We start from the raw sequence: 461373 nt of genomic DNA, 5'->3' as shown, positions 1-461373 counted from the left end.
GCACCGGCTTTCTGCTGAGCTGGATCTTCTACCTGCCGATGGCGCTTGTCGGTGTGCCGCCGCTGGTGTTCCTCACGGTGGCGGCGCTGAACCTGCTCTACCAGTTCTGGGTGCATACCCGGCATATCCCCAAGCTCGGCTGGTTCGAGTGGGTTTTCGTTTCACCCTCCAATCACCGTGTCCACCACGCGCAGAACCCGGTCTACATGGACCGCAACTACGGCGGCGTATTCATTATCTGGGACCGGCTGTTCGGCACCTTTCAGGAAGAGCTGGACGAAGAGCCGGTGATCTTCGGCGTGACCACGCCGCTGGCCAGCTGGAACCCGCTGTGGGCCAATGTGCAGTTCTATGTGCAGCTGTGGCGTGATGCCGTGCGGGCCGGTTCCTGGTGGGACAAGCTGCGTATCTGGTTCATGCCCACCGGCTGGCGCCCGGCCGATGTGGCCGCGCAATACCCGCTGGCCAAGCCTGACCTGGCCAGCTTCCGCAAGTTCGAGGTGCCGCTGGGGCGCGGGCGTCAGTGCTATGCCGCGTTGCAGTTCTCCGTCTATGTGCTGGGCGCTACCGGCCTGCTGATGCAGGCGCCGCAGGTGTCCTATGTGGCCCTGATGATCGGCTGCGCCTGGGTGGCCTTCGGACTGTATGTCATCGGTGTGTGGCTGGAGAACCGGTCCAGCGCCACGGTGCTGGAGTGGCTGCGCCTGCTGCTCAATGCTCCGTTGCTGGCGGCTGCGCTGGCGCTTGGCCTGCTGCCGGCGGGCGTGGCCGTCTGGCCGTGGCTGGCCGGTTACAGCCTGCTCAGCGCCGCCGGCCTGCTGTGGCTTAGCCGCGAGCAGGCGACCCAGGCCGTCGCCTGAGTTGTCAGTTGTTCTGCCAGTCGCAGAAGCAGCCCACCGCCAGGTTGTTCGACGCCTTAACCGGGCGATCGGCGAGCAGGGCTTCGAGAATCGGCTCGATGAAGCTGTTGCTGGAGGTGCATACCGCCCCCGAGCTGTAGGGGCCGAAGTAGGCCAGGCGGCCCTGTCTGTCCCAGATGGCCACCGCCGGGCTGGCCGGCAACTGCTCACTGCCGGGCAACTGCGCCAGCGCTCGCAGGCCATTGAGCGGTGCCGGCAGCTCGCCCTGGCTGCTGGGTTTTTGCACGCTGTAGAAGTCCACGCCGTGTTCGCCAAAACGCGCCAGCAGCTCGCCCAGATGCTGCTGGTTGCCGACATTGCACGGGCAGGCTGGGTCCCAGAAGTGCACCAGACGCACCGGGCCAGGGCCGCGCAGTTCGGCGGGCAATTGCAGCAGGCTGCCGTCGAACAGGGCCGTCTGTTCGGTGAATGGGCGGATGTAGCGTGCCTGGTACCACCAGAAGGCAGTCGCCATCAGGCCGACCCAGAGCAGGGCAAACAGGCTGGCGAGCAGGGTTTTGCGGCGGGACATGCGCGATACATCGTCAGTGGCAGGCTTTGAGGGGCGCTAGCTTGCCACGGGCGGCGGCGCAGCAGAATATCGGCAGCCGTGTTTGTTGTTGGCGAAGCGTTCATGCCCAGTTTCTCGAAGCCCGGTTTTTCGATGTCCACCGCCGAGTCGTTCCAGCCCGAGCGGTTGCAGGCGGCTCTGCGTCCGGCCCTTGCCAGCGCCGAGGCCGGCCAGGGGCTGCAGGTCTACCGGGCTTTCTATGGCTTGCCTGAGGATTGTGAGCACCGTCTCGGTCGGCTGTCGCTGGGCGGCTACGAGCTGGCTGTGCAGCTGTGGTTGCCGGAGAAACCCCGCGCCACGCTGATTCTGCTGCACGGCTATTACGACCATCTCGGGCTGTATGGCCATCTGCTGCGCTGGGCGCTGGAGATGGGCTTTGCCGTGCTGGGCTGCGATCTGCCCGGGCATGGCCTGTCCAGTGGCGCGCGGGCGAGCATCGGCGAGTTTGCCGAATACCAAGCGGTGCTCGACGGGCTGTTTATCCAGGCGGCCGAGCTGCAGCTGCCAACGCCCTGGCATCTGGCCGGGCAAAGCACCGGCGGGGCGATTCTGCTGGATTACCTGCTGACCGGTGCGCCGCGCCCGGAAGAGGGGCAAACCCTGCTGTTTGCCCCGCTAGTGCGGCCTCGGGCCTGGCACTGGTCGCTGCTCAGCTACCGTCTGCTGCGGCCGTTTGCCGAGGCCATCCCGCGGCGCTTTTATGCCAATTCCCACGATGCCGAGTTCATCGATTTCGTGCAGAACCATGACCCCCTGCAGCCGCAACATCTGCCGACCGCCTGGGTGGGCGCGCTATCACGCTGGATTCCGCATATCGAGGCGGCACCGCGCAGCACACGTCGGCCGCTGGTGATCCAGGGGCAGGGCGACATGACGGTGGACTGGCGGCATAACCTGGGTGTGCTGCAGGCCAAGTTCGACCAGCCCGAGCTGATCATCCTGCCCGAGGCGCGCCATCACCTGGTCAACGAGCGTGCCGACCTGCGTCGTTACTACTTCGATCGGCTGAGTCAGCGCTTCTCTTAAAGGCCGCTGGTTTGTGCCGGTCCCTGCAGAGCGGCTTTTACCGCCGCCAGCGCGGCGCGGTAGTAGTCGCGGCCGGCAGGTGACTGGGCGAAGCTGACGAACTCTTCCAGTTCGGCGTCGGACAGCTCGCGATAGACATGCAGCAGGGTGTTGTCCAGATCACCATCGATCTGTGCCTGCAGGCGCTGACGCTGGGCATCGAGCATGCCCTGGGCCTGGTCGGCCCCCAGCAGGCCGGGGAGCATCTGGCTGAGGCTGTCGGCGGCGACACCGGCCAGGGCCAGGCTGACCTCGGCGCCGGCTTGGCTGGCTGGCAGCGCTTGCGCCAGGTGGCGGATCAGCAGGCGGCGGGTGGCATCTGCCTCGCTGCGCGGCAGCCCCTGGCTGTGCTGGGCCAACTGATCACGACGGGTGGCCAGCAGCTCGGCAGCGGTGACCTTACGCCCGGTGGCGGACTGGAAGAAGGCCAGTGCCGGCGCGGGGTCGCCGAGGTTGCTGCGCAGGGCCGCCTGTGCGCGCTGCTCCATGCCCTCGGCCGCGAAACGGCGGTTGCTGTTGCTCAGCAGGGTTTCATACAGCGCTGGCGGCAGGCTGTCCTGATAGCGTTGCTGGGCGGCCTGCAGGGCATCGCTGAAGTGGCTGCGCTGCTCGGGCCAGCCGGCCGTCTGATACAGCGCTTGCAGCGTATCGGCGAGGGCGGGCAGGGAAAGCAGGCTCAGCACAAGCAGCAAACAGGGTCGCATGGTCACTCCGTCGGTAGATGCCGTCCGTGCCGGCGTGGATATTGTCTGGCGCCGGCGCCCGGCTTGTCGAGGCCGAGAGGCAAACGGGTAGAATTGTGCCATGGACACTTTCAGTACATCCCAGTTGCAACAGATCTGTGACGACCTGGCCGGCCCCGGCTGGTCGCTGCAGCCCATGGCCCTGAGCGTCGACTTCTCCCGGGAACTGGCGGCCGAGTGCCGCCGTCGGGCGGAGCAGGGCGCGTTGAAGACGGCGGGTGTCGGCCGCGCGGCTGGCGCCCAGGTGCAGGAAGGTATCCGTGGCGATGCCATCCAGTGGCTGGAACCCGGCCAGGCACCGGTCAGCGACCGTTATCTGGCTCTGATGGATACCCTGCGCGGCGAATTGAACCGGCAGCTGTACCTGGGGCTGGAAGACTTCGAGTGTCATTTCGCCCTGTATGAGCCCGGTGCCTTCTACCAGAAGCATGTGGACCGCTTTCGCGATGATGATCGCCGCGCGGTTTCAGCCGTGCTCTACCTCAACGAGGCGTGGCTGGCGGAGCAGGGTGGCGCGCTGCGTTTGTATCCCGAGGGTGTTGAGCCGAAGGATGTGCTGCCGCAGCTGGGCACGCTGGCGGTATTCCTGTCCGCCAACCTGCCCCACGAGGTGCTGCCGTCCACCCGCGAGCGACTGTCGCTGACCGGTTGGTTCCGCCGCCGCGGGCAGGCGCCGTTCTGAATCAGTGACCCCAAACGCGCAGGGTGCTGCGGATATCGCTGATGTCGCGAATCTCGAAGGCGCCCAGAGTGCTGGAGCCCGGTGCGCCCTGATTGCCCAGGCCAAGTTCGCCGGCAATACGCAGACGGATGGTCAGTGGCTGGGTGATGATGCCGTCGGCGATCAGTTGGTCGCTGGTGGTCTTCAGATCGGGCAGTTGCAGTTGCAGCTTCTTGGTGCCCCCCTGGTCAACTACATCGACCTTGAGGGTCGGGGCGTTGACCAGGCCGCTGATGAAGTAGAGTTTGGCCGCGCCATAGGCGACACCGACCGGACAGGCGCCGGGCGCCACGCAGCCGTTGTCGATCACCAGATTGCGGATCTGCAAGCTGTTGCCGTCGTCCTCCCAGGCGACCTTGCCGATCTGGGTCTTGAGGTCGAGGGTCAGGGTGATCCCGGCCTGGCCGGTGACGTCGCGCAGGTCCTGATTATTCAGCGCCTGCAGGGCGGCCTGGGCGTTCAGGCTGAGCAGCGCCGAACAGCAGGCCAGCGCGAGGGTGACTTTTTTGAGCATGGCGGCAATCCGTGGCGAGGTGATGTTGTTGTGCGCGGCAGTGTGCGCGCGGGGGCGCCGCCTCACTAGGGCGGCTTGCCGGTTCCCGCCGAAGGATGGGGCGGCAGTCCGCGTTCCAGAGCGGCCGAAGGTTGGGTTCTGGCTGTTTTCTGCAACTAAGGTTGCGCTTTGCCGGCGGGCATTCGCGGCGAGGCTGTGATCCTCGGTAAGGCGCCTGTTACGTCAGGCCACAAGGGACTTATGGAAAAGATACTGGTCAGTCGTTGCCTGCTCGGGCAGCCGGTGCGTTATGACGGTGGCGCTCATGGTCCGCGGGACCTGTTGCAGCGCTGGCAGGCCGAGGGGCGAGTGGTGCCTTTGTGCCCTGAGGTGTTCGGTGGCTTGCCGACGCCGCGGGCGCCGGCCGAGATCACCGGTGGGCAAGGGGCGCGGGTGCTGGATGGCGAGCTGCCGGTACTGACGGTCGATGGCGCCGATGTCAGCCCGGCATTTCTGGCCGGGGCGCGGGAAGCCTTGCGCCTGTGCGCGGAGCACGGCATTCGCTTGGCAGTGCTCAAGGCGCGCAGCCCGTCCTGCGGCAATCATGAGAATTACGATGGCAGTTTCAGTGGCGTGCGCGTGCCGGGCGAAGGCGTGACAGCAGTGGCCCTGCGCCGTGCCGGGGTTCTTGTGCTCAACGAGGATGAGTTGGCTCAGGCCGAGTCCTGGCTTTTAGAACAGGAGTCGCAGGCATGAAAAAGGGAGGCCTAAGCCTCCCTTTTTCGTCGCGTCGCCTACTTAGAACAGTACGCGGCTGCGGATGGTGCCGTTGACGTGCTGCAGCTTTTCCAGAGCCAGGTCCGAGTACTCGGCGTCTACGTCGATGACCACGTAGCCGACCTTGTCGTTGGTCTGCAGGAACTGACCACAGATGTTGATGCCGTTGTCGGCGAACACCTTGTTGATCTCGCTCATCACGCCCGGGATGTTGGCGTGGATATGCAGCAGACGGTGCTTGCCCGGGTGCGCCGGCAGGGCGACTTCCGGGAAGTTGACCGAGGACACCGAGGTGCCGTTGTCGCTGTACTTGACCAGCTTCTCGGCCACTTCCAGGCCGATGTTGGCCTGCGCTTCGGCAGTGGAACCACCGATGTGCGGGGTCAGGATCACGCGATCCAGGCCACGCAGCGGGCTCTCGAACTCTTCATCGTTGGATTTGGGCTCGACCGGGAATACGTCGATGGCCGCGCCGATCAGGTGCTCGTCCTTGATGGCAGCGGCCAGGTGATCCAGCTCGACCACGGTGCCGCGGGCGGCGTTGATCAGAATGCCGCCCTTCTTCATGGCGCGGATTTCCTTCTCGCCGATCATCCACTGGGTGGACGGCAGTTCCGGCACGTGCAGGGAGACGATGTCGCACATGCCCAGCAGGTCGTGCAGCTTGCCGACCTGAGTGGCGTTGCCCAGCGGCAGCTTGGTGACCACATCGTAGAAGAACACCTGCATGCCCATGGCTTCGGCCATTACCGACAGCTGGGTGCCGATGGAGCCGTAGCCGACGATGCCGAGCTTCTTGCCGCGAATCTCGAAGGAGTTGGCCGCCGACTTGATCCAGCCACCGCGGTGGCAGGAGGCGTTCTTCTCCGGGATACCGCGCAGCAGCAGGATGGCTTCGGCCAGCACCAGCTCGGCTACCGAGCGGGTGTTGGAATAGGGTGCATTGAACACGGCGATGCCGCGCTCGCGGGCAGCAGCCAGGTCGACCTGGTTGGTGCCGATGCAGAAGCAGCCAACGGCGACCAGCTTCTTGGCACAGTCGAAGACCTCGGCGGTCAGCTGGGTGCGCGAGCGGATACCGATGAAGTGAGCGTCGGCGATCTTCTCTTTCAGCTCGTCATCGGACAGTGCGCCTTTGAGGTACTCGATGTTGCTGTAGCCGGCAGCCTTCAGCGTGTCGACAGCGTTCTGGTGCACGCCTTCGAGAAGAAGGAACTTGATCTTGCTCTTGTCGAGAGAGGTCTTGCTCATCGGAGTACCTGTTGTCCCGTGATGTATGACTGGGAAAGCGGCCAGCAAGTGGCTGGCGCGGGCCGCGAGTCGGGCTCTGGCACGATTCGCGGGGGGCGTATGCTAGCATATGAGCCCCCCGAAATACCCACCCCTGGCCGATGAAGCGTGCTCAGGGTGACCATGAATACTTTGAGAGTTCCGCGAATGACCAATCCTGCGCTGATCGAAGAGCTGAAGACCCTGGTGGATGCCGGCAAGGTACTCACCGACGCCGATTCGCTGAACGCCTACGGCAAGGATTGGACCAAGCATTTCGCTCCCGCGCCGACCGCCATCGTCTTCCCCAAGACCATCGAGCAGGTACAGGCCGTTGTGCGCTGGGCCAACCAGCACAAGGTCGCCCTGGTGCCGTCCGGTGGTCGTACCGGCCTGTCTGCCGGTGCCGTCGCGGCCAATGGTGAAGTGGTGGTGGCGTTCGACTACATGAACCAGATTCTCGAATTCAACGAATACGACCGCACCGCAGTGTGCCAGCCGGGCGTGGTGACCAAGCAGCTGCAGCAGTTCGCCGAGGACAAGGGGCTGTACTATCCGGTGGATTTCGCTTCCAGCGGTTCCAGCCAGATTGGCGGCAATATCGGCACCAATGCCGGCGGGATCAAGGTCATTCGCTACGGCATGACCCGCAACTGGGTGGCCGGCCTCAAGGTCGTCACCGGCACCGGCGAACTGCTGGAGCTGAACCGCGACCTGATCAAGAACGCCACCGGCTACGACATGCGCCAGCTGTTTATCGGCGCCGAAGGCACCCTTGGCTTCGTGGTTGAGGCCACCATGCGTCTGGATCGCGCGCCGAAGAACCTCACCGCCATGGTGCTCGGCACCCCGGACTTCGATTCGATCATGCCGGTGCTGCATGCCTTCCAGGGCAAGCTCGACCTGACCGCGTTCGAGTTCTTCTCCGACAAGGCCCTGGCCAAGATCATGGCCCGTGGCGATGTGCCGCCGGCTTTCGAGACCGACTGCCCGTTCTATGCCCTGCTGGAGTTTGAGGCGACCACCGAGGAAGTGGCCAACCAGGCCCTGGAAACCTTCGAATACTGCGTCGAGCAGGGCTGGGTGCTGGACGGCGTGATGAGCCAGAGCGAGCAGCAGCTGCAGAACCTGTGGAAACTGCGCGAGTACATCTCCGAGACCATCAGCCACTGGACTCCGTACAAGAACGACATCTCGGTCACCGTGAGCAAGGTGCCGGCGTTCCTCCACGACATCGACCGCATCGTCGGCGAGAACTACCCGGACTTCGAGGTGGTGTGGTTCGGCCACATCGGCGACGGCAACCTGCACCTGAACATTCTCAAGCCGGATAACCTGTCCAAGGACGAGTTCTTCGCCAAGTGCGCGACGGTGAACAAGTGGGTGTTCGAGACCGTGCAGAAGTACAACGGTTCGATCAGTGCCGAGCACGGCGTGGGCATGACCAAGCGCGATTACCTGCACTACAGCCGCTCCGAGGCGGAAATCGCCTATATGAAGGCGGTCAAGGCGGTGTTCGATCCGAACGGGATCATGAACCCCGGAAAGATTTTCCCGGTTTAAGTCTTACCTCCCCTCTCCCTCCGGGAGAGGGGCCGGGGGTGAGGGATTTTCAGGCTACTCCGAGCCGCCTGCGAGACCCTCACCCTAGCCCTCTCCCTGAGGGAGAGGGGATCAACGCCTCATCCCAGGAGTGGCCCCATGAGCTACCAGCACCACTACACCGACGGCACGCCGATCCACTTCCCGCTGGGCAAGGTGGTCTGTGTCGGGCGCAACTACGCCGAGCATGCCGCCGAACTGAACAATCCGATCCCCACCGAGCCGCTGCTGTTCATCAAGCCGGGCAGCTGCACCGTGGCGCTGGATGATAGTTTTGCCATCCCGCAGGACCGCGGCGCTGTGCATTTCGAGGCGGAGATCGCCGTGCTGATCGGCAAGCCGTTGTCCAAGCAGCCTTCCGAGGAGGAGGTGCGCGACGCCATCTCCGGCTATGCCCCGGCACTGGATCTGACCCTGCGTGACGTGCAGGCCAAGCTGAAGGAAAAGGGCCTGCCCTGGGAGCTGGCCAAGAGCTTCGATGGCGCCTACGTGTTGGCACCGTTCGTGGCTGCGGATGCGGTGGAGGATGTGCGCGACATCGGTATCCGCCTGTCCATCGACGGCCAGCTGCGTCAGGACGGCAACAGCCGCGACATGCTCAACCCGATCATCGGCCTGATCCAGCACATTGCTGGCCACTTCAGCCTACAGCCGGGCGACGTGGTGTCCACCGGCACTCCGGCCGGTGTCGGCCCGCTCGCCAGTGGCGAGCAACTGGACATCGAACTGGTGGGTCTCAGCCGTTTCAGCACACGTGTGCTGTAAAGACGGCTCCGCTTCAGTGAAAAGGCCCGGCAATTGCCGGGCCTTTTTGTTGCGGCGCGTTCAGCGCTGGGTACTGTCGAAGCCCTGCAGCACGTTGATGGCATTGATGCCGATCTCTTCCACCGCGTAGCCGCCTTCCATGACGAACAGGGTCTGCAGGCCCAGCCGGCCGATGATTTCGCCCATGCGCGTGTAGTCCGGGCTGTCCAGCTTGAACTGTGAGATCGGGTCTTCCTTGAAGGTGTCCACGCCCAGCGACACCACCAGCGCGTCGGCGCCGTAGGCGGCGATCTGCCGACAGGCGGCGGCCAGCGCCAGGCTCCACACCGACCAGTCGCTGCCAGCGGCCAGCGGGTAGTTGAAGTTGAAACCGTCGCCCACGCCCACGCCCTTCTCGTCGGCAAAGCCGAGGAAGTACGGGTACTCGAAACGCGGGTCGCCGTGGATCGAGGTGAACAGCACGTCGCCGCGGTCGTAGAAGATGTCCTGGGTGCCGTTGCCGTGGTGGTAGTCGACGTCGAGGATGGCGACCCGGCTGGCGCCCTGGTCGAGCATGGCCTGGGCGGCAATCGCGGCGTTGTTCAGGTAGCAGTAGCCGCCGATGTAGTCGGCCGCGGCATGGTGGCCCGGCGGGCGGCACAGGGAGAACACGCCGCGGGCGCCTTTGGCCAGTTCGGCCTGGCCGGTCAGCGCCACGTTGGCCGAGGCAGTGATGGCTTTCCAGGTGCCGGCGGTGATGGGCGCGCCGGCATCGAAGCTGTAGTAACCCAGCTTGCCGTCGATGGTGTCGGGTTCGACGTCGCGCAGACGGCGTACCGGCCAGGTCATCGGCAGCATGTCGTGGCTGCGGCCCAGAGCAGTCCAGTCGCTCCAGGCGTTTTGCAGGAAACGCACAAAACCTTCGCTGTGCACGCGGCGCACCGGGTCGAGGCCGAACTCGCGCGGCGCGGCGATCGGGCCGAGATCCACCGCCTTGGCGCGGGCCAGCACCATGTCGGCGCGACTGGGCATCTCGAAGCAGGGTTTGAAAGTGCCATCGATCAGTTCGGCGGCACCGTGGTGCAGATGATGATCGTCGCTGTAAATCGTCAGCATGAAAGGCTCCCCGGACGCATTTGGCGCCCGTCAGGCAGGACATCGAGAGGAGAGAGCGTGCGAGCGCAGCTCAGGCTAGGCGAAAGCAGGCGAGGGTGCGGAGTTTACGAGCTGTAAATGAGCAGCCCGAGCCTGCTTTCAACGACGCATGAGCAAAGCGCAGCCGCTCGACGTTATTTCTTCAGCTTGGTCCACACCGTACTACGCAGCTTCAGCGCCTTCGGCGAGCAGAGCTGGAAGGGGCGCAGGCGGTCGAGCTTGTCTTTTGGCGTGTTGATGGCCGGGTCCTCGAACAGTGCCTTGTCCATGAACTGCTCGGCGCCGGCGATGGCGTTGTTGTACTTGGCGAAGTTGGAGGCGGCGGCGATGTTTTCCGGCTGCATCATCCAGTTGATGAAGACGTGGGCTTCCTTGACGTTGCTGGCGCCCTTGGGAATGGCGAAGTTGTCGATAAAGGCGCTGATGCCTTCCTTCGGATAGACGTAAACCAGGCTGTCACGCTGCTCCTTGGCGCGGTGGAAGGCGCCATTCCACTGCTGGTGCATGGCCACTTCGCCGGCGGCCATGCGCTCGATGGTGCCGTCGCTGTTGTACATGGCCAGCATGTCTTTCTGCTTGAGCAGCAGCTCCTGGATCTTCTTGGCGTCCTGCGGGTTTTCGGTGCACACGTCGATGCCCAGGTAGCGCGCCGCCGGTGGATAGAGGTCATCGGCCGAGTTGAGTGCCACCACCTTGCCCTTGAGTTCGGCCGGCGGTTCGAAGAAGGCCTTCCAGCTCTCTTCAACCACGCCGCCCGGTACGGCCTTGGCATCGTAGCTGTAGCCGGTGGTGCCCCACAGGTAGGGCACGGTGTAGTCGTGGCCCGGATCGAAGTCGAGGCTCTGGAAGGTCGGCGCCAGGTTCTTCAGGTTGGGCAGCTGGCTCTTGTCGAACTTCTGCAGCAGGTCTTCCTGCACCATGATCTGGATGAAGCTGTCCGACGGTACGATCACGTCGTAGTTACCACCACCGGCCTTGAGCTTGGCCAGCAGGGTTTCGTTGGAGTCGTAGGCATCCAGGGTGGCCTTGATGCCGGTGTCGGCCTCGAACTTCTTCAGCAGCTCCGGCGGGTAGTAGTCCGACCAGTTGGCGAAGTTGAGGGTACCGGCGGCCTGAGCGGTGCCGGTGAGGCCTAGTGCGAGCAGAACGGACAGCGCGAGCGGGGTGCGACGGATCATGGTCTGGCTCCTTGCGTGGGGTGAGGCTCAGCGCTTGCGCTGGCCGATGTAGTACGACAGTGCGACGAAAGCGATGGAAATCAGAAGCATGATCGTCGAGATGGCGTTTATCTTCGGCGAAATGCCCATGCGGATAGAGCTGAAGATGTAGATCGGCAGGGTGGTCGAGCCGGCCCCGGCGACGAAGTAGGTGATGACGAAGTCGTCCATAGAAATGATGAAGGCCAGCATCGCTCCGGAGAGGATGCCCGGCAGCAGCAGCGGGAAGCTGATCCGCCAGAAGGCCCGCCACGGCGAGGCATACAGATCGGCGGCGGCCTCCAGCAGGCGCGGGTCCATGCCCTGCAGGCGGGCGCGGATCGGCAGGTAGGCGAAGGGCGTGCAGAACACGATGTGGGCAATCAGGATGGTCAGCAGCGACAGCTTCAGGCCGATGAAGGCGAAGAACATCAGGATGGCTACGGCGCAGACGATATCCGGCACCAGCAACGGCAGGCCGAGTACGCCTTGAATGGCGCCCTGACCGCGAAAGCGCGGGCCGTGCATGCCCAGCGCGGCGAGTGTGGCCAGGCAGGTGGAGATCAGGGTGGCGAGGGTGGCGACGATCAGCGAATTCTTCGCCGCGCGCAGAATCTCCGCGTCATTAGCCACCACGCTGTACCACTTGAGGCTGAAGCCCTGCCACAGGGTGGCCGACTGGCCGCTGTTGAAGCTCAGCGCCACCAGCACCAGGATCGGAACGTAGAGGAAGGCGAAGAACACCCAGGCCGCCGGGCGTACCCCGGTGAAGCGCCACAATGGGCCTTGCAGGTTCATATGCGCACCTCCGTGCTGCGGCGCTGGCGCAGGCCGTTGAACAGCAACGCCAGCAGCACCAGGCTGAACAGGGCAAAGGCCAGCGCCGAACCCAGCGGCCAGTTGTGCGCCGAGCCGAACTGCAGCTGCACCAGGTTGCCGATCATCAGCGCCTTACCGCCGCCCAGCAGCTCGGGAATGATGTAGTTGCCCAGCGCCGGAATGAACACCAGCGTGGTGCCGGCCAGCATGCCCGGCAGGGCCAGCGGCAGGATGATCCGCTTGAGGGCCTGGAAACGGTTGGCGCCGAGGTCGAAGGCGGCCTCCACCAGGCGCCAGTCGAGCTTCTCCAGGCTGGTATAGATCGGCAGCACCATGAACGGCAGGAAGGTATAGAGCAGGCCGATCATCACCGCGGCATCGCTATACAGGATGCCCAGCGCCCCGTCGCCCAGACCGATCAGGCCCAGGCCGCTGTCGATCAGACCGCCGTTGCGCAGCAGCAGAATCCAGGCATACACGCGCACCAGCAGGTTGGTCCAGAACGGCACCGTGACCAGAAACAGCAGCAGGTTGCGCTTCTTCTCGCTCTGCAGCGCCAGGTACAGGGCGGTGGGGAAGCCGATCAGCAGGCAGCCCAAGGTGGTCATCACGGCTAGACCGAGGGACCGCTGGAAGATGCCCAGGTAGTCGGTGTTGAACACCAGGCTGTCGTCCAGGTCGCGTTCATAGAGGAAGTTGATGTAGGCCTCGGCGGAATACTGGCCCCATTTCACCCCGCCGTAGTCGCCGGGCTGGAGGAAGGACACCAGCAGCATGATGGCCAGTGGCGCGACCAGAAAGACCGCCAGAACCAGCATGCTCGGCGTGATCAGGCCGAGCCGGCGCAGCAGCTGGCGGCGCGCCGCGAGTTGGCGTGGCGTGCTCATTCGGCCAGCACCCGGATGGCGGCGGAGGGCACGTCGATGCGCACCGCGTCACCGCGTTTGAGGGGCTGGGCGGCACCCAACCGGTTCTGCTGGCGCACGCGGAAGCCCGACTGCCCGGCGACCTTGAGCAGATAGAGGGTGTCGGTGCCGATGTACACCACTTCCTCTACCTCGCCCTGCAGATCGCCGCTGTCCTGCAGGCTGATGCGTTCCGGGCGGATGGCCAGTGTCACCGGGCCCGGCGTTGGGCTGACAACGCTGAGCAACTGGCCGTCGGCCAGGCGCACGCCGCTGGCGAAGGCATCGGCCGCAAGGAAGTTGGTTTCGCCAATGAAGTCGGCCACGGTGCGGTTGACCGGTGCCTCGTAGATCTCGGTAGGTGAGCCGACCTGCAGGATGCGCCCCTGGCTCATCACCGCAATGCGGTCGCTCATGGTCAGGGCTTCTTCCTGATCGTGGGTGACGAAGATGAAGGTGATGCCGGTCTCGGCCTGCAGACGCTTGAGCTCGATCTGCATGTCCTTGCGCAGTTTCATGTCCAGCGCCGACAGCGACTCGTCCAGCAGCAACACCTTGGGCCGGCTGGCCAGCGCGCGGGCCAGGGCAATGCGCTGTTGCTGGCCGCCGGAAAGCTGATCGGCGCGGCGCTCGGCTACATGGGGCAGCTTGACCAGCGCCAGCATGCGCTCGACGGTGGCGGCGATCTCGGCCTTGGGTTTGCCCTGCATCTCCAGGCCGAAGCCGATGTTCTGCGCCACCGTCATGTGCGGGAACAGGGCGTAGCTCTGGAACACGGTGTTGACCGGGCGGCGGAACGGCGGCAGGTCCTGCATGGGCTCGCCATACAGGCGGATGATGCCGGCGCTGGGCTGCTCGAAACCGGCGATCAGCCGTAGCAGCGTGGTCTTGCCGCAACCCGAGGGGCCCAGCAGGGTAAAGAATTCGTTGTCGCGGATTTCCAGCGAGACGTCATCCAGCGCCTTGTGGCCGCTGCCGGGAGTGCCGTACTCCATGCTCAGGGATTCGATCGAAATCGCGCTGCTCATCCGCTATTGCTCCCTAACCAATTGTATTTATTGGTTTTTATTCTTGCGCCAAGAAAGTCGGCGAGGCTTTCCCGATTCTGTCAGCGCGCTGGAGCGGGAAAAACGATAGATGCGGACAAAAGGAGATAGATGTGGCCAAGTTGGCGGGTAGGTCGGGTTGAGGCGCTAGGCGAGGAAGCCCAGCAATGCAGGCGGACGTCGCCGTGCTCAACGTCCACCGAGCGCCGAACCTCTCGTGAGTCGTTCGACTCAGGCGCCTGCGGTCAGATGCCGGGCAATGCCCTTCTTCAGCGGCAGCAAGCCCTGAGCCACGCGCAGGCCGGCGCCGCGCAGCAGGCGCACGGGCAGGCGGTCGTCGGTATACAGGCCGACCAGCAGGTTGGTGGCCTGGTACAGCGGCCAGGTCGCCAGGCGGTGCTGGCGCTGGTAACGCTCCAGCACGCCGGCCGCACCAATATCACGGCCCTTGCCGTGGGCTGCCAGCACGGCGTCGGCCAGGCGCTGCACGCTGCCCAGGCCGAAGTTGAAGCCGTGGGCGGTGACCGGGTGCATGCCCACGGCGGCATCGCCGATCAGCGCGCAGCGCGGTCCGATCAGGCGCTGGGCATAGGCGCCGACCAGCGGATAGGCATGCCGGCTGCTGACCAGCTGCATGGCGCCGAGGCGCCGGTCGAAGCGCTGCTCCATCTCGCGGGCAAAGGCGTCGTCGTCCAGTGCCTTGAGGCGTTCGATGTCGCGTGGCGGCAGGGTCAGTACCACCGACGAGCAGCGACCATTGAGCGGCAGCAGGGCCAGGGTCTGGCCGTAGCCGAACCATTCCCAGGCCACCTGCTGGTGGTCCTGTTCATGCTGCATGCGGCAGACCAGCATGGTCTTGCCGAAATCCTTGAGCTGCGCGCCGATGCCCAGCAGGCGGCGGGTTTCCGAAAAGCGGCTGTCGGCGGCCACCAGCAGGCGGCTGTGCAGCAGGCGGCCATCGCCCAGCTCGATTTCCACCTGAGCTGGGCTGTGGCGAATGGCGCGGACCTGGGTTTCGCCCAGCAGCTGCACGTCGGCGCACTGGCTGACGGCGGCATAGGCGGCGCGGCGGATGGCCTGGTTGGCCACCAGATGGCCGAGGCGTTCGGCGCCGGCCTGTTCGGCGTTGATCTTCAGGGCGAACAGCGAGGGGCCATTGAGCACTTGGGCATCGCGCAGAACGGCAACCTCCTCGGCGGGTAGGCGCTGCCACAGGCCGAGTTGTTCCAGCAGGTGCTGGGAGGCGTGGGTGAGGGCGATTTCGCGGCCGTCGAATTCCGCTTCGCGCAGGCTGCTTTCGCTCTGGCGCTCGATCAGAGCGATGGACAGACCGTGGCCGGACAGCGCGCGGGCCAGGCACAGGCCGGCCGGACCGGCGCCGATGATGGCGACATCGAAATTCATGGGGCAGCACTCCGCACAGACAAGTGTCGCGAGTCTAGGCAGGGTGCTGGCGGCAAACCTTGCGCCGGATCATGGAAGTGCGCGCGGCGCTGCGGCGGGTCGTCGCAGCGGTTCAGGGGCGCAGCGCCTCAACGTCTGAATGTCTCAACGCCTGAAGTTGCTTGGCGTCAGCCCGCTCCAGCGCAGGAAGGCATGGCGGAAGCTGGCCGTCTCGCTATAGCCGAGCTGTTCGGCGATCAGGTAGATCGGCAGGTCGGTGTGCAACAGCAACTGGCGGGCCTTGTCGTAACGCACCTCATCGAGCAGGTGCTGGAAGCTGGTGTTGAGCTGCTGCAGATGGCGGCGCAGGGTGCGGGCCGAACGGTGCAGGCGCGCGGCCACGCGCTCCAGGCTGGTGCACTGGCTGATGTCGCTGGCCAGCTGCTGGCGGATCAGCTCGCGCAGGTCCTGGCGGTTATGAAACTGGGCTTCCTGCTGCAGGCATTGCTGCAGGCCATGCTGAAAACTCACCGGGTCGGCCAGGGGCAGGGCGCGCTTGAGCAGTGAAGGGTTGAAGCACAGGGCATTGCAACCCGCGCCGAACTCCACCGGGCAGCCGAGCTTTTCGCTGTAGCTGGCGGCATACAGTGGCGGCCGGTAGTTCAGCAGCAGGCGCCGTGGCCGCGCGGCCTCGCCGAGCAGGTCCTGAATCACGGTGAGCAGCGAGGCCAGGCACAGCTCGGTGTTGAACACCGTCAGCTCCGGGGCGTAGCGGTAGCCGCTGGCAACCAGTCGTACTTCGTCGTCTTCGTGCTGCAGGGCGAGCTGGAAGTAGCTGCCGAGCAGTGCCGGATGGTCGATGGCCAGCTGCAGGGCATCGCCCAGGGTCGGGCTGGCCAGCAGGGTGTAGCCGAGCATGCCGTAGGCCGAGACATGCATGCGCTGGCCGAGCAGCAGGCCGAGGGCCGGGTCGCGTGTGCAGTTCAGGGCATTGGCCAGTACCTGCAGCTCCTGAGCGTGGCAGATCAGCCGCGCAGGGTTGTCCAGTTCATCCGGGCGGATGCCGCTGCCCTCCAGCAGGCGTTCGCTGGCAATGCCGGTACGTCCGAGCATCTGGGTCGCCAGGGTGACGGTGTGCAGGGTAGTGAAGGCGCGCTGTTCCGGTAACAGTGACATGCTCATCAGGCTCCTGGCCTTTGGTACCTTTGGTCACACACCATTCAGCTGCCGTTCAGCTGGCTGTGGTAATCATGCCGGGCTGATTCAGGGAGTGTGGAACCATGCCGTTGCTGTCCAAGTCTCGTGCCGTGCTGATTGCCGGCCTGTTGCTGGTGTTGCTGCCATTGTTGTGGGCGGGCCAGCAGTGGCGCGTATTCGAGCGCGGTTGGTTTGCAGTGCAAGAATGGCGCCACGCCGCCGAGTGGCGTGAGCGCTCGCTGTGGCTGCCGGACTATCAGGTGGTGATCGAGGCGCAACCGATTGCCGGCCTGGAAGACGATGTCTCGGCGCTGACCTACGACCCGGATCGGCGCAGCCTGTTCAGCGTGACCAACCAGAAGGCCGAGCTGATCGAGCTGTCGCTGGATGGGAAGGTGCTGCGGCGCATTCCGCTGGTTGGCTTTGGCGATGCCGAGGCGGTGGAATACATCGGCCCGGGGACCTATGTGATCAGCGACGAACGTGCTCAGCGCCTGTTCAAGGTGCACGTCGATGAGCGCACGCGCTGGCTGGATGCGGCCGACAGCGAGCAGCTCTCACTCGGCCTGGGGCTCAACGGCAACAAGGGTTTCGAGGGGCTGGCCTACGACAGCCAGGGCCGGCGCCTGTTTGTCGCCAAGGAGCGCGACCCGCTGCGCATCCTCGAAATCACCGGTTTCCCCAGTGCCGAGCAGCGCCTGAACCTGCAGGTGGCTGACGACCTCAAGCGCGATCGCCGGCTGTTCGTGCGCGACCTGTCCAGCCTGCAGTTCGATGAGCGCAGCGGCCACCTGCTGGCGCTGTCCGATGAGTCGCGGCTGGTGGTCGAGCTGGATGTCGATGGCCGGCCGATCAGCACCCTGTCGCTGCTGCGCGGTATGCACGGCCTCGCCCGCAGCGTGCCCCAGGCCGAGGGGCTGGCGATGGACGATGCCGGCGAGCTGTATTTGGTCAGCGAGCCGAACCTGTTCTACCGCTTCACGAAAAAGGCCGGCGAATAGCCGGCCTTTTCAATTCCAACTGGGTAGCCCGGTTCGGGCCGCCTCAGCGCTCAGTCGCGCTTGAGGGTCTTCACGCCGTCCTTGGTGCCGAGCAGCAGCAGGTCGGCCGGGCGGGCGGCGAACAGGCCGTTGGTGACCACGCCGACGATGGCGTTGATGTCACGCTCCAGTGCCACCGGGTCGAGGATTTCCAGGTTGAACACGTCGAGGATGATGTTGCCGTTGTCGGTCATCACGCCCTCGCGGTAGACCGGGTCGCCGCCCAGTTTCACCAGCTGGCGGGCGACATGGCTGCGGGCCATGGGGATGACTTCCACCGGCAGTGGGAAGGCGCCCAGTACCGGCACCAGCTTGCTCTCGTCGGCGATGCAGATGAAGGTCTGCGCCACGGCAGCCACGATCTTCTCGCGAGTCAGGGCGGCGCCGCCGCCCTTGATCAGGTGCAGGTGCTCGTCGCTCTCGTCGGCGCCGTCGACGTAGAACTCCAGGTCGCTGACGCTGTTGAGGTCATACACCGGAATGCCATGGGCTTTCAGGCGCGCGGCGGTGGCTTCGGAGCTGGCCACGGCGCCGTCGAAGTCCATCTTGTGCTGGGCCAGGGCGTCGATGAAAAAATTGGCGGTGGAGCCGGTGCCGACGCCGACCACGCTCTTTTCGCTGAGCTTGGGGCGGATGAAATCCATGGCTGCCTGGGCCACGGCCTGCTTGAGTTGATCCTGGGTCATGCTGCACCGCGCAAGAAAATGGAAAACCGGGCGGCGATTATAGCCGCTTTGCCTGGCTAAAACCCCGCATTGTCTGTGGTCGGGCGCGGTTCTGCTGGGTAGACTGGCGCATTCCGCCGCCAGCCAGTGAACTGCCGCAATGCTCGAACAGTACGTGAAGAAGATCCTCACCTCGCGCGTCTACGACGTCGCCGTGGAAACGCCCCTGCAGCCTGCCCGTCAGCTCTCCGAGCGCACTGGCAACCAGATTCTGCTGAAACGCGAAGATCTGCAGCCGGTGTACTCGTTCAAGATTCGCGGCGCCTACAACAAGCTGGCCCAGTTGAACCCGGAAGAGCTGGAGCGTGGTGTGGTCACGGCCTCGGCCGGCAACCATGCCCAGGGTCTGGCGCTGGCCGCCAAGCACCTGGGGGTGAAGGCGACCATCGTGATGCCGCGTACGACACCTGAATTGAAGGTACAGGGCGTGCGTTCGCGCGGTGGCAAGGTGGTGCTGCATGGCGATGCCTTCCCCGAGGCGCTGGCACACTCGCTCAAGCTGGTGGAGGAGAAGGGCTACAGCTATATCCACCCCTACGACGATCCGCTGGTGATCGCCGGCCAAGGCACCGTTGCCATGGAAATCCTCAGCCAGCAGCCGGGTCAGCTGGATGCCATCTTCGTGCCGGTGGGTGGCGGCGGTCTGATTGCCGGCATCGCCGCGTACGTCAAATACCTGCGCCCGGAGATCCGCGTGATCGGTGTCGAGCCGGATGACTCCAATTGCCTGCAGGCCGCCATGGCTGCCGGCGAGCGTGTGGTGCTGCCGAGCGTCGGGCTGTTCGCCGACGGCGTGGCGGTGGCGCAGATCGGCGTGCACACCTTCGACGTCTGCCGGCACTATGTCGACGAGGTGATCACCGTCAGCACCGACGAGATCTGCGCGGCGATCAAGGACATCTACGACGACACCCGCTCGATCACCGAGCCGGCCGGCGCGCTGTCGGTGGCCGGGATCAAGAAGTACGTCGAGCGCGAGGGCGTGCAGGGCAAGGTGCTGGTGGGCATCGACTCGGGTGCCAACATCAACTTCGACCGCCTGCGCCATGTGGCTGAGCGCGCCGAGCTGGGCGAGAAGCGTGAGGCGATCATTGCCGTGACCATTCCCGAGCAGCCGGGTAGCTTCAAGACCTTCTGCGAGGCCATCGGCAAGCGCCAGATCACCGAGTTCAACTACCGCTACCACACCGACGGTGAGGCGCACATCTTCGTCGGCGTACAGACCCACCCGGAAAACGACCCGCGTGCGGCGCTGGTGCAGGGCCTGCGCGACAAGGGCTTCCCGGTGCTCGACCTGACCGACAACGAGCTGGCCAAGCTGCATATCCGCCACATGGTCGGTGGCCATGCGGCGGCGGTGCCGGACGAGTGCGTGTTCCGCTTCGAGTTCCCCGAGCGGCCGGGCGCGCTGTTCAACTTCCTGACCAAGCTGGGCGGGCGCTGGAATATCTCGATGTTCCACTACCGCAACCACGGCGCCGCCGACGGTCGCGTGCTGGCCGCGTTGCAGGTCCCGCACGACGAGCGTCACCTGATTCCATCCGCGCTGGATGCCATCGGCTACCCGTACTGGGACGAAACCGATAACCCGGCCTACAAACTGTTCCTCGGCTAAGGAGATAAATGTGGAGTACTACACCCTGATCAAGGCGGCGCACAGCCTGCCTGCCCTGTTGCTGCTGCTGGGCATGCTGGCGCATGTGTTCATGCTGTTTAAGGCCTACCGCAGTGGCGATGCCGCCATGCTGGCGCGCAAGCTGCGCGTGACCCGTTGCTACAGCCTGCCGGCGCTGGGCCTGCTGGCGCTGAGCCTGCCGGTCAGCGGCTGGTGGCTGGCGCACCTGGCTGGCATTCCGCTGGGCCAGACTTGGCTGCTGGCCAGCAGCGTGCTGTTTGTCATGCTGATGGTGATGGCCGTGCTGCTGCGCGGTCGCCTGGCCGCCTGGGAAGCGCTCGGTGAAACTCCGGCGCCGCCGCGCCTGCTGATGATGACGGCGGCCTACGCCCTGCAATACATCGTGCTGCTGCTGGCCATCATGGGCCTGATGGGCGCCAAGCCGGTCTGATATGCGGGTCTTTCTGGTCGGCGCCAGCGGTTTTCTTGGCCGCCACCTGCTGACTGCGCTGACGGCTGCCGGCCACCAAGTGCTGGCCAGCAGCCGGCGTCCGCCAGAGCTGGCTTTGCCTGGCGTAGAGTGGCTGCCGCTCGATCTGCTGACGCTGACCGATGAGCCTCGGACCTTCGACTGGCCGGCGGGCGTCGATGTGCTGATCAATGCGGCCGGCGAGTTGTCTGCTGATCAGGCTGCCATGCAGTCTCTGCAAGGGCGCGCCACCTGTGCGCTGTTCGATGAGGCTGTGCAGCACGGCGTACGGGTGCTGCAGGTCTCCGCTCTGGGAGCGGGCGATCATCCCGATGTGGCATTTCTTGCCAGCAAGGCCGAGGCGGATGGGCATCTGCTAGGTCTGGGCGTTCCTGCCGTGGTGCTGCGTCCGTCGCTGGTGCTGGGGCCGGGAGGTACCAGCAGCGGCTGGTTGCAGCGGCTGTCGCCGTGGCCGCTGATTCCCTTGCTGAATAACCGGGCACGCCTGCAGCCATTGCATGTCGATGACCTGTGCGCGGCCGTATTGGCGCTACTGAGGCAATGGCCGGCGCAGCCCTGCGTGCTCCCGCTGGTCGGGCCGCAGGTGCTGACCCAGGGCGAGCTGCTTGATCGCTTGCGGGCTGCTCAGGGTTGGGCGCCGGCACGATACTGGGCATTGCCGGGTTGGCTAAGTTGGCCGCTGGCCAAGCTTGGTGAGTGGTGCGGGTGGCAGGCGCTGAACCGGCAGACCTGGCGCCTGGCCGGACGCGACAACCTGGGCAGCGGTGCGCCACTGGAGCAGGCCTGTGGCTATCGTGTCGCGCCGCTGGAGGCTCGTGTGCAGGACTGGCCGGTGGCGGTGCAGAGCATCAGTCAGGCGCTGCAGCCGGTGCTGCTGATAGTGCTGCTACTGATCTGGCTGGGTACGGCGCTGGTCTGCCTGGGCCCTGGCTATGACTGGGGGCTGCGCATCATGGCCGAGGCTGGCGTGACTGGCTGGCCGGCGGCGCTGGCGGTGATCGGCGGCGCGCTGTGCGACGGTCTGCTCGGCCTGGCTCTGCTGCGTTCGCGCTGGCGGCGCCGTGCGCTGCAGGCGCAGATCGCCCTGATGCTGGGCTACAGCCTGCTGATCAGCGTGCTGTTGCCGCACTACTGGTTCGACCCGTACATGGCGGTTGGCAAGAATGCCGCCGTGCTGCTGCTCAGTCTGTGGCTGCTGTGGCTGACCCCGCTGCCTGACAAGGAGCGTCGATGACGCTGTATCTGCTGCTGAAAACCCTGCATATCCTCTCGTCGACCCTGCTGTTCGGCACCGGCCTGGGCTCGGCCTACTACGCGCTGCGTGCCTGGCGCAGTGGTGAGGTGCAGGTGATTGCCACGACGTTCCGTCATCTGGTGGCCGCCGACTGGCTGTTCATCGCCACCACGGCGGTGTTCCAGCCGCTCAGCGGCCTGGCCCTGGCGCACCTGGCCGGTTGGCCGCTGAACCAGTACTGGCTGCTGTTGAGCCTGGGATTGTTCGTGCTGGCCGGACTGTGCTGGCTGCCGGTGGTGTGGCTGCAGATCCGCGTGCGTGATCTGGCGGCCGAGGCACTGGCCAGCGGGCAGCCGATCTCGCCGAAGGCCGGGCGCTATATGGCGATCTGGTTCGCCCTGGGATGGCCGGCCTTTATTGCCTTCGTCGCGATTTTCTTCCTGATGGTGATCAAGCCGATCTGAGGGTGGGCCGTATAAAGAAACGGGGCGCCTTGAGCGTCCCGTTTGCGTTTCAGCGCAGGCTGATCACTGGCCAGCCGCGTTCGTTGGCGATGCCGCGCAGGACGTCATCTGGGTCCACCGCCACCGGGTTGGCGGCCACCTGCAGCAGCGGCAGGTCGTTGCGCGAGTCGCTGTAGAAGTAGCTGCCTTCCAGGCTGAGGCCCGTCTCGGCCAGCCACTGGTTCAGGCGCGTGACCTTGCCATCCTGATAGCAGGGAGTGCCGGTGATCTGTCCGGTGTAGCGGCCATCCTGCATGCCGCACTCGGTGGCCAGCAGGGTGTCCACGCCCAGGCGCTCGGCGATGGGGCCGGTGACGAAGCGGTTGGTGGCGGTGATGATCACCAGCTTGTCACCCGCGTCGCGGTGCTCGGCGAGCAGGGCTTCGCCCTTGGCCAGGATGATGGGCTCGATCACCTCGGCCATGAACTCGTGGTGCCATTGCGCCAGCCGGGCCATGTCCGTGCGGCCGAGAATGGCCTGGCTGAAGTTCTGGTAGGCCACCACATCCAGCTTGCCGGCGCAGTAGTCGGCATAGAAGGCATCGTTGCGCGCCTGGTACTCGGCGGCATCGACCAGGCCGCGCTGGCAGAGGAATTCGCCCCAGCTGTGGTCGCTGTCACCGGCGAGCAGGGTGTTGTCGAGATCGAAGAGGGCCAGGCGCACGTTGGTTAACCTTTGTGGAAAAAACGAGGCGCACAGGATAAGGCAAAAGCACTGGCGATGCCCGTTCCGGCGGGGCCTTGCGGGCTTGCCACGCCGCCGCTGGAGCCTGCATTGCTGCGGCAGCGGGCTTTGTGGAACAATGCCTTGCATATGTGTTTTGAGGTGCCTGCCGTGATTGATTCCGATGGTTTTCGCCCCAATGTCGGCATCATCCTTTCCAATGATGCCGGGCAGGTCATGTGGGCACGCCGCATCAATCAGGATGCCTGGCAGTTTCCCCAGGGGGGCATCAACCCGCGAGAGACGCCGGAAGAGGCGCTGTTCCGCGAGTTGAACGAAGAAGTGGGTCTGGAGCCTGAGGATGTGAAGATCCTCGCCTGCACCCGTGGCTGGTTGCGGTATCGTCTGCCGCAGCGTCTGGTGCGCACCCACTCGCAGCCGCTGTGTATTGGCCAGAAGCAGAAATGGTTTCTGTTGCGCCTGACCGGCGCCGAGGACCGTGTGCGGATGGATGTGACCGGCAAGCCGGAGTTCGACGGCTGGCGCTGGGTCAGCTACTGGTATCCGCTGAATCAGGTGGTGACGTTCAAGCGCGAGGTTTATCGCCGCGCCCTCAAGGAATTGGCTCCGCGCCTGCTGGTACGTGAATAACTAGTGCGCGAATAACACGGGAGATACGGCCCTGACCATGCTCAACACGCTGCGCAAGATCGTGCAGGAAGTCAACGCCGCCAAGGACCTCAAGGCGGCGCTGGGCATCATCGTGCAGCGCGTGAAAGAGTCCATGGGCAGCCAGGTCTGCTCGGTGTATCTGCTCGACCCGGAAAGCAATCGCTTCGTGCTGATGGCCACCGAGGGTCTGAACAAACGCTCCATCGGCAAGGTCAGCATGGCGCCCAACGAGGGCCTGGTGGGCCTGGTGGGCAGCCGCGAGGAGCCGCTCAACCTCGAAGATGCGGCCAGTCACCCGCGTTATCGCTACTTCGCCGAGACCGGTGAGGAACGCTATGCCTCCTTCCTCGGCGCGCCGATCATCCACCATCGTCGGGTGATGGGCGTGCTGGTGGTGCAGCAGAAGGAGCGCCGCCAGTTCGACGAGGGCGAGGAAGCCTTCCTGGTCACCATGAGTGCCCAGCTCGCCGGGGTTATCGCCCATGCCGAGGCCACCGGTTCGATCCGTGGCCTGGGCAAGCAGGGCAAGGGCATTCAGGAAGCCAAGTTCGTCGGGGTGGCCGGTTCGCCGGGCGCCGCGGTCGGTTCCGCGGTGGTCATGCTGCCGCCGGCCGATCTGGATGTGGTGCCGGACAAGAGCGTCGACGATATCGACGCCGAGATGGAGCTGTTCGGCAAGGCCCTGGAATGGGTACGCGAGGACATGCAGGAGCTGTCGGCCAAGCTGGCCAAGCAGCTGCGCAAGGAAGAGCGCGCCCTGTTTGATGTTTACCTGATGATGCTGGAAGACGCCGCCCTCGGTGGCGAAGTGCGCGCCATCATCAAGACCGGGCAGTGGGCCCAGGGCGCCCTGCGCCAGGTGGTCAACGCCCATGTCGCCCGCTTCGAGCTGATGGACGACGCCTACCTGCGCGAGCGCGCCTCGGATGTGCGCGACCTCGGTCGGCGCCTGCTCGCCTACCTGCAGGAAGAGCGCAAACAGCAGCTGACCTATCCGGACAACACCATTCTGGTGGCCGAGGAACTGTCGCCTGCGATGCTGGGCGAGGTGCCGGCCGGCAAGCTGGTCGGCCTGGTTTCGGTGCAGGGTTCGGGCAACTCGCACGTGGCCATCCTGGCCCGCGCCATGGGCATTCCCACGGTGATGGGCGCGGTCGACCTGCCGTATTCCAAGGTCGACGGCATTGCCATGATCGTCGACGGCTACCACGGCGAGGTCTTCACCAACCCTTCGGCCGAGCTGTGCAAACAGTACCGTGCCGTGGTCGAGGAAGAGCGCCAGCTGGTCAAGGGCCTCGACGCCCTGCGCGGCCTGCCCTGCGAGACTCTGGACGGTCACCGCGTGCCGCTGTGGGTCAACACCGGCCTGCTGGCCGACGTGACCCGTGCCCAGGAGCGCGGCGCCGAGGGCGTCGGCCTGTACCGCACGGAAGTGCCGTTCATGATCAACGAGCGCTTCCCCAGCGAAAAGGAACAGATGCAGAACTACCGGGGTCAACTGGCGGCCTTCCACCCGCTGCCGGTGACCATGCGGACTCTCGACATTGGCGGCGACAAGGCGCTGCCGTACTTCCCGATCAAGGAAGAGAACCCCTTCCTCGGCTGGCGCGGCATCCGTATCACCCTCGATCACCCGGAAATCTTCCTGGTGCAGGTGCGCGCCATGCTCAAGGCCAGTGAGGGCCTGAACAACCTGCGCATCCTGCTGCCGATGATCTCCGGTCTGCAGGAGCTGGAAGAGTCGCTGCACCTGATTCACCGTGCCTGGGGCGAGGTGCGCGACGAGGGCGTGGACATCCCCATGCCGCCGGTCGGGGTGATGATCGAGATTCCCGCCGCCGTGTATCAGGTGCGCGAACTGGCCCGCCAGGTCGATTTCCTCTCGGTCGGCTCCAACGACCTGACCCAGTACCTGCTGGCGGTGGACCGCAACAACCCGCGGGTCGCCGACCTCTACGACTTCCTCCATCCGGCCGTGCTGCACGCGCTGAAACTGGTGGTCGACGGCGCCCATGCCGAAGGCAAGCCGGTGAGCATCTGCGGCGAGATGGCCGGTGATCCCGCGGCGGCGGTGATTCTGATGGCCATGGGCTTCGACTCGCTGTCGATGAACGCCACCAACCTGCCCAAGGTGAAGTGGCTGCTGCGTCAGCTCAGCCTGAGCAAGGCGCAGGAGCTGCTGGCGCAACTGCTGCGTATGGACAGTCCGCAGGTGATCCATAGCTCGCTGCACCTGGCCCTGCGTAACCTTGGCCTGGGCCGGGTGATCAACCCGGCCGCGACCATCCAGGCGTGACATCCCCCCTGCCACTGCAGGAACTGGCGACCCTGCGTCTGGCGGCTGCCAGCGCACTGGTGGCGCTGGATGAGCGGCTGTATGTGCTGGGCGACGACGAATTGCTGCTGCAGCGCTACAGCCTGACGGGTGGCTTTATCGATCAGCGGCCCCTGCTAGCGGGCGAGTTGCCGCAGGAGCCGGCGGAGCGCAAACGCCTGAAACCCGACTTCGAAATGCTCTGCGTGCTGCCGGGCGGGCGCCTGCTGGCGCTTGGTTCCGGTTCCACCGCGCAGCGCTGCCGGGCGGTGCTGGTCGACGGCGAGCAGACCCGCGTGATTGATCTCAGTGAGCTATATGGCGCGCTGGCGGCGCAGCTGCCTGAGCTCAATCTGGAAGGTGCGGTGGTGCAGGGGCAGGGCGCAACGCGGCAATGGTCGGGGCGGGGTCAATGCCCTGATCAGTCTGGACCTGTCACGGGTATTGGACGGACTGCACCAGGGCGGGCTATCGGCCGCTGCGCTGTTTGCTGTGCAGCCGGTCGAGCTGGGCGACTGGCAGGGCGTGTCGCTGAGCCTCACCGATCTGTGTCTGGACCGGCAGGGTCGTCTGCTGTTTTCCGCCGCCGCCGAGGACACCACATCGAGCTACCACGACGGTGCCTGCGCCGGTTCGGTGATCGGTTGCCTGGATGCCGGCAAGGTGAGCCAGCAGTGGCCTCTGGCCGGACAGGCCAAGATCGAAGGGCTGGTGATGCTTGCCGATGGCAGCCTGCGCCTGGTCAATGACCCGGATGACCGCCAGCAGCGCTCGCGCCTGTTTCGCCTCGACCTACCGCAGTTCTAACCGCGTCTCCCCCAGCGGCTCGCCATGCGGGCCAAAGCGGCGTTCGTGAATGCTCCGGCTGCCATCCTCCCATATCCGTACCAGGGTGCTGGCGCGGGTGCCGTAGGTGGCGCTGCGGATGAATACGCTGGACAGCAGGCGCTCGGTCTCGCGGCCGACACCGGTATCCGGCAGGTGCTCGTCGGCCGCCGGTTGCGGGTCGGCCAGCACGGCAAACAGGCGCTCGTCATCGGCGTCGTGCAGTGCCTGCTGCAGGCCCTGGCGGGCACGCAGCAGCTTTGGCCAGGGCGTATCGAGGGTGGCGTTGGACAGACCGTAGATGCCTTCGCCGAGCTGACGCGGCTGGGTTTCGCGCGGATTGAGGTGCCACAGTTGCCGGCCGTCGCCGAGCAGCAGGTTGAAACCGCTGAACTGGTGCAGCTGCGGCTGCAACTCGGCCATGAACTCAGCAGGGCTTTGCGTGCTGGCGAGAAAACGCGCCGGCAGCTCGCCGCGCGAGGCACTGCCCAGCGGTTGACGTGGATCGCGGATATTGGTCAGGGCGGCGAAGCGCCCGTTGGCGCCGAGGCCCAGCCAGGTGCCGCCGGCCTGCAGGTCACGGCCGGCCACCAGGCCGGGCACATCGTCCCAGGGCGCCAGTGCGGCGGCCGGGCGGGCATAGAACTCGTCGCGGTTGGCGGCCACCAGCAGGGGCAGGGCGTGGCCGGGGCGCCAGGCAAAGACGATCAGGCACATGGCAGGGCTCGTTCGGAATGAGCACTCAGACTACTGCATCCATCGGCGCGGGTGGAGGGCCGGCGGGGCATCCGTTACCATGCGCCTTTGTCTGGGGGACCTCATGGAATTTGCGCTCTACATGCTGCTCGGTGCGGCCGCTGGCGTTCTGGCCGGGCTGTTCGGCGTGGGCGGCGGCCTGATCATCGTGCCGGTGCTGGTGTTCAGCTTCGCGGCCCAGGGCTTTGCTCCGGAGGTGCTCACCCACATGGCGGTCGGTACTTCCCTGGCGACCATCATCTTCACCTCGATCAACTCGGTGCTGGAGCACCAGCGCAAGGGCGCGGTGCTGTGGCCGATCTTCACCTGGATGGCCGTGGGCATTCTGCTCGGCGCCGGCTTTGGTGCGCTGACGGCGGCCAGTATTCAGGGGCCGTTGCTGCAGAAGATCATCGGCGTGTTCGCCATCATCATCGCCGTGCAGATGGCCCTGGACCTGAAACCCAAGGCCGCGCGCGGCGTGCCGGGTAAACCGGGGCTGGTGGCCGCCGGCGGCGTGATCGGCTGGGCGTCGGCCATCTTCGGCATCGGTGGCGGTTCGCTGACTGTGCCCTTCCTGACCTGGCGTAGCGTGCCGATGCAGCAGGCCGTGGCGACCTCATCGGCCTGCGGCCTGCCCATTGCCATCGCCAGTGCCCTGAGTTTCCTGGTGATCGGCTGGGGTCAGCCGGGGCTTCCGGCCTGGAGCCTGGGCTATGTGTATGTGCCGGCGATGGTCGGGATTGCCCTGACCTCGATGTTTTTTGCCCGCTTTGGTGCGCGCCTGGCTCACCGCCTGCCGCCGCGCCTGCTCAAGCGTCTGTTTGCCCTGCTGCTGCTCAGCGTGGGCCTGAGCTTTCTCGTCTAAGGAGTTGTGATGCTGGCTTATCCGCAGATTGACCCGGTGGCCATTGCCCTCGGACCGCTGAAAATCCACTGGTACGGCCTGATGTATCTGGTCGGCATTGGTGGCGCCTGGCTGCTGGCCAGCAGCCGGCTGAAGGCGTTCGATCCGGCCTGGAGCAAGGACAAACTGTCCGATCTGGTGTTCTGGGTCGCGATGGGGATCATTCTCGGTGGCCGCTTCGGCTATGTGCTGTTCTACAACTTCGGGCATTTCCTCGCCGATCCACTGTCGCTGTTCAAGGTGTGGGAGGGCGGCATGTCCTTCCATGGCGGCTTTATCGGCGTGATGCTGGCCACCTGGTGGTTCGGCAAGCGCAACGACAAGACCTTCTTCGAGCTGATGGACTTTATCGCCCCGCTGGTGCCGATCGGTCTGGGCGCCGGCCGCTTGGGCAACTTCATCAACGCCGAGCTGTGGGGCAAGGCCACCGATGTGCCCTGGGCGATGGTCTTCCCCACCGATCCGGCTCAGCTGCCGCGCCATCCGTCGCAGCTGTACCAGTTCGCCATGGAGGGCGTGGCGCTGTTCCTCATCCTCTGGCTGTATACCCGCAAGCCGCGGCCGACCATGGCGGTGTCCGGCGTGTTCGCCCTCAGCTACGGCTGTTTCCGCATCATTGCCGAATTTGTCCGCGTGCCGGATGCCCAGCTGGGTTACCTGGCCTTCGGCTGGCTGACCATGGGCCAGTTGCTGAGCCTGCCGATGGTGATTGTCGGCATTGCTCTGATCGTTTTCGCTTACCGTCGCCAAGCGGCGCAGGGAGCCGTCTGATGAAACAGTACCTCGATCTGATGCGCCATGTGCGCGAGCACGGCACCTTCAAGAGTGACCGCACCGGCACCGGCACCTACAGCGTGTTCGGCTACCAGATGCGCTTCAACCTGGCCGATGGCTTCCCCATCGTCACCACCAAGAAGTGCCACCTGAAATCCATCATCCACGAGCTGCTGTGGTTCCTGCAGGGCGACACCAATATCCAGTACCTGAAGGACAACGGCGTCAGCATCTGGGACGAGTGGGCCGATGAGAACGGCAACCTTGGCCCGGTGTACGGCTACCAGTGGCGCAGCTGGCCGGCGCCGAACGGCGAGTCGATCGACCAGATCAGCAAACTGATCGAGATGATCAAGAAGAACCCGGACTCGCGCCGCCTGATCGTTTCGGCCTGGAACCCGGCGCTGGTGGACCAGATGGCCCTGCCGCCGTGCCATGCGCTGTTCCAGTTCTATGTCGCCGACGGCAAGCTCAGCTGCCAGCTGTACCAGCGCTCGGCCGACATCTTCCTCGGCGTGCCGTTCAACATCGCCAGCTATGCCCTGCTGACCCTGATGGTGGCGCAGGTCTGCGATCTTGAACCCGGCGAGTTCATCTGGACCGGCGGCGACTGCCACCTGTATGCCAATCACATCGAGCAGACCGACCTGCAGCTGTCGCGCGAGCCGTTGCCGTTGCCGGTGATGAAGCTCAATCCGGCGGTCAAGGACCTGCTGGCCTTCCGCTTCGAGGACTTCGAGCTGGTCGGCTACCAGTCGCATCCGCATATCAAGGCGCCGGTGGCGGTATGAGTCTGCCGCTGTGCCTGATCGCCGCCATGGGCGATAACCGCGTGATCGGCGTGGACAATCAGTTGCCCTGGCGTCTGCCGGGTGATCTCAAGTACTTCAAGGCCAGAACCCTGGGCAAGCCGGTGGTGATGGGCCGCAAGACCTGGGACTCGCTGGGCCGGCCGCTGCCGGGCCGGCTCAACCTTGTGGTCAGCCGCCAGGCCGGCCTGCAGCTGGAGGGGGCCGAGGTCTTTGCCTCACTGCCGGCTGCGTTGCAGCGCGCCCAGGCCTGGGCACAGGAGCAGGGTGTCGACGAGGTGATGCTGATCGGCGGGGCGCAGCTGTATGAGCAGGCACTGCCGCTGGCCGAGCGCCTGTACCTGACCCGGGTAGCGCTCAGCCCGGCCGGCGATGCCTGGTTCCCGCCTTTCGAGGGGCCGCAGTGGCAGCGTACGGCTTGCACCGAGCATGCCGCTGAAGGCGAAACGCCGGGGCATAGCTATGAGGTCTGGCAGCGCCAGGTCTGATTGCCGCTAGCAGGTAGTTTTTCAACAGCCTGCTAGGTTTGCGCCTGGCAACAGGCCAGCGCCGCCTGGCTGTGCTGCTCGACGCCGGCACGCAACTGCTGGGCCGCCTCGCGCAGCGGCTCTAGGGGCAGTTGCGCGGGGGCGTGTTTCAGCTGTTGTTCCAGTGCCGCCGCCTGCTGGCTCAGCGCATCCATGCCGAGGGTGCCGGAGCTGCCCTTGAGGCTGTGGGCCATGCGGTGTGCGGTGGGCCAGTCGGCGCCGTCGATCGCCGTGCACATTTCGTCGGCCATGCTGCCGGCTTGTCTGGCGAACTCCTGCAACAGGTTGCTCATCACGGCCGTGCCCAGCTGCTCGCACATCTGCACGATGCGAGGGTAGTCGACAGGTCCTGGCTGGCTGGGCATTGGCTGCGGCTCCTCGGTGGCCTCGGGCGTGGGCGCGTCATGGGTGGCGGGCAGGTAGCGTTGTAGCACTTTCAGCAGCTCGTCGCGCATCACCGGTTTGCTGAGGAAATCATCCATGCCGGCCTCCAGGCAGCGCTGGCGACTTTCCTTGTAGGCGTTGGCGGTGAGGGCAATGATCGGCAGGTGCCGGGTGCCGCCAAGGCTGGCCTCATGGGCACGGATCGCCCGGGTGGCATCCAGGCCGTCGAGCACCGGCATCAGGCAGTCCATCAGCACCAGATCGAAGGTTTCGCGGGTGCAGGCTTCCACGCCCAGCTGGCCGTTGTCGGCGAACGCCAGGGTCAGGCCGTAGGGTTCGAGCATGGCGCGGATCACCTGCTGGTTGAGCTGGGTGTCCTCGACCACCAGCAGTCTGCCGTGCAGGCGCTGCGGCAAGCTGGTCGGGTTGGATAGGCTTGCTGCAGCGGTCGTCTGGTTCGGGTCGAGCAGTTGCTGCACGGCCTGCAGCAGTTCGCTGCGTTTGCCCGGCTGCGGCAGGCGCCGTACGCCGACCGGGCAGCGGCAGTGCTCGTGCGGCAGGCTGCACAGCCACAGCTGTGGCTCGCTGCGCAGCTGGGGCGGCAGGCTACCGCCGATGCGGTCGCTGATCAGCAGCAGGTCGTGCGGCGGCAGAGTGTCGTTGGCCTGTTCGGCGTACAGCAGGATGCAGCCCTCGCGAGCCAGGCTGCTCTGCACGATCTCCAGGCTCAGCGGCTGCGGGTCGAGCAGCAGAATGCGCTTGTCACTCAGACTGGGGGGCGATGCCGTGTGCTGCTGGGTCTGGCAGGGCAGGGTGAGGTCGAGGGTGAAACAGCTGCCCTGTTCCGGCGCGCTGCTGACGCTGATGCTGCCCTGCATCAGTTCCAGCAGCCTGCGGCTGATCGACAGGCCCAGGCCGGTACCGCCGAATTCGCGGGTGGTCGATGAGTCGGCCTGGGTGAAGGGCTGGAACAGGCGCGCCTGTTGTGCCTGGGTCATGCCGATGCCGGTGTCGCGGATGCGCAGGCGGAAACCGGCGCTGCCAGTCAGCTGCCGGGTGACGCTCAGCTCGATGTGGATATGGCCCTGGCGGGTGAACTTGACGGCATTGCTCAACAGGTTGAGGACAATCTGGCGCAGGCGGATCGGGTCGCCGAGGATCGCCACTGGCGCATCGGGATCGATCAGCAGGTATAGCTGCAGCTCTTTCTTCTGGGCGTGTGGCTGCATCAGTTTGCAGGCGTCGAGGAGGATGTCTTCCCAGTTACAGGCGGTGTGCTCCAGGCGCAGCATGCCGGCTTCGATCTTGGACAGGTCGAGGATGTCGTTGAGCAGGGTCAGGAGCAGCTCGGCGGAGTGTTGCAGGGTGCCGACCAGCTCCCGCTGCTGGTTGTTCAGGGGCGTATCGGCCAGCACCTGAGCCATGCCGATCACCCCGTTCATCGGTGTGCGGATCTCATGGCTCATGGTGGCGAGGAATTCGCTTTTGGCCCGGCTGGCGCTTTCCGCCGATTCGCGCGCCTGCTGCAACAGGCGCTCGGCTTCCTTGCGTTCGCCAATGTCATGCAGCATGACGGTGAAGATTTCTTCATCGTGCAGGTGGATGTGGCTGCAGGTCATGGCCAGTTGTAGCGGGGCGCCGCTCTGGCTGCAGCCGAGCAGCTCGCCAGTGAACTGGCTGGGCGGCGCCTCGCTGCGGAACTCGTGGCGTAGCTGGCGCAGGCGCTCGCGGTCACTGTTGGTGTAGACCAGTTGCATCACCGACTGGCCGAGCAGGGCCTGTTCGGTATAGCCGAACAGGCGGCACAGGGTGGGGTTGGCGTAACTGATCAGTCCGCGGCCGTCGACCAGCAGAATGCCTTCGGCCGCGGAGGCGAGGATGCTCTGCAGGCGCGCCTTGTCGCGCTGTTCGCGTTGGTACTGCTGGTACAGCGTTTGCGCCAGTACCTGAAATTCGCCCTGTGCCTCCTGGCTGGCCTGCTGCAGGCGCAGCTCGGGATTGCCACTGGCGATGGCCTGCAGCAACTGGTTGAGCGGCGCCAGCACCTTGCGCCGCAGCAGGCCGACCAGCAGGGCGAGGAGTATGGCGGTGCCGAGCATCAGCAGTGCGCTCTGTTGCAGGATGCGCTGCTGCTGGACGTTCTGCAGCGCGCCGGTATCCAGGCCGAGGTAGATGGCGCCGGGACTCTGCAGCTGATCGAGCAGTTGCGAGTTGCTCAGCAGGATGGGCATGGCGAAGTCGCGGTGTTGCTGGTCGTGCTCCTCGACATTGGCACTCAAGGGACGATGTTCGCGCAGGCTGCGCTCGATCAACCGGGTATCGCTGCCGCCGAGGGCGCTGAGGGGCTTGCCGATGTCGCTGGCGTCGAGGCTAGCGACTACCTGCAAGGGCTCGCCGGCGACGATGAGCAATTCATGCACGCCGCTTTCTGCGCCCATGGCGAGAATAATGCGCTGCAGCTCATGGCGGCGGTCGACGGTTTCCGCGGTCATCTGCAGGTTGCTCATCAGCGAGTCGGCGCGCTGCTGGATCAGTTGCTCGCCGGTATGCCGGTTGGTACTCGCAGAGAACACCAGCAGCAGCACACCGAGTACCAGCCAGGCGCCGGCCAGCGGCAGCATGATCAGCCAGTTGAGGGGCAGGGTACGGCTGCGCGGCATGGGCATGACTCAGGGCTGCGGTGCAATCAGCGTAGCCAGCGCCTGCGGCTGGCGCAGCTCGCCGCTGTCCAGCAGCACCTGCTGGGTGGCTTGCAGGGCCTTGAACAGGCGCTGGTCGGGGCCATGGAAGGCGGCCTGGTCGGCGCTGTCGAGCATTTTCAGATCATGCTCGGCGGCGTTGCGGAAGTCTTCCGCACTGATGCCCTCGCGCGCGGCCATGATGGCGTAGGCCTCTTGCGGGTGGGCACGGCTGTAGAGCAGGGCACGGTTGAAGGCGCGCAGCAGGCCGTCGACCTGTTCGCGGCGCTGTTGCACCACGCTGGCGTCGATGGCCAGTACGTCGAGTACTTCGCCGGGAATCTCGCGGGTGCTGAAGAGCGGCTGCAGCTGCGGGTTCTTGAGCATGTCCACGGAGAAGGGCGCGTAGGTTACGGCGGCATCGATCTCGCCATTGGCGAGAGCGCGGTGCATTTCCGCCTGCGGCATGCCGACCTGCCGGACGGCATGCAGATCGACGCCCCGGTGCGCCAGGGCGCGGGCGAGGATGTAGCCGTTCAGGGTGCCGGGTTCGATGGCCACGCGCTTGCCGGTCAGCGCTTTGAGGCTGTCGATGCCGCGCCGGGCGACGATCAGGTCGCCACCATTGGAATAGTCCGGCAGGTAGACCACCTGGGGGCGGCGTTGGCTGTTCTGCGCTGCGATCAGGGTTTCGATCAGGGTGCCGCCGAAACCATCGGCCTTGCCCAGCTCGAAGGCGCGGCGCGAGTCATTCAGCGAGCTGAACTGGAGAATGCGTACCTCGACGCCCTCGGCCTCGAACAGCTTGAGACGTTCGGCCAGGTAGAGAAATTCGTAGCCAGGCCAGGGGTTGATGGCGATGCGCAGTGGGGGATGCGGCGTTTCGCGGCAGGCGCTGAGCAGCAGGATCACGGCAATAAACAAGCTGCGGAGCATAGAAGGGCTCTCCCGGACATTGCCTTCACTATAGACAGGCAAATGCCAGCCATGAAAAAGCCCGGCGCTGTGCCGGGCTTTTTCACCGCGGGGCGACTCAGTCGTCCAGCAGGGCCTTGTTGCGCACCGCGCCCTTGTCGGCGCTGGTGGCGAGCAGGGCGTAGGCTTTCAGCGCGGTGGTCACCTTGCGTGGGCGCGGCTGTGCCGGTTTCCAGCCCCGCTTGTCCTGCTCGGCGCGGCGCTTGGCCAGTTCGTCATCGGACACCAGCAGGTTGATCGAGCGCTGGTGGATGTCGATGAGGATCTTGTCGCCTTCGCGCACCAGGCCGATGGCGCCACCAGCCGCCGCTTCCGGCGAGGCGTGACCGATCGACAGGCCGGAGGTGCCGCCGGAGAAACGGCCGTCGGTGAGCAGGGCACAGGCCTTGCCCAGGCCCTTGGACTTCAGGTACGAGGTCGGGTAGAGCATTTCCTGCATGCCCGGGCCGCCTTTCGGGCCTTCGTAACGGATGATGACGATATCCCCGGCCTTCACTTCATCGGCGAGGATGCCCTTCACGGCGCTGTCCTGGCTCTCGAATATTTTCGCCGTGCCTTCGAACACATGGATGGATTCATCCACGCCGGCGGTCTTCACCACGCAGCCGTCGAGGGCGATATTGCCGTACAGCACGGCCAGGCCGCCTTCCTGCGAGTAGGCGTGCTCGACCGAGCGGATGCAGCCTTCGGCGCGGTCGTCATCCAGGGTTTCCCAGCGGGTCGACTGGCTGAAGGCGGTCTGGGTCGGGATGCCCGCCGGGCCTGCCTTGAAGAAGGTGTGCACGGCCTCATCGCGGGTCTGGGTGATGTCCCATTGGGCGATGGCGTCGGCCATGGTCTTGCTGTGGATGGTCGACACGTCGGTGTGCAGCAGGCCGCCACGGGCCAGCTCGCCGAGGATGGAGAAGATGCCGCCGGCGCGGTGCACGTCTTCCATATGGTACTTCTGGATGTTCGGCGCCACCTTGCACAGCTGCGGCACCTTGCGCGACAGACGATCGATGTCGCGCAGGTCGAACGGCACTTCGCCTTCCTGGGCCGCGGCCAGCAGGTGCAGGATGGTGTTGGTCGAGCCGCCCATGGCGATGTCCAGGCTCATGGCGTTCTCGAATGCCTTGAAGTTGGCCACGTTGCGCGGCAGTACCGACTCGTCGTTCTCGCCGTAGTAACGCTGGCACAGCTCGACGGCCAGGCGCCCGGCGCGCAGGAACAGCTGCTCGCGGTCGGCGTGGGTGGCCAGGGTCGAACCGTTGCCCGGCAGGGCCAGGCCCAAGGCCTCCATCAGGCAGTTCATCGAGTTGGCGGTGAACATGCCGGAGCAGCTGCCGCAGGTCGGGCAGGCGCTGCGCTCGTATTCGGCGACTTTTTCATCGGAGCAGGAGTCGTCGGCGGCCACCACCATGGCGTCGACCAGGTCCAGGCCGTGGCTTGCCAGCTTGGTCTTGCCGGCTTCCATCGGCCCGCCGGAGACGAACACCACCGGAATGTTCAGGCGCAGGGCGGCCATCAGCATGCCGGGGGTGATCTTGTCGCAGTTGCTGATGCAGACGATGGCGTCGGCGCAGTGGGCGTTGACCATGTATTCCACGGAGTCGGCGATGATCTCGCGGCTCGGCAGGGAATAGAGCATGCCGTCGTGGCCCATGGCGATGCCGTCGTCGACGGCGATGGTGTTGAATTCCTTGGCCACGCCGCCGTGCTTCTCGATCTCGCGGGCGACCAGCTGGCCGAGGTCCTTCAGGTGCACGTGGCCGGGCACGAACTGGGTGAAGGAGTTGGCGATGGCGATGATCGGCTTCTTGAAGTCTTCGTCCTTCATCCCGGTGGCGCGCCACAGGGCGCGGGCGCCGGCCATGTTGCGACCGAAGGTGGAGGTTTTCGAGCGGTAATCGGGCATGACGGATTCCTGCGGCTATCAGGTTCGGTATCAGGGTTGCGTGAGCCGGGTCGGGCAACAGGGGCGGCACGATGGCCGGAGTTGCCCGTCTGACTGGCTACGAAACGGGGTCGCCGTTCGCTCAGTCGTGGCTCACAAGCCCGCCGGGGATGGTTGGCAAGGGATGCCAGGATTCTACGCGGGGTGCGTCGGACGCGAAAGGCTGGCGGTCGGGCTGGCCGCCAGCCTGGCGTGATCAGCTGTTGGGCAGCAGGCGGCAGGTCAGGCTCTTGATGTAGCGCGTTTCGTGGATCGCCGGGTGTACCGGATGGTCCGGGCCCTGGCTGCCGCGCTCGAGCAACTGGATATTGCGGTCGAGGTGGCGGGCGCTGGTCAGCAGGATGTTCTGCAGGTCGTCTTCGGGCAGGTGCATGGAGCAGCTGGCGCTGACCAGGATGCCGTCCTTGTTGAGCAGGCGCATGGCCTGTTCGTTGAGGCGGCGGTAGGCGGCCTCGCCGTTTTTCAGGTCCTTCTTGCGTTTGATGAAGGCAGGAGGGTCGGTGATGATCACGTCGAAGCGCTCTTCCGAGGCCTTGAGCTCCTTGAGTGCCTCGAACACGTCGCCTTCGACACACGCCATCTTCTCGGCCACGCCATTGAGCGCGGCGTTGCGCTCGACGCCGTCCAGGGCAAAGCCCGAGGCATCCACGCACATCACTTCGCTGGCACCGAAGGCCGCGGCCTGCACGCCCCAGCCGCCGATGTAGCTGAACAGATCGAGCACGCGCTTGCCCTTGACGTAGGGCGCCAGGCGCGCACGGTTCATGCGGTGGTCGTAGAACCAGCCGGTCTTCTGGCCTTCACGCACCGGTGCCTCGAACTTTACCCCGTTCTCTTCCAGGGCAACCCAGTCCGGCACCTGGCCGTAGGCCGTGTCCACATAGCGCGGCAGGCCTTCGGCGTCGCGCGAGCTGGCGTCGTTGCGCAGCAGGATGCCGGTGGGTTTGAGCACCTGAACCAGTGCTTCGACCACATCGTGCTTGTGGTGCTCCATGGTCGCCGAGGCCAACTGGACCACCACGTGGTCGCCGAAGCGATCGACCACCAGGCCCGGGAGCAGGTCGGAGTCGCCGTATACCAAACGGTAGAACGGCTTGTCGAACAGGCGCTCACGCAGCGACAGGCAGACATTCAGGCGGTGAACCAGCAGCGACTTGTCGAGGATGTGTTTGACTTCGCGCGACACCAGGCGGGCACAGATCAGGTTGTTCGGGCTCATCGCCACCACGCCCAGTGGCTTGCCACCTGCCGCTTCGAGGATGGCCTGGTCGCCGGGGGCGAAGCCGGCCAGTGGGGTGGCGGCGACATCGATCTCGTTGCTGTAGACCCACAGGTGACCGGCGCGCAGACGGCGATCGGCATTGGCTTTGAGGCGCAGGCTGGGCAGGCTCATGGGGCAGGCTCTCCGGAAAAAGGCCGGCATTATAGCCGAGCGACAGCCTGTCCGGCCCTTGCCATAAATCATGATTAGGCTGGTGCCTTTGCGGCTACACTTGAGATCACTTTTCGGTCTTCTGGCGCGTGACAGTCATGGCAGTAGAGCTCAGCGAAGGGCAAATCCAGGAATTTCTGCATGGCATCAGCGTGCCGCCCCAGCCGCAGATCATGGTCGATCTGCAGATGGAGCAGTTGATGCCTGAGCCCGACCTGAAGGCCATCGCCAGGCTCATCGGTCAGGATCCTGGGCTGTCCGGGGCGTTGCTGAAGATCGTCAATTCGCCGCATTTTGGCCTGGCCAACCGCATCGCCTCGATCCAGCAGGCGGTCAACCTGCTCGGTTGCAACACGGTGATCAACCTGATCAATGCCCAGTCGATCAAGGGCGAAATGAGCGACGAGACCATCGTCACCCTCAACCGCTTCTGGGATACCGCCCAGGATGTGGCGATGACCTGCCTGACCCTGGCCAAGCGCATCGGCTACCAGCCTGCCGACGAGTGCTATGCCCTGGGCCTGTTCCACAACTGCGGCATTCCGCTGATGGTCAAACGCTTCCCCGACTACATGCAGGTGCTGGAAGAGGCCTATGCCAGCAACAACGACGAACGCCGCGTTGTGGACGTGGAGAACGACAGGCTCAATACCAACCACGCCGTGGTCGGCTATTTCACCGCGCGCTCCTGGCGCCTGCCGGAGCACCTGTGCGAGGCCATCGCCAACCATCACAATCTGCTGGCGATCTTCACCGAGGATTCCTCGCGCAATGCCCGTCTGAAAACCCTGCTGGCCATTCTCAAGATGGCCGAGCACATCTGCGCCTGCCACCGGGTGCTGGGCAAGCAGGCCGAGGACCACGAGTGGGCTGTGCTGCAGCCCACCGTGCTGGAATACGTCGGACTTTCCGAGTACGACTTCGAGAACTGCATGGACAGCCTCAACGAACTGGGTGTCGGCTCCGCGTGATGCCGTCGTGCCAGCCCAGTGGTGGGCTGGTGAGGCGTCGGTGGCGCTGCTAAGGTGACGGCCTGCTGTTTATCTGTCTGGTTGTCATGCCTGAATTACCCGAAGTCGAAACCACCCGTCGCGGTATCGAACCCCACCTGCTGGGGCAGCGTGTCAGTCGTGTCCTGGTGCGCGAGCGCCGACTGCGCTGGCCGATTCCCGAAGATCTGGATGTCTGTCTGTCCGGCCAGCGCATCGAGGCGGTCGAGCGTCGCGCCAAGTACCTGCTGATCAAGGCCGAAAGCGGCACGCTGATTGCCCATCTGGGTATGTCCGGCAGCCTGCGTCTGGTGCCGGTTGGCACGCCGGCGGCCAAGCACGAGCATGTCGATATCGAGCTGGAGTCGGGCCTGGCCCTGCGCTACACCGATCCGCGCCGTTTCGGCGCCCTGCTCTGGAGTCGTGAGCCGCTGGCCCATGAGCTGCTGATCAGGTTGGGGCCCGAGCCGCTGGGCGGCGCCTTCGACGGTGAGCGCCTGTATGAGCTGTCGCGCGGGCGCAGCATGGCGGTCAAACCCTTCATCATGGATAACGCGGTGGTGGTCGGCGTTGGCAATATCTACGCCACCGAGGCGCTGTTTGCGGCGGGCATCGACCCGCGCCGCGAGGCCGGGAGCATTTCGCGGGCTCGCTACCTGCGCCTGGGCGAAGAGATCAAACGTATCCTTGCTCATGCCATCGAGCGCGGCGGCACCACGCTGCGCGATTTCGTCGGCGGCGACGGCCAGCCTGGTTACTTCCAGCAGGAGCTGTTCGTCTACGGACGAGGTGGCGAATTCTGCAAGTGCTGCGGCAGCACCCTGCGCGAGGTCAAGCTGGGCCAGCGCGCCAGTGTCTACTGTGGCAAGTGCCAGCGCTGAACCCCGTCCGAAACTGCCGAGAACAAGAATAAGAGGTGAATGATGTCCGGCAATTATCTTCCGCCCAACCCCTTTGCCGAGTGGGTCGGGCGTACGGTCCTGCGCCTGATGGGCTGGCGTATCGAGGGGCAGATGCCCGCGCTCGACAAGTTCGTGGTGATCGGTGCCCATCACACCTCGAACTGGGACTTCGTGCTGTTTCTCGCCGCCAAGTTCGTCCTGCGCCTGAATGCCCGCTGGTTCGGCAAGCACACCATCTTCCGTTGGCCGTTCAACAATCTGTTGCAGCGCTGGGGCGGTATTCCGGTGCGTCGCCATCTCAAGCTGAACATGGTCGATCAGGCGATTCAGGGCTTTCGCGACAACCCTGAGTTCATGCTGATTCTTTCGCCGGAGGGCACGCGCAAGAAGGTCGAGCGCTGGAAAATGGGCTTCTATCACATCGCCCGCGGCGCTGGTGTACCCATAGTGCTGGCGGCGCTGGACTATGCCGAGAGGCGCATCGTGATTGGACCGGCGTTTCAGCCCACCGGTGACCAGGCGGCCGACCTCAAGGCCATGTTGGCATTCTTCCGACCTTATCCGCCGAAAAAGCCGGAATATGCGTTCTACGGGGATTGACCTGCATCACGCTGACTTTTTCCGAAGCGCTGTTATAGTTAACCGACAACGAGAACTCCTGAAGGATCGCAACCATGAACCTGTTCCGTACCACCGCTGCTGTCCTGGCGCTGACCACTGGCCTTCTGACGCTGCCGGCACATGCCGAGGTGGTGCAGCAGAACACTAGTGGTGATCCTACCTATACCACGGGCGCGCCAAGAGCGTTTTCCATGGTTGGTGACCTGTTGATTGCCCGTCCGCTGCTGATTGGCGCCACCGTGATCGGTGCTGCCGTCTTCGTCGTCAGCCTGCCGTTCACCGCTCTGGGCGGTAACGTGGGTGAGGCAGCGGATGCGCTGGTCGGCGAGCCGGGTCGTGAAGCCTTCGTGCGTTGCCTGGGTTGCACCACCAGCGCGCCGGCGTACAGCGGCAAGTAAGCGCAAGCGCATCAGAAAAGGCCGGTCACTGACCGGCCTTTTTCATTGTGGTGGCAGGGCGAGAGTATCTGCCCGGCCTAGCCCGCGGGGGTCGCTGGCGCCTTCGACTGCGCCACTCTGCTTGTTCCAGCGCAGCACCTGCAGGTTGCCATAGCGGCGATTGGTGCTTTGCAGCTGATGGCCTAGGCGCAGCAGTCCGGCCTTCTCCTGGCTGCTGAAGGTGGCCGGCTCGTACTCCAGCACATCCGGCAGGTATTGGTGGTGAAAGCGCGGGCGGGTGGCCCAGCGTTCGATCGGCTGGCCGTCCAGGTATTCGAGGATGCCCAGCAGCACCATGCTGGGAATGCGGCTGCCGCCCGGTGTGCCGAAGCTGCTCAGCTCACCGGCGCTCTCGACGAAGCTCGGCGTCATGCTCGACAGCGGGCGTTTGCCCGGAGCGATCAGGTTGGCCTGGCTGCCGGTCAGGCCATAGGCGTTCTGCTCATCCACGGCCTTGGCGAAGTCATCCATCTCGTTGTTCAGCAGCACCCCGCTGCCTTTGGCAGTAAAGGCGGCGCCGAATGGCAGGTTGATCGACAGGGTGGCGCTGACGGCATTGCCGGCCTGGTCGATCACGGTGAAGTGAGTGGTGTGCTGGCCTTCGTGCCAGGCGGTGGCGGGGGGCAGGCTACTGCTGGGCGTGGCCTTCTGGCGGTCGATGGAACGCGCCAGTTGTTGCAGGTAGGCCGGTGCCAGCAGGCTGGCCAGCGGATTGCGCACCTGATCCGGGTCGCCCAGCAGGCCTCGGTCGCGGTAGGCGCGGCGCAGGCTTTCGATGACCAGATGATCGCGGGTGAGGGTATCGGCCTTGCGCCAGTTCAGTTGTTGCAGCATGGCCAGGCTCTGGATCAGCGCCACGCCGCCGGCCGAGGGCGGTGGTGCGGTGATCAGTTCACGCCCATCCTGCAGCTTGGCGCGTAGCGGCTGACGCTCGATCACCCGATAGTCCGTAAGGTCCTTGTGGGTCCAGATGCCGCCAGCGGCCTGGACCGCGCGCACCAGCAGATCGGCGGTACGTCCGCTGTAGAAGCCGGCGTGGCCGTGATCGGCAAGGCGTTGCAGGGTGCTGGCCAGCTCCGGCTGGCGCAGCAGGCTGTGCTCGGCGGGCGCCTGGTTATCGCTCAGGAAAATGCGCGCCGTCTCGGGGTCCGCCTGCATGGCCTTGAGCCGCCAGCTGACTCGTTCGCGGTACAGCGCATCGATGCCGATGCCATCACGTGCCAGGCGCTGAGCAGGATACAGGCTGTCGCGCAGCGCCAGCTTGCCATAGCGCTGGCTGAGGTGGGCGAGTGCGGCGGGCAGGCCGGGGATGGCGGCAGCCAGAGCACCGTCCAGTGACGGCGCCTGGCCTGCCTTGCCGGGAGTGGCATACATGCTGGCGTGGGCCTTGAGCGGCGCCCGTTCGCGCGCATCGACGAAGCGATAGCGTGGCGTTGTCCCTGCCTCTCTCAGCAGAAAGAACCCGCCGCCGCCCAGGCCCGAGCCATAGGGTTCTGCCACCGCCAGGGCGGCAGCTACTGCCACGGCCGCGTCGAAGGCATTGCCGCCGGCGGCCAGGGTTTCCAGTCCGGCGACGGTGGCGGCCGGATGGGCGCTGGCCACCAGTGCATGCTGGGGGCGTTGGACGGGCGTTTCGGCGTGGAGGCTGCTGCACAGCAACAGGCCGACGAACAGGCTGAGCAATGGGCGCATGCGGGGTATCTGCCAGATCAATGGCGGCGCGCGGACAAACAAAAGCCGGCGCGCCGGACTCGTCTACCCAGTGTAATCGAGTCGGTCGCGCCGGCTGGCGAAAGTCTGCGGATCAGGCCTTGCCGGTGATGATCCGGTACTTGGCCATCAGTTCGTCATGGCTCTCGACATGGTTGGGGTCGAGGGGGATGCAGTCGACCGGGCAGACCTGCTGGCACTGCGGTTCGTCATAGTGGCCGACGCACTGAGTGCACAGGTTGGGATCGATCACATAGATCTCTTCGCCCTGGGAGATGGCGGCGTTGGGGCATTCGGGCTCGCAAACGTCGCAGTTGATGCAGTCTTCGGTGATGATCAGGGACATGGGATGACTCCAGTGCCGGTCAGGCACGGTATTGCCGGGACAGTGCTGCAATTTTGCCGCATGGCGCGGCACGCTGCATCAGTGAAGATGCGGCGAGTTGCCTCAGAACCTGTTCAAAGTCTGCTGCGCGTCGGCCATGCTGCGTTGAAATTGGGCTCAGAATGCTCATTTACAGCTCGTAAACTGCGCTTCTTCGCCCACTTTCGCCTTGCCTGGCTCTAGCTCGCCAGGCTTTGATCAGGTTCTCAGATCACTGGGCGAAGCGGTTTTTCAGCGCTTCTTCCACCGCAGGGTGGACGAATTTGCTGATATCGCCACCGAGGGCGGCGATTTCGCGCACCAGGGTCGAGGAGATGTAGGAGTACTTCTCCGAGGGAGTGAGGAACATGCTCTCCACCTCGGGCACCAGTTGACGGTTCATGTTGGCCAGCTGGAACTCGTACTCGAAGTCGGACACCGCGCGCAGACCGCGCAGGAAGACATTGGCCTTCTGTTCCTTGACGAAGTGGGCGAGCAGGGTGGAGAACCCCACCACCTCGACATTCGGCAGGTGGGCGGTGACTTCACGGGCCAGGGCCACGCGTTGCTCCAGGGGGAACAGCGGGTTTTTCTTCGGGCTGGCCGCCACGGCGACGATGATGTGGTCGAACAGGCGCGAAGCGCGCTCGATCAGGTCACCATGACCCTTGGTAATGGGATCGAAGGTACCTGGGTACAGCACTCGGTTCATCGCAACGTCCAGACAGGTCCGTAGGGGACTCGGATGGTAGCGCAGCAGTTCCCCAAGGCCAAGCCAAAGGGAACTCTGCGGCAAATCAGCGGTCAGGCCGCTTTCAGGCGCTCGGCGAGCAGGCTGGCGAGCTGGGCGGTGAGGCCGTAGATCGACAGCTGTGGGTTGGCGCCGATGCTGGTGGGGAACAGCGAGCCGTCGTGGATCGACAGGTTCTCCAGCTGGTGGTGGCGTCCCAGGCTGTCGGTGACGCCCAGCTTGGGATCTTCGCTCATGCCGCAGCCGCCCATGACGTGGGCGCTGCCCAGGCGGGTGCGGTAGATCTCCAGGCGCAGCGAATCGATCAGCTCGCGGGCCTGGGCCGGGGTCTTCACATAGTCGGCATCGGCGTGCAGTGGCAGCACGGCCTTGGCGCCAGCGGCGAACTGGACTTCCGCCATGACCTGGAAGGCGCGACGGATGCCGTCCCAGGTGTAGTCCGTCATCTGGTAGTCGAGCACCGGGCTGCCGTCGCTGCGCAGCTCGACCTTGCCCACCGCGCTGTCCGGGTGGAAGCCGTCGCGCATCAGCGCCAGCATCACGTTGGTATGCGGCAGCTGCTCCATGCGCAGGGCATTGTCGATGCCGAAGCGGCCGAGCAGGGTGGCGGTCAGTGCCGGTTGCAGCGGAGGCACTTCGAGCTTGTAGGACATGCGCCCGGTGATGCCGTCATCCCACTGGAAATGATCGGAGTAAAGCGACTGCGGCGCGCCGTAGAAGGGGTTGATCACTTCATCGAACTGCGCTGCGGAAAAGTTCACCGTGTGCAGGAAGGTACGCTGGCCGGTGCGGCCGTGCGGGTCGGGGGCGTTGGAGCGCATCAGCAGTGCCGGGCTGTTGATACCACCGGCGGCCAGCACATAGTGTTTGGCCTTGACCAGAATCTTGCGGCCGTTGGGTGCCACACAGCGCTCGTCCAGCCCCAGGCATTCGATGCCGGTGACCTTGCCGCCGCTGATCTGCAGCTTGTCGGCGCGCGCCAGATAGAGCAGCTCGCCGCCCTTGTCGAGGGTGGCCGGAATGGTGGTGACCAGCATCGACTGCTTGGCGTTGGTCGGGCAGCCCATGCCGCAGTAACCCAGGTTCCAGCAGCCGCGCACATTGCGCGGGATGACTTTCCAGTGATAGCCGAGCTTGTCGCAGCCACGGCGGATCACATCGTTGTTGGCATTCGGCGGGATGGCCCAGGGCGCGACGCCCAGGCGCTGTTCCATCTTCTCGAACCAGGGCGCCATGTCGGCGACGCTGTGGCCCTTCACGCCATAGGTCTCGGCCCAGTGCTGCAGGGTGCCGTCCGGGGTGCGGAAGCTGGAGGTCCAGTTGACCAGGGTGGTGCCGCCCACGGCACGGCCCTGCATGATGGTGATGGCGCCGTCCTTGCTCATCCGCCCCATGCCTTCCTGATACAGCGAGCCATAGGCCTCGGGTTCCTGCATCTTGAAGTCGGAACTGGTCTTGAGCGGGCCTTCTTCGATCAGCAGGACCTTGAAGCCGGCTGCGCTGAGGATTTCCGCGGTGGTGCCGCCGCCTGCGCCGGAGCCGACGATGGCCACATCGGCTTCCAGGGTCAGGTCCTGGCTCAGGCGCGAGCCGTCGTAGGTCTTCCAGCCGCGAGACAGGCCCTCTTTGAACAGATCCGGTACAGGCATTTCAGGCTCTCTTTTTATGATTCAGGCAGTACAAGGCTGAGCGGGTTGCAGGCAGGCATCAGACAGTGGGTGGGCCGGGGTAACCGCAGTGACCCCAGGAGTCCGGGTTGCCGTACCAGGCCAGCATCACCAGTTGCAGTAGCGAGGCATGGCCCATCTTCAGCAGGCCCAGCGAACTGTTCTGCCAGCGGTCGAGGAATTGGCGGATATCGTCGCCGCTGGCTTTTTCCCAGCTGCCCCAGATGCCGGTCAGCGGGCCACGGGTCACGCCCATGGCCAGCACGTCGAACAGCTGGTTGGTGAGCTTGGCCATTTCCGGCGAGAAACGGTTGAGGCTGTAGTCGATGCCGGCGATGGTCTTGCCCACGGCGGCTTCCATCTTTTCGGCGGGCACGGCGCCTTCGAGGATCACCGGGATCAGCGCGCGCAGAAACGGCAGGTCGCCGTCACGCAGGATCGCCAGGCCCTGGGCCGGCACACTGGCCGAGCAGCCGCTGAGGCTGGCGGTGACACCGGCGGTGGCGAGAAAGGCCGAACCGAGCAGGCCGACCTTGAGCAGGCTGCGCCGGGAAAGTTCGGGCGCGTCCATCGAATGTGCAGTCATGGAAAATCTCGCGGCAGTTCAGCGACGGGCCGGTCAGGCGACCGGCCCAGGAGACTCAGCGGACGAACAGCTTGTACACCAGCTTCTGGATGGCCTTGCCGTAGGGTGGGTAGATCATCCGGGCGGCGTTGTAGCGCTGCTTGATGAAGGTGCTCTTGGCATGGCTGAAGGTCTTGAAGCCTTCGTGGCCATGGTAGTGGCCCATGCCGGACGGGCCGACGCCGCCGAAGGGCATGTCGTCCTGGGCCACGTGCAGCATGGTGTCGTTCAGGCACACGCCGCCCGAGTGGGTGCGCTCCAGTACGCGCTGCTGTTCGGCCTTGTCGTAGCCGAAGTAGTACAGCGCCAGCGGGCGGTCGCGCTCGTTGATGAAGGCCAGTGCGTCTTCCAGCTTGTCGTAGGGGATCACCGGCAGCAGCGGGCCGAAGATCTCGTCCTGCATCACCTTCATCTCGTCGTTCACATTCAGCAGCAGGGTGTGCGGCAGACGGCGGCCCTGGCCTTCGGCATACAGCGGGATTACCTGGGCGCCCTTGCTCTCGGCGTCGGCGACATAGCTCTTCAGGCGCGCCAGCTGACGCTCGTTGATGACGGCGGTGTAGTCCGGGTTGTCCTTGAGGGTCGGCAGGAAGCGCTGCACCACTTCTTTATAGGCGGCAACGAAGCCGTCGACGCGGTCCTTCGGCACCAGCACATAGTCAGGCGCCACGCAGGTCTGCCCGGCGTTGAGGGTCTTGCCGAAGGCGATGCGCTCGGCGGCATCGCTCAGCGGTACGTTGGCCGAGACGATGGCCGGCGACTTGCCGCCCAGTTCCAGGGTCACCGGGGTCAGGTTCTCGGCGGCGGCGCGCATCACATGCTTGCCCACGCTGGTGGCGCCGGTGAACAGCAGGTGGTCGAACGGCAGCTTGGAGAAGGCCACGCCCAGCTCCACTTCGCCGAGCACCACGCACACCAGATCCTCGGGGAAGATGCGCGCCAGCAGATTCTTCACCAGCGCGGCGGTAGCCGGGGTGGATTCACTCATCTTGATCATTACCCGGTTGCCGGCTGCCAGCGCGCCGATCAGCGGGCCCATGGCCAGGTACAGCGGGTAGTTCCAGGGCACGATCACGCCGACCACGCCGACGGGCTGGTACACCACCTTGGCGGCCGCGGGCATGAACGCCAGGCCGACACTGCGGCGCGAGGGCTTCATCCACTTCTTCACGCGCTTGGCCGAATAGTGGATGGCATGCAGGCTCGGCATGATCTCGGCGAGGATGGTTTCATCCGCCGAGCGGTTGCTGAAGTCCGCGCTGATGGCCTTGATCAGGCTCTCCCGCTCGCTGGAAATCAGTTCCGCCAGGCTGTTCAGCCACTGTACGCGCTGCTCAGCCGAGGGCATCGGATGGGCGCGATAGGCACTACGCTGGCGGGCAAACAATTGCTCGAGCTGGGCAATTTCCTGCTGGGTCTGCTGCAGGTAGGCGATATCGGCAACCATGGTGGGGCTCCTGGTAGGGTGGCTTTCGAGCATTTTTAGAGCAAATGCTCTAGAGTGTCAAATAGCATGACTGCCGGGCCGCCGTGCGGCAGCCCAACGAAAAGTTAGCGTGCCCGCCGAGGGCTGCTGCGCGGTAACATGCGCCTGTTTCCGCTGCGGCCCGGTGCCCCAGTTGTCAGTCAGAGAGGACCCGTTGGCATGGCCCCGCGTGTGAAAACCCGAGACCGCATCGTTGCCGAGAGCCTGGAGCTGTTCAATGCTCAGGGCGAGCGCAACGTCACCACCAATCACATCGCCGCGCATCTGGGCATGTCGCCGGGCAACCTGTATTACCACTTCCGCAACAAGCAGGCGATCATCGCCGAGCTGTTCGCCCAGTATGAGGCGCAGGTCGACCAGTTCCTTCGGCGCCCCGAGGGGCGGGCACTGACGGTTGCGGACAAGACTTTCTATCTCGAAGCCCTGCTGGCGGCGATGTGGCACTACCGCTTCCTCCATCGTGACCTCGAGCACCTGCTCGAAGCCGATCCGGAGCTGGCCGCCCGCTACCGCACCTTCGCCCAGCGCTGCATGGTGCAGGCCCAGGGGATCTACCAGGGCTTCGTCGAGGCCGGCATCCTGCTGATGGAAGCGGCGCAGGTCGAAGCACTGACCCTCAACAGCTGGATCATCATGACCTCCTGGGTGCGCTTCCTCTGCACCACCTTCGGCAGCCACGGCGACCTCAGCCAGGACATGCTGCGCCGCGGCATCTACCAGGTGCTGGCACTGGAAGGTGGCTACGCCAGCGCCGAGGCGCGCCCGGCGGTCGAGGCCCTGCAGCAGAAGCTGTTTGTGCCGCTGGACGGTCGTTTCGACGGTGCTGCCAGCTGATTGGCGTCATGCATTCGGTGATTGCTTAGTGTGATACTGAGCACATCTTGAGGATTTATCCTCGACCTGTTGCGAGCGCCGCATGCCTGACATCTTGCCCCGTATTGCCATTCTCAGCTGGGAACCGGACGCACAGCCACGCAGTGGTGCCACCCTGTTCAACAGCGTTGACGCCCTGCTGGCCGAGCCGGCTTTCGATGTGCTGCTGCTGGATCTGCCCAGCGCCGATGCCGGTCAGGCGCTGCGCCGCTTGCGCCGTGCCGAGGCCTATTACTTCAGCCTGATCTACTGCACCCAGGAGCCGGATGCCTGGGGTCAGGCGTTGGCCGATGGCAAGGCGCCGTCCAGCCTGGCGGCACTTGCGCCGCTATGGCGCGCCTGGCATGAACGCCTGGCTCTGTTCAACCGCGGGCGTGTGCCCGAGCGCCTGGAAAGCCGGGTGCTGGCCTGGCTGTGGCTGCGGCCCACGGCGCAGTTGCGTGCCGTGTGCGATTCCAGCTGCGCTCAGCATTATCGCTACCCGCTGATCGAGGCGCTGGCTGGCGATGACGGCTTCAATGCCTTCGGCTGGCTGCAGCTGATGCTACAGAAGGACTGGCTGGAAACCACCGATCTGCTCGACCGGGTACGCCTGTGTGGCGGCTGCGGCTCCGGGCGCCTGAACTACGTGGATGTCTGTCCGGAGTGCCATGCTCTGGATATTGTCCGCCAGCCGTCGCTGCACTGCTTCACCTGTGGCCATGTCGGCGCGCAGGAGGAGTTCCTCAAGGATGGCGTGCTGATCTGTCCCAACTGCTACAGCCGCCTGCGGCATATCGGCAGTGACTATGACCGGCCGCTGGAGAACTACCGTTGCCGCGCCTGCCAGGCCTTCTTCGTCGACTCGTCGGTGGATGCGCGCTGCCTCGACTGCGGCCAGGTGCATAGCCCGGAGCGCCTGCGGGTACGTGAGGTGCGGTTCTTTCAGCTGTCGGAAAGCGGCCACCTGCGCTGTCGTCAGGGCCTGGACGACAGCACGGCGGCGGATGCCTATTTCCAACGTCTCAATCTCACCGGCGAGGCCGGCTTCCATGAACTGCTCAATTGGCAGCTGGCCCAGGTTCGGCGTTATGGCGAGCCAGGGTTCTCCCTGCTGGGATTGCGCGTGGACAACCTTGATCAGGTGTTCGCCGAGCTGGGCGAGATGCGCGGGCATACCCTGGTTGACGCGTTGGTCGAGCGGGTTCAGGAAATCATCCGCGATACCGATCGTTGTACGCGCAGCAGCGAGGATGTGCTGTGGATGCTCCTGCCGCGCACGCCAGCAGTCGGTCTGCAGCGCCTGCAGGAGCGCCTGCTGGAGGGCGCGCAGCGTGTCCAGAGCGATGCGCAGCAGCAGATCAACCTGCGCATGGTCGGCTTCACGGCCCCCGAGGATATTCAGGCCGAGGAAGATGCGCCGCTGCTGCTGGCACGCCTGGCCGCCGGGCTGAACTGAGCCATGGATTTCGTCGAGCAACTGGTCGAGCTGATTACCGCGCTGAGTGCGCCGGATGGTTTGTCACGGCTGTTTCTCATGCTGTTTCCGTTTTTCCTGCTGTTCGAGCTGCCGCTCAATGTGCTGGTGATGCTCGGCGTGCTGCGCTGGTTTGCCCGCCAGCGCAGCAAGGTGCCGTATAACTCGCTGTACCGGCCACGGGTGTCCTGCATCATTACCTGCTACAGCGAGGGCATGGATGTGCAGAAGACCCTGCTGAGTCTGTGCGAGCAGACGTACCCAGGGTCCATCGAGATCGTCCCGGTGGTCGATGGCGCGGCGGTCAACCACGAAACCCTGGAAGCGGTACGTCGCTTCAAGGTCGACCCACAGCTCTACCCGCGTCGCTATCTGCGGCCGATCGCCAAGTGGCAACGCGGCGGCCGGGTGTCTTCGCTGAATGCCGGGCTGGCGTTGTGCTCGGGCGAGATCATCATGGTGCATGACGGCGACACCTCCTTCGACAACAACATGGTCAGCGCCATGGTGCGGCATTTCGAAGACCCCAATGTGCCGGCGGTGGCCGGCAGCCTGAGGGTGCGCAATGTCTGGGCTTCGCTGAGCACGGCGATCCAGGCCCTGGAGTACCTGCTGTCTATCCACATGGCGAAGATCGGCCTCAGTGAATGGAATCTGGTCAACAACGTCTCCGGTGCGTTCGGCGCGTTCCGCCGCAGCTTCATTGAGCGTGCCGGCGGCTGGGATACCCATACCGCCGAAGACCTGGATATCACTCTGCGCATCAAAAGCTACTTCGGCCGCTACCGGAAACTGCGCATTCCCTTCGAGCCTGAAGCCATCGGCCATACCGATGCCCCGGTGACCTTTCGCCAGTTCCTCATGCAGCGCCTGCGCTGGGATGGCGACCTGTTGTTCCTCTATGTGCGCAAGCACCCGGCCAGCATCACGCCGCGCCTGATGGGCTGGGGCAATTTCATCATGACCCTGATCAGTGGCTTTTTCTTCCAGCTGGTGCTGCCGTTCATCATCCTCGGCTACAGCCTGTTCGCCCTGCTGGTGCTGCCCTGGCAGACCCTGGCCCTGCTGGGCGCCCTGGTCTACCTGCTGTACCTGCTGATCACCCTGCTGCTCTATCTGTGCATGCTGGGACTGATCTCCGAGCGGCCAAGGCAGGATCTGCGCCTGGCGGTGCTGGTGCCGATCTTTCCGCTGTTCATGTTCATCATGCGTTGCTGGAGTGCGGTGGCGATGCTCAACGAGCTGTTCCGTCGTGGTCACGAGGAAACCAGCATGGCGCCCTGGTGGGTCATCAAGAAGGCAACGAGGTTCTGAGATGCGGGTTGTCTGGCTGACGAGTCTGGTTTTTCTGAGCCTGCCCCTGGCAGCGCAGGAGATAACGCTGGCGCAGTTGCTGCAACGCCTCGACGAGGGGCCGGCGCTGCAGCAGGCCGCGCAGCAACTGCAGGCGGCGCAGGCCGAGCAGGCCCTGCGCGAGGCCGAGCAGGGCTGGAGCCTGTTCGGCAGCGCCAGTACTGGCGATTACCGTGACCTCGATACCAATGGCGCGGCGGAAACCTATGACGATTACGTCGGCCAGGACTATCAGCTCGGCCTGCGCTACCCGTTGCTGGGCAGTCTCAAACGTCAGGTCGAGGCGGTCAACCGCAGCCGTTCGGCGGTACAGCAGCAACAGCTGCAGCTGGCCCTGCAAAGGGCTGAACAGCGCCTGCTGCTACGCGGCGCCTATGCCGACTGGTGGGCGGCGCAGGCCATGCAGCAGTGGTGTGGCCAACTGCAGACACGGGCCGCTGAGGCTCAGGCCAGCCTGGATGCCCGCTGGCGTGCCGGCTGGCTGCGCACCTCGGTGGCGCAGCAGCAGCAAAATGCCTGGCGGTCCTTGCAGCGTCAGTGCCGCGACAGCGCGGGGCAACAGGCCGAGGCGCAGAGTATGCTGGCGCTGCTGGTGCCGCTGCCCGCCGCAGGCACGGCACGCGCCGAAGCGCTGCCCAGTCAGCCGCAGGGGCTGCAGGCCTGGCAAGGCGCGCTGACCCGCCATCCGCGTCTGAGCCAGCGCGAGCAGGCGCTGCAACTGGCCGACGAGCAGCGCGGCAGTCGCTGGTACGACAGCGTCGACTCCAGCTTCAGCCTGGCCCAGTCACTGCAGGACCGTAACGACTACCGGCGTAATGGTGATGGTCTGGTGGCCAGTCTGGCCTTTGCCATGCCCTTCGACCTACTCGGTGCCGATCAGGCCCGCCAGCGCTTGGGTGAGGCCAACTACCAGGCGGCGCAGCAGGCTCTGGCCGCCGAGCGCCAGCAGTTGCAGTTCAGTGTGCTCAAGGGGCTACGAGCCTACCGGCAGAGCCTCGACGCGCTGCAGGACAGTCTGGAGCGTGTGCAGCAGGCCGAGCAGCTGTGGCGCGAGCGCCAGGCACGGCGCGCGGTCGAAGGCGAGGAAGGGTTGTTGGCGGTACTGGAGGCCGAGCAGGGCTATCAGGCCGCGCTGCTCGGGCGCATCCAGGGCTGGCATGCGGCCTGGCTGCGCGAGGCGGAGCTGCGTCTGCTGCTGGACGATCAGGCCGAGCTGGAACCCTTGCTGGGTGATGGCCGGCTGCACTGGCCATCCGCAGCGGACGCCGACGTGAGCGCCTGGAGCCAGGGCGTATATATCTGGGACAGCCGCGCTTTGCTCGATCCACAGCGACGTGCCGCCGAACTGCAGCGCCTGCAACATAATGGCCTGCGTCAGCTGTATGTTGGCCTCAGCGCGGCCCAGGTGCGGGCCGAGGACGGCAGCATCGCGGCGCTCAAGGCCCTGCTGCAGGCGGCAGAGCCACTGGGGCTACAGGTCAGTCTGCTGCTCGGCGAGCCGAGCTGGATTACGCCGCAGGGCCGTCCCGAGCTGTTGCGTCTGCTTGAACGCTACCGCCAGCTGCCGTTTGCCGGCCTGCATCTGGATCTGGAGGTCGAACAGTTGGGTTGGCCGGTGCCACCGGAGCGCCTGCAGCAGTGGCTGGATACCCTGACGGCGGTAGCTCGGCACAGTCCCTGGCCGCTGGCGATCTCCAGCCACCCACGCTGGTTCGAGGAGCCTGCGACCGACACGCCTTGCGTCCCCTGCGCGCTGGAGTTGGTCGAACAGATCAGCCTGATGATCTACCAGCGTGATCCACGGCGCAGTGCAGACGCGGCCACGGCCATCGCCGCGCGCTGGCCGCAGCTGCGCTTTCGCCTGGCGCAGAGCGTCGAACGCCAGCTGCAGGGTAACCTGAGCTGGAAAGACGCCAGCGCCGCGCAACTGCAAACACAGGTCTCGGCCTGGCAGCCCGAGCTGTCGGCCGCCGGGATCAGCGGTATCGACTGGCAGGACTGGCAGGACTATCCGCGCTAGGAAACGGCAACAGACTCCGAGACTTTCGATGAAGATTCGCTTTAACAGTGACAAGGAACGCAACCCCACCCAGGACGGTGGTCTCAAGGTGCTCTATGCGCCCGGCAAGCGCGTGGCCTTCCGTCTGCGCTGGTACCTGATCCTGCTGCTGATCAGCAGCCCGCTGCTGTGGTTCTTTGGTCGCCTGGGGGTTGGCTACCTGCGGGTCGAGGCGCCCGCGCAGATCCAGATGCCGGTGGTCGAGCTGCGTGCCCGCGAGGCCGGTACGGTGGCCGAGCTGTTGGTCAAGGCGGGCGATCATGTGCAGCCGGGCCAACGTTTGCTGAGTCTGGATAACCCCGAGTGGCGCCTGCGTATCCAGCAGTTGCAGCCCGGTGAAGCGCCGGTTGCCGGCTCGCCGTCGAGTCAGGCGATTCAGCTGCAGCAGCGCGCCATCGAGCTGGCCCGCCAGCGGGTCAGCCAGGTTCAGGCGCTGCTGGCCCAGGGCGCGGCCACCCGTGGCGAACTGCTCAGCGCTCAGGCCGAATTGAATACCCAGCAGCAGGTTCTGCTTGATCTGCAGGCGCGCCTGCGTGCCCAGCGCAGTCAGGCCGAGGGTGATCCGCTGCAGTTGTTGCGTGAGGATCGCGAGCGGCAGTGGCTGCAGTCACGCCTGGACGGGTTGCAGTTCACCGCCAGTGAAGAGGGACGCGTCGCCGAGGTGCTGGTCAGTGCCGGCGAAAATGTTGGTCCAGGCACCCTGTTGCTGCGTCTGGAGCGTTCTGCCGAGCCGCTGCTGCTGATCTATCTGGAGCCGCGTTTCGCCGCGTATGCCGAACCCGGCCACCCTCTGGAGGTGCGTATGCCGGATGGCAGCTGGCGTTCTGCTCGTGTCCTGCAGGCGGCCGACAGCGCGCGGCGCCTGCCGGCAGGCATGCAGAAGCCCTTTACCGTCAGCCAGATGGGGTTGCTGGTGCCGGCCGAGTTCGAGCAGCCGTTGCCGCCGCTGTGGCGCGTCGATCAGCTGCCGCTGAAGGTGCGCTTCCCGCACGACTGGTCGCGCTTCATCGGGCTGGATGACTGACTGGCCAGCCACTGCGGGATGCGCCGCTCCAGGTAGAAGCCAGGCTGGCGCAGGCTGCCGTCGATAAATCCGACATGCCCGCCTTGTTTATGCAGCTCCAGCGTCGTGCAGGGGGCCAACTCGCCGGGCGCGGGCACGCTGTGGCGGAATACGAAGGGATCGTCTGCGGCCTGGATCAGCAGTGTCGGCGTGCGGATGGCGCCCAGGTAATAGCGGCTGGAGGCGCGCCGGTAGTAGTCGTCGGCATCATGGAAACCGTGCAGCGGTGCGGTGACGCGGCCGTCGAAGTCCCAGAAGGTGCGCATATCGTCCAGCGGGCCCAGGCCCTCCAGGGTCGCCAGGTGCTGGGCCAGGCCTCGCTCGGCGAAACGGGCGCGCTTGTCGGCCACGTAGGCCTTGAGCTCCTGCATGAAGTGCGCCTGGTATACCCGCGAAAAACCGATGCCGATGCGGTCGGCGCAGTGATCCAGGCGGAACGGCACCGACACCGCCACGGCGGCCTCCAGGCCGGAGTGCTCGCCCGTCTCGCCCAGGTACTTGAGCAGCACGTTGCCGCCCAGCGAATAGCCCACCGCGTACAAAGGCGCCTGTGGCCGGCAGGCCTGCAGGTGGGCGATCACTGCCGCCAGGTCTTCGCTGACGCCCGAGTGGTAGCCACGCGGTAGCAGGTTGGACTCGCCCGAGCAGCCGCGCCAGTTCAGCGCCACACTGGCCCAGCCCTGGGCGGCCAGTTGTTGCTGCAGGCCGAGCACATAGTGCGAGTCGGAGGAGCCGGTCAGGCCGTGCGCCACCAGCACCAGCGGCGCTTCGGCCTCGTGCGGGCCGTACCAGTCGAGGTCGATGAAATCGCCATCGGCCAGCCACAGTCGCTCGCGCCGGCGCTCTAGTTGCGGCGTCTTGCGAAAGAAGGAGGCCCAGAGGGTCTGCAGGTGCGGGCCGGGTAGCCACCAGGCGGGATAGAAGGTTGTGAGCATTTCAGTCACGGTCGAATAAATCACGTGTTAAAGCTTGTGCTGGATGTCCTGCTGGGCTGTCCAGCGATGTTTGTTACACATATAGCCTGCGTACTGGTGCCTACTGTTCTCGTCTGCAGTCAAACGATGGCCGAGCCGGTTGGCGAGCGTTCATGGAAAATCAGTCCAGTCTCTTGGTTTCCATGCACCGCATGATGCCTTGATGTTCTGACGCGGAAATTATTTGCACCGATATTCATGATCAGTTGGTAGGTGTCCTCGATACAGGTTCTGCTGGCCGAGGTTCCTGTCGGCAATAAAGTCTGGCGGGTATTGCTTGCTTCGGTGATGGCGCGGATCGCGTGTTGTGTGCGTCGTCATCGTTGGTCAGCAGTTGCTGGTTATCCTAGGGCGGCCAATGGCCTCCACAGCCGCCGGTGAGTAATGATCGGCGAAGTGGGATCAGGGCTGACGGCCTTGATCGTCATTTCTACACGCCAAAAGGTCGCAGCAGCCTGTCCATTAGCGAAGTTGCTCTGGTGCGAATCCTTGTCTTCCGTGCCCCGAATAGGCCAAACGACCGGAGTCTGCTGATCTCCAGTACAAAGCCCAGCGGTTCGCCATTTGTTCTGGTGAGCTCATCGGGTCGGAGGTGGATTGAGAAGGTTTTGGGTGGTTTACGGTTTTGTGAAAGCGCGTTCCCGATGCGAGTGAGAAGGTGCTGGCGGCTGTGAAGTGACAGCTCAGGTATGCCCCGACGACGCAGGTACTGCTTGGTCTTGATGTAACACCTGTTGATTTGGCTTTGGATGCGGACGTCTTTGATTGTATGAAAGGCCGTGCGCTGAGCATCATCGTGAGTAATGGGCTTGACGTACCCATGCGGATAGCTGGCGCAGTTCAGGTAGGCTAATTCGGCGAGCCGCGTATAGATATCCGTGTCTTCTCCGCCCCAGCCGCGAAAGGCTTCGTCATAGCCTCCTATCGCTTCGAAAGCTTGGCGAGTACAGAGGAATGTGCCGGCGACTTCTGGTCGTCGCTGGCAATCATCCTGACTGGCCAGGTAGAAATGATCAGTGTCCAGGTTGGCCGTCATCCAAGTCAGCCAACCAGGTGTGGCTTCAATGTCTGCGTCAATGAAGCACAGCCAGGTCGCATCTGCGATGGCAGCCCCCATGTTGCGCGCTCGCGGCAGGCAGAAGCCGGAGTCATCTTTGACCCGTACTACGTCTACCTGGGGGAAGTGCAACTCGACCCAGTCGGCCGTGTTGTCCGGGCAGCCGTAATCCACCAGAATGATTTGCGCCGGAGCCTCGGCGACCAAGGTTGGTAGGGTCTGCTCGATATGGTGCAGGCGTCCCTTGCATGTGGTGATGAAGGCAATTGAAAACATCTGTTTAGGGGCTGCCATGCGTGTTTTGGTAACTGGGGGGGCGGGCTTCATCGGCTCGCATTTGTGCCGACGTCTGCTCGAGCAGGGCCACGAAGTACTGGCGGTGGACAACTATTACACCGGCAGTCGAGCGAACATTCAGGATGTATTGGGGCATCCGCGTTTTGAGGTCATGCGTCACGACGTGACCTTTCCGCTCTACGTAGAGGTCGACCGTATCTTCAACTTCGCTTGCCCGGCCTCGCCGATACACTATCAACGTGACCCGGTGCAAACAACCAAGACCAGCGTGCATGGGGCGATCAACATGCTGGGCCTGGCCAAGCGGACTGGCGCGCGTATCCTGCAGGCCTCCACCTCGGAGGTTTATGGCGACCCCGAGTGTCATCCGCAGCCGGAGAGCTACTGGGGGCGGGTCAATCCGATCGGCATCCGCAGCTGCTACGACGAGGGCAAACGCTGTGCCGAGACGCTGTTCTTCGACTATTACCGGCAGCATGCGTTGGACATTAAGGTCGTGCGTATCTTCAATACCTACGGTCCGGGAATGCAGCTTTATGATGGTAGGGTGATCAGTAATTTCGTGGTCCAGGCACTGCAAGGCGAAAATATCACCCTGTATGGTGATGGCAGTCAGACGCGTTCATTCTGCTTCGTATCCGATCTGGTCGAGGGCGTGGTGGCGATGATGGATAGTCCTGCTGACTTCGTTGGACCGGTTAACTTGGGCAATCCTGCGGAGTACAGCATCGCTGAGATCGCCGAGATCATCCTGCGTCTGTGCGGCTCCCGTTCGAAGCTGGTGTTCAGGCCCCTGCCCGAGGATGACCCACGCCAACGCCAGCCCGATATCGCACTGGCACGTGAGCGCCTGGGCTGGCAGCCTCGCGTTGAGCTGGAGCAAGGGCTGGGAGAAACCATCGACTATTTCCGTCAGGTGCTGATGCGGCGCTGAGCCCTGCCGGGCTATGTCTTTGGAGATAGATGCAGGCGGCTGGAAAAATTCTAGAGTACCCAGCTGTGTCCCCAGTGTGCGGTTTCCAGGAGCCCTGCAACATGAATATCACCCAGTTCGCCGATCTGCTTGTCGCGGCTCGCGCCCAGGAAGAGCCACAGCGCCTGCTGTTGGTGTTTGCCGCCGCCGAATTGCCCAAGGACGCCACGCCCGAGGAGGCCCAGCGTTTTGCCAATGGCGAGGGCGGGGCACTGAAACCGGTTCTGTGCGTCGACAAGCTGCCGCAGGAGCTGGCGGATTTCCCCGCCCTGCTGGCCGAGGCGGAGCGCACCGGGATTGCCTGGGACCTGCTGTTCGCCGCCGGACTGTCCGGACGCGGTGGTCAGGTGCCGAGCAGCGACGAGGCCGAGCAGCCGCTGAAAATGATGGTCGGGGCCATCGAGAGCGGCAGCATCGGTCAGTTCCTCGCCTTCGACCGCGAAGGCGAGGTGGTGGCCTTCTACTGAGCCTCGCGCTGCCAAAGGGCGTAGTGCACCTGGCCGGCGTGTTTCTCCCGGTGCAGACGCCAGTTGCCCGGCAGGCCGAGGCTGGAAGGGGCGTGCTCGCTTTCGGTATAGATCCAGGCCCCCGCAGCCAGCCAGCCGCGCTGTTCGAGTAGCTCGCAGGTCGGCTGTAGCAGATTCTGTTGAAACGGCGGGTCGAGGAATACCAAGTCGAAGGGCGTGGCGCTCTGCTCGCTCAGGTAGCGCAGGCTGTCCTGCTGCTGCACCTGGCCGCGCTCGCACTGCAGGGTCTGCAGGTGCCCGCGCAGCGCCGCCACGGCCGCGCCATTGAGGTCCATGGCCAGGCCGGCGCTGGCGCCGCGGGACAGGGCTTCGAGGAACACCGCGCCGCTCCCAGCAAAACACTCCAGAATCCGCGCCCCGGCGACATAGGGGGCGAGCCAGTTGAACAGGGTTTCCCGCACCCGGTCCGGGGTCGGGCGCAGGCCCGGCCCTTCGGGGAAGGCGAAACGACGCGAGCGCCATTCACCGCCGATGATGCGCAGCTGGCCCTGGCCGCCATGGGGCTTGTTGGCCGGGTTGCTGGCCGGTTTGCGTGTGGACTGGCGCATCAGTGCTCCGGAATGCCGGTCGGCTGGGCTGCCGGCTTGTCGGTGGGCGGTGGCAGCGGCTGCTGTGGCACCTGCGGGCCGGCGGTGACGATCAGCATGCCCTCGGGCTTGAGGTGCCTGGCCATGGCAGCACGTACCTCTTCGGCGCTGAGCGCCTGCACCTGGCTCATGAAGTCTTCCAGGTAGGTCAGCGGCAGATCATAGAAACCGATGGCGCCGAGCTGGCCGACGATATCGGCATTGCTCGCGGTGGACAGCGGGAAGCTGCCGGCGCTTTCGCGCTTGGCGTTGTCCAGCTCTGCCTGGGTCGGGCCCTTGGCCAGGTAGTCGCGCAGAATGTCCTGCACGAGCTTGAGTGTGCCTTCGCTCAGTTCGGCGCGGGTCTGCACGTTGATCAGGAAGGGCCCGCGCGCCTGCATGGCGGAGAAGCCGGAGTAGATGCCGTAGGTGAGGCCGCGCTTCTCGCGCACTTCTTCCATCAGACGGGTACCGAAACCGCCGCCGCCGAGGATCTGGTTGCCCAGGTACAGCGCCGGCCAGTCGGCTTCGCGGCGGTCGATGCCAAGTTGCGCCAGCAGGATGTGGGTCTGCTTGGACGGAAAATCGATGTGGCTGGGGCCGGCCTTGGGCTCGCTCGGCTGCGCCATCTTGGCCAGCGCCTGGCCCTGGGGCAGGGCGGCGGAAACCTCGGCGGCAATGGTTTCGGCTTCGGTGCGGGAGAGGTCGCCGACCAGGGCAATCACCACGTTGCCGGCGGCGTAGGCGCGCTGGTGGAAGGCGATCAGCTGTTCGCGGTTGATGCCCGGGATCGTCTGCGCGGTGCCTTCGCTCGGATGGGCGTAGGGGTGGCTGCCATACAGGCGCTGCATCAGTTCGAGATTGGCCAGCTTGCCGGGGTTCTGCTTGTTCATCTCGAAGCTGGCCAGCAGCTGATTCTTGATCCGCGCCAGCGAGTCGGCGGGGAAGGTCGGCTGGCCGATCACCTGATTGAACAGCTGCAGCGCCGGCTGGCGCAGCTCGGGCTTGCTCAGGCTGCGCAGGCTGGCGATGGCCATGTCGCGGTAGGCGCCGTTGCCGAACTGGGCGCCGAGATCCTCGAAGCCTTCGGCGATGGCGCCGACATCCTTGCCGGGCACGCCTTCATTGAGCATGGCGTTGGTCAGCAGAGCCAGGCCGGCGGCCTCGCCATCCTGGCTGCTGCCGGCGGCGAAGGTCAGGCGCAGGTCGAACATCGGCAACTCGGGGGCGGCGACGAACAGCACCTTGGCGCCGCCCGGGGTCTGCCAGGTCTGGATTTGCAGATCGCGGCGGGCCGGCGCCTGCTGGTCGAGGCTGCTGAGTGACTCCAGAGCTGCGCGGCCCTGGGATTCGGTGGCGGGTTGGCGCACCACGGCGCCCAACAGGGCGGCTATGCCTATCAGCAGGACGACGCCAAGCAGGCTGTCGCGCAGGGAATGACGGTCACTCATGGGCGGTGGCCTCCGGCAGGATGTGCGCGACGGTCAGGCGCGTGCGGGTGAAGTAGGTGCGGGCGGCGGCCTGGATGTCGGCCGGGGTGATGCTTTCCAGGGCAGCCAGGTCCTGATCAAGCAGGCGCCAGGACAGGCCGACGGTTTCCAGCTCGCCGATGCTGGTGGCCTGGCTGGTGATCGAGTCGCGCTCGTAGACCAGGCCGGCAATGACCTGAGCGCGGACGCGGGCCAGTTCTTCGGCCGACGGCGGGTTGTCCTGCAGGTCCTTGAGCTGGCGCCACAGGCCATCTTCCACCTGCTGCAGGGTCTTGCCGGTCTGCACGTTGGGTGTGGCAGAAATGACGAACAGGCTGTCGCCACGGGCATGGGCGTCGTACCAGGTCGAGGCGCCGGACACCAGTTCCTCGCCGCGCTCCAGTCGAGCCGGCAGGCGGGCGCTGTCGCCGCCGTCGAGCAGGGCCGAGATCAGGCGCAGGGCGTGTACCGGCTTGGCGTCCTTGGCGCTGCCGAGGCTGGGAGCGTTGAAGCCGTAGAGCAGGCTGGGCAGCTGGGTCTTGAGGTACAGCGTGGTGCGCCGCTCACCCGGCTCGGCCAGCTCCAGCGGTGCCTTGGCCGTCGGCACGGGACGGGCCGGAATGCTGCCGAAATAGCGCTCGGCCAGAGCCTTGACCTGCTCGGGCTGGACATCGCCGACCACCACCAGGGTGGCATTGTTCGGCACGTACCAGGTGCGGTACCAGGCGCGCAGGTCATCGACGTTCATGCGCTTGAGGTCGGCCATCCAGCCAATGGTCGGGTTGCGGTAGCCGCTGGCAGGGTAGGCCATGGCCTTGAAGCGTTCATAGGCCAGAGAGGATGGCTTGTCGTCGGTGCGCAGGCGGCGCTCTTCCTTGATGACCTCGATCTCGCGGGCGAATTCGTCGGCCGGCAGCTTGAGGCTGGCCAGGCGGTCGGCTTCCAGCTCCAGGGCTACGGCCAGGCGGTCGCTGGCCAGCACCTGGTAGTAGGCGGTGTAGTCGTCGCTGGTGAAGGCATTTTCCTCGGCGCCCAGCTCGCGCAGGATGCGCGAGGATTCGCCCGGGCCGAGTTTGCGGCTGCCCTTGAACATCATGTGTTCGAGGGCGTGGGACAGGCCGGTCTGGCCAGCGGTTTCATAGCTGGAGCCGACCTTGTACCAGAGCTGGGAGACCACCACCGGCGCGCGGTGGTCTTCGCGGACGATGATCTTCAGGCCGTTGGCCAGACGAAATTCGTGAGTCGGCTGGGCATCCTTGGCCGGGGCTGCCAGCGGCAGGCACAGGCAGGCCAGGAACAGGCCGAGGGAGCGGCGGGCGCGTATTGTCATGGTGAATGCTGACCTTCTGGACGGCCCGCGCGGCGTACCGCCGGCAGGCGAAGAGGTGCTAGGATACCCCATCCTTTTCCGGGGCGGCGCGCCGGTCCGTGGTTGACCTGAAAACCAGTCTGCGCCGCTCCCCTGAGATACCTGTACCCATGTTTGGTTCCAACGACGATAAAAAGACCCCGGCCCAACCCGGCCAGCCCCCCGTAGCGGGCAATGCCCCCGCTGAGCCGGCCGCCGAGAAGAAATCGATGTTCGGCTGGCTGCGCAAGAAACCCCAGGAAACGCCGGCGCCGGCAGTCGTGCCGCAGGAGCCTATGGCTGCTCCTGCTGTAGTCCCGGCGCAAGAGAGTGCCCCGGCCGTGGTCGCCGAGGCGGCGCCTGTCGCGCCGGCCCCGAGTGAGCCGGTGGCCAGCGTTGTGACTGAGGCGTCTGTTGCGCCAGTGCCCAGCAGCGAGGTGGCTCCTGTACTGCCAGTCGAGCCTGTACCGGTCATGCCGGTGGCCGAGGCAGCGCCTGCGCTAAGCAGCACGCCAGTTGTCGAGTCTGCTGCGCCAGTAGTGGCTGACGAGACGCCGCGTCCGGCCTTCAGTCGCTTCCGCATCAATGCCGGAGCCGAGCCGATTGCTCCGGTGATGTTGCCGGTCGAGGTGGAAGTGCCTCCTGAGCCGGTTGAGGCTGCCGTGGTCGAGCAGGCCAAGCCCGGCGACAATCAGGGCGGCTGGTTCGCCCGGCTCAAGCAGGGCCTGTCGAAGACCAGCGCCAGTCTCGGCGAAGGCATGGCCAGCCTGTTCCTCGGCAAGAAGGCTATCGACGACGACCTGCTCGACGAGCTGGAAACCCGCCTGCTCACCGCCGACGTGGGTGTTGAGGCTACAACTGCCATTGTGCAGAGCCTGACCAAGCGCGTGGCGCGCAAGGAGCTGGCTGACAGCGATGCGCTGTACAAGGCGCTGCAGCAGGAGCTCAACGACCTGCTCAAGCCGGTCGAGCAGCCGCTGCTGATCGATACCGCGCACAAGCCCTACGTGATTCTGGTGGTCGGCGTGAACGGCGCCGGCAAGACCACCACCATCGGCAAGCTGGCGAAGAAGCTGCAGAACGAAGGCAAGAAGGTCATGCTCGCGGCGGGCGATACCTTCCGCGCGGCGGCCGTCGAGCAGTTGCAGGTCTGGGGCGAGCGCAACCAGATTCCGGTGATCGCCCAACACACCGGTGCCGACTCGGCCTCGGTGATCTTCGATGCTCTGCAGGCGGCCAAGGCCCGCGGTATCGATGTGCTGATCGCCGACACCGCCGGGCGGCTGCACACCAAGGACAACCTCATGGAGGAGCTGAAGAAGGTGCGCCGCGTGCTCGGCAAACTGGATGAAACAGCGCCCCACGAGACCCTGCTGGTGCTGGATGCCGGCACCGGGCAGAACGCCATCAACCAGGCCAAGCAGTTCAACCAGACCGTGAATCTGACCGGTCTGGCCCTGACCAAACTGGATGGCACCGCCAAGGGCGGGGTGATCTTCGCCCTGGCCAAGCAGATGGCGCTGCCGATCCGTTACATAGGCGTGGGTGAGGGCATCGACGATCTGCGGACCTTCGTCGCCGACGATTTCGTCAAAGCCCTGTTTGCAGAATCCAAGTAAGCGCGGAGAAGCCATGATTCGATTCGAGCAGGTCGCCAAGCGCTATCCCAATGGTCATGTCGGGTTGCATGAGCTGACGTTCCGCGTGCGCCGCGGCGAGTTCCTGTTCATCACCGGCCATTCCGGCGCGGGTAAGAGCACCCTGTTGCGCCTGCTGCTGGCCATGGAACGCCCCACCGGTGGCAAGCTGCTGCTGGCCGGGCAGGACCTGGCGCGCATCAGCAATGCGCAGATACCGTTCCTGCGCAGGCAGATCGGCGTAGTGTTCCAGAACCATCAGCTGCTGTTCGATCGCAGCGTGTTCGACAACGTCGCCCTGCCGCTGCAGATCCTCGGTCTGTCCAAGCCGGAGATCGACAAGCGCGTGCGTACCGCGCTGGAGCGCGTCAGCCTGCTGGACAAAGTCGACGCCTACCCGGCCGACATTTCCACCGGTCAGCAGCAGCGCGTCGGCATCGCCCGCGCGGTGGTGCACCAGCCGGCTCTGCTGCTGGCGGATGAGCCTACAGGCAACCTCGACCCGCGTCTGGCCGCCGAAATCATGGGCGTGTTCGAAGATATCAATCGTCTGGGCACCACCGTGCTGATCGCCAGTCACGACCTGGCCCTGATCGCGCGCATGCGCCATCGCATGCTGACCCTGCAGCGCGGCCGCCTGATCGGCGACGGAGAAGCAGCATGAGCGACGCAGCCAGCAAACCGAACCCGGTCAAACACGAGCCAACGCCGACCGCACCGATGCGCAAGCGCAGCGAGCAGACCGGCCCGGATCTGAAAACCCTGACCCGCGCCTGGCTGGAAAGCCACCGCGCCAGCCTGCTCGACAGCCTTCGCCGGCTGGCCAAACAGCCGATCGGCAGCTTCTTCACCTGCCTAGTCATGGCCGTGGCACTCTCGCTGCCCATGGGGCTGTCCCTGCTGCTGGATAACTTGGAGCGCCTCGGTGGCTCCTGGCAGCGCGCGGCGCAGATTTCCCTGTTCCTCGATCTTCAGGCCGGCGAGGCTGACAGCCAGCAGCTGCGCGACGAAATCGCCGCCATGCCGGATGTGGCCGAGGTCGAACTGATCAGCCGCGAACAGGCGCTGGACGAGTTCCAGCAGCAGTCGGGGCTGGGCGATGCCCTGCGCGAACTGCCGGATAATCCGCTGCCGGCGGTGATTCTGGTGACGCCCAAGGAGGTCGATAAGGCCGCTCTGGAGTCGCTGCGCTTGCGCCTGGATGAGCTGAACGCGGTCGAGCTGGCCCAGCTGGATCTGGTCTGGGTCGAGCGCCTGACGGCGATTCTCAAGTTGGGTGACCACTTTGTCTTCGGGCTGTCGCTGCTGCTGGTCATGGCCCTGCTGCTGGTGATCGGCAATACCATTCGTCTGGCTATCGAGAACCGCCGCACCGAGATCGAGGTGATCAAGCTAGTCGGTGGCACCGACGGCTATGTACGCCGGCCGTTCCTCTATATGGGCGCTATGTATGGCCTCGGGGCCGGGCTGATGGCCTGGGGCATTCTGGCCTTTGGTCTGGACTGGCTGAACAGCGCGGTGGTGCGTCTGGCTGGTCTGTATGGCAGCGACTTTGCCCTGCTCGGCGTGCCGGGTGCGGACGCCGCTTCGCTGGTGCTGGCGGCGGTACTGCTCGGTTACGTCGGCGCCTGGCTGGCGGTGGCGCGCCACCTGAGTGAGCTGGCGCCTCGCTGAATCGTCGAATTTTTGTTGTGCGGGCAATCTGTTACGGAACTTATCCACAGGCTTGCCCTCCAACTCCGCAATGCTACACTGCGCGAGTTTCGTGAATCGGAGGATTCGCATGTCCACTGCTTTGCAACCTGTCTATGCCCTGGCTCCCGGTGCGAACCTGGAGGCCTACGTGCACGCGGTCAACGGTATCGCCCTGTTGTCCCAGGAGCAGGAGCGCGAACTGGCTGAGCGTCTCTACTACCAGCAAGATCTGGAAGCCGCTCGGCAGATGGTGATGGCGCACCTGCGTTTTGTCGTCCACATTGCCAAGAGCTACTCCGGCTACGGTCTGGCTCAGGCGGACCTGATTCAGGAAGGCAACGTCGGCCTGATGAAGGCGGTCAAGCGCTTCAACCCGGAAATGGGTGTGCGCCTGGTGTCCTTTGCCGTGCACTGGATCAAGGCGGAGATCCACGAGTTCATTCTGCGCAACTGGCGCATCGTCAAGGTCGCCACGACCAAGGCGCAGCGCAAACTGTTCTTCAATCTGCGCAGCCAGAAGAAGCGTCTGGCCTGGCTGACCAACGATGAAGTACATGCGGTCGCCGACTCCCTCGGGGTGGAAGCCCGCGAAGTGCGCGAGATGGAGAGCCGCCTGACCGGCAGCGACATGGCCTTCGATCCGGCAGCCGATGCCGACGACGATGTCGCCTACCAGTCGCCGGCGCACTACCTGGAAGATCATCGTTACGACCCGGCGCGCCAGCTGGAGGAAGCGGACTGGAGCGACAGCTCGACCGCCAATCTGCATGAGGCGCTGGAGAGCCTGGACGAGCGTAGTCGCGACATCCTCCACCAGCGCTGGCTGGCCGAGGAGAAGGCGACCCTGCATGACCTGGCTGCCAAGTACAACGTCTCCGCCGAGCGGATTCGCCAGCTGGAGAAGAACGCCATGAACAAGCTCAAGGGCTCGATTCAGGCCTGATCTCCCTCGCATCTGAAAGCCGCACCTAGTGCGGCTTTTGTTTTTCTGGAGTGTCGATGAACTCGTTTGCCAGTCTGCGCCCGGCGCATTACCTGTGGTTTGCCCTGTTGGCTGCCGGCAGTTTTCTGCTGGCCTACCTGGCGCTACGACCGCAGCCACCGACTGAGCCGTTGGCGGAATTCAAGAGCTGGCAGGCGCCGTTGCTGCAGCCGCTGGCCGAGGGTCGCCTGAGCCTGGCGCAGCTGGTCGATGCCGCTCCCGGCGAACTCTGGCTGCAGCCCCGTCTGGAGGGGCCGCGCCTGCTCTATCGCGCAGAGCTCGCGGAAAACGGTCGAACCTGGGCGGTCGAGGCTGAGCTGAGTCTAACTAGCGAGCAGCGCCAGAGCCTGCAACAGGCCACCGCCGCTCAGGTGGCGGACGGCGAGGTACCGCTCGGCGCCGGTCTGCGCGATGAGCTGGGACCGCAGAAGATTGCGCAGTTGTTGATCAAGCCTGGAAGCGCTCTGGTGGCGGAAGCTAGTCTGCTACCGACCTTCGGCCCGCCACGCTTGCGTTTGCAGCTGGCCGCGGGTGAGGCGTGGGTTTATCCGGAGCAGGGGCTGACCATCCACCTAGCGGAGCGGCAGCTTGTGTTGCTGCATTGGCTGCCCGTGGCTCGGATGAAGGCGCAGTTAAAGGATTAATTCATCCGTCCGTCAAGAAACCAGCTGCGCGCTTGAAAAGGACAGATTACTGGCGCATCATCGCGTCGTCAGATGTGCCAAATGGCCAGTATCAGCAGCGTTTGTCCTCGACGACACAGGGTGTGCAGTGGTGTGACTCAGGGATCAGAGTGAAAAGCCGTAGCGGCTGTGCAATAGACTGCATTCGCTTCTCAGCCATGCCCGTTGGGCAGAGCATTCCCCAGTTACTTCTCATCACGCTTTCGTGTTCGTGGGGCCTGCTAGCTTTAGCGGCCTCGGCGGGGCTTCGTCGTGGATGAAGCTGTGGCAGGCGCCTGGTGTCGGGCGTGCAGAATCTTGGAGGTTGGCGTGTGCCGGCTTCCTGGATAGGGAACGGGAGCAGGCAGTACCTGTTCGACGGATGAGATGATCTCGGCTCTAGGAGATGGATGCGATGAAACGACTGCTTGCTGCTGCGTTGCTCAGCACTGCTGCTGTAAACGCCAATGCGCTGGACTTTACCTTCACCGGCTCGCTGGAAAATCGGAACGAAGTGGCATTTTTCGATTTTTCCCTGTCTAGCCTTACCAATAACGTGCGTGCCTGGACCGATTCGTTCGAGTCTGGCGTGAACTTCGACCCGATCATCGCTATCTGGCAACAGAGTGGCAGTGACTGGCTGCAGGTTGGCCAAAACGATGACAACGCGAGTGTCGGCCCGGGTCAGACCTACTACGATTCCGGCCTGAGCTTTGCCAGTCTGGCGGCGGGTAACTACCGCCTGAGCGTGACGCCCTTCAGCAACTTCTCCAATGGCTCGTTGCTGAGTCAGGGCTTCCGCTTCGACTCGCAGCCGCTGACCGATCACGGTCGTGGTGACTTTTTTCGCGTCAATCTGAGCAACGTCGACAGCGCCGGTCCGGTGTCGCCGGTGCCTGAGCCGGAAACCTACGCCATGCTGCTGGCGGGGCTCGGTCTGATGGTGGGCTTTGCCCGTCGTCGCAAACAGCAGGCCTGATTCGCTGCTGTGTGGAGGCCCCGTCCTGTGGCGGGGTCTTTCTCTGTTCAGGATGAATACCGTGTCTGCCGACCCTGCTGTACTGTCTGTCTCCCGAGCCGAACGGCGCATTGAACCCTTCCTGCTGGTTACTCTGGCCGGTTTGGCCCTGCTTTATTTGCCGACCCTGTGGCGCCTGTTCAATGGTCTGTGGCGCGATGAAGGGCAGGCCCATGGGCCGATGATCCTGGCTATTGCCCTGTGGCTGATCTACCGCGACTGGGCGCAGCTGCGCCAGGCCGGAGAAGAATTCATCTGCAGGCCGGTAGCGGCGCAGCGCCCCGCCCTGTGGGTGGGCGGCACGCTGCTGCTGATTGGTCTGGCGCTGTATGTGATTGGGCGTTCCCAATCGATCGAATTTATTGAACTGGGCTCGCTGATCTGGGTTCTGGGCGGGGCTCTGCTGGTGCTCTTCGGGCCGCGGGCGCTGCGTCTGGCCTGGTTTCCGCTGTTCTTCATGCTGTTCATGATCCCGCTGCCGGGGCTGCTGGTTGCCGCGGTCACAATGCCGATGAAGATCGCTGTGTCGTATTGCGCCGAATGGGTCCTTTATGGCCTGGGCTACCCGATTGCGCGTACTGGGGTGATTCTGCAAATCGGCCAGTATCAGTTGCTGGTCGCCGATGCGTGCGCCGGCTTGCATACGCTGCTGACCCTGGAAGCGCTGGGGTTGCTCTATCTGAATCTGTTCCGCCATGAGTCGCTGCTGCGCAATGCGCTGCTGGCAACACTGATCATCCCGATTTCGTTCACCGCCAACGTGATTCGGGTCATGCTGCTCTCGCTGATTACCTATTACTTCGGTGATGAGGTCGGACAGGGCTACCTGCATGGCTTTTCCGGCATGGTGTTGTTCGCTACCGCCTTTATTCTGGTGATCGGAACCGACTCACTGATTCGCCTGTGCGTACGCGAAAAGTCGAGTGAGGTGATGCCATGAGTACCCTGCAGCGTCGGGCGCTCAGTCTGCTGTTGATCATGGCGCTGGCAGCTTTGCTGGCCTGGAGTGTTCGCCCCACGGTGCGCCTGGCCGACCAGGGCGCCACGCTTGATCTGGAAACGCTGGTCCCGCATCAGTTTGACGGTTGGGAGCTGGATGAGCGGCAGAGTGCCGCCGTGGTGAATCCGCAGGCGGGCGAGCTGCAGAGTCGTATTTATCAGCAGGTGTTGGCGCGTACCTATATTCAGCGATCGACGGGCCGCAGCGTCATGCTGTCGATTGCCTATGGCGAAAACCAGAGCCGCTCCAATGACCTGCACGTCCCGGATGTCTGCTATCCGGCCAGTGGATTTCGCATCGAACAAAGCAAGCAGGGCACAGTCCGCTTTGCCCAAAACGAAATTCCTGTACGTCGCTTGATCGCGCAGCGTCTGCAGCGTCGAGAGCCGCTGACTTACTGGACAATCATTGGCGATCAGATTGCCACCAGTGCCACCGGGGCCAAGTTGCTGGCGCTCTCCTACGGACTGCGTGGCACGGTGCCCGATGGCATGATTGTGCGGGTCTCCTCGATCGGTCTCGCCGACGATGAGGCCTTCATTCTGCAGCAAGAGTTTGTCGAGACTCTGCTAGGCAGCCTGTCGGCCGAGGGTCGCAAGAAATTGGCAGGCGCCTGATTCAAGCTCCCACTCCATTGATGGAATCTACGATGCGAAACAATCTGATTAAAACGGCCGGTTTTGGGCGAGTGACTGCGACGCTTCTGGCGGCGAGCATCCTGGTGGGCTGTGGCGAGAGTGGCCAGAGCGCCTCGAGCGGGCAGGTGGCCGTCAAGGTCAACGGTACGGAAATCTCCATCCACCAGCTCAATCATGTGCTGGGCTCCTCGGGCAATATCCCGCCAGCCGAGCTGGAGAGTGTCCGCAAGCAGGCTCTCGAACGACTGGTGGATCAGGAGCTGTTGGCTGCCAAGGCCGTGGAAGAGAAGCTCGATCGCTCGCCGAAGACCTTGCTGGCCATCGAACAGGCACGTCGTGAGATTCTCGCGCGGGCCTACATGGAGCAGGTGCTGGCCGCCGCCGGCCCGCTGCAGCGCACGGATATCTCGCGCTACTACTACCAGAATCCCGAACTCTTTGCCGAGCGCAAGCTGTACAACCTGGAGGAGCTGAGCTTCCCGGTTAGCGAGCTGGCGTTTGCCGATGTTCAGGCTCAGGTCGGCCAAGGCGCAACCCTTGAGAGCTTGCAGGCCCAGATCGAGCAGAAGGGTGGCAAGGTGCGTCGCCACACCGGTGCGACTCCGGCGGAGAAGTTGCCGCTGGCCTTCATCAAGGAGGTGCATCAGGCCAAGGTCGGCGACATTGTGGTTCTGCATGACACTCGCGACATTAGTGTGCTGCGAGTGCTGGCTACCCAGACTCAGCCTGTCAGCGAAGCCGACGCGGCTCCTGCCATTCAGCAGTACCTGATGAACAAGCGCGTAGCCGAGTTGCAGGCAAAGCAGCTCAAACCGTTGCGCGACCAGGCCAAGATCGAGTACCTCGGCAGTTTTGCCGCGCAGGCTGGTACTGCTGCAGTGCAGCCGGAAAAGGCCGCCAACGGCGGCTGATCAGAGTTGCCAGCGCCAGGCGGCACGTTGCTCCAGCTGTTTGAGGTAGTGGCTGCCGCCGAGCTGCCACATTTGCTGGCGAATCCACTTGGCTCTACGTTGCACGTAGGGGCTGGGGCGGCGGGCGCTCCAGGCGCGGGGGTTGGGTAGTACGGCGGCGAGCTGGCTGGCCTGCTGACGTGACAGGTAGGCCGCGCCTATGCCGAAGTGATGGCGGGCAGCCGCTTCAGCGCCGAACACGCCGTCGCCCCATTCGGCGGTATTCAGGTAAATCTCGAGAATCCGCTGCTTGGGCCAGAGCAGCTCGATCAGCCCGGTGAACCAGGCTTCCAGGCCCTTGCGCAGCCAGCTGCGGCCGGACCAGAGAAACAGGTTCTTGGCCACCTGCTGGCTGAGGGTGCTGGCGCCGCGTACGCTGCCGCCTTGCTGGTTGTGCTTGAGCGCTGCGCGGATGGCGGCGACATCGAAGCCCCAGTGCTCGGCGAACTTCTGGTCTTCGGCGGCGATCACGGCGATCTTCAGATCATCGGAGATCAGCGGCCAGGGCCTCCACTCCCGTTGCAGGTCGATGGGCTTGCCGTCGAGCCAGGACTCGATCTTGCGCTCGACCATCAGGGCGCTGCCCACCGGTGGAATCCAGCGCAGGCTGAGTACCAGCAGCGCAGAGAGCAAGGCGGCCGCGAGTAGCAACTTGAGCAGGCGATGCAGCAGTCTTGGCAACAGTCGGGAAGGCATGGGCAGGCTTGGCCGAAAGGGAAGGGCGGGCCATTATAGCGGCCCTTTTCCACGCGACTGGAGCCTGATATGGCGCGACTGTTTCTGCTTCTGGCAGCCTTTTCCGGCTTTACCAGTGTGGCGCTCGGCGCCTTTGCCGCTCATGGCCTGCGCCAGCAGCTGTCACCCGAGTATCTGGCGGTGTTCCAGACAGGCGTGCAGTACCAGCAGCTGCATACCCTGACCCTGCTGGTCGTGGCGTTGCTCCTGCAGCGTCAGCCTGATCGGCTGCTGACCTTGAGTGGCGGGTTCTTTGTGGCGGGCATGCTGCTGTTCTCTGGCAGTTTGTACGCGCTGACGCTGACGGGTATCGGCAAGCTGGGCATCATTACTCCGCTCGGTGGCGTGGCCTTCATGCTCGGCTGGCTGCTGTTAGGTGTGGCTGCCTGGCGCCAACGCTAAGGCGCCGTTTGGCTGACGCCTTGGTCAATGCGTGATGAAACCGCTAGAATGCCGACCCCTTCGCATGGTGACTGTTACGTCATGCAGATTCAGTTGAACGGTGAGCCTCGCGAACTGGCCTCTGACACCAGCATCTTGCAGCTGCTTGAGCAGCTCGATCTGGTCGGACGGCGCGTCGCGGTGGAGTTGAACCTGGACATCGTGCCGCGCAGTGCGCACGCGACGACCATCCTGCAGCCCGGTGACCGGGTGGAAGTGGTACACGCCATCGGTGGCGGTTGATCCCTGGAGGAACACATGAGTCAAGTTCGCGCAGACAAGCCTTTCGTCCTGGCAGGGCGCACCTATAGCTCGCGCCTGTTGGTGGGGACCGGCAAGTACAAGGATCTGGAGGAAACCCGTCTGGCGATCGAGGCCAGCGGCGCTGAAATCGTCACCGTGGCGGTACGCCGGACCAACATCGGACAGAACCCCGGTGAGCCCAACCTGCTCGATGTGATCAGCCCTGACCGCTACACCATCCTGCCCAACACCGCCGGCTGCTTCAACGCCGAGGAAGCGGTGCGCACCTGCCGCCTGGCTCGCGAGCTGCTGGATGGTCACAAGCTGGTCAAGCTGGAAGTGCTGGCCGACCAGAAGACCCTGTTCCCCAATGTCATCGAAACCATCAAGGCCGCCGAAGTGCTGGTCAAGGAAGGTTTCGACGTGATGGTGTACACCAGTGATGACCCCATCATTGCCCGTCAGCTGGCCGACATGGGCTGTATCGCGGTGATGCCGCTGGCCGGCCTGATCGGTACCGGGCTGGGCATCTGCAACCCCTACAACCTGCGCATCATCCTTGAGGAAGCGCAGGTGCCAGTGCTGGTGGATGCCGGTGTGGGCACGGCCTCCGATGCCACCATCGCCATGGAACTGGGCTGCGACGCAGTGCTGATGAACAGCGCCATCGCCCATGCCGGTGATCCGGTGATGATGGGCGCGGCCATGCAGCACGCCATCATTGCCGGCCGCCTGGCGTACCTCGCCGGGCGTATGCCGAAGAAGCTGTATGCCAGCGCCTCCTCGCCTCTGGAAGGCATCATTCGCTGAGTGGATCATGGTTGACCAAGAATTGACCGGGCAGGAAACTGCCAACCGCCCGCTGCGCACCATCAAGAGTTTCGTGATGCGTGCCGGCCGGGTGACCGAAGGCCAGCAACGCGGCCTCGATCAGGGCTGGCCGAAGTTCGGTCTGGAGCTGGCCGACGGCCTGCGCGATTTTGATCAGGTTTTCGGCCGCAGTGCGTCGCGTACCTTCGAGATCGGCTTCGGCATGGGCCAGGCCACGCTGGAGATGGCTGCCGCGGCGCCGGAGCAGGACTTCATCGGCGTAGAGGTACACAAGCCAGGGGTCGGGGCATTGCTGTCCGGCATGCTGGCCCAGGATCTGAGCAACATCCGCGTGTACAGCTGCGATGCCATCGAGGTGCTGCGCAACTGCGTGGCCGATGCCAGTCTGGACCGCTTGCTGCTGTTCTTTCCGGACCCGTGGCACAAGTCGCGCCATCACAAACGGCGCATCGTGCAGCCGGAGTGGGCGCAACTGGTGCGGCAGAAACTCAAGGTGGGGGGCGTGCTGCACATGGCTACCGACTGGGAGCCTTACGCCGAGCACATGTTGGAAGTACTGAATGCCGCGCCGGGTTATCGCAACCTGGCCGAAGATGGTCGTTTCGTCCCGCGCCCGAGCGAGCGGCCGGTGACCAAGTTCGAACGCCGCGGCGAGCGCCTCGGCCATGGTGTCTGGGACCTCAAGTTTCAGCGCACGGATTGACCCACGGACGACTCATTAGACCGGGCCCACCCGGCGCCAGGACGGCAACCTCACTGACCGGCAATCCCGGCTGGCTGGCCTAAACTGGTTGGCAGCAAGAACAAACTGACGGCGCTATTCAAGTGCCGCAAGGAGAACGCTGTGTTGAGACATGTTGCAGTATTGGCCCTGGCTGCGCTCTGCCTGCCGGCCCAGGCCAAAGTTGACGCTGCCCAGGCTACCCGCCTGGGTCAGGATCTCACGCCTCTGGGCGGCGAGCGCGCCGCCAATGCGGCGGGCACCATTCCGGTCTGGGATGGCGGCCTGACCACTCCGCCGGCGTCCTACCAGCCGGGCATGCACCATCCGGATCCTTATGCCGGTGATGCCGTGTTGTACACGGTCAATGCGCAGAACCTCGGCCAGTATCAGAAGGTGTTGCCAGCTGGCCTGCAGACCCTGCTGCAGACCCATCCTGACTTCAATATGCGGGTTTTCCCGAGCCGTCGTAGTGCCGCCGCGCCGCAGTATGTGTACGACGCGACCAAGGCCAACGCGACCAAGGCTGAACTGATTGCCGGTGGTAATGGTGTTAGTGGTGCCGCTGCGGGCACGCCCTTCCCGCTCCCGCAGAATGGCCAGGAGGTGATCTGGAACCACATCATGCGTTTCCGTGGCGAGCAGATTCACATGGTTGCCAACCATGTGGCGGTACTGGCCAACGGCAGCTACAGCCTGGTGCTGCGCGACCGGGAAATCTACTTCGTCTATGGTCGCCAGGGCGCTCAAGAGGGCGATCTGGACAATACCCTGTTTCACTACAAGTACAGCGTGACCGCACCCTCCAAACTGGCCGGCTCGGCCTTGCTGGTCGAGGAAACCATCGACCAAGTGATGGCCATCCGTAAGGCCTGGCGCTTCAACCGCGGCGAGCGCCGTGTGCGTCGCCTGCCGATGCTGGCCTATGACGCCCTGCAGCCGGACACCAACGGTATGGCCCTGGCTGATCAGGTCGACTCGTACAACGGCGCACCGGATCGCTACGAGTGGAAGTTGCTTGGCAAGCAGGAAATGCTGGTGCCGTACAACAGCTACGCCGTGCACCAGAAGGGCATTCCCTACGAGCAGATCCTCAAGGCCAAGACAGTCAACCCGGACCTGCTGCGCTACGAGCTGCATCGCGTATGGATAGTTGAAGGCGAATTGCGTACCGGTTTCAGTCATCCCTATGCCAAGCGTCGCTTCTATATCGACGAGGACAGCTGGCAGATTCTCGCGGTTGACCTGTATGACAAGGGTGGCAAGCTGGTTGGCCTGCAGGAAAGTCATCCGATCAGTTACTACGATGTCCCGGTGTTCTCCAGCACCCTGGAAACCATCTACGACTTCAAGGGCGGCCGCTACTTCGTCGATGGCCTGGACAACAACGAGCCGATGTACGACTTCAATGCCGACATCAGCCCACGCAGCTTCAGCCCGGCAAGCCTGCGGCAGCAGGGCAACTGAGGCCGACAGCAGCAACAAAAAGCCGCTCCTCGGGGCGGCTTTTTTGTGCCTGGCAGAAAAGCTCGGGGCTTATTCCAGCAGCGAGGCACCGCGAATGGTCAGCTCGGGCAGTCCGCTGGGGGCCGGGCAGACCTGGATGTACTTGATGCTTTCGCGCGGAATCATCAGCAGGTCGCCATCCACTTCGAAGCTGATGAAGGGGGTGTTCATCTGTTCGCGCAGGCCGCGGATGGCCTGCAGCGGGTCTTCTTTCTGGGTGGGGAAGGCGAGGGACATGCGCTGGCCGTCGTTGAAGAAGATATACAGGTGTTTTACGGACATCGGTGCGGCTCCATGAGGACGGTGGCTGTGCCGTTAGCTGCGGTCGGACAGCACGCCGACCAGAAAGAACACTAGCAGCAACACGGGGGCCAGGGTGTAGTTGTTGAAGTAGGCCAGGCCTTTGGCCAGCCAGGGTGTCAGGTAAATGATGCCCAGGCCGTAGACCAGTGCGCAGAACAGCACGAACAGCAGGGTGCGGAAAACGAAGTTGAGGCTGCCCAGGCGACGTTGCAGCCAGGCATTCAGATCCGGGCCGAACAGCACGAACAGAGTGGCCAGAATGGCCAGGGAAATATTGTGCAGGTGAGCGCGGCACCAGTGCGACAGAGTGGCGATCAGATCGAGCACGAGATCCATCAGGCGTCCTTAGCCCCTAGGGCAGAAAGCTTTGCAGCAGGTCGTTGAGAAACAGTTGGCCTCTGGGCGTGGCGCATAGCCGCGCTGGGTCATTCTCCAGCAGCCCCTGTTGCTCGGCCAGGCGGCGCCCTTCGGCGAGGCTCTGCTCCGACAGTCCGGTGCGCTGGCAGAACAGCTGAGTGGGAACGCCCTCCGTCAGGCGCAGGGCGTTCATGAGGAACTCGAAGGGCAGTTCGTCTGCGCTCAGCAGGCGTTCGCCGGCCTGGAAAGCCTTGCCGCTGTCCAGGTAGTCCTTGGGCAGACGGGTCTTCCAGCTGCGCCGGATCTGCCCGTTCGCGTCGCTCAGCTTGGCGTGGGCGCCGGCACCAATGCCGAGAAAGTCGCCGAAGGTCCAGTAGTTGAGGTTATGCCGGGCGCGATGGTTGTCCCGGGCATAGGCCGAGGTTTCGTACTGCTGGTAACCGTGTTCGGCGAGCAGGACCTGGCCGGCCTCCTGAATATCCCACAGTGTGTCGTCTTCCGGCAGCTCCGGTGGCTGGTTCCAGAACACCGTGTTGGGTTCCATGGTCAGCTGATACCAGGACAGATGGGTGGGTGCCTGGGCAATCGCGGTGCGCAGGTCGTCCAGTGCCGCGGTGACATCCTGCCCCGGCAGGCCGTGCATGAGGTCGAGGTTGAAGTTGTCGAAGCCGGCGGCACGTGCCATGTCCGCGGCTCGAATCGCTTCATCGCCGTCGTGGATGCGGCCGAGGGCCTTGAGCTGAGCACTCTGGAAGCTCTGCACACCGATCGACAGGCGATTGATACCCAGGCGGCGGTAGGCGCTGAACTTGGCTTGCTCGAAGGTGCCAGGGTTGGCTTCCAGGGTGATTTCGATATCCCCGGCAAAGCCGATGCGTCGTTCCACACCTTCGAGAATCTGTCCCAGCGCCTTGGCCGAAAACAGGCTGGGTGTGCCGCCGCCAAAGAAGATCGAGGTCAGCTGGCGACCCTGTGCCTGCGCCAGGTCCTGATCAAGGTCGGCCAGCAGCGCGGCGACGTACTCGTCTTCAGGCAGGTTCGGCCCGGCGGCATGGGAGTTGAAGTCGCAGTACGGGCATTTGCGCACGCACCACGGGATATGGATATACAGGGCCAGCGGCGGCAGCGCGAACGGGCTGCCTGCCGGACTGTTCATGCCAATCCCAGGCGCTGCTTGAGCAGGGCCATGGCGCGCGCGCGGTGGCTGAGCTGGTTCTTCTCGGCAGCCGGTAGCTCGGCGCTGGAGCACTGGCGTTCGGCCACCCAGAACAGCGGGTCGTAGCCGAAGCCCTGCTCGCCACGTGGGGTGTGCAGGATGCGGCCCGGCCACAGGCCTTCGCAGAGAATCGGCAGCGGGTCATCGGCGTGTCGCACCAGCGCCAGGGCGCAGACGAACTGCGCACCGCGCTCGGCATCCGGCACATCCTTGAGGGCATCCAGCAGCTTGGCGTTGTTCGCCGCATCATCCTTGCCGCCTGCGTAGCGCGCCGAGTAGATGCCCGGCGCGCCGCCCAGGGCATCCACGGCCAGTCCGGAGTCGTCGGCCAGTGCCGGCAGACCCGACACGCGAGCGGCGTGGCGGGCCTTCAGGATGGCGTTCTCGACGAACGACAGACCGGTTTCATCCGGCTCCACGCTGCTGAACTCAGCAATCGAGCGCACCTTGATGTGGGCGCCGAGCATGGCCTGCAGTTCTTTCAGTTTGCCGGCGTTGTGGCTGGCCAGTACCAGTTCTTCGATCATCATTCGTCGGGGAACACTTCTTGGTTGAAGCTGACGCGGTTGTTGCTGCCGTCACCGCCCTGTACGTCGAGGGTGAAGGTCAGCACCTCGCGGGTGCTCAGCGGAAATTGCGCCAGGTAGTAGGCGGCACCGGGTTCGGTCACCTGCTTGAAACTGAGCGGGGTGACCTGGCCCAGCAGGTTCTTCACTTCGCCCTTGACCTGGGCCGGCAGCGGCTTGCCGGCCTTGAGCACGGACACGGTGACCACGCCCTGGGTCTTGCTGCGGACCAGGCCGACCGCGCTGGCGGTGTCCGGCTGCAGGAAGCTGGAATTGAACACGCTGTAGTGCACATCGACTTCGGCAAAGCTTTGCTTGCGTTCGGCAAGTGCCGGCAGGCTGACGAGCAGACTGAGTAGTAGAGCGGTTAGACGGCGCATGATCGATCCTCCAAAGCGTGGTGGACTACACCGCGACGCGGTGTTCGGCCAGACCGGCACCACTGATGCGGTAGATGCCGATCTCGCCCATCAGATTAGGCCACAGCCGGCTACCCAGGCTATGGCGGTGTTCGCGGTCCACCGCCAAGCCTTCCTCGATTCGCGCGCCCTGGGCATGGCACAGGCGCTCGAAGTCGGCAAAGGTGCAGAAGTGGATGTTCGGCGTGTTGTACCAGGTGTAGGGCAGGAAGTCCGACACCGGCATGCGGCCCTTGGTGGTCAGGTACCAGCGGCAGCGCCAGTGGCCGAAGTTGGGGAAGGTGATGATGCAGGTCTTGCCCACCCGCAGCATCTCCGCCAGCACCTTGTCCGGGTATTGCAGGGCCTGCAGCGACTGGGTCATGACCACCACGTCGAAGCTGTTGCTGGCGAAGTTGCCCAGCCCCTGGTCGATGTTCTGCTCGACCACGTTGATCCCGCGGGCGATGCACGCGGTGATCTTGTCCGGATCGATTTCCAGGCCATAGCCGCTGACCTGCTTGTGTTCGGCCAGGCTGGCCAGCAGGTCGCCGTCGCCGCAACCGAGGTCGAGCACGCGGCTGCCGGAGGGAATCCACTCGTGGATGATTTCCAGGTCGGCACGCATGGCTTACACCTTGATCCGGTTCATGTAGGCAGAGAATCCCTGCAGGTAGCGGGGGATGGGAATGAGGAAGGCGTCGTGGCCCTGGGCGGCTTCGATTTCCAGATAGCTGACGTTCTTCTTCGCCGCCATCAGCGCATCGACGATTTCCCGCGAGCGTGCCGGCGAGAAGCGCCAGTCGGTGGTGAAGGACATCACGCAGAAATCGGCCTTGGCCACGCTGAGGGTCTTGGCCAGATCACCGCCCTGGCTGGCGGCCGGGTCGAAGTAGTCCAGCGCCTTGGTCATCAGCAGGTAGGTGTTGGCATCGAAGCGCCCGGAGAATTCCTCGCCCTGGTAGCGCAGGTAGCTCTCGACCTGGAACTCGACGTTGTGCAGGTCGAAGTTGGGCGTCTCGCTCTTGCGCTCGCGGCCGAACTTCTCGCCCATGGCATCGTCGGACAGGTAGGTGATGTGGCCGACCATGCGCGCCAGCATCAGCCCGCGCTTGGGAATTACGCCCTGCTCCTGGAAGTCGCCGCCGCGGTAGTCCGGGTCGGTGAGGATGGCCTGGCGCGCGACCTCGTTGAAGGCAATGTTCTGTGCCGAAAGCTTGGGCGCCGAGGCGATGCACAGGCAGTGGCGCACGCGCTCGGGGTAGCTGATGGTCCACTGCAGCGCCTGCATGCCGCCGAGGCTGCCGCCAATGACCGCGGCCCACTGACTGATGCCCAGGCGGTCGGCCAGCAGGGCCTGGCTGTTGACCCAGTCTTCTACCGTGACCACCGGGAAGTCCGAGCCGTAGACGCGGCCAGTCTGCGGATTGCGGCTGGCGGGGCCGGTGGAGCCGTTGCAGCCGCCGAGGTTGTTGAGGCTGACAACGAAGAACTTGCGCGTATCGATCGGCTTGCCCGGGCCGATACAGCTGTCCCACCAGCCAGGCTTGCGCTCGTCCATGCTGTGGTAGCCGGCGGCATGATGATGGCCGGACAGGGCATGACAGATCAGCACGGCGTTGCTGCGCTCGGCATTCAGTTCGCCGTAGGTCTCGTAGACCAGTTCGTAGTGGCTCAGGCTGCGGCCACAGGCCAGCGCCAGCGGTTCGGCGAACTGCGCTACCTGTGGGCTGACCAGACCAACGCTATCTTCGGGGATGACAGTGGGCATCGACCCTGCTCGTGTTCGGGGGAGAGCTGCAGTCTAAAGAACAGCGCCCCGGGCGGCAATCGCACGGGGCGCTGGGTGGACTCGCTAAAACAACAACTTAGCTGCGTTCGGCAGACGAGGAGGCGCGTGCGGCGAGTGGCAGGCTGACGACCTTGCCCTGGCGCTGGACCGGCGCCGGGCGGCGCAGTACGCGCAGCATCTCGTTGGCCTCGGCCAGCTGGCGCTCCAGGTCTTCGGCGTACTGCTTGAACTGCAGGCCGCGCTGGTGGGTCTGCTGGGTTTCCTGAGCCAGCGCCTTGAGCCGAACCATATGGCTTTCCAGCATCTGCTTGTGCTCCAGGGTGTGCTGCATCAGTGGCATCAGCGCATCGCTGCTCCACTGGTAGGTTTCCTGGCGCAGGCGCTGGTGCAGGCCCATCACTTCCTGGGCGAGCGTGGTGAGGAAGCGCCGGGTCAGCAGGCGCTGCTCGGTGAGCAGGGTTTTCAGGTTGCGCCGGAAACGATCGGCCTTGGCCCGTAGCTGGCCCAGCTCGCGTTGGTAGCGCTTGATGTTGAGCTGCGGCGCGTCCAGGCCGTGCAGCGGATTCTCGGCGTTATGCCGCTGGTAGATGGCGCCGACCATCTTGTTGGCCAGCGCGGCTTCGTGCTCCAGGGAGGTCAGGTCGAACTCCACGGCGCGGAAGAAGTGCAGGATGGCGTGGTTGATGCCGAGGGTGGTCCAGCTGCTACGCAGGTTGTCCTTGACCTTGCCCAGGTGTTCCTCCAGCCGCTCAGGGCGGGCGGCGAAGCGCAGCAGATCGCCCTGGCGCTTGACCAGGCGCTGGTTGGTCTTCAATCCCAGCAGGCGCTTGTGGTGGCGGGTGTGGTCTTCCTTGGTCTTGGCGGTCAGCTCGAACAGCAGCTGGCCGTTGTCCTGGCGATGGTTGGCGAGCAGGTTCTGCTGCTCGCGCACCTTGTTCAGGCGCAGGTTGAGCACGTGCTGGCTGTTGTTGAGCAGGCCAAGGACCTGGTTGACCACCGACTCTTCAAGCAGGCGTTCCTTCTGCGCAACGATGCGCTCGCACAGCAGATGTTCCAGATTATCGATCTGGCTGCGCGCGAGCAGTTCCTGGTCGCCGCGTACCTTGGCCAGCAGGGCCTGCTTGGCAGACAGCGGCAGTACATCCTGCGCCTTGATGCCGAGCTGCTTGGCAGTGCTCTGGCGGATCTGGTTGATGGCGTTCTGCACGAAGGCTTCGCCGGCCAGGTCATCCCACAGCACGTCGATCTTGTTCAGTACGGCAAAGCGTCCGGTCTGGGCGTCGTCGTCCAGTTGGCAGATGTGCTGTTGCCAGATGCTCATGTCCGAGGCGGTGACACCGGCATCGGCCGACAGCAGGAAGATGATGGCCTGGGCGCTGGGCAGCATCGACAGGGTCAGCTCCGGCTCGCTGCCGAGCGCATTCAGGCCGGGCGTGTCGAGAATGCGCAGGCCCTGGCGCAGAAGGGGATGGTCGAAATTGACCAAGGCGTGGCGCCAGGCCGGGACCAGGACGATACCTGGCTTGTCGCCGGTTTCCAGCATGTCCGGGTGGAAGCCGAGCTGGATGGCCTGCTCCACCGGCATGGGTTTGGTCCGGGCAACCTGGGCAAAGGCCTGGGCCATGCTGTTCGGGTCGCTGGCATCCAGCGGGATGTTCACCCAGTGCCGCGGCACGCGCTTGAACTGGGCAATGCTGGCCTCGGCCATGCGCGTTTCGATGGGCAGCAGGCGGATATAGGAGCGTTCCGAGCGCGGGTCGAAATACAGCTCGGTGGGGCACATGGTGGTGCGCCCGGCCTGCGACGGCAGCATGCGCTGGCCGAACTGCGAGAAGAACAGGCAGTTGATCAGCTCGGTCTTGCCGCGGGAGAACTCGCCGACAAAGGCCAGGGTGATGTGATCGGTGCGCAGGATCTTCAGCGCCCGGTCGAGCTTGGCTTCCACCGCCGCACTGCCCAGGCGGTTATGCGCCAGCCAGCTGCGGTAGCGGGTGATTTCGCGCATCAACTCGCGCTTCCAGGCTACATAGGCATCAACCTGCTGGCTGAGACGTTCCATACTCATCCTGATCTTCCTCCGGGCAGTGCATCCGTGCCGAGTGCAGCTTCTAATTTCAACGGTCTGTGAGCGTTACGCTAACCCGCGCGCGCCAATTTGGCTGCGGATTGACCATGAGCTGTGAACTGGCGCACAGGCAAATGGCCAGTATCCAGCTCAGGCATTATGGAAGAGGGTGGCGGATCGTCAACTGGCTGGCGCCATTGTCCCGCCTTATGGTCGGTCAATGACCCTGAGCGGTCAGTCCGGGCAGGTCCGGCAGTTTCTGCGGGCTCTGGATGCGCACGCGCTTCTGCCTGTTGAGCTCGCCGCTGATCAGGCTGACCTGACTTTTGGCCACGCCGAAGGCTTTGCCGAGAAAGGCCAGCAGGTGGGCGTTGGCCTTGCCTTCTACGGGCGGGGCGGTGAGGCGGATTTTCAGGCGCTCACCATGCAGCCCGGCGAATTCGTCGGAGCTCGCCTTGGGCTGCAGGTGGCAGTCGAGGATCAGGTCTTCCCCGTCCCAGCGGAAATAGCTCAATGCCCGGCCTTACATGAACGGGCTGAGCTGGCGTGGCATGCCGGTCATGGCGGCCAGGTTGCCGATCACCAGCATGTCGATCAGGTTCAGCGCGATGAAGGCAAAGATGGGCGAGATATCCAGGCCGCCCAGGTTCGGAATCAGCTTGCGGAAGGGGGCCAGCACGGGCTCGCACAGCTGATTGACCAGCTGAGCGCCAGGGTTGTAGCTGCCTGGCGCGACCCAGGAGAGGATCACGCTGACGATCAGGGCGAAGAAGAACACCTTGATGAACAGCGAGGTGACGCCAATGATCGACCAGATCAGCAACTGGCCGGCCAGCCCCAGAATGTCGGCGCCGTAGCCCATCAGAAGCAGGGTCAGCGCCATCAGCAGCAGTTGCACGACGATGGCCAGGATCAGTGAGGCCAGGTCCAGGCCGGCCAGGCCCGGGATCAGCCGGCGCAGCGGGCGCACCAGTGGCTGGGTGGCGCGCACCACGAACTGGCTGAGCGGGTTGTAGAAGTCGGCCCGCACCAGTTGCAGGATGAAACGCAGCAGGACGATCAGCAGATACAGGCTGCCGAGGGTCTGCAGGATATAGATGGCGGCGGTGTTCAATCCGGTCATGGTCTGCTCCTTTACTGGCCGAGTTGCTCGGCCATTTCGGCCGAGCGGTCGGTGGCGGCCTGCATGGCCCTGGCGGTCAGTGCCTCGAAGCCACCGGCCTGGAAGGTCTTGATGGCCGCTTCGGTGGTGCCGTTGGGCGAGGTGACACGGCGGCGCAGCTCGGCGGCGTCGACATCACTCTCGCAGGCCATGCGCGCGGCGCCGAGAGCCGTGTGCAGGGTCAGTTGCGCGGCGGTGGCGCGGGGCAGGCCGAGTTTTTCGCCGGCGGCGGTCATGGCCTCGATCAGCAGGAAGAAATAGGCCGGGCCACTGCCGGAAACGGCGGTCACCGCGTCGATCAGTGCTTCATCCTCCAGCCACAGGGCCAGGCCGACGGCGGAGAGCAGTTGCTCGGCCTGCTGGCGCTGTTCGGCCGACACTTCGGCATTGGCATACAGACCGCTCACGCCCTGACGCAGCAGGGCCGGCGTATTGGGCATGCAGCGGACAATCGGGCGCTGGCCCAGCCAGTTGGCCAGACTGGCGCAACTGATGCCGGCCGCGATGGAGACAATCAGCTGGTTTTCGCTGAGGCTGGGTGCCAGCTCCAGACACACCGCTTTCATGACCTGGGGCTTGACCGCCAGCACGATGACATCGGCACCCTGCACGGCTTCGGCATTGCCGGCAAAGACCTCGATGCCGTGCTCGCCGGCAACCTTGGCGCGCTGCTCGGCACCCGGTTCGCTGGCGCACAACTGGCTGGCCGCCAGGCCCTGGGCACGCAGACCACCGATCAGGCTGGCGGCCATGTTGCCGGCGCCGATAAAGGCAATGCAGGGCTGTTTCATAGTCATTCCTTCAAAAAGTCAGTGAGTGGGCGTGCCGTAATCACGGGCGCCAAACAGGGCGGTGCCGATGCGCACCCAAGTGGCGCCTTCGGCAATCGCCGCTTCCAGATCGTCGCTCATGCCCATGGACAGGACATCAAGCTCAAGGTTCAGGTCGTCGCGCAGCTGGCGCAGGCGCGCACAGGCGGCATGCTGCTGGGCAAGGTCGCTGGTGGGTTCGGGGATGGTCATCAGGCCGCGCAGGCGCAGGTTGGGCAGCTGGCTGACCGCCAGGGCCAGGGCCGCCAGCTCCTCGGGGGTGCAACCGGACTTGCTGGCCTCGCCACTGACATTGACCTGCAGGCAGATATTCAGCGGTGGCAACTGCTTGGGCCGTTGTTCGGACAGGCGCTGGGCGATTTTCAGGCGATCCACCGAATGCACCCAGGCGAAATGCTCGGCGATCGGACGGGTCTTGTTCGACTGGATCGGGCCGATGAAATGCCAGGTCAGCGCCAGGTCGCTCAGTTCGGCCTGCTTGTTGAGCGCTTCCTGCAGGTAATTTTCACCGAAGTCGTCTTGTCCGCAGGCATGCGCTTCGCGCACGGCAGCGGCCGGCTTGGTCTTGCTCACAGCCAACAGGCCGACGGACTCGGGATCGCGGCCGCAGGCTTGCGCGGCCTCACGGATCCGCGTGCGAACCTTTGCAATATTCTTTGCTATGGTGGACATTAATCCGCACCTTTTGCCTGTATGCCGCGAATTGGCGGCATTCTACCTGCTTGCTTGTGATTGGGGAGTCCCATGGATATTACCGAGCTGCTGGCGTTCAGCGCCAAGCAAGGCGCTTCGGACCTGCACCTCTCGGCCGGTCTGCCGCCGATGATTCGTGTCGACGGCGATGTGCGCCGCATCAATCTGCCGCCGCTGGATCACAAGCAGGTGCACGCGCTGATCTACGACATCATGAACGACAAGCAGCGCAAGGATTACGAAGAGTTCCTCGAGACCGACTTCTCCTTCGAAGTGCCGGGCGTGGCGCGCTTCCGTGTCAACGCCTTCAACCAGAACCGCGGTGCCGGTGCGGTATTCCGGACCATTCCTTCCAAGGTGCTGACCATGGAAGACCTCGGCATGGGCGAGATCTTCAAGAAGGTCTCCGATGTGCCGCGTGGTCTGGTGCTGGTCACCGGGCCGACCGGTTCGGGTAAGTCGACCACTCTGGCGGCCATGCTCGATTACCTGAACAACAACAAGTATCACCACATCCTCACCGTCGAAGACCCGATCGAATTCGTTCACGAGTCGAAGAAGTGCCTGGTCAACCAGCGTGAGGTGCACCGCGACACCCTCGGTTTCAACGAGGCTCTGCGCTCGGCACTGCGTGAAGACCCGGACATCATCCTGGTGGGTGAGATGCGCGACCTGGAAACCATCCGCCTGGCGCTGACCGCTGCGGAAACCGGTCACCTGGTCTTCGGCACCCTGCACACCACCTCCGCTGCCAAGACCATCGACCGTATCGTCGACGTGTTCCCGGCCGAGGAAAAGTCCATGGTTCGTTCCATGCTGTCCGAGTCGCTGCAGGCGGTCATCTCGCAGACCCTGCTGAAGAAGATCGGCGGCGGCCGTGTCGCGGCTCACGAGATCATGATCGGCACCCCGGCGATCCGTAACCTGATCCGCGAAGACAAGGTGGCGCAGATGTATTCGGCGATCCAGACCGGCGGCTCGCTGGGCATGCAGACCCTGGACATGTGCCTGAAGAACCTGCTGGCCAAGGGTTTGGTCAGCCGCGAGAGTGCGCGCGAAAAAGCCAAGATTCAGGAAAACTTCTAATAGCGGTCTGGCTGACCGACCGAGGATTGCATGGAATTTGAAAAGCTTCTGCGCCTGATGGTGGAAAAGGGCGGCTCCGACCTGTTCATCACCGCGGGCGTGCCACCGTCGATGAAGGTCAATGGCAAGGTCATGCCGGTGACCAAGAACCCGCTGTCGCCGGAGCAGACCCGCGAAACCGTGATGGGTGTGATGAACGAGGCCCAGCGTCGCGAGTTCGCCGAGAAGCACGAGTGTAACTTCGCCATCAGCGCTCGCGGTATCGGTCGTTTCCGTGTCAGCGCCTTCTACCAGCGCAATCTGGTGGGCATGGTGCTGCGCCGTATCGAGACCAACATCCCGACCATCGAAGACCTCAAGCTGCCGGAAGTGCTGAAGAAGCTGGCCATGACCAAGCGTGGCCTGGTGCTGTTTGTCGGCGCCACTGGTACTGGCAAGTCGACCTCGCTGGCGGCCATGATCGGCTATCGCAACAAGAACTCCAGCGGTCATATCATTTCCATCGAGGACCCGATCGAATACATCCACCAGCACCAGGGCTGCATTGTCACCCAGCGTGAAGTGGGTATCGATACCGAGTCCTTCGAGGTGGCGCTGAAGAACACCCTGCGCCAGGCGCCGGACGTGATCCTGATCGGCGAGGTGCGGACCCGCGAGACTATGGACTACGCGGTTGCCTTTGCCGAGACCGGTCACCTGGCCCTGGCGACCCTTCACGCCAACAACGCCAACCAGGCGCTGGACCGCATCATCAACTTCTTCCCGGCCGACCGTCAGCAGCAGGTGTGGATGGACCTGTCGCTGAACCTCAAGGCCATCGTTGCCCAGCAACTGGTGCCGACGCCGGATGGCAAAGGGCGGCGCGCGGTGATCGAAGTGCTGATCAATACCCCGCTGGCCGCCGACCTGATCCGCAAGGGCGAGGTGCACGAGCTCAAGGCGCTGATGAAGCGCTCCACCGAGCTGGGCATGCAGACGTTTGACCAGGCGCTTTACACCCTGTATTCCCAGGGCGAGATCACCTACGAGGACGCCCTGGCCCACGCGGACTCTGCCAACGACCTGCGCCTGCTGATCAAGCTGGGCTCGGAAACCGATGGCGAGCACCTGACCAGCTCCAGTCATGGCCTCAGTCTGGAAGTGGCGGAAGAAGACCCGCACGCCAGACGCTTTCGCTGACGGCCAAGAAAAAACCCGCTACGGCGGGTTTTTTCTTGGCAAATGAAACCGTCGGCGGTACGCCGGGTCCAAAGCTCAACACTCGATTGCGGATTGGAGTATTGCCATGCAGGAACGCACAGACACCCACAGCAAGGTCATCGGTTATCTGCTGTGGATTTTCGGTTTTCTCGGGGCGCACCGTTTCTACTATGGCCGGCCGGTGACCGGAACCATCTGGTTCTTCACCCTCGGCCTGTTCTTCATCGGCTGGATCATCGACCTGTTCCTGATCCCCTCGATGGATCGCGAGGCCGACCTGCGTTACCACGGTGGCGAAACCGACTACAACGTGGCGTGGATTCTGCTGACCTTCCTCGGTCTGTTCGGGGTACACCGCATGTACATGGGAAAGTGGCTGACCGGCATTCTGTACCTGTGCACCGGCGGTTTATTTCTGATCGGGGTGCTGTATGACTTCTGGACACTGAATACGCAGATTTCCGTGCGCAACGCGCAATCGGCCTGAGTCGTTTTCAGGCATAAAAAAGCCCGCCGACTGGCGGGCTTTTTTGTGGGCGACGCTCAGCGCTGATAGCGCACCTGCCCGTCGACCAGGGTGTAGCGCACCAGACCCGGCAGGCAGTGGCCGAGGAAGGGGCAGTTCTGCCCCTTGGAGTGCCAGGTCTCGCCCGCAACGGTCGAGGCTTGCGGGTCGAACAGCACCAGATCGGCGGCGTGGCCGGTGGCCAGTTGGCCGGTGGGCAGACGCAGGGCGCTGGCCGGGCCGCTACTGAGGCGAGCCAGCAGTTCCGGCAGGCTGAGCAGGCCATCCTGTACCAGCGTCAGGGCCAGTGGCAGGAGCAGTTCGACGCTGCTGATGCCCGGCTCGGTGGCGGCGAACGGCGCCAGCTTGGCGTCGGCCTCATGCGGCTGATGGTGGCTGGCGATGGCCTGGATCGCCCCGGATTTGACGGCGGCGCGCAGGCCATCGCGATCGGCTGGCGAGCGCAGCGGTGGTTGCACGTGATAGAGGCTGGAGAAGTCTTCCAGCGCCTCGTCGGTCAGGATCAGCTGGTACAGGGCCACGTCTGCGGTCACCGGCAGGCCGCGTGCCTGGGCCTCGGCAATCATCTGCGCACCGCGTGCGGTGGTCAGTTGGGTGAAGTGTGCGCGCACGCCGCTCTGCTCGACCAGCAGCAGGTTGCGCGCCAGGGTGACGGTCTCGGCGGTTTCCGGAATGCCGGCCAGGCCGCGGAAGCTGGCCAGGGCGCCTTCGTGGGCCATGCCGCCGGCGGCGAGATCAGGGTCCTGGGAGTGCAGCACAAGCGTCAGGTCGAAGGTTGCCGCGTATTCCATGGCCCGGCGCAGCAGGCGCGGGTTGTGAAAGCCGCCAAGGCCGTCGGCAAAGGCCACGCAGCCGGCGTCGCGCAGGGCGACCAGCTCGGCCAACTGCTCGCCGGCCAGGCCCTTGCTGAAGGCGCCCAGCGGAAAGACCTTGGCGTGCCCGGCTTCGCGGGCGCGGTCGAGGATCAGTTCGGCAACGGCGGTGGTATCCAGTATCGGCTTGGTCTGGGGCGGGCAGCACAGGCTGGTGACGCCACCGGCGGCGGCAGCCAGGGTTTCGCTGTTGATCGTGCCTTTGCGGCTGTAGCCCGGTTCGCGCAGGCTGACATTGAGGTCGACCAGGCCGGGGGCGGCAACCAGACCCTGGGCGTCGATGCGCTGGGCGGCCTGAAAGCCGGCCGGGGCGGCGCCGATGGCGATGATCTGGCCGGCGGCGATGTGCAGGTCGCTGACCTGATCCAGCCCGCTGACCGGGTCGATGACGCGGGCGCCAAGAATACTGAGGCTCACTTAGGCGTTCTCCTGCTCGGCTTGTCTTTGCGCGGTCTGCCCGCTCATGGCCATGGACAGTACGGCCATGCGGATGGCGATGCCGTAGGTGACCTGATTGAGGATCACCGACTGGGCGCCGTCGGCCACGGCCGATTCGATTTCCACGCCGCGGTTGATCGGGCCGGGGTGCATGACGATGGCATCCGGCTTGGCCAGAGCCAGGCGCTGCTCGGTCAGGCCGTAGAGACGGTAGAACTCTCCCTCGCTGGGCAGCAGGCCGCCCTGCATGCGCTCCTTCTGCAGGCGCAGCATGATCACCACGTCGACGTCCTTGAGGCCTTCGGCGAGGTTGTGGAAGACGCGCACGCCGTACTGCTCGATACCCACCGGCAGCAGGGTCTTCGGCGCGATCACGCGGATGTCCGGGCAGCCGAGGGTTTTCAGCGCGAGCATGTCCGAGCGCGCCACGCGCGAGTGCAGGATGTCGCCGACGATCGCGACGGAGAGATTCTCGAAGCCGCCCTTGTGGCGTTTGATGGTGAGCATGTCGAGCATGCCCTGGGTCGGATGGCCGTGACGGCCGTCGCCGCCGTTGATGACCGCGACATTCGGGCATACGTGCTCGGCGATGAAGTGGGCGGCGCCGGAGTCGGCATGGCGCACCACGAACATGTCAGCGGCCATGGCTTCCAGGTTGCGCAGGGTGTCGAACAGGGTTTCGCCCTTGCTGGTCGAACTGGTCGACACGTTGAGGGTGATCACGTCGGCCGACAGTCGCTGAGCTGCCAGCTCGAAGGTGGTGCGGGTACGGGTGGAGTTCTCGAAGAACACGTTGCACACCGTCTTGCCGCGCAGCAGCGGCACCTTCTTGACGGCGCGGGCGCCGACTTCAAGGAAGGAATCGGCAGTCTCCAGCAGCTCGCTGAGCAGTTCGCGCGGCAGGCCGTCGAGGGAGAGGAAGTGGCGCAGCTGGCCCTGATCGTTGAGCTGCAGCGGGCGCTTGGCGTCGGTCGGCGTCATCGCGGAATTCTCGGTTGGCGGCGGAACAAGGGGCGATGCCTGACTGCCTGGGCAGGGCAGGCACGGATCGCTTTACTGCTGGGCCTGGGTATCGAGGCACCTGAGTTCTAGGGTCAGCGGTGCCGGGCCGGTCAATTTTACCCGCTGGCCGGCCGGCAGGAACAGGGTGGTGCCGACAACATCGGGGCGAATTGGCAGCTCGCGTGCATCCAAGTCGAGCAGGCAGACCAGGGTGACGCTGGCCGGGCGGCCGTAATCGAACAGTTCATTGAGGGCGGCGCGAATGGTGCGGCCGCTCATCAGTACGTCGTCGATCAGCACCAGATGCTGGCTATCGATCTCGAAGGGCAGTTCCGACGGGCGGACTTGCGGGTGCAGGCCGCTGCGGGTGAAGTCGTCGCGGTAGAAGGACACGTCCAGAGTGCCGAGTTCTTCCTGGCGGCCCAGTTCGGCGAGCAGGGCCTGGGCGACCCAGACACCGCCGGTGCGGATGCCGATGAAGCGGGCGGCGGCGATGTCATGCCGGGCCAGGTGGGCTTTCAGCTCGCGGGCCATGGCGGGCAGCAGATCGGCGGGGCTGGGCAGAATCATGGCGTCTCCGGAGGATTTCAGGTGTTGGGGTGCTGTTCGAGCCAGCCTTCCAGCAGCAGGGCGGCGGCCAGGGCGTCCACCGGGTTGTCCCGGTAGCCGCCGCGCTGGCCCTGGGCCAGGCGTTGGCCTTTGGCCTCGAAGGTGGTCAGGCGTTCGTCATGTGTATGGACCGGCAGCTGGTAGCGGCCGTGCAGGCGGCGGGCGAATTTCTCGGCGCGTTCGCTCATCTCGCTGGGCGTGCCATCCATGTTCAGTGGCAGGCCGACGACGATGGCGTCCGGCTGCCATTCCTTGATCAGGGCTTCGACCTTGTTCCAGTCCGGGACGCCGTTCTGTGCCTTGAGCACACACAGTTCGCGGGCCTGGCCGGTGATGGCCTGGCCGACGGCGACGCCGATCTGCTTGGTGCCGTAATCGAAGCCGAGCAGCAGGCGTGGCGCGCTCATGCGTGCCCGGCCTGGGCGGTGAGCAGGCCGAGGTTGATGCCCAGGCTGGCGGCGGCAGCGCTCAGGCGCTCCTCGGCGGGGATGTCGAAGAGGATGCGGCTGTCAGCCGGGCAGCTGAGCCAGGCATTGTCGACCAGTTCGGCCTCCAGCTGGCCGGCTTCCCAGCCGGCATAGCCGAGACAAATCAGGGATTTCTCCGGGCCGCCGCCATCACCCATGGCGAACAGCACGTCCTGTGAGGTGGATAGCGCCAGCTCGCCCAGCTCCAGGGTTGCCTGATAACTGTGGCCGGTCGGGTGCAGGACAAAGCCGCGCTCGGTCTGCACCGGGCCGCCGCTGAAGACCGGCTGCTGCTGGCAACGCTCGGCGCAGGGCTGATCCGGGCGCAGCTGTTCTAGGATGTCCGTGAGGTGCAGGCCGCTGGGACGGTTGATCACCAGGCCCATGGCGCCTTCCTCATTGTGCTCGACCAGGTAGGTAACGGTCTGGGCGAAATGAGGGTCGGCCATGTGCGGCATGGCAATCAGGAAATGGTGCTTGAGGAAGCTTTGCTGGGCATTTTTCATGCGGCTAGTTTCCGTCGTGCGTCGATGCGCATCAAGCGCCGGGCGCATTACTGGCTGGAGAGGCGGTCGCCACGCTCGAAGCGCCAGGTGCGGATGATCTCCAGGCGGTCGATGTCGGCGAGGTCGCCGGTGAAGGGGGCAAAGGGCGCGGCCAGACGCACGATGCGCATGGCGCCCTGGTCGAGCACCTGATGGCCGGAGGACTCCAGCAGTTGCACCTCGTACAGGGTGCCATCGCGGTTGATCGACACCAGCAGGCGCAACGAGCCGTGGATTTGCTTGCGTCGCGCCTCGTCCGGGTAGTTCAGGTTGCCGATACGCTCGATCTTCTTGCGCCACTCTTCCTTGTACCAGGCGCCCTTGTCGCGCATGGTCGAGGCGGCGTTGAGGCGGTGGATCTTCGGGCGCTTGGCGTAGGCCTGGCGCTCATCGGCCAGCTGGGCTTCCAGGCTGGCGATTTCCGAAGACAGCTGGGACAGATCGAAGGTCGGCGCCTGGCGGGTGTCCGGCTCTGGCTGCTGTTCTTCGCGCTTGACCGGGGTCTTCTGTGGCTGTGGCGTGCGGGTGGCCAGTGCGGCTTTGGGGGCGACTTCGCGACTGGCCTTGGGGGGCGCGGCCGGCGGGGTGACCTTTTTCACCTCGGTGTCCTGAAACAGGGCCTGCTCGGTGGTCTTGGGCGCAGCCTTGTGCTCCAGGGTGCCGCTGCCCTGCTGGTTGTCCTGGGCGAGGAAGTCGGCCTCCTTGGGCTTTTCCTCGCTCTTAAAGGTGGCCAGGGTGATTTCCAGGGATTTGCTCAGCAGGCTGGGCCCCGGCAGTGTGAAACTCACGCCGAGAATCAGTGCAACGTGCAGGACCGCCGCGATCAGCAGGGTGAAGCCGAGACGGTCCGCGGGGCGGACCGTGCTGCTGGGGAGTGATAGTGGGGTGGCGGCAGTCATTGCATTGGCTTCAAAAACGAATGGGCGCAGTCTGCCGAGCAGGCGGAGAAAAGTCTATGAAGTGGTCCGCGCTGCCAGCTTGGCGGCGATGACATCCATCAGGCGCTCGCCGATGCGGGTATCGAAGGCCTTGTCGATCTCGCGGATGCAGGTCGGGCTGGTCACGTTGATTTCGGTCAGGTGCTCGCCGATCACGTCGAGGCCGACGAACAGCAGGCCGCGCTTGCGCAGCTCCGGGCCCACGGTGCGGGCGATTTCCAGGTCACGTTCGGTCAGTGGGCGGGCCTCGCCACGGCCGCCGGCGGCCAGGTTGCCGCGCGTCTCGCCTTGCGCCGGGATGCGTGCCAGGCAGTAGGGGACCGGCTCGCCGTCGATCATCAGAATGCGCTTGTCGCCGTCGATGATGGCCGGCAGGTAGCGCTGCGCCATGATCTGCTGGCGGCCGTGGTTGGTCAGGGTTTCGAGAATCACCGAGAGGTTCGGGTCGCCCTCGCGATGGCGGAAGATCGAGGAGCCGCCCATGCCGTCCAGGGGTTTGAGAATGATGTCACGCTGCTCGCTGGCAAACTCGCGCAGAATGTCGGCGCGGCGGCTGACCAGGGTCGGCGGCGTCAGCTGCGGGAACAGGGTGGCGAACATCTTCTCGTTGCAGTCGCGCAGGCTCTGCGGGCGATTGACCACGAGGCAGCCGGCTTGCTCGGCCTGTTCCAGCAGGTAGGTGGAATAGATGAACTCGTTGTCGAAGGGCGGGTCCTTGCGCATCAGGATCACATCCAGATCCTGCAGCGGTTGGTCGACTTCTGCGCCGAGTTCAAACCAGCGTGCGGCATCATCGAATACCTGCAGCGGACGCAGGCGTGCGCGGGCCTGGCCGGCGCCCTGGTAGAGATCCTGCTGTTCCATGTAGAACAGCTGCCAGCCGCGGGCCTGGGCGGCCAGCAGCATGGCCAGTGAGCTGTCCTTCTTGAAGCTGATGCTGGCGATGGGGTCCATCACGATGCCCAGGCGAATTGACATGGCGGCTCCTGCTTGAAACTGGCGCTGAATGGCCAGGCAAATGATGTGAAAGGCGCTCAGGTTGGCGCTGGGTAGCTCTCCGGTCAAGGAAAAAACCTTGTGGGCCGGGGGCTTATAGATTGCATTTAGAGAGTGTGCTAAAAAGACTGGACGATTGGCTCGCAGCCCGTCGGTGGCAGGGCCTTTAGCGCACTGATATAACGCAAGAATAACGACTCACCGAGGCGATGGTAGGGCGAACATGGAACAGCATTCCGAAGGTTTGAAGGTCATGGTGATCGACGATTCGAAGACGATTCGTCGTACCGCGGAAACCTTGCTGAAGAAAGTGGGTTGCGATGTCATTACAGCGGTCGACGGCTTTGACGCCTTGGCCAAGATTGCCGATTCCCATCCGAGCATCATTTTTGTCGATATCATGATGCCGCGTCTGGATGGTTATCAGACCTGCGCCCTGATCAAGAACAACAGTGCCTTCAAATCAACGCCGGTTATCATGCTGTCCTCAAAGGATGGCTTGTTCGATAAGGCGAAAGGCCGCATCGTCGGCTCTGATCAGTACCTGACCAAACCTTTCAGCAAGGAAGAGTTGCTCGGTGCGATCAAGGCCCACGTTCCTGATTTCACCCCGGTGGAGCAAGCCTCCTAGTAGTACGGCTCCGGCCGTTGTGCCTTTTCCAGATGGGAGACCCCATGGCTCGAATTCTGATTGTTGATGACTCACCGACCGAGATGTACAAGTTGACGGCCATGCTCGAAAAGCATGGTCATCAGGTGCTGAAGGCGGAAAATGGCGCCGATGGCGTTGCTCTGGCTCGTCAGGAAAAGCCTGATGCGGTACTGATGGACATCGTTATGCCGGGCCTCAATGGCTTTCAGGCTACCCGTCAGCTGACCAAGGACCCGGAAACCAGCCATATTCCGGTGATCATCGTTACCACCAAGGACCAGGAAACCGACAAGGTTTGGGGTAAGCGCCAGGGCGCGCGTGACTACCTGACCAAGCCGGTGGACGAAGATACCCTGCTGAAAACCCTGAGCGCAGTTCTGGCCTAAGCCTGTTCTGCGGTCTGTGCATAACTAGAAGAATAAGGCCGGCATGTCGGACGCTCAGACTCCCTTCCAGCTTCTCTGTGATATCGACCAGCGCTGTCGCGTCCTGGCTGCCGGCTTGCCGTCGCAGCAGGAAACCGTGCAGACCTGGAGTGGTATCGGCTTCCGCATGGGCGGGCGATTGTTTGTCGCGCCGATGGGGGAAGTGACCGAAGTCCTGCATGAGCCGCGTTACACCTTGCTGCCCGGCGTGAAGATCTGGGTCAAGGGTGTGGCCAACGTGCGTGGTCGTCTGTTGCCGATCATGGACCTGTGCGGCTTTTTCGGCGGCGAGCTGTCGCCACTGCGCAAGCAGCGGCGCGTTCTGGTCGTCGAGCATCAGGAAGTGTTCTCGGGCTTGGTGGTCGACGAAGTATTCGGTATGCAGCACTTCAATGTGGATTCGTTCACCGAACAGTTGCCGCCGCTGGAGGCGAGCATCCTGCCGTTCGTGCAGGGACAGTTTCAGCGTGAGCAGCCCTGGCTGGTGTTCAGTCCGCATGCGTTGGCCAGGCACCAGGGTTTTCTCGATATTGCGGTTTAGCCCGGCTGTCTCAGTCGGGCTTTTGGCGTCTGTAGGGCGCAAGATTTTACAGGTTGGGTCGGGTTTTCCGGCTCGTTGGCGTTACGTGGAACCCCAAAGTGGTAGGTCCAGGCGAGGGCCAGATAATGAAAAAACTCGATGCAGGCAATCTCCTCAGTGGTGTGCGCAGTAACACGCTGATTGCCGGACTCTTCGCAGTCCTGGTGATCTCCATCGTGCTGCTGTTTGCCAACTTCTTCTATCTCGGCACCCAGGCGGAGTACGACAAACAGTACATCAGCCATGCCGGCGAACTGCGCGTGCTGTCGCAGAACATCGCGAAGAACGCCACCGAAGCGGCGGCCGGTAAATCCGAGGCTTTTGCCCTGTTGAAGCAGGCGCGCAATGACTTCGAGAAGCGCTGGAATATCCTCTCCAAGGGTGACGAAGCCACTGGCCTGCCTGCTGCTCCTGAGGCGGTGAAAGCCGAGATGGATGCCGTGCAGAAGGATTGGGATGGTCTGCGCCAGAACGCCGACGCCATTCTGGCCAGTGAGCAGACCGTACTGTCGCTGCACCAGGTAGCTGCCACCCTCGCCGAAACCATTCCGCAGCTGCAGGTCGAGTACGAAGAAGTCGTCGACATCCTGCTGGAGAACGAAGCGCCCGCCGATCAGGTCTCGGTAGCCCAGCGCCAGTCGCTGCTGGCTGAGCGTATCCTCGGCTCGGTGAACAAGGTGCTGGCTGGTGACCAGGACTCCGTTCAGGCCGCCGACAGCTTTGGTCGTGACGCCAGCCTGTTCGGTCGCGTACTGGTTGGCATGGTCGAGGGCAATGCCGCCATGTCGATTTCCAAGGTGACCAACGAGGAAGCCCTGGAGCGTCTGGCCGAAATTTCCGAGCTGTTCGAGTTCGTCTCGGGCTCGGTGGACGAGATCCTGGAAACCTCGCCGGAACTGTTCCAGGTACGTGAATCAGCCAACACCATCTTCACCGAGTCGCAGAGTCAGCTGGACAAAGCTTCTTCCCTGGCGGTCGGCTTCGAAAACCTGGCCGGTGGCCGTTACTTCAATACCCTCGCCGGTTACGTACTGGGCGCCCTGGCACTGGCTTCGATCATCCTGATCGGTCTGGTCATGGTTCAGACCACCCGTACTCGTCTGGCCGAGCGTGAAGAGAAATCCGAACGTGACCAGGCCGCGATTCTGCGTCTACTCGATGAAATCGCCGACCTCGCCGACGGTGACTTGACCGTACAAGCGACGGTAACCGAAGACTTTACCGGTGCGATCGCCGACTCCATCAACTACTCTATCGACCAGCTGCGTGATCTGGTGGCCACGATTAACCAGACCGCTGTACAGGTAGCGGCCGCGGCCCAGGAAACCCAGGCCACGGCGATGCACCTGGCCGAGGCTTCCGAGCACCAGGCGCAGGAAATTGCCGGTGCTTCCGCGGCGATCAACGAAATGGCCGTGTCGATTGACCAAGTATCGGCGAACGCCTCCGAATCCACCGCGGTAGCGGAACGTTCGGTAGCCATTGCCAACAAGGGTAACGAGGTGGTGCACAACACCATCACCGGCATGGATAACATCCGTGAGCAGATCCAGGACACCTCCAAGCGGATCAAGCGACTGGGTGAATCGTCCCAGGAGATCGGTGACATCGTTAGCCTGATTAACGACATTGCTGACCAGACCAACATTCTGGCTCTTAACGCGGCGATCCAGGCCTCCATGGCGGGTGACGCGGGCCGCGGCTTCGCCGTGGTAGCGGACGAAGTACAGCGCCTCGCAGAACGTTCCTCGGCTGCAACCAAGCAGATCGAGGCACTGGTTAAGACCATTCAGACCGACACCAACGAAGCGGTTATCTCGATGGAACAGACCACTTCCGAAGTGGTCCGTGGTGCCCGTCTGGCCCAGGACGCGGGTGTGGCCCTGGAAGAGATCGAGAAGGTATCCAAGACCCTTGCGGCCTTGATTCAGAACATCTCCAACGCCGCCCGCCAACAGGCGTCGTCGGCGGGTCACATCTCCAACACCATGAACGTGATCCAGGAGATCACCTCGCAGACCTCGGCCGGTACCACCGCCACCGCACGAAGCATTGGTAACCTGGCCAAGATGGCCAGTGAGATGCGTAAGTCGGTATCGGGCTTCAACCTGCCCGACGCACCGGAACAGGCCTGATCAGCGGAGGCGCGGCGGCCTGAAGGGGCCGCCGCCAAGCGACCATGAGCGAGGGCCAAGGCATGCAGCCAAGCGCCATCTGGGCCTTGCAACCCGTGGCCGAAATGACGCCTGCACAATTCCAGGATTGGCAGACGCTGCTTGAGCAGCGTACCGGCCTGGTGATCAGTGAGCAGCGCCGTGCCTTTTTGCAGACCAACCTGACCGCGCGTATGCGCGAGCTCGGTTTGAGCGACTACAGCCTGTATTACCAGCAGGTGCTGGAAGGGCCGCGTGGCGCTGTCGAGTGGTCAACCCTGCTGGATCGTCTGACCGTTCAGGAAACCCGTTTCTTTCGTCATCCGCCGTCTTTCGACGTACTCAGGGAGTACCTTGAGGGGCGTCTCGAACGTGAAGGAGTGCCGCGACCCTGGACGCTCTGGAGCGTAGGCTGCTCCAGTGGTGAAGAACCCTACTCCATGGCTATCTGCGCCGCCGAGGTGTTGAAGGACAGCGAGTGGACGGGGCAGTTCGGCGTGACCGGGACCGATATCAGCCTCAATGCCCTGAACAAGGCGCGTGAGGCCAGTTACGCAGCGCGCCGCCTGGAGCAGCTGGACGGCGAGTTGTGTGAACGCTATTTCGCAGTGCGGGAAGATGGCCGTTTTCAGGTCGTTCCCGCCCTGACCGAGCGAGTCTGTTGTGCTCGCCTGAATGTACTGGACGTGGCCAAGGCGCCTATGTCCGATATGGACGTGATTTTTTGCCAGAACCTGTTGATCTATTTCCGCCGCTGGCGGCGCCGCGAACTGCTCAACCGTCTGGTTGAGCGTCTGGTTCCCGGAGGCCTGCTGGTGATCGGTGTGGGGGAGGTGGCCGAGTGGCAGCACCCCGAACTGGAAGCGGTAGCAGATGAGCGCGTGCTGGCATTTACCCGGAAGATTTTATGAGCAGCGGAGTCGGTATGGGTGATCGGCACGACTATGTCGCCCTGGAGTGGGTCAAAGGTGAAATCGCCGAGACCCTGAAACAGGCGCGCCAGGCCCTGGAAGCGTTTGTCGAGAATCCGCAGGATTCGACGCGACTGCGTTTCTGCCAGACCTATGTGCACCAGGTGCTCGGCACCTTGCAGATGGTCGAGTTCTACGGTGCGGCGCTGCTCGCCGAGGAAATGGAGCACCTGACCCAGGCCCTGGTCGAAGGCCGTGCGAGCAACCAGCGCGAAGCCCTGGAAGTGCTGATGCAGGCCATCCTGCAGTTGCCGATCTATCTGGACCGGATCCAGACCGCCCGTCGCGACCTGCCGCTGGTGTTGTTGCCGCTGCTCAACGACCTGCGCGCCGCCCGTGGCGACAGTCTGCTCTCGGAAACCAGCCTGTTCTCCCCGGATATGTCCGCCCGCCAGGAAGCCCTGTCGCTGGACGCCCTGGCCCAGTTGCGTACCGCCGAGCTGCCGGTGTTGTTGCGCAAACTGCGGCAGATGCTGCAGATGGCATTGGTCGGGGTCATCCGCAATCAGGACCTGGGTACCAACCTGGGTTATATGGCGCGTGTGTTCGCCCGTCTGGAAAGCCTCTGCCGCGAGGCACCGCTGGGGCCGCTGTGGCAGATCGCTTCAGGCATCGTCGAAGGGTTGGCCAATGGCAGCGTGCAGAACGGCACCTCGGTGCGCACCCTGCTGCGCCAGGTCGATCATGAACTCAAGCGCCTGGTCGAACAGGGCGCCGAGGGTTTCAATCAGCGTGCTCCGGACGAGCTGAGCAAGAACCTGCTGTTCTATGTGGCCAAGGCAGAAAGTCAGTCGCCGCGTATTCGTGCCCTCAAGGAGCAGTATCGCCTCGATGAAGCCCTGCCGGATTCGGCGGTGGTCGACGAGGAACGCGCCCGCATGGCCGGCCCCGACCGCGATGCGATGCGCTCGGTGGTAACGGCTCTGTGCGAAGAGCTGGTGCGGGTCAAGGACAGCCTCGATCTGTTCGTGCGCAGCGACCGCAGTGGTGTGGCGGAGCTCGAAGGCATGCTGGCCCCGCTCAAACAGATCGCCGACACCCTGGCGGTGCTGGGTTTTGGTCAGCCGCGTAAGGTCATTCTCGATCAGTTGGACGTGCTGCACGGCCTGGCTCAGGGGCAGCGCGAGGCCAGTGATGCGGTATTGATGGATGTAGCTGGCGCCCTGCTCTACGTCGAAGCGACTCTGGCCGGCATGGTCGGCCCCGCTGAAGACGGCTCAAGCGATGAGCAGCACCTGCCGACTACCGATGTGGCGCAGATCCATCAGTTGGTGATCAAGGAGGCGCGTACCGGGCTTGAACAGGCCAAGGACGCGATCATCGAGTTTATTGCCTCGCAGTGGAACCATGAGCATCTGGCCCGTGTTCCGGAGCTGCTGACTCAGGTTCGTGGTGGTCTGGCGATGATTCCGTTGGCGCGTGCCGCCGCACTGCTGGATGCCTGTAATCGTTACATCCAAGAGCAGCTGCTGGTGCGCAAGGCGGTGCCGAACTGGCAGAGCCTGGACACCTTGGCCGACGCCATCACCAGCGTCGAGTATTACCTGGAGCGTCTGGCCGAGGACAACGCCAGTCAGGGCGACCTGATTCTCGATGTGGCCGAGGAAAGCCTGGAAACCCTTGGCTATTCACTCAAGCCGCAACGCTCGATCCTCGACGAGCCTGAGCCGGAGGAAGCGCCGGCGCCGCTGGTCGATCCGTTGGACGAGCTGGATATGCTTGGCAGCGAAGAGCCCGAGCTCGGCGCCGCCGCGGAAGCGGAGGAAGAAATCGAGTTTTCCCTCCCGTTGCCCGAATCTGAAGAAATGGCAGCCCCTGCAGAGGCGCAGTCCTGGCTGGACGAAGCGCCGCTGCAGAGCGACGCGTCGGGCAATGAGCCGCTGACCTTCGAGTTGCTTGATGAACTGCCAGCGCTTGATCTGGCAGGGGACGCGCCGGCAGGAACCGAGCTGCAGCCGACTGCAGTGGCTGCCGACGACCTCAGCTTCGGTGAGCTGTCACTGGACAGCCTTGAGCTGGAGGCCAGTGACGTCATTGAGCCTGATGATACCTGGGCGCCGGTTGCGGGCGAGTTGCAGACCGATGATGAGCTGCTCAGCCTGGATGGCCTGGAGCAGGCCGTCGATGCCGCGCCGCTGACCTGGAGCGAAAGCGAGATTGCCGAGCTGGAGCTGCCCGAGGTTGAGCTGCCGGAGCCCATCGCTGTCGTCGAGCCCTCGGCACCACTGGAAAAACCGCTGAGCATGGCCGATGTCATGGCCGCGCCGGTGCAGGCGATCAATCCGCCGGCACGGGATGTTCCGCCGAGCCTGTTGCCGCCGCCGGCCGATGAAGAGCCGATCGACGATGAGTTGCAGGAAGTGTTCATCGAGGAAGCGGCCGAAGTCCTCGAAACCATCAACGAATACCTGCCGCAGTGGCGCGCGCATACCGACGACAAGGATGCCCTGACCGAAGTCCGCCGTGCCTTCCACACCCTCAAGGGCAGTGGTCGCATGGTTCGCGCCCTGGTCATCGGCGAACTGGCCTGGTCGATCGAGAATCTGCTCAACCGTGTGCTGGATCGCAGCATCCAGCCGGGCGATGCCGTGCAGCAGGTGGTGGCCGATGTGGTCGCGCTGATGCCGGCGCTGGTCGACGAGTATGCCGCCAAGCAGCAGCGCCAGCGTGACGATGTCGACCAGTTGGCCGCCACCGCACACGCGCTGGCCAAGGGGGAAGTCGCCCCAAAATTTGTCGCCCCGGACTCTAATGAGGTAGTCGAGGACGCGGGCACTGATATTGCCAGCGAGACGTTGCCTGAGATTGTCGAGCCGGAAAGCGTCGTGGCGCATGCCGAAGAAGAGCTGCTCGACCCGCAGTTGCTGGAGATCTTCAGTGGCGAGGCCGAGTTCCATCTGGACAACTTGGCCGCCTTCCTGGCCCAGTGTGACCGCGAGCTGCCGCAGCCGGTGACCGATGAGCTGCAGCGCTCGCTGCATACCCTCAAGGGCAGTGCGCACATGGCCGGCATCCTGCCGATTGCCGAAATTGCCACGCCACTGGAGAAGCTGGTCAAAGAGTTCAAGGCCAACCTGCTGCAGGTTGACCTCGCTGAAACCGAGCTGCTGCGCGATGCCGAGAAGCTGCTGCGCAAAGGGTTGAGCGAGTTGAGCAGCCAGGGACTGGCGCCAATCGAAGGCACTGCCGAGCTGCTGGAGCGCATCCAGCAGCTGCATCATGAGCGCCTCGAAGCAGCCGAGCAATCGCGCCAGGTCGATGCCGGCGTGGTACGCGATCCGCAATTGATTTCCATCTTCCTCGCCGAGGGTATGGATATCCTCCTCGACGCCGAAGACCTGCTGCGCCAGTGGCGTGAGCATCCGGCCGAGCGCCAGGAACTCGGAGCCCTGCTGGAGGAACTGACCACTCTCGGCCGTGGCGCCGAAATGGCTGAGCTGCCGCAGATCCAGGCGCTCAGCGGCCTGCTGATCGACATCTACGGCAAGGTCGAGGATGGTCGTCTGGCCGTCAGCGAAACTTTCTTCAGTGAGGCCGAGCAGGCCCATGAAGCGTTGATCAGCATGATGGATCAGGTGGCCGCCGGCCTTGAGGTGACCGCCCAGCCGGAACGCGAGGCAGCGCTGCGTGCCCTGCTGGCCAGTGCCTTGTCGGATGAACAGCTAGCCCTGCTGAGCCCGGAGCAGAACCTGCTGATCGAGGAACTGGTTGACGTCGCGGCGCCCGAGCTGCCCGAGCCTGTTAGCGAATTCACCCTGCCCGAACCCGAACCCGAACCGGTGACGGATATCGCGGTGGCGGTTGTGGCCGAGTCTGTCGGTGCGCCAGCGATCAGCGAGATGGGCGAGCTGGACGAGGAAATGGTCGAAATCTTCCTTGAGGAAGCCTTCGACATTCTCGACAGCGCCGCACAGGCTCTCGATCGCTGGCTGCAGCAACCGGACAATGCCAGCCCGCTGGCAGCCCTGCAGCGTGACCTGCACACCCTCAAGGGTGGTGCGCGGATGGCCGAGATTCGGCCGATTGGCGACCTTGCCCATGAGCTGGAGTCGCTTTACGAAGGCCTGGTGGATCGTCGTTATCAGTACTCGCCGGCGCTTTCGGGCCTGCTGCAGCAGAGTCATGACTGCCTGGCCCAGCAACTGGATCAGCTTCAGGCCGGTCGCGGCCTGCGCGATCCGCAGGAGCTGATCGGCACCATTCTGGCGTTCCGCAAATCCGGTGGCGCGTTGCCGCTGCCGAGCGAAGACGCTGCCCCGGAAGCTCCAGCGGCAGAAGTTTACGAACAAAGCATTGAGCCGGTAGAACTCGTTGCCGAGCCCGAGCCCGAGCCCGAGCCCGAGCCCGAGCCCGAGCCCGAGCCAGAGCCAGAGCCAGAGCTGAACGTTGCCGATGATCAGCCGCTGTTGGCCGAAGCCGAAGAGTGGCCCGTGCTGGAGCTGGCCGCAGAGCCGCTGGCGCCGGAGAGCGAGGCACTTGCCGAAGAACCGGCACTGCCGGCGGTCGACGAGGACTCCGCGCTGCTGGTCGAGGCGGAAGAGTGGCCGGTACTGGAAGTGGAAGACGCACCCGTTATAGAAGCGCAGCCGCAGGATCTGCCTCTGGTTGAGCTTGAGGAGCCCGAGGCGACCGAGGTCGAGACGCTCGACGTGGTTGAAGGGGTCGCCGAGCCCGTTGCGCAAGTGCAGCCCGTTAGCAGCCATACGCCGACGCCGGTCGCACTGGATGAACGCGATCCGGAGCTGGTGGAGATTTTCCTGGAAGAGGGCTTCGATATCCTCGACAGCGCCGGTGCGGCTCTGCAGCGCTGGATGGAAAATGTCGACAACACCCTCGAAGTCGAATCCCTGCAGCGCGATCTGCACACCCTCAAGGGTGGTGCGCGGATGGCCGAGATTCGCGAAATTGGCGATCTGGCCCATGAGCTGGAGTTCCTCTACGAGGGCCTGTGTGGTGGTCGTCTGCGCGCCAGCCCGGAGCTGTTTGCCTTGCTGCAGGCCTGCCAGGATCGACTGGCCGAGATGCTCGAGGCCGTGCGTGATCAGCAGGTCATCCCCGATGGCCAGGTGCTGATCGATACGATCAAGCGCTTCCGTGCCAACCCGGATGAACAGCTCAGCGTGCCCTCCAGTGTGCATCTGGAACCGCTGGCGCCGGTGGCGGCGGTGGACGATGAGGCCGACGCCGATATCCTCGATATCTTCCTTGAAGAAGCGGACGACCTGCTGGAAGCCCTGGAGCTGGCCAGTAACCAGCTGCAGGACGATCCCACCAATGAAGCGCCGGTCGCCGAACTGTTGCGTGTGCTGCATACCCTCAAGGGCGGTGCACGCCTGGCCGGGCAGAAACAGCTGGGCGATCAGGCCCATGATCTGGAACAGCACCTGACCGAGGCTCAGCGCCAGGGCCAACCATGGCCGGCGAGTTTGCAGGCCGATGTACAGTCCGGTCTGGAAGGTTTGCAGGCCGGTGTCGAACAACTGCGCGAGCGGGTCAACCAGAGTCTGCAGTCGCCTGCGCCGCGCGCCGAAGTGCCCGTGGCTGCTCCGGCTGTGGACTATCTGCCGGCGAACCCTAAGCTCGACAGTCCAATTATCGCGGCGGCCAGCTCGGCGCAGATGCTGCCTTCGGCGGCCAAGGTTCTGCCCTTCGTGCAGCGCGCCCAGGAGGCGGCGCTGGAGGCGGCGTCCCGCCGTGCCCCGCAGGAAATGGTCAAGGTCCCGGCGGAACTGCTAGAAGGCCTGGTCAACCTGGCGGGTGAGACTTCGATCTTCCGTGGTCGGGTCGAGCAGCAGGTCAGTGACGTCGGTTACACCCTCAGCGAGATGGAAGCGACCATCGAGCGGGTACGTGATCAGCTGCGCCGTCTGGATACCGAAACTCAGGCGCAGATTCTCAGCCGTTACCAGGCCGAAGCCGAGCGTGCCGGCTACGAAGATTTCGACCCGCTGGAAATGGACCGTCACTCGCACCTGCAGCAACTGTCGCGGGCGCTGTTCGAGTCGGCGTCCGACTTGCTCGATCTGAAGGAAACCCTGGCGGCGAAGAACCGTGACGCGGAGACCCTGCTGCTGCAGCAGGCTCGGGTCAATACCGAGCTGCAGGAAGGCCTGATGCGCACCCGCATGGTGCCATTCGACCGCCTGGTGCCGCGTCTGCGCCGGATCGTCCGTCAGGTGGCGGGCGAGCTGAACAAGCAGGTCGAGTTCATCGTCGGCAACGCCGAGGGTGAAATGGACCGTACCGTGCTGGAGCGCATTGTCGCGCCGCTGGAGCACATGCTGCGCAACGCCGTCGACCATGGTGTCGAGCGCCCCGAACAGCGTCTGGCGGCCGGCAAGAGCGAGGCGGGCACCATCCGCCTTAACCTCGGCCGCGAGGGTGGCGATATCGTCCTGACCCTGGCCGACGACGGTGGCGGCATCAAGCTGGAGGCCGTGCGCAAGAAGGCCATCGAACGCGGCCTGATGGATGCGGACAGCAGCCTGTCGGATCACGAGGTTCTGCAGTTCATCCTCGAGGCCGGTTTCTCCACCGCCGAGAAGGTCACGCAGATCTCCGGTCGCGGTGTCGGCATGGACGTGGTGCACTCCGAGGTCAAGCAGCTCGGCGGCAGCATGAGCATCGACTCGACCGCCGGCCAGGGCACCACCTTCACCATCCGCCTGCCGTTTACCGTGTCGGTCAACCGCGCATTGATGGTGTATTCCGGTGAAGACCTCTACGCCATCCCGCTGAACACCATCGAAGGTATCGTGCGCGTTTCGCCGTTCGAGCTGGAGGAGCTGTACAAGCGCGAGGACGGCCAGGTCGATGCGCCGCGCTTCGAGTACGCGGGGCAGGCCTACGAACTGAAATACCTCGGCGAGCTGCTGGACAACGGCCAGCAGCCCAAGCTGGTCGGCCAGAGCCTGCCGCTGCCGGTGATTCTGGTGCGCTCGGCGGAACACGCCGTGGCGGTTCAGGTGGACAGCCTGGCAGGCTCCCGCGAAATCGTGGTGAAGAGCCTCGGTGCGCAGTTCGCCGCTGTGCATGGCATCTCCGGCGCGACCATTCTCGGTGACGGTCGCGTGGTGGTGATTCTCGACCTGCTGGCGACCATCCGTGTGCTTCACGCTCACGCCCTGGCCCAGGCGCCGCGTGTCCTGCGCGTTGGCCCGACCGAGGCGGAGGTCGAGCGTGACCGGCCGACGCTGGTCATGGTGGTCGACGACTCGGTCACTGTGCGCAAGGTCACCACGCGCCTGCTGGAACGCAACGGCATGAACGTGGTGACGGCCAAGGACGGGGTGGATGCCATCGCCCAGCTGCAGGAGCACAAGCCGGACATCATGCTGCTCGACATCGAGATGCCGCGCATGGACGGCTTCGAGGTGGCCACCCTGGTGCGCCACGACGAGCGCCTCAAGCACCTGCCGATCATCATGATTACCTCGCGTACCGGTGATAAACACCGCGAGCGCGCCCTGGCCATCGGCGTCAACGAGTACCTCGGCAAGCCCTACCAGGAGTCGCTGTTGCTCGAAACCATCCAGAATCTGGTTAAAGCCCATGACTGATAAAACCGCTGCGCGCATTGCCGTCATCGCCGATACCTCGCTGCAACGCCATGTGTTGCAGCAGGCCTTGGCCGGGAACGGCTATCAGGTGGTGCTCAACTCCGACCCGGCGCGGCTCGATCAGGAAACCCTGAGCGGCTGCGAAACCGACCTGTGGCTGGTCGACCTGGCCCAGTCCGAGGACTCGCCGCTGGTCGACAGCCTGCTGGAACATGCCAGCGCCCCGGTGCTGTTTGGCGAGGGGCATGCCCCGGAGCGCCATTCGGAAAACTACCCGCGCTGGGAGCGTCGCCTGTTCGGCAAGCTCAAGCGCCTGGTCGGCGATCCTGCTCAGGCCGTGGGGCCGAGCCTGGAGGCGCTGCTCAACGAAGCCCAGCGCACCACCCGTCTGGGCTTGCCGCAGGAACTGGCGGCCACGCCCCTGGTGGCTGGCGAGCCGGCCAAGCAGGTGTGGTTGCTGGCGGCGTCGCTGGGTGGTCCGGCGGCGGTCAAGGCCTTCCTCGATGCGTTGCCTGGCGGTCTGCCGGTGGGCTTTGTCTACGCCCAGCACATCGATGCCAGTTTCGAAGCCAGCCTGCCGCAAGCGGTGGGCCGGCATAGCCAGTGGCACGTCAATCCGGTACGCGATGGCGACAGCGTGCGCAATGGCGAAGTCATAGTGGTGCCGATCAGCCATGAGCTGCGCTTCAGCGAGGACGGGCAGATGCAGGTTGCCAACTGTGCCTGGCCGGAGCCCTACAGCCCGTCGATCGACCAGATGATGCTCAACCTGGCGCAGCAGTTCGGTGCCCAGTGCGGGGTCATCGCCTTCAGTGGCATGGGCTCCGATGGCAGCGCAGCGGCGGCCTATGTGCGCCGTCAGGGTGGCTTGATCTGGACGCAGAAAGCCGATTCCTGTGCCTGTCCGAGCATGCCCGACAGCTTGCGCGAGGGCGGCTACAGCGAGCTGAGCGGTGATCCGCGCGAGCTGGCCGAAGCACTGGTCAACCATCTGGCTGCGCAGGTCAATTGAGCCATTCACCGGCGGGCCTGTGGTGCCTGCCGTTCGCCGTATCCTGGAGTGATCGATGAGCCAAGTTACCGTTCAGCAGGGCAGCCAGCCGAGCAATCAGCCGAGCGTCCAGCAGAGCAGCCACCTGACCGGCCTGCTGGTGCCGCTGGCCGACCGTACCCTGCTGCTGCCCAACGTGGCGGTGGCCGAGCTGATTCCCTACCGCGCCCCGCAGACCAGCGAGGGCATGCCCAGCTGGTTCCTCGGCCAGGTTGCCTGGCGTGATTTGCGCCTGCCGCTGCTGTCGTTCGAGGCCGCTTCCGATGGCGAGGCCAAGGTAGCGAGTGGCGCTCGGGTAGCGGTACTCAATGCCCTGGGCGCGCGCGAGCATGTCAAGTTCATCGCTCTGCTGGTGCAGGGCATTCCGCACTCGGTCAAGGTCGACGCCAACCTGGCGCCTGCCAGTGCGCCTCTGGCGCCACTGGAACTGGGTGCCGCGCTGGTCAACGAGCAGGTCGTGAAAATCCCCGATCTGGTGGCGCTGGAGCAGAAACTGGCGGATGCCGGACTGATCTGATTTTCGCGAGCTAAAACAAAAAGCCCCGGTCGCCCGGGCAACCCTTGCGGGTTGGCGGGCGCCGGGGCTTTTGTCTGGCTGGCCGTCAGGACTTGGGTGTTTCACCCAGCTCCTCTAGTTCAGCCTTGAGGTTTTCCTCGGAGCGGTTGCCCGTCCAGTAATCGGCATTCTTGATGCCGAGCTTTTCCGGGTGGAATACCGGGTCTTTGCCCGCCTTCTGCTGCGCCTCGTAATCCTTCAGGCAGACATAAGCGACCTTGTGCATCAGGACAATGGCGATGATGTTCAGCCAGGCCATCAGACCGACGCCCAGGTCACCCAGGCCCCAGGCGAGGTCGGCGGTCTTCACCGTCCCGTACACCGTGGCGGCGATGATCGCGAACTTCAGCACCAGGGTCAGCCACGGGCGGCTGATCGTGCGGTTGATGTAGGCGATGTTGGTTTCGGCGATGTAGTAGTAGGCGACGATGGTGGTGAAGGCGAAGAAGAACAGGGCGGTGGCGACGAAGTACGAGCCAAAGCCTGGCATGATGTTTTCCATCGCCGTCTGTACGTAGCCCGGGCCTGCCGCGACACCGGCGATGCCGGTGAACAGCGCGCTGCCATCCGGGGCCTGGACGTTGTACTGGCCGGTGATCAGCAGCATGAACGCGGTGGCCGAGCAAACAAACAGGGTATCGACATACACCGAGAAGGCCTGCACCAGCCCCTGCTTGGCCGGGTGGCTGACGGCGGCGGCCGAGGAGGCGTGCGGTCCGGTACCCTGGCCCGCTTCGTTGGAGTACACGCCACGCTTGACGCCCCACATGATCGCCATGCCGAGGATCGCGCCGAAGCCGGCATCCAGGCCGAAGGCGCTCTTGAAGATCAGACTGATTACGCCCGGCAGCTCGCTGATGTTCAGGGCGACGATGACGCAGGCGACGATGATGTAGCCTAGTGCCATGAACGGCACCACCACCTCGGCAAAGGTGGCGATGCGCTTGACCCCACCGAAGATGATCAGGCCCAGCATGACGGCCAGCACGCCTGCGGTGGTGTTGGGGTGGATGCCCAGGGCGTTCTGCACGCCGACGGCAATCGAGTTGGCCTGTACGCCCGGCAGCAGCACGCCGCAGGCGAAGATGGTGACCACGGCGAAGATCAGCGCGTACCACTTCATGCCCAGCCCGCGTTCGATGTAGAACGCCGGGCCGCCGCGGTACTGACCGTCGAGTTTTTCCTTGTAGACCTGGCCGAGGGTGGACTCGACGAAGGCCGAGCTGGCGCCGAGGAAGGCCACCATCCACATCCAGAACACTGCGCCCGGGCCACCGAAGGTGATGGCGGTGGCCACGCCGGCGATGTTGCCGGTGCCGACCCGGCCGGCCAGGGTCATGGTCAGGGCCTGGAACGACGTAATGCCGTGCGCATCAGCGCGCCCGTCGAACATCAGCCTGAGCATTTCCTTGAAATGGCGGACCTGCAGAAAACGGCCGCGCAGCGAGAAATACAAACCCACGCCCAGGCACAGGTAAATCAGTGCCGGGCTCCAGACCAGTCCGTTGAGTGTATTGACCAGATCAAGCATGCAGAGTGCTCCTGTACCACCTGTTGGCGCGGCCTCTTGTGGAGGGGCGGGCCATGGTGGCTTTCGTATTGGGGTAGACCGTGGCGCGGTTGGCGGCACGGTGATGTGCCATTTGCCGCCGGATAGGTTGGGCAAGGCAGCAAATTTATTGCAAAACGCAGGCCGTCACAGCAGGCATGGCGTGACTTCAACTCTTAGTGTCGATATCCCGCATCTTCTGCAGTGGCGTCACACAAAAGCAGGGGGTGTAGGCCCCTGGACTGGTTAGCGGTGCGCAGAAACTGCTCAGAAATCGCCCCACAGCTGCTGGGCCACGGCCAACGCCACCACCGGCGCGGTTTCCGTGCGTAACACGCGGGGGCCCAGGCGTGCGGGGTGAAAGCCAGCGCCGGTAGCCTGCTGCACTTCTGCCTCGCTGAGGCCGCCCTCCGGGCCGATGAGAAAGGCCAGGCTGTCTGGTCTGGCATGGCTCTGCAGTGGCTCGGCCACCGGGTGCAGGACCAGCTTGAGTCCGGCGTCGACCTGCTTGAGCCAGTCGGCCAGCAGCAGCGGCGGGTGAATCCGTGGCAAAACCGAACGGCCGCACTGCTCGCAGGCGCTGATGGCCACCTGGCGCCAGTGGCTCATGCGCTTGTCGGCGCGCTCGTCTTTCAGGCGTACCTCGCAGCGTTCGCTGACGATGGGGGTGATCTCGGCGGCGCCCAGTTCGGTGGCTTTCTGGATGGCCCAGTCCATGCGCTCGCCGCGCGACAGACCCTGGCCGAGGTGCACGCGCAAGGGCGACTCGTCGAGGCCGCTGAACTGCTCGGTGAGCTCCACGCGGACGCTCTTCTTGCCCACCTCGATCAGCTCGCCGCGGTATTCCTGGCCGCTGCCATCGAACAGCTGCACGGCGTCGCCCGCGGCATGCCGCAGTACCCGGCCGATGTAGTGCGCCTGGGTTTCCGGCAGCTCGTGCTGGCCGAGGGAGAGCGGGGCGTCGATAAAGAAGCGGGATAGGCGCATGGACAGGAACCTGGGGCAGAGGCGCGGATTTTAGCGGCAGGGGGCGGGCGGGGGTAGGGTGGACGGTGTCTTATCCGTCCACCCAATACGCGTGCCTGCTGTCAGCCCGGGTCGCGGTGATTGGGATAGAGATCGGCGCTGACACTCACGCTCACCGCGCTGCGGGTGGCCAGATCAATGCCTTCGGCCGCCACCTCGGCCAGAAAATCGATCTGCTGCGGGGTGATCACGTAGGGCGGCAGGAAGTACACCACGCTGCCCAGCGGGCGCAGCAGGGCACTGCGGGTCAAGGCATGCTGGTAGACCGCCAGGCCACGGCGCTCCTGCCAGGCATAGGGCGTCTTGCTTGGTTTGTCCTGAACCATTTCGATGGCCAGTGCCATGCCGGTCTGGCGCACCTCGGCGACATGCGGGTGGTCGGCCAGGTGCGCGGTGGCGCTGGCCATGCGCGCGGCCAGGGCCTTGTTGTTCTCGATGACGTTGTCCTGCTCGAAGATGTCCAGGGTCGCCAGGGCAGCGGCGCAGGCGAGCGGGTTGCCGGTGTAGGTGTGCGAGTGCAGGAAGGCGCGCAACGTGGCGTAGTCGTCGTAGAAGGCCTGATACACCTCGTTGGTGGTCAGGACGGCCGCCATCGGCAGGTAGCCGCCGGTGAGGGCCTTGGACAGCACGAGGAAATCCGGGGTGATGCCGGCCTGCTCGCAGGCGAACATCGTCCCGGTACGGCCGAAGCCGACGGCGATCTCATCGTGGATCAGGTGCACGCCATAGCGGTTGCAGGCTTCGCGCAGCAGCGTCAGGTACACCGGGTGGTACATGCGCATGCCGCCGGCGCCCTGGATCAGGGGCTCGACGATCACCGCCGCCACTTCATGGGCGTGTTCGGCCAGGGTCTGCTCCATGGCGGCGAACATCGTCCGCGAGTGTTCTTCCCAGCTGATGCCCTCGGGCCGCAGGTAGCAGTCGGGGCTCGGCACCTTGATGGTGTCCAGCAGCAGGGCCTTGTAGGTGGCGGTGAACAGGGCCACATCGCCCACCGACATCGCCGCCACGGTTTCGCCGTGATAGCTGTTGGTCAGGGTGATGAAGCGTTTCTTTTGCGGCTGATCCTGGTTGAGCCAGTAGTGGTGGCTCATCTTCAGCGCCACCTCGATGCCGGAGGAGCCGTTGTCGGCATAGAAAACCCGGTCCAGACCGGGCGGGGTGATCTGCACCAGGCGCTCGGACAACTCGATCACCGGTTGATGGGTGAAGCCGGCGAGCATCACGTGCTCCAGTTGGTCGAGCTGGTCGCGGATGCGCTGGTTGATGCGGGGATTGCCATGACCGAACACGTTGACCCACCAGGAGCTGACTGCATCCAGATAACGCTTGCCTTCGAAATCCTCCAGCCAGACACCGTCGCCACGCTTGATCGGAATCAGCGGCAGGGTCTCGTGGTCTTTCATCTGCGTGCAGGGGTGCCAGAGCACGTTCAGGTCACGCTGCATCCAGTCGGCATTCAGGCCCATGGGCTTTCTCCTCGTTGATCCGCCAAGCCTATCAGAGGGCGGCGGGGCCGCAGCAGTCACTCTGCAGTTAGCCTGGCTGAGAGTCCGCCCTCGAAGTCCGACGGAGGTGTCTGGCCCGGGGCCAGGCCCTGGCGTATCCTGCGCGGCTGTTCAGGATTGCCCGGCCGTTGCCGGGCGCTGTATCCAGATATTCCGGGGGGAATTGCATGTTGAAGATCAGTCGGCGCCTGGTGGCGCTGCTGCTGGTGGGGGCCAGTGCACTGGCCTCGGCCAAGGACCCACAACCCAGCGCCATCGTTGTTGGCGGCGGCCTGGCCGGCCTTACGGCAGCTTTCGAACTGCAGCAGCGCGGCTGGAACGTGACCCTGCTGGAGGCCAAACCGAGTGTCGGCGGACGTGCCAGCCTGGCGGCCACCGAGTGGATCGGCAGCGCCAAGCTGCAGCCGCAGCTCAATCATTATCTGCAGGGTTTCCAGCTGCAGACCGTACCGGCCCCGGGCTATGTGCGGCAGATCGGTTATCTGGTCGATGGCCAGTACTTCAGTGTTGATGACCTGGCCAAGGCCCAGCCCACCACTGCCGAGTCGATCAAACGCTACGAGAAAAGCCTGGATGACCTGGCCAGTTCCATCGAGGACCCGCTCAACCCGCTGGCGACCCATACCCTGATCAAGCTCGACGGCATTACCGTGGCCAACTGGCTGGATAAGCTCAACCTGACTCCGACCGCACGGGCGCTGGTCGATCAGCGCATCCGTTCGCGTCTGGATGAGCCGTCGCGTCTTTCCCTGCTGCACCTGGCACAGCAGGCGCGTGTCTACCGCGGTCTGTGGGAAGACGAGCGCCGCGTGGCCCGCCTGCCCGGTGGCAGCCCGGTGCTGGCACAGGCCTTCGTCAAACGCCTCAAAGTGGTGAAGACCAACGCCCGCGTGTCGTCGATCAGCCAGGACGCCAAGGGGGTGACCGTCAAGGTCGGCGCCACCGGCTATCACGCCGATTACGCCGTGCTCGCCGTGCCGCTGCCGGCGCTGGGCAAGATCAGCCTGACACCGGCCCTGCTGCCGCTGCAGCAGAAGGCGCTGGCCGACATCAACTACGGCTGGCGCGACCAGATGCTGCTCAAGTTCAAGAAGCCGGTGTGGGGCAAGGCCCGTCTGACCGGCGAGATTTTCAGCGACAAGGGGCTGGGCATGCTCTGGGTGGAGCCTGCGTTGAAGGGCGGGGCCAACCTGCTGATCAACCTGTCCGGCGATAATGCACGTCTGCTCAATGCCTTCGGCGACCGGCAGATGGTCGATCAGGTGCTGATCCGCTTCGATCAGCGCTATCCGGGTGCCCGTGAGCAGTTCACTGGCTTCGAGCTGCGCCGCTTCGGCAAGGACGGCCTGGCCGGTGGCGCCTACGTGGCCTACGGCCCCGGCGAGATCAGCCGCTACTGGCGCATCTGGGAAAAACCGCTGGGCCGCGTACTGTTCGCCGGTGAGCACACCGAAGTGCTCTATCCCGGCACGCTGGAAGGCGCCCTGCGCAGCGGCCAGCGCGCGGCCGAGCAGGCCAGCCTGCTGGCCGCGGGCAAGCCGCTGGAGGCGCCCAAGGCCAAGCTCGCCGAGAGCAAGCCGGCCGAGCAGAAGGGTGGCTTCTTCTCCCGCCTGTTCAACTGAGCCGGTTTCTCCTAACAACAAGGGCAGCCACTGGCTGCCCTTGTTGTTTGTGCGTCGTTCGCTGAAACAATCAAGTTACTCGATATTTCACAGCGAAGATTTGCGCTTTTCATTCGTATTATTGCCGCTAGGCTAGCACCATCACTCGATGGAGCTTCTGCCCATGCAATGGCGTAATTCCCCCCACACCTATGGCCTGACCAGTATTGTCCTGCATTGGCTGGTGGCCGTTGCCGTGTTCGGCCTGTTCGGCCTGGGTCTGTGGATGGTCGGCCTGGACTACTACAGTAGCTGGTACCGCACGGCTCCCGACCTGCACAAGAGCATCGGCCTGACGCTCTTCGCGCTGATGCTGCTGCGCGTGTTCTGGCGCTTTCTGAGCCCTGCTCCGCAGGCGTTGCCCAGCCACGATGCGCGTACCCGCCTGGCCAGCAAGGCCGGCCATCTGCTGCTGTATGTCGGCCTGTTCGCCCTGATGCTCTCCGGCTACCTGATTTCCACCGCCGATGGCCGTGGCATTGTCGTGTTCGGCCTGTTCGAGGTGCCGGCCACCCTGACTAGCCTGCCGGATCAGGAGGACCTTGCCGGGGTTGTGCACGAATACCTGGCCTGGGGCCTGGTGATCTTCGCCGGGCTGCATGCCCTGGCTGCTCTCAAACACCATTTCATCGACCGCGATGCCACCCTGGTGCGCATGTTCGGTCGTACACAACGCTGACCTCACCGTCCCACAAGGAGAAAACCCCGATGCTGAAGCAATCCTTCGCTGCCCTGACCCTGGGCGCCGCCCTGTTCGCCCAGCAAGCCCTGGCCGCCGACTACGCCATCGACAAGCAGGGCCAGCATGCCTTCATCAACTTCAAGATCAGCCACCTCGGCTACAGCTGGCTGTACGGCACCTTCAAGGACTTCGACGGCAAGTTCAGCTTCGATGCCGCCAAGCCGGAAGCCAGCAGCGTCAACGTCTCGATCAACACCGCCAGCGTCGACTCCAACCATGCCGAGCGCGACAAGCACCTGCGCAGCGGTGATTTCCTCAACGTCGACAAGCACCCGACCGCGACCTTTGTCTCCACCGCCGTCAAATCCACCGGCAAGGACAGCGCCGACATTACCGGCAACCTGACCCTCAACGGCGTGACCAAACCGGTGGTGATTGCCGCCAAGTTCATCGGCGAAGGCAACGACCCGTGGGGCGGCTACCGTGCCGGCTTCGAAGGCAGCACCACGCTCAAGCTGAAGGACTTCGACATCCAGAAGGACCTCGGCCCAGCTTCCCAGGAAGTCGAGCTGACCCTGTCGGTGGAAGGCGTTCGCCAGTAAGCCACCCACAGGCCGGTGCAGCATCGCTGTGCGCGGCCTGACCATCTGAGGCATCAGCGTCGTCAGCATCCCGCTTTCTTGTCGGATGCTGGCGGCCTGAGCCGTCGAGCTGGCGTTATGCCGTGGCTCGTTCAAGCCTGAGCCTGGCGCAAGGTGTTTGCGCTCGTCTCAGCCGTCGGCGGTAATTTCGTCGATCAGCTCCTGCAGGATCATCTCGGCATCCTCATTGTTGACCTGGCAGGTGCCGGCATTCAGGTGGCCGCCGCCGCCATAGCTCAGGCACAGTTCGCCGACATTGGTATTGGAGCTGCGGTCGAGGATCGACTTGCCGATGGCGAACACGGTGTTCTGCTGCTTGAGCCCCCACATCACGTGGATCGAGATGTTGCACTGGGGGAACAGCGCGTAGACCACAAAGCGGTTGACCGCGTAGATGGTTTCCTCGTTGCGCAGGTCGAGCACCACCAGGTTGTGCCGGACCGTGGCGCAACGCTTGATCTGCTCCTGCGCGGCACGGTTGTGCTCGCGGTACAGCGCGACGCGCTCCTCGACATCCGGCAGCTGGAGAATCTCGCCGATGCCGTGGCTCTGGCAGAAGTCGATCAGCTGCATCATCAGCTGGTAGTTGGAGATGCGGAAATCGCGGAAGCGGCCCAGTCCGGTGCGGGCATCCATGATGAAGCTGAGCAGCTCCCAGTCCTGCGGGTCGAGGATGTCGTCGCGGCTGAATTGCGCGGCATCGGCCTTGTCCACGGCTTCCATCATCTCGTCCCATTCCGTCGGGAAGGCACCGTGCCCGCCATAGTGGCGCCAGACCACGCGCGCCGCCGAGGGTGCCTCGGCGTCGATGATGTGGTTATCCGCTGCCTGGTTGCGGATGGTTTCGCTCAGGTGATGGTCGAAGGCCAGGTGGCAGCCGGCGACATAGGGCAGGTTGGTGGTGATGTCGCGCGGGGTGATGGCGATCTTGCCGTCCTGCATGTCCTTGGGGTGGACGAAGAGGATCTCGTCGATCAGCTTCAGGTGCTTGAGCAGAGCGGCGCAGACCAGGCCATCGAAATCGCTGCGGGTAACCAGGCGAAACTGTGTGGACATGAGGCATCTCCGGATCGGTCCCGCCCTTGCCGGGCGGGCGCAATTAAGAAGCTCACTTCACAGTAGCAGACCCTGGATCCTTCCTGCCGTCGGTCGTTCAATCGCCGCCGAGTGCCGCTTCCAGGCGGGCCAGGCGCTCCTCCAACTCGACGATGCGGGCTTCCAGGCCGTCGATACGCGTGTTGCCGGCGCCTGTCGCTGTGGGCGCGGCCAGCGCCAGGCTGGCCAGATCGAGCGGGCCGCCGAGCAGGTGCATGTAGCGGTCCTCGCGCTGGCCGCTCTGGCGCGGCAACTGGCAGGCCAGGCCGCGTGCGGCCAGGCGCTCGAGCTGGTGCTGCACCTCGGCCAGATCATCGAAGTCATGCAGGCGGTTGCTGCGGGTCAGCAGTTCGCCGAGGGTCTGCGGGCCGCGCAGCATCAGCAGGGCGAGCAGTACCACCTGCGGATGGACCAGCTCGAGGGCCTTGTCCAGTCGCTGTTCCCAGCGATCGGCACGGCTGCCCATGACCAGGCGCACCAGGCCGCGGCCTTCCAGCTGGCGCAGGGCGGCGCCCAGCTCGCCCAGTTCCAGATTCATCACCGGCTCGCGGCTGGTCTTCTGGTTGCAGGCCAGCTGCAGGGCATTGAGGGTCAGCGGGTAGGTTTCCGGAGTGGTCGCCTGTTTCTCTACAAGGCTGCCTAGCAGGCGCAGCTCGCAGGGGCTGAGCGGTTGTTCGGCGAAGGGGCTGACAGCAGGTTCGCTCATGGGGCACTCCGGCACGGTTGGGGGAGCTAGGTTAGCGCGTTTGCGCGCGGATCGGTTCGGCCATTGCGGGTAACTTGGCACTAGTGTACTTGTTGGTGGCGGTCCGGTGCCGGACTGTGGATGCAAGACTAAAGGCCGGATGACACGGCCGGTGGCAGTCGACACCCTGCCGGGCAGAACAAGAAGCGCGTTGCGCATGAGGAATGGCCATGCCTGTAGAACATCTGGATGTACTGATCATCGGCGCCGGCCTGTCCGGCATCGGCGCTGCCTACCACCTGATGCAGCAATGCCCGAACAAGCGCTACGCCATCCTTGAGGGGCGCGCCAGCCTCGGCGGCACCTGGGACCTGTTTCGCTACCCGGGCATTCGCTCCGATTCGGACATGTACACCCTCGGCTACAACTTCAAGCCGTGGACCGACCCGCAGGCGATTGCCGACGGCCCGTCGATCCGTCGCTACATCGAGGAGACGGCCGAGGAGAACGGCATCGCCGCGAGGATCCGCTACCAGCATCGTGTGCGCCAGGCCAGCTGGGATTCGGCCACGGCCACCTGGACCCTGCAGGTCGAGCGTGGCGAGCAGGCCGAACCGCTGACCCTGACCTGCCAGTACCTGATGATGTGCACCGGCTACTACCGCTACGAAGCCGGCTACACCCCCGAGTTCAAGGGGCGTGACGACTTCCGCGGGCAGATCATCCATCCCCAGCTGTGGCCACAGGACCTCGACTACCGCGACAAGCGCGTGGTGGTGATCGGCAGCGGCGCCACCGCCGTGACCCTGGTGCCGGCGATGACCGATCAGGCCGCGCACGTGACCATGCTGCAGCGTTCTCCGACCTACGTGGCGACCCTGCCGCAGCAGGACGTGATCTCCAATTTCCTCCGGCGCTTCCTGCCGGAGACCTGGGTCTACCGCCTGGCGCGCACGCGCAACGTTGCCATCCAGATGCTTTTCTACAACCTGTCCAAGCGCTTCCCCGGCTTCATCCGCAAGGTCCTGCTCGGGCAGATTCGCCGCACCCTGGGGCCGGATTTCGACATGCGCCACTTCAGCCCCAGCTACAAACCCTGGGACCAGCGGGTCTGCGCCGTGCCGGATGGCGACCTGTTCAAGGTGCTCAAGGCGGGCAAGGCCTCGGTGGTCACCGAGCACATCGACTGCTTCACCGCTGGCGGTATTCGCCTGAAGTCCGGGCAGGAACTGCCGGCCGACATCATCATCACTGCGACGGGTCTGGAATTGCAGCTGTTCGGTGGCATGCAGGTGCAGGTCGATGGCCAGCCCTTCGCTGCCGCGCAGAGCATGGGCTACCGCGGCATCATGCTGCGCGACCTGCCCAACCTGGCCGTGGTGCTGGGCTACACCAATGCCAGCTGGACGCTCAAGGCCGATCTCTCCAGCGAGTACTTCTGTCGTCTGATCCGGCACATGGACCAGACCGGCATGCGCCAGTGCACCCCGCGGGCGAGTCAGGATCAGGTCAAACCGGCGCCGTTCCTCGATCTGGCCTCAGGCTATATCCAGCGTGCCGAGGCCATGCTGCCCAAACAGGGCGACCGGGCGCCCTGGAAGCTGTACCAGAATTACCTGCGTGACCTGGTTCTGCTGCGCTACGGCAAGCTGGAGGATGACTACCTGCAGTTCAGCGCGCCCAAGGCGGGTGAGGCTGCCGAGGCGCAGGCGCTGGCTTCCTGATTCGGCCTAGCGGCTGAGGGTGCGCCAGAGGCCCTCGCTGCGCCACTGTTCGGCCCAGTCGAGTAGCTGTTCGGCTGGCATCGGCTTGGCGATGCCGTATCCCTGAACCTGGCTGCAGCCCATGTTCAGCAGGGTGGCGCCATGTTCGAGGGTTTCCACGCCCTCGGCGATGACCTGGCGGTTGAAGGCATCGGCCAGGCGAATCACGCTCTCGACGATGCCGAGGTCTTCCGGGTCCTTGAGCATGTCGCGAACAAAGCTCTGGTCGATCTTCAGGGTATCCACCGGCAGTTTGCGCAGGTACGTCAGCGAGGAGTAGCCGGTCCCAAAGTCGTCGAGCGAAAAGTGTACGCCGAGGGTTCGGCAGTGCTGGAGAATCGTCACGGCCTGCTCCATGTCGGCAATCGCGGCGGTTTCCAGCACCTCCAGCTCGAAGTGCCTGGCCAGGCTCGGCGCATGCCGGGCGAGTGCGGCGGCAAGGTGGCTGGTGAAGTTTTCCCGCAACAGATGGTTGGCGCTGATGTTGACGCTGATGGTCAGCGGCAGGCCGCACTGGTGCCAGAGTGCCAGCTGGGTCAGCGCCGTCTCGATGACCCATTCCCCGAAGGGCTGTTCCAGGTCACTGCCGTAGAGATGGCCGAGGAACTCGAGTGGTGGCACCAGCCCGCACTCGGGGTGCAGCCAGCGCACCAGGGCTTCGGCGCCGATTACCCGGCCATCGCGAAGATCGACTTTGGGCTGGTAATAAAGAGTGAACTGCTGCCGTTCAAGGGCTGTGCGCAACTGTTCGAGGGCGCGCCGGTGGTCCTGGGCCTTGCGGTCGTTTTCCGGGTCGAACAGGTGGTAACGGTTGCGTCCGGCTTCCTTGGCCAGGTACATGGCCTGGTCGGCGTGACGCAGCAGGGTATCGGCATCGGCATGGTCGCTGGGGTAGAGGCTGACGCCAATACTGGCGCTGATGCTGACCATTACCTCCTCGACCGCAGTGGGTCTGCCGACGGCCTGCAGCACGCGCTCCAGAATCAGCGCGCATTCTTCGGGTGACTGGATGTTCGACAGCAGCAGAACGAACTCGTCGCCGCCCAGGCGTGCCAGGGTATCGTCGCCACGCAGCACCCGCTTGAGGTTGTCACTGATCCCGACCAGTAACTGGTCGCCAGCCGAGTGTCCGTACTGGTCGTTGATCGCCTTGAAGCCGTCGAGGTCGAGGAAGCACACCGCCAGGGATTTCTGGCTGCGCTGGGCGCGGATGATCGACTGCTCCAGGCGGTCAGCCAGCAGGCGGCGGTTGGGCAGTCCGGTGAGCGGGTCGAAGTGGGCGATGCGGTTGAGTTCGGCCTCATGTGCCTTGAGCTGGCTGATGTCGGAGAACATGCCGATGTAGTACTGCACCGCGCCGTTCTGGTCGTGTACCACCACGATGGACAGCTGCTCGGCGTAGATCTCGCCATTCTTGCGTCGATTCCAGATTTCGCCGTGCCAGATGCCATTCTGCCGGACATCCCGCCACATGGCCTGGTAGAAGGTTCCGCCGTGCCGGCCGGAAGAAAGCAGGCGCGGCGACTTGCCCAGCACCTCCTCGGCGCTGTAACCGGTGATGCGCGTGAAGGCTGGGTTGACCTTGAGGATGGTCTTCTGCGGGCTGACCACCATGATGCCCTCGTAGCTGCTGTCAAACACCGCACCGGCTTCGCGCTGGGTCAGTTCGAAAAGCTTCTGGCTGGTGATGTCCTGCACGGTGCCGTGCAGCTGCACCATCTTGCCGCTGCGGTCGTAGCGCGCCTGGCCACGGGCGCAGATCCAGCGATGGCTGCCATCAGGCCGAATGATTTCGGCATCGCAGGCATAGGGCGTGCCCAGGCTCATGCAGGCCTCCACGGCCTGGCTCAGGTTGCTCCAGCTGGTTTCGGTGAAATAGTGCTGCACTTCCGGGTAGGTCGCCGGCGGGAGGGCAGGGTCACGGCCATAGAGGCGGTAGACCTCTTCGGACCAGTAGTGACTGTCGTCCTGCAGGTTCCACTCCCAACTGCCCAGCCCCGCCAGTTTCTGTGCGGTGCGCAGGGACGCTTCGGCGCGCTTGCGCTCCGTGATGTCGCGGGAGATGCCGAACAGACCATTGACCTGACCGTGACGGTTGTACACCGGCCCCTTGGTCACCAGGAACGTCAGTTCCTTGCCATCCAGGGTGGTGATCTGTTCCTCGTGAGTCAGTGGGTGATCGCTGGCCATCACACCGCGGTCCTTGTCACGAATCAGCTCAGCCGACTCGCGGGGGAAGATGGCGTAATCGTCGTGGCCGATGATCTGCTCCGGCGGTTGGCCGACAACCTCGGCCGCCGCCCGGTTGATCAGCAGGTAACGACCAGCCTGGTCCTTGACGTAGATGGCATCTGAGCTGCCGGAAACCACCGAGTCGAGCAGGCGGCGGTTGAGTTCCAGACGGCGCATGGCCTGGTGCGACATTTCGCTGAGCAGGCTGATGAGCACGCCATTGCACAGCAGAAACAGCAACTGCAGTTGGTCGTGTCCGGCGTCGATTTGCAAACTGTATAGCGGCGGCATCAGCGCATAGCTGACCAGTAGGGTTGTCATCGCGGTGGCCAGCAGGCCGGGGCCGAGCCCGCCGAGCACGGCACTGAGGATGATGGGGAACATGAACATCACCAGCAGCGGACGCTGGCTGGGATCGATGGGTAGCTGCAGGCGCAAGGCCAACACAGCCAAGGGAATGACCATGGCAAACAGGTAGAACAACCCGCGACTGGCCCGACTGCTGCTGGCGGCCTCGCCGAGAATGCCCAGTTCTCCTGGGACAGTTGCCGGACGCTGGGGGACGGCCTGCAGGCAGGCGAACAGCAGCGCGCTGGTGGTCACCACGAAGAACACGCCCTTGGCCGTGGACAGCCAGATGATGGCGTGCTCATCCACCAGGCCGCTGAGCAGTTGGTCGGAGAAAAATATCCAGGCCAGAGCCAGCAGTGCGTAGCCCAGGGTGGCCATGAAGATGAAACGGCTGCGCGGGTTGCGTGTCATGCCGGCGTCCTGTGCCGAGTGGTGCCGCGGGGAGGTGCTGCAGTCGAATGGGTGGTTTACAGCTTATAGCCTAGTCCGAGCATATTGGTCAGGTATTCCTTGGTCTAAGAAGAGGATGAAGACTCAGCCAAAGCGACGGCCTTTGTAAGCCTTTGGCTATTCCAGGGCAGGGATTAACCCATCTAGGATGCGTGACGCCGATCACGATTGGACGACTTGGTCAGGATCGGCTCGCCCCAAGGGATACCGGGGCCCGGCAACCGCCGCTCTGCGACGAAAGGACTCGACCATGCAAAGCCAGGAACAACGGCAATACCACGCCATGCGGGCGCACATCGCACAACTGCTGGCCAGCGGCTGGCAGATCATCGGCCGGCAGCCGCTGCAGCTGCGCCATGGGCGCAAGACCTGTCAGGTACGTCACGGCATGCTGATCAGCGACAGCATGCTCTGAGTCGATTCATTCCACCCGTGGCAGCTGCCACGGACAACCCTCCAGCCAGGCGGCGAAGGCTGCTGCCGGCAATGGTTTGCTCAACAGGTAACCCTGGGCGATATCGCAGCCCAGGCGGTCAAGCTGTTCGAGAATCTCCAGGCTTTCCACCCCTTCGGCGACCACCTGCAGGCCCATGTTGTGGCCCAGTTCGATGGTTGAGCGAACGATGATCTCGTCGTCGGGGTTGCCCGGCAGGTCCTGGATGAAGGATTTGTCGATCTTCAGCTCGTGCACCGGCAGGCGCTTGAGCTGGGCCATGGAGGAGTAGCCGGTGCCGTAGTCGTCGATCGACAGGCGCACGCCGAGGCGGCGCAGGCTGTCGAGCTGCTGCATGGCCAGACCGGGATCGGCCATCACCGCGCTTTCGGTGATTTCCACGACCAGGGTTTCCGGCACGACCTGGTATTCGGCCAGCGCGTCGGTGATGAAGTCAGCAAACCCCGGATCGGCCAGGTCCAGAGCGGAGATGTTCACCGCGGTTTTCAGGGGCAGGCCCTGATCATGCCAGGCGCGGTTCTGCGCCAGGGCTGTGCGTAGTACCCAGCGGGTCAGGGCGCACACATTGCCGGTCTGCTCGGCCAGCGGGATGAAGTCGTCGGGCGCGACGAAGCCATGCTGCGGGTGGATCCAGCGCACCAGACATTCCACACCAAGCAGACGTCGCTGGCGGATCAGCAGCTTGGGCTGGAAGTACAGCGCCAGCTGGCCGCCTTCGATGGCACCCTTCAGTTCGCTCATCAGTGCCAGACGCAGCAGGCTGTGGCTGTCCAGCTCGGCGCGGTACATCGCCTGGCTGAGATGCTGCGCCTTGCCCCAGTACATGGCCACCTCGGCGTGCTGCAGCAGCGCACCGGCACTTTCGCCGTGGTCGGGCGAGAGGGCGATGCCGAGGGTGGCGTTGAGCAGCATGCTGATGCCGCGCACGGCGAATGGCTGAGCCAGCAACTGGTGGTAATGATGGGCGGCGGCCAGCGCCTGCTGTGGGGTGGCCGGCGCCACCAGCAGGGCAAATTCGTCGCCGCCCAGGCGTGCCAGTCTGTCGTGCTCGCGCAGGTGTTGCTGCAGGCGTTCGCCGAGCAGGCGCAGCAGCTGGTCGCCGGCCTCGTGGCCGAGGGTGTCGTTGAGGTCCTTGAAGTTGTCCAGGTCCATCAGCAGCACCGCCACGCCGGTGCCGGGCGTGGCGGCGGCCAGGGCGTCCTGCAGGCGGTCGACGAAGCGGTTGCGGTTGTCCAGGCCGGTCAGCGGATCTCGGTAGGCGAGGAAGCTGATGGTCGCCTCGCGTTCGGCGATGTCCTGCTGCATGTGATTGAACTCGCTGGCCAGCAGACTGATTTCCGCGCCGCCGCCGGCACTCACCCGGGCCTGGTAATCGCCGGCGGCAATGCGCCGCACGCTGTCGACCATCTGCCGCAGTGGCCGGCTCACCGTGCTGGCCAGCAGCCAGGCGCCGATCACCGCCAGCAGCAGGGCCAGCGCGGTGATCGCCACCAGTTGCCAGCGCAGTGGCTGATAGCTGGCCAGCGCACCGGACAGCGAGCGCAGCAGTAGTAGTTGCAACTCGCCGCCGGTGCCGGCCACGGGGGCGCGGTAGATCACCTGCTGTTCGCCCTGCAGTTCCAGTAACTGCTCGCTGGCCTCGCCCAGCTGCAACCCGGCCAGCTCGGCGCGAGCGCTGGCCGGCAGGTTGCTGGCCGGCACCAGATAGGCTCCGGGTGGGCCTGCGAGCAGCGCTACCTGGGCGCCGGACAACTCGCCCAGGTGGCGGGCGGCCTCGTCGTCGAGGGTGAAGGCCATCACCAGCCAGCCCAGCAGATTGGGGCGTGGGGCAAAGATGGGGGTCAGGTTGACGTGCAGCACCTGGCCGCCGAGCAGTACCAGGCGCTCCTGACTGACGGGCTCGTCCTGGACCAGCAGTTCATGCCAGGGCAGACGCTGGCCCGCCTGCAACAGTCCGTCGGTGCCGGCCAGGATGCGGCCGTCCGGCGCACTGACCAGGGCGAAGCTGGCCTGGCTGCGTGCGCTGAACGACTCCAGGGCAGCGGACAGCGACTGTGCCTGCTGCTCGGGGCTGGCGATCAGGTCGGCGATTTCGCCGAGCAGGGTGAAGTCCTTGGCAATCAGCTCGGCCATGGCGCTCTGCGCCTGCTGGCGCCCGTGCAGCTCATTGACCAGTACGCCATGGGCAAAGCGCAGCTGTTCGCTGATCTGCGTGCGGGTGTGCTGGTAGGTCGAACGCTGCACCAGGCCAAGCACCAGCAGCAGGATGACCAGCAGCAGGCCGATGCACAGCAGCAGGATGCGATTGCGCAGGTTCATGCCGGTCAGTTCCTGTAACTGCCCTTGCCGGAGGGCATGTGGCGTGGCGGCTTGGGCCGCGGGTCGCGCCTGAGCGGCTGGCTCAGCTGCCAGTTCAGGCTGCCCTCGGCGGGCAGGGCGCGGCTGAGGCTGGGCGCGGGGTCGGCAATGCGCGGATGCCAGAGGTGCAGTTGCTGGCCGCTGGCCTGGGTGTAGCTGAGGCGGGCACGGCCCTGGGCGTCGGTCTGGGCGAACCAGGGGCTGTCGACCACCAGCACGAAGCCGAGCATCCAGTCGTGGATATTGCAGCCCAGGGTCACCAGGCCGGGCTTGTCGAACAGCACCTCCTGCGCGGCATCGCCCTGGTGGTGCAGGCGCAGCTCGAAGCGCTTGCTCGGCGAGAAGGAGTAGACGTGGTGGTTGATCGGGTCGGAGTTGGGAAAGCGCACCGTGGTGCCGCGCTGCACCGGCAGGATGTAGGGCACGAAGGTGCGCTTCTGCTGATCCAGCAGCACGGGGGCGGGCGGCGCGCTGGCAACCGGGCCTGGCTCTATCCACAGCACGGCGTCGGCCAGCGGTTCGCCGTTCGGGTCGAGCAGGGTGACCTGCAGCTCGCTGGCCAGCAGATCGCCAGCGAGCAGGCCTGCCAGCAGCAGACCAAGCATTCTGCCCATCACACACCTCGCAGGAATTGACCTGCTGAGTATGGTTCAGCTCTGGCCGATGGCCAGCATCAGGCCGACCAGCCACTGCAGCGCCGGGTCGCGCTGGCGCTGGGCCAGGCTGACGATTTCCAGATGGAACGGGCCGACCTCGAACGGCAGGTCGAACAGCTGCAGCGGCAGCAGGGCGGCGAACTGGCGGGCCAACTGGGTCGGCAGCACGGCGGCCAGCTCGCTGCCGGCGACGATATGCGCGGCTTGCAGGTAGTTCGGCGTGGTGTAGCGGATTTCCCGGCTGAGGCCCTGCTCGCCCAGCCACTGATCGACCATGCCGCGCGTCTGTCCGCCGTGCACCCACAGGTGGCGCAGGCGCAGGAAGTTGTCCAGATCCAGGTAGCCAGCCAGTTGCGGATGACCCTTGCGGACCGCCACCTGCAGCGTCTCGCTGCGCCAGTGCTGGCGGGCGAAGCGCGCCGGAATCTCGTCGAAGCGGCCCAGCACCAGGTCCAGCTCGCCCTTGTCCAGGGCTTCCACCGGCAGGCTCGGACTGAGGTGGGCGATATCGATGCGGATGCCCGGCGCCTGTTCGCTGAGCAGGCCGAGCAGGCGCGGCATGCACATCAGCTCGACATAGTCGGTGACGGCGATGCGGAACTGCTGGCGGCTCTGCCGCGGGTCGAAGGCTTCGCCGGCATTGAGGGTCTGCTCGATCTGCTGCAATGCGGCGCGGATCGGCCCCTCCAGTGCCAATGCCCGGGGGGTGGGCTGCATGCGCCGGCCGATGCGCACCAGCAGCGGGTCGTCGAGCAGGTCGCGCAGGCGACTCAGGGCGTTGCTCACCGCCGGCTGGCTGAGGGCAAGGCGTTCGGCCGCGCGCGAGACGTTCTGCTCGCGCAACAGCGCGTCGAGCACGCGCAGCAGGTTGAGATCGAAGTTATGAATATTCACAGGTCGAATAGCACTTATCACAAGACACAATTTCTCAAATAGTAGCGTCCTGCGTAGGGTGCGTGTCACGGATTCATCAACAGACACACATGAGGAGCAGGCATGAGCGCTGCATTCAATCTGCAACAAGCGGCGGTGATCGGCGCCGGGACCATGGGCCGCGGCATCGTCATCAGCCTGGCCAATGCCGGCATCCCGGTGCTGTGGCTGGACAACAACCCGCAGATGCTCGAACAGGGCCTGAAAATGATCGAGGACACCTGGGCGCAGAACGTCGCCAAGGGTCGCATCGAACAGGGCGAAGCCAGTCTGCGTCTGGCTCGCGTGCAGACCGTCGCGGATTACGCCGCGCTGGCGCAGGCCGATCTGGTGATCGAGGCGGTGTACGAGAACCTCGAACTCAAGCAGAAAATCTTCCGCGCCCTCGACGAGGTGCTCAAGCCGGGAGCGATCCTGGCCAGCAACACCTCGGCGCTGGACATCGATGCCATCGCCGCCGTCACCCGCCGTCCCGAGTCGGTGCTGGGCCTGCACTTCTTCAGCCCGGCGCACATCATGAAGCTGCTGGAAATCGTCCGCGGCGCCAAGACCGCCCCGGCCGTGCTGGAAGCTGCGCTGGCGCTGGGACAGCGCATCGGCAAGGTCAGCGTGGTGGCCGGAAACTGCGACGGCTTTATCGGCAACCGCATGCTGCACACCTATGTGAAGGAGGCGCGCATGCTGCTGCTCGAAGGCGCCCTGCCGGCCCAGGTGGACGGCGCGCTGCAGCAGTTCGGTTTCGCCATGGGCCCGTTCCGCATGTACGACGTGGTCGGCATCGACCTGGAGTGGCGCGCCCGCGAGCTGGCGGGCAAGGGCCAGGACGACCCGGCGGTGCAGGTCGACAACCGCCTGTGCGGCCTGGGCCGTTTCGGCCAGAAGTCCGGCATGGGTTACTACCGCTACGCCCCGGGCAGCCGCGAGGCGCAGCCGGATGCCGAGGTCGATCGCCTGGTCGAGGCGGTGTCCGCCCAGCTCGGCTTCCCGCGCCGCGCGGTGAGTGACGCCGAGATCCGTGCCCGCTGCCTGCTGGCGCTGGTCAACGAGGGGGCGAAGATCCTTGAGGAGAACATCGCCGCCAACAGCCACGACATCGACCTGGTCTACCTCAACGGCTACGGCTTCCCGGCCGACAAGGGCGGGCCGATGGCCTGGGCCGATGGCGATGGCGTGGCGACCATTCTCGACCGCCTGCGCACCCTGCAGATGCAGTTCGGCGAGCACTGGCAGCCGGCTGCGCTGATCGAGCGTCTGGCGGCTGCCGGCAAGCGCTTCGCCGACGTCAAGGAGGGCAACCTATGAGCTACCAGGCCCCCCTGCGCGACATGCGCTTCGTCCTCCATGAGCTGTTCGACGTCAGCGGCCACTGCCAGCTGCTCGGCAACGGCCTGGACCGCGAGCTGATCGACGGCGTACTGGAAGAAGCCGCCAGCTTCACCGCCAACGAGATCGCGCCGCTCAACCGCAACAGCGACGAGGAAGGCTGCCGCCTGGAGAACGGCCAGGTCAGCACCCCGCGTGGTTTCCGCGCGGCCTACCGGCAGTACGTCGACAACGGCTGGGCGAGCATGACCGGGCCGCTGGAGTTCGCCGGCCAGGGATTTCCGCAGCTGGTGGCCTGCGCCTTTCACGAGATGCTGATGTCCGCCTCGCTGTCCTTCCGCGTCTACTCCGGCCTCACCGAGGGCGCGGTGCTGGCGCTGCACAAGCATGGCAGTGCCGAGCTGAAGAACACCTACCTGGCGCCCATGGTCAGTGGCCAGTGGACTGGCACCATGTGCCTGACCGAGCCCCAGGCCGGCACCGACCTGGCCCTGCTGCGCACCCGTGCCGAGCCCAAGGCCGATGGCAGCTACCGGGTCAGTGGCAGCAAGATCTTTATCAGCGGCGGGGAGCAAGACCTCAGCGAGAACATCATTCACTTGGTGCTGGCCCGCCTGCCGGATGCGCCGGCCGGCGTGAAGGGCATCTCGCTGTTTCTCGTGCCCAAATTCATCGCCACAGCGGAGGGTGGGTTGGGCGAGCGCAATGCGCTGTCCTGCGGCGCCATCGAACACAAGATGGGCATCAAGGGTGGCTCCACCTGTGTGATGAACTTCGACGGCGCCACCGGCTGGCTGCTCGGCGAGGCCAACCAGGGCCTGGCCTGCATGTTCACCATGATGAACGACGCGCGTTTTCAGGTCGGTCTGCAGGGGCTGGGGATCGGCGAAGCGGCCTTCCAGGGCGCCCTGCGCTATGCCCGCGAACGTCTGCAGTCGCGTGGTCTGAACGGTGCCCAGGCGCCGGACAAGCCGGCCGACCCGATCATCGTGCACCCCGATGTGCGCCGCATGCTGCTGACCCAGAAGACCCTGGTCGAAGGCTGTCGCATGCTCGCGGCCTATACCGCGCGCCAGCTCGACCTGGAACATGGTCACCCGGATGCGGCGGCGCGCAAGGCCGCCGGCAAGCGCGCGGCGCTGTTGATCCCCATCGTCAAAGCCTTCTTCACCGACATGGGTCAGGAGGTCGCCAGCCACGGCGTACAGGTGTATGGCGGGCACGGCTTCATCCGCGAGTGGGGCATGGAGCAACTGATGCGCGACAGCCGCATCACCCAACTCTATGAGGGCACCAACGGCATCCAGGCGCTGGACTACCTGCGCCGCAAGCTGCTTGGCGATGGCGGGGCGGAGCTGTCGGCGCTGATCGGCGAATTCAGCGAAGTGGCCGACCGCGCGGCGCAGCGTCCGCAGCTGGCGGCGCTGGCGCAGGTCGTGCAGGCGCGCCTGGGCGAGTGGCGCGAGCTCACCGCCGAGGTGATTGCCCACAGCCAGCGCGATGTGCAGGAGATCGGCGCGCAGTCGGTGGATTTTCTCCAGTACTCGGCCTACGTGCTGCTCGCCGGCTTCTGGCTGCAGGCGGCCGTGACGGCCCAGAACGCGCTGGAGCAGGGTGCCGGCGAGGTGGATTTCTACCAGGCCAAGCTGGCCAGCACCGAGTTCTACGTGCGTCGCCTGTTGCCGCGCGCCAGCAGCCACCGCGAGGCCCTGCTGGGCGGCGCGGCGTGCCTGATGGCGCTGCCGGCGGAACATTTCGCCTTCTGAGATTCCCTCACCCCAACCCTCTCCCAATGGGAGAGGGAGTTAGCGAGGGGGAGGGTGAGGGGCTCAGCCTCTCGGCAAGAAAAGAACAACAAGAGGAATCACCATGCAGCCCTTCAGTTTTGCCACCACCGCGCAGATTCTCTGCGAAAGCGGCTCGGCCCAGCGCCTGGCCAGTCTGTGCCGGGAGCGTGGTGCCCAGCGTGTGCTGATCGTCACCGATCCGGGCATCACCCGCTTTGGCCTGCTCGATGGCGTGCTGCCGGGTTTTGCCGCTGCCGGCGTTGCCGTGCAGGTATTCGATCAGGTGATCGCCGACCCGCCCGAGGCCATCGTGCTCAATGCCGTGGAGCGTGCCCGCGCGCTGGGCGCCGAGCTGGTCATCGGCTTCGGTGGCGGCAGCTCCATGGACGTGGCCAAGCTGGTGGCGCTGCTCGCTCATCCGGACTGCACTCAGGCGCTGAAAGACATCTACGGCGTGGGTAATGCCCGTGGCCCACGCCTGCCGCTGATTCAGGTGCCGACCACCGCCGGCACCGGCTCGGAGGTGACCCAGATCGCCATCATCACTACCGGCGAAACCACCAAGATGGGTGTGGTCTCGCCGGTGCTGCTGCCGGACCTGGCCGTGCTCGATGCCGAGCTGACCCTGGGCCTGCCGCCAGCGGTGACCGCCGCCACCGGTATCGATGCCATGGTGCATGCCATCGAGGCCTACACCAGCAAGATCAAGAAGAACCCGCTGTCCGACCTGCTGGCCCGCGAGGCCCTGCGCCTGCTGGCGGCCAACCTGCACGAGGCGGTCTACAACGGCCATAACCGCGAGGCGCGCCAGGCCATGCTGCTCGGCGCTCTGCTGGCCGGCCAGGCTTTTGCCAACGCACCGTGCGCGGCAGTGCATGCGCTGGCCTATCCGCTGGGTGGGCATTTCCATATTCCCCATGGCCTTTCCAACGCCCTGGTGCTGCCGGAGGTGCTGCGCTTCAACGCGCCGGCCGCCGCGCCGCTGTATGCCGAGCTGGCGCCGCTGTTGCTGGGCGAGCGCTGCAAGGGCGAGGGCACTGGCCAGCGCTGCGCCGACTTCATCGCCGAGCTGGCGGCGCTCAACGAACGTTGCGGTCTGCCCAGTCGCCTGCGTGATGCCGGCGTGCCCGAGGCCATGCTGCCGACCCTGGCGCGCGACGCCATGCTGCAACAGCGCCTGCTGGTGAATAACCCGCGCGAGGTTAGCGAGGCCGACGCCCTGGCGATCTACCAGGCGGCGTATTGAGGGCCGGGCCTGCAGGCATAAGCCGCCATACAGCCGGCGAATCAAACTATTCCGCCCAGCGTCCAGCCCCTAGGCTGGTGGGCAAGCCAGACGAGAACAGAGCATGAGCCAACCTGAGCACCTGCGCGCCGACTACGTCCACTTCCAGCCGATCACCACGCGCTGGCACGACAACGACGTCTACGGTCACGTCAACAACGTCGTCTATTACGGCTATTTCGACAGCGCGGTGAATGCCTACCTGATCGAACAGGGTGGCCTGGATATCCATGAGGGCGAGGTGGTCGGCTTCGTGGTCAGCTCGTCGTGCGACTACTTCGCCTCTATCGCCTTCCCCGAGCGCATCGAGGTCGGCCTGCGCGTCGGCAAGCTGGGCAACAGCTCGGTGCAGTACGAGCTGGCCATCTTCAAACAGGGCGAGGAGCAGGCCTGCGCGGCCGGGCGCTTCGTCCACGTGTTCGTCGACCGCGCGAGCAATCGCCCGGTTTCCATCCCCCCCGCGCTGCGCGAGGCCATGGCCCGCCTGATCCGCGACTGATAGTCCGAGGAGTCCGTCATGCAAGACGCCGTCATCATCTCCACCGCCCGTACGCCCATCGCCAAGGCCTTCCGCGGTGCCTTCAACGACCTCAAGTCGCCGTCCATGGCGGCCGTGGCCATCCGTGCCGCGGTCGAGCGCGCCGGCATCGAGGCCGCCGAGATCGAGGACCTGGTGATGGGCACCGCCATGCAGGGTGGCACCGCCTCCACCAACCTGGCGCGCCTGTCGCTCTTGGCCGCGGGCCTGCCGCTGTCGGTCAGCGGGCAGACCATCGACCGCCAGTGCGCCTCCGGCCTGATGGCGATCTCCATCGCCGCCAAGCAGATCATGGTCGACGGCATGGCCGTGACCGTCGGTGCCGGCCAGGAGCAGATCAGCCTGGTGCAGAACACCCACATGAAGTGGACCGCCGCCGAGGCCGACCCGGCCGTGATCAAGATGGCCGAGCATGCCTACATGCCGATGCTGCAGACCGCCGAGCTGGTCGCCAAGCGCTACGGCATCAGCCGCGAGGCGCAGGACGCCTACTCCCTGCAGTCGCAGCAGCGCACCGCCGCGGCCCAGGCCGCCGGCCTGTTCGCCAATGAAATCGTCCCGGTCACCGCGCGCAAGAAGCTGGTGGACAAGGAAACCGGCGCGGTCAGCTACGAGGAAGTGACCCTCTCCCTCGACGAAGGCAATCGTCCGCAGACCGTGCTGGGCGACCTGACCAAGCTCAACCCGGTGATCGAGGGCGGCTGCATCACCGCCGGCAACGCCAGCCAGCTGTCCGACGGCGCCAGTGCCTGCGTGCTGATGAGCGGCACCCTGGCGGCCCAGCGCGGCATCGCGCCGCTGGGCCTGTACCGTGGCATCGCCGTGGCCGGCCTGGCCCCGGAAGAGATGGGCATCGGCCCGGTGCTGGCCGTACCGAAACTGCTCAAGCAGCACGGCCTGACCGTCGACGACATCGGCCTGTGGGAGCTCAACGAAGCCTTCGCCTGCCAGGTGCTGTACAGCGCGCAGAAGCTCGGCATCGACCCGGCCAAGCTCAACGTCAACGGCGGCGCGATTTCCATCGGCCACCCCTACGGCATGAGCGGCGCGCGCATGGTTGGCCACGCCCTGCTGGAAGGTAAGCGCCGCGGCGTGAAGTACGTGGTCATCACCATGTGCGTCGGTGGCGGCATGGGGGCGGCGGGGCTGTTCGAGGTGCTCTGAGCCGCGTTGATTGATCCATAAAAAACGGGAGCTTTGGCTCCCGTTTTTTGTTGCGTCACGTTTGGCTTTTGCTGCTCGCTGGGTGGGGTGTCCGGGCCTTCGCTTCAGGCCGGTTCCGCCTGCAGGCTGCCGCTCTGCGCGGGCTGGGCGCTCCACTGCTGCAGGCGCTCCACGCTGTCGCGGTAGGGCGCCAGGCCGCGAGACAGGAGGATGATCGAGCTGAGCACGGCCAGAGCGGTGACGATCAGCAGCGAGTAGCGAAGGGCGTTGTCGTTGGCGAAGACGAAGTCGGTCACCAGGGCCACGGCGGTCGGGCCGATGCCCAGGCCGATCAGGGTGATGACGAACAGGTACAGCGCCGAGGCCTGGCCGCGCATGGAGTTGGGCATGATCTCCTGGATCGCCGCTGGTGCCACGCCGAACGGCATGCTCAGGCAGAACACCGCCGGCACCAGCAGCACGCAGGCCCACAGGGCGCTGTCCATCAGCGGGAACAGCAGCACGCAGGGCAGGGCACCGATGGCGGCATACAGGCCGACGCGCATGTTGGCGTCACGGCGGCCCTGCTTGGCCAGCCAGTCGGCCAGGCGCCCGCCGAAGACGATGCCGAAGCAGCCGCAGACGGCGACAATGCTGCCGTAGATCACGCCGACCTGGCCGGCGTCCCAGCCGTAGGTGCGGATGAAGAAGGTGGGAATCCACGCCGCGCTGCCGTAGCCGGCGAAGGCCAGACCGGCGAAGCCGAAGTTGTGGCACAGCACGGTGCGGCGGTTGCTGCGGATATAGCGGCCGACTTCCGCCAGCGGCACGGCCACGCCGGCGCCGACGCCGCGCCGCGCCGGCTCGCGCACGGCGAGCATGAGCAGGGTAAACAGCACACCGGCGGCGCCGAGGATGAGGAAAATCAGCTGCCAGGGGCGCACTTCACCGAGCACCGGCAGCACCACGTTGCCCTGGGCCGAGGCGAACTGGATGACCAGGCCGCCGAGCAGGAAGGCGATGCCCGAACCCAGGTACACGCCCATGGAGTAGACGCTGATGGCAGTGGCGCGGCGTTCCGGCGGGAAGCTGTCGGCGATCAGCGAATAGGCCGCCGGCGACAGCGCGGCTTCGCCCACGCCGACACCGACGCGGCAGATGAGGAACTGCCAGTACAGCTTGGCCGTGCCGCAGGCTGCGGTGGCGGCGCTCCAGAACAGCACGCCGATGGCGATCAGGCCGCGGCGGCTCCTGGTATCGGCCAGGCGCCCGAGGGGGATGCCGCACACGGTGTAGAACAGGGCGAAGGACAGGCCCATCAGCAGGCTCATCTGCGTGTCGCTGATGACCAGGTCACGGCGGATCGGCTCGACCAGCAGGTTGAGGATCTGCCGGTCGATGAACGACAACACGTAGGCGATCATCAGGATGATCACCGTGGTCCAGGCGGACAGGCTGGAGGGGTAGCCTTGATTGTTATTGTGCATGGCGGCTCCGCAGGCGAGCGCAAGGTGCGCGGACGATGGCAAGGGGCCGCCGAGGGCGGCCATTCGAAGACCAGCTTAGGGGCGATCGGGCGCCGTCACTATCGCTCGTAGGTACGATCAGCCGGCTGAATGGACGGGCTGGCCGTGCGTTGATCGGCGGTGATTTTTCCCGCAGAAAACGTACGGCTGTGGCCCGTGGTAACACCCTTCAGTCCAGCCAGCCGAGCGCCTTGGCCTGAGCCACCGCCTGGGTGCGGCGGACCACGCCGAGTTTGACGTTAATGCGCCGCGCGTGGGTCTTCACGGTGTGCAGGGAGATGTACAGCTGCTCGGCGATCTGCTGGTTGGACAGGCCGCTGGCGATCAGTTGCAGGACCTTGCGTTCGCGGCCGCTGAGCAGGCAGGTGCGCGCCGGTTCGGTCTGCGCCGCGCCGGGGGCCAGCTGGCTCAGCAGGGCACCATGGGCGGGGTCGTCGAACAGCGCGGCGAGGCCTTCGGCGTGGTGCTGCAACAAGACGCGCAAAGCCGGGAGCAGGCGCAGGTTCGCGGCGTCGGCGAGCAGTGGCCGCAGCTGCGCCAGGGCACCGTCGACGGCGCCTTGCTGAAGCCCTGCGTGGGCCAGGCTCAGCCGGGTTTCGGCGGCCAGGCGGCGGTAGCCGCGGGTCTGGCACTCCTCCAGCAGTGGCGCCAGTATGCGCTGCGCGCCGCTGGCGTCGGCCATGGCCAGCAGGGCCTGGGCCTGGCACAGGCGTGCGCGCAGGGCCAGGTCGTAGAAACCCGAGGGTGCCAGCTGGCCGCCGCTGGCCAGGCTGTCGATGACCTCACCGAACAGTTGCAGGGCATGGTCATAGGCCTGCTGGCGCAGCGCCAGTTGGCCGTGGGCCAGGCGCAGCACCTGGCGGTAGCGCACCTCGGCAACGTGCAGCCACTGCATCTGCCGCTCGGCCTTGTGCAGCAATTGCAGGGCCTCGCCATATTCGCCTCGCTCGCCCGCCAGTTCGGCGAGGCCGACGTAGCCGAACAACAGGTAGGCATCCTGGCTCTGTTCGGCCACCTGCAGGCCCTGGCGTAGGGCGGCTTCGGCCGCCTCGATCTGCTCCTGGGCAAACAGCAGGCTGCCCTTGAGCAGCCACAGGCGCGCCGCCACAGGGCCCTGGCGTCCGGCCTCGCGCAGGCGCTGCAGGTTGTCCTCCACCACCTGCTGGGCGGTGTCCAGTTCGCCGAGCTGACTGAGCAGGTGCACGCGGTCGACATTCAGCAGCGCCTCGTACAGCACGCTGCCCTTCTGCCGGGCATTCTGCAGGGCGGCCTGGCAGTACTGCTGAGCGGTGGGCAGATCCAGTTCGGCCATGGCCTGCTGGGCCAGGGCCTGCTGGCATAGCATGCGCTGCGACCAGGCGCTGGCCGGCAGTTGCTCCAGGGCTTCCAGGCAGTGCTGACGGGCACTGCGCAGGCCGCGCTGGCGCTCGATGACGCCGCGGATGGCCTGGTACTGGGCCAGCAGCTGTTGCTGGCGCCGGGCATCGGGCTGCGGCAGGAAGCGCGGCAGGTCCTGCACGCACTGGTCGGCCTCGTCGAGGCGGGTGCTGATGATCAGTGCCCAGGCCTGCAGGGCGATCAGCCGTGGCGTGCTGGAGAACAGGCTGGCCGGCAACTCGCTGCGCCACTGCAGGAACTGGGCGACGCTGTTGCCGATCAGCAGCTGCTCCTGTCCGTATTGCTGCAGGTAGTTGGCGGCGACTTCGGGCTGCTCGGCGGCCAGGGCATGTTCCACCGCGGCGCGCACATCGTCGCGCTCGGCGAACCAGCGGCAGGCCAGCAGGTGCAGGCGCTGCGGGCTGCGCGGCTGTGGCAGGCGGCGCAGGGCTGTGGCCAGAGGTCGCCAGAGGCGGAACCATTCGTTGCTGTGGTCGAGGCGGTGGAGGAACAGCTGGCGGCTGCGCAGGGTGGCGAGCAGTTCCGGGCCGTTGTCCTCGTCGAACAGCACGGCGCACAGCGCGGCGCTGAAGCGCGGGATATGGCTAAGGGCGATCAGCGCTTCGCGCAGCGCCGTCGGCAGGCCTTCCAGCACCTCGCGTTCGAGGTATTCGAGGAGCAGCGCCGAGCCCTGCTGCAGGCGTTCGCCCAGCTGTTCGCCGCCGCCCTGCATGAGCAGCAGGCAGATGCCGGCCAGCCAGCCTTCGCTGTGGTGCAGCAGCTGCTCCTGCAGCTCGCTGCTGAGCAGCAGCTGGCGCTGTTCCAGCAGGCGAGCCAGTTCCTGGGCATCCAGCGCCAGGTCGTGGGCGTCATACTCCTGCAGGTCGCCCTGCAGCAGCAGGCGCGGCAGGTTCCAGGCCGGCCGGCGGCGGCCGCTGATCCACCAGCGCAGGGTGTGCGGGCCGCGTTCGAGCAGGCGTTCGAGGCAGGCATCCAGTTCGCCGCAGGACTGGCGCGGGTAGTCGTCGAGGACGATCAGCAGTGGCTGTTCCTGATGGCTGAGCAGTTGGGTCAGCTGTTCCAGGGGTTCGCCGCTGCCGGGAGCCTGATGCAGGGCATGGCCCAGGCGGGCGAGCAGCTCGGCGGGCGTCAGCTCTTGGCCGAGCAGGTCGAGCCAGAGCACGCGGGTATCGCCGGGCAACTGGCGCACGCATTCGTTGAGCAGCACGCTCTTGCCGAACCCGGCCGGGGCGCAGATCAGGTTGAGCCGACAGGCATTGCTCAGCAGGGGCTGGGCCAGGCGCGGGCGCTTGATGTGCGTGGACGGCAGACGTGGCAGTGCGGCGAGATGGACGGGTGACGGTACGGACGAGGTCATGGCCACGACTCTTGTTGTTGTCAGAAAACGACGGTTGTCAGAAAACGACGGTTGTCAGGAAACGACGTGTTGTCAGGGGGCGAGCTTCTCTCTGGAAGCGCCGCGCGGTGAAACCTGTTGTCTGCGAACGATCTTAACCAAGAAGTGCCTGAGCACCGTGCTGCCGGTGAAAAAAAGGCGACCACGAGGGTCGCCTTAAACACGGAGCAACGTTGATGACTCTTGAATCCGACGCCTTCAGCGCACGCCGGCGTTACGCAGTGCCGCCGGGGTGAAGTCCTTCACCGAGGCGTGCACGCCGTACTGGATCGAGCGCTTTTCCTCGTTTTTCATGCCGATTGCCAGGTAGCGTCCGCCGATCAGGTCGTACAGGGCTTCAAAGGCGTACACCGGGGTTTCGACATCGTAGTTCTGCAGCAGCATGGCCTGACCGACGCGCCACAGCTGGCCGCGGCCGTCGTAGTGCTCGGACACGGCGATCTGCCAGCTATCCTCGTCGATGAAGAAGCGGCGCTTGGCGTAGATGTTGCGCTCGCCGCTCTTCAGCGTGGCTTCCACTTCCCAGACGCGGTGCAGCTCGTAGCGCGCCAGGTCCTGATTGGTGTGGCCGGCCTTGATGATGTCGGCGTACTTCACGCTGGGCGAGTCGAGCTGGTAGTTGTTGTAGGGGATGTACAGCTCACGCTTGCCCACCAGCTTCCAGTCGTAGCGATTGGGCGCGCCGTTGTACATGTCGAAGTTGTCCGAGGTACGCAGGCCGTCCGAAGCAGTGCCCGGGCCGTCGTAGGCCACCTGCGGTGCGCGGCGCACGCGGCGCTGGCCGGCGTTGTAGATCCAGGCCATGCGTGGCTCCTTGATCTGGTCCAGCGAGTCGTGCACCAGCAGCACGTTGCCGGCCAGGCGCGACGGCGCGGTGACGCGCTGCTTGAAAAACAGCAGGGCGTTGGCCGCCTTATCGGCGTCGATGTCGGCCAGGTTGTCGGGGAAGGCCACCTCGTCCTCGAACTGCACCAGGGTGTAGTCACCGTTGGTCTGCGGCACCGCCTGCACGATGTTGCGCTTGAGGTTGCCGCCGCGGTAGCGGGTGATGTGGTTCCACACCACTTCCAGGCCGTTCTGCGGGATCGGGAAGGCGTAGTAGCGGCTCTGGGCAAAGTGGTTCAGGCCGTTGCCACCTTCCACCAGGGTGGTGTTCTGCGCACTGGATTTGGCTGCGGCGTAGATGCTCTGCGGCACGGCGCTGGTGCGGTGTGAGGTGTACACCGGCATGCGGTAGGTCGCCGGGTAGCGTTTGAACATGGCGACCTGGCCCTCGGACAGTTTGTCCTGATGCTGCGCCAGGTTATCGGCGGTGATGGTGAACAGCGGCTTCTCGCCGGCGAACGGATCGCTGAGGAAACCATTGGCGTCCACCGCGGCGGCGCCTTTGGTCAGGCCGCCGGTCCAGGCCGGGATGGTGCCGGCAGTGTTGCCGGCCATTTCGCCACCGAGCGGCGTGAGGCTGCTGCCCAGCTTGGCCGCTTCCTCGGCGGAGACGGCAGCGAACACGCTGCCGGCCAGCAGGGAAAGACTGAGGGTGGCGATCAGTTGAGTAGTTGTTTTCATGCGCACGGATTCCCTTAGAAGTTCACGCCGAAGCTGAGGGCGACGAAGTCGCGGTCAACCGCGGTGTTGTAATCACCACCGAAGAAGTCGGTGTACGACAGGCTGGCGTTGTAGGTGTTGGCGTAGTTGGCGTCGACGCCGAAGCTGACGGCCTTGCTGCCTTCGTTGAACACCGGGCCGTAGCCGTCGACGTCATGCGCCCAGCTGATGTTGGGGCTGAGATTGATGCCGGCGATGGCGTTGCTGTAGTCCCACACGCCACGCACGCGATAACCCCACGAGCTGCTGGTGTAGAAGCCGTTGTAGCCATAGGCCGCCGCTGCCGCGACATTGGAGGCTGCCGTGCCATAGGGCGAACCGTAGATCGAGTCGCGGCCGTAGCGCACTTCGCTCTGGCTCTCCAGTGCGCCGATGTTGGTGTAGCCCAGCTCGCCCACCAGGGTGAAGCGCCCGGCGCCCATGACCTGATCGAAGAAGTGGGTCAGGGTGGTCTGCGCCTGCGTCACTTCCTTGCGGTTGTAACCACGCAGTTCCTTGTCGCCCTGGGCCATGGCCGCCATCACCCCGGCGGCACCACCACCTGCGGCGGCAAAGGCACCCGCCGGCACGGTGGCCAGCTTGCCGGTCATGTCGGTGCCGTTGATCTGCAGCGGCATGTTCGGCCGGTAGCTGATCTCGCCGGACCAGGCCGTGCCGGTGGGCAGGGTGGTGGCGAAACTGGCGCCGTACAGGCGGATGTCTTCCGGGTATTCCAGGTAGTACTCGCCGTTGCCGAGCAGGATCGGCTGGGCCAGGGCACCGCCGAGGGTGGTGAAGGCGCTGGCGATCTGCGCGGCGCTGCCGGTGGTGTAGCTGACGTTCGGCGAGCGGCTGTGATAGTTCATCAGGTAGGCGCCGTACTCGGTGTCGTCACCCATCCAGCGCAGGGCCAGGCCGTACTGACCGTCATCACGCGCATCGCGGTCGCCGCCGCGCGGTACGATCAGGCCTTCCTGGGTGAGCGCCACGCCACGCGTCGCGAGCAGCCCGGACAGCGGCTGCAGGCGGCCGACGGTGGCGCCGTCGAGGATGTTGTAGTTGTCGGCGCAGCCATCGGCGAGCACGTCGGAGCTGGCGAAGAAGGTGCCGCAGTTGTCGACGACGGTCTGATCCCACTCCAGCTGGTAGAACGCCTCGGCGGACAGCTGGTCGGTCAGGCTCTGCGAGATGTAGAGCATGTTGACCGGAATCAGACCTTCCTTGATCTCCGCGCCCGGGCGGCGGAAGGCGGCGGCGTCGACCGGGTTGATCGCATTGATGCCGTTGCCGATAAAGGTGCTCTCGCCCCAGCTCACGACCTGACGGCCCGCGCGCACGCTGCCCGGCAGGTCGGCGATGTCGTAGTTGTGGTAGACGAAGGCGTCGAGGATTTCCGCGCCTGAGGCCTGCGCGGCCTGCTTGCGGTTGCTGTCGTCGATGTCCTTGAACAGACGGCTTTCGTCCTTCAGTTCGAAGTCGTACCAGTACTTGCCACGGACGAACACGCCGGTATCACCGTACTTGAGTTCGAGGTCGTGGATGCCCTTGAAGATCTTCGAGAAGGTCTCGCCCTGCTTGAAGTTCAGTCGGCCGTCATCGCCGGTCTGGGTGAAGCCGGTGCCGCGTCGGCCGTTGTGGGCAAAGTTGGCGCTGCCGACCAGATCCGGATCGGCTCCGCGCAGCGACCAGCTGGCGCCGACCGACAGCGAGGAATCCAGCTGCCCCTCGATTTCTCCGATGTTGAAGTTGACCGCGTGCGCGGCGCTGCTGGCGGCCAGGCCGATGGCCAGCGCGAGGCTGTGGCGGGTGAAGCGTGTGGGCCTTGTTGTTGTTCTCATGCGGCTCTCCTGATGTGAATTGGCGAGAGCAACGTACGCAGAGAGCGACAGGCGGATAAGCGCACCAAGGGAGGATTCTGTGTGTCGCTCGAAAGTATGAGCTGGCGCGGCGGCTGGGCCCTGCAGCGATCAACAGCCTGATGAATGGAGGGGCATAGGGAGGGCGGGTGTGGCAGATCGCTTCGGCAATGAGCGGTACGCCTCTGCAGGAGGCTGGCGCGTGAAATGAAAACGCCGCGCTTCCTGTCGGGGCGCGGCGTTGCTCGGCAGTGGCGGGGTGGGTCTAGCCCTTAGCGGTGCTTCTTGTGCCACTGCTCTTTCTTGTGGCCGAGGGCGCGGCCGGGGTGCCCGTCATCGTCATAGCGGCTGTAACGGTAGCCATCATCGCGACTGTAGCGGCGGCCGTCGTGATCGTCGTCGCGGTTGCCATCACCGTATTCGTTGCCCAGCGCGCCGCCGGCTGCACCGCCAACGCCGGCGCCGATCATGCCGCCGGTGCTGCCACCGACCTTGCTGCCGATCACCTGGCCACCGGCGGCGCCGATGCCGCCGCCGATGGCGGCTTCGGTGCGGCTGCCCTTGTCCGCGCCCACGGCGCTGCCGGCGGCGCCGCCGACGCCGGCGCCGATGGTGGCACCGGTGCTGCCGCCGATCTGCTCACCGACCACGCTGCCGAGCACGCCGCCCAGCGCACCTCCGACGGCGGCTTCGGTATTACTGCCGGCCAGCGCCAGACCGGGAGCCAGGACCAGAGACAGGGAGAGCGGCATAAGCAGTGCAGCGAGTTTCATGGTTCACCTTGCGGGGGGATTAATGGCGCGCATGCTGCTGAGTCGGGCTGCCTAGCTCAAGTGCCAATTGCGCGGTCTGCGAGGCACTTCACGACCTCGACATCAGGCTGCACCGAAGGGGAACTCGCTGTGTAGCGCGCAGTCGGTTCAGCGCTTGAGCCATGCCGGGCGGGTGGTGGCCGGCAGGCCGGCGGGGGCCGGGTAGTCGAGGGGTATCAGTCGCCGCCGGGTCAACCCGGCGCGGTCGGCGATGGCACCGAAATGTCGCTGGAACAGGGCCTCAAGGCTGCCATCGGCCTGAATCAGGCGCAGCCCTTCCTCGAAGCGCTGTTTGAGAGCCTGAGCGTGGCGATGGAAGGTGAAGTACACCGGCATCGGATAGACCAGCGCCAGGTGTGGTTCGACCATCAGGTTCGGGTATTCGGGGTGGTGCGCCAGATCACTCCAAGCCTCGTGCAGGCCACGGTGGTAGTAGTCGAAACGGCCCTGGCTGAGCATGGCCAGCAGGTTGTTCGGGTTGGCCATGCCGACCACTGGCAGGCCATTGGCGGCAAACACGCTGAAGTCGCTCCACTGGCTGCCGAAACCGCCGCGCAGCTGGCGCAGGTCTTCCAGTGTCTGTACCCGGGCAAAGCGCTCGGCCTGGTCGCGGCGGATCAGCAGCAGGCGATAGCCGAGCATGCCCTGGTGCAGGTCCACGGGAATCACGGCAAAGTCGCGCAGTCGTTCAGCGGTTGGCGGGACGAAGGCGAGATCCACCTGCCGTTCCTGCAGCAGGTGCAGGCAGCGCTCCTGCGGTGGGTCGGCCTGTTCGGGGCTGGCGATGTGCTGTGGGCCGAAGGTGCCGGCGGTGCGCGCCAGAATCAGCTCGGTCAGTTCCAGGCGGTAGGCGTATTTTTCCGGCGCATGCTGGCACAGGCGCAGCTCGGCGGCCTGACTGGCGCACGAGCAGAGCAACAACAGGGTGAGCCAGCAGGACTTGAGCATGGCGGATTTCAGCAGGGGCTGCGCAATTGGCCGACCAGTTCAAGATAGTCCACCACCGCGGCAAACTCCTCGGTGGCCTTGGCCGGTTTGCGGCTGTCCGGCTGCTCGACTGCCAGCAGATGGGCGACGCCGAACTGCCGGGCGCTGCGCAGGATTGGCAGGCTGTCGTCGATGAACAGCGTGCGGGCCGGGTCGAAGGGGAATTCCTGCTGCAGGGCGAACCAGAACTGCTGGTCTTCCTTGGGGAAACCGTAGTCGTGGGAGCTGATCAGGCGGTCGAACCAGGGCGCCAGCTCGACCTTCTCCAGCTTGAGCGAGAGCGAGCCGCGGTGGGCGTTGGTGATCAGTGCCACGCGCTTGCCGGCGCTGCGCAGGGCGGCGAGGAAGGTGTCGGCGTGCGGGCGCAGCTGGATCAGATGGTCCACCTCGCGTTTGAGCAGGGCAACGTCCAGGCCCAGCTCGGCGCTCCAGAAGTCCAGGCAGTACCACTTCAGCTGCCCGGCGTGTTCGTGGAACAGCGGCAACAGCTCGGCCTCGGCCTGCGCACGGTCGATGCCGTGGTGCGAGGCGTAGCGTTCGGGCAGGTGTTCGAGCCAGAAATGGTTGTCGAAGTGCAGGTCGAGCAGGGTGCCGTCCATGTCGAGCAGAACGGTGTCGATGGTGGACCAGGGCAGTGTCGGCATGTGCGCAATTCTTTGGCGGGCTGTCAGGCGCGGTATGATAGCGCGTCATTCAGGGAGAGCCCCATGCGCCAGAAGCCTACCGTGCTGGCCAGCGAAATCGTTGCCAGCAGCCGCCTGTTCCGCGTCGAGCAATTGCACCTGCGTTTCTCCAACGGCGTGGAGCGCACCTACGAGCGCCTGGCCAGCCGTGGTCACGGCCATGGCGCGGTGATGGTGGTGGCCATGGCCGACGCCGAGCATGCTGTGCTGGTGGAGGAATACTGCGCCGGCACCGACGACTACCAGCTGTCGCTACCCAAGGGCCTGGTCGAGCCGGGCGAGGACGTGCTGTTGGCGGCCGACCGCGAGCTGAAGGAAGAGGCCGGTTTTGGCGCCCGCCAGCTGGAACTGATCACCGAGCTGAGCCTGTCGCCCGGCTACATGAGCCAGAAGATCCAGGTGGTACTGGCCCGTGATCTCTACGAGGAGCGCCTGCCCGGCGATGAGCCGGAGCCGATGCGCGTCGACCGGGTCAGCCTGCATGAGCTGTCCAGCCTGATCCAGCACCCACAGTTTTCCGAGGGCCGCGCCCTCGCCGCGCTCTATCTGGTGCGCGACCTACTGATGCAACGAGGAGAATTTCCGGCATGAGCCAGCAACTGTTTCCCGCCCTGATCGACCTGGTACGCCGCGCCGGTGAGGCCACCCTGCCGTTCTGGCGCAACGACGTGGCGGTGACCGAGAAGTCCGATGCTTCTCCGGTGACGGCCGCCGACCTGGCCGCCCATGCCATTCTCGACGCCGGGCTTCGCGCCCTGGCGCCCGAGCTGCCGGTGCTTTCCGAAGAGGCCGCCGACATTGCCCTGAACGAGCGCGCGGCGTGGACCCGCTGGTGGCTGGTCGACCCGCTGGACGGCACCAAGGAATTCATCGCCGGCAGTGAAGAGTTCACCGTCAACGTCGCCCTGATCGAGCAGGGCAGGGTGCTGCTGGGCGTGGTCGGCATTCCGGCCAGTGGTCGCGTCTACTACGGCGGCGCCGGCTTGGGCGCCTGGCGGGTCGATCCGGGGCAGGAAGCCGAGCGCCTTGCCGTGCGTCTGAACCCGGCCGAGGCTTTCACCGTGGTCGCCAGCCGACGTCATTCCAGCCCGGCGCAGGAGCGTCTGCTGGCCGGTCTCAGCGAACAGTTCGGCGACCTTGATCTGGTCAGCGTCGGCAGCTCACTGAAGTTCTGCCAGCTGGCCGAAGGCAGCGCCGATTGCTATCCGCGTCTGGCGCCGACCTCGCAGTGGGACACCGCCGCGGCCCAGGGCGTGCTGGAAGGCGCGGGCGGCGAAGTGCTCGACCTCAAGGCCAGGGCCCTGACCTACGAGGCCCGCGAGAGCTTCCTCAATCCCTCGTTCATCGCCTTGCCGCAGGCCGCCGCCTGGCGTGACGAACTGATCCAGCTGGCGCGGGCGCTGGACTGATGAGCGCGACCGCCGAGTCTTTGCAGGCTCTGCTGTACGAGGAAATTCCCTTGTGCCGCGCGTTGCAGGTTCGGGTTGAACGCTGGCAGGACCATCAGCTGTGCCTGAGCCTGCCGCTGGCGGCCAATGGCAACCCGCACGGTACCCAGTTTGGCGGCAGTCTCTATTGCGCCGCCCTGCTGGCCGGCTGGGGCTGGCTGCACCTGCGGCTGGCGGAGAGCGGCCTGGCTGGCGCGGTGGTCATACGCAATGCGCAGATCAGCTATCTGCTGCCGCTGGAGGGGGATGCATTGTCGCGCTGCAGTGCTCCCGCTGCCGAAGACTGGCAGCGTTTTGTCACGCTGTTTCAGCGTCGCGGCGTGGCCCGGCTGACCCTCAATAGCGAGGTGCTGGATGCCGAAGGGCGGGTAGCCGTGCAGTTCAGCGGGGAATACGTGCTGCAGCGCTGAGCGGTCAGAGGACCAGCTTGTAACCGATGAAGCCGAGCATGGTGGCCAGGCAGGGGCGCAGTACCGGGTCAGGAATGCGTCCCGAGAGATGGCTGCCCAGGTAGATGCCGGGCAGCGAGCCCATCAGCAGGTAGCCCAGCAAGTGCCAGTCCATGTTGCCCATGCTGGCGTGGCCGAGGCCGGCAATCAGGGTCAGCGGCACCGCGTGGGCGATCTCGGTACCGACCAGACGCTTGGTCACCAGATACGGGTAGAGCAGAAAGAGTGCCACCGTGCCCAGGGCGCCGGCGCCAATCGAGGTGAGGGTAACCATGACGCCGAGCAGAATGCCGGTGCCCACGGTCAGGGCATTGAGGGTACGGTCGCTGAGGTGGTAGTGATCGCCGGCATGGCGTTTGGCAAAGTCCAGCAGGCGTTGCTTGAACAGGATGGCCAGCGCGGTCAGCAGCAGCACATAGCCCAGCGCATGCTTGATCACCGCGTTCAGAGCTTCGGTATCGCTGTGCAGCGTGTTCAGCAGCCACAGGGTCAGGGCGGCAGCCGGTGCGCTGCCCAGGGTCAGCCAGCCGGTGATGCTCCAGTCGATGTTGCGGTTGCGCTGATGCACAACAATGCCGCCGGACTTGGTGATGGCAGCGTACAGCAGGTCGGTGCCCACGGCCGTGGCCGGGTTGATGCCGAACCAGAGCAGGATCGGCGTCATCAGCGAGCCACCGCCCACGCCGGTCATGCCGACGATAAAGCCCACCACCAGGCCGGCGACGATGAAACCGAGAATTCCGAAATCCATGCTGCTCTACCTGCCGGTGCGGGGCTCGATAAGAAAGGCCGGCATCTTAGCAATGCTTGTTATGCGTTTTTAGACTGATTTGTTTTGTAACTATTCCAGAATCGTCTTTTCCTGCGAGTGAGGCCGGGATGCTCGGTCCATCCCGGCGGCCTGTCAGCCTTCACTCAGGTCGGCATAACCCGGGTTGGCGGCGTACTGGATCGGCTGGGCAAAGCCCGGTACGCGGATCTGCTGTTGATCGATGTGCAGTTCGTGCTCGTCGATCAGCGCTTCACCGAAGCGGTAGAGGATGCCCAGTTCTCCCTGCAGGGCGCGCTGGTCATAGGCGGCGGCCTCGGCGCGGGTCTGCTCGCGGCGCTGACGCCAGGCGTCCAACGCGTCTTCGCCGTGACGGCGTTGCAGCAACTGCTCGACCAGGCACGGCGCCAGCACGGCAGCGCTGGCGTTGTTGCCGCCAAAGCCCTTGGAGTTGAGGAAGGCCACCTGCAGCGGCTGCTGGCGGTCGGCGGTGACGATCTCCAGGTGCTGACGGTGCACGTCGTCGGCGACCCGGTCGATGGTCTTGATCCCCGGCAGGATGCCGCTGGCGAAGGTGCCCAGGGCGGCGATCAACTGGTCGGCGCTGGCGGCGGCCAGGCTGTGGCCGACGTAGGCCTTGACCGCGGTGACCGGCCAGGACTCGATGGCGAAGGCGCCGGCAATACGGTCGAGCAGCTCGGACTCGGTCACGCGGTTAGCCGGAGTGCTGGAACCGTGGGCATGCACGAAGCTGTGCTGGCGCACGGTTTCCGTGCCGACCAGAGCCATGGTGCTGGCCACGGCCTTGGCCAGGGTCAGGTAGTTGCCCGGGCCGGGTGCGGAAATCGATTTCTTGAAGCCGTCGGCATTGATGAATACGTCCGGCACCGCACCGTGGATGTCGGTGCCCAGCTGCAGGGCCAGCTCGTCGTCCATCAGCACCACGTACTGGCTCGACTCGGCCAGAGTGAAGCCGCAGTTGTCGCCGAACGGCCGGCTGGCGCGGCGCAGGTCGACGCTCTCGCTGTCATCGCCGCTGCGCTGCTGGATCTGGCGCAGGGCATCCTCGGTGGCCAGCGCGCCCATGGCGCCGTAGCCGTCGATGCATTCGGTGGTGATCGGCGCCTCGCTGTTGCCGACGATGGCCACGCGGGTGCGCCCGCTCTGGATGCTCTCCACGGCTTTCTGCAGGTTGTAGAGGAAGGTGGCGCAGGCGCCGGTGACGCTGCCGGTGCTGCCGACGCTGCCCAGCACGTAGGCGTTGATGAAGTCCGCCGGCATGGTGTTGAGCCCCAGCGGCAGCTGCTTGGCGGTGACCCGGCCACCCTTGAGACGCGATTGCAGCAGACCGCCGTAGCCATTCTCGTCGAGCTGGCTCATCACGCTGCCGGAGTACACGGCGATCTCGTCCGGGGCCACGGCGGCGCTGATGGTTGCCCACGGCAGGCCGATGGACTGCAGGGCATCGCTGGCGCCGACGATGGCCAGTTGCAGGCCGCGCGGGTGGAATCGCGAGGGGTAGAGCGCGGCGGGATCGAAGCCGCTGGGCAACTGGCCGGCGGACTTCACCGGCAGGGCGCGGAAACTGTCGACCTTGATGTCGCAGCCGTCATATAGGGTGACCTGCACCTCGGTGTCGTTGAGCGGCTCGACGATCCAGTCGCTGGGCAGCGGCTCGGGCAGCTGCTTGCGCAGGGTGATGAAGACCAGCGGCTTGCCGGCGGTGCCGGTGACGGTGAGGTTCTTCTGCCAGTGCACCGCGTCGACATCCAGGTACTGCCTGTCGATGCGGCGGATCAGGGTGCCGGCGCGGATCTGCTCGCCGAAGCGGTTTTCCAGAGTCGTCAGGTCCAGCGGCTGGCCTTCGCCGTCGTGGTACTGACCGTCGCGGTACACCACCAGCCCCATCAGCACGGCCAGGCTGGCCAGGGTCTGCTGGCGCTGGCCAGCGTCGAGGCTGTCCAGAACGTAACGGCGGAAGCCGTGATGGAAGGAACTGCGACCGGCGGCGTTATAGCCCCCAAAGCCGACGATCACCGGTAGACGCGACATCAGACAACCACTCCCAGGTAAAACGGGCAGACGGCCGCGCGGGCGGCCGGTTAAGTGCCTAACCTGACGCAGGTCGTGACTGCAGAGTCACGCCCGCGACCAAGGTCGTACAGCCGCTGCGGCAGGCTTCTGCTAGGGTCGCACGCTGCGCAGACCCCGCTTCGGAGAGCCCGTGATGACCCCCTACAATCCCTACGAACTCGGCATGCCGCCGGTGGCCGCGAACTTTCAGGCGCTAAGCCCGCTGACCTTTCTCGAGCGTGCCGGCACTGTCTATCCGGAGCGTGTGGCGCTGATCAACGGGCCCCTGCGGCAGACCTGGGGCGAGACCTATGCGCGCTGTCGCCGGCTGGGTTCGGCGCTGGCGGCGCGGGGCATCGGGTTGGGCGATACCGTGGCGGTCCTGGCGCCCAACGGCCCGGCGATGTTCGAGGCGCACTTTGGCGTGCCCCTGTGCGGCGCGGTGCTCAATGCCATCAACACCCGTCTGGATGCCGAAGCCATCGGCTTCATCCTGCAGCATGGCGAGGCCCGCGTGCTGCTGGTGGACAAGGAGTTCGGCGAGCTGGCGCTGCGCGCCGCCAGTCATATGGCCAGGCCGCCGCTGCTGATCGGCATCGATGATCCGACCTATGCCGAGGGCAAGTTGATCGGCCAGCTCGAATACGAAGAGTTGCTGGCCGAGGGCGATCCCGAGGCGCCCTGGAGCCTGCCGGAAGATGAGTGGCAGGCCATCGCCCTTAACTACACCTCCGGCACCACCGGCAATCCCAAGGGTGTGGTCTACCACCACCGTGGCGCGCACCTGAACGCGCTCTCCAACATGATCAGCTGGGAGATGGGGCGCTTCCCGGTGTACCTGTGGACCCTGCCGATGTTCCATTGCAACGGCTGGTGCTTCCCCTGGGCACTGGCGGCGGCGGTCGGCACCAGCGTGGCGTTGCGCCATGTGCGCGCCGAGGCCATCTACCCGGCGCTGGCCGAGCATGGCGTCGATCATTTCTGCGGCGCGCCGATCGTGCTGAACATGCTGGCCAATGCCAGTGACGAGCTGAAGGCGCTGAAGAACCGCCCGGTCAAGGTGATGACCGCCGGCGCGGCGCCGCCCGCGGCGGTGATCGAGGCCATGGAGGCGCTGGATTTCCGCGTCACCCACGTCTACGGCCTGACCGAAACCTACGGCCCCAGCGTGGTCTGTGCCTGGCAGGATGAATGGGATGCCGCGCCGTCCGAACAGCGTGCCCGCCTCAAGGCTCGTCAAGGGGTGCGCCAGTTGCTGCTCGACGGCCTGATGGTGGCCGACCCGGACACCCTGCAGCCGGTGCCCAAGGATGGCCAGACCCTTGGCGAGATCATGATGCGCGGCAACCTGGTGATGAAGGGCTACCTGAAGAACCCCAGCGCTACTGCCGAGGCTTTCGACGGCGGCTGGTTCCACTCCGGCGACTTGGCCGTGTGGCACCCCGATGGCTACGTGGAAATCCGCGACCGCAGCAAGGACATCATCATCTCCGGTGGCGAGAACATCTCCTCCATCGAGGTGGAGGACGCGCTCTACCGTCATCCGCTGATCCTCGAAGCCGCGGTGGTGGCCATGCCGCATGCCAAGTGGGGCGAGACGCCCTGCGCCTTCGTTACCCTGCGTGACGGCGCCAGCCTCTCGGCCGAGGAGGTGATCACCTGGTGCCAGCAGCACCTGGCGCGCTTCAAGGTGCCGGGGCAGGTGGTGTTCGCCAGTCTGCCCAAGACCTCCACCGGCAAGGTGCAGAAGTTCCTCCTGCGTGAGCAGGCCAGGGCCATGGCCGAACGGCAGGCGGTGGCCTGAGGCGTATTGCGGGCATAGGTGTTCGGGCCGCCCGGCTTTTCCGGGCGGCCGCAGGGGATCAGGCCTCGGCCTGGGTGGCGGCGCGCTGGCCGGAGAGCAGGGCGCCGTGCACGGTGGCGAACATCTGTCGGTGGGTCGCCTCGCCGGCGAAGAACACGCGGTTTGAGATAGGCGCGGCCAGGTCGTCGCGCATCGCCGGTTTGGAGCCCAGTTTGTAGAAGGAATAGGCCCCGTAGCTGTACGGGTCCTGGCTCCAGCGGGTGATCTGGAAACCGATCGGGTCGGGGATGCCGCTGCCGAACATCTGTTTGAGCCGCGTCATGGCGCCGGCGACGATCTGCGCATCGCTCCAGGCTTCGATCTGCCCGCCGAAGTCCCCGGCGTTGAAGCCCAGCAGGATCGGCTGGCCGGTCAGTCGGGCCAGGTTCAGCCACTGACTCCACTGGCCGTGCTGGGACAGCGGCGGGATATATTCCAGCCAGTCTTCCTGCGGCCAGAACTGGGTCGGGAAGCGCAGGTAGCACTTGTTGAAATGGCCCATGCCGAGCTTGCTGATGGCGGTGGTCTTCTTGGTCGGCAGAGCCGGGGTGAATTTGATCGAGCCCTTCTTCAGTACGCCCAGCGGCACGGTAAGGATGACCCGGTCGGCGCTGAAGCTGCCCTTGTTGGTGGTGACCTTGACGGCCGCCGTGCTGGAGTCGATGGCGCTGACCACCTGTCCCAGCTGCACGTTGAGGCCGCGCGTCAGATGGTTGACCAGGGTGCGGTAGCCGTCTTCGAACACGGCGTCCTCGCCGTTATAGCCGCCCATGCTGTCGAACCAGTAGGTGGACAGGTCATTGCGGCTGCCCGCGTACTCCTGCTCCACGGTGCTGTTGGTGATGAACGCCAGCAGTTCCTGATCGGCTGTTTCGAGGCTGGCCCAGTCCAGCTGGCTCTCCACGGTGTTGCGCACCGAGCGGTCGATGGCGTCGTTCTGCCCCTGACGGATGGCCCAGTCATGCTCATCCTTGAGCTCGGCCAGGCGCGCCGCACGGGTGGCGCTGATCGGGCGGCCGTTGACGTCGTAGTCAATGGTGCTGTCGTAGCTGGTGGTGATCAGCGTGGCCCCGGCATCCTGCGCCAGCGGCGTGAGCGGGTTGCCGTCCATCTCGTGAATCCAGGAGGCCCCGAGATCAACCGGCGCGTCTGCCCAGGCGGCGCTGGTCCAGGTGCGGCCGCCGAGACGGTTGCGCGCCTCCAGTACGGTGACCTGATGGCCACGCCCGGCCAGTTGGCTGGCTGCGGCCAGACCGGCGATGCCGGCGCCGATCACGATGACCCGTTTCGGGCTGGTGGTGGCGCCCAGACTGGTCCGGCTGGCGGCCGCGGCCGCCGCCATGGCGGCAGCCAGGCCGGCGTTTTTCAGCAAAGTGCGACGATTCATCGGGTAACGCTCCTGTCTTGTGCTTGTTGTCGGGGTTACTGCTGCGTGGCCGGGAAGGCCTCGTCATCGGGGTAGGGGAACCATTCCGGGTCGTCGATGGCCTGCGGGGCGATCATCACCATCTTCGAGCGGCGGAATTGCTCCAGCCCCTCGATGCCCAGTTCACGGCCCTGACCGGTCATCTTGCGGCCGCCGAAGGGCACGCAGTCGTTGTCGTTGAGCGGGGTGTTGACCCAGACGATGCCGGACTCGATCTCGTTCACCGCGCGCATGGCTTCGGCGAGGTTCTCGGTGTAGATGTTGGCGCCCAGGCCGAATTCGGAGTCGTTGGCCAGAGCGATGGCCTCGTCCAAGCTGCGCACTTTGCATACCGGCGCCAGCGGGCCGAAGCACTCGCCGTGCATGATGTCCATCGCGTGGCTGACTTCCAGCACGGTGGGTTCGAAGAACCAGCCCTGCTCGCGGTCTGCCGGGCGCTTGCCGCCGCAGACGATGCGCGCGCCCTGTTCCACGGCGCGGGCCACGATGTTCTCTACCCGCGCCCGCTCGCGGGCCGACGCCATCGGGCCGATGTCCACGCACTCCAAGCCGTTGCCGATGCGCAGCTTGCGGGCCTCGGCCGCCAGGGCGCTGACGAAGCGGTCGTAGACATCTTCATGCACGTAGAAACGCTCGGCCGAGGTGCACACCTGACCGCAGTTGAGGAAGGCGGCGAAGGCGGCGCCACGGGCAACGATCTCCACCGGCGACGAGGGCATGACGATGAACGGGTCGTTGCCGGAGGCTTCGATCAGCACCGGCTTGAAGCGCAGCGCGGCGCTCTGCGCCACCGCCTGACCGGCCGGCACGCTGCCGGTGAAAGCCACGGCATGGGTGTGCGGGTGCGCCACCAGATGGCGGCCGACGTTGGCGCCGCCGGTCAGGCACTGCACCAGCCCGGCCGGCAGATGGTCGAAAGCCTGCATGACCAGCAGCAGGGTCAGCGAGGTCAGCTCCGACGGTTTGACGATGATGGCGTTGCCGGCCGCCAGCGAGGCCGCGGCCTGCCAGCCGAACAGCAGCACCGGGAAGTTGTAGGGCACGATGGAAACTACGGTGCCCAGCGGCTCCTTGATGGTCATGTGCAGCTGGCCGGCGATGGCCGGGCCGGCCACGCGGCCGTGTTCCTGACGGGCCAGTTCGGCGTAGTAGCGGAAGGCCGAGGCCGAAGCGCCGGCCTCCCACTCGGCTTCGCGGTAGGGTTTGCCCATCTCGCGGGTCAGGCATTCGCCCACCTGGGCGCTGAGTTCGCCGAGACGGTCGGCGACCCGGTGCAGGGCGTCGGCGCGCTCCAGGGCGCTGAGCGCCCACCAGCCCTTCTGGGCCTGGTTGGCCAGGGCAATGGCCTGTTCCATCTCGGCCTCGATGGCCTCGGCATAGCTGCCGATTTCGGCTTCGGTAGCCGGGTCGATGATGGCCACGCGGGCGCCGTTACCGGGCAGGTACTGGCCATCGACGAAATGTTGGGCGGAGCGTTCGAGCATCAGGGTGGCTGTGGGTGTCATGTGGGGATTTCTCTCTTGTTGTGGGGATCAGGCCAGGCGGTCTTGCAGGCCGTAGTGCAGGTAAGCCAGTTGCAGGCCCAGGCGCTGTTGCCAGGCTCGGCTGGGCAGGCGCCCCGGCAGATTGCGGAACACCGCGCACTGCTCGCGGGCGCTGAGTGGCTGGCCGGCGATGGCGCGGGCCAGGGTGCGGCCCATCCAGGGCATGGTGTTGACCCCGGAGCCGAAGCAACCCAGGGTGAATAGCACGCTGGGATCGTCATCCAGGCGGCCCCAGCTGGGCACCAGCTTGCGGGTCACGGACACCAGGCCGCGCCAGAAGTAGTCCACCGCCAGCGGGCCGGCGTCCGGGAACTTGCGCGCGATCAGGGCGTGCAGGGCAGCCTGCATGCGCGCATCGCGCTGTGGGTCGCCCCAGGTGTCGCTACGCGCGCCGAGCAGCAGGCGGTTGTCCGGCAGGCGCCGGTAGTAGGTCACCAGCATGCGGGTGTCGGACATCGGGCTCAGGTTGTTCAGGCCGATGGCCTGCCATTGCGCCTCGCTCAGCGGAGCCGTGACCAGAATGTTGGAGATGGCCGGGAGGGCGCGATGGCGCAGTCCGGCGGGCTCCTCGCCGTCGCGATAGCCGTTGGTGGCGACCACCACCTGACGGGCGCGGACCTGGCCCTGCGGCGTCTGCAGAACGTGCCAGGCACCGTCCTTGCGCCACTGCTGCATGGGGCTGCGGGCATACAGGCGGGCGCCATGCCGGCGGGCGGCCGTGGCCAGCCCCAGTGTCAGCTGCATGGGATCGATGCCGCCGCCCTCGGTCATGTGCAGGGCGCCGAACTGGTCAGGGCCGTCGTGGCCTATCTCGGCAAAGGCCTCGCGGCTGAGGGTCTGGCAGGGAATGCCGGCCTGGCGCAGCCAGCGGCCTTCTTCATCCAGTTCAGCCAGAGCACCGCGCGAATGCGCGACCTGGAAGATGCCCTGGCCACAGGCGCCCAGCTCGAAGCCTTCGTCCTGCGCCAGTTCATAGACCAGGGCCTGCCCTTCACGCTGGGCTTCGAAGAAGGCGCGTGCTTCGGCTTCCGGCCAGCGGCGGAATACCTCGGCGGCAGCCAGCTTGCAGGCAGGCAGGGTGTTGAAGCCGGCATTGCGCCCACTGGCGCCCCAGCCGATATCGCCGGCCTCCAGCACCGTTGTTTCGAGTCCGTGGTCGCGGCTCAGGTGCAGCGCGCAGGACAGCCCTGTATAGCCGCCGCCGATGATGGCGACGTCGGTCTGGATGTCAGCCTGCAGAGCCTCCAGATGGGGCGCAGGGTTCTGTGCCGCCCAGTAGCTGGTGTGGTACTGGCGGCGGTCGTACAGGCTGGGGTGGAAAATCATGGCGCTCATAGGGTCTCCGCGCTGGCGGTACTGCGTGGGGGCAGCATGCGAGTCGCTCCTCGGGGCTACAACCTGCGTTTTCTGTGCTAGGTTGTTAAAAAAACTAATAGCTGGAGATCGGCATGGCTGTGCACCGTTTGCCACCCTTGAATGCCGTGCGTGCCTTCGAGTCCGCTGCCCGTCTGGGCAGCTACGTGGCCGCCGCGCAGGAGCTGCATGTCACCCAACCGGCCATCGGTCGGCATGTAAAGGCGCTGGAAGAGCGTCTGCAGACGCAGTTGTTCCAGCGCACGCCGCGCGGCGTGGTGCTGACCGAGGACGGCTGGCGTTACTTCGAACAGGTCAGCGCCGCGCTGACGCAGATCGCCGAGGCCACCTACGAGCTGACTTCCCGTGCTCAGCAGCGCTGGTTGCGCCTGCTGGTGGTGCCAGGGTTTGCCGGGCGCTGGTTGCGCCATCACCTGGCCGAGTTTCGTGCGCTGCACCCCGGCATTCGTATCGCGCTGGAGCCCAATCCGTCCTTCCGCGAAGTGACGGCCGAGCGGGCCGATCTGGGTATCGCCTTTGGCGAGGGGGAGGAGTTCAGCGGGCCGCGCGAGGTGCTGGTGCAGCCGCAGATATTTCCGGTCTGCTCGCCGGCGTTTCTGCTTGAACATGGGCCGCTGACCCGGGTCGAGGATCTGCTGCGCCTGCCTTTGCTGCACGAGGATGATGGTTACTGGTGGGGCGCCTGGCTGCAGAGCCAGGGGCTGCGGGCGCGGCTGAGCAGTGAAATGTCCTATGTCAGTGCCGATCAGGTGATCGACCTGGCCCTGGCCGGCGCCGGGGTGGCGCTGACCAACGGCCTGTTGGTCGAGGAGGAGCTGGCCAGCGGCCGGCTGGTGCGCCCGCTGGCTAATCAGGCGGTGCTGGAGGGCTATCTGTTGCTCAGCCCGGCAGGAGGCTTGAAGCCGGAGGCCAAGCTGTTCCGCCAGTGGCTGTTCGCCAAGCTGGCCAGCCTTCAGGTGTGACTTTTTCTAATAGCCGGGTGCCCTAATCGCGTGTTGTGGCCAGTGGCTGTGCTCTCCTAAGGTCTGGCTGTCCCGACCCCATCGCGAGAGCCTCCATGAAGTCACGATCCTCTGCCCTTTGCCGTGCGTTTCTGGCCAGTGCCCTGTCCCTGGGCGTGCTGAGCGCTCAGGCCGCTTCACAGTCACTGAATGTCCTCAACTGGTCGGAGCTGATCCCGGCCGAGGTGCAGAAGGCCTACGCCCAGCAGACCTCGACCGAGATGACCTACGACATCCTCGACAGCGACGACACTCTGGAGAGCAAGCTGCTGACCGGTCACTCCGGTTATGACGTGGTCTATCCGTCCTCCTCCTACATGGCCAAGCAGATCAAGGCCGGGGCCTACGAGCCGCTGGACTGGTCGAAGATTCCCAACCGTGTGCATCTCGATCCCCTGCTGCTGAAGAAGGTCGAGCTGCATGACCTCGGCAACCGCTATGGCGTGCCCTTTCTCTGGGGCACCAACGGCATTCTGGTCAACGTCAAACAGGTGCGCGCCATCCTCGGTGAGGACTTCGACCTGAACACCCAGGCCCTGCTGTTCGATCCGCTGGTGGTGAGCAAGCTGGCCAAGTGCGGGGTGTCCTTCCTCGATTCGCCGCAGGATGTGTTCACCATGGTGCTGGCGTATCTGGGGCGTGATCCCAACAGCAACGATATCGAGGACTACAAGGCTGCCTACATGCAGCTGCAGCGCGTGTGGCCGCATATCAAGCAGGTCAACTCGACCTACCGGGATCAGATCACCCGTGGCGACATCTGTGTGGCCATGGCCTGGAGTGGTGATGCCGGGGTGGTCAACCGCATCGTCCGCGAGAACAAGCTGGACATGGAAATCCGTTACATCACGCCCAAGGGCCAGACGCCCATCTGGTTCACCATGATGGGCATTCCCAAGGATGCGCCCAACAAGGACGCGGCCTATCAGTGGATCAACTATCTGCTCGACCCCAAGGTGGCGACCCAGGTGACCGAGTACAACAGCTACCCGAGTTCGGTGCGGGAGGCGCAGGAGGCCAGTCGCGCGATTCAGGATGGCCGTTATGCTCCGAGTGAAGCCGAGATCCGCAGCTTCTATGTCTCGGGCACTATCGGGCCGAAAACGATCAAGGTGATGACCAAATACTGGCGGCGCCTATATAGCAACTAATCTGTGTGGGAGTGTTCCAAAGCAGCTTGCCCCGCCTTGTGCGGGGCTTTTTTGCGAGGGTGGTATGACGATCAGGCGACGTGACTTCCTCAACGGTGCGGTCCTGGCGGTGGGCGCCGGTCTGCTGCCCTGGCAACTGGTACGGGCCGCGCAGGCGCAGCAGGCCGGCTATCCGCCGGCGCTGACCGGATTGCGCGGCAGCCATCCCGGCAGCTTCGAGGTGGCTCACCAGATGGGCTGGGAAAAGAAGTTGTTCGACACCGACTCGCTGCCCGTGCAGGAGGAATACGACCTGGTGGTGGTCGGCGCCGGTATCAGCGGCCTGGCCGCGGCCTGGTTCTACCGCGAGCGGCACCCGCAGGCGCGCATCCTGCTGCTGGACAACCACGATGACTTCGGCGGGCATGCCCGGCGCAACGAGTTTCGCGCCGGTGGTCGGCTGATTCTGGGCTATGGCGGCAGCGAATCGCTGGACTCGCCCAAGGCCAATTTCAGTGATCAGGTACACCGCCTGCTGCAGGCGCTCGGGATACGTCTGGAGCGTTTCGATCAGGCCTATCAGCACCGGCTGTATGAGGAGCTGGACAGCGCGGTGTTCTTCGACCGGCAGACCTTCGGCGAGGACCGGCTGGTGGTGGGTGAGCCGGATGGGGAGGCCGAGGATGAACCGGACTGGGCGGGTTTTATCGGGCGCTTTCCGCTGGCGGAGGCCGATCGCGAGGCGTTGCGAGCGCTGTACGAGGATGAGGAAGACTACCTCGGTGAGCTGCCCGCCGATGAGCGCAAGGATTACCTGGCCAGCCTGAGCTACCGCGACTACCTCAAGCGGCACGTGGGCCTGTCGGAAGCGGCCATTGCCTATTTCCAGCAACGCTCCAGTGATGAGTACGGCTATCGCATCGACTTTCTTCCGGCCAGCGATGCCCGTTATGCCGGGTACCCAGGCTTTGCCAGGCTGGGGCTGGAGGAGGATGAAGGCGAGGAGGAGCCCTATATCTACCACTTCCCCGATGGCAACGCCGGCGTGGCGCGCCTTCTGGTGCGTGACCTGATTCCGGGCGTGGCGCCAGGGAGCGGCATGGACGATGTGGTGCTCGCTGCCTTCGACTACGGCCGACTGGATGTGCCCGGGCAGTCGGTGCGGTTGCGCCTGTCGAGCACCGCCGTCAGTGTGCGCAACCGTGACGAGGGAGTGGATGTCGGTTACAGCCGTGGCGGTCAGCTCTATCGCGTACGCGGCCGTCACTGTGTGCTGGCCTGCTACAACATGCTGATTCCCTACATTCTGCGCGACCTGCCGGCGGCGCAGGCCAAGGCGTTGAGCCAGAACGTCAAGCTGCCACTGGTGTACGCCAATGTGGTGATTCGTGATTGGACCAGTTGGGCCAAGCTGGGCATGCAGGAGGTCTATTCACCAGGCATGCCATTCTCGGTGGTCAAGCTCGACTACCCGGTGGACCTCGGTGGTTATCGCGCGCCGCGTGATCCGCAGCAGCCTATCTGTCTGCACATGGTGCAGGTGCCGCATGCGCCGGGCGTCGGACCGGACCTGCGCACTCAGGCGCGGGCGGCGCGGATGCAGATCTACATCACGTCCTTCGAACAGTACGAAGCGCAGATCCGCGACCAGCTGCAACGCCTGCTGGGCAAGGCCGGATTCGACGGCCAGCGCGATATCCTGGCCATTACCGTTAACCGCTGGCCGCATGGCTATTCCTATTACAGCAACTCGCTGTTCGACGGCCCGGACGGCGGCGAAGCGGTGATGAACGCAGCCCGCCAGCCGCTGGGCCGGGTGGCTATCGCCAACTCCGATGCGGGATGGGACCCGTACCTGCACGGTGCCGTCGATCAGGCATGGCGGGCGGTGGGTGAGCTGGGCTGATGGCGAAACCCGGGGCCGCAAGTCCCCGGGGCAGCGTTACTCCGGTCTCTGGAACAGCTGCAGGACTTGCTGGCCCGGTTCCCCGGGCTTCCCGAAGTGGCGTGCATACAGTGCCTGCCCGGCTTCGCTGCGCTGCACCCGGCTCAGGGCACGGTCCACGGCCAGTTGCCAGTCGGCGTCACCGCGTGCCAGTGGCAGGGCTACCGGCAGCACCTCGAAGAGTTTCTCGGGGATCACCAGTTCACGGCCGTGCGCGCTCTCGGCCTGATAGTTGAGCAGTACCAGACGGTCGGCGAAGAAGGCATCGACCTGACCCTGCGCCACCATGGCCAGACCCTCGGCATTGCTCTGCACCTCGCGCAGCTCCGACTGCAGCCCCAGCGCACGGATCCGCGCGCGGGCCCAGTCGAGGCTGACGCTGTCCTTGAGTACCGCGAAGCTGTGGCGGTTGAGCCCTTGGCGCAGCGTGGCGCGCCATACCGGGCCGCGCTCCTGCGTACCTTCAAGCAACGGCGCCAGCAGGCTGGCCGGTGCATCGCGGCGGACCACCACGCCCAGACCAGCGGCAAAGTAGGGCAGGGAGAAACTCACCTGCTCGCGGCGCGTCAGGGTGTCGCCCACCGCACTGCACACCGTATCGACCTTGCCGCTGGCGACCGCGGGGAGCATTTCGCCCACTTCCAGCGCCTGATAGCGGAGTTTGAGGCCGGGTAGGGCGAGGTCCTGGCGCAGTTGAGCGGCCAGCAGATTGCACAGCTCGATGGCATAACCGGCGGGCTGCTCGGCCGTGCCGGCGGAGAAGGGCGCATCGCCGGGAACGAAACCAAAGGTGAGGGTCTGGCTGGCGCGTACCCGTTGCAGGGTATCGGCGGCGAAGGCCGGCAACAGCGCGGCGGCCAGCAGGAGGGCGGTGGCACCACGCAGGAGAGGCTGGAATGCGATCATTGGGCGCGCTCCTTGGACGATTGCAGGGTATCCAGTTCGGCGATCAGGCGTTTGGCGATGATGCCGAACAGCAGGTAGCCGGCCACCATCACCAGCGCCGCACCGAACACCGCTTCCAGGCCAGAGGCATACAGGGCATAGAAGCAGTAGAGCATGCCGACCAGCAGGATCAGGCTGTTGCGACGGAACACGCTCAGTTCAACCTGGGCCTTGTACATGATCACCAGCAGGCCGGAGAGGGCGGTGACGTAGGGGATCAGGTTGGTGACCGCCGCCAGATTGACCAGTTTGCCGAACTGCTCGCTGACATTCGGCGAGATGGTCGACAGGGCGATCAGGCTTTGCAGCGTGGCGCAGCACAACAGCCCCAGCAGTGGAGCGTTGAAGCGGTTGACCCGGGCGAAGACGGTGGGGAACAGCCCTTGGTCGGCCGTGACCTTGGCGGTCTGCGCCAGGGTGAACTGCCAGCCCAGCAGCGAGCCGAGGCAGGCCAGCACGGCCAGGGCCATGACGATGTCGCCGATGCCGTCATTGAACATCTGCGCGTAGACCAGGGCGAACGGCGCGCTGGAATTGGCCAGCTCGGCGTTGGGCACGATGCCCTGGATCACGCTGGTCGACAGCACGTAGACCACCGCGGCGCCGAGTGTGCCGAGCAGGCAGGCCAGGGGCACGTTGCGCTTGGGGTTGTCCACGGCATCGGAGTTCTGCGCTGCCGACTCCATGCCGAGGAAGGCCCACAGGGTCAGCGGAATGCTCTGGGTGATAGCGTCGCCGACCTTCAGTTCATTGGGGTTCCAGGCCGCCGCGAAGATCGAGGCGTCGAACCAGAACCAGCCGATGATGCACAGGCCGGCGACCGGGATGATGATCCCCCAGACGGTGAACGAGCCGAGGCGGCCGGTCAGTGTCGGGCCACCAAAATTGGCCACAGTGGTCAGCCAGATCATGCTCAGGGTGCCGACGAACAGCGGCAGCGAGCCACTGCCGAGCCAGGGCACGAAAGGCGTCAGGTAGCCCACCGCAGCGATGCTGATGGCCACGTTACTGATCACCAGCGAGAGGAAATATAGGTAGGAACAGAGGAAGAAGGCCGACTTGCCGTGGGCTTCCTCGCTGTAGGCGGACATGCCGCCAGACTTGCTGCAGTAGATGCCGCACTGGGCAAAACAGTAGGCGATGGCCATGGAGCCGATGGCGGTGACTATCCAGGACAGCAGCGACACGGCGCCGAGCTGGGCCATGCTTGAGGGCAGCAGGATGATCCCCGAGCCCATCATGTTGACCGTGACCAGGGTGGTCAGGCCGACCAGTCCCATCTTCTTGTTATCAGCCATGTTGGCGTCCTTTTCGGGCAGACAAGGCAAAGGCCCGGAGGATAACCTGCGGGCCTTTGTGTAGCGACGACCTGTTAACGGTAGGTCAGGCCGGGTTTTTGCGTACTGATGCGGGTGCCGGCGGTGCCCTGAACGATGGCCTCGATGTCCGGCAGCGAGCCGATCACGGCGACCTTGCCGGTGTCGCGGGCAAACTCGCAGGCGGCCTGCACCTTGGGCCCCATGGAACCGGCGGCAAAGCCCAGACGCTCCAGTTCATCCGGGTGCGCCTCGGCGATGGCCTTCTGCGTCGGCTTGCCCCAGTCGATGTAGGCGGCGTCCACGTCGGTGGCGATCACCAGCAGATCGGCGCCCAGCTCGGTGGCCAGAAAGGCCGAGCAGAGGTCCTTGTCGATCACCGCCTCCACACCGACCAGCTTGCCGTCCTGATACATGGTGGGGATACCGCCACCGCCGGCGGCGATGACAATGGTGCCTTTCTCCAGCAGCCATTTGAGTGGACGGATCTCGAAGATGCGCTTGGGCCTTGGGCTGGCGACCACGCGGCGGAACTTGTCGCCATCCGGGGCAATGGTCCAGCCTTTCTCGGCGGCCAGTTGCTCGGCTTCCGCCTTCGGGTAGACCGGGCCGATCGGCTTGGTCATGTGCTGAAAGGCTGGGTCGTTGGGGTCGACTTCCACCTGGGTGAGCAGGGTGGCGAAGGGCACCTCGACCGGCAGCAGATTGCCCAGCTCCTGTTCGATCATGTAGCCGATCATGCCTTCGGTTTCCGCGCCGAGCACGTCCAGCGGGTAGGGGTTCTTGGCGTCGTAGGCGGCTCCCTGCAGGGCCAGCAGGCCCACCTGCGGGCCATTGCCGTGGGCCACCACCAGCTCGTTTCCGGGCGCCACCTTGGCGATCTGCTCGCAGGCGATGCGCACGTTGTCGCGCTGGTTCTCTGCGGTCATGGCTTCGCCGCGGCGTAGAAGGGCGTTGCCGCCCAAAGCGATCACTAGACGCATATTGATCTCCTGAATCAAAACGGGTGGAAAAGCGCTTTACGCTTTTCCACCCAGAGGAATTTCTGGGCGAGGCGTTGGCTGTACCTCCGCCTCGCTGGCAACGGCGGTTACACGTTGCCTAAGGTGGCGACCATTACGGCTTTGATCGTGTGCATGCGGTTCTCCGCCTGCTCGAAAGCGATACAGGCCGGCGACTCGAACACTTCTTCGGTCACTTCGATGCCGCCCGCCAAGTGCGGGTACTGCTCGGCGATCTGCTTGCCCACCTTGGTCTCGGTGTTGTGGAACGCCGGCAGGCAGTGCATGAACTTGGTCCGCGGCGTGCCGGAGGCCTTCATCATCTCGGCGTTGACCTGATACGGCAGCAGCAGCTTGATGCGTTCGCCCCAGGCTTCCACCGGCTCGCCCATGGAGACCCAGACGTCGGTGTGGATGAAGTCCACGTCCTTGACGGCTTCCTTCGGGTCTTCGGTAAGGGTGATGCGCGCGCCGCTTTCCTCGGCGAACTTGCGGCACGCCGCGACATGCTCATCGGTTGGCCAGAGGGCCTTGGGCGCGGCGATACGTACGTCCATGCCCAGCTTGGCGCCGATCAGCAGCAGCGAGTTGCCCATGTTGTTGCGCGCGTCGCCCAGGTAGGCGTAGCTGATGTCATGCAGCGGCTTGTCGCTGTGTTCGAGCATGGTCAGCACGTCGGCCAGCATCTGGGTCGGGTGGTATTCGTCGGTCAGGCCGTTGAACACCGGCACGCCGGCGAACTTGGCCAGGTCGTCGACGACTTCCTGCTTGAAGCCGCGGTACTCGATGGCGTCATACATGCGGCCGAGCACGCGGGCGGTGTCCTTCATGGTCTCCTTGTGGCCAATCTGCGAGGAGGTCGGGTCGATATAGGTGACGTTGGCGCCCTGGTCATAGGAGGCCACTTCGAAGGCGCAGCGGGTACGGGTCGAGGTCTTTTCGAAAATCAGGGCGATGTTCTTGCCCTTCAGGTGCTGGGCTTCGGTGCCGCTGTACTTGGCGCGCTTGAGGTCGCGCGACAGGTCGAGGAGGAATTTCAGCTCGCGGGTGCTGTGATGCATCAGGCTGAGCAGGTTGCGGTTGTGCATGTTGAACGCCATGGACGGATTTCCTCTTGAGAAATGAAGGTCGTGCCGGGACGGCTTGTGCTCCGGCTAAGAGACGGCGGCCAGGTAAGGCCGCCGCCGGGCTCACTTAGTAATCGATCGGGTCGCGGATGATCGGGCAGGTCATGCAGTGGCCACCGCCACGGCCGCGGCCGAGTTCGCTGGCACTGATGGTCACCACCTCGACACCGGCCTTGCGCAGCTGGGTATTGGTGTAGGTGTTGCGGTCGTAGCCGACCACTACACCGGGTTCCAGGCAGACCACGTTGTTGCCGTCATCCCACTGCTCGCGTTCGGCCTCGAAGCTGTCGCCGCCGGTTTCCACCACACGCAGCTTCTTGAGGTTGAGCGATTCGGCGACCACGTTGATGAAGGATTTCTCTTCGCGGCGCACGTCGATGCCGCCCGGCTTGCTCTCGTCCGGGCGCAGCACGAAGGGCACGATGTTGTAGGCCACTTCCGGGAAGACGGTGACCAGGTCGCGGTCGCAGAAGCTGAACACGGTGTCCAGGTGCATGGCCGCGCGGGATTTGCCGAGACCGGCCACCACCACCTTGTCAGCCGCGCCCTTGTCGAACAGGGCCTTGGCCACCTGGCCGATGGCCTGGTGCGAGCTGCGTTCGCCCATGCCGATCAACACGGTGCCGTTGCCGATCGGCATCACGTCGCCGCCTTCCAGGGTGGCCGAGCCGTGATCCTGGTCCGGGTCGCCGTACCAGATTTCGAACTCTTCGTTGATGAAGTCCGGGTGGAACTTGTAGATCGCCGTGGTCAGCAGGGTTTCCTGACGGCGGGCCGGCCAGTACATGGGGTTCAGCGTGACGCCGCCGTAGATCCAGCAGGTGGTGTCACGGGTGAACTGGGTGTTGGGCAGCGGCGGGAAGAGGAAGCTGGATTCGCCCTGGTAGGCGGTGAACATCTTGGCCGCCTCGGACTCCTTGTATTTCACCAGGTCGGAGCCAGACACGCCTCCGATGAGGAATTCGGCGATACGCCGCGATTCCAGGCTCTCGATGAAGCCGCGCACTTCGCTCTGCAGGCCGAGGCCGACGCTGTTGGCGGTGATCTTGCGGTCGAGAATCCACTTCAGGGCTTCTGGGTTCTTGATCGTTTCTTCCAGCAGGTTGTGCATCTCCACCACGTCGACGCCGCGTTCGCGCATCTTGGTCATGAAATCGAAGTGGTCGCGTTTGGCCTGGGATACCCAGATCACGTCGTCGAACAGCAGTTCGTCGCAGTTGTTCGGGGTCAGGCGCAGATGCGCCAGGCCCGGCGAGCAGACCATCACCTTGTGCAACTTGCCGGCTTCGGAATGCACGCCGAGTTTCTTCTTGCTCATGTTCGAACTCCTTCTCTTTGAGGTTGATGTCTTAGAGGCTGAGGAAGCCAGTGTAAAGACCGTAGGCGGCAATGCCGGCACCGATCAGTACGCCAATGAAAATCACTTTCTCGATGTTGGTGAACACCGGCTGGCCCAGCTCGCGCTTGGCCTTGGCGAATAGGATGGCGCCCGGGGCATAGAGCAACGCGGAAAGCAGCAGGTACTGCACGCCCGCGGCATACACCAGCCAGACGGCATACACGGTTGCCACCAGGGCGATGAACAGGTCCTTGTTACGCTGACCGGCATCACCTTCGTAAGTTTCGCCACGCACCGCCAGCAGCAGGGCATAGGCACCGGACCAGAAGTACGGCACCAGGATCATCGAGGTGGCCAGGTACAGCAGGCTCAGGTAGGTCGAGCTGTTGAACAGGGTGATGATCAGGAACAGCTGGATCAGGCCGTTGGTCAGCCACAGCGCATTGGCCGGCACGTGGTTGGCGTTTTCCTTGCGCAGGAACTCCGGCATGGTGTGGTCCTTGGCCGAGGAGAAGATGATCTCCGCGCACAGCAGGGTCCACGACAGCAGGGCCCCGGCCAGCGAGACCAGCAGGCCGATGCTGATCAGCTGGGCGCCCCAGGGGCCGACCACCTGTTCCAGAACGGCCGCCATCGACGGGTTCTTCAGACCGGCCAGGGTGGCCTGAGCCATGATGCCCTGCGACAGCACGTTGACCAGCACCAGTAGCAACAGCACGCCGACGAAACCGATCACGGTGGCCTTGCCCACATCGCTGCGTTTTTCGGCGCGGGCGGAGAAGATGCTCGCGCCTTCGATGCCGATGAACACCCATACGGTGACCAGCATCATGTTGCGCACCTGATCCATCACGCTGCCCAGCTCGGTGTTGCCCGCACCCCAGAAGTCGCTGGTGAACACGTCCATCTTGAAGGCGATGGCGGCGATCACGATGAACAACGCCAGCGGCAGCATCTTCGCTATCGTCGTCACCGTGTTGATAAAGGCCGCTTCCTTGATGCCGCGCAGCACCAGAAAGTGCAGCAGCCACAGCAGCACCGAGGCGCAGATGATGGCCGCAGGGGTGTTGCCTTCACCGAATACCGGGAAGAAATAACCGAGTGTGGAGAACAGCAGCACCATGTAGCTGACGTTGCCGATCCAGGCACTGATCCAGTAGCCCCAGGCCGAGGAGAAACCCATGTAGTCGCCGAAACCGGCCTTGGCGTAGGCATAGACCCCGCCATCGAGTTCCGGCTTGCGGTTGGCCAGGGTCTGGAAGACGAAAGCCAGGGTCAGCATGCCCACACCGGTGATCAGCCAGCCGATCAGGGTGGCACCGGCACTGGCGCTTGCGGCGATGTTCTGTGGTAGCGAGAAAATCCCGCCACCCACCATGGAGCCGACCACCAGCGCGATCAGCGCGCCGAGGCGGAGTTTATTGGTGGAGTCCGACATGTTGTTCCCCTTGGTCGTGGGCGATGTTGTTATGGAACGCCGCAACGCGAGGGGGAGTGCTGACCTGAGTCAAGAAGCGCCACTGCATTACCCCTAGGAACAAATCCTGTAACACGTCTACGGCGAGTGAGCGTTTGCGGTCAGCGGGCTGACAACTTCCTGCGCAAACGGTCAGGTCATGAACATAGTCCTAAAATTGTGACGATGCCATGTCAGAGGGCTGCGCCAGATCAAGCCTGCTGCAGTTTATCGGCCTGGTTGACGCTGGCCCTGGCCTGCGGCACCGTGCCGGCTGGCAAAAGGAAGCGCAGTGATGGCCCATATCCTCATCGTCGAAGACGAAGCGGCAATCGCCGATACCCTGATCTATGCCCTGCAGGGCGAGGGATTCACCACCACCTGGCTCAGTCTGGCCGGTGAGGCGTTGAAGCTGCAGGCACGTGAACCGGCCGATCTGTGGATTCTCGATGTCGGCTTGCCGGACATGAGCGGGTTCGAGGCGTGCAAGCAACTGCGCCGTAGCAGCGAGGTGCCGGTGCTGTTTCTCACCGCGCGCGACAGCGAGATCGACCGGGTGGTGGGGCTGGAGATCGGCGCCGACGACTATGTCAGCAAGCCGTTCAGCCCGCGCGAGGTGGCGGCGCGGGTCAAGGCCATCCTCAAGCGCCTGCAGCCGCGCGCGCCGGCAGCGGAGTCTGGCCCGACAGAGTGCGGCCCCTTCCAGATCGACCTGACACGCATGCAGCTGCATTACCATGGCCAGCCGCTCAGTTTGACCCGCCATGAGTTCCGCCTGCTGCACACGCTGCTGGGCCAGCCGGAGCGGGTTTTTTCCCGCGAGCAACTGCTGGATGCCACCGGGGTTTCCGCCGAGGCGGGTTATGAGCGCACGGTGGACAGCCATATCCGCAGCCTGCGCGCCAAGCTGCGCGAGGTCCGTCCGGACAGCGAGGCGATCCACACCCATCGTGGCCTGGGTTACAGCCTGAGGCTGCTGTGATGCCGCTGGGTATCCGCATCTTCCTGGTCTATTTCCTGTTTGTCGGCTTGTCCGGCTGGTTCGTCATCAGCACGGTGATGGACGAGATTCGCCCCGGTGTGCGCCAGTCCACCGAGGAAACCCTGGTGGATACCGCCAACCTGCTGGCCGAGCTGCTGCGTGACGACCTGCGCAGCGGGCGCCTGGAACAAAGTCGCTGGCAGGAGCTGTTCCGCGCCTATGGTCTGCGCCAGCCGCAGGCGCAGATCTGGGATGTACAGAAGAACAGCGTCAGCCACCGCATCTATGTCACCGATGCAGCCGGCCGCGTGCTGCTCGACTCCAGCGGTGAATCGGTGGGGCAGGACTATTCGCGCTGGAACGATGTCTACCTGACCCTGCGCGGCCAGTATGGCGCGCGTTCGAGTCGCGAGGACGCCGCCGACCCGGAGTCTTCGGTGATGTACGTGGCGGCGCCGATCAGGGATCAGGGGCAGATCATCGGCGTGGTTTCGGTGAGCAAACCCAGCCGCACCCTGCAGCCCTATATCGAGCGTTCGCAAACGCGTCTGGCCTGGATCGGCGCCGGCCTGATCGGCCTCGGTCTGTTGGTCGGGGCGTTGTTGTCATGGTGGCTGAGCGCCTCGCTGCGCCGGCTGACCGACTATGCCCGTCAGGTGGCGGCCGGAGAGCGGACCAGCCTGCCGGCACTGCGCGGTGGCGAGCTGGCACAGCTGGGCCAGGCGCTGCAGCAGATGCGTGAGCAGCTGGAGGGCAAGGCCTATGTCGAGCGCTATGTGCATACCCTGACGCACGAGCTGAAGAGCCCGCTGGCGGCCATTCGTGGCGCCGCCGAGTTGCTTGAGAACGAGATGCCGGCGGAGCAGCGGGCACGCTTTGTCGGCAATATCCAGAACGAAAGCACGCGCCTGCAGCAACTGATCGAGCGCCTGCTGCACCTGGCGCTGGTCGAGCAGCGTCAGGGCCTGGAAGAACGCGAGCCGGTGCCGCTGCGGGTGCTGTTCGAGGAGCTGCTAACCAGCCAGACCGGGCGCATCACCGCCGGGCAGATCGAGGTCGACAATCTGCTGGACGATGAGCAGTGCGTGACCGGCGAGCGCTTCCTGCTGCAGCAGGCCCTGGCCAATCTGCTCGACAACGCCCTGGATTTCACGCCACCGGGTGGCCTGATCCGCTGCAGCGCCGAGCTGCAGGACGGCCGGCTGCTGTTCAGCCTGTTCAACCAGGGCGAGGCGATTCCCGACTATGCCCTGCCGCGCCTCAGCGAGCGATTCTATTCCCTGCCGCGCCCGGGCAGCGGGCGCAAGAGCACTGGTCTTGGCCTGAACTTCGTCGAGGAAGTCGCCGCCCTGCATGGCGGCAGCCTGCAGCTGGTCAATGTGCCGGGTGGCGTGGAGGCACGACTGAGCCTGCCTCTGGAGACTCCGAGCAAATGATCTGGCATTACTACTTGAAGCAGGCCTGGGCGTGGCTCGCAGAGCATTGGCCTTACTTGTTGGTATTAGGCTTCGGCGCTGCCCTTCTGCTGAAGGGAACTGCGATCGGCTGGGGGCTTTCGAGTCGCTTGATGCATTCCGGGCCAGGACTTGATGTGGGTATCGTCCCGCAGCGGGTACTGGGATTAGTACTGATCGTGTTCGCCTGCACAAAAATACTGCGCAGCAGATCCTGAACCCGTGCCCCTGCCATTTGCGCAGTGCGCCGACTTGAACTGTTATTAGCCGACGGGCGCTTTTGTCGCAGGGCGCTGGCCGGCGTATCCATGCCAGACTTTTTGCCATGGCCACGAACTTACGGTCGGGGCGTTTCTCGTCTCATTGCCCTATTTTGGTGCCTGGCTGCTCGACCGCCCGGCAAGCGGGCCCTCTGCGCGGGGGCTGGCCAAGTTGGCAGAAAATCTGCAGTTCATATTGGGCTGCTAAACAACAAGAAAAGCCCTGCAGTCGGAGGGCAAGGCCCAGGAGTTCTGCATGAAAAGCGTATCGGAGATTCTCAAGAAGAAGGTGCTGCACACCAGCATCGTCAGCGTCACGCCGGAAACCACCGTGCTGGAGGCCGTGACCATCATGGCTGACAGCGACATCAGTGCGCTGATGGTGCTCAGGGGCGAGCAGGTCGAAGGCATCATCACCGAGCGCGACTTCGTTCGTCGCGTCGCCCGCCTGGAGCGCTCGGCCTATGCCACCACCGTGGGCGAGGTGATGACCAGCAGTCTGATCACCGTGGGCCCGCAGGATCGCACCCGCTACTGCATGCAGCTGATGATCGAGCGCAACCTGCGCCACCTGCCGGTGCTGGATGACGGCAAACTGGTCGGCCTGCTGTCCATTCGCGACCTAGTCAAGGACGTGGTGGCCGAGCAGGAAGGCCTGATCCAGCATCTGGAACAGTACATCCGCGGCGAATAACGTCGCCGCTTCACCTGTTCTGCACAGAATCTCCATGTTCACTGCATAAAGCCTGCACGCCCGGTCTTCATGCTCTCCCCATCGGCCATACGGCCACCCACAAGGAGAGCGAAGATGAACCGTAACCTGGGTATCAAACTGGGCGCTGTCGGCCTGCTGATTCTGTTGCTGATGATTCCGCTGCTGATGATCGACGGTATGGTCAGCGAGCGGCAGCGCCTGCGCGAGGGCGTACTGGAAGACATCGCCAGCAGCTCCAGCCGTGCACAGCAGATCACCGGGCCGATCCTGGTGGTGCCTTACCGCAAGACCGTGCGCGAGTGGAAAACCCACGAGAAGAGCGGCCAGCGCTATGTGGAGGAACGCGAATACCGCGACCGCCTGTATTTCCTCCCGGAACGTTTCGCCATCGACGGCGCCGTCAGCAGCGAGGCCCGTAGCCGCGGTATCTATCAGGCGCGCCTGTACCACAGCGACAGTCAGGTCAGCGGGCATTTCCAGGTGCCGGCGCAGTACGGCATCAGCGAAGACTTTGCCGACTATCGCTTCGAACCGGCCTTCCTCAGCGTCGGCATCAGCGATATCCGTGGCATCGAGAATGACCTGCGCCTGCGCCTGAACGGTACCGAGCTGCCCTTTGCCGCCGGCACGGCCGACAACCTGCTGGGCAATGGCGTGCATGCGCCGCTGCCGGCGCTGGATGCCGTTAATGGCCAGCGCCTGGACTTCGCCTTCAACCTCAAGCTGCAGGGCACCGAGTCGCTGTCGATCACCCCGGTGGGCCGCGATACCCAGGTCGAGCTGCGTTCCGACTGGCCGCATCCGAGCTTTGTCGGCGAGTTTCTGCCGCAGCAGCGCGAGATTGCGGCGCAAGGCTTCAGCGCGCGCTGGCAGACCAGCTTCTTTGCCACCAACCTTGAAGAAGTGCTGGCCGATTGCGTGAGCCGCGAACGCTGCCAGACCTTCGAACAGCGCTATTTCGGGGTCAGCTTCGTCGATCCGGTCGATCAGTATCTGAAGACCGAGCGGGCGATCAAATATGCCCTGCTGTTCATCGCCCTGACCTTCGCCGGCTTCTTCCTCTTCGAGGTACTCAAGCGCCTGGCGGTGCACCCGGTGCAGTACGGGCTGGTGGGGCTGGCGCTGGCGCTGTTCTACCTGCTGTTGCTGTCGCTCTCCGAGCACCTGCCGTTTGCCCTGGCCTATGGCCTGTCCTCGGGCGCCTGCGTGCTGCTGCTGGCTATCTACCTCAGTGCCGTGCTGCACAGTGCCCTTCGCGGCGGGCTGTTCGGCCTGGCCCTGAGCCTGCTCTACGCCATGCTCTACGGTCTGCTCAGTGCCGAGGACTATGCCCTGCTGATGGGCTCGCTGCTGGTCTTCGCCTTGCTCGCCGGGGTGATGCTGCTGACCCGCAAGCTGGACTGGTACGCGCTGGGCAAGAGCGCGGCCTGATCAACCTCCTCAATCTGTTTTGGGTGTGGCCTGTGGGCCACATCCTGGGAGCCTGTCATGTGGTTATTCCTGCGATTTTCCGCCTGCTATGCCCTGGCTTTGATTCTGGCCCTGATGCTACTGGTGACGCTGATGTTCTTCGCGCAGAACGACTGGATGCAGTTGCTGATTGGCAGCGGCAAGCCGCTTGCCTATCTGCTGCTGCATGTGCTGCCCGAAGCCTTCTGGCACAGCCTGACCGGCCTGGAAGGAGCTGCCGGGCACCCTGCTGTGCGCTCGTTCCTGCAGCTGTGTGTCGCTCTGGCTCAGCTGGCGTTATTGCCGGCGCTGGGCTTTTACCGCCTGTGGTACCGGACATGAGCGGGCATATCGGCTTGCGCGAGGACGCCCGGGTTGGTGCGCGACTGGCGGCACGCATCGCCCGTCTTTTTGCTCCGCGGGTGCAAAGCCGGCCTCTGCCGAGGGTGAAGCCATGAGCCGTTTTGCCACTGGGTTGCAGGGCGCTTTTCTGGGCTTGAATGCCGCCTACCTGCTGACGTTGCTGCTCGGCGTCTGGCTGCGTGGCTGGCCGCTGAATCCCTACTTTGCCGGTGTGGCTCTGCTGGGACTGGGCTTGCAGCGCCTGACCTGGCCACTGCTGCTGCCCTCCCGGCGTGGGTGCTACCGGGCCACGGCCCTGGCTGTCGGGTTGCTGGTACTGTTGGCCTGGGGGCTGTATGGCTATCTCTGAACGAGGTATGCGTCTGTTGCGAGGCTGCGCGCGGGCCCTGTTGTACAGCCTGCAGACGCTGCTCGCGCTGCAGCTGGTGTTGTATCTGCTGTTCAAGGGTTTCGAGCGGGAGCATTTCCTTCAGGCGCTGCCGGCGCAGATCGAGCCGGCCGGACTGATCCTGATCGATGGCATGAGCGACTTCCGCGAAGGTTGCGGCGTTGCGGTCTGGCGCCTCAGCGAAGCAACGGCGGCCAGCGTGCAGCAGCATGGCTTCGGCTATCTGCAGTTGGCGCAGCAGGCACGGGGTTATGCAGAATCCTACTATAGCTACGGGCCCTGGCAGGCCACGCCGCTGGCCGAAGCGCAAAGTATGGATGGCTGGTTGCCGCTGGGTTGTGCCGATGCGCCGGAGGCCCTGCAGGAGCAGATCATGCGTGGCGCGCAGGGCATGCAGGGCTATTACAGCGAGAAGCGCGAGGGCGTGCTGCTGGTGCTGCCCAGGGAGCGCCTGATTGTCTTCGCCTACGACGGCTGAGGCGCTGCTACGGGCGTTCCGCGCCGGCCTGGATTATCCTTGGCAGACCAGCTGGCCAGTGGCCAGCGAACGATTCGGCACAGGACAACGGCGAGATGGCGCTCAAACGCATTCCGGTCGGCGAGGCAGCAGTGGGCATGTATGTCCACGAGCTGTGCGGCTCGTGGATGGATCACCCCTTCTGGAAGCCGCGCTTTCTGCTCAAGGATGAACGTGACCTTGGCCGTTTGCAGGGCAGTGCGGTGCGCGAGCTGTGGATCGACACCGACAAGGGGCTGGACGTCGAGGGCGGGCAGAGCGTCGAGGAGGTCGAGGCCGATACCGAGGCGGTGCTGCTGGCCGCCGCCCAACCGCTGCCGGCGCCACCCCGGCCTGGCATGGACGAGGAAATCGGCCGTTCTCTGAAGTTTTGCGGCTATGCCCGCGAGCAGCTCGACGAGTTGTTTGATGCCGTGCGCCAGGGTGGCGCGCTAGACAAGACCGCGGCGCTGGAGCTGGTGGATGAGGTCAGCGCCTCGCTGGATCGCCATCCCCATGCCCTGATCAGCCTGGCGCGACTGCGCAGCGCCAGTGAGTATTCGGCCATGCATGCCCTGGCGGTGAGTGCGCTGATGGTGGCGCTGGCTCGTCAGCTTGGGCTGGCCGAGAAGCTGGTGCGCGAAGCCGGACTGGCCGGCCTGCTGCACGATATCGGCGAAATCATCATGCCGCCGGAGCTGCTGAACAATCCGGGCAAGCTGAGCAAGATCGACATCACCCTGCTGCGCGATCATCCGCGCGCCGGGGTTGATCTGCTCAAGCAGATGCCGGGCATCAGTGCTGCGGTGCTGGATGTCTGCCTGCACCACCACGAGCGCCAGGACGGCAGCGGCTACCCTGATGCGCTCAAGGGCGACAAGACCGGCCTGCTGGCCAAGATGTGCGCGGTGTGCGACGTGTACGACGCCATCAGCTCCGACCGGCCCTACCAGAAGGGCTGGGGCCCGGCCGAATCGATCCGCAAGATGGCCGAGTGGAGCAAGCTGCAGTTCGACGAGCGAGTGTTTCAGGCCTTCGTCAAGGCGCTCGGCATCTACCCGGTGGGATCGTTGGTGCGCCTGGAGAGCGGGCGCCTGGCGGTGGTACTGGAGCAGGACGAGCAGTCGCTGCTGACCCCCAAGGTCAAGGTGTTCTTCTCCGCTCGCTCCAAGACCCCGCTGCCGCAGGTGGTGCTGGAGCTGGCCAAGCTGGTTGGCCAGGAAAAGATCGTCGGCCGCGAGTCGGTGGAGGAGTGGGGCTTCAACAACTTCGACGAGCTGTGGTCGGGTGAGCGCAAAGGCACTCTGTCACTCTTCTCTTGAGCTGCCTTACCAGGCCGACTGTTGCTGGCGGCGCTTCCAGCGCGCCAGGGCGTCGCTTAAGGCGTAGGCGCTGTCGAGGCCTTGCCGGCGGGCGCGGCTGAACAGGATCAGGGCCAGCTCGGCGGTGGCCAGAGCGTCGGCATAGGCATTGTGCCGTTGTAGGTTGGCCAGGCCGAAGAAGCTCATCCAGTCGTCCAGGCCGCCTTTGCTCAGCCCGGCCTGTGGGCACAGCATCGGGGCCAGATCTGCCAGGTCGAGGAAGGGGTGGCGCAGCTTGTAGTTGAACTCTTCCTTGAGTGCGCGGGCGAGCATCTGCTGGTCGAAGGGCGCATGGAAGGCCAGCAGCGGGCGGTCACCCAGGTACTCCATGAAGGCCAGCAGGGCTTCGGCCGGCGTCAGTCCCGCCGCCAGCTCGCTGGGCGAGATGCCGTGCAGCAGCACGCTGTCGCCCAGGTGCTGCTGGTCGCGGTTGAGGGTGCAGGTAAAGCCTTCAGCCAGGCCGATGCTGTTGCCCTCGATGGCGACGGCACCGATCGACAGCAGCAGGTCGCGCTGCAGGTTGAGCCCGGTGCTTTCCACGTCCACCACTACCCATTGCTGCTGGCTCAGTGGCTGCTGGCTCAGCTCGGCGGCGGCCGGCAGGGTCTGCAGACGAGCGTGCAGGGCCTCGTCGGTGCGCGGCTTGCCCCAGGCAAACAGGCGCTTCATAGCTGGTAGCGCAGCGCCAGGCTGCTCTGCAGGCGCTGCGCCTGGCGGAAGGATTCGCGCAGGATGCGGCGGTCGAGGTGGTTCAGTTCATCGGGGTCGAGGCGATTGCTGAAGCCCTGCTCCGCGCGGGCCTGCAGCTGGTGCTGGTGCAGGCGGGTGAGCTGGATGAACTGGTAGGCCTCGTCGAAGGCGGCGCCATCCTGGGCATCGATCACGCCGCGCTCGATCAGCCCGCGCAGGCGCTCCAGGGTGTTGCAGGCGGATACGCCGTGACTCAGTGCAAGCAGGCGCGCACCGTCGACGAAGGGGGTCAGGCCCTGCACCTTGAGGTCCAGGGTGTGCTTGGCCTCGCCATGTCTGGCCAGCGCGAAGTCGCGCAGCAGGCCGCCCAGCGGTGGCTTCTGGCGCAGCGCGCTGTCGGCCAGCAGGCGCTGGAAGATGCTGTTGTCGGCGACCTCGGCGAGGATCTGCTGGCGCAGGGCTTCGGCACCGCTGTCGTCGCCCCAGACCGCGCGCAGGTCGAAGTAGATGGTCGAGCCGAGCAGGCTGTCCGGGGTCGCTTCGCGGATAAAGGCGGAGAAGCGTCGCGACCATTCCTGGCGGGACAGACACAGCTCCGGGTTGCTGGCCATGACATTGCCTTTGCACAGGCTGAAGCCGCAGTCGGCCAGGGCCTGGTTAATCCGTCCGGCCAGTGGCAGCAGGCGGGCACGGATCTGCGCGGCTTCGGCGTCGTCCATGGCCTCGAACAGCAGGCCGTTGTCCTGGTCGGTGTGCAGGGTCTGCTCGCCACGGGCTTCGCTGCCAAACACCAGCCAGGTGAAGGGAATGCCGGGGTCGCCTGCTTCCTCCAGCACCAGCTCGATCACCCGTTTGACTGTGTGATCGTTAAGCAGGGTGATCAGGCGGGTGATCTGCATGGCCGTGGCGCCGTGGGCCAGCATGCGTTCGACCAACTGGCGGATGTCCTCGCGCAGGGCCGCGAGGGTTTCCAGGCGTCCGGCATGGCGGATGGTGCGGGCCAGGTGTACCAGATCGACACGCTGCAGGGAGAACAGGTCGCGCTCGGAGAGTACCCCGGTCAGGCGGCCGTCGCGGACCAGGCAGATGTGCGCAATGTGTCGCTCGGTCATCGCCAGTGCGGCATCGAAGGCGGTGGCATGTGGCGGCAGGTGGAAGGGTGACTGGGTCATCAGCTCTGCTATTGGCCGGTCCAGTTCGCCTTGCTGGCCTGCGTCGAGATTGGCGATCAGGCGGCGCAGATCACGCAGGGTGAAGATGCCGTGCGGGCGCTCCTCGGCATCGACGATGACGATGCTGCCGACCTGCTGTTCATGCATCAGTTTCACGGCCTGGCGCAACGGCAGATCGCCCAGGCAACTGATCGGCTGACGCGGGGCCAGTTCGTCCAGGAGGGCATCCAGCGAATACTGCGCGCCAAGGTTTTCGGCGGCGCGTAGCTGCAGCTGCTGGTTGACCTGGTCGAGCAGGCCGCTGACGCCGCGCAGGGCGAAATCGCGGAACGGCACGGAGAGGGCAAACAGGCGGGCGAAGGCGGCCTTGTCGAGCTGCAGGCAGAAGCAGTCTTCAGCGGCGATGTGCGCGGTGCGGGTCGCGCGCTCACCGAGTAGGGCGGCCAGCGGGAAGCACTCACCAGTACTGATCTCGAAGGTGTTTTCCTCGGCGACGCCCTGTTGGCGGGCACCGACCACGCGGCCCTGTTTGACGATATGAAAGTGGCTGACCGGGCCCTGCTCGGGGCTGACGATGACCTCGCCGGCGGCATGGAAGACCAGGCGGGCCTGCTCCAGCAGAAATGCCAGGTGGGCAGTGTCCATCTGGTTGAAGGGCGGGTATTTGCGCAGGAACTCCAGATGACCCTGCAGGTTCTGCTGCACGGCCAGCTTGCCGAGGGGGGATGTCTGCGTTGCCATGCTCAAGGCCTCTTGCCGGTTCTTCGCAGCATTGCCCAGCCCTTGGCCAGGGGCCATTGCACTTTGGTCGCACACTGAATTTGTGTAGGTCAGAAATGAACAAGCCGCCCGCAGGCGGCTTGTTCAGTGGGGCACGATCAGGGCAGGGTGAACAGTACCTTGACCGCCGGGGTGACCGAAGCAGCATCGACGTAACCGATGGCATCGGCCTCGGCGCCGACCTTGGCGACCACGGCGGCGTCATCGGCCACGGTGGGCAGCGGCTGGCCCTTGCCGGTGAAGACCAGCCCGGACCAGTAGGCCTTGAGCTGGGCTTCGTTCTTGCTGGTCACGGCGCTGTAGAACTTGTCCTTGGTCGGGGTCCAGTCCTTGATGTCGACGCCTTTGAGCGATTTGTCCTTGCCCAGGAAGATGTTGGCCACATCGGCCTGGGAAGGTGCGGCGCTGGCGCCGGCATTGACGATCACCGCGACTTCGGCCTGGGCCAGCGAGGCACAGCCCAGTAGAGCGAGAGCACTAAGCAGCTTGTTCATTCAGGCTCTCCTTAGAAGATGAAGTCGACGCCGACGCTGATGATGTCGCCGTCGGGGGTGCCGAGCGGCTCACCCAGGACGCCATTGGTCAGTTCTGCCACACCATTGTCGTAGGTCTGTTGCGCATCGGCGCGGAATACGCCGGTGTAGTTGCCCTGTGAGATGTCGACACGCTTGTACTCACCCTTCAGAGTGACGGTCGGGGTCATGCTGTAGTTCAGGCCATAGGTCATCGAGTTCTGACGGCCAGCCGGAGCATCCAGTTGCGCATAGGTGAGATGTCCCAGGTAATCGCCAAAGCGGCGGCCACCCATGACGTAGAACGCGGTGGTTTCGTTGGAGTTATTGCTCTCGGTGGTCAGTTTGATGGCTTCTGCCGCGCTCAGCCAGGTGCCATTGTCATACTGGTGGCCGATCGAGCTGAACTTGCCTTTCTGGTTGTCCAGGTCGTTGAACACATAGTTCTGCGGGCTGCCAAAGGCATTGATGATGTTTTCATCAATGGTGGTCTTGATATCGGCTTCGGCGTAGCCGATGCGGAAGGTACCAAAGTTGTCGGTGGACAGTGCCAGGCTGGTGGCGAAGACATTGTTGTAGTCAATGTCGTGGGTATCATCGAGCGAGTAGACGTCGCGGTTCTTGGCCTGGCCACCGGAAACCTGGAAGCTCACGGCGCCCAGTGCAGTGCCCCGGTTGTAGAGAATGTCAGCGCCTTCATGGTTGGTCAGCTGAACCAGGCTGTATACCTCTTCCGGCAGGCGCAGCCACGGGTAGGAAAAACCTACTTGAAGGGTTTCGGAGTACATGTAGATCGGCGTGCCAATGCGACCACCGCGCAGGGTCAGATTGTCATTGGCCTGCCAGGCCAGGTAGATATTGCCGGGGCCGACTTCCCAGCTGTCCTGCACGGGTTTTGTCCCTAGCTGAGCAGTCAGGCTCAGGGTATCGGTAATGCCGTACTGTCCCTGGACTGCAAACTTGCTCAGTTGGTCGCCACGCCAGCCATCGTTGGTCTGACCCTGGATGCCATAGTCGAGATCGTCCTCGCCACCCAGGTGGGTAATGCCGAGGGTGCCGAAGCCGTTGTAGACGAATTCACCCTGCTCGACGGCATAGGCAGTGGAACTGGCCATGGCAATGGCCAGGGACAGCAGGTGGACTTTTCTCATCAGGACTTGCTCCTTGGTTCTGGTTATTAGACGCGGAACTGGGCGGTTGCCGCGCGTAGCTGGTCGCCGGTGCTGACCAGTTGCTCACCCAGCCGGGCTGTCGCTTCGGCACCGTTGGCGGTGGCCTGGGCGTCGTGTTGCAGGACCTGGGTGTCTTCCTGGATCGAGCTGGAAAGGCCGATCTGTTCGTGGGTGTATTGGGCAATGCCGGCATTGAGTTCGTCAATCTGGCGCACGGCCTGGGCGATGGCGGCCAGGACCTGGGTGGCTTCGACGGAACGCTGGATGCTGGCCTGAGCCTTGTCGCCATTGGCGGTCATCACGTTGAGCACGCCGTTGGCGCTGTTCTGCAGGCGCTGGATGATCTGCTGGATCTCGGCGGTGGAGGCGGCGGTCTTCTGCGCTAGGTTGCGTACTTCGTCGGCGACCACGGCAAAGCCTCGGCCCTGCTCGCCAGCGCGGGCGGCTTCGATGGCGGCGTTGAGGGCGAGCAGGTTGGTCTGCTCGGCAATCGAGCGGATCACCGTGAGCACCGAGCCAACTTGCTGGGTTTCCTCCTCCAGTTGCTCCATGGCCTGCACGGCGCCCATCACGCTGCTACCCAGGTCGCTGATGCTGGAGGACAGGCTGTCGATGTTCTGCCTGGCGGTTTCTGCCTGACGCGAGGCGGCGCCGGCTTCCTGCGAGGCCTGCTGGGAGCGCTGCGCCACTTCCTGAATACTGCCGGTCATGGTCTGGATATCGCGGCTGATCGAGTCGGTATGCCCTTGCTGCGAGCGCGCATTGTCTTCGGCACCCTGGGTCAGGCGATACAGCTCCTGAGACATCTGTCCCAGCGGGCTGGCCGAGTCGATGATCTGGCGTATGGTGCCCTGCAGCTTGTCGAGGAAGCCATTGAACAGTTCGATCATCGCGCCGATTTCGTCGTTGGCGTCGACGTTGACACGTTGGGTCAGATCGCCATCGCCACGGGCGATGCCCTTCAGCGAGCGAATCACACCGTACACGTTGCCCATGATGCCGCGAATGATGACCGTTGCACCAATGCTGACCAAGGCCACTAGCGCCAGGGTCAGGCCGATGCCGACGTTGATGGTGGCGCGGTTGTCGGTGCGGATTTCTTCGAGCTGCTGCTGGAATTCCCCATAGGCATTGGCGCGGAATTCGCTGGCCAGCTTCTGCGCCTGTTGCAGGTCACTGCTCATGCGGTCGAGGTTGGGGCGCAGGTCATCGAAAGTGGCGCTGCCCTTGATCAGCCGCTCGGAGGAGTTCAGTGCATTGCCGCTGTATTTCTCCACGGCGCTCTGCCACTGGCCGACTTGAGCGTTCAGTTCCGGGTCATCCTGGGTCAGACTGAGCATGGCCTGTTGCAGTGTGGCGATTTCGCCCAGCACCGTGCGTGCCCGGTCCAGTTCGGCCACTTCGCTGGCGGCTACGGCGCTGTTGAGCAGGCCGGGTAACAGGGAGAACTGGAAGATTGCCGCGTCGGCCTTCTCCAGGGTCGGGTAGCTGCGGCTTTCCAGCAGTACCAGGCGCTCATCGTTGGTCGAGAGCTGTTTGTAGGTAAAGCCGACAAACAGTAGCAGGCCAATGATGGCAACGGCTGGCAACAAGGCCAGCTTGAAGGTCAACGACATGTTCTTGAGCATCTGGAGCTCCCCTCAGGAGTACTGCCGTGGCGTCGATATGCATCGCGTCCACCTATTCTTCAGGTGTCTATCCCGGACTTTTCCGCCAAGCCTTGGCTATGCACTTATCGGCATCTTGTCTCTTTGCTATAGACCGGTTTGGCTCGAATTGCACTTTTTTGAACGCAATCGCCCTCTGACGGTGCGCCGCTGGCGGCAACGGCTAAGCTTGCCGCTACTGGAGTTGCCGACGATGGAGTGCGGCATGCGTGCAGGTGTTTGCCTTTTGCTGCTGTGTTGCCATATGCCTGGGCTTTCGGCCGCCGAGCCGCTGCAACAGGTTATGGACGAATTGCAGCCCAGCTCGTTGTCGACCGAGCAGCAACGTCGTGAACTGCAGTGGTTTATCGAGGCGGCTCAGCCTTTTCGCGGTATGACGGTGCGGGTGGTTTCGGAGAACATCCACACCCACTGGTATGAGGCCAATGTGCTGGCACCGCTGTTCCGTCAGCTGACCGGTATCCGTGTGGTGCATGAAATCACCGGGGAAGACGATGTGGTCAACAAGCTGCGCACCCAGAGTGAGCTGGGGCTGGCCTTATACGACGGCTACATCAGTGACAGCGACCTGATCGGCCAGCATTTTCGCGAAGGCAAGGTGCTGGCGCTGAGTGACTTCATGGTCGGCGAGGGCCGAGCCGTGACTCTGCCGACGCTCGACCTGAACGACTTCATCGGCCTCAACTTCACCACCGCCCCGGATGGCAAGCTGTACCAGTTGCCCGATCAACAGTTCGCCAATCTGTACTGGTACCGGCATGACTGGTTTGCCCGTCCCGAGCTCAAGGAGGCGTTCCGCCAGCACTATGGCTATGAGCTGGCGGTGCCGCAGAACTGGGCGGCCTATGAGGATATCGCCGAGTTCTTCAGTGAGCGGGTGCGCGAGATCGACGGGCAGCGGGTCTATGGTCACATGGACTACGGTGCCCATGATCCGTCGCTGGGCTGGCGGCTGTCGGACGCCTGGCTGGGCATGGCCGGTGTGGCCGATACCGGCCTGCCCAATGGCCTGCCGGTGGATGACTGGGGTATCCGCGTGGAGAACTGTCGCCCCGCCGGGGCCAGCACGCGCCGCGGTGGTGCGCTGGACAGCCCCCCGGCGGTCTATGCGCTGCAGAAGTACATCGACTGGCTCAAGCGTTATGCGCCACCCGAAGCGCAGCAGATGAGTTTCAACCAGGCAGGTAATGTGGCGGCGCAAGGCTACGTGGCTCAGCAGGTGTTCTGGTACACCGCGTTCACAGCCGATTACACCCGCCCAGGCAGCCCGATGCTCGACGAACAGGGGCTGCCGCGCTGGCGGGTGGCGCCCTCACCGCGTGGCGCCTACTGGCAGGAAGGCATGAAGTCCGGTTACCAGGATGTCGGTGCCTGGACCTTTCTCAAGAACACACCGCTCAAGCGCCTGCAGGCGGCCTGGCTGTACGCCCAGTTCACCGTGGCCAAAAGCGTGTCGCTGCGCAAGACCCTGGTCGGCCTGACGCCGATCCGCCAGTCCGATCTCGATACCCCGGCCATGCTCGAGGCGGCGCCGCGTCTGGGTGGTCTGGTGGAGTTCTACCGCAGTCGTGCAGCCCGGCGCTGGACCCCGACGGGCGCCAATGTGCCGGATTACGCCGGGATGGCCAGCCTGTGGTGGCGCCACGCCTACCCGGCGCTGGCTGGTCAGGTCAGTGCACGTCAGGCACTGCAGCAGCTGGCCGAGGCGTTTGATCAGCATCTGGCGCTGCTGGGCAGTCGTCAGCAGCATGCCTGTGCGCCGCGGCTGAACGCCGAGGACAGCGAACTGCGCTGGTTGCAGGCGCCGGGCGCCCCCTATCCGGTGTTGTCTGATGAGAATCCGCCTGGACGCACGCTGCCGTATCAGGAGGCGCTGCATGCGTGGGATTAGTGCTCTGCTCGCGCTGCTGCTCTGGCTGTGCTGTACCGTGGTGCAGGCTGAGGTGCGCTTGCTGGCTTGGGAGCGGCCTCCGTTGAGCAGCCAGAGCGAGGGAACTGCAGCGGGGCTCGTGGTGGATCTGGCCGGTCAGATGTTCCGTCGCGCCGGGGTCGACTACCGGATTGTTTTCGTGCCGTTGCAGCGCGCCCTGATGAGTGCGCAGCGCGATGCCGATAGTTGTGTCCTGTTGGTTGAGCGCCGGCAGGAGCGGGAATCGAGCTATGCCTGGGTCGGCCCGTTGTTGATCTCGCGTCTGGGCCTTTATGCGCTGCCAGGCAATCCCCTGCAGCTCGACAGCCTGGAGCAGGCGCGGGGCTTGCGCATTCTCAGTCATCAGGGCTCGGGAGGTGGCGAGTACCTTAAGGCTCAAGGTTTCCGCGTCGAGTTTTCCAACAAGGAAACCCTCAGTTACGCCATGTTGCAGGGCGGGCGCGCGCCCTTGTGGGCGGCCAGTCCTTTGGTAGTGAGTTCACTGGTGCGCAAAGGCGAGACAGCCCCACGCGAGGTACTGCCTTTTCTGACTCTGATGGAGGACATGGCCTGTCATCCGCAGATGGACGCAGCGGTCTTGTCCAGCCTGCGCCAGGCGCTGATTGCCTTGTACGCCGAGGGTGAGGTCGCGCGCCTCTATCAGCGCTACGGAGTGAGCCTGGAGTAGGGCTCGACGGGCATAAAAAAACCGCCCCGGAGGGCGGCTTTTTCACAGCGGCGAATTACTGGGCGTTTTTGGCCTTGAATTCGCGGCGGCGGCGGTGCAGGACCGGCTCGGTGTAGCCGTTCGGCTGCTTGGTGCCTTCGACCACCAGCTCCAGGGCAGCCTGGAAGGCGATGTTGTCGTCGAAGTTCGGCGCCAGCGGACGGTACAGCGGGTCGTTGGCGTTCTGACGGTCAACCACCGGCGCCATGCGCTTGAGGCTCTCGACGATCTGCGCTTCGGTGACGATGCCATGACGCAGCCAGTTGGCCAGCAGCTGGCTGGAGATGCGCAGGGTAGCGCGGTCTTCCATCAGGCCGACGTCGTTGATGTCCGGCACCTTGGAGCAGCCGACGCCCTGGTCGATCCAGCGCACCACGTAACCGAGGATGCCCTGCGAGTTGTTGTCCAGTTCGTTCTGGATTTCCTCTGGGGTCCAGTTGGTGTCCTTGGCCAGCGGAATGGTCAGGATGTCGTCTACCGAGGCGCGCTCGCGCTTGGCCAGCTCGGCCTGACGGGCGAACACGTCGACCTTGTGGTAGTGCAGGGCGTGCAGGGTGGCTGCGGTCGGCGACGGTACCCAGGCGGTGTTGGCACCGGCCATCGGGTGCATGATCTTTTGTTCAACCATGCCGGCCATCAGGTCGGGCATGGCCCACATACCTTTACCGATTTGGGCGCGACCCTGCAGGCCGGTGGCCAGGCCGATGTCGACGTTCCAGTTCTCGTAGGCGCTGATCCACTTCTCGGCCTTCATGGCGGCCTTGCGGATCATCGCGCCGGCTTCCATGGAGGTGTGGATTTCGTCACCGGTACGGTCGAGGAAGCCGGTGTTGATGAACACCACGCGCTCGCTGGCAGCCTTGATGCAGGCTTTCAGGTTGACGGTGGTGCGGCGCTCTTCGTCCATGATGCCGACCTTGAGGGTGTTGCGGGTCATGCCCAGTACATCCTCGATACGGCCGAACAACTCGGTGGTGAAGGCGACTTCTTCCGGGCCATGCATCTTCGGCTTCACGATGTACACGGAGCCGGTGCGGGTGTTCTTGCGGCTGGTGTTGCCCTTCAGGTTGTGCATGGCGATCAGGCTGGTCACCAGGCCGTCCATGATGCCTTCCGGCACTTCGAAGCCGTCTTTGTCGACGATGGCGTCGATGGTCATCAGGTGACCGACGTTACGCACGAACAGCAGGCTGCGACCATGCAGGGTCAGGGTGGAGCCGTCGACTTTGGTGTAGGTGCGGTCCGGGTTCATGGTGCGGGTGAAGGTGCTGCCGCCCTTGGCCACTTCTTCGGCCAGGTCGCCCTTCATCAGGCCGAGCCAGTTCTTGTAGACCACAACCTTGTCTTCGGCATCGACGGCGGCAACGGAGTCTTCGCAGTCCATGATGGTGGTCAGGGCGGCTTCCATCAGCACGTCCTTCACGCCGGCGGCGTCGGTCTGGCCGACCGGGGTGCTGGCGTCGATCTGGATTTCGAAGTGCAGGCCGTTGTGCTTGAGCAGCACGGCGGTCGGCGCAGCGGCATCGCCTTGGAAACCGATCAGCTGAGCGTCGTCGCGCAGGCCGGTGTTGCTGCCGCCTTTCAGGCTGACGACCAGCTTGCCGTCAACGATCTTGTAGGCAGTGGAGTCAACGTGAGAGCCAGCAGCCAGCGGCGCGGCTTCGTCGAGGAAGGCGCGGGCGAAGGCGATGACCTTGTCGCCGCGGACCTTGTTGTAACCCTTGCCTTTCTCGGCGCCATTTTCTTCGCTGATCACGTCGGTGCCGTAGAGGGCATCGTACAGCGAGCCCCAGCGGGCGTTGGAGGCGTTCAGGGCGAAACGGGCGTTCATCACCGGGACGACCAGCTGCGGGCCGGCCATGCGGGCGATTTCTTCGTCGACGTTCTGGGTGGTGGCCTGGAAGTCAGCCGGCTCAGGCAGCAGGTAACCGATTTCCTGCAGGAAGGCCTTGTAGGCCATGGCGTCGTGGGCCTGGCCTTTGCGGGCCTGGTGCCAGGCATCAATCTGGGCCTGGATCTCGTCGCGCTTGGCCAGCAGAGCGCGGTTCTTCGGCGCCAGGTCATGGATGACCGCATCGGCACCGGCCCAGAACTGTTCGGCGCTGATGCCGGTTCCGGGAATGGCTTCGTTGTTGACGAAGTCCAACAGGACTTTGGCGACCTGCAGGCCACCGACTTGTACGCGCTCAGTCATTGCTTGCCTCAACTCTGTTACGGAACGGCTCTGGGCTTGGGACGGTTCGCAATACCCGGCGCCAGGGCCTTGTAGTGCGAGGCGGGGAATACTACAGGATGCTGCGGGAAAAATCAGGGGGCGGGCGTCTGCAAATGACTGCAAGGCGATTCCCGGTCATGCCTATACTCGCTGCATAGCCACAGGAGGCCGTTATGCCGGTACACCTTGCCAGCCTGAATGATCTGGATGAATTGACCCCGCTGTTTGCCGCCTATCTGGCGTTCTACGAAGTGCCGCGTAGTTTGTCGGAGGTTCGGGCCTTTCTGGCTCAGCGTCTCGACCAGAGCGACTCGGTGCTGCTGCTGGCGCGGGATGCTGCCGGCGAGGCGCAGGGTTTTATCCAGCTCTATCCCATCTTCAATTCACTGGAGCTGCAGCCGTCCTACCTGCTCAATGATCTTTTCGTCAGCTCGCAGGCTCGCCGCCAGGGCGTCGCCGAGGCGCTGATGAATGCGGCCCGGGCGCACGCGGAGTCGACCGGCGCCTGCGGCCTGCAACTGGAAACGGCGAAAACCAACCTGGCTGGGCAGGCACTGTACGAAAAGCTTGGCTACGTGCGTGACCAGGTGTTTTATACCTACTGGCTCAGTCTCAAGCCCTGAACAAGGAGTTGTCCGTGGATCATCTCGTCCTAACCGTCATTGCCCCGGACCAGCCGGGATTGGTGGAACGCATTGCCCAGGTTGTCGCCGGGCACGGTGGAAACTGGCTGGAGAGCCGTATGTCGCGCATGGCCGGGCAGTTTGCCGGCATCCTGCGGGTGGCGGTGCCGGCCGAGGCCCATGATGAACTGGTGGAAAGCCTGCAGGAGCTCAAGGCATTCGACATCCGGGTGCTGGTGGCGCACAGCGGCATCGAGCCATCGTGTAACTGGAAGCCGATTCACCTTGACCTGGTCGGGAACGATCGCCCCGGCATCATGCGCGACATCAGCCGCCAGCTGGCCGATCTCGGCGTCAACGTCGAGCGCCTGACCACCGAAGTGCTGCCAGCTCCCATGAGCAGCGAGCCGCTGTTCCATGCCGAGGCCTTGCTGGCGCTGCCGCTGACCCTGTCGCTGGATACCCTGCAGTGCAAGCTGGAAAGCCTGGCCGATGACCTGATGGTCGAGCTGGTGCTGCGTCCCGAGGACTGATCCCCAGTTGCCGGGGGCAAGGCTGTGGATAAGCTGGGGAGCCCTCTTCCCAGGCCAGGCCTGTCGCCGGCTTCCCGGTTCCGGTCAAAAAACGTGCAAATTCAATCGGTTGTGCACAGTCGCTGGGGATGGTGCTGTGGATAAGCGCTGGACAAGAGCGTCCCGCCCACTCACCGCGCGGCCTGGCGGCTGTTGCGCAGAATCTGATCAGCCGTAGCGTCGGCTATGCCGCCAGGCATCCCAGCTGTACAGCGCCAACGCCAGCCAGATGCAGGCAAAGGCGAGCAGCTTGCTCGCGGGCAGTGGCTCGTCGTAGAGCAGCACCGCCTGCAGCAGCACCAGGGTTGGCGCTATGTACTGCAGGAAACCGAGGGTGGCATAGGGCAGCTGCCGGGCGGCGGCGTTGAAGCACAGTAGCGGCACCAGGGTAATAGGGCCGGTAAGCAGCAGCCAGGCGGCTGCGGATGTACTCCAGAAGTCCGTCTGGGGGGGCAGGGCGCTGTCATGCCAGAGCAGCCAGCCGAGTGCCAGCGGCAGTAGCAACCAGGTTTCCACCACCAGTCCGGGTAGCGCCGCGACCGGCGCCTGCTTGCGGATGATCCCGTAGAAGCCGAAAGACAGTGCCAGCACCAGGGAAATCCACGGCAGGTAGCCGAGCTGCCAGACCTGCTGTGCCACGCCCAGCGCTGCCAGCCCGACGGCCAGCCACTGCAGTCGGCGCAGGCGCTCGCCGAGCAGCAACAGAGCCAGCACTACATTGATCAGCGGATTGATGTAGTAGCCGAGGCTGGCATCGAGCATGCGCTCATGATTGACCGCCCAGACATAGACCAGCCAGTTGATGGCGATGAGTGCGCCAGAGGCCGCCAGGATGCCGAAACGCCAGGGATTGTCGGTCAGTTCGCGCCACCAGCCGCGATGGCGCCACAACGCCAGCAGGACAGCACCACAGAGTGCTGACCAGAGCACGCGGTGGACGATGATCTCCAGCGCCGGAATGGCGGCCAGGGTCTTGAAGTAGAGCGGGAAGAGGCCCCAGATGAAGTAGGCGCACAGGCCAAGGAGCAGTCCCTGGCGGGAAGAGGAAGGCATGACAGACCACGATGGACAGATCAGGGTGCCATTCTAGGCGCCCCGGGAGTCTTTGTCTGTCCGTCTGGTCAGATTTCAGCGGGTGTCAGTCGTCACCCTCATCGTCATCGCCGCCATCGACCTTCATGCCCAGCTCCTTGATCTTGCGCGTCAGGGTATTGCGGCCCCAGCCGAGCAGCACGGCGGCGTCGCGTCGGCGGCCGGCGGTGTGCTTGAGAGCGGTCTCGATCATGATCTTCTCGAAGGCCGGCACGGCGCTGTCGAGCAGACTGGACTGACCACGGGCCAGGGCCTGGTCGGCCCACAGGCGCAGGGCCTGCTCCCAGTTGGTCACCGGCGCGCTTTCCTGCGGCTGGCTGAGCAGCTCCGGCGGCAGGTCGTCGATATGTACCTCGCGGCCGGAGGCCATGACGGTGATCCAGCGGCAGGTGTTTTCCATCTGCCGCACGTTGCCCGGCCAGGGCAGGTTCTTCAGGTAGTCCTCGGTTTCCGGCTTGAGCAGCTTGGGCTCGACAGCCAGTTCCTGGGCCGCACGGCCGAGGAAGTGGCGGGCCAGCGCCGGGATGTCCTCGCGGCGGTCGGCCAGGCGCGGGATATGGATGCGGATCACGTTGAGGCGGTGGAACAGGTCCTCACGGAACTTGCCGGCCTGCACCAGGTTTTCCAGGTTCTGGTGGGTAGCGGCAATGATGCGCACGTCGACCTTGACCGGCGTATGTCCGCCGACCCGGTAGAACTCGCCATCGGCCAGCACGCGCAGCAGGCGGGTCTGGGTGTCGGCGGGCATGTCGCCGATCTCATCAAGGAACAGGGTGCCGCCGTCGGCCTGTTCGAAGCGGCCACGGCGCTGGTTGGCCGCACCGGTGAAGGCCCCCTTTTCATGGCCGAACAGCTCAGACTCCATGAGATCTTTCGGGATGGCCGCCATATTCAGTGCGATGAACGGCGCCGAGGCGCGCGGGCTGTGGCGGTGCAGCGCGTGGGCGACCAGTTCCTTACCGGTGCCGGACTCGCCATTGATCAGCACGGTGATGTTGGAGTGCGAGAGGCGACCGATGGCGCGGAACACCTCCTGCATCGCCGGGGCCTCGCCGATGATTTCCGGCGTGCGCGCCAGTTCGGCGGGCACGGCCTGGGCCAACTGCTCTTGGGCGTGCTGGGCGGCGCGTTTGACCAGCGAAACGGCCTCGTCGACGTCGAACGGCTTGGGCAGGTATTCGAAGGCGCCGCCCTGGTAAGAGGCCACCGCGCTTTCCAGGTCAGAATGCGCGGTCATGATGATCACCGGCAGGCGCGGAAACTGCTCGCGCAGCTGGGCCAGCAGATCCAGGCCACTGGCGCCGGGCATGCGGATGTCGGAGATGATCACGTCCGGCTGCTGGCGGGCCAGGCGGCTCAATACGCTGTCGGCGCTGTCGAAACTCTGGGTGCTCATGCCCTCCTGCTGCAGGGCTTTTTCCAGTACCCAGCGGATGGAACGGTCATCGTCGACAATCCAGACGGTTTCGCTACGGCTCATCGCAATCAAGCTCCTTGTTCCAGCGGCAGGAAGAGGGCGAACACGGTATGGCCGGGATGGCTCTCGCATTCGATCAGGCCCTGGTGCTGGCTAATGATGTTCTGGGTAATGGCCAGGCCCAGGCCGGTGCCGTCGGCACGCCCGCTGACCATGGGGTAGAAGATGGTGTCCTGCAGTTCCGGCGGAATGCCTGGGCCGTTGTCGATGATCTCCACCTTGCACACCAGGCGGTGGCGGGTGTGGCCTATGGTGAACTGGCGCAGGGTGCGCGTGCGCAGGGTGATGCGCCCCAGGTGCAGGTCGTTCTGGCTGGCCAGGGCCTGCATGGCGTTGCGCACGATGTTGAGTACCGCCTGGATCATCTGCTCACGGTCGATCAGTACGTCCGGGATGCTCGGATCGTAGTCGCGCACCAAAGTGATGCGTCCCTGGCTTTCCAGGTCGACCAGGCTGCACACGCGCTCCAGCACTTCGTGGATATTGGTCATGGCCAGCGACGGCAGCTTGTTGGAACCGAGCATGCGATCGACCAGGTTACGCAGGCGGTCGGCTTCCTCGATGATCACGTCGGTGTAATCCCTCAGGGAGGGCTCATGCAGCTCGCGTGACAGCAGCTGGGCGGCGCCACGGATGCCCCCCAGGGGATTCTTGATCTCGTGAGCCAGCCCGCGCACCAGCAATTTGGTGGTCTCCTGCTTGGACAGCTGCGCTTCTTCCTTGGTGATGCGCAGCAACCGGTCGCGCGGATGAATTTCCAGCAGCAGCAGGGTTTCCCGCCGCGCGGGAATCGGCGTGACGGCGTAGTCCACGGTCAGGCTGTGGCCGTTCAGCGACGTGAGGGTGGCCTCGCGCTTGGTAAACGGATGCGCCTGGCTGACCGCCTGGCGCAGTGCGGCCAGGGCTTCGACCGACTCGGTAAACAGTTCGCTGATGAACTGGCCGTGATTGCGCTGGCCGCTGACCGCCAGGAGCATTTCCGCGGCCGGATTCATGTACTGCAGGCGTAGCTCGGCATCGAGCAGAAGCACGGCAGTGGTCAGGTTATCCAGCAGCAGGCGGTGCAAGGCGTCGTTCATCATGGTCTGGGCATCCCGGCGATGGGCAGGAAAATGCAAGAAGCAAACCAAGGCCCCGAAAAGACGCAAAAACCTCAGCGGGCCTGGCCGTTAGCGGGCAACCGGCACGCCGGGCGGCGTGCCTATGAGCGAGAAGTGTGCACAGTGTAGGGCTTGGTGCGGTATGTCGCACTAACTTGGTGCATTGTTAGATAAAGGGCACCAGCGGGATGTCTTTGGGCTCTTTCGGTTTGTCGGCCAGCGGGCATTCCGGGCGTACGCCCCAGTCCTTCTTCTTGCAGGGGTTGGCCTGGCGCTTCATGTCCAGGCTGGTGCGCTTCATGTGGAAGGGTTGGCTCGGCGTGCGCTCCACGGTAATACCCCGAGCATCGATGATTTCCACCGCCAGCTGGTGAGTGCCTCGGTCGATGTTTTCCAGTGGGAATACGGCGCTGCGGCTAGGCTCACCAACCGGTTGGCCATTGAGCAGCAGCCGATAATGGTCGCTGGGACGCAGCACTGGTTCGCTGTTGACGGTCACCAGTAGGTTGCCCGCATTGTCGCTGATGGTGCTGTCCGGCTCGGGCAGGAGGATGCGCAACAGCTGATAGGCTGGTGGCGCCGGCGGTTGGCCGGGCTGGATGGCTGGCACCTGCTTGTCCATGTGTGGCGCGGTGAAGGCGTTGCTTGGCGCCAGCTGGATGCGCTCGGCATTGCCCCGCGGTGGGCTGTCGGTGAAGACGCGATTGCCCTCGGCGTCGATGTAGGTATAGACCTCGGCGCTGGCATTCAGGCTGAACAGCAGTACTAGCAGCAGTGGGATGGTACTTCTCATGTGGCGGGCTTGGGTTTTGGCGTGGGCTGTGGTTTGGGTTTAAGGGCGGGGCTCTGGGTGTTGACGCGCTGCACAGTGAAGGTCACCGGGCTGCTCTGCTGAATGGATTGCTCGCCGCTGAGTACTTCGACGGCGAGGCTGTGTTCGCCACGGTCGGCGTTGACGACTTGTAGACGGCTGCTGCTGCTGGCCTGGCCGTGGGGCTGTCCATCGAGTAGCAGGCGCAGGCGGTGGCTTGGCGACAGTTTGGGTTTGATCTGCACGCCCACGCTGAAACTGCCATTGTTGGCGCGCAGGGCTTCGTCGCTGGGCAGGTCGGTCAGGGTGAGCGTTGAGTAGTGCAGGCCGCTGGCTTGCTCCGTCGGAGCTGGGGATTCGGTTGTCTTGGGTGTACTCATCTCGACGCTGTTGGTCGGTGGCAGTTGCACCTGTTCGGCGTCCTGCCCTTGCGGCGGCTGGTTGGTGTAGACCGTGTTGCCGTTGGCGTCCTTGTACTGATAGATCTGCGCGCTGACGGGCAGGGTGAGGCTGAGCAGCAGGCTGGTGACAAGCAGGCGCATGGTGATCTCCGCAATCATTCCTGTGGCAAGCCTTGCACTGACGCCGGCGATGCGCAAGTGCGCCGCGATATGGGCGTGTGCTGGCGCAAGGAAAACGGTTGATATGATCTCAAGGCTGCCGGTGTGGCTTGCGCGAGGCAAAAAAAGAGGCCTCCCGAAGGAGGCCTCTTTTGTTCACGCTGCTTGCGCAGGTGCTGCTGGCTTAGACGCTGTAGTACAGGTCGTATTCCAGCGGGTGTACGAAGGTGCGTACTTTGATTTCTTCTTCGGACTTCAGCTCGATGTAGGCATCGATGAAGTCGTCGGAGAACACGCCGCCCTTGGTCAGGAAGGCACGGCCCTTGTCCAGCTCTTCCAGTGCTTCCTTCAGGCTGCCGCAAACCTGCGGGATGTTGGCAGCTTCTTCCGGCGGCAGGTCGTACAGGTTCTTGTCGGCAGCATCGCCGGGGTGAATCTTGTTCTGGATGCCGTCGAGGCCGGCCATCAGCAGGGCGGCAAAGCACAGGTACGGGTTGGCTGCCGGGTCCGGGAAGCGCGCTTCGATGCGGCGAGCTTTCGGACTGGAAACGTACGGAATACGGATCGAGGCGGAGCGGTTGCGAGCCGAGTAGGCCAGCATGACCGGAGCTTCGAAGCCCGGGACCAGACGCTTGTAGGAGTTGGTCGACGGGTTGGTGAAGCCGTTCAGGGCCTTGCCGTGCTTGATGATGCCGCCGATGAAGTACAGGGCGGTTTCGGACAGGCCGGCATAGCCTTCGCCAGCGAAGGTGTTCTTGCCATCTTTGGAGATGGACATGTGGACGTGCATGCCCGAGCCGTTGTCGCCGTACAGCGGCTTCGGCATGAAGGTGGCAGTCTTGCCGTAGGCGTCGGCCACGTTGTGTACGCAGTACTTCAGGGTCTGAACTTCGTCAGCCTTGGCGACCAGGGTGTTGAACTTCACACCGATTTCGTTCTGGCCGGCAGTGGCCACTTCGTGGTGGTGTACTTCAACGACCAGACCCATGTCTTCCATGGCGTTGCACATGGCGGTACGGATTTCGTGGTCGTGGTCGCACGGCGGAACCGGGAAGTAGCCACCCTTGACGGCCGGGCGATGACCCTTGTTGCCACCTTCGATGTCGGCGTCGGTGTTCCAGGAACCCTGCTCGGAGAAGATCTTGAACATGGAGCCGGAGATGTCGGACTTGAACTTCACTTCGTCGAAGATGAAGAACTCAGGCTCCGGACCGACGAATACGGTGTCACCGATGCCGGTGGTCTTGAGGAATTCTTCAGCGCGCTTGGCGATGGAGCGCGGGTCACGATCGTAGCCCTGCATGGTGCTCGGCTCGATGATGTCGCAAACCAGAATCAGGGTCGCTTCTTCGGTGAACGGATCCAGAACGGCGGTGTCGTCAACCGGCATGAGGATCATGTCGGAAGCTTCAATGCCTTTCCAGCCGTGGATGGAAGAGCCGTCGAACATTTTGCCGTGCTCGAAGAAGTCTTCGTCCAGAGCGTCACGGGCCGGCATGGTCACGTGATGTTGCTTGCCCTTGGTATCGGTGAAGCGCAGATCTACCCACTTCACGTCGTGTTCTTTAATCAGTTGAATCGACTTCGACATGCTGTCCTCCAGTTGGAAAGAGGCGGGCGTAGAGCTGCCTCAGAATCGGTTAGAAGCCGGGCGGCATATTCCGCCACGGCGACCTGCCTCACAAGGGAGCAATTAGCATGCCAGTGCACTCGGATAGCTCGGCTGCCTGAAAATCAGGCTTGGCGCGGGTTGTGCGGCCTTTTTTGCGCCGCCTGCGCACCTCATTGGTGCGCAATTAAAGCATTGAGCACCATTATGGTGCCCTGTATTGGTTGGATGCAGTTTTTGGTCAAAGCTTGAGCAATTTCCGCTATACTCCGCGCCCCTCTTTTTGGCCGCCCCGCCCGCGCGGTGTTTTTCATGAAGCTCATTGTCAAAGTATTCCCGGAAATCACCATCAAAAGCCGGCCGGTGCGCAAGCAGTTCATCCGCCAGCTGGCGAAGAACATCCGCACGGTGCTCAAGGATCTCGATCCGGCGCTGGACGTGCAGGGTGAGTGGGACAATCTGGAAGTACAGACGAGCCACAGCGACAGCAAGCTGCTGCGGGAAATGATCGAGCGCATGCGCTGCATTCCGGGTATCGCCCACTTCCTCGAAGTGCACGAGTACCCGCTCGGCGATTTCGACGATGTGCTCGACAAGTGCCGCCAGCATTTCGGCAGCCAGTTGCCCGGCAAGATCTTTGCCGTACGGTGCAAGCGTGGTGGCAAGCACGGCTTTACCTCGATGGATGTTGAGCGGTATGTGGGCAGCCAGCTGCGGAGCGAGTTTGGTGCCGCCGGTATCGACCTGAAGAGTCCCGAGGTAGAAGTACGCTTCGAAATTCGCCACGAGCGCCTGTACATCATTCACCGTCAGCACGAAGGCATTGGCGGTTACCCGCTGGGCTCGCTGGACCAGACGCTGGTGCTGATGTCCGGTGGTTTCGATTCTACCGTGGCGGCCTACCAGATCATGCGTCGCGGCATGCTCAGCCACTTCTGCTTCTTCAACCTCGGCGGTCGTGCCCATGAGTTGGGCGTGATGGAAGTGGCGCATTTCCTCTGGCAGAAATATGGCAGCTCGCACCGCGTGCTGTTTATCAGTGTGCCGTTTGAAGAGGTCGTGGGCGAAATCCTCGGCAAGGTCGACAACAGCCATATGGGTGTTGTGCTCAAGCGCATGATGTTGCGTGCGGCGACCCGGATTGCCGAGGGCCTGCATATCGATGCACTGGTCACTGGTGAAGCCGTTTCCCAGGTGTCGAGTCAGACCCTGACCAACCTCAAGGTGATCGACTCGGCTACCGACATGCTGGTGCTGCGGCCGCTGGTTGCCAGTCACAAGCAGGACATCATCGACTGCGCCACGCAGATTGGCACTGCCGAGTTTGCCAAGCACATGCCGGAGTATTGCGGGGTGATCTCGGTGAACCCGACCACGCGCGCCAAGCTGCCGCGTGTCGAGTACGAGGAAAGCCAGTTCGACATGGCCATTCTCGAACGGGCCATCGACAGTGCCAAGCGCCTGACTGTTGACCGGGTGATCGATGAGTTGGGCCAGGATCTGCAGGTGGAGATCGTGGCCGAAGCCCTGCCGGGGCAGATCATTCTCGATATCCGCCACCCTGATGATGCCGAGGATGAACCTCTGAGCGTGGCGGGCGTCGACGTCCAGACGCTGCCGTTCTATGCCCTGAATAATCGCTTCAAGGAACTGGATGAGACTCGCCAGTACCTGCTGTATTGCGACAAAGGCGTGATGAGTCGCCTGCATGCCCATCATCTGCTATCCGAGGGGCATGCCAATGTGCGTGTTTATCGTCCGGCATAGGTTGCCGGGGCTGAATGGCGGCAGTATCCGCCATCGCCCTCCCGACCTGCGCCTGCTGTAACTGACGCTTCATACGGGTCGCGCACGCTGCGTGGCCATGACAGACCGAATCCCTTAGCGAGACATTATCGTGATCGAAAATCTGCGCAATATCGCCATCATCGCCCACGTCGACCATGGCAAAACCACCCTCGTAGACAAGCTGCTGCGCCTGTCCGGCACCCTCGACCGCAAAGAAGCGGAAAACGAGCGCGTGATGGACTCCAACGACCAGGAAAAAGAGCGGGGCATCACCATCCTGGCCAAGAACACCGCGCTGAAGTGGGGCGACTACAGCATCAACATCGTCGATACCCCCGGCCACGCCGACTTCGGCGGTGAAGTAGAGCGCGTGATGTCGATGGTCGACTCCGTGCTGCTGGTGGTCGACGCCCAGGACGGCCCGATGCCGCAGACCCGTTTCGTGACCCAGAAGGCGTTCAAGGCCGGCCTGCGTCCGATCGTCGTGGTCAACAAGATCGACCGTCCGGGCGCGCGTCCTGACTGGGTCATCGACCAGATCTTCGACCTGTTCGACAACCTCGGTGCCACCGACGAGCAGCTGGACTTCCCCATCGTCTACGCCTCGGCCCTGAACGGTATCGCCGGTCTGGACCACGAGAAGATGGACGACAACATGGATGCCCTGTTCCAGGCCATCATCGACCATGTGCCGGCCCCGCAGGTCGACACCGAAGGTCCGTTCCAGATGCAAATTTCGCAGCTGGACTACAACAGCTTCCTCGGCGTGATCGGCATCGGCCGTATCGCCCGTGGCCGCATCAAGGCCAACACTCCGGTAGTCGCCATCAGCGACGACGGCACCAAGCGCAACGGTCGCGTGCTGAAGATCATGGGCCACTCCGGCCTGCAGCGCGTGGAAGTGGCCGAAGCCGAAGCCGGCGACATCGTCTGCGTCTCGGGCATGGACGAGCTGTTCATCTCCGACACCCTGTGCGATCCGCAGAACGTTGAAGCGCGTCCGCCGCTGACCGTTGACCAGCCGACCGTGAGCATGACCTTCCAGGTCAACGACTCGCCGTTCGCCGGCAAGGAAGGCAAGTTCGTTACCAGCCGCAACATCAAGGACCGTCTGGACAAAGAACTGCTGCATAACGTGGCCCTGCGCGTCGAGGCCGGTGAGTCCGCCGAGAAGTTCAAGGTTTCCGGTCGTGGCGAGCTGCACCTCTCCGTACTGATCGAAACCATGCGCCGTGAAGGCTTCGAGATGGCCGTGGGCCGTCCGGAAGTGGTGATCATCGAGAAGGACGGCGAGAAGCAGGAGCCGTACGAGAACGTCACCATCGACATCGAAGAGCAGCACCAGGGTTCGGTGATGGAGCAGATGGGCCTGCGCAAGGGCGATCTGACCAACATGGTTCCCGATGGCAAGGGTCGCGTGCGTCTGGAGTACACCATTCCGGCGCGTGGCCTGATCGGCTTCCGTAACAACTTCCTGACCCTGACCTCGGGCAGCGGCATCCTGACCTCGACCTTCAGCCACTACGGTCCGATCAAGGCCGGCGAAGTCAGCAACCGTCAGAACGGCGTACTGGTGTCCATGGCCACCGGCACCGCGCTGACCTACTCGCTGGAAACCCTGCAGAGCCGCGGCAAGCTGTTCCTGGCTCCGGGCGACGAGATCTACGAAGGCCAGCTGTGCGGCATCAACAGCCGTGACAACGACCTGGTGATCAACCCGACCAAGGGCAAGAAGCTCGACAACATGCGTGCTTCCGGCAAGGACGAGGTTATCGCCCTGGTTCCGCCGATCAAGTTCACCCTCGAACAGGCGCTGGAATTCATCGCCGACGACGAGCTGGTGGAAGTGACGCCGAAGTCGATCCGCCTGCGCAAGAAAATGCTCAACGAGAACGACCGCAAGCGCTACGAGCGCAGCAAGGTCTAACTCGATCTTGAGTGAAAAAGCCCCCGCCGGCCTCAGCCTGCGGGGGCTTTTTCGTATGGGCCTGGCCGGGCTCAGTCTGTCGGCAGATCAAAATGGAAGGTAGTGCCGCTGCCGATGCTGCTGGTGTAGCCGATCTGCCCGTGCATGCGCTCAATCAGCGTCTTGCAGATGCTCAGACCAAGCCCGGTGCCGCCTTGCTGGCGCGTGTCCGAGCTGTCGGCCTGGGCGAACTTCTGGAAGATGCGTGATTGGAAGTCCGGGTCTATGCCGGGGCCGTGGTCGATTACCTCGACGTGCACCCTGTGGCCTTCCTGGCGGGCACGGACTTCGACCGTCTGCCCGGGTGGGGAGAACTTCACCGCGTTGCTGATCAGGTTGCTCAGCACCTGCTGCAGGCGCAGGGCGTCGGCGTTTACGCGGCAGTCCGCCGGCAGGTGCTGGTCATCCAGCTGCAGGTGCACGGCGAAGCTGTCGGCATAGCCCTGGTTGTGCGCCAGGGCCTGATGCAGCTGGTGCCTCAGGTTGAGTGACTCTAGGTGTAGGCCGGCCTGGCCGGATTCCAGCTTCTCGATATCGAGGATGTCGTTGACCAGGCTGATCAGGCGTTCGCTGTTGCTCTGTGCAATCTGTACCAGTTGCACCGCCGCCTCGGGCAGAGGCCCGGCCACTCCGCCGGCGAGCAGCCCGAGCGAGCCCTTGATCGAGGTCAGCGGGGTTCTCAGCTCGTGGCTGACGGTGGAGACGAACTCGCTCTTCAGGCGCTCGATCTGCTTGCGCTGACCGATGTCGCGCAGCACACCGATATAGCGCCGCTGGCCGGCCAGTTCGTATTGGCTCAGGCTGATCTCCAGCTCCAGACGATGGCCTTCGGCATGCCGGCCGATCAGTTCACTCGGTTGTTTACGCAATGCCTCGTCGGGCTCGGCCAGGCTCGGCAGCAGTTCGGCCAGGGCGCGCCCCGGCAGCTGTGCAGGATCAAGGCCGAACAGGCTGGCGGTGGCCGGGTTGGCCCGCTCGATGCGGCCTTCATCATCGAAGATGAGAATAGACTCGGCCGCGTGATCAAGGATTGCGCTCAGCTCCAGAGTGCGCTGGCGCACCTGTTGGCGAATCTGCTCGGCGCGCCCGCTGATCGAGAGCAGGAAGCCGCCCAGCAGGCTGCACAGCAACAGCCCTCCAGCCAGCACGGTCCAGGATTGCAGGCTGTGCTGGCGCAGCAGGAAGCTTTCGCTGGGGGCGATGCTGATCTGCAACTGTCGGCCGCCGATTTTCAGGGTGTCACGCCAGGTCAGCGACTCCGCGTAGGTTGGCAGGCTCAGACTTTCAGGCCCCAGCAGTTTGACTGACGGTACAGATGTCATGTCGAGCACCTGCAACTGGTAACCATCCTCGGGATAGGCGGCGAGGGAGTGGCGAATCAGCTCGTTGGCGCGCAGCACGGCCACGGCGAAGCCACGTAGCTGCTGGCGCCGGGCCTGAACCGTGGGTGGTACGGATCCGGTCTGGTAGACCGGCTGAAATACCAGCATGCCCGGACGTGGCTGGTCGTCCTGAACCAGAGTGATCGGCGCGGTCATACTCAGTTGTCCGCTGTCGCGGGCGCGGTCCAAGGCTTCCCGGCGGATCGGGTCATAGTAGATGTCGACACCCAGGGTGCGCGACTCGTCACTGACCGGTTCGATAAAGGCGATCGGCACATAGAAATCGCGTGAAGGAGCAGGGTTCAACTGGCCATCGCTGTCGCGCTGGCGGATGGGGTAGCCCGTCAGGGTCTGCTCGAAGGCCGCGCGTTCGGAGGCTTCGATCCAGGGGTTCCAGCTCAGTGCATGCAGGCCGGGTAGGCTGCTGCGCAGAGGGCGGGCGAAGTGGGTGAAGTCTCGCCGGTCGACCCGCTCGGAGGCGACGAACAGCCGTTCGATAGAGCGCAGCGCCAGAGCCTGTTGCTGGAGGCTGAGCTGGATGCTAGCCAGCATCAGCTTGGCCTGTTCGTGAAAACGCAGGCGCAGCTCGTTCTGCTCGACCTGACTGGCGCGCAGGAAAATCAGCACCACCAGTGCGCAGCCGGCCAGCAGCGGCAGGCCGACGCTGGTCAGCCGATTGCGCCACAGGGCACGGGGTTTGGCGAAGACGATCAGGGTCAGCGGCAGGGCGATCAGCACGCCGATACTGTCGCCGACCCACCAGGTCCAGGCGCTGGTGGGCCACTGCGCCGCTGTGATCACGCCATTGAACAGCAGGCTGCCGCTACCCAGACCGGCGCTGAGCAGGCAGGCCAGCGGGCCGCCGAGCAGCAGGGTGAGGAAGATGCTGCGCTCGCCGGTCAGCGAATCGGGAAAGCCGACATGGCGCCGAATCAGCCAGGCGCCGAGGGCACAGGCCAGAGTGCTGCCGCTGGCGATGCCCAGGGCTATCTGCAGGGCGCCGGCATCCAGCGCCGGGGCGATGCTCAGGTTGAGCAGGGTCGAGCCGATCAGTACGCCGGGCAGCAGGCGGTAGCCCCACAGCAGGGTTGCGGCCAGGCCGATGCCCATGGGCGGGAAGATGGCAGTGGCAAAGCCCGGCGGTATGGCCAGCAGCAGTGCCAGGCGGCCCGCGAGAATGTAGGCCAGGACGAGCAACAGCAGCTTGATGGGCAGGGAGCGCTCGGTCATCACGGGTCGGTCTCGTTGGCATGCTTAGGACAGTAAAGCAGTTGCCGGGCCGGTGACTCAGGGACCGTTGCCCTTGCCCAGCAGCAGGCTGCGTTTCAGGCGGCGCATGCTCAGCCACACCGCGCCGATGCAGAAGGGCACGGCGAGGCCGGTGGCCAGGTGGCTGTCGTTGATCAGTCCAAGGCTCTCGGCCGATTCCGCCAGGTATTTGCACAGACCGACCAGGTAGTAGCTGATCGCCGCCACGGACAGGCCTTCCACGGTCTGCTGCAGGCGCAACTGGGTGTTGCTGCGCCGGTCCATGGCCAGCATCAGTTGCTGGTTCTGTGTCTCGATGGTCAGGTCGATGCGCGTGCGCAGCAGTTCGCTGGCGCGGTCAATGCGCAGGGCCAGGTCGTCGAGACCGCGCTCGCTGGCCTCGCAGGTGCGCCAGGCCGGTGTCAGGCGGCGCTGGAGGAACTCGCTGAAGGTCTGCAGACCCGGATATTCCTGCTCGCGCAGTTCGGCTAGGCGGTTGATGATCAACTCGTAGTAGGCGCGGGCGGCGGAGAAACGGAAGTTGTTGTCGGCGATCAGCTGTTCGATGCCGGCCGCCAGACTGCCCAGTTCGACCAGCAGGCGGCGCTCGTCGGCCAGGTCCTGAATCTGGTTGATCTGCAGGATGGCACCGGCCAGCTTCTGCTCCATCGTGCGTACCTGTGGGGCGATGGTCTTGGCCTGGGGCAGGGCCAGCAGCAGCATCATGCGGTAGTTCTCCATCTCCAGCAGGGTGCGCACCAGGCGTCCGGTCTGGCAGGGATTGAGCTCCTGATTGTGGATCAGCAGGCGCCCGCAGCCGTCGCTGTGAATGCGGTAGGCGCTCCACAGGCGGGCCTGACCGCCGCTGACATGGGAGCTGATCAGGCGCTGGCCCTCGAAATACTGGCGCATGTCATCCGGGCTGGGCGACTGTGCCGGGGCGGTGGCGATGGCCACATGGTTGCTGCTGATCAGTCGGCCGGGCAGGGCGTTCAGCCAGTTTTCCGGGAGCAGAGCGAGGGCGGTCTGGGTGAAGGGCTCGCCGCTACCGTCCTTGCTCACCAGGGTGTAGGTGGAGAACTCGGTATGCCGTTCCCAGCGCAGCTCGAAGCCGCCGAAGTCCTGGTAGTAGCAGGACGACTGCGGGCTGGGCGGCAGCACGGCATGGCGCTCGCAGAGCTTGAGCAGGTGCTGGTATTCCGCGCCGGGCTGCTGCGGGTCGGGCAGCAGCACCAGTTGCGAGAGTGCCGCGGGAGTTGGCAATACCGGGAAGGGCCGGGCATGTAGCTCGTTGAAAAGCGCTTCGCGCTCGGGGTGAAAGCGCAGGCGCTGATGGAGATCGCTGGCATTGGCCGGGGATTGCGGGAGGAGCTGATTCATGGCGAAGGATCTATGGTCGGCGGCCATCCATGTGTTGCTGGGCCGCATAAAGTGCAGGTTGGCTGTGTGACGTCGCGTGTGCCGGGCTCGCCACAGTCATGCGTAATCAATGGGTTGTGGAGCTTATGCGCGGCCAGGTCGCTGGCCCATGAGGCGTTATGTCGCACCTGTTAAGAAAGGCTTAATGCAGCCTTGACAAAGATTTCACAGGCGCTTGGGCATAAAGCATCCATCAACTTCGGGTGAGATCGTTATGTCGACAGTGCAAGAGCGTCAGGCGGGTAGCAGGATCGACTGGGCCGGTATCGGCTGGATGTTCCTGTTCTTCTGGTATTTCTCCGGTGTCACCCACCTGATGATCAAACTCAGCGACAGCGCCGGTTTCAGTGGCCTGCGGCAGTCGATCATCATGAGCCTGATCTGGCTGGCTCCGCTGCTGCTATTACCGGCCCGCACGCGGATGCTCGGCGGTGTACTCGGGCTGATCCTGTGGCTGGCCTCGCTGCCGGCCTTCGGTTATTTCCTAGTGTACGGCCAGGAGTTCTCGCAAAGCGTGATCTTCATTCTCTTCGAGTCCAACGTGGCCGAAGGCAGCGAATATCTGGCGCAATACTTCAGCTGGTGGATGCCTCTGGCCTATCTGGCCTACGCTGGCGGAGCATGGCTGCTGTGGCGTCGTTTGCGCCCTGTGTACCTGGGCAAACAGGCTCGCGTGCTGGTGCCCGCGACGCTGGTACTGGCCGTGCTGGGTTATCCGCTGGGCAAGGAGTATGTGCAGACTGACAGCTGGGGCGAGGCCGTCGAGCACCTGCAGACGCGCATGGAGCCCGCAGTGCCCTGGCAATTGGTGATGGGCTTTGAAAAGTATCAGCAGCAATTGAGTGAAATGCAGCGGTTGCTGGCCAGCAACGCAGCGGTTGCGCCCTTGCGCAACTTGCAGGATATGGAAGGCGATAAGCCGCGTACGCTGGTGCTGGTCATTGGCGAGTCGACCAACCGGCAGCGTATGAGCCTGTACGGTTACCCGCGGCAGACTACTCCGGAGCTGGATACCCTGCGCGATCAGCTGGACATCTTTGACAATGTGGTGACTCCACGGCCCTACACCATCGAAGCCCTGCAACAGGTGCTGACCTTTGCCGATCAGCAGAATCCCGAGGCTTACCTGACCACGCCCTCGTTGCTGAATATGATGAAACAGGCCGGTTACAAGACCTTCTGGATCACCAACCAGCAGACCCTGACCGAGCGCAACACCATGCTCACCACCTTCTCCAAACAGGCGGATGAGCAGGCCTACCTCAATCAGAACCGCAACCAGAATGCCCGTCAGTACGATGGCGATGTGCTGGAGCCGTTCGCCAGGGCGCTGGCCGACAACTCGCCTCGCAAGCTGATCGTGGTGCATCTGCTGGGCACCCACATGAGCTATCGCTTCCGCTATCCGCAGGAGTTCGAGCGTTTCACCACGGATGAGGGGGCTCCCAAGAACGTTACCCGTCATCAGCTACCGACCTACAACAGTTATGACAACGCCGTGCTGTACAACGATTTTGTGGTGGGAAGTCTGATCAAGACCTATGCCGAGACCGACCCCAATGGTTTCCTGGTCTACCTGTCTGATCATGGTGAGGCTGTATTCGATGCGCCGGCGGCGTCGGTGCTGGGGCGTAACGAGGCCAGTCCGACTTCACCGATGTACACCGTGCCGTTCATCGTCTGGCGTTCGCCGCAGTGGCGTGCCGACGACCCGCGCGATCTGCAGGCTGCGCGCAGTCGCCCCTACAGCAGCGAGCATTTCATTCACACCTTTGCCGACCTGGCGCGTATTCGCTTCGATGAGCTGGACCTGAGCAAGAGCCTGGTCAGCCAGCAATTCGAACCGCGTCCGTTGCTGATCGGCAATCCGACAGTGCCCAGAAGCATGATCGATTTCAGCCTGATCCAGCCCCGGTCGGTGGTCGACGGCAAGAAAGTCGCGCAGAACTAGCGGTTCGCTCTCCGCCTGTCTTGAGCCGCCCGGTAGGGCGGCTCTCAGGCTTTGGGTTTGTAGGCGCAGTAGCCGGGGCGTGGGCCGACGCGAGGATGGTTGCGACAGGTGTCCGGGCGCTGGTCGTAGATGGTGCACAGACGCGTCTTGCGGTCCAGGTACAGGCAGTCGTTGTTGCTCAGGCGGGTGAGCGTGAAAATGCCCGACTTCTGATTGAAACGCTCGACTATCCCTTCTTTTTGCAGGCGCTTGGCGATGTTCTTCGCCGGCTCATCCTTCTCGAACGCATCCACTACGCCGATGCGGATTAGGTCACTCAGGCGCACCTCCACCGGCAGGGTGCAGCAGGTGGAGTGGCAGCTGTAGCACATGTCCTTGTTGTAGCGTGCCCAGGTGTCGAGACGCTCGATATCGGCGGCAGGGATCAGGTTGTTCTTCATCATCGGTCATTTCTCGGCGCGGCCCGCAGCGCGTGGCGGGCGCGCGATGATAGCGGCTGGCGGGCATTTGTGAATCGTTGGCAGATGTTCGGTGCGGGTTTGCTCGGTGCGGGTATGTGTCGCACGGATCTGTTGCCGGCGTCTCTACTGGCAGGTGCCGGGCTGGATATACTCGGCCCGGGTATGACTGTCACGGATGCAACCGCCCGTGGGCGCGAGGGAAGCACGCATGCAATGGATCTTCATGGTGGTGGGTCTGCTGGTCGGGGGTGTTGCCGGCGAGTCGCTCACCGGCGCCCTGCTCGGCGGGGTCTGTGGTCTGGCGCTGGGGCAGGCACTGCGCCTGCAGATGCTGGCAGCCGACAACCAGCGTCTGCAGCAGGAGCTCAAAGGCTTTGCCGAGCGCTTCGAGCGTGGCACCCAGGCCATTCATGCGCGACTGGTAAAGGTTGAGCAGCAGGCGGCGCCTGAGGTATTCACCGTCCCGGCGGAGGCTCCTGTGCCCGAGCCTGAACCAGAGCCGGTTCCCGAATCAGCCGACTTTTCAACGCTGGCGGCCAGTGCCGAGCTGGCGGAAGCGGCCATGCCAGCGGCTGCTGTGGATGACAGTGAGCTGGTCTGGGAGCTGCCGAGCGATTTGCCGTCGCCGGCGGTCGCCGCTGCGACCGTAGCCCAGCCCAGTGCGCCGCAGGTCGAAACCGTGCATGTCGCGCCGCCTGTGCGTCCGCAAACACCGCCACCTCCCGCCCCGCCGGGGCTGATCGATCAGACCATCGATGCCGTGCGCAACTGGCTGTTCGGTGGCAATCCGGTGCTGCGTATCGGCGCGGTGCTGCTGTTCCTCGGCCTGGCCTTCCTTCTGCGTTATGCCACCGAGGGCATGGTGGTACCGGTCGAGCTGCGCTATGCCGGCGTTGCCGCCGCGGCTGTCGGCCTGCTAGGGCTGGGCTGGTGGCTGCGTCACCGGCGCGAGAGCTATGCCCTGATTCTGCAGGGCACCGGGATTGCCGTGCTGTACCTGACGGTCTTCGCCGCCATGCGCCTGCACCCGCTGATCGACCCCAAGGCGGCGCTGGCCCTGCTGGTGCTGGTCACGTTGTTTTCGGCGATTCTCGCGGTCAGCCAGAATGCGCTGGGCCTGGCGGCTGCCGCCGCGCTGGGCGGGTTCGCCGCGCCGATCCTCACTTCCACGGGCAGCGGCAACCATGTGGCGCTGTTCTCCTATTTCATCCTGCTCAACAGCGGCATCCTCGCCATCGCCTGGTTCAAGGCCTGGCGTCTGCTCAACCTGATTGGTTTCCTCGGCACCTTCGGCATCGGCTTCGCCTGGGGGCTGCGTTCCTACAAACCGGAGCTGCTGGCGTCCACCGAGCCGTTCCTGGTGGTGTTCTTCCTGATGTACGTGGCCATCGGTCTGCTGTTTGCGCGGCGTACGCTGCGTGATGCGGACGATGCGCCGCAGTCTGCCGAGCGCGGCGAGTGGCTGCGCTGGGCCGTGGGCAAGGGCGATTATGTCGATGCCACGGCGTTGTTCGGCCCGCCTCTGGTGGGCTTTGGCCTGCAGTTCGCGCTGGTTCGTCATCTGGAGTTCGGCGCCGCCTTCAGTGCGCTGGCGCTGGGCCTGTTCTACCTGCTGTTGGCGCGCCTGCTGATCGGGCGTGTTGGTCAGCGGGCACAGCTGCTGGTGGAGACCTGCCTGGCGCTGGGCGTGGTATTCGGCTCGCTGGCGATCCCCCTGGGCCTGGATGCGCGCTGGACCTCTGCGGCCTGGGCGGTCGAGGGGGCCGGGATCTTCTGGATGGCCCTACGACAGCAGCGCCGTCTGGCTCGGGGCTTTGCCCTGTTGCTGCAGTTCGGCGCCGGTGTGGCTTTCCTGTTCGATCTGCAGCGTGGAGGCGACACCCTGCTCGCCGGTGCGCCGCTGGGCGCGGCGATGCTGGCGGTGGCGCTGCTGTTCAGCTTCTGGCAGCTGCGTCAGCACCGGGCGCTGGTCGGTGACGGCGAAGCGCGGCTGTTGCCGTGGCTGGCCGTCAGCGGCCTCGGTTTCGCCTACCTGATCGCCCCGCTGTGCTTCGCCGTGGATGGCACCGCGATCAGTTGGGCGGTGGCGGGTCTGCTGACCCTGCTGGCTGGCTTGCGCCTGCAGTCGCGCAGTTTCCTGTTCAGCGCCTTTGCCGTGCAATTGCTCGGCGGCGCGCTGTTCCTGGTCGACATGGATGGCAGTCAGCTGGGCTCTGGCCTCGGTGCCAGCTGGCGCAGCCTGCTGGCCGCCTCGCTGATCGGTCTGTTGCTGATTGGCGGCATGCTGCTGGCCGGGCGGCACGCGATGGTGCGCGAGGACCGTCGTCTGTTGCGCGGGCTGACCCTGGTGCTGCTGCTCGGCCTGGTGTTCATCAACCTGGCGGTACTGTTCGTTCTGCCATGGCTCAGCGCCAGCGGCGTCTGGGCGGCTACCGGGTTGCTGATTGTCTGGCTCAGCCTGCATCTGCAGCAGCGCGCCAGTTTCATCTTCGGCCTGTTGCTGCAACTGCTGGGTGGCCTGACCTTCTTCGCTGTCAGCCCGCTGCTGCTGGGGCAACTCAGTGGCGAAGGACTGACGCCGCTGGCTCATGCCGGCTTCTGGACGCCGATGGCGCTGGCGCTGGCGGCGCTGTTCGGCAGCTGGCGCCTGCGCCTGGCCGAACAGGGTGATGGTCTGGGGGCACTGAATCTGCAGCGCCTGGCGCAGCTGTTGCTGGTGTGGGGCGCGGCCTGGTGGGCGCTGACCCTGGCCAGTGAGGTGCTGCGCTTTGTCGACGCACCGCTGCAGACTGCTGCCCTGCTGTTGGTGGCAGTGGCCAGTGTGCTGCTGGCGACGCTGCTGGCGGTGCGCCTGCGCTGGGTGACTCTGGCGCTGCTGTGCAGCCTGCTGATGCCAGTGGCGGGCGTGATCCTGCTGTGGGCCTGGCACAGTCAGTACCACCCGCTGGCGAACCTGGGCTGGCTGGCCTGGGCGGCGATGTTCGCCGTGCATGCGCTCAGCCTGCGTCGCCTGGCCACGTTGCTGCCGGCCGGACCGCAGTCGGCCGCCCATGTGCTGGGGCTGTGGCTGCTGCTCGGTGTGCTGGCGCTGGAGCTGCGTTACCTGCTGATGCTGCTGGCCGAGGCCTACAACGCCTGGCGCTGGCTGGGCTGGAGCGTTCTGCCGAGCCTGTGGCTGCTGCTGGTCTGCCGGGTGCAGCGCCTGCCCTGGCCGGTCGCCGCCTTCCCGCGCGAATACCGGCTGTGGGCGTCCCTGCCGCTGGCACTGCTGATGCTGCTGTGGTTCTGGCTGGCCAATTCCTTCAGCGCTGGCGATGCCGCGCCGTTGCCTTACGTGCCGCTGCTCAATCCGCTGGAAATCGGTCTGCTGCTGGCGCTGCTGGGCGCCGGCCTTTGGCTGCACGAAGGACTGCCGGAGTTGGGTGTCGAGGTTGAGCGCGGTCGCCAGGTGGTCGCGGTAGTGGTCGGTGCCTCGCTGTTCGCACTGGCCACGGCCATGGTCTTCCGCACGGCGTTCCACTGGGCCGGCGTGCCATATCAGTTGTCGCTGCAGCTGGACTCGATGCTGGTACAGGCCGGCCTGTCGATTGTCTGGACCCTGATCGCCCTGGCGCTGATGATCGTCGGTCACCTGCGTGTGCGCCGTGAGCTGTGGGTGGTCGGTGCACTGCTGATCGCGGTGGTGGTTGCCAAGCTGTTCTTTGTCGAGCTTGGCAACCGCGGTGGTCTGGAGCGCATCATTTCGTTTATCGGCGTAGGCGTGCTGTTGCTGGTGGTGGGCTACTTTGCGCCGCTGCCGCCGCGTCAGGATGAAGCCCGTGAGGAACAGGCTCGTGAGGAGTTGCAATGAAGCCCTTGATGGCCCTCTTGTTGGTGCTGGCCACACCTGTTCTGGCGGTCGAAAAGGCCGAGGACTTCGCCTGGCAGGCGACCTTGCAGACGCCGGTCGCCGGACCCTGGTTCCAGCTGGACCTGCCGCTGCCGGCACTGCTCGCCGCGAAGCACAGCGATCTGCGCGACCTGCGCGTGCAGAACGCTCAGGGCCAGTTCCTGGCCTACAGCCTGCTGCAGCCAGCGGCGGAATATCGTCAGGCCGAGCAGAGCCATGGCGTGCGCTGGTTTCCCCTGCAGGCCGAGCAGGCTGCCACCGGCTTGCCGCCGGGATTGCGCATCGAGAGCAGCAGCACGGGCACGTTGGTCGAGGTACAGCCAGCGACGGCGCCAAGCAGTCAGCCGTTGCCGCGTCAGGGCTGGTTGCTGGATGCCAGCGCCATTCAAGCGCCTCTGGTGCGCCTGAGTCTCGACTGGGATGGCGCCGAGGGCTTCCAGCGTTTTGCCGTGGAAGGCAGCGATGATCTGCAGCACTGGCAGGCGGTGGGGGACTATCAGGTGGCGCGCCTGAGCTTTGCTGGTGATCGCATCGAGCAACGCGAGATCAGGCTGCCGGCGCTGCGTAGCCGCTACCTGCGACTACTCTGGCGCTCGCCCGCGTTGGCCCCGGAGCTGACGGCGGTGCAACTGGTCAGCGTTCAAGAGGGGTATGTCGAACCGCCGCTGCTGTGGTCAGAGCCCTTGCCGGCGCACCAGCTGGATGCGCAGTCCTATCAATGGCAACTGCCGCGGGCACTGCCGGTGCAGGCTTTGCGTCTTCCGCTGAGTGACGCCAACAGCCTGGTTCCGGTGCGGGTGCAGGGGCGAGTCGACACCACCCGGCCATGGGGCGCGGTGGCTCAGGGTGTGCTCTACCGCTTGCCGCAGCAGGGGCGCGAAGTGCGTGAGGAGGAGCTGCGCCTGCCGGGTTGGCCGCTCAGTGAGCTGCGCGTGCAGGTCGATGCACGGGGTGGCGGTTTCTCCAGTGCGCCGCAGTTGCAGTACGCCCTGAGTGGTCAGCGTCTGGTGTTCCTGGCTCGTGGCGAGGGGCCTTATCGTCTGCTGCTGGGCAATGCGAAGGCTGCCCCGGTCGAGTTGCCGTTGGCGACGTTGATGCCTGGCTACAGCAGCGAGCCGTTGCGTGAGTTGCCCAAAGCCTCGCTGCTGCTACCGGCGGAGCCGTCCCCGCAGGAACAGAACCAGGCGGGGACGATCACCAAGGAACCAAGGGCCGACTGGCAGCGCCTGGCATTGTGGGCGGTGCTGCTGGCCGGTGTGCTGCTGCTGGGACTTATGGCTTACAGTCTGTTGCGTCCACGCAAGCCGGTGTGAGCTGCTTCACATTGTGCGGCGGGCTGGCTAGGCTTGCCATTCGGCAACTGGGCGAGTGATGGCCGCAGCGGAGTGCGGATCAGGATGAGTGCGGCGCAAGGGTACAAGGTCAGGCCTGGCTTGGCGCGGGGGCGGGCATGAGTGTCTGCTCGATCAATCAATGGCAGCTCAGTGCGCCAGTAACACTGACTCTTTGCCTGTGTGTCGGGGTGATCCTGCTGGCACGCTGGGTCAGTCGTCAGCAGGTCTTTCCGGGTCGCAACAGCTTTGTCCTGCTGCAACTGACCGTGCTCTGGTGGATGGGCGCGGCGGCCCTGGAAATGGCCGCAGAGGTTCCCGACTGCAAGGTGTTCTGGGCGCAGATGGCCTGGCCGGGGATTGTCGGTGTGCCGACCTTCTGGGCGGTATTCCTCTGGCAATACGTCAACAGCAGTCAGCGGGCCCTGCGCGCGGGCAATATTGCCTTGCTGCTGGTCGGGCCGCTGCTGATCTGGTTGCTAGCCCTGAGCAATCCGCTGCACCAGCTGTTCTACGGCCCGGCTACTCAACCCATCTCCGCCGAGCAGGGTGCTCCGATCCGCTATGACCATGGTGTGCTGTTCATGGCGGCGGCGGTCTATGTATATGCGCTGATGCTGTTCTGCCTGTGGGTGGTGCTGCGCGCGGCCTGGTTCAGCGAGGGTGTGCACCGGCGCCACTACCTGGCCTTCGTCATGGTCACCTGCGTGCCCTGGTCCGCGAATATCAGCTACGTAGTGTTTGGCGTCACCCTGTTCGGTTTTGATCCGACGCCGTTTTGTTTTGCCTTCACGGTCGTGGCCTTCGCCTGGCTGATTCTCGGTGTGCGCCTGTTTGACCTGTTGCCGGTGGCGCGCCACCTGCTGGTCGAGGTACTGCCGGACCCGGTGCTAGTGGTCGACGGGCAGGGGCGGGTGGTTGAAGCCAATCCGGTCGCCCTGCAGCTGGCCGGGCTGCACAGGGCCTGGAAGGGCTTGCCGCTGCAGCACTGGCCGGTATTCGGTGAGCCGTTGTCCCAGGCTGTGGGGTCTGCCGGTGAGCCTCAGGAACAACTGGATCTGGCCTGTGGTGAGGCGTTCTTCGAAGTGCGTCTGCGTAACATTGAGCGCCCAGGAAAGGGGGGCATGCAGCGCCTTGGGCAGATGATCTATCTGCGTGATGTCACCGCCCGTCACCAGAGCGAAGTGAACCTGGCCGCCGCCTTGGCGCTCAGCGAGGAGCGCCTGAGCACCATTTCCGAACTGCACGAGCAGTTGCGCGAGCAGGCCCTGCATGATCCGCTTACCGGCCTGTACAACCGCCGCTACCTCGGCGAGTTTTTCGAGCGCGAGCAGTCGCGGGCCTTGCGTGATCGCCTGCCGCTGGCACTGGCGCTGATCGACCTGGATCACTTCAAACTGCTCAATGACAGTCATGGCCACCTGGCGGGCGATGAGGTGCTGCGGGCGGTAGCCGAGCATCTGGAAATGAATCTGCGCAGCACCGATGCGGTATTTCGCATCGGTGGCGAAGAGTTCCTGCTGATCCTGCCGGGGGTGGATGCCGCCGAGGCCTGTCAGCGCGTGGAGAGCCTGCGCGAACAGCTCGCCAGCGTGCGCCTGCCAACACGGGCTGGTCCGCTGCAGGTCACCCTGTCCGCCGGTCTGGCGCTGTGGCCCCAGCACGGCCATGCGCTGGACGAGCTGTTGCAGGCGGCCGATGCCGCGCTGTACGAGGCTAAGCATGCCGGGCGCAACCGCTCGGTATTGGCCACGCAGTAATGGCGTGATGCCTTGGCATGATGGTGGCGTTGGTCCGGCTCCCCCATTTGGGTGAATTTGTCAGGTGAGGGCTGCTTTTTTTGTGCTAAATGATTAGTTTCAACGGATTAAGTCACTCAATAACAACAAGGACTTGCCCATGAAGCGTCTGCTCACCCCGCTGGCGGCTGCCTGCCTGCTGGCCTCTGCCACACCACTGGCGGCCAACCCCTATTCGGCTCTGTATGTTTTTGGCGACAGCCTCAGCGATGCCGGGCAGTTCCCCGATGCCGATGGCCCGGCGGGTGCAACCATGCGGTTCACCAACCGCGTAGGTCCGAGCTACCTCGACGGCAGTGGCGAGATTTACGGCAAGAGTTCGCCCATGTTGCTCGGTGAGCTGCTCGGTCTGGGCCTGCAGACGCCGTCGACCTCCTCGGTGTTTGCCGCCAATGGCTGGGAAGATGGCAATAACTGGGCGGTCGGAGGGTATCGTACCGATCAGATCTACAACTCGATTACCGCTGCCGGCGGGTCCACTGCCGGTCTGCGAACCCGTGATGGCTATCTGGTTTCCACGGGTGGGCGAGCCGATGCCAATGCGCTGTATTACGTCAATGGAGGAGGCAACGACTTTCTACAGCTGAGGATTAATCCATTGGCGCCTCCGGCTGTTGCTACTCAGCAGGCGCGAGATGGTGCAGGACGCCTGGTCGACAGCGTCGAGGCTCTCAATGCAGCTGGCGCTCGTTACATCATGGTGTCGCTGCTGCCTGATGTCGGGCGCACGCCAAGCTCGGCTGCGCTGGGCAATTTGATTCCTACCTTGCCCGCGACCATTAGCGGGCTTGTGACCGACTTTAATACTGAGCTGCTGGCGCAGCTGCGAACCCTAGATGCCAACGTCATCCCGTTGAATGTGCCGCTGGTGATCAATGAAGTACTGGCCGATGCGGCCAGCTATGGCTTCGATGCCACACAGAACCTCACCGCTACCTGCTTCGATGGCTGCTCCAACGTCAATGCCACCTGGGGCATCAACAGCGCTACGCCGGATCCGAGCAAGCTGTTCTACAACGACAGCGTGCATCCAACCACGGCGGTGCAGCAGATTGCCGCGGATTACTACTATTCGCTGCTGGCGGCACCGATGGAGCTGACCCTGCTGCCGGAAATGGCTCATGGCAGCCTGCGCGCTCACCAGGACCAGCTGCGTGGCCAGTGGCAGGCCGACTGGGAGGCCTGGCAGCAGGTTGGCCAGTGGCGTGGCTTCGTGGTCGGTGGTGGTCAGCGCCTGGACTTCGATGAACAGAACAACAGCGCGGCCGGCGATGGTAACGGCTACAGCCTGAACCTGGGTGGCAGCTACCGTCTGGATGACGCCTGGCGTGTGGGTGCAGCCCTCGGCTTCTACGAACAGGGACTGGATGTCGGCGCAGCCGATTCCGACTATGACCTGCGCAGCTACCTGGCCACGGCCTTCGCCCAGTACCAGCAGAACCGCTGGTGGGCGGACCTCGGCGTCAGCCTCGGCAGCCTCGATTACAACAACCTCGAGCGCACCCTGAACCTCGGCATTACCGAGCGTAGCGAGAAGGGCGATAGCGACGGTGACCTGTGGGCTGTCTCGGGCCGCGTCGGCTACGACATTGCCCAGCCGGGCAGCGAGTGGCATCTGAGCCCGTTCCTCAGCGCCGACTATGCGCGGGTCGAGGTGGATGGCTACGCGGAGGATGGCGCTCGCTCCACCGCCATGAACTTTGATGACCAGCAGCGTGACTCGCGTCGCCTGGGTGCCGGTATTCAGGGCCGTTACCAGCTCAATGCCGATACTGCGCTGTTCGCCGAATATGCCCACGAGCGCGAGTACGAGGATGACACCACCGAGCTGCGTGCCGAACTGAACAGCCTGCCGGGTATCGACTTCGAGCTGCAGGGCTACACTCCGGGCGACAGTCTGGATCGTGGCACTCTCGGCGTCAGCCACAAGCTGGCCGAAGACCTGTCGCTGCGCGCCGGTTACACCTATCGTCAGGCAGATGACGAAACCCAGCACGGCATCAACCTGTCCGTAGCACTCGACTGGTAAGTCGGCCACGGCCGGCAGTGGGAGGCGCTGCCGGCCGTAACAGGGTAAACTGCGCGCCAGTTTTCCCTTCTCTCCGGAGCCTTCCATGTCCCGCGTTACCCTGAGCCGTTATCTGATCGAGCAGACCCGCAGTCACAACACCCCGGCCGATCTGCGTTTCCTGATTGAGGTCGTGGCGCGTGCCTGCAAGGAAATCAGCCATGCGGTTTCCAAAGGCGCCCTCGGCGGTGTACTCGGCAGCATGGGCACCGAGAACGTGCAGGGCGAGGTGCAGAAGAAGCTCGACGTAATCTCCAACGAGATTCTCCTCGAAGCCAACGAATGGGGCGGCCACCTGGCCGGCATGGCGTCCGAAGAAATGGACAATGCCTACCAGATTCCCGGCAAGTACCCGAAAGGCGCCTACCTGCTGGTGTTCGACCCGCTGGACGGCTCCTCCAACATCGACGTCAACGTCTCGGTTGGCACTATCTTCTCCGTGCTGCGCTGCCCGGATCGCAATGGTGCCGAGGGCGATCTCGGTGAAGAGGCTTTCCTCCAGCCGGGTACCGAGCAGGTCGCGGCCGGTTATGCCATCTACGGTCCGCAGACCATGCTGATGCTGACCCTCGGCGACGGCGTGATGGGCTTTACCCTGGATCGCGAGATGGGCAGCTTCGTGCTTACCCACGACAACATCCGCGTACCGGAAAGCACCGCCGAATTCGCCATCAACATGTCCAACCAGCGTCACTGGGAAGCCCCGGTGCAGCGCTACGTCTCCGAGCTGCTGGCCGGCAAGGAAGGCCCGCTGGGCAAGAACTACAACATGCGCTGGATCGCCTCTATGGTTGCCGACGTGCACCGTATCCTCACCCGTGGCGGCCTGTTCATGTACCCGCGCGATGCCCGCGAGCCGGAAAAGCCGGGCAAACTGCGCCTGATGTACGAGGCCAACCCGATGTCGATGCTGATCGAGCAGGCCGGTGGCGCCGCGACCAATGGCAGCCAGCGCATTCTCGACATCCAGCCGACCTCGCTGCACCAGCGCGTGGCGGTGTTTCTGGGCTCCAAGGAAGAAGTCGAGCGCGTTACCGCCTACCATCAGAACTGATCGGCTTCGGCGGTCTCTCGCAGATCGCCGAGTTAGCCGGGCGTCACAGCAGGTGCGGCTGGCTTGTGTCAGGCTGGCAGCACCTTAACCACTGGGAGTCCCAGCTCATGTTCATCCGTCGAATTGCTTTGCTGTCGTTCTGTGTTCTGCTGGCGGCCTGCAGCAAGGTCAATCAGGAAAACTACGCCAAGCTCAAGGCCGGTATGACCAAGGCCGAGGTCGAGGCATTGATCGGTGAGCCGACGGAGTGCGCCGGTGCCATTGGCCTGACCAGCTGCACTTGGGGCGATGAAAAAACTTCGATCAGCGTGCAGTACGCCGGCGACAAGGTAATGATGTTTTCCGGTAACGGCCTGAAATGAAGCGCCTGACGGCTTGCCTGCTGGCCCTGCTGCTGACCGGCTGTGCGAGTCAGGTGACGCCGCCGGCCACGGTCGGTTCGGTCGATCTGCAGCGCTATCAGGGCACCTGGTACGAGCAGGCGCGTCTGCCGATGTTCTTTCAGCGCAACTGCGCGCAGTCCGAAGCCCACTACCGCTTGCAGGACGATGGCCGCGTGGCGGTGCGCAACCGATGTCTGACTCACGACGGCGAGTGGCAGCAGGCCGAGGGTCGTGCAGAGCCTCAGCAGGCGGGGCAGACCGACAAGCTGTGGGTGCGCTTCGATAACTGGTTCGCCCAGCTGTTTCCCAATGTCGCCCGTGGCGACTACTGGGTGCTCTATCTGGATGAGGGTTACCAGTTGGCCCTGGTCGGCAACCCCAATCGCGAGTACCTCTGGCTGCTGTCACGGGAGCAGCAGATCAGCCCAGCGCAGCGTCAGTTGCTGCTGGACGAGGCGCATGCCCGCGGCTTCGTCACCGATGAGCTGATCTGGCGCGGCCCCTGATCACCTCGCAGACTGTTGAAAAACTACCTCGGCTTTGGCTCACAGCGTCGCCCTACCTCCTGCATCTAAGCAGTCGTGCGTTGCCATCGTGGCGTTAAAAACAGGCTCACAGCCAGAGGCTGAACGTGCTTTAGCACGCCCCAAAGGGGTGAGCGAAGCGAATCAAATGCTCATTTACCATTCGTAAACTGCGCTTTTTCGCCGTTTTGACCAGCCGGAGGCTGTTACTACATAGCGCCTTGCGCTGGCGGCCTCGCCAACGTTTTACAACGGCCTGCTGCGCGCCTACTCCCACGCCAGGCGCGCCAGCTGCCAGTCTCCGTCTACCAGCCACCATTCCAGCTTCAGGTCGTAGGGGTGTGCGCTGTCCGGCAGCAGGTTGTCGGCACCGGTCAGCAGCACTTGCGCGCTGCTGTAGGCGCGGTCGCTGTAGCTGCTGTCCAGGCGGCTTTCCTGACTCAGGATGCTGACGCCGATCTTCTTGTGACGCAGAAAGTACAGGGCCATGCTGCGCTGCGCCCAGTCGCGGCGGTACTGATTCTGGGCGAGAAAGTCGGCGTGCAGCAGGTCCATCACCGTGCCGGCGTCCTTTTTCTGCAGGGCCTCCTGCAGAAGCGCGGCGTTCTGTTGAACCCGCTCCAGCGGGCCCTCCTGGCGGCAGCCGCAGAGTGCCAACAGAAGGCTGAACAGCAGCAGCGTGCGGCGTGGCATGCTCATTGGTGCAATCCTCGTTATGATGCGCTGATGGACGGGAGCGCGGGTGCGCGCTCCACGCAGTGACTGGAGTGTTCACCATGCTGACCGTGTTTCCGGAAATCAAACCCTACGCCCGCCATGAGCTGCCCGTCGAGGCCCCGCATGTGCTGTACGTGGATGAGAGTGGCTCGGCGGACGGCCTGCCGGTGGTGTTCATCCACGGTGGTCCGGGTGCCGGCTGCGACGCTCTGAGTCGGCGCTTCTTCGACCCCAGTCTGTACCGCATCGTCACCTTCGATCAGCGTGGTTGCGGCCGCTCCACGCCGCATGCCAGCCTGGAAAACAACACTACCTGGGATCTGGTCGCCGACCTGGAACGCATCCGCGAGCACCTGGGTATCGAGAAATGGGTGCTGTTCGGCGGCTCCTGGGGTTCGACCCTCAGTCTCGCTTACGCGCAGACCCATCCCGAGCGCGTGCATGCACTGATCCTGCGCGGCATCTTTCTCTGTCGTCCGCAGGACTTCCACTGGTTCTACCAGGAAGGCGCCAGCCGCCTGTTCCCGGATTACTGGGAGGATTACCTGGCGCCGATCCCGGCGGAGGAGCAGGGTGACCTCATGCAGGCCTTCTACAAGCGCCTGACCGGTGCCGACCAGATTGCCCAGATGCACGCCGCCAAGGCCTGGTCGACCTGGGAGGGCCGCACCGCGACCCTGCGCCCCAATCCGCAGGTGGTCGATCGCTTCAGTGATGCCCATCGCGCCCTGTCGATCGCCCGTATCGAGTGCCACTACTTCGTCAACAATGCCTTCCTCGAGAGCGATCAGCTGCTGCGCGACATGCACAAGATCGCCCACCTGCCGGGTGTCATCGTGCATGGTCGCTACGACGCCATCTGCCCGCTGGACAATGCCTGGGCGCTGCACAAGGCCTGGCCGAACAGCGAGTTGCAGATTATCCGCGATGCCGGTCATTCCGCCGCCGAGGCCGGGATTACCGATGCGCTGCTGCGGGCGACCAGCCAGATTGCACGGCGCCTGCTTGATCTGCCACCCGAAGAAGCATGAAGGCGCTGATTCAACGGGTGCGCCAGGCTCACGTCGAAGTGGCTGGCGAGGTGGTTGGCGCCATCGATCAGGGCCTGCTGGTGCTGGTCGGTGTGGAGCCACAGGACAGCGAAGCCAGTGCCGCCAAACTGCTGCACAAGCTGCTCAATTACCGGGTGTTCAGTGACAGCGACGGCAAGATGAACCTGTCGCTGACCGAGGTGGCGGGCGGCCTGCTGCTGGTCTCCCAGTTCACCCTCGCTGCCGATACACGCAAGGGCCTGCGGCCGGGCTTTTCCACCGCGGCGCCGCCGGCGCAGGGCGAGGCATTGTTCGATCATCTGGTCGGTCTGGCGCGCCAGCAGCACGACCCGGTAGCCACCGGGCGCTTTGGCGCCGACATGCAGGTGCACCTGATCAATGACGGGCCGGTGACCTTCCTGCTGGAAAGCTGAGTCTCTTCCAAAACGAGACAGTCAGGCGCTGATGCTGTCCAGGGTGACGCCGCAGATGCGGTTGCGCCCCTGCTGCTTGGCCAGGTACAGCTGCTGGTCGGCGGCCTCGATCAACTGTTCCGGCGCGATGCTGTTGAGGCTGCCGGGCCAGCTGGCACAACCCCCGCTGACGGTGATCGGCACGTGCTGGCCGTCGACATGGAAGTCGATGGCGGCGATCGCCTCGCGCAGCTCCTCCAGAAGCTGCAGGGCGCCCTCGAAGTGGGTGGCCGGCAGCAGCAGGACAAATTCCTCACCGCCGTAGCGGGCCAGCAGGTCGTCCGGCCGCTGCAGTTGTGCCTGCAGGGTCTGGGCGACCTGGCGCAGACAGTCGTCACCCACCAGATGGCCGTAGCGGTCGTTGAACGACTTGAAGTGATCGATATCGAACAGCGCCAGGCACAGGCTCGACTGCTCGCGCGTGGCACGGGCCAGCGCCTTGGGCAGGACCTCGTCGAAATGCCGACGGTTGGCGATGCCGGTCAGCGGGTCGGTCAGACTGCGGGTGGTCAGGCTGGCATTGGCCAGGCGCAGCTCGGCCATGGCCAGATTGAGCGCACGGGTCTTCTCTTCTACCTCGCGTTGCAGACGCTGGTTGGCCTCCTGCTTCATGGTCAGCAACTCGTTGGCCATCAGCGTGCGTTCGCGCTGCAGGTCGTTCATGCGCGCGCCAAGGACGAAGGACAGCAGCAGGGCCTCGATCGACAGGCCGACCAGCTGACCATAGGTGGAAATCCAGCTCATGCCGATCAGGCCGACCAGGTTCAAGTTGAGCACCAGCGTGCCGAGGATCAGCAAGCCCCAGGCCAGGCTGTAGAGCTTGAGGTAGCGCTGCGCGCCGCGGGTATAGAGCAGCGCCATGACCACTGGAACCAGCGCGCCAAAGGTGGCGATCGGCATGGCGATGCCGATTACCGGCGCCGACCAGGGCGTGGCCAGTAGCAGCACATACAGGCTCAGGGCAGCCACCACCCAGCGGAACAGCTGCCAGTGGCGCGGAGCAATCTGTTCGATCTCCAGCAGCTTGATGGCAAACAGGTTGCCGCACAGAAAGGCCAGGCCGGCGCTGAAGACAAAGGCGCGGCCGTGGCTGGCCTCACCCAGATAAGGCACGTAGACGCCAAAGCGCACTGCTTCGAAGCTGTACACGGCAATCTGGAATAGTACATACCAGAAGAAGGCCGGCGTACGGGTACTCAGCCAGAGAAAGAAGTTGAACAGGATCACCGCCAGGCCCAGGCCGAAGAACAGGCCGAGCCAGAGGTTGCTCTGTTCGCGCCAGTTCTGAAGCTCGTTCTCGCTGAGCAGGCGCAGCGGCACCAGGGAAATATCGGAATAGGCCACCGCCACATACAGCATGGCCGGTGCGCCGCTTCCGGCAGCGGGCAGCTCGAAGGTCGGGTAGCGCTCACGTGGCCGTTGCGTCAGGGCCTGCAGTTGCCCGTCCTGCTCGATGAAGGCGTGGATACGGCCCATCTGCGGCCATTCGCTCTGCAGCAGCCAGCGTCGTGCGCCGGAGTCGAGTGTCAGCGGCACGCGCAGCCACAGCTGGCGTGACTCGCCGATCAGGTGCAGGGTCTTGCTCGGCCAGAGGTGCCACGGGGCGTCGCCAAGCTGGGCCGGGCTGTCGAGGTGCTGCTCGCTGAAGCGGTATTCCAGTGCCGCCGGCAGTTGCACGCTGGCCGGGCTGCCAGGCAGATCGATGGGCGCCGCTGAACAGACGGTCAGGTTCGCCAGGGTAAGGATGGCCAGCCACAGCTGGCTGAGGACAAGGACGATTCTGTGCATATTCTTGTAATTATCAGGCGTGCCCGGAACAGCAGGGGCGGGGTTTCGCGCCAGCCGCAGCACAGTTTCAGCGTAGCAGGCGTGCGTCCTGTCTGCAGGCTGCTTCCAGAGGGCGACTACCTTCAGGCAGTCCGGAAGTCGTCCGTGCCTCTCGCAAGATCAACGCCTGATCGGTAGCATGCGCGCCATGCCGGGGATTAATCCACTGGCGCCCCCTTTTTCGTTTCCTTCCGGACAAACCCATGAAGAAAATTCTGGCTTCTCTGCTGCTCTCCGTTTGCGCCTTCAGCGGCCTGGCGCATGCCGGCCTGGTCGATGACGCGGTCAAGCGCGGTACCCTGCGCGTGGGCATGGACCCGACCTACATGCCCTTCGAGATGACCAACAAGCGTGGTGAGATCATTGGCTTCGAGGTGGATCTGCTCAAGGCCATGGCCAAGGCCATGGGCGTCAAGCTGGAACTGGTGTCGACCAGCTACGACGGCATCATCCCGGCCCTGCTGACCGACAAGTTCGACATGATCGGTTCCGGCATGACCCTGACTCAGGAGCGCAACCTGCGGGTCAATTTCTCCGAGCCCTTCATCGTGGTTGGCCAGACGCTGCTGATCCGTAAGGAGCTGCAGGGCAAGATCCAGTCCTACAAGGATCTGAATGATGCCCAGTACCGCATCACCTCGAAGATCGGCACCACCGGCGAGATGGTCGCCAAGAAGCTGATCGCTAAGGCCCAGTACCACGGCTTCGACAATGAGCAGGAAGCGGTGATGGACGTGGTCAACGGCAAGGCCGATGCCTTCATCTACGACGCGCCGTACAACGTGGTGGCGGTGAACAAGGCCGGTGCCGGCAAGCTGGTGTTCCTCGACCAGCCGTTCACCTTCGAGCCGCTGGCCTTCGGCCTGAAGAAGGGCGACTACGACAGCCTGAACTGGATCAACAACTGGCTGAACCAGATCCGCCACGATGGCACCTACGATCGCATCCATGCCAAGTGGTTCAAGAAGAACGACTGGCTGAAAGAGATGGAATAAACCCCGCGTCGGACTTCGGTCCTCGCAGGTGACGACAGGCCCGGCCCACAAGGTCGGGCCTGTTTTTGTTCCCCGCCATGAGCGAGATTTCCCGTGATTAGAAAACACCGCCGAACCTGGCCCTGGCACCTGCTGACCGGGCTGATCCTGGCCCTGACTGCCTGGGGCCTGTGGTATTCGACTTCGCTGATTTCCTATGAATGGCGCTGGAACCGGGTGCCGCAGTATTTCGTCTACCAGGCCGAGGAGAGTCAGCGCGCCGCTGATTACGGCCGGATCGAGTCGATCACCGTCGAGGGCGAGTTGGCGAATGTGATCCTGAGCGCCGAGAGTGGCGGCGAGCAGCACTTGTCGGTGGCCTCCGACAGTCTGCAGCTGGCCGAGGGCGACGATGTGGCCGAGGGTGACCTGATCGGTGTGACCCGCCACTGGGCGGCCGGTCCGCTGCTCTGGGGACTGTGGACCACCCTGTGGATCTCGGTGCTGTCTGGTGTGTTCGGTCTGCTCATCGGTTTGGTCAGCGGCTTGTGCCGGCTGTCGAGCAATCCGACCCTGCGCGACCTCTCCACGGTTTACGTCGAGCTGGTGCGCGGCACGCCGCTGCTGGTGCAGATATTCATCTTCTACTTCTTCATCGGCACCGTGCTCAACCTGTCACGCGAGTTTGCCGGGGTTGCCGCGCTGGCGCTGTTCACCGGCGCCTATGTCAGCGAAATCGTGCGGGCTGGCGTGCAGTCGGTGGCCAAGGGCCAGAACGAAGCCGCGCGCTCGCTGGGTCTGACCGCGGCGCAGTCGATGCGCCATGTGATCCTGCCGCAGGCCTTCAAGCGGGTGCTGCCACCCCTGGCGGGGCAGTTCATCAGCCTGGTGAAGGACACCTCGCTGGTGTCGGTGATTGCCATCACCGAGCTGACCAAGAGCGGCCGCGAGGCGATCACCACTTCGTTCTCCACCTTCGAGATCTGGTTCTGCATCGCCGCCCTCTATCTCGTCATCAACCTGCCGCTGTCGCATATCGCCGGCCGTCTGGAGCGGAGGCTCGGGAAAAGTGATTGAAGTCCGCAATCTGCTGAAAGTGTTCGAGGCCCGCGGCCATGAAGTGCGCGCGGTGGATGATGTCAGTACAACGGTGGCCAAGGGTGAGGTGGTGGTGCTGATCGGCCCCTCCGGCTCCGGCAAATCGACCTTCCTGCGCTGCCTCAACGGCCTGGAGGAGCTGGACTCCGGTTCGGTGTCCATCGACGGCGTCGATCTGGCCAACCCGAAGACCGACGTCAATGCCTACCGCCGTGAGGTGGGTATGGTGTTCCAGCACTTCAACCTGTTCCCGCACATGACTGTGCTGGAAAACCTGTGCCTGGCGCAGAAGGTGGTGCGCAAGCGTGGCAAGGCCGAGCGCGAGGCCAAGGCACGGGCGCTGCTGGCCAAGGTGGGCATTGCGCAGAAGGCCGACGAGTATCCGGCGCGCCTGTCCGGCGGCCAGCAGCAGCGGGTGGCCATTGCCCGGGCGCTGTGCATGGAGCCTAAGGTCATGCTGTTCGACGAGCCGACCTCGGCGCTCGACCCGGAGATGGTCGGCGAGGTGCTGGACGTGATGAAGACCCTGGCCCAGGAAGGCATGACCATGCTGGTGGTGACCCACGAAATGGGGTTCGCCCGCGAGGTGGCTGACCGCGTGCTGTTCTTCGATCACGGCAAGTTGCTGGAGGATGCGCCGCCGGCGCAGTTCTTCGAACAGCCGCAGGACCCGCGTGCGCAGAGCTTCCTGCGCCAGGTGCTCTGAACGCGGCAAGCCCCTCTCCCTCCGGGAGAGGGGCTGTCAGAACAGGCGCGCCAGCAGCGCCGGTACGGCGGTTTCCACGCGCAGGATGCGTTCGCCGAGCTGCACCGGCTGCAGGCCGGCCAGGCGCAGCAGCTCCACCTCGTAGGGAATCCAGCCGCCCTCCGGGCCGATGGCCAGGGTTACCGGACCCTCGACCGCGCGGGGGCAGGCGGGGTACTCGCCGGGATGACCGGTGAGGCCCAGGCTGCCGTCTGCCAGTGCCGGCAGGCGGTCCTCGACGAAGGGCTTGAAGCGTTTCTCCAGCGTCACTTCCGGCAGCACGGTATCGCGGGCCTGTTCCAGGCCCAGGATCAACTGCTCGCGGATGGCGGCCGGTTCGAGAAAGGGCGTCTGCCAGAAGCTTTTTTCCACCCGGTAGCTGTTGAGCAGCACCAGCCGCGCGACACCCATGGCGCTGACAGTCTGCAACACGCGCTTGAGCATCTTCGGACGCGGCACCGCGAGCAGCAGGGTCAGCGGCAGCTTGGCCGGTGGCGGGGTGTCGAGGCTGATCTGCAGCTCGGCCTGCTCGGCGTTGAGACTGAACAGCACGCCGCGGCCCATCAGGCCACCCAGGCGACCGACCCGCAGGCTGTCGCCGCACTCGGCACGGTGTACTTCGCGTAGGTGCTGCAGACGCCGGCCCTGCAGGCGTACGCGGTCAGGCGCGACGAAGTCGCCGTCTTCCAGCAGCAGCAGGTTCACGGGCGTGGAGCGGGTGGTTGGTCGCCGCGGAAGTTGTCTTCGTCATCCGCGGTCGGGCGCCGTACCAGACCGCCAAACAGCAGGCCGACTTCGAACAGCAGCCACATCGGTACCGCCAGCATGGTCTGCGAGAACACATCCGGCGGGGTGAGGATCATGCCGACCACGAAGCAGCCGACGATCACGTAGGGGCGGCTGCGCTTGAGTGTTTCCACATCGACGATGCCGACCCAGAGCACGAGGAAAGTCGCCACCGGAATTTCGAAGGCCACACCGAAGGCAAAAAACAGGGTGAGAACGAAATCCAGGTACTCGTTGATGTCGGTCATCATCGCCACGCCGTCCGGCGTCACGCTGGCGAAGAAGTGGAAGATCATCGGGAACACCAGGAAGTAGGCGAAGGCCATGCCGGCGTAGAACAGCAGGATGCTGGAGACCAGCAGCGGTACGGCGATGCGCTTCTCATGCTTGTACAGGCCCGGCGCGATGAAGCCCCAGACCTGATGCAGCAGCACCGGAATGCTGAGAAACAGTGCGACCCACGCGGTCAGCTTGAATGGCGTGAGGAAGGGCGAGGCCACCCCGGTGGCGATCATCGTCGCGCCTTCCGGCAGGTAGGCGCGCAGTGGCGCCGAGACGATGGTGTAGATGTCCTGGGCAAAGTAGAACAGCCCGGCAAACAGCAGCAAAACCGCGATCACGCAACGCAGCAGGCGGGTACGCAGTTCGGTGAGGTGGGCAACCAGGGGCATTTCCTGGTCCTGACTCGGCTCGCTGCTCATGGCTGTTCAGGCTTTGGCGGATTGACGGGCGTTGGGTTCTCGCTCACAACGGGTGTGCTTTCCAGTGGCTTGGGTGGCTGGATGCTCTGCTGCATCTCGCGCTCAAGCTGGAGAATCTGCTCGTTGTGCAGCTGGCGCCGAATCTCGTCAGCGCCAAGCTCGCGTTCGACTTCGGTCTTGATGGCATTGAAACTGCGCTTCAGGCGGCCGACCCACAGACCGGCCATGCGCGCAGCGCCCGGCAGGCGGTCAGGGCCGAACACCAGCAGGGCGACCAGGCCGACCAGCAGCAGCTCGGAAAAGCCGATATCGAACATGGATCAGACTCAGTCCTTGCGCAGCGGGTCTTCGACCTTCTGCGCCTGGCCGTCGATGGTGTGCGGCTGCAGCGGCGCGCCACTCTGGGTGGCGGTTTGCACGGTCGGCTGCGCCTGGGGTTTGGCGGCTTCTTCCTCTTCGGTGTTCATTGCCTTGCGGAAACCCTTGATGGTTTCACCCAGGTCGGAACCAAGGTTCTTCAGGCGTTTGGTGCCAAACACCAGGACCACCACGATGAGGATGACCAGCCAGTGTTTCCAATCAAAAATACCCATGAGCAAGGCTCCCTAGAGCTAGTTATTGTTCGCTGCGCGCGGCTTTTTCCGCGTGTCCGGACAGCCCGAAGCGGCGATCCAGTTCATTCAGTACGGCCTGCGGATGCTGGCCGAGGGCGGCAAGCATGACAAGGCTGTGGAACCACAGATCGGCGGTTTCGTAGATCAGGTCACTGCAGTCGCCGCTGACGGCGGCATCCTTGGCGGCGAGAATGGTTTCCACCGATTCTTCGCCGACCTTTTCCAGAATCTTGTTCAGGCCCTTGTGGTACAGGCTGGCCACATAGGAGCTGTCCGGCGCTGCGCCCTTGCGGGCTTCGAGAACCTCGGCCAGACGGCTCAGGGTGTCGGTCATGGCGGCGTCACTCATGGGCATGTCCTGCGTGGTAAATGGCATCGGGGTCCTTGAGCACTGGGTCAACTGTCTTCCAGGCGCCGTTCTCGTAGACGCGGTAGAAGCAGCTTTCACGGCCGGTGTGGCAGGCAATGCCGCCCAACTGCTCGACGATCAGGATCAGCACGTCGGCATCACAGTCCAGGCGCAGCTCGTGCAGCTTCTGCACATGGCCGGACTCTTCGCCCTTGCGCCACAGCTTGCCGCGCGAACGTGACCAGTAGATGGCACGTTGCTCATCCACGGTCAGTTGCAGGGATTCGCGGTTCATCCAGGCCATCATCAGCACGCGGCCGGTCTGATGGTCCTGGGCGATGGCCGGGATCAGGCCGTCTTCATCCCACTTGAGTTGTTCCAGCCAGTTGCTCATTGCACTTCCACATCAGGCAGCCGGGGCTGCCGCAATCAAGGTAGGTGACTAGTCTGCCAGTCCGCTTGCGGGCTGGCTATCGACGCACGATCAGGTACAGGCCGCCGCCAAGCATCAGCCAGGCCGGCCAGGCCAGCAGGCTGAGAGTTATGCCCTGTGAGACGCCGCCCGCGATGAGCGCGGCACCCAACAGGCGCAGCGACCTGTGGCCGTTAGCTGTTGCCGGTGCGGCTGGCGCACTGGCAGGCAGACTGAGCCGCTCCAGAGTGTCGCGGGCCATCTGCGACAGGTGCGGCACCTGCTCGGCCTGGCTCTGCAGGTTGCGCAGCAGCTGCAGCGGGCTGATGCGCTCGCGCATCCAGCGTTCGAGGAAGGGTTGGGCCGTGCTCCACAGGTCGAGGTCCGGGTACAGCTGGCGGCCGAGCCCTTCGATGTTGAGCAGGGTCTTCTGCAGCAGTACCAGTTGCGGCTGGATTTCCATGTTGAAGCGGCGCGCGGTCTGAAACAGGCGCAGCAGCAGCTGGCCGAAGGAGATGTCCTTCAGCGGCTTTTCGAAGATCGGTTCGCACACGGTGCGGATCGCGGCTTCGAAGTCGTTGACCTTGGTGTCGGCCGGCACCCAGCCCGAATCGATGTGCAGCTGGGCAACCTTGCGGTAGTCGCGCTTGAAGAAGGCGATCAGGTTGCGCGCCAGGTAGTCCTGATCTTCCGGTGTCAGGCTGCCGATGATGCCGCAGTCGATGGCGATGTACTGCGGGTTCCACGGCGTGCGGGTGCTGACGAAGATGTTGCCGGGGTGCATGTCGGCGTGGAAGAAGCTGTCGCGGAACACCTGGGTGAAGAAGATTTCCACGCCGCGTTCGGCCAGCAGTTTCATGTCGGTGCGCTGATCGGCCAGGGTCGCCAGGTCGGTGACCTGTATGCCGTAGATGCGCTCCATCACCAGCACCTTGGGCCGGCACAGGTCCCAGTGCACCTGCGGCACGTAGAGCAGCGGTGAACCGTCGAAGTTGCGCCGTAGCTGGCTGGCGTTGGCGGCTTCGCGGAGCAGGTCGAGTTCGTCGAAGATGGTCTTCTCGTAGTCGCTGACTACTTCCACCGGGCGCAGGCGGCGGGCTTCGGCGGAGGCTTTCTCGGCCAGTCGGGCGAGCAGAAACAGCCAGGCGAGATCCTGACGGATGGTCGGGCGCAGGTTCGGGCGGATCACCTTGACCACCACTTCCTCGCCACTCTTCAGTGTTGCGGCGTGCACCTGAGCGATCGAGGCCGAGGCCATGGGTTCGGTTTCGAAGCGGGCGAAGACGTCACCGACCTTGGCGCCCAGTTGCTGCTCAATGCGCGCCACCGACTCGGCGGCGGGGAAGGGCGGCACCTGATCCTGCAGTCTGGCCAGTTCGTCGGCGATATCCGGCGGCAGCAGGTCGCGGCGGGTGGAGAGCAGCTGGCCGAACTTGATGAAGATCGGGCCCAGATCCTCCAGCGCCAGGCGCAGGCGTTCGCCGCGGGTCAGGGCCAGGGGCTTGCGCGGCAGCCAGCGCCACGGCAGCAGGGCGCCGAGCACGCGCATCCACAGGGGCAGGTGCAGGGCGAACAGCAGCTCGTCGAGCTGATAACGGATGACCACGCGCTGGATGCGCAGCAGGCGGCGAACGGCGAGCAGCTTCATGCTTTCGGTGTGCTTCTGTGAACGAGGCGCTCAATGCGCGCGTCGAGACGGTCGAGGGCCAGCTTGAGCTGGTCGAGTTCGGCAAAGCGGGCTTCGGCTTCACGCTGGCCGACCAGGCTGCGGGCTTCTTCACTGAGGTAGTCGGCCAGGTTCTGGCGCAGGCTGCCGGCGCTCTGGCTGGCCCAGCTGAGACGGCTGCGCACATGGCTGCCGACCAGCTGACTGGCCACCGGGCCGAGCCAGCGGCTCAGCTCGTACTCCCAGTCAAGTTCCAGATCCTGAAGGATGCCGGCCAGGGTCATCAGGGCGGCGCTGTCGCCGCTCAGCTCGACGTCCAGCTGGTGCAGGATGGCGGTCTTGTTCTGACTCAGGGCAAGGCGCACTAGGCTGCTGGCCGGTGCCTGCAGGCTGCAGCTGATCTCGCCGTGCCACTGGCTGGCCAGGTGCAGGCCGTCGACATCCGGCAGCAGGTAGAGGCTCATGGCCGGGCTGCTGCAGTGTACCGCCAGCACCTTGCCGCTCAGCGGGGCCAGACGCGGCAGCGCCGTGGCATCTAGTGTCAGCACGCGGTTGATGCCACTTTCCACTCCCGCCAGCAGAGCCTGGGTCAGCATGGGCGTGGCCTCAGGGCTTGATGCCGCGGTGCAGGGCGACGATTCCGCCAGTCATGTTGTGGTAGGTCACGCGCTCGAAGCCTGCCTCGGTCATCATGCCCTTGAGGGTTTCCTGGTCCGGATGCATGCGGATCGACTCGGCCAGGTAGCGGTAGCTGTCGGCGTCGTTGGTGATCAGCTTGCCGGCCAGCGGCATGAAGGAGAACGAGTAGGTGTCGTAGGCCTTGGCCAGCAGCTTGTTGCCCGGCTTGGAGAACTCCAGCACCAGCAGGCGCCCGCCCGGCTTGAGCACGCGCAGCATGGAGCGAATGGCATCGTCTTTGTGGGTGACGTTGCGCAGGCCGAAGGCGATGGTGACCACGTCGAAGTGGTTGTCGGGGAACGGCAGTTTCTCGGCATCGGCCTGGACGAACTGCACGTTGCCGGCGACGCCCTTGTCGAGCAGGCGGTCGCGGCCGACCTTGAGCATCGACTCGTTGATGTCGGCCAGCACCACCTCGCCAGTCGGACCGACCAGGCGGGAGAACTGGCGAGCTAGGTCGCCGGTGCCGCCGGCAATATCCAGCACGCGGTTGCCCGGACGCACGCCGGACAGTTCGATGGTGAAGCGCTTCCACAGGCGGTGCATGCCGCCGGACAGCACATCGTTCATCAGGTCGTACTTGGCGGCGACGGAATGGAACACCTCAGCCACTTTCTGCGCCTTCTGGCTTTCCGGGACGTCCTGGAAGCCGAAATGGGTGGTGGGTTCCTGCTCTGGGGCCTTGCGCGGGTCGCTCATGTCGCTCTCACCGGATAAAGATCGCGCGCCATTCTAAACCTGCGCCGTGGCTTTGTCTTGGCGGGTGCTGCACGGGGTGCCCGCCTGGCGCCGGGCTGGTAGAGTGGGGCGACTCAATGCCGCAGCTGGAGCAGACATGGCACGCATCACCGTTGAACGCCCGCACAACCTGGGACTGGAGGCCGCACGGGCCAAGGCAGAACAGCTCGCCGAGCGCCTGGCCAGCGAGTACGACGTGCGTTATCGCTGGGCCGGCAACACGCTGGAGTTCAAGCGCAGCGGTGCCGATGGCAGCATCGAAGTGGCGGCTGATCTGGTGCGGGTGCGCCTCAATCTGGGCTTGCTGCTCTCCGCGCTGGGCGGATCGATCAAGGCGGAAATCGAGCGCACGCTGGATCAGTCGCTCAAGAGTTAAGCGGCATTTGTGCATCCTAGTATGCGGTTTCTAATTTTCCTCGCTAACTTGCCTACAACTCCCCACTCCGGGGGCGTTTATCCCGCCACTTAGAACGTGAGGTGAATCATGGCTAAAGTTGCTGCGAAGAAAGTTGAAGAGAAAGCTACCCTGCTGACCGACGTGAAGCATGCGGCACGTCAAATCTGGCTCGCGGGTCTGGGCGCATACTCCAAAGCAGGTCAGGAAGGTGCTGATTACCTGAAAGACCTGATCAAGTCCGGCGAAAGCGTCGAGAAGCAAGGCAAGAAACTGGTGACCGAGCAGGTCGAAGCGGCGAACGATACCGTCAAGACCGGCGTTTCCAGCGTGAAGGAAAAGGTTGAAGTACAGCTCGACAAGGTCGAGAAAGCCTTCGACGCACGCGTGGCCAGCGCCCTGAACCGTCTCGGTATCCCGTCCAAAAAGGACGTTACGGCACTGTCTGCTAAGCTCGATGAGTTGAGCGCATTGCTCGAGCACGCCTCGCGTAACAAATAAGGAGAGCAGGATGGCTGGCAAGAAGAAAGTCGAGAAAGAAAACACTTCCTGGGTCGGCGAGATCGAGAAGTACTCCCGTCAGATCTGGTTGGCAGGCCTGGGTGCCTATTCCAAGGTCAGCAAGGACGGCACCAAGCTGTTCGATGGTCTGGTCAAGGACGGCGAAAAGGCCGAGAAACAGGCCAAGAGCGAAGTCGGCAAGCAGGTAGACGTGGTCAAGTCTTCCGTCGACAACGCCAAGTCCAAGGTTGAAGAGGTCAAGGACAAGGCGCTGGGCAAGTGGAGCGAGCTGGAAGAGGCTTTCGACAAGCGTCTGAACAGCGCCATTTCCCGTCTCGGCGTACCGAGCCGCAATGAAGTGAAATCGCTGCAGGCCAAGGTGGATACCCTGACCAAGCAGATTGAGAAGCTGACTGGCGTATCTGTCAAGGACGTCAAACCGGCGCCGAAGAAAGTGGCCGCCAAGCCTGCTGCTGCCAAGGCTCCTGCCAAAGCACCGGCAAAAGCCGCTGCCAAGCCGGTTGCCAAGGCTCCGGTCAAAGCTGCTGCCAAACCAGCCGCTAAGCCGGCCGCCAAGCCTGCTGCCAAGCCGGCGGTGAAGAAGGCTGCTCCGGCCGCCGCTGCCAAGCCCGCCGTGGCTCCGGCTGCTGCCCCGGCCGCTGCCGCACCGGCTGCTCCGGTAACGCCGAGCAGCGCTTCCTAAGCGCTCGCTCTGTCGAAGAAAAAGCCCGGCTTCGGCCGGGCTTTTTTGTGCCTGTGAATCAGGCTTCCAGGTAGCGCTGCGCCAGGCGTTCTGCCGCCGCCCTGGGCTCTGGCTTGAGATGCGGGGCAACTAGCATCATCACTTGATAGACCACCAGCTGGCTCTCGCCGGGAGCACCGATGATGCGTTGGTAATCCAGCGAGAACAGCAAGGTCAGGGTGATCTGCTCGACCAGTTGACCGAGTGCCTGGGTGTTGCTGTTGAGCTGATCGTCGGCCTGCAGGCGTGCGAGCAACGAGGCCAGGGTGCGCTTGAGCACGTTGAGCCACAGGCGGATGCCATGCGCCAGCTTGGGCAGACGGCTGGCCAGGTTGGACAGGTCTTGGAAGAGGAAACGGTACTGGGCCAGGCGCTCGACGATCAGGTGCAGGAACAGCCAGTAGTCCTCGACGTCCAGGCGGGCATCTGCCGGCGGGTTGAGCAGCGGTGCCAGCTCATTGTGGAAGCGCTCGAACAGGGCAAGGATCAGCGGCTCCTTGCCATGAAAGTGGTAATAGAGATTGCCGGGGCTGATGCCCATCTCGGTGGCAATTTCCAGCGTGGTGACGTTCGGCTCGCCCTGCTCGTTGAACAGCTGCAGGGCGCATTCGAGGATGCGGTCGCGTGTCTTCATTGCTTGTTCTTATGGTGCCGCAGGAAGCCGCACGATAACCCGTGTAGCCTCGCTGCGGAATACGGCGAAGAGTTCAGCGTACGTGCACGTAAGTGCCGGGAGCCTCCTCCATGGGTGGGTACTGCGCGTTGCCGAGCTGGGTGCTGGTCGCCTGTGCTTCGCCGGAACGCTGCTGGATCCAGGACAGCCATTGCGGCCACCAACTGCCGGCGTGGCGATTGGCTTGCGCCTGCCAGGCCTGCGGGTCGGCACTCTGCGTGCCGCCTTCGAAATAGGTGGCCTTGGGGTTGCCTGGCGGATTGAGGATGCTCTGGATATGGCCGCTGTTGGACAGCACGAACTGCGCCTGGCCTCCGAGCAGTTGCATTGAGCGGTACACCGCCGGCCAGGGCGTGATGTGGTCGTTGATGCCAGCCACGGTGAAGCTGTCGACGTTGACCTTGTGCAGATCGACGGGGGTGCCACACACCTCCAGGCCGCCAGCATGGTTGAGCGGGTTGTACTTGAAGATGTCCAGCAGGTCGCCATGCAGGGCGGCGGGCAGACGGGTGTTATCGTTGTTCCAGTAGAGAATATCGAAGGCAGGTGGCTGCTTGCCCAGCAGGTAGTTGTTGATCCAGTAGTTCCACACCAGATCGTTGGGACGCATCCAGGCAAACACCCGGCTCATGTCGCGGCCATCCAGCACGCCACGCTGGTAAGAGCGGCGCTTGGCCGACTCCAGAGTCTGCTCATCCACCAGAAGGCTGGCGGGGGAGTCCATCTGCGCATCCAGCAGGCTGACCAGGTAGGTGCAGCTGGCGACCTTGCGCAGCTGGCGCTTGGCCTGCAGGTGGCCCTGCAGTGCCGCCACAGTGAGGCCGCCGGCGCAGGCGCCGACCAGGTTGACCTCCTTGCTGCCGGTGATGGCGCGGCAGGCATCGCTGGCTTCTTCGATCGCCTGTACGTAGGTCGACAGGCCCCACTCGCGGTGCCGGGCATCCGGGTTGCGCCAGGAAATGGCAAAGACCTGCAGGCCGTTTTTCAGGGCGTACTGAATGAAGCTCTTGTCCGGACTGAGGTCGAAGATATAGAACTTGTTGATCTGCGGCGGCACGATCAGCAGGGGGCGTGGGTACTGCTTTTCGCTCATCGGTTTGTACTGGATCAGCTCCAGCAGCTCGTTGCGAAACACCACATTGCCCGGCGTGCAGGCCAGATTGCGGCCGACCTCGAAGGCATGCTTGCTGACCTGGCTGGGCATGCCGTCGTTGTTAAGCCAGTCGTCATACAGGTGCTGCAGACCGTTGAGCAGGTTCATGCCGCCGGTATTGAAGACTTCCTTGACCACCAGCGGATTGAGCAGGGTATTGCTCGGTGCCAGGGCGTCGGTGAGCACGGAAAGAATGAAGCGCGCACGACTGCGGTCGCCCTCCTCGAGATTGCTGCCATCCACCCAGGCGCCGAGCTGGCTCTGCCAGGCCAGATAGGCCTGCAGCGAGCGGCGGTAGAAGGGGTTGAGGCGCCAGGAGGGATCCTGGAAGCGACTGTCGTGCGGGTCGATAGCGAAGGGTGTGTCGCCCAGCAGTACCTTGCCCAGTTGCTGGCCCAAGCGAAGGCTGTGGCGGGCGCTGTGCAGCGGCTGGCGTACGCCCTGCAGGGCCAGCAGCTTGAGGGTCGATAGCAGGTCGCGGCGATGCAGGCCGGCCACGGCGTCATGGGTCGTCAGGTAACTCTGCGCAGCAGCAGGTCGAGTTTCTGCTGATATGTCGTGCATGGGGGCAACACTCCGTTGTCAAACCGGGCAGACAGGTCGTTACAGCAAGGTTCATACCCGTCGCGCTAGAGGTGCATTCCAGACAACCGCGCGCGGGAGGCAAGGCAGGCTTAGTGTGCGGAAACGGAGCCGACCGGAACAACCTGCCCAAGGATCGGGCAGGTAGGTTGGCTAGCGTAGATCAATTGACGCTCAGTGGTTGGGCAGACTGTGCGGCTGAGGGTGCATTACTGCACGTTTTCGCTCTTCAGCGAGGAATTTCATGATGATCGGCGCCACGGTTTCGGCGCGGGTGACCAGGAACAGGTGGCCGTCATCGATGATGTGCAGTTCCGAGTTGGGAATGCGCCAGGCCAGCATGCGCATGTTGATCAGTGGGATGATCGGGTCGTCGTCGCCTGCCAGCACCAGGGTTGGCTGCTTGATCCGGTGCAGCCAGTGGAAGCTGGTCCAGCCGAGGCCGGCGAACAGCTGCCAGTAGTAGCCGAGCTTGCCCGATGAGCGCACCTTGCTGGCGTGTGCCAGGGCCAGGCTAGGATCGCGGCGGAAGGCGCCGCCGTAGATGTCGCCGGCGATGTGTACGCCATAGGACGGTTGGATGTAGCGCCGGGGGCTAGCCATGCGCAGCAGCACCTTGGGCTTGCCCGGCACCATGATGGCGCCGGCGGCGGTGGCGGCGAGAATCAGCTTCTTGCAGCGCTCTGGGTAGTCATAGGCAAACTGCTGCGCCAGTGCACCGCCCCAGGACACGCCAATCGCATTGACCTGGCCGTAGTCGAGGTAGTCGAGCATGCGCGCGGCCAGCTTGGCCAGGCCAGGGAATCGGAAGGGCGTTCCGGGCGTCGAGGAGCCGCCCACGCCGGGTACGTCGAAGGCAATCACTTCCAGGTCCGGATCGAGTGCCTTGACGAAGGGCATGACCAGTTCCAGGTTGGCGCCGATGCCGTTGAAAATCAGCAGCGGAGTCATGCTGCCGTTGCCCGGTCGAACGGCGGTGCGGATGGTCTGATCGCCCAGTTCGATGGTGCGGAAAACAAATGGTTGCGGCATACGCTTGGCCTATCCAGTAAACCGTGGGGTCACGATCATCCGGACCGTTTCCCGTTAACGCCGGTATGGAACCCGGCGCAGCACTGTCCGACCTCAGGTCGGACAGTGAGCGAGGCGGCACGTCCGGGTGCCGCAGTGACCGTCACGAGTGCTTAGCGCTCGTGCACGTAGGTACCGGGCGCAGCTTCGCCGGCCGGGTACTTCTTGTTGCCCAGGCTGCTGGGCGTTTTCTTGCTTTCGCCGGAGCGCGCGGTGATCCACTTCTGCCAGTGCAGCCACCAAGAGTCGGCATGCTTGGTAGCGCGTTCCTGCCACAGCTTGGGATCGCTGGGCATGTCCTCACCGGTCATGAAGCGTGCCTTGGGGTTGCCCGGCGGGTTGAGGATGCTCTGGATATGGCCGCTGTTGGACAGCACGAACTCGACCTTGCCACCGGACAGCAGGGCCGATTTGTAGCAGGCCTCCCACGGGGTGATGTGGTCGGTGGTGCCCGCCACGCAGTAAAGGTCGCTGGTGACCTTGGAGAGGTCGATCGGCGTGCCGCACACCTCAAGGGCATTGGCGCGCAGCAGCGGGTTGGTCTTGAACATCTCCACCAATTCGCCGTGGAAGGCGGCCGGCAGGCGCGTGGTGTCGTTGTTCCAGTAGAGGATGTCGAACACCGGCGGCTCATTGCCGAGCAGGTAGTTGTTGACCCAGTAGTTCCAGATCAGATCGTTCGGACGCATCCAGGCGAACACCTTGGCCATGTCCTTGCCTTCCAGTACGCCGGATTGGTAGGAGCGGCGTTTGGCGGCTTCCAGGGTTTTCTCGTCGGCGAACAGGGCGACCTGGGTGTCCAGGGTGAAGTCGAGCACGCTGACCATCTGCGTGACCGCATTGATCTTGTTCACGCCCGTAGCGGCAAAGTGGCCGAGCAGGGCTGCGGTGGTGACGCCGCCTGAGCAGGCTCCAAGGGTGTTGATGTCCGGGCTGCCGGTGATGGAGCAGACCACATCGATGGCTTCCTTGAGCGCCTCGATGTAGGTCGACAGGCCCCACTCGCGGTGAGCCTTGGTCGGGTTGCGCCAGCTGACGATGAAGGTTTGCAGGCCATTGCGCAGGCAGAAACGCGCCAGGCTCTTCTCCGGCGACAGGTCGAAGACGTAGAACTTGTTGATCTGCGGCGGCACCACCAGCAGCGGGCGGCTCAGTACCTGCTCGGTGACCGGCTTGTACTGGATCAGTTCGAGCACTTCGTTGCGGAAGACCACGGCGCCTTCGGTGGTGGCCAGGCTCTTGCCCACCTCGAACGCAGTCATGTCGGTCTGGCTCGGCATGCCGCCGTTGTTGACCAGGTCCTTGGCCAGATGCGACAGGCCGTCGAGCAGGCTCTTGCCGCCGGTCTCGAAGAAGCGCTTGACCGCAGCCGGGTTGGCCAGGGTATTGGTCGGCGACATGGCTTCGGTCATCAGACTGATGACGAAGTGCGCGCGGCTGGTGTCCTGTTCGGACAGCGAGCTGGTGTCGATCCAGTCGTGCAGTTCCTTGCGCCAGGCGAGGTAGGTCTGCATGTAGCGCTTGTACAGGGGATTCTGGCTCCAGGCCGGGTCGGTGAAGCGACGATCATCGCTTTCCGGCCTCAGCTCAGAGCTGCCCAGCACCACGTCTTTGAGTTGCAGGCCGAAGCGAGCAACGTGCTTGGTACTGTGAATAGGTTGTTTCAGCGCCTGCATGAGGACCATGCGCGCCGAGGTGAGGATGTCCTTGCCACGAAATCCGATTACCGGGTTGAGGCCAAGGGTGCTTTCAGCCGCCTGTTGTGGCAGGTCATTATTCTTGTTGGTCATCTACGACGCTCCATTGTCCAGAGACTGATACCGGCGTGCGACTGTGTCTCGGACACAGCGGTCATGGACCTGGTACTGCTCGGGTTGACGTGTGACGGAGCAGGCTCCGCCTTGCGGTGGCATTGGTTGGGCCAATGCATGGAGCCTGCCACCTTCTGGTTACCCGAGTTTTACAGATCACGCAAGCGTTTACGCCGGTGTTTGTTTGGCGGCGAGTATTGCAAGGGACTTTAGAAAATGCGCCCTAACCTTGGGCGTAGAGGGTGCGGCAAGCAGCCGCAGGCACCGCTTCAGAGCATCAGGCGCACCACGGATTCGTCCGGGTTGCGTGACTTGCCGGCGGCTTCCAGCTGCGCCAGGTAATCGCTCCACAGCTCGGCCTGACGAGTGGCCAACTGATACAGGTAGTCCCAGGTGTACAGGCCGCTGTCGTGGCCGTCGTCGAAGGTCAGCTTGAGCGCATAGTTGCCGGCCGGTTCGATCTTCAGCAGGGCAACGTTCTGCTTGCCGTACTGCAGGATCGGCTGGCCGTGCCCCTGTACCTCGGCCGAAGGGGAGTGCACACGCAACAGTTCGGCACTGAGGGAGTAGTGCTCGCTGCTGTAGCTCAGGTCGAGGGTGCGTGAGGCCTTGTGCAGCTGGATGGCGCTGGGGATCTTGGGCATGGGCCGGCGGGACGGTTGCCCGTCCCGTTCTCGCAGAGGGTCAGAGAATGTAGCGCGACAGGTCTTCGTCCTGCGCCAGCTCGCCGAGGTGGCTGTTGACGTAGCCCGCGTCGATGCGGATCGGCGCCTCGAGGTGCTGGCTGGCCAGATCGGCGGCACTGAACGAGACCTCTTCGAGCAGACGCTCGAGCAGGGTGTGCAGGCGGCGGGCACCGATGTTCTCGGTCTTCTCGTTGACCTGCCAGGCGATCTGCGCCAGGCGCTGGATGCCGTCGGCGGCGAACTCGATGTTCAGTCCTTCGGTCTTCAGCAGCTCGCGGTACTGTTCGGTCAGGGCGGCGTGCGGTTCGGTGAGGATGCGCTCGAAGTCCTGCGGCGACAGAGCCTTGAGTTCGACGCGGATCGGCAGACGGCCCTGCAGCTCCGGTACCAGATCGCTGGGCTTGCTCAGGTGGAAGGCGCCGGAGGCGATGAACAGGATGTGGTCGGTCTTGACCATGCCCAGCTTGGTATTGACCGTGCAGCCTTCGATCAGCGGCAGCAGGTCACGCTGCACGCCTTCGCGGGAGACATCGGCGCCGCCGACATTGCCGCGCTTGGCCACCTTGTCGATCTCGTCGATAAACACGATGCCGTGTTGCTCCACCGCTTCCAGGGCCTTGGCCTTGAGTTCTTCCTCGTTGACCAGGCGGGCGGCTTCCTCGTCACGGATCAGCTTGAAGGCTTCCTTGACCTTGAGCTTGCGGCTCTTCTTCTTGCCCTTGGCCATGCCGGAGAACAGGTTCTGCAGCTGGCTGGTCATTTCCTCCATGCCCGGTGGCGACATGATTTCAACGCCCATGGGCGAGTCGGCCACCTCGATGTCGATTTCCTTGTCGTCCAGCTGGCCTTCGCGCAGGCGCTTGCGGAACAGCTGGCGGGTGTTGCTGTCCTCGCGTACCGGCTCCTCGCCGAAACCGGCGCGGGCTGGCGGCAGGAGGGCATCGAGGATGCGTTCTTCGGCGGCGTCTTCGGCGCGGAAGCTGACTTTCTGCACTTCCTGCTCACGCAGCATCTTCAGCGCGGCATCGGCCAGGTCACGGATGATCGATTCGACATCGCGGCCGACATAGCCGACCTCGGTGAACTTGGTGGCTTCGACCTTGAGGAACGGCGCATTGGCCAGTTTGGCCAGGCGGCGGGCGATTTCGGTCTTGCCGACGCCGGTGGGGCCAATCATCAGAATGTTCTTCGGCGTGACTTCCTGGCGCAGCTCGGCGGGTAGCTGCATGCGCCGCCAGCGGTTGCGCAGGGCTATGGCCACGGCGCGCTTGGCGTCGTCCTGGCCAATGATGTGGCGATCCAGTTCGGAAACGATTTCGCGGGGTGTCATGGACATGGCGGGGCTCCGGCGGAGGCGGCTCAGACGGCCGAATCCAGCTCCTCAAGCGTCAGATTCTGGTTGGTGAACACGCAGATGGAGCCGGCGATGTTCAGGGCGGTTTCGGCGATCTCGCGGGCGGACAGTTCGTCGCCGCCTTTCTGCAGCAGGGCCAGGGCGGCAGCCTGGGCGAAACCACCGCCGGAACCCATGGCGATCAGGCCGTGCTCGGGTTCGACCACGTCACCGTTGCCGGTGATGATCAGCGAGGCATCCTTGTTGGCCACCGCCAACATGGCTTCCAGGCGGCTCAGGCTGCGGTCGGTGCGCCAGTCCTTTGCCAGCTCGACGGCGGCACGCACCAGATGGCCCTGATGCTTTTCCAACTGCCCTTCGAAGCGCTCGAACAGGGTAAAGGCGTCGGCCGTGGCGCCGGCGAATCCGGCAATCACCTGGCCATGATAGAGGCGGCGCACCTTCTTGGCGTTGCCTTTCATCACGGTGTTGCCGAGGGATACCTGGCCGTCGCCGCCCATGACGACTTTGCCATGGCGCCGCACTGAAACGATGGTGGTCAAGGGGAGAGTCTCCGCGCTACTGGGCCGGTTGGCCCGAATAGAGACTCAGATGGGGGAGGCGCCCGGGCTTTTCAACCGGGGCGCCGGAAAAACCTGCTCAGCGGCTCTGACGCTGCTGTAACAGCAGATTGCTGAAACCGTTGCCGGCCAGCTGCTTCTGCGCGCTCGCCAGCTGCTCGCGACTGGCGTAGGGGCCAACCAGCACGCGGTGCCAGGTTTCCTCGCGGACCTTGCCGGATTCGATCTGCACGTTCTGCCCGAGTAGGATGATCTGTGCGCGCAGTTTGTCGGCATCGTTCTGGTTGCGGAACGAACCGGCCTGCAGGAAGAACTGCGTGCTCGGAGCTGCCTTGGCGGCTTCTACCGGTGCTGCAGTCTTGTCTGTGACCGCTTTGTCGGCCTCTGGCGTGGCGGCCGGTGGCGTGATTTTCGGTGGTTCGCGACCTTCCAGCAGCGCCAGAGCGCGCTCGGCTTCCTGTTCGGGCGTCAGCGGCACGGGTGCCGTGCTGGGCTTTTGCTCTTCGGGAATGGCTCCCGCTGGGACTTCGACCTGGGATTCCGGGAGCAGGGTATAGAAGTCGTACTTGGGCTTGACCGGTTGCGGCGTGGTGGCCGGCGTGCTCGGCTGCGGGCGTTCGCTGGAGGCCTTCTTGCTCTCGGCGGTTTCGCGCTGGATATCCTTGCGGCCAGGTTCCAACTGCATGAGGAAGGCGATGAAGCCGCCGATCACCAGGCCGCAGACCATCCACACCCAGCCCGGTACCGGCTTCTTCGCCGGTGCCTGATAGCGGCTGGCGCCGCGTTTGGGAGCGGGCTTTTTCTTGGCGCTCACTTACATGCGCTCCAGCGGCTGCAGGCCGAGCAGCTCCAGGCCCTGCTTGAGGGTGCGGCCGGTCAGTGCGGCCAGGCGTAGGCGGCTGTTGCGCACGGCTTCGTCTTCGCTGGAGAGGATCGGGCAGTTCTCGTAAAAGCTGGAGAACAGGCCGGCGAGGTCATACAGGTAGTTGCACAGCAGGTGCGGGGTGCCCTTGTCGGCGACGCTATTGAGCAGCTCGCCGAACTGCGCGAGCTTGCCGCCCAGGGCCTGTTCCTGTTCGGCCTGCAGGCTGATCTGGCCGCCGATGCTCTCGATGCCCTGACCCAGCTTGCGGAACACGCTGGCCACGCGGGTGTAGGCGTACAGCAGGTAGGGTGCGGTGTTGCCCTCGAAGCTCAGCATCAGCTCGAAGTTGAAGCTGTAGTCGCTGGTGCGGTGCTTGGACAGGTCAGCGTACTTCACTGCGCCGATGCCTACGGCGCGGGCGATGCTGCGCAGTTCGTCCTCGGCGAGGTCCGGGTTCTTGCTCTTGACCAGACTGTAGGCGCGCTCTTCGGCTTCGTCGAGCAGGTCGATCAGCTTCACTGTGCCGCCGTCGCGGGTCTTGAACGGGCGGCCGTCGGCGCCGTTCATGGTGCCGAAACCCATGTGCTCCAGCTGCATGCCGTCATGCACGAAATCGGCGCGGCGGGCGACCTCGAAGGCCATCTGGAAGTGCAGGGCCTGACGCTGGTCGACGAAGTACAGGGCGCGGTCGGCCTGCAGCTGCTGGCTGCGGTAGCGCATGGCGGCAAGGTCGGTGGTGGCGTACAGGTAGCCGCCGCCGGCTTTTTGCACGATGACCGGCAGCGGGTTGCCCTCGGCGTTCTTGAACTCGTCCATGAACACGCACTGGGCGCCTTCGCTCTCGCTGAGCAGGCCTTTTGCCCGCAGGGCCTCGACGATGCCCGGCAGGTCGGCATTGTAGGCGCTCTCGCCCTTGACGTCGGCCATCGATAGCTTGACGCCCAGGCGGTCGTAGACCTTCTGACAGTGCGACAGGGATATGTCGTTGAAGCGGTTCCACAGGCGCAGGCAGTCCTCGTCACCGGCCTGCAGCTGAACCACCAGCTCGCGGGCGCGGTCGGCAAACTCGGCCGAGTCGTCGAAGCGCTTCTTGGCGGCGCGGTAGAACTGCTCGAGGTCGGACAGCTCGCTTTCGGCGGCTGCCGGATTTTCCTCCAGGTAGGCCAGCAGCATGCCGAACTGGGTGCCCCAGTCGCCCACGTGGTTCTGGCGAATCACTGTGTCGCCGAGGAACTCCAGCACGCGGGCGACGCCGTCGCCGATGATGGTCGAGCGCAGGTGACCGACGTGCATCTCCTTGGCCAGGTTGGGCGAGGAAAGATCGACCACCACGCGCTGCGCCGGGCTGCTCTTGCGCACGGCGAGTTTGTCGTCGGCCAGCGCGGCCTCCAGACGCTGGGCTAGGGCGTCGCTGTTCTGGAAGAAGTTGAGAAAGCCCGGGCCGGCGATTTCAACCTTGCTGATCTGGCTGTCGGCCGGCAGGGCGGCGACCAGCTTTTCGGCCAGATCGCGCGGCTTCATGGCGGCAGGCTTGGCCAGCATCATGGCGATGTTGCTGGCGAAGTCGCCGTTGCTCTTGTCCTTGGTGTTCTCCACCTGAATCACCGGACTCAGGCCTTCGGGCAGTACGCCGTCGGCGGTGAGGCGGGTCAGGGCTTGCTGGATCAGGTGGCGAATGCTGTCTTTCATGGTCTGCTCGGTCGGCCGTGCGGGTCGCAAACCGGGCATTATCCGCGGCAGTCGTGGCCTTGCCAACCGCTCAGGGGGGAATGGTGGCGACTCAGAACAGGTCGAGCGGGTCGACGTCGATCGACCAGCGCACGCTGCGGCTGCCCGGCAACTGCTCCAGGGCCTGCAGCCAGGGCGTCAGCAGGCGGTGCAGAGTGGCGCGGTTGCCCGCCTGCAGCAGCAGCTGGGCGCGGTGGCGGCCGGCGCGGCGTTCCATCGGCGCGGGTACCGGGCCGAGCAGTTCGACCGTCTCCAGTTTCAGTTCATCGCGCATCTGCTCGGCCAGGCTGCAGGCGTGGTCGAGGAAGGCTTCGGCCTGGCCCGGCTGATGGGCGTCGGCGCGCAGCAGGGCGAGATGGGCGAAGGGCGGCAGGCCCGCGCCGCGCCGCTCGCTCAGGGCCTGCTCGGCGAAGGCAAAGTATCCCTGCTCGGTCAGCTGCACGAGCAACGGATGGTCGGCCAGGTGCGTCTGCACCACCACCTTGCCGGGCATCTCGGCGCGGCCGGCGCGGCCGGCGACCTGGATGATCTGTTGGGCCATGCGTTCGCTGGCGCGGAAGTCGGCCGAGAACAGGCCGCCGTCGGCATCCAGTACCGCCACCAGGGTGACGCGCGGGAAGTGGTGGCCCTTGGCGAGCATCTGCGTACCGATGAGGATGCACGGTTCGCCATGCTGGATGCGCTGGAACAGGCGGTCCATGCTGCCCTTGCGCGAGGTGCTGTCGCGGTCGATGCGTAGTACCTCGGTGTCCGGGAACAGGGTGCTCAGGCGTTCCTCGGCGCGCTCGGTGCCGGCGCCGACCGGGCGCAGGTCGAGGTGATTGCACTTCGGGCACTGGGCTGGCGGGCGCTCGCGGTGATCGCAATGGTGGCAGCGCAGCTCGCGGCTACGCTGGTGGTAGGTCATGCGCGCGTCGCAGCGCGGGCACTGGCTCATCCAGCCGCAGTCGTGGCAAAGCAGGGTCGGGGCAAAGCCGCGTCGGTTGAGGAAGACCAGCACCTGCTGACCGGCTTCGAGGGTCTGGCGGATGGCCTGTTGCAGCGGGCCGGAGATGCCCGAGTCGAGCGGCAGGCTCTTGATGTCGAGGCGAATGAAGCGCGGAGGCTGGGCATGGCCGGCGCGCTGGTTCAGGCGGAGTAGGGCATAGCGGCCGCTCTGGGCATTGTGCAGCGACTCCAGGGCCGGGGTGGCTGAGCCAAGTAGCAGCGGAATGTTCTCCAGTCTCGCACGTACGGCGGCCAGGTCGCGGGCGTGGTAGCGCAGGCCTTCCTGCTGTTTATAGGAGGCATCGTGTTCTTCATCGACGATGATCAGGCCCGGATTCTTCAGCGGGGTGAATAGCGCAGACCTTGTGCCGATAACGATGTCGGCGGCGCCATCGCGGGCGGCCAGCCAGGCATCCAGGCGCTCGCGATCGGTCAGGGCCGAGTGCAGCAGGACGATGCGCGCATTGAAGCGACGGGCGAAGCGCTCCAGGGTCTGCGGCCCCAGGTTGATCTCCGGAATCAGCACCAGTGCCTGCTTGCCGGCCTCCAGGGTTTCGCGGATCAGTTGCAGGTAGACCTCGGTCTTGCCGCTGCCGGTGACGCCGGCCAGCAGGGCGCAGTGGAACTGGCCAAAGCCGGCGCGAACGGCCTCGAAGGCGCGGCGCTGCTCGTCGTTGAGTGGCAGTTCGGCCTGGGCTAGCCAGGCGCCGTGCCGCTCGGCCGGTGCCTGGCGGCGCTCTTCGATGTGGATCAGGCCTTTGTCGAGCAGCAGCTTGAGGCTGTCGCGGTTGAGCTGCAGGCGCTCCAGCAAGGCCTGGGGCACACCATGGGGGTGTTGGCTGAGGGCGCGCAGGGCCTCGAGCTGACGCGGGGCGCGACTCAGGCGCGGGTCATCCAGCTGCGCGCCGGGGCTGACATGCCAGATGCGCTCGATGCGCGTCTCGGCCGGCTCGCCCTGGCGCAGCAGGGTTGGCAGGGCCCAGGCGAAGGTGTCGCCGAGGCTGTGCTGGTAGTACTGCGCGGCCCACAGGCTGAGCTTGAACAGGCTGGCCGGCAGCGGTGGTTGGCGATCCAGCAGTTGCAGGGCCGGGCGCAGCTTGTCGGCCGGTACTTCGGAGTGCGTCGTCAGTTCTACGAGGATGCCGATGATCTCGCGCCGGCCAAAGGGGACGCGCAGGCGCATGCCGGGCTGCAGGGCGGCGGGCACGCCGGCAGGTGGCAGGTAATCGAACAGCCGTCGCAGTGGCGAAGGCAGGGCAAGGCGCAGGATCACGGGGGACACGGCAGGCTCCGAACAGGCCGTGGATGCTAGCATGTCCGCCTATCGCGCAGTATTTGCCCATTGCTTGCAACGACCGGGTGGTCTGGTATCATCCGCTGCCCGATTTTCCGTGCGGTGCCTGGAAACGACTCCAGGTGGCGGCACACCACGCCCTGAGGAATCATCATGAAAGCGGACATCCATCCGAAGTACGACGAAATCACTGCTACCTGCAGCTGCGGTAACGTGGTCAAGACCCGTTCCACCCTGTGCAAGGATCTGAGCCTCGACGTGTGCGCCGAGTGCCACCCGTTCTACACCGGTAAGCAGAAAGTTCTGGATACCGGCGGCCGTATCGACCGCTTCAAGCAGCGTTTCGGCGTGTTCGGCACCAAGTAATTGGGCTGAAGGCAGCAACCTTATGGGTTGTTCCGTGCTGCTGAAAAAGGCGTCCCTGGTGGGCGCCTTTTTCGTTTCTGCGATTTGGCTGGGGGCGGCAGCAGCTGTCTGCCTGGAGCCTTCTGCTGGTCAGGAGGCGCGCGTCGAGCGTGCGGTGGATGGCGATACGCTCAAGCTGGTGGATGGCCGCAGCGTGCGCCTGATCGGCGTGAATGCGCCGGAACTGGCTCATCATGGCCGCCCTGCCGAGCCGCTGGCGCAGAAGGCGCAGCAGCGCCTGGCTGAGCTGCTCAGGCATAGCGGGCAGCGTGTGCGTCTGGTCAATGGCCAGCAGGCGCGAGATCACTACGGGCGAGTGCTGGCGCATGCCTTCGATGCCCGTGGCCGTAATCTCGAGGAGCAATTGCTCGCCGAGGGGCTGGGCTTCATGGTGGCGCTGGCGCCCAATGTGGCGCTCGCCGATTGCCAGGCGCAGGCTGAACAGCAGGCGCGTGCCTCGCGTGTTGGTGTATGGCGCAGCAGTCCGCAACGACAGGCCAGTCAGTTGGCCCAGGGTGGTTTTGCCCTGCTTCAGGGAAAGGTCGAGCGCGTTGATCGCAATCGCGGCGGGCTGTGGCTGGAAATGGTCGGGCCGCTGGTGATTCAGGTGCCGGGCAAGCAGTTGAAGCATTTCGCTGCCGCTGACCTTGAGGCGCTGACTGGGCGCGAGATTGAGGTACGTGGCTGGGCGATTGATCGGGCGCGTCGCGGTGGGCTCAAGCCTGGGCAAGCGCGCTGGCTGCTGCAGATATCGCATCCGCGGATGCTGGAGGTGCAACCATGAAAGCGTTGGGACTCGTCTGTCTCCTGGTGTTGTTGCAGTCGCTGGTTGGGTGTGCGGTCAATCCGGCAACCGGGCGTAGCGACTTCGTGATGATGAGCGAGCAGCAGGAGCTCGCCATGGGGCGTGAGTACAACCAGGAAATCGCCAAACAGTACCCGCGCTACCCCGACGAGGCGCTGCAGACCTATGTGCAGCAGGTGGGTGAACGCGTGGCTCGTTACAGTCACCGCAGCAACCTGGCCTATCGCTTTACCGTGGTCGACTCTCCGGATATCAACGCCTTCGCCTTGCCGGGCGGTTACATCTACATTCACCGCGGACTGATGGCCTATCTCAATTCCGAGGCCGAGCTGGCGGCTGTGCTCGGCCACGAAGTCGGGCATGTCACGGCGCGCCACAGTGTGCGCCAGCAGAGTCAGTCCACCGCCTGGGGCATTCTCGGGCAGGCCGTCGCGATCGGGACAGGTGTGGGGGCTGCGGCGGATATCACCAATGTGCTGGGCGGTGCGGTGGTCAGCGGCTATGGCCGTGATATGGAGCTGGAGGCCGATGGGCTCGGAGCCCAGTACCTGGCGCGCAGTGGCTACGATCCGCGCGCGATGATCGAGGTGGTCAAGGTGCTCAAGGCGCAGAGCGATTTCGCCCGCGATCAGGCGCGCGCCAAGGGGCAGGCCGAACCGCCGTCCAGCTATCACGGCCTGTTTGATACGCACCCCGATCACGATACGCGCCTGCAGCAGGTAGTCGGACCGGCCAGTGCGCTGGCGGTGGGTAGTGGTCAGGAGGCTCGGCGCGATGAGTATTTGCAGCGTATTCAGGGCCTGCCCTTCGGAGATTCGGCGGATACCGGTGTGCGGCGCGGGTCGGCGTTCTACCACCGTGATCTCAACTTCACGCTGCGCTATCCGCAGGGCTGGGCCCTGGACAATCGTCCCGACGTGCTGCTCGGGCAGTCCCCCGATGAGCAGGCGCTGCTGGCCATGACGCTGGGCGATGCTCGCGAGGGTGAGTCGGCTGCCGAGTTCCTGCAGCGCAAGGCGGGCGGGCAGGTGCGTGAGCAGCTGCCGCTGTCGGGGCAGGACGGGGTGGTCGGCATTCTGCCGGGGCGCCCATCCCGCCGTGTGGCGGTGGTGATGCGTGGCCGGCACGCCTACCAGTTCATCGGCGTGGTCCGCGAGGGTTCGCTGCAGGTCTGGGACGATGCGTTCATGCAGGTCATCAAGAGCTTCCGGCCGCTGCGTGCCGACGAGCGCAAACTGGCCGAGCCTCGCCGGCTTAAGCTGGTCAAGCTGCAGGCGGGTCAGCAGTTGCGAGACTTCATTGGCAAGAGCAGCAAGCCTGACGAGGCGATTGCACGCTTGCGTCTGCTCAATGGCCTGTACCCGGACGGGCAGGCCAAAAACGGCGAATGGCTGAAGATTCTTGACTAGCCTTTCTGGGGATTGACCTTGAGGCTGCGGGCGGCTTTGCCGTATGCTCCCAGCCCCTGTTGTACATCACCTAGCGGAATAGCGAACATGTCCGATCTGAAAACCGCCGCGCTTGAATACCACGCCAATCCTCGTCCCGGAAAACTCAGCGTTGAGCTGACCAAGCCGACGGCGACTGCCCGCGACCTGTCGCTGGCCTACAGCCCTGGTGTGGCCGAGCCTGTGCGTGAGATCGCGCGTGATCCTGAGCTGGCCTATCGCTATACCGGCAAGGGCAATCTGGTGGCCGTGATTTCTGACGGCACCGCCATTCTCGGTCTCGGTAACCTGGGTCCGCTGGCCTCCAAGCCGGTGATGGAAGGCAAGGGCGTGCTGTTCAAGCGCTTCGCTGGTATCGACGTGTTCGATATCGAAGTCGACGCCGAGAGCCCGCAGGCGTTCATCGATACCGTCAAGCGTATCTCCATAACGTTCGGTGGCATCAACCTCGAAGATATCAAGGCGCCCGAGTGCTTTGAGATCGAGCGCGCGCTGATCGAGCAGTGCGACATTCCGGTGTTCCACGATGATCAGCACGGTACTGCCATTGTCACGGCTGCCGGCATGCTCAACGCTCTCGAAATCACCGGCAAGACGCTGCCGGAAGCCAAGATTGTCTGCCTCGGCGCGGGTGCTGCTGCGATCTCCTGCATGAAGCTGCTGGTGAGCATGGGCGCCAGGGTTGAAAACATCTTCATGATCGACCGCAAGGGTGTCATTCACTCCAAGCGTGACGACCTCAACCAGTACAAGGCCGTGTTCGCACACGAGACCGACAAGCGCACTCTGTCCGAGGCGCTGGATGGTGCTGACGTATTCGTTGGCCTGTCGGGCGCCAACCTGCTCAGTGCCGATGATCTCAAACGCATGGCGCGTGATCCGATCGTCTTCGCCTGTTCCAACCCGGATCCGGAAATCAAGCCGGAACTGGCGCGTGAAGCGCGCCCGGATGTGATCATGGCGACCGGTCGTTCGGATTACCCGAACCAGGTCAACAACGTGCTGGGCTTCCCCTTCATCTTTCGTGGCGCTCTCGACGTACGTGCGACGCGCATCAACGAAGAGATGAAAATTGCCGCTGCCCACGCGCTGCGCGAGCTGGCCAAACTGCCGGTTCCGCAGGAAGTCTGCGATGCCTATGGCGGCATCGCCCTGAACTTTGGGCGTGAGTACATCATTCCGAAACCGATGGATGCACGCTTGATCACCGTGGTTTGCGATGCGGTGGCCAAAGCGGCGATCGATAGTGGTGTGGCGACCTTGCCGTACCCGAAGCATTACCCGCTGCAGTCTGTTAACGACGTGTTCAACGGCTGATTGGACTGCTCAATAAAAAGCCCCGCTTCGGCGGGGCTTTTTATTGACGCTTGTGAGTCAGAACAGATCCATTGGGGCGCTGCCGCTTTCGTCTTCCGGAAGGGGGCTGCCGGGAATGCTGCCAAAGCCATCCACTTCACTGGTCGGCGGCGGTGTGTCTTCGCTCTTGAATACCTCGAAATAGGCATCGTTGGCGCCTGGGGTGGCTGCGCGGCCGCTCTGTGGGTCAATGCGAAGACTGAGTATGCCAGCTGGTTCTGGCTGAAGGTGTTCCGGCTTGTCCTTGAGGGCAGCGCTCATGTAGCTCATCCAGATCGGCAGAGCAACGGTGCCGCCGTATTCGGTGCGGCCGAGGCTTTCTGGCTGATCGAAGCCTGCCCAGACGGTCGTTACATAGTCGGCATTGTAGCCAGAGAACCAGCTGTCCTTGGACTCGTTGGTAGTGCCTGTCTTGCCAGCAAGATCACTTCGCCCCATGGCGAGTGCGCGACGCCCAGTGCCGCGCCGGATAACATCCTGCAGCATTGAGGTCATGATGTACGTCGTGCGCTCGTCAACGACATGCTCCGCAGGCTTGGTTTCGGCAGTCGTGCTGTCGGTAGCCAAGTCAGTGGCGTCGGCTTCTGTGGGGGGGGCTGTTGATGGCACACTGGCCGGGTTGGCGCGGAAAACTACGTTGCCGGTTCGGTCGCTGATCTGCTCAATTAGGTATGGTGAAACGCGGTAGCCACCATTGGCAAGAACGCTCCAGCCAGTGGCAATTTCCAGCGGTGTGAGCGTGGCGGTGCCCAGGGCAAGGGAGAGATTGCGTGGCAGTTCGTCGCGCTTGAAGCCGAAGCGGGTGGCGTAGTTGAGCGCATAGTCGATGCCGATGGTTTGCAGTAGGCGAATCGACACCAGGTTGCGTGACTTGTACAGTGCTTCACGCAGGCGAATCGGGCCAAGAAAGGTGTTGTTGTCGTTCTTCGGACGCCAGGCTTCTTCCATGCCTGCTTCCTGGAACACTATGGGTGCGTCGTTGACCAAGCTGGCAGCGGTGAAGCCATTATCAAGTGCGGCTGCATAAATGAAGGGCTTGAAGCTGGAGCCAGGTTGTCGTTTGGCTTGGGCGGCGCGGTTGTAGTTGCTCTGCTCAAAGGAGAAGCCGCCGACCAGGGCGCGAATGGCACCGTTGTTAGGGTCTAGCGACACCAGAGCGCTTTGCGCGGCGGGAAGCTGGCGGAAGGTCAGGCTGCCATCCGGCATGCGCTCGACGCGAATCAGGTCGCCAATGGTGGCGACGTTGCTCGGGTTCTGTGGGCGCGCTCCGAGGCTGTTGGTATTCAGAAAGGGGCGTGCCCATTTCATGCTGTCCCAGCTGATGCTTTCTTCTTGCCCGGAGCGGGTGAGTACAAGCAGTCCGCTCTTTTCAACCTGGGTGACAATGGCTGGTTCGAGGATCCCCAGTGTCTTCTGTTTGAGGAGTTCCTGCATCCAGCTTTGTGGCGTCATGCCGGGAAAGCGGGCCTCGGGTCCTCGGTAACCATGACGCTGATCGTATTCGATCAGGCCTGATTGCACCGCGTGCGTGGCTGCCGTCTGCAGCTGGCTGGGTGTGGTCGTGATCACCGAAAAGCCTTCGGTGTAGGCATCGCTGCCATAGCGTCCGACCATTTCCGCGCGGGCCATCTCGGCAATGTAAGGGGCTTGCAGTTCAGGAGTGGCAACGTGATGAGTAACTTCGATGGGCTCTGCGAGTGCAGCCTGGTAGCGAGCTTGGTCAATTTTGCCTAGTTTCAGCATGCGACCAAGAATCCAGTCGCGACGCTCTTTGCTGCGCTGCGGGTTGATCAGCGGGTTGAAGCGCGAGGGCGCCTTGGGCAGTCCGGCGATCATGGCCAACTGGGCTAGGCTGAGCTGGTTGATGCTTTTGCCGTAGTAGACCTGGGCGGCGGCCTCAATGCCATAGGCGCGATTGCCGAGGTAGATTTTGTTGATATAGAGCTCAAGGATTTCGTCCTTGCTCAGTTGGCGCTCGATCTGCAAAGCCAGCAGGATTTCGGTGAGCTTGCGTGAGAAGCTTCGCTCGGGTGTCAGGAAGAAATTCTTCGCTACCTGCATGGTGATGGTGCTGCCACCGCTCTGAATCTGCCCGCTTTGCAAAATTTGCGTGGCAGCACGCATCAAGCTGCTTGGGTCGACACCATAATGGTTGGCGAAGTTATCGTCTTCAGCTGCCAGGATGGCGTTGGTGAAATCGCTGGGAATCTGCTGGAAACTAATGGGCGAGCGCCGCATTTCACCAAACTCGGCAATCAGCTTGCCATCCTGGCTGTACACCCTGAGGGGGATCTGCAGTTTGATCGTGCGTAGCGACTCGACGGATGGCAAGCCGGGACTAAGATAAAGGTAGGTACCGCTCAAACTGAGTAGCAAGCCACAAAAAATGGCAACGCCGGACCACCAGAAAAGCTTCAACAAGCGCATCAAGGCTATTGGATTTCCAGTTAAAAGAATGGGTTATGAGGAAGGCGGGGCTGAAAGGGAAAAGCTGTTCACATTATAAGCGTTTTTTTTCCTGGGTAGCCATTTGCGCTTCTGTCAAGACTGTTATTTAATGTGGAAAAACATAAATCGTCCGTAAGTTACGGATGCTGATAGGAAATCGGTCGTGCTAGGGCTCAATAAGAAAGCGAACACGCTGCTGGGGATCGATATCAGTTCGACCTCGGTCAAGCTCCTTGAACTGAGTCGCTCAGGTAGCCGCTATAAAGTGGAGGCCTACGCCGTCGAGCCGCTCCCCCCAAATGCTGTCGTGGAAAAGAACATCGCCGAGCTGGAGGGCGTGGGGCAGGCGTTGACACGAGTCCTCGCTAAGGCGAAGACCAGCGCACGCATGGTTGCAGTGGCGGTTGCTGGTTCTGCGGTCATTACTAAAACGATCGAAATGGAAGCTGGCCTCTCCGATGATGAATTGGAGAATCAGCTGAAGATCGAGGCTGACCAATACATTCCCTATCCTCTTGAAGAAGTAGCGATCGACTTCGAAGTGCAGGGTGTTTCCGCGAGAAATCCTGAGCGCGTCGAGGTGCTACTGGCCGCGTGCCGCAAGGAAAACGTTGAGGTTCGTGAGGCGGCGTTGGCGCTCGCGGGGCTGACTGCCAAGGTTGTCGACGTCGAGGCATACGCGCTCGAGCGGGCCTATTCGTTGATGCTGCCGCAGTTGGGTGCTGGTCAGGATGATCTGACTGTAGCTGTGGTTGACGTAGGCGCGACCATGACCACGCTGAGTGTTTTGCATGGTGGCAAGACGATCTACACACGCGAACAGCTGTTTGGTGGTCGTCAACTGACAGAGGAGATTCAGCGCCGCTACGGTCTGTCGGTCGAAGAGGCAGGTCTTGCCAAGAAACAGGGCGGTCTTCCGGATGATTACGAGTCCGAAGTATTGCAGCCATTTAAAGATGCTGTGGTGCAGCAGGTTTCCCGCTCTCTGCAGTTTTTCTTTGCGGCGGGACAGTTCAATGAGGTTGATTACATTCTTCTCGCCGGTGGTACAGCATCCATTGCGGATCTGGATCGACTCATTCAGCAGAAAATCGGTACTCCTACCTTGGTGGCTAATCCGTTTGCCGACATGGCATTGAGTGGCAAGGTGAATGCGGGTGCATTGGCCAGTGATGCGCCGTCCTTGATGATTGCCTGCGGTTTGGCAATGAGGAGTTTCGACTAATGGCACGGATTAACCTCTTACCTTGGCGCGAGCAATTACGCGAGGAGCGCAAGCAGCGCTTTCTTGTGGCAATGGTAGTTTTCATCGGCCTTGGTGCTGGTCTGCTCTTCCTGGCTGCGCAATACCTGAATGCACAAATTGAAACTCAGATGGCTCGGAATGAGTTTGTGCGTAAAGAGATTGCCGTTCTGGATGCGCGCATCAAGGAAATCAGTGAGCTGAAAACTAAAAAAGAGCAGTTGCTAGAGCGGATGAAGATCATCCAAGACTTGCAGGGTAACCGGCCAGTGATCGGTCGTGTATTTGACCAGTTGGTTCGTACGCTGCCTGATGGTGTGTATTTCTCAAGCGTGAAAATGGCTGGAAAGACCATCACTATTGCTGGTGCCGCCGAGTCAAATAACCGAGTATCCAACTTAATGCGTAATCTGGATGCTTCCGAGTGGCTAGAGTTGCCAAATTTGTCCGAGGTCAAGGCAGTGACGGCAGGAGCTGTGGATCAGGCAAACGTTTTTTTGCTCACGGTTCAGCAGACTCAGCCTGCGGTAGAAGAAGAGCCTAAGGCCGGAGGTATAAAGAAATGAGTCTTTCTGACTCCCTTGAGTCTCTGCGCAAGATCGATATCAATGATCTTGATGTCAATAATCTTGGCTCTTGGCCGGTTCCGATCAAGTTTTTGACTTGTGTCATTCTCTTAGCAGCGGTTCTTGGTTTGGGCTATTACTTCTATCTTGGTGATTTGCAACTTCAGTTGGATCAGCAGCGTGCGCAAGAGGCAACGCTGAAGCAGCAGTTTTCTACCAAGGCATTCCAGGCGGCAAACCTTGAAGCATACAAGGTTCAGATGGCCGAGATGGAGGAGTCGTTCGGAGCTTTGTTGCGGCAGTTACCGAGTGATACCGAGGTTCCTGGTTTGCTTGAGGACATCACGCGGACAGGGCTTGGAAGTGGCTTGGAGTTTTCTGAAATCAAGTTGCAGCCTGAGGTCGCTCAGCAGTTCTATATTGAGCTTCCGATAAAAATATCCGTAGTTGGCAGCTACCACGACTTGGCTACGTTTGTTAGTGGGGTGGCTAGTCTTCCTCGAATTGTCACGCTTCATGATTTTGAAGTTAAACCAGTGACCGCTGAGGCTGGAAGCTCGCGATTGGCTATGTCCATACTGGCAAAAACATATCGCTATAACGACAAAGGCTTGTCGGCAGGTAATAAGGAGCTTAAGAAAAAATGAAGCTCTCATGGTTTCCAATAGCATTTTGCGCTCTGCTGGTTGGGTGTGATTCGAATAGTGACTTTGCAGACTTGCAAAGTTTCATGGCCGACGTCAAAGCCAAGCCTAAAGGGGCAATCGAACCGCTCCCAAAATTCCAAGCGTATGAGGCTTTTACTTACAACGCTGCAGCCCTGCGTAGCCCGTTTCAACCGCCAATCAAGATTGATCTTGTTCAGCGTGAAAAGGGCTCGAAGGAAATAAAGCCTGATGAAACAAGGGTTAAGCAGTTCTTGGAAGGTTTCAATATCGAGACCTTTGAAATGGTCGGCACTCTCAAGAATGAGGCAGGAGCTTATGCCTTGGTCAAGGGGGCGGGCGGCGTGCATCGAGTGCGGGCAGGTGATTACTTGGGGCGCAATCACGGCAAAATAATGACGATTGATGAGTCGAAAATTGATGTCATGGAAATTGTCCCTGATGGTGAGGGGGGGTGGTTGGAGCGCCCTAGAACTTTGCCGTTGAAGGAGCGCGCTTAAATGACCAAGCTGAAAATTAAAAATAACTATTTGTCTGCCAAGTGGAATCAGTCCATGAACAGCTCACTGTCACGTTTCGGAATTTCTCTTTTGGCCCTGCTGGTCAGTCCCGCTGTTCTTGCTACTACACTGCAGGGATTGGATGTGGCCTCACTGCCAGGTGATCGTGTAGAGCTGAAGCTTACATTTGACGAGCCGGTTACTGCGCCGCGTGGATACACGATTGAACAACCGGCTCGCATTGCGCTGGACCTGCCGGGGGTTGACAGTGCCTTGGCTACGAAGAATCGCGAACTGGGGGTTGGTAATGCGCGCAGTGTGACCGTTGTTGAAGCTAAGGATCGCACTCGTTTAATTATCAATTTGACTAATTTGGCGCCTTATAACACGCGGGTTGATGGGAATAATCTTTTTGTTTTGGTTGGCGGGACGCCGTCGGCAGCCGTGGCCGTTGCGCCAACTTCTGTTGCGGGGACTGCGGCTTCAAAATCGGTTTCCAAGTCATATGTTCCGGTTGGTCGCGCCATCAGTAATATTGACTTTCAGCGCGGTGAACAGGGGGAGGGGAATGTTGTTATTCAGCTCTCTGACCCCTCGGTGAGTCCGGATATTCAGGAGCAAGGCGGTAAGATTCGTCTTGAGTTTGCTAAAACTCAGTTGCCTGAGTCTTTGCGTGTGCGCTTGGATGTTAAGGATTTTGCTACTCCTGTTCAGTTCGTAAATGCGAGTGCTTCTGCAGATAAGGCCAGTGTGGTTATTGAGCCTAGTGGCTATTACGACTATCTCGCCTATCAGGCTGAGGATAAGTTGACTATCAGTATCAAGCCGCTTAGTCAGGGTGATGTTGAGAAGAAAAAGGCAGAGCGATTTGCCTACTCGGGGGAGAAGCTTTCTCTGAACTTTCAGGATATTGATGTTCGCTCTGTATTGCAGTTGATCGCCGATTTTACGGATTTGAACCTGGTGGCGAGTGATACGGTGCAAGGCAATATCACCTTGCGCTTACAGAATGTGCCTTGGGATCAGGCTCTTGACTTGGTTCTGAAAACTAAAGGGTTGGATAAGCGTAAAGTCGGTAATGTGCTTTTGGTGGCGCCAGCCGATGAAATTGCAGCGCGTGAGCGTCAGGAGTTGGAGTCGCAAAAGCAAATTGCGGAATTAGCCCCGCTGAAGCGTGAGCTCATACAGGTGAACTACGCTAAGGCCTCTGATATAGCTAAGCTGTTTCAGTCGGTAACCAGTGCAGAGGAAGCGACCGAAGAGCGTGGCTCAATTACTGTCGATGATCGAACTAACAGCATTATCGCGTATCAGACCCAAGATAAGCTTGATGAGTTACGTCGTATCGTTGCCCAGCTGGATATTCCAGTTCGGCAGGTTATGATCGAGGCTAGGATTGTCGAGGCGAATGTGGACTTCGATAAAGAGCTTGGCGTTGAGTGGCGCGGTGTGGGAGTTGGCGATAATAACTGGGTTGTTGGTGGCTCGAATAGCTTGGTCAAAAATTCTGATCCCCTGGAAATCGATGCGGGCACCTTCACTGATCTAGGTGCTGCAGGTGCTACTTCTGGCATAAATCTGGGGTTCATTACTGATAATACAATCTTGGATCTTGAACTCTCAGCTATGGAGAAGACAGGGAATGGTGAAGTGATTTCCCAGCCCAAGGTCGTAACCTCTGACAAGGAAACAGCAAAAATTGCCAAAGGTACTGAGATCCCTTATCAGGAAGCTAGTTCTAGTGGTGCAACCTCTACCTCCTTCAAGGAGGCTACACTGTCGCTTGAGGTAACTCCGCAGATCACTCCTGATAATCGTATTATCATGGAAGTTAAAGTCACCAAGGATGAGCCTGACTTCTCTCGTGTGAGTGCTACTGGTGCGCCGCCCATCAAGAAGAATGAAGTCAATGCCAAGGTGCTAGCCTCTGACGGCGAAACAATTGTTATCGGTGGTGTATTCTCCAATACACAGACCAAGTCGGTGGACAAGGTGCCATTCTTAGGGGATCTGCCTTACTTGGGTCGCCTGTTCAGTCACGATGTTGTAAAGGACAGCAAGACTGAGCTTTTGGTTTTCCTCACGCCGCGAATCATGAATAACCAGGCTATCGCGGTAACCCGCTAACTCTGTGAATAACATTGTTCTGATTGGCCCGATGGGTGCTGGTAAGAGCACCATCGGGCGTCTTCTTTCTAAAGAGCTGCGCTTGCCGTTCAAGGATTCCGATAAGGAAATTGAACAGCGCACAGGCGCGGATATTCCCTGGATTTTCGATGTGGAGGGCGAGCAGGGCTTTCGTGAGCGTGAACAGGCGGTTATTGCCGATCTAAGCGCGGGCGAGGCTCTGGTCCTGGCTACCGGCGGTGGTGCCGTATTGCGCGAGGCAAATCGGCGCAGTTTGCGTGATGGCGGCCGCGTCGTTTATCTGCATGCCTCCGTGGATCAGCAGATTGAGCGTACTGCCCGAGATCGCAATCGTCCGTTGCTGCAGCGTGACGATCCGGCAAAAGTTCTGCGTGAACTGATGGCTATTCGCGATCCGCTCTACCGCGAAATCGCGGACATCATCATTGAAACCGATGAGCGCCCGCCGCGCATGGTGGTGCAGGAGATCATCGAGCGGCTTCGCGCACTTCCTCCCCGTTAATGCCGGCTTCAAACTGGAGTATCCTATGCCCCTTCGTTTTCTAGGGGGCGTCATGCGGACACTTCAGGTTGATCTTGGCGATCGCAGTTATCCCATTCATATCGGTTCGGGCCTGTTGGCTGTGCGTGAGTTGATTGCTCCGCATATTGCTGGTCAGCAGGTTGCAATTGTGACCAATGAAACCGTGGCTCCGCTGTATCTGCAGCAGTTGATCGACACGCTTGATGGCTTTACGGTGTTGCCGATTGTTCTGCCCGATGGCGAGGAATTTAAAAACTGGGAAGTGCTGCAGCGCATTTTTGATGCATTGCTTGAAGCCCGGCATGACCGTAAAACAACGCTCATAGCGCTTGGCGGTGGCGTGATTGGCGATATGACGGGGTTTGCTGCGGCCAGCTATCAGCGTGGGGTCGACTTTATTCAGATTCCGACCACGCTGTTGTCTCAAGTCGATTCGTCGGTAGGCGGCAAGACCGGGATCAATCACCCGCTTGGCAAGAATATGATCGGGGCGTTCTATCAGCCCAAGGCGGTGATCATTGATATCGCCACACTGAAAACTTTGCCGGAGCGTGAGTTGTCGGCAGGTTTGGCTGAAGTGATCAAGTATGGGCTTATCTGTGATGAGCCATTTCTGGCCTGGCTGGAGCAGCACATGGCCGGACTGCTTGCGCTTGATGAGGCACTTCTGAGTGAGGCTATCGAGCGCTCCTGTGCTGCCAAGGCGCGTGTGGTGTCGGCCGATGAGCGTGAAGGCGGGATTCGGGCGATTTTGAACCTCGGCCATACCTTTGGTCATGCCATCGAGACTCATCAGGGCTACGGCGTCTGGCTGCATGGTGAGGCCGTGTCGGCCGGAACGGTGATGGCGCTGGAAATGTCCTGTCAGCTCGGCAGTATCACCCAGGAGCAGCGCGATCGTGCGATTCGTCTGTTGCGCAGCGCTCGTCTTCCCATCACTCCGCCCGTCGATATGGCGCCTGCTGATTTTGCGCGGCATATGGCCGTCGACAAGAAAGTTCTGAATGGCAAGTTGCGTCTGGTTCTGCTGTCTGCGCTGGGTGAGGCTGTCATCAGTGGTGACTTTCCGCGTGCCGTGCTGGACAGTGTTCTGGCAACCGATTACCAGCGCATTGCCGCGCAAATCTAAGAGATTGCAGTCTGATGACCAACTTGCATGCCGATGAGGCTTTCCTCGGCCACTATCAGTTCAGCCACGATCCTTTTGCTCCGCGCGTGCCCGGTTTCAAGTTTTTCCCGGCGCAGCGCAAGCCTGTACTGGGGCAGTTGCATCATCTGGCCCGTTACAGCCAGTTGCTGCTGACCGTCACCGGCCCGCGGGGCAGCGGCAAGACATTGCTGCGCCAGGCGCTGGTGGCCAGTACCAACAAGCAGTCCGTGCAAAGCGTGGTTGTTGCGGCGCGCAGTGGTGGTGTTGATGCGGCGGCGGTATTGCGTCAGATCGCTCAGGGCTTAGCAGTTGCTCAGGCGGATCTGCGCTCGATTCTGGCTCAGGTGGCGCAGCTTTCGCTGACGGGGCAGGAGGTCTACCTGCTGGTTGATGACGCCGAGTTGCTGGATGACTCGGCCCTGCAGGCATTGCTTGCGCTGGCAGCTGGAGATGGTCCCGGACATCCGCATGTATTCCTGTTTGCCAGTTCTGCTGTGGTTCCTCGTCTGGAGTCGCTGGCGAATGGTGAAGAGTGCGTGCATGCCATCGAGTTACAGCCTTATTCGCTGGATGAGATGCGTGAATATCTTGCTCAGCGCCTCGAGGGGGCTGGTCAGGGCATTGAGTTGCTGAGTGACGAGCAGTTGGAGGATATCCACGAGCAGTCCTCGGGCTGGCCGGGGCTGGTCAATCAGGTCGCTCGTGATGTGATGATCGAGTCAATGCTGGCCGAGCGCGCTGGTAGCCGTGCAGGTGGCGCCGGCTTGAAGTTGCCGGTCAAGCATCTGGTGGCGCTGGTGGTTGTGGCGCTTGGTGTTACGGCTGCGTGGTTCATGCAAAGTAATAGCGAGCAGCCAGCTTCGTCGCCTGAAGTGGCTCTGCAACAGCCGGCAGGTATTCCAGCTGATTCGCCGGCTCCATCGGAGGGGGCGGCGCCGGCCGTGGAGTTTGCGGGGGGGAATCAGCCACTGCCTTTGCCCTTGGTGGGTGAGGCGCAGCCGGTGATTCGTCAACCGCTGGCACAGGCGGCGGGTGAAGGGGAGGCTGAGGAGCCGGTTGCTGATCTGTCTCAGATGGCACCGCCGGTTGCACCTGCTTCGCAGCCAAGCTTGCCAGCGACCGCTCAGATTGCTCCGGCTCCGGCTCCGGCTCCGGCTCCGGCTGTAGCGCCAGTCGTGAAGCCGGTGGCTGCCGCTCCAGCTCCAGTAAAGCCAGCGGCACCGGTTGCCAAGCCTGCCGCTCCTGCGCCGGTCAAGCCCGCTCCTGTTGCAGCCAAGCCGACTTCGCAGGGGACTGCTTGGTATGCCGGCCAGCCGGCTACGCATTTTGCCCTGCAGGTATTCGGCACCCGTTCTGAGTCGGCGGCTAAAAGCTTTGTCGGGCAGCAGGGGAGTCAGTATCACTACTACCGCAAGTCCCATCAGGGGCAGGCGCTGTACGTGGTTACCTATGGCAGCTTTGCCTCGCGGGCCGCGGCCCAGGCGGCAATCAAGTCCATGCCTGCCAAGCTTCAGGCTGGCAAGCCTTTCCCCAAGAGCTTTGCCAGCATCAAGCAAGAAATCGCTAGGTAACAGCGACCCGCAAGCCATAGCATGGCTTGCGGGTCGCGTTGTTCCGGAAAAGCGACATTTGGTTTCTTTTTTGCGCGACGAAAAATTGTAACGCACGCTGCGTGGTGTGTATTATGCCCTCCCTTTTGCCTGCGCAAAGCTGGCGCTTCGACCTGCGCGCTTGGTAAGTTTTTGAAATATTTGGAATTTTTCTGGTGGGAGTTCCTATGAGAGCAGGTTTGTACCGTCCTGATGAGTTCAAGGATAACTGCGGCTTTGGCCTGATCGCCCACATGGAAGGTGAGGCCAGTCACCATTTGCTGAACACGGCCATTGAAGCGCTGACCTGCATGACCCACCGCGGCGGCATCAACGCCGACGGCAAAACCGGTGACGGTTGCGGTCTGTTGATCCAGAAGCCGGATCTTTTCCTGCGTGCCGTCGCCAAAGAACAGTTTGGCTGTGAGCTGCCGCAGCAGTACGCCGTGGGCATGGTCTTCCTCAATCAGGATGCAGCTAAGGCTGACGCTGCTCGCGCGAACATGAACCGCGAGATCGAGCGTGAAGGTCTCAAGCTGGTTGGCTGGCGCAAGGTGCCGGTCGATACCAGCGTACTTGGCCGTCTGGCACTTGAGCGTCTGCCGCAGATCGAGCAGGTATTCATCGGCGGTGAAGGCCTGAGCGATCAGGAATTTGCCATCAAGCTGTTCTGCGCCCGTCGCCGCTCCTCGGTAGCCAACGCCGCAGACACCGAGCACTACATCTGCAGCTTCTCGCACAAGACCATCATCTATAAAGGTCTGATGATGCCGGCGGACCTGCAGCAGTTCTACCCGGATCTGGGTGACGAGCGCCTGCAGACTGCGATCTGCGTCTTCCACCAGCGCTTCTCCACCAACACCCTGCCGAAGTGGCCGCTGGCTCAGCCGTTCCGCTTCCTGGCGCACAACGGTGAAATCAACACCATCACCGGTAACCGCAACTGGGCGCAGGCGCGTCGCACCAAGTTCAGCAATGACCGTCTGCCGGCTCTGGAAGAGTTGGGCCCGCTGGTCAACCGTGTGGGCTCGGACTCCTCGAGCATGGACAACATGCTGGAGCTGATGGTCACCGGCGGTATCGACCTATTCCGCGGCGTGCGCATGATCATTCCGCCGGCCTGGCAGAACGTCGAGACCATGGACGCCGACCTGCGCGCGTTCTACGAATACAACTCCATGCACATGGAGCCCTGGGACGGTCCGGCTGGCGTCGTGCTCACCGATGGTCGCTATGCCGTCTGCCTGCTCGACCGTAATGGACTGCGGCCGGCGCGCTGGGTCACCACCAAGAACGGCTACATCACCCTGGCGTCGGAAATCGGCGTGTGGGATTACAAGCCGGAAGACGTGATCGCCAAGGGGCGTGTCGGCCCGGGTCAGATCCTGGCTGTGGACACCGAAACCGGCCAGGTGCTGAGCACCGACGACATCGACAACCGCCTGAAGTCGCGCCACCCCTACAAGCAGTGGCTGCGTCAGGGCGCGGTGCGTATTCAGGCTGCGCTGGACGATGACCAGGGCGTGGCCAGCTACGATGCTGACCAGCTCAAGCAGTTCATGAAGATGTTCCAGGTCACCTTCGAGGAGCGTGACCAGGTGCTGCGTCCGCTGGCCGAGCAGGGCCAGGAAGCTGTCGGCTCGATGGGCGACGACACGCCAATGGCGGTGCTGTCGCAGCGCGTGCGCTCGACCTACGACTACTTCCGCCAGCAGTTCGCCCAGGTGACCAACCCGCCGATCGACCCGCTGCGTGAAGCGATCGTGATGTCCCTGGAAATCTGCCTGGGCGCCGAGCGCAATATCTTCGAAGAGTCGCCAGCCCATGCCAGCCGCGTGATCCTCACCAGCCCGGTGATCTCGCCGGCCAAGTGGCGCGCGCTGATGAATCTGCAGACCCCCGGCTTCGAACGTCATGTCATCGACATGAACTACGACGAGTCGCAGGGCCTGGAGGCTGCCGTGCGCAGCATGGCCGATCAGGCCGAAGAGGCCGTGCGTGCCGGCAAGACGCTGCTGGTGCTGACCGACCGCAACATCGCTCCGGGCAAGCTGCCGGCGCATGCGTCACTGGTTACCGGCGCCGTGCACCATCGCCTGACCGAGCAGGGGCTGCGTTGCGACTGCAACATCCTGGTCGAGACCGCCACCGCCCGTGACCCGCACCATTTTGCCGTGCTGGTGGGCTTCGGTGCGTCCGCGGTGTACCCGTACCTAGCCTACGAAGTGTTGGCCGACCTGATTCGTACCGGCGAAGTGCTGGGCGATCTGGACGAAGTGTTCAAGCACTACCGCAAGGGTATCGCCAAGGGCCTGCTGAAGATCCTGTCGAAGATGGGCATCTCCACCATCGCCTCCTACCGTGGCGCCCAGCTGTTCGAGGCCGTCGGCCTGTCCGAGGAAGTGGTCGAGCTGAGCTTCCGTGGCGTTGCGAGCCGCATCAAGGGGGCGCGTTTCGTCGATATCGAAAGCGAGCAGAAGCTGCTGGCTGCCGAAGCCTGGAGTGCGCGCAAGCCGATCCAGCAGGGCGGTCTGCTCAAGTTCGTCTACGGTGGCGAATACCACGCCTACAACCCGGACGTGGTCAACACCCTGCAGGCCGCCGTGCAGCAGGGCGACTACGCCAAGTACAAGGAATACTCCGCGCTGGTCGATACCCGTCCGGTATCGATGATCCGCGACCTGCTCAAGGTCAAGCTGGCGGACAAGCCGCTGTCGCTGGACGAGGTCGAGCCGTTCGAGGAGATCCTCAAGCGCTTCGACTCCGCCGGTATTTCCCTCGGTGCCCTGTCACCGGAAGCCCACGAGGCCATCGCCGAGGCGATGAACCGCCTGGGCGCGCGCTCCAACTCCGGTGAGGGCGGTGAAGACCCAGCCCGTTACGGCACGGTGAAGAGCTCGAAGATCAAGCAGGTGGCCACCGGTCGTTTCGGCGTGACGCCGGAATACCTGGTCAATGCCGAAGTGCTGCAGATCAAGGTCGCTCAGGGCGCCAAGCCCGGTGAGGGCGGCCAGTTGCCGGGTGGCAAGGTCAATCCGCTGATCGCCCGTCTGCGTTACGCGGTGCCGGGCGTGACCCTGATTTCGCCGCCGCCGCACCACGACATCTACTCGATCGAAGACCTGGCGCAGCTGATCTATGACCTCAAGCAGGTCAATCCGCAGGCGCTGGTGTCGGTCAAGCTGGTGGCCGAGGCCGGTGTCGGCACCATCGCTGCCGGCGTGGCCAAGGCCTATGCCGACCTGATCACCATCTCCGGTTACGACGGTGGTACCGGCGCCTCGCCGATCACCTCGATCAAGTACGCTGGCGCGCCGTGGGAACTCGGTCTGGCCGAAACCCACCAGACCCTGCGCGGCAACGACCTGCGTGGCAAGGTGCGGGTACAGACCGACGGTGGTCTGAAGACCGGTCTCGACGTGATCAAGGCCGCCATCCTCGGCGCCGAGAGCTTTGGCTTCGGCACCGCGCCGATGATCGCCCTGGGCTGTAAGTACCTGCGTATCTGCCACCTGAACAACTGCGCCACCGGCGTGGCCACTCAGAACGACAAGCTGCGCAAGGACCACTTCATCGGTACCGTCGAGATGGTGATGAACTTCTTCACCTACGTCGCCGAGGAAACCCGCGAGTGGCTGGCCAAGCTGGGCGTGCGCAGTCTGGGCGAGCTGATCGGCCGTACCGATCTGCTTGAAGTGCTGCCGGGTGAAACCGACAAGCAGCAGTTCCTCGACCTGACTCCGTTGCTGGGCAGCGATCACATTCCGGCGGATAAGCCGCAGTTCTGTGAAGTTGACCGCAACCCGCCGTTCGATCAGGGCCTGCTGGCCGAGAAGATGGCCGAGCTGACCAAGGACGCGATTGCCAACAAGTCCGGTGGCGAGTTCGCCCTGGACATCTGCAACTGCGACCGTTCCATCGGTGCGCGTGTGTCGGGCGAAATCGCCCGTGCCCACGGCAACCAGGGCATGGCCAGCGCCCCGATCACCTTCCGCTTCAAGGGCACTGCGGGTCAGAGCTTCGGTGTGTGGAACGCCGGCGGTCTGAACCTGCACCTGGAAGGCGACGCCAACGACTACGTCGGCAAGGGCATGACCGGCGGCAAGCTGGTGATCGTTCCGCCGGCTGGCAGCCCCTTCAAGAGCCAGGAGTCGGCCATCATCGGCAACACCTGTCTGTACGGCGCCACCGGCGGCAAGCTGTTCGCCGTAGGGACCGCCGGCGAGCGTTTTGCCGTGCGTAACTCCGGTGCTCATGCTGTCGTGGAAGGCACTGGCGACCACTGCTGCGAGTACATGACTGGCGGTTTCGTCTGCGTACTGGGCAAGACCGGCTACAACTTCGGTTCCGGTATGACCGGTGGCTTTGCCTACGTGCTGGACGAAGACAACAGCTTCGTCGATCGCGTCAACCACGAACTGGTGGAAATCCAGCGCATCAACAACGAAGCCATGGAAGCCTACCGCACTCACCTGCAGCGCGTGCTCGCCGAGTACGTCGAGGAGAGCGGCAGCGCCTGGGGTCGTCACCTGCTGGACAACCTGGATGACTACGTGCGCAAGTTCTGGCTGGTCAAGCCCAAGGCGGCCAGCTTGAAGACCCTGCTCACCAGCACCCGTGCCAACCCGCAATAACAAGCGCCCGAAGTGGTTTGATGAGGTTTTGAAATGACTGAACGTCTGAACAATGACTTCCAGTTCATCGAAGTCGGGCGCAAGGATCCGAAGAAGAAACTCTTGCGTCAGCGCAAGAAGGAATTCGTCGAGATCTATGACCTGTTCAAGCCGGCCCAGGCTTCCGAACAGGCTCACCGTTGCCTCGGCTGCGGTAACCCGTACTGCGAGTGGAAGTGCCCGGTGCACAACTTCATTCCGAACTGGCTGAAGCTGGTTTCGGAAGGCAACATCTTGGCGGCCGCCGAGCTTAGCCACCAGACCAACACCCTGCCGGAAGTGTGCGGCCGGGTGTGCCCGCAGGATCGTCTGTGCGAGGGTGCCTGCACCCTCAACGACGGTTTCGGCGCGGTGACCATTGGCTCGGTGGAGAAGTACATCACCGATACCGCCTTTGCCATGGGCTGGCGTCCGGACATGTCCAAGGTCAAGCCGACCGGCAAGCGTGTTGCCGTGATCGGTGCCGGCCCGGCCGGTCTGGGCTGTGCCGACATTCTGGTGCGCAACGGCGTGACCCCGGTGGTGTTCGACAAGAACCCGGAAATCGGTGGTCTGCTGACCTTCGGCATCCCCGAGTTCAAGCTGGAAAAGACCGTGCTCAGCCGCCGTCGTGAAGTCTTCACCGGCATGGGCGTGGAGTTCCGCCTGAACACCGAGATCGGCAAGGACATCAGCATGGATGACCTGCTCGCCGAGTTTGATGCCGTGTTCATGGGCATGGGCACCTACACCTACATGAAAGGTGGCTTCCCGGGCGAAGACCTACCGGGCGTGACCGATGCGCTGGACTTCCTGATTGCCAACGTCAACCGCAACCTCGGTTTCGAGAAGTCGCCCGCCGACTTCATCGACATGGCGGGCAAGAAGGTGGTCGTGCTGGGTGGTGGTGACACCGCGATGGACTGCAACCGCACCTCCATCCGCCAGGGCGCCAAGAGCGTGACCTGCGCCTACCGTCGTGACGAAGAGAACATGCCGGGTTCGCGCCGTGAGGTGAAGAATGCCAAGGAAGAGGGCGTGAAGTTCCTCTTCAACCGCCAGCCCATCGCCATCGTCGGCGAAGGCAAGGTGGAAGGCATCAAGGTGGTCGAGACCCGTCTCGGCGAGCCGGATGCCCGTGGCCGTCGCAGCCCTGAGCCGATTCCGGGCTCCGAGGAAATCATCCCGGCCGACGCCGTGCTGATCGCCTTCGGTTTCCGCCCAAGTCCGGCGCCGTGGTTCGAGCAGTTCCAGATCCAGACCGACAGCCAGGGCCGCGTCGTGGCCCCGGAGCAGGGCAAGTTCAAGCACCAGACCAGCAACCCGAAGATTTTCGCCGGTGGTGACATGGTGCGTGGCTCCGACCTGGTCGTTACGGCGATCTTCGAAGGCCGCAATGCCGCCGAAGGTATCCTCGATTACCTGGGCGTCTGAGCCTGATCTGCATCAACGCGATGGACAAAAGGCACGGCAATCGCCGTGCCTTTTGTTTTGCGCTCTGCGAAAATGCCCGGCATTACGCGCAGGTGCCCGTCCCCGGTAGGGGGCGCTGGAGTCCGCAGGGCTGCATACTCCGGTCGTGCCACTACGCCCCTCTTTGTTGAATCAGGAAACCGCCGATGTCCGCCCTGAAGAATGACCGCTTCCTCCGCGCCCTGCTCAAGCAGCCTGTCGATGTCACCCCGGTGTGGATGATGCGTCAGGCCGGCCGCTACCTGCCGGAGTACCGGGCTACCCGGGCCAAGGCCGGTGATTTCGTCAGCCTTATGAAGAACCCGGAGCTGGCCTGCGAGGTTACGATCCAGCCGCTGGATCGTTATTCCCAGATCGACGCGGCGATTCTCTTCTCCGACATCCTCACTGTGCCGGACGCCATGGGTCAGGGCCTGTACTTCGAGACCGGCGAGGGTCCACGTTTCAAGAAGGTGATCAGTAGCCTGGCCGATATCGAGGCGCTGCCGATTCCTGATCCGGAGAAAGACCTGGGCTATGTGATGGATGCCGTGCGCGCCATCCGTCGCGAGCTGAATGGCCGCGTGCCGTTGATCGGCTTCTCCGGCAGCCCGTGGACGCTGGCGACCTACATGGTCGAGGGCGGCTCATCCAAGGACTTCCGCAAGTCCAAGGCCATGCTCTACAACAACCCGCAGGCCATGCATGCGCTGCTGGACAAGCTGGCGCAGTCGGTCACCAGCTACCTCAACGGCCAGATCCGGGCCGGCGCCCAGGCGGTGCAGATTTTCGATTCCTGGGGCGGCAGCCTGTCGGCGGCGGCCTACCAGGAATTCTCCCTGGCCTACATGCAGAAGATCGTCGACGGCCTGATCCGCGAACACGACGGACGTCGCGTGCCGGTGATCCTGTTCACCAAGGGCGGCGGCCTGTGGCTGGAGTCCATGGCTGACAGCGGCGCCGAAGCGCTGGGTCTGGACTGGACCTGCGACATCGGCAGCGCCCGCGCCCGCGTCGGTAGCAAGGTCGCCCTGCAGGGCAACATGGACCCGAGCGTGCTGTACGCGACTCCGGCGGCCATCCGCGCCGAAGTGGGGCGTATCCTCGCCGCGTATGGTCCGGGCGAGGGCCATGTGTTCAACCTCGGGCACGGCATCACCCCGGAAGTCGACCCGGCCAATGCCGCCGCCTTCTTCGAGGCGGTGCACGAGTTGTCCGCGCAGTATCATCGTTAAGCAAGAAGCCCGTCTTTTGACGGGCTTCTTGCTTTCAGTTAACTCGGATCAGGTTTTCTCGCTGATGCGCCGGAAGCTGGTCGATGGTCAGCAGGGTGAGGTTCTCTCCGTGCTCGTTTTTAACCACCTGTTCTCCCAAATCGACACTGGTGCCTTCTGGCAGCTTGTACATAGCGCCGGTAATTGGGTCGACGATAAGCATCCCAATCAGGCCGCCGAACAGGATATTGCCCCAATACCAGCCGCTTAGGCTGGAGTCCACGGTCACTTCCTGAGGTGCATGGCCTTCTTTGCTGAAGGCAATGGTGTATTGGGCTCCACTGAAGTATCCATCGCCTGAGTCCAGAGTAACTGTCTGTGGTGTGGTTCCTGTGTGGACAACCTTGCCGCTGTTATTACGAACCTCGAAAGAGGCGCCGGCGGGACTGCTGTTGACAGCCACCGGATAGGTACTGTCGCCAACAATACTGGCGCAGCCGCTGAGTAGCAGCGCCGAAAGTGAGAGCGGTAGGCTGAGTTTGGTGATGTAACTACGCAAGATCTACTCCTTGTGTCTTTGCGTTAGAGCCCCTGGCCGTTTGGCCAATGTCGTATTGCACGGACGTACTGGGCGGCACCAGATTATCGTGATATCAAAGTGATGTCATTTCGCGTGGGCCGTTTGGACGTTAGAGATTTGAGGGTGCCCTTTCAGGCGCTAATGCGCTGTTTTCGGCTTCCTGCTTGCCCTAGAATCGTTGGCCTAACTAGTCAGGGAGGTGTGGCATGCGGCGAGTGGTGTTCAACCAGAAAGGCGGCGTGGGCAAATCCAGTATTGCCTGCAACCTGGCAGCGGTCAGCGCGGCCGAGGGCTATCGCACCCTGCTCATCGACCTGGATGCCCAGGCCAACTCCACCCACTATCTGACCGGTCTGACCGGCGATGACATCCCGGTCGGCATCGCCGATTTCTTCAAGCAGACTCTGGCCAGCGGGCCTTTCGCCAAGAAAGGCAAGGTCGACATCTACGAGACGCCGTTCGACAACCTGCACGTGGTCACCGCCACCGCCGAGCTGGCCGAGTTGCAGCCCAAGCTGGAGCAGAAGCACAAGATCAACAAGCTGCGCAAACTGCTGGAAGAGCTGGCTGAGGATTACGACCGAATTTATCTGGATACACCGCCGGCGCTGAACTTCTACACCGTTTCCGCGCTCATCGCCGCCGACCGCGTGCTGATCCCCTTTGACTGCGACAGCTTCTCGCGCCAGGCGCTGTATGGCCTGATGCAGGAAATCGAGGAGCTCAAGGAAGACCACAACGAGGACCTGGAGGTCGAGGGTATCGTGGTCAACCAGTTTCAGCCGCGCGCGGCGCTGCCACAGCAGCTGCTCGACGAACTGATTGCCGAGGGCCTGCCGGTGCTGCCGGTCAACCTGATGAGTTCGGTGAAGATGCGCGAGTCGCACCAAGCCTGCAAACCGCTGATCTTCCTCGATCCGCGGCACAAGCTGAGCCAGCAGTTTCTTGAACTGCACCAGTTGCTCGAATCCGGCGAGTAATTCGCTTTCACGAGCAATGCCCCTTATGAACAAGGCCCCTGACGGGGCCTTGTTCATTTCACCAGCAGCACATCGCAGGGCGGCTGACGCAGGTAGTGGATGGGCAGACTGCCCAGCAGCGCTTCACTCAGGCGGCTGCGGCTGTGCTGGCCGAGGGCGAGCAACTGTGGGCGTTCTTCGCGGATACGCTCGTCCAGGCTGCCGGCCAGAGTACCGGGGATGACTTCGACGCGCACCGGGGATTTTCGCGCCGGTAGCTGTTCGCATTCATCCTCGACCATGTGCTGCAGCAGGCCCTGCTGAATCTCCAGTTGCTCACTGGTCTGGCGAGCATCGCGGCGCCCGCTGCCATCGAAGATATTGATGCCCAGCAGCTCGGCCTCGGCGGGAAGCAGGCAGGCCGCACTGCGCAGGGCCTGGCAGCCACACAGGGATTGATCGAGAGCTACGATGGCGCGCTGGTAGGGCGCCACCTGCTCGCAGCGAGCGAGCAGCAGCGGCATGCCGCAATGACGGGCCAGGCGCTCTAGATTGGTACCGCTGAATAGCTCCGGGCGGCCCTTGTGGTGGCCGCCGACCACCAGCAGGTCCGCGCCGATATCGCTGGCGACCTCCAGGGTGACCTGCGCGGCCTGACCGCTGCGCAGCACGACATCCGCACGGCAGTGGCTATAGGTCGCCAGGCGTTCGCCGAGGACCTTTTCAGCGGCGGCCTGCAGTTCGGCCAGCGCTTTGGCATCCGGATGGCCCTCGACCACATGCAGCAGAGTCAGCCGGGCGTGATGCTGGTTGGCCAGCTGCGCGGCACGCTGCAGGGCAATGTCGCTTTCCAGGCTGAGGTCGTGGGCAATCAGGATGTGGCTGAACATGGTGCGTCCTCCAAAGTTGTCATTGCAGTATGCGAGCTTGTGGCGCGCGGATCTTGATCCATGGCAAGCGTGGTTCAGGCCTTGCCGGGCGGATGGTCGCGCAGCCAGTGCTGCAGGGCATCGAGCATGGCGTGGAATTCGCTATCCAGCTCGGCCAGCAGTGGCTCAACCCTATCTGGTTGCTGCTGGCGGATACTGTCCTCGATGCGCAGGCACAGGGCGGGCACGCCGACTGCGCCGAGCGTGGCAAGGCTGCCGCGCTGGGTGTGCAGCAGGCGGCTGGCTTCGTCGTGTTTCCCGTTGTGCCAGGCCTCGCGGATTTCTTCCAGCGGTTGCAGGCCGCGATCGATGACGCTGGCGATCAGCCCTGCCATAGTCTGGTGCACGTCGGGACTGGCGGCACACAGTCGCTGGAGGTTGTCGGCATTGAGGACCGCTGAGGGCTGAGCAATGGCGGCCGCCGCAGTGACGGGCGGTGAGGAACGGTGGGGCAGGTAGGGGCGCAGGCTCTTTAGCAGCAGATGCTGGTCGATCGGCTTGGCGATGAAGGCATTCATGCCGGCCGCCAGACATTGTTCACGCTCGCGCGGGCTTACCCCGGCCGTCATAGCCAGCACTGGCAGCTGCAGGCCAAGTTCGTCGCGAATCAGGCGGGTGGCGGTGAAGCCGTCCATGCCCGGCATCTGGATGTCCATCAGGACCAGATCGAACGGCGGATCCGCCTGGCGCAGGCACGCCAGAGCCTGCTGGCCGTCACTGGCGGTGCTGACCCGGGCGCCCATTTGTTCGAGGATTCCCTGGGCCACGATCTGATTGAGCGTGTTGTCCTCTACCAGTAGCAGGTGGGAGCCCTGCAACGGTTGCTGTTCCCGCAGCAGCTCGTCGGCTTGCCGTGACTGCGGGTGCTGCAGGGCTTCGAGCATGTGTCGCTGCAGGCTGCTGCGAGTTACCGGCTTGAGCAGCAGGCCAGCCACTGACGCCCCGGTATCGGTACTGGTCAGGTGTTCGCGGGCAAAAGCGTTGACCATCAGCAGGCACGGCGGCATGGCCTTGGGTGCATGTTCGCGCAGGCGCTCCAGTGTCTGCAGGCCACTCGCACCAGGCATTTGCCAGTCGATCAATAACAGTTGGTAGGGCTGTCCGGCGATCAGTGCCTGCTCGAACAGCGCCTCGGCGCCGGCGCAGGACTCGGCGCAATCGACACTGCAACGGTAGGCGCACAATTGCTGCCAGATGATCTGCCGGCTGCGTGGATGGTCCTCCACCAGCAGCACCCGCAGGCCAGCCAGTGCGGCGATTTCCGGCAGTGTCGTCACGCTGGTTTGCAGGGGCTGCTTGAGGGGTAAATCGAACCAGAACTGGCTGCCCTGGTTCGTGGCGCTATGCAGGCCGATCTCGCCACCCATCAGTTGTACCAGGCGCTTGCTGATGGCAAGACCCAGGCCGCTGCCGCCGGAGGGGCTCGTGCGCATGGGCTCGCTGGACTCCAGGGCTTCAAACAGGCTGGCCTGTTGCTGCGCGCCAATGCCGATGCCGGTGTCGCGGACGCGAAAGTGCAGCAGGCTGCGGCTGCCTTGCTGGCGCACGCCAATGCTCAGCTCGACCTCGCCGTGGGGAGTGAACTTGATGGCATTACCGGTGAGGTTGGCGAGGATCTGCTCCAGCCGATTGCGATCGGCGAGCAAGCGCCTGGGGACTTGCGGCTCGACTTGGATCAGCAGCTCAAGGTCGCGCTCACCGGCCTGCAGGGTCATCAGGGAGGCCATGTGGCTGACCAGCTCGTCCAGCTCGAACTCGCAGGGGCTGAGCTGCAGGCGACCGGCTTCGATCTTGGCGAAGTCGAGAATGTCGTTGATCACGGACAGCAGCGATTTGCCGGCATCGTGCAGCATGTCCAGGTATTTGCGCTGGGTGCTGTTGAGCTCGGTGCGTTCGAGCAACTGGGCGATGCCCAGCACGCCATTCATCGGCGTGCGGATTTCGTGGCTCATGTTGGCGAGGAACTCGCTCTTGGTGCGATTGGCCTTCTCGGCAACGATGCGCAACTGGTTGAGCTTGTGCTGCGCTTCGACTTTGTCGCTGATGTCGTCGACCTGCACAATCAACTCATCGGCATCGTCCTGGCGGGGCAGGCGCGACACTGTGACATGGGCCCAAAACGGCTGGCCGTGGCTGTTGAGGAAACGCTTGTCGAGGGCATAGAAGTCGCACTTGCCGGCTAGCAACTCATCCAGACGCTCGCGTGACAGGTTGCGGTCATCCGGGTGGCTGAGGTCAAGATGGTGGGTACCCAGCAGATCTTCACGGCGGTAGCCGAACAGCTGGCAGAGGCGCTGATTGGCTTCGGTGATCAGACCGTCACTGCTGGCCAGGGCCACGCCGGTACCGGCGAAGGCCAGTGCCCCCCGGAAGCGCTGCTCGCTGATGCGGAAATCCAGTTCGCGCTGGCGGGCCTGCTGCAGGCTGGCGGACAGCAGTAGAGGCGGCATCAGCACGGCGAGAATCGGCAGGTAGAGCAGCATGGCCTGCCAGCTGGCGGTCAGTGGCGGCGGAATGAACAGCCCCAGCGAGAGCATGCCGCTGACCAGTATGGCCAGGCAGGCGTTGAACAGTGCGACGTTGGCAAAGCTCAGATAGAAGGTGGCAAGCAGCAGCGGCGCGCCGAGGTAGACAAAGGGGAAGGGCAGGTACAGCAGAGCCAGAATGCTCAGGCTCAGGCAGCTCATCAGCAGCGTCGGGGTCAGCATCGGATGGAAATCGCCGAGCAGGCGCGCCAGGCCCTGCTGGCGCCAGATCAGCATCAGCGGCAGTAGGGCCACCGAGCCAGTGCAGGAGCTGGCGAACCAGATCAGCCACAGGTCGACATAGTGGCCCAGCTGCAGTTGGCTGAGGCCAAAGGCGCCCAGGCTGGCGCTGAGCAGTACCGGCCAGACGGCACCGTTGCCGAGTGTGCGCAGCAGGGCGCGCGGGTTGTCCTGCAACTGCCGGGTGGCAGTCGTGGCACGTTGCAGCAGGCAGGCCGCCAGGCTGACTTCGAGCAGATTGACGCCGGTAAAGAACAGGCTGACCGCCAGCGGGTCGCCGAACAGCAGCTCGGCGGCAAGGTTGCCCAGCGCCATGCACGGCAGCAGCACCAGCCAATGGTGACGGGGGTGGCTGAACAGCACGGCACTGGCCAGCGCATTGGCCAGCCAGATGCTGGCGACGCCAGGCCCTTGGCGGCTGAGATAGAGCGACAGCAGGGCCAGCCCGAGATAGCTGAGCGCCAGCAGCAGGCAGGTGCCCAGGTGCAGGCTCGGTGCGCTGGCGGTACGTGGCGTGTTCATGAGGCAGCCCTGTGCCGCTGCCAGGCATAGCTGGCCAGCAGAATGACTGCGAGCAACAGCATGAGCAGCGCGGCCCCCTGTAGCAGTTGGCCGCCGGGAGCGTGTGGCGGTTTGGCCAGTGGCTGCAGCCATGGAGCCAGCAGCGCTTCGCGCTCCTGCAGGCTGAGTGAGCGCAGGCCGGTGTCGAGGATACTGCCCAGCTCTGGCCAGTCCTTGCGGTAGGCCAGGCTCAGGGGATAGTCGAAGCCGATGCGTGTACCGATCTGCAGGGCGCTGGGATTGAATTGCGGCAGCAGGTAGCTGGCGCTGCCGAGGTCGAGCACCACCGCTTCGACCTGGCGATTGAGCAGCGCCTGGATGCCCTCGCGGTCACCGGGCAGGGCTTGCCAGAGCACTTGCGGGTAGTGCTGGCGGACGAAACCTTCGACGGCGTAGCCCTGGCCGACGGCAACCTTCTGCCCTTGCAGCTCGTTCAGGGTCAGGTTGTTGCGCTGGTCGCGGCGCAGCAGCAGGACGGTCGGGACCTGCACGTAGGCGGCGGTGAAGGCAAGGTACTCGGCCCGTTCCGGGGTAGGGCGCAGTGAGGTCAACAGGTCGATCTTGCCTGCGCGGACGTCGGTCAGCAGCTGATCCAGCGGCGCGGCTGGAGCCCGTTGCAGCGGCAGATTCAGGCGTTGCTGCAGGAGCATCAGCAGGTCATGGGAGAGGCCGCGTGGTTGCTGCTGCGCGTCGAGGTAGATGAATGGCTGATAGTCGCGCTCTGCGGCCCAGACGATCTGCGGGTGCTGGCGCAGCCAGGCCTGCTGTTCGGCGTTCAGCGTCAACCCCGCCGCCAGCAGCGAGGGCGTAGCGAGTAGCAGAAGCAGCGCCCACCACGGCTGCCTGGGGTTGCGCGAGCGGAACATGTCCTGATGTCCTCCAGCGTGCCGGGTGAGCGCGGCGGAATCTGCCGACGGCATGCTGTCTCAACAGGTTAGCTGCTTTGCCCCGGCTGGCTAGGCGCGCCGACGCAGCTGATAGATTGCCTCGCTCTCGGCCACCACGCTGCCATCGGCGGCGGTCAGTTGCAGGTGCAGCGGGTAGTCGGCCTTGCCGTGCTCGCTGGCCAGGGCCTGCAGGCGCTCGATGTCTGTGCTGCTCATGCGGGCCTCGACCCGGATATCACCAATGGCCGGGCGAAGGAAGCGCAGGTTCAGGCTCTTGACGATGGGGTAGTAGTGCTCGGCATCGAAGCTGGTGAGAAACAGCGCGCCGCCGGGGATTTCCGCCAGGGTGAAAAGGGCGCCGGCATACATGCTGCCGATGTGATTTTCATTGCCCGCCAGCGGCATGCACAGGCGCACATGGCCGGGTTCCAGAACCTCGGCCTTGAGGCCCGAGCGTTTGACGAAGGCGATCTGCTCTTCGGTAAGGCGGCGTACCAGCTCGGTGGGCAGGGGCATGGCGGGACTCCGTTCTTGTCGTTGTCCGGCCAGCCTAAGGGTGGGTCATGTCGTTGGGAATGACCCGGGTGATCGCACGAGGCTGACTGAAACGCTCACACCCCCTGTTGGCGCAGCCAGCCGAGCAGTTGCGGCAACGGCAGTGCGCCGCTCTGGCGCGCCACTTCCACGCCGCCCTTGAGCAGTATCAGCGTCGGGATCGAGCGGATGCCCATTTCGGCGGACAGCTGTGGATTGGCCTCGCTGTCCAGTTTGGCCAGGCGGCAGCGCCCCTGCAGCTGGCCGGCGGCCTGCTCGAAGATCGGCGCAAAGCTGCGGCACGGACCGCACCAGCTGGCCCATACATCGATCAGCAGCGGCAGGTCGCCTCTGTTCTGCGCGTCGAAGCTGGCCTGGGTGAGTTCGAAGGGCTTGCCGGGCAGCACTTCGGCCTTGCAGCGGCCGCATCTAGGCTTATCGGCCAAGCGGTCGGCAGGAATGCGGTTGAGGCCATGGCAGGCCGGGCAGGGGATCAGCAGTGGGTCGCTCATAAGCGCCTCCGGTCGGGAATGACTCCAATCTGGAGGCGCTTATGGCGATATCAAGGGTGATCAGCCCTTGGAGGCTTCGAGCGCCTGGCTCAGGTCGGCGAGGATGTCGTCGCTGTGCTCGATGCCGATCGACAGGCGGATCATGTCGCGCGGCACACCGGCCTTGGCCAATTCCTCGTCGTTGAGCTGGCGGTGGGTGGTCGAGGCCGGGTGGCAGGCCAGCGACTTGGCGTCGCCGATGTTGACCAGACGTACCACCAGTTTCAGGGCGTCGATGAAACGCGCGCCGGCTTCCTGACCGCCGACAATGCCGAAGGAGAGAATGCCTGCTGGCTGGCCGCTGCAGAAGCGTTGCGCCAGGGCGTGCTCGGGATGATCCGGCAGACCGGCGTATTTCACCCAGGCCACCTGCGGGTGGTTCTGCAGGAACTGCGCGACCTTCAGCGCATTCTCGCAGTGGCGCTCCATGCGCAGTGCCAGGGTCTCCAGGCCCTGCAGGATGAGGAAAGCGTTGAACGGCGAGATCGCCGCGCCCATGTTGCGCAGCGGCACCACGCGGCAGCGGCCGATGAACGCCGCCGGGCCGAAGGCTTCGGTGTAGGTGACGCCGTGGTAGGACACGTCCGGGGTGTTGAGCAGGGGGAAGCGTGCCTTGTGCTGCGCCCAGGGGAACTGCCCGGAGTCGACCACGATGCCGCCGATGCTGGTGCCGTGGCCGCCCATGTACTTGGTCAGCGAGTGCACCACGATGTCGGCGCCATGCTCAAAGGGGCGGCAGAGAATCGGCGTGGCCACGGTGTTGTCGACGATCAGCGGCACGCCATGGCGGTGCGCGGCGTCGGCCAAAGCCTTGAGGTCGATGATGTTGCCGGCCGGGTTGCCGATGGACTCGCAGAACACGGCCTTGGTCTTGTCGTCGATCAGTGCTTCGAGGGCGGCGATGTCGTCATGCGCGGCGAAGCGCACTTCGATGCCCTGGCGCGGCAGGGTGTGGGCGAACAGGTTGTAGGTGCCGCCGTACAGCTTGGCCACCGAGACGATGTTGTCGCCGACCTCGGCGATGGTCTGGATGGCGTAGGTGATGGCCGCCATGCCCGAGGCCACGGCCAGCGCGCCGACGCCACCTTCCAGCGCCGCCACGCGCTTTTCCAGCACGTCGGTGGTGGGGTTCATGATGCGCGTGTAGATGTTGCCGGCCACCTTCAGGTCAAACAGGTCGGCGCCATGCTGGGTGTCGTCGAAGGCGTAGGAGGTGGTCTGGTAGATCGGCACCGCCACCGCCTTGGTAGTCGGGTCGGGGCTGTAGCCGGCGTGGATGGCCAGGGTTTCCAGTTTCATGCGCGCATTCCTTGAGGCAGAAGAAAGGCCGCAGCATGGAAAAAGCTGAATAAGTGGTCAATGCGCCAGAGCAATAAAAAGACGGATGTTCTAGATCTTTTGGCTAGGTGCATAGAACCCTGGCGCCTGCGGTTCGGTCGCCAGAAAGCGCCGCGGCCCCTGCGCTGACGATCAGGGCAGGGGCCGTGGGTGGGCGCTGTTCGTCGTGATCAGGCCAGGGCTTTGTAGATGTTGTAGGCGCTTATGAAGGTGATCAGGCAGCCGACGATGGTCAGCAGCGTTCTGGCCGGCAGCTTCTTGCACAGCAGGGCGGCGAAGGGTGCGGCGAACAGGCCACCAAACACCAGGCCGGCCACCATCATCCAGGTGCTCGGCTCGCCGGCCAGCAGAATGAAGGAGGTGGCGCTGGCGATGGTCAGGAAGAACTCGGCGAAGTTCACCGAGCCAATCGTGGTGCGCGGATCGCTGCCGGAGCCCAGCAGGCTGCTGGTGACTACCGGGCCCCAGCCGCCGCCACCGGCGGCATCGACGAAGCCACCGAACAGGGCCAGTTTGGCCACGTGCTTGGGCTCCTTGCGCTGCTTCACATGGTGGTAGGCCTTGCTCAGGATGTACAGCCCCATCAGCAGCAGGTACGCGGAGATGAAGGGCTTCATCACCGCGCCATCGAACTGGGTGATCAGCACGGCGCCCAGTACGGCGCCGATGATGCCGGGTAGCAGCAGACGCAGGAACAGTGACTTGTTGACGTTGCCCAGTTTGACGTGGGAGATGCCCGACAGTCCGGTGGTGAACACCTCGGCAATGTGCACGCTGGCGCTGGCCGCCGCTGGGCTCGCGCCGGCTGACAGCAGGAAGGTCGTGGCGGTGATGCCGTAGGCCATGCCCAGTGCCCCGTCGATGACCTGGGCGAAGAAACCCACGGCCACGGCACTCCAGAAGCTCGGACTGTTCAGGGTGTTCTCGATGATCTCCAGGCCGCTCTCACCACCGTTGTCACCGAAGAACAAGCGCCAAGCCAGCGTCCCCAGCAGGGAAATCAGCAACATGACGGCCAGCCACATGGCTGCCCGCAGGATGGGGTGATTGCCGGGGTGGCTGACGTAATCCTCAACAGGGGGCAGGCCCAATGCTTCGTGTTCGGCATTGACGGGGCTGGCGCTGAGGTCGAGATCGCGGATTTTCATGGGGTGGTGCGCCTGACAGAGGGTGGTGGAACAGGCTGGTTGTGTCGGGCGCCACGATAAGTGGCTTTTCTTAGAAGGTCTAAGACTGTTTTGCCATTTTTATATGCGATCAGGTTATTTGAATTGCGGGTTCACGATGAGCAGCTGATCTCCAGGTGCTTACCCCATTCCGGCGGACGCTGGGCATAGCGCTCGAAGCCGGGCTGCTCGTCGAACGGCCGACTGAGCACGGCGTGCAGTTCTCGCACGGGGCCGTAGTCCCCCTGTTCCGCGGCGCTGATGGCTTCCTGGGCCAGGTAGTTGCGCAGCAGGTATTTGGGGTTGACCGCGTGCATGCGCGTCTGGCGTTCGGCCTGACTGCCGCCCTCGGCGCTGACGCGGGCGCAGTACTCGGCTGCCCAGGCATCGAAGCCGGCCAGGTCGACGAAGTCCTCGCGCAGGGCGCGCACGGCATTGTCGGCGGTTGTCTCGCCAAGGCGGCGGAAGAACCGGCTGTAGTCGATGGCGCTGCCCTGCATCAGCTGCAGCAGGCGCTCGACCAGCGCTTCATCGCCCTCGTCGGCCTGGGTGAGACCGAGGCGGCGGCGCATCAGGTCGAGGTAATGCGCCTGGTACAGCGGTAGAAACAGGCCCAGGGTCTCGCGCAGCGTCTCCACCGGCACCAGAGGCGTCAGCGCCTGGGCCAGGGCGCCGAGGTTCCAGTGGGCGATCGGTACCTGGTTGCTGAAGCGATAGCGGCCGCTGTCGTCGGAGTGATTGCAGATGTGCTGGGCGTCGAAATCGTCGAGGAAGGCGTAGGGGCCAAAGTCGAAGGTGATGCCGAGGATCGACATGTTGTCGCTGTTCATCACGCCGTGGCAGAAACCGTAGGCCTGCCAGTAGGCAATCAGCTCGGCATTGCGCTCGACCACCTGGCGGAAGAAGGCGGCATAGGCCTGCGCCTGGTCGCGGCAGGCCGGGAAGTGACAGGCGAGTACGTGCTCGCCCAGTTCGCGCAGACGCTCATGCTGCTGGGTGTAATAGAAGTATTCGAAGTGGCCGAAGCGCACATGGCTGGGTGCCAGACGCAGCAGCATGGCGGCCGTTTCCTGGCGTTCACGCCACACCGGTGTGCTGGAGCCGGTGACGCACAGCGCCCGTGACGTAGGAATGCCCAGTGCGTGTAGGTATTCGCTGGCCAGGAACTCGCGGATCGAGCTGCGCAGCACGGCCCGGCCATCGCCCATGCGCGAATAGGGAGTTTCCCCGGCACCTTTGAGGTGCAGGTCCCAGTACTCGCCACGGCGGTTGACCACCTCGCCCAGCAACAGGCCGCGGCCGTCGCCTAGGCGCGGGTTGTACTGGCCGAACTGGTGGCCTGAATAGACCATGGCGCGCGGCTCGGCACTGCTCCACAGCTTGTGCCCGGCAAACAGCTGGGCGAACACCGGGCTGTCGGTCTCGCTCGGGTCGAGGTCGAGCAGGGCCATGGCGGAAGGGCTGGCGATGACCAGGCGCGGGTCGGCAATCGGCTCGGGCATGACCTGGGTCGAGAAGGCATCGCCGAGGCGGGCGAAGCGATTGTCGAAAACGAGTTCGCTGAGGCTGGGCACTGGCAGGCTCCGGTTCAATTCCGAGTATTTTCATCGGAATTGAGCCGGGGCGTCCAGTCAGGCCGGATCGGCTGCGGGGGGCGGTGTCTTGTTGTCCGCAGCCCCGGCGGCGGCTGCCTTGATCAGTTCCTTGTGCTCCAGAACCTGATCGTTCTCCAGGTTCTTGACGTAGACGTCCACCTGGCGGAAGGCGATGTTGATGCCGGCGGCCGTGAACTCGCGGTCGATCACCCGGTTGATCTCGTCGATGGCCATGTTGCGGTCGGCCAGCTCGTTGACGTGGATGCGCAGCTCGTGGTCCAGCGTGCTTTCCCCAAAATTGAGGAAGTACACCAGCGGCGCCGGGTCCTTGAGTACCCGTGGGTTGTTGCCGGCGGCCTGCAGCAGCAGCTTGCGTACCAGATCGAGGTCGGAGCCGTAGGCCACGCCGAGCTTGATGGTGACGCGGGTGACGGTGTCCGACAGCGACCAGTTGACCAACTGGCTGGTGATGAAGGTCTTGTTCGGAACGATGATTTCCTTGCGGTCGAAGTCGGTGATGGTGGTGGCGCGGATGCGAATCCGGCTGACCGTGCCGGACAGGTTGCCGATGGTCACGGTGTCGCCGATACGCACCGGGCGTTCGAACAGGATGATCAGGCCGGAAATGAAGTTGGCGAAGATTTCCTGCATACCGAAACCGATGCCCAGCGACAGGGCGGCGACGAGCCACTGCAGCTTGTCCCAGCTGACCCCGAGTACCGACAGCGTGCTGACGAAACCAAAGCCGTAGATGGCGTAGGACAGCAGGGTGGTGGTGGCATAGGCGCTGCCCTGGGCCAGGGACAGGCGCGAGAGCACCAGTACCTCAAGCAGGCCAGGCAGGTTGCTGGCCAGGGCGATGGTCAGGCCGACCATGACCAGGGCGACGATCAGATCCCCCAGGCTCAGCGGCACCATGGTGACGGCATCGCCGGTGCCACTGCTGTATTCGTAGAGGGTGATGTGATCGAGGTAGGTGATCACCGAAATCAGGTCGGCCCACACCCAGTACAGGGCGACGCCGAATACACCGAACAGGGCCAGGCGGGTCAGGCGCAGCGACTGCTGGTTGATCTGCTCGATGGCCAGGGTCGGGGTCTCCACCACTTCACCGCCCTCGGCGCCCTCCTTGGGTTGGCTCTGGCGCTTGGCCAGGGCCCGGTTGTAGGCCAGACGCCGTGCCGCCACCGACAGGCCGCGAACGAAGGTGGCCTCGACCATCACCCACACCACCAGCAGGTAGAGGGTATCGATCAGACGGTCGGTGAGTTTCAGTGCGGTGTAGTAGTAGCCCATGCCGATGGCCACGATCAGCATCAGCGGCAGCAGGGTGAAGGCCAGGCCGAGCAGCAGGCGCAGCGGCGAGGCATGCTCGCGGGCCGGGCCACCGAACAGCAGGCGTGCCAGCACCAGGGTCATCAGCGCGTAACCGAGCAGGACGATGCACAGGCCCAGGCTGTCCTTGGCCAGGCTGTCAGGCTGGTGCTCAGCCACAGTGACCACGGCAATCAGCGGAATCACCAGCAGGCCAAGGCGGCGGATCTGGGTATAGACGAAGTTGGTGGCGTCCTGCGGCCAGTGGAAGTGGCGCTCGGCCACGCCATGCGGCTTGAGGATGCGGAAACAGGTGTACAGCACCAGCCAGGCCAGGGCCATTTCCGCCAGAGCTTCACCCAGGTAGGCGTTCTGCCCCTGGCCGTCGATCTGCAGGGCAAAGCCGGCGAGCAGCAGGAACAGTGAGCCCGGAAGGGCCAGCAACAGGTTGAACAGCATCGCCAGCGGCGTGTGACGCTGGCTGTCGCGCTTGTAGTGGCCGATGTCCTGATCCAGCGCTTCCAGGCGGTGCTTCAGGTCGTTGCGCCGCCAGAGCAGGACGGCGATCACCAGCAGCACCGGGAAGAAAATCCACGGCTTGGCGCCCAGGCCCTTGATCAGGTCCTTGGTCACCACGCCCCATGGCAGGCTGGCGACCTGTTCGCTCAGGCGCTGCGGCAGCTGCTTGAGCCAGGCCAGGTCCAGCGGGCGGTTGCTGGGAATCCAGAACATCTGCTCGTCGAGGATGGTGCGCAGGCTCTGGCTGGTGGTCTGCAGCTGTTTCTGGTTGAGCTGCAGGTTGATCGATTCGTTGAGCAGGGCGTTGAGGTTGTGGCTCAGACGCTCATACAGGTCGGCGCGTAGCTTGAGCATGTCCTCCAGCGAGGCGCGGATTTCAGGGCTGCTCTCGCTGTTGCCGCTGAGCAACTGATCGAGGTACTGCGTGGGGTTGCTCAGTTCGTCGCGACGCTGATTGAGCTCGAACTGATACAGGCGGATATCGGCGATTTCATCGGCCAGGTTGCCATCGGCCTTGACGGTCGGCAGCGCCTGCTTCTGCTGGTAGAGGATGCGCGACAGCAGCAGGCTGCCGCGCAGCACGTTGATCTGTTCTTCCAGGGCCTGTTCGGTCTGGCTCAGGCTGTCCAGCTGCTGACGGGTCTGCAGGTTCTTCTGGGTCAGCTCGTTGAGGCGTTCGGTGGTGCGCAGCAGGTGGTCGGAGAGCTTGAGGTTCTCCGCGCTCTGCTGGCTGAGCAGGTTGTCGCTGCCGGCCTGCTGGTTTTCCTTGGCCAGCTCGGCCACGGTCTTTTCCGACTCGGCGCGGCGCTTGTCATTGATCAGTGACTGCAGAGCCTGGTTCTCCTGCTCCAGACGGCTGATCTTCAGGGTCAAAAGGTCGCGCTGGCCGGTGCTCAGGTCCTGCAGCAGGCTGTTGCTCTGCAGTTCCTGGCGCAGCAGCTGGCTTTGCGCATCAAGCGCGGCCAGCTCGGCATACAGCTTCTGCCTGGCCTCGCGCTTGAGTGGCGGAATGCTGTCCTTGGCGTTCTTCAGCTGAGTATTGATGGCCTGCGCGCGTAACTGGTTGGCGCTGATGTTGGCCTGGGCGCGCTCCGGGCGGGTCTGGGCGTTGAGCGCCAGGCTGCTGGCTTCGCTGAGGTCTTTCTGCCAGAGCATCAACTGGGTGGTGCGCTCAGCCTGCAGCTGCTCCAATTGCGGCACCCGCAGGTTGGCATAGCGCTTGGTGATATCCACGGGCTCGCTGGCCTTGATTCGTGCCAGTTCCTGCTGAGTGGCGCTGATCTGGCGGGGAGCGTCGGCGAGCTTGCGCTTGAGGCTGGCCAGCTGGCTCAGGTGGCTGTCGCGGTTCTCCAGCAGGTTCAGGGTGCTCTGCAGAATCTCGCCCGTGGCTTTCTGTTCCGCTTCGCTGAGCTTGCGATCGGCCAGGCCGTCGAGCTGCTGTTGTACCTCGCTGGCGCTGGGCGGCTCCTGAGCGGCGGCGGGCAGGCACAGGCAGAGGCTGAGAAGGGTGGTGGCGAGCAGGCGAAGGGAGACAGGCATGATGTGCTTCGGATGGCCGTGAAAGTGGCAGAGTTTAAAAAGAATGTGTGTCACGCGGGGCATTATTTCCGCGAACGCTTCCATCAGTGATGGCAATTGCGAATGCCTTCAAAGGTGGCAGCTGGATAAGCGAATGCCGCTATAGCAGCGCCGACCGGAATGAGTCTGACCGGCATCCGCGGAAAAAGTTTAAAAACCGAGCATCGGCCCCGGCTTGGCGCCCTGTGGGAAGCGTACGCCGACCTTGCGCACACGGTGGTCTTCGATCTGCGCCACGGTCCAGGTCAGGCCATTCCATTCCACCTGGTCGCCGACCACCGGCGCGCCGCCAATTTCGTGGGTCATGAAGCGCGCCAGATTCTGCGTGCCATCCACCTCGCCGAGCTTGAGGCCGTAGAGCGCCGCCACGTCGGCCAGGCGCGCCTCGCCTTCGAGGATGAAATCACCGAAGAAGCGCAGGTCCTGGCCGCGCTTGGGCGCCTGGCTAAACAGTTTGCCGAGGGCCGGCAGGTCGTGTTCGTGGCCGAGCACGCAGAGAATGTCGCCGGCGTCCAGGGTGGTGCTACCGGACGGGTGCAGCAGTTCGCGGCCGCGGAACAGCGCGGCGACGCGGGTGCCCTCGGGCATCTTCAGCTCGCGCAGCGGCGCGCCGATGCACCATTTTTCCGCGCCCAGGCGGTAGATGAACAGCTCCCACTGGCTGGTCGGGTGCACCTCCAGGCCGGCGCGGGAGAACGGCGCCGGGTCCGGTGGCACGGTGACCCGCAGCCATTTGGCCGCCAGCGGCAGGCTGGTGCCCTGCAGCAGCAGGGAGACCAGCACGATGAAGAAGGCGACGTTGAAGAACAGCTGGGCATGTTCCAGACCGGCCATCAGCGGGAACACGGCCAGAATGATCGGCACCGCGCCGCGCAGCCCTACCCAAGCGATGAAGGCTTTCTCGCGGTCATGGAAGGCGCGGAAGGGCAGCAGGCCGAGGAACACCGAGAGTGGCCGGGCGATCAGGATCATCCACAGCGCCAGGCCGAGGGCCGGCAGGGCGATAGGCAGCAGCTCGTGAGGCGTGACCAGCAGGCCGAGGACCAGGAACATGCCGATCTGCGCCAGCCAGGTCAGGCCGTCGAGCATGTGCAGGATGCCGTGGCGCGAACGGATCGGCCGGTTGCCCAGCAGCAGACCGGCCAGGTAGATGGCAAGGATGCCACTGCCGCCGACGGCGTTGGTACTGGCGAAGATGATCAGGCCGCCGCTTACGGTTAGCAGCGGATAGAGGCCACCGGCCAGGCTCATGCGGTTGATCAGCTGCAGCAGCAGCCAGCCGCCACCGAGGCCGAAGGCAGCGCCGATGGAGAAGTCGCGCAGCAGGTGCAAGGCGAGCGTCCAGTCCAGTGCATGGCCGTGACTGCCGAGTACGCCGATCAGGGTGACGGTGAGGAACACGGCCATCGGATCGTTGCTGCCGGACTCGATCTCCAGGGTAGCGCTGACCCGTTCGTTGAGGCCGCGCCCACCAAGCAGGGAGAACACCGCTGCGGCGTCGGTGGAGCCGACGATGGCGCCGATCAGCAGGCCTTCCATCCAGTTCAGGTTGAACAGCCAGGCCGCGGCAATGCCGGTCAGACCAGCGGTGACCAGCACGCCGATCGTCGCCAGTGACAGTGAAGGCCAGAGCGCCACGCGGAAACTCGACACGCGGGTACGCATGCCGCCGTCGAGCAGGATGATGGCCAGTGCCAGGTTGCCGACCAGGTAGGCGGTGGAGTAGTCGTCAAAAATGATGCCGCCCAGGCCGTCTTCGCCGGCGAGCATGCCGACGGCCAGAAATACCACCAGAATCGGGATGCCGAAGCGCGAGCCGAAGGCGCTGACCAGAATGCTCATGGCCACCAGCGCAGCGCCGATCAGAAACAGGCTGTTGATGCTGCTGGCGTCCACTCGCGTCTCCCCGTGCGTGGTGTTGTGGCTCGGCGTGACAGCCGCTTTGGCCCGATTCTAACCTTTCGTCGCCCGGCATGGCCGGGAAATCTGCAAGGAATGCACCGGGGCTAGACTCGACTGCACACCCCATGAACAGGAGAAGACGATCATGAACGGTTCGCGAGGATTGGCCCTGGCACTGCTGCTGTTCAGTGGTTCGCTCTGGGCTGAGTCGCAGGCGACGCTCGAGCAGCAGTGGCAGGCGCACATCGACCAGATGCGCGAGTTGCACCAGCAGTGGATGGCCGGAAAGACGCCGGAAGAACGGCAGAAACTGATGCAGCAGCACCAGCAGAGCATGGGCCAGGGCATGCAAGCCATGGGTGGCTGCCCGATGGGTATGACACACGGTATGGGGCAGGGCATGGGCATGCAGCAGGGCGCCGGCATGGGCGCCGCGCAGAGTGTCGAGCAGATCGATCAGCGCATTGCCCACATGGAGCAGATGATTGAGCAGCTGCGTGCGCAGCGCGAGATGCTGGAGCAGGCCAAACCCTGAAAAAAATGCCCCGCAAAGCGGGGCACAAGTGCCCGCCGGCCAGAACCAGGACACGGCGGGTAGTGAGAGCGGTTTAGAACCAGGCGTCCTGCATGCCGAGGCAGGTGTCGTCGCGGGCTTCGAGAATCGCCAGTTCGTGGTGGCAGCTCGGCACTTCCCAGGTCAGGAAGTAGCGGGCGGCCTGCAGCTTGCCCTGGTAGAAGTCGGCGTCGGCGGCGTTGCCCGCGCCCTTATGAATCAGCGCCAGGCCTTCCTCGGCGCGAATGGCCTGTTCCAGCCAGCGCCAGCCGATTACGGCATGGCCGAAGGCCTTGAGGTACAGCGCCGAGTTGGCCAGGCCCTGGTTGACCTTGCCGGCCATCAGGTCGCCGAGTAGGGCCAGGGTGACGGCTCCCAGCCGCTTGACCAGTTGCTCCAGCGGCTGGCGCAGGGCGTTCAGCGAACTGAAGGTTTCTGCGCGCTGGCAGGTGCCCTGAATCAGCGCCATCAGCTGCTTGAGCGCGGCGCCGCCATTCATCGACACCTTGCGCCCGAGCAGGTCGAGCGACTGGATGCCGTGGGTGCCTTCGTGGATCGGGTTGAGGCGGTTGTCGCGGTAGTACTGCTCCACCGGGTACTCGCGGGTGTAGCCGTGACCGCCGAGGATCTGGATGGCCAGCTCGTTGGCCTTCAGGCAGAACTCCGACGGCCAGGATTTGACGATCGGCGTGAGCAGGTCGAGCAGCTCCAGGGCGGTCTTGCGCTCGGCCTCGCTCGGCAGCGTTTCGGTATCGTCGAACAGGCGTGCGGCGTACAGACCGAGATCGAAGGCACCTTCGACGTAGGCCTTCTGGGCCAGCAGCATGCGGCGCACATCGGCGTGCTCGACGATGGAAATCTGCGGGCTGGTAGCGTCCTTGCCATCGGCATGACGGCCCTGCGGGCGGTTGCGGGCGTACTCCAGCGAATAGAGATAGCCGGCGTAGCCAAGCATGGTCGCGCCCATGCCGACGCCGATGCGCGCCTCGTTCATCATCTGGAACATGTAGGAAAGGCCGTGGTGCGGCTTGCCCACCAGATAGCCGACGCAATCGTCGTTATCACCGAAGTTCAGCGCGGTGGACGTGGTGCCGCGCCAGCCCATCTTGTGGAACAGACCGGCCAGCAGGGCATCGTTGCGCTTGCCCAGGCTGCCGTCTTCGTTGACCAGGAACTTCGGCACGATGAACAGGCTGATGCCCTTCACCCCGGGCGGCGCGTCCGGCAGCTTGGCCAGCACCATGTGCACGATGTTCTCCGAGATCGGCTGGTCGCCGCCGGAGATGAAGATCTTGTTGCCCTTGATCCGGTAGCTGCCATCGGCGTGCGGCTCGGCCTTGGTGCGGATGTCCGACAGCGAGGAACCCGCGTGCGGCTCGGTCAGAGCCATGGTGCCGAAGAAGCGACCGTCGATGATCGGCTGCAGGTATTTACGCTTCTGCTCGTCATTGCCGAAGGCTTCGATCAGGTTGGCCACGCCCATGGTCAGCATCGAGTAGGAGCTGGTGGCGATGTTGGCCGACTGGAAGTGGGCGAAGCAGGCCTGCGACAGCAGGTTGGGCAGCTGCATGCCGCCGTGCTCGAAGTCGCGGGTGGCGTTGAGGAAGCCCGCCTCGTGGAAGGCACGCAGGGCCGGCTCGACTTCCGGAATCAGCACCGCCGCGCCGTCCACGTACTGTGGTTCGTGCTCGTCGTTCTTGCGGTTGTGCGGGGCGAACAGCTCCTCGGCAATGCCGCGGGCGGTGGCGATGGCGGCGTCGAAGGTTTCGCGGTTGTGCTCGGCGAAACGTTCGCGCTGGGTCAGGGCTTGAGCATCCAGCACTTCGTAGAGTTCGAAGGCGAGGTTGCGGGAGCTGAGCAGGGTCTCGGACATGATCGGGCCTCCAGGTTGTCGCGGCAGTCTAGGCAGGTCAATCATGGTCGCCTAGCACTATTCAGCTGGTTGATTGAGGCTCAGAGATTGACCGTCAGGGCGCGGGTCAGCTCGGCGGCCGGGATGGCCTGGCAGCCGCTGACGTTCTGCCCGGCCCAGAGTGGCGAGAAGTCGCCGCTGCCCTGGGCTTCGGCGGCGGCGCGCAGTGGCGCAACCCCGGCAGTGGCCAGTGGAAAGGCCGGTGCCAGCGGATGCAGCGGGCCCAGCTCGCGCATCAGACGGTTGACGATGCCGCGCGCCGGGCGGCCGCTGTACAGGGTGGTCAGTGCCGTGGTGGCGGCTGCCTCGCTCTGCAGGGCGGCGCGGTGCACGGCGCTGGTGCTGCACTCCGGGCACAGCAGGTAGGCCGTGCCGACCTGCACCCCGGCGGCGCCGAGCACCAGGGCGGCGGCCACGCCCCGCGCGTCGGCAATGCCGCCGGCAGCGATCACGGGCAGCTCGACCGCCTGCACCACCTGCGGCAGCAGGGCGAAGGTGCCGAGCTGGCCGTTCAGGTCATGGTTGATAAACATTCCCCGATGACCACCGGCCTCCAGGCCCTGGGCGATGATGGCGTCGGCGCCATGGGCTTCCAGCCAGCGGGCCTCGGCGACGGTGGTGGCGCTGGACAGCACTTTGCTGCTCCAACTCTTGACCCGCCGCAGCAGGCTGGGCTCGGGCAGGCCGAAGTGGAAGCTGATCACCGCCGGTGGCTGATCCTCCAGCAGGTCGGCAATGGCATGACTGAAGGGCTGACGTGCCGGCGCCGGGCTGACCGCTTCCGGATCCAGTCCCAGTTCGCGGTAGTAGGGCGCCAGCAGCGCGCGCCACTGCTGTTCCCGCTGAGCATCCGCCGTTGGTTGGCTGTGGCAGAAGAAATTCAGGTTGAATGGCCGTGGCTGATGGACCGACAGGGCTGCCAGCTCGCGCTGCAGCCCCGCGGCGTCGAGCATGGCGCAGGGCAGCGAGCCGAGCCCGCCGGCGTCGCTGACGGCGACGGCCAGGGCGCTGCCCTGCACGCCGGCCATCGGCGCCTGGATAATGGGCAGTTCGATCCCCAGCAAGTCTTGCAGTGTCATCGCGGCTCTCCAGTAGGCGCAGGGCGTCAATCTAGCAGACGCCGGTGGTCGCCGGTCCGGGGGCGGGCGGTTAAACTGCCGGCTTCGAGGAGTACCGCCACCATGAACTACCGCCACGCCTTCCATGCCGGCAATCACGCCGATGTGCTCAAGCACCTGACCCTGTCGCGCATTCTCGCCCTGCTGGGCAAGAAGGAGGCGCCTTTTGCCTACCTCGACAGTCACGCCGGGGTTGGTCTTTACGACTTGCAGGGCGACCAGGCCAGCCGTACCGGCGAATACCTGGAGGGTATCGCGCGCCTGTGGCATCGCGACGACCTGCCGCCGGCGCTGGCCGATTACCTGCGGGTGGTCGATGAACTCAATCCCGATGGCGAGCTGCGTTACTACCCCGGCTCGCCGGAACTGGCGCGCTGCCTGAGCCGTCCGCAGGATCGTCTGCACGTCAACGAGAAGCACCCTGAGGATGGTCGTCTGCTTAAGGACAACATGGCCCTCGACCGCCGCGTGGCCGTGCACCTGGGCGAAGGCTGGCACCTGGCGCGGGCGCTGCTGCCCACCGCCGAGAAGCGCGTGCTGATGCTGATCGATCCGCCGTTCGAGCAGGCCGACGATCTGGAACGCTGCGTGCAGTCGCTCAATGAGGCCATCGGCCGCATGCGCCAGGCCATCGTGGTGATCTGGTATCCGATCAAGGATCAGCGCCAGCTCAAGCGCTTCTACCAGCTGCTGGCGGCGAGCAATGCGCCCAAGCTGCTGCGTGCCGAACTCTACGTGCACCCGGTGGACAACCCGCTGGGGCTCAATGGTTCCGGCCTGGCCATCGCCAACCCGCCGTGGGGCCTGGAGGCCGAGCTGCTTGAATGGCTGCCGTGGCTGGCCAAGCAACTGGCGCAGAGTCAGGGCAGCTGGCAGCTGGACTGGGTCATCGAAGAGAAAAAACCAGCCTGATATCAGAGTCTGGTCAGGCGCTCGCGCAGCAGGGGCTGGAAAAGCTCGGCCTCGGCCTGTAACAGGGCGAGTAGTGGCCCGGTTTCGTCCAGGCGCTGTTGTCGGCAGAGCTCCTCGATCTGCCCGCTGAGGGCTTGCGCCGGGCTCAGGCCGAAGCTGCCAAGCAATGATTTCAGCGAGTGCGCGGTCATCCGCAGGCTGTCCAGATCGCCGCTGCTGAGCGCCTGCTGCATCTTGTCCAGGTAGCCCGCCTGCAGATCGTCGTGAAAGCCCTGGCCGATGACCTGCAGCACGAATTCATCCGCCTCATTCAGCGCCTTGGCATAGTCGAAACCGTCCAGCGCGGCTGGCTGGTGGCCGAGGCTGGCGCTGTAGTGGCTGTCCAGGCCCTGCAGGACTTCGGTCATCACCCGGTACAGCTGCTCACGGTTGATCGGCTTGCTGATGAAGGCATCCATGCCTGCGGCCAGACAGGCGTCGCGGTCGCTGTCCATGGCGTTGGCGGTCATGGCGATGATCGGCAGGTGTCGTGAGCTGCCGGCCTCGCGCTCACGAATCCGCTGGGTGGCTTCCAGGCCGCCCATTTCCGGCATGTACATGTCCATGAAGGCCAGGTCGAAGCGGCACATGTCGAGCATGGCCAGGGCTTCGATGCCGTTGTGCGCCACCAGTACGCGGTGCTGGTGACGCTCCAGCAGCTTGCACGCCAGCATGGCGTTGATCTCGTTGTCTTCCACCAGCAGGATGTCCTGAGGCGCTAGCTGCACGGTACTGCTGGCGGCCGCGCGGGCTGGGCGCTCGCCGCTGACCAGGCCGAGCTGGCGCAGCAGGGTGTCGAGCAGTTCGGGCTTGGCCAGCGGTTTGCTCAAGTGGCTAAGACCCAGCTCGCCGCAGCGCTGGCTGCCTGCGCCGAGCTGGGTGGAATTGAGCAGCATCAGCGGTGTCAGCCCCAGGTTGCGCTGCACTTCCTCGGCGAGGAGAAAACCGTCGCCATCCTGCAGCCGGCCGTCGATCAGCGCCAGTTTGAGCGTGGGGCGTTCGGCCAGCAGGGTCATGGCTTCCACCAGATCGGCGGCGGCGACCGGCTGCAGCTGCCAGTCCTGCAGGCAGGCACCGAGCAGCTGGCGCAGCTCGGCCTGGCTTTCTACCACTAGTACCGGCAACCCCTGCATGACCCGCAGCTGTTCTTCGCTGGGACGCGGCTGGGTGGGGGAGTCGGCCAGGGCCGGCAGCTGCAGGCTGAAGTGAAAGGTCGAACCCTGGCCCAGCTGGCTTTCCAGCCACAGGCGGCCGTGCATCAGCTGCACCAGGCGGCCGACGATGGACAGGCCCAGGCCGGTACCGCCGAACTTGCGTGAGATGGAACTGTCGGCCTGGCTGAAGGCCTCGAAGATGCTGGCCTGGGCCTCGGCGGCAATGCCGATGCCGGTGTCGATCACTCGGCCGTGCAGGCTGCCGTCGGCCTGCAGATCGAGACAGAGGCGCACACTGCCGCGCTCGGTGAACTTGATGGCGTTGCCGACCAGGTTGATCACGATCTGCCGTAGCCGGCCGCTGTCGCCGAGCAGGCGCGCCGGTACATCCGGGGCGATGTCGAGGATCAGCTCCAGGCCCTTTTCCTCGGCGCGCACGGCCAGTAGCTGCAGGGCTTCCCAACAGGTGGCGGCGATGTCGAAGGGTTCGCTCGCGAGTTCCAGTTTGCCGGCCTCGATCTTCGAGAAGTCGAGGATGTCGTTGATGATGTTGAGTAACGCATCGGCCGAGAGCTTGGCCATCTCCAGATAACGCTGCTGTTCGCTGTTCAGCGAGGTGTCCAGGGTCAGGTCGAGCATGCCGAGAATGCCGTTCATCGGCGTGCGGATCTCATGGCTCATCACCGCGAGGAAGGCACTCTTGGCGCGGTTGGCAGCCTCGGCGGCCTGGATCGCCTGCTCCAGCTCGACCTCCTTGCGGATGCGCAGGGTCACGTCGCGGAAGCTGAAGACCTGGCCCTGCAGCTGGCGATTGATGTACAGCGGGATGCGATGGCGCTCGAAGTAGCGACCATCCAGCAGGGGCAGGGTGACAAATTGGCTGGGGTCGTCGCTGGCATGCTGGGTCAGCTCGACCACGGCCTGCAGGCCGGGCTCCAGCTGACTGTCGAGGAAGGTCAGGATCGCGGCATCGACACCCGCCACCAGCAGCGTCTCGGGAATCTGCCACATGCGTGCGAAGTGCCGGTTCATGTTGCTGATACCGCCGTCCAGGCGGGTGACCAGGATGCCTTCGGCAGTGGCTTCGAGGGTGGCGGCCAGCAGCGAGGTGGAGTGTTCCAGCGCCTCGTTCACCGCCTTTTGCGGCGCGGCATCGCGGAAGCTCAGCAGCAGCAGGGTGTGCTCGCCCACGGCCATCTGCCGCAGGCTTTTTTCCACGCTGAACAGCGAACCGTCCTTGCGCCGGTACTCGCCTTCGACGGCGGTCAGGTCGCTGATCTGGCCGTCGCGCACTTCGTCCCAGAAGAACAGGTCCTGAATCGACGACTCGATCTCGGTGATCGGCAGCTGCAGCAGTGCCTCGCGGCTGTAGCCCAGTGCCTGGCAGGCCGGCGGATTGGCTTCGACCACGCACAGCGTGGCCGGGTCGACCACCAGCATGGCCTGTTCGTAGTGGGCGAGGATCGCCTGGGCGATCGCGGCGGGGCTGGGGCTGCTCATCTAGGGTGTGCTGCCCTGCTGCGGGTCGAAGTAGTAGGTCACGTGCTGGCGCGGGCTCAGGTAATTGTAGATTTCCCGAGGCAGCTGGCCGGGGCGCAGACTCTTGCTGATGTTCAGCTCCAGGTCCTGTTCGAGGTCGAGGATGATGGCTTCCTCTTTAGGCACCTCGGGATCGTGCACGATCACGGTGGGGCGCAGCGGCTTGTTCGGGTTGACCGCCAGCACCAGGCCGATCATCTCGTTGGACAGCTGCACAATGCAGCCGGGTGGGTAGACCCCGAGGCAACGGATAAAGGCCTTCAGCGCCACCTCGTCGAAGCGCGTGCGCTGCTGGGCGAACATGCGCGACAGCGCTTCATGCGGGGTCAGCGCCTCGACCAGGTTGCTCGGGTTGCACAGGTTGTCGTACTGGTTGGCGATGCACACCACGCGGGTCAGTGGGCTGATCTGAGGGCCCTTGAGGCCATTCGGGTAGCCTGTGCCGTCACAGAACTCATGGTGTTCGAGAATCACCCGCTGGGCCGCGTCGGCCAGCTCCATCGGCTTGCTCAGCTTGATGCCGTAGGCGCAGTGCAGTTGCAGCAGGCTTTGCTCCGGCTTGGTCAGCGGCTCCGTCTTGAGGAGGATCTTCGACGGGATATCGAGCTTGCCGATATCGTGAAACAGCGCTCCGATGCCCAGCTGCAGGGTGTCCTCGCGGCTGAACTGGAGGATGCGCGCCAGCATGATCGACAGCACGGTGACGTTCAGCGAGTGGAAATAGGCGTCTTCGCCAGCCTTGCCGTTCAGCGCATGCATCAGCACGGTGTTTTCGCCGAGCATGGCGGTGACCATCTGATCGACCAGTTCTTCGGCCTGGCGCAGGGTTTCGTGGGGCTGGCTGCGGATGTTGCGGTTGATGTTCTTGACGGTCTGGCTGGCTTGCTGGAACTGCTTGTCCACTTCCGCCAGCTGCTTGCGCAGCGCGCGCAGCTGTTCGATGCGGGCCTGCTTGGCCTGCAGTGCGGCCAGCTCCTCGGCACTGGGCTGTGGTGGTGCGGGCGGCACGGGGGCTGGTGTGGCTGGCAGGGGCAGGGGTTTTACGTCGCTGCGTTTGGGGTCATAGCGCAGGCGTGGCAGGCCGAGCGCGCGGACGGCGAGTAGCTGCGCTTCGTCTTTGATCTTGAAGCTGCTGAAGGTGAAGGAGTGCTCCATCCAGCCGCGATCGAGATGGATGTAGAGACCTACACAGAGTTGATCGGGTGTGACGTACAGCGCGTCTGCAGACATGCCTTCCCCATAGCCAGCACAGTGCCGGGCAGTGCCCGGCGAATTTCCTCAGTCTAGTCGCGGCAGGGGGGCTTTGCCGATGGGGGTAAGCTCTGTCAGGAGAAAATCCACCAGCACCCGGAGGCGCAGGCTGGGCTGGCGCTGCTGCGGGTAGATCAGGGAGAACGGCCGGCTGCAGCCGCCGAAGTCGTCCAGGAGGGTGCGAAGCTGGCCACTGCGCAGCTCGTCCTCGACCATGAAGCGATAGCACTGGTAGAGCCCGCCGGCATGCCGAGCCAGACTGACTCCGGCCTGCAGATCGTCGCTGCAGGCGAAGTGGCCGTCCGGCTGCAGCTCGAATTCCTGACCGTCGCGGCGGAAGCTCCAGGGCACACTGCGTCCTGTGCGCGGCAGGAGAAAACGGATGCACTGGTGCGCGACCAGCTCTTCCGGGGTCTGCGGTGTTCCGTGTCTGGCCAGATAGTCGGGGGCGGCCACCACGACCAGTTCGGCATCCTCCAGCTTGCGTGCGATCAGGCTGGAGTCGGGCTGCGCTCGGGCGCGGATGGCCAAGTCGAAGTCATCGCGGGTGAAGTCGATGTTGTGGTTGCTCAGCTGCAGCTCCAGTTGCAACTGCGGGTAGCGCTGCTGCAAGCGTGGCAACAGCGGCAGTATGCGGCGCTCGCCATAGCTGGTGGGTAGGCTCAGGCGTAGCAGGCCACTGGGCTGCAGTTGCTGGCCGGCCAGCTGGCGTTCGGCTTCGCCCAGCTGCTGCAGGGCTGCGCGACACTCCCGATAGTAACTGCGACCGGCCTCGCTGAGGCGGATCTGCCGGGTCGTACGGATGAACAGGCGATTGCCCAGGCGTTGCTCCAGGCGTGCGATGCCGCGGCTGACCGCCGCCGGGGTGAGGCCGGCAACCTGGGCGGCAGCCGTGAAACTGTTGTGCTCGACCGCGAGGCAGAACAGCTCCAGGCTACCCAACTGCAGATCGCTGAATTGCCGCGCCATTTGTGACTCCGTGTATCAAGTGAATTGATGCTGCGTGTGTTTGTTGCGTTGATGATCGCAAATACCCTGTGCGCCATGTCAGCCCTTCGGCTGTTTGCCCACAGGAGAATTACCAATGTTATGGAATACGGGGTTATGGAATACGGGAACGCGGAATACCGGCTCATGGGATACCGAGCTGACCCGGCGTCTCGGTCTGCGCCTGCCTGTTGTACAGGGGCCGCTGGGCGGTGGTTTGTCCTCGGTGGCGCTGGTGGGCGCGGTAGCCGATGCCGGCGGCCTCGGCTCGTTCGGCGTGCATCACCTGGCGCCGCAGGCCTTGCTGGATACGGCGGCGCTGTTGCGCGCCCGGACCTCGGCGCCGTTTGCCCTCAACCTGTGGATGCCCTGCGCGTATCGCCAGCAGAAGCATATCGAGCCCGTGCAGTTCGCCCGAACCCTGGAGCTGCTGGCGCCCTTCTATGACGAACTGGGTCTGGCCTTGCCGGAGGCGCCACCAGCGGCCTGGCCGGATGAGCGCGAACAGATGGAGGCACTGCTGGAGGCGCGTCCGGCTGTCTTCAGCTTTGTTTTTGGCATCCCGCCGGATGACGTGCTGCGTCGTTGCCGCCAGCTGGGCATCCTCACCCTAGGCGCCGCCACTACGGTGGCCGAGGCCCGCGCACTGGAGGCGGCTGGAGTGGACATGTTGGTGGCCAGCGGCGCCGAGGCGGGCGGGCACCGCGTGGCGTTCCTTGAACCGCCGGAGCGGGGGCTGATCGGTCTGTTCGCCCTGTTGCCGCAGGTGGTGGATGCCGTACAGATTCCGGTGATCGGCGCGGGCGGTATTGCCGATGGGCGCGGCATGGCTGCGGCGTTGCTGCTAGGCGCCCAGGGGGTGCAGCTGGGTACGGCGTTTCTCGCCTGCGAGGAGTCGGCCGCCAGTGCTGTGCAGCGGGCCAGCCTGTTCCAGCCGCAGGCTAGCGATACGGTGCTGACCCGAGTATTCAGCGGGCGCCTGGCGCGCGGTATCCACAACGAATTTGTCGAGCGACTGCAGACCGTGGAGCACAGCCTGCCCGGTTATCCGCTGCTCAACAGTCTCACCGCCGAGCTAAAACGTGCCGCAGTGGCGCGCCAGCGCCCCGAGCTGATGTCGCTGTGGTCCGGGCAGTCTGCGGGCCTGTTGCGTCACCGCAATGCCGGAGCGGTGCTGGCTGCGCTGGAAGGGCAGGCGCAGGCGCTGCTGGGACGCCTGTGAGCCTCAGCTGGGCAGGCACACGCCGGTGCCGCCCAGGCCGCAGTAACCGCCGGGGTTCTTGGCCAGGTACTGCTGGTGATAGGCCTCGGCGTAGTAGAACGGTCCGGCGGGGGCGATCTCGCTGGTGATCGGGCCCAGGCCGGCCTGATCCAGTGCCTGCTGGAAGGCTTCCCGGCAGGCCTCGGCGGCGGCTTGCTGATCGGCATTGAAGGTGTAGATGGCGGAGCGGTACTGGGTGCCGACATCGTTGCCCTGGCGCATGCCCTGGGTCGGGTTGTGCGCCTCCCAGAACACCTTGAGCAGGGCCTGGTAGCTGGTCTGTTGCGGGTCGAACACCACCAGTACCACTTCGGTGTGGCCGGTCAGCCCGGAGCAGACTTCCTCGTAGGTCGGGTTTGGGGTCAGGCCGCCGGCATAGCCGACCGCCGTGCTCCACACGCCGGGCTGCTGCCAGAAGCGCCGTTCGGCTCCCCAGAAACAGCCGAGGGCGAAGATGGCTTGTTGCAGACCCGCTGGAAACGGGCTCTGCAGGGCGTTGCCATTCACGTAGTGCTGCGCCGGCACCGGCAGGGGCGTACTGCGTCCGGGCAGGGCCTGTTCGGCGGTGGGCAGGGCGAGTTTCTCGGTGAGGATGCGTGAGCGCAGGACCATGGTGGGACTCCTTGGACTGAACCTTGAGTGTCGCTGTGCGGCGCTGAAACGGCTACTGCTCAATCGTTGCCGAGTGTGCCGGTGTACTGCTGCAGACGGGCGAGCAGGTGGCGGCCGTCGATCGGCTGGTCGAACAGGTAACCCTGGCCGATATCGCAGTGCTGGCGGCGCAGGAAGGTCAGCTGCTCGGCATTCTCGATACCTTCGGCCACCACCTTGAGGCGCAGGCTGTGGGCCATGGCCACCACGGCGGCGGTGATCTGCATGTCGTCCTGGTTGGCCGGGATGTCGCGGATGAAGCTGCGATCGATCTTGATCACGTCGATGGGGAACTTCTTCAGGTAGCTGAGCGACGAGTAGCCGGTGCCGAAGTCGTCCATCGCCAGGGTCAGGCCCAGGCTTTTTAAAGCCTCCAGCTGCAGGCGGGTGGCATCGGTGGCATCCAGCAGCAGCGATTCGGTCAGCTCCAGCTCGATGCGTTCGCCACCCAGGCGCTCCTCTTGGAGAATCTGGCGGATCGATTCGACCAGCTCCGGATCGCTGAACTGGCGCGGCGAAAGGTTGATGGCGACCTGCACGTCGGGCATGCCCCAGAGTTCCAACTGGCGGCTCATCTGGCAGGCCTGGCGCACCACCCATTTGCCGATCGGGATGATCAGGCCGGTTTCTTCTGCGACCTGGATGAACTGGTCGGGGCGGATCATGCCCTTCTGCGGATGCTGCCAGCGCAGCAGGGCTTCCAGGCCGAGCAGGCGGCCGCTCTTTAGGCACAGCTTGGGCTGGTAGAACACCTGCAGTTCGCCCTGAGCGAGGGCGCGGCGCAGGTTGCTCTCGAGGAACAGCTTGTTGCTGGCTTCGGCGGTCAGCTGTTCGTTGAAGACCTGGAGCTGGTGCTTGCCGTTGGCCTTGGCCTTGTGCAGGGCTAGGCCCGCCTGCTTGATCAGGCTTTGCGGGTCGTTGCTGTGCAGGGGCGCGCAGGCCAGGCCGAGGGAACCGCTGACGTTGATCAGGTGGTTGTCGACGAACAGCGGCTTTTCCAGGGTGCTGAGCAGGCTGGCGGCAATCTGCTGGCCGTTGGCCAGGTCGGCGCCGTCGAGTACCACAGCGAATTCGTTGCTGGCCAGACGGGCCAGCAGGTGTGCCGGGCCGAGGGTGTTGCGCAGGCGCTTGGCCAGGCTGACCAGCAGTTTGTCGCCGGTGGGGTGGCCGAGGCTGTCGTTGATCCGCTTGAAGTTGTCGATGTCCACCAGCAGCAGGCTCAGCGGACGCTCGCCGTGCTCGCGGAAGTGCTGCTCCAGATGGCGGATGAAGTAGGGGCGGTTGCCCATGCCGGTCAGGCTGTCGCTGAAGGCCAGCTTCTCGATGCGCTGCAGGGCCTGGCGGCTGTCTGTGATGTCTTCGTAGATGCCGATGTAGTGGGTCAGATGGCCCTGGCTGTCGAGCACCTTGGACAGCGACAGGCGTGCCCAGTAAGGCTCGAGGTTCTTGCGTCGGCAGCGGAACTCGCCATGCCAGCGGTTGTGCTGGCCCAGGCTGTTGCTGCTGTTGAACAGCAGTTCGGCGAGGTTCTCCAGGGCCGGCAGTTCGCCGATCAACTGGCCTTGCACTTCCGCCTCACTGTACTGGGTGATGGCGGTGAAACTGGGGTTGGCGTAGGTCACCCGGCCGTCGCGGTCGATCAGCAGGAAGGCGCTGGCGCTCTGTTCCACCGCGCGCTTGAACAGGTGCAGGGCCTGGCTGGCCTGGCGGTGCTGCTGGCTGATGATGATCTGTGCATAGAGGTCGGCCAGTTCGCCGGCAAAGCCGATCTCGTCGCTCTGCCAGTGACGGATGCCGCTTGTGTGTTCCAGGCACAGTACGCCGACCAGTTCGCCGTCGATGCGCACCCCGGCGTCGAGGATGGCCTGGATACCCAGTGGCTTGAGGTAGCTGTCTGCCAGTTCGCGGGTGCGCGGGTCTTCCCAGGCATTCTGCGCGTCGATGGCGCGGCCGCTGTGCAGGGCGGCGAAATAGGCCGGGAAGGCGGAGGCGTTCAGAGTCGGTGGCTGCTCGTGGCGATTGCTGGCGCAATTGAACAGGCTGACGGCAACCAGTCGCTCGTCTTGTAGGCGCCACAGACTGGCCCGACTGACGCCATAGAGGTCGCAGGCACTGCGGGTGATCAGCTCGGCGGCCTCGCGCAGCGGGTCTTCGCTGGCGTAGCGATGCTGGGCCAGGCGCACGATCAGGTTCTGCTGGGCGCGTGAGCGAATCAGGTGCTGCAGGTGATCGTCCTGAGTGCGCTGGTAGGCTTCCAGGGCGCTGCGCAACCGCTGGTTCTGCGCCTGCAGCTGTTGCAGGGCGGGGGCAGGCTCCTGGGCGGTCGGTTGTTCCAGCAGGTAACCGCGCAGCAATTCCTGCTGGCCCTGCAGGCGGCGCTCACCCAGTTCGAGCAGCTGACGACTGCCGCTGGGCGTATGCAGCCAGTAGCGCACCTGATAGCGCCCCTGAACGGTGAGTTGCTGCTGGATATCCTGGTGCAACTGCAGGCGCTGCGCGGCATCCATCAGGCTGGCGTAGGGAGTGCCGATCAGACCGCACAGGTCGCGTGCGGCGACGCCCCAGCGAGCATGGCAGCTGGGGTCCAGATAGAGCAGAGGCCAGCCGGGGGCATTCAGGCGCTCGAACGCGAGCAGGCCCAGGTGTTCCGGTGAGGCTAACTGCGTCACATCCTCGCGGCCTGCGAGTGGTGGGCGCTCTGCGGGGCTTTTCACTTGGCCGGCCGTATCCATTATGCTCCTTGGATTCGGCCTACTACGTTGGTCTGGCATTAGCCAAGGGTGCACGATGCAATTACGACTGGCAAGACAAGCAATTGGCGCTGTTCTTCTGACAGCGGTGTCCGCATTCCTTCCGGTCTGGGCCAGTGAGCCCTCCAGCGTAACGGACGGCGGCGAGCAGGCGGCCTATCTGGCGGGGCTGAAGAAGCTCTACCTGACCGGTAGCGAGCGTCAGGCGCTGCTCAAACATTGCAACTCGCTGCTGACCAGCTACGCCCTGCGTGCCGGTTATCAGGTGGGGCAGAGTGAACGTCGCGACCTGCTCTACAGCCTGCAGGTCGACAAGGCAGGCGAGTTGCTGGTGCGTGAGGAAAGTCGGGTGCCCGATAGTGTGGAGCGCTCGGTGCGCAACCAGCAGGTCGATGTCTTTGGGGTCGATCCTTTCGTGCGCTACGAGTGCCCGGTCGGAGGTATCCGCTGTGTGCTGTTCAATCCGGTCAGCCGTCAGCCGCTGCTGACCATTGTGCGTGATCTGGACGGCGCTGCTGAGTTGGCCAAGGGGCTTACCTTTCTGATCCGCAATATTCAGAAGGGCTGATTGGCTCGTCCTCTTTCCCTGAAAACGCCCGACGCCTTGCCGTGGCCTGAATAACCAAACAAAACCCCGCCTAGGCGGGGTTTTGTGGTTACAGCGCGAGCGTTACAGCAGCAGCGTGCGGATATCTGCCAGTACCTCGCCGAGGCGCTTGGTGAAGCGTGCTGCGGCGGCACCGTTGATCACCCGGTGATCGTAGGACAGCGACAGCGGCAGCAGCAGGCGCGGCTGGAAGGCCTGACCATCCCAGACTGGCTGCATGCTCGCCTTGCTCACGCCGAGGATCGCCACTTCCGGCGCATTGACGATCGGCGTGAAACCGGTGCCGCCGATATGGCCGAGACTGGAGATGGTGAAGCAGGCGCCCTGCATGGCGTCGGCCGAGAGCTTCTTGGTGCGCGCCTTCTCGGCCAGATCAGCCGCTTCGGCCGCCAGTTGCAGCAGGCTCTTGCGGTCGACGTCGCGGATCACCGGCACCAGCAGGCCGTCCGGGGTGTCCACGGCAAAGCCGATGTGCACGTAGCCCTTGCGGATCAGCGCCTTGCCCGAAGGGGCGAGCGAGCTGTTGAAGTCCGGCAGTTCGCGCAGCAGGTGGGCGCAGGCCTTGAGCAGGATCGGCAGGATGGTCAGTTTGACTCCGGCCTTCTCGGCGGCTGCCTTCTGCGCCACGCGGAAGGCCTCGACCTCGCTGATGTCGGCGTTGTCGAACTGGGTCACGTGCGGCACGTTGAGCCAGCTGCGGTGCAGATTGGCGGCGCCGACCTGCATCAGGCGGGTCATCGCGACTTCTTCGACGGGACCGAACTTGCTGAAGTCCACTTCCGGAATCGGCGGAATGCCGGCACCAGCGGTGGCTGCAGCCGGTGCGTCCTTGGCCTTGAGCAACTGCTGTTTGACGAACTGCTGCACGTCTTCCTTGAGCACCCGGCCTTTCGGGCCGGTGCCGGTGACCTGGCTGAGGTCGACGCCGAACTCGCGGGCCAGCAGGCGCACGGCAGGGCCGGCATGCACCTTTGCGCCAGGCGAGGGCGGTGGCGTGGCCGGCGAGCTGGCGGCGGCAGCGGACAGTGCGGCGATGGCGCCAACTTCAGCGGCCACGGCCGGTGCGGCATTGGCGGGTGTGGTGTGTATCAGCGGGGCCGGCGCGCTGCCGGCCACCCGCACGCGGAGAATCACATCGCCGGTGCCGACTTCGGCATCCAGCTGCACCAGCACGGCCTCCACGGTGCCGGCGACCGGCGCGGGAATCTCCATGCTGGCCTTGTCCGACTCCAGAGTGATCAGCGACTGGTCGACGGCAATCACGTCGCCCGGCTTGACCAGCACTTCGATGACCTTGACCTTGCTGCTGGTGCCGATATCCGGCACCTGAATGTCCTGCACGCTTTCGACGGCGCTGGCCGCGGCGGGTGCCGGTACGGCGGCAGCCGGCTCGGGCTCGGCGGCCGCTGCCGGCGGCGTGGCAGCAACCGGTGCAGATACCGATGCGGTCGTGCCTTCGCTTTCCAGTTCCAGCAGCTCGTCGCCGGTCTTAAGGGTGTCGCCCAGTTTGACCTTCAGGCTCTTGATCACCCCGGCCTTGGGCGCGGGGATTTCCATGCTGGCCTTGTCCGATTCCAGGGTCAGCAGGCTCTGGTCGGCTTCGATGCGGTCGCCGACCTTGACCAGCAGTTCGATCACTTCACCCTCGCCACTGCCGATGTCGGGCACGCGAATCAATTCACTCATCGCCTGTCTCCTCAGCAATCCAGCGGGTTGGTTTTGTTGGCATCAAGGCCGAACCTGACTATGGCCTCGGCCACCACCTTGGCGTCGATGTCGCCGCGGTCGGCCAGCGCCTCCAGGGCGGTCAGCGCCACCCAGTAGCGATCCACCTCGAAGAAGTGGCGCAGCTTCTGCCGCGAGTCGCTGCGGCCGAAGCCGTCGGTGCCGAGCACCTTGTATTCCTTGACCGGCACCCACTGACGGATCTGCTCGGCAAACAGCTTCATGTAGTCGGTGCTGGCCACCACCGGGCCCTTACGTCCGGACAGGCACTGCTGCACATAGCTCTGCTGCGGCTTCTGCCCCGGGTGCAGGCGGTTCCAGCGCTCCACGGCCAGGCCGTCGCGGCGCAGTTCATTGAAGCTCGGCACGCTCCACACGTCGGCACCGATGCCGAATTCGTCACGCAGAATTTTCGCCGCCTCGCGCACTTCGCGCAGGATGGTGCCACTGCCCAGCAGCTGCACGTGATGCGCTGCGTCGCGCTTGTCCTCTTCCAGCAGGTACATGCCGCGGATGATGCCGTCCTCGACGCCTTCCGGCATGGCCGGCTGGACGTAGGCTTCGTTCATCACGGTGATGTAGTAGAAGACGTTCTGTTGCTCCTCGATCATCGCCTTGATGCCGTGGCGGATGATCACGGCCAGCTCGTAGGCGTAGCTCGGGTCATAGGTGCGGCAGTTGGGAATGGTGCTGGCGAGGATATGGCTGTGGCCGTCCTCGTGCTGCAGACCCTCGCCATTCAGCGTGGTGCGTCCGGCGGTGCCGCCGATCAGGAAGCCGCGCGCGCGGCTGTCGCCGGCGGCCCAGGCCAGGTCGCCGATACGCTGGAAGCCGAACATCGAGTAGAAGATGTAGAACGGCAGCATCGGCTGGTTGTGCGTGGAGTAGGAAGTACCGGCGGCGATCCAGCTGGACATGGCGCCGGCCTCGTTGATGCCTTCCTCGAGGATCTGGCCCTTCTTGTCCTCGCGGTAGAACATCACCTGGTCCTTGTCGACCGGCTCATACAGCTGGCCCACGGACGAGTAGATGCCGAGCTGGCGGAACATGCCTTCCATGCCGAAGGTGCGCGCCTCGTCCGGCACGATGGGCACGATGCGCGCGCCCAGGTCCTTGTCCTTGACCAGCTGGGCGAGGATGCGCACGAAGGCCATGGTGGTGGAAATGTCGCGGTCGCCGCTGCCGTCGAGGATCGACTTGAGGGTCTCCAGTGGTGGCGTGGGGATGCTGAAGCTCTGCGCGCGGCGCTGCGGCACATAGCCGCCGAGCTTGTCGCGGCGCTCCTGCAGGTAGCGGGCTTCGGCGCTGCCTTCCTCGGGTCTGACGAAGGGCAGGTTCTCCAGATCCTCGTCCTTGACCGGGATGTCGAAGCGGTCGCGGAATTTCCTCAGGCTGTCGACATCGACCTTCTTGGTGTTGTGCGCGGTGTTCTTCGCCTCGCCGGCGCCGGTACCGTAGCCCTTGATGGTCTTGGCCAGCACCACGGTCGGCTGGCCCTGGTGGTTCACCGCCTGGTGGTAGGCCGCGTACATCTTGTACGGGTCGTGGCCGCCGCGGTTGAGGTTCCAGATTTCCTGGTCGGAGAGGTCCTTGACCATCTCCTTCAGCTCGGGGCTGTTGAAGAAGTGCTCACGCACGAAGGCGCCGTCTTTGGCCTTGTAGTTCTGGTAGTCGCCGTCGACCACCTCGTCCATACGGCGTTGCAGGATGCCGTCCTTGTCCTTGGCCAGCAGCGGGTCCCAGAAGCGGCCCCAGATGACCTTGTTGACGTTCCACTCGGCGCCGCGGAACACGCCTTCGAGTTCCTGAATGATCTTGCCGTTGCCGCGCACCGGGCCGTCCAGGCGCTGCAGGTTGCAGTTGATCACGAAGATCAGGTTGTCCAGCTTCTCGCGGCCGGCCAGGGAGATGGCGCCCAGGGATTCCGGCTCGTCGCACTCGCCGTCGCCCATGAAGCACCAGACCTTCTGCTTGCCGGCTGGGATAAAGCCGCGGCTTTCCAGGTACTTCATGAAGCGCGCCTGGTAGATCGCCTGAATCGGGCCCAGACCCATGGACACGGTGGGGAACTGCCAGAAGTCCGGCATCAGCCAGGGGTGCGGGTAGGAGGACAGGCCGTTGCCGTCCACCTCCTGGCGGAAGTTGTTCATCTGTTCTTCGCTGATGCGGCCTTCCATGAAGGCGCGGGCATAGATGCCGGGCGAGGCATGGCCCTGGAAGAAGATCAGGTCGCCGCCGTGTTCTTCGGTCGGTGCCTGGAAGAAGTAGTTGAAGCCGATGTCGTAGAGCGTGGCGCTGGAGGCGAAGCTGGAGATGTGACCGCCCAGATCCGGGTCTTTCAGGTTGGTGCGCATCACCATGGCCAGGGCGTTCCAGCGCACCAGCGAGCGGATCCGCCGCTCCATGAACAGGTCGCCGGGCATGCGTGCCTCGTGGCTGACCGGGATGGTGTTGCGGTAGGGCGTGGTGATCGCATAGGGCAGCTGCGTACCGCTGCGGCTGGCCAGCTCGCCCATGCGGGTCAGCAGGTAGTGGGCACGGTCTTCGCCCTCTTGGTCGAGGACGGACTCGAGGGCGTCCAGCCATTCCTGGGTTTCGACGGGATCGAGGTCTTGCATGGCTTGCTCCAGGCCGGAAAGGCTTCCAGAATCGGTTGCCAGGGGCCGCCCGCACCTTGTGGGCAGGGCGGCATGAAAAGAGTGCTTGCCGGGGTGGGTCGGCAGCTCTGTAGTTTTACTACATTTAGAGCGTTGAAACAGCCTTTCGGTCACAGTCTTTAGTAGAAAAACTACAAAAGGGCCGTCTAGCGACCGCCCTGTCGCCATCAGGATAGACCATGAGCCTGCCTTCCCTGGCCACGCTGCCAGCTGCACTGTCCCCCCTGGCCGAACGGGCCCTGAACGATATCGAACACGCCCTGAGCGAGCTGGGCGCAAGCCTTGCCGGCTGGCCCGAGTGGCGGCGTGATCAGCTGACGCGGGTGCTGGCGCAGAGTTATTTCGCGGTCGAGCAGATCAAGCGTGATCCGGCCATGTTTGCGGCGCTGCTGGCCAGTGGCGAGCTGGAGCGCGCGCTGGCGCCGGGCGAGTTGCGCACTCAGCTGGCCGCTCTGGTTGCCGAGTGTGCGGATGAGGACGCACTGAGCAAGTGTCTGCGGCGTTACCGCAACCGCCAGCAGCTGCGCATCATCTGGCGTGACTTCACCCGCCAGACCGATCTGTGGGGCACCTGCCGTGACCTCTCCGATCTGGCCGACGCCAGCATCGATCTGGCGCTGGGCTGGCTGCATCCGCGCCTGTGCGAACAGTTCGGAACGCCGACCGGGCGCCGCAGCGGCCTGCCACAGCAGTTGGTGGTGCTGGGCATGGGCAAGCTGGGGGCCTTCGAGCTGAACCTGTCCTCGGATATCGACCTGATCTTCGCCTATCCCGAGGGCGGCGAAACCGAGGGGGTCAAGCGCTCGCTGGACAATCAGGAGTTCTTCACTCGTCTGGGGCAAAAGCTGATCAAGGCGCTCGACGCCATCACCGTCGACGGCTTTGTGTTCCGTACCGATATGCGTCTGCGCCCTTATGGCGCGGGTGGCCCGCTGGTGTACAGCTTCAATGCGATGGAGCAGTACTACCAGGATCAGGGGCGCGACTGGGAGCGCTACGCTATGATCAAGGCCCGCGTGGTCGCGGGCGATCAGCAGGCCGGCAAGCAGTTGCAGGAAATGCTGCGGCCTTTCGTCTACCGGCGTTACCTCGATTTCTCCGCCATCGAGGCCATGCGCTCGATGAAGCAGCTGATTCAGCAGGAAGTGCGGCGCAAGGGTATGAGCGAAAACATCAAGCTCGGCTCCGGCGGCATCCGCGAGGTGGAGTTCATCGCTCAGGTGTTCCAGCTGATCCACGGCGGCCGTGACCTGGCGCTGCAGGAACGCTCACTGATGCGCGTGCTCGGCACCCTGCGCGATCAGGGCTACATGCCGGCCAAGGCGGTTGATGAGCTGGTCGAGAGCTATCACTTCCTGCGCTACACCGAGCACGCCCTGCAGGGCATCGATGACCGCCAGACCCAGATGTTGCCCGATGGCGAGCAGGACCGCCTGCGCGTGGCTGCCATCATGGGTTTTGCCGACTGGGAGGCGTTCTACCATGCCCTGGGCGAGCGCCGGCGGCGGGTCGAGTACCACTTCCGTCAGGTGATTGCCGACCCGGACGAGGAGGAGGGCGCTGATGCGCTTTGTATCGGCGGGGAGTGGCTGCCGCTGTGGGAGGAGGCGCTGGAGCCCGAGGCGGCGCAGCGGCAGCTGAGCGAGGCCGGCTTTGCCGATGCCGAGGTGGCGCTGCGGCGTATTCTCGATCTCAAGCACGGGCCGCAGGTGCGGGCCATGCAGCGCATGGGGCGCGAGCGCTTGGATGCCTTCATGCCGCGCTTTCTGGCTCAGGCGGTTGAGCACGACGATCCGGACCGGGTGCTGGAACGGGTGTTGCCGCTGGTCGAGAAGGTGGTGCGTCGCTCCGCCTACCTTGTGCTGCTGACGGAGAATCCCAGCGCCCTGCAGCGTCTGCTCGAGCTGTGTGCCGCCAGTCCTTGGATCGCCGAGCAGATTGCCCGCTTCCCCTTGCTGCTGGATGAGCTGCTCAATGAGGGGCGGCTGTTCAAGCCGCCGCTGGCGCCGGAGCTGGCGGCCGAGCTGCGCGAGCGGCTGACGCGCATCCCCGAGGACGATCTGGAGCAGCAGATGGAGGCCCTGCGCCACTTCAAGCTGGCCCACCGTCTGCGCGTGGCGGCCTCTGAAATTGCCGGCACTCTGCCGCTGATGAAGGTGTCCGACTATCTCACCTGGCTGGCCGAGGCCATTCTGGAGCAGGTGCTGGCGCTGGCCTGGCGCCAGACCGTGGCCAAGTACGGCACGCCGCGCCGTGCCGATGGCAGTCTGTGCGATCCGGACTTCATCATCGTCGGCTACGGCAAGGTCGGCGGGATCGAGCTGGGCCACGGTTCCGATCTCGATCTGGTGTTTATCCATGACGGTGACTCCCAGGCCGACACCGATGGCGCCAAACCCATCGATGGCGCGCAGTTCTTCGCCCGTCTGGGCCAGCGCATCATTCACCTGCTGACCACCCAGACCACTTCCGGGCAGCTCTACGAAGTGGATATGCGCTTGAGGCCTTCGGGGGCTTCTGGGCTGCTGGTCAGTTCGCTGGGCGCCTTCGAGCGCTACCAGCAGAACGAGGCCTGGACCTGGGAGCATCAGGCGCTGGTGCGTGCCCGCGTGCTGGTCGGTTGCCCGCGTGTGGGGGGCGCCTTCGAGGCGATCCGCGCCCAGGTGCTCGGCCGTGAGCGTGATCTGCAGGCGCTACGTCAGGAGGTCAGCGACATGCGCGCGAAGATGCGCGACAACCTCGGCAGCAGGGAAAGCGCGGCCGGCACTGCCGCCAATGCCTTCGAGGCTGAGCAGCCGTTCAACCTCAAGCAGGATGCCGGCGGTATCGTCGATATCGAATTTATGGTGCAATACGCGGCCCTGGCCTGGTCGCACCAGTACCCGGAATTGCTGCGCTACACCGACAACATCCGCATCCTCGACGGGCTGCGCGATCACGGCCTGCTGACCGCCGCCGACGTCGGACTGTTGCAGGAGGCCTACAAGGCCTTCCGCGCCGCGGCGCACCGCCAGGCCCTGCAGAAACAGGCCGGCACGGTGCCTGGAGATCAATTGGCCGATGAACGGCGCAACGTGTTGCGCATCTGGCACGAATTGGGTTTGGCGTAGGTCGCCCCGAGCTGACGGGCGACTGCAACCGTAACGAATCGAAGACTTGAGGAGCTGGCAACTATGTCGAAGGCAATGGCGTCGATGGCTGATCGTGATGGCGTGATCTGGTATGACGGCAAGCTGGTGCCGTGGCGCGAGGCCACCACCCACGTGCTGACCCACACCCTGCACTACGGCATGGGCGTGTTCGAAGGCGTACGTGCCTACAACACCCCGGACGGCACCGCCATCTTCCGCCTGCAGGCGCACACCGACCGTCTGTTCGACTCGGCGCACATCTTCAACATGCAGATCCCCTTCTCCAAGGAGGAGATCAACGAGGCGCAGCGCGCCGCCGTGCGTGAGAACGGCCTGGAAAGCGCCTACCTGCGGCCGATGGTGTTCTTCGGTTCCGAAGCCATGGGCCTGCGCGCCGCCGGCCTCAAGGTGCATGTCATCGTTGCCGCCTGGCACTGGGGCGCCTACATGGGCGAAGAGGCCCTGCAGAACGGCATCAAGGTGCGCACCAGCTCTTACACCCGTCATCACGTCAACATCTCGATGACCCGCGCCAAGGCCAACGGCAACTACATCAACTCCATGCTGGCCCTACAGGAAGCCATTTCCGGCGGTGCCGACGAGGCCATGCTGCTGGACCCGGAAGGCTACGTGGCCGAGGGTTCGGGCGAGAACATCTTCCTGGTCAAGAACGGCGTGGTGTACACCCCTGAGGTGACTTCCTGCCTGAACGGCATCACCCGCAACACCATCCTGACCCTGGCCGACGAGCTGGGCATCAAGGTGGTGGAGAAGCGCATCACCCGCGACGAGGTGTACATCGCCGACGAGGCCTTCTTCACCGGCACCGCCGCCGAAGTGACGCCGATCCGCGAAGTGGATGGCCGGCAGATCGGCATCGGCCGTCGCGGCCCGGTGACCGAGAAGCTGCAGAAGGCCTACTTCGATCTGGTCACTGGCAAGACCAGCGGCCATGCCGAATGGCGCACTCTGGTTAAATAAGCGGTTATTAGGTCGAGACAGGGAGGCATCGCGCCTCCCTGCGCATTTCTGGAATTGGCATGAATATTCTGATCATCGGCCCCAGCTGGGTAGGCGACATGGTGATGGCGCAGACGCTGTTCACCTGCCTCAAGCAGCGTCATCCCGACTGCCAGATCGACGTGCTGGCCCCCGAGTGGAGCCGGCCGATTCTCGAGCGCATGCCCGAGGTACGCGCGGCCCTGAGCTTCCCGCTCGGTCATGGTGTGCTGGAACTGGCCACCCGGCGCAAGATCGGCCAGTCACTGGCCGGTCAGTACGATCAGGCGATTCTGCTGCCCAACTCGCTCAAATCCGCGCTCGTGCCGTTCTTCGCCAAGGTGCCCAAGCGCACCGGCTGGAAGGGCGAGATGCGCTACGGCCTGCTCAACGACATCCGCACTCTGGATAAAGAGCGCCTGCCGCTGATGATCGAGCGCTTTATGGCGCTCGCTTACGAGCCCGATGCGGAGCTGCCCAAACCCTATCCGCAGCCGCGCCTGACCATCGACGACGCCAGCCGCGAGGCCGCCCTGGCCAAGTTCGGCCTCGGCCTGGATCGCCCGGTGCTGGCGCTGTGTCCCGGTGCCGAGTTCGGCGAGGCCAAGCGCTGGCCGGCCGAGTACTACGCCAAGGTTGCTGAGCTGAAGATCCGTGCCGGCTGGCAGGTGTGGTTGTTCGGCTCGAAGAATGACCATCCCGGCTGCGAGGATATCCGCGCCCGGCTGATTCCCGGCCTGCGCGAGGAGTCGGTGAATCTGGCCGGCGAGACCTCGCTGGCCGAGGCCATCGACCTGCTGTCCTGCGCCGGTGCCGTGGTGTCCAACGATTCGGGCCTGATGCACGTGGCCGCCGCGCTTAACCGCCCGCTGGTGGCGGTGTACGGCTCCACCTCGCCGCAGTTCACCCCGCCGCTGGCGGACCAGGTCGAGATCGTCCGCCTGGGTCTGGAATGCAGCCCCTGCTTCGAGCGCACCTGCCGCTTCGGTCATTACAACTGCCTGCGCGAGCTCAAGCCGCGTCCGGTGATCGAGGCGCTGGATCGCCTGGTTGCCGATCCGGTCGAGGTGGAATAACCCGCCGATGCGTGTGCTGCTGATCAAGACCTCGTCGCTGGGCGATGTCATCCATACCCTGCCGGCGCTCACCGATGCGGCGGCGGCCATTCCCGGCATCCAGTTCGACTGGGTGGTGGAGGAAGGCTTCGCCGAGATTCCGGCCTGGCACCCGGCGGTGGCCGAGGTGATTCCGGTGGCCATCCGCCGTTGGCGCAAGAACCTGCTCGCCACCTGGAAGAGCGGTGAGTGGGCGGGCTTCAAGCACCGCCTGCGCGAGGGTCGCTACGATCTGGTGATCGATGCCCAGGGCCTGCTGAAAAGCGCCTGGCTGACCCGCTACTGCGCGGCGCCGGTGGCCGGTCTGGACCGTGCCTCGGCGCGCGAGCCGCTGGCCAGCCGCTTCTATGATCGCCGTTATGCCGTGGCCTGGGGCCAGCACGCCGTCGAGCGCACCCGCCAGCTGCTGGCGCAGGCGCTGGGCTACAAGGTGCCGGCGTCGGTGGGTGATTACGGACTGGATCGTGCGGCCATGGCCGGAGCGCCGGGCGCCGAGCCCTATGTGCTGTTCCTGCACGGCACCACCTGGGCCAGCAAACACTGGCCGGAAGCCGACTGGCGTGCGCTGGCCGAGCACTTGGATGCCCGCGGCATGGCCGTGCGCCTGCCCTGGGGCAATGAGGCCGAGAAGGCTCGCGCCGAACGTCTGGTCGAAGGTCTTGCCCATGCCCAGGTGCTGCCCAAGCTGAACCTGCGCGGCGTGGCGGCGGTGATCGCCGGCGCGCGCGCCTGCGTGGCGGTGGACACCGGCCTCGGCCACCTGGCCGCCGCGCTGGATGTGCCGAGCATTTCCCTCTACGGCCCGACTCTGCCGGTCAAGGTCGGCGCCTACGGTCGCGGGCAGGTCCACCTGTGCGCCACGGGGCCGCTGGCCGGTGGCGGCGATCGCGACAAACCCTGTTTTGACGGCCTGGATGCGGCGCGCGTGGCGCCCGAGCTGGACCGTCTGCTGGCCAGTCTGGAGACTCGCTGATGCAACTGGCCTTCGTGCTCTACAAGTACTTCCCCTTCGGTGGGCTGCAACGCGACTTCATGCGCATCGCCCTGGAGTGCCAGGCGCGCGGCCATGCCATCCGCGTCTACACGCCGATCTGGGAGGGCGAGGTGCCCGCCGGCTTCGACGTGCGGGTGGCGCCGATCAAGGCGTTCTTCAATCATCACCGCAACGAGAAATTCAGCGCCTGGCTGGCGGCGGACCTGGCCCGTGATCCTGTGGACCGGGTGGTGGGCTTCAACAAGATGCCGGGCCTCGATGTCTACTACGCCGCCGACGGCTGCTACGAGGACAAGGCGCAGACCCTACGCGCGCCCATCTACAAACGCTGGGGCCGCTACAAGCACTTCGCCGACTACGAGCGCGCGGTGTTCGCGCCAGAGTCGAAGACCGAGATCCTGATGATCTCCGAGGTGCAGCAGCCGCTGTTCATCCAGCACTACCAGACGCCGCGCCAGCGCTTCCATCTGCTGCCACCGGGCATTGCCCAGGATCGCCGCGCACCGGCCAACGCGGCCGAGATCCGCGCCGAGTTCCGTCGTGAATTCAAACTGGCGGACGACGACCTGCTGCTGGTGCAGATCGGTTCCGGCTTCAAGACCAAGGGCCTGGACCGCAGCCTCAAGGCCCTGGCCGCGTTGCCGCACGAGCTTAAAAAGCGTACCCGCCTGATCGCCATCGGTCAGGACGATCCTCGCGCGTTTCAGTTGCAGGCCAAGGCGCTGGGCGTTTCCGATCAGGTGCAGATCCTCAAGGGTCGCAGCGACATTCCGCGTTTCCTGCTCGGCGCCGACCTACTGATCCATCCGGCCTACAACGAGAACACCGGCACCGTGCTGCTGGAGGCGCTGGTTTCCGGCCTGCCGGTGCTGGTCACCGATGTCTGTGGCTATGCCCACTACATCGCCGAGGCGGATGCCGGCCGGGTGCTAGCAAGTCCCTTCGACCAGGCGCAGCTCAATCGCACTCTGGCCGATATGTTGGCCGACGATGAGCGCCGCGCCTTCTGGGGGAGCAACGGCTTGGCCTTCGCCGACTGCGCCGACCTCTATTCGATGCCGCAGAAGGCCGCCGACGTGATCCTCGCGGAGAAACGCCCGTGAAGCTCATGCTCGCCGAACCGTTCAAAAGCCTGTGGGCCGGCCAGGACGCCTTCGCCGCCGTCGAGGCGCTGCAGGGCCAGGTCTACCGTGAACTGGAGGGTCGCCGCACCCTGCGCACCGAAGTGGACGGGCGCGGCTACTTCGTCAAGATTCACCGCGGCATCGGCTGGGGCGAGATCGTCAAGAACCTGCTCACCGCCAAGCTGCCGGTGCTCGGCGCCGCCCAGGAATGGCAGGCCATCGCCCGACTGCACGAGGCCGGTGTGCCGACCATGACCGCTGTGGCCTATGGCGAGCGCGGCAGCAATCCGGCGCAGCAGCATTCCTTCATCATCACCGAGGAGCTGGCGCCGACCACCGATCTGGAGCAGTTCAGCCTGAACTGGCGGCAGCAGCCACCCGAGCCGCGCCTCAAGCGCGCGCTGATCGCCGAGGTGGCGAAGATGGTCGGCGGCATGCACCGCGCCGGGGTCAACCATCGCGACTGCTACATCTGCCACTTCCTGCTGCACACCGACCGGCCGGTGACGGCGGACGACTTCCGCCTGTCGGTGATCGACCTGCACCGCGCCCAGACCCGCGCCGCCACCCCGCGCCGCTGGCGCGACAAGGACCTGGCCGCGCTGTACTTCTCCGCCCTGGACATCGGCCTGACCCGTAGCGACAAGCTGCGTTTCCTGCGCATCTATTTCCAGAGACCGCTGCGCGACATCCTGCGCGACGAGGCCCGGCTACTGGCCTGGCTGGAGCGCAAGGCGGCCAGGCTCATGCTGCGTTACCAGCGCAAATATGCGCCGGGGGCCGGCTCATGAGTGCTTGGCGTACGGCCGGCGATCTGCCGGCAACGCTGGCCGTCAGTTTCGCCAGCCTCGACGCGGTGTTTGCCCTACAGGGCGAGCGCCTGACGCGCGATCCGCTGTCCGAGGTGATTCGCATCGAGCACGAGGGTGTGCGCTATTACGTCAAACGCTACTGGGGCGCGGGCAAGGGCTTGCGCCGCTGGGTCGGCCGGCCGCGGGTCAAGGCCGAGTGGCAGAACCTCAAGCATTTTGCCAGCTGGGGCATTCCGACCGCCTCGATCATGGCTTACGGCCTGGAGCGCCGCGGCGGTGCCTTCGCCCGCGGCGCGCTGATTACCCGGGAACTGCAACAGACCGAGGATCTTGCCCTGCTGGCGCAGCGTGGCGATCAACGGCTGCAGGATGCCGCCTGGGTGGATGCGGTCAGCCGCCAGCTCGCCCGCGCCACGCGCACCCTGCATGACCACCACTTCACCCATAACGATCTGAAGTGGCGCAATCTGCTGGTCAATCCGCGCGCCGAGCTGTTCTTTATCGACTGCCCCTCCGGCAGTTTCTGGTGGGGGCCTTTGCTGCGCTACCGCATCGTCAAGGACCTGGCCTGCCTGGACAAGGTGGCCAGCAAGGTGCTGTCGCGCACGCAGCGCCTGCGCTTTTATCTGCAGTACCGCGGTGCTGAGCGCCTGAGCGCGGCGGACAAGCGGCAGGTAGCCAAGATCGTGAGATTCTTCGAGGGGCGTGAATGAGCGACTTTATCGCGGCGGCAGATCGCCAGCTGCTTGAGCGGCATGGCCTGGCCAGCTTCGACGCGCTGTGGGCGCTGCAGCTGGATGCCGTTGACGTACCCAATACCGAGCGCGGCGGCTGGAGCAGTGTGTGCCGCCTGGAGCTTGGCGAGCAGGCCTATTACCTCAAGCGGCAAAGCAACCACCTGACCCGCAGCCTGCTGCATCCGCTGGGTGAGCCGACCTTTGCCCGCGAGTTTCGCAATGTCTGTCGTTATCAGCGGCTGCACATCCCGGCGCTGCAGGCGGCCTTTTTTGCTCAGCGGCGGGTGCCGGGAGAATCGCGCGCCGTCTTGCTGACTCGTGCTCTGAATGGCTGGCGTGATCTGGAGTCCTACCTGCCGCAGTGGTCGGCGCTGGCTGCGCAGCGGCAGACGGCCATCCTGCACGCGTGCGGCGCCCTGGCCCGTACGCTGCACGCTGCGGGGCAGATGCATGGCTGCTTCTACCCAAAGCATATCTTCCTGAAAGAGAGCGGTGAGGGCTTCGAGGCGCAACTGATTGACCTGGAGAAGACCCGTCCGTTGCTGCTGGGGCGGCGCGATCGGATCAAGGATCTGGAGCCGTTGCTGCGCCGCGCCAGTGTCTGGGGGGAAAGCGATATTCGTCAGTTCCTGCTGGGATATCTGGGCGATGGCGCTCAGGTGGACGTCTGGTGGCAGCGCCTGAGTGCGCGGCGCCGGCAGAAGGACGCACGTTGATGCGCCTGGATCAGTTGGCTGCGGCGGGCCGTGCACCGGCACTGCCATTGAGCCTTGAGCTGGCTGGCGAGCCATTGCTGCTGCAGAACCTGTTGCGGGTGTTGCCCGCTCAGCGCTATGTCGGCCTGGCCCGCTGGCAAGGCCGTGCCGTGCTGGCCAAGCTGCTGGTTGGCAGGAAGGCCGCGCGACATTTTCAGCGTGAACTGGCCGGTGCCCGCCTGCTGGCCGAGCAGGGTCTTGATACACCCGCGTTGCTGGCGCAGGGTTTTGTCGAGGGGCAGGGTGGCTGGTTGCTCTTCGAGTACATCGAGCAGGCTCACAGCCTATGGGATGCCTGGCGTGACGTGGCGCATGAGCCGTGGCTATCGGCGGGCCAGGAGGCCGTGCTGGCGCAGGCCCTGGGGGTGATTGCCCGGCTGCATCGCCGAGGCCTGTATCAGGCGGATCTGCACCTGGATAACCTGCTGGTCGAAGGCGAGCGCCTGTGGGTGATCGACGGTGGCGGTGTGCTGGCTGAGACACCCGGGCAGCCCCTGGCGCAGGTACGGGTATTGGAAAACCTCGGGCTGTTCTTCGCCCAGTTGCCGGCTGAGCTGGACGCTCACTTGGAAGAGCTGTTGATTCACTATCTGCTGGTGAACGGCGAACATGCCTTGCCTTTGGAGGCGCTGCAGGCGGCCATCGCCAAGGCGCGCCGCTGGCGGCTGCGGGATTATCTGAGCAAGGTGGCGCGTGATTGCAGTCTGTTCAGTGCGCGGATCGGCGCCTTCGGTCTGCGGGTGGTGCGGCGCGACTGCGCCGCCGAGCTCGAGCCCCTGCTGGCGGCGCCGGATCAGGCGCTGGATGGCGGGCAAGGACTCAAGCAGGGCGGCACGGCCACGGTGGCGCGCCTGCCGCTGGCGACGCGGGACGTCGTCGCCAAACGCTACAACATCAAGGGTTTCACCCACTGGCTCAAGCGCTTCTGGCGGCCCAGTCGTGCCTGGCACAGCTGGGTCGAGGGCAACCGCCTGCTGCTGCTGGGGATCGCCACGCCGCGGCCGCTGGCGGTGATCGAGCGGCGCTGGTGCTGGCTGCGCGGGCGTGCCTACCTGATTACCGAATACTGCGGCGGGCAGGATATAATCGCGCGTTTCAAGGCGTTCCACGAAGGATCGCCCCCGGAAGCTGACCTGCTGGCGCTGGATCGTCTGTTCGCCGCCTTGCTGCGCGAACGCATCAGCCATGGGGACTTCAAGGGCAGCAATCTGTTTTGGGATGAGGCATTGGGTAGCTGGTCGCTGATCGACCTCGATGCCATGCAACAGCATCGCAGTGCGCGCCGTTTCGCCCGGGCCTATGCCCGCGACCGCGCCCGTTTTCTGCGCAACTGGCCGGCTGACTCACAGCTGTGCAAGCTGCTCGACCAACGTTTACCGCAGGTGCCCGGCACCTGCCCGAACTAGAGGCTTTTACCTGTGGCATTGACCATTCTCGGCCTGTCCGGCGCACTCAGTCACGATCCGTCCGCCGCCCTGTACATCGACGGCAAGCTGATCGCGGCGGTGGAAGAAGAGCGCTTTGTGCGCGACAAGCATGCGAAGAACCGCATGCCCTACGAGTCGGCCAAGTTCTGCCTGGAGCAGGCCGGGATCAAGCCGACGGACGTCGACGTGGTGGCCATTCCGTTTGCGCCGATCAGCATTTTCGAGAAGGCCCGCTGGCAGTACGCCAAGCGTTACTGGTACGCACCGGACCGCGCCCTCGACGCCATCCTGATGGGCAATCGCCGCTACAAGCGCTACCACAAGAAGATTCAGTGGTGCCTGGAGCAGCTCGGCTTCGACCTGAAGAAGGTCAAGATCGAGCCGGTCGAACACCACCTGGCCCACGCTTCCAGCGCCTACCACTGCTCTGGCTTCAAGGAAAAGACCGCGATCCTCGGCATCGACGGCAAGGGCGAGTACGCCACCACCTTCTTCGGCTACGGCGAGAACGGCAAGATCCACAAGATCAAGGAGTTCTACGACCCGGATTCCCTCGGTGGTCTGTACGGTGCGATCACCGAGTTCCTCGGCTTCGAGATGCTCGATGGTGAGTTCAAGGTGATGGGCATGGCACCCTACGGTGACGCGGCCAAGTACGACTTCTCGCGCCTGGCCAAGTTCGAGAACGGTGAGCTGATCATCAACACCGAGTACGCCAACGTCATCGGCTTCCGCCGCTACAAGGAAAATGGCAAGGGCTACTACTTCTCGCCCAAGCTGATCGAATGGCTGGGCCCGAAACGCCAGGGCGATATCGCCGACGATCCGTACATCCACTACGCCGCCAGCATGCAGGCGCTGTTCGAGAAGCTGGCGCTGGAGATGATGGAGTACTACCTCGGCGACATCCTCAAGGAAACCGGCAAGATCGCCTTTGCCGGCGGCTGCGCGCTGAACGTCAAGCTGAACCAGAAGATCATCGCCCGTGACGACGTCAAGGAGCTGTTCGTCCAGCCGGCTTCCGGCGACGCCGGCACTGCGGTCGGCGCCGCCGCCTATATCTCGCACCAGCGCGGCGTGCCGGTGGAGAAGATGGAGCACGTCTACCTCGGCCCGTCCTACTCCAACGAGGATGTGATCGCCGCCTGCGCCCGTCACCCGAGCAAGCCCAAGTTCAAGCAGATCGACAACACGGCGCAGCGTATCGCCCGAATCATGGTCGATGCCAACCCGGTGGCCTGGTTCCAGGGGCGCATGGAGTTTGGCCCGCGCGCCCTTGGCGGCCGTTCGATCATCGGCTGCCCGAGCGTGCCGGGCGTGGCCGACCGCATCAACGAGCAGATCAAGTTCCGCGAGCGCTGGAGGCCCTTCTGCCCGTCGATGCTCGACACCGTGGCGCCGCAGATGCTCAAGGTCGATCACCCGAGCCCGTTCATGACCTTCACCTTCGAGGTCAACGAGGAGTGGAAGACCCGTGTCGGCGAGGTGGTGCATGAGGACGGTACCTCGCGCGCCCAGGTGCTGGAGCGCCGCTTCAATCCGCGCTGGTACGACCTGATGCTCGAGCTGGAAAAGCTGACCGGCAACGGCGTGTCGCTGAACACCTCGCTCAACCGCCGCGGCGAGCCGATGATCTGTTCGCCGACCGATGCGCTGAACATGTTCTACGGCTCGGACCTGCAGTACCTGATCATGGAAGACATCCTCGTGGTCAAGGACGACAAGGACTGGTACGACAATGTCGGCTAAGCCGCTGCTTAGCGTCGTCATTCCTACGTACAACTACGCGGCCGTGTTGCCGCGTGCCGTCGAGTCGGTGCTGGCACAGCTGGATGAGTCGGCCGAGTTGATCGTCATCGACGACGGCTCTACCGATGACAGCCAGCAGGTGCTGGCGCGTTTGCTGGAGCGGCATGCCGGCCGCTTTCGCGCCGTGCACAAGGCCAACGGTGGCGCTGCTTCAGCCCGCAATCTGGGTATCGATGAGGCCGCTGGCGATTTTCTGATCTTCCTCGATGCCGATGATGAACTGGCGCCCGGCGCCCTGCAGGCCGTGCGTCAGCATCTGCAGGCACAGCCGCAGACGCGTCTGGTGATCGGTGCCCACATTGCCATCAGTGAGGATGGCAAGTCGCGCGAGCACAAGCCGGGCGTGCTGCCTGAACCTGCGCTGGAGCGTTTGCGTGCCTATCTGCTGGACAAGCGCCTGGCGTTGTCCAATGGCGCCTGTGCCATGCACCGCGAGGTGTTCGCGCGTGGGCGATATCCGCAGGCCTTCCGCAGCGCCGAGGACATTCCGGTGTTTGCCCAGGCGCTGGCCAACTATTCGTGCTCGCGTCTGGAGCAGCCGCTGGCGCTGATTCACAAACACGACGACAGCCTGCGTCATCAGTTCCAGCATGCCAAGGCGGGTGGCCTGACGCTGGTCGATGAGGTGTTCGCCGCCGAGCGCCTGGGCGCACCATTCCAGGTGTTGAGATCGGCGTTCTATGTACAGCGCAGCCTGTCGCTGTTTCGCAGCGCGTACCTGGAGGGCGACGTTGCGGCCGCCAAGGCGTTCTTTCTCGCGGCACTCAAGCGCGACTGGCGCGTGCTGCTCAAGGGCTCCTATGTACGCAAGGCCCTGCGTCTGTGGCTGGGAGCTAAGGCATGACACGCAAGATCAAGGTCCTGCAGCTGCAGAACCGCTACAACGTCAATGCTTCCGATCTGGCTGAGCAGGTTATCCAGGCGCTGCCGGCAGAGCGTTATGAGGTGACCACTGCCTTTGTTCGCGGACGGCCAGGGCCGGGCGAGCCGGAAAGCCGGGCGGCGCGTTCGGTCTATTTCGAGTTCAGCCAGCAGGCGACCAAGGGGTTGCGCCTGCGCGTGCTCTGGGCACTCTACAAACATTGCCGGGCTGAAGGCTATGACGCGGTGATTGCCCATCGCTTCAAGCCGATCAACATGCTGCTGATTCTCGGCCGCTGGCTGCGAATTCCGGCCTGCATCGGCGTGCTGCACGGCCTGGGCGAGTACGATCGGGCCTACCGGCGATGGGAGATGCGCTGCCTGCGCAGCTCCGCCTGGCGCTTTGTCGGCGTGTCGCGGGCAGTGCGTGAAGACTTGCTGAACTGTGGCGCAGGTTTCAGTGAAGGCAATGTCCGGCAGATCAACAATGCCATCGACATCCGCCGTGCCGAATCGCTGCAGCACCCTCGCGCTCAGGCGCGCGAGCTGCTCGGGCTGCCTGCCGATGCCTGGGTGTTCGGCACGATCGGCCGCCTGGTTCCGGTCAAGGGGCATATCCATCTGTTGCAGGCCTTTGCCCTGATCAAGGGTGAGTATCCGGGCGCGATGCTGGCCATCATTGGCGAGGGGCGTTCGCGTACCGAGCTGGAGGCTGTGATCCAGAGCTGTGGTTTGCAGGGGCGCGTATGGCTGCTCGGTGCAAAGGAGGATGCTTTGCAGTACGTGCGGGCCTTCGACGCCTTCGTCATGCCGTCCCTCAGCGAGGGCTTGCCATTGGCCCTGCTGGAGGGCATGAGCGCCCACTTGCCGGTGATCGGTTCGGATATCGATAGCCTGCGCCCGATCCTTGAGGATTGCGGCGGGCGCACTTTCCCGGTCGCGCAGGCACCGGCGCTGGCCGAGCAGCTGCGGGCGGTGTTGCGGCTCTCCCCGGAGGCGCGAGCGGCAGAGGGCGAACAGGCTTACGCCTATCTGTGCCGGGCCCATGCCATCGAGGATTTCCGTCGGCAGTACCGCGAGCTGCTGGAGCAGATGCTGGCGGGAGCAAAAGGCGAGGGCGGTCATGAGTGAGTTGCCGCTGGTCAGCGTGATCATCGCTTCGTACAACCACGGGCCCTATATCGAGGCCTGTATCAACAGTGTGCTGGCACAGAGCTATCCGCGCATCGAGCTGCTGGTGGTCGACGACGGTTCGAGTGACGACAGCGTGGCGCGCATCAGTGCGTTGCAGGCGGTGCATGGTTTCGCCTTCCGGGCACAGGCCAACCAGGGGCTGGCGCGTACGCTCAATGACTGCATTGCGCAGGCACAGGGAACGTTGATCGCGCCGTTTGGCTCCGATGATGTGATGCTTCCCGAGCGCATCGCGACCCAGGTGGCTTATCTGCAGGGAAAGCCCGAGGTTGGTATCTGCGCCGGCAATATCCAGCACATCGATGGCGCCGGGCATGCGCTGGCCAAGCGTGACCGGCAACGTCCATTTCGACGGCTGAACTTCGAGGATGTCTTCTGCTCCGAGAAGGCCGGAGCGCCTGCGCCAACCCTGCTGTTCCGGCGTGAGGCGCTGGAGCAGGTCGGTGGCTTCGATCCCAGCATCCGGCTGGAGGATCTGCTGGTCGAACTCAAGATCACCCGGGCGGGCTATTTCATTGATGTATTGCCCGATGTGCTGGCGCAATACCGCGTGCACGGTGCCAATACCTACAAGAACCGGCGCTTCATGATCGAGCAGGTGCTCGCGACCTATGCACGCTTTGCCGATCATCCGGCCTACCGGCAGGTTTGCGCGCGCTTCATCAACTCGATGCTGCTCAAGTGTGCTGCGGATGACAAGCAACTCGCGCGCGAGTTGCTGGCGCAGCTGCCGTTGCGATCTTGGAATGGCAAGACGCTGCGCGCGCTGTGGCGTTGGCTAGTGGGTTGAGCGCGGGTGATACGCGACCTGAGCTGCGGTATGCCGGTGAGAAGATGCGGCAGGTATCGGTTGTAACTCTCAGGTGAATGCTGTTCAGGTCTTGAGTCGAGTCTGTTTTTGCCCAAGTAGCCTCTGCAGGCGTTGCAGCAGTGTGCTCATTGCATGACGCCAGTGGCGCACAGATGCTGCAAGTCCTTGGCGAGGCGCTCTGCACTCCTGCTACCGCATTGTTGGTCGTAGCCGCGCAGCAGGGCCGTTCGGTGCTCTTGGGTCAGCCAGGCGCTGTCTTCCTTGTAGCGCAGCATATGTTGCAGGTTGCGCTTGCGCTTCCAGCGGCCGAGCGGCTTGCCGCTGATTGTCATGTCGGAGAGGTCGATCAAGCCTAAACGCCGGTCCGGCAGGCACAGCACATTACCCAGGTGCAGTGAGCGGAAGTACACGCCTAGCTGATGCAGTTGACCTAGGAATGCACCGAAACGCTCGACTTCCACGTCCCGCTCTTGTGGCCCCAGAGCGCGCCAGTGATCGCGAAGGGTTTGCCCGGGCAGTGGCTGGTAGCGTACCCCGTTGAGTTTGCGCTGTGGAATTAGCAGGGTGTCGACGATAGCGGGCGCAATGAGACCGAGTTGCTGCAGGCGCCTGGCATTGTCGGCAAAACGTTGTGCGGGAGCCGACCACAACGCCGATGACATCAGCCGTTTGCGCCGGTAGAGCTTGAGAAAGTCTCCATCGACAAGGCGCGCGACCTTGAGGCCGTAGCCGTCCTCCTCAATGACTTTGGCGCCTTGTAGCAAGGAATCCAGTGCTTCAGGCTTGAGCGTCTTCATCGCGTGATTATCCGTTGGCGCTGGGCTAGCGACAGAGCGGCGGTCAGCGCGAGCGGTATCCAGACGATAAACCAGTTTTCGTTGGGCCTGGACAGAAAGCTGCTGCCTTCAGACAGGCCGGCACAGAGGCCGTAGACAATCAGAGCTGAGGTCAGCTGGAACTGGCGTTCATGCCTGAGTTGCAGGCAGCGAAGAAAAGCCAGTCCGTACATCAGCAGCCAGAGGATCAGGCCGATCAGGCCGAGCTCCAGAAGAACGGCCAGTTCAACATTGTGCGGATCGCTCAGTGTGTACCCAAGTTGGGTGGTATTGAACACGAAACTGCTGCCGTAGCCCTGTCCAAGCCATAGCTGTTCGCTGGCCAGGCGCAACGCTTCATTCCATAACTGTGGACGAAGTGATGTTCCGCGCTCCAGCCATATTTCGGGCTGCAGAGCCGCGAGTGTGCCTGCCGCCAGCGTGATCACTGCCAAGGGATAGAGCGCTCTCTTACCGGCCATGAACAGCATCCAGCAGCATGTCAGTGTCAGGGCCAGCAGTGGCGTGCGAGAGCCGGTAGCCAATATTGCAGCCACAAGGGGCAATCCCAGCAGCGGCGGCAGCCATGTCTGGCGCTCGTCGCGGAGCAGCCAACTGGCAAGCCAGTAGGTAAGGAAAAAACCAAAGACATGGGAGGTGAGTATGGGATTGCGCAGCGCCCCCGTGCCGATCATGCGGCTGGCGAGCGGGTTGCTGCTCAGGTGAATGAGCAGGTTGGCCAGCGCGGCGGCCCCGGCCAGGATGGCGGCGATACGCAATGCGCCCAGCAGCAGTCGTTCATCCTTGCCGGCGATCAGGGCACATGCTGCGAAGAGCAGGAAAACGTACAGCGGCCGTTTGGCGAGTTTGAACAGGCTGTTGTCGCTTTGTGTCCAGAAGAGTCCGATCAGAAGCCAGATGGCAAGGGCGATAAAGGCCAGAATCACCGGCTCGCGGACAACCATAGCCAGTCGACGTGGCGCAATCACCAGGCCAAGTAGTGCCGGAAACGCCATCAGGGCATAGTAGAGCTTGGTGTACAGGCTGCCGGAGGGAACCCAGAAAAGACCCGTCAGCAGCACCACATAGCCGAGCACCAGCCAGCGCTGGGTGATGAAATGATCCAGGGCCGCTCTGGCTGAGTTCGTCAGGGATGGGGATATCTGCACGTGAACTGTCGCGATTGCTGCGTGTGGGGCGCATCTTAATGCATCCGCCGGGAAGAGGCAGCTGCTGTGCTAAGCTATGCGGCCTTTTGGCAACGTCACAGCGTGAGCGCATGGCCGACCAGTCCTCCGATGCTGCCCAGGCATCCAGTCTGAAGATATACCTTCGCCTGCTCGGTTATGTCAGGCCCTATGCCGGCCTGTTCATGGTCAGCATCCTCGGTTACGTCATCTTCGCTTCGACCCAGCCGATGCTGGCTGGGATCCTCAAGTACTTCGTCGATGGTCTGAGCAATCCGCAAGCGGTGCTCTTCCCCAACGTACCCTACTTGCGCGACCTGCAGCTGCTGCAGACCGTGCCCCTGCTGATCGTGCTGATCGCGGCCTGGCAGGGCGTCGGCTCGTACTTGGGTAATTACTTCCTGGCCAGGGTTTCGCTGGGGCTGGTGCATGACTTGCGCATCGCACTGTTCGACAGCCTGCTGGCGCTGCCCAATCGCTATTTCGACAGCCACAATTCCGGCCATCTGATTTCACGCATCACCTTCAACGTTACCATGGTCACCGGTGCCGCCACCGATGCGATCAAGGTGGTGATCCGTGAGGGGCTGACGGTGATCTTCCTGTTTGCCTATCTGCTGTGGATGAACTGGAAACTTACTCTGGTGATGCTGGCGATCCTGCCCCTGATCGGTCTGATGGTGACCAGTGCCAGTAAAAAGTTTCGCAAGCAGAGCAAGAAAATCCAGGTGGCCATGGGCGATGTGACCCATGTTGCTTCCGAGACTATCCAGGGTTATCGGGTCGTCCGCAGCTTTGGTGGTGAGACCTATGAGTCCGGGCGCTTTGTGAGGGCGAGCCAGGACAATACCGACAAGCAATTGCGCATGACCAAGACTGGCGCGGTTTACACGCCGATGTTGCAGCTAGTGATCTACAGCGCCATGGCGGTGCTGATGTTCCTTGTGCTGTTCCTGCGTGGCGATGCCACGGCCGGCGATCTGGTTGCCTATATCACTGCGGCTGGCCTGCTGCCCAAGCCGATTCGGCAGCTGTCCGAAGTCAGCTCGACTATTCAGAAGGGGCTCGCGGGCGCCGAAAGTATCTTCGAACAGCTTGATGAGGCCCCCGAGGTCGATCAGGGCAGCGTCGAGCATGAGCGGGTCAGTGGTCGCCTGGATATCCGCAATCTCAGCTTTCAGTATCCAGGCACTGAAAAACGGGTCCTCAATGACATCAGTTTCAGTGTCGAACCGGGGCAGATGATTGCTCTGGTGGGGCGCTCGGGCAGTGGCAAGTCAACCCTGGCCAGCCTGATTCCGCGCTTCTATCACCATGAGGCAGGGCAGATCTTGCTCGATGGTGTAGATGTCGAGGAGTACAGGTTGCGCAACCTGCGTCGGCATATTGCCCTGGTGACCCAGCAGGTCACTCTGTTCAATGACACTGTCGCGAACAATATTGCCTACGGTGATCTGGCGGGCGCGCCCCGCGAAGCGATCGAGCAGGCGGTCGAGGCGGCCTACGCCAAGGAATTCATCGACAAGCTGCCCCGAGGGCTGGATACCGAGGTGGGTGAAAACGGCGTGCTGCTCTCGGGCGGCCAGCGCCAGCGTCTAGCGATTGCCCGCGCCCTGCTCAAGGATGCGCCGGTGCTGGTGCTGGACGAGGCGACCTCGGCCCTCGATACCGAGTCCGAGCGGCATATCCAGGCTGCCCTGGATCGGGTGATGACGGGGCGTACCACGCTGGTTATCGCCCACCGCTTGTCGACCATCGAAAAGGCCGATCTGATTCTGGTGATGGATCAGGGGCAGATTGTCGAGCGAGGAAGTCATGCTGAATTGCTGGCGTTGAATGGGTATTACGCGCGACTGCATGCAAGGCAGTTCAGTGAGGATGTGCACGAAGAATAATAAAAATGTGAGGTACGCATGAGCAGGATTGCTGGCATCGAGGCGTGGCTGGCCGTTCCCGGCGAATGGGTGGAGTCGCCGAACGAACGGCGAGGTGGGCACAGCGGCGTCAAACTCATCCGTGGCGAGGCTGGGGGGCTTTTGTATCGAAAGCAGCAGATCGGCCATGTTTACCGCAGCCTGATCAAGCCGCTGGGATATCCCACGGTCATGCGCGAGCGCGATGCTCTGGCGCATTGCCTGCAGCTAGGGGTGCTGGTGCCCAGAGTGGTCTTTGCCGATTGCCGACGCTGGGAGGGCACTTGGCAGGCGGTTTTGGTGACCGAGGCCCTTGAGGGGTTTCAAAGCCTTGAGGATTGCTATCGGCAGCAGCGCGAACGTGAGTGGGGAGCGGCGCTGCACAAGGCCATCCTCGAGGAGGTCGGGCGCATGTTAGGGCGCCTCAATCTTGGGCGCCGGCAGCATGGCTGCCTTTATCTCAAGCACGTTTTTGTGCAACTGGATGGAGCCGGGATTCGCGTAGCTCTTATCGACTTGGAGAAGAGCCGAATCCGTTTGACCCGAAGACAGGCGGCAAACCACGACCTGCGCCAGATTGCCCGGCGGTCCGGGTGGAGGGGAGAGCAGTGGAACGCTTTCCTTGAGGGCTACCGGCAGAGCTTTCCTGGCACCTTGCCTAAAGGGCTTGTCACTGGCTGAGGTCGGCGGCGGTTGCCTGTGTTCCGGGCCGGTAACAGGGCTTCGGCATGTTATGATTCGCCCCGATTTTGCCCCCTGCGGAGTTCCCATGAAGTTGTCCATGCCCCGTTACGATCAGGCTGCCGTGCTGGTAGTTGGTGATGTCATGCTCGACCGTTACTGGCATGGCGGTACGTCGCGGATTTCCCCGGAGGCGCCGGTACCGGTGGTCAAGGTCGAGCAGATCGAGGATCGCCCCGGTGGCGCGGCCAACGTCGCGCTGAACATCGCCGCCCTTGGCGCGCCGGCCGTGTTGGTGGGAGTGACGGGCGCCGACGAGGCGGCCGTCAGCCTGCGCGACAGCCTTGCAGCGGCTGGGGTGCAGGCGCATTTCCAGCAGATCGCTGCACAGCCGACCATCGTCAAACTGCGTGTGCTCAGTCGGCATCAGCAGTTGCTGCGCATGGACTTCGAGGAACCCTTCCATACCGATGCCGAGGCTTTGGCCGCCGATGTCGAGCGCCTGCTGGCCGGCATTCGGGTGCTGGTGCTGTCCGACTACGGCAAGGGCGCTCTGCAGAACCACCAGGCGCTGATTCAGCTGGCCCGGGCCAAAGGCATTGCCGTACTGGCCGATCCCAAAGGCAAGGATTTCTCCATCTATCGGGGGGCCAGCCTGATCACGCCGAATCTCAGCGAGTTCGAAACCATCGTCGGTCATTGTCGCGACGAAGCCGAGCTGGTGGCCAAGGGCGATGCGCTGATGCGTGAGCTGGAACTCGGTGCGTTGCTGGTGACCCGTGGCGAACATGGCATGACCCTGCTGCGTCCCGAGCAGGCGCCGTTGCACCTGCCGGCCCGCGCCCGCGAAGTGTTCGATGTCACCGGCGCCGGCGATACCGTGATCTCTACCCTGGCCGCCAGTCTGGCCGCGGGCGAGGCGCTGCCGCAGGCGGTTGCCCTGGCCAATCTGGCTGCCGGTATCGTGGTGGCCAAGTTGGGCACGGCGGCGATCAGCGCTCCCGAACTGCGTCGTGCTGTGCAGCGCGAAGAGGGTTCCGAGCGTGGTGTGGTCAGTCTCGATCAGCTGCTACTGGCGCTGGAGGATGCTCGCGCCCATGGCGAGAAAATCGTTTTCACCAATGGCTGCTTCGACATCCTGCATGCCGGGCATGTCAGCTATCTGGAGCAGGCGCGCGCCCAGGGCGATCGCCTGGTTCTGGCGGTCAACGATGATGCTTCGGTCAGTCGCCTGAAAGGCCCGGGGCGCCCGATCAACGCGGTGGACCGCCGCATGGCCGTGCTGGCCGGCCTGGGGGCGGTGGACTGGGTGGTGAGCTTTAGCGAAGACACCCCGGAAAACCTGCTGCGTGCAGTCCGCCCGGACGTGCTGGTCAAGGGCGGTGACTACGGCATCGACGGCGTGGTCGGTGCCGATATCGTGCGGGCCTATGGTGGTGAGGTGCGCGTCCTGGGGTTGGTCGAGAACAGCTCGACGACCGCCATTGTCGAGAAGATTCGCAGCAAGGATTGAGCATGATGCTAGAGCGTATTCAGCGGTGGCTGCACAACCTCGCCTACAAGAACCGGCGCTCTATCAAAGCGGGCAATTCCGTACGACTGCCTGCAAGCAGCGAGCGGCAAATGAAGAAGGTGACCATCAAGCTGGGTGGTCGCAACAATCGCCTGGTGTTCGGCGAGGACGTGGTCATCAGCCACTGCGAAATTCGCCTGGACGGTGAGGACAACCTGATCGAGATCGGTGACCGGGCGCGCTTCAGTTCGGGAAAGATTTACCTGCGGCGCACCTGTGGGCAGCACATCCGCATTGGTGCGGATACCACGGTGGAGGGGGCCTATCTGCTGGTCGATGAGGCGGCCAGTATCGATATCGGCGATGACTGCATGCTGTCTACCGATATCCTGATCCGTACTGGCGACAAGCACTCGATCATCGATGTGGCCAGCGGCCAGCGGATCAATCCCTCGCGCGATGTGCGCATCGCCGATCGCGTCTGGGTGGGGCGTGACGTGCAGATACTCAAGGGTACCGTGTTGCAGCCCGAGACCGTGGTGGGTGCCTGCTCTCTCGTCTCTCGGGCCTTCGATGAGGGCCACTGTGTCGTCGCTGGCGTGCCGGCCAAGATCGTCAAGCGCGGCATTCGTTGGGACCGCTCGCTGATCTAGCGCCTACTCGGTTCTTCTGCCGAGGTTGCCAGTGACTGGCGTGCCAGTTGCGCCTGTCAGACCGGTCATGGCGGGTTGCATCGGGCGCGGGGATGATCACGGGGTCTACCTCGTGGAGCCACGCCCATGCGTACCGATGTTCAGGGTCATGCCCTTGCCGTGCTGAGCAAGGTGGCCCAGGCCGATTGGCCTGACCGCTTCAAGTTGCGCCACCCCTTCGAAAAGCTGCTCTACACCGGCAGCCGCAGCAGCTTCCGTTATGCGGCGGCGCGCGGTGGCAAGAGCAAGGTGCCGCGCGTTGTGAGCAGCGATAGCCTGTTCGACCTGTCCCTGTCCGATGAACAGCAGATGCTGGTGGAGATGCTCGATAGCTTCGCCAGCGAGGTCCTGCGCCCCGCCGCCCATGATGCCGATGCGCAGGCGGCCGTACCGGCCGAATTGCTGATTCAGGCCCGTGAGCTGGGACTGGCCTTTTACGGCGTTCCCGAAGCGCATGGCGGCATGGCCGGTGAGCGCACTCTGGTGACCAATGCACTGATCGCCGAGGCGCTTGGCAAGGGTGACCTGACCCTGGCCGCCAGCCTGCTGGTGCCGCTCTCGGCGGCCAACTGCATTCGTCGCTGGGCGTCGCCCGAGCAACAGGCGCAGTGGTTGCCGGCCTTTGCCAGCGAGCAGGGCGCCGAGCCCTATGCCTTGGCTGTCAACGAGCCCGCTGTGCTGGCGGACCCGCAGCGGCTGCAAACCACGGCGCGCAAGCGCGGCGGACATTACCTGCTCAATGGCGAGAAGAGCCTGGTCCTGCAGGGGCTCAATGCCAGTCGCTTGCTGGTCGCGGCGCAGTGCAGCGACGGGCCAGCGCTGTTCTGGGTCGATGCCGCAAGCAAAGGCATCAGCCGTCAGGCCGAGCCGGCCATGGGGCTCAAGGCGGGCGCGCTGGCGCGTGTGCGCTTCAAGTCGGTCAAGGTGCCGGCCGAGCAGCGTCTGGCCGGCGCCGATTTCGATTACTCCGCTTTCCTGGCCTGTTCCTCTCTGGCCTGGTGTGCCCTGGCGGTTGGCACCAGTCAGGCGGCGCTGGACTATGTGATCGGCTATTGCAATGAGCGGGTCGCCTTTGGCGAGCCGATCAGCCACCGTCAGGGAGTGGCGTTCATGGTGGCCGACCTGGCCATCGAGATCGATGCCATGCGCCTGATGGTCTGGCGGGCCTGTGCCCGGGCCGAGCGTGGCGAGTCGTTCCTGCGCGAGGCCTATCTGGCCCGCGTCCTCTGTGCCGAGAAGGCGATGAAGGTCGGCACCGACGCCGTTCAGCTGCTCGGCGGCCATGGCTTTACCAAGGAGCACCCGGTCGAGCGCTGGTATCGCGATCTGCGGGCGATCGCTATCCAGGCCGGCGGCCTGCACCTCTGACGGAGCGCACATATGTATCTGGAAACCCCCAAGAAATTCCGTGCGCTGGAGAACCAGGCGCATCAGGTGGCCGCGCAGTTCTTCCGGCCGATTTCACGCAAGTACGACAAGGCCGAGCATGCCTATCCCAAGGAGCTTGACCTGCTGGCCGCGCTGCTCGATGGCATGAACGAAGGCTCGCCCAATGCAGTGGGTGCGACCTCGGCCAGCAAGCGCGGCGCCGCGCGTGAAGTGGAGGAGGGCATCAAGAACGGCGGCAACCTGTCGGCACTGCTTGGCGTGATGGAGCTGTGCTGGGGCGATGTCGGCCTGCTGCTGGCCATGCCGCGTCAGGGGCTGGGCAATGCGGCCATCGCCGCGGTGGCCAATGATGAGCAGCTCGGGCGTTTCGGCAAGACCTGGGCAGCAATGGCCATCACCGAGCCCGGCTGCGGCTCGGACTCGGCGGCGATCCGCACCACAGCGGTGAAGGACGGCGATCACTACATCCTCAATGGCGAGAAAATCTTCGTCACCTCGGGCGAGCGGGCCAAGGCCGTGGTGGTCTGGGCCACGTTGGACAAGGGACTGGGTCGTGCGGCGATCAAGTCGTTTGTGGTTGAGCACGGCACACCGGGCATGACCGTCACCCGACTGGAGAAGAAACTCGGCATCAAGGCCTCGGACACGGCGGCGATCAGCTTTGTCGACTGCCGGGTGCCGGCGGCCAACCTGCTCGGCAATCCGGAAATCGATGTGCAGAAGGGTTTTGCCGGGGTCATGGAAACCTTCGACAACACACGGCCACTGGTCGCCGGCATGGCTATCGGCGTGGCCAAGGCGGCGCTGGACCGTACCCGTGAGCTGCTCTCCAGGGCGGGTTGTCGTTTCGACTACCGCAAGCCGCTGCTCAGTGTGAGTCATGCCGAGGCCACGCTGTACCGCCTTGAGGCCGAATGGGAGGCGGCGCGCCTGCTGACGCTCAAGGCGGCCTGGATGGCCGACAACAAGCTGCCCAACTCCAAGGAGGCGTCGATCGCCAAGGCCAAGGCCGGGCGGGTGGCCAACGAGATCACGCTCAAGTGCGTGGAGCTGGCCGGCGCCGCCGGTTACGGCGAGGACGAGCTGCTGGAGAAGTGGGCGCGCGACTCGAAGATCCTCGACATCTTCGAGGGGACCCAGCAGATCCAGCTGCTGATCATTGCGCGGCGTCTGCTAGGCAAGACGTCCAGCGAATTGAAGTAAGACTGCTTTGCCCACTTCGCCCCGGTTTTTCGGGGCTTTTTTATCTGGGGTTCAGGCGGCGCGCAGGCGCTGGATCCAGTCCTGCCAGGCGATGCGCTCATCGTGCACCAGCCAGCCATCGCGCTCGGCGAAGGCCTCCGACAGCCACAATGGCTGACGGGTATCGACCGGGTCGAGCATGCCCTGCTGCAGGGTGTACAGCTCGCTGGTGGGGTGGCCGCGGTGCAGGGGAATCAGGTAGAGATCAGGTTCGTCCGGTTGCAGTTCGGCCACCAGATGGCCGCCGATCAGTCGCTCGTCGGCGTGGAACAGGCTGAGCTCCCGGGCCAGGCTGGGTAGCTCCAGGCGCATGTTGTAGACCAGCTGCAACGACGCCGTGGGCAGGTGCACATAGGCGAACGGCCGCTCCAGCAGCGGCATCTGCCCGCGCAGAACCGGATGGGTCGAGCCAGCCTGAGCCTGCAGGCTGAAATGCTGCTCGTCGTGGTAGTCGAGGGTGTCGGCATAGGGTGTGGGCAGCCAGGTCTGGGCAAAGCGCCCGCACAGCCAGCCAGCCTCGCTCTGCACCAGACATTCTTCGGCCACTTCGTGCAGGGCAGTAAGCAGCGGCAGGTTGAGTTCGTGGGCTGGCACATAACCGGAGATCAGCTTGAGCACGCAGTCGCCGCGATCGGCGCGCTGCTGGCGGACCACCACCCAGTAGTCGCGACCATCCAGATGCAGGGTCAGGCGCACGGAAACACCGAGGTTGGCCAGTTCCACGCTGAATTGCTGGCTGTTGCCGATCTGCACCGGGCGCCGGCGAGCCTGCATCTGGGCAAAGTTCAGGGGCAATCCGATGCCCTGGTAATGCAGCTGGTGACCGTCGGCCTCGACGTGTAGGGCGAGGGTCTTGAAGCTGCCGGGGTCCTTGCGGGCGAGGGTCAGCGGCATGGTGACTCCTGTATCGCAGTCGACAAACGGAAGCTTGAGGCTAGCAGCTTAATTCCTGCTTGCCTGCGGGATGCGACGACCTGTCGCGCCTCGCTGTTTCGGGCTTCTGGCGCCGATTTTCCGCTTTCAACCGAGCGCTTTCAGTACCCCGGCGGCGCAGGCCACGTTGTGCGCCAGATGCGCGGGGTTGATGGTGCCGACGATGGCACTGGTCACGCCCGGGTGGCTGAACACCAGTTCGAAACTGGCCTGTACCGGGTCGACACCGGGTTGCAGGCAGGCATGGCCGCTGGCCAGCGCCTTTTTGACCAGAATGGCTTTGCCGTGACTGGCGGCGTAATCCAGCACCGGCTTTTCGCCCTGCTCGTTGAGGTTGTAGGTGACCATCGCGCAGTCGCCGTCTTGCAGGGCGAGCAGGCCGCCCTCGACAGTCTTGCCGGAGAGGCCGAAGGCGCCGATCTTGCCCTCGCGCTTGAGCTCGGCGAGGGTTTCGTAGATGCCGGAGTCACGCAGAATCGCCACATCGTTGCCATCGGAGTGCACCAGCAGCAGCTCGATGTGTTCGCTCTCCAGGCGCTTGAGACTGCGCTCGACCGAGAGGCGGGCATGGGCCGGGCTGAAGTCGAACAGCGACTGGCCGCCGATGAATTCTTCGCCGACCTTGCTGACGATTACCCACTCGTGGCGCTGGCCGCGCAGCAGCGGGCCGAGGCGCTCCTCGCTGGTGCCGTAGGCCGGCGCGGTATCGATCAGGTTGATGCCCAGTTCGCGGGCCTGCTGCAGCAGCGCCCGCGCGGCGGCGTCATCGGGAATGGTGAAGCCGTTGGGGTATTTGACGCCCTGGTCGCGGCCCAGCTTGACCGTGCCCAGCCCCAGTGGCGACACGCTCAGGCCGGTCGAGCCCAGCGGCCGGTGCCAGTCGTGCAGGGTGGCGGGGCTCATGGTAGCAGGGTCTCCCAGGCTGGCTGGGCCACGGCAGGGCGTGGCAGCGGTGGTAGCGCCGGGTGATTGCCGGGTTGGATATTGTCACGCTGCAGGGCCGCCAGAACGCGGTCGGCAAAGTCGGGCGACAGCGCGAGTTTGGTCGGCCAGCCAACCAGCAGCGGACCGTCTTCGGCGAGGAAGGCGTTGTCCGGGCGCACCAGGCCGGACTGCGCTGGCTCGGCGCGGTCGACCCGCAGGGTGGCCCAGCGGGTGGTGCTCTGGTCGACCCAGGGCAGCAGCTCAGCCAGCTCCTGCTGCGCGGTTTTGATCTGACTGGCTTCGTCGCGGGCCACGCCGTCGGCCTCGGCGAGATCACCGCCGAGGTACCAGACCCACTGGCCATCGGCCGCCGGGTGGGTGGTGACGGTCACCCGTGGCTTCGGTCCGCCGCCCAGGCAATGGGCATACAGCGGTTTGAGCGCGGGTCCCTTGGCCAGCACCATGTGCAGCGGACGCAGCTGCTGCTTGGGTTGCTCGATACCGAGAGTCGCCAGCAGTTGGGCATTGCCGGCGCCGGCGCTGAGCACCACGCGCTGGGCGCGTATCTCGCGTCCGTCGATCCGCAGGCCGCTGAGCTGCGTGCCATCACGCAGCGGCTGGATGTCCTGGGCGGCCAGCAGGCCGTCACCTGCCAGCTCGGCCATGCGGGTAATCAGGCTGGGCACGTCCAGCACCAGTTCGGCCAGGCGATAGACCTTGCCCTTGAACTTGCGGTCCTGCAGCGCCGGCGGCAGCTGCTCGCCCTTGACCTGGTCGACGCGGCCGCGCACGGCCTTGCTGGCGAAGAAACTGGTGAGGTTGCCGGCCAGGGTGCCGGGCGACCAGAGGTAATGGGCTTCGGAGAGCAGGCGCACACCGGAGAGGTCCAGCTCGCCGTTGCCGCTGAGGGCTTCACGCCAGCGCCTGGGCATATCGGCAATGGCTTCCGAGGCGCCGGTCAGCGCGCCGTGCAGCGCATATTTGGCGCCGCCGTGGATGATGCCCTGGGACTTTATGCTCTGTTCGCCGCCGAGGCTGCCGCGCTCGACCAGCAGGGTGCTGTAGCCTAGTCGGCGCAGGCGTGCGTTCAGCCACAGGCCGGCGATACCGCCGCCGATGATCAGGACATCAGTGCTCAGGGATTGCGACATGCTGGCGCTCACGACAGAAACAGGCGCGCAGTATAACGGTGATCAGTGCCCGGCGGTTTTCGAGAACAGCTGGATGAACACCACGCCGGCGACGATCAGGCCCATGCCGATGATGGCCGACAGGTCCAGCTTCTGCTGGTAGATCACCAGTGCGACGATGCTCACCAGCACAATGCCGAGGCCCGACCAGATGGCGTAGGCCACGCCAACCGGTACGGTCTTGACCACCAGGCTGAGCAGGAACAGCGAGACCGAATAGCCCACCACCACCAGAATCAGCGGCAGCGGTTTGTTGAAACCATCCAGCGCCTTCATCGAACTGGTGGCGATGACTTCCATGACGATGGCGATGGCCAGGTAGAGGTAGCCGGGCATGGCGGGTACTCCGTGAATGATGCGCTGATTCTATAAGTTGAGCGCTGGAGGTAAAGTCATCACCTATCTGGATGGGAGATAGGTATGGGGTCGAACCTGGAGCAGCTGCAGGTGTTTGTCAGAGTCGCGGATGGTGGGTCGTTCTCGGCGGTGGCGCGTGAGCTGGGGCGCGCTCAGTCGGCGGTGAGTAACGCTGTGGCTCTGCTTGAGGTGGATCTGGGCTGCCAGTTGTTCGAGCGCCGCAGCGGCTGTGCGCCGCGTCTGACCCGCGCCGGCGAGGCGTTGCTCAGCGAGGCGCGTGAATTGCTGCAGCAACAGCAGCGCCTGCAGGGGCGGGCGCGCAGCCTGGCCGGCGGCGAGGAAGCCTGTCTGCGCCTGATTCTCGACGAGGCCATGTCCTATCTGCCGCTGCTGGACAGTCTGGAGGCGCTGGGAGAGCGGCATGCCGAGCTGGAACTGCAGCTGTACAGCGGTACTCAGGGCGATATCGCCCGCTGGGTGGAGGGGCGGCGGGCCGATCTGGGGCTGCTGTTTCGTCAGGAGCAGATGCCCGCCAGTCTGGAGCGGCGCTGGCTGGGCAATGTGCCGCTGGTGCTGGTGGTCGGCCAGCAGCACCCACTGGCTCAGGCCGGGCGCGTGAGTCAGCGCGAGCTGGCTTGTCACCGGCAGTTGCTGATTGCCCCGCGTGAAAGCACCTACCCGGATCGCGAACGCATCAGTGCGCGAATCTGGCGTGCCGACAGTCTGTATGCCATGGCCGAGCTGGCCGCGCGCAACCTCGGCTGGGCGCTGTTGCCGCTGCATGTGGTGCAGTACCCGGTCTACCGTGAGCAACTGGTGACGCTGCAGGCAGACTGGGCGCCGCCCGCCTGGGGGGTAGAGCTGGTCTGGCGCCGTGATCAGGCCCTGGGGCCGGTGGCCAGTTGGCTGGCTGAGCGATTTGCCGGGCACTTGCAGCAAGGCTGAGCAGCGGGGATTTGGTAAGCTGCGGGGCATGAACCGAACTCTCTATTCCGTGCTGTTTCACCTGGCCCTTCCCCTGATCGCCCTGCGCCTGGCCTGGCGGGCCTGGCAGGCGCCGGCCTATGCGCGGCGCATCGCCGAGCGTTTTGCCCTGGCGCTGCCGCCGCTCAAACCCGGCGGTATCTGGCTGCATGCCGTCTCGGTGGGGGAGAGCATCGCTGCGGCGCCGCTGGTGCGCGAGCTGCTGGCGCGTTACCCGGAGCTGCCTGTCACCATCACCTGCATGACGCCGACCGGCTCCGAGCGCATTCAAGTCATGTTTGGCGGCCCCGAATATGCCGGCCGCGTGCAGCACTGCTACCTGCCCTATGACCTGCCCTGGGCCGCGGCGCGTTTTCTCCGGCGGGTGCGGCCGCGTTTGGCGGTGATCATGGAGACTGAGCTGTGGCCCAACCACATTCACCAGTGTGCGCGTCTGGGTATTCCGGTGGCTCTGGCCAATGCCCGGCTGTCGGAGCGCTCGGCCCGTGGCTATGCCCGCTTTGCCAGGCTCACCGCACCGATGCTGGCCGAGCTCTCGCTGATTGCCGTGCAGACGGAGGCCGAGGCGGAGCGCTTTCGCCAACTGGGCGCACGGCCTGAGGCCGTGCAGGTGACGGGCTCGATCAAGTTCGACCTGACCATTGATCCGGCCTTGCGTCAGCGCGCCGATGAACTGCGTGCCACCTGGCAACCGGCTGGCCGGCCGGTGTGGATTGCTGCCAGCACCCATGCCGGTGAGGACGAGATCATCCTCGCGGCGCACCGTGAGCTGCTCAGGCAGAATCCGCATGCCCTGCTGATGCTGGTGCCGCGGCACCCGGAACGCTTCAACAGCGTGTTCGAACTGTGCCAGCGCGAAGGCTTTGCCACCCTGCGCCGTTCGGCGGGTGAACCGGTCGGTGCCGGGCATCAGGTGCTGGTCGGTGACAGCATGGGCGAGCTGCTGTTCCTCTATGCGTTGGCCGACCTGGCCTTCGTCGGTGGCAGCCTGGTGGCCAATGGCGGGCACAACCTGCTGGAACCGGCCGCGCTGGGCAAGCCGGTACTGTCTGGTCCGCACCTGTTCAACTTCCTGGAGATCGCCGCGTTGCTGCGCGAGGCGGATGCTTTGTGCGAGGTGGCCGATGCTGAACAGCTGGCGCTGGCACTGCAGCAATTGTGGCAGCAGCCGGAGCAGCAGGCAGTCATGCGGGCCGGAGGGCTGACGGTCATGCGGGCCAACCAGGGCGCACTGGCGCGACTGCTGGGCGGTTTGCAGACGTTGTTGGAACGGTGATTCGCAGGCATAAAAAAGCCCGGCATTGCCGGGCTTTTTTATCGTTGCCGTTTAGAACTCCGGGTTGCCCAAGAGCTGGGCTTCGGCGGCCTTGGCCAGGTCTGGCGGGAGGAAGTCCTGGTCCGGGTTGTAGTCAGGCTTGAGGTAGGCCGACAGGGCTTCCAGATCGGACGGTGCCAGGGTACCGGCGGCCTGCTTCAGGCGCAGGTTGTCGATGATGTAGCTGTAGCGGGCGTTGTTGTAGTCGCGCACCGAGCTGTAGAGCTGGCGCTGGGCGTCCAGCACGTCGACGATGTTGCGGGTGCCGACTTGGTAGCCGATTTCGGTGGCTTCCAGGGCGCTCTGGTTGGAGATGATCGACTGCTTGCGCGCACCGACCTGCTCGACGTCGGTGTTGACGGCGCGGTGCAGGTTGCGGGTGTTCTGTACCACCTGACGACGCAGGCTTTCGCGGCTCTGCTCGGTCTGGTTCAGGCGCTGGTACGATTCACGCACCTGCGAGCTGGTCAGGCCGCCGCTGTAGATCGGTACCGACAGCTGCAGGCCGATGGACTGCTGCTCGGCGTCACCGTTGTACAGGCTGGCATTCGGGGTGTTGGTAAAGCCCAGGCTGTCGTTGTCACCCTTCTGGTAGCTCGCCACGGCATCCAGGGTCGGCGCGTGGCCGGCTTTGCTCTGGCGCAGGGTCTCTTCGGCGGCATCGACGGCGTAGTTGCTGGCCTGCAGGTTGAGGTTCTGCTGGGCGGCGGTATCCACCCAGGCCTTGGCATCATTGGGCGTCGGCACCACGACCGGCAGGCTGTGGCGCACGCCTTCCAGCGAACTGTACTGGCGGTTGGTCAGGGTAATCAGTGCCTGGAAGGCATCATCCACCTGCTGCTCGGCGATCATCCGGTTGGCGCGGGCGGTGTCGTAGCCGGCCTGGGCTTCCAGCACGTCGGTCTTGTCCGACAGACCGACGTCGAAACGCTCGCGGGCCTGGTCGAGCTGGCGCTTGAACGCGGCTTCTTCGGCCTTGGTGGTCGCCAGGTTGTCCTGGGCACGCAGCACGCTGAAGTAGGTTTCCGCCGTTTGCAGGATCAGGTTCTGCTCGGTCGCCGAGAACTCCAGGGCTGCCTGTTCACTGACGGCCTTGGCCGCTTGCAGTTGATACCAACGATCAGCACGGAATACCGGCTGGGTCAGACTGGCCTGATAGAGCAGGCCGCCGCGGGAGGCGTCAGTGGTGCCCAGGCGGGTATCCACTTCGGTGTCGGTATCGCTGTAGCCGGCGCCACCGCTGATGAATGGCAGCAGGCCGGCACGGGCCTGCGGCACCACTTCCTGGCGGGCCGCAAAGTCTGCGCGGGCAGCCGCCAGATCGGCGTTGTTCTCTACTGCGTCCTTGTATACCGAAACCAGGTCGCGCTTGAGCGATTGTGGGGGCTCTTCGGCCCAGGCCAGTCCTGATGCGGCGGCCACAGCCATGGCCAGAGTGAGTCTGCGCAGCATGATGGATCCTGCTTTTTGTCGGAAATGATCGGCAAGGCTAAGGGGGGGCGGGGGGGCGGTCAAGGCCGCAGGCGCCACAGGCAGTCTAGTTTGCAACAAGCTATGTTGCCTGCGCGCAACAATCCCCGGCCGACCAAGGGTCGTCTCGGGAGGTTGGAGTTCTGCGTCGGGCTTGATTAGACTGCCGGCAGTTCTTGTCGGGGTGCCCAGAGTCGTGGGCTGAGATCGGATAGTTCCGGATCCCGTTGAACCTGATCAGGTTAAGGCCTGCGTAGGGAACAAGATGTGCTCGCCGCTCAGGCGACCCCCTCTGGCACCGCTCCCGGTGCGCCCGCCGCCTTCAGGTTCGCTCCGACAGCCCACCCGGAGAAGCCGATGAGCGTGCAATACCAGAAGAACCTCAGCGAAAGCGCACAGGTCGACCAGCAGTCCGTACAGCCCTTCCCCCGTTCGCAGAAGGTCTACGTGCAGGGTTCGCGCCCGGACATCCGCGTGCCGATGCGCGAGATCAGTCTGGACGTCACCCCCACCGCCTTCGGCGGCGAGATCAACGCCCCGGTCACCGTCTATGACACCTCCGGCCCCTATACCGACCCGAATGTGACCATCGACGTGCGCAAGGGCCTGGCCGATGTGCGCAGTGCCTGGATCGAGGATCGTGGCGATACTGAGAAGCTGCCCGGCCTGAGCTCCGAGTTCGGCCAGCGCCGCCTCAATGATGCCGAGCTGTCGGCCATGCGCTTCGCCCACGTGCGTAACCCGCGTCGTGCCAAGGCCGGGCAGAACGTCAGCCAAATGCACTACGCCAAGAAGGGCATCATCACGCCCGAGATGGAATACGTTGCCATCCGCGAGAACATGAAGTTGGCCGAGGCCCGTGAAGCCGGTCTGCTGAAAGAGCAGCACACCGGACAGAGCTTCGGCGCCTCGATCCCGAAAGAGATCACCCCCGAGTTCGTGCGCAGCGAGATCGCACGCGGCCGCGCCATCATCCCGGCGAACATCAACCATGTGGAACTGGAGCCGATGATCATCGGCCGCAACTTCCTGGTGAAGATCAACGGCAATATCGGCAACTCGGCCCTGGGTTCCTCCATCGAGGAGGAAGTGGCCAAGCTGACCTGGGGCATCCGCTGGGGTTCGGACACTGTCATGGACCTGTCCACCGGCAAGCATATCCACGAGACCCGCGAGTGGATCATCCGCAACTCGCCGGTACCGATCGGCACCGTGCCGATCTACCAGGCCCTGGAAAAGGTCAACGGCATCGCCGAGGACCTGACCTGGGAGCTGTTCCGCGACACCCTGATCGAGCAGGCCGAACAGGGCGTGGACTACTTCACCATCCACGCCGGCGTGCTGCTGCGCTATGTGCCGCTGACCGCCAAGCGCGTCACGGGCATCGTCTCGCGCGGCGGCTCGATCATGGCCAAGTGGTGCCTGGCGCACCATAAGGAAAACTTCCTCTATACCCACTTCGAGGAAATCTGCGAAATCATGAAGGCCTACGACGTCAGCTTCTCGCTGGGCGACGGCCTGCGTCCCGGTTCGATCGCCGACGCCAACGACGCCGCGCAGTTCGGCGAGCTGGAAACCCTCGGCGAGCTGACCAAGATCGCCTGGAAGCACGACGTACAGACCATGATCGAAGGCCCCGGCCACGTGCCGATGCAGCTGATCAAGGAGAACATGGACAAGCAGCTGGAATGCTGCGACGAGGCGCCGTTCTACACCCTCGGCCCACTGACCACCGATATCGCTCCCGGCTACGACCACATCACCAGCGGCATCGGTGCGGCGATGATCGGCTGGTTCGGCTGCGCCATGCTCTGCTACGTCACGCCCAAGGAGCATCTAGGCCTGCCGAACAAGGATGACGTGAAGACCGGCATCATCACCTACAAGATCGCCGCGCACGCCGCCGACCTCGCTAAGGGTCACCCGGGCGCGCAGATCCGCGACAACGCCCTGAGCAAAGCGCGCTTCGAGTTCCGCTGGGAGGACCAGTTCAACCTCGGCCTGGATCCGGACACCGCGCGCAGCTACCACGACGAGACCTTGCCCAAGGACTCGGCCAAGGTCGCGCACTTCTGCTCCATGTGCGGGCCGAAGTTCTGCTCGATGAAAATCACCCAGGAAGTGCGCGAATACGCCGCCGAGAACGGCCTGACCGACGAGCAAAAGGCTATCGAAGCTGGGTTTGCCGAGCAGGCCGAGCGCTTCAAGGGGGAAGGCTCGGTGATCTACAAGCAGGTCTGACCTGTCGGTTGGCCAGCTGAATAAAAAAAACCGGAGCCTGCATCAGCAGCTCCGGTTTTTTTATGCCGGCTTGAACCCTGTCAGCGGCGGCCGGGGAAGTAGTACGGCTGGAGAATGCCGTTGAGGCGGGGGTAAGGCACGCGCAGGTCCGGGTGGCCACTGCTGTAGGGCGCGATGCGGGCGATGTCGTACTTGAGCATCACATTGCCGAACAGCAGGGCGATGTTGTCGCTGCGCTCGAACGGCCAGGTATCGAGAAACTCGGCATCCTGATCGTGACCATTGGCCTTGAGCCAGGTCTGGTGGGCCAGTTGAACCTGGTCCCAGAACGCATCTTCCTGGTCAGGCAGGAGCATGTCGTTGAGGGTGAGTACCTTGTTCAGGGTGCGGTCGTAGTTGAGGTAGGCCCGCCCGGGAATGCCATGGGCGCCGCCGGTAAAACGGTAGCTGGACAGCTCGATGACCAGCAGGCGGTCATGCTGCTCCAGCACCTTGGCCTGCAGGTAGCTGGTCCAGCCCGGCTTGGCTGTGGCGAGAAAGTCCTGCTCGTAGCGGGCCAGCGAAACCGGCGGCGGGTCGCTGGGCAGCTCGGTGGTCAGTTGCAGCAACTCACGCTCGATGCGGGCGTTGAGTTCGGGCAGGCCCGTGGGTAGCTGCAGGTCGATATTCACCAGCGGGCACTCGGTGCCAGTGCAGCCGGTGCTGCGATGCTCCCAGCGCTGCGTGCTGGTGGGCAAAGGTTGCTGAGCAGGTGACAGTAGGCTCTGGCAGCCGGCGAGCAGCAGGCCGGCAGTCGCCAGTACAAGGCAGTGAAATGCACGCATGAAGAGTCCTTGGCGGCGGCAGCGAAGGCGGCATTGTCCCTGTTGCCGGGCTGGCATCCAAGTGCTGCCGCACATGGCCGGCGCGATCACGCTGTATTAGGCTGTCGCCCAATCTCACATTGGAAACAGAGGCGGTCATGAGCGATACCTTCAGTCAGGCGGATGTCGAGGTGGTGGAGCGCGAAGAATGCTTTCGCGGCTTCTACAAGCTGGATCGCCTGCATCTGCGCCACCGGCTGTTCGCCGGCGGCATGGGCAAGCTGATCAACCGCGAGCTGTTCGTGCGCCATGATGCGGTCTGTGTGCTGCCCTACGATCCGCGGCGTGACGAGGTGGTGCTGATCGAGCAGTTCCGCGTCGGCGCCCTCGACAAGAGCCGCAACCCCTGGCTGCTGGAGCTGGTTGCCGGGTTGATCGACAAGGACGAACAGCCCGAGGAAGTGGCGCGTCGCGAGGCGATGGAGGAGGCGGGCCTGACCCTGGGCGCGCTGTGGCCGCTCAGTGTCTACTACCCGTCGCCGGGTGGCTCCGACGAACGGGTGCATCTGTTTGTCGGTCGTTGTGACAGTGTCGGTGCTGGTGGTATTCATGGTCTGGAAGAGGAGGGAGAGGACATCCGGGTGCATGTCCTGTCCTTCGAGGATGCTCTGGCGCGCGTGCGCGACGGGCGTATCGACAATGCGGCAAGCATCATGGCCCTGCAGTGGCTGGCGCTGAACCGCGATGAAGTGCGAGGTCTGTGGACGTGAATCTGCTGCGTGAACGCTATCGGGTCGACCTCGCGGGGCTGCAAGCCACCTGCGAGGCCAACTACGCCCGGCTGATGCGTTTACTACCGCAGATGCGCGAGAACTTCCAGGCCCGTCGGGTCGCCATGAGCCATGGCGAGCACCTGCTCGGTGTGCTGGCGCTGGAAGTCACCGAGGCCGGTCCCTACACCACGACCCTGCAGGTGCGTCAGGAGCACAGCCTGCCCTGGCTGCCGGTGCCGCATCTGGAAGTGCGCGTCTATCACGATGCGCGCATGGCCGAAGTCGTCGGTGCCGCCCATGCTCGTCGCCTGCGCCCCAGCTATCCCTACCCGAATGCGGCCATGCATCAGCCGGATGAGAAGAACCAGCTCAATCTGTTTCTCGGAGAATGGCTGAGCCACTGCATGGCTGCCGGCCATGAGCTGGCCGAAGTGCGTCGCTGAACGACAAAAACACGCGATTTCACCTACAGTGATCGACAGAGTTGCCGATTTATTGGCGCCTGCTAACTGTGAAGTGTTTCCGTTTGTCGGGTTTACCTTCGTACACCGGCACCACCATAATCTTGTCACCCCAGTCAAAGGAGACCGCCCTTGGTGCGCGCGTCCACTCCCGCTTCCGCTGATGCCGTGCTGCTGGTGCAGCTGACGGATAGTCATCTGTTCGCGGGTGCGCACGACCGTTTGCTGGGCATGGACACCGAAGACAGTCTGGCGCGGGTGATTGAACTGGTGCGTCAGGAGCAGCAGGGCATCGACCTGATGCTAGCCAGTGGCGACCTGTCCCAAGATGGTTCCCTTGACTCCTACCAGCGCTTCCGCGAGATGACCGACGGCCTGGCCCTGCACAGTCGCTGGTTCGCCGGCAACCATGATCTGTTGCCGAGCATGCGTGAAGCCACCGCAGGTAGCGACCTGCTCGAGCCAGTGATTGACTTGGGCAACTGGCGCATCATCCTGCTCGACTCCAGCATCGAAGGTGCCGTGCCTGGGCACTTTTCGGAGGATCAGCTAGAGCTGCTGGAGCAGGCGCTGCAAAGTGCCGGGCGCCGTCATGTCCTGATCAGCTTCCACCACCATCCGGTTTCCATCGGCTGCCGCTGGATGGAGCCGATCGGCATCCGCAATCCGGATGCTCTGTTTGCCCTGCTGGCGCGCTTCCCGCAGGTGAAAGCCGTGCTCTGGGGGCATATCCATCAGGAGTTCGACCAGGTGCGCGAGGGTGTGCGTCTGCTGGCCTCGCCGTCGACCTGCGTGCAGTTCGCGCCGGGCAGCGAGGATTTCCAGGTTGACCACGAAGCCCCAGGCTACCGCTGGCTGCGTCTGCATGCCGACGGTGAACTGGAAACCGGGGTGTCGCGTGTCACCGGTATCGATTTCGAGATCGATTACAGCGTCAAAGGCTACTGACCTTGCTGGCGGGCGCCCTTAGCTTGTAGCCTCGCGCCCATGACCACGCTTCTCTATATCCACGGTTTGAACAGCTCGCCGGCTTCGCACAAGGCGCGTCAGCTGACGGCTGCGCTGCAGCGTATCGGCCTGGCCGAACAGCTGGCCGTACCGGCCCTGCACCATGATCCGCGCCAGGCCATCGCCCAGCTGCACGAGGAGATTGCCCGCCTGGGCCGGCCGTTGCTGGTCGGCAGCTCCCTGGGTGGCTACTATGCGACCCACCTGGCGCAGCAGCATGGCCTGGCGCAGCTGCTGATCAATCCGGCGGTGTGGCCGCACCAGCGGTTTACCGGTTACCTCGGCCCGCAAACCAACTACTACAGCGGCGAAACCTGGGAGTTGACCACCGATCACGTGGCAGCCCTGGCTGAGCTGGAGGTGGCGGCGCCGACAGATCCGGCGCGCTGCCAGGTGTGGCTGCAGACCGGCGACGAAACACTCGATTACCGCGATGCCGCGACCTACTACCGGGCCTGCGCGTTGCGCATCCAGGCCGGTGGCGATCACGGCTTCCAGGGTTTTGCCGAACGCATCCCGGCACTGCTGGCGTTTGCCGGCTTCGATCCCGCGCTGTGGCGCGATCACGACTTTTCCGATCTTTGAGAGACCCCATGGCCCAGCAGAACGCCTATAACGCAGACGCCATCGAAGTACTGTCCGGCCTTGATCCGGTGCGCAAGCGCCCAGGTATGTACACCGACACCGCGCGGCCCAACCACCTGGCCCAGGAAGTCATCGACAACAGCGTCGACGAGGCGCTGGCTGGCCACGCCAGCTCGATTCAGGTGATCCTCCATGAGGACAACTCGCTGGAGGTGCTCGACGACGGCCGCGGCATGCCGGTGGACATCCACCCGGAAGAGGGCATCCCCGGCGTCGAGCTGATCCTCACCAAGCTGCATGCCGGCGGCAAGTTCTCCAACAAGAACTACCAGTTCTCCGGCGGCCTACACGGCGTGGGTATCTCGGTGGTCAACGCCTTGTCCAATCAGGTTGAAGTGCGGGTCAAGCGCGATGGCAGCGAATACCGCATGACCTTCGCCGACGGCTTCAAGGCTAGCGACCTGGAAGTGGTCGGCACGGTGGGCAAACGCAACACCGGCACCAGTGTGCGCTTCTGGCCGGACCCCAAATATTTCGACTCGCCGCGCTTCTCCATCAGCCGGCTCAAGCATGTGCTCAAGGCCAAGGCCGTACTGTGCCCCGGCTTGGAAGTCACCTTCAGCGACAAGAACAACGGCGAAACCACCCGCTGGTTCTACGAGGATGGCCTGCGCTCCTACCTGGTGGATGCCGTCAGCGAGTTCGCGCGCCTGCCCGAAGAGCCCTTCTGCGGCAGTCTGGCCGGCAGCAAGGAGGCGGTGGACTGGGCCCTGCTGTGGCTGCCCGAGGGCGGCGAGAGCCTGCAGGAAAGCTACGTTAACCTGATCCCCACCGCCCAGGGCGGCACCCACGTCAACGGTCTGCGCCAGGGCCTCTTGGATGCCATGCGCGAGTTCTGCGAGTTCCGTAACCTGCTTCCACGCGGGGTGAAGCTGGCGCCGGAAGATATCTGGGAACGCATCGCCTTCGTTCTTTCGATGAAGATGCAGGAAGCGCAGTTCTCCGGGCAGACCAAGGAGCGTCTGTCGTCGCGCGAGGCGGCGGCCTTCGTTTCTGGCGTCGTTAAGGACGCCTTCAGCCTGTGGCTCAACGCCCACCCGGAAGTCGGTCAGCAGCTGGCCGAGCTGGCCATCAGCAACGCCAACCGTCGCCTCAAGGCCGGCAAGAAGGTCGAGCGCAAGAAGATCACCCAGGGGCCGGCGCTGCCGGGCAAGCTGGCCGACTGCGCCGGGCAGGACCCGATGCGTTCCGAGCTGTTCCTGGTGGAGGGCGACTCCGCCGGCGGCTCGGCCAAGCAGGCGCGCGACAAGGAGTTCCAGGCCATCATGCCGTTGCGCGGCAAGATCCTGAACACCTGGGAGGTTGATGGCGGCGAGGTGCTGGCCAGTCAGGAAGTGCACGACATCGCCGTGGCCATCGGCCTCGATCCGGGCTCCAGCGACCTGACCCAGCTGCGCTACGGCAAGATCTGCATCCTCGCCGACGCCGACTCCGACGGCCTGCATATCGCCACCCTCCTCTGCGCGCTGTTCGTGCGGCATTTCCGCCCGCTGGTGGATGCCGGCCACGTCTACGTCGCCATGCCGCCGCTGTACCGCATCGATCTGGGCAAGGAAATCTTCTATGCCCTGGACGACGCCGAGCGCGACGGCATCCTCGACCGCCTGCTGGCCGAGAAGCGCCGCGGCAAGCCGCAGGTCACCCGATTCAAGGGCCTGGGCGAGATGAACCCGCCGCAGCTGCGCGAAACCACCATGGACCCCAACACCCGCCGCCTGGTGCAGCTGACCCTGGATGACTTCGAGGGCACCCAGGAAGTGATGGACATGCTGCTGGCGAAGAAACGCGCCGGCGACCGCAAGAGCTGGCTGGAGTCCAAGGGCAACCTGGCCGAGGTGCTGGCGTGACATTTCGCCGGCTGGCAGCCTGGCTGCTGGCGGCCGTAGCGTCTTACCAGGCGCATGCGGCAGAGGAGTTGCGTCTGCAGGCCGAGTATCCGCTAGAGGGCATGGCCGGCGGCAACCTGTCGGCGCTGGCGCGTTGTGACGGGCAACTCTGGGCCGTCTCGGATCGTGACGACCAATGGCTCTATCGGCTGCAGCCTCAGGTTGGCGTCTGGCAGGCCGAGGCGCAGCCCCTGCAGGTGCCGCCGCCACCGGCAACGGCCCTGACTTGGGGCCTGGCCTGGCGCAACCGGCTGTCGGGCCTGGTGCGTGGCGGCGTTCTGGATTTTGAGGGGCTGAGCTGCGATGCCGCGGGCAATCGTTATGTGCTCAGCGAGGCCTACAGCGCGGTGCTGCGAGTGACGCCGCAGGGGCAGGGTGAGTGGCTGGCTATTGCCCCAGAGGTATTCCGCCTGGCGCGCGCCAGCGGCCTGCTGCTGGACTACAACGCACTGGCTGAAGGCCTGGCGGTTGCCGCGGACGGTCAGCGCCTGTGGCTGGCCGCCGAGCAGCGGCGTCGGGGCCTGCTGGTGCTGCAGCCGCACCGCAGCGGTTGGGGCTGCAGTGATCCCTGTGTGCTGCTGGCCGAAGGGGGCGAGCAGCAGGCCCCAGCGGCGCTGGGTGGCGAGCGTCTGGCCATCGACTTCAGCGATATCGTTCGGCGTGGCGACAAGCTGTTTACCCTGGAGCGACAGGCGCACCAGTTTTGCCGGCGTGACGCACACAGCGCCCAGGTCGAGCGTTGCTGGTCCTACGCGGCCACGGCCCTGGCTGCGCCGCGGCTGTATCCCGGTGTGGACTACGGCACGGCCGAGGCGCTCTGGCTGGATGATGATGCCGCCTGGATCGGCATCGACAACAACGAGGTTGTGCGTGCCGACGGCGAGGCTCGCCCTGTGCTCTGGCAATTCGCGGCACCTGCCGGCGGCTGGGAGGCTTCATGAGTGCTACCCCTGCCGGTCAGCGCGCCGGCAAGATCATGCTGATGCTGGCCTGGGTCGCCGCACTGGCGCTGGCCACCCACTTCTTCGGGGTGTGGGAGCAGCGCCAGGTCAATCCCAACCCGCAGCCGGAGTCGGTGCACGGACGGGACTACATCGAAGTGCGCCTGGCCAGTGCCCGTGGCGGCCATTACCGCCTCAATGGGCAGATCAACGGCCAGGCGGTCACCTTTCTGATCGATACCGGCGCCACTGCCGTGGCGATTCCCCGTGAACTGGGCAATCGCCTGGGCCTGGAACCCGGTGCGCCGGTGGCGCTGAGCACTGCCAACGGCATCGCCGAAGGGCGCCGTACGCGCCTGGCCAGCCTGCAGCTGGGTGATATCCGCCTGCAGGATGTGGCGGCGATCCTCGCGCCGAACATGCCGGACAACGAGGTGCTGCTCGGCATGAGTGCCCTCAAACAACTCGAATTTACCCAGCGCGACGGCACTCTGGTGCTGCGCCAATCAACACGATAATGAGGCACGCATGAGCGACTCCCTCGATTTGAGCCTGGAAGGCGTGGAACGCCGTTCCCTCGCGGACTTCACCGAGCAGGCTTATCTCAACTATTCCATGTACGTGATCATGGACCGCGCCCTGCCGCATATCGGCGATGGCTTGAAGCCCGTGCAGCGGCGCATCGTCTATGCCATGAGCGAGCTGGGCCTGGACGCCGACTCCAAGCACAAGAAGTCGGCGCGCACCGTTGGCGACGTGCTCGGCAAGTTCCACCCGCACGGCGACAGTGCCTGCTACGAGGCCATGGTGCTGATGGCGCAGCCGTTCAGCTACCGCTACACCCTGGTCGACGGCCAGGGCAACTGGGGTGCGCCGGACGATCCCAAGTCCTTCGCCGCCATGCGTTACACCGAGGCGCGCCTGTCGCGCTACTCCGAGGTGCTGCTGACCGAGCTGGGCCAGGGCACCGTGGATTGGGTGCCGAACTTCGACGGCACGATGGATGAGCCGGCGACCCTGCCGGCGCGCCTGCCCAACCTGCTGCTTAACGGCACAACGGGGATTGCGGTCGGCATGGCCACCGATGTGCCGCCGCATAACTTGCGCGAGGTGGCTACCGCCTGCGTGCGTCTGCTGGACGAACCGAGCGCCACGGTCGAGCAGCTGTGCGAGCACATCCAGGGCCCGGACTTCCCGACTGAAGCGGAAGTCATCACGCCCAAGGCCGATCTGCTGAAGATCTACGAAACCGGCCGTGGCTCGGTGCGCATGCGCGCCGTGTATCGCGTGGAGGACGGCGATATCGTGGTCACCGCGCTGCCGCACCAGGTCTCCGGGGCCAAGGTGCTGGAGCAGATCGCCGCGCAGATGCAGGCCAAGAAGCTGCCGATGGTCGCCGACCTGCGCGACGAGTCGGACCACGAGCATCCCTGCCGCATCGTCATCATCCCGCGCTCCAACCGCGTGGATGCCGACGAGTTGATGACCCACCTGTTCGCCACCACGGAGCTGGAAAGCTCCTACCGGGTCAACACCAACGTCATCGGCCTCGACGGCAAGCCGCAGGTGAAAGACCTGCGCACCCTGCTCACCGAGTGGCTGCAGTACCGCGTCGGCACCGTGCGCCGCCGTCTGCAGTTCCGTCTAGACAAGGTGGAAAAGCGCCTGCACCTGTTGGAGGGCTTGCTGGTTGCCTTCCTCAATCTGGACGAAGTGATCCATATCATCCGTACCGAGGATCAGCCCAAGCCGGTGCTGATGGCGCGCTTCGGTCTGACCGACGTGCAGGCCGACTACATCCTCGATACCCGCCTGCGTCAGCTGGCGCGTCTGGAAGAGATGAAGATCCGTGGCGAGCAGGACGAGCTGGCCAAGGAACGTGACAAGCTGCTGGCCCTGCTCGGCAGCGAAGCCAAGCTGAAGAAGCTGGTGCGCCAGGAAATCCTCGACGACGCCGAGAAGTACGGCGATGCCCGCCGTTCGCCGATCGTCGCCCGCGCCGAGGCCAAGGCTCTGTCCGAAACCGAGCTGATGCCGACCGAGCCGGTCACCGTGGTGCTCTCTGAGAAGGGCTGGGTGCGCTGCGCCAAGGGCCACGATATCGACGCCACCGGCCTCTCGTACAAGGCCGGCGACGGCTTCAAGGCCGCCGCGCCGGGCCGATCGAATCAGTACGCGGTGTTTATCGACAATACCGGCAGGAGCTATTCGCTGGCCGCGCACTCGCTGCCGTCCGCGCGCGGTCAGGGCGAGCCGCTGACCGGCCGCCTGCAGCCACCGCCGGGTGCCACCTTCGAGTGCCTGCTGCTGCCCGATGACAATGCCCTGTATGTGATTGCTTCGGACGCGGGCTATGGCTTCGTGGTCAAAGGCGAGGACTTGCAGGCCAAGAACAAGGCGGGCAAGGCGCTGCTGACCCTGCCGGCCGGCGCCCTGGTGGTGCCGCCCAAGCCGCTGGGCAACCGCGAGGAAGACTGGCTGGCCGCGGTGACCACCGAGGGACGCCTGCTGGTGTTCAAGGTGGCCGACCTGCCGCAGCTGGGCAAAGGCAAGGGCAACAAGATCATCGGTATTCCCGGGGAGCGCGTGGCCAGTCGCGAGGAGTACCTCACCGACCTCGCTGTGCTGCCGAGCGGCGCCGCGCTGGTGCTGCAGGCCGGTAAGCGCACCCTGACGCTCAAGGCCGATGATCTGGAGCACTACAAGGGTGAGCGTGGTCGTCGTGGCAACAAGCTGCCGCGTGGCTTCCAGCGGGTCGATGCGCTGCTGGTCGAGTTGCCGGGCTAAGCCATGAGCGAGCCGGCCGCGCTGCAGTGGCAGAGCCTGGCGGGCACCGAGGCCGGCCTGCTGGTCTCTGGCGCCTGGACGCTGCAGCAGGCCAAGCCGGAACTGGAAACGCTCTGGCGCAGCCGGCCGGCGGGGCTACAGGTCCTGCGCGTGCAGGTGGCGGTGAGTGCCTGGGACAGCAGTCTGCTGGCTCTGCTGCGGCGCTTGCAGCGTCTGGCCGAGGGCGATGGCGTCGACTTGCAATTGCTGGGATTGCCCGAGGGGGTTGAGCGTCTGCTGCAGATGGCCGCCACGCCCTCGGTGCAGGCTCAGGCCGCCGCGCCCACCCGCTACGACCCGATCTCGCGACTGGGCCTGCAGGGCCTGGCGGTGCTGGCCAGTGTGCGTCAGGCCTGCGAGTTCGTCGGTGAGGTCGTGCTCGCCCTCGGGCGGCAGCTGGCGGGTCGCGGGCGCATGCGCCGCAGCGATTTCTGGCTGGCTCTGCAGCAATGCGGGCCCGGAGCCCTGCCCATCGTGGCGTTGATCGCCAGTCTGGTCGGGCTGATTCTGGCCTTTGTCGGCGCGGCGCAGCTGGAGGCCTTCGGCGCCCAGCTGTATATCGCCAATATGGTGGCCATCGGCATGACCCGCGAGATGGGCGCGCTGATGACGGCGGTGATCATGGCCGGCCGAACCGGCGCGGCTTATGCGGCGGAACTGGGCAGCATGCAGGCCAACGAGGAGGTGGATGCGCTGAAAACCTTCGGCTTTCCGCCGCTGGAATTTCTCGTGTTGCCACGCCTGCTGGCGCTGCTGGTGGCCATGCCGCTGCTCTGCGTGTTCGCTGACGTGCTGGGGATTCTCGGTGGCTTCATCATCGGCGCCGGGCTCTTCGATATCTCCGCGCCGCTCTATCTGCAGCAGAGTCTGGTGATGCTCAAACTGCCTGACCTGCTGCTCGGCGTGTTCAAGAGCCTGGTGTTCGCCGTGCTGATCGGTCTGATCGGTTGCCACTACGGCCTGTCCAGCGGGCGCAATGCTCAGGCCGTGGGCCAGGCTACCACCCGTGCGGTGGTCAGCATCATCGTGGCTCTGGTGGTCAGCGATGCGCTGATCACCCTGATCTGCACCCAACTCGGAATATGAAATGAACGAGCCCGTGCTGATCGCGGAAAACCTCAGCGCCGGTTACGGCAGTCTGGTGATTCAGCACGATCTGAATTTTGCCATCCGCCAGGGAGAGGTGTTCGTCATCATGGGGGGCAGCGGGTGTGGCAAGAGCACCCTGCTGCGGCATCTAATTGGTCTGCAGGCGCCCTTGGCCGGCAGGGTGCTGCTGCATGGCGAGGACTTCTGGGCCCATGCCGATGAGCAGCGGGCCGAGCTGCAGCAGCAGTTTGGCGTGCTCTATCAGAACGGCGCCTTGTGGGGCGCGATGACGCTGCACGAGAACATCGTGCTGCCCCTGACTACCTACCGCCCGCAACTCTCGGCGGCCGAGTGTCGTGAACTGGCGGAGATCAAGCTGGCGCTGGTCGGTCTGGCCGGTTGCGCCGATCTGTACCCGGCCGAGCTGTCCGGCGGCATGCGCAAGCGCGCGGCGCTGGCACGGGCGCTGGCCCTGGACCCGCAGGTGCTGTTCTTCGATGAGCCGTCGGCGGGCCTCGACCCGCTCAGCTCGCTGGCGCTGGACGAACTGATCCTGCAGTTGCGCGACAGTCTGGGCGCGAGCATCGTGCTGGTGACTCACGAACTGCCGAGCATTTACCGGGTGGCCGACACCTGCCTGTTTCTCGATAACCAGACACGTACCCAGATTGCCTATGGCCCGCTGCAGCAGTTGCTGGAGCAGGGGCCGCCGGTGGTCCGGCGCTTTCTGCAGCGTGGCGAAGGTCCTGCTGCCGCGGAGGAATCATGAGCCAAGCCCGTCAACCCTTTCTGATCGGCGCTTTTCTGCTCGGTGGCCTGTTTCTGCTGGTCGCGGGCGTGCTCCTGCTGGCGCGCGACAGCTGGTTCAGTGAGCCCAATGAGTACGTGGTGTATTTCACCGGTGCGCTGGATGGTTTGGATATCGGCGCTGCCGTGACCTACCGTGGGGTCAAGGTCGGTACGGTGAAGGAAATTCGCCTGTCCTATGACGATGAGCTGCAGGATGTGGTGATGCCGGTGATCCTGCAGATCCAGAAGCCGGGCAGCGCCGATGAGGTCAGCGGCGAGCAGTTGGGTGAGTTGGTCGAGCGGCTGGTTGAACGTGGGTTACGCGCACAGCTGCAGACGCCGAGCCTGTTGACCGGCAAGGCCATCGTCGCGCTGGACATGTTTCCGGCCGAGCCTGGCTTTGTCCATGCTGGCAAAGGTATCCCGCTGCCGGCGATTCCCAGCGTGCCGTCGCGCATCGATCAGGCCGCCGATGTGCTGCGCGAGTTGGTCGCCAGTTTGCGCGAGCTGCCACTCAAGGAAATGACCGAGTCGGCGACGCGCACCCTGCAAGGTCTGGAGAAGCTGAGTAACTCCAAGGATTTGCAAGAGAGTGTGGCGCACATGAACCAGCTGCTCGGCAAACTGGATCGCCTTAGTGGCAAGGTCGAGCAGCAGTTGCCGGGCCTGCTGGAGGATGCCCGTGGCAGCAGCGGCGATCTGCGTGCCGCGGTTGGCGAGATTCGCCGTGCGGCGCAAAATGCGGCCGATGCGCTGGCTGAGGTCAATCAACTGGTCGTCAGCAGCCGCCGTGATCTTGGCCCCGAGTCGGCGGTTCAGTACGAAATGCTGCGTGCCCTGCAAGAGCTCAGTCAGGCCAGCAAGGCGTTGCAACGAACAGTGGAAGGCCTGGATCAGCAGCCGCAGTCGCTGATCTTTGGCAAACAACGGTAGGGATGTGATGAAGTTCTTTCCTTTGGCGCCCATGCTGGCGCTGCTCGGCAGTCTCCTGATTACGGGCTGTGCGCTGCAGCCATCGCCGCAGTTCTATCAGCTGGATGCCGGCCAGCCGGTGCTGCCAACCCTCGACAAGGGCCCGGCGGTGCTGCTCGGGCCACTGAAACTGGCGGATTACCTGCAGCGCGAAAATCTCCTGCAGCGCGAAAGCGACGGCAGCCTGCAACTGAGTCAGGAGGCCCGCTGGGCGGGCAGCCTGGAAGACGATGTCGGCCAGTTGCTGGTGCGTCAGCTGGCCGGGCGTCTGGACAGCAGCCGCGTGGCCTTGTACCCGGACCGTGTCGGGTTCGTCGGCCAGTGGCAAGTGGTGCTGACCATCGGGCGTCTGGATTCTGGTGTCAGTCAGCCGGCAGTGCTCGAAGCTCAGTGGCGTGTCCTGGATGCCGCCGGCAACCTGCGTGACAGCCGTCTGCTGCGGCTGCAGGCCGAGCACGATGGTGCAGTGGCGTCCCAGGTGAAGGCGCAGAGCCAGTTGCTGCAGCAACTGGCGGGGGAGCTGGCGGCTACGTTGGGCAAATTGCCTGTCAGCAGCCCGCCTGCCCGCGCCACCGGCAAGTCGGCCGGTCAGCGCCCGGCTAGCGTGCCGAAGGTGGCTCCGTCTCTGCCTGTACCGCAGGCTGAGGTTTACCGCTTCTGAGCCGCTGCAGGCCCAGGCGCAGCAACCATACGGTGGCGCTGATGGCCAGGCAGGGCTGCCATACCCATCGCCATTCCGAGGCCAGCACTGCCAGGCCGCGCGGGGTAAAGAAACCGTGCAGAAACGGCGAGACCTCGATGGGGCGCCAGGGCAGGAAATAACGCTGGGCGTCCCAGGGCCATAGCCAGGCCACGCCCAGGCCGCCGTTGGTCATGGCATCCAACAGGCTGTGCGAACCTACCGCGGCACTGACCCACAGCAGGGCGGTCAGCGGTCGGCAGCGCAAGCCACGACAGGCCAGCATGGCCAAGATCCCGCATAGCCCGGCAAATAGCAGCGAGTGGCTGAAGCCGCGATGGCCGAGCACATCCTGGTAAGCGATGCCGAGGCGGAAGGCGAGCATGTCGGCATCCGGCAAGCAGGCGGCGATAGCGCCCAGCCAGAGCAGGCGCGGCGGTATCACGCGACTGCCCAGCGCCAGGCCAAGGGCCAGTGCGGGCAGTGGGTGAGTTATCAGGGTGGTCATGGGGCCGTTCCTTGGCCGATCCCTCAGCGTCCGCGCGCGTCGTGCATGCGCGTCAGCTGGCGCTCCAGCAGGGCCGGGTAGGGGTCTAGCAGGCGCTCGACGCAGCAGGCACCCTCGGGGCTGGCAATCGGGCGGATGCGGCTGCGTTGGCGTAGCAGGCTGTCGTCGCCGATCTGGCGCTCAATCAGCAGCAGGTTGCGGCTGTGCTGCGACAGCGCCAGCGCGCGTTGTACCGTGTCGCTGAGCAACAGCTCGCCGTGGCCAAGGCCGCTGAGGTTGTCGCCCAGGCTCAGGCCCAGTTGCAGCTGCAGGGTGATGCCGCTGTCGGCTACCTCGATCTGCAGGGCGTGGCCGAGGGCGCGCATCAGCTCGCCGCAGCAGATGGCGTGGGTCAGGTAGTCCTCGGGTGCGTTCTGCGCATGGAACAGAATCAGGCTGCTGCCGTCGCTGAGGGTGTGCAGTTCGCCTTGATACAGCGCCGCGCTCTGCGCCATGCAGTCGCGGTAGCGTTCGAGCAGATCGACCAGGCGCGCGCGGGGCAGGTGGCGCAGCTGGTCCTGGGCGCCGAGCTGGATGGCCAGGACAGCGCTGTTGCTGGCCGCTGCGGATGCCGGTTCCGCGGCGGGGGCGGGCTGCTCGTCCAGGGTGGGCTCCAGCTCATCGAGCTCGAGCAGCTCGTCGTCCTCAAAATCCTGCTCGGTCGACTCTGCTGGGGCGGGTCGCTCGGTCTCGGCGAAGTCGGGCTCGTCGTCGAAATCGGCAGCAAAGTGTTCGTATTTGTCCTGTGCCGCCGGCGCTTCAAGGTCCGGGTAGTCGTCTTCGGGCTCGAGGTCGTCGGGCTCTGCCACCGGTTCGGGGCGTGGCGGCACCAGACGCGCCTGCAGCTGGCGGGCGAGGTCGCCGATCTCGTCCTGGCGACCGGCTCCCGGCGCCGGATCATCCGGGTCGCGCAGCCAGACGCGCAGTTGCAGCAGGGGCAGTGACAGGTGTCGGCCCAGGCGTAGGCTGAGCGACAGGCTCAGGGCCAGCAGGATCAGGCTGAGAATGCCCATGCTCTGCAGGCTGATGGTCATCGGCTGCTGGAACTGCTGCATGTCCAGGCTGATGCGCAGGTGACCGGCGATCACTTCCTGGAAGGTGATAGGGGTGGAATACAGCCCTTCGGTCTCGCCGATCAGGGCCTGGCTGGGGCGGTTGCCCGCTTCGGCCAGCACACGGTTATCCACGCTGTAGATGGCGGCGTGAGCGACCAGCGGGTTACGCACCAGGTTGCTGAGCAGCACGTTGAGGCTGAGGATGTCGTTGGACACCAGAAGCTCGGTAGCCGAGGCGGCGGTCTGCACGGTCAGGCTCTGGCCCAGGGCATCGGCCTGCTGCTGCATGGCCTGGCGGAACTGCATGCCCATGACCCAAGTGTAAATCAGCAGGGCCATCACCACCAGCAGCAAGCTGTGGCTGGCAATGCGCAGGGCGAGCGGGATCCGCCGCTGACGCAGGGCATTGAACAGCAGCAGGAAGAAATTGTCGGGCTTGACGCTGTTGGGCCGGTTCACAGGGCGCGGCTCTTCTCGAATAAGGTGGCGCGCAGTATAACCAGCGCCCCATAGGCGGCAAAGCGCCGCGGCTCACGGTTACGCGCGCTTTGCGGGTAGAATGGCCTCCTTTTTTCCTGGCTTTCTTGGTTTTCCTGGAGAGGTGCGCCTTGCGCGAAATCGTCCTGATCAACATTACCGGTGAAGACCGTCCCGGTCTGACCTCGGCCATTACCGGCGTACTGGCACAGGGCGGGGTGAACATCCTCGACATCGGCCAGGCGGTGATTCACGACACCCTGTCCTTCGGCATCCTGGTCGAGATCCCGCATACCGAGGAGGCTTCCTCGGTGCTCAAGGACGTGCTGTTCACGGCCTACAAGCTTGACCAGCAGGTGCGCTTTACCCCGGTATCCGAGGCGGATTACCAGCAGTGGGTCAATGGTCAGGGCAAGCCACGGCACATCGTGACCCTGCTGACACGCAAGGTCACCGCCGAACAGCTCAACCGGGTCAGCTCTATCACCGCCAAGTACGGCCTGAACATCGATCACATCGACCGCTTGTCCGGGCGTATGCCGCTGGATATGCCGGAAGATCAGGGCAAGGGCTGCATCGAGTTCTCGGTGCGCGGCGAGCCGGCCGATCCGGTGGCGCTGCGCGAGGAATTCCTGCGCGAGGCGCAGGCGCTCAACGTCGATATCGCCTTCCAGCAGGACTCGCTGTTCCGCCGCAACCGCCGCCTGGCCGTATTCGACATGGATTCGACCCTGATCGAGGCCGAGGTGATCGACGAGCTGGCCAAGGCCGCCGGCGTGGGTGAGCAGGTGGCAGAAATCACCGAGCGGGCCATGCGCGGTGAGCTGGATTTCCGCGCCAGCTTCAAGGAACGCCTGGCGCTGCTCAAGGGCTTGTCCGAGGACGTGCTGGAGGACATCGGTGCCTCCCTGCGCCTGACCGAGGGCGCCGAGACCCTGTTCGCCGAACTCAAGCGCCTGGGCTACAAGACCGCCATCCTCTCTGGCGGTTTCACCTACTTCGCCAAGCAGCTGCAGGCCAAGCTGGGTATCGACTATGTGTACGCCAACGAGCTGGAAATCGTCGATGGCAAGCTGACCGGTGTGGCCATCGAGCCGATTGTCGATGCGCAGCGCAAGGCCGATCTGCTGCGTGAGCTGGCGCACAAGGAAGGCTTGCAGCTGGAGCAGACCATCGCCGTGGGCGATGGCGCCAATGACCTGCCCATGCTTGGGTTGGCCGGCCTGGGTGTGGCTTTCCGGGCCAAACCGCTGGTCAAACAGTCGGCCAAGCAGGCGATCTCGACCCTGGGCCTTGATGGAGTGCTGTATCTGCTGGGTCTGCGTGATCGCGACGGGCACAATTGAGTCTGACCTGAAACAAAAAAGCCGCCTTGAGGCGGCTTTTTTGTGGGCGGCTTACTCGTCGCCTGACGAGAAGTCGTAGTCCATGCTCTGGCTGGGACCCTGCAGGTAGTAACCCTGGATGTAGTTGACGCCGGCCTGCCAGAGGGTGGCCAGGGCACTGGCCGACTCGACGAAGGGCACGATAGTCAGCTTGGCCTGGGCGTGCAGGCTGGCCAGCAGGGTCTTGAGGGCTTCCTGGTTTTCCGCCGTGGTCAGGTCCTGGCTGTAGGAACCGTCGACTTTGACGAAGTCCACAGTCAGGTGCTTGAGGGTATTGAACGGATTCAGCGAGCAACCGAACTGACACAGTGCGACCTTGCAGTGCAGTTGCGCCAGGCCTTCGGTGAGCGCCTTGGCCTGCTTGAGGTAAGCGATCGCATCCGGTTCGTTGAACTGGAAGACCAGCGCGTCCGAAGGCAGGCGGGCTGCCTTGAGGGCTACACTAAGCCATGGCAGCAGGCTCGGATCCTGCAGGCTGTTGCTCGACAGGTGCACGAACAGGCGCGTTTCATGCCCCTTGGAACGGTGCTCGGCGAGCAGCTTGATGGCGTTGAGAATGACCCAGCGATCCAGCTTCTCGGCCAGGCCCGCTTCGCGGGCCGCGTTCATGAAGTCGCCTGGCGATACTTCCTTGCCCTCCGGATCGAGCAGGCGCAGCAGCACCTCGTAGTGCTCGAAGCTGTCGCCGCGCAGGCTGATCACGGGTTGGAACAGCAGGCGGAAGCTGTTCTGCTCCAGCGCCTGCTGGACCATGGCGACGATGTTGCCCTGGCTGGCGGCTTTACGCAGGTCATCGGCAGGGTCGTAGATCTTCAGGCCGTTGCCGGGCAGTTCGTCGGCGCAGCGATGCGCGCGGTCGACCACTTCCTGGGCCTTGGCGGTTTTCTCGTTGACGCCAGCCACGCCGATCGACAGGGTCGTCTGCAGGGTGCGGCCGGAGACCTCGAACAGATGACCTTCGACCTTTTTCAGCAGGCTCTGCAGGCCTTCTTTGCACTGCTCGGGCGTTTGCTCGGCCAGCAGGGCACAGAACACGTCATCGCCGAAGCGCGCCAGTTCCGCCTGCTGGCCGAAGTGGCCGCGCAGCAGGTTGGCCAGGTCGGTGAGTAGCAGGTCGACTCCGGCCATGCCGGCTTCGGCCAGCAGGGTCGAGTACTGGTTGACCTCGATATAGGCAAGGGTGGCGCTGCGTCCGCTGCTGACCGCCTGGTTCACCGCGCCATCCATCAGCGAGAGGAAATAGGTGCGGTTGTACAGGCCGGTGACCAGGTCCTGGCTGCTGATTTCGCGCAGTTTTTCTTCCAGCTCGGCATTGTTGGCTTCGGCGCGGATCACCACCTGGATGCAGGGTTCGGCATCGTAGGTGGCGGGAGAAAAGCTCATATTGGCGCGAAAGGTCTTGCCGTCGATGGTGACGCCGCCACAGTTGAGCTCGGCGCTGCCCTCGGCGTAGTTCTTCAGGAAGTCCTTGAAACTCGCCTGATCGGCCGGATCGATCAGGTCGATCATCGGCATGCCCTCTAGCTCCTCGGCATCTTCGTAGCCGAAGAGTTGCAGGTAGGCGCGGTTGGCGTAGATGTGCATGCCATCGTGGACATAGGTGATGGCATCCACCGAGCTGTTGAGCAGCAACTGGCAGCGTTTCTCTGCTTCGCGCAGAGCCACTTCGGCGAGGCGTCGGGCACGACGCTCGTTCAGGTTGGCCAGCTCGCGCTTGGCGATCAGCACCAGGCGTTCGTCTTCGCCTTGTGGCAGGGCATCCTGGGCGCCCAGGGCCAGGGCCTCGGTAATGGCGTCGGCATCGTTGCCCTCGACCATCTGTATGAACGGAATATCCTTGGCCTGCTTGCGGATCGCGTTGAGTGCTTCCAGTGGATCAAGGTTGCTGCTGTTTGGGGATGCGACCAACAAGTCCCAGCTCTGGTGCAGAGCCTCGGCCAGATCATCGCTGGAGGTCAGGCGGTGTACACGGGTGGCGTTGCCCGCGTTGCGGAACAGGCTGACCAGGCGTTCGGCTTCGTTTTGCGAATCCTCAAGGATCAGCAGCCGTATTGTTTTCTTTTCTATGGCCATGAAAAAGCTCTAAATCGCGGGTAAACAGCGACTCTTGGGCGGCTACAGGAGGGTTGGCCGCAATCTACAGCGACTTCCAGAGGGAGTCAAAATCTTCCGAGGTCCCAACCGTCAGGCCTGACGAGCCTGTGACCGGAGTTGTGTTCTCGCGGGCGGGCTGATCAAGCAGGCGGTATTCAAATTGATTGAAACTGCCGGTGCTGGTCTTGCGCCTAGTCAATAAAGCGCGTCGTTCTTCACCGCCGCTGTTGATATGCACCTTGTTGCCTTCCTGGAACGGCAGGCGGGCGGTGATCAGGCTGGCGGGCTGAGAAATCACGGCAATTTCCGGTAGCAGCAGGGCGCGCAGGTATTGGCTCGGCTGCTCGGCCTTGCGCAGCAGCTGTACGGCGCAGGGCTGGGCCTGTGGTGCTATCAGTTCGATGCCCATCTGCGTGCCGCCACCCTTGACCTGACGGATCCAGCGCACCACGGCCACGCTCCAACTGCTCTGCGGATCATCCTGCAGGCCGAGAATCTCTCCCGCCTGTAGTTGCCCGGGCACCTCGCGTGGCCAGCTCAGGCAGTAACCGCCAGGGCTGAGGTTGACGATGGGCAGCTGGAAGGTCTGCGGACGCTCTGTGCTGTTGTCGGCCGCGCTGGGCTCGGGCTGACTCTCGTTGCGCTGCTGGGGCAGGTGAAACTGAATTTCCTCGCTCTCGATACCCTGTTCCCAATGGCTGATGCGTTCGGCATCGAAGGCATTGGCCCAGACATCGCGTGTCGGCGTTGCCGCAACTACCGGCTTGGCGGGGGTGGCAACATGCAGTTTGAGGGTGTCATTGAAGGGTTTTTCGCCGGAGAGGAAGAAGTGCAACGGGCTCATGCCGATGCACAGGGTCAGGCTGCCGGAGGCCGGGTTGCGCTGGAAGGTGCGTTCGGCGATATCCCCCCAGGCCGACTGCAGGTGCTGCAGAAGGTCCAGATGCAGGCCTTCGGGTACCGGCAGGGACAGGCTCTCGCGCTCCTGCGGGGTCGCCGCCAGATACTTGGCAATGCCATTGATCAGCCGGCGCGGGTCAAGCCCTACCAGGCTGTTCAGGCTGGCACTGGGGAACAGGGTCTTGTAGCGCGGCGGGCCGTCTACTGCGCTGGAAAAGGCAAACAGGCTGCTGTCCAGTTCGGCGCTTTGCAGGCTGACCAGATCGCTCCATTGCTCCAGGGCTTCGGCTACGCGGGCGATGCCGGACTGACGCATCTGATTGCTGCGAGCGCAACCGAGCATCAGGGTCTGGATGTAGGTCTGTTCGGGGCTCAGGCTGTCACGGTGGCGCGCCTGGGGCTCACGGACCTGTTGCTGGTGCAGGTTGAGCTGCGTGGCCAGGCGATACAGCTGGTGCAGCTCCAGCCACAGCCCTTCTGGCATTGGGCAGTACAGCTGGGAGGCACGCACCAGCGGGCCGAACATGCTGTGCATGGCGCGCTGGATGGCCAGGGCCATGATCTGCCCTCGCTCGCGAATAAATGGTTGGGCTTCCTGGGTGACGATCAGCTTGTAGCCGATGGCCAGGTGGTTCTGCAGGGCCTGGCAGAGGTTGGCCACCTTGCGTGGACGCTCATCCAGGACAATGGCCTGGTTGAGGAAGTGCTTTTCCAGATGCTTGCAGACGAAATACACCTCGGGCCGCAACAGTTCGAGCAGTTGCAGGCGGTTTTCCGTCGAGGTGATCAGTTGGTTCAGTTCCACCAGGCAGTGATAGAGCTGGCGAGCCATTTCACCCAAGTTTGCCTTGGGCAGGTTGCCCAGCCAGCGCTTCAGGTCGCGCGGCGATGCCTCACAGAAGGTCAGGCTGTGCTGATTGGGCGTGGGGACGCGCAACTGCTGATGTGGACTGGTTCTTTCCATGTCGATCGAGTGCTCCGCGGCGCCGGCTAAACGCCTGTCTTTTCAGGCAACTCTAGCAGTATCCGGGGCTGCTGGCAGCCCGAACGCTTGATCAGTTCGGTGGCCGCCCTGCACCTGTCTGGATGATGCAGGGCGTCGGGGCGTCAGCGGGGCAGGGCCAGTTGCTGACCCATGCGCACAGGACTGGCTTCTCCCAGGCTGGCGGCCCACTGTACCTGCTCCGGCCCGAACAGCACGATGGCGGTGGAGCCAAGCTTGAAACGGCCGATTTCGGCGCCTTTATCCAGCTGAATCGGGCCTTGCGGCTGGTCATAGCGCACGCTTTTCAACTCTCGGCGTGGTGGAGTGACCAGGCCGGCCCAGACGGTTTCGATGCTGGCTACGATCATGGCGCCGACCAGAACCACGGCCATCGGCCCGCGCTCGGTGTCGAACAGGCAGACCACGCGTTCGTTGCGAGCGAACAGCTCGGGAACGCTTTCGGCCGTGGTCTGGTTGACCGAGAACAGGCGACCCGGCACATAAACCATCTCCTTGAGTGTGCCGGCCAGCGGCATGTGCACGCGGTGGTAGTCCTTGGGCGACAGGTAAACGGTGGCGAAGTCGCCGCCCATGAACGGCGCGGCGCGCTCGGCATCGCCACCGAGCAGCTCCAGCACGCTGTAGCTGTGGCCCTTCGCCTGGAAGATGCGACCGTGTTCGACCTTGCCCAACTGGCTAATGGCGCCGTCGGCCGGGCAGAGAATGGCGCCTGGGGTGGCGTCCAATGGTCGGGCGCCCTCTTTGAGGGCGCGGGTGAAGAAGGCGTTGAAGTGCTCGTAAGCGTTCAGGTCTTCCACGGCTGCCTCGCGCATGTCGACCTGATAGCGGCGGGCGAACCAAGCGATCAGGCGGCTTTTGAACCAGGGGGCGCTGCACTCGGCGGCGCAGCCGATCAGGCGCGACAGCAGGTGATGGGGCAGCAGGTACTGGCTGAGGATGAACAGGCGCTGTTTCATGGTGCTTCCTTGAAGAGGATGTTGGGCCGTTTTGCGGCTCAGGATTCGATCGGTGTGTCCGTCAGGTTGCCCCACTCCGACCATGAGCCGGCGTAGGCCTTGACCCGCGGATAGCCCAGCGCCTTGGCCGCCACGTAGGTGAACCCGGAGCGGCGATGGGTCTGGCAGTGGGTGATGATTTCCTTGTCCGGCGTTATGCCCAGATCTCGCAGCACTTGTGCCATATCGCTGCGGATGCGCAGGCCGCGCTGAGAATCCATGCCGGCTGTCCATTCGAAGTTGATGGCGCCTGGGATGTGGCCGCCTCGTGCTGCCAGCACCTTTTCGCCGCTGAACTCGGCGGGACTGCGGGCGTCCCAGATGGCCAGATCGTTGGCTCCGAGTCTGCTCTGCAGGTAGTCGCGGCTGGCGGTCGGAGCATCGTGAATGATCAGTTGCAGCGACTGTGCGGCGGCTGCCGCCGGAACTTCCTGGGTGACCGGCAGACCGTCGGCAAGCCAGGCCTGTAGTCCGCCGTTGAGGAAGTGGTAGCGCTGGTGGCCGATTACGTCGAGCAGCCAGATGAAGCGCCCGGCCCAGCCGCCACCTTCGTCGTCATAGACCACGTAGACCGCTTCCGGATGATGGCCCAGCTCGGCAAACAGGTTTTCCAGCTGCTGCACTGGCGGCAGCAGGCCGGGTGCCGGTGGTTGGCCAAGCTGGGTGCGCTTGCTGTCGACCCAGCGCGCGCCGGCGATATGGCCTTCGGCATAGCGCGCGGTAGTGCTCAGGTCGACCAGGATCAGCTCGTCGGCATCCAGACGGCTGGCCAGTTCGGCGGGCTCGATCAGCAGGGGCAGAGAGGCGAACGCGGACATGATGGCTTTCCGGGGCGGCAAAAAGTGCGATTGTAGCGGAAAGCTCAGCGGCCGCGGCGGGCGAAGCTGCCCAGGGCGCGCTCGATGCATTGCACGGTTTTGCCGAAAGCCTGCAGCTGGGTTTCGTTGAATGGTGCGCCATGCTGGTCGACCACCAGCAGCATGGCTACATGCCCCTGGTTGGCGATCGAGCGCAGGATCAGGTGCTGGCCGATGAACAGGCTCTTCAGGCTGCCGGGCAGCAGTGCCGAAAATTGCGCCATGTTATCCGGCGACAGTCGCAACTGCCCAGGCTGGCTGAGCAGGCGGCGCAGCACCTGACTCTGCTGCGGGTCGAGTACCAGCTTGCCGGCTTCGGCGGGCAGGCCGTGGCTCTGCTGGGCTTGCAGGCGAGTGTGCTGGCGGTCGGTGAGCAGCAGCAGAACACGCTGCATGCCGCAGTGCTGCAGGGCGTCACGGGCGCATTGGGTCAGTTGCAGCACATTGGCGAAGGGCGTGGGGTCCTTGAGTAGCTCGCTGCAGGCCTGCCGCCATGCCAGCACACCAGTCGGCGTGACGGGTGCCGCAATGGCAGCTGCCTTGTTCAGAGGTTTCCAGCGTCGCTCGGCCCAGGGCCAGATCAGTGCCTCGGCGGGATGCCAGAGGCCAGCATGGGCGTGGCGACGGGCGCTGCTGGCGGCCTGCTGGTGGATCTGTCCCTGCAGTTCACCCAGTGCGGTATGCAGATAAAGTCCGCTCAGGCGTTGCCAGCGCAAGCTGTGCTGGCCTTCCCAGGCAATATGCGCCGACAGGGCCAGACCATTGGCCAGCAGAATGCTGTTTTCCGGGCGGGTCAGCCAGCGCCGCAGCGGTTCGTCGCCATCCAGAATCTGTTGCTGATGCAGCGGGTGCTCGTTGTCGCGGGCAATGTGCAGGGCTTTGACCAGCAGGCGGCGATCATTCAGTAGCAGCTGGTAGCAGTGGATAATCCAGCTCGGCAGTCGCCATTGCTCGGCCAGCTGCAGGCAGATTTTCAGCAGCGGCACACCGAGCAGCTCGCGTTCCACTGCGAGGCCAGGCTCGCCCTCGCAGAGCACCCGGCGCGTCCATTCCTGCAGCACAAGTGGCTGGCTGGCCGCCAGCGGCCAGAGCGGGGCGAGCAGCAGAAGGGCACCGCTGTTGATCTCCTGCCACAGGCGTGCCAAACGGGCGCCGAACAGACCGCTGGCTTGCTGCTCGGCGTGCTGACTGATCAGCTGCAGCTGGCGCAGTGGCTGGGGGATGGCGCTTTCCTCAAGAACAGGCAGGCGCCGCAGCAGTTCTTCGGTGTTTTTCAGACCGATGCGGTTGAGCGCCGTCTCCAGTGTGGCCGCGGGCTCGCCCAGGCTGCTGGCGCTACGATTGGCTTCACGCATCACGGCCAGTGCCGCCGCGGGGCAATCCTGCAGGCGCTCGGCGATGTCGCGCAGCGAGCGCCGGCTGTCCAGCACAGTGTGCAGTACCAGATCGCGACTCTGCGTCGTGACGGGCAGGCGGACTCGCTCCAGCTGCTTGAGCCATTGGTCGAGGGTGCGTGGAGCGGATGTGTTGGCGGTCATGCGGATTGAGCCTGACTGGCTTTTCGCCCTAAGTGGCTATAGTCTGGCTCATATCTTCCGATAAATAGAAGGGTCATCTTTCCTGGCCCCTTCGTCAGCCTCGAAAAGCTTTATTCCTATGGCAAAAATCATCGGCATCATTGTGGTGTTCGGCAGTGTTCTGGGTGGGTTTATCCTCTCGGGCGGCAAGTTCATGGCCCTGATTCACCCGTTCGAGGTGATGATCATCGGTGGCGCCGCGCTGGGTGCATTCCTCCAGGCCAACCCTGGCAGCACCTTCATGCATGTGTTCAAGAAGTCGCTGAAGATGTTCAGCACCCGCTTCACTCACAGCTTTTACCTTGATGTGCTGAAGATGCTTTACGAGATTCTCAACAAGAGTCGCCGTGAAGGCATGATGGCCATCGAGGCCGACGTCGAGGAGCCGAGTTCCAGTCCGATTTTCAGCAAGTACCCGACCGTACTGGCCGATGCGCACATGACCGCCTTTGTCTGCGACTATCTGCGCATCATGTCCTCCGGCAACATGGCGCCGCACGAGCTTGAGGGCCTGTTCGATCAGGAATTGGAGAGCCTCAAGGAGGAGCTGGAGCATCCTGCCCATGCGGTGGCCAAGGTGGCCGACGGTATGCCGGCCATGGGTATCGTGGCGGCGGTGCTGGGGATCGTGATCACCATGTCGATTCTGGCCTCGGCCAGTAACGCGCAGATCGGTGAAAAGGTCGGTACCGCCCTGGTCGGGACCTTCCTCGGGATTCTCGCTTCCTATGGCTTCTTTGCGCCGCTGTCGGCCGCACTGGAACACGATGCCAAGGAAGAAATGAACCTGTATGCAGCAATCAAGGCCACCCTTGTGGCTTCTGCATCGGGTATGCCGCCGACCCTGGCTGTGGAGTTTGGGCGCAAGGTGTTGCTGCCTGCACACCGCCCGAGCTTCAGCGAGCTGGAACAGGCGATGCGCGGCGGCTAAGGCTGACTCATGGAAAACAATCAGCCCATCATCGTTAAACGGGTCAAGAAGAGTGCTGCCGGTCACCACGGCGGCGCCTGGAAGATTGCTTTTGCCGACTTTGCCACGGCGATGATGGCCTTCTTCCTGGTGATGTGGCTGATGTCTTCGGCCACGCCCGAACAGAAGAAGGCCATCTCCGGCTACTTCCAGGACCCGATCGGCTTTACCGAAAGTGCCAGCCCCTATGTCATCGACCTGGGCGGCACTCCCACGGTGGCACCTGATCGCACCCTCAATCCGGAGATCCAGGGCCAGCCCAGCTCGGACGAGATTCACAACAACCCAAAGTCGGACGAGGGGCAGAAAGGCGAGGGCAAGATCGACGAGGAGCTGGCTGAGAGTGTGGCCGAGAAGGTCGAGCGCGAGCGCCTGGAAATGCTGCTGCAGGAACTGCAGAACAAGGTCGAAGAGAACCAGGAGCTGAAGAAGTTCAAGGATCAGATTCTGTTCGAGATCACCCAGGATGGCCTGCGCATCCAGATCATGGATGCCGAGAATCGTCCCATGTTCCGTTTGGGCAGTGCGCAGCTGGAGCCTTATTTCGAGGACATCCTGCTGGCCATGTCCGAGGTGATCAAGGCCGTGCCCAATAATGTCAGCGTCAGCGGACACACCGATGCCAAGCCCTTTGCCGAGGGGGCCGAGTTCACCAACTGGGAGCTGTCGGCCAATCGGGCCAATGCCGCGCGCCGTGTGCTGGTCTTCGGTGGCCTGCCGGACACGCAGATCGCCCGCGTGGTCGGTTATGCCTCATCGGCGCTCTTTGATCGCGAGGATCCGTTCAATCCGGTCAATCGACGCATCGACATCATCGTGCTGACCAAAAAGGCGCAGCGCCGTCTGGAAGGGCAGGACGGTCAGGAGACGGAGACTATCGATCCGGCGGTGCCTGCTGGTGAGGCACCAGCGGGTGACGCTGGTCCGGCTGCCAGCCCGGCGCCCGGCGAGCCGTTGGGCGCCGGCGATGTGCAGGAAAAACTCAATGTATTCGAGGACGGCGCCCTGCAGTTCGATCAACCGAGCGAGTAGCGGGCGTCAGTCTTTTCTCAGAGGGGGCGCCCTGCGGCAGCCCCTACCCCATGTTTCAGTATTCCGTTTCCGGCAGGCTCGCCAGAATGTGCCGGTAGCTGGCCATGCGCTGTGGCTGGATGCGTCCATCTTCCAGCGCCTGCAGCAGTGCGCAGCCGGGCTCGCGGTCGTGCTTGCAGTCGCGGAAGCGGCAATGGCCGAACAGCTCGCGAAACTCGATGAAGCCGTCTTCCACGTCGCTGCGACTGACATGACCGAGGCCGAATTCGCGGATGCCGGGGGAGTCGATCAGATCGCCGCCGCGCGGGAAGTGGAACAGACGCGCCGTGGTCGTTGTGTGGGTGCCCTTGCCGGTCACCTCGGACAGCGCGCCGACACGGGTATCGACTCCCGGCAGCAGACTGTTGATCAGCGATGACTTGCCCACCCCGGATTGACCGACAAACACGCTGATGCGCCCGTCCAGGCGGTCGGCCAGTTGATTCATGGCTGTGCCGTCGTGGGCGGAGACTTCCAGCAGCGAGTAGTCCAACTGGCGGTAGGTGCTCAGCAGACTGTCGAGAAATACGCTGTTCTGCTCATCGATCAGGTCGGCCTTGTTGAGTAGCAGCAACGGGCGGATACCCGCGTGCTCGGCCGCGATCAGGTAGCGGTCGATCAGGTTGGCATGCGGTTCGGGCAGTGGCGCGAAGACGATGATGATCTGATCGACGTTGGCCGCCACTGGCTTGAGCTGGCCACGGCTGTCCGGGCGGCACAGTTCGGAGTGACGGGGCAACTGGGCGACGATCACGCCGTGGCCCTGGTTGCCCGAACGCCATACCACGCGATCGCCGGTCACCAGGGGGGGCAGGTTGGCGCGCAGGTGACAGCGGAAGACGCCGCCGCTCTGTTCGCCATCCAGAGCCTCGACCTCGACCTGTACGCCGAAGTGAGCAATCACCAGACCGGTCTGCTCGGGGCCGAGGTCGCCGCCTTCCAGTTCGTCCAGCATGCGTGACTCGCGCTTGGCGGCGCGGGCAGCGCGTTCTTCCTGGATTTTCTCGATGCGCCAGTTTTGCCGACGGCTGAGGTGACGTTTGGCCATGATGGTCCCGGGTATGAAGTCGCCGCGAGTTTAGCATGGGCATCTCTGCCTCAGGCTTTCAGCCGCGCCCGGCTTGGTTACACTGCTGCGATCTGATGCGAGGACGGCCATGACCGAGTCTTTTCTACAGCGTATGGGGAGGCGCCCGGGCCTGCTGGCGCTGCTGCTGCAGCTACTGGCGCTGTGTGCGGTGCTGCTGCTGCATCGAGGCTTGTTGCTGGCTGGCTGGGCAGTGCCTCTAGTGGTGCTGGTTGGCTTGCAGGCGGCTATGTCGGCACTGCTCAGCTGGCGCTGCGGGCAGGCGAGCTGGTGGTGGCTGATTCATCTGCTTTTCGTGCCCGGCTTGTGGCTGGCGGCGCACTGGCAGGTGGCGCCCGGCTGGCTGCTGGCGGCCCTGTTGCTGGTGCTGCTGCTCAATTGGAACAGCCTGGGTGAGCGCGTTCCTCTATATCTCACCGGGCGCCGCACCGAGCGCAAGCTGCAGGGGTTGCTGGCTGACCTGCCGCCGACCTTGCGCCTGGTCGATCTGGGTTGCGGTCTGGCCGGCACGCTCTGTCGTCTCGCCGAGCGCTATCCACAGGGGCAGTTCGTCGGCGTCGAAACGGCGCCGCTGGTATTTGTGCTTGCCTGGCTGCGGTGCCTGGGGCGGGCCAATTGCCGGGTGTATTACCGCAGCCTGTGGGATGAGCGGCTCGGCGACTACGATGTGGCGTATTGCTTCCTGTCGCCGGCGCCGATGCCGCGTTTGTGGCAGAAGGTGCAGGCGGAAATGCGCCCCGGCAGTTGCCTGATCAGCAACACCTTCGCCATTCCCGATGTGCCGGCGCAGCGGGTGATTGAGCTGCATGACTGGCGCCGTTCGCGTTTGCTGCTCTGGCAGCGCTGAGCGGCTGTTAAACTGAGCGCCTGATACGAGGAGTGAGCCCCATGCAGAATGCCCAGAACCTGATCTGGATCGACCTGGAAATGACCGGTCTGGATCCGGACAACGACGTGATCATCGAGATCGCCACCATTGTCACCGACAGCGACCTCAACGTACTGGCCGAAGGGCCGGTGATGGCCGTGCATCATGGCGATGCCGTGCTGGCCGGCATGGATGAGTGGAACACCCGCACCCATGGTGAGAGCGGTCTGACCCAGCGTGTGCGCGAAAGCACCATCAGCACTGCTCAGGCCGAAGCGATGACCATCGCCTTTCTGGAGCAGTGGGTGCCGGCCGGCAAGTCGCCGATCTGCGGCAACAGCATTGGTCAGGACCGCCGCTTCCTCTACCGGCATATGCCGCAGCTGGAAGCCTTCTTCCATTACCGCTACCTGGATGTCTCGACCCTGAAGATTCTCGCCGAGCGCTGGGCGCCGCAGGTCAAGGAAAGCTTCCAGAAGAAGGGCACGCACCAGGCACTGGACGATATCCGCGAGTCGATCGCCGAGCTTCGCCACTACCGGCAGCACCTGCTGAAAGTCTAAGTCTGAGACTGATCAAAGCACCGCCTGGTGCGGGCTTTTGTTTGCCCGGCTCAACGCCCGTGCCGGCTCAGGGCCCAGTGCACATGCTCGCGGACCAGCTCGGACGGGTGCTCGCGGCGCAGCTCCAGCGCTTCGATGACCGCAATGCTGCCGGGCGCGTTGCCCAGGCCGACTGCCAGGTTGCGCAGCCAGCGTTCATAGCCGGCGCGCCGCAGCGGCGAGCCTTCGGTGCGGCTGAGAAATTCCTCTTCGCTCCAGCGGAACAGGCTGGCCAGCTCTGCACTGTCCAGCTGGTGGCGGGGCTGGAAGTCGCCCTGTTCGCTGGGACGGGCAAAGCGGTTCCACGGGCAGACGATCTGGCAGTCGTCGCAACCGAACACGCGGTTGCCGATCAGCGGGCGAAGCTCTTCGGGGATCGCGCCCTTCAGCTCGATGGTCAGGTAGGAAATGCAGCGCCTTGCGTCCAACACGTAAGGGGCAACGAAGGCTTTGGTAGGGCAGATGTCCAGGCAGGCGCTGCAGCGCCCGCAGTGCTCGCTTGCCTGTGGTGTATCAACCGGCAGCGGCAGGTCGACGAACAGTTCGCCGAGGAAGAACCAGCTACCGGCCTTGCGGTTGATCACCAAGGTGTTCTTGCCAATCCAGCCAAGCCCGGCCTGTTCAGCTACAGCCTTTTCCAGCACCGGCGCGCTGTCGACGAAGGCGCGGTAGCCGAACGGGCCGATGGACTGCTGCACGCGTTCGGCCAGCTGTTGCAGGCGCTTGCGGATCAGCTTGTGGTAGTCACGCCCCAGTGCATAGCGCGAGACGTAGGCCTTTTCCGGGCTGGCCAGTTGCTCGGCCATGCGCGTGTCGCCGGGCAGGTAGTCCATGCGCAGGGATATCACCCGCAGAGTGCCGGGCACCAGTTCGTCCGGGTGTGAGCGCTTGCTGCCATGGCTGGCCATGTAGTCCATCTCGCCCTGGTAGCCGGCATCGAGCCAGCGTTGCAGGTGCGCTTCGTGCTCGCCCAGGTCGACGCTGCTGATGCCGACTTGCTGGAAGCCGAGCTCGCGCCCCCAGAGCTTGATGCTGGCGGCGAGCTGATCGAGATCGGGCGAGTGGCTGGACATGGCTGGCGGTGCTGCTGGCTGGACTGGGTATAATTCTGCCAGACCTTGATGCGAGGCACGCATGTCCGCTTGTGACGATCTTCCCCTGAATCTCTACAGCGCCGCCCAGGTGCGCGATCTGGATGCGCGCCTGATTGCCGCCGGAACGCCCGGTTTCGAGCTGATGCAGCGCGCCGCCCATTCGGCCTGGCGTGCACTGCGCCAGCGCTGGGGCGAGTCGGGTGTGCTCACTGTGCTGGCCGGCCGGGGCAACAATGCTGGTGACGGCTACCTGATCGCTGCTCTGGCACAGCGTGCCCGCTGGCAGGTACGCGTGCTAGCCGTGGCGGAGCCGGCGCAGCTCAGTGGTGATGCTGCGGCGGCCTTTGCCGAGGCGCAGGCAGAGGGCGTGCTGATCGAGTCCTGGACTGAGCAGTCGGCGCTGTCGGGTGTGCTGGTCGATGCTTTGCTTGGCACTGGCCTGACAGGTGAGGTGAGGGGGCAGTACCGTCAGGCCATCGAGCAGATCAATGCCAGTGGCCTGCCGGTGCTGGCGGTGGATATCCCGTCCGGACTCTGTGCCGATACCGGGCAGGTGCTGGGTGTGGCTGTGCGCGCTGAGCTGACGGTGACCTTTATCGGTCTCAAGCTGGGCCTGTTTACCGGCGAGGCGGCGGATTGGGTCGGAACGTTGCGCTTCGCCGATCTGCAGGCTGATGCACAGGTGGTCGAGCAGGTGCCGATCAGTGCCGTGCGCCTTGCCGCTGCCAGCGTGGCGCGTCTGGCGCCGCGAGCCAGGACTGCGCACAAGGGGCGGTTGGGGCATGTGCTGCTGGTAGGAGGCGATCGTGGCTATGGCGGCGCCGTGCTGCTGGCTGCGCAGATGGCCTTACGCGCCGGCGCCGGCCTGGTCTCGCTGGCCACCCGCGAGGAACATGTGGCTGGGGCGCTGGCGCGCCTGCCGGAAGTCATGACGCGCGGTGTGCGTTCGGCCAATCAGTTGGGCGATCTGCTGGCGGCCGCCTCGGTGCTGGTGCTGGGGCCCGGTTTGGGCCAGCAGGCCTGGGGGCGCAGTCTATATTCGGCAGCGTTGCAGCAGGCTGGCGCCTGGGTGCTGGATGCCGATGCGCTCAATCTGCTGGCGCTGGATGCGCAGGCGTTGCCTGTGAATTGCATCCTTACCCCACATCCCGGTGAGGCCGCGCGCCTGCTGGGATGCACGGTCCGTGAGGTGCAGAACGATCGGCCAGCCGCTGCGCGCGATCTGGCTCGACGTTACGGCGCTGTAGTGGTGCTCAAGGGCGCCGGTAGTTTGGTGGCCGCCGCGGATGGGCGTCTTGCGCTTTGCGAACGGGGCCATCCAGCCATGGCAGGTGCGGGTTTTGGCGATGTACTCAGTGGTTTGCTGGGTGCATTGCTGGCTCAGGGCATGAGCGCCTATGAGGCCGCCTGTCTCGGTGTCTGGCTGCATGCCTGCGCCGGTGAGCAGCTTGGCCAGGGCGGCCGTGGCCTGGCGGCCAGCGATTTGTGTATGACCATTCGTCAGTTGCTTGAGGAGCATGCGCCGTGTCTGAACTGAAACTGCCGGCCCTGGATGAAGAGGCCATGCTGGCCTTGGCCGCGCGCCTGGGGGCAATCAGTGGCGGGCAGGGCGTGATCTACCTGCACGGCGATCTGGGGGCCGGAAAGACCACCTTTTCCCGCGGCTTGCTGCGTGGGCTGGGGCATATCGGAGCGGTGAAGAGCCCGACCTTTACCCTGGTCGAGCCGTATGACCTGGGCAGTGGCATGGTCTACCACTTCGACCTTTATCGGCTGGTCGACCCCGAGGAGTTGGAGTTCATGGGGATTCGCGACTACTTCGAGGAGCGTTGCCTGTGTCTGATCGAGTGGCCGGAGCGCGGTGCGGGTGTTTTGCCAAAGGCCGACCTTGACATTACCATTGCCCCGCATAAGAACGGACGCCTGCTGACGCTGAGCGCGCATGGTGCGCGTGGCGAGGCCTGGTGTGCCGCCTTGAGCGGGGAATCATGATAAGAACGTCGGGGTGGGGTGTGCGCTTGCGCGGGATATCGCTGTTCGGTGGTGTGTTGCTGGCGCTGCTGACGGTCGAGGCCTGGGCTGCTGCCGAGGTACGCAGTGTGCGGTTGTGGCGCGCCCCGGATAACACTCGCCTGGTCTTCGACCTGTCGGGCCCGGTACAGCACAGCCTGTTTACTCTTTCTGCGCCCAATCGCATCGTGATCGATGTGTCCGGTGCCGACCTGAAAACGGCCCTGGAACAACTGTCGCTGAGCAATACCCCCATCACCTCGGTTCGCTCGGCACAGCGGGCGCCGGGTGAGCTGCGCATGGTTTTCGACCTGTCTGCGCCCGTTACGCCGAAGAGCTTCACCCTGGCGCCGAATCAGCAGTATGGCCACCGCCTGGTAGTTGATCTGTTCGACCAGGGTGGTGACGATACACCGGCCCGCTCCCCGAACACGTCTCCCGCCAGTGTCTCGCCAGTGACCGCACCGGGTGTCGCGGTAGCGGTGTCGCCGCCTCCAGCGCCGGTTGCCAGCATTACGCCGCCTCCTGCCAACCTGCCGCCCGTGCCTGCCGGCAAGCGCGTGATTGTGGTCGCCATCGATGCTGGACATGGTGGTGAGGATCCGGGTGCCCTAGGCCCGAAGGGTCAGCACGAGAAGAATGTGACCCTGGCGATTGCCAAGGAACTGCAGCGCCAGATCAGTCGCGAGAAGGGTTTCCGTGGCGAGCTGGTGCGAACCGGCGACTACTTCATACCGCTGCGTAAGCGCACCGAGATCGCGCGCAAGAAAGGCGCCGATCTGTTCGTGTCGATTCACGCCGACGCCGCGCCGAGTCGCAGCGCCTTTGGCGCCTCGGTGTTTGCCCTGTCCGACCGTGGAGCCACCTCGGAAACCGCGCGCTGGCTGGCCAACAGTGAGAACCAGTCCGACTTGATCGGTGGTGCCGGCAACGTCAGTCTGGACGACAAAGACCGCATGCTGGCGGGGGTGCTGCTGGACCTGTCGATGACGGCGTCACTGTCTTCCAGTCTGAACGTAGGGCAGAAGGTGCTTTCCAACATGGGGCGGGTGACTTCGCTGCACAAGCGCCGGGTCGAGCAGGCCGGCTTCATGGTGCTGAAGTCGCCGGATATCCCGTCGATCCTGGTGGAGACCGGTTTCATCTCCAATATCAACGAGTCGCAGAAACTGCACAGCACCGCGCATCAGCAGGCGCTGGCCCGTTCGATCACGACTGGGGTCAAGCAGTTCTTCCAGCAGAACCCGCCTCCGGGTACCTACATCGCCATGCTGCGTGATCAGGGCAAGGTGCCGATGGGGCCGCGCGAGCATGTGGTTACTTCCGGCGAAAGTCTGGCGCTGATTGCCCAGCGCTATCAGGTCAGCCTGTCCTCCCTGCGTTCGGCCAACAGCCTGCGCAGTGACAGTATTCGCGCCGGTCAGGTGCTGCAGATTCCGACCACCGCGCTGGCGGTTCAGCCATGACCGAACTGCGTCGTATCCAGCTGCTCAGTCCGCGGCTGGCGAACCAGATTGCTGCCGGCGAAGTGGTCGAGCGACCCGCCTCGGTGGCCAAGGAACTGCTGGAAAACTGCCTGGATGCCGGCGCTACCCGCATCGACGTGGATGTCGAGCAGGGTGGCATCAAGTTGCTGCGGGTGCGCGACGATGGCGGTGGTATTCCCGCCGATGACCTGCCGTTGGCGCTCGCGCGTCACGCCACCAGCAAGATCCGTGATCTGCAGGATCTGGAGGCCGTTAACAGCCTGGGTTTCCGCGGCGAAGCGCTGGCCTCGATCAGCTCGGTGTCGCGACTGACCCTGACTTCACGCACACCGCAGGCCAGCGAAGCCTGGCAGGTGGAAACCGAAGGCCGTGACATGGAGGCCCGCGTGCAGCCGGCGGCGCACCCGGTCGGTACCACGGTGGAAGTACGTGATCTGTTCTTCAATACCCCGGCGCGGCGCAAGTTCCTGCGCGCCGAGAAGACCGAGTTCGATCACCTGCAGGATGTGATCAAGAAGCTGGCGCTGGCCCGGTTCGATGTGGCCTTTCATTTGCGCCACAACGGCAAGTCGGTGCTGGCGCTGCACGAGGCGAATGATGCCCAGGCGCGTGCGCGCCGGGTGGGTGCGGTCTGCGGCACGGCGTTCCTTGAGCAGGCGCTACCCATCGAGATCGAGCGCAATGGTCTGCGCCTGTGGGGTTGGGTCGGTTTGCCGACCTTCTCGCGCAGCCAGGCGGACCTGCAGTATTTCTATGTCAACGGGCGCATGGTCCGCGACAAGCTGGTTGCCCATGCTGTGCGCCAGGCGTACCGCGATGTGCTGTACAACGGTCGCCATCCGACCTTCGTGCTGTTCCTTGAGATCGATCCGGCGGTGGTGGATGTGAACGTGCATCCGACCAAGCATGAGGTGCGCTTCCGCGACAGCCGCATGGTGCATGACTTCCTCTACGGCACCCTGCATCGCGCGTTGGGCGAGGTGCGGCCGGAGGATCAGCTGGCGGCCCCGGCGGCTGTGCCGCAGGTGGTTCGAGCCACGGGGCTTGAGGCTGGCGAATTCGGCCCGCAGGGCGAGATGAGCCTGGCCGCCAATCTGCTGGAGCGGCCAGTGGTCGAGCCGAGCTGGCTTCCCGTGAGCGGTTATCAGGCGCCGCGGGCGCAGCCGGCATTGCCGGTTTCAGAGGCGCAGGGCGCCTATCGTGAGTACTTTGCGCCGCTTGGTGCAGTCAGCGCGGCGCCCGCCTTGCCTGCCGAACAGGGTGATATTCCGCCGCTCGGCTATGCGCTGGCGCAGCTCAAGGGGGTGTATATCCTCGCCGAGAATGCTGCTGGCCTGGTACTGGTGGACATGCATGCCGCCCATGAGCGCATCACCTACGAGCGCCTGAAAACCGCCATGGCGTGCGAGGGGCTCAAGGGCCAGCCGCTGCTGGTGCCCGAGTCGCTGGCGCTCAGCGAACGCGAGGCGGATTGCGCCGAGGAACATGCCGCCTGGTTTACCCGGCTGGGTTTCGAACTGCAGCGTCTGGGGCAGGAAAGTCTGGCCATCCGGCAGATTCCGGCATTGCTCAAGCAGGCCGAAGCCAATCAGCTGGTACGCGACGTGCTCGCCGATCTGCTCGAATACGGCACCAGCGATCGCATCCAGGCTCACCTCAATGAGCTGCTGGCGACCATGGCCTGTCATGGTGCGGTGCGCGCCAATCGCCGTCTGACCTTGCCCGAGATGAATGGCCTGCTGCGCGACATGGAGCAGACCGAGCGCAGTGGTCAGTGCAACCATGGTCGCCCGACCTGGACCCAGCTGGGCATGGATGATCTGGACAAGCTGTTCCTGCGCGGTCGTTGAGGCGTACGCGCCGGGAGTTCTGCATGTCTGCCTTGCCACCCGCCATCTTTCTCATGGGGCCGACCGCGGCCGGGAAAACCGATCTGGCCCTGGAGCTGGCGCGCTGTCTGCCGTGTGAGCTGATCAGTGTCGATTCGGCGCTGATCTACCGGGGTATGGACATCGGTACGGCCAAGCCCGAAAAGAGCGTACTGGCCGAGTTTCCCCATCGCCTGATCGATATTCGCGACCCGCTGGAGGCTTATTCCGCCGCGGAGTTTCGCGCCGATGCCCTGGCGGCGATGGCCGAGATCAGCGGACGCGGCAAGATTCCCCTGCTGGTGGGCGGCACCATGCTGTATTACAAGGCGTTGCTGGAAGGCCTGGCGGACATGCCCTCTGCCGACGAAAAGGTGCGCCGCGAGATCGAGGCGCAGGCGGCAGCCCAGGGCTGGGCGGCCGTGCATGCTGAGCTGGCGCGGGTTGATCCGCAGTCTGCGGCGCGCATTCACCCCAATGATCCGCAGCGGCTGACCCGCGCGCTGGAGGTCTGGCGGGTGAGCGGCCTGAGCATGAGCGAGCATCGTTTGCGTCAGCTGCAGCAAAATGCCGCCCTAGACGCGCCTGGCGCCGGGCAATTCCCTTATACTGTGGCGCAGCTGGCCATTGCGCCGCTCGATCGCCAGGTGCTGCACGAGCGTATTGAACGGCGTTTTCAGCTGATGCTGGAACAAGGCTTCGTCGAAGAAGTCGAAGCATTGCGTCAGCGAGGTGACTTGCACGCCGCGTTGCCGTCTATTAGGGCAGTTGGCTATCGCCAGGCGTGGGATTACCTCGAGGGGCGGTTGACGCATGACGAGATGGCCGAGCGTGGCATCATCGCCACTCGGCAATTGGCCAAACGCCAGTTCACCTGGTTGCGCGGTTGGTCTGATGTGCACTGGCTGGACAGCCTGGCCGGCGACAATTTGTCTCGCGCCTTGAAATACCTGGAGTCGGTCGCCATATTGGCCTGAAGACCTCGCCAGTTACCGTCTATCCTTGGGGGTACGACGGTTTTTGCTGTTTTCTAAAATTAATAATGATGTTTTTCCTCTAAGGAGTGCGGCACATGTCAAAAGGGCATTCGCTACAAGACCCTTACCTGAACACCCTGCGTAAGGAGCGCGTTCCGGTTTCCATCTATCTGGTCAACGGCATCAAGCTGCAGGGCCAGATCGAGTCTTTCGACCAGTTTGTCATTCTGCTGAAGAACACTGTCAGCCAAATGGTCTACAAACACGCCATTTCCACCGTTGTGCCGAGCCGTCCGGTTCGTCTGCCGACTGCTTCCGAGCAGGAGCAGGCTGCCGAGCCCGGCAATATCTGACGGGAGGCTGAGTTGTTCTTCGAACGCCCGGGTGGTGGTGAGCGGGCCATTCTGGTCCATCTGGATGGCCAGAATCCCGAGGTGAGCGAAGACCCTCAGGAGTTTCAGGAGTTGGCGCGCTCGGCGGGGGCGGAAATCGCGTCCTTCGTCAGCGTGGCGCGCCAGCAGCACACCGCCAGGTACCTGATTGGCAGCGGCAAGGTCGATGAGCTGAGCCAGCTGGTCAAGGAGGCCGAGGCCGAGCTGGTCATCTTCAATCACACCTTGAGCCCCAGTCAGGAACGTAACCTGGAGCGGGCGTTCGAGTGTCGCGTCCTTGATCGTACAGGCCTGATCCTCGATATCTTCGCCCAGCGCGCGCGTACCCACGAGGGCAAGTTGCAGGTTGAACTGGCCCAGCTGGAGCACATGAGTACCCGGCTGGTGCGTGGCTGGACCCACCTGGAACGGCAGAAGGGTGGTATTGGCTTGCGCGGTCCGGGTGAAACCCAGCTGGAAACCGACCGCCGCCTGTTGCGTGTGCGTGTCCGCCAGATCAAGCAGCGTTTGGAAAAGGTACGCAGCCAGCGTGAACAGGCCAGGCGTGGCCGGCGTCGGGCCGAGATTCCTGCGGTTTCCCTGGTGGGTTACACCAACGCCGGCAAGTCGACCCTGTTCAATGCGCTGACCACTTCAGAGGTGTATGCGGCCGACCAGTTGTTCGCCACGCTCGATCCCACCCTGCGGCGTCTGCAGCTGGATGACTTGGGGCCGATTGTGCTGGCCGATACCGTGGGTTTCATCCGTCATTTGCCGCACAAGCTGGTGGAGGCCTTTCGCGCCACTCTCGAGGAGTCGAGCAACTCCGACCTGCTGCTGCATGTGATCGACGCGCATGAGCCCGAGCGCGACCAGCAGATCGAGCAGGTGCACGCGGTGCTGACTGAAATTGGTGCCCACGAGCTGCCGATGCTTGAGGTGTACAACAAGCTCGATCTGCTTGACGGAATTGAGCCGCATATTCAGCGCGACGAGCAGGGTAAGCCGCTGCGCGTCTGGCTCTCGGCGCGTGAAGGGCGTGGTCTGGAGTTGCTCAAACAGGCCGTGGCCGAGTTGCTCGGCGAGGATTTGTTCGTCGGTACCCTGTGTTTGCCGCAAAGCATGGGGCGCTTGCGCGCGCAGTGCTTTGCCCTGGGGGCGGTGCGGCACGAGGAGCATGATGAGCAGGGCAATATCCTGCTGGCGTTGCGTCTGCCGCGTAGCGAGATCAATCGCCTGGTCAGCCGCGAGGGCTGGCAGCCGGATGAGTTTATTGCGCAACACACTTTGCAATGAAAGCGGTCCGTTAGGTTTTGGCTTAACAGCGGGCATTCGATAGCATGGCCGGCATTGCGACAGATGTCGGTTGAATAGGATGGAGAGCGCTATGGCTTGGAATGAGCCGGGTGGCAATTCGAACAATCAGGACCCATGGGGCGGCCGCAAGGGCGGTGGGCGTCAGGGGCCTCCGGATCTCGATGAGGCGTTCCGCAAACTGCAGGAAAGCCTTGGCGGTATCTTTGGTGGTGGCAAACGCAGCAGTGGCGACAGCTCGGGCGGCGGCCTGGGAATGCTGGGCATTGGCCTGTTGCTGCTGTTGGCGCTGTGGCTGTGGAATGCCGTTTACATCGTCGACGAGCAGGAGCAGGCCGTGGTGCTGCGCTTCGGCAAGTATTACGAGACGGTCGGCCCGGGCCTGAACATCTACTTCCCGCCGATCGATCGCAAGTTCCAGGAAAACGTTACCCGCGAGCGCTCCTACTCGATGACCGGGCAGATGCTGACCGAGGACGAGAATATCGTCGAGGTGCCGTTCACCATTCAGTACAAGGTCAGCAAGCTGCAGGACTTCGTGCTCAATGTCGATCAGCCTGAGGTGAGCCTCAAGCATGCTACCGAGAGCGCGCTGCGCCATGTGGCCGGCTCGACCACCATGGATCAGGTGATTACCGAGGGGCGTGAGCGCATGTCCACCGAGGTGCGCGACCGCCTGCAGAGCTTCCTCAATACCTACGGCACCGGCATCTCCGTGACCCAGGTGAACATCCAGCGGGCGACGGCTCCGGCTGAGGTCAAGGATGCCTTCGATGACGTGATTCGTGCCCGTGAAGACGAGCAGCGTGAGCGCAATCAGGCGGAAACCTATGCCAACGGCATCGTACCGGAAGCTCGCGGTCAGGCTCAGCGCATCCTTGAGGAGGCCAGCGGCTACCGCGATGAGGTGGTGGCGCGCGCCGAGGGTGAGGCTGACCGCTTTACCAAGCTGGTTGCCGAGTATCGCAAGGCTCCGGAAGTAACCCGCGAGCGTCTGTATCTGGACACCCTGCAAGAGGTGTACAGCAACACCAGCAAGGTGCTGGTGACCGGTGACAAGGGGCAGAACAATCTGCTGTATCTGCCGCTCGACAAGATGGTCAATGCGTCTGCGGGCGCTGCGTCCGCCGTGGCGGGCAATGCAGTGGCGCCCGATATCGGCGCGCGCATCAGTCAGGAAGTACAGCAGCGTGAGCTGCGCGTGAGGGAGGCCCGCTGATGAGCAACAAGGCATTCGTGGCCCTGATCGCTGGCGTGCTGCTGGCGATTGTTGGCTGGAACAGTTTTTACATCGTGGCGCAGACGGAAAAGGCTGTGCTGCTCAAGTTTGGTCGTATCGTTGAGGCGGATGTCCCGCCAGGTCTGCATATCAAGACGCCGCTGGTCAATTCGGTGCGCAAGTTTGATGGGCGCCTGCTGACACTGGACTCGCCGACTCAGCGCCTGCTGACGTTGGAGAAAAAGGCGGTGATGGTTGATGCGTACGCCAAGTGGCGAGTAGCTGACACTGGGCTGTTCTACACCGCGACCTCGGGCATGAAGCAGATCGCCGACGATCGTCTGTCGCAACGTCTGGTGGCGGCGCTGTCCAACCAGTTCGGCAAGCGCTCGCTGCACGATGTGGTGGCCGGTGAGCGCGATGCGCTGATGGGTGACATCACCGAGTCGCTGAACAAGATGGCGAAGAAGGAGCTGGGTATCGAGGTCATTGATGTGCGGGTTAAGGCCATCGATCTGCCCAAAGAAGTCTATGCCAGTGTGTTCGAGCGCATGCGTTCGGAGCGTGAGCGGGAAGCCCGCGAGCACCGTGCCAAGGGGCGTGAGCAGGCAGAAGGCGTGCGTGCCGATGCTGACCGGCAGAAGCGGGTGATTCTGGCGGAGGCTTATCGTCAGGCGGAAGAGGTGCGCGGTGATGGCGATGCCAAGGCCGCGTCCATCTACGCCAAGGCCTTTGGTCAGGATGCCGAGTTCTACAGCTTCTATCGCAGCCTCAAGGCCTACCGCGAGAGCTTCTCCAGCAAGAGTGACGTGCTGGTGCTGGATCCGGGTAATGACTTCTTCCGTTATCTGGAGAAATCCAAGCCTTAAACGCAACTACCCCGGCAGAGCAAACGCGCTGCCGGGGTAGTCTGCGGGTAATTTGTGGTACCATAAGCCAGCCGGGAAAATCCCGGCTTTTTTGCGTCTGCGGGAATCATGTGGCAGCAACTGGGTATCGCGCTTTGTCTCGTGCTGGTGCTGGAAGGCATCCTGCCCTTTCTTTGCCCGCAGCAATGGCGCAGCGCAATCATGAGTCTGGCCCGGCTGAGTGAATCTCGGCTGCGGCTTATCGGGCTGGCCAGCATGCTGCTGGGAACCGGTCTTCTGTATCTGCTGGACTGAAGACCTGCCGCCTGGGCAAGAGGGGAATGGGGAAATGGCAACGGTAGACCGCTGGCTACTGCCAGATGGCATCGAGGAAGTTCTGCCGCCGGAAGCGGCATGCATCGAAGCAGCCCGCCGCCAGGTGCTGGATATGTTCCAGCGCTGGGGCTATGAGCTGGTAATCACCCCGCACATCGAATTTCTGGAGTCGCTGCTGTCTGGTGCCGGGCAGGACTTGGATCTGCGTACCTTCAAGGTTACCGATCCGTTCAGCGGGCGACTGATGGGGCTGCGTGCCGACATCACCCCGCAGGTGGCGCGTCTCGATGCCCACAGCCTGCGTCGTGAGGGTCCGAGCCGTCTGTGCTACGCCGGTAGCGTGCTGCATGCGAAACCGCGTGCGCTGTCGACTTCGCGCAGCCCTATCCAGGTTGGTGCCGAACTCTATGGCGATGCCAGCCCTGCCAGCGATGTCGAGGTCATCAGCCTGATGCTCGATACTCTGGAGCTGAGTGGTGTCGCCGATGTGCACATGGATCTGGGGCATGTCGGTATCTATCGCGGTCTTGCGCAGGCCGCCGGCCTGAGCGGCGATGCCGAGCAGCGACTGTTTGACGCCCTGCAGCGCAAGGCAGTCGATGAGGTCGATGCGCTTACGGCCAGTATCGATGAGCCTCTGGCCAATATGCTGCGCTCGCTGGTCGAGCTGTGTGGCGGTCGCGAGGTGCTGGATCTGGCGCAGGCCTGTCTGGTCGAGGCGCCGAGTGAGGTGCATCGCGCCCTGGACGAGCTGCTGGCGATCGCTGACGAGCTGGAGCTGCGCTATCCGGAACTGCCGCTGTATTTCGATCTTGGCGAGTTGCGCGGCTATCACTATCACACCGGCGTGGTATTTGCCGCCTTCGTGCCGGGCATGGGCCAGGCAATTGCCCAGGGGGGCCGCTACGATGACATCGGTGCCGATTTTGGTCGGGCGCGTCCGGCAACCGGTTTTTCCACGGATCTGAAGACGCTGGTCACCTTGGGCAACATGACGCCGACGGCAGCCGAGCCTGCCGTCTGGGCGCCCGATCACCATGACCTGTATCTCTGGCAGGCTGTTCAGCGCCTGCGTCGTGAGGGTGTTCGAGTTGTCCAGGCCTTGCCTGGGCAGGATGCGGCGGCAGCCCGCGAGGCGGGTTGTGATCGCCAGCTGCAATGGCAGAACGGTATTTGGCAGGTGACGCCGCTGGCGTCCTGATGAGATTTTGCTGGCTGCGGCCGGCGCAGGCTTTTCCGAAGAGGATACGTTTATGGGTAAGAATGTCGTCGTCCTGGGTACCCAGTGGGGTGATGAGGGCAAAGGCAAGATCGTTGATCTGCTGACCGACCAGGCCGCAGCAGTCGTGCGCTATCAGGGTGGTCACAACGCGGGCCACACCCTGGTCATCGATGGTGAGAAGACCGTTCTGCACCTGATCCCTTCGGGCATCCTGCGTGAAAACGTCGAGTGCCTGATCGGCAACGGCGTGGTCGTGGCGCCGGACGCGCTGCTGCGTGAAATCACCAAGCTGGAAGAAAAAGGTGTGCCGGTGCGTGAGCGCCTGCGCATCAGTCCGGCCTGTACCCTGATTCTGCCGTATCACGTCGCCCTTGATCAGGCGCGCGAAAAGGCGCGTGGCGATGCCAAGATCGGCACCACCGGCCGTGGTATCGGCCCTGCCTATGAAGACAAGGTGGCGCGCCGTGGTCTGCGCATCGGTGACCTGTTCCACCGCGAGCGTTTTGCCGCCAAGCTGGGCGAAGTACTGGATTACCACAACTTCGTGCTGCAGAACTATTTCAAGGAGCCGGCCGTCGACTTCCAGAAGACCCTCGATGAGGCTCTGGAGTACGCGGAAATCCTGCGTCCGATGGTGATCGACGTGGCGGCGCGCCTGCATGAACTGCGCAAGCAGGATGCCTACATCATGTTCGAGGGTGCTCAGGGCTCGCTGCTGGACATTGATCACGGCACTTATCCCTACGTGACCAGCTCCAACACCACGGCAGGTGGCACGGCCACGGGTTCCGGCTTCGGTCCTCTGTACCTGGACTACATTCTGGGCATCACCAAGGCCTACACCACGCGTGTCGGTTCCGGTCCGTTCCCCACCGAGCTGTTCGATGACGTTGGTGCCTACCTGGCCAAGCGTGGTCATGAGTTCGGTTCCACGACCGGGCGTGCTCGTCGTTGTGGCTGGTTCGATGCCGTGATCCTGCGTCGTGCCATCGAGATCAACAGCATTTCCGGTCTGTGCCTGACCAAGCTGGACGTCCTTGATGGTCTGGAAACCATCTGCATCTGTGTCGGCTATCGCGACCAGAACGGTCAGGTGATTGATGCGCCGACCGATGCCGACAGCTACATCGGTTTGCAGCCTGTGTACGAAGAAATGCCGGGCTGGAGTGAGTCGACCCTGGGTGCTCAGAGTCTGGAAGAGCTTCCGGCCAATGCTCGTGCCTACATCAAGCGCGTGGAAGAGTTGGTCGGTGCGCCGATCGATATCATCTCCACTGGTCCGGATCGCAACGAGACCATCGTGCTGCGTCATCCCTACGCCTGATTCTGTCAGGGGTAAGCAAAAGGGCCGCCATTGCGGCCCTTTTGCATTTCTGAGTGCGCCGTCACGGCGCCTGCAGGCTGGACTATAACTTTCTAAGGCGCAATTGGTGCCGCTGGGAGGTTTGTCGTGTCTGCCATTCTTGCGTTGCTGCGAAGTCGATTGCTGCGCCCGGCCTTCATTGCTCTCGGTGTGGCTTTCGTGATTCAGGTGCTGGTGGCGCTGATGCTGACGCGCTCGACTGTCGGCGGCCTGGTGGATGAGCTGGCCGCTGGCCTGGCGGCAGATACCCAGCGTGTGGCTGGCGGACTGGAGTCGGCAACGGCGGAGGTGCGTAAAAGCCTCGATGGCATGGCGGCCAGTACCCGTGATCGATTGACCACCGGCCTGACGGCGCGTCTGGAGGAAGAGCAGCAGGAGCTGCGTGTCGAGCTGGAACGTAGCCTCAAGCAGTCCGCCGATGACATGGCGCAGTTGCTTGCCTCCGTGGCGCCGAAAGCCATCTGGGATAACGACGTGCCGGCGCTGACCGAGCTGGCGCGCATGGCGCAGCGTAATGGCAATGTGCTGTTCGTGGTGTATTTCGATGCTCAGGGTCAGCGCCTGACGCGCCACCTCAATCGCCAGGATTCGCGCGTGCAGCAATTGCTGGAAAAGGGTGAAGGCAAGGGTGCTCTGGACAAGGTGCTGAACGCTGCGGCGCAGGACCCTTATGTGTATGTCACGGAGGCGCAGATCAGTCCCATGGGCAGCGTGATCGGCAAGGTGCTGCTTGGCGTCTCCACGGCTCAGGTGGACGATACGCTGTCAGCGCTGGATCGGCGTTTTACCGGGTTGATCGAGAGCAGCGGCCAGCTGGTTGAGGATGGCTTGAGCGGTGCCGCCAAGGACAGCAGTGCGATTCTCTCGGCACGTCTCAAGGTTGCCCATGAGGCGGCGCTGGGTATGGCGGGTAGCAGTCGGCAGTTGGTCGAGTCGGCGGCGCAGCGTCTGCTCTGGCGGGTCAGTGGTGGTCTGGTGATTGTGGCCGTGCTGGTGTTGCTGGTACTTGCGGCGATTCTTGGTTGGCGGGTGGTCAATCGTTTGCGTTTGCTGATTGGTGCGCTCGGCGAGCTGGCGGCCGGTGAGGGCGATCTTACTCGGCGGGTCGAGATGCGCAGCAGTGACGAGCTGGGAGAGATGGCCGGTGTGGTCAATGGCTTCGTTGCTCGCCTGCAGCCGATCATGTGCGAGGCTAGTCAGGTGGCTCGGCGGACCGATACCGAGATTGCCGGGCTTGGGCGCCGCAGTGCCGCTGCCGAGGCGGCGACGGTGCGGCAGTGCGACGAGGTGGCGGGCAGTCTGCAGGCGCTGGCGCAGATGAGCAGCGATGCCCAGGCGGAAAGTCTGGCCATGCAGGATGCGTTGCAACGAGTGGCGTCCATCCGTCAGGCGGCCGAAGAGAATGCGGCGATCGCTGTTCGGGTCAATGGTCTGATCGAGGGGTTGGTGTTGCGGGTGGAAAATGGCGCGGCGGTGATCGAGCGTCTGGCCCAGCAGAGTCAGCAGATCGAAGTGGTGCTAAGTGTGATCCACGGCATTGCCGAGCAGACCAATCTGCTGGCGCTGAATGCGGCCATCGAGGCGGCGCGGGCGGGAGAGAGTGGTCGCGGTTTTGCTGTGGTTGCCGATGAGGTTCGGGCGCTGGCAAGCAAGACTCAGCAGTCGACTGGGGATATTCAAAGTCATATCAACGCACTGCAGCAGGGGGCTGGTGAGGCGGTTGCCGCGGTATCCCAGGCGGCGCAGCAGGCGCGGGAAGGGCAGGCAGCGCTGCAGCAGAGCGCTGGTTTGCAGCAGTCTATCCAGCATTCGGTGAATGACGTACATGGTGCGATCGACTCGGCGTCACTGGCGGCGCGGCATCAGGCGGAAGGGGTGGATGCCGTGCGCGGTCGGGTCGAAATCATTCATGGCGAGGCGCAGCGGGTCGCCGACGTGGTCGGTGAGATGGCGGCGAGCGGTCGGGTATTGGAGGGGCTGGCTGAACAGTTGCGCGGCAGTCTCGGCCAGTTCAAGGCCTGAAACGAAAAAACCGAGCCCAAGGCTCGGTTTTTTCTTGAAGAGTGGTGCCCAGGAGAAGACTCGAACTTCCACGGTGTTGCCACCGCTAGGACCTGAACCTAGTGCGTCTACCAATTCCGCCACCTGGGCACATTGCGATGATCACTCATCGACTTACGCGGTTTACCTGGCAAGCCAAGCGGTACTGCGCCAACCGTTACAGCAAAATCAAGTCAGTGACTCGATTTCTTGAATAAGTGGTGCCCAGGAGAAGACTCGAACTTCCACGGTGTTGCCACCGCTAGGACCTGAACCTAGTGCGTCTACCAATTCCGCCACCTGGGCACTGGATTCGATGATTCCTCATCGTTTCCGTGTTACAACGTCTCAGCAACGTTGTGGGCGCGAACTATACGGAGCAGGTTTTGCCTTGTAAACCCCTGATGGCGAAAAAATTATTCTCAGGATTAAAGCTGACCGACAGGCGGGTTTCGCGCTTCAATAGACAGTAGATAGAGATGCGATATCGCACACACAAAGGTGACACCTGACTAATGGCCGATTGGCAATCCCTCGATCCCGAGGCCGCCCGCGAGGCGGAAAAATACGAGAACCCCATCCCCAGTCGCGAACTGATTCTGGCGCGACTTGATGAGCGTGGCGCCCCTGCCAGCCGTGAGCAGCTGGTTGACGAGTTCGGGCTGACTACTGAAGAGCAGCTGGAGGCCTTGCGCCGACGCCTGCGCGCCATGGAGCGCGATGGACAACTGATTTATACCCGGCGCGGCACCTATGCGCCGGTCGACAAGCTGGACCTGATCTGTGGGCGCGTCAGCGGTCACCGCGATGGCTTCGGTTTCCTCATTCCCGATGATGGTAGTGATGACCTGTTCCTCAGCCCGGCACAGATGCGCCTGGTGTTCGACGGCGACCGCGCGTTGGCGCGTGTTTCTGGTCTGGATCGGCGTGGCCGTCGCGAGGGTGCAATCGTTGAGGTGCTGACCCGTGCCCACGAGACCATCGTCGGTCGCTACTTTGAAGAGGCCGGTATCGGCTTCGTCGAGGCCGATAACCCGAAGATCCAGCAGGAAGTGCTGGTCTCTCCGGGGCGTACCGCCGGGGCGCGCATTGGTCAGTTCGTCGAGATCAAGATTACCCACTGGCCGACGTCACGTTTCCAGCCGCAGGGCGACATCATCGAGGTGATTGGCAACTACATGGCGCCGGGCATGGAGATTGACGTGGCGCTGCGCAGCTACGACATCCCGCATGTCTGGCCGGATGCGGTCGTCAAGGAAGCGCACAAGCTCAAGCCGGAAGTCGAGGAGAAGGACAAGGAGAAGCGCGTCGATCTGCGTCATCTGCCGTTCGTCACCATCGATGGCGAAGATGCCCGCGACTTCGACGATGCGGTGTTTTGCGAGAAGAATGGCAGCCGCTGGAAGCTGTTTTCCGGTGGCTGGAAGCTGTACGTGGCGATCGCCGACGTGTCGCACTACGTCAAGGTCGGTTCGGCGTTGGATGAAGAAGCGACCAAACGTGGTAACTCGGTGTATTTCCCCGAGCGCGTAGTGCCTATGCTGCCGGAGGAGCTTTCCAACGGCCTCTGCTCGCTGAATCCGCATGTCGATCGTCTGGCCATGGTCTGTGAGATGAGCATCTCCAAAGCTGGCAAGATCGTCGACTACCAGTTCTATGAGGCGGTGATTCACTCCCATGCACGTCTGACCTACAACAAGGTCAGCACCATGCTGGAGCAGCCGAAGAGCACTGAAGGCAAGGCGCTGTGCGGCGAATACAAGGAAGTGCTGCCGCACCTCAAGCAGCTCTATGCCCTGTATCAGGTGCTGTTGGCCGCCCGCCACGAGCGTGGTGCCATCGACTTCGAAACCCAGGAAACCCGTATCGTCTTCGGTGAAGGGCGCAAGATCGCCGAAATCCGTCCGACGCAGCGCAACGATGCGCACAAGCTGATCGAGGAGTGCATGCTGGCGGCGAACGTCGCCACGGCGCTGTTCATGCAGAAGCATGAAATCCCGTCGCTGTATCGCGTGCATGATGGCCCGCCATCCGAGCGCGTCGAGAAGCTCAAGGCTTTCCTGGCTGAGCTTGGCCTGGCCTTGCACAAGGGCAAGGAAGGTCCGACGCCGAAGGATTACCAGAAGCTGCTGCAGGGTATTCAGGATCGTCCGGACTTCCATCTGATCCAGACTGTCATGCTGCGCTCGTTGAGTCAGGCGGTGTACAGCGCTGACAACAACGGTCACTTCGGCCTGAATTACGAGGCCTATACCCACTTCACTTCGCCGATTCGCCGTTATCCGGATCTGCTGGTGCATCGGGCTATCCGCAGTGTCATTCGCTCCAAGCAGGAGACGCCGCATGTGCAGCGGGCTGGCGCGGTGGCCATGCCCAAGGCGCGCATCTATCCGTATGACGAGGCGGCGCTGGAGAAACTGGGTGAGCAGTGCTCGATGACCGAGCGGCGAGCCGATGAGGCCACCCGTGATGTGGTCAACTGGCTCAAGTGCGAGTTCATGCAGGATCGCGTCGGCGAGAGTTTCGAGGGCGTCATTACTGCAGTCACCGGCTTCGGTATTTTCGTCGAGCTGCGCGATATCTATGTCGAAGGGTTGGTGCATGTCACCGGCTTGCCGGGCGACTACTACCACTTTGACCCTGTTCATCACCGTCTTTCGGGTGAGCGGACTGGTCGCACTTTCCGCCTGGGTGACAGCGTTGAAGTGACGGTCATGCGCGTCGACCTCGATGAGCGCAAGATCGACTTCGAACTGTCCGGCAAGCAGCTGGCTGCGCCGATCGGGCGCAAGGGTGCAGGCAGTGACAGGCGCGAGGCTGCGCCCGCCAAAGGCAATGCCAGGGGGAGCAAGACGCGTAGTCGTGGCAGCAAGCCGGCGGCACAGGCCAAGCAGCAAGCGCAGGCCGAACGCCATGCCGCGCCTCCGCCTGCGAGTTCGCCGCGCAAGCGTGGTGCTGGCAAGGTTCAGGCGCTGGATGTAGCGCCGGAGTTGCTGGCGCAGGCCGAAGAAATGCTCGGCAATACCGACGTGAAGAAAAGTCGGGCGGTGAAGCAGGCGTTGCTTGCCGACGCCAAGTCGGGCGGCAAGTCCAAGGCTTCGGCGGCGGACAAGGGTGGCAGCAAGAGCAAGTCGGGCAAGCCGTCCCGGCATCGCAAGGGCGCTGCCAAGCCCAAGGCGGATGGTGCACCGAGTAAACCCAGAGCGAAATCATGAGTCAGTTGGAACGAATCTACGGCGTCCACGCCGTAGAGGCGCTGTTGCGTCATCACCCCAAGCGGGTCAAGCAGTTGTGGCTGGCAGCGGGACGTCAGGACCCGCGGGTGCAGGTGCTGGTCGATCTGGCAGGTCAGCAGCGCATTGCTGTGGGTCAGAAGGACCGCCGCGAGCTGGATGAGTGGGCCGAGGGCGTGCACCAGGGCGTGGTTGCCGAGGTCAGCCCGAGCCAGGTCTGGGGTGAGAACATGCTCGATGAGCTGCTCGATCGCGCTACCGCGCCGCCATTGCTGTTGGTGCTGGACGGTGTGACCGATCCGCACAATCTCGGTGCCTGCATGCGCACGGCCGATGCCGCGGGGGCTCACGCGGTGATCGTGCCCAAGGACAAGTCGGCCACCCTCAATGCCACGGTGCGCAAGGTAGCCTGTGGTGCGGCGGAAGTCATTCCGCTGGTGGCGGTGACCAACCTGGCCCGGACCCTGGAAAAGCTGCAGCAGCGTGGCCTGTGGATCGTCGGTACGGCCGGTGAGGCCGAGCAGGAACTCTATCAGCAGGACATGACCGGTCCGACCGTGCTGGTCATGGGGGCTGAGGGCAAGGGCATGCGTCGGCTGACCCGCGAACACTGTGATTATCTGGTCAAGCTACCCATGGCCGGCAGCGTCAGCAGTCTCAATGTCTCGGTGGCCACCGGCGTGTGCTTGTTCGAGGCGGTACGCCAGCGTCAGGGCAAAACCGCTGGTTGATCGAATCAGCTGGCGATTGTTCAAATAATCGCCAGTTTTCCTTGCGCCCTCGTGGGCGCTTTCTCTAGAATGCTCGGCCTTGCCGGATTGGCAGGCGCTCGCGCGTCTTCAGTCTGACAAGTTCATTGAGTCATTCACTCCTTGCCTGACCGCGTTAGTCGGCAGGCTACAACCCGTAAGGAGCATTTATGCGTCATTACGAAATCGTTTTCCTGGTCCACCCGGATCAGAGCGAACAAGTCGGCGGTATGGTCGAGCGTTACACCAAAGTCATCGAAGAAGACGGTGGCAAGGTTCATCGCCTGGAAGATTGGGGTCGTCGTCAGCTGGCTTACGCCATCAACAACGTGCACAAGGCTCACTACGTGATGCTGAACGTTGAGTGCAGCGGCAAAGCCCTGGCCGAGCTGGAAGACAACTTCCGTTACAACGATGCCGTGATCCGTAACCTGGTCATCCGTCGCGACGAAGCTGTTACCGAGCAGTCCGAGATGCTCAAGGCTGAAGAGAACCGCAACGAGCGCCGTGAGCGCCGTGAGCGCGTTGAATCTGACGTTGCCGATGGCGACGACAGCGACAACGCTGACGAGTAATCCACGGATCTTATTGAGGAGCCAATCTCATGGCACGTTTCTTCCGCCGTCGTAAGTTCTGCCGCTTCACCGCAGAAAACGTCAAAGAGATCGATTACAAAGATCTCAACACCCTGAAGGCCTACATCTCCGAAACCGGCAAGATTGTTCCTAGCCGTATTACCGGTACCAAGGCCAAGTATCAGCGTCAGCTGGCTACCGCTATCAAGCGCGCTCGCTACCTGGCCCTGCTGCCCTACACCGACAGCCACGGCCGTTGATAACGGGCCGTCGACGTAGGTAAGGGATAGACGCATGCGCCCACTCGCTGAATTCATCATGCGTGGACGCATGCAGGCCGCCCTTGTGGTGGTCGGTGCAACGGCGTTGCCGTTGCTCTTCTGGCTAGGTGCTGCAGCGGGGGCTTTGGTCCTGTTGCGGCGCGGCCTCGGTGATGCTATGGGCGTAGTGGCCTGGGGGCTGCTGCCGGCGCTGGCCTGGTGGTACTTCGGTGAGCCGCGCGCTCTGCTGGTACTGCTCGGCACGCTGGCACTGGCTGTGGTGTTGCGGGCTACGACGTCCTGGACGCGTGTGCTGCTCGCCAGTGTTGCCGTTGGGGTGTTGTATGGCGTGACCCTCGATGCGGTGTTTCAGGAACCGATCCAGGCCCTGGCCAAAGAGCTGCAAGCTCTGTTGCCACAGGTTCTGCAAGGTGTTCAGGAGCTCGGCGCCGAGGAGCAGGCCCGCTTGCACAGTTTGCTGGTGCCGGTTCTGACCGGGCTGCTGGCTTCGCTGTTGCAAGCCGGCAGTCTGCTGGCCCTGGCGCTTGGTCGCTGGTGGCAGGCAGCGCTGTACAACCCCGGTGGATTCGCTCGCGAAATTCGCGAGATGCGTCTGCCGCCGGCGCCAATGGCGCTGCTGCTGGCCGGCATGCTGTTGGGCCCCAATCTCGGGGTGCAACTGGCGATGCTGACGCCGCTGTGCAGTGTGCCCTTGGCCTTCGCCGGTGCGGCGTTGCTCCACGGCCTGGTGGCCCAGGGGCGCCTCGCTCGGTTCTGGCTGGTCGGGCTTTATGTGTCGCTGCTGATCTTCATGCAGCTGGTTTATCCGTTACTGGTGGTCCTGGCCATCGTCGACAGTCTGATTGATTTTCGCGGCCGCTCCGCGCGCAACAACGGCGCCGGGCCTGCGAACGGTGAAGGTTAAAAGTTAAGAGGTAAGACCCAATGGAAGTTATTCTGCTGGAAAAAATCGCCAACCTGGGCAACCTGGGCGACAAGGTAAACGTCAAGTCCGGCTACGGCCGCAACTACCTGCTGCCGCAAGGCAAGGCCACTGCCGCTACCGCCGCGAACATCGCTGCGTTCGAAGCGCGCCGTGCCGAGCTGGAAAAGGCTGCTGCCGAGAAGAAAGCATCTGCTGAAACTCGCGCTGCCCAACTGGCTGAGCTGGAAGTGACCATCACTGCTGTAGCTGGTGACGAAGGCAAGCTGTTCGGCTCGATCGGTACTCACGACATCGCCGACGCTCTGACTGCTTCCGGCGTGCCGGTTGCCAAGAGCGAAGTACGTCTGCCGAACGGCACTATCCGTCAAGTTGGCGAGTTCGACGTGGCTGTGCACCTGCACACCGACGTAGAAGCTACCGTCAAGCTGATCGTGGTAGCCGCCTAAGTCGAGGCGACTTGCAGGTCTTGCGTGAAAGCGCCGGCCTGCTGACAATCGGGCACGACATTGCATTTGCGGTGTCGTGCCCGTTGTTTTTTCAGCCCCGGGCAATTGTCCGCGGGCCGCTGTGATTGAGAATTTCAGGTGCCATGAACGATATCAGCCTGCCGCAACAGTACGATCTGGAAACCGCCGCACTCAAGGTGCCGCCCCATTCGATCGAGGCCGAGCAGGCCGTGCTGGGTGGCCTGATGCTCGACAACAACGCCTGGGAACGGGTTTCCGATGCAGTGTCCGATGGCGATTTCTACCGCCACGACCATCGCCTTATTTTCCGCGCCATCTACAAGCTGGCCGAGCGCAACGACCCCTTCGACGTGGTGACCCTGTCTGAGCAGCTGGACAAGGAGGGGCAGCTGGCTCAGGTCGGAGGTCTCGCCTACCTCGGTGAGCTGGCCAAGAACACCCCGTCGGTGGCCAACATCAAGGCTTACGGACAGATCATTCGCGAGCGCGCGACCCTGCGCCAGCTGATCGGTATCAGCAACGAGATTGCTGACATGGCCTATGCCCCGCAGGGCAAGAGCGCCGTGGAAGTGCTCGACGAGGCCGAACGGCAGATTTTCCAGATTGCCGAAGCGCGGCCCAAGGCCGGCGGGCCTGTGGGCATCAACGAGATTCTGGTCAAGGCCATCGACCGGATCGACGAGCTGTTCAATACCAACGAAGGCATTACCGGTATTTCCACCGGCTTTACCGATCTGGATGGTATGACCAGCGGCTTGCAACCGGCCGACCTGGTGATCGTCGCCGGCCGTCCGTCGATGGGTAAGACCACCTTCGCCATGAACCTGGTGGAAAACGCGGTGCTGCGCTCGGACAAGGTGGTATTGGTGTTCTCCCTGGAAATGCCCGCCGACTCGATCGTGATGCGTATGCTCTCGTCGCTGGGGCGTATCGACCAGACCAAGGTGCGTTCCGGCAAGCTGGACGATGACGATTGGCCGCGACTGACTTCGGCGGTCAACCTGCTCAATGAGCGCAAGCTGTTCATCGACGATACCGCCGGCATCAGCCCCACCGAGATGCGCGCGCGGGCCCGCCGTCTGGCGCGCGAGCACGGCGAAGTGGCGCTGATCATGGTCGACTACCTGCAACTGATGCGCATCCCGGGAGCCTCCGGTGAGAACCGCACCAACGAGATCTCGGAAATCTCGCGCTCGCTCAAGGCCCTTGCCAAGGAGTTCAACTGCCCGGTGGTGGCGCTGTCGCAGCTCAACCGCTCGCTGGAGCAGCGACCCAACAAGCGCCCGGTCAACTCCGACCTGCGTGAATCCGGGGCGATCGAGCAGGACGCCGACATCATCATGTTCGTCTACCGGGACGAGGTCTATCACCCCGAGACCGAGTACAAGGGTGTGGCCGAGATCATCATCGGCAAGCAGCGTAACGGCCCGATCGGTACCTGCCGCCTGGCGTTCCTCGGCAAGTACACGCGCTTCGAGAACCTGGCGCCGGGCATCTACAACTTCGACGATGACGAATAACCCAGCGCGGCAGCCATAGCCGCACAGGGATCAATGAAAACGGGCGCCCAGCGGTTAAGATGGGCGCCCGTTTGCTTTGGGGTGTTCTCATGCGTCCGCTCGTTGCTTCCATCGATCTCGCCGCCGTGCGGCACAACTACGCCCTGGCCAAGCGCTGCGCGCCGGGGCGTCAGGCCTTTGCCGTGGTCAAGGCCAATGCCTACGGGCACGGCCTGCGCGAGGTGGTGACGGCCTTGTTTGATGAGGCGGACGGCTTTGCCGTGGCCTGCCTGGAGGAGGCGGCGCAGGTGCGGGCGATGCATGGCCGTGCGCGCATCCTGCTGCTGGAAGGTTGCTTCGAGGTTGGCGAATACCGGATGGCTGCCCAGTTGCAGCTGGATGTGGTGCTGCACAGTGCGCTGCAAGTCGAGCAACTGCTGGCCAGTGAGCTGGCCCGGCCCGTGAACGTCTGGCTCAAGCTGGACAGCGGCATGCATCGCCTGGGTCTGGATGAGGCTACGCTGCGCGACTGCCATGCCCGCCTGCAGGGGGCGGCACAGGTGGCCGAGCTGAATCTGCTCAGCCACTTCGCCTGCGCCGACGAGCGCGGTCACAGCCTCACCGAGCTGCAGCTGGAGCGCTTCCTCGATGTACTGGATCTGCCTTTTGACCAGCGCAGCCTGGCCAACTCGGCGGCCGTGCTGATGATTCCGGCGGCGCACATGGACTGGCTGCGGCCGGGGATCATGCTCTACGGTGCCAGCCCGTTCGCCGAGCTGTCCGCCGCCGAGCTGGGTTTGCAACCGGTGATGAGCCTGACGGCCGAGCTGATTGCCGTGCGCGAGATCGCTGCGGGCGAAACTGTCGGCTACGGTGCCGGCTGGCAGGCCGAGCGGCCCGCTCGCATCGGCACGGTGAGCTGCGGCTATGCCGATGGTTATCCGCGCCACGCGCCGGCGGGCACGCCGGTATGGGTGGCGGGTGTCAGCGTGCCGCTGGTGGGGCGTGTATCGATGGATATGTTGTGCGTCGATCTGAGCGATCATCCCGGCGCTGAGGTGGGTGATGCGGTCGAGCTGTGGGGTGCGAATCTGTCGGTCGACCGGGTGGCGCAGGCCAGCGGCACCATTGGTTACGAGCTGCTGACCAAGGTCACGGCGCGGGTGCCGCGCCGCTACCGTTGATCAGAGCAGGCCGCTGGGCACCTTGAGCAGGTCGAGCTGCAGGCAGGCATCGCTGGACAGCTCGCCGTCATCGCCGAACAGGCGATAGCTGCTGCGGCCGGCACTCTTGGCCTTGTACAGCGCCAGGTCGGCGGTCCTGTACAGGGCGTTGAACAGGCGCGCCTGCTGCGGGAAGAGGGCAATACCGATACTGATCGAGACGCGCAGCTGGTGGTCGTGATAGGTCACTGGTTGGGCCAGCTCGCTGATCAGTCGCTCGGCGATCTCCACGGCATGTTCCTGGGCGTTGGGCCCGCTGATCAGCACGGCGAACTCGTCACCGCCCAGGCGCGCCACCATGTCGTGGCTGCGCACGACCTGACGCAGGCGCAGGGCCTCGGTGCGCAGCATGACGTCGCCGGCATCGTGGCCGTAGGTGTCGTTGATCGGCTTGAAATGGTCGAGATCGATCAGCAGCAGCGCCAGGCTTTCCTGCCGGCGGGTGGCATCGGCCATCTGCGCTTCGGTGTGCTCGATCAGGTAGCGCCGGTTCGGCAGGTCGGTCAGCGGATCATGCCAGGCCGCATGTTGCAGCTCCTGCTCGCGCAGCGACAGGCGCTGGTTGGCGCTGGCGAGTTCGGTGGTGCGGCTGTCGACCGCCGCCTGCAACTCTTCGGCAAAATGCTGCATCTGCTCCAGTCGCGCGCTTTTCTCGCAGTCGGCCTGCTCCAGTGCCGCCGCTTTCTCCTGTTTGAGAATCTGGATGCGGTAGGCCAGGGCGAAGGAGAACAGGATCGATTCGGCAGCGATGGCCAGCGGATACAGGTAGGCGGTGAATGGGCCGGGCTGGATGATGCCCGCGGCGCGCATGACCAGCACGGCGGTGCTGACCAGGACGGTGCCATAGCCGATCAGGTACAGGCGCGCCGGGAAGAATCCTTGGCGCATGCGGATGGCGGCGCAGATCAGCGCGACCGGCATGCTCAGGATCGGCGCCAGGGCGATGATCACCGCGCCTGTGTGCGGATAGCCAAAAGCATTGATGAGGATGGCGCTGGCATACAGCAGGCAGCCCAGGTTCAGCAGCCAGTGGCCCCAGCGCAGGCTGTCGCGGGTATACAGCAGCTCCTGGGTAAAGCGCATGACCAGGATGGCCCATAGGGCCGGCAGGGTGATGCGATCGATCCAGAACGGCACGGCCTGCTCCGGCCACAGGTACTGGAAGCCATGGCCGCTCATGCTGAGGATGAAGGTCAGTGCGCAACCGGTGGCCAGTACGTACCAGAAATAGGCGGCGTCGCGCAGGCTGATGAGGATGAACAGGTTGTACAGCATCAGCGCCAGGATGATGCCGTAGAGCAGGCCGAGGCCGAGGTTCTCGGTGGCGGCATACTGGTTGAGGTCGCTGAGTTGCCAGACCTTGAGTGGGAAGGAGTTGCCGCGGGGGTCGTAGCTGCGCAGGTAGAGGGTCAGCGGCTGCTCGTCGAGCAGCGGCAGGCGGAATACCTGGCGGCGGTACTCATGGTCGCGGCCGACGGCATAGGGCACCTGTTCGCCGCTCAGGCGTTCGATCCAGCCACCCTTCCCGTCGGGTAGGTACAGGCGCAGGTCCATGATGGTGATGCCGCCGTTTTCCAGCCACCACTGAGCCGGAGCATCGGCTGCGCGCTGCAGGCTGATCTTGATCCACCAGGCGCTGCGGCTGAGGCCGACGCTGGCGCTGCTGCTCGACGGCACGAAGCGCTGCTGCACCTCGGGGCTGGCCATGTCGGCGATGCTCAGTGTGCCTGTCGTATCTTCCAGTAGCTCGACCTGGGTGTTGATCGACTGTCCGCTGCTGGCGGCCGACAACAGCAATGCCTGGGCCTGCTGGCACAGCAGGCAGCACAGCAGGCAAAGCAGAAAGCGCCGTCGCTGCATGAAGTCTCCGTATCACGGCAGGCCAGGGGTGGCGATGGTTCGAGTATAACCACAATGCATGACTGTGATCACAGTTGCCCGGAACGGGCGCAGTGGTGGCGCTTGACCGAGCGTGCTACTCGGGTTCTGTATATTTTTTGTGCTATGATCCGCGCCCGTTTTTTTGAGTCCCGGTCGCCGCCATGCACGCCGCCACGCCGTTGTTCGACTATCCCAAGTACTGGGCCGAATGCTTCGGACCCGCGCCCTTCCTGCCGATGAGCCGGGAAGAGATGGATCAGCTGGGCTGGGACTCCTGCGACATCATCATCGTTACCGGTGATGCCTACGTTGACCATCCGTCGTTTGGCATGGCCATCATCGGGCGCCTGCTGGAGGCCCAGGGCTTCCGCGTGGGGATCATTGCCCAGCCGGACTGGACCAGCAAAGCCGACTTCATGAAGCTGGGTGAGCCCAACCTGTTCTTCGGCGTCGCGGCCGGCAACATGGACTCGATGATCAACCGCTACACCGCGGACAAGAAGATCCGCTCGGACGATGCCTATACCCCTGGTGGCGAAGCGGGCAAGCGGCCGGACCGTGCCAGCCTGGTCTACAGCCAGCGCTGCAAGGAAGCCTACAAGCACGTGCCGATCATCCTCGGCGGCATCGAGGCCTCGCTGCGCCGCATCGCCCACTACGACTACTGGCAGGACAAGGTCCGCCATTCGATCCTGATCGACGCCTGCGCCGACATCCTGCTGTTCGGCAACGCCGAGCGCGCCATCGTCGAGGTGGCCCAGCGTCTGGCCGCTGGCGAGACCATCGAGGACATCAATGATGTACGCGGCACGGCCTTTATCCGTCGTGACACGCCCGAGGGCTGGTTCGAGGTCGACTCCACCCGCATCGACCGGCCGGGCAAGGTCGACAAGATCATCAACCCCTACGTCAACACCCAGGACACTGCCGCCTGCGCCATCGAACAGGAAAAGGGCGAGGTTGAGGATCCCAACGAGGCCAAGGTGGTGCAGCTGCTGCCGCACCCGCGGCTGGAGCGCGACAGGACGGTGATCCGCCTGCCGTCCTTCGAGAAGGTGCGCAACGACCCTGTGCTGTATGCCCATGCCAACCGCGTGCTGCACCTGGAGACCAATCCCGGCAACGCGCGCGCCCTGGTGCAGAAGCACGGCGAGGTGGATGTGTGGTTCAACCCGCCGCCCATCCCGCTGACCACCGAGGAAATGGACTACGTGTTCGGCATGCCCTATGCGCGCGTGCCGCACCCGGCTTATGGCAAGGCGAAGATTCCGGCCTACGAGATGATCCGCTTCTCGGTCAACATCATGCGCGGCTGCTTTGGCGGCTGCACCTTCTGCTCGATCACCGAGCACGAGGGTCGCATCATCCAGAACCGTTCACACGAGTCGATCCTCAACGAGATCGAGGAAATGCGCGACAAGGTGCCGGGCTTCACTGGCGTGGTCTCCGACCTTGGCGGGCCGACCGCCAACATGTACCGCATCGCCTGCAAGGACCCGGAAATCGAGCGCCACTGCCGCAAGCCGTCCTGCGTGTACCCGGGCATCTGCGAGAACCTCAATACCGACCACAGCTCCCTGATCGAGCTGTACCGCAAGGCCCGCGCCCTGCCTGGGGTGAAGAAGATCCTGATCGCCTCCGGCCTGCGCTACGACCTGGCCGTGGAGTCGCCAGAGTATGTCCAGGAGCTGGTTACCCACCATGTCGGCGGCTACCTGAAAATTGCTCCGGAGCACACCGAGCGTGGCCCGCTGGACAAGATGATGAAGCCGGGCATCGGCAGCTACGACAAGTTCAAGCGCATGTTCGAGAAGTACTCCAAGGAAGCGGGCAAGGAGCAGTACCTGATTCCGTACTTTATCGCCGCCCATCCTGGGACGACCGACGAGGACATGATGAACCTCGCCCTGTGGCTCAAGCGCAACGACTTCCGTGCCGATCAGGTGCAGGCGTTCTACCCGTCGCCGATGGCCACCGCCACCGCCATGTACCACTCGGGCAAGAACCCGCTGCGCAAGGTCACCTACAAGAGCGAAGGCGTCACCATCGTCAAGAGCGAGGCGCAGCGCCGTCTGCACAAGGCCTTCCTGCGCTATCACGATCCCAAGGGCTGGCCGATGCTGCGCGAGGCGCTGGAGCGCATGGGCCGCAGTGATCTGATCGGTAACGGCAAGCATCAGCTGATCCCGACCTACCAGCCGCAGACCGACGAGTACCAGAGTGCGCGGCGGAAGAACTCCACCCCGGCCGGCAGCAAGAAGGTCGGCGCTCAGGGCAAGACGGTCGGCAAGATCCTTACCCAGCACACCGGTCTGCCGCCGCGTGGCAGTGACGGCAGCCAGGCCTGGGACAAGCGCGAGCAGGCCAAGGCCGCTGCCGAGGCCCGGCGCAAGGCGGAGAAATCCGGTGCTGGTAAGGACGCCGGCAGCAAGGGTGGCAAGAAGGGCGGCAAGCGCCCGGTAGCGCCGCGCTAACTTGGTGCGCCCGCCCGCCGCTGGTGCGGCGCCGGGCGCGCTTGTGGTGCTGCAGCCCGCCTGGCGCGGGCTTGAGCCTGTGGCATAAGTCTTGCGCTGGCAGAGTCATTCCCGCCGCGCAGGAGACTCGCCGTGTCGATCCATGTCGCACTGCACCACGTCACCCACTATCGCTACGACCGCCACGTGCAGCTCGGTCCGCAGATCGTTCGTCTGCGTCCGGCGCCGCACAGTCGTACGCGCATCCTTTCCTATGCCCTGAAGGTTGAGCCGGGCGGCCACTTCGTCAACTGGCAGCAGGACCCGCAGGGCAACTACCTGGCGCGTCTGGTGTTCCCCGAGAAGACCGGCGAGTTCAAGGTCGAGGTCGATCTGGTCGCCGAGATGGCGGTGTTCAACCCGTTCGACTTCTTCCTCGAACCCTACGCCGAGCAGATTCCCTTCGCCTACACCGAAGGTGAGGCGGTGGAGCTGGCGCCCTACCTGCGCAAGCTTCCGGCCACGCCGGCCTTTGCCCGCTACCTGGCCGGCATATCCCGCGAGCCATTGGCCAGCGTGGATTTTCTGGTGGCCCTCAACCAGCAACTGGCCCACGACATCCAGTACCTGATCCGCCTGGAGCCCGGTGTGCAGACGCCGGAGGAGACGCTGAGCAAGGGCTCCGGTTCCTGTCGCGATTCGGCCTGGCTGCTGGTGCAGCTGTTGCGTCATCTGGGGCTGGCGGCGCGCTTCGTTTCCGGCTACCTGATCCAGCTCAGCGCCGATGTGAAATCCCTCGATGGTCCGTCCGGGACAGAGCATGACTTCACTGATCTGCATGCCTGGTGTGAGGTGTATCTGCCGGGAGCTGGCTGGATCGGTCTGGACGCCACCAGCGGCCTGTTCGCCGGTGAAGGGCATATCCCGCTGGCGTGCAGCCCGGAGCCTTCATCGGCCGCGCCGATCAGCGGGCTGATCGACGAGTGTGAGTGCGAGTTCGTCCATGCCATGAGCGTGGAGCGGGTGTGGGAGGTGCCGCGTGTCACCAAGCCCTACAGCCCCGAGCAGTGGCAGGCGATTGTCAGCCTCGGCCAGCAGGTCGACCGCGATCTGGCGCAGGGCGATGTGCGCCTGACCATGGGGGGCGAGCCGACCTTCATCGCCCTCGATTACCCCGATGATGCCGAGTGGAACACCGCGGCGCTGGGGCCGAACAAGCGCCGGCTGGCCGCTGAGCTGTTCCACCGGCTGCGTGCACATTATGCGGCGCAGGCGCTGGTGCATTTCGGTCAGGGCAAGTTGTACCCCGGTGAGCAACTGCCGCGCTGGTCGCTGAACTGCTTCTGGCGGCGCGACGGCGAGCCGATCTGGCAGGATCCGGCGCTGTATGCCGATGAACATACGGACTACGGCGTGGATGCCGATAAGGCGGCCTTGTTCCTCGCCTGTGTGGCCGAGCGCCTCGGGGTGAGTGGCGAGCATGTGTTCCCGGCCTACGAGGACTGGCTGTATTACCTGTGGCGCGAGCGCCGCCTGCCGGCCAACGTCACCCCGGATGATCCGCGTCTGGCCGATCCGCTGGAGCGGGAGCGGCTGCGCAAGGTGTTTGATCAGGGTCTGGAACAGATGGTCGGGCATGTGCTGCCACTGGCGCGTAACCCGGCCAGCAATGCCTGGCAGAGCGGCCCCTGGTACCTGCGCGAGGAGCACTGCCGGCTGCTGCCGGGTGACTCGCCGCTGGGCTACCGCCTGCCGCTGGATTCCCAGCCCTGGGTCAGTCAGGCCGACTACCCCTACGTCAATCCGGCCGATCCGTCGCAGCTGTCGGGCAGCCTGCCGCCGGCCGCGCAGATCCGCCAGCAGGTCAGGGGTGTCTGGCCGGAGGGCTTTGGCGCCGCCAGTGCGCCGGCCTCGGGCATGGCGGGCATGAGCAGCACGGGTAAACCCCTGCCGGGGCAGTCGGCCAGCTGGATCACCCGTACCGCGCTGTGTGCCGAGCCGCGTGGTGGTCGCCTGTACCTGTTCCTGCCGCCGTTGGCGCACCTGGAGGACTACCTGCAGCTGGTGGCCGCCATCGAGGCAACCGCGGCCGAGCTGCAGTGCCCGGTGCTGCTGGAAGGCTACGAGCCCCCGGCCGATCCGCGCCTGCTGCACTTCCGCGTGACACCCGATCCGGGCGTCATCGAGGTAAATATCCACCCGGCTGCCAGCTGGGACGAGCTGGTCGAACGCACCGAGTTTCTCTACGAGGCGGCGCGCCAGACGCGCCTGTCCAGCGAGAAATTCATGCTCGACGGCCGTCATACCGGCACCGGCGGCGGCAATCACTTCGTCTTGGGTGGCGCCACTCCGGCCGACTCGCCTTTCCTGCGCCGGCCCGATCTGCTGCGCAGCCTGCTCAGCTACTGGCACAACCACCCGTCGCTGTCCTACCTGTTCAGCGGGCTGTTTATCGGGCCGACCTCGCAGGCGCCGCGGGTGGACGAGGCGCGCAACGACGCCTTGTACGAGCTGGAAATCGCCTTTGCGCAAATGCCCGAGCCAGGGCGCGACTGCCCGCCGTGGCTGGTCGACCGGCTGCTGCGCCACCTGCTGGTGGATGTCACCGGCAATACGCACCGTGCAGAGTTCTGCATCGACAAACTCTACTCGCCGGATTCGGCCAGCGGCCGCCTCGGTCTGCTGGAGCTGCGCGCCTTCGAGATGCCGCCGCATGCGCAGATGAGCCTGGCGCAACAGCTGCTGCTGCGCGCGCTGGTCGCCCGCTTCTGGAAAACCCCTTATGCGCCGGCCAAGCTGGCGCGCTGGGGCACCGAGCTGCATGACCGCTTCCTCTTGCCGCACTTCATCGAACAGGACTTTGCCGATGTGCTGCAGGAGCTGGGCGCGGCGGGCTATCGCCTGCGTGCCGAGTGGTTTGCCCCGCACTTCGAGTTCCGTTTTCCCAAGTGCGGCGACTTCCACGTCAAGGGCATCAGCCTGGAGCTGCGTCAGGCGCTGGAGCCCTGGCATGTGTTGGGCGAAGAGGGCAGCGCCGGGGGCACGGTGCGCTATGTCGATTCCTCGCTGGAACGGGTGCAGGTCAGGCTTGAAGGCATGGCGCCGGACCGCTACCAGCTGGTGTGCAACGGCGTGCCGGTGCCGCTGCGGCCGACCGGCAAGGTGGGCGAGTTTGTCGGCGGCGTGCGCTTCCGTGCCTGGCAGCCGGCCAGTTGCCTGCAGCCGACCATCGGCGTGCACGCGCCGCTGGTGTTCGACCTGCTCGACACCTGGATGCAGCGCTCGCTGGGCGGATGCCAGTACCATGTGGCCCACCCCGGCGGACGCAATTACGAGAGTCTGCCGGTCAACGCCTATGAGGCAGAAAGCCGCCGGCTGGCGCGCTTCTTCCGCCATGGCCATACGCCGGGGGCGCTGGCGCCCAAGCCTGTTCTGCACAATGATGAGTTGCCGATGACCCTGGATCTGCGCCGTTCCTGACCTCCGCCCAGCCCTCCGCTGGAGGGCTGGGGGCTGCATTACTGAGACGTTCATGCCTGACCTGCTTGCCGACTACCCGCGCCCGGACGCGACCTACCACGAAATGCTCGATGCCGGTGGCAGGGTGCGTCCGCACTGGCAGCGCCTGCACGAGAGCCTGGCGCGCAGCACGCCGGCGCAGCTGCAGCAGCGTCAGGCGCTGGTAGAGCGGCAGATCCAGGAAAACGGCGTGACCTACAACGTCTACGCCGATCCGCAGGGCAGTGACAGGCCTTGGGCGCTGGATCTGCTGCCCAACCTGATCGACGCCGAGGAATGGCAGGGCATTGCTGCCGGGGTGGCGCAACGCGCCGGCCTGCTCAACCGTGTGCTGGCCGACCTGTATGGCCCGCAGCAGCTGCTGCGTGACGGGTTGTTGCCGGCCGAGCTGGTATTCGGCCACAACAATTTTCTCTGGCCCTGCCAGGGCGTGCAGGTGCCGGGCGATACTTGGCTGCACTTGTATGCGGTGGATCTGGCGCGTGCGCCGGATGGCCGCTGGTGGGTGCTGGCCGACCGTACCCAGGCGCCTTCCGGTGCCGGTTACGCGCTGGAGAACCGGCAGATCGTCTCGCGGGTGCTGCCCGAGCTGTACCGCGACCTGCGCGTGCAGTACCTGGCCGGCTTCTTCCGTACCCTGCAGGAGCAACTGCGCGAGCAGGCGCCCAGCGAAGGCGAGACGCCGCTGGTGGTGCTGCTGACGCCCGGCCGTTTCAACGAAACCTATTTCGAGCACCTCTATCTGGCCCGCCAGCTGGGTTTCCCGCTGGTCGAAGGCAGCGACCTGACAGTGCGTGATGACACCCTCTACCTGAAAACGCTGGATGGTCTGCAGCGCGTGCATGCCCTGTTGCGCCGGTTGGATGACGACTTCTGCGACCCGCTGGAGCTGCGCACCGACTCCGCCCTCGGTGTGCCGGGCCTGCTGGAGGTGGTGCGCCAGGGCCGTGTGCTGGTGGCCAATGCCCTGGGCAGCGGCGTGCTGGAGTCGCCGGGACTGCTCGGCTTCATGCCGGCGATTGCCGAGCAGTGGCTGGGCGAGGAGCTGTTGCTGCCCTCGATCGCCACCTGGTGGTGCGGTGAGCCGCCGGTGCTGGAGGAGGCGCTGGGCAAGCTCGGCGAGCTGGTGATCAAACCGGCGTTCCCGTCACAGAGTTTCGAGCCGGTGTTCGGCCGCGATCTGGATGAGGAGGGACTCAAGGCCCTGGCCGAGCGGCTCAAGGCCAGGCCCTATGCCTACATCGCCCAGGAGCTGGCGCAGTTGTCGCAGTCTCCGGTGTGGGATGGCCAGGGCCTGCAGCCGCGGGCGATCGGCATGCGTGTGTACGCAGTGGCCAGTCGTGACGGGTATCGCGTGCTCCCCGGCGGCCTGACCCGTGTGGCTGGCCAGGCCGGCGCCGAGGTGGTGTCGATGCAGCGCGGCGGCGGCAGCAAGGACACCTGGGTGCTGGGCGAGCGTGCCCAGGGCCAGGAGCCCTGGCACTGGAGCAAACCGCTGGGCGTGCGCGACCTGATCCGCAGTGATCCCTACCTGCCGTCGCGGGTGGTGGAGAACCTGTTCTGGTTCGGTCGCTACAGCGAGCGCTGTGACGACGGCGCGCGCCTGCTGCGGGTGTTGCTGGAGCAGTATGTGGACGACGGCGACGATCCGCTGGCCCTGCAGGCGGCGCTGGCGCTGGGCGAACAGACCGGCTGGCTGCCACCGGGCGAGCGCCTGGAAGAGCGCCTGCGCGAGGCCTTGCTGGGTGATGAATGGCCGTACAGCCTGCGCAGCAACCTGCAGCGCCTGCAATGGTCGGCGAGCCAGGTGCGCGGCAAGCTGTCCCAGGAAAACTGGCAGGCGCTGGTGGAGCTGCAGCGCGAGGCCCAGGCCCTGGAAAGCCGCGACAGCGACCTCGGCGAGCTGCTGGATTTCCTCAACCGTCTGCTCCTGCAACTGGCGGCGCTGACCGGTTTTGCCCTGGACGACATGACCCGCGACGATGGCTGGCGCTTCCTCATGCTGGGCCGGCGTATCGAGCGCCTGCAGTTTCTCGCCGACAGCCTGGCGGCCTTCCTGCGCGGTGCCGGTGCCCGCGATCAGGCGGCGCTGGAGTGGCTACTGGAACTGGGTAACAGCATCATCACCTACCGCTCGCGCTACCTGGCGGCACCGCAGCTGATCCCGGTGCTCGACCTGCTTCTGCTCGACGAGCAGAACCCGCATTCCCTGCGCTTTCAATTGCACATGGTCGAGCGCTCGCTGGGCGCCCTCGACGAGCGTTTCGCCACGCCACTGGAGCACCGCCTGACGCTGCTGGCCGGGCAGTTGGAGGCTTTCGATCTGGGCAGCCTGGACGCGCGCACGCTGTTTGGCGAGAGCGGCGTGCAGGCGGTCCTGCAGGGCCTGGCCGATCTGCTGCAGACCATCTCCGGTGCGGCGGGGGAGCTGTCCGATCGCCTGGCGCTGCGCCATTTCGCCCATGTCGATGCGGTCAGCCAGCAGACCCTGTCCAGTTGAGGTGGCGATGACAGCCAGTGCGCGTTACCAGATTTTCCACGACACCCAGTACCGCTATGCCGCGCCTGTGTCGCTGGCCCAGCAGCAGGCACACCTGTGGCCGCGCGAGTGCGCCTGGCAGCGCTGCCTGTTTCAGGAACTGGACATCCAGCCCGAGCCGAGCCGGCGCCAGGACGGCCTGGACGTGTTCGGCAATCCGCTGACCCGCCTGGCCTTCGAGCGTCCACACACGGAACTGCAGGTCAATGCGCGCCTGCTGGTCGAGGTATTTGCCCACGCCCCGCACAGCCTGGCCGAATCGCCACCCTGGGAGCAGGTGGTGGCGCAGCTGACCTACCATGGCCAGGCCTTGAGCGAGGCCGAGCTGGAGGCCGCCGCCTATCGCGTCGAGTCGCCATTCGTGCGCCTCAAACAGGCCTTCGCCGATTACGCCGAGGACTGCTTTGCACCAGCGCGGCCGTTCCTCGAAGCGGTGGCGGCGCTGATGGACAAGATCTTCCGCGAGTTCACCTACGACGGCGAGGCGACGCTGGTGGCCACGCCGCTGCTGGAAGTGCTGGAGCGCCGCCGCGGCGTGTGCCAGGACTTTGCCCACCTGATGCTGGCATGCCTGCGTGCCCGCGGTTTTGCCGCGCGCTATGTCAGCGGCTATCTGCTGACCCAGCCGCCACCGGGGCAGCCGCGGATGATCGGTGCCGATGCGTCGCATGCCTGGGTGTCGGTGTATTGCCCGCAGCTGGGCTGGGTCGACTTCGACCCGACCAACAACCTGTTGCCTGACCTGCAGCACATCACTCTGGCCTGGGGTCGTGATTTTGCCGATGTCTCGCCGCTGCGCGGAGTGATTCTCGGGGGCGGCAGTCACGATCCCGAGGTGCGTGTCACCGTGCTGCCGGCTGGTGAGGTGGCGCAGGCGCAGATCTAGCAGGCTGCCAGACTCAGTGCTCGTGGCGTGCCAGGCTGACCCGGTTGCGGCCGTCGCGCTTGGAGGAGTACATGGCCTTGTCGGCGTTCTGCACCAGGCTTTCGGCCGTGTCGCCATGCTCCGGATACAGGCTGATGCCCAGGCTGGCCTGCACCAGTACCTGATGGCCACCGAGCAGCAGGCGGTTCTGCAGATGGCCGAGCAGCTTCTGGGCGATGCCACTGAGGATTTTACCGTCCTCGATCTGGTCGAAGAGGATGATGAACTCGTCGCCGCCCAGGCGCGCCACCGTGTCGCCGCCGCGGGTAATGGAGCTGAGCAGGCGGGCGATGCTGCACAGCACCTCGTCGCCGATGGCATGGCCCAGTTCGTCGTTGATTTCCTTGAAGTGGTCGAGGTCGACGAACAGCAGGCCGACCCGTTTGCCGCTGCGCTTGGCATTGGCGATGGCGTGTTCCAGACGGTCGAAGAACAGCCGACGATTGGGCAGGCCGGTCAGCGGATCGTGGTGGGCCAAGCGTTCCAGTTCGATGCGGTTTTCGTTCAGTTCGCTGATCTGGCGGAGAATCTCTTCCTGCATGTCGCGCAGGTTGCGCGCCAGGCTGCCGAGTTCGTCCTGGCGCCCGGTGGGCAGCGGGTGCAGGCTGCGATTGCGGGCAAAACGGGCGATGGCCTGGCCGATCTGGTTCAGCGGACGGGTCAGGGCGCGTGCCAGCAGCAGGGCCAGCAACAGGGTCAGCACGCTGAGGGCGATGACGATCTGCACGCTGCGCTGCCCGAGTCGCTGCGATTCGCGCAGGATGTGGGCTTCGGGGATGGCGATGCCGAGCAGCAGCACGCTGTTGGGGCTGCGCTCGTCGATGCGCACGCGGGTGAACGCGGCAATTCGTTCCGGCTGCTTGCGTGTGGCCGGTAGGCGGGTGAGCAGGTTCTGCGCCTCGCCCTCGACCAGGCTGCGGGTCAGTGGCAGTTCTTCGTGTAGTCGGTACTGTGGGCCGTGGAGGCTGGCCTGGCGGTTCTTGCCGTCGGGGTAGAGCAGCAGGTCGCCCTGGCTGTTGGCGAGAAAAACCTGATAATAGTCGGGCAGCTCGCTTTCCAGGCGCAGGAACAGGGCCTGCACATCGATGCTCAGCAGGATCAGGCCGAGTGCCTCTGGTGCCTGATTCCACACGGGGTTGCCGATGTGCAGGGTCATGGCCTCGGCGGAGCCACTGCCGTGCTGGGCAATATCGGAAAAGTACTGCTCGCCACGCGCCAGACGCAGGGTCTCGAAGACATAGGGGAAGTGGCCTTTCTCGCCCAGGCTGTTGGCGTCGGCCGGCCCCTGATGATCCACGCTGATGCGCTCCAGTCCGTGTTCACGGGCAGTGACCAGGCGGATGCGCCGGTACTCCGGATGAACCGCCAGCAGCGCCTGAAACAGGCCGACCAGCTCTTTCTCTTCAAGTTCGCGGCCAGGTCGTTGCTCCAGCACGTCTAGGGGTTGCGATTGTTCGGCCAGCACACGAGCGTCATTGGCAAAGCCCTGCAGGCTCAGTTGCAGGTTGCGCCCCAGTACCTGGTTGGCGGTCTGCAGGTCACGCTTGGCCGCGTCGATCAGGATCTGCTGGCTGCTGCTGAACAGGTAATAGCTGGCCAGGCCGGTCAGCAGCAGGCCAAACAGGCTGAGCAGCGCGGTGAGTTTGACGCTGATGCCCAGCTTCATGGGAATGCGTACTTCATGGGGAGGCAGGCTTCATGGACGGGTCAGATTCTCCGGGCGCTCACCGGCGACAATGCGTTGCCACAGCTGGGCGCGCTGCTGGGCGTTTTCCACCGGTTCCAGCCAGATCAGCAGCGGTGCGTTGCTGCCGCCGGGCAAGGGTTCGAGGGTGTTGCCCAGCCCCTGGCGCTCGCTCAGGGCCCGGCTGACCACCGGGTCCAGGCTGTAGTCGATCCAGCGTTCGGCCAGGCGCCGTTGTGGCGTGGCCCGGCTGATGGCCCAGCAGTCGAGCCAGGCCAGGGCGCCTTCGCGGGGCAGTACGTAGTCGACGTTGGCCCCGGCATCACGCAGCAGCTTGAGTTGCTGGCGGCCGTAGTTGGCCAGGATCAGGGCGACCTTATGGCGTTTGTACAGGGTCACCGACTCTTCCGGCAGGCTGTAGAAACCCAGCACGTTGCGGCGCAGGGCCACCAGTTGCTGCAGGGTTTCGCCGAGGTCGGCCTGGGGAATTGTGAAGGGTGGCTTGCCCAGTTTCAGGCGCGTCAGGGAGAAGTTGTGGCTGCTGCCGTCATAGGCCAGCACCTGGCCTTGCCAGCGCGGGTCCCACAGGCTGCTGAGCGAGTCGGGTGGTGTGGTGACCAGATCGCGGTTGTAGATCAGCCCCATCTCGCCGTAGGTGTAGGGGATGCCGTAGGCCTCGCCATCCTTGAACAGGCCAGGGATGTCGCTGAGCTGGCGGAACTGGCGCAACTGGCGATTGCGGTTGGGCAGGTTGTCCAGGCGTACCGGCTGGAGCAGCTGCTGCTCGGTGAAGTGGCGGATTTCCGAAGTATTGGCGGCAATCACGTCGTAGTGGCTGCCGTTGTCGGCGCTGAGCTTCTGGCGCAGCTCGTCGTCGCTGCCCACCAGGGTGACTTCGACCTCGACGTCCTCCTGTTCGGCAAAGACGCGCACCAGATCCGGGTCGGCATAGCCGGGCCAAGCGAGGATGCGCAGCAGCGGCTCGGCCTGCAGCGGCAGGCTGAGCAGGCTCAGTAGCAGAACAGGGATTATCTGGCGTAGCGGCATGGCGGCTCCTGCGGGCGGTACTTCTTGCAGTGTAGGCCAGCTGAGCAGACAGGCGCAGGGCTGACTCCGCCTGTCTTGGCAATGCTCAGAAACGCGCGGGCACCAGCTTGAACGGGTAGGGCTTGGCTTTGACCTTGGGCTTGCTGCGCTTGGGCAGCTTGACCTTCTCTGTCGGCAGGTCCTCGTAGGGAATCTGCTCCAGCAGGTGGCTGAGAATATTCAGGCGCACGCGCTTCTTGTCCTCGGAGTGGGCCATGAACCAGGGCGCCCAACTGGTGTCGGAGGCAGCGAACATGTCGTCGCGGGCCTGGGTGTAGTCATCCCAGCGGGTGAACGACTTGACGTCCATGGGCGTGAGTTTCCAGGTCTTGCGGCCGTCTTCGATACGGTCGCGTAGGCGCCGTTCCTGTTCTTCCTGACTGACCTCCAGCCAGTACTTGATGAGGATGATGCCGGATTCGACCATGGCCTTTTCCACCAGCGACACGCCCTTGAGGAACTTATCGGCCTGTTCGTCGCTGCAGAATCCCATGACCCGCTCGACGCCGGCGCGGTTGTACCAGCTGCGGTCGAAGATCACCACTTCACCGGCCGCCGGGAAGTGCTGGATGTAACGCTGCACGTACATCTGGCTCTTCTCCCGCTCGGTCGGCGCTGGCAACGCGACCACGCGGAAAACCCGTGGGCTGACCCGCTCGGTCAGTGCCTTGATGGTGCCGCCCTTGCCGGCGCCGTCACGGCCTTCGAAGACCACGATGACCTTGAGGCCCTTGGCCTGTACCCAGTTCTGCAGTTTGACCAGCTCCACGTGCAGGCGCTTGAGTTCGGCGTCGTACTCCTTGCGTGACAGTTTCGCGCCGGCGGTTGCCTTGTTTGGCGCCGCGTCCTTATGCTGCTTGCTCATTGCGTTGTCCTCGTATGGGTTGCAGATCCCTGGCGTCACGCCCGAGCTGCACGGTGCGGGTAAACGTACTCTGCAAGAGTAGCGAGGCTCCGGGGCGCTTGACCATGCTCCAGATCACTGCGGGCAGTTTCTTCAGAGTAGATTGGCTTGTCTACGATCACTCAGCAGGAGCTTGACCATGGAAGAAATCAGCCTCAACAACCTGTCCGTCGAGAAGGCACAAAGCCTGATGGACCTAGGTATGCACTACGCCACCAGCTTCGGCGTGAAGATCCTCGCGGCCATTGCCTTCTGGGTGATCGGTCGTTGGCTGATCGGCACGGCGGTGGGCATGGTGCAGCGCTCGCTGGAGCGGCAGAAGGCCGATCCGACCGTGCTGCGGTATATCGGTTCGTTCATCACCGTGACCCTCAACATCCTCCTGGTGATTGGCATCCTCGGTTATTTCGGGGTGCAGACCACCACCTTCGCTGCGCTGATCGCTGCCGTCGGCGTGGCTATCGGCATGGCCTGGTCGGGGCTGCTGGCCAACCTGGCGGCGGGTGGCTTCATCATTGTCCTGCGCCCGTTCAAGGTCGGTGATTTCATCAGCGCCGGCGGTGTGACCGGCACGGTGACGGAGATCGGCCTGTTTGTCACCACCATCACCACCCCTGACAATGTGCTGACCCTGGTGGGCAACAACAAGATCTTCTCCGACAACATCCAGAACTTCACCGCCACGGCGTTTCGCCGCGTCGATCTGACGGCTCAGTTGTCGGGTGCGGCCGACTACAAGGCGGCGATTGCTCTGCTCAAGGACAAGATCGCCCAGCAGCCCAATGTGCTGTCGCAGCCGGCGGTGGATGTGGAGATACTCGAGTTCAACCTGGTGGGCCCGGTGCTGGCGGTGCGTCCTTACTGCAAGCCGGAGCATTACTGGTCGGTATATTTCGCCACCAATCAACTGCTCAAGGATGCCCTGGGCGGAGCCGCTTTCCCGGCGCCGATGGCGGCGCAGACGGTAATCGTGCAGCAGAGCTGAAGGCTCGCGGCGGGGCAATGCGGGCGGCCTTGGCCGCCCGTTTGCTTGGTGCCGATTGTGCGTCAGATCGGTTGCCGGGCATCCCATTTGGGCGTGACGGTGCCCTGTTGCTGTTGCAGCAGATCAAGTAGCTGTGCCGGGTCTTCGGCCTGATGCAGCAGGCCACGATGGGGTGGGCGGATGAAACCGGCGCTGACGGTCTGATCCAGAAAGGCGCTGAGGCCCTGGTAGAAACCGGCGACATCCAGCAGTCCGAGGGGCTTGGCGTGATAGCCGAGCTGGGCCCAGGTCCACACCTCGAACAGCTCCTCCAGGGTGCCCAGACCGCCAGGCAGGGCGATGAAGGCGTCGCTCAGTTCGGCCATGCGTGCCTTGCGTGCGTGCATGCCGTCGACCACCTCCAGGCGGGTCAGGCCCTTGTGGCCGATTTCCGAACGTTGCAGGCTCTGCGGAATGATGCCGATCACCTCGCCACCGGCGGCCAGCACGGCATCGGCCAGCTTGCCCATCAGGCCGACCTCTCCGCCGCCATAGACCAGGCGCAGGCCGCGTTCGGCCAGGGTGCGGCCGAGGGCCTCGGCGGCCTGCTGATAGGCCGGGTCATGCCCGAGGCTGGCGCCGCAGAACACGCAGATCGATTGCAGGGGCATGGGCTTCTTGCTGCCTCAAACGGCTGTCAATGCACGCTGGACTCGCCGTCACAACCGCTACAGGCACAGGCATAAGCCGCCAGCAGGCATTGCAGAACAGTGGGAATAAACATGGCGCTGACTCCACGGGAAGACAGGCTTAAGCCTAGTCGAGCCGGTGAGCGCGCGTGGTTGATTGTCTCGATCAGCGCAATAGTCAGGGTTTGACGTTGAAATCCGGTGTGCTGCCAAGGCCCTGGATGTCCTGCAGGTAGTTGCGGAATATCTGGCTGAGCACCTGGTTGGCGGCCTGCAGCTCTTCTCGGCTCATCTGCTGGGCCAACTGGTCGGCGCTGTCCATGGCGTCTTCGGCGCCATTGATGGCCGCCATCTTCAGTACGATGAAGGCCTGCACGCGGTTGGCGGGCACACCCTCGCCGCGGGCGAACATCAGGCCCAGGCGCCACTGGGCCTGCGCGTGGCCCTGCAGCGACGCCTGCTCGAACCAGGCCAGCGCTTTTTGAAGATCCTGGGGGGTGAGCTGGCCGTTGTAGTAATACTCGCCCAGTTCGAACTGGGCCTTGCTGTCGCCGCCCTTGGCGTAAGCCTCGCAGGCGGCAAGAGCCTCGCTGCGCTGCTCGGCCACGGTGTTCAGGGTGCAGCGACCCAGCGCCGGCACCAGCAGCGAGTTGCCCTCGGCCAGTAGCAGGGTTGGGGTGAGTGTCAGGGCCACCCCGATCAACAGGGCGCGGCAGGTGCCGTTCATGGGCAATTCCGTGTAATTCGGCCGGTCGGCCGCAACTGTCGTCATTATGGAGCAGTGCGGGCGGCCGGACCAAGCATCACTTGAGCCGGGCGAAGGCGCGCTCGGCGGCGTCCAGGGTCAGCTTCAGCTCGGCATCGCCGTGGGCAATAGAGGTGAAACCGGCCTCGAAGGCGCTCGGGGCCAGGTACACGCCGCCTTCCAGCATCAGGTGGAAGAACTGCCTGAAGCGCTCGGCATCGCTGGCCATCACGTCGTCGAAGGTGACGATGTCGTCGGCACCGCTGAAATACAGGCCGAACATGCCGCCGGCCTGGGTGGTGACGAACGGGATGCCGGCGGCATCGGCGCGCTCCTGCAGGCCTTGCAGCATGCGGCGGGTGTAGTCGGTCAGTTCGGCGTGGAAGCCCGGACGGCTGATCAGCTTGAGGGTGGTCAGGCCGGCGGCCATGGCCAGCGGGTTACCCGACAGGGTGCCGGCCTGGTAGACCGGGCCCAGCGGAGCGATACAGCCCATGATGGCGCGCTTGCCGCCGAAGCAGCCGACCGGCATGCCGCCGCCGACAATCTTGCCGAAGGTAGACAGGTCCGGGGTGACGCCGTAGTGCGCCTGGGCGCCGCCCAGGGCAACGCGGAAGCCGGTCATCACCTCGTCGAAGATCAGCACCACGCCGTGCTTGTCGCACTGCTCGCGCAGACCCTCGAGGAAACCCGGCGCCGGCGGCACGCAGTTCATGTTGCCGGCCACCGGCTCGACGATGATGCAGGCCACGGTCGAGCCGACTTCGGCCAGGCACTGCTCGACGGCGGCCAGGTCGTTGAACGGCAGGGTCAGGGTGTGCTTGGCAAAATCCGCCGGCACGCCCGCCGAACTCGGCACGCCCTGGGTCAGCAGGCCGGAACCGGCTTTCACCAGCAGGCTGTCGGAGTGGCCGTGGTAGCAGCCTTCGAACTTGATGATGGCGTCGCGGCCGGTGTAACCACGGGCCAGGCGGATGGCGCTCATGGTCGCCTCGGTGCCGGAGCTGACCATGCGCACCATCTCCATGGACGGCACGATGTTGCACACCAGGTCCGCCATCTCGGTTTCCATGGCGGTCGGCGCGCCGTAGGACAGGCCGTGTTGCAGCTGGTTGCGCACCGCGTCGAGCACGTCCGGGTGGGCGTGGCCGAGAATCATCGGGCCCCAGGAGCCGACGTAGTCGACATAGCGCTTGTCGTCCTCGTCCACCACATAGGCGCCTTCGGCGTGCTTGAAGAACAACGGCGTGCCACCGACGCTGCGGAACGCGCGCACAGGCGAGTTGACGCCGCCGGGGATGTGCTTCTGGGCGTTGGCGAACAGGGTTTCGGAACGGGACATGGCAGCTCTCTCTCGAATCAGGATGACGGGAACAGCACGCTGAAGGCGCGTGCTCGGCGCTCCACCTCGGCGGCGGAGGGCGCGGAAAACAGGGTATGGACCACGGCCAGCAGGTCGGCGCCGGCGCGGATCAACTGGCCGGCGTTGTCCAGGTCGATGCCGCCGATGGCCACCAGCGGCAGATTGAAGTGGGCGCGGGCCTGGTTCAGCAGCTCGGCACTGGCGGCCGGTGCGCCGGGCTTGGTCTGCGAGTTGAAGAAACGGCCGAAGGCCAGGTAGCTGGCGCCTTCGCGGTTGGCGGTGGCGGCCAGTTCCAGCTGGGCGTGACAGGTGGCGCCGATGATCGCCTTGGGGCCCAGCAGGGCGCGGGCGGCGGCCAGCGAACCGTCGCTCTGGCCCAGATGCACGCCGACACCCAGGCGCGCGGCCAACTCGGCATCGTCGTTGATGATCAGGTCGGCGCCGTACTGCCGGCACAGCTCGCGCAGGGCCTCGGCCTCGCGCAGACGGCGTGCCTGGTCGGCAGATTTGTCACGGTACTGCAGCAGGCGCGCGCCGCCTTTCAGAGCAGCTTCGACATAAGGCAGCAGCTTGCCGTCAGCCAGCAGATGGCTGTCGGTGATGGCATACAGGCCGCGCAGTTTGCTGCTCACGAACGGCTCTTCATTGCGAGAAATCCAGCGGCAGGCGACGCGGCACATACTGGCCACGGCCGGGTTGCTCGGCATCGCGCAGGGTGCGCCAGGTGTAATCCAGCGCCGAGCGCACGGCGCTGACCAGTTCTTCACCCAGGGCCAGGCGGCCGGCCAGGGTGCTGGCCAGGGTGCAGCCGGAGCCGTGGTAGCTGCCGGGCAGACGCACGCAGGTGAAGGTGTGGCTGTCGCCGTCGCGCACATAGAGTCGATTGTGGATGTCGGTCTCGTCGCCGTGGCCGCCGGTGATCAGCAGGTGCCGGCAGAAGGGCGAGAGTTTCTCGGCGCATTCGTCCGCCGTGCCTTCCGGCAGTTCGGCCAGAATGCGCGCTTCCGGCAGGTTCGGCGTGGCGATGGCGGCGATCGGCAGCAGGCGTTCGCGCATGGCGTAGCCGACATCATCCTTGCCCAGCGAGCCGCCGCCGCCGGCGCGCAGCACCGGATCACAGACCAGGGGGATGCCGGGGAGCTGTTGCATCAGCTCGACCACGGTATCGACCATCTCCACCGAGCCGAGCATGCCCAGTTTGACGGCGGCCACCGGCAGGTCAGCGATCACGGCCTGGGCCTGAGCCATGACCCAGGCGCGGTCGAGCACGCGGAAGTCGGAGACATTCACCGTGTCCTGCACGGTCAGCGCGGTGACCGTGGGCGCGGCATGGCAACCCTGGGCGAGCAGGGCTTCGATGTCCGCCTGCAGGCCTGCGCCACCACTCGGGTCGTGGCCGGACAGACAGAGGACAACGGGGCGGGAAGGGTAGGTATTCATGGCGGCGCAGCTTACCACCAACCGTAGGGCAGACCGAAATCGGTGTGACCGCCAGGTTCCCCTTCGTACCCTGCGGTATTGCTGGCGCGAAGCGTATGTGCATGGCCGATTCAGAACATTTTTTGCAGCACGCTTGTGCTAGATTTCTTCTATCCCAACTCCCTAGCGCCTGGACCCGGCTCGTCCCGCCGTGCGCCGGAAACGTAGCAATCGACGAGTGTGGCAATGCGCTATTTCTTAACCCTGTTGTTTCTCTGCTGGGCCCAGCTGGCTGGTGCGGTCATCTTCGACGAGCATGCCCGGCAGGTGCCGCTGGGCCGCGAAATCGCGGTGTTCGAGGATGTGCGCGGTAATACGGCGCTGACCGATATCACCTCGGCGGCGCTGGAGGCCAGTTTCCGCCGGCATGACAAGGATGTACTCAACGCCGGCTATTCGCGCTCGGTGTTCTGGTTGCGCCTGGATCTGCAGTACCAGCCGATCCAGGGGCAAGGCAGCCGGGAGTGGCTTCTCGAACTGGCCTATCCGCCGCTGGATCAGTTGGACCTCTACGTGCCGGACCTGTGGGGTGGCTTGCAGCGTGTCGCGCAGACTGGCGATGCCCTGCCGTTTGCCACGCGCCTGATCAAGCAGAACAACTACGTCTTCCCCCTGCAGTTCCAGCCAGGTGAGCACAAACGCATCTACCTGCGCCTGCAGAGCCAGGGTTCGATCCAGGCACCGCTCAACCTATGGTCGACCCAGGCCTACCTGGAGGCTCAGCCAGGCCGTATCTACGTGTTGGGCATCATCTACGGCGTGTTGCTGGTGATGCTGGTGTACAACCTGTTCATCTACATCAGCGTGCGCGATACCAGTTACCTCTACTACATCCTCTACATCGCTTCGTTCGGTCTGTATCAGGTCTCGGTCAACGGCGCCGGGGTGCAGTATTTCTGGCCTGACAGTCCCTGGTGGGCGAATGCCTCGACGCCGTTCCTGATCGGCTCGGCGGCCCTGTTCGGCTGCCAGTTCGCCCGTAGCTTCCTGCACACCGCCGAGCACAGTCCCTGGGTCGATCGCACCCTCCGCCTGATGATGCTGGCCGGTGGCCTGGTCATGCTGCTGGCACTGGTGGCCAGTTACGCTCTGGCGCTGCGCCTCGCCACCCTGCTGGCGCTGGTGTTTACCCTGGTGATCTTCAGCGCCGGGTTGATCTCCTGGTGGCGTGGCATGCGCGTGGCCCGTTACTTCATCTTCGCCTGGTCGGCGTTCCTGATCGGCGGCCTGATCAATACCCTGATGGTGCTGGGCTACCTGCCGAACATGTTCTTCACCATGTATGCCAGCCAGCTGGGCTCGGCGCTGGAGGTCGGCCTGCTGTCGCTGGCACTGGCCGACCGCATCAATGCGATGAAGGAGGAACGTACGCGCATCCTTCAGGAGTCCAGTCGCAAGCTGGCCATGCTCAACGAGGAGCTGGCCAACAACAACCGCTTGAAGGACGAGTTCCTCTCCACCGTGACCCATGAACTGCGCACCCCGATGAATGGCGTGATCGGCTCGCTGGAGCTGATGCAGACGGTGACGATGGACATCGAACTGGCCCAGTACCACAAAACGGCCGTGCGTTCGGCGCGTGACATGATGCACATGGTCAACGACATCCTCGCGCTCACCGAGCTGGAGGCCGGCAAGCTGTACCCGCGGCGCGAGCCATTCAGCCTGCGCGCGCTGCTCGACAGCCTGCGCGTGCAGTTTGCCGGGCGCGCCCACGACAAGGGCCTGAACTTCGAACTGCAACTGGATGACAGCCTGTCCGATACCCTTGAGGGTGATGCTGCCAAGCTGGCCCAGGCGCTTGGCTATCTGCTGGACAACGCGGTCAAGTTCACCCAGCAGGGGCGGGTGATTCTGCGCGTGCATGGCGAGCAGGCCAGTAGCAGTGGGCTGACCCTCTGCGTGCAGGTCGAAGACAGCGGTATCGGCTTTACCGAGCAGGCCGGCGGTTCCCTGTTCCAGCGCTTCCGCCAGCTGGATGGCTCCATGACCCGCGAATACGGTGGCCTGGGCATCGGCCTGGCCCTGAGCAGCCAGTTGGCCCTGCTGCTGGGCGGCGAGCTGCAACAGCGCAGTGAGCCTGGTCGGGGCAGCTGTTTCACCCTGCGCGTTCCGGTCGGCCTGCCGCTGCGCACGCGCGCCGAGCAGGCGCCGCCGCGCCTGCGCCGTGAGGGCACGCCCGTTCGCGAGCCGGGGCAGTGCGTGGTGCTGGTGGTGGAAGACAATGCCATCAACCAACTGGTGACCCGCGGCATGCTGCTCAAGCTCGGCTATCAGGTGCGCACGGCCGACAACGGTGCCGAGGCCATCGAATTGCTGCGCCGCGAGACGGTGGATGCGGTGCTGCTCGATTGCCAGATGCCGGTGATGGACGGCTTTGCCACCGCGCGCGCGCTGCGCTCCCTGCGAGGCTGTGCCGAGGTGCCGGTGATTGCGGTGACCGCGCACAGTCACAGCGGTGATCGCGAGCGCTGCCTGGCCGCCGGCATGAACGACTACCTGGCCAAACCGGTCAAGTTCGCCGAGCTGCAGGTGCTGCTGCACGACTGGGTGCTGTGCGCCGCGCCAAGCGAGGCAGTTATCGCCCGCTGACGGCGCCCCCTGCCTCTATGTCTGGGTCTGTCTCTGGGCCTGGCCGGATCGGCCGGGCGCTTTGGCACAAATCCCCCTTTGCCTGTGCTGCTGGTCGTGATTCACTGCTGCAAGATGTGAATCAGGATTCAGAGTATGGCTTACCGTACCACCACGGCCCGTGTCGAACGCGATCAGCAGCTGCGCGAGCATATCCTCGTCTGTGCTCATGCCCAGGTGGCCGCCGGCGGTTTTGCCGCTCTGACCATGCAGGGGCTGGCCGCCGAGGTCGGGATCGCCACCGGCAGTCTGTACCGCCATTTCAGCCGCAAGGGCGAGCTGGCCTCCGAGGTGTTTGCCCGTGCCAGTCAGCGTGAGGTGGATGCCCTGGCGGCGGTGTTCGACGCGCCGGGCAGTCCCTGCGAGCGCCTGCTGGCCGGCGTTCGGGGCTTTGCCGAGCGCGCCTGGCATAGTCGCCAGCTGGCCTTTGCGTTGATCGCCGAGCCGGTCGAGCCCGAGGTCGACGAGCAGCGCCTGCGCTTTCGCGAGGCCTATGCCCAGCTGTTCGCCAGCCTGTTGGAGGAGGGGCGGCGCCTGGGCCAGTTCCAGGTCGACTCGCTGAGCCTGAGCGCCGCCTGCCTGGTCGGTGCGATCGCCGAGGCGCTGGTCGGCCCGCTGTCGCCGGCGGCCCGCGCGGCCCGTGAATCCGGTGCGCCCAGCATGGACCTGGCGGCAGTCAGCCAGGGGCTGAGCAACTTCTGTCTGCGCGCAGTCGGCGCGCAACTGTCATCGAATATTCAGCCTGTAGAAAAAATGCCTGCACAAATGCTGCCTGTAGAAAACCAGCCCGTGGAGATTGCCCGATGAGCCTGCACCAGTTCGCTGAAACCCATGAGGTGTTCAACCAGGTTCCCAGCCTGGATGGCGCCAACCTCTACCGCCTCGACCTGCCGTTGCAGGAGTGGAGCCGCCGCTTCGGTGCCGGCTGGGCCGAGCAGCGTCTGGACACCTACGGCGCCCTGGCCGGCGGGCCGCTGATGGCGGCTGGTTTTCTGGCCAACGAGCACAAGCCGCAGTTCAAGACCCACGACCGCTACGGCAACCGCATCGACCTGGTGGAATTCCATCCGGCCTACCATGAGCTGATGCGCACGGCCGTCGAGCATGGTCTGCCGTCGCTGCCCTGGACCGAGTCACGCGCCGGTGCCCATGTCGCCCGCGCCGGTCTGACCTACCTGCACAGCCAGGCCGAGGCCGCCAGTGGCTGCCCGCTGACCATGACCTTCGCCGCCGTGCCGGCGCTCAAGCTGCAGCCGGACATCGCCGAGCATTGGCTGCCGAAGATCCTCGCCACCGAGTACGACCCGCGCAATGTGCCGATGACGCAGAAGGCCGGGGTCACCATCGGCATGGCCATGACCGAGAAACAGGGCGGCACCGACGTGCGCGCCAACACCACCCGCGCCTACCCGGTGGGAGCCGGCGGTCCGGGCCAGGCCTACGAGCTGGTCGGGCACAAGTGGTTCTGCTCGGCGCCCATGTGCGACGCTTTCCTCACCCTGGCGCAGACCGACAAGGGCCTGTCCTGCTTCCTCCTGCCGCGTCACCGCCCGGATGGCACGCGCAACCAGTTCTACGTGCAGCGCCTGAAGAACAAGCTGGGCAACTGGGCCAACGCCTCCAGCGAGGTCGAATACCGCGGCGCGCTGGCCTGGATGATCGGCGAGGAAGGCCGCGGCGTGCCGACCATCATCGAGATGGTGGCCATGACCCGCTTCGACTGCATGGTGGGCTCCAGCAGCCTGATGCGTCAGTCGCTGACCCAGGCCGCGCACCACTGCGCATATCGCCAGGTGGGTGGCAAGGTTCTCGCCGAGCAGCCGCTGATGCAGAACGTGCTGGCCGACCTGGCCCTGGAAAGCGAGGCGGCGCTGGCGCTGTGCATGCGCATGGGCCGAGCGCTGGAAAACCCGCACGACGAGCAGGAAGCCAAGTTCGCCCGCCTGGTCACGGCCATCGGCAAGTACTGGATCTGCAAGCGCGCGCCGGAGATGGTGGCCGAGGCCAGCGAGTGCCTGGGCGGCGCCGGCTATGTCGAGGAAACCATCCTGCCGCGCCTGTACCGCGAAGCGCCGGTCAACTCCATCTGGGAAGGCTCTGGCAACGTGCAGTGCCTGGACGTGCTGCGCGCCCTGTCCAAGGAACCGGGCGTGCTTGATGCGCTGTTCCATGAGTTGGGCGACGGCCATGGCGATGCGCGCCTGGCGGCGCATATCCGCCAGCTCAAGAACGACTTCAGCGACACGGCCGACATCCAGTACCGCGCCCGCCAGCTCACCGAGGATGTGGCGGTGGCGCTGCAGGCCAAGCTGTTGCTGGAAGCCGGCAATGCCACGGTCAGCGATGCCTTCATCGCCAGTCGCCTGCAAGGGCGCGGACGTGTCTACGGCACCCTGCCACGGGGCGTCGATGTGGCGGCCCTGCTGGCACGCAGCACGCCGCATCTGAGCTGAGTCTGTATCACGCATTCTCCTGAACACGCGCGGGTGACAAACTGTCGCCCGCGCTGTCAGAGCAGACAGCCAACTGGTGGCCTGTCGTGGAGTGTCTGTGAAAGCCCTGAAGTCCTTTTCTCTGCTGGCATTGAGCACGCTGTTGAGCGCTGGCGTCCAGGCGGCCGGTTGCCCGGCCGGCCAGCAGCAGGTGTGCCTGCTGGCCTGTTTCTGCGCGCCGCAGGATGCCCCGGGGCTGGATGATCTACATCAGTTGGCCAGCAGCGGTCTGCGCGACTGGATTGTGCAATCTCGCCATCGTCTGCTGGCCAGTGGTGTCGAGCCGATTCCGCTGCATATCCGCGCCGAGCTGGAGCCCTACTTCGACTTTGCCGTGCTGGATTCGGTGCGCTTCAAGGTCGGTGATCCGGTGGAGCTGAACATGGCTCACACCCTGATGCAGAACCCGGATGTCAGCGCGGTGACCCTGGTCGATGTGATCGTCTTTCGCGACGCGGCCGAAGCTCGTGATGACGTTGCGCTGTGGGCCCATGAACTCAAGCATGTGGAGCAGTATCGGCAACTGGGCGTCGACCAGTTCGCCGCACGTTATGCCCGCGACTACCGCGGTCTGGAGGCGCCGGCCTACCAGCTGCAGGGCCAGGTGCGTCAGGCGCTCAAGGCCCGCGCAGTAGCCCGCCAGTAGCGGGCTCAGTTCAGGCGATAGCGCGCCAGCTCGGCCTGGGACAGTACGCGCATGTTGCGCGGCTCGATGCGCTGCATGTCTTCGAGCAGGGCGGTGGGGATGTTCATCTCGCGGAAGTAGGCCGCCGGGCTGTAGCGCACGCCCTGGTAGGTCAGCCCGGAGAACACCGAGTCGCCGCTGGCGAAGGGCGGCTTGTGCAGGCCGACGTAGCCTTTCACGGTCTTGTCGCGGCCGGCGGCCAGCAGGTAGACGCAGGTGCCCTGGCACACGCCGGTGGACGGTACCAGCGCATCGAACCCGGACTCGCGCAGCAGGCGACCCATGCGCATGGCTTCCGGCACGCTGCCGCCGATGTTGTCCAGCAGCACGATCTTCTTCACATAGCGACCGGGGTTGCCGGTGATGCCGCGCAGGAGCACTTCGTAATCGCCGGGGCTGATCTCCTCGGCCACCTTGGCCACCAGCATCGGGCCCAGCGTCTTGTGCTGTACCGGCTTGACCTCGACCCTGGCCAGCGCCAGTGGCGCGCCGAAGGCGGTGATGCAGAACAGGGCGGAGTGAAGTAATGAACGAGTCATGGGCAGCGTGTATGCAGTGAGGGTGCCCCACCATACTGGATTTGCCGGGCAGAGCCCAATACCGCTCGGCGCGACGCAAGCAGTACTGGCTTCGCCGGCCCGGCACTGGGCAAGATAGGCGCAGAGGGTTTTGCCAGGAGACGGTTGATGAGTGCCATGCTGTTCAACGAGTTCGTGGTGGCCGCCACTGCCGAGGAGGCCGTCGAGCGGCTGTCAGTGCTGCACCGCCAGGCCCGTGAAGCCCTGAGTCAGGCGCTCAGGCGCTATCTCAAGGAGCGCGCGCAGCCCAGCGCCCTGGAGCGCGAACAGTTCCGCTACCCCGAGCTGCGCCTGACCTACCACTGCCAGGGCGAGGTGCCGAGTACGGTGCGCGCCTATGCCAAGGTGCAGGTGCCGGGTACCTACAGCGTCACGGTCACCCACCCGGATGAATTCCGCCGCTACCTGCTGGACCAGCTCACCCCGCTGATGGCCGATTTCAGCGTGACCATCGAGGTCGGCCTGAGTCAGCAGAACATTCCCTACCCCTATGTGGTCGAGCAGGGTGACGAGCTGGCCGGCTCCGGGGTGACGGCTGCCGAGCTGGCGCGGGTGTTCCCCAGTACCGACCTGTCCACGGTCAGCGACGGCACCGCCGACGGCCTGTACGACTGGGCCAATATCGACCCGCTGCCGCTGGCCCTTTTCGACGCGGCGCGGGTGGATTTCTCCCTGCGCCGTCTGGTGCATTACACCGGCAGCGACTGGCGCCATGTGCAGCCGTGGATTCTGCTGACCAACTACCACCGCTACGTCGACCAGTTCATCCGCCATGGCCTGGATCAGCTGCTGGCCGACACCCGCTACGTGCGCATGGTCCTGCCCGGCAATGTGCTGGTCGAGCGCGGCATGGACGAGGGCGAGATGCAGGCGATCATCGAGGGCGTGGTCTGGCACCGCTACCAGATGCCGGCCTATCACCTGATCGCCGACGACGGCCACGGCACCACGCTGGTCAACATTGGCGTGGGCCCGTCCAACGCCAAGAACATCACCGATCACCTGGCCGTGCTGCGCCCGCACTGCTGGCTGATGATCGGCCACTGCGGCGGCCTGCGGCAGTCGCAGACCATTGGCGACTACGTGCTGGCCCATGCCTATATGCGCCGCGATGGAATACTGGACCGAGTGCTGCCGCCGCACATTCCCATCCCGGCGCTGGCCGAGGTGCAGCAGGCCCTGCAGGAAGCCGCTGCCAAGGTCACCGGCGAGCGTGGTGAGGCGCTGAAGAAGCGCCTGCGCACCGGCACCGTGCTGACCTACGACGACCGCAACTGGGAGCTGCACTGGGCCCACGAACGGGCGCTGATCAACCTGTCGCGGGCCGTGGCGGTGGACATGGAGAGCGGCACCATCGCCGCCCAGGGCTACCGCCTGCGGGTGCCCTACGGCACCCTGCTGTGCGTGTCGGACAAGCCGCTGCACAGCGAGATCAAGCTGCCGGGTTCAGCCACAGGGTTTTATCAGCGTGCGGTCAGCCAGCACCTGGCCATCGGCATCGCCGCGCTCGATCTGCTGCGTGGCCAGCTGGACTCGCTGCACTCGCGCAAGCTGCGCAGCTTCGACGAGCCGCCGTTCCGCTGAGCGTCGGAGGCTCTATTCCTCGGCCTGGGTCAGCTCCAGAACGCGCAGGCGGTCCTGCTCTTCGCGGCTGAACAGGCGCTGGCGCAGGGCCTCGCGCTGGGCCTGACGGTCGGCCGCATCGAGTGGCGCAGCTTCCAGGCGGCGGACTTCCTCGCGGTAATCCTGGTAGCGTCCGCGCAAGGCCCGGTCCGCTTCGTATTCCTGGAACAGGCGCTCCACGGCCTCGGGCGGATAGTCGCGGGCCAGCACCTCGCGCACGCGCGCAGGGTCCTGCTCCTCGGCGAGGAGCCTGGCGGTGGCATTCATGCGCCGGGTTTCCTCGGCGTAGCGCTGACGACTGGCCTGGATGGCCGGCGGCATCTGTGTTTCCAGCTGCGCCAGGGCCTGGTTGCGCTGGGCCTCGCTGAGGCGGCTGTCGGCTTGCAGCTCAAGGCGCGCGAGGGTCAGCCTGCCGTAGGCTTCTTCCTCGGCGAAGAAGGCGTCGCTGACGGCGCCTCCCAGGTGTTCGCGGCGCAGGCGCTGGATCTGCTCGGCGATCTGTCGGAGTTGCCCGATCTGGCTGGCCTGGGTCACGTCCTGCAGGGGCGCGAGCGGTGTCTGCTCGAGTGTCATCAGTGCCAGGCGGTAGTTCACATAGTGCTGCAGCAGCTCGCGCAACTGCTCGTGCGCGGGCGTCTTGAGCTGTGCCTGGGCGTCCAGCAGCAGGGCCTGGCGCGCCTTGGCCAGGCCGACGCGGTCTGCCTGGGTAATGAAGAAGTCGAGATAGTCGCGCAGGGCCAGGTCTACGATCAGGTTGCCGGCACTGTCTTCGGCCACGCGGCCGTCGACCTGGATTTCCAGGCCCAGCTCGGCCAGCACGGGCGCGCGCGCGGTACTGTGCGCCGGCGTTGGCGTGGGGGTGCCCGGGCTGGCCTTGACCGGTTCGGGCGCGACCGTGGGTCTGGCGCTGTGTGTCGCTGTGGGCGGTGCCCTGTTGAAGTGGATTAGGCCGAGACCCAGGGCCACGCCGAACAGGGGCGTAACGAGCAGGGCCAGCAGGACGGGTTTGTTGGGCATGCGAACTCCTTGGGCATGGGCTCGGCTGTTGGCGCCGCGGCGCAGTGCCGCGGGCCGTTCTGTCAGCAGTTCGCGGTTACAGGCCCTTGAGCTGCAGGCGGTTTGCGTGCTGGCGATAGAGCGCGACGGGGTCGGTCAGGCCGCGGATGCCGCTCATCTGATTGACCTCGTCCATGTGGTTCATGTTGTAGCTGTCGCCGATCACCTGGCCCAGGTAGCTGGAGCAGACGCCGACCAGGCCGTCGTTCTTCTCGCTGCCGATCAGCGCGCTGGTGGTCACCAGGAACGGATCGACCAGGTCGAGGGCGTTGGTGTAGGCGGCGTTACCGCTCCAGGAGTAGTAGCGGATCGGGTAGCCCTTGACGTTCTGCACCTCGGTGGACTTGGCGCAGCTGCTGCTGGTGTTGACGCCCCATGGGTATTTGCTGGTCAGCGTGGCGCTGCCGGTGGTGGTCAGGGAGTTGAGGGCGGCGATGGCGTCCTGTTGATGGAAGTTGCCGGACATGATGCCGACCAGGTAGCCGACGGCATTGGAAATGGCGGCGGTATACAGGCTGGTGCCCTGGGCGTCGGCCACCTTGGTGCCCTTGTTGACGCCGCCGACCGAAGTCACCGATGCCACCAGGTCCGGACGCAGGCCGGCGGCGACACGCGCGGTCGGCGAACCCTGGCTGTGGCCGATGAGGTTGACCTTGCCGCCATTGGCGGTGGCCCAGGGGGTCATCTGCTTGACCAGTTCGGCGCCGCGCTGCTCGCTGCTGTTGAAGGCTGCCACGCTGGCGATATAGACCTTGGCGCCACTGCGTTCGAGGTTGAAGGGCACGGTGTAGAAGTAGTCGTACAGGCCGGCGATGCTGTCGAAACCGGTCAGGCCGTGGACCAGTACGATCGGGTACTTGGTCTGGGTGTAGCCCGCTGCCTGGACGGCAGGGGTGAGGCTGAGGCAGGTGAGGGCCGTAATGCCGGCCAGGGCGAGGGTGCAGCGTTTGTGCATGGGTTTGTGCATGGGTCGGGTCTCCACGAATCTTGTAGTTGTAGGTTGCCGGGAGACAACATCCGGCACGGCACTCTAGGAGCCGCACGGGGCACCCTCCAATCGCGAGAAGGGGTGAATTTGCCGTGGTCAACTTTGGTATGACTGGTTGGTCACGACTGGTCGCGGCGCGTCTAGTTGCGAGAGGCGGTGCCGGGTTGGCGGGCGCGGCGCCGCCAGTCCCGCGGGCTGCTGCCGTGCCATTGGGCAAAGGCGCGGCTGAAGGCACTCTGCTGGGAGAAGCCGAGCAGGGCGGCGATTTCGCTGAGCGGCAGTTGCGCGTCCTGCAGGTAGCCTTCGGCCAGTTGCCGGCGTGTATCGTCCAGCAGTTGCTGGAAGCTCAGCCCCTGTTCGCCCAGATGGCGCTGCAGGGTGCGCGGCGAGCGGTGCAGCTGGCTGGCCAGGTCGGCCAGACTGGCCCGGCCATCACGCAGCAGCGGGATCAGCGCCTGCTGGCATTGCTGCAGCAGGCCGCCCTGTTGCTGCTGGCGCAGGAACCCCTCGGCCTGGGCGTCGAGTAGCGCCAGCAGGGCCGGGTCGGCCTGGCGCAGCGGCAGCTGCAGGTAGTGCAGGGGCAGGACGATGCGCGTGCTGCGCTGGGCAAAACGCACCGGGCAGCCGAAGAACGCGGTGTAGGGGGCTAGGTCGGCTGGGGGCGGATTGACGAAATCCACGGCGCTGACAGGCAGCGCCTGCCCTGTCATGTTGCGCGCCAGCTGCACCAGTGCCGCCACGCCGGTTTCATCGACCAACTGCCCCGGGCAGCCGCAGGCGATGCCCCATTCCACGATGACCTGCTCGCCTTCGAGGCGCAGCTGCGCCGGATTGACGTCGTACACCAGGGCATGAAAACGCTCCAGCCGCTGCAGCGCCTCGCCCAGAGTGGTGCAGGCCAGTGCCGCATAGCCGACCACGCCGAAGTGCCGCGGGCTGATGCCGGCGGCAATCTCCAGGCCCAGTGCCGGGCGTTGCAGGGCGATGTCGGCGCGCTGCAGCAGGCTCTGCCACAGTGGCATCGGCACCTGCCCGTGGCTGCCGGCCGGTGGCGGGCCGAGCAGAGTCGGGCCGTCGACACCTAGCCGCGCGAGGTATTCGTAGAGCAGGGTGACGTAGCTGGTGGCGATGCGCATGCGGACTCGCAGGTTGGCGTGATTGGTCAAAAAGATAGCGGGGACGGTCAAGCCTGGCCAGCGCTTTTGCCGCACGCTTGGCGCACTGGAAAACCGTGTGGAGCCTGACCATGGAATTGCTTGCCGAGCTGTGGGGCGCCGTCGATGTGCGTCGCGATCTGCTGCTGATTCTGACCCCGCTGTTTATCGCCACCCTGGCCGCCGAGTGGCTGAAAATGCGTGAGCGCGGCGTCTACCGACTGGGTGATTCGCTGGCCAGCCTCGGCCTGGGCGGCATCTATCTGCTGGCCGACGCGTTGCTGGTACTGGTGCTGGTGCTGCCGGCCTATTACTGGGTGCATGCCCACCGCGTGCTGGACTTCAGCATGACGCCGCTGGCCTATGTGGCGCTCTTCTTCGGTCTGGAGCTGTGCTACTACGCCTTTCACCGCGCCAGTCACCGCATCCGCTGGTTCTGGGCGGCGCACGTGGTGCACCACAGCTCGGAGCACATGAACTTCACCACCGCCATGCGCCAGAGCCTGTTCTACGGCGTGGCCGGCAACTGGCTGTTCTACCTGCCGCTGGTGTGGCTGGGCTTTGCACCGGAGTGGGTGCTGTTCATGCTCTCGGTGAGTCTGGCCTATCAGTACTTCGTGCATACCCAGGCGGTGCACAAGCTGCCGCGCTGGTTCGAGTGGTTCTTCAATACTCCTTCGCACCACCGCGCTCACCACGGCCGCAACCCGCAGTACATCGACCGCAACTACGGCGGCATCCTGATCATTTACGACCGCCTGTTCGGCACCTTCGTCGAAGAGCAGGAGGAGGTCGACTACGGCATCGTGCGCCAGGTACAGAGCTTCAACCCGCTGTGGCTGAACCTGCACGAATGGGTCGATCTGGCTCGCGATGTGGCACGCCCCGGTCCTCTGTTACAGCGCCTCAGGCACCTGTGGATGCCGCCGGAGTGGCAGCGGCCGGAGGCAACTGAAGCCGCTCAGCCAGCCACTGACAGAAGCTGACCGTCAGCGGGTCTGCCTCGCTGTCGCGATGCACCAGCCAGCTCCAGCGCGGACCGCGCACGCGCTGTTCGACCAGTGGCTGCAACGTGCCTTGTTCGCGAGCTTCGCTCGACAGCAGCTCGCTGGTCAGGGCGATGCCAAGCCCCTGGCTGGCGGCATCCAGCAGCAAGCCTGGGTCGGAGAAATTCAGCCCCTGGCTGTGCTGGCCCACGTCTGCGCCGCCCTGTATCTGCCAGTGGCTCCAGTCCATTTCCCGTTCGCCATGCAGGGTGGTGCGCGCCTCGGCGGGCTGGCTCAGCACGTTGGGGTGAGCGACCGGCAATAGGCGGTCTTCCAGCAGGACGCGGTAGTTGCACTCGGCCTGGGCGGTGAGGTCATCGCGCACGGCGACATCGATGGTCTGGGTGGCCATGTCCGGTACCTCGTCACTGGTGAACAGCCACAGGTCGATCTGCGGGTGATGCTGATGAAAATCTGCCAGATGCGGAACCAGCCAGTGGCGGGCGAAGGCCGGAGTGGTGTTGACCACCAACTGATTGGGTTTGCGGTACTGCTCAAGCCGACGGATGCCCACGGCCAGTTGCTGCAGCAGCGCCTGGGTGGTGCTGAGCAGATCGAAGCCCGCATCGGTCAGGGCCACGCTGCGGCCCTGACGGAAAAACAGTGGCTGTTCCAGATAGCTTTCCAGGCTGCGGATCTGCTGGCTGATGGCCGACTGGGTGAGGTGCAGCTCCTCGGCGGCCTTGTGGAAGCTGCCCAGGCGGGCGGCCGCTTCGAAGCCGCGCAAGGCATTCAGGGGAGGCCAGTGCTTGAGCATGATTGATAAGTCCTGCTAATCAGAATTGCGCAAAATCTATCGTTTGTTGCTGCATTTTTACAGGCCTAGCATGCAAGTCATTACCGCGTCTGCGGTTTTGTTTGATAACAAAGACTTAATTGATAGGCACTTTTATGCAGTTTGCTAGCGACGTACACAACGGCTGGGTAATGCCTGCCGAATGGGTTCCACATGCCGCCACCTGGATGGCCTTCCCGCACAATAAAGCGCTCTGGGAGTCGGGCTGGGGCGTGACTCTGGCCGAGGTGCAGGTTGATTTTGCCCGCGTGGCCAACGCCATTGCGCGCTTCGAACCGGTGAAAATGGTGGTCGACCCGTCCGCTGTGGCCCGTGCCCGCGAGCTGTGTGGTGCCAATATCGAGCTGATCGAACTGGCCATCAATGACAGCTGGTGCCGTGACTCCGGGCCCAGCTTTGTCTGCCATCCGCAGTTGGGGCTGGCCGGTGTGAGCTGGCGCTTCAATGCCTGGGGCGGAAAATCAGCCCATGATCTGGACGAGAGCCTGGCCCGGCGCATCCTCAACGGCCTGGGTCTGGAGTGCTTCGGCACACCGCTGAGCAATGAAGGTGGCGCCATCCATGTGGATGGCGAGGGCACCCTGATCACCACCGAATCGGTGCTGCTCAACCCCAACCGCAATCCGGGCATGAGCAAGGCCGAGATGGAAGAGGTCTTCACCCGCCTGCTGGGCGTGAAGAAGACCATCTGGCTGCCGGGCGATCCGCAATACGTTACGGGCGACATGACCGACGGCCATGTGGATGGTGTGTGCGCCTTCGCCAAGCCGGGTGCGCTGCTGGTCGACGCCACCCATGACAAGGGTTCGGTCTATGCCGAGGTGGTGCGTGAGAACCGTCGCGCCCTGGAGCTGGCTACCGATGCCCGTGGTCGTCAGTTCGAGCTGATCGACCTGTATGAGGCCACCGACGCCGTGGACACCGAGGCGGAAGTGTTCTGTGCCTCCTACACCAACTTCTACATCTGCAATGGCGCCATCATCATGCCGGCTTACGGTATTGCCGCCGATGATGAGGCGGCCGCTACCCTGCGCATGGCCTTCCCGGGCCGCGAAGTGGTTCCGGTGCAGATCAACCAACTGGCCCATGGCGGTGGCGGTGTGCATTGCATTACCCAGCAGCAGCCGGCCTGGCCGTTGAAGGGGTGAAGTCATGAGCAAGCTGACTGTCGCTACCACCCAGTTTGCCTGCAGCTGGGACCTGAAACAGAACCTAGACCGTGCCGAGGAACTGGTGCGTGAAGCCGCTGCTAAAGGCGCGCAACTGATCCTGCTGCAGGAGCTGTTCGCCACCCCGTATTTCTGCATCGAGCAGGACCACAAGCACCTGGCGCTGGCCGAAGAGTACAAGAGCAGTCCGCTGCTCAAGCGCTTCGCCGCGCTGGCTGGTGAGTTGGGTGTGGTACTGCCGCTGTCCTGGTTCGAGAAGGCCGGCAATGCCTACTTCAATTCGCTGACTGTGGCCGATGCCGATGGCCGTCTGCTCGGGGTGTATCGCAAGACACATATCCCCAACGCCATCGGCTATCAGGAGAAGGAATACTTCAGCCCAGGCGATACCGGCTTCCGTGTCTGGGACACCGCCTTCGGTCGCATCGGTGTGGGTATCTGCTGGGACCAGTGGTTCCCCGAGACGGCCCGCTGTCTGGCCCTGCAGGGTGCCGAAGTGTTGCTGTTCCCCACCGCCATCGGCTCCGAGCCGGGCGCTGCGGCGCTGGACTCGCGCGATCACTGGCAGCTGACCCAGCGTGGCCACGCGGCCGCCAACATCATGCCGGTGATTGCCGCCAACCGTGTCGGCCGTGAAGTGGCGACCACCGACCCGGCGTTGCAGATGAGTTTCTATGGCTCGTCCTTCATCACCGACCACAAGGGCAAGCTGCTGGCTGAAGCCGATCGCGACACCAGTGGTGTGCTGGTTCGTGAACTGGACCTGGCAGCCATGCGCGAAGAGCGCCTGACCTGGGGTGTCTACCGCGACCGCCGGCCGGAAATGTATGGCCCGCTGCTCGGCCTGGACGGCCAGAAAACGCATATCCACTGGCAAACGCCGGGAGTCTGAGCATGAACGCATTGAACAAGCTGTTGGTTGGCTCGCTGAGCCTTGCACTGGGCTGTGCGGTACTTTCGGCCAAGGCCGAAGAGAAAACCCTGAAGCTGTATAACTGGGCCGACTACTTCGCCGAGGACACCCTGACCCGGTTCACTCAGGAAACCGGTATCAAGGTCATCTACGACGTCATGGACAGCAGCGAGACGCTGGAAGCCAAGATGATGTCCGGCCACAGTGGCTACGACCTGATCTTCCCTGGCGACACCGTGGCCGAGCGGCTGATGCGTGCCGGCGCTTTGCAAAAGCTGGACAAGAGCAAGCTGGAACATCTGGACGACATCGAGCCGGGCCTGCAAGCGCTGCAGACCAAGTACCCCTACTCGCGCCACGCCGTGGTGCCCTACACCTGGGGCTCGATCGGCCTGACCTACAACGTCGAGATGATCAACCAGCGCATGCCGAATGCGCCGACCAACAGTCTTGATCTGCTGTTCAAGCCGGAGCTGGCAGCCAAGTTCGCCGACTGTGGTATCTCCATGATCGACTCGCCCGACGAGGTGCTGGCCGTGGTGCTCAACTACCTCGGACATGAGCCGCGCAGTGGCAAGGCTGAGGATCTGGCTGAGGCCACGGCGCTGCTCAAGTCGATCAAACCCTACATCCGCAAGTTCCAGTCGCAGCCGGTGACCCAGCTGGTCAATGGTGATATCTGCCTGTCGCTGGGTTACAGCGGCGACATGACCCAGGCTCAGCGCAGTGCCGATGCCGCGGGCAAGAAGGTGCAGTTCGCCTACCGCATCCCGCGCGAGGGCAGCACCATCTGGATGGACACCATGGCCATTCCCAAGGATGCCCAGCATCCGGAATACGCCTACGCGCTGATCAACTTCATCATGCGCCCGCAGAACATGGCGGATATCAGCAGCTTCACCGGTTACCCCACTTCCAGTGCCAAGGCCCGTCCGCTGGTGGCCGAGGACATGCGTGGCAACCCGGACATCTACGTGGATGAGGCGACCTACGCCCGGCTGATTCCCGGCAAGGACATCCCTCAGCGCGATATGCGTGCCCGCATGCGAGCCTGGACGGCGTTCAAGACCGCCCAACACTGATCCCCGTTCCCTGATTAGCCCTCACCGTCGCAGCTCCGGCTGCCGGCGGAGGGCTTCTTCGGCCCGAAAAACAACAAGAAGAGAGCGCTCCATGAAACCACTCGCCTCACTCAGCCTTGCCGCCGCACTGTCCGCTGCGGCCTCGATCACTCAGGCCATCGAGTTGAACCAGGACTTCGGCCTGTACCTGGATGCCGGCGCCTACAGCGACTACCGCACACGCGGCATCTCGCAGACGCAGAACGACCCGGCCGTGCAGGGCTCGGCCACCCTCAGCCATGCCAGCGGGCTGTATGCCGGGGTCTGGAGTTCCAACGTCGACTTCGGCCTGGGCAGCGATACCCGCCAGGAGATCGACTATTTCGCCGGTTACAACTGGCAGATCAGCGATGACATCAGCCTGGACACCGCCTACTACAAGTACGCCTATCCCAGGCAGGGCGACCTCAACTACAGCGAGGTCTACAGCAAGCTCAGTGCCTACGGCTTCCAGATTGGCGGCTACTACTCGGACGATCTGGGCGGCAACCAGAGCATGCTCTACAGCTTCGTCGGCTACAGCCATGTGCTGCCGGCGGAGATCGGCATGGATCTGCGCTATGGCTTGGTCGACTACAAGGACCCGCTGTTCATCGACAGCCAGGGCGACACTCGCGACAGCTACCACGAGTGGCAGGTCAAGCTGAGCAAGGAGCTGCTGGGGCTGAACTGGTCGGCCAGCTACATCGACACCGACCTGTCCGACAGCGAGTGCCTCAATTACATGGGCTTCGACGACGTCTGCTCGGCGACCCTGGTACTGGGTGTGAACAAGACCTTCTAACGCTTCGAGGGAGCCGCACGCCAGGGAGGGCGGCGCCGGGCCTCGGAGTCGGTCGCGGGCGTCAGCCAATCACTACCAACGGAGAGAGCAGCAACATGTCGACACGTCGTGAATTCATCAAACAGCTCACCCTCGCGGCCGGCGTGGGTGCGGTATCCACCCTGGGGTTGGGCCTGAGTGCGCCGCGCGTGCGTGCCGCCCTGGCGGGTAACTGGTACATGCCGGACGAGCATGCGCTGCAGGAACGGGTATTTCTCGCCTTCGCCGCGTCCACCGCAATCTGGGAAGACTGGGCGACCCCGGTCAACAACTGCATTGCCCTGCTGGCCAAGACCATCGCCAAGTACCAGCCGGTGACGGTGCTCTGCCGCGCCAACCAACTGAGTCTGGCCAAGCAGAAGTGCGGCACCAGCAACATTCAATTTCTCACGATGCCGCTCAATGACATCTGGGTGCGCGACTACGGCGGCTGCTTCGTCGTCGATGGTCAGGGTGGGCGCGGTCTGGTCGACTTCAATTTCAACGGCTGGGGCGGTAAGCAGGCCTCTGGCAGTGATACGCAGGTGGCCGACAGCCTTAGCTACGAGCTGGATGCGACCTATATCGGCAGTCAGCTGACCGGCGAGGGTGGCGGCATCGAGGTCGATGGCCATGGCACGGCGATCATGACAGAGAGCTGCTGGGTCAACAGCAACCGCAACCCGGGTATGAGCAAGGCGCAGATCGAGGCGGAGCTCAAAGCCAATCTGGGTCTGCGCAAGATCATCTGGCTGCCGGGCATCAAGGACAAGGACATCACCGACGCCCACGTCGACTTCTATGCGCGCTTCGTCAAACCGGGCGTGGTGATCGCCAATCTGGACAACGATCCGAAGTCCTATGACTACGCGGTGACCCGCACCCACCTGAATATCCTGCAGAGCGCCACCGATGCCGATGGCCGCAAGCTGGTGGTACACACCCTGCCGCCGCCCCTGAAAAAGCGCAGCAACGTCTACACCCAGAACAATCCGGATTTCGCTCCGGGCTACATCAACTACCTGCCGATCAACGGCGCGGTGATCGCCCCGCAGTTCGGCGACGCGGCGGCGGACAAGTACTGCAAGGACCTGCTGACCAAGCTCTACCCGGGGCGCACCGTGGTGCAGGTCAATATCGACCCGATCGCCGCTGGCGGTGGTGGCATCCACTGCGTGACCAAGAACATGCCGCGCGTGTGATCTTTACTTGCTCCAATGAGGGGTGACGTGTGCCCCTCCTTTTCCCCATGCCTGGTTGATGCGCAGCACCATCCCGGTATTGCTGGTTATGCGCTCCCACACCTCGGACTGGCGCATGCCGCAATACTGGCTGCGGATTAGCCTGGCATGGCTTTTTTGGAGTGGTCTTGTGCCATGCGACGACTTGTCCTGTCCTGCTTCACGCTGGTCGCTTCCTGCGCTTTTGCCGAGGAGCAGGCTGCCAGCCTGGTACTGCATAACGCCCGCATCCATACCGTCAACGATGAACAGCCCTGGGCACAGGCCCTGGCGATCGATGAGGACGGCCGCATCCTGGCGGTCGGCAGCGATGCCGAGGTCGAGGAATATGCCGATGACCGGACCGAGTTCGTCGATCTGAAGGGGCGTCTGGTGCTGCCTGGTTTTCAGGATACCCATGCCCATGTGCTGGATGCCTCCTCCGAGGCTCAGGCCGACTGTCCGCTGCAGGCCGACGAGAGCCTTGAACAGTGGCTGGACGCTATCGGTGACTGCAGCGATTCCGCATCAGGAACATGGTTGCTGGGCAGCGGCTTTGCCTTGCATACCCTGTTGCAGAGCGGGCAGAGCCCGCGTGCACTGCTGGACCAGATCGCGCAGGATCGGCCGGTGGCCATCATGGAAGAGACTTCGCACGCTTACTGGCTCAACAGTGAAGCTCTGCGCCTGGCCGGCTTCGAACAGGCTCAGGATGATCCTGAGGGTGGGGTGATTCTGCGGGATGCCCAGGGGCGGCCCAGCGGTATTGTCCTCGACAACGCCGGCGACCTGGTGATGGACAAAGCGCTGCCTCCCTCCAAAGCACTGCAGGAAACCTACTATCAGGCCGTATTGGCCGGCCAGGAGGAGTTGGCTCGCAACGGCATCACCTCGGTGGCCGATGCTCGGGTGTTCTGGCGGCGAGGGCATCTGCAGGCCTGGCAGCGTGCGGCGGCTGCCGACCAGTTGCTGGCCCGAACCAGCCTTGGGCTCTGGGCCTATCCGCAGCTGGAAGACGACGATCAGTTGGCGGCGCTGGCGGATCTGTATGACGCAGGTCGCGAAGATTCACTGCTGCGCGTCAATCAGATCAAGCTGTACGTGGACGGTATCGTGCACAACACCACCGCCCGTTTGCGCGAGCCTTACCAGAGCAGCTTGCCGGGCGTCGATCCACGGGGGCTGTATTACTTCACGCCTGTGCGGCTGCAGCGCTATGCCCGCGAGCTGACCGCAGTGGGTTTTGATCTGCATATCCACACCATCGGGGATCAGGCGGTGAGGGATGCGCTGGACGCCATCGAGCAGGCGGAGAAGGGGCGTCACCGCCTGACCCATGTGGAGCTGGTGACTCAGGAGGATGTGCCACGCTTTCGGCAGTTGGGCGTGATCGCCGATTTCCAGCCCAGCCCCTATTTCACGCCCTCGTTTCTCAAGGACAACCAGCCGCTGATTGGCCCGCGCGCCTACCGCATGCTGCCAATGCGTGAGCTGTACGACAGCGGCGCGCCTGTGACCCTGAGTTCTGACTGGGATGTGAACCCGCTGTCGCCGCTGGGCATCCTGCAGAATGCCCTGAGTCTGGGGCCTCGCAGCCTGCCCAGCCTGGAGGCGGCGGTAAGGGCCTATACCCTCGATGCGGCCTATACCTTGCGCCAGGAGCAGGACACCGGCTCGCTGGAGGTGGGCAAGCAGGCCGATCTGGTGCTGCTGGACCGCGATATCTTCAAACTGCCGGTCAACCAGATCGGCCAGGCCAAGGTGCTCTGGACCCTGCTCGGCGGCGAGGAAACCTACCGCGCGCCTTCGTTCTGAGGCTTGCTTTCCGGCAGTACAGGCACCTGCCAGTGCTCGCCAGGCTTGGGCGCGCGGAACTGCTCGGCCGGCACCTGCCAGTCGAGTAGTGCCTGGTGCAGAGCCTGGGGCGGAGCGAACTGGTTCTCGTCACTGAGGTTGAAGGTGCCGAAGTGGATGGCCATGCTCTGCTGGCTCTCCAGCTGACGGTGGGCCTGCACGGCGTCGTCGGGGTTCATGTGGTTGTCGCGCATGAACCAACGAGGCGCGTAGGCGCCGATCGGCAGGGCGGCAAAGCGCATGGGGCCGAAGCGCTGGTGGATCAGCTTGAACTCGGGGCCTAGTCCGGTATCGCCGGGGAACAGCACCGGGCCTTGCGCCGAGTCGAGGACAAAACCCAGCCACAGGGACTGATTGACGTCGCTGCGGCTGCGGGATGACCAGTGTTGTGCCGGCACGGCATGCAGGGTCAGCTCATCGTTGAGTGCCAGCGATTGCCACCAGTCCAGTTCGGTGATGTGCTGCAGGCCGCTCTGGCGGATCAGCGCGGCATTGCCCAGGCCGGTAACCACGCGCGCCCGGGGGTAGCGTTCGGCGAGCAGGCGCAGGGTCGCCAGGTCGAGGTGGTCGTAGTGGTTGTGACTGACGAGGATTACGTCGATCGGCGGCAGCGCGTCCAGGGTCACTCCCGGCGGGTGAAAACGCTTCGGTCCGACCCAGCTGAACGGACTGGAGCGCTCGCTCCACAGGGGGTCGGTGAGGATGTTCAGGCCATGCTGCTGGATCAGCAGGGTGGCGTGGTTGACGTAGGTGACGTGTAGTTCGTTTCCTTCTACCCGTTCTGTCAAGCGCGGCGGTTCGGCCGGCCCGGGTTGCGGCAGCCAGTCCACTTGCGGTTCACGGTTGAACTGCCATTTCAGGAAGCTCCAGAAACTGTGGTGCGGCTTGGGCTCGATATTGCGGAAGCGCTGGCCATCGAAGTGGTCGCTGACCGGGCCCTGATAGGGCGTGGTGCAGCCGGCCAACGTCAGCAGACTGATCAGCCAGGTGGGACGCAGGGCGCGTGACATGTGGTCGTTTCTCGCTTGCCGGGGACAGAGGCAAAACCTAGCATGCGCGCCAGCACTTCTGCCCAGCCAACTGATTGCCAGTCATGTCACGTCCGCCGCGCCCCCGATCGCCGCACTCCAAGCCTTCGCCTCAGTCCCGTTCCGCGCCGCGCGCGGCATCGGCGGTCGGGCGGCGGGTCGCCAAGCCGGCTCCGGCGCAGGCGAAGCTGATCCTGCTGAACAAGCCGTTCGATGTGCTTACCCAGTTTCAGGATGAGCAGGGTCGCGCCACGCTCAAGGACTTTGTCGATGTGTCGGGCGTGTATCCGGCAGGTCGTCTGGACCGCGACAGCGAAGGCCTGTTGCTGCTGACCAATGACGGTCAACTGCAGGCGCGCATTGCCGACCCCAGGCACAAGCTGAGCAAGACCTACTGGGTGCAGGTCGAGGGTGAGCCCAGCGAGGCCCAGCTGAAACAACTGCGTGACGGTGTGCTGCTCAATGACGGGCCGACGCTGCCGGCCGAGGCACGGCAGATCGACGAGCCGGAATTGTGGGAGCGCCACCCGCCGGTCCGTTTTCGCAAGAGCGTACCGACCGCCTGGCTGGAACTGGTGATTCGCGAGGGGCGCAACCGTCAGGTGCGGCGCATGACGGCCGCCGTGGGCCTGCCGACCCTGCGTCTGGTGCGGGTGCGCATCGGCCCCTTTGCTCTCGAGGGGCTGCAGCCGGGGCAGTGGCGTGAGGTGCCGGCGCGGCTGGAGTGAGGCCCGGCCCGGAGACAAACCGGGCTATGAGGCTAAGGGTTACTCGCCGCCGAGGGCGGCCAGTTCGCGTTCCAGCAGACCCAGGTCGCCGAGGTTGAGTTCGACCAGGCGGCGTAGGTGGCTGATCGAGTCCAGGTCGATGTGCCGGCAGACGAAGCCGAGCATCGGGCCGTCCTGGCGGGTCAGCACCACTTCCATTTCCACGCGGATATCGCTGCCCAGGGTGATGATGGCCTTGAGCGGCTGATTGGTATCGGCATTCCACTGCGCCGGCGCATGCACCATCAGACCCTTCAGCGACACGTCGTGCAGTTGCACCGGCCAGTGCCGTTCACCCTGCTGCAGCTCGGTGAGGGCGTCGAAGGCGATGCGCTGGAAGCGCCGGCGCTCGGAAACGGACTCGGTCATGACGGGACTCCTGATGGGTTTGCTTTACTATAGACCCTGGCTGCCGGCGCGGCGACGCCACAGGGCGATCCCGCCTCCGAGCAGCAGGCCGGCGGCGCCAAGCAGCGGCAGCTTCCACGGCCCCAGGCTGTGGCGGATGGCGCTGGCCTGTTCCTGCCACTGGCGTGTCTGCGCCGCGGCAAAATCCGGTTCCTGGCACTGGCGGCCGAAGTCGGCGGCCCAGGGCACGTAGGGGCCGTTCTCCACATACTGGCGATACAGGCGTCGGGCACTGGCCAGATCGACATATTCCACCCAGCCGCTGCCCTGGCAGAGGGTCGCGGCATAGGCCTGGCTGGACTGCGGCAGCTGGGCGGCGGCCTGTTCGGCCAGGGTCGCCGCCAGGTAGCGGTAGTGGTAACGCAGATTGGGCTGGGCCAGGTGATCAAGCTGGCGGCTGGCTTCGGCCTTGCTCAGCCAGGGCCCTGGCTGCAGTTGCACGGGGCCGAAGGAATAGCTGCCACCGAGGACCTGATAGTCGGGGCCCATTTCGCTGCCCAGTAGTTCCATACCATGTTGGCGGGCCAGCAGGCCGGCGCGGTACAGCGCCTCGGCCTGACCGATGGAGCTCCAGCGCGACTGCGCCTGCTCGCGGGCCTCGGCATAGTCATGGGCATGTTGCTGCAGTTCTGAACGTGCAAAGTAATCGGCCGCGTCATCCCAGCGCTCCGCGCGCAGCAGTCGCCGGCCCAGCAGCTCACGCAGGCGGGCGGCGACCGGCAGGGGTTCGTAGCTGTCGGCGGCCGGGATCTGCTCGGGCGTCGGGGCGGGTACGTGCTGGTCGACAAACGTCTTCAACTCATCGAGGGTCAGCACCCGTTCGGCCACTTCGGCGGTGTCGTACCAGTACAGATCGCCGCTGGCATAGAGCAGCTCGAAGGCTTGCAGATAGTCACCTCGTTCCAGGGCGAGGATGGCGCTTTCACCCTCGATCCGGCAGCGCGGTTTGACCGTCTCGTAGCTCCAGTCCGGGGCGCGGCGAAAGCCCCATTGTTCGTCATCCGGGAAGGCCTTGGCGGCTTTGGCGTAGGCGTCGCGCGCCGCATCCTTGTCGCCGTCCTGCAAGGCCAGCTTGGCCTGTAGCCACCAGGCCAGGCCGCTGTCGCCCGCGCGCTGGAGAAACTGGCGGGCCCCGCGGTAGTCGCCATGCTGGTAGCTGAGGGCGGCCAGACGATCGGCTTCGGCGAGCAGGCCATCGCCGCGTTGCAGCAGGCGCAGCACGTAGTCCGCACGACCCTCCGGCTGCTCGCCGTAGGACCAGTCCAGGTGACTGAAGAGAAAGGCGGTGAGCAGGCCGGCGACGGCCGATTGCTGCAGCAATGGGGAAAGTTGTTCCTCGGGCATCTGCCCCAGTTCGCGGGCCAGTTGCTTGAGCGAGCTGTAGCCGGTGGGCGAGTCGTGCTGCATCTGGCTGGCATAGAGGCGGATGGCACCGTCCCAGTCGCCGGCCTGCCGCTGCAGGCGGGCTTGTTCGCCGAGGCTGGCGATGCCCAGCTCCAGTGGGTCGGCAAAGCCGCTGCTGCTCAGGGTGCGGGTTTGGGCGAAGGCTGCGCTGGCTTGCTCGCGCAAGACCTGCTGGCGAGCCTGGGCATCTTCCGTGTCGCTGGCCATTTCGCTCTGGTAGCTCAGCGCGCGTCCCAGGGAGTAGGCGGCCCAGGTGCTGCGCAGGGCGCGTTCGCTGGCAGGCAGGGCGAGCAGGCGACGGAAGTAGTCGGCGGCCAGGGGCCAGTCGCCCTGGGCGAAGGCAACGGCGCCGGCACTGTACAGGCGCAACTCGGCGGGCAGGTCGGCCGCGGCGGCTTCTGCGGCGGCGGGGTCGGTGAGTCGGCGCAGTTCGACCAGGCGTGCAGCCTGCTCGGGGCTCAGGCCGGCCTGTTCCAGTTCGTCTCGCTGTTCGATATAGCGCTGGTTATCTTCATCCCACCAGGGTTGCAGGGTGGCTTCGCTGGCCTTGCCCAGTCCGGCAACTGGCTGGCCGAGGCGTGCGGCCTCGACGGCGAAGTTGCCCTCGGGCAGGTCACTGAGGCTGAGCTGGCGATCGCCCAGCAGGCGCAGCTGGAAGTCGGGGCCGCAAGCCAGCGTGGCACTGCTGCCGATAATCAGCGCGCTGCCCAGCAGGGCATGGCGCCAGTCAGGGTTGTGCATTCCATCCTCCTTGATTGATGACTGCGCAGCGTGCCCAGCCCAGCGCCAGTCGGCTACCGGGGCGCAGTTCAGCAGGCTGTTTGCGGATAAACAAGAGCTGCGTCGGCTCGCGCTGCAGATGGAAATGACGCAGGCCGTCGGCGGCGCTGCACTGGCTGGCGGGCAGCTGCAAACGGGTGGGCAGTAGCCAGGGCAGATTGCCGCGGTTGTACAGGCTCAGCTGGCTCAGGCCGTTCTCGCTATGGACCTGCAGCTCACCCTGCGGCTGCAGCGCCTCGCCACGGGCGACAGCCAGTAGTGTTGCCAGCGGCCAGCTGCGGCGGTCGTCGGCCAGAGGCAGGCGAAACCAGATCAGCCCCTGCAGGTGTGGTGGCGGCTGCTCACGCAGCTGGCGTAGCAGCAGGGCCATGGCGTGCGGGTCGCTGCGCAGTTCGCGGCGAGGGGCGCGGTTGTCGAGCGGTGCTTCGGCTTCGATCAGGGGGCGCCGCCCAGCTTCGTCCAGCAGGGCTACGGAATAGGCGGGCAGGGCCAGGAGAAAGGGTGTCTGGCTCTGCCGGCTCCAGCGCTCGGCCCACTGACGGGCTTGAGCGGCATCGAACAACCCCTGGCTGGCGCGCTGCACGGCATGCACCTGCAGCACGCTCTGCTGCACGCTGCCAAGCAGGGCGGGCAGTTCGGGGCTGTCCAGCCAGGCGGGCAGGGCGGTGATGGACAGGCGAATACCCTTGGGCAACTGCTGGTGCAGGGCGGTCAGCAACTGGCGGTAGTGGGCGAGCTGCGCCGTACCGGCATCATGGTCCAGCTCCAGGCCGACCAGCGGCAGGCCGGCACGGCGCCAGTCATCGAGCAGCGCCAGGCTGCGCCGGATCACCTCGGCAGGCTGCTCCGGCAAACGGCCGTCGAGGCGCACCACGGCTACCAGGGGGCGCCCATCGGCCCGCAGCAGTGCCAGGTCGGGACGGGCCGCGCTCCAGCCCGCCTGCGGGTGGTACTGCAGGGCGAGCACGCGCAGCTGGCTGAAGGTTTTGCGCGTCTGCTGCAGGGCTTCGGCGTGACTCGGCCGCCACTGCCGCTGCCAGATGTACAGCTGCTGGTCCAGCTCGGCGGGCGGCGTGCAGCCGCTCAGCAGGCAGAACAGGAGCAGCAGGGTTATCGGCTTGGGCATGATCACATCCATTTGGTCGGCAGAGTCTCCCCGCGGTTTGACAGGGTGGCAAGCCTGGTCAAGGCTCAAAACGCCTTTCCTCTCGCTAGATGGAGCACATGATGAACAAACAACTGCTGGGCAAGGGATTGATGGTGGCTGTACTGGCAAGCATGAGCCTCGGCGCTCACGCGGCGGCGGCCGGTGGCAACGGCTGCGGCTGGGGCAACATGCTGTTCGAAGGCCAGAGCGGCATGGCGCCGCACTTCCTTGCCACGACCACCAACGGCACCTCGGGCAATGCCACCTTCGGTATGACCTCGGGCACCAATGGCTGCGACACCAGCGTCAAGCTGGGCTATGGCGGCCGCTCCATGCTGGCGATGAACGGCATGCTGGAGACCATCGCCGAAGACATGGCCCAAGGGCAGGGCGAGGCGCTGGACGCCTATGCCACCCTGCTGGGCATCGAGGCGCAGGACCGGGCGCATTTTGCCCAGGTCACCCAGCAGCACTTCGGCGAAATCTTCAGCAGTCAGGGCGCCACAGGTGATCAGGTGCTGGCGGCTACTCTTGAGGTAATGAGCCGCGACGATCGACTGGCGCGCTACGCCAAGCAGCCAGCCTGATACTCGCAGGCAATAAAAAACCCGGCATTCGCCGGGTTTTTTATTGCGCGGTGAAGGCTTAGTTGCCGTACACCGGCAGACGGGCGCAGACGGCCTTGACCTTCTCGCGTACGGCGTCGATGACCGACTCGTCGCCCATGTTCTGCAGGATGTCGCAAATCCAGCCGGCCAGCTCGCGGCACTCGGTTTCGCCGAAGCCGCGGGTGGTGACGGCCGGAGTACCGATGCGCAGACCAGAGGTGACGAAGGGCGAGCGCGGGTCGTTCGGCACGCTGTTCTTGTTCACGGTGATGTAGGCGCGACCCAGAGCGGCGTCGGCGTCCTTACCGGTGATGTCCTGCTTGATCAGCGACAGCAGGAACAGGTGGTTCTGAGTGCCACCGGAAACCACGTCGAAACCGCGCTCGATGAACACGGCAGCCATGGCCTGGGCGTTCTTCACGACCTGCTGCTGGTAAGCCTTGAACTCAGGCTGCAGCGCTTCCTTGAAGCACACGGCCTTGGCGGCGATCACGTGCTCCAGCGGGCCACCCTGGCCGCCCGGGAAAACGGCGGAGTTCAGCTTCTTCTCGATCTCTTCGTTGGCCTTGGCCAGGATCAGGCCGCCACGCGGACCGCGCAGGGTCTTGTGGGTGGTGGTGGTGACCACGTCGGCGAACGGTACCGGGTTCGGGTACACGCCGGCGGCAACCAGACCGGCCACGTGGGCCATGTCGACGAACAGGTAGGCACCGACCTTGTCGGCGATGGCGCGGAAGCGGGCGAAGTCCAGTACCTGCGAGTAGGCGCTGAAGCCGGCGATGATCATCTTCGGCTGGTGCTCGACGGCCAGGCGCTCGACTTCGTCGTAGTCGATCAGGCCGGCGTCGGTGATGCCGTACTGCACGGCGTTGTAGATCTTGCCGGAGAAGTTGACGCTGGCGCCGTGGGTCAGGTGACCGCCGTGGGCCAGGCTCATGCCCAGTACGGTGTCGCCCGGCTTGACCAGCGCCTGGAACACGGCGGCGTTGGCCTGGGAACCAGCGTGCGGCTGGACGTTGGCGTAGTCGGCGCCGAACAGCTCTTTGGCGCGGTCGATGGCCAGTTGCTCGACGATGTCGACGTATTCGCAACCGCCGTAGTAGCGCTTGCCCGGATAGCCTTCGGCGTACTTGTTGGTCAGCACGCTGCCCTGGGCTTCCATGACGGCCGGGCTGGTGTAGTTTTCCGAGGCGATCAGCTCGATGTGATGTTCCTGGCGCTGGGCTTCTTGCTCCATCGCGGCAAACAGGTCGGCGTCGAAACGGGCGAGGGTCAAATCACGGCTGAACATGGGCAGTCACCTGGAAAATCAGCTGGGCGGAAAGAATAAGGGGGCGGATTCTAACCCATCTGCCCGGCCCTGGCATATGAATGGGCGTCATGTCGCAGACAAGCGGGGCTCATCGGCAGGGCGCTGCACGGAGTGCCTCAGTTGAGCATGAACAGCGCCGGGCCGCTGAACAGCTGGCAGAACTGGCTGGCCGGCATGGGTTTGCCGAACAGGTAGCCCTGCACCTGATCGCAGCCATGCTCGCGGAGGAAGTCCAGCTGGGCCTGGGTTTCCACGCCTTCGGCGATCACCGCCAGGTTCAGGCTGTGGGCCATGGCGATGATGGCGCGGGCGATCTGCGCATCCTGCTCACCCTCGGGCAGGCCATCGACGAAGCTGCGGTCGATCTTCAGCACATCGATGGGGAACTGCTTGAGGTAGTTGAGCGACGAATAGCCGGTGCCGAAGTCGTCCACCGCGATACACAGGCCGAGGCGTTTGAGACCGGCGAGGATCTGCAGGGTTTCGCCGACGTCACGCATCAGGATGCTCTCGGTCAGCTCCACTTCCAGTGCGGTCGGTGGCAGCTGGAACTCCTGCAGGATGCGTGAGATGCGCAGGCCCAGCTGGCCGTCGGCGAACTGCCGTGCCGAGAGGTTCACCGAGACCTTGGGGATGTTCATGCCGGCAGCTTGCCAGCGTTTCATTTGAGCGCAGGCTTCGGCCAGTACCCAGTCGCCCACCTGCACCACCAGGCCGAGCTCTTCCAGTACCGGAATGAACTCCACGGGCGAGACCAGGCCGCGCGTGGGGTGCTGCCAGCGCAACAGGGCCTCGGCGCCAGTCAGGCAGCGGCCGTCCCCGGAAAACTGCGGCTGGTAGTAGAGGGCGAACTGGCCCTGTTCGAGGGCGTGGCGTAGATCGCTTTCCAGCTCCAGGCGCTCCAGAGCACGGGCGTTCATCTCGGCCTGGTAGAACTGGAAGTTGTTCTTGCCCATCTCCTTCGCGTGGTACATCGCCGTGTCGGCGTTCTTCATCAGCTGGCTCAACTCCTGGCCGTCCTGCGGGCTCAGGGCGATGCCGATGCTGGCGGTGACGAAGAACTCGCGGCCTTCGAGGCGGAAGGGCTGTGCCATGGCGCCGAGGATGGCCTCGGCCACATGAATGGCGCGGTTCAGGGCGCCCTCGCGGGTGCTGCGCGAGGCCAGCAACAGGGTGAACTCGTCGCCACCCATGCGTGCCACGGTTTCGTCTTCATCGACGCAGCCGAGCAGGCGTGCCGCCACTTCCTTGAGCATGCGGTCGCCGGCGGCGTGGCCGAGGGAGTCGTTGATCGGCTTGAAACGGTCGAGGTCGAGGAACATCAGCACCAGCCACTCGCCATGCCGTTCGGCATGCTGCAGCGCGCTGTGCAGACGGTCCTGGAACAGGCTGCGGTTGGGCAGCTGGGTCAGCACGTCGTAGTAGGCCAGGCGGTGGATGCGTTGCTCACTGGCCTTGCGCTCGCTGATGTCGCTGAAGAAGCACACGTAGCTGACCAGGTCGCCTTCGTCGTCGCGAATGGCGGTGATGCCGATCCACGCGGGGAACAGTTCGCCCTGCTTGCGCTTGAGCCATATCTCGCCTTCCCAGCTGCCGCGCAGTTCCAGGTGGTCGATGATGTATTGCAGGGCGCCGGCCTGCTGGTGGTTGGCGGTGAGCACGCCAGGGTGGCGGTCGAGCACTTCGCTGGCCTGGTAGCCGGTGATGCGGCCGAAGGCGTGGTTGACCTGGACGATGGCGCCCGTGGGGTCGGTGACCAGAATCGCGGCGGTGGAATGCTCGAACACCGTGGCGGCCATGCGCAGGTCCTTTTCCGCGCGGCGCTGCTGGCTGATGTCGCGGGCGATGCAGTGCAGGCCGAGGAAGCGGCCACGCTCATCCCACATCAGCATCAGGCGCAGTTCCACCGGGATTTTCTGACCGTCGGCACGAAGGCAATCGAAGAAGAACTGTTGCGAGCCGAGCTGGCGCAGTTGGTTTAACGCCTCGGGTTGTCCCGCTGCGGCACGGATGCGTTCAAGCAGTTCAAGTACACCGGCTATCTGCGCCGGGTTGGCGGCGGTCTTCTGCATGCCGTGCTGCATGACCCACTCGCTGCTGTAGCCGAGGGCTTCTTCCACCGAGGAGCTGACGTAGTTGAGCTGCAGCTGGGCGTCGGTGGTGTAGATCACGTCGCTGGTGCTTTCGGCCAGCAGGCGGTAGCGCCGTTCGTTCTCGCGCAGCGATTCGCGGTCCTCGATCTGCGCGGTGATGTCCTTGGCGATGCCGATCAGGCGGCTGACGCGGCCCTGGGCGTCGCGGGCCAGGGCCTGCTCGCGGATATCGAACCAGTGCCAGCTGCCGTCGCGGTGGCGCCAGCGCAGCTCGAACTGCATCAGCACCTGGTTGCCGACCACCTGCTGGATGTTGCGCATGCGCTGGTACAGCTCGACATCGTCCGGGTGGAGGATCTTTTCCCACAGCTTGTCGCCCAGCGCGCGCAGTTCGGCCTTGCTGTAGCCCAGCTGCGGGCCGAGGTGGTTATTGCTGAACATCACCCGCTTGCCGGGAATGTCATGCACGTAGAGCGTATCCGGCACCGCGCGCACCACCTCGGACCAGAAACGCTCGCGCTCGATCAGCGAGACTTCGATGCGCTTGCGGCTGGTGATGTCGCTGAAGCCCAAGGTCACCGCGTGGTAGTCCTGGAGCATCTCCGGCAGGCGCATCACCAGCCACAGGTGGCGTTCGTGGCCCTGAGGCGTGTGGATGCGGGTTTCAAGTTCCAGCTGGGTCTGGCCACTGATCACGGCGGTGATCAGTTGGAAGGTATGACCGCCGCTGGCAAGGCTGTCGCGCTGCAGCAGGTACTGGTTGACCTGGCTCTGTTCGGCGATGCCCAGCAGGCGCAGGGCGATCTGGTTGGCCTCGGTGATGTGCAGCTGGGCCAGCAGCTCGTCGTGGCGCTGTGGGTGGTCGTTCAGCCAGCGCTCCAGGGCGGTGGCGCTGAAGATGCGCTGCTGGTGGAGGAACTGGCGCAGACCGAGCAGGTCGAGCACGCACAGGGCGGTACTGCTGCCCTCGAAGATATCCTGGTAGCGCCGGCGGGTTTCCTGCATCACACGCAGGGCCTGCTGCTGCTCGGTGACATCGCGCAGTACCCAGACATAGCCAAGCAGGCGGGCATTCTCGCTGAGCTCACTGCGGGTCACGGCGAACTGGCGTGCCTGGCCGTTCTGCAGGATCTGGATGATCTCCGGCTGCTCTTCGCTGAACAGCGCGCTGGCATTCAGCAAGAGCGGGTCGAGGCCCGGCACCAGACTGCGCAGCGGTCGGCCGCTGGCAAGGGCGCTGGACAGGCCGAACATGGCCTCGGCCTGCGGGTTGAGGTAGGTCAGCAGGCCGTCCGGGTCGCTGACCAACACCCGCTCCTCGATCGCGCCGAGGGCACTGGCGGCCTGGTGCAGGCTGCGCCGCGAGGCAGCGTTGAGTTCGCGCAGGCCGCGTTGTTCGCGCTGCAGGCCGTACAGGGTGATCAGGGTCAGGGCGCTGATCAGGGTGAACAGCAGCAGTTTGCCGGCCATGCTCGGCAGCAGTCGGGCCTGCAGGCTGCGGGGGTCGAAGAGTGTGCGCAATTGCCAGTCGGTACCCTGTACGTTCTGGCTGCTCAGGGTTAGGCCCTGGTCTTCGGCGCTCACCGGCACGCTGATCGGGCTGCTCCGGGCCAGGCCCAGGCTGCGGGTGAGGATGCGTTCGCTGGGCTGGTCTTCGAGCAGCCAGGCATATTGCTGCCGCTCGCCCAGCTGCAGGGTTTGACTGAGCAGTTCCAGCGGCAGGCGCAGGATCCAGGAGGCACTTCTGCCATCGTCCGGGTGCTCCTGCAGCAGCAGGTAGATCATGCCGCCACTCTCGCCGCTGAAGGCGTAGTGGTAGGGCTGGGTATGGTGAATGCGGTGCAGGCGCTGGATGAACGTCGAATCGTCGACCTGATGGCTGTCGTACAGGCGCCGTCCCTGGTGATCCAAGTAGGTCAGGCTGTGCAGACCGGGAAAGATGCTGGTCAGCGCAGCGGCCAGTTGCAGGCGGTCGTGGTTGTCGTTCTGGCGGATGATGGCCAGGGCCGAATGGGCCTTGAACTGCAGGCTCAGTTCCAGATCCTGGCCCAGGTGGCTGACGTATTCCTCACTGCGTTCGCGCTGGTTGCTTTCCAGTTGCTGGAACTCGGCGCGCAACTGCCACACCAGTACCCCCAGCATCAGCAGCACCAGGGCGACCAGGGCGCCTTTCAGCGGGCCGCGCACCGGCAGGCCGCTGGCATCGGTCAGCTGGCGGGAAGGACGCTGGGGAGCGGGAACTTGCACGTTATAGGCCTGCTTCTACGGCGAATGGGCAGGAAAGCGGGAGTCAGCCGCGTGGGCTGTTGCAAGCATGCCTGCTGCCGCGGCGAAGTGCCAGTACAGGCGACGAGCGTGGTTTGCCCGCGGGCCTGCATTCCGGTAGCTTTGCGCCACGCGCGCGGGCAGGCGTCCTGAACAGCATAGGCCGCTCCCGGCAGTTCCTCATTTTCCCGCAACAAGGTCAGTCATGGCTCAATACGTCTACAGCATGCACCGGGTGAGCAAGGTTGTTCCCCCGAAGCGTGAAATCCTCAAGGACATCTCCCTGTCGTTCTTCCCCGGCGCCAAGATCGGTGTGCTGGGCCTTAACGGCGCCGGTAAATCCACCCTGCTGCGCATCATGGCCGGCGTCGACACCGAGATCGACGGCGAAGCCCGCCCGATGCCGGGGATCAAGGTCGGCTACCTGCCCCAGGAACCGCAGCTGGACCCGCAGAAGACCGTGCGTGACATCGTCGAAGAGGCCGTGGGCGAGATCAAGCAGGCCCAGGCCCGCCTCGACGAGGTCTACGCCGCCTACGCCGAGCCGGACGCCGACTTCGACGCCCTGGCCGCCGAGCAGGCCAAGCTGGAAGCCATCCTGCAGAGCGCCGACGGCCACAACCTGGAACGTCAGCTGGATGTCGCCGCCGACGCCCTGCGTCTGCCGGCCTGGGACGCCAAGATCGAGCACCTCTCCGGTGGCGAGAAGCGCCGCGTGGCGCTGTGCCGCCTGCTGCTGTCGGCCCCGGACATGCTGCTGCTGGACGAGCCGACCAACCACCTGGACGCCGACTCGGTGGCCTGGCTGGAGCACTTCCTGCACGACTTCCCCGGCACCGTGGTGGCGATCACTCACGACCGCTACTTCCTCGACAACGTCGCCGGCTGGATTCTGGAACTGGACCGTGGCCACGGCATCCCCTACGAGGGTAACTACTCCGGCTGGCTGGATTCCAAGGCGGCTCGTCTGGCCCAGGAAGCCAAGCAGGAATCCTCCCACGCCAAGGCCATGAAGGCCGAGCTGGAGTGGGTGCGCCAGGGCGCCAAGGGACGCCAGGCCAAGTCCAAGGCCCGTCTGCAGCGCTTCGAGGAAATGCAGTCGCAGGAATTCCAGAAGCGCAGCGAGACCAACGAAATCTACATCCCGGCCGGTCCGCGCCTGGGTGACAAGGTCATCGAGTTCAAGAACGTCTGCAAAGGCTACGGCGACCGCGTGCTGATCGACGACCTGTCCTTCAGCATCCCCAAGGGCGCCATCGTTGGCGTGATCGGTGGTAACGGTGCCGGTAAATCGACCCTGTTCCGCATGATCATGGGCAAGGAGCAGCCGGATTCGGGCAGCATCGAAATCGGTGAAAGCGTGCAACTGGCCAGCGTCGACCAGAGCCGCGACAGCCTTGATGGCAGCAAGACCGTGTGGGAGCAGGTTTCCGACGGCTTCGACATGATCAAGGTCGGCAACTACGAGGTGCCGTCGCGTGGTTACGTCGGTCGCTTCAACTTCAAGGGCGCCGACCAGCAGAAGTTCGTCAAGGACCTCTCCGGTGGTGAGCGCGGCCGTCTGCACCTGGCCCTGACCCTGAAGCAGGGCGGCAACGTGCTGCTGCTCGACGAACCGTCCAACGACCTCGACGTGGAAACCCTGCGTGCTCTGGAAGAGGCGCTGCTGGACTTCCCGGGCGTGGCCGTGGTGATCTCCCACGACCGCTGGTTCCTCGACCGTATCGCCACCCACATCCTCTCCTACGAGGACGACGGTAAGGTGTACTTCTTCGAAGGCAACTACACCGAGTTCGAAGCCGACCGCAAGAAACGCCTCGGCGACGCGGCCTCCCAGCCGCACCGCGTGCGTTACAAGAAGCTGGCGCAGTAAGCGTTCAGCTGCAAACAACAACGGCGCCGGAAGGCGCCGTTGTTGTTTGATCCCGATGCAACCTGGCTGTCAGTACAGCGCCTGATACAACTTGCGCCGGTAGGCGGTGACCAGCGGGTGATCGCTGCCGAGCAGGTCGAACACCTGCAGCAGGGTCTTGTGCGGCAGACCGTTCTCGTAGCCGCGGTTGCGCACGAACAGCCGGAGCAGGGCGTCCAGCGCCGGCTCGTACTGCTGGCGTGCCAGTTGCCAGATGGCCAGCTGGTAGGCGGCCTCGTCGTCCTGCTCGTTCTGCGCCAGACGTGATTTCAGCGTGGCGGCTTCCGGCAGTTGTTCGACCTGACGCAGGAAGGTCAGCTGCGCCTTGGCGCCGGCCAGGGCCTGCTTGTGTTCGTCGCCCTTCACCGCATTGAGCACGGCCTCGGCCTCGCCCAGCTCGCCGCGTTCGGCCAGGCAGCGGGCGTAGAGGATCAGTGCCGCGCCGTTCTCGTTGTTCTCGGTCAGCACCTGCTTGAGCAGGGCCTCGGCCTCACCGATGCGGCCTTCGGCGAACAGCGCCTGGGCGGCTTCCATCGGGTCGGCGGCCAGCGGTGCCGGCTCGGCCACATGGGGTTTGAGCATCTCGCGGATGGCCGACTCCGGCTGGGCGCCGGCAAAGCCGTCAACCGGCTGGCCGTCTTTGAACAGCACCACGGTCGGCAGGCTGCGGATGCCGAAGCGCATCACGATGTCCTGTTCGATATCGCAGTTGACCTTGGCCAGCAGCAGTTCGCCGCGGTACTCCTCGGTGATCTTGGCCAGCAGCGGCATCAGAGCCTTGCACGGCGCACACCACTCGGCCCAGAAGTCCACCAGCACCGGCTTGTGGAAGGAGTTCTCGATGACCAGCTGTTCAAAGCTGGCACTGCCTGCGATGTCGAAGATGTAAGGGGTGTCGCTCATGTCGGATCTCAGATGGAGGCGAGGGCAATGCGGCTAAAGATGCGGGCTCTGGCGCCGGTATACAAGGGTTAGCGGCGGGCGTGATACAGGCTGACGTTGCGAAACTCGGCCGGCTCGGCCAGGTCCGGCCAGGTGCAGGCGTCCAGCATGCCCAGGCGTTGGTAGAGCGAGTGCTGGAAGTCTTTGACCCTCGAGTCGGCTACCAGGGCCTCGCGGCCGCGACTGAGGAAGTGATCGAGCAGCGGCAGGTTGGCGCGGTCGTAGAGCACGTCGGCGACGATGATCAGGTCGAAACGGTCATCCTCGGCGAAGAAGTCCGGCGAATAGCTCAGCTCAACGCCATTGAGCGCCGCGTTGGCGCGGCAGGCTTCGATCGCCAGTGGGTCGAGGTCGCAGGCCACCACTTCCAGCGCCCCCGCCTTGGCCGCAGCAATGGCCGCCACACCGGAGCCGGCGCCGAAGTCCAGCACGCGCTTGCCGCGCACCCATTCGGGCCGTTCGGCTAGCCAGCGGGCCAGAGCCAGGCCGCTGGCCCAGCAGAAGCACCAGTAGGGCGGCTCTTCGAGGATGCGCCGGGTTTCCTCGGCGTTGAAGGCGCGGTCCATGTTCAGCGCATCGATCAGCCATAGCCTGAGGTCGGTGCCGGGCAGGGTTTCGACGCTGAGCTGGGCGTCGCCGAGCAATTGCTGCAGCGGTTGCAGCAGGCTGAGCGGGGCGCTCATGGCGCACGCACCAGCTGCAGCGGTCCGAAGTCACGGCTCTGGGTCGGATTCAGGGATTGCGGTGGCAGACGCAGAATCAGCCGGCCGGACTGGCTGACCCGGGCGCGCAGTTCGAAACGGCCGTCACCCGGAAGGCTCTGCGGATCAAAACTCAGCGCAAAGGGCAGGGCGCCGCCCTGGCCCAGCAGGCGCTGGCTGGCATAGCTCTTCAAAGGGCGGCCCTTGCTGTCGACCTGCAACAGGGCGATCTCAGCTTCGGCGTCGGCAGGAATGCCCAGCAGGCTGCCGCTGAGTTGGCGCAGGTGGCCCGGCAGCGGCGCGGCAATGGCCTGCTCGGAGCTCGGGCGTTTGGGCTTGGCCGGTGCCGGCGAGGCTTTTTCCGGCTGGCTGCTGCAGGCGGCCAGCAGCAGGGCGAGGGACAGCAGCGCAAGGCGGTGCGGGGACATGGGCAGGCTCCCGGTGAAATTCGACGGGCGCCTGTATACCGCAAAGTGGCTGGCTTGTCTTGAGAGTGGGATCGGCTACCATGGCCGCTTCATTTGCCACTGCCAGTTGCCGCCATGCATTGTCCGTTCTGCGGTGCCCACGACACCAAGGTCATCGATTCCCGTCTGGTCGCCGAGGGCGAGCAGGTGCGCCGCCGGCGCGAGTGCCTGGCCTGCGAGGAACGCTTCACTACCTTCGAGACCGCCGAACTGGTGATGCCGCGCCTGATCAAGTCCGATGGCAGCCGTCAGCCCTTCGACGAAGAGAAGCTGCGCGCCGGCATGCAGCGGGCGCTGGAGAAGCGCCCGGTCAGCGTCGAGCGTCTGGAAGAGGCCATCGCCCATATCAAGCACAAGCTGCGCGCCACCGGCGAGCGTGAGGTGAAGTCGCGGGTGCTCGGCGAACTGGTGATGACCGAACTGTCCAAGCTCGATGAAGTGGCCTATATCCGCTTTGCCTCGGTGTACCGCCGCTTTCAGGACCTCAACGAGTTCCGCGAAGAGATCGAGCGCCTGTCGCGGGAGCACGACTGAGTGCCGCTGTCCGATCAGGCCTATATGGCGCGGGCGCTGGAGCTGGCGCGCAAGGGGCTGTATTCCACCCATCCCAATCCGCGCGTCGGTTGCGTGATCGTCCGTGATGGCCAGATCGTCGGCGAGGGCTGGCACGCCAAGGCTGGCGAGCCGCACGCCGAAGTGCACGCGCTGCGCGCCGCCGGCAACCGGGCGCGCGGTGCCACCGCCTACGTGACGCTGGAGCCGTGCAGCCACTTTGGTCGCACTCCGCCCTGCGCCAATGCGCTGATCGAGGCTGGTGTGGCGCGGGTGGTGGCGGCGATGCAGGACCCCAATCCGCAGGTGGCTGGGCAGGGGCTGGCACGGCTGGCCGAGGCTGGCATCGAAGTGGCCTGTGGTGTGCTGGAAAGCGAGGCGCGGGCACTGAATGTCGGCTTCATCAAGCGCATGGTGCGCGGCCTGCCGTTTGTCCGGGTCAAACTGGCGATGAGCCTGGACGGGCGCACGGCCATGGCCAGTGGCGAGAGTCAGTGGATCACCGGCCCTGCGGCGCGCGCCGCGGTGCAGCGGCTGCGCGCCCAGTCCAGTGTGGTCATCAGTGGTGCCGATACCGTGCTGGCCGATCAGGCGCGGCTGACGGTGCGTGCCGAGGAACTGGGACTGAACGCCGAGCTGACGGCCCTGGCCATCGACCGGCCGCCGCTGCGCGTGCTGATCGACGGGCGCCTGCGCGTGCCCCTCGATGCGCCTTTCTTTCAGGCTGGCAGAACGCTGGTGGCGACCTGCGCGGTGGCCTCGGCGCGGCAGCGCTATCAGGAAGAGGGGCATGAATTGCTGGCCATTCCCCACGCCCATGGCCATGTCGACTTGCGCAAACTGTTGCAGGAGCTGGCCGGGCGTGGTGCCAACGAGGTGCTGGTCGAGGCCGGGCCGAAACTGGCCGGCGCCTTTGCCCGCGCCGGGCTGGTCGACGAGTACCAGTTGTTTGTCGCCGCCAAGTTCCTCGGCTCCTCTGCCCGCCCGCTGCTGGACTGGCCGCTGGCGCGTATGGCCGAGGCGCCGCAGCTGAAAATCACCGATATGCGCGCCGTGGGGGATGACTGGCGGATTACCGCTGTACCCGTTGCCAGTGCCTAGTACGCTCCCGTGGCGCGGCAATCTGTGGTAAAACTGCCGCAGCCACGCGAGTGGCCATAACGTTCTCAGGGCGGGGTGCAACTCCCCACCGGCGGTAATGCAGCGCAAGGCTGCTAGCCCGCGAGCGCTCCCACGGCTTACCAGTCGGCGGAGGTCAGCAGACCCGGTGTGATTCCGGGGCCGACGGTCATAGTCCGGATAAAGAGAGAGCGGGATTGCGTGACGGACGCGCCTGGCGTGTGTCCGGTCCATCCCTTTCGATTCTTGTGCCCTGTTTTTCTCAAAACAGGAGTTTCAACCGTGTTCACCGGCATTATCGAAGCCATTGGCACCATCCGCGCGCTGAGCCCCAAGGGTGGCGATGTGCGTGTCTATGTGGAAACCGGCAAGCTGGATCTGGCGGACGTCAAACTGGGCGATAGCATTGCTGTCAACGGCGTGTGCCTGACTGCCGTGGAGTTGCCTGGCGACGGCTTCTGGGCCGACGTCAGCCGCGAAACCCTGGCGCGCACCGCCTTTATCGATCTCAAGACCGGCAGCAAGGTCAACCTGGAAAAAGCCCTGACACCGAGCAGCCGCCTGGGCGGCCATCTGGTCAGCGGCCATGTGGACGGAGTGGGCGAAATTCTCAAGCGCGAGGACAATGCCCGCGCCATCCAGTTCACCGTGCGCGCTCCGCGCGAGCTGGCCAAGTACATCGCCCTCAAGGGCTCGATCACCGTCGATGGCACCAGTCTGACGGTGAATGCCGTCAATGGTGCCGAGTTCGAGCTGACCATCGTGCCGCACACCCTGGTCGAAACCATCATGGCCGACTACCGCCCCGGACGGCAGGTCAACCTCGAAGTCGATCTGCTGGCGCGTTATCTGGAGCGTCTGCTGCTCGGCGACAAGGCCGCCGAGCCGGCCGCTTCTGGCATCAGCGAAAGCTTTCTGGCCGAACACGGCTACCTCAAATAAGTAAGGATTGGCCCCATGGCTCTGAATACCGCTGAAGAACTGATCGAAGATATCCGCGCCGGCAAGATGGTCATCCTCATGGATGACGAGGACCGCGAGAACGAAGGCGACATCATCATCGCCTCGGAATGCGTCACCGCCGAGCACATCAATTTCATGGCCCGTTTCGCCCGCGGCCTGATCTGCATGCCGATGAGCCGTGAGCGCTGCGAGCTGCTCAAGCTGCCTCTGATGGCGCCGCGCAACGGTTCCGGTTTTGGCACCAAGTTCACCGTTTCCATCGAAGCCGCCGAGGGCGTGACCACCGGCATTTCCGCGGCCGACCGCGCGCGCACCGTGCAGGCTGCCGTGGCCAAGGGCGCCGTGGCCGACGATATCGTCAGTCCGGGCCATATCTTCCCGCTGATGGCCCAGCCCGGTGGCGTGCTGGCCCGTGCCGGCCACACCGAGGCCGCCTGCGATCTGGCGCGCATGGCAGGTTTCGAGCCGAGCGGCGTGATCTGCGAGATCATGAACGACGACGGCACCATGGCCCGCCGTCCGGAGCTGGAAGTGTTCGCCGCCGAGCACAACCTGAAGATCGGCACCATCGCCGACCTGATCCACTACCGCCTGATTCATGAGCGCACCGTGCAGCGCGTTAGCGAGCAGAAGATCGACAGTGAGCTGGGTCAGTTCAATCTGGTCAGCTACCGCGATGCCCTGGACGACAGCGTGCACATGGCCCTGACCCTGGGCAGTATCTGCGCCGAAACGCCGACCCTGGTGCGTGTGCACAACGCCGACCCGCTGCGCGACCTGTTCATGGTCAAGCAGGCCGGGCGCTGGAGCCTGCGTGCGGCCATGGCCGAGGTGGCCAAGGCCGGTAGCGGCGTGGTGCTGCTGCTGGGCAATCCGATCAACGGTCCGGAGCTGCTGGCTCAGCTGGAACGCAGCCAAGGCGCGGAAAGCAAGTCCGCGAGCCCAGCGACCTACAGTACCGTGGGTGCCGGCTCGCAGATTTTGCGCGACCTGGGCGTGCGCAAGATGCGCCTGCTCAGCTCGCCGATGAAGTTCAACGCGATATCCGGCTTCGACCTGGAAGTAGTAGAATACGTGCCCGCTGAATAAGCCGGTCTGCCGACCCGCTGTTCATATCCTATGTTTACAGTGCGCTGTGAGTGGCGCACTGGCTCTTTAACGCCATACGAGACTCGCCATGACCCTGAAGACCATCGAAGGTACCTTCATCGCCCCCAAGGGCAAGTACGCCCTGGTAGTGGGCCGCTTCAACAGCTTCGTCGTCGAAAGCCTGGTCAGCGGTGCCGTTGACGCTCTGGTACGCCACGGTGTGAGCGAAAGCGACATCACCCTGATCCGTGCGCCGGGCGCCTTCGAGATTCCCCTGGTGGCCCAGAAAGTTGCCCAGCGTGGCGAGTACTCCGCCATCATCGCCCTCGGTGCGGTGATCCGTGGCGGTACCCCGCATTTCGAATATGTGGCCGGTGAGTGCACCAAGGGCCTGGCCCAGGTGTCCATGGAGTTTGGTGTACCGGTCGCCTTTGGCGTGCTGACGGTCGACTCCATCGAACAGGCCATCGAGCGTTCCGGCACCAAGGCTGGCAACAAAGGCGCCGAAGCCGCGCTCTCCGCTCTGGAAATGGTCAGCCTGCTGGCGGCCCTGGAGGCCAAGTGAGCCTGAATCACGATATCGACAGCCCCGAGCAGCCTGCCGGTAAGCCGGCCAAGGGCAAGACCGCGGCGCGTCGTCAGGCCCGTAGCCTGGCCATGCAGGCCCTGTATCAGTGGCACATGGCTGGCCAGTCGATCAACGAGATCGAGGCGCAGTTCCGCGTCGACAACGATTTCTCCCACGTCGACGGAGCCTACTTCCGCGAGATCCTGCACGGTGTACCTGCGCAGAAGAGCGATATCGACGAGCTGCTGATCCCGCACCTGGATCGTCCGCTGGCGGATCTCGATCCGGTCGAGCTGGCCATCCTGCGCCTCTCCAGCTTCGAGCTGCGCAATCGCCTGGATGTCCCGTATCGCGTGGTGATCAACGAAGGCATCGAGCTGGCCAAGGTCTATGGCGCCACCGACGGACACAAGTTCGTCAATGGTGTGCTGGACAAGCTGGCACCGAGCCTGCGCGCGGCTGAAGTCAAAGCCAACAAGCGCTGACCCGGCAGCTTGTTGTGGGCGAGTTCGAGCTTATCCGCCGTTTCTTCGCCGCCGCGTCCTGTGCCCAGGCCGGCGGCGAAGTCGCGTTGGGTATCGGCGACGACTGTGCCCTGCTGACCTTGCCTGCTGGTGAACAGCTGGCCGTGTCGACCGATACCCTGGTAGCCGGGGTGCACTTCCCCGATCCCTGTGATCCCTCTCTGTTGGCCCAGCGCGCTCTAGGCGTCACGGCTAGCGATCTGGCAGCCATGGGCGCCACGGCCATCGGCTTCACTCTCGCCCTGACGCTGCCTCAAGCTGGAGCCGACTGGCTGGCGGCTTTTGCCGGGGGCCTCAATCAGGCTGCCGAGCGTCATGGCCTGCGCCTGATCGGCGGCGATACCACGCGCGGCCCGCTGAGCCTGACCCTGACCGTGTTCGGCCGTGTCCCCGCCGGGGCGGCGCTGCGCCGCAGTGGCGCGCGTCCGGGCGACCTACTGTGTGTCGGTGGCAGCCTAGGCGATGCGGCGGCGGCCCTGCCGCTGGTGCTGGGCCAGCAGCAACTGCCCGCCGCGCTGGCGGAGCCCTTGTTGGCGCGCTACTGGCAGCCGCAGCCGCAGCTGGCATTGGGTCAGGCGCTGCGTAGGCTGGCCAGTGCGGCGCTGGATATCTCCGATGGCCTGCTGGCCGATGCCGGGCATATCGCCGCGTCTTCGGGTGTGGCGCTGTGTATCGAGCAGGCGCGTGTGCCGCTGTCGCCTGCTTTGCAGCTGCTGCCTCGCGAACAGGTACTGCGTGGCGCACTCAGTGGTGGCGATGACTACCGTCTGCTGTTTACCCTGCCGCCGGAGCATCTTGCCGAGTTGCAGGCGCAGTGGCCGGAGCTGGCTGTGCTGGGGCGGGTCGAGGTCGGGTGCGGCGAGGTAAGACTGTTGGCCGAGGATGGCCGCGAGCTGCCGCAGCCTGTAGGCGGCTATCAACATTTTGGACAAGACCGTGACTGACAACCCTGCGACGCCCATTCCACCCTCCGTGTGGCGCAACCCCTGGCACTTCCTCGCCTTCGGCTTCGGCTCCGGCACCATGCCCAAGGCGCCCGGTACCTGGGGGTCGCTGGTGGCGCTGCCGTTCATGCCGCTGTGGCAGATGCTGCCGGACTGGGGCTACTGGCTGATGCTGGGAGTGACCATGCTGTTCGGCTTCTGGCTGTGCGGCAAGGTCGCCGATGACCTGCGGGTGCACGACCACGAAGGCATCGTCTGGGACGAGATGGTCGGCATGTGGATTACCCTGTGGCTGGTGCCCGCCGGCTGGCAGTGGTTGCTGCTAGGCTTCCTGGTGTTTCGCCTGTTCGATATTCTCAAGCCCTGGCCGATCCGCTGGATCGACCGGCATGTGCATGGCGGGGTCGGCATCATGCTGGATGATGTCCTGGCCGGAGTCTTCGCCTGGCTGAGCATGCAGTTGATCATCTGGGGTTTCGCCTGACAGGAGGCTGCATGGGCAAGTGGTGGTTGCTGTTGGGCGCTCTGGCGCTGCTGCCGCAGGCGCAGGCCGGGCCGCTTCACAGGATCAATCTGGTCACCGAACAGTGGCCGGGACACACCAATCCAGACGGTACAGGGTTAGCCTTCGATCTGCTGCGCAAGGTCTATGAGCCGGCTGGGGTCGAACTCCACTACCGCATCGTGCCCTACACCCGCTCGATTGGCCTGGTACAGCGTGGCGAGGCGGATGCCTTCATCGGCGCGTATGCCAACGAGGTGCCGCGGGTGTTCTTTCCGCGCTGGCACTACGATGCCGACCAGATCAGCGCCCTGAGCCTGATCGATAAGCCGGTGCCGACCCTCGAGACGCTGGGTCGCTATCGCCTGTCGTGGGCGCGGGGATACAGCTACGAAAAGTATCTGCCCAATGTGCGCGAGTTCCGCGAGGTGCATCGGCGCGGGGGTATCCTCGCCATGCTTGATCGCGGGCATGCCGACTTCTTCATCGATGCCAGCACCGAGGTCGAGGATGTGCTGGCCGAGGCGGACAGCCCGCAGGGCTATCGGATTACCCCGCTGACCCGCTTGCCGCTGTACCTTGGCTTTGTCGATGATGCCCATGGCCGCGAGCTGGCGGCGATCTATGACCGGCGTCTGCAGGAACTGGTGCGTTCCGGTGCACTGCGGCCGCTGTTCAAGCGCTGGGATGCGCCGTACCCCTTCGACAAGGAACTGGAGAAACCTTATGCGTTGCCGTAACTCCCTTTCGCGCGGGCTGCTGCCCCTGTTGCTGGCCCTGGCGCCGCTGGCCTGGGCCGCGCCCGCCGTACAGGTGGTCGGCCTGTTTCCGGGAGCTGCCGTGCTCAATGTCGACGGCGTGCGCAAGCTGGTCAAGGTGGGGCAGGCCGGTCCGGCTGGCGTGCAGGTGGTCAGCGTCGATCGCACTGGTGCGCAATTGCGGGTCGAGGGTGTCGAGCGGCGTTATGAGCTCAGTCGCGACTACTCCCAGGGCTACAGCGCGCCGGAGAAGCAGCAGCTGAGCATTGCCCAGGGTGTGGGTGGGCACTATTGGGTGGCCGGGGCGATCAAGGGGCAGCCGGTGCAGTTCCTGGTCGATACCGGAGCGACCTCGGTGGCGATGAACGAGGCGCAGGCGCGCCGGCTGGGGATCGATTTTCGCGTGAGTGGCCGGCCGATGGTGGTCAATACCGCCAGTGGTGTCGCAAAGGCCTGGCAGATCACCCTGCCCAACGTCAAAGTCGGCAGTATCGAAGTGGTCGGTGTCGAAGCGGCGGTGCTCGAAGGCGATGCGCCGACTGATGTGCTGCTGGGCATGAGCTTCCTCAGTCGCGTGCGCTGGCGCGAAGAGCAGGGCGTTCTGCAGCTGGAATCGAAGCTCTGAGTCTTCGCTGAATCAACGCAAGCGAGCCCGTCATTCAGCCAGGCAATTGCCGCCATCGGCATGACCCCAGGGCCAGGCGCTGCTGTTACAATGCCCGCCCTGATTTCCACCTGCTGCCGATTTCCAGGAGCTCCCGGTGTCTGTCGTTTTTGTCGCCGCCTCGCAATTGCCCACGCCCTTCGCGGTGTTCACCATGCATGGTTTCCTCGATGAGGCCAGTGGCAAGGAGCATGTGGCTCTGACCCTGGGAGACGTGGCCGATGGTGCCCCGGTACTGGGGCGTCTGCATTCCGAATGCCTGACCGGTGATGCCCTGTTCAGTCAGCGTTGCGACTGTGGCGCACAGCTGGAGGCAGCCTTGCGGGCGATTGCCGCCGAAGGTCGTGGCGTGCTCCTGTACCTGCGCCAGGAAGGTCGTGGCATCGGTCTGCTGAACAAGATCCGCGCCTATGAGTTGCAGGATGGTGGTGCCGACACGGTAGAGGCCAACGAGCGTCTGGGCTTTGCCGCCGACCAGCGCGACTACTCGATCTGCCAGCCGATGCTCGATCATCTGGGCATCAGCACCATCAAGCTGATGACCAACAATCCGCGCAAGGTCAATGCTTTGGAAGGCTTTGGCGTGCGCGTGGCCGAGCGCGTTCCGCTGCAGGTCGGCCTCAATCCGCACAACAAGCTGTACCTGGCGACCAAGGCCGGCAAGCTGGGGCACATGCTCGGCCTCAAGCACCAGGAAGAAGAATGACTCGCGGCGAGGTGCGTCGGCGCCTGGCCGTGCAGTGGTGGCGTCAGCTGCTGCTGAGCCTGGCACCCTTGCTGGCGACGAGCCTTGTTTTCGGCGGGGATGCCGCCCTGCTGGCCATTCTGGAAATGCCGCTGTTCATTGCCGCTCTGGCCTCGCTGTTCGTGACCCTGCCGTTGTTCTCCGCCTACAAGCGCGCCTTGATTGCCACCGAGCGCAGCCTCGATACCGCTGCCGAGCATGACGCCTGGCTGGCCTTGGCGCGTCAGCGCAGCAAGGGCCTGCTGGCGGCTGGTCTGCCAGCCTGGATAGGCGCCCTGGCGGTGCTCGCCGGACTCAATGCGGTGGCCCTGACCCTGCTGGCGCTGGCCAGCGTGGTGCTGCTGTGGCTCTATCGCCTCCCGCCTCAGCTGGGCTGAAAACCGCCCTGGCACTGGGTGCCTTGCTGCTGGCGCAGTCGCTGGCAGCGGCGCCCCGGGTGATTACGCTGGCCCCTTCACTGGCTGAAATCATGGTCGAGCTGGACAGCGCCGACCTGGTGGTCGGGGTGCTGGACTCCGGTGTGCGCCCGTCTGTCTTGCTCGATCGCCCCTCGGTTGGACGGCATGCCCAGCTGGAGCTGGAAAGCCTGCTCAGTCTCAAGCCCGATCTGGTGCTGCTCTGGCCGGACAGTATTTCCCGCAGCCAGCGCGAGCAGCTCGAAGGCCTGGGCATCCCGCTGTATGTGGCCGAGCCCCATGATCTGGATCAGTTGGCCGGGCAGTTCCGCGAAATCGCCGTGCAGCTGGGGCGGGCCGAGGCGGGCGAACGCCTGTCGGCACGCTTCACCCAGGGCCTGGCCGACTTGCGCCAGCGCTATGCCCGGCGCGAGCCGGTGACGGTGTTCTATCAGGTCTGGCACGAGCCGCTGTTCACCCTGGGCGGGCAACAGATCGTCAGCGATGCGCTGCGTGTGTGCGGTGCGCGCAATGTGTTCGCCGACCTGTCCCTGCCGGCACCGCAGGTCAGCGTCGAGGCGGTGCTGGCGCGTGATCCGCAAGTGATCCTGGGCGGCAGCGACGCTCAGCTGGAACCCTGGCAGCAGTGGTCGACCCTGCAGGCGGTGCGCAAGCGGCAACTCTGGGAGGTGCCCGACAAGGGGCTGGAGCGGCCGAGTTTCCAGATGCTCGGCGCGCTGGAAAAACTCTGCGCGGTGCTGCACGAGGCCCGGTAGGCAGGCATCAAGCAAAAGGCCCCGGAAGGGGCCTTTTGTTGTTCAGCGGTTTCAGAAGCGGTAGCCGACACTCAGCTGCACATCTTCCTCGGCCGCCGGGTACAGGCCTTTGCTGCCGGGAACCCAGTTGGCGTAGGTCGCAAAGCTGTCGTAGCGCTTGCCGGTCAGGTTGTTGACCCGCAGCTTGCTGGTGAACTGCTGGTAGTCGTAGCTCAGCGCGGCATTGAACAGGGTGTAGCCGCCTTCGCGGGGCATGGCGTGGCCATCGTCACTGGCCAGGTAGCGTGCCCCGGTGTATTCCGATTCCAGGTAGCCCTTGAGCCCCGGCAGGATCTGGTAGCTGACATGGGCGCTGGCGCTGTGGCGGGAGACCCACGGCACTTCATTGCCCTGATAGTTGCCGTCGCGGTATTCGGAGTCGGTGAAGCTGTACTGACCGCCGACGGAGAGGCGGCTGGTCAGCTGGCGTTCGGCTTCCAGCAGCAGACCGTCGCGGCGGGTCTTGTCCAGGTTGATGTTGGCGCCGGGAAAACCGAAGGGGCCGGCGGCCAGCGGGTCGTACATCAGTTCGTCGGTCAGATCCAGGCGATACAGAGTGGCCTGGTAGCGCTGCACGCCATCCTGCCATTCCAGTCCGCTTTCCCAGGAGGTACCGGTTTGTGGCTTGAGAAAGTCCACGTCCGGACCGACGAAGCCGTTCTCGTCGACGTTGGCCCAGCGCAGGACATCCTCGCGCTTGACGAAGGCGCGCAGCTGTTCGTCGACCTGCCAGTTCAGCCCCAGGCTGCTGCTGCCTTCGCGGTCGGTGTGGCTGGTGTCGGCACCCTTGTTGCGGTCTTCGGCCTCGCTGGCGCGGTAGCCAGCGGTGAGGCTGACGCTGTCGGTCAGCGGCTGGGTCAGCTGGCCGTACCAGTCGCGCAGGGTCTGGCGGAACAGGGTGGCGCCATAGCTGGAGCGGTATTCGTAGTCGCTCTGAGTGTGGTCATGACCGAACAGCCAGTCGCTGCGTCCCAGGCTGCTGTCGAAGTGACCGGACAGGCGCGGGCTGAAGGTTTCCACACGGGTGCCCTGGGTGAAGGGCGAGTCGCCCCAGGCGCTGTTGTAGGTGCCCTGACCGTCGGTGTCGCGGTGACTGTAGTCGAGATCGGCGGTCAGCCAGTCGTTCAGCGCCTGTTGCAGGGCCAGGCGGTGTACCTGGGTGTTGCTGTCATTCCAGCCATTGGAGTTGGCGGCGTAGCTGGCCTTGCGGTCGCTACGGCGCTGGGCTGCGGTCAGGTAGCCGGGAAATTTCAGCTCATCGTCGATGCTCTGGTATTCGTAGAGGGCGTGGCCGCCTTCGTGGTCGTGGCGCAGACGCAGGAAGGCGTCGTCATAGCTGGCGTTGTTGTGGTCGCGGTAGCCGTCGCTGTTGCGTGCTTCGCCACTGGCATAGGCGGAGAAACCGGCGCCGAGCTGCTGGTAGACATGCCCGCGATAGGCTTCCAGGTCATGGCTGCCGATGCTGCTCTCGACATAGGCCTCGTTGTCCTTGGGCTGACGGGTGATGATGTTGATCACCCCGCCGACGGCCTGATCGCCATAGAGCACGGTGCCTGCGCCGCGCAGGATTTCGATGCGCTCGATATTGGCCAGCGGCACGCTGTTGAGGTCCGGCCCCTGCAGGCTGGGGTTGTTCAGGCGGCGGCCGTCGACCAGCACCAGGGTGTTGTTGGCCGCGTTCTCGCCGAAGCCGCGCAGGCTGACACCGACACGGTTGCCGTCGCCCAGGGTGTCGCGGATCTGCAGGCCTGCCTGGCCGCGCAGCACGTCCACCAGTGCGCTGGCGCCACTGGCTTCGATCTGCTTGCGGTCGATGACCTTGACGCTGGCCGGGGTGGTTTGCTGAATCGGCGTGGCGCGGGTCACCACCAGTGGTGGAATTTCCAGCGCCTGCTGAGCGTCAGCCAGGGTCAGTGTAGGGGCAAGGGAGATGGCCAGGGCCAGGTGGGACAATTTCATCAGGAAGCCTCAAAAGCGGGAATGAACTTTTGAGGAGGGCAGACAAGCACAGCCCTGCATGTGCGGGCTGTGCTTGACGGTGCTGCCCTCCGCAACACCAGTCGACTCCATCCAGGCCGGTCTCCGGACTCTCGAGGCTCAGTCGTTCGCCTTCCCAGGACGAGTCCCAGTGGCTTGCTGAACGCCTGTGCAGCCCTCTGGCTGCGCTCGATTACCGTTGCGGGGGCAGTGCCGGGATAGCTCGTGATGAGCGCACCGGCTTCCCGATTATCACCAGCCTGAAGGCTGGCGCACCTGGGTGGAACACCAAACGCCGCGCACCTTAAGGGGCGCGGCCATGAAAAACAAGCAGATCAGATCGGGTTTAGCGTGAATTCTGCTCAAGCAGCGCCAGGCGCTGGCGGATGCTGGCTTCGATGCCGGCGGCATCCAGGCCGCACTCGGCGAGCATGTCTGCCGGTTTGGCGTGCTCCACGTAGTAGTCCGGCAAACCCAGGTGCAGCATGGGCTTGATCCGGCCTTCGGCGGCGAGAAACTCGCTGACCGCGCTGCCGGCGCCGCCCATGATGCTGTTTTCCTCGATGGTCACCAGCAGTTCGTGGCTGTCGGCCAGTTCGCGCAACAGGGCTTCGTCCAGCGGTTTGACGAAGCGCATGTCGACCACGGTGGCATCCAGTGTCTCGCCTACCTTTAGGGCCTCGGCCAGTTGCACGCCGAATACCAGTAGCGCGGTCTTCTGACCCTGACGACGGATCACGGCCTTGCCGATTTCCAGCGGCAACAGCTCTGTTTCGATGGGCGCATTCGGGCCGCTGCCGCGCGGGTAGCGTACCGCCGCCGGGCCATTGAACAGGTGCCCGGTGGTGAGCATGCGGCGCAGTTCGTTTTCGTCGCTGGGGGTCATGATCAGCATGCCCGGAATGCAGCGCAGGTAGGACAGATCGAAGCTGCCGGCGTGGGTCGGGCCGTCTTCGCCGACCAGACCGGCGCGGTCGATGGCGAACAGCACGTCGAGGTTCTGCACCGCCACGTCATGGATCAGTTGGTCGTAGGCGCGCTGCAGGAAGGTGGAGTAGATCGCCACCACCGGCTTGATGCCGTCGCAGGCCATGCCTGCGGCCAGGGTCACGGCGTGCTGCTCGGCGATGGCGACGTCGAAATAACGCTCCGGGAAGCGCTCGCTGAACGCCACCAGATCGGAGCCTTCCTTCATCGCCGGGGTGATGCCGACCAACCGTGGATCTGCGGCGGCCATATCGCACAGCCACTGGCCGAAAACGCTGGAGTATTTGGGGCCGGAGGGCCGCTTCGGGATAGAGAGGGGCGCGGCCTCGGCGTTGAGCGGTTCCAGCTTGGTGATCGCGTGGTAGCCGATTGGATCGGCCTCGGCCGGGGCGAAGCCCTTGCCCTTCTTGGTGATCACATGGAGGAACTGCGGGCCTTCCAGGTCGCGCATATTGCGCAGCGTGGCCAGCAGGGTCGGCAGGTCGTGGCCGTCGATCGGGCCGACGTAGTTCCAGCCGAGCTCTTCGAACAGGGTGCCGGGCACCAGCATGCCCTTGGCGTGCTCCTCGACCTTGCGCGCGATCTCCCAGGCGCCGGGCAGGTGCGAGAGGATCTTCTTGCTGCCCTCGCGCATGCTCGAATAGGTGCGGCTGGAGATGATCTTGGCCAGGTAGGTGGACAGGCCGCCGACGTTCTTCGAAATCGACATGTCGTTGTCGTTGAGGACCACCAGCATGTTGGCCTTGACGTCGGAGGCGTGATTAAGCGCCTCGAAGGCCATGCCGGCGGTCAGCGCGCCGTCGCCGATCACCGCCACGCTCTTGCGCGGCGAGCCCTGCAGGCGTGCAGCGATGGCCATGCCCAGCGCCGCACCGATGCTGGTGCTGGAGTGGCCGACGCCAAAGGTGTCGTACTCGCTCTCGCTGCGACGCGGGAAGGCTGCCAGGCCATCCTTCTGACGCAGTGTGCTCATGCGCTCACGGCGACCGGTGAGGATCTTGTGCGGGTAGGCCTGGTGGCCGACATCCCACACCAGACGGTCATCCGGGGTGTCGAAGATGTAGTGCAGGGCGATGGTCAGCTCGATCACGCCGAGGCCCGCGCCGAAATGCCCACCGGTCTGGCCGACGCTGTACAGCAGGTACTGGCGCAGCTCGTTGGCCAGGGCTTCCAGTTCGCTTTCCGCCAGGCGACGCAGGCCGGCCGGGGTGTCGGCACGGTCGAGCAGCGGTGTGACGGGGCGCTCGCGGGGGATCTGGTGGAAGGTCGTCGGCATCAGGCGGATCGTTATAGGCATAAAAAGACGCGCAGTTTACCCGAAAGCACCGCCCTTCGGCAGCGCGGCGCAGGGCCGCGCTGCCGCTGTCTCACCAGGTGTCGACAAATGGCCGCTTCTTGCCGGTTCGCGCGGCCGGGCGCGGCGTGGCATTCAGCCCGCGCAGCAGCCAGGCACGGGTCTCGGCGGGGTCTATGACGGCATCTATTTCGAGGTAACTGGCCATATTCAGCCCTTTGCCGTTCTCGTAGGCCTTGGCCACCAGCTTGTCGAACAGCGCCTGCTGCGCCACTGCGTCCGCCTGGGCCGCCAGTTCCTTGGCGAAGCCCAGGCGTACCGCGCCTTCCAGGCCCATGGCGCCGAACTCGCCGCTGGGCCAGGCGATGGTGAACAGCGGCGAGTGGAAGCTGCCGGCGGCCATGGCCTGGGCGCCGAGGCCGTAGCCCTTGCGCAGCACCACGGTGAAGAACGGCACGCTGAGGCTGGCGGCGGCGACGAACATGCGTGATACGTGGCGCACCGTGGCCTGTTTCTCCGCCTCCGGCCCGACCATAAAGCCAGGGGTGTCGCACAGCGACAGCAGGGGGATGTCGAAGGCATCGCACAGCTGCATAAAGCGCGCGGCCTTGTCGCCGGCCGCTGCGTCGATGGCACCGCCCAGGTGCGCGGGGTTGTTGGCGATCAGGCCGAACGGCTTGCCTTCGATGCGGACCAGGGCGGTGATCAGGCCCAGGGCGAACTGGCGGCGCAGTTCCAGCACCGAGTCGCGGTCGGCCAGCAGCTCGATCACTCGGCGGATGTCGTAGACGCGCAGGCGGTTTTCCGGGATCAGGTGGCGCAGCTCGCGCTGGTCGGCGCAGTCCCAGTCGGCCAGCGGTCCCTGGAAGTAGGACAGGTACTGTTTGGCCACCTCAACGGCTTCGGCTTCATCCGCCACCCGCACGTCGATCACCCCGTTGGGGCCCTGCACCGACACCGGGCCGACCTCTTCGGGCCTGAAGCTGCCCAGGCCGCCGCCTTCGATCATGGCCGGACCGGCCATGCCGATACTGGCGTTTTCGGTGGCGATGATCACGTCGCAGCAGCCGAGCAGGGCGGCATTGCCGGCGAAGCAGCGCCCGGAGACCACGCCGACCAGCGGCACCAGGCCGGAGAGTCTGGCCATGCCAACGAAAGTGTGGCAGTCCAGCCCGGCCACGCCGACGAAGTCGGTATCGCCGGGCCGGCCGCCGCCGCCCTCGGCGAACAGCACCAGCGGCAGGCGCCACTGTTCGGCCAGCTGCAGCATGCGGTCGGTCTTCTTGTGGTTGATCACGCCCTGGGTGCCGGCGAAGACCGTGTAGTCGTAGGCGATGGTCATGCAGCGCGCCGTTTCGCTGCCGAACTGGCCGGCGTTGACCGTGCCGATGCCGGCGACCAGGCCATCGGCCGGGCTCAGCTCCATCAGCTCCTCGGCTGAACGACGCCGTCGTTGCGCGGCCAGGGCCAGGGCGCCGTATTCGATGAAGCTGCCGTCATCCAGCAGGTCGGTGAGGTTCTCGCGCACCGTGCGCTGGCCCGTCTTGCGCCGCTTGGCCACGGCCTGGGGGCGGCGTTCGTCGGTGAGGCGTGCGTGGCGCTCCAGCACTTCGGCCAGGTCGGCGCGGATATGCGCCAGGTCCAGGCTCTGTTCGTTGTGGCCGTGCTCGGCGGCCACCTCGGCCGGTTCGATGAACAGCAGCGCCTGGCCTTCGGCCAGGGTATCGCCCGGCTGGGCGACCAGCGCGCGGATGATGCCGCTGTGGCTGGCGCGCACCTCGAACTCCATCTTCATCGCCTCCAGCACGGCGATGGTCTGGCCGGCGGCCACCGCGTCGCCCTCGGCCACTTCCAGGCACACCAGCACGCCGGTGCTCGGCGTGTTCAGCGGCTGGGTGCCGGGCGGGGCGTCGACCGGTCGCGGGCCGGTCGCGGACTGTGCCAGGCTGGCGGAAAAATAGTGATGGGCATGAGCTTTGGGCTGGGCCGCGAGCAGCTCGTCCAGGCGGCTCTCGACGAAGCGGGTGCTGACCCGGTTGCCCTGCACCTCGGGCAGGCGCAGCAGGTTCTGCAGCAGATGCAGGTTGCTCGCCACGCCGTCCAGGCGGAATTCGCACAGCGCGCGGTAGGCGCGGCGCAGGGCGGCGGGGTAGTCGGGTGCGGTGGCTATCAGCTTGGTCAGCAGTGAGTCGTAGCTGGGGCTGACCGGGTAGCCGGCGTAGCCGTAGCCGTCCACCCGCAGGCCGGGGCCGCTGGGCGGCTCGTAGGCGGCGAGAGTGCCGACCGCCGGGCGCGTGCTGCCGTCGGCGTGAAGGGTTTCCAGGTTGATCCGCAGCTGCACGGCGCAGCCCTGCACGGCCGGTGGCTGGCGCAGGCCCAACTGGTCGAGGGAAGCGCCGGCAATCAGGCGGATCTGGGTGTGCAGCAGATCGACGCCGGTGATCTGTTCGGTCACGGTGTGCTCCACCTGCACCCGCGGGTTGGCTTCCATGAAATAGAAGCGCTCCGGTTGCTCGGCATCGAGGAGGAATTCGAAGGTGCCGATGCCGCGGTAGCTCACCGCGCCGGCCAGTTGCAGGGCGCACTCGATGATCGCCGCGCGCACCTCGTTGTCGAGGTCTGGGCTGGGAGCGATTTCCACCAGCTTCTGGTTGCGCCGCTGCAAACTGCAGTCGCGCTCCCACAGGTGGCTGACCGTGCTGCCATCGCCGAGCACCTGCACCTCGATATGCCGCGCCTGGCGCACCAGTTGCTCGACATACAGGGCGCCGTTGCCGAACGCCGCCTGGGCCTCGGACTGGCAGCGCGCATAGGCCTCGGCCAGCTCGTCCTGCGCGAACACCGCGCGCATGCCGCGCCCGCCGCCGCCGGCCAGGGCCTTGAGCATCACCGCGCCATGTTCGGCGCAGAAGGCCTGGGCCTGCTCCAGGCTCACCGCCTGGTTGATTCCGACCACCAGAGGTACGCCGCAGCGTTCGGCCAGGGCGCGGGCGGCGGCCTTGTCGCCAAACAGTTCCAGTACGCTCGGATCAGGGCCGATAAAGACGATGCCGGCGGACTGGCAGCGGCGAGCGAACTCGGCGTTCTCGGCGAGAAAACCGTAGCCGGGATGGATGGCGTCGCAGCCCTGGGCGCGGGCCACTTCGATCAGTTGGTCCATGTCCAAGTAGGCCGGCACGCCGCGCCCGCGCAGCGGCACGGCGAGATCGGCCTTGCGCGTGTGCAGGCTAGCGCCGTCGTCTTCGGCGAACACCGCCACCGAGCGAATGTCCAGGTCAGCGCAGGCGCGTGCGATGCGGATGGCAATCTCGCCGCGGTTGGCGATCAGGATGGTATTGAAGGGTGCGCTCATGGGGCTCCAGCTTATTTTTGTACTGTGTGGAGGGCAGTTGGCTCGGTGTTGGCGGCAGGGCCCCGGCTGGTGTCGATGCTAGCGCGAAGTGCCAGGCGACCGTTGTATGCCTGTGAATACAGGGCATGAATGGTTGCCTAAGTGTGGTCGGGGCCATGTACGAGGATTGCGTGGCGCGGCAAATTCCGGCCAGACTGGCGGTATTGCCCCGACCCTGATGAGAAGCATTGATGCCCGAGATTCTTCACGACCTGTCCTGGGTCCTGCCCTTGCGCCACGACTGGCTGACGCCGCTGATGCATGGCTTCACCCAGCTGGGTTACGAGAAGTTCATCCTGTTCTTCCTGCCGCTGGGTTACTGGGCCTGGAACAAGCCGTTGTTCCTGCGCCTGTTCCTGCTGGTGGCCTTTACTGCGGTGTTCAATGCGTTCTGCAAGGATCTCTGGCAGGACCCTCGTCCGGCGCTGGACTATCGCATGGACCATGAAGTGGGGCAGAGCTTTGGGCTGCCCAGTGGCCATGCGCAGATCGCCGTGGTGCTCTGGCTCTGGCTGGCCTATGAGTTGCGCCAGCGCTGGATGTGGCTACTCAGTGGGGTGGTGGTCAGCGGCATCATTTTTAGTCGCCTGTATCTGGGGGCCCATGATCTGGAGGATGTGTTGGGCGGTGCGCTGCTCGGCGCGCTGACCCTGCTCGGTTTCGCGCTGGTGCAGCCGCTGCGCTGGTGGCGCGAGGCGAATGCCTTCTGGCATCTGGGGCTTATCGTGCTGCTGGCGTTGGGCTTTCAGCTGGCCTGGCAAGGCACGGCGCCACATTACGTGCCGTTGCTGGCGGCGATGCTGGTCGGGGTACTGCTCGGTTATCGTCTGGAAGGCCGCTGGCTGGATAGTCATGCGCAGGTCTCCACCTGGCGGCGGCTGTTGGCGGCGGCGCTGGGTGCTGGTGCGTTTCTACTGTTGCAAGTGGCGCTCAAGGCGCTGGCAGACCTGTGGCCGCTGCAGGACTGGCTGTGGCAGGTGGTTCGCGGCCTGATCATGGGCCTTTTTGTGGCCGCCTTGATGCCGTGGGTCCTGGTGCGCCTGCAATTGCTCGGCGCACGGGCTTCGCGGCCTCTGGCTTCAGAGGTGCTCGAGTAGCGATTCCAGATGGGCGCTGTTGCTCTCGTCGATATCGATGATGTGAAAGCCCGCCCAGCAGTGCTGGTTGTCGGCGCCGGGACGGCTCCACAGGCAGTCGGCGCCCACCTCTACTGGGGGCAGTTCATCCAGTGGTGGGCAGGGCTGCAGGCGGCACTCCCACACCGAGTCTGCGGCGATGGGCTCTTCGCTGAACAGCATGAAGCCGTCCAGCGACAGGTCGACGATGCGGCCCAGGCGGCGCCCGCTGTGCACATCAAAGACCTCCAGCGTCACCTCGGCAGCGTGGCGGTTGTGCAGGCGTCGTTCATCCATTCTCGCTCCTCAGGCCGTTTGAGCGGCCGGATTGCATTCGGGTAGTCAGTGGGCCGTGCTGGGTGTGCGTCCGGTGAAGCGTTGCAGGGCCCGGTAGATGGCGCCGAGGGCGCGGTCCACCAGAGGCGCGTTGCGCTCGCGGGGCAGCAGGCGAGCTTTGCCCTGTTCCATTTCTTCGGCCAACTGGCCGATGGGTTTGACGGCCACCCGTTGGCCCGCATGGTCGACAAACATGTAGTTGCGCGTGGTCGGGCTGAACCAGGACAGCTTGAGGGTTTGCGTGTCGTCGCCGTTGACGAACTCGAACCAGACGCCAAACTCCAGGGTTTCCAGTTCCTTGACGAAGCCCTGTGCGCGAGCTGACAGCGAGCCTTTCGGTCGCGGCGCCTTGGCGAGTTCGGCGTCTTCGCCGAGCATGGCGCCGAGGGCGCTCTCCTGCAGTTGCGGCTTGAGCCTGGCGGCCAGCTGTGGCTGTTTGGCTTGCACTGCGTGCTGGCAGGCTACTATGTCCTGCAGCAGGCGACGAATGCCGTCTTCGTGATAGCCGCCGAGCAGTTCCAGGCCCTTGCGCAACTCTTCGAGCAAGCCTATACGCAGCTGGCCGAGTTGCGCGCGGCCGTTCTCGTCCAGCGGCGTGCCACTCCAGGCCAGTTGTTCGGCGGTGTCGCAGGCTTTCTGCCATTCGCCACTACGCTCGCCGCCGCGCAGAAGGATGAACACCAGCACGTCGGTCCAGGTCAGTTCGAGAAAGTTCTTCAGCAGTGGCGGCAACTCGCGGCCATGCAGGCATTTTTCGATGGCTTCGACTGCCTGCTGGCGCGCGCCGAGCAGCTTGTCGCGCCCCTTGGCGGCCTCCACGGCACGCCGCTCGCGCAGCTCGACCTTGTGCTTGAGGGTGGCGACGTATTCATTGAACTCGTCAAGCAGGCTGTCGAATAGCTGCAGGTCGCCATTGAAGCTGTGGATGACCCGCTCGACCACCCAGTGCATCTTCGCCAGCAGACCACTGTCATCGCCTTCGCCGCCATACAGCACGCCCGCCTGGGCCATGCTGTTGAGCAGCTGGCGGGCCGGGTGCTGGTGCTGGGTAAAGAGTGCCTTGTCGTGCAGGGCGACCTTCAGGTACGGCGTGTGCAGGTGAGACAGCGCAGTCTTGCAGTTGTCCGGCAGGTTGTCGTCATCGAGGATGAAGTCGAACAGCATGCCGACCAGGTCGATCACATCGGCTTCTTCGTCGGCCAGTTTTTGCTGGCCGGGCAACTGGCTGATGGCTTCCAGCTGTTCATGCAACTCGGCTTTGAGGCCTTCCACTGCCTGGGGTTGTTGCAGGCGGCTTTGCAGGTCCTGGCCGGAGCTTTGTTGCAGCCGATTGAGGGCGTTGAGCAGTTCGCTGGCGCTGTAGGTGCTGTGTGCGCCCTGCGGGGCATAGCTGGCAATGCTGCGCGAGCCGCCGAACAGCGGGGCATGGGGCGCTTGCTGGCGCTGTTCGGCCATGAGCGAGCTGAGGTCGGAGAACAGCTGCGCCGGGCTCTGCTCGCCGGTCTGTCCGTTGCTCTCACCCGGCAGGCTATTGCCAGCGGGCGCTGCGGCACTCGATGCAGGGCTACCACCGCCCTGGGGGTTGAAACCACTGTAGGCAGCGGCTGCTGCGGGTGCCATGGGCTGGGCCGGGCTGTGGGCGGGTGGCTCGGTGCTGGGCTGGTGTTCTGTCGGTGCGGCGACCGGCGGACTGCTGCGGCCGGCGGCATGGGTCGGCCGGTACTTGAGGTTCGGCAGCAAGCCGGCCTCAATCAGCTTCTGGTTGAGTTCGGCAAACAGGCTGTCCAGGCTACTCATCAGGTACTGATCGAACAGCTGGTAAAGAGTCAGGCGAATACTCAGCGGGAACGGCGAGCCTTTGAGCGTTTCGCGGAAGGCCTGGGCGATCAGGCGCGGGCCGAAGGGATTGTCTTCTTCGCGTGGCTTGAGGCCATTGTTGAGCAGGGCCAGGCGTTGTTCCAGGCCAAACAGGGGTTGTGCGCAGCGGGCGTTGACCCGGCTGGTCATGTTGGTGACCTGCAGGCTTTCCTCGTAATCGTCGTTCTGCACCAGGCTCAGGTCGTCCAGGCCGACCTGTTCGCTTACGGCAGTCTGGCAGCGGCCTTCGGCAAAGGCGCTGAGCTTCTGGCCAAGCCACTGATGGTAGGCCCGCTCCAGGTGCACGCGCTGCTTGCGGATCTCACGCATGCTGTCGAAGTACAGCGTTTGCTCGCTGTTGCTGCTGGCCTTGTCGGCGCACTCGAAGAGTGCGTCATCGACGCCGGCGAATA

The 461373-nt window shown here is 64.3% G+C and carries 393 protein-coding genes, 2 tRNA genes, 3 pseudogenes and 3 riboswitches (2 of these 401 cut by a window edge); of the genes and pseudogenes, 218 read left to right on the top strand and 180 right to left on the bottom strand.

The genetic code is table 11. The features are described from left to right. Positions 1-860: the 3' portion of a sterol desaturase family protein gene (locus tag HNP49_RS03070; protein ID WP_184680507.1), read on the top strand. 379 nt of this gene lie to the left of the window's left edge; the window shows 860 of its 1239 coding nt (coding positions 380-1239); the start codon falls outside the window, past its left edge; its stop codon occupies positions 858-860. A gap of 4 nt (positions 861-864) precedes the next feature. Here the strand turns inward: HNP49_RS03070 and HNP49_RS03065 are convergent, their stop codons facing one another. Continuing rightward, a complete protein-coding gene (locus HNP49_RS03065) occupies positions 865-1431 on the bottom strand; it encodes a DUF6436 domain-containing protein (RefSeq protein ID WP_184680506.1) in 567 nt (188 codons plus the stop codon). A gap of 102 nt (positions 1432-1533) precedes the next feature. Between HNP49_RS03065 and HNP49_RS03060 the strand changes: the two genes are divergently transcribed. Further along, positions 1534-2496, top strand: coding sequence for an alpha/beta hydrolase (locus HNP49_RS03060; protein ID WP_260407032.1), 963 nt, complete (start codon positions 1534-1536; stop codon positions 2494-2496). Here HNP49_RS03060 and HNP49_RS03055 read toward each other — a convergent pair. Further along, positions 2493-3239, bottom strand: a complete 747-nt coding sequence (locus HNP49_RS03055; RefSeq protein ID WP_184680505.1) for a DUF2059 domain-containing protein — start codon at positions 3237-3239, stop codon at positions 2493-2495. The two genes, HNP49_RS03060 and HNP49_RS03055, sit on opposite strands and share 4 nt — an antisense overlap. A gap of 100 nt (positions 3240-3339) precedes the next feature. On the opposite strand from HNP49_RS03055, the gene HNP49_RS03050 reads away from it, so the two are divergent. After that, positions 3340-3960 (top strand): 2OG-Fe(II) oxygenase, encoded by a 621-nt coding sequence (locus HNP49_RS03050; RefSeq protein WP_184680504.1) that lies wholly within the window; start codon positions 3340-3342, stop codon positions 3958-3960. A 1-nt stretch (position 3961) separates the two neighbouring features. Here HNP49_RS03050 and HNP49_RS03045 read toward each other — a convergent pair whose 3' ends face one another. Further along, entirely contained in the window at positions 3962-4513 is a 552-nt protein-coding gene (locus HNP49_RS03045) for a DUF6160 family protein (RefSeq protein WP_184680503.1), read from the bottom strand. A 240-nt stretch (positions 4514-4753) separates the two neighbouring features. Between HNP49_RS03045 and HNP49_RS03040 the strand changes: the two genes are divergently transcribed. Next, a complete protein-coding gene (locus HNP49_RS03040; RefSeq protein WP_184680501.1) occupies positions 4754-5248 on the top strand; it encodes a DUF523 domain-containing protein in 495 nt (164 codons plus the stop codon). A gap of 42 nt (positions 5249-5290) precedes the next feature. Here the strand turns inward: HNP49_RS03040 and serA are convergent, their stop codons facing one another. Further along, on the bottom strand, positions 5291-6520 hold the full coding sequence (serA, locus tag HNP49_RS03035; RefSeq protein WP_184680499.1) for a phosphoglycerate dehydrogenase: 1230 nt from the start codon (positions 6518-6520) through the stop codon (positions 5291-5293). A 186-nt stretch (positions 6521-6706) separates the two neighbouring features. On the opposite strand from serA, the gene HNP49_RS03030 reads away from it, so the two are divergent. Both HNP49_RS03030 and HNP49_RS03025 read left to right on the top strand, forming a co-directional pair. Then, positions 6707-8101 carry an FAD-binding oxidoreductase gene (locus HNP49_RS03030; protein ID WP_184680497.1) on the top strand — a complete coding sequence of 465 codons (1395 nt, stop codon included), beginning with the start codon at positions 6707-6709 and terminating at the stop codon, positions 8099-8101. Positions 8102-8239: 138 nt separating this feature from the next. Continuing rightward, positions 8240-8905 carry a fumarylacetoacetate hydrolase family protein gene (locus HNP49_RS03025; protein ID WP_095939729.1) on the top strand — a complete coding sequence of 222 codons (666 nt, stop codon included), beginning with the start codon at positions 8240-8242 and terminating at the stop codon, positions 8903-8905. A 60-nt stretch (positions 8906-8965) separates the two neighbouring features. Here HNP49_RS03025 and HNP49_RS03020 read toward each other — a convergent pair whose 3' ends face one another. From HNP49_RS03020 to HNP49_RS02990, 7 genes are all read right to left on the bottom strand, one after another. Continuing rightward, entirely contained in the window at positions 8966-10000 is a 1035-nt protein-coding gene (locus HNP49_RS03020; protein WP_184680495.1) for a histone deacetylase family protein, read from the bottom strand. A gap of 173 nt (positions 10001-10173) precedes the next feature. Then, positions 10174-11217 carry an extracellular solute-binding protein gene (locus HNP49_RS03015; protein WP_184680493.1) on the bottom strand — a complete coding sequence of 348 codons (1044 nt, stop codon included), beginning with the start codon at positions 11215-11217 and terminating at the stop codon, positions 10174-10176. 27 nt (positions 11218-11244) lie between these two features. Beyond that, a complete protein-coding gene (locus HNP49_RS03010; RefSeq protein WP_184680491.1) occupies positions 11245-12033 on the bottom strand; it encodes an ABC transporter permease in 789 nt (262 codons plus the stop codon). After that, positions 12030-12941 carry an ABC transporter permease gene (locus tag HNP49_RS03005; RefSeq protein ID WP_184680489.1) on the bottom strand — a complete coding sequence of 304 codons (912 nt, stop codon included), beginning with the start codon at positions 12939-12941 and terminating at the stop codon, positions 12030-12032. The genes HNP49_RS03010 and HNP49_RS03005 overlap by 4 nt, the downstream gene beginning before the upstream one ends. Beyond that, positions 12938-13987: an ABC transporter ATP-binding protein gene (locus HNP49_RS03000; protein WP_184680487.1), complete on the bottom strand. Its 1050-nt coding sequence runs from the start codon at positions 13985-13987 to the stop codon at positions 12938-12940. The genes HNP49_RS03005 and HNP49_RS03000 overlap by 4 nt, the downstream gene beginning before the upstream one ends. Before the next feature lie 249 nt (positions 13988-14236). Next, positions 14237-15409, bottom strand: a complete 1173-nt coding sequence (ubiM, locus tag HNP49_RS02995; protein WP_184680485.1) for a 5-demethoxyubiquinol-8 5-hydroxylase UbiM — start codon at positions 15407-15409, stop codon at positions 14237-14239. 144 nt (positions 15410-15553) lie between these two features. After that, positions 15554-16564, bottom strand: a complete 1011-nt coding sequence (locus HNP49_RS02990) for an AraC family transcriptional regulator (RefSeq protein ID WP_260407031.1) — start codon at positions 16562-16564, stop codon at positions 15554-15556. Between the two features lie 104 nt (positions 16565-16668). Between HNP49_RS02990 and HNP49_RS02985 the strand changes: the two genes are divergently transcribed. After that, a complete protein-coding gene (locus tag HNP49_RS02985; protein WP_184680481.1) occupies positions 16669-17586 on the top strand; it encodes an SdiA-regulated domain-containing protein in 918 nt (305 codons plus the stop codon). 50 nt (positions 17587-17636) lie between these two features. Here HNP49_RS02985 and rpiA read toward each other — a convergent pair whose 3' ends face one another. Beyond that, on the bottom strand, positions 17637-18311 hold the full coding sequence (gene rpiA / locus HNP49_RS02980) for a ribose-5-phosphate isomerase RpiA (protein ID WP_184680479.1): 675 nt from the start codon (positions 18309-18311) through the stop codon (positions 17637-17639). Positions 18312-18450: 139 nt separating this feature from the next. Here rpiA and ilvA point away from each other — a divergent pair, with 139 nt between their 5' ends. Genes ilvA through HNP49_RS02960 form a run of 4 tightly spaced genes read left to right on the top strand, consistent with a single transcriptional unit; the run spans position 18451 to position 22153 of the window. Beyond that, positions 18451-19965, top strand: a complete 1515-nt coding sequence (gene ilvA / locus HNP49_RS02975; RefSeq protein WP_184680478.1) for a threonine ammonia-lyase, biosynthetic — start codon at positions 18451-18453, stop codon at positions 19963-19965. 10 nt (positions 19966-19975) lie between these two features. Then, positions 19976-20416, top strand: a complete 441-nt coding sequence (locus HNP49_RS02970; RefSeq protein ID WP_184680476.1) for a DUF2269 family protein — start codon at positions 19976-19978, stop codon at positions 20414-20416. Position 20417: 1 nt separating this feature from the next. Beyond that, a complete protein-coding gene (locus tag HNP49_RS02965; RefSeq protein ID WP_184680475.1) occupies positions 20418-21689 on the top strand; it encodes an SDR family oxidoreductase in 1272 nt (423 codons plus the stop codon). Then, the gene (locus HNP49_RS02960) at positions 21686-22153 is read left to right on the top strand and encodes a DUF2269 domain-containing protein (protein ID WP_184680474.1); all 468 of its coding nucleotides are present in this window, start codon (positions 21686-21688) and stop codon (positions 22151-22153) included. Before HNP49_RS02965 ends, HNP49_RS02960 begins: the two co-directional genes overlap by 4 nt. A 49-nt stretch (positions 22154-22202) precedes the next feature. Here the strand turns inward: HNP49_RS02960 and HNP49_RS02955 are convergent, their stop codons facing one another. Next, positions 22203-22856 carry an HAD family phosphatase gene (locus HNP49_RS02955; protein WP_184680473.1) on the bottom strand — a complete coding sequence of 218 codons (654 nt, stop codon included), beginning with the start codon at positions 22854-22856 and terminating at the stop codon, positions 22203-22205. Positions 22857-23027: 171 nt separating this feature from the next. On the opposite strand from HNP49_RS02955, the gene HNP49_RS02950 reads away from it, so the two are divergent. The 4 genes and pseudogenes from HNP49_RS02950 to HNP49_RS02940 all read left to right on the top strand — a co-directional run bounded on the left by HNP49_RS02950 (position 23028) and on the right by HNP49_RS02940 (position 26649). Continuing rightward, positions 23028-23507, top strand: a complete 480-nt coding sequence (locus HNP49_RS02950; protein WP_095940000.1) for an RNA pyrophosphohydrolase — start codon at positions 23028-23030, stop codon at positions 23505-23507. A gap of 37 nt (positions 23508-23544) precedes the next feature. Beyond that, positions 23545-25824 (top strand): phosphoenolpyruvate--protein phosphotransferase, encoded by a 2280-nt coding sequence (gene ptsP / locus HNP49_RS02945; protein WP_184680472.1) that lies wholly within the window; start codon positions 23545-23547, stop codon positions 25822-25824. Next, positions 25821-26162: pseudogene (locus HNP49_RS18915) on the top strand (DUF6929 family protein); the annotation flags it as partial. The gene ptsP and the pseudogene HNP49_RS18915, both read left to right, overlap by 4 nt. A gap of 40 nt (positions 26163-26202) precedes the next feature. After that, a complete protein-coding gene (locus HNP49_RS02940) occupies positions 26203-26649 on the top strand; it encodes a DUF6929 family protein (protein WP_184680471.1) in 447 nt (148 codons plus the stop codon). Here HNP49_RS02940 and HNP49_RS02935 read toward each other — a convergent pair. Continuing rightward, positions 26635-27384 carry an NRDE family protein gene (locus tag HNP49_RS02935; protein ID WP_184680470.1) on the bottom strand — a complete coding sequence of 250 codons (750 nt, stop codon included), beginning with the start codon at positions 27382-27384 and terminating at the stop codon, positions 26635-26637. The two genes, HNP49_RS02940 and HNP49_RS02935, sit on opposite strands and share 15 nt — an antisense overlap. Positions 27385-27487: 103 nt before the next feature. Between HNP49_RS02935 and HNP49_RS02930 the strand changes: the two genes are divergently transcribed. The 4 genes from HNP49_RS02930 to HNP49_RS02915 are packed head-to-tail and all read left to right on the top strand — an operon-like array spanning position 27488 to position 30380. Further along, positions 27488-28270 (top strand): sulfite exporter TauE/SafE family protein, encoded by a 783-nt coding sequence (locus tag HNP49_RS02930; protein WP_184680469.1) that lies wholly within the window; start codon positions 27488-27490, stop codon positions 28268-28270. Between the two features lie 9 nt (positions 28271-28279). Further along, positions 28280-29080 (top strand): prolipoprotein diacylglyceryl transferase, encoded by an 801-nt coding sequence (gene lgt, locus HNP49_RS02925; protein ID WP_184680468.1) that lies wholly within the window; start codon positions 28280-28282, stop codon positions 29078-29080. Further along, positions 29080-29874 (top strand): thymidylate synthase, encoded by a 795-nt coding sequence (locus HNP49_RS02920; protein WP_184680467.1) that lies wholly within the window; start codon positions 29080-29082, stop codon positions 29872-29874. Before lgt ends, HNP49_RS02920 begins: the two co-directional genes overlap by 1 nt. Continuing rightward, the gene (locus tag HNP49_RS02915; protein WP_184680465.1) at positions 29871-30380 is read left to right on the top strand and encodes a dihydrofolate reductase; all 510 of its coding nucleotides are present in this window, start codon (positions 29871-29873) and stop codon (positions 30378-30380) included. Before HNP49_RS02920 ends, HNP49_RS02915 begins: the two co-directional genes overlap by 4 nt. Before the next feature lie 32 nt (positions 30381-30412). Here HNP49_RS02915 and HNP49_RS02910 read toward each other — a convergent pair whose 3' ends face one another. The 4 genes from HNP49_RS02910 to HNP49_RS02895 all read right to left on the bottom strand — a co-directional run bounded on the left by HNP49_RS02910 (position 30413) and on the right by HNP49_RS02895 (position 37785). After that, complete coding sequence (locus tag HNP49_RS02910; RefSeq protein ID WP_184680463.1) at positions 30413-33463, bottom strand: ATP-binding protein; 3051 nt, start codon at positions 33461-33463, stop codon at positions 30413-30415. 9 nt (positions 33464-33472) lie between these two features. Beyond that, positions 33473-34417, bottom strand: coding sequence for an ABC transporter substrate-binding protein (locus HNP49_RS02905; protein ID WP_184680462.1), 945 nt, complete (start codon positions 34415-34417; stop codon positions 33473-33475). Between the two features lie 97 nt (positions 34418-34514). Then, on the bottom strand, positions 34515-36353 hold the full coding sequence (gene ilvD, locus HNP49_RS02900) for a dihydroxy-acid dehydratase (RefSeq protein WP_184680461.1): 1839 nt from the start codon (positions 36351-36353) through the stop codon (positions 34515-34517). Between the two features lie 235 nt (positions 36354-36588). Continuing rightward, positions 36589-37785 carry a class I SAM-dependent rRNA methyltransferase gene (locus tag HNP49_RS02895; protein ID WP_184680459.1) on the bottom strand — a complete coding sequence of 399 codons (1197 nt, stop codon included), beginning with the start codon at positions 37783-37785 and terminating at the stop codon, positions 36589-36591. 191 nt (positions 37786-37976) lie between these two features. Here HNP49_RS02895 and HNP49_RS02890 point away from each other — a divergent pair, with 191 nt between their 5' ends. From HNP49_RS02890 to HNP49_RS02875, 4 genes are all read left to right on the top strand, one after another. Next, positions 37977-38795 carry an HDOD domain-containing protein gene (locus tag HNP49_RS02890; RefSeq protein ID WP_184681155.1) on the top strand — a complete coding sequence of 273 codons (819 nt, stop codon included), beginning with the start codon at positions 37977-37979 and terminating at the stop codon, positions 38793-38795. An 86-nt stretch (positions 38796-38881) separates the two neighbouring features. Beyond that, positions 38882-39694 carry a bifunctional DNA-formamidopyrimidine glycosylase/DNA-(apurinic or apyrimidinic site) lyase gene (gene mutM / locus HNP49_RS02885; protein WP_184680457.1) on the top strand — a complete coding sequence of 271 codons (813 nt, stop codon included), beginning with the start codon at positions 38882-38884 and terminating at the stop codon, positions 39692-39694. Positions 39695-39736: 42 nt separating this feature from the next. Then, positions 39737-40315 carry a lysophospholipid acyltransferase family protein gene (locus tag HNP49_RS02880; RefSeq protein ID WP_184680455.1) on the top strand — a complete coding sequence of 193 codons (579 nt, stop codon included), beginning with the start codon at positions 39737-39739 and terminating at the stop codon, positions 40313-40315. Between the two features lie 74 nt (positions 40316-40389). Beyond that, positions 40390-40734, top strand: a complete 345-nt coding sequence (locus tag HNP49_RS02875; protein WP_184680453.1) for a multidrug transporter — start codon at positions 40390-40392, stop codon at positions 40732-40734. A gap of 42 nt (positions 40735-40776) precedes the next feature. Here HNP49_RS02875 and ggt read toward each other — a convergent pair whose 3' ends face one another. The 6 genes from ggt to HNP49_RS02845 all read right to left on the bottom strand — a co-directional run bounded on the left by ggt (position 40777) and on the right by HNP49_RS02845 (position 47370). Further along, on the bottom strand, positions 40777-42465 hold the full coding sequence (gene ggt / locus HNP49_RS02870; protein ID WP_184680451.1) for a gamma-glutamyltransferase: 1689 nt from the start codon (positions 42463-42465) through the stop codon (positions 40777-40779). Positions 42466-42577: 112 nt separating this feature from the next. Next, on the bottom strand, positions 42578-42829 hold the full coding sequence (locus HNP49_RS02865) for a YfhL family 4Fe-4S dicluster ferredoxin (RefSeq protein WP_095939759.1): 252 nt from the start codon (positions 42827-42829) through the stop codon (positions 42578-42580). A gap of 250 nt (positions 42830-43079) precedes the next feature. Beyond that, positions 43080-43559 (bottom strand): pantetheine-phosphate adenylyltransferase, encoded by a 480-nt coding sequence (coaD, locus tag HNP49_RS02860; protein WP_184680450.1) that lies wholly within the window; start codon positions 43557-43559, stop codon positions 43080-43082. Between the two features lie 92 nt (positions 43560-43651). After that, positions 43652-45247 carry a GMC family oxidoreductase gene (locus HNP49_RS02855; protein ID WP_184680448.1) on the bottom strand — a complete coding sequence of 532 codons (1596 nt, stop codon included), beginning with the start codon at positions 45245-45247 and terminating at the stop codon, positions 43652-43654. 58 nt (positions 45248-45305) lie between these two features. After that, entirely contained in the window at positions 45306-45851 is a 546-nt protein-coding gene (locus HNP49_RS02850) for a twin-arginine translocation pathway signal protein (RefSeq protein ID WP_184680446.1), read from the bottom strand. A 55-nt stretch (positions 45852-45906) separates the two neighbouring features. Further along, positions 45907-47370 carry a coniferyl aldehyde dehydrogenase gene (locus tag HNP49_RS02845; RefSeq protein WP_221445037.1) on the bottom strand — a complete coding sequence of 488 codons (1464 nt, stop codon included), beginning with the start codon at positions 47368-47370 and terminating at the stop codon, positions 45907-45909. A 165-nt stretch (positions 47371-47535) separates the two neighbouring features. Here HNP49_RS02845 and HNP49_RS02840 point away from each other — a divergent pair, with 165 nt between their 5' ends. The 5 genes from HNP49_RS02840 (at position 47536) to HNP49_RS02820 (ending at position 54141) form a co-directional block, all read left to right on the top strand. Further along, positions 47536-48210, top strand: coding sequence for a TetR/AcrR family transcriptional regulator (locus tag HNP49_RS02840; RefSeq protein WP_184680442.1), 675 nt, complete (start codon positions 47536-47538; stop codon positions 48208-48210). An 82-nt stretch (positions 48211-48292) separates the two neighbouring features. Then, positions 48293-49687, top strand: coding sequence for a diguanylate cyclase domain-containing protein (locus HNP49_RS02835; protein ID WP_184680440.1), 1395 nt, complete (start codon positions 48293-48295; stop codon positions 49685-49687). Between the two features lie 3 nt (positions 49688-49690). Next, positions 49691-51019, top strand: a complete 1329-nt coding sequence (locus HNP49_RS02830; RefSeq protein WP_184680432.1) for a glycosyltransferase family 2 protein — start codon at positions 49691-49693, stop codon at positions 51017-51019. 1 nt (position 51020) lies between these two features. Then, positions 51021-53078: a TolC family protein gene (locus tag HNP49_RS02825; RefSeq protein WP_184680430.1), complete on the top strand. Its 2058-nt coding sequence runs from the start codon at positions 51021-51023 to the stop codon at positions 53076-53078. A gap of 28 nt (positions 53079-53106) precedes the next feature. After that, positions 53107-54141 carry an HlyD family secretion protein gene (locus tag HNP49_RS02820; RefSeq protein ID WP_184680428.1) on the top strand — a complete coding sequence of 345 codons (1035 nt, stop codon included), beginning with the start codon at positions 53107-53109 and terminating at the stop codon, positions 54139-54141. Here HNP49_RS02820 and HNP49_RS02815 read toward each other — a convergent pair. Both HNP49_RS02815 and HNP49_RS02810 read right to left on the bottom strand, forming a co-directional pair. After that, the gene (locus HNP49_RS02815) at positions 54078-55115 is read right to left on the bottom strand and encodes a hydrolase (protein ID WP_184680426.1); all 1038 of its coding nucleotides are present in this window, start codon (positions 55113-55115) and stop codon (positions 54078-54080) included. The two genes, HNP49_RS02820 and HNP49_RS02815, sit on opposite strands and share 64 nt — an antisense overlap. A 469-nt stretch (positions 55116-55584) precedes the next feature. After that, positions 55585-56505, bottom strand: a complete 921-nt coding sequence (locus HNP49_RS02810) for a glycosyltransferase family 2 protein (protein ID WP_184680424.1) — start codon at positions 56503-56505, stop codon at positions 55585-55587. On the opposite strand from HNP49_RS02810, the gene HNP49_RS02805 reads away from it, so the two are divergent. Both HNP49_RS02805 and HNP49_RS02800 read left to right on the top strand, forming a co-directional pair. Continuing rightward, positions 56504-57442 carry a UDP-glucuronic acid decarboxylase family protein gene (locus HNP49_RS02805; RefSeq protein WP_184680422.1) on the top strand — a complete coding sequence of 313 codons (939 nt, stop codon included), beginning with the start codon at positions 56504-56506 and terminating at the stop codon, positions 57440-57442. The genes HNP49_RS02810 and HNP49_RS02805 overlap by 2 nt on opposite strands. Before the next feature lie 101 nt (positions 57443-57543). Then, positions 57544-57948 carry a ribonucleotide reductase subunit alpha gene (locus tag HNP49_RS02800; protein ID WP_184680420.1) on the top strand — a complete coding sequence of 135 codons (405 nt, stop codon included), beginning with the start codon at positions 57544-57546 and terminating at the stop codon, positions 57946-57948. Here HNP49_RS02800 and rsmD read toward each other — a convergent pair. The 3 genes from rsmD to HNP49_RS02785 are packed head-to-tail and all read right to left on the bottom strand — an operon-like array spanning position 57942 to position 61373. Next, positions 57942-58556, bottom strand: coding sequence for a 16S rRNA (guanine(966)-N(2))-methyltransferase RsmD (gene rsmD / locus HNP49_RS02795; protein WP_184680418.1), 615 nt, complete (start codon positions 58554-58556; stop codon positions 57942-57944). The two genes, HNP49_RS02800 and rsmD, sit on opposite strands and share 7 nt — an antisense overlap. Beyond that, positions 58556-60025, bottom strand: a complete 1470-nt coding sequence (locus HNP49_RS02790; RefSeq protein ID WP_184680416.1) for a pitrilysin family protein — start codon at positions 60023-60025, stop codon at positions 58556-58558. Before HNP49_RS02790 ends, rsmD begins: the two co-directional genes overlap by 1 nt. Beyond that, on the bottom strand, positions 60018-61373 hold the full coding sequence (locus HNP49_RS02785; protein WP_184680414.1) for a pitrilysin family protein: 1356 nt from the start codon (positions 61371-61373) through the stop codon (positions 60018-60020). Before HNP49_RS02785 ends, HNP49_RS02790 begins: the two co-directional genes overlap by 8 nt. Positions 61374-61522: 149 nt before the next feature. Here HNP49_RS02785 and ftsY point away from each other — a divergent pair, with 149 nt between their 5' ends. From ftsY to HNP49_RS02740, 9 genes are all read left to right on the top strand, one after another. Then, positions 61523-63010, top strand: coding sequence for a signal recognition particle-docking protein FtsY (gene ftsY / locus HNP49_RS02780; RefSeq protein WP_184680412.1), 1488 nt, complete (start codon positions 61523-61525; stop codon positions 63008-63010). Positions 63011-63023: 13 nt separating this feature from the next. Beyond that, a complete protein-coding gene (gene ftsE / locus HNP49_RS02775) occupies positions 63024-63692 on the top strand; it encodes a cell division ATP-binding protein FtsE (protein WP_095939768.1) in 669 nt (222 codons plus the stop codon). Between the two features lie 56 nt (positions 63693-63748). Then, positions 63749-64702 (top strand): permease-like cell division protein FtsX, encoded by a 954-nt coding sequence (gene ftsX / locus HNP49_RS02770; protein ID WP_311772067.1) that lies wholly within the window; start codon positions 63749-63751, stop codon positions 64700-64702. Between the two features lie 109 nt (positions 64703-64811). Then, positions 64812-65666, top strand: a complete 855-nt coding sequence (gene rpoH, locus HNP49_RS02765; RefSeq protein WP_184680407.1) for an RNA polymerase sigma factor RpoH — start codon at positions 64812-64814, stop codon at positions 65664-65666. Positions 65667-65722: 56 nt separating this feature from the next. Then, the gene (locus HNP49_RS02760; RefSeq protein ID WP_184680405.1) at positions 65723-66349 is read left to right on the top strand and encodes a hypothetical protein; all 627 of its coding nucleotides are present in this window, start codon (positions 65723-65725) and stop codon (positions 66347-66349) included. A gap of 433 nt (positions 66350-66782) precedes the next feature. Next, on the top strand, positions 66783-67346 hold the full coding sequence (locus HNP49_RS18505; protein WP_221445036.1) for a DVUA0089 family protein: 564 nt from the start codon (positions 66783-66785) through the stop codon (positions 67344-67346). Positions 67347-67407: 61 nt separating this feature from the next. Continuing rightward, entirely contained in the window at positions 67408-68325 is a 918-nt protein-coding gene (xrtB, locus tag HNP49_RS02750) for an exosortase B (RefSeq protein WP_221445035.1), read from the top strand. Further along, positions 68322-69002, top strand: a complete 681-nt coding sequence (epsI, locus tag HNP49_RS02745; protein WP_184680401.1) for an exosortase-associated protein EpsI, B-type — start codon at positions 68322-68324, stop codon at positions 69000-69002. The genes xrtB and epsI overlap by 4 nt, the downstream gene beginning before the upstream one ends. A 20-nt stretch (positions 69003-69022) precedes the next feature. Then, complete coding sequence (locus HNP49_RS02740; RefSeq protein ID WP_311772057.1) at positions 69023-69934, top strand: EpsD family peptidyl-prolyl cis-trans isomerase; 912 nt, start codon at positions 69023-69025, stop codon at positions 69932-69934. On the opposite strand, the gene mtgA is transcribed toward HNP49_RS02740, so the two are convergent. Further along, positions 69935-70669: a monofunctional biosynthetic peptidoglycan transglycosylase gene (mtgA, locus tag HNP49_RS02735; RefSeq protein ID WP_409372514.1), complete on the bottom strand. Its 735-nt coding sequence runs from the start codon at positions 70667-70669 to the stop codon at positions 69935-69937. A 69-nt stretch (positions 70670-70738) separates the two neighbouring features. Here mtgA and HNP49_RS02730 point away from each other — a divergent pair, with 69 nt between their 5' ends. The 5 genes from HNP49_RS02730 to HNP49_RS02710 all read left to right on the top strand — a co-directional run bounded on the left by HNP49_RS02730 (position 70739) and on the right by HNP49_RS02710 (position 74411). Continuing rightward, entirely contained in the window at positions 70739-71110 is a 372-nt protein-coding gene (locus HNP49_RS02730) for a DUF423 domain-containing protein (RefSeq protein WP_184680397.1), read from the top strand. A gap of 81 nt (positions 71111-71191) precedes the next feature. Beyond that, complete coding sequence (thiS, locus tag HNP49_RS02725; protein WP_184680395.1) at positions 71192-71392, top strand: sulfur carrier protein ThiS; 201 nt, start codon at positions 71192-71194, stop codon at positions 71390-71392. A gap of 15 nt (positions 71393-71407) precedes the next feature. Continuing rightward, on the top strand, positions 71408-72202 hold the full coding sequence (locus tag HNP49_RS02720) for a thiazole synthase (protein ID WP_184680393.1): 795 nt from the start codon (positions 71408-71410) through the stop codon (positions 72200-72202). A gap of 52 nt (positions 72203-72254) precedes the next feature. Further along, positions 72255-72926 carry a tRNA (guanosine(46)-N7)-methyltransferase TrmB gene (gene trmB / locus HNP49_RS02715; RefSeq protein WP_221445083.1) on the top strand — a complete coding sequence of 224 codons (672 nt, stop codon included), beginning with the start codon at positions 72255-72257 and terminating at the stop codon, positions 72924-72926. 141 nt (positions 72927-73067) lie between these two features. Beyond that, entirely contained in the window at positions 73068-74411 is a 1344-nt protein-coding gene (locus HNP49_RS02710) for a DUF1329 domain-containing protein (protein ID WP_184680390.1), read from the top strand. Between the two features lie 69 nt (positions 74412-74480). Here HNP49_RS02710 and HNP49_RS02705 read toward each other — a convergent pair whose 3' ends face one another. The 12 genes from HNP49_RS02705 to HNP49_RS02650 all read right to left on the bottom strand — a co-directional run bounded on the left by HNP49_RS02705 (position 74481) and on the right by HNP49_RS02650 (position 83811). Beyond that, positions 74481-74732, bottom strand: a complete 252-nt coding sequence (locus tag HNP49_RS02705; RefSeq protein WP_095939777.1) for a hypothetical protein — start codon at positions 74730-74732, stop codon at positions 74481-74483. Positions 74733-74765: 33 nt separating this feature from the next. After that, the gene (locus HNP49_RS02700; protein ID WP_095939778.1) at positions 74766-75089 is read right to left on the bottom strand and encodes a DUF3392 domain-containing protein; all 324 of its coding nucleotides are present in this window, start codon (positions 75087-75089) and stop codon (positions 74766-74768) included. A 16-nt stretch (positions 75090-75105) separates the two neighbouring features. Beyond that, complete coding sequence (gene hemW / locus HNP49_RS02695; RefSeq protein WP_184680387.1) at positions 75106-76266, bottom strand: radical SAM family heme chaperone HemW; 1161 nt, start codon at positions 76264-76266, stop codon at positions 75106-75108. Then, positions 76263-76856: an RdgB/HAM1 family non-canonical purine NTP pyrophosphatase gene (rdgB, locus tag HNP49_RS02690; RefSeq protein WP_184680386.1), complete on the bottom strand. Its 594-nt coding sequence runs from the start codon at positions 76854-76856 to the stop codon at positions 76263-76265. The genes hemW and rdgB overlap by 4 nt, the downstream gene beginning before the upstream one ends. Beyond that, positions 76853-77272: a DUF4426 domain-containing protein gene (locus HNP49_RS02685; RefSeq protein WP_095939781.1), complete on the bottom strand. Its 420-nt coding sequence runs from the start codon at positions 77270-77272 to the stop codon at positions 76853-76855. Before HNP49_RS02685 ends, rdgB begins: the two co-directional genes overlap by 4 nt. Before the next feature lie 25 nt (positions 77273-77297). After that, the gene (metW, locus tag HNP49_RS02680) at positions 77298-77918 is read right to left on the bottom strand and encodes a methionine biosynthesis protein MetW (protein WP_095939782.1); all 621 of its coding nucleotides are present in this window, start codon (positions 77916-77918) and stop codon (positions 77298-77300) included. A 3-nt stretch (positions 77919-77921) separates the two neighbouring features. Beyond that, positions 77922-79061: a homoserine O-acetyltransferase gene (locus HNP49_RS02675; RefSeq protein ID WP_095939783.1), complete on the bottom strand. Its 1140-nt coding sequence runs from the start codon at positions 79059-79061 to the stop codon at positions 77922-77924. Between the two features lie 97 nt (positions 79062-79158). Beyond that, positions 79159-81147 (bottom strand): dynamin-like GTPase family protein, encoded by a 1989-nt coding sequence (locus tag HNP49_RS02670; RefSeq protein ID WP_184680384.1) that lies wholly within the window; start codon positions 81145-81147, stop codon positions 79159-79161. Positions 81148-81364: 217 nt separating this feature from the next. After that, a complete protein-coding gene (locus HNP49_RS02665; RefSeq protein ID WP_184680382.1) occupies positions 81365-81661 on the bottom strand; it encodes a DUF167 domain-containing protein in 297 nt (98 codons plus the stop codon). A gap of 9 nt (positions 81662-81670) precedes the next feature. Then, the gene (locus HNP49_RS02660; RefSeq protein WP_184680380.1) at positions 81671-82270 is read right to left on the bottom strand and encodes a YggT family protein; all 600 of its coding nucleotides are present in this window, start codon (positions 82268-82270) and stop codon (positions 81671-81673) included. An 11-nt stretch (positions 82271-82281) separates the two neighbouring features. Continuing rightward, entirely contained in the window at positions 82282-83100 is an 819-nt protein-coding gene (proC, locus tag HNP49_RS02655; RefSeq protein WP_184680379.1) for a pyrroline-5-carboxylate reductase, read from the bottom strand. Between the two features lie 18 nt (positions 83101-83118). Further along, entirely contained in the window at positions 83119-83811 is a 693-nt protein-coding gene (locus tag HNP49_RS02650; RefSeq protein WP_184680377.1) for a YggS family pyridoxal phosphate-dependent enzyme, read from the bottom strand. Positions 83812-83883: 72 nt separating this feature from the next. Here HNP49_RS02650 and pilT point away from each other — a divergent pair, with 72 nt between their 5' ends. The 3 genes from pilT to HNP49_RS02635 all read left to right on the top strand — a co-directional run bounded on the left by pilT (position 83884) and on the right by HNP49_RS02635 (position 86605). Further along, complete coding sequence (pilT, locus tag HNP49_RS02645) at positions 83884-84918, top strand: type IV pilus twitching motility protein PilT (protein WP_184680375.1); 1035 nt, start codon at positions 83884-83886, stop codon at positions 84916-84918. A gap of 30 nt (positions 84919-84948) precedes the next feature. Next, a complete protein-coding gene (locus HNP49_RS02640; protein ID WP_184680374.1) occupies positions 84949-86097 on the top strand; it encodes a PilT/PilU family type 4a pilus ATPase in 1149 nt (382 codons plus the stop codon). Between the two features lie 106 nt (positions 86098-86203). Continuing rightward, the gene (locus tag HNP49_RS02635; RefSeq protein WP_184680372.1) at positions 86204-86605 is read left to right on the top strand and encodes a TM2 domain-containing protein; all 402 of its coding nucleotides are present in this window, start codon (positions 86204-86206) and stop codon (positions 86603-86605) included. Between the two features lie 56 nt (positions 86606-86661). On the opposite strand, the gene HNP49_RS02630 is transcribed toward HNP49_RS02635, so the two are convergent. From HNP49_RS02630 to gshB, 7 genes are all read right to left on the bottom strand, one after another. Next, positions 86662-87933 carry a dihydroorotase gene (locus HNP49_RS02630; protein WP_184680371.1) on the bottom strand — a complete coding sequence of 424 codons (1272 nt, stop codon included), beginning with the start codon at positions 87931-87933 and terminating at the stop codon, positions 86662-86664. Continuing rightward, entirely contained in the window at positions 87934-88935 is a 1002-nt protein-coding gene (locus HNP49_RS02625; protein ID WP_184680369.1) for an aspartate carbamoyltransferase catalytic subunit, read from the bottom strand. It abuts the gene before it with no gap. 72 nt (positions 88936-89007) lie between these two features. Continuing rightward, positions 89008-89526: a bifunctional pyr operon transcriptional regulator/uracil phosphoribosyltransferase PyrR gene (pyrR, locus tag HNP49_RS02620; protein ID WP_184680367.1), complete on the bottom strand. Its 519-nt coding sequence runs from the start codon at positions 89524-89526 to the stop codon at positions 89008-89010. 17 nt (positions 89527-89543) lie between these two features. Beyond that, on the bottom strand, positions 89544-89972 hold the full coding sequence (ruvX, locus tag HNP49_RS02615) for a Holliday junction resolvase RuvX (protein WP_095939796.1): 429 nt from the start codon (positions 89970-89972) through the stop codon (positions 89544-89546). Continuing rightward, on the bottom strand, positions 89969-90538 hold the full coding sequence (locus tag HNP49_RS02610) for a YqgE/AlgH family protein (RefSeq protein WP_184680366.1): 570 nt from the start codon (positions 90536-90538) through the stop codon (positions 89969-89971). The genes ruvX and HNP49_RS02610 overlap by 4 nt, the downstream gene beginning before the upstream one ends. 47 nt (positions 90539-90585) lie before the next feature. Further along, positions 90586-91476 carry an energy transducer TonB gene (locus tag HNP49_RS02605; protein ID WP_184680364.1) on the bottom strand — a complete coding sequence of 297 codons (891 nt, stop codon included), beginning with the start codon at positions 91474-91476 and terminating at the stop codon, positions 90586-90588. Between the two features lie 54 nt (positions 91477-91530). Beyond that, entirely contained in the window at positions 91531-92493 is a 963-nt protein-coding gene (gene gshB / locus HNP49_RS02600; RefSeq protein ID WP_184680362.1) for a glutathione synthase, read from the bottom strand. Between the two features lie 241 nt (positions 92494-92734). On the opposite strand from gshB, the gene pilG reads away from it, so the two are divergent. From pilG to HNP49_RS02560, 8 genes are all read left to right on the top strand, one after another. Beyond that, positions 92735-93142, top strand: a complete 408-nt coding sequence (pilG, locus tag HNP49_RS02595) for a twitching motility response regulator PilG (RefSeq protein ID WP_095939799.1) — start codon at positions 92735-92737, stop codon at positions 93140-93142. 44 nt (positions 93143-93186) lie between these two features. Next, positions 93187-93549 carry a twitching motility response regulator PilH gene (gene pilH / locus HNP49_RS02590; protein ID WP_095939800.1) on the top strand — a complete coding sequence of 121 codons (363 nt, stop codon included), beginning with the start codon at positions 93187-93189 and terminating at the stop codon, positions 93547-93549. Positions 93550-93592: 43 nt separating this feature from the next. Then, positions 93593-94129: a chemotaxis protein CheW gene (locus HNP49_RS02585; protein WP_184680360.1), complete on the top strand. Its 537-nt coding sequence runs from the start codon at positions 93593-93595 to the stop codon at positions 94127-94129. Between the two features lie 125 nt (positions 94130-94254). Further along, on the top strand, positions 94255-96303 hold the full coding sequence (locus HNP49_RS02580) for a methyl-accepting chemotaxis protein (RefSeq protein WP_184680358.1): 2049 nt from the start codon (positions 94255-94257) through the stop codon (positions 96301-96303). 62 nt (positions 96304-96365) lie between these two features. Beyond that, a complete protein-coding gene (locus HNP49_RS02575) occupies positions 96366-97232 on the top strand; it encodes a protein-glutamate O-methyltransferase (protein ID WP_184681151.1) in 867 nt (288 codons plus the stop codon). Positions 97233-97246: 14 nt separating this feature from the next. Further along, positions 97247-104851 carry an Hpt domain-containing protein gene (locus HNP49_RS02570; protein ID WP_184681149.1) on the top strand — a complete coding sequence of 2535 codons (7605 nt, stop codon included), beginning with the start codon at positions 97247-97249 and terminating at the stop codon, positions 104849-104851. Then, positions 104844-105863: a chemotaxis protein CheB gene (locus tag HNP49_RS02565; RefSeq protein WP_184680356.1), complete on the top strand. Its 1020-nt coding sequence runs from the start codon at positions 104844-104846 to the stop codon at positions 105861-105863. Before HNP49_RS02570 ends, HNP49_RS02565 begins: the two co-directional genes overlap by 8 nt. 55 nt (positions 105864-105918) lie before the next feature. After that, entirely contained in the window at positions 105919-106419 is a 501-nt protein-coding gene (locus HNP49_RS02560; RefSeq protein ID WP_184680354.1) for a chemotaxis protein CheW, read from the top strand. Positions 106420-106504: 85 nt separating this feature from the next. On the opposite strand, the gene HNP49_RS02555 is transcribed toward HNP49_RS02560, so the two are convergent. The 3 genes from HNP49_RS02555 to HNP49_RS02545 all read right to left on the bottom strand — a co-directional run bounded on the left by HNP49_RS02555 (position 106505) and on the right by HNP49_RS02545 (position 110502). Next, positions 106505-107989: a sodium:alanine symporter family protein gene (locus HNP49_RS02555; protein WP_184680352.1), complete on the bottom strand. Its 1485-nt coding sequence runs from the start codon at positions 107987-107989 to the stop codon at positions 106505-106507. A gap of 285 nt (positions 107990-108274) precedes the next feature. Beyond that, positions 108275-108994, bottom strand: coding sequence for a 16S rRNA (uracil(1498)-N(3))-methyltransferase (locus HNP49_RS02550; protein WP_184680350.1), 720 nt, complete (start codon positions 108992-108994; stop codon positions 108275-108277). A 101-nt stretch (positions 108995-109095) separates the two neighbouring features. Continuing rightward, entirely contained in the window at positions 109096-110502 is a 1407-nt protein-coding gene (locus tag HNP49_RS02545; protein WP_184680348.1) for an adenosylmethionine--8-amino-7-oxononanoate transaminase, read from the bottom strand. 206 nt (positions 110503-110708) lie between these two features. Between HNP49_RS02545 and HNP49_RS02540 the strand changes: the two are divergent. From HNP49_RS02540 to HNP49_RS02530, 3 genes and pseudogenes are all read left to right on the top strand, one after another. Beyond that, positions 110709-112157 (top strand): annotated as a pseudogene (locus HNP49_RS02540) (flavin monoamine oxidase family protein); the annotation flags it as partial. Between the two features lie 169 nt (positions 112158-112326). After that, entirely contained in the window at positions 112327-112881 is a 555-nt protein-coding gene (locus HNP49_RS02535) for a cytochrome b (protein ID WP_184680344.1), read from the top strand. Positions 112882-112910: 29 nt separating this feature from the next. Next, a complete protein-coding gene (locus HNP49_RS02530; RefSeq protein ID WP_184680342.1) occupies positions 112911-113486 on the top strand; it encodes a YceI family protein in 576 nt (191 codons plus the stop codon). 168 nt (positions 113487-113654) lie between these two features. Here the strand turns inward: HNP49_RS02530 and HNP49_RS02525 are convergent, their stop codons facing one another. Together HNP49_RS02525 and HNP49_RS02520 are read right to left on the bottom strand one after the other, a co-directional pair. Further along, the gene (locus HNP49_RS02525; protein ID WP_184680340.1) at positions 113655-114581 is read right to left on the bottom strand and encodes an exopolyphosphatase; all 927 of its coding nucleotides are present in this window, start codon (positions 114579-114581) and stop codon (positions 113655-113657) included. Positions 114582-114678: 97 nt separating this feature from the next. Next, on the bottom strand, positions 114679-115326 hold the full coding sequence (locus tag HNP49_RS02520; protein WP_184680339.1) for a YceH family protein: 648 nt from the start codon (positions 115324-115326) through the stop codon (positions 114679-114681). 209 nt (positions 115327-115535) lie between these two features. Here HNP49_RS02520 and HNP49_RS02515 point away from each other — a divergent pair, with 209 nt between their 5' ends. Further along, a complete protein-coding gene (locus tag HNP49_RS02515; protein WP_184680336.1) occupies positions 115536-117029 on the top strand; it encodes an NAD(P)/FAD-dependent oxidoreductase in 1494 nt (497 codons plus the stop codon). Between the two features lie 6 nt (positions 117030-117035). On the opposite strand, the gene HNP49_RS02510 is transcribed toward HNP49_RS02515, so the two are convergent. Beyond that, the gene (locus HNP49_RS02510; RefSeq protein ID WP_184680334.1) at positions 117036-120062 is read right to left on the bottom strand and encodes an EAL domain-containing protein; all 3027 of its coding nucleotides are present in this window, start codon (positions 120060-120062) and stop codon (positions 117036-117038) included. Positions 120063-120351: 289 nt separating this feature from the next. Here HNP49_RS02510 and HNP49_RS02505 point away from each other — a divergent pair, with 289 nt between their 5' ends. After that, positions 120352-120516, top strand: coding sequence for a hypothetical protein (locus HNP49_RS02505; protein ID WP_184680332.1), 165 nt, complete (start codon positions 120352-120354; stop codon positions 120514-120516). Between the two features lie 6 nt (positions 120517-120522). Here the strand turns inward: HNP49_RS02505 and HNP49_RS02500 are convergent, their stop codons facing one another. Genes HNP49_RS02500 through HNP49_RS02490 form a run of 3 tightly spaced genes read right to left on the bottom strand, consistent with a single transcriptional unit; the run spans position 120523 to position 124463 of the window. Further along, the gene (locus HNP49_RS02500) at positions 120523-122874 is read right to left on the bottom strand and encodes a bifunctional diguanylate cyclase/phosphodiesterase (protein WP_184680328.1); all 2352 of its coding nucleotides are present in this window, start codon (positions 122872-122874) and stop codon (positions 120523-120525) included. Between the two features lie 5 nt (positions 122875-122879). Next, complete coding sequence (locus HNP49_RS02495; RefSeq protein ID WP_184680326.1) at positions 122880-123527, bottom strand: methylamine utilization protein; 648 nt, start codon at positions 123525-123527, stop codon at positions 122880-122882. Between the two features lie 36 nt (positions 123528-123563). Next, positions 123564-124463, bottom strand: a complete 900-nt coding sequence (locus tag HNP49_RS02490) for a LysR family transcriptional regulator (protein WP_184680322.1) — start codon at positions 124461-124463, stop codon at positions 123564-123566. A 102-nt stretch (positions 124464-124565) separates the two neighbouring features. On the opposite strand from HNP49_RS02490, the gene HNP49_RS02485 reads away from it, so the two are divergent. The 5 genes from HNP49_RS02485 (at position 124566) to HNP49_RS02465 (ending at position 130599) form a co-directional block, all read left to right on the top strand. Beyond that, a complete protein-coding gene (locus tag HNP49_RS02485; RefSeq protein WP_184680320.1) occupies positions 124566-125804 on the top strand; it encodes a 3-hydroxyacyl-CoA dehydrogenase in 1239 nt (412 codons plus the stop codon). Further along, on the top strand, positions 125801-127591 hold the full coding sequence (locus tag HNP49_RS02480) for an acyl-CoA dehydrogenase C-terminal domain-containing protein (protein ID WP_184680318.1): 1791 nt from the start codon (positions 125801-125803) through the stop codon (positions 127589-127591). Before HNP49_RS02485 ends, HNP49_RS02480 begins: the two co-directional genes overlap by 4 nt. A 103-nt stretch (positions 127592-127694) precedes the next feature. Then, the gene (locus HNP49_RS02475) at positions 127695-128858 is read left to right on the top strand and encodes an iron-containing alcohol dehydrogenase (protein WP_184680316.1); all 1164 of its coding nucleotides are present in this window, start codon (positions 127695-127697) and stop codon (positions 128856-128858) included. A 103-nt stretch (positions 128859-128961) separates the two neighbouring features. Further along, the gene (locus HNP49_RS02470) at positions 128962-129396 is read left to right on the top strand and encodes a thioesterase family protein (protein ID WP_184680314.1); all 435 of its coding nucleotides are present in this window, start codon (positions 128962-128964) and stop codon (positions 129394-129396) included. Between the two features lie 18 nt (positions 129397-129414). Continuing rightward, on the top strand, positions 129415-130599 hold the full coding sequence (locus HNP49_RS02465; RefSeq protein ID WP_184680312.1) for an acetyl-CoA C-acyltransferase: 1185 nt from the start codon (positions 129415-129417) through the stop codon (positions 130597-130599). Positions 130600-130703: 104 nt separating this feature from the next. Here the strand turns inward: HNP49_RS02465 and HNP49_RS02460 are convergent, their stop codons facing one another. The 7 genes from HNP49_RS02460 to yrfG form a co-directional block, all read right to left on the bottom strand. Then, positions 130704-132065 carry an MFS transporter gene (locus tag HNP49_RS02460; RefSeq protein WP_184680310.1) on the bottom strand — a complete coding sequence of 454 codons (1362 nt, stop codon included), beginning with the start codon at positions 132063-132065 and terminating at the stop codon, positions 130704-130706. A 208-nt stretch (positions 132066-132273) separates the two neighbouring features. Continuing rightward, a complete protein-coding gene (locus tag HNP49_RS02455) occupies positions 132274-134859 on the bottom strand; it encodes a LuxR C-terminal-related transcriptional regulator (protein WP_184680308.1) in 2586 nt (861 codons plus the stop codon). 237 nt (positions 134860-135096) lie between these two features. Further along, on the bottom strand, positions 135097-136464 hold the full coding sequence (locus HNP49_RS02450) for a DUF1329 domain-containing protein (protein WP_184680306.1): 1368 nt from the start codon (positions 136462-136464) through the stop codon (positions 135097-135099). 14 nt (positions 136465-136478) lie between these two features. After that, positions 136479-138320, bottom strand: a complete 1842-nt coding sequence (locus HNP49_RS02445) for a DUF1302 domain-containing protein (RefSeq protein ID WP_184680304.1) — start codon at positions 138318-138320, stop codon at positions 136479-136481. A 290-nt stretch (positions 138321-138610) separates the two neighbouring features. After that, positions 138611-139111 (bottom strand): hypothetical protein, encoded by a 501-nt coding sequence (locus HNP49_RS02440; RefSeq protein WP_184680302.1) that lies wholly within the window; start codon positions 139109-139111, stop codon positions 138611-138613. Positions 139112-139258: 147 nt separating this feature from the next. Beyond that, positions 139259-140098, bottom strand: a complete 840-nt coding sequence (locus HNP49_RS02435) for an ABC transporter substrate-binding protein (RefSeq protein WP_184680300.1) — start codon at positions 140096-140098, stop codon at positions 139259-139261. 8 nt (positions 140099-140106) lie between these two features. Next, positions 140107-140781, bottom strand: coding sequence for a GMP/IMP nucleotidase (gene yrfG, locus HNP49_RS02430; RefSeq protein WP_184680298.1), 675 nt, complete (start codon positions 140779-140781; stop codon positions 140107-140109). A 63-nt stretch (positions 140782-140844) separates the two neighbouring features. Here yrfG and nudE point away from each other — a divergent pair, with 63 nt between their 5' ends. The 3 genes from nudE to HNP49_RS02415 are packed head-to-tail and all read left to right on the top strand — an operon-like array spanning position 140845 to position 142678. Next, positions 140845-141411, top strand: coding sequence for an ADP compounds hydrolase NudE (gene nudE, locus HNP49_RS02425; protein ID WP_184680296.1), 567 nt, complete (start codon positions 140845-140847; stop codon positions 141409-141411). Further along, entirely contained in the window at positions 141408-142229 is an 822-nt protein-coding gene (gene cysQ / locus HNP49_RS02420) for a 3'(2'),5'-bisphosphate nucleotidase CysQ (RefSeq protein ID WP_184680294.1), read from the top strand. The genes nudE and cysQ overlap by 4 nt, the downstream gene beginning before the upstream one ends. Further along, a complete protein-coding gene (locus HNP49_RS02415; RefSeq protein ID WP_184680292.1) occupies positions 142229-142678 on the top strand; it encodes a YiiD C-terminal domain-containing protein in 450 nt (149 codons plus the stop codon). The genes cysQ and HNP49_RS02415 overlap by 1 nt, the downstream gene beginning before the upstream one ends. A gap of 4 nt (positions 142679-142682) precedes the next feature. Here HNP49_RS02415 and HNP49_RS02410 read toward each other — a convergent pair whose 3' ends face one another. Together HNP49_RS02410 and HNP49_RS02405 are read right to left on the bottom strand one after the other, a co-directional pair. Further along, entirely contained in the window at positions 142683-143468 is a 786-nt protein-coding gene (locus HNP49_RS02410) for a sulfite exporter TauE/SafE family protein (RefSeq protein ID WP_184680290.1), read from the bottom strand. Positions 143469-143621: 153 nt separating this feature from the next. Continuing rightward, a complete protein-coding gene (locus HNP49_RS02405) occupies positions 143622-145538 on the bottom strand; it encodes a beta-ketoacyl synthase (protein ID WP_184680288.1) in 1917 nt (638 codons plus the stop codon). Between the two features lie 175 nt (positions 145539-145713). On the opposite strand from HNP49_RS02405, the gene HNP49_RS02400 reads away from it, so the two are divergent. Next, entirely contained in the window at positions 145714-147363 is a 1650-nt protein-coding gene (locus tag HNP49_RS02400) for an acyl-CoA synthetase (protein WP_184681147.1), read from the top strand. 58 nt (positions 147364-147421) lie between these two features. On the opposite strand, the gene HNP49_RS02395 is transcribed toward HNP49_RS02400, so the two are convergent. Genes HNP49_RS02395 through HNP49_RS02385 form a run of 3 tightly spaced genes read right to left on the bottom strand, consistent with a single transcriptional unit; the run spans position 147422 to position 151707 of the window. After that, entirely contained in the window at positions 147422-148789 is a 1368-nt protein-coding gene (locus tag HNP49_RS02395) for an NAD(P)/FAD-dependent oxidoreductase (RefSeq protein ID WP_184680287.1), read from the bottom strand. A 35-nt stretch (positions 148790-148824) separates the two neighbouring features. After that, entirely contained in the window at positions 148825-150333 is a 1509-nt protein-coding gene (locus HNP49_RS02390) for an aldehyde dehydrogenase (protein WP_184680285.1), read from the bottom strand. Between the two features lie 27 nt (positions 150334-150360). Then, positions 150361-151707 (bottom strand): FAD-binding oxidoreductase, encoded by a 1347-nt coding sequence (locus HNP49_RS02385; RefSeq protein ID WP_184680284.1) that lies wholly within the window; start codon positions 151705-151707, stop codon positions 150361-150363. Positions 151708-151820: 113 nt separating this feature from the next. Between HNP49_RS02385 and HNP49_RS02380 the strand changes: the two genes are divergently transcribed. From HNP49_RS02380 to HNP49_RS02370, 3 genes are all read left to right on the top strand, one after another. Beyond that, complete coding sequence (locus tag HNP49_RS02380) at positions 151821-152708, top strand: LysR substrate-binding domain-containing protein (protein WP_184680283.1); 888 nt, start codon at positions 151821-151823, stop codon at positions 152706-152708. 95 nt (positions 152709-152803) lie between these two features. Next, positions 152804-153898, top strand: a complete 1095-nt coding sequence (locus HNP49_RS02375) for an extracellular solute-binding protein (protein ID WP_184680281.1) — start codon at positions 152804-152806, stop codon at positions 153896-153898. 64 nt (positions 153899-153962) lie between these two features. Further along, a complete protein-coding gene (locus HNP49_RS02370) occupies positions 153963-155783 on the top strand; it encodes an FAD/NAD(P)-binding protein (protein ID WP_184680280.1) in 1821 nt (606 codons plus the stop codon). A 36-nt stretch (positions 155784-155819) separates the two neighbouring features. On the opposite strand, the gene HNP49_RS02365 is transcribed toward HNP49_RS02370, so the two are convergent. From HNP49_RS02365 to arcD, 6 genes are all read right to left on the bottom strand, one after another. Then, positions 155820-156728, bottom strand: coding sequence for an amino acid ABC transporter substrate-binding protein (locus tag HNP49_RS02365; protein ID WP_184680278.1), 909 nt, complete (start codon positions 156726-156728; stop codon positions 155820-155822). Further along, entirely contained in the window at positions 156725-158065 is a 1341-nt protein-coding gene (gene potE / locus HNP49_RS02360; RefSeq protein WP_184680277.1) for a putrescine-ornithine antiporter, read from the bottom strand. Before potE ends, HNP49_RS02365 begins: the two co-directional genes overlap by 4 nt. Positions 158066-158139: 74 nt before the next feature. After that, the gene (gene arcC / locus HNP49_RS02355) at positions 158140-159066 is read right to left on the bottom strand and encodes a carbamate kinase (protein WP_184680275.1); all 927 of its coding nucleotides are present in this window, start codon (positions 159064-159066) and stop codon (positions 158140-158142) included. Between the two features lie 107 nt (positions 159067-159173). Next, positions 159174-160184, bottom strand: a complete 1011-nt coding sequence (locus HNP49_RS02350; protein WP_184680274.1) for an ornithine carbamoyltransferase — start codon at positions 160182-160184, stop codon at positions 159174-159176. Between the two features lie 94 nt (positions 160185-160278). Continuing rightward, on the bottom strand, positions 160279-161529 hold the full coding sequence (arcA, locus tag HNP49_RS02345; RefSeq protein ID WP_184680272.1) for an arginine deiminase: 1251 nt from the start codon (positions 161527-161529) through the stop codon (positions 160279-160281). 31 nt (positions 161530-161560) lie between these two features. Then, positions 161561-162988, bottom strand: a complete 1428-nt coding sequence (gene arcD, locus HNP49_RS02340) for an arginine-ornithine antiporter (RefSeq protein WP_184680271.1) — start codon at positions 162986-162988, stop codon at positions 161561-161563. A 313-nt stretch (positions 162989-163301) separates the two neighbouring features. Here arcD and creB point away from each other — a divergent pair, with 313 nt between their 5' ends. From creB to HNP49_RS02295, 9 genes are all read left to right on the top strand, one after another. After that, positions 163302-163988, top strand: coding sequence for a two-component system response regulator CreB (gene creB, locus HNP49_RS02335; RefSeq protein ID WP_184680269.1), 687 nt, complete (start codon positions 163302-163304; stop codon positions 163986-163988). After that, positions 163988-165424: a two-component system sensor histidine kinase CreC gene (creC, locus tag HNP49_RS02330; RefSeq protein ID WP_184680268.1), complete on the top strand. Its 1437-nt coding sequence runs from the start codon at positions 163988-163990 to the stop codon at positions 165422-165424. The genes creB and creC overlap by 1 nt, the downstream gene beginning before the upstream one ends. Next, positions 165421-165660, top strand: a complete 240-nt coding sequence (locus tag HNP49_RS02325; protein WP_184680267.1) for a hypothetical protein — start codon at positions 165421-165423, stop codon at positions 165658-165660. Before creC ends, HNP49_RS02325 begins: the two co-directional genes overlap by 4 nt. A 298-nt stretch (positions 165661-165958) precedes the next feature. Next, a complete protein-coding gene (locus HNP49_RS02320; protein ID WP_184680265.1) occupies positions 165959-166396 on the top strand; it encodes a CBS domain-containing protein in 438 nt (145 codons plus the stop codon). A 114-nt stretch (positions 166397-166510) separates the two neighbouring features. Further along, positions 166511-167848, top strand: coding sequence for a cell envelope integrity protein CreD (gene creD, locus HNP49_RS02315; protein WP_184680264.1), 1338 nt, complete (start codon positions 166511-166513; stop codon positions 167846-167848). Positions 167849-167905: 57 nt separating this feature from the next. Further along, a complete protein-coding gene (locus HNP49_RS02310; RefSeq protein WP_184680263.1) occupies positions 167906-168208 on the top strand; it encodes a hypothetical protein in 303 nt (100 codons plus the stop codon). 112 nt (positions 168209-168320) lie between these two features. Beyond that, positions 168321-168578 (top strand): hypothetical protein, encoded by a 258-nt coding sequence (locus HNP49_RS02305; RefSeq protein WP_184680261.1) that lies wholly within the window; start codon positions 168321-168323, stop codon positions 168576-168578. Between the two features lie 7 nt (positions 168579-168585). Next, complete coding sequence (locus HNP49_RS02300) at positions 168586-169095, top strand: hypothetical protein (protein ID WP_184680260.1); 510 nt, start codon at positions 168586-168588, stop codon at positions 169093-169095. A gap of 95 nt (positions 169096-169190) precedes the next feature. Then, positions 169191-170435 (top strand): HD-GYP domain-containing protein, encoded by a 1245-nt coding sequence (locus tag HNP49_RS02295; RefSeq protein ID WP_184680258.1) that lies wholly within the window; start codon positions 169191-169193, stop codon positions 170433-170435. Positions 170436-170441: 6 nt separating this feature from the next. On the opposite strand, the gene HNP49_RS02290 is transcribed toward HNP49_RS02295, so the two are convergent. The 5 genes from HNP49_RS02290 to HNP49_RS02270 form a co-directional block, all read right to left on the bottom strand. Continuing rightward, positions 170442-171143 carry a PolC-type DNA polymerase III gene (locus HNP49_RS02290; protein WP_184680256.1) on the bottom strand — a complete coding sequence of 234 codons (702 nt, stop codon included), beginning with the start codon at positions 171141-171143 and terminating at the stop codon, positions 170442-170444. Then, complete coding sequence (locus tag HNP49_RS02285) at positions 171140-173077, bottom strand: DUF294 nucleotidyltransferase-like domain-containing protein (RefSeq protein WP_184680254.1); 1938 nt, start codon at positions 173075-173077, stop codon at positions 171140-171142. The genes HNP49_RS02290 and HNP49_RS02285 overlap by 4 nt, the downstream gene beginning before the upstream one ends. Positions 173078-173214: 137 nt before the next feature. After that, positions 173215-173610 (bottom strand): phosphate ABC transporter substrate-binding protein, encoded by a 396-nt coding sequence (locus HNP49_RS02280; RefSeq protein ID WP_184680248.1) that lies wholly within the window; start codon positions 173608-173610, stop codon positions 173215-173217. An 11-nt stretch (positions 173611-173621) separates the two neighbouring features. After that, positions 173622-174779, bottom strand: a complete 1158-nt coding sequence (locus HNP49_RS02275; RefSeq protein WP_184680246.1) for a hypothetical protein — start codon at positions 174777-174779, stop codon at positions 173622-173624. Positions 174780-174805: 26 nt separating this feature from the next. Then, the gene (locus HNP49_RS02270) at positions 174806-176428 is read right to left on the bottom strand and encodes a methyl-accepting chemotaxis protein (RefSeq protein WP_184680245.1); all 1623 of its coding nucleotides are present in this window, start codon (positions 176426-176428) and stop codon (positions 174806-174808) included. Between the two features lie 283 nt (positions 176429-176711). Between HNP49_RS02270 and HNP49_RS02265 the strand changes: the two genes are divergently transcribed. Together HNP49_RS02265 and HNP49_RS02260 are read left to right on the top strand one after the other, a co-directional pair. Continuing rightward, positions 176712-178358, top strand: coding sequence for an ABC transporter substrate-binding protein (locus tag HNP49_RS02265; protein ID WP_260407055.1), 1647 nt, complete (start codon positions 176712-176714; stop codon positions 178356-178358). Beyond that, a complete protein-coding gene (locus tag HNP49_RS02260; RefSeq protein WP_184680243.1) occupies positions 178345-179064 on the top strand; it encodes an ABC transporter substrate-binding protein in 720 nt (239 codons plus the stop codon). Before HNP49_RS02265 ends, HNP49_RS02260 begins: the two co-directional genes overlap by 14 nt. 55 nt (positions 179065-179119) lie before the next feature. Here the strand turns inward: HNP49_RS02260 and HNP49_RS02255 are convergent, their stop codons facing one another. Beyond that, entirely contained in the window at positions 179120-181297 is a 2178-nt protein-coding gene (locus tag HNP49_RS02255) for a malate synthase G (RefSeq protein ID WP_184680242.1), read from the bottom strand. Between the two features lie 194 nt (positions 181298-181491). Here HNP49_RS02255 and HNP49_RS02250 point away from each other — a divergent pair, with 194 nt between their 5' ends. Together HNP49_RS02250 and HNP49_RS02245 are read left to right on the top strand one after the other, a co-directional pair. Beyond that, complete coding sequence (locus HNP49_RS02250; protein ID WP_184680241.1) at positions 181492-181941, top strand: GNAT family N-acetyltransferase; 450 nt, start codon at positions 181492-181494, stop codon at positions 181939-181941. A gap of 14 nt (positions 181942-181955) precedes the next feature. Beyond that, entirely contained in the window at positions 181956-182474 is a 519-nt protein-coding gene (locus tag HNP49_RS02245) for an ACT domain-containing protein (RefSeq protein WP_184680240.1), read from the top strand. 207 nt (positions 182475-182681) lie between these two features. On the opposite strand, the gene rarD is transcribed toward HNP49_RS02245, so the two are convergent. From rarD to glnA, 6 genes are all read right to left on the bottom strand, one after another. Beyond that, complete coding sequence (rarD, locus tag HNP49_RS02240) at positions 182682-183566, bottom strand: EamA family transporter RarD (RefSeq protein WP_184680239.1); 885 nt, start codon at positions 183564-183566, stop codon at positions 182682-182684. Positions 183567-183651: 85 nt separating this feature from the next. Next, positions 183652-185085 carry a nitrogen regulation protein NR(I) gene (gene ntrC / locus HNP49_RS02235; RefSeq protein ID WP_184680237.1) on the bottom strand — a complete coding sequence of 478 codons (1434 nt, stop codon included), beginning with the start codon at positions 185083-185085 and terminating at the stop codon, positions 183652-183654. Between the two features lie 5 nt (positions 185086-185090). Beyond that, on the bottom strand, positions 185091-186164 hold the full coding sequence (gene glnL, locus HNP49_RS02230; protein WP_184680236.1) for a nitrogen regulation protein NR(II): 1074 nt from the start codon (positions 186162-186164) through the stop codon (positions 185091-185093). Positions 186165-186348: 184 nt separating this feature from the next. Next, positions 186349-186975: a DUF4124 domain-containing protein gene (locus HNP49_RS02225; protein ID WP_184680235.1), complete on the bottom strand. Its 627-nt coding sequence runs from the start codon at positions 186973-186975 to the stop codon at positions 186349-186351. After that, a complete protein-coding gene (locus HNP49_RS02220; RefSeq protein ID WP_184680234.1) occupies positions 186972-187535 on the bottom strand; it encodes a DUF4124 domain-containing protein in 564 nt (187 codons plus the stop codon). Before HNP49_RS02220 ends, HNP49_RS02225 begins: the two co-directional genes overlap by 4 nt. A gap of 202 nt (positions 187536-187737) precedes the next feature. Next, positions 187738-189144, bottom strand: a complete 1407-nt coding sequence (glnA, locus tag HNP49_RS02215) for a glutamate--ammonia ligase (RefSeq protein ID WP_184680233.1) — start codon at positions 189142-189144, stop codon at positions 187738-187740. A gap of 330 nt (positions 189145-189474) precedes the next feature. Between glnA and thiI the strand changes: the two genes are divergently transcribed. Then, positions 189475-190929: a tRNA uracil 4-sulfurtransferase ThiI gene (gene thiI / locus HNP49_RS02210; RefSeq protein WP_184680232.1), complete on the top strand. Its 1455-nt coding sequence runs from the start codon at positions 189475-189477 to the stop codon at positions 190927-190929. 130 nt (positions 190930-191059) lie between these two features. Further along, positions 191060-192877: a translational GTPase TypA gene (gene typA / locus HNP49_RS02205; RefSeq protein ID WP_184680231.1), complete on the top strand. Its 1818-nt coding sequence runs from the start codon at positions 191060-191062 to the stop codon at positions 192875-192877. Positions 192878-192948: 71 nt separating this feature from the next. Here typA and HNP49_RS02200 read toward each other — a convergent pair whose 3' ends face one another. Continuing rightward, on the bottom strand, positions 192949-195528 hold the full coding sequence (locus HNP49_RS02200; protein ID WP_184680230.1) for a CHASE domain-containing protein: 2580 nt from the start codon (positions 195526-195528) through the stop codon (positions 192949-192951). Between the two features lie 57 nt (positions 195529-195585). Further along, positions 195586-196926 (bottom strand): DUF3422 family protein, encoded by a 1341-nt coding sequence (locus tag HNP49_RS02195; protein WP_184680228.1) that lies wholly within the window; start codon positions 196924-196926, stop codon positions 195586-195588. Between the two features lie 253 nt (positions 196927-197179). Here HNP49_RS02195 and cptA point away from each other — a divergent pair, with 253 nt between their 5' ends. After that, on the top strand, positions 197180-198916 hold the full coding sequence (gene cptA / locus HNP49_RS02190) for a phosphoethanolamine transferase CptA (RefSeq protein ID WP_184680226.1): 1737 nt from the start codon (positions 197180-197182) through the stop codon (positions 198914-198916). Positions 198917-198960: 44 nt separating this feature from the next. On the opposite strand, the gene HNP49_RS02185 is transcribed toward cptA, so the two are convergent. After that, a complete protein-coding gene (locus HNP49_RS02185; RefSeq protein ID WP_184681145.1) occupies positions 198961-199356 on the bottom strand; it encodes a YkgJ family cysteine cluster protein in 396 nt (131 codons plus the stop codon). A 229-nt stretch (positions 199357-199585) separates the two neighbouring features. Between HNP49_RS02185 and HNP49_RS02180 the strand changes: the two genes are divergently transcribed. From HNP49_RS02180 to HNP49_RS02150, 7 genes are all read left to right on the top strand, one after another. Next, a complete protein-coding gene (locus tag HNP49_RS02180; RefSeq protein ID WP_184680224.1) occupies positions 199586-203227 on the top strand; it encodes a DUF2339 domain-containing protein in 3642 nt (1213 codons plus the stop codon). A gap of 8 nt (positions 203228-203235) precedes the next feature. Continuing rightward, the gene (locus tag HNP49_RS02175) at positions 203236-204579 is read left to right on the top strand and encodes a DUF3999 domain-containing protein (protein WP_260407029.1); all 1344 of its coding nucleotides are present in this window, start codon (positions 203236-203238) and stop codon (positions 204577-204579) included. Positions 204580-204716: 137 nt separating this feature from the next. Next, positions 204717-206357, top strand: coding sequence for a histidine kinase N-terminal 7TM domain-containing protein (locus tag HNP49_RS02170; protein WP_184680220.1), 1641 nt, complete (start codon positions 204717-204719; stop codon positions 206355-206357). A 139-nt stretch (positions 206358-206496) separates the two neighbouring features. After that, positions 206497-208425 carry an esterase EstP gene (gene estP / locus HNP49_RS02165; protein WP_184680211.1) on the top strand — a complete coding sequence of 643 codons (1929 nt, stop codon included), beginning with the start codon at positions 206497-206499 and terminating at the stop codon, positions 208423-208425. Between the two features lie 85 nt (positions 208426-208510). After that, positions 208511-209518: a class 1 fructose-bisphosphatase gene (locus tag HNP49_RS02160; protein ID WP_184680208.1), complete on the top strand. Its 1008-nt coding sequence runs from the start codon at positions 208511-208513 to the stop codon at positions 209516-209518. Between the two features lie 107 nt (positions 209519-209625). After that, entirely contained in the window at positions 209626-209880 is a 255-nt protein-coding gene (gene bamE, locus HNP49_RS02155) for an outer membrane protein assembly factor BamE (protein ID WP_184680206.1), read from the top strand. Continuing rightward, on the top strand, positions 209877-210407 hold the full coding sequence (locus HNP49_RS02150) for a lipocalin family protein (protein ID WP_184680205.1): 531 nt from the start codon (positions 209877-209879) through the stop codon (positions 210405-210407). Before bamE ends, HNP49_RS02150 begins: the two co-directional genes overlap by 4 nt. A gap of 285 nt (positions 210408-210692) precedes the next feature. Here HNP49_RS02150 and HNP49_RS02145 read toward each other — a convergent pair whose 3' ends face one another. Then, on the bottom strand, positions 210693-211124 hold the full coding sequence (locus HNP49_RS02145) for a hypothetical protein (RefSeq protein ID WP_260407028.1): 432 nt from the start codon (positions 211122-211124) through the stop codon (positions 210693-210695). 77 nt (positions 211125-211201) lie between these two features. Between HNP49_RS02145 and pip the strand changes: the two genes are divergently transcribed. Further along, the gene (gene pip, locus HNP49_RS02140) at positions 211202-212173 is read left to right on the top strand and encodes a prolyl aminopeptidase (protein ID WP_184680204.1); all 972 of its coding nucleotides are present in this window, start codon (positions 211202-211204) and stop codon (positions 212171-212173) included. After that, positions 212170-212607, top strand: a complete 438-nt coding sequence (dtd, locus tag HNP49_RS02135) for a D-aminoacyl-tRNA deacylase (protein WP_184680203.1) — start codon at positions 212170-212172, stop codon at positions 212605-212607. Before pip ends, dtd begins: the two co-directional genes overlap by 4 nt. 21 nt (positions 212608-212628) lie before the next feature. Here the strand turns inward: dtd and HNP49_RS02130 are convergent, their stop codons facing one another. Next, on the bottom strand, positions 212629-214434 hold the full coding sequence (locus HNP49_RS02130) for a diguanylate cyclase (RefSeq protein ID WP_184680202.1): 1806 nt from the start codon (positions 214432-214434) through the stop codon (positions 212629-212631). A 242-nt stretch (positions 214435-214676) separates the two neighbouring features. Here HNP49_RS02130 and HNP49_RS02125 point away from each other — a divergent pair, with 242 nt between their 5' ends. The 3 genes from HNP49_RS02125 to HNP49_RS02115 all read left to right on the top strand — a co-directional run bounded on the left by HNP49_RS02125 (position 214677) and on the right by HNP49_RS02115 (position 217251). Beyond that, a complete protein-coding gene (locus HNP49_RS02125) occupies positions 214677-215468 on the top strand; it encodes a transporter substrate-binding domain-containing protein (protein ID WP_184680201.1) in 792 nt (263 codons plus the stop codon). Positions 215469-215561: 93 nt separating this feature from the next. After that, complete coding sequence (locus tag HNP49_RS02120; protein ID WP_184680200.1) at positions 215562-216524, top strand: amino acid ABC transporter permease; 963 nt, start codon at positions 215562-215564, stop codon at positions 216522-216524. Next, complete coding sequence (locus HNP49_RS02115; protein ID WP_184680199.1) at positions 216517-217251, top strand: amino acid ABC transporter ATP-binding protein; 735 nt, start codon at positions 216517-216519, stop codon at positions 217249-217251. The genes HNP49_RS02120 and HNP49_RS02115 overlap by 8 nt, the downstream gene beginning before the upstream one ends. A 36-nt stretch (positions 217252-217287) precedes the next feature. Here the strand turns inward: HNP49_RS02115 and HNP49_RS02110 are convergent, their stop codons facing one another. From HNP49_RS02110 to ubiE, 9 genes are all read right to left on the bottom strand, one after another. Continuing rightward, complete coding sequence (locus HNP49_RS02110) at positions 217288-217995, bottom strand: 16S rRNA (uracil(1498)-N(3))-methyltransferase (RefSeq protein ID WP_184680198.1); 708 nt, start codon at positions 217993-217995, stop codon at positions 217288-217290. Then, positions 217992-218777 carry a twin-arginine translocase subunit TatC gene (gene tatC / locus HNP49_RS02105; protein WP_184680196.1) on the bottom strand — a complete coding sequence of 262 codons (786 nt, stop codon included), beginning with the start codon at positions 218775-218777 and terminating at the stop codon, positions 217992-217994. Before tatC ends, HNP49_RS02110 begins: the two co-directional genes overlap by 4 nt. Beyond that, the gene (tatB, locus tag HNP49_RS02100) at positions 218774-219094 is read right to left on the bottom strand and encodes a Sec-independent protein translocase protein TatB (protein ID WP_184680194.1); all 321 of its coding nucleotides are present in this window, start codon (positions 219092-219094) and stop codon (positions 218774-218776) included. Before tatB ends, tatC begins: the two co-directional genes overlap by 4 nt. 9 nt (positions 219095-219103) lie before the next feature. Further along, positions 219104-219370: a twin-arginine translocase TatA/TatE family subunit gene (locus HNP49_RS02095; RefSeq protein WP_184680192.1), complete on the bottom strand. Its 267-nt coding sequence runs from the start codon at positions 219368-219370 to the stop codon at positions 219104-219106. Positions 219371-219392: 22 nt separating this feature from the next. Then, positions 219393-219725 (bottom strand): phosphoribosyl-ATP diphosphatase, encoded by a 333-nt coding sequence (locus HNP49_RS02090; protein WP_073624948.1) that lies wholly within the window; start codon positions 219723-219725, stop codon positions 219393-219395. Positions 219726-219732: 7 nt separating this feature from the next. Further along, on the bottom strand, positions 219733-220134 hold the full coding sequence (gene hisI, locus HNP49_RS02085) for a phosphoribosyl-AMP cyclohydrolase (RefSeq protein ID WP_184680190.1): 402 nt from the start codon (positions 220132-220134) through the stop codon (positions 219733-219735). A gap of 76 nt (positions 220135-220210) precedes the next feature. Then, on the bottom strand, positions 220211-221800 hold the full coding sequence (gene ubiB, locus HNP49_RS02080; protein ID WP_184680188.1) for a ubiquinone biosynthesis regulatory protein kinase UbiB: 1590 nt from the start codon (positions 221798-221800) through the stop codon (positions 220211-220213). Continuing rightward, positions 221797-222414, bottom strand: coding sequence for an SCP2 domain-containing protein (locus tag HNP49_RS02075; RefSeq protein WP_184680186.1), 618 nt, complete (start codon positions 222412-222414; stop codon positions 221797-221799). The genes ubiB and HNP49_RS02075 overlap by 4 nt, the downstream gene beginning before the upstream one ends. A gap of 10 nt (positions 222415-222424) precedes the next feature. Continuing rightward, positions 222425-223195, bottom strand: a complete 771-nt coding sequence (gene ubiE / locus HNP49_RS02070) for a bifunctional demethylmenaquinone methyltransferase/2-methoxy-6-polyprenyl-1,4-benzoquinol methylase UbiE (protein ID WP_184680185.1) — start codon at positions 223193-223195, stop codon at positions 222425-222427. 136 nt (positions 223196-223331) lie between these two features. Here ubiE and HNP49_RS02065 point away from each other — a divergent pair, with 136 nt between their 5' ends. The 3 genes from HNP49_RS02065 (at position 223332) to HNP49_RS02055 (ending at position 224832) form a co-directional block, all read left to right on the top strand. After that, positions 223332-223610, top strand: a complete 279-nt coding sequence (locus HNP49_RS02065) for a polyhydroxyalkanoic acid system family protein (protein ID WP_184680183.1) — start codon at positions 223332-223334, stop codon at positions 223608-223610. A 108-nt stretch (positions 223611-223718) separates the two neighbouring features. Then, positions 223719-224129, top strand: a complete 411-nt coding sequence (locus tag HNP49_RS02060) for a phasin family protein (RefSeq protein ID WP_184680181.1) — start codon at positions 223719-223721, stop codon at positions 224127-224129. A 10-nt stretch (positions 224130-224139) separates the two neighbouring features. Continuing rightward, entirely contained in the window at positions 224140-224832 is a 693-nt protein-coding gene (locus HNP49_RS02055) for a phasin family protein (protein WP_184680180.1), read from the top strand. Positions 224833-224890: 58 nt separating this feature from the next. Here HNP49_RS02055 and HNP49_RS02050 read toward each other — a convergent pair whose 3' ends face one another. The 10 genes from HNP49_RS02050 to HNP49_RS02005 form a co-directional block, all read right to left on the bottom strand. Then, positions 224891-225505: a TetR/AcrR family transcriptional regulator gene (locus HNP49_RS02050; protein WP_184680179.1), complete on the bottom strand. Its 615-nt coding sequence runs from the start codon at positions 225503-225505 to the stop codon at positions 224891-224893. Positions 225506-225578: 73 nt separating this feature from the next. Beyond that, entirely contained in the window at positions 225579-227261 is a 1683-nt protein-coding gene (gene phaC / locus HNP49_RS02045) for a class II poly(R)-hydroxyalkanoic acid synthase (RefSeq protein ID WP_184680178.1), read from the bottom strand. Between the two features lie 192 nt (positions 227262-227453). Beyond that, positions 227454-228311 carry a poly(3-hydroxyalkanoate) depolymerase gene (phaZ, locus tag HNP49_RS02040; protein ID WP_184680177.1) on the bottom strand — a complete coding sequence of 286 codons (858 nt, stop codon included), beginning with the start codon at positions 228309-228311 and terminating at the stop codon, positions 227454-227456. Between the two features lie 152 nt (positions 228312-228463). Continuing rightward, positions 228464-230140 carry a class II poly(R)-hydroxyalkanoic acid synthase gene (phaC, locus tag HNP49_RS02035; protein ID WP_184680176.1) on the bottom strand — a complete coding sequence of 559 codons (1677 nt, stop codon included), beginning with the start codon at positions 230138-230140 and terminating at the stop codon, positions 228464-228466. Positions 230141-230430: 290 nt separating this feature from the next. Continuing rightward, positions 230431-230805 carry a gamma-butyrobetaine hydroxylase-like domain-containing protein gene (locus HNP49_RS02030; protein WP_184680175.1) on the bottom strand — a complete coding sequence of 125 codons (375 nt, stop codon included), beginning with the start codon at positions 230803-230805 and terminating at the stop codon, positions 230431-230433. A 40-nt stretch (positions 230806-230845) separates the two neighbouring features. Beyond that, positions 230846-232183, bottom strand: coding sequence for an ATP-dependent protease ATPase subunit HslU (gene hslU, locus HNP49_RS02025; RefSeq protein ID WP_184680174.1), 1338 nt, complete (start codon positions 232181-232183; stop codon positions 230846-230848). 23 nt (positions 232184-232206) lie between these two features. Beyond that, the gene (gene hslV, locus HNP49_RS02020) at positions 232207-232743 is read right to left on the bottom strand and encodes an ATP-dependent protease subunit HslV (RefSeq protein ID WP_095941088.1); all 537 of its coding nucleotides are present in this window, start codon (positions 232741-232743) and stop codon (positions 232207-232209) included. A 97-nt stretch (positions 232744-232840) separates the two neighbouring features. Continuing rightward, positions 232841-233575 carry an SPOR domain-containing protein gene (locus tag HNP49_RS02015; protein WP_184680173.1) on the bottom strand — a complete coding sequence of 245 codons (735 nt, stop codon included), beginning with the start codon at positions 233573-233575 and terminating at the stop codon, positions 232841-232843. After that, entirely contained in the window at positions 233576-235315 is a 1740-nt protein-coding gene (gene argS / locus HNP49_RS02010) for an arginine--tRNA ligase (RefSeq protein WP_184680171.1), read from the bottom strand. It abuts the gene before it with no gap. A gap of 91 nt (positions 235316-235406) precedes the next feature. After that, positions 235407-237623 carry a primosomal protein N' gene (locus HNP49_RS02005; RefSeq protein ID WP_184680169.1) on the bottom strand — a complete coding sequence of 739 codons (2217 nt, stop codon included), beginning with the start codon at positions 237621-237623 and terminating at the stop codon, positions 235407-235409. Positions 237624-237788: 165 nt separating this feature from the next. On the opposite strand from HNP49_RS02005, the gene rpmE reads away from it, so the two are divergent. The 4 genes from rpmE (at position 237789) to HNP49_RS01985 (ending at position 241610) form a co-directional block, all read left to right on the top strand. After that, the gene (gene rpmE, locus HNP49_RS02000) at positions 237789-238001 is read left to right on the top strand and encodes a 50S ribosomal protein L31 (RefSeq protein ID WP_184680168.1); all 213 of its coding nucleotides are present in this window, start codon (positions 237789-237791) and stop codon (positions 237999-238001) included. Between the two features lie 22 nt (positions 238002-238023). Further along, positions 238024-238824: a thermonuclease family protein gene (locus tag HNP49_RS01995; RefSeq protein WP_184680166.1), complete on the top strand. Its 801-nt coding sequence runs from the start codon at positions 238024-238026 to the stop codon at positions 238822-238824. After that, entirely contained in the window at positions 238821-240254 is a 1434-nt protein-coding gene (locus tag HNP49_RS01990; protein WP_184680165.1) for a M48 family metalloprotease, read from the top strand. The genes HNP49_RS01995 and HNP49_RS01990 overlap by 4 nt, the downstream gene beginning before the upstream one ends. Positions 240255-240341: 87 nt before the next feature. Next, positions 240342-241610: a malic enzyme-like NAD(P)-binding protein gene (locus tag HNP49_RS01985; RefSeq protein ID WP_184680163.1), complete on the top strand. Its 1269-nt coding sequence runs from the start codon at positions 240342-240344 to the stop codon at positions 241608-241610. A 57-nt stretch (positions 241611-241667) separates the two neighbouring features. Here HNP49_RS01985 and HNP49_RS01980 read toward each other — a convergent pair whose 3' ends face one another. Next, positions 241668-244079: a penicillin-binding protein 1A gene (locus HNP49_RS01980; RefSeq protein WP_184680161.1), complete on the bottom strand. Its 2412-nt coding sequence runs from the start codon at positions 244077-244079 to the stop codon at positions 241668-241670. Between the two features lie 181 nt (positions 244080-244260). Between HNP49_RS01980 and HNP49_RS01975 the strand changes: the two genes are divergently transcribed. The 11 genes from HNP49_RS01975 (at position 244261) to hemE (ending at position 259820) form a co-directional block, all read left to right on the top strand. Next, positions 244261-245322, top strand: a complete 1062-nt coding sequence (locus HNP49_RS01975; RefSeq protein ID WP_184680159.1) for a pilus assembly protein PilM — start codon at positions 244261-244263, stop codon at positions 245320-245322. After that, positions 245322-245906: a PilN domain-containing protein gene (locus HNP49_RS01970; protein ID WP_184680157.1), complete on the top strand. Its 585-nt coding sequence runs from the start codon at positions 245322-245324 to the stop codon at positions 245904-245906. Before HNP49_RS01975 ends, HNP49_RS01970 begins: the two co-directional genes overlap by 1 nt. Next, positions 245903-246553: a type 4a pilus biogenesis protein PilO gene (gene pilO / locus HNP49_RS01965; protein ID WP_184680155.1), complete on the top strand. Its 651-nt coding sequence runs from the start codon at positions 245903-245905 to the stop codon at positions 246551-246553. The genes HNP49_RS01970 and pilO overlap by 4 nt, the downstream gene beginning before the upstream one ends. Then, positions 246550-247071 carry a type 4a pilus biogenesis lipoprotein PilP gene (pilP, locus tag HNP49_RS01960; RefSeq protein WP_184680153.1) on the top strand — a complete coding sequence of 174 codons (522 nt, stop codon included), beginning with the start codon at positions 246550-246552 and terminating at the stop codon, positions 247069-247071. Before pilO ends, pilP begins: the two co-directional genes overlap by 4 nt. 54 nt (positions 247072-247125) lie before the next feature. Continuing rightward, positions 247126-249198 (top strand): type IV pilus secretin PilQ, encoded by a 2073-nt coding sequence (gene pilQ, locus HNP49_RS01955; protein ID WP_184681141.1) that lies wholly within the window; start codon positions 247126-247128, stop codon positions 249196-249198. A 4-nt stretch (positions 249199-249202) separates the two neighbouring features. Continuing rightward, positions 249203-249721: a shikimate kinase AroK gene (aroK, locus tag HNP49_RS01950; RefSeq protein WP_184680151.1), complete on the top strand. Its 519-nt coding sequence runs from the start codon at positions 249203-249205 to the stop codon at positions 249719-249721. A gap of 52 nt (positions 249722-249773) precedes the next feature. Next, the gene (aroB, locus tag HNP49_RS01945) at positions 249774-250871 is read left to right on the top strand and encodes a 3-dehydroquinate synthase (protein WP_184681139.1); all 1098 of its coding nucleotides are present in this window, start codon (positions 249774-249776) and stop codon (positions 250869-250871) included. A gap of 14 nt (positions 250872-250885) precedes the next feature. Next, on the top strand, positions 250886-252463 hold the full coding sequence (locus HNP49_RS01940) for an AAA family ATPase (protein ID WP_184680149.1): 1578 nt from the start codon (positions 250886-250888) through the stop codon (positions 252461-252463). Between the two features lie 206 nt (positions 252464-252669). Beyond that, entirely contained in the window at positions 252670-257115 is a 4446-nt protein-coding gene (gene gltB, locus HNP49_RS01935) for a glutamate synthase large subunit (protein ID WP_184680148.1), read from the top strand. A gap of 33 nt (positions 257116-257148) precedes the next feature. Beyond that, positions 257149-258567 carry an FAD-dependent oxidoreductase gene (locus HNP49_RS01930; protein WP_095941104.1) on the top strand — a complete coding sequence of 473 codons (1419 nt, stop codon included), beginning with the start codon at positions 257149-257151 and terminating at the stop codon, positions 258565-258567. Positions 258568-258752: 185 nt separating this feature from the next. Then, a complete protein-coding gene (gene hemE, locus HNP49_RS01925; RefSeq protein WP_184680146.1) occupies positions 258753-259820 on the top strand; it encodes a uroporphyrinogen decarboxylase in 1068 nt (355 codons plus the stop codon). Positions 259821-259854: 34 nt separating this feature from the next. Here hemE and HNP49_RS01920 read toward each other — a convergent pair whose 3' ends face one another. Beyond that, on the bottom strand, positions 259855-260358 hold the full coding sequence (locus HNP49_RS01920; RefSeq protein WP_221445031.1) for a hypothetical protein: 504 nt from the start codon (positions 260356-260358) through the stop codon (positions 259855-259857). A gap of 227 nt (positions 260359-260585) precedes the next feature. Between HNP49_RS01920 and HNP49_RS01915 the strand changes: the two genes are divergently transcribed. Next, a complete protein-coding gene (locus tag HNP49_RS01915; protein WP_184680144.1) occupies positions 260586-261359 on the top strand; it encodes a ParA family protein in 774 nt (257 codons plus the stop codon). Positions 261360-261412: 53 nt separating this feature from the next. Here the strand turns inward: HNP49_RS01915 and HNP49_RS01910 are convergent, their stop codons facing one another. From HNP49_RS01910 to HNP49_RS01865, 10 genes are all read right to left on the bottom strand, one after another. Next, on the bottom strand, positions 261413-262228 hold the full coding sequence (locus HNP49_RS01910; protein WP_184680142.1) for a universal stress protein: 816 nt from the start codon (positions 262226-262228) through the stop codon (positions 261413-261415). Between the two features lie 74 nt (positions 262229-262302). After that, on the bottom strand, positions 262303-265554 hold the full coding sequence (locus tag HNP49_RS01905) for a response regulator (protein WP_184680140.1): 3252 nt from the start codon (positions 265552-265554) through the stop codon (positions 262303-262305). Continuing rightward, positions 265551-266459 (bottom strand): transporter substrate-binding domain-containing protein, encoded by a 909-nt coding sequence (locus tag HNP49_RS01900; RefSeq protein WP_184680138.1) that lies wholly within the window; start codon positions 266457-266459, stop codon positions 265551-265553. Before HNP49_RS01900 ends, HNP49_RS01905 begins: the two co-directional genes overlap by 4 nt. A gap of 90 nt (positions 266460-266549) precedes the next feature. Then, a complete protein-coding gene (locus HNP49_RS01895) occupies positions 266550-266996 on the bottom strand; it encodes a YiiD C-terminal domain-containing protein (protein WP_184680136.1) in 447 nt (148 codons plus the stop codon). A 95-nt stretch (positions 266997-267091) separates the two neighbouring features. Further along, positions 267092-267526: a thioredoxin TrxC gene (gene trxC, locus HNP49_RS01890; protein ID WP_184680134.1), complete on the bottom strand. Its 435-nt coding sequence runs from the start codon at positions 267524-267526 to the stop codon at positions 267092-267094. Positions 267527-267586: 60 nt separating this feature from the next. Beyond that, entirely contained in the window at positions 267587-268864 is a 1278-nt protein-coding gene (locus tag HNP49_RS01885) for a bifunctional O-acetylhomoserine aminocarboxypropyltransferase/cysteine synthase (protein ID WP_184680132.1), read from the bottom strand. 209 nt (positions 268865-269073) lie between these two features. Next, positions 269074-270051, bottom strand: a complete 978-nt coding sequence (locus tag HNP49_RS01880) for a sulfite exporter TauE/SafE family protein (protein WP_184680130.1) — start codon at positions 270049-270051, stop codon at positions 269074-269076. A 131-nt stretch (positions 270052-270182) separates the two neighbouring features. Beyond that, complete coding sequence (gene selO, locus HNP49_RS01875) at positions 270183-271643, bottom strand: protein adenylyltransferase SelO (protein WP_184680128.1); 1461 nt, start codon at positions 271641-271643, stop codon at positions 270183-270185. Between the two features lie 57 nt (positions 271644-271700). Next, positions 271701-275036 (bottom strand): mechanosensitive channel MscK, encoded by a 3336-nt coding sequence (gene mscK / locus HNP49_RS01870; protein WP_184680125.1) that lies wholly within the window; start codon positions 275034-275036, stop codon positions 271701-271703. Between the two features lie 189 nt (positions 275037-275225). Continuing rightward, positions 275226-276971, bottom strand: coding sequence for a potassium/proton antiporter (locus HNP49_RS01865; protein WP_184680122.1), 1746 nt, complete (start codon positions 276969-276971; stop codon positions 275226-275228). 151 nt (positions 276972-277122) lie between these two features. Here HNP49_RS01865 and HNP49_RS01860 point away from each other — a divergent pair, with 151 nt between their 5' ends. Then, on the top strand, positions 277123-277512 hold the full coding sequence (locus tag HNP49_RS01860) for a hypothetical protein (RefSeq protein ID WP_184680120.1): 390 nt from the start codon (positions 277123-277125) through the stop codon (positions 277510-277512). A gap of 73 nt (positions 277513-277585) precedes the next feature. Here HNP49_RS01860 and HNP49_RS01855 read toward each other — a convergent pair whose 3' ends face one another. Next, positions 277586-279403 (bottom strand): acyl-CoA dehydrogenase, encoded by a 1818-nt coding sequence (locus HNP49_RS01855; RefSeq protein WP_184680118.1) that lies wholly within the window; start codon positions 279401-279403, stop codon positions 277586-277588. Positions 279404-279483: 80 nt separating this feature from the next. Continuing rightward, positions 279484-280521, bottom strand: a complete 1038-nt coding sequence (locus tag HNP49_RS01850) for a nitronate monooxygenase family protein (protein WP_184680116.1) — start codon at positions 280519-280521, stop codon at positions 279484-279486. A gap of 102 nt (positions 280522-280623) precedes the next feature. On the opposite strand from HNP49_RS01850, the gene HNP49_RS01845 reads away from it, so the two are divergent. Then, positions 280624-281472, top strand: a complete 849-nt coding sequence (locus HNP49_RS01845; protein WP_184680114.1) for a 23S rRNA (adenine(2030)-N(6))-methyltransferase RlmJ — start codon at positions 280624-280626, stop codon at positions 281470-281472. Between the two features lie 2 nt (positions 281473-281474). Here the strand turns inward: HNP49_RS01845 and HNP49_RS01840 are convergent, their stop codons facing one another. From HNP49_RS01840 to HNP49_RS01830, 3 genes are read right to left on the bottom strand one after another with little or no spacing between them, the layout of a single operon-like run. Further along, the gene (locus HNP49_RS01840; RefSeq protein WP_184680112.1) at positions 281475-284165 is read right to left on the bottom strand and encodes a response regulator; all 2691 of its coding nucleotides are present in this window, start codon (positions 284163-284165) and stop codon (positions 281475-281477) included. Further along, entirely contained in the window at positions 284166-285434 is a 1269-nt protein-coding gene (locus HNP49_RS01835; RefSeq protein WP_184680110.1) for an HD-GYP domain-containing protein, read from the bottom strand. Positions 285435-285482: 48 nt separating this feature from the next. Beyond that, positions 285483-286424, bottom strand: a complete 942-nt coding sequence (locus tag HNP49_RS01830) for a LysR family transcriptional regulator (RefSeq protein WP_184680108.1) — start codon at positions 286422-286424, stop codon at positions 285483-285485. 115 nt (positions 286425-286539) lie between these two features. Between HNP49_RS01830 and HNP49_RS01825 the strand changes: the two genes are divergently transcribed. Next, positions 286540-287664: a nitronate monooxygenase family protein gene (locus tag HNP49_RS01825; RefSeq protein WP_184680106.1), complete on the top strand. Its 1125-nt coding sequence runs from the start codon at positions 286540-286542 to the stop codon at positions 287662-287664. A gap of 3 nt (positions 287665-287667) precedes the next feature. On the opposite strand, the gene msrA is transcribed toward HNP49_RS01825, so the two are convergent. Further along, positions 287668-288315: a peptide-methionine (S)-S-oxide reductase MsrA gene (msrA, locus tag HNP49_RS01820; protein WP_184680104.1), complete on the bottom strand. Its 648-nt coding sequence runs from the start codon at positions 288313-288315 to the stop codon at positions 287668-287670. A gap of 59 nt (positions 288316-288374) precedes the next feature. Then, the gene (locus tag HNP49_RS01815; protein ID WP_409372513.1) at positions 288375-291068 is read right to left on the bottom strand and encodes a putative bifunctional diguanylate cyclase/phosphodiesterase; all 2694 of its coding nucleotides are present in this window, start codon (positions 291066-291068) and stop codon (positions 288375-288377) included. Between the two features lie 73 nt (positions 291069-291141). Between HNP49_RS01815 and HNP49_RS01810 the strand changes: the two genes are divergently transcribed. After that, positions 291142-291672: a hypothetical protein gene (locus HNP49_RS01810; protein WP_409372512.1), complete on the top strand. Its 531-nt coding sequence runs from the start codon at positions 291142-291144 to the stop codon at positions 291670-291672. A gap of 102 nt (positions 291673-291774) precedes the next feature. Here HNP49_RS01810 and aceF read toward each other — a convergent pair whose 3' ends face one another. Further along, positions 291775-293397: a dihydrolipoyllysine-residue acetyltransferase gene (gene aceF, locus HNP49_RS01805; RefSeq protein ID WP_184680100.1), complete on the bottom strand. Its 1623-nt coding sequence runs from the start codon at positions 293395-293397 to the stop codon at positions 291775-291777. Between the two features lie 11 nt (positions 293398-293408). Then, positions 293409-296054: a pyruvate dehydrogenase (acetyl-transferring), homodimeric type gene (aceE, locus tag HNP49_RS01800; RefSeq protein WP_184680098.1), complete on the bottom strand. Its 2646-nt coding sequence runs from the start codon at positions 296052-296054 to the stop codon at positions 293409-293411. Positions 296055-296272: 218 nt separating this feature from the next. Between aceE and glnE the strand changes: the two genes are divergently transcribed. The 13 genes from glnE to HNP49_RS01735 all read left to right on the top strand — a co-directional run bounded on the left by glnE (position 296273) and on the right by HNP49_RS01735 (position 311841). Next, complete coding sequence (gene glnE / locus HNP49_RS01795) at positions 296273-299203, top strand: bifunctional [glutamate--ammonia ligase]-adenylyl-L-tyrosine phosphorylase/[glutamate--ammonia-ligase] adenylyltransferase (RefSeq protein WP_184680097.1); 2931 nt, start codon at positions 296273-296275, stop codon at positions 299201-299203. Between the two features lie 75 nt (positions 299204-299278). Beyond that, positions 299279-300205 carry a branched-chain amino acid transaminase gene (locus HNP49_RS01790; RefSeq protein WP_184681133.1) on the top strand — a complete coding sequence of 309 codons (927 nt, stop codon included), beginning with the start codon at positions 299279-299281 and terminating at the stop codon, positions 300203-300205. A gap of 59 nt (positions 300206-300264) precedes the next feature. After that, a complete protein-coding gene (gene waaF / locus HNP49_RS01785; RefSeq protein ID WP_184680096.1) occupies positions 300265-301299 on the top strand; it encodes a lipopolysaccharide heptosyltransferase II in 1035 nt (344 codons plus the stop codon). 7 nt (positions 301300-301306) lie between these two features. Next, the gene (gene waaC, locus HNP49_RS01780; protein WP_184680095.1) at positions 301307-302311 is read left to right on the top strand and encodes a lipopolysaccharide heptosyltransferase I; all 1005 of its coding nucleotides are present in this window, start codon (positions 301307-301309) and stop codon (positions 302309-302311) included. Continuing rightward, complete coding sequence (locus tag HNP49_RS01775) at positions 302311-303435, top strand: glycosyltransferase family 4 protein (RefSeq protein ID WP_184680094.1); 1125 nt, start codon at positions 302311-302313, stop codon at positions 303433-303435. Before waaC ends, HNP49_RS01775 begins: the two co-directional genes overlap by 1 nt. Then, on the top strand, positions 303432-304247 hold the full coding sequence (gene rfaP / locus HNP49_RS01770) for a lipopolysaccharide core heptose(I) kinase RfaP (RefSeq protein WP_184680093.1): 816 nt from the start codon (positions 303432-303434) through the stop codon (positions 304245-304247). Before HNP49_RS01775 ends, rfaP begins: the two co-directional genes overlap by 4 nt. Next, a complete protein-coding gene (locus HNP49_RS01765; protein WP_184680092.1) occupies positions 304244-304981 on the top strand; it encodes a lipopolysaccharide kinase InaA family protein in 738 nt (245 codons plus the stop codon). The genes rfaP and HNP49_RS01765 overlap by 4 nt, the downstream gene beginning before the upstream one ends. After that, positions 304978-305721 carry a lipopolysaccharide kinase InaA family protein gene (locus HNP49_RS01760; protein ID WP_184680090.1) on the top strand — a complete coding sequence of 248 codons (744 nt, stop codon included), beginning with the start codon at positions 304978-304980 and terminating at the stop codon, positions 305719-305721. The genes HNP49_RS01765 and HNP49_RS01760 overlap by 4 nt, the downstream gene beginning before the upstream one ends. Continuing rightward, positions 305721-307166, top strand: a complete 1446-nt coding sequence (locus HNP49_RS01755) for a lipopolysaccharide kinase InaA family protein (RefSeq protein ID WP_184680089.1) — start codon at positions 305721-305723, stop codon at positions 307164-307166. The genes HNP49_RS01760 and HNP49_RS01755 overlap by 1 nt, the downstream gene beginning before the upstream one ends. 12 nt (positions 307167-307178) lie before the next feature. After that, entirely contained in the window at positions 307179-308936 is a 1758-nt protein-coding gene (locus tag HNP49_RS01750) for a carbamoyltransferase (protein WP_184680087.1), read from the top strand. Next, positions 308926-309840, top strand: coding sequence for a glycosyltransferase family 2 protein (locus HNP49_RS01745; protein ID WP_184680086.1), 915 nt, complete (start codon positions 308926-308928; stop codon positions 309838-309840). The genes HNP49_RS01750 and HNP49_RS01745 overlap by 11 nt, the downstream gene beginning before the upstream one ends. Beyond that, a complete protein-coding gene (locus tag HNP49_RS01740; protein WP_184680085.1) occupies positions 309837-310988 on the top strand; it encodes a glycosyltransferase in 1152 nt (383 codons plus the stop codon). The genes HNP49_RS01745 and HNP49_RS01740 overlap by 4 nt, the downstream gene beginning before the upstream one ends. Next, complete coding sequence (locus HNP49_RS01735) at positions 310981-311841, top strand: glycosyltransferase (protein WP_184680084.1); 861 nt, start codon at positions 310981-310983, stop codon at positions 311839-311841. Before HNP49_RS01740 ends, HNP49_RS01735 begins: the two co-directional genes overlap by 8 nt. Before the next feature lie 146 nt (positions 311842-311987). On the opposite strand, the gene HNP49_RS18585 is transcribed toward HNP49_RS01735, so the two are convergent. Both HNP49_RS18585 and HNP49_RS18580 read right to left on the bottom strand, forming a co-directional pair. Beyond that, positions 311988-312659, bottom strand: coding sequence for a lipopolysaccharide kinase InaA family protein (locus HNP49_RS18585; protein ID WP_260407027.1), 672 nt, complete (start codon positions 312657-312659; stop codon positions 311988-311990). Next, the gene (locus HNP49_RS18580) at positions 312656-313846 is read right to left on the bottom strand and encodes an O-antigen ligase family protein (protein ID WP_311772055.1); all 1191 of its coding nucleotides are present in this window, start codon (positions 313844-313846) and stop codon (positions 312656-312658) included. Before HNP49_RS18580 ends, HNP49_RS18585 begins: the two co-directional genes overlap by 4 nt. A gap of 110 nt (positions 313847-313956) precedes the next feature. On the opposite strand from HNP49_RS18580, the gene msbA reads away from it, so the two are divergent. From msbA to HNP49_RS01700, 6 genes are all read left to right on the top strand, one after another. Further along, complete coding sequence (gene msbA / locus HNP49_RS01725; protein WP_184680083.1) at positions 313957-315759, top strand: lipid A export permease/ATP-binding protein MsbA; 1803 nt, start codon at positions 313957-313959, stop codon at positions 315757-315759. An 18-nt stretch (positions 315760-315777) separates the two neighbouring features. After that, on the top strand, positions 315778-316458 hold the full coding sequence (locus HNP49_RS01720; protein ID WP_184680082.1) for a lipopolysaccharide kinase InaA family protein: 681 nt from the start codon (positions 315778-315780) through the stop codon (positions 316456-316458). A gap of 88 nt (positions 316459-316546) precedes the next feature. Then, positions 316547-317971 carry a bifunctional D-glycero-beta-D-manno-heptose-7-phosphate kinase/D-glycero-beta-D-manno-heptose 1-phosphate adenylyltransferase HldE gene (gene hldE / locus HNP49_RS01715; protein WP_184680081.1) on the top strand — a complete coding sequence of 475 codons (1425 nt, stop codon included), beginning with the start codon at positions 316547-316549 and terminating at the stop codon, positions 317969-317971. A gap of 110 nt (positions 317972-318081) precedes the next feature. Beyond that, a complete protein-coding gene (locus HNP49_RS01710) occupies positions 318082-318624 on the top strand; it encodes an acyltransferase (RefSeq protein WP_184680080.1) in 543 nt (180 codons plus the stop codon). A gap of 126 nt (positions 318625-318750) precedes the next feature. Beyond that, the gene (locus HNP49_RS01705; RefSeq protein ID WP_184680079.1) at positions 318751-320031 is read left to right on the top strand and encodes an acyl-CoA dehydrogenase family protein; all 1281 of its coding nucleotides are present in this window, start codon (positions 318751-318753) and stop codon (positions 320029-320031) included. A 12-nt stretch (positions 320032-320043) separates the two neighbouring features. Continuing rightward, on the top strand, positions 320044-321255 hold the full coding sequence (locus HNP49_RS01700; protein WP_184680076.1) for an acyl-CoA dehydrogenase family protein: 1212 nt from the start codon (positions 320044-320046) through the stop codon (positions 321253-321255). Positions 321256-321306: 51 nt separating this feature from the next. On the opposite strand, the gene HNP49_RS01695 is transcribed toward HNP49_RS01700, so the two are convergent. The 4 genes from HNP49_RS01695 to HNP49_RS01680 all read right to left on the bottom strand — a co-directional run bounded on the left by HNP49_RS01695 (position 321307) and on the right by HNP49_RS01680 (position 324677). Beyond that, entirely contained in the window at positions 321307-322188 is an 882-nt protein-coding gene (locus HNP49_RS01695; protein WP_184680071.1) for a metal ABC transporter ATPase, read from the bottom strand. Between the two features lie 126 nt (positions 322189-322314). Beyond that, on the bottom strand, positions 322315-323130 hold the full coding sequence (locus tag HNP49_RS01690) for an aldo/keto reductase (protein ID WP_184680070.1): 816 nt from the start codon (positions 323128-323130) through the stop codon (positions 322315-322317). Continuing rightward, entirely contained in the window at positions 323127-324302 is a 1176-nt protein-coding gene (locus tag HNP49_RS01685) for an FAD-binding oxidoreductase (RefSeq protein WP_184680069.1), read from the bottom strand. The genes HNP49_RS01690 and HNP49_RS01685 overlap by 4 nt, the downstream gene beginning before the upstream one ends. Positions 324303-324344: 42 nt before the next feature. Then, positions 324345-324677: a multidrug efflux SMR transporter gene (locus tag HNP49_RS01680; protein WP_184680068.1), complete on the bottom strand. Its 333-nt coding sequence runs from the start codon at positions 324675-324677 to the stop codon at positions 324345-324347. A gap of 84 nt (positions 324678-324761) precedes the next feature. Between HNP49_RS01680 and HNP49_RS01675 the strand changes: the two genes are divergently transcribed. Both HNP49_RS01675 and waaA read left to right on the top strand, forming a co-directional pair. Then, positions 324762-325643, top strand: a complete 882-nt coding sequence (locus HNP49_RS01675; protein ID WP_184680067.1) for a LysR family transcriptional regulator — start codon at positions 324762-324764, stop codon at positions 325641-325643. 28 nt (positions 325644-325671) lie between these two features. Then, a complete protein-coding gene (gene waaA / locus HNP49_RS01670) occupies positions 325672-326958 on the top strand; it encodes a lipid IV(A) 3-deoxy-D-manno-octulosonic acid transferase (RefSeq protein WP_184680066.1) in 1287 nt (428 codons plus the stop codon). Positions 326959-327009: 51 nt separating this feature from the next. Here the strand turns inward: waaA and HNP49_RS01665 are convergent, their stop codons facing one another. Continuing rightward, positions 327010-328449 carry a TolC family outer membrane protein gene (locus HNP49_RS01665; protein WP_184680065.1) on the bottom strand — a complete coding sequence of 480 codons (1440 nt, stop codon included), beginning with the start codon at positions 328447-328449 and terminating at the stop codon, positions 327010-327012. 188 nt (positions 328450-328637) lie between these two features. Next, a riboswitch (TPP riboswitch) is annotated at positions 328638-328744 on the top strand. 80 nt (positions 328745-328824) lie between these two features. On the opposite strand from HNP49_RS01665, the gene thiC reads away from it, so the two are divergent. Then, a complete protein-coding gene (gene thiC / locus HNP49_RS01660) occupies positions 328825-330708 on the top strand; it encodes a phosphomethylpyrimidine synthase ThiC (protein WP_184680063.1) in 1884 nt (627 codons plus the stop codon). Between the two features lie 80 nt (positions 330709-330788). Here thiC and HNP49_RS01655 read toward each other — a convergent pair whose 3' ends face one another. Beyond that, the gene (locus HNP49_RS01655; protein WP_184680062.1) at positions 330789-331532 is read right to left on the bottom strand and encodes a DUF3298 and DUF4163 domain-containing protein; all 744 of its coding nucleotides are present in this window, start codon (positions 331530-331532) and stop codon (positions 330789-330791) included. Between the two features lie 137 nt (positions 331533-331669). On the opposite strand from HNP49_RS01655, the gene nudF reads away from it, so the two are divergent. From nudF to HNP49_RS01595, 12 genes are all read left to right on the top strand, one after another. Then, positions 331670-332281: an ADP-ribose diphosphatase gene (nudF, locus tag HNP49_RS01650; RefSeq protein WP_184680060.1), complete on the top strand. Its 612-nt coding sequence runs from the start codon at positions 331670-331672 to the stop codon at positions 332279-332281. Beyond that, positions 332272-332727 carry a DUF1249 domain-containing protein gene (locus HNP49_RS01645; protein ID WP_184680058.1) on the top strand — a complete coding sequence of 152 codons (456 nt, stop codon included), beginning with the start codon at positions 332272-332274 and terminating at the stop codon, positions 332725-332727. The genes nudF and HNP49_RS01645 overlap by 10 nt, the downstream gene beginning before the upstream one ends. 150 nt (positions 332728-332877) lie before the next feature. After that, a complete protein-coding gene (gene cpdA / locus HNP49_RS01640) occupies positions 332878-333693 on the top strand; it encodes a 3',5'-cyclic-AMP phosphodiesterase (RefSeq protein WP_184680057.1) in 816 nt (271 codons plus the stop codon). A 39-nt stretch (positions 333694-333732) separates the two neighbouring features. Continuing rightward, entirely contained in the window at positions 333733-334338 is a 606-nt protein-coding gene (locus tag HNP49_RS01635) for a YqiA/YcfP family alpha/beta fold hydrolase (RefSeq protein ID WP_184680055.1), read from the top strand. 8 nt (positions 334339-334346) lie between these two features. Beyond that, entirely contained in the window at positions 334347-336245 is a 1899-nt protein-coding gene (gene parE, locus HNP49_RS01630) for a DNA topoisomerase IV subunit B (protein ID WP_184680054.1), read from the top strand. After that, on the top strand, positions 336242-337225 hold the full coding sequence (locus HNP49_RS01625; RefSeq protein WP_311772054.1) for an esterase-like activity of phytase family protein: 984 nt from the start codon (positions 336242-336244) through the stop codon (positions 337223-337225). The genes parE and HNP49_RS01625 overlap by 4 nt, the downstream gene beginning before the upstream one ends. Then, the gene (locus HNP49_RS01620; protein ID WP_260407026.1) at positions 337222-337743 is read left to right on the top strand and encodes a TIGR02281 family clan AA aspartic protease; all 522 of its coding nucleotides are present in this window, start codon (positions 337222-337224) and stop codon (positions 337741-337743) included. Before HNP49_RS01625 ends, HNP49_RS01620 begins: the two co-directional genes overlap by 4 nt. 10 nt (positions 337744-337753) lie before the next feature. Then, positions 337754-340012, top strand: coding sequence for a DNA topoisomerase IV subunit A (parC, locus tag HNP49_RS01615; RefSeq protein ID WP_184680053.1), 2259 nt, complete (start codon positions 337754-337756; stop codon positions 340010-340012). A gap of 3 nt (positions 340013-340015) precedes the next feature. Next, positions 340016-341137: an ABC transporter permease gene (locus HNP49_RS01610; RefSeq protein ID WP_184680051.1), complete on the top strand. Its 1122-nt coding sequence runs from the start codon at positions 340016-340018 to the stop codon at positions 341135-341137. A gap of 1 nt (position 341138) precedes the next feature. Next, the gene (locus tag HNP49_RS01605; protein ID WP_184680050.1) at positions 341139-341909 is read left to right on the top strand and encodes an ABC transporter ATP-binding protein; all 771 of its coding nucleotides are present in this window, start codon (positions 341139-341141) and stop codon (positions 341907-341909) included. Next, complete coding sequence (locus tag HNP49_RS01600; protein ID WP_184680048.1) at positions 341906-342862, top strand: MlaD family protein; 957 nt, start codon at positions 341906-341908, stop codon at positions 342860-342862. The genes HNP49_RS01605 and HNP49_RS01600 overlap by 4 nt, the downstream gene beginning before the upstream one ends. A 7-nt stretch (positions 342863-342869) precedes the next feature. After that, positions 342870-343562 carry a membrane integrity-associated transporter subunit PqiC gene (locus HNP49_RS01595; protein WP_184680047.1) on the top strand — a complete coding sequence of 231 codons (693 nt, stop codon included), beginning with the start codon at positions 342870-342872 and terminating at the stop codon, positions 343560-343562. Here the strand turns inward: HNP49_RS01595 and HNP49_RS01590 are convergent. After that, on the bottom strand, positions 343501-344088 hold the full coding sequence (locus HNP49_RS01590; protein ID WP_184680046.1) for a metal-dependent hydrolase: 588 nt from the start codon (positions 344086-344088) through the stop codon (positions 343501-343503). The genes HNP49_RS01595 and HNP49_RS01590 overlap by 62 nt on opposite strands. 23 nt (positions 344089-344111) lie before the next feature. Continuing rightward, positions 344112-345641 (bottom strand): AhpA/YtjB family protein, encoded by a 1530-nt coding sequence (locus tag HNP49_RS01585; RefSeq protein ID WP_184680044.1) that lies wholly within the window; start codon positions 345639-345641, stop codon positions 344112-344114. A 149-nt stretch (positions 345642-345790) separates the two neighbouring features. Here HNP49_RS01585 and serB point away from each other — a divergent pair, with 149 nt between their 5' ends. Beyond that, the gene (gene serB, locus HNP49_RS01580; RefSeq protein WP_184680042.1) at positions 345791-347005 is read left to right on the top strand and encodes a phosphoserine phosphatase SerB; all 1215 of its coding nucleotides are present in this window, start codon (positions 345791-345793) and stop codon (positions 347003-347005) included. 51 nt (positions 347006-347056) lie between these two features. Here the strand turns inward: serB and HNP49_RS01575 are convergent, their stop codons facing one another. From HNP49_RS01575 to HNP49_RS01555, 5 genes are all read right to left on the bottom strand, one after another. Continuing rightward, complete coding sequence (locus tag HNP49_RS01575; protein WP_184680040.1) at positions 347057-349117, bottom strand: EAL domain-containing protein; 2061 nt, start codon at positions 349115-349117, stop codon at positions 347057-347059. 64 nt (positions 349118-349181) lie between these two features. Beyond that, positions 349182-351002: a molecular chaperone gene (locus HNP49_RS01570; protein ID WP_184680039.1), complete on the bottom strand. Its 1821-nt coding sequence runs from the start codon at positions 351000-351002 to the stop codon at positions 349182-349184. Between the two features lie 143 nt (positions 351003-351145). Beyond that, on the bottom strand, positions 351146-352000 hold the full coding sequence (gene asd, locus HNP49_RS01565; RefSeq protein ID WP_184680038.1) for an archaetidylserine decarboxylase: 855 nt from the start codon (positions 351998-352000) through the stop codon (positions 351146-351148). 38 nt (positions 352001-352038) lie between these two features. Continuing rightward, the gene (locus HNP49_RS01560) at positions 352039-352857 is read right to left on the bottom strand and encodes a rhodanese-like domain-containing protein (RefSeq protein WP_184680036.1); all 819 of its coding nucleotides are present in this window, start codon (positions 352855-352857) and stop codon (positions 352039-352041) included. Between the two features lie 44 nt (positions 352858-352901). Next, a complete protein-coding gene (locus HNP49_RS01555; RefSeq protein ID WP_184680034.1) occupies positions 352902-354434 on the bottom strand; it encodes an HDOD domain-containing protein in 1533 nt (510 codons plus the stop codon). 118 nt (positions 354435-354552) lie between these two features. Here HNP49_RS01555 and motA point away from each other — a divergent pair, with 118 nt between their 5' ends. Together motA and motB are read left to right on the top strand one after the other, a co-directional pair. Then, entirely contained in the window at positions 354553-355404 is an 852-nt protein-coding gene (motA, locus tag HNP49_RS01550) for a flagellar motor stator protein MotA (protein WP_184680032.1), read from the top strand. Positions 355405-355413: 9 nt separating this feature from the next. Further along, the gene (motB, locus tag HNP49_RS01545) at positions 355414-356475 is read left to right on the top strand and encodes a flagellar motor protein MotB (RefSeq protein WP_184680030.1); all 1062 of its coding nucleotides are present in this window, start codon (positions 355414-355416) and stop codon (positions 356473-356475) included. A 55-nt stretch (positions 356476-356530) separates the two neighbouring features. Here the strand turns inward: motB and rsgA are convergent, their stop codons facing one another. Next, positions 356531-357562 carry a small ribosomal subunit biogenesis GTPase RsgA gene (rsgA, locus tag HNP49_RS01540; RefSeq protein ID WP_184680027.1) on the bottom strand — a complete coding sequence of 344 codons (1032 nt, stop codon included), beginning with the start codon at positions 357560-357562 and terminating at the stop codon, positions 356531-356533. A 109-nt stretch (positions 357563-357671) separates the two neighbouring features. On the opposite strand from rsgA, the gene HNP49_RS01535 reads away from it, so the two are divergent. After that, positions 357672-358448 (top strand): class I SAM-dependent methyltransferase, encoded by a 777-nt coding sequence (locus HNP49_RS01535; protein ID WP_184680025.1) that lies wholly within the window; start codon positions 357672-357674, stop codon positions 358446-358448. A 41-nt stretch (positions 358449-358489) separates the two neighbouring features. Beyond that, entirely contained in the window at positions 358490-359032 is a 543-nt protein-coding gene (gene orn, locus HNP49_RS01530) for an oligoribonuclease (protein WP_095938346.1), read from the top strand. A 50-nt stretch (positions 359033-359082) separates the two neighbouring features. Here orn and queG read toward each other — a convergent pair whose 3' ends face one another. Further along, on the bottom strand, positions 359083-360144 hold the full coding sequence (gene queG, locus HNP49_RS01525) for a tRNA epoxyqueuosine(34) reductase QueG (protein WP_184680023.1): 1062 nt from the start codon (positions 360142-360144) through the stop codon (positions 359083-359085). 61 nt (positions 360145-360205) lie between these two features. Between queG and HNP49_RS01520 the strand changes: the two genes are divergently transcribed. From HNP49_RS01520 to HNP49_RS18905, 14 genes and pseudogenes are all read left to right on the top strand, one after another. Beyond that, positions 360206-361702, top strand: coding sequence for an NAD(P)H-hydrate dehydratase (locus HNP49_RS01520; protein WP_184680021.1), 1497 nt, complete (start codon positions 360206-360208; stop codon positions 361700-361702). Next, positions 361690-362157, top strand: a complete 468-nt coding sequence (tsaE, locus tag HNP49_RS01515; RefSeq protein WP_184680019.1) for a tRNA (adenosine(37)-N6)-threonylcarbamoyltransferase complex ATPase subunit type 1 TsaE — start codon at positions 361690-361692, stop codon at positions 362155-362157. The genes HNP49_RS01520 and tsaE overlap by 13 nt, the downstream gene beginning before the upstream one ends. Then, positions 362154-363641, top strand: coding sequence for an N-acetylmuramoyl-L-alanine amidase (locus HNP49_RS01510; RefSeq protein ID WP_184680009.1), 1488 nt, complete (start codon positions 362154-362156; stop codon positions 363639-363641). The genes tsaE and HNP49_RS01510 overlap by 4 nt, the downstream gene beginning before the upstream one ends. After that, the gene (mutL, locus tag HNP49_RS01505; RefSeq protein ID WP_184680007.1) at positions 363638-365512 is read left to right on the top strand and encodes a DNA mismatch repair endonuclease MutL; all 1875 of its coding nucleotides are present in this window, start codon (positions 363638-363640) and stop codon (positions 365510-365512) included. Before HNP49_RS01510 ends, mutL begins: the two co-directional genes overlap by 4 nt. 23 nt (positions 365513-365535) lie before the next feature. Next, on the top strand, positions 365536-366507 hold the full coding sequence (gene miaA / locus HNP49_RS01500; RefSeq protein WP_184680006.1) for a tRNA (adenosine(37)-N6)-dimethylallyltransferase MiaA: 972 nt from the start codon (positions 365536-365538) through the stop codon (positions 366505-366507). Between the two features lie 95 nt (positions 366508-366602). After that, entirely contained in the window at positions 366603-366860 is a 258-nt protein-coding gene (gene hfq / locus HNP49_RS01495; RefSeq protein WP_095938353.1) for an RNA chaperone Hfq, read from the top strand. 12 nt (positions 366861-366872) lie between these two features. Continuing rightward, complete coding sequence (hflX, locus tag HNP49_RS01490) at positions 366873-368174, top strand: ribosome rescue GTPase HflX (protein ID WP_184680004.1); 1302 nt, start codon at positions 366873-366875, stop codon at positions 368172-368174. A gap of 91 nt (positions 368175-368265) precedes the next feature. Then, the gene (hflK, locus tag HNP49_RS01485; protein WP_184680002.1) at positions 368266-369411 is read left to right on the top strand and encodes an FtsH protease activity modulator HflK; all 1146 of its coding nucleotides are present in this window, start codon (positions 368266-368268) and stop codon (positions 369409-369411) included. Then, positions 369411-370280 carry a protease modulator HflC gene (hflC, locus tag HNP49_RS01480; RefSeq protein WP_184680000.1) on the top strand — a complete coding sequence of 290 codons (870 nt, stop codon included), beginning with the start codon at positions 369411-369413 and terminating at the stop codon, positions 370278-370280. The genes hflK and hflC overlap by 1 nt, the downstream gene beginning before the upstream one ends. A 108-nt stretch (positions 370281-370388) precedes the next feature. Next, on the top strand, positions 370389-370574 hold the full coding sequence (locus HNP49_RS01475) for a DUF2065 family protein (RefSeq protein WP_184679999.1): 186 nt from the start codon (positions 370389-370391) through the stop codon (positions 370572-370574). A 34-nt stretch (positions 370575-370608) separates the two neighbouring features. Then, positions 370609-371796, top strand: a complete 1188-nt coding sequence (locus tag HNP49_RS01470) for an ATP phosphoribosyltransferase regulatory subunit (protein WP_184679997.1) — start codon at positions 370609-370611, stop codon at positions 371794-371796. Between the two features lie 52 nt (positions 371797-371848). Continuing rightward, entirely contained in the window at positions 371849-373141 is a 1293-nt protein-coding gene (locus tag HNP49_RS01465; RefSeq protein ID WP_184679996.1) for an adenylosuccinate synthase, read from the top strand. A gap of 222 nt (positions 373142-373363) precedes the next feature. Further along, positions 373364-374344: pseudogene (locus tag HNP49_RS18910) on the top strand (HAMP domain-containing protein); the annotation flags it as partial. Next, entirely contained in the window at positions 374318-375202 is an 885-nt protein-coding gene (locus HNP49_RS18905; RefSeq protein ID WP_409372523.1) for a methyl-accepting chemotaxis protein, read from the top strand. The pseudogene HNP49_RS18910 and the gene HNP49_RS18905, both read left to right, overlap by 27 nt. Positions 375203-375244: 42 nt before the next feature. On the opposite strand, the gene HNP49_RS01455 is transcribed toward HNP49_RS18905, so the two are convergent. Beyond that, a tRNA-Leu gene (locus HNP49_RS01455) sits at positions 375245-375331 on the bottom strand. A gap of 108 nt (positions 375332-375439) precedes the next feature. Next, positions 375440-375526 (bottom strand) — tRNA-Leu (locus HNP49_RS01450). A 209-nt stretch (positions 375527-375735) separates the two neighbouring features. On the opposite strand from HNP49_RS01450, the gene rnr reads away from it, so the two are divergent. The 8 genes from rnr to alr all read left to right on the top strand — a co-directional run bounded on the left by rnr (position 375736) and on the right by alr (position 384133). Continuing rightward, positions 375736-378435, top strand: a complete 2700-nt coding sequence (gene rnr, locus HNP49_RS01445; RefSeq protein ID WP_184679993.1) for a ribonuclease R — start codon at positions 375736-375738, stop codon at positions 378433-378435. Beyond that, positions 378432-379184 (top strand): 23S rRNA (guanosine(2251)-2'-O)-methyltransferase RlmB, encoded by a 753-nt coding sequence (gene rlmB / locus HNP49_RS01440; RefSeq protein ID WP_184679992.1) that lies wholly within the window; start codon positions 378432-378434, stop codon positions 379182-379184. Before rnr ends, rlmB begins: the two co-directional genes overlap by 4 nt. Positions 379185-379372: 188 nt before the next feature. After that, positions 379373-379777, top strand: coding sequence for a 30S ribosomal protein S6 (gene rpsF / locus HNP49_RS01435; protein ID WP_184679990.1), 405 nt, complete (start codon positions 379373-379375; stop codon positions 379775-379777). A 29-nt stretch (positions 379778-379806) separates the two neighbouring features. Beyond that, positions 379807-380037, top strand: coding sequence for a 30S ribosomal protein S18 (gene rpsR, locus HNP49_RS01430; RefSeq protein WP_095938363.1), 231 nt, complete (start codon positions 379807-379809; stop codon positions 380035-380037). 34 nt (positions 380038-380071) lie between these two features. Next, positions 380072-380962, top strand: a complete 891-nt coding sequence (locus tag HNP49_RS01425; protein WP_184679988.1) for a hypothetical protein — start codon at positions 380072-380074, stop codon at positions 380960-380962. 20 nt (positions 380963-380982) lie between these two features. Next, entirely contained in the window at positions 380983-381429 is a 447-nt protein-coding gene (gene rplI, locus HNP49_RS01420) for a 50S ribosomal protein L9 (RefSeq protein ID WP_184679986.1), read from the top strand. 143 nt (positions 381430-381572) lie between these two features. Further along, positions 381573-382970: a replicative DNA helicase gene (gene dnaB, locus HNP49_RS01415; RefSeq protein WP_184679984.1), complete on the top strand. Its 1398-nt coding sequence runs from the start codon at positions 381573-381575 to the stop codon at positions 382968-382970. Between the two features lie 89 nt (positions 382971-383059). Next, a complete protein-coding gene (gene alr / locus HNP49_RS01410) occupies positions 383060-384133 on the top strand; it encodes an alanine racemase (protein ID WP_184679982.1) in 1074 nt (357 codons plus the stop codon). On the opposite strand, the gene HNP49_RS01405 is transcribed toward alr, so the two are convergent. Further along, positions 384134-386032, bottom strand: a complete 1899-nt coding sequence (locus HNP49_RS01405; RefSeq protein WP_184679980.1) for a diguanylate cyclase — start codon at positions 386030-386032, stop codon at positions 384134-384136. A gap of 182 nt (positions 386033-386214) precedes the next feature. Here HNP49_RS01405 and HNP49_RS01400 point away from each other — a divergent pair, with 182 nt between their 5' ends. The 4 genes from HNP49_RS01400 (at position 386215) to HNP49_RS01385 (ending at position 395450) form a co-directional block, all read left to right on the top strand. Continuing rightward, complete coding sequence (locus tag HNP49_RS01400; RefSeq protein ID WP_184679971.1) at positions 386215-388527, top strand: YgiQ family radical SAM protein; 2313 nt, start codon at positions 386215-386217, stop codon at positions 388525-388527. Positions 388528-388659: 132 nt separating this feature from the next. Continuing rightward, complete coding sequence (locus HNP49_RS01395; RefSeq protein ID WP_184679963.1) at positions 388660-391986, top strand: DUF2126 domain-containing protein; 3327 nt, start codon at positions 388660-388662, stop codon at positions 391984-391986. A 52-nt stretch (positions 391987-392038) separates the two neighbouring features. After that, the gene (locus HNP49_RS01390; protein ID WP_184679953.1) at positions 392039-394525 is read left to right on the top strand and encodes a circularly permuted type 2 ATP-grasp protein; all 2487 of its coding nucleotides are present in this window, start codon (positions 392039-392041) and stop codon (positions 394523-394525) included. A gap of 7 nt (positions 394526-394532) precedes the next feature. Then, positions 394533-395450 carry a transglutaminase family protein gene (locus HNP49_RS01385; RefSeq protein ID WP_184679949.1) on the top strand — a complete coding sequence of 306 codons (918 nt, stop codon included), beginning with the start codon at positions 394533-394535 and terminating at the stop codon, positions 395448-395450. Between the two features lie 13 nt (positions 395451-395463). On the opposite strand, the gene HNP49_RS01380 is transcribed toward HNP49_RS01385, so the two are convergent. The 3 genes from HNP49_RS01380 to ppk2 form a co-directional block, all read right to left on the bottom strand. Continuing rightward, positions 395464-397155, bottom strand: coding sequence for a GGDEF domain-containing protein (locus HNP49_RS01380; RefSeq protein ID WP_184679946.1), 1692 nt, complete (start codon positions 397153-397155; stop codon positions 395464-395466). 30 nt (positions 397156-397185) lie between these two features. Further along, positions 397186-398220, bottom strand: coding sequence for an extracellular solute-binding protein (locus HNP49_RS01375; RefSeq protein ID WP_184679944.1), 1035 nt, complete (start codon positions 398218-398220; stop codon positions 397186-397188). 85 nt (positions 398221-398305) lie between these two features. Next, complete coding sequence (gene ppk2 / locus HNP49_RS01370; protein ID WP_184679942.1) at positions 398306-399124, bottom strand: polyphosphate kinase 2; 819 nt, start codon at positions 399122-399124, stop codon at positions 398306-398308. Between the two features lie 229 nt (positions 399125-399353). On the opposite strand from ppk2, the gene HNP49_RS01365 reads away from it, so the two are divergent. After that, positions 399354-400148: a mechanosensitive ion channel family protein gene (locus HNP49_RS01365; protein ID WP_409372522.1), complete on the top strand. Its 795-nt coding sequence runs from the start codon at positions 399354-399356 to the stop codon at positions 400146-400148. A 62-nt stretch (positions 400149-400210) separates the two neighbouring features. Here the strand turns inward: HNP49_RS01365 and HNP49_RS01360 are convergent, their stop codons facing one another. The 5 genes from HNP49_RS01360 to HNP49_RS01340 all read right to left on the bottom strand — a co-directional run bounded on the left by HNP49_RS01360 (position 400211) and on the right by HNP49_RS01340 (position 404364). Next, entirely contained in the window at positions 400211-400798 is a 588-nt protein-coding gene (locus HNP49_RS01360; protein ID WP_184679938.1) for a TIGR00730 family Rossman fold protein, read from the bottom strand. Between the two features lie 196 nt (positions 400799-400994). Further along, complete coding sequence (locus HNP49_RS01355) at positions 400995-401543, bottom strand: tetratricopeptide repeat protein (protein ID WP_184679936.1); 549 nt, start codon at positions 401541-401543, stop codon at positions 400995-400997. A 76-nt stretch (positions 401544-401619) separates the two neighbouring features. After that, positions 401620-402903 carry a glutamate-1-semialdehyde 2,1-aminomutase gene (hemL, locus tag HNP49_RS01350; RefSeq protein WP_184679934.1) on the bottom strand — a complete coding sequence of 428 codons (1284 nt, stop codon included), beginning with the start codon at positions 402901-402903 and terminating at the stop codon, positions 401620-401622. A 17-nt stretch (positions 402904-402920) separates the two neighbouring features. Beyond that, a complete protein-coding gene (thiE, locus tag HNP49_RS01345; protein ID WP_311772053.1) occupies positions 402921-403556 on the bottom strand; it encodes a thiamine phosphate synthase in 636 nt (211 codons plus the stop codon). A gap of 10 nt (positions 403557-403566) precedes the next feature. Continuing rightward, complete coding sequence (locus HNP49_RS01340; protein ID WP_184679932.1) at positions 403567-404364, bottom strand: hydroxymethylpyrimidine/phosphomethylpyrimidine kinase; 798 nt, start codon at positions 404362-404364, stop codon at positions 403567-403569. Positions 404365-404589: 225 nt separating this feature from the next. Here HNP49_RS01340 and HNP49_RS01335 point away from each other — a divergent pair, with 225 nt between their 5' ends. The 4 genes from HNP49_RS01335 to HNP49_RS01320 all read left to right on the top strand — a co-directional run bounded on the left by HNP49_RS01335 (position 404590) and on the right by HNP49_RS01320 (position 410172). Next, on the top strand, positions 404590-406995 hold the full coding sequence (locus HNP49_RS01335) for a hybrid sensor histidine kinase/response regulator (RefSeq protein WP_184679931.1): 2406 nt from the start codon (positions 404590-404592) through the stop codon (positions 406993-406995). Between the two features lie 135 nt (positions 406996-407130). Beyond that, the gene (locus HNP49_RS01330; protein WP_184679929.1) at positions 407131-407841 is read left to right on the top strand and encodes a TetR/AcrR family transcriptional regulator; all 711 of its coding nucleotides are present in this window, start codon (positions 407131-407133) and stop codon (positions 407839-407841) included. Further along, positions 407838-409487 (top strand): acyl-CoA dehydrogenase family protein, encoded by a 1650-nt coding sequence (locus tag HNP49_RS01325; RefSeq protein ID WP_184679927.1) that lies wholly within the window; start codon positions 407838-407840, stop codon positions 409485-409487. The genes HNP49_RS01330 and HNP49_RS01325 overlap by 4 nt, the downstream gene beginning before the upstream one ends. Before the next feature lie 106 nt (positions 409488-409593). After that, positions 409594-410172, top strand: coding sequence for a DUF4157 domain-containing protein (locus HNP49_RS01320; RefSeq protein ID WP_184681125.1), 579 nt, complete (start codon positions 409594-409596; stop codon positions 410170-410172). A 5-nt stretch (positions 410173-410177) separates the two neighbouring features. Here HNP49_RS01320 and HNP49_RS01315 read toward each other — a convergent pair whose 3' ends face one another. Continuing rightward, positions 410178-410750 (bottom strand): hypothetical protein, encoded by a 573-nt coding sequence (locus HNP49_RS01315; protein WP_184679921.1) that lies wholly within the window; start codon positions 410748-410750, stop codon positions 410178-410180. Positions 410751-410897: 147 nt separating this feature from the next. On the opposite strand from HNP49_RS01315, the gene amn reads away from it, so the two are divergent. Continuing rightward, entirely contained in the window at positions 410898-412373 is a 1476-nt protein-coding gene (amn, locus tag HNP49_RS01310) for an AMP nucleosidase (protein WP_184679919.1), read from the top strand. Positions 412374-412385: 12 nt separating this feature from the next. On the opposite strand, the gene HNP49_RS01305 is transcribed toward amn, so the two are convergent. The 3 genes from HNP49_RS01305 to HNP49_RS01295 all read right to left on the bottom strand — a co-directional run bounded on the left by HNP49_RS01305 (position 412386) and on the right by HNP49_RS01295 (position 415592). Further along, complete coding sequence (locus tag HNP49_RS01305; protein ID WP_184679917.1) at positions 412386-413429, bottom strand: lipase secretion chaperone; 1044 nt, start codon at positions 413427-413429, stop codon at positions 412386-412388. 76 nt (positions 413430-413505) lie between these two features. Then, positions 413506-414435 carry a triacylglycerol lipase gene (locus HNP49_RS01300; protein WP_260407025.1) on the bottom strand — a complete coding sequence of 310 codons (930 nt, stop codon included), beginning with the start codon at positions 414433-414435 and terminating at the stop codon, positions 413506-413508. A 161-nt stretch (positions 414436-414596) separates the two neighbouring features. After that, positions 414597-415592, bottom strand: a complete 996-nt coding sequence (locus HNP49_RS01295; protein WP_184679915.1) for an AraC family transcriptional regulator — start codon at positions 415590-415592, stop codon at positions 414597-414599. Positions 415593-415702: 110 nt separating this feature from the next. Here HNP49_RS01295 and HNP49_RS01290 point away from each other — a divergent pair, with 110 nt between their 5' ends. Then, positions 415703-416596, top strand: a complete 894-nt coding sequence (locus HNP49_RS01290; protein ID WP_184679913.1) for a sterol desaturase family protein — start codon at positions 415703-415705, stop codon at positions 416594-416596. Here the strand turns inward: HNP49_RS01290 and HNP49_RS01285 are convergent. Beyond that, on the bottom strand, positions 416517-417413 hold the full coding sequence (locus tag HNP49_RS01285; RefSeq protein ID WP_184679911.1) for a LysR substrate-binding domain-containing protein: 897 nt from the start codon (positions 417411-417413) through the stop codon (positions 416517-416519). The genes HNP49_RS01290 and HNP49_RS01285 overlap by 80 nt on opposite strands. Positions 417414-417547: 134 nt before the next feature. Between HNP49_RS01285 and HNP49_RS01280 the strand changes: the two genes are divergently transcribed. From HNP49_RS01280 to HNP49_RS01255, 6 genes are all read left to right on the top strand, one after another. Then, positions 417548-418600 (top strand): agmatine/peptidylarginine deiminase, encoded by a 1053-nt coding sequence (locus tag HNP49_RS01280; protein ID WP_184679909.1) that lies wholly within the window; start codon positions 417548-417550, stop codon positions 418598-418600. Between the two features lie 4 nt (positions 418601-418604). Beyond that, positions 418605-419513 carry an N-carbamoylputrescine amidase gene (gene aguB, locus HNP49_RS01275; protein WP_184679907.1) on the top strand — a complete coding sequence of 303 codons (909 nt, stop codon included), beginning with the start codon at positions 418605-418607 and terminating at the stop codon, positions 419511-419513. A gap of 2 nt (positions 419514-419515) precedes the next feature. After that, a complete protein-coding gene (locus HNP49_RS01270) occupies positions 419516-420616 on the top strand; it encodes an extracellular solute-binding protein (protein WP_184679905.1) in 1101 nt (366 codons plus the stop codon). A gap of 91 nt (positions 420617-420707) precedes the next feature. Beyond that, positions 420708-421439: a TorF family putative porin gene (locus tag HNP49_RS01265; protein ID WP_184679904.1), complete on the top strand. Its 732-nt coding sequence runs from the start codon at positions 420708-420710 to the stop codon at positions 421437-421439. Between the two features lie 95 nt (positions 421440-421534). Beyond that, complete coding sequence (locus HNP49_RS01260) at positions 421535-422659, top strand: agmatine/peptidylarginine deiminase (protein WP_184679903.1); 1125 nt, start codon at positions 421535-421537, stop codon at positions 422657-422659. A gap of 174 nt (positions 422660-422833) precedes the next feature. Further along, the gene (locus tag HNP49_RS01255) at positions 422834-424492 is read left to right on the top strand and encodes an amidohydrolase (RefSeq protein WP_184679902.1); all 1659 of its coding nucleotides are present in this window, start codon (positions 422834-422836) and stop codon (positions 424490-424492) included. Here the strand turns inward: HNP49_RS01255 and HNP49_RS01250 are convergent. Then, positions 424471-425541, bottom strand: a complete 1071-nt coding sequence (locus tag HNP49_RS01250) for an MBL fold metallo-hydrolase (RefSeq protein WP_184679901.1) — start codon at positions 425539-425541, stop codon at positions 424471-424473. The genes HNP49_RS01255 and HNP49_RS01250 overlap by 22 nt on opposite strands. Positions 425542-425624: 83 nt before the next feature. Between HNP49_RS01250 and HNP49_RS01245 the strand changes: the two genes are divergently transcribed. Further along, positions 425625-426287, top strand: coding sequence for a pseudouridine synthase (locus HNP49_RS01245; protein ID WP_184679900.1), 663 nt, complete (start codon positions 425625-425627; stop codon positions 426285-426287). A 39-nt stretch (positions 426288-426326) separates the two neighbouring features. Here the strand turns inward: HNP49_RS01245 and HNP49_RS01240 are convergent, their stop codons facing one another. The 3 genes from HNP49_RS01240 to HNP49_RS01230 are packed head-to-tail and all read right to left on the bottom strand — an operon-like array spanning position 426327 to position 430044. Continuing rightward, a complete protein-coding gene (locus tag HNP49_RS01240) occupies positions 426327-426695 on the bottom strand; it encodes a PilZ domain-containing protein (protein WP_184679899.1) in 369 nt (122 codons plus the stop codon). Between the two features lie 27 nt (positions 426696-426722). Continuing rightward, positions 426723-428879 carry a hypothetical protein gene (locus tag HNP49_RS01235; protein ID WP_184679898.1) on the bottom strand — a complete coding sequence of 719 codons (2157 nt, stop codon included), beginning with the start codon at positions 428877-428879 and terminating at the stop codon, positions 426723-426725. Further along, positions 428866-430044, bottom strand: coding sequence for a DUF3142 domain-containing protein (locus tag HNP49_RS01230; protein ID WP_260407024.1), 1179 nt, complete (start codon positions 430042-430044; stop codon positions 428866-428868). Before HNP49_RS01230 ends, HNP49_RS01235 begins: the two co-directional genes overlap by 14 nt. A gap of 101 nt (positions 430045-430145) precedes the next feature. Here HNP49_RS01230 and HNP49_RS01225 point away from each other — a divergent pair, with 101 nt between their 5' ends. Next, positions 430146-430652: a DUF3015 domain-containing protein gene (locus tag HNP49_RS01225; protein ID WP_184679894.1), complete on the top strand. Its 507-nt coding sequence runs from the start codon at positions 430146-430148 to the stop codon at positions 430650-430652. Positions 430653-430710: 58 nt separating this feature from the next. On the opposite strand, the gene glyA is transcribed toward HNP49_RS01225, so the two are convergent. Next, the gene (glyA, locus tag HNP49_RS01220) at positions 430711-431964 is read right to left on the bottom strand and encodes a serine hydroxymethyltransferase (RefSeq protein WP_184679893.1); all 1254 of its coding nucleotides are present in this window, start codon (positions 431962-431964) and stop codon (positions 430711-430713) included. 137 nt (positions 431965-432101) lie between these two features. Then, positions 432102-436220, bottom strand: coding sequence for an EAL domain-containing protein (locus HNP49_RS01215; RefSeq protein ID WP_184681121.1), 4119 nt, complete (start codon positions 436218-436220; stop codon positions 432102-432104). 328 nt (positions 436221-436548) lie between these two features. On the opposite strand from HNP49_RS01215, the gene ettA reads away from it, so the two are divergent. Further along, entirely contained in the window at positions 436549-438216 is a 1668-nt protein-coding gene (gene ettA / locus HNP49_RS01210; protein WP_184679892.1) for an energy-dependent translational throttle protein EttA, read from the top strand. A gap of 69 nt (positions 438217-438285) precedes the next feature. Here ettA and trxA read toward each other — a convergent pair whose 3' ends face one another. The 3 genes from trxA to HNP49_RS01195 all read right to left on the bottom strand — a co-directional run bounded on the left by trxA (position 438286) and on the right by HNP49_RS01195 (position 440326). Then, complete coding sequence (gene trxA / locus HNP49_RS01205) at positions 438286-439158, bottom strand: thioredoxin (RefSeq protein WP_184679891.1); 873 nt, start codon at positions 439156-439158, stop codon at positions 438286-438288. Positions 439159-439226: 68 nt separating this feature from the next. Further along, positions 439227-439880, bottom strand: coding sequence for a methyltransferase (locus HNP49_RS01200; protein ID WP_184679890.1), 654 nt, complete (start codon positions 439878-439880; stop codon positions 439227-439229). Next, positions 439877-440326, bottom strand: a complete 450-nt coding sequence (locus HNP49_RS01195; RefSeq protein WP_184679889.1) for a YbaY family lipoprotein — start codon at positions 440324-440326, stop codon at positions 439877-439879. The genes HNP49_RS01200 and HNP49_RS01195 overlap by 4 nt, the downstream gene beginning before the upstream one ends. 114 nt (positions 440327-440440) lie before the next feature. On the opposite strand from HNP49_RS01195, the gene nrdR reads away from it, so the two are divergent. From nrdR to HNP49_RS01130, 13 genes are all read left to right on the top strand, one after another. Then, complete coding sequence (nrdR, locus tag HNP49_RS01190; RefSeq protein ID WP_095940643.1) at positions 440441-440899, top strand: transcriptional regulator NrdR; 459 nt, start codon at positions 440441-440443, stop codon at positions 440897-440899. After that, complete coding sequence (gene ribD, locus HNP49_RS01185; RefSeq protein ID WP_311772052.1) at positions 440900-442018, top strand: bifunctional diaminohydroxyphosphoribosylaminopyrimidine deaminase/5-amino-6-(5-phosphoribosylamino)uracil reductase RibD; 1119 nt, start codon at positions 440900-440902, stop codon at positions 442016-442018. 57 nt (positions 442019-442075) lie between these two features. Next, positions 442076-442233, top strand: a riboswitch (FMN riboswitch). Between the two features lie 85 nt (positions 442234-442318). Beyond that, on the top strand, positions 442319-442978 hold the full coding sequence (locus tag HNP49_RS01180) for a riboflavin synthase (protein ID WP_184679888.1): 660 nt from the start codon (positions 442319-442321) through the stop codon (positions 442976-442978). A gap of 15 nt (positions 442979-442993) precedes the next feature. Next, positions 442994-444088 carry a bifunctional 3,4-dihydroxy-2-butanone-4-phosphate synthase/GTP cyclohydrolase II gene (ribBA, locus tag HNP49_RS01175; RefSeq protein ID WP_184679887.1) on the top strand — a complete coding sequence of 365 codons (1095 nt, stop codon included), beginning with the start codon at positions 442994-442996 and terminating at the stop codon, positions 444086-444088. Positions 444089-444176: 88 nt separating this feature from the next. Then, positions 444177-444653: a 6,7-dimethyl-8-ribityllumazine synthase gene (ribE, locus tag HNP49_RS01170; protein WP_095940392.1), complete on the top strand. Its 477-nt coding sequence runs from the start codon at positions 444177-444179 to the stop codon at positions 444651-444653. 14 nt (positions 444654-444667) lie between these two features. Continuing rightward, on the top strand, positions 444668-445141 hold the full coding sequence (gene nusB, locus HNP49_RS01165; protein WP_311772066.1) for a transcription antitermination factor NusB: 474 nt from the start codon (positions 444668-444670) through the stop codon (positions 445139-445141). A 14-nt stretch (positions 445142-445155) separates the two neighbouring features. After that, complete coding sequence (gene thiL / locus HNP49_RS01160) at positions 445156-446124, top strand: thiamine-phosphate kinase (RefSeq protein WP_184679883.1); 969 nt, start codon at positions 445156-445158, stop codon at positions 446122-446124. Continuing rightward, positions 446117-446608 carry a phosphatidylglycerophosphatase A gene (locus tag HNP49_RS01155; RefSeq protein WP_184679881.1) on the top strand — a complete coding sequence of 164 codons (492 nt, stop codon included), beginning with the start codon at positions 446117-446119 and terminating at the stop codon, positions 446606-446608. Before thiL ends, HNP49_RS01155 begins: the two co-directional genes overlap by 8 nt. Before the next feature lie 11 nt (positions 446609-446619). Continuing rightward, positions 446620-447366 carry an ABC transporter substrate-binding protein gene (locus tag HNP49_RS01150; RefSeq protein ID WP_184679879.1) on the top strand — a complete coding sequence of 249 codons (747 nt, stop codon included), beginning with the start codon at positions 446620-446622 and terminating at the stop codon, positions 447364-447366. After that, entirely contained in the window at positions 447353-448009 is a 657-nt protein-coding gene (locus HNP49_RS01145; protein ID WP_184679878.1) for a TIGR02281 family clan AA aspartic protease, read from the top strand. Before HNP49_RS01150 ends, HNP49_RS01145 begins: the two co-directional genes overlap by 14 nt. Positions 448010-448145: 136 nt before the next feature. After that, on the top strand, positions 448146-448754 hold the full coding sequence (gene ribA, locus HNP49_RS01140; protein ID WP_184679876.1) for a GTP cyclohydrolase II: 609 nt from the start codon (positions 448146-448148) through the stop codon (positions 448752-448754). Further along, the gene (locus HNP49_RS01135; RefSeq protein WP_184679874.1) at positions 448751-449170 is read left to right on the top strand and encodes an MFS transporter; all 420 of its coding nucleotides are present in this window, start codon (positions 448751-448753) and stop codon (positions 449168-449170) included. Before ribA ends, HNP49_RS01135 begins: the two co-directional genes overlap by 4 nt. Continuing rightward, on the top strand, positions 449137-449964 hold the full coding sequence (locus tag HNP49_RS01130; protein ID WP_409372511.1) for a cobalamin-binding protein: 828 nt from the start codon (positions 449137-449139) through the stop codon (positions 449962-449964). The genes HNP49_RS01135 and HNP49_RS01130 overlap by 34 nt, the downstream gene beginning before the upstream one ends. A 51-nt stretch (positions 449965-450015) precedes the next feature. Here the strand turns inward: HNP49_RS01130 and HNP49_RS01125 are convergent, their stop codons facing one another. The 3 genes from HNP49_RS01125 to HNP49_RS01115 form a co-directional block, all read right to left on the bottom strand. Then, positions 450016-451962 carry a TonB-dependent receptor gene (locus HNP49_RS01125; RefSeq protein WP_184679872.1) on the bottom strand — a complete coding sequence of 649 codons (1947 nt, stop codon included), beginning with the start codon at positions 451960-451962 and terminating at the stop codon, positions 450016-450018. A 96-nt stretch (positions 451963-452058) separates the two neighbouring features. Further along, positions 452059-452275, bottom strand: a riboswitch (cobalamin riboswitch). Between the two features lie 51 nt (positions 452276-452326). After that, the gene (dxs, locus tag HNP49_RS01120; RefSeq protein ID WP_184679871.1) at positions 452327-454243 is read right to left on the bottom strand and encodes a 1-deoxy-D-xylulose-5-phosphate synthase; all 1917 of its coding nucleotides are present in this window, start codon (positions 454241-454243) and stop codon (positions 452327-452329) included. A gap of 91 nt (positions 454244-454334) precedes the next feature. Next, a complete protein-coding gene (locus HNP49_RS01115) occupies positions 454335-457613 on the bottom strand; it encodes a carboxyl transferase domain-containing protein (RefSeq protein ID WP_184679869.1) in 3279 nt (1092 codons plus the stop codon). A gap of 230 nt (positions 457614-457843) precedes the next feature. Between HNP49_RS01115 and HNP49_RS01110 the strand changes: the two genes are divergently transcribed. Next, positions 457844-458749 carry a phosphatase PAP2 family protein gene (locus HNP49_RS01110; protein ID WP_184679868.1) on the top strand — a complete coding sequence of 302 codons (906 nt, stop codon included), beginning with the start codon at positions 457844-457846 and terminating at the stop codon, positions 458747-458749. Here the strand turns inward: HNP49_RS01110 and HNP49_RS01105 are convergent. After that, a complete protein-coding gene (locus HNP49_RS01105; RefSeq protein WP_184679866.1) occupies positions 458732-459064 on the bottom strand; it encodes a PilZ domain-containing protein in 333 nt (110 codons plus the stop codon). The two genes, HNP49_RS01110 and HNP49_RS01105, sit on opposite strands and share 18 nt — an antisense overlap. 45 nt (positions 459065-459109) lie before the next feature. Beyond that, a protein-coding gene (locus HNP49_RS01100; protein ID WP_184679865.1) for a DUF1631 domain-containing protein crosses the window boundary here: on the bottom strand, positions 459110-461373 show its 3' portion. 130 nt of this gene lie beyond the right edge of the window; the window shows 2264 of its 2394 coding nt (coding positions 131-2394); the start codon falls outside the window, past its right edge; it ends in the stop codon at positions 459110-459112.

The organism is Pseudomonas fluvialis, from assembly GCF_014207935.1.
GTDB lineage: Bacteria > Pseudomonadota > Gammaproteobacteria > Pseudomonadales > Pseudomonadaceae > Aquipseudomonas > Aquipseudomonas fluvialis_A.
Note: the sequence above shows the minus strand (reverse complement) of the source record. Positions and strands in the feature narration are given on the sequence as shown.

Bases quoted from the DNA above. Each gene is read 5' to 3' on its own strand.
- HNP49_RS03065 (WP_184680506.1), bottom strand. From the start codon at position 1,431: ATGTCCCGCCGCAAAACCCTGCTCGCCAGCCTGTTTGCCCTGCTCTGG.
- HNP49_RS03060 (WP_260407032.1), top strand. From the start codon at position 1,534: ATGCCCAGTTTCTCGAAGCCCGGTTTTTCGATGTCCACCGCCGAGTCG.
- HNP49_RS03055 (WP_184680505.1), bottom strand. From the start codon at position 3,239: ATGCGACCCTGTTTGCTGCTTGTGCTGAGCCTGCTTTCCCTGCCCGCC.
- HNP49_RS03050 (WP_184680504.1), top strand. From the start codon at position 3,340: ATGGACACTTTCAGTACATCCCAGTTGCAACAGATCTGTGACGACCTG.
- HNP49_RS03045 (WP_184680503.1), bottom strand. From the start codon at position 4,513: ATGCTCAAAAAAGTCACCCTCGCGCTGGCCTGCTGTTCGGCGCTGCTC.
- HNP49_RS03040 (WP_184680501.1), top strand. From the start codon at position 4,754: ATGGAAAAGATACTGGTCAGTCGTTGCCTGCTCGGGCAGCCGGTGCGT.
- serA (WP_184680499.1), bottom strand. From the start codon at position 6,520: ATGAGCAAGACCTCTCTCGACAAGAGCAAGATCAAGTTCCTTCTTCTC.
- HNP49_RS03030 (WP_184680497.1), top strand. From the start codon at position 6,707: ATGACCAATCCTGCGCTGATCGAAGAGCTGAAGACCCTGGTGGATGCC.
- HNP49_RS03025 (WP_095939729.1), top strand. From the start codon at position 8,240: ATGAGCTACCAGCACCACTACACCGACGGCACGCCGATCCACTTCCCG.
- HNP49_RS03020 (WP_184680495.1), bottom strand. From the start codon at position 10,000: ATGCTGACGATTTACAGCGACGATCATCATCTGCACCACGGTGCCGCC.
- HNP49_RS03015 (WP_184680493.1), bottom strand. From the start codon at position 11,217: ATGATCCGTCGCACCCCGCTCGCGCTGTCCGTTCTGCTCGCACTAGGC.
- HNP49_RS03010 (WP_184680491.1), bottom strand. From the start codon at position 12,033: ATGAACCTGCAAGGCCCATTGTGGCGCTTCACCGGGGTACGCCCGGCG.
- HNP49_RS03005 (WP_184680489.1), bottom strand. From the start codon at position 12,941: ATGAGCACGCCACGCCAACTCGCGGCGCGCCGCCAGCTGCTGCGCCGG.
- HNP49_RS03000 (WP_184680487.1), bottom strand. From the start codon at position 13,987: ATGAGCAGCGCGATTTCGATCGAATCCCTGAGCATGGAGTACGGCACT.
- ubiM (WP_184680485.1), bottom strand. From the start codon at position 15,409: ATGAATTTCGATGTCGCCATCATCGGCGCCGGTCCGGCCGGCCTGTGC.
- HNP49_RS02990 (WP_260407031.1), bottom strand. From the start codon at position 16,564: ATGTCACTGTTACCGGAACAGCGCGCCTTCACTACCCTGCACACCGTC.
- HNP49_RS02985 (WP_184680481.1), top strand. From the start codon at position 16,669: ATGCCGTTGCTGTCCAAGTCTCGTGCCGTGCTGATTGCCGGCCTGTTG.
- rpiA (WP_184680479.1), bottom strand. From the start codon at position 18,311: ATGACCCAGGATCAACTCAAGCAGGCCGTGGCCCAGGCAGCCATGGAT.
- ilvA (WP_184680478.1), top strand. From the start codon at position 18,451: ATGCTCGAACAGTACGTGAAGAAGATCCTCACCTCGCGCGTCTACGAC.
- HNP49_RS02965 (WP_184680475.1), top strand. From the start codon at position 20,418: ATGCGGGTCTTTCTGGTCGGCGCCAGCGGTTTTCTTGGCCGCCACCTG.
- HNP49_RS02960 (WP_184680474.1), top strand. From the start codon at position 21,686: ATGACGCTGTATCTGCTGCTGAAAACCCTGCATATCCTCTCGTCGACC.
- ptsP (WP_184680472.1), top strand. From the start codon at position 23,545: ATGCTCAACACGCTGCGCAAGATCGTGCAGGAAGTCAACGCCGCCAAG.
- HNP49_RS02935 (WP_184680470.1), bottom strand. From the start codon at position 27,384: ATGTGCCTGATCGTCTTTGCCTGGCGCCCCGGCCACGCCCTGCCCCTG.
- HNP49_RS02930 (WP_184680469.1), top strand. From the start codon at position 27,488: ATGGAATTTGCGCTCTACATGCTGCTCGGTGCGGCCGCTGGCGTTCTG.
- lgt (WP_184680468.1), top strand. From the start codon at position 28,280: ATGCTGGCTTATCCGCAGATTGACCCGGTGGCCATTGCCCTCGGACCG.
- HNP49_RS02920 (WP_184680467.1), top strand. From the start codon at position 29,080: ATGAAACAGTACCTCGATCTGATGCGCCATGTGCGCGAGCACGGCACC.
- HNP49_RS02915 (WP_184680465.1), top strand. From the start codon at position 29,871: ATGAGTCTGCCGCTGTGCCTGATCGCCGCCATGGGCGATAACCGCGTG.
- HNP49_RS02910 (WP_184680463.1), bottom strand. From the start codon at position 33,463: ATGCCGCGCAGCCGTACCCTGCCCCTCAACTGGCTGATCATGCTGCCG.
- HNP49_RS02905 (WP_184680462.1), bottom strand. From the start codon at position 34,417: ATGCTCCGCAGCTTGTTTATTGCCGTGATCCTGCTGCTCAGCGCCTGC.
- ilvD (WP_184680461.1), bottom strand. From the start codon at position 36,353: ATGCCCGATTACCGCTCGAAAACCTCCACCTTCGGTCGCAACATGGCC.
- HNP49_RS02895 (WP_184680459.1), bottom strand. From the start codon at position 37,785: ATGAGCCTGCCCAGCCTGCGCCTCAAAGCCAATGCCGATCGCCGTCTG.
- mutM (WP_184680457.1), top strand. From the start codon at position 38,882: ATGCCTGAATTACCCGAAGTCGAAACCACCCGTCGCGGTATCGAACCC.
- HNP49_RS02880 (WP_184680455.1), top strand. From the start codon at position 39,737: ATGTCCGGCAATTATCTTCCGCCCAACCCCTTTGCCGAGTGGGTCGGG.
- HNP49_RS02875 (WP_184680453.1), top strand. From the start codon at position 40,390: ATGAACCTGTTCCGTACCACCGCTGCTGTCCTGGCGCTGACCACTGGC.
- ggt (WP_184680451.1), bottom strand. From the start codon at position 42,465: ATGCGCCCATTGCTCAGCCTGTTCGTCGGCCTGTTGCTGTGCAGCAGC.
- HNP49_RS02865 (WP_095939759.1), bottom strand. From the start codon at position 42,829: ATGTCCCTGATCATCACCGAAGACTGCATCAACTGCGACGTTTGCGAG.
- coaD (WP_184680450.1), bottom strand. From the start codon at position 43,559: ATGAACCGAGTGCTGTACCCAGGTACCTTCGATCCCATTACCAAGGGT.
- HNP49_RS02855 (WP_184680448.1), bottom strand. From the start codon at position 45,247: ATGCCTGTACCGGATCTGTTCAAAGAGGGCCTGTCTCGCGGCTGGAAG.
- HNP49_RS02850 (WP_184680446.1), bottom strand. From the start codon at position 45,851: ATGACTGCACATTCGATGGACGCGCCCGAACTTTCCCGGCGCAGCCTG.
- HNP49_RS02845 (WP_221445037.1), bottom strand. From the start codon at position 47,370: ATGCTCGAAAGCCACCCTACCAGGAGCCCCACCATGGTTGCCGATATC.
- HNP49_RS02840 (WP_184680442.1), top strand. From the start codon at position 47,536: ATGGCCCCGCGTGTGAAAACCCGAGACCGCATCGTTGCCGAGAGCCTG.
- HNP49_RS02835 (WP_184680440.1), top strand. From the start codon at position 48,293: ATGCCTGACATCTTGCCCCGTATTGCCATTCTCAGCTGGGAACCGGAC.
- HNP49_RS02830 (WP_184680432.1), top strand. From the start codon at position 49,691: ATGGATTTCGTCGAGCAACTGGTCGAGCTGATTACCGCGCTGAGTGCG.
- HNP49_RS02825 (WP_184680430.1), top strand. From the start codon at position 51,021: ATGCGGGTTGTCTGGCTGACGAGTCTGGTTTTTCTGAGCCTGCCCCTG.
- HNP49_RS02820 (WP_184680428.1), top strand. From the start codon at position 53,107: ATGAAGATTCGCTTTAACAGTGACAAGGAACGCAACCCCACCCAGGAC.
- HNP49_RS02815 (WP_184680426.1), bottom strand. From the start codon at position 55,115: ATGCTCACAACCTTCTATCCCGCCTGGTGGCTACCCGGCCCGCACCTG.
- HNP49_RS02805 (WP_184680422.1), top strand. From the start codon at position 56,504: ATGCGTGTTTTGGTAACTGGGGGGGCGGGCTTCATCGGCTCGCATTTG.
- HNP49_RS02810 (WP_184680424.1), bottom strand. From the start codon at position 56,505: ATGGCAGCCCCTAAACAGATGTTTTCAATTGCCTTCATCACCACATGC.
- HNP49_RS02800 (WP_184680420.1), top strand. From the start codon at position 57,544: ATGAATATCACCCAGTTCGCCGATCTGCTTGTCGCGGCTCGCGCCCAG.
- rsmD (WP_184680418.1), bottom strand. From the start codon at position 58,556: ATGCGCCAGTCCACACGCAAACCGGCCAGCAACCCGGCCAACAAGCCC.
- HNP49_RS02790 (WP_184680416.1), bottom strand. From the start codon at position 60,025: ATGAGTGACCGTCATTCCCTGCGCGACAGCCTGCTTGGCGTCGTCCTG.
- HNP49_RS02785 (WP_184680414.1), bottom strand. From the start codon at position 61,373: ATGACAATACGCGCCCGCCGCTCCCTCGGCCTGTTCCTGGCCTGCCTG.
- ftsY (WP_184680412.1), top strand. From the start codon at position 61,523: ATGTTTGGTTCCAACGACGATAAAAAGACCCCGGCCCAACCCGGCCAG.
- ftsE (WP_095939768.1), top strand. From the start codon at position 63,024: ATGATTCGATTCGAGCAGGTCGCCAAGCGCTATCCCAATGGTCATGTC.
- ftsX (WP_311772067.1), top strand. From the start codon at position 63,749: ATGCGCAAGCGCAGCGAGCAGACCGGCCCGGATCTGAAAACCCTGACC.
- rpoH (WP_184680407.1), top strand. From the start codon at position 64,812: ATGTCCACTGCTTTGCAACCTGTCTATGCCCTGGCTCCCGGTGCGAAC.
- HNP49_RS02760 (WP_184680405.1), top strand. From the start codon at position 65,723: ATGAACTCGTTTGCCAGTCTGCGCCCGGCGCATTACCTGTGGTTTGCC.
- HNP49_RS18505 (WP_221445036.1), top strand. From the start codon at position 66,783: ATGAAACGACTGCTTGCTGCTGCGTTGCTCAGCACTGCTGCTGTAAAC.
- epsI (WP_184680401.1), top strand. From the start codon at position 68,322: ATGAGTACCCTGCAGCGTCGGGCGCTCAGTCTGCTGTTGATCATGGCG.
- HNP49_RS02740 (WP_311772057.1), top strand. From the start codon at position 69,023: ATGGAATCTACGATGCGAAACAATCTGATTAAAACGGCCGGTTTTGGG.
- mtgA (WP_409372514.1), bottom strand. From the start codon at position 70,669: ATGCCTTCCCGACTGTTGCCAAGACTGCTGCATCGCCTGCTCAAGTTG.
- HNP49_RS02730 (WP_184680397.1), top strand. From the start codon at position 70,739: ATGGCGCGACTGTTTCTGCTTCTGGCAGCCTTTTCCGGCTTTACCAGT.
- thiS (WP_184680395.1), top strand. From the start codon at position 71,192: ATGCAGATTCAGTTGAACGGTGAGCCTCGCGAACTGGCCTCTGACACC.
- HNP49_RS02720 (WP_184680393.1), top strand. From the start codon at position 71,408: ATGAGTCAAGTTCGCGCAGACAAGCCTTTCGTCCTGGCAGGGCGCACC.
- HNP49_RS02705 (WP_095939777.1), bottom strand. From the start codon at position 74,732: ATGTCCGTAAAACACCTGTATATCTTCTTCAACGACGGCCAGCGCATG.
- HNP49_RS02700 (WP_095939778.1), bottom strand. From the start codon at position 75,089: ATGGATCTCGTGCTCGATCTGATCGCCACTCTGTCGCACTGGTGCCGC.
- hemW (WP_184680387.1), bottom strand. From the start codon at position 76,266: ATGAACAGTCCGGCAGGCAGCCCGTTCGCGCTGCCGCCGCTGGCCCTG.
- rdgB (WP_184680386.1), bottom strand. From the start codon at position 76,856: ATGATGATCGAAGAACTGGTACTGGCCAGCCACAACGCCGGCAAACTG.
- HNP49_RS02685 (WP_095939781.1), bottom strand. From the start codon at position 77,272: ATGCGCCGTCTAACCGCTCTACTACTCAGTCTGCTCGTCAGCCTGCCG.
- metW (WP_095939782.1), bottom strand. From the start codon at position 77,918: ATGCGTGCCGACCTGGAAATCATCCACGAGTGGATTCCCTCCGGCAGC.
- HNP49_RS02675 (WP_095939783.1), bottom strand. From the start codon at position 79,061: ATGCCCACTGTCATCCCCGAAGATAGCGTTGGTCTGGTCAGCCCACAG.
- HNP49_RS02670 (WP_184680384.1), bottom strand. From the start codon at position 81,147: ATGAGTATGGAACGTCTCAGCCAGCAGGTTGATGCCTATGTAGCCTGG.
- HNP49_RS02660 (WP_184680380.1), bottom strand. From the start codon at position 82,270: ATGACCGGATTGAACACCGCCGCCATCTATATCCTGCAGACCCTCGGC.
- proC (WP_184680379.1), bottom strand. From the start codon at position 83,100: ATGAAACAGCCCTGCATTGCCTTTATCGGCGCCGGCAACATGGCCGCC.
- HNP49_RS02650 (WP_184680377.1), bottom strand. From the start codon at position 83,811: ATGTCCACCATAGCAAAGAATATTGCAAAGGTTCGCACGCGGATCCGT.
- pilT (WP_184680375.1), top strand. From the start codon at position 83,884: ATGGATATTACCGAGCTGCTGGCGTTCAGCGCCAAGCAAGGCGCTTCG.
- HNP49_RS02640 (WP_184680374.1), top strand. From the start codon at position 84,949: ATGGAATTTGAAAAGCTTCTGCGCCTGATGGTGGAAAAGGGCGGCTCC.
- HNP49_RS02635 (WP_184680372.1), top strand. From the start codon at position 86,204: ATGCAGGAACGCACAGACACCCACAGCAAGGTCATCGGTTATCTGCTG.
- HNP49_RS02625 (WP_184680369.1), bottom strand. From the start codon at position 88,935: ATGACGCCGACCGACGCCAAGCGCCCGCTGCAGCTCAACGATCAGGGC.
- pyrR (WP_184680367.1), bottom strand. From the start codon at position 89,526: ATGATTCTGCCCAGCCCCGCCGATCTGCTGCCCGCCATGGCCCGCGAG.
- ruvX (WP_095939796.1), bottom strand. From the start codon at position 89,972: ATGAGCGCGCCACGCCTGCTGCTCGGCTTCGATTACGGCACCAAGCAG.
- HNP49_RS02610 (WP_184680366.1), bottom strand. From the start codon at position 90,538: ATGAAAAATGCCCAGCAAAGCTTCCTCAAGCACCATTTCCTGATTGCC.
- HNP49_RS02605 (WP_184680364.1), bottom strand. From the start codon at position 91,476: ATGACTGCCGCCACCCCACTATCACTCCCCAGCAGCACGGTCCGCCCC.
- gshB (WP_184680362.1), bottom strand. From the start codon at position 92,493: ATGTCAATTCGCCTGGGCATCGTGATGGACCCCATCGCCAGCATCAGC.
- pilG (WP_095939799.1), top strand. From the start codon at position 92,735: ATGGAACAGCATTCCGAAGGTTTGAAGGTCATGGTGATCGACGATTCG.
- pilH (WP_095939800.1), top strand. From the start codon at position 93,187: ATGGCTCGAATTCTGATTGTTGATGACTCACCGACCGAGATGTACAAG.
- HNP49_RS02585 (WP_184680360.1), top strand. From the start codon at position 93,593: ATGTCGGACGCTCAGACTCCCTTCCAGCTTCTCTGTGATATCGACCAG.
- HNP49_RS02580 (WP_184680358.1), top strand. From the start codon at position 94,255: ATGAAAAAACTCGATGCAGGCAATCTCCTCAGTGGTGTGCGCAGTAAC.
- HNP49_RS02575 (WP_184681151.1), top strand. From the start codon at position 96,366: ATGCAGCCAAGCGCCATCTGGGCCTTGCAACCCGTGGCCGAAATGACG.
- HNP49_RS02570 (WP_184681149.1), top strand. From the start codon at position 97,247: ATGGGTGATCGGCACGACTATGTCGCCCTGGAGTGGGTCAAAGGTGAA.
- HNP49_RS02565 (WP_184680356.1), top strand. From the start codon at position 104,844: ATGACTGATAAAACCGCTGCGCGCATTGCCGTCATCGCCGATACCTCG.
- HNP49_RS02560 (WP_184680354.1), top strand. From the start codon at position 105,919: ATGAGCCAAGTTACCGTTCAGCAGGGCAGCCAGCCGAGCAATCAGCCG.
- HNP49_RS02555 (WP_184680352.1), bottom strand. From the start codon at position 107,989: ATGCTTGATCTGGTCAATACACTCAACGGACTGGTCTGGAGCCCGGCA.
- HNP49_RS02550 (WP_184680350.1), bottom strand. From the start codon at position 108,994: ATGCGCCTATCCCGCTTCTTTATCGACGCCCCGCTCTCCCTCGGCCAG.
- HNP49_RS02545 (WP_184680348.1), bottom strand. From the start codon at position 110,502: ATGGGCCTGAATGCCGACTGGATGCAGCGTGACCTGAACGTGCTCTGG.
- HNP49_RS02535 (WP_184680344.1), top strand. From the start codon at position 112,327: ATGCAATGGCGTAATTCCCCCCACACCTATGGCCTGACCAGTATTGTC.
- HNP49_RS02530 (WP_184680342.1), top strand. From the start codon at position 112,911: ATGCTGAAGCAATCCTTCGCTGCCCTGACCCTGGGCGCCGCCCTGTTC.
- HNP49_RS02525 (WP_184680340.1), bottom strand. From the start codon at position 114,581: ATGTCCACACAGTTTCGCCTGGTTACCCGCAGCGATTTCGATGGCCTG.
- HNP49_RS02520 (WP_184680339.1), bottom strand. From the start codon at position 115,326: ATGAGCGAACCTGCTGTCAGCCCCTTCGCCGAACAACCGCTCAGCCCC.
- HNP49_RS02515 (WP_184680336.1), top strand. From the start codon at position 115,536: ATGCCTGTAGAACATCTGGATGTACTGATCATCGGCGCCGGCCTGTCC.
- HNP49_RS02510 (WP_184680334.1), bottom strand. From the start codon at position 120,062: ATGACACGCAACCCGCGCAGCCGTTTCATCTTCATGGCCACCCTGGGC.
- HNP49_RS02505 (WP_184680332.1), top strand. From the start codon at position 120,352: ATGCAAAGCCAGGAACAACGGCAATACCACGCCATGCGGGCGCACATC.
- HNP49_RS02500 (WP_184680328.1), bottom strand. From the start codon at position 122,874: ATGAACCTGCGCAATCGCATCCTGCTGCTGTGCATCGGCCTGCTGCTG.
- HNP49_RS02495 (WP_184680326.1), bottom strand. From the start codon at position 123,527: ATGGGCAGAATGCTTGGTCTGCTGCTGGCAGGCCTGCTCGCTGGCGAT.
- HNP49_RS02485 (WP_184680320.1), top strand. From the start codon at position 124,566: ATGAGCGCTGCATTCAATCTGCAACAAGCGGCGGTGATCGGCGCCGGG.
- HNP49_RS02480 (WP_184680318.1), top strand. From the start codon at position 125,801: ATGAGCTACCAGGCCCCCCTGCGCGACATGCGCTTCGTCCTCCATGAG.
- HNP49_RS02475 (WP_184680316.1), top strand. From the start codon at position 127,695: ATGCAGCCCTTCAGTTTTGCCACCACCGCGCAGATTCTCTGCGAAAGC.
- HNP49_RS02470 (WP_184680314.1), top strand. From the start codon at position 128,962: ATGAGCCAACCTGAGCACCTGCGCGCCGACTACGTCCACTTCCAGCCG.
- HNP49_RS02465 (WP_184680312.1), top strand. From the start codon at position 129,415: ATGCAAGACGCCGTCATCATCTCCACCGCCCGTACGCCCATCGCCAAG.
- HNP49_RS02460 (WP_184680310.1), bottom strand. From the start codon at position 132,065: ATGCACAATAACAATCAAGGCTACCCCTCCAGCCTGTCCGCCTGGACC.
- HNP49_RS02455 (WP_184680308.1), bottom strand. From the start codon at position 134,859: ATGACCTCGTCCGTACCGTCACCCGTCCATCTCGCCGCACTGCCACGT.
- HNP49_RS02450 (WP_184680306.1), bottom strand. From the start codon at position 136,464: ATGAAAACAACTACTCAACTGATCGCCACCCTCAGTCTTTCCCTGCTG.
- HNP49_RS02445 (WP_184680304.1), bottom strand. From the start codon at position 138,320: ATGAGAACAACAACAAGGCCCACACGCTTCACCCGCCACAGCCTCGCG.
- HNP49_RS02440 (WP_184680302.1), bottom strand. From the start codon at position 139,111: ATGAAACTCGCTGCACTGCTTATGCCGCTCTCCCTGTCTCTGGTCCTG.
- HNP49_RS02435 (WP_184680300.1), bottom strand. From the start codon at position 140,098: ATGCTCAAGTCCTGCTGGCTCACCCTGTTGTTGCTCTGCTCGTGCGCC.
- yrfG (WP_184680298.1), bottom strand. From the start codon at position 140,781: ATGCCGACACTGCCCTGGTCCACCATCGACACCGTTCTGCTCGACATG.
- nudE (WP_184680296.1), top strand. From the start codon at position 140,845: ATGCGCCAGAAGCCTACCGTGCTGGCCAGCGAAATCGTTGCCAGCAGC.
- cysQ (WP_184680294.1), top strand. From the start codon at position 141,408: ATGAGCCAGCAACTGTTTCCCGCCCTGATCGACCTGGTACGCCGCGCC.
- HNP49_RS02415 (WP_184680292.1), top strand. From the start codon at position 142,229: ATGAGCGCGACCGCCGAGTCTTTGCAGGCTCTGCTGTACGAGGAAATT.
- HNP49_RS02410 (WP_184680290.1), bottom strand. From the start codon at position 143,468: ATGGATTTCGGAATTCTCGGTTTCATCGTCGCCGGCCTGGTGGTGGGC.
- HNP49_RS02405 (WP_184680288.1), bottom strand. From the start codon at position 145,538: ATGTCGCGTCTACCGGTGATCGTCGGCTTTGGGGGCTATAACGCCGCC.
- HNP49_RS02400 (WP_184681147.1), top strand. From the start codon at position 145,714: ATGACCCCCTACAATCCCTACGAACTCGGCATGCCGCCGGTGGCCGCG.
- HNP49_RS02395 (WP_184680287.1), bottom strand. From the start codon at position 148,789: ATGAATCGTCGCACTTTGCTGAAAAACGCCGGCCTGGCTGCCGCCATG.
- HNP49_RS02390 (WP_184680285.1), bottom strand. From the start codon at position 150,333: ATGACACCCACAGCCACCCTGATGCTCGAACGCTCCGCCCAACATTTC.
- HNP49_RS02385 (WP_184680284.1), bottom strand. From the start codon at position 151,707: ATGAGCGCCATGATTTTCCACCCCAGCCTGTACGACCGCCGCCAGTAC.
- HNP49_RS02380 (WP_184680283.1), top strand. From the start codon at position 151,821: ATGGCTGTGCACCGTTTGCCACCCTTGAATGCCGTGCGTGCCTTCGAG.
- HNP49_RS02375 (WP_184680281.1), top strand. From the start codon at position 152,804: ATGAAGTCACGATCCTCTGCCCTTTGCCGTGCGTTTCTGGCCAGTGCC.
- HNP49_RS02370 (WP_184680280.1), top strand. From the start codon at position 153,963: ATGACGATCAGGCGACGTGACTTCCTCAACGGTGCGGTCCTGGCGGTG.
- HNP49_RS02365 (WP_184680278.1), bottom strand. From the start codon at position 156,728: ATGATCGCATTCCAGCCTCTCCTGCGTGGTGCCACCGCCCTCCTGCTG.
- potE (WP_184680277.1), bottom strand. From the start codon at position 158,065: ATGGCTGATAACAAGAAGATGGGACTGGTCGGCCTGACCACCCTGGTC.
- arcC (WP_184680275.1), bottom strand. From the start codon at position 159,066: ATGCGTCTAGTGATCGCTTTGGGCGGCAACGCCCTTCTACGCCGCGGC.
- HNP49_RS02350 (WP_184680274.1), bottom strand. From the start codon at position 160,184: ATGGCGTTCAACATGCACAACCGCAACCTGCTCAGCCTGATGCATCAC.
- arcA (WP_184680272.1), bottom strand. From the start codon at position 161,529: ATGAGCAAGAAGAAACTCGGCGTGCATTCCGAAGCCGGCAAGTTGCAC.
- arcD (WP_184680271.1), bottom strand. From the start codon at position 162,988: ATGTCGGACTCCACCAATAAACTCCGCCTCGGCGCGCTGATCGCGCTG.
- creB (WP_184680269.1), top strand. From the start codon at position 163,302: ATGGCCCATATCCTCATCGTCGAAGACGAAGCGGCAATCGCCGATACC.
- creC (WP_184680268.1), top strand. From the start codon at position 163,988: ATGCCGCTGGGTATCCGCATCTTCCTGGTCTATTTCCTGTTTGTCGGC.
- HNP49_RS02325 (WP_184680267.1), top strand. From the start codon at position 165,421: ATGATCTGGCATTACTACTTGAAGCAGGCCTGGGCGTGGCTCGCAGAG.
- HNP49_RS02320 (WP_184680265.1), top strand. From the start codon at position 165,959: ATGAAAAGCGTATCGGAGATTCTCAAGAAGAAGGTGCTGCACACCAGC.
- creD (WP_184680264.1), top strand. From the start codon at position 166,511: ATGAACCGTAACCTGGGTATCAAACTGGGCGCTGTCGGCCTGCTGATT.
- HNP49_RS02310 (WP_184680263.1), top strand. From the start codon at position 167,906: ATGTGGTTATTCCTGCGATTTTCCGCCTGCTATGCCCTGGCTTTGATT.
- HNP49_RS02305 (WP_184680261.1), top strand. From the start codon at position 168,321: ATGAGCCGTTTTGCCACTGGGTTGCAGGGCGCTTTTCTGGGCTTGAAT.
- HNP49_RS02300 (WP_184680260.1), top strand. From the start codon at position 168,586: ATGCGTCTGTTGCGAGGCTGCGCGCGGGCCCTGTTGTACAGCCTGCAG.
- HNP49_RS02295 (WP_184680258.1), top strand. From the start codon at position 169,191: ATGGCGCTCAAACGCATTCCGGTCGGCGAGGCAGCAGTGGGCATGTAT.
- HNP49_RS02290 (WP_184680256.1), bottom strand. From the start codon at position 171,143: ATGAAGCGCCTGTTTGCCTGGGGCAAGCCGCGCACCGACGAGGCCCTG.
- HNP49_RS02285 (WP_184680254.1), bottom strand. From the start codon at position 173,077: ATGGCAACGCAGACATCCCCCCTCGGCAAGCTGGCCGTGCAGCAGAAC.
- HNP49_RS02280 (WP_184680248.1), bottom strand. From the start codon at position 173,610: ATGAACAAGCTGCTTAGTGCTCTCGCTCTACTGGGCTGTGCCTCGCTG.
- HNP49_RS02275 (WP_184680246.1), bottom strand. From the start codon at position 174,779: ATGAGAAAAGTCCACCTGCTGTCCCTGGCCATTGCCATGGCCAGTTCC.
- HNP49_RS02270 (WP_184680245.1), bottom strand. From the start codon at position 176,428: ATGCTCAAGAACATGTCGTTGACCTTCAAGCTGGCCTTGTTGCCAGCC.
- HNP49_RS02265 (WP_260407055.1), top strand. From the start codon at position 176,712: ATGCCTGGGCTTTCGGCCGCCGAGCCGCTGCAACAGGTTATGGACGAA.
- HNP49_RS02260 (WP_184680243.1), top strand. From the start codon at position 178,345: ATGCGTGGGATTAGTGCTCTGCTCGCGCTGCTGCTCTGGCTGTGCTGT.
- HNP49_RS02255 (WP_184680242.1), bottom strand. From the start codon at position 181,297: ATGACTGAGCGCGTACAAGTCGGTGGCCTGCAGGTCGCCAAAGTCCTG.
- HNP49_RS02250 (WP_184680241.1), top strand. From the start codon at position 181,492: ATGCCGGTACACCTTGCCAGCCTGAATGATCTGGATGAATTGACCCCG.
- rarD (WP_184680239.1), bottom strand. From the start codon at position 183,566: ATGCCTTCCTCTTCCCGCCAGGGACTGCTCCTTGGCCTGTGCGCCTAC.
- ntrC (WP_184680237.1), bottom strand. From the start codon at position 185,085: ATGAGCCGTAGCGAAACCGTCTGGATTGTCGACGATGACCGTTCCATC.
- glnL (WP_184680236.1), bottom strand. From the start codon at position 186,164: ATGATGAACGACGCCTTGCACCGCCTGCTGCTGGATAACCTGACCACT.
- HNP49_RS02225 (WP_184680235.1), bottom strand. From the start codon at position 186,975: ATGAGAAGTACCATCCCACTGCTGCTAGTACTGCTGTTCAGCCTGAAT.
- HNP49_RS02220 (WP_184680234.1), bottom strand. From the start codon at position 187,535: ATGCGCCTGCTTGTCACCAGCCTGCTGCTCAGCCTCACCCTGCCCGTC.
- glnA (WP_184680233.1), bottom strand. From the start codon at position 189,144: ATGTCGAAGTCGATTCAACTGATTAAAGAACACGACGTGAAGTGGGTA.
- thiI (WP_184680232.1), top strand. From the start codon at position 189,475: ATGAAGCTCATTGTCAAAGTATTCCCGGAAATCACCATCAAAAGCCGG.
- HNP49_RS02200 (WP_184680230.1), bottom strand. From the start codon at position 195,528: ATGACCGAGCGCTCCCTGCCCATCAAGCTGCTGTTGCTCGTCCTGGCC.
- HNP49_RS02195 (WP_184680228.1), bottom strand. From the start codon at position 196,926: ATGAATCAGCTCCTCCCGCAATCCCCGGCCAATGCCAGCGATCTCCAT.
- cptA (WP_184680226.1), top strand. From the start codon at position 197,180: ATGTCGACAGTGCAAGAGCGTCAGGCGGGTAGCAGGATCGACTGGGCC.
- HNP49_RS02185 (WP_184681145.1), bottom strand. From the start codon at position 199,356: ATGAAGAACAACCTGATCCCTGCCGCCGATATCGAGCGTCTCGACACC.
- HNP49_RS02180 (WP_184680224.1), top strand. From the start codon at position 199,586: ATGCAATGGATCTTCATGGTGGTGGGTCTGCTGGTCGGGGGTGTTGCC.
- HNP49_RS02175 (WP_260407029.1), top strand. From the start codon at position 203,236: ATGGCCCTCTTGTTGGTGCTGGCCACACCTGTTCTGGCGGTCGAAAAG.
- HNP49_RS02170 (WP_184680220.1), top strand. From the start codon at position 204,717: ATGAGTGTCTGCTCGATCAATCAATGGCAGCTCAGTGCGCCAGTAACA.
- estP (WP_184680211.1), top strand. From the start codon at position 206,497: ATGAAGCGTCTGCTCACCCCGCTGGCGGCTGCCTGCCTGCTGGCCTCT.
- HNP49_RS02160 (WP_184680208.1), top strand. From the start codon at position 208,511: ATGTCCCGCGTTACCCTGAGCCGTTATCTGATCGAGCAGACCCGCAGT.
- bamE (WP_184680206.1), top strand. From the start codon at position 209,626: ATGTTCATCCGTCGAATTGCTTTGCTGTCGTTCTGTGTTCTGCTGGCG.
- HNP49_RS02150 (WP_184680205.1), top strand. From the start codon at position 209,877: ATGAAGCGCCTGACGGCTTGCCTGCTGGCCCTGCTGCTGACCGGCTGT.
- HNP49_RS02145 (WP_260407028.1), bottom strand. From the start codon at position 211,124: ATGAGCATGCCACGCCGCACGCTGCTGCTGTTCAGCCTTCTGTTGGCA.
- pip (WP_184680204.1), top strand. From the start codon at position 211,202: ATGCTGACCGTGTTTCCGGAAATCAAACCCTACGCCCGCCATGAGCTG.
- dtd (WP_184680203.1), top strand. From the start codon at position 212,170: ATGAAGGCGCTGATTCAACGGGTGCGCCAGGCTCACGTCGAAGTGGCT.
- HNP49_RS02130 (WP_184680202.1), bottom strand. From the start codon at position 214,434: ATGCACAGAATCGTCCTTGTCCTCAGCCAGCTGTGGCTGGCCATCCTT.
- HNP49_RS02125 (WP_184680201.1), top strand. From the start codon at position 214,677: ATGAAGAAAATTCTGGCTTCTCTGCTGCTCTCCGTTTGCGCCTTCAGC.
- tatC (WP_184680196.1), bottom strand. From the start codon at position 218,777: ATGAGCAGCGAGCCGAGTCAGGACCAGGAAATGCCCCTGGTTGCCCAC.
- tatB (WP_184680194.1), bottom strand. From the start codon at position 219,094: ATGTTCGATATCGGCTTTTCCGAGCTGCTGCTGGTCGGCCTGGTCGCC.
- HNP49_RS02095 (WP_184680192.1), bottom strand. From the start codon at position 219,370: ATGGGTATTTTTGATTGGAAACACTGGCTGGTCATCCTCATCGTGGTG.
- HNP49_RS02090 (WP_073624948.1), bottom strand. From the start codon at position 219,725: ATGACCGACACCCTGAGCCGTCTGGCCGAGGTTCTCGAAGCCCGCAAG.
- hisI (WP_184680190.1), bottom strand. From the start codon at position 220,134: ATGAGCAACTGGCTGGAACAACTCAAGTGGGATGAAGACGGCCTGATC.
- ubiB (WP_184680188.1), bottom strand. From the start codon at position 221,800: ATGAAGCTGCTCGCCGTTCGCCGCCTGCTGCGCATCCAGCGCGTGGTC.
- HNP49_RS02075 (WP_184680186.1), bottom strand. From the start codon at position 222,414: ATGCTGACCCAGGCTCTGCTGGCGGGAGTGGAAAGTGGCATCAACCGC.
- ubiE (WP_184680185.1), bottom strand. From the start codon at position 223,195: ATGAGCGACCCGCGCAAGGCCCCAGAGCAGGAACCCACCACCCATTTC.
- HNP49_RS02065 (WP_184680183.1), top strand. From the start codon at position 223,332: ATGGCACGCATCACCGTTGAACGCCCGCACAACCTGGGACTGGAGGCC.
- HNP49_RS02060 (WP_184680181.1), top strand. From the start codon at position 223,719: ATGGCTAAAGTTGCTGCGAAGAAAGTTGAAGAGAAAGCTACCCTGCTG.
- HNP49_RS02055 (WP_184680180.1), top strand. From the start codon at position 224,140: ATGGCTGGCAAGAAGAAAGTCGAGAAAGAAAACACTTCCTGGGTCGGC.
- HNP49_RS02050 (WP_184680179.1), bottom strand. From the start codon at position 225,505: ATGAAGACACGCGACCGCATCCTCGAATGCGCCCTGCAGCTGTTCAAC.
- phaC (WP_184680178.1), bottom strand. From the start codon at position 227,261: ATGCACGACATATCAGCAGAAACTCGACCTGCTGCTGCGCAGAGTTAC.
- phaZ (WP_184680177.1), bottom strand. From the start codon at position 228,311: ATGCCGCAACCATTTGTTTTCCGCACCATCGAACTGGGCGATCAGACC.
- phaC (WP_184680176.1), bottom strand. From the start codon at position 230,140: ATGACCAACAAGAATAATGACCTGCCACAACAGGCGGCTGAAAGCACC.
- HNP49_RS02030 (WP_184680175.1), bottom strand. From the start codon at position 230,805: ATGCCCAAGATCCCCAGCGCCATCCAGCTGCACAAGGCCTCACGCACC.
- hslU (WP_184680174.1), bottom strand. From the start codon at position 232,183: ATGTCCATGACACCCCGCGAAATCGTTTCCGAACTGGATCGCCACATC.
- argS (WP_184680171.1), bottom strand. From the start codon at position 235,315: ATGAAAGACAGCATTCGCCACCTGATCCAGCAAGCCCTGACCCGCCTC.
- rpmE (WP_184680168.1), top strand. From the start codon at position 237,789: ATGAAAGCGGACATCCATCCGAAGTACGACGAAATCACTGCTACCTGC.
- HNP49_RS01995 (WP_184680166.1), top strand. From the start codon at position 238,024: ATGGGTTGTTCCGTGCTGCTGAAAAAGGCGTCCCTGGTGGGCGCCTTT.
- HNP49_RS01990 (WP_184680165.1), top strand. From the start codon at position 238,821: ATGAAAGCGTTGGGACTCGTCTGTCTCCTGGTGTTGTTGCAGTCGCTG.
- HNP49_RS01985 (WP_184680163.1), top strand. From the start codon at position 240,342: ATGTCCGATCTGAAAACCGCCGCGCTTGAATACCACGCCAATCCTCGT.
- HNP49_RS01970 (WP_184680157.1), top strand. From the start codon at position 245,322: ATGGCACGGATTAACCTCTTACCTTGGCGCGAGCAATTACGCGAGGAG.
- pilO (WP_184680155.1), top strand. From the start codon at position 245,903: ATGAGTCTTTCTGACTCCCTTGAGTCTCTGCGCAAGATCGATATCAAT.
- pilP (WP_184680153.1), top strand. From the start codon at position 246,550: ATGAAGCTCTCATGGTTTCCAATAGCATTTTGCGCTCTGCTGGTTGGG.
- pilQ (WP_184681141.1), top strand. From the start codon at position 247,126: ATGAACAGCTCACTGTCACGTTTCGGAATTTCTCTTTTGGCCCTGCTG.
- aroB (WP_184681139.1), top strand. From the start codon at position 249,774: ATGCGGACACTTCAGGTTGATCTTGGCGATCGCAGTTATCCCATTCAT.
- HNP49_RS01940 (WP_184680149.1), top strand. From the start codon at position 250,886: ATGACCAACTTGCATGCCGATGAGGCTTTCCTCGGCCACTATCAGTTC.
- gltB (WP_184680148.1), top strand. From the start codon at position 252,670: ATGAGAGCAGGTTTGTACCGTCCTGATGAGTTCAAGGATAACTGCGGC.
- HNP49_RS01930 (WP_095941104.1), top strand. From the start codon at position 257,149: ATGACTGAACGTCTGAACAATGACTTCCAGTTCATCGAAGTCGGGCGC.
- hemE (WP_184680146.1), top strand. From the start codon at position 258,753: ATGTCCGCCCTGAAGAATGACCGCTTCCTCCGCGCCCTGCTCAAGCAG.
- HNP49_RS01915 (WP_184680144.1), top strand. From the start codon at position 260,586: ATGCGGCGAGTGGTGTTCAACCAGAAAGGCGGCGTGGGCAAATCCAGT.
- HNP49_RS01910 (WP_184680142.1), bottom strand. From the start codon at position 262,228: ATGTTCAGCCACATCCTGATTGCCCACGACCTCAGCCTGGAAAGCGAC.
- HNP49_RS01905 (WP_184680140.1), bottom strand. From the start codon at position 265,554: ATGAACACGCCACGTACCGCCAGCGCACCGAGCCTGCACCTGGGCACC.
- HNP49_RS01900 (WP_184680138.1), bottom strand. From the start codon at position 266,459: ATGTTCCGCTCGCGCAACCCCAGGCAGCCGTGGTGGGCGCTGCTTCTG.
- HNP49_RS01895 (WP_184680136.1), bottom strand. From the start codon at position 266,996: ATGCCCCTGCCCACCGAGCTGGTACGCCGCCTTACCGAAGAGCAGATC.
- trxC (WP_184680134.1), bottom strand. From the start codon at position 267,526: ATGAGCGACCCACTGCTGATCCCCTGCCCGGCCTGCCATGGCCTCAAC.
- HNP49_RS01885 (WP_184680132.1), bottom strand. From the start codon at position 268,864: ATGAAACTGGAAACCCTGGCCATCCACGCCGGCTACAGCCCCGACCCG.
- HNP49_RS01880 (WP_184680130.1), bottom strand. From the start codon at position 270,051: ATGAAAATCCGCGATCTCGACCTCAGCGCCAGCCCCGTCAATGCCGAA.
- mscK (WP_184680125.1), bottom strand. From the start codon at position 275,036: ATGCCTGTCTCCCTTCGCCTGCTCGCCACCACCCTTCTCAGCCTCTGC.
- HNP49_RS01860 (WP_184680120.1), top strand. From the start codon at position 277,123: ATGAACGGTTCGCGAGGATTGGCCCTGGCACTGCTGCTGTTCAGTGGT.
- HNP49_RS01855 (WP_184680118.1), bottom strand. From the start codon at position 279,403: ATGTCCGAGACCCTGCTCAGCTCCCGCAACCTCGCCTTCGAACTCTAC.
- HNP49_RS01850 (WP_184680116.1), bottom strand. From the start codon at position 280,521: ATGACACTGCAAGACTTGCTGGGGATCGAACTGCCCATTATCCAGGCG.
- HNP49_RS01845 (WP_184680114.1), top strand. From the start codon at position 280,624: ATGAACTACCGCCACGCCTTCCATGCCGGCAATCACGCCGATGTGCTC.
- HNP49_RS01840 (WP_184680112.1), bottom strand. From the start codon at position 284,165: ATGAGCAGCCCCAGCCCCGCCGCGATCGCCCAGGCGATCCTCGCCCAC.
- HNP49_RS01835 (WP_184680110.1), bottom strand. From the start codon at position 285,434: ATGTCTGCAGACGCGCTGTACGTCACACCCGATCAACTCTGTGTAGGT.
- HNP49_RS01830 (WP_184680108.1), bottom strand. From the start codon at position 286,424: ATGGCGCGGCAATTCAGCGATCTGCAGTTGGGTAGCCTGGAGCTGTTC.
- HNP49_RS01825 (WP_184680106.1), top strand. From the start codon at position 286,540: ATGTTATGGAATACGGGGTTATGGAATACGGGAACGCGGAATACCGGC.
- msrA (WP_184680104.1), bottom strand. From the start codon at position 288,315: ATGGTCCTGCGCTCACGCATCCTCACCGAGAAACTCGCCCTGCCCACC.
- HNP49_RS01810 (WP_409372512.1), top strand. From the start codon at position 291,142: ATGCAATTACGACTGGCAAGACAAGCAATTGGCGCTGTTCTTCTGACA.
- aceF (WP_184680100.1), bottom strand. From the start codon at position 293,397: ATGAGTGAATTGATTCGCGTGCCCGACATCGGCAGTGGCGAGGGTGAA.
- aceE (WP_184680098.1), bottom strand. From the start codon at position 296,054: ATGCAAGACCTCGATCCCGTCGAAACCCAGGAATGGCTGGACGCCCTC.
- glnE (WP_184680097.1), top strand. From the start codon at position 296,273: ATGAGCCTGCCTTCCCTGGCCACGCTGCCAGCTGCACTGTCCCCCCTG.
- HNP49_RS01790 (WP_184681133.1), top strand. From the start codon at position 299,279: ATGGCGTCGATGGCTGATCGTGATGGCGTGATCTGGTATGACGGCAAG.
- waaF (WP_184680096.1), top strand. From the start codon at position 300,265: ATGAATATTCTGATCATCGGCCCCAGCTGGGTAGGCGACATGGTGATG.
- waaC (WP_184680095.1), top strand. From the start codon at position 301,307: ATGCGTGTGCTGCTGATCAAGACCTCGTCGCTGGGCGATGTCATCCAT.
- HNP49_RS01775 (WP_184680094.1), top strand. From the start codon at position 302,311: ATGCAACTGGCCTTCGTGCTCTACAAGTACTTCCCCTTCGGTGGGCTG.
- HNP49_RS01765 (WP_184680092.1), top strand. From the start codon at position 304,244: ATGAGTGCTTGGCGTACGGCCGGCGATCTGCCGGCAACGCTGGCCGTC.
- HNP49_RS01760 (WP_184680090.1), top strand. From the start codon at position 304,978: ATGAGCGACTTTATCGCGGCGGCAGATCGCCAGCTGCTTGAGCGGCAT.
- HNP49_RS01755 (WP_184680089.1), top strand. From the start codon at position 305,721: ATGCGCCTGGATCAGTTGGCTGCGGCGGGCCGTGCACCGGCACTGCCA.
- HNP49_RS01745 (WP_184680086.1), top strand. From the start codon at position 308,926: ATGTCGGCTAAGCCGCTGCTTAGCGTCGTCATTCCTACGTACAACTAC.
- HNP49_RS01740 (WP_184680085.1), top strand. From the start codon at position 309,837: ATGACACGCAAGATCAAGGTCCTGCAGCTGCAGAACCGCTACAACGTC.
- HNP49_RS01735 (WP_184680084.1), top strand. From the start codon at position 310,981: ATGAGTGAGTTGCCGCTGGTCAGCGTGATCATCGCTTCGTACAACCAC.
- HNP49_RS18585 (WP_260407027.1), bottom strand. From the start codon at position 312,659: ATGAAGACGCTCAAGCCTGAAGCACTGGATTCCTTGCTACAAGGCGCC.
- msbA (WP_184680083.1), top strand. From the start codon at position 313,957: ATGGCCGACCAGTCCTCCGATGCTGCCCAGGCATCCAGTCTGAAGATA.
- HNP49_RS01720 (WP_184680082.1), top strand. From the start codon at position 315,778: ATGAGCAGGATTGCTGGCATCGAGGCGTGGCTGGCCGTTCCCGGCGAA.
- hldE (WP_184680081.1), top strand. From the start codon at position 316,547: ATGAAGTTGTCCATGCCCCGTTACGATCAGGCTGCCGTGCTGGTAGTT.
- HNP49_RS01710 (WP_184680080.1), top strand. From the start codon at position 318,082: ATGAAGAAGGTGACCATCAAGCTGGGTGGTCGCAACAATCGCCTGGTG.
- HNP49_RS01705 (WP_184680079.1), top strand. From the start codon at position 318,751: ATGCGTACCGATGTTCAGGGTCATGCCCTTGCCGTGCTGAGCAAGGTG.
- HNP49_RS01700 (WP_184680076.1), top strand. From the start codon at position 320,044: ATGTATCTGGAAACCCCCAAGAAATTCCGTGCGCTGGAGAACCAGGCG.
- HNP49_RS01695 (WP_184680071.1), bottom strand. From the start codon at position 322,188: ATGCCGCTGACCCTCGCCCGCAAGGACCCCGGCAGCTTCAAGACCCTC.
- HNP49_RS01690 (WP_184680070.1), bottom strand. From the start codon at position 323,130: ATGAGCCCCGCCACCCTGCACGACTGGCACCGGCCGCTGGGCTCGACC.
- HNP49_RS01685 (WP_184680069.1), bottom strand. From the start codon at position 324,302: ATGTCGCAATCCCTGAGCACTGATGTCCTGATCATCGGCGGCGGTATC.
- HNP49_RS01680 (WP_184680068.1), bottom strand. From the start codon at position 324,677: ATGCCCGGCTACCTCTACCTGGCCATCGCCATCGTCATGGAAGTCATC.
- HNP49_RS01675 (WP_184680067.1), top strand. From the start codon at position 324,762: ATGGGGTCGAACCTGGAGCAGCTGCAGGTGTTTGTCAGAGTCGCGGAT.
- waaA (WP_184680066.1), top strand. From the start codon at position 325,672: ATGAACCGAACTCTCTATTCCGTGCTGTTTCACCTGGCCCTTCCCCTG.
- HNP49_RS01665 (WP_184680065.1), bottom strand. From the start codon at position 328,449: ATGCTGCGCAGACTCACTCTGGCCATGGCTGTGGCCGCCGCATCAGGA.
- thiC (WP_184680063.1), top strand. From the start codon at position 328,825: ATGAGCGTGCAATACCAGAAGAACCTCAGCGAAAGCGCACAGGTCGAC.
- HNP49_RS01655 (WP_184680062.1), bottom strand. From the start codon at position 331,532: ATGCGTGCATTTCACTGCCTTGTACTGGCGACTGCCGGCCTGCTGCTC.
- nudF (WP_184680060.1), top strand. From the start codon at position 331,670: ATGAGCGATACCTTCAGTCAGGCGGATGTCGAGGTGGTGGAGCGCGAA.
- HNP49_RS01635 (WP_184680055.1), top strand. From the start codon at position 333,733: ATGACCACGCTTCTCTATATCCACGGTTTGAACAGCTCGCCGGCTTCG.
- parE (WP_184680054.1), top strand. From the start codon at position 334,347: ATGGCCCAGCAGAACGCCTATAACGCAGACGCCATCGAAGTACTGTCC.
- HNP49_RS01620 (WP_260407026.1), top strand. From the start codon at position 337,222: ATGAGTGCTACCCCTGCCGGTCAGCGCGCCGGCAAGATCATGCTGATG.
- parC (WP_184680053.1), top strand. From the start codon at position 337,754: ATGAGCGACTCCCTCGATTTGAGCCTGGAAGGCGTGGAACGCCGTTCC.
- HNP49_RS01610 (WP_184680051.1), top strand. From the start codon at position 340,016: ATGAGCGAGCCGGCCGCGCTGCAGTGGCAGAGCCTGGCGGGCACCGAG.
- HNP49_RS01605 (WP_184680050.1), top strand. From the start codon at position 341,139: ATGAACGAGCCCGTGCTGATCGCGGAAAACCTCAGCGCCGGTTACGGC.
- HNP49_RS01600 (WP_184680048.1), top strand. From the start codon at position 341,906: ATGAGCCAAGCCCGTCAACCCTTTCTGATCGGCGCTTTTCTGCTCGGT.
- HNP49_RS01595 (WP_184680047.1), top strand. From the start codon at position 342,870: ATGAAGTTCTTTCCTTTGGCGCCCATGCTGGCGCTGCTCGGCAGTCTC.
- HNP49_RS01590 (WP_184680046.1), bottom strand. From the start codon at position 344,088: ATGACCACCCTGATAACTCACCCACTGCCCGCACTGGCCCTTGGCCTG.
- HNP49_RS01575 (WP_184680040.1), bottom strand. From the start codon at position 349,117: ATGGCCATAGAAAAGAAAACAATACGGCTGCTGATCCTTGAGGATTCG.
- HNP49_RS01570 (WP_184680039.1), bottom strand. From the start codon at position 351,002: ATGGAAAGAACCAGTCCACATCAGCAGTTGCGCGTCCCCACGCCCAAT.
- asd (WP_184680038.1), bottom strand. From the start codon at position 352,000: ATGAAACAGCGCCTGTTCATCCTCAGCCAGTACCTGCTGCCCCATCAC.
- HNP49_RS01560 (WP_184680036.1), bottom strand. From the start codon at position 352,857: ATGTCCGCGTTCGCCTCTCTGCCCCTGCTGATCGAGCCCGCCGAACTG.
- HNP49_RS01555 (WP_184680034.1), bottom strand. From the start codon at position 354,434: ATGACCGCCAACACATCCGCTCCACGCACCCTCGACCAATGGCTCAAG.
- motA (WP_184680032.1), top strand. From the start codon at position 354,553: ATGGCAAAAATCATCGGCATCATTGTGGTGTTCGGCAGTGTTCTGGGT.
- motB (WP_184680030.1), top strand. From the start codon at position 355,414: ATGGAAAACAATCAGCCCATCATCGTTAAACGGGTCAAGAAGAGTGCT.
- rsgA (WP_184680027.1), bottom strand. From the start codon at position 357,562: ATGGCCAAACGTCACCTCAGCCGTCGGCAAAACTGGCGCATCGAGAAA.
- HNP49_RS01535 (WP_184680025.1), top strand. From the start codon at position 357,672: ATGACCGAGTCTTTTCTACAGCGTATGGGGAGGCGCCCGGGCCTGCTG.
- orn (WP_095938346.1), top strand. From the start codon at position 358,490: ATGCAGAATGCCCAGAACCTGATCTGGATCGACCTGGAAATGACCGGT.
- queG (WP_184680023.1), bottom strand. From the start codon at position 360,144: ATGTCCAGCCACTCGCCCGATCTCGATCAGCTCGCCGCCAGCATCAAG.
- HNP49_RS01520 (WP_184680021.1), top strand. From the start codon at position 360,206: ATGTCCGCTTGTGACGATCTTCCCCTGAATCTCTACAGCGCCGCCCAG.
- HNP49_RS01510 (WP_184680009.1), top strand. From the start codon at position 362,154: ATGATAAGAACGTCGGGGTGGGGTGTGCGCTTGCGCGGGATATCGCTG.
- mutL (WP_184680007.1), top strand. From the start codon at position 363,638: ATGACCGAACTGCGTCGTATCCAGCTGCTCAGTCCGCGGCTGGCGAAC.
- miaA (WP_184680006.1), top strand. From the start codon at position 365,536: ATGTCTGCCTTGCCACCCGCCATCTTTCTCATGGGGCCGACCGCGGCC.
- hfq (WP_095938353.1), top strand. From the start codon at position 366,603: ATGTCAAAAGGGCATTCGCTACAAGACCCTTACCTGAACACCCTGCGT.
- hflK (WP_184680002.1), top strand. From the start codon at position 368,266: ATGGCTTGGAATGAGCCGGGTGGCAATTCGAACAATCAGGACCCATGG.
- hflC (WP_184680000.1), top strand. From the start codon at position 369,411: ATGAGCAACAAGGCATTCGTGGCCCTGATCGCTGGCGTGCTGCTGGCG.
- HNP49_RS01475 (WP_184679999.1), top strand. From the start codon at position 370,389: ATGTGGCAGCAACTGGGTATCGCGCTTTGTCTCGTGCTGGTGCTGGAA.
- HNP49_RS01470 (WP_184679997.1), top strand. From the start codon at position 370,609: ATGGCAACGGTAGACCGCTGGCTACTGCCAGATGGCATCGAGGAAGTT.
- HNP49_RS01465 (WP_184679996.1), top strand. From the start codon at position 371,849: ATGGGTAAGAATGTCGTCGTCCTGGGTACCCAGTGGGGTGATGAGGGC.
- HNP49_RS18905 (WP_409372523.1), top strand. From the start codon at position 374,318: ATGGCCGGTGTGGTCAATGGCTTCGTTGCTCGCCTGCAGCCGATCATG.
- rnr (WP_184679993.1), top strand. From the start codon at position 375,736: ATGGCCGATTGGCAATCCCTCGATCCCGAGGCCGCCCGCGAGGCGGAA.
- rlmB (WP_184679992.1), top strand. From the start codon at position 378,432: ATGAGTCAGTTGGAACGAATCTACGGCGTCCACGCCGTAGAGGCGCTG.
- rpsF (WP_184679990.1), top strand. From the start codon at position 379,373: ATGCGTCATTACGAAATCGTTTTCCTGGTCCACCCGGATCAGAGCGAA.
- rpsR (WP_095938363.1), top strand. From the start codon at position 379,807: ATGGCACGTTTCTTCCGCCGTCGTAAGTTCTGCCGCTTCACCGCAGAA.
- HNP49_RS01425 (WP_184679988.1), top strand. From the start codon at position 380,072: ATGCGCCCACTCGCTGAATTCATCATGCGTGGACGCATGCAGGCCGCC.
- rplI (WP_184679986.1), top strand. From the start codon at position 380,983: ATGGAAGTTATTCTGCTGGAAAAAATCGCCAACCTGGGCAACCTGGGC.
- dnaB (WP_184679984.1), top strand. From the start codon at position 381,573: ATGAACGATATCAGCCTGCCGCAACAGTACGATCTGGAAACCGCCGCA.
- alr (WP_184679982.1), top strand. From the start codon at position 383,060: ATGCGTCCGCTCGTTGCTTCCATCGATCTCGCCGCCGTGCGGCACAAC.
- HNP49_RS01405 (WP_184679980.1), bottom strand. From the start codon at position 386,032: ATGCAGCGACGGCGCTTTCTGCTTTGCCTGCTGTGCTGCCTGCTGTGC.
- HNP49_RS01400 (WP_184679971.1), top strand. From the start codon at position 386,215: ATGCACGCCGCCACGCCGTTGTTCGACTATCCCAAGTACTGGGCCGAA.
- HNP49_RS01390 (WP_184679953.1), top strand. From the start codon at position 392,039: ATGCCTGACCTGCTTGCCGACTACCCGCGCCCGGACGCGACCTACCAC.
- HNP49_RS01385 (WP_184679949.1), top strand. From the start codon at position 394,533: ATGACAGCCAGTGCGCGTTACCAGATTTTCCACGACACCCAGTACCGC.
- HNP49_RS01380 (WP_184679946.1), bottom strand. From the start codon at position 397,155: ATGAAGCTGGGCATCAGCGTCAAACTCACCGCGCTGCTCAGCCTGTTT.
- HNP49_RS01375 (WP_184679944.1), bottom strand. From the start codon at position 398,220: ATGCCGCTACGCCAGATAATCCCTGTTCTGCTACTGAGCCTGCTCAGC.
- ppk2 (WP_184679942.1), bottom strand. From the start codon at position 399,124: ATGAGCAAGCAGCATAAGGACGCGGCGCCAAACAAGGCAACCGCCGGC.
- HNP49_RS01365 (WP_409372522.1), top strand. From the start codon at position 399,354: ATGGACCTAGGTATGCACTACGCCACCAGCTTCGGCGTGAAGATCCTC.
- HNP49_RS01360 (WP_184679938.1), bottom strand. From the start codon at position 400,798: ATGCCCCTGCAATCGATCTGCGTGTTCTGCGGCGCCAGCCTCGGGCAT.
- HNP49_RS01355 (WP_184679936.1), bottom strand. From the start codon at position 401,543: ATGAACGGCACCTGCCGCGCCCTGTTGATCGGGGTGGCCCTGACACTC.
- hemL (WP_184679934.1), bottom strand. From the start codon at position 402,903: ATGTCCCGTTCCGAAACCCTGTTCGCCAACGCCCAGAAGCACATCCCC.
- HNP49_RS01340 (WP_184679932.1), bottom strand. From the start codon at position 404,364: ATGAATACCTACCCTTCCCGCCCCGTTGTCCTCTGTCTGTCCGGCCAC.
- HNP49_RS01335 (WP_184679931.1), top strand. From the start codon at position 404,590: ATGCGCTATTTCTTAACCCTGTTGTTTCTCTGCTGGGCCCAGCTGGCT.
- HNP49_RS01330 (WP_184679929.1), top strand. From the start codon at position 407,131: ATGGCTTACCGTACCACCACGGCCCGTGTCGAACGCGATCAGCAGCTG.
- HNP49_RS01325 (WP_184679927.1), top strand. From the start codon at position 407,838: ATGAGCCTGCACCAGTTCGCTGAAACCCATGAGGTGTTCAACCAGGTT.
- HNP49_RS01315 (WP_184679921.1), bottom strand. From the start codon at position 410,750: ATGACTCGTTCATTACTTCACTCCGCCCTGTTCTGCATCACCGCCTTC.
- amn (WP_184679919.1), top strand. From the start codon at position 410,898: ATGAGTGCCATGCTGTTCAACGAGTTCGTGGTGGCCGCCACTGCCGAG.
- HNP49_RS01305 (WP_184679917.1), bottom strand. From the start codon at position 413,429: ATGCCCAACAAACCCGTCCTGCTGGCCCTGCTCGTTACGCCCCTGTTC.
- HNP49_RS01300 (WP_260407025.1), bottom strand. From the start codon at position 414,435: ATGCACAAACCCATGCACAAACGCTGCACCCTCGCCCTGGCCGGCATT.
- HNP49_RS01295 (WP_184679915.1), bottom strand. From the start codon at position 415,592: ATGCGCATCGCCACCAGCTACGTCACCCTGCTCTACGAATACCTCGCG.
- HNP49_RS01290 (WP_184679913.1), top strand. From the start codon at position 415,703: ATGGAATTGCTTGCCGAGCTGTGGGGCGCCGTCGATGTGCGTCGCGAT.
- HNP49_RS01285 (WP_184679911.1), bottom strand. From the start codon at position 417,413: ATGCTCAAGCACTGGCCTCCCCTGAATGCCTTGCGCGGCTTCGAAGCG.
- HNP49_RS01280 (WP_184679909.1), top strand. From the start codon at position 417,548: ATGCAGTTTGCTAGCGACGTACACAACGGCTGGGTAATGCCTGCCGAA.
- aguB (WP_184679907.1), top strand. From the start codon at position 418,605: ATGAGCAAGCTGACTGTCGCTACCACCCAGTTTGCCTGCAGCTGGGAC.
- HNP49_RS01270 (WP_184679905.1), top strand. From the start codon at position 419,516: ATGAACGCATTGAACAAGCTGTTGGTTGGCTCGCTGAGCCTTGCACTG.
- HNP49_RS01265 (WP_184679904.1), top strand. From the start codon at position 420,708: ATGAAACCACTCGCCTCACTCAGCCTTGCCGCCGCACTGTCCGCTGCG.
- HNP49_RS01260 (WP_184679903.1), top strand. From the start codon at position 421,535: ATGTCGACACGTCGTGAATTCATCAAACAGCTCACCCTCGCGGCCGGC.
- HNP49_RS01255 (WP_184679902.1), top strand. From the start codon at position 422,834: ATGCGACGACTTGTCCTGTCCTGCTTCACGCTGGTCGCTTCCTGCGCT.
- HNP49_RS01250 (WP_184679901.1), bottom strand. From the start codon at position 425,541: ATGTCACGCGCCCTGCGTCCCACCTGGCTGATCAGTCTGCTGACGTTG.
- HNP49_RS01245 (WP_184679900.1), top strand. From the start codon at position 425,625: ATGTCACGTCCGCCGCGCCCCCGATCGCCGCACTCCAAGCCTTCGCCT.
- HNP49_RS01240 (WP_184679899.1), bottom strand. From the start codon at position 426,695: ATGACCGAGTCCGTTTCCGAGCGCCGGCGCTTCCAGCGCATCGCCTTC.
- HNP49_RS01235 (WP_184679898.1), bottom strand. From the start codon at position 428,879: ATGCACAACCCTGACTGGCGCCATGCCCTGCTGGGCAGCGCGCTGATT.
- HNP49_RS01230 (WP_260407024.1), bottom strand. From the start codon at position 430,044: ATGCCCAAGCCGATAACCCTGCTGCTCCTGTTCTGCCTGCTGAGCGGC.
- HNP49_RS01225 (WP_184679894.1), top strand. From the start codon at position 430,146: ATGAACAAACAACTGCTGGGCAAGGGATTGATGGTGGCTGTACTGGCA.
- glyA (WP_184679893.1), bottom strand. From the start codon at position 431,964: ATGTTCAGCCGTGATTTGACCCTCGCCCGTTTCGACGCCGACCTGTTT.
- HNP49_RS01215 (WP_184681121.1), bottom strand. From the start codon at position 436,220: ATGCTGGGGGTACTGGTGTGGCAGTTGCGCGCCGAGTTCCAGCAACTG.
- ettA (WP_184679892.1), top strand. From the start codon at position 436,549: ATGGCTCAATACGTCTACAGCATGCACCGGGTGAGCAAGGTTGTTCCC.
- trxA (WP_184679891.1), bottom strand. From the start codon at position 439,158: ATGAGCGACACCCCTTACATCTTCGACATCGCAGGCAGTGCCAGCTTT.
- HNP49_RS01200 (WP_184679890.1), bottom strand. From the start codon at position 439,880: ATGAGCGCCCCGCTCAGCCTGCTGCAACCGCTGCAGCAATTGCTCGGC.
- HNP49_RS01195 (WP_184679889.1), bottom strand. From the start codon at position 440,326: ATGTCCCCGCACCGCCTTGCGCTGCTGTCCCTCGCCCTGCTGCTGGCC.
- nrdR (WP_095940643.1), top strand. From the start codon at position 440,441: ATGCATTGTCCGTTCTGCGGTGCCCACGACACCAAGGTCATCGATTCC.
- ribBA (WP_184679887.1), top strand. From the start codon at position 442,994: ATGGCTCTGAATACCGCTGAAGAACTGATCGAAGATATCCGCGCCGGC.
- ribE (WP_095940392.1), top strand. From the start codon at position 444,177: ATGACCCTGAAGACCATCGAAGGTACCTTCATCGCCCCCAAGGGCAAG.
- HNP49_RS01150 (WP_184679879.1), top strand. From the start codon at position 446,620: ATGGGCAAGTGGTGGTTGCTGTTGGGCGCTCTGGCGCTGCTGCCGCAG.
- HNP49_RS01145 (WP_184679878.1), top strand. From the start codon at position 447,353: ATGCGTTGCCGTAACTCCCTTTCGCGCGGGCTGCTGCCCCTGTTGCTG.
- HNP49_RS01135 (WP_184679874.1), top strand. From the start codon at position 448,751: ATGACTCGCGGCGAGGTGCGTCGGCGCCTGGCCGTGCAGTGGTGGCGT.
- HNP49_RS01125 (WP_184679872.1), bottom strand. From the start codon at position 451,962: ATGAAATTGTCCCACCTGGCCCTGGCCATCTCCCTTGCCCCTACACTG.
- dxs (WP_184679871.1), bottom strand. From the start codon at position 454,243: ATGCCGACGACCTTCCACCAGATCCCCCGCGAGCGCCCCGTCACACCG.
- HNP49_RS01115 (WP_184679869.1), bottom strand. From the start codon at position 457,613: ATGAGCGCACCCTTCAATACCATCCTGATCGCCAACCGCGGCGAGATT.
- HNP49_RS01110 (WP_184679868.1), top strand. From the start codon at position 457,844: ATGCCCGAGATTCTTCACGACCTGTCCTGGGTCCTGCCCTTGCGCCAC.
- HNP49_RS01105 (WP_184679866.1), bottom strand. From the start codon at position 459,064: ATGGATGAACGACGCCTGCACAACCGCCACGCTGCCGAGGTGACGCTG.